The 456951-nt window shown below is 67.7% G+C and carries 410 protein-coding genes, 6 tRNA genes and 3 pseudogenes (1 of these 419 only partly in view); 257 read left to right on the forward strand and 162 right to left on the reverse strand.

Annotation, left to right across the window (positions count from 1 at the left end):
- Positions 1 to 214 precede the first annotated feature (214 nt).
- The 3 genes from AB7M35_RS13750 to AB7M35_RS13760 all read left to right on the forward strand — a co-directional run bounded on the left by AB7M35_RS13750 (position 215) and on the right by AB7M35_RS13760 (position 4895).
- Positions 215 to 2833, forward strand: coding sequence for a TRAP transporter permease (locus AB7M35_RS13750; protein ID WP_453960740.1), 2619 nt, complete (start codon positions 215 to 217; stop codon positions 2831 to 2833).
- 204 nt (positions 2834 to 3037) lie between these two features.
- Positions 3038 to 3466 carry a universal stress protein gene (locus tag AB7M35_RS13755; protein WP_453960741.1) on the forward strand — a complete coding sequence of 143 codons (429 nt, stop codon included), beginning with the start codon at positions 3038 to 3040 and terminating at the stop codon, positions 3464 to 3466.
- A gap of 85 nt (positions 3467 to 3551) precedes the next feature.
- The gene (locus AB7M35_RS13760; RefSeq protein WP_453960743.1) at positions 3552 to 4895 is read left to right on the forward strand and encodes an aspartate aminotransferase family protein; all 1344 of its coding nucleotides are present in this window, start codon (positions 3552 to 3554) and stop codon (positions 4893 to 4895) included.
- A gap of 131 nt (positions 4896 to 5026) precedes the next feature.
- Here AB7M35_RS13760 and AB7M35_RS13765 read toward each other — a convergent pair whose 3' ends face one another.
- The 5 genes from AB7M35_RS13765 to AB7M35_RS13785 all read right to left on the reverse strand — a co-directional run bounded on the left by AB7M35_RS13765 (position 5027) and on the right by AB7M35_RS13785 (position 11353).
- Entirely contained in the window at positions 5027 to 5524 is a 498-nt protein-coding gene (locus AB7M35_RS13765) for a hypothetical protein (protein WP_453960745.1), read from the reverse strand.
- 270 nt (positions 5525 to 5794) lie between these two features.
- Entirely contained in the window at positions 5795 to 8083 is a 2289-nt protein-coding gene (locus AB7M35_RS13770) for a glycosyltransferase (protein ID WP_453960747.1), read from the reverse strand.
- A 176-nt stretch (positions 8084 to 8259) separates the two neighbouring features.
- On the reverse strand, positions 8260 to 9696 hold the full coding sequence (gene pyk / locus AB7M35_RS13775) for a pyruvate kinase (RefSeq protein WP_453960748.1): 1437 nt from the start codon (positions 9694 to 9696) through the stop codon (positions 8260 to 8262).
- Positions 9693 to 10148, reverse strand: a complete 456-nt coding sequence (locus tag AB7M35_RS13780; protein WP_453960749.1) for a DUF1036 domain-containing protein — start codon at positions 10146 to 10148, stop codon at positions 9693 to 9695. The genes pyk and AB7M35_RS13780 overlap by 4 nt, the downstream gene beginning before the upstream one ends.
- 269 nt (positions 10149 to 10417) lie before the next feature.
- Positions 10418 to 11353 carry a DMT family transporter gene (locus AB7M35_RS13785; RefSeq protein WP_453960750.1) on the reverse strand — a complete coding sequence of 312 codons (936 nt, stop codon included), beginning with the start codon at positions 11351 to 11353 and terminating at the stop codon, positions 10418 to 10420.
- Positions 11354 to 11537: 184 nt separating this feature from the next.
- Here AB7M35_RS13785 and AB7M35_RS13790 point away from each other — a divergent pair, with 184 nt between their 5' ends.
- Together AB7M35_RS13790 and AB7M35_RS13795 are read left to right on the forward strand one after the other, a co-directional pair.
- The gene (locus AB7M35_RS13790) at positions 11538 to 11843 is read left to right on the forward strand and encodes a DUF1244 domain-containing protein (protein WP_453960752.1); all 306 of its coding nucleotides are present in this window, start codon (positions 11538 to 11540) and stop codon (positions 11841 to 11843) included.
- A gap of 283 nt (positions 11844 to 12126) precedes the next feature.
- Complete coding sequence (locus tag AB7M35_RS13795) at positions 12127 to 12396, forward strand: DUF2312 domain-containing protein (RefSeq protein ID WP_453960754.1); 270 nt, start codon at positions 12127 to 12129, stop codon at positions 12394 to 12396.
- A 294-nt stretch (positions 12397 to 12690) separates the two neighbouring features.
- On the opposite strand, the gene AB7M35_RS13800 is transcribed toward AB7M35_RS13795, so the two are convergent.
- Together AB7M35_RS13800 and AB7M35_RS13805 are read right to left on the reverse strand one after the other, a co-directional pair.
- Entirely contained in the window at positions 12691 to 14415 is a 1725-nt protein-coding gene (locus tag AB7M35_RS13800; protein ID WP_453960755.1) for a DUF882 domain-containing protein, read from the reverse strand.
- A 281-nt stretch (positions 14416 to 14696) separates the two neighbouring features.
- The gene (locus AB7M35_RS13805; protein ID WP_453960757.1) at positions 14697 to 16346 is read right to left on the reverse strand and encodes a L,D-transpeptidase family protein; all 1650 of its coding nucleotides are present in this window, start codon (positions 16344 to 16346) and stop codon (positions 14697 to 14699) included.
- Between the two features lie 212 nt (positions 16347 to 16558).
- Here AB7M35_RS13805 and AB7M35_RS13810 point away from each other — a divergent pair, with 212 nt between their 5' ends.
- The 5 genes from AB7M35_RS13810 to pdeM all read left to right on the forward strand — a co-directional run bounded on the left by AB7M35_RS13810 (position 16559) and on the right by pdeM (position 23519).
- Positions 16559 to 18403 (forward strand): M3 family oligoendopeptidase, encoded by a 1845-nt coding sequence (locus AB7M35_RS13810; RefSeq protein ID WP_453960759.1) that lies wholly within the window; start codon positions 16559 to 16561, stop codon positions 18401 to 18403.
- Positions 18404 to 18454: 51 nt separating this feature from the next.
- Positions 18455 to 18616, forward strand: a complete 162-nt coding sequence (locus AB7M35_RS13815) for a hypothetical protein (protein WP_453960761.1) — start codon at positions 18455 to 18457, stop codon at positions 18614 to 18616.
- 161 nt (positions 18617 to 18777) lie between these two features.
- Complete coding sequence (locus tag AB7M35_RS13820) at positions 18778 to 20169, forward strand: ABC1 kinase family protein (RefSeq protein ID WP_453960762.1); 1392 nt, start codon at positions 18778 to 18780, stop codon at positions 20167 to 20169.
- A 111-nt stretch (positions 20170 to 20280) separates the two neighbouring features.
- The gene (locus AB7M35_RS13825) at positions 20281 to 22806 is read left to right on the forward strand and encodes a ligase-associated DNA damage response DEXH box helicase (protein ID WP_453960763.1); all 2526 of its coding nucleotides are present in this window, start codon (positions 20281 to 20283) and stop codon (positions 22804 to 22806) included.
- Positions 22803 to 23519 (forward strand): ligase-associated DNA damage response endonuclease PdeM, encoded by a 717-nt coding sequence (gene pdeM, locus AB7M35_RS13830; protein WP_453960765.1) that lies wholly within the window; start codon positions 22803 to 22805, stop codon positions 23517 to 23519. The genes AB7M35_RS13825 and pdeM overlap by 4 nt, the downstream gene beginning before the upstream one ends.
- A 27-nt stretch (positions 23520 to 23546) precedes the next feature.
- Here the strand turns inward: pdeM and otsA are convergent, their stop codons facing one another.
- The 4 genes from otsA to nth all read right to left on the reverse strand — a co-directional run bounded on the left by otsA (position 23547) and on the right by nth (position 28330).
- Positions 23547 to 24929 (reverse strand): alpha,alpha-trehalose-phosphate synthase (UDP-forming), encoded by a 1383-nt coding sequence (gene otsA / locus AB7M35_RS13835; protein WP_453960767.1) that lies wholly within the window; start codon positions 24927 to 24929, stop codon positions 23547 to 23549.
- An 8-nt stretch (positions 24930 to 24937) separates the two neighbouring features.
- Positions 24938 to 26716: a glycoside hydrolase family 15 protein gene (locus tag AB7M35_RS13840; RefSeq protein ID WP_453960769.1), complete on the reverse strand. Its 1779-nt coding sequence runs from the start codon at positions 26714 to 26716 to the stop codon at positions 24938 to 24940.
- Complete coding sequence (gene otsB, locus AB7M35_RS13845) at positions 26713 to 27456, reverse strand: trehalose-phosphatase (RefSeq protein ID WP_453960770.1); 744 nt, start codon at positions 27454 to 27456, stop codon at positions 26713 to 26715. The genes AB7M35_RS13840 and otsB overlap by 4 nt, the downstream gene beginning before the upstream one ends.
- Positions 27457 to 27571: 115 nt before the next feature.
- Positions 27572 to 28330: an endonuclease III gene (gene nth, locus AB7M35_RS13850; RefSeq protein WP_453960772.1), complete on the reverse strand. Its 759-nt coding sequence runs from the start codon at positions 28328 to 28330 to the stop codon at positions 27572 to 27574.
- Positions 28331 to 28352: 22 nt separating this feature from the next.
- Here nth and AB7M35_RS13855 point away from each other — a divergent pair, with 22 nt between their 5' ends.
- From AB7M35_RS13855 to AB7M35_RS13870, 4 genes are all read left to right on the forward strand, one after another.
- Positions 28353 to 28868 carry a DUF2244 domain-containing protein gene (locus AB7M35_RS13855; RefSeq protein WP_453960774.1) on the forward strand — a complete coding sequence of 172 codons (516 nt, stop codon included), beginning with the start codon at positions 28353 to 28355 and terminating at the stop codon, positions 28866 to 28868.
- 124 nt (positions 28869 to 28992) lie between these two features.
- Positions 28993 to 29850, forward strand: a complete 858-nt coding sequence (locus AB7M35_RS13860; RefSeq protein ID WP_453962538.1) for a methylated-DNA--[protein]-cysteine S-methyltransferase — start codon at positions 28993 to 28995, stop codon at positions 29848 to 29850.
- 150 nt (positions 29851 to 30000) lie between these two features.
- Positions 30001 to 31287 (forward strand): nucleotide sugar dehydrogenase, encoded by a 1287-nt coding sequence (locus AB7M35_RS13865; RefSeq protein ID WP_453960776.1) that lies wholly within the window; start codon positions 30001 to 30003, stop codon positions 31285 to 31287.
- A gap of 126 nt (positions 31288 to 31413) precedes the next feature.
- Positions 31414 to 32436, forward strand: coding sequence for an NAD-dependent epimerase (locus tag AB7M35_RS13870; protein WP_453960777.1), 1023 nt, complete (start codon positions 31414 to 31416; stop codon positions 32434 to 32436).
- Here the strand turns inward: AB7M35_RS13870 and AB7M35_RS13875 are convergent.
- Complete coding sequence (locus AB7M35_RS13875; RefSeq protein ID WP_453960778.1) at positions 32424 to 33230, reverse strand: YdcF family protein; 807 nt, start codon at positions 33228 to 33230, stop codon at positions 32424 to 32426. The two genes, AB7M35_RS13870 and AB7M35_RS13875, sit on opposite strands and share 13 nt — an antisense overlap.
- 519 nt (positions 33231 to 33749) lie before the next feature.
- On the opposite strand from AB7M35_RS13875, the gene rfbB reads away from it, so the two are divergent.
- The 23 genes from rfbB to asnB all read left to right on the forward strand — a co-directional run bounded on the left by rfbB (position 33750) and on the right by asnB (position 58216).
- Positions 33750 to 34838 (forward strand): dTDP-glucose 4,6-dehydratase, encoded by a 1089-nt coding sequence (gene rfbB / locus AB7M35_RS13880; protein WP_453960779.1) that lies wholly within the window; start codon positions 33750 to 33752, stop codon positions 34836 to 34838.
- Between the two features lies 1 nt (position 34839).
- A complete protein-coding gene (rfbC, locus tag AB7M35_RS13885) occupies positions 34840 to 35394 on the forward strand; it encodes a dTDP-4-dehydrorhamnose 3,5-epimerase (protein WP_453960780.1) in 555 nt (184 codons plus the stop codon).
- 14 nt (positions 35395 to 35408) lie between these two features.
- Positions 35409 to 36305 carry a dTDP-4-dehydrorhamnose reductase gene (gene rfbD / locus AB7M35_RS13890; RefSeq protein WP_453960782.1) on the forward strand — a complete coding sequence of 299 codons (897 nt, stop codon included), beginning with the start codon at positions 35409 to 35411 and terminating at the stop codon, positions 36303 to 36305.
- Entirely contained in the window at positions 36302 to 37171 is an 870-nt protein-coding gene (gene rfbA, locus AB7M35_RS13895; protein WP_453960783.1) for a glucose-1-phosphate thymidylyltransferase RfbA, read from the forward strand. Before rfbD ends, rfbA begins: the two co-directional genes overlap by 4 nt.
- A gap of 68 nt (positions 37172 to 37239) precedes the next feature.
- Positions 37240 to 38277, forward strand: coding sequence for a UDP-glucuronic acid decarboxylase family protein (locus AB7M35_RS13900; protein ID WP_453960785.1), 1038 nt, complete (start codon positions 37240 to 37242; stop codon positions 38275 to 38277).
- A 106-nt stretch (positions 38278 to 38383) separates the two neighbouring features.
- Positions 38384 to 39055 (forward strand): class I SAM-dependent methyltransferase, encoded by a 672-nt coding sequence (locus AB7M35_RS13905; RefSeq protein ID WP_453960787.1) that lies wholly within the window; start codon positions 38384 to 38386, stop codon positions 39053 to 39055.
- A gap of 74 nt (positions 39056 to 39129) precedes the next feature.
- Entirely contained in the window at positions 39130 to 40152 is a 1023-nt protein-coding gene (locus tag AB7M35_RS13910; protein WP_453960789.1) for a glycosyltransferase family 4 protein, read from the forward strand.
- A complete protein-coding gene (locus AB7M35_RS13915) occupies positions 40149 to 41261 on the forward strand; it encodes a DegT/DnrJ/EryC1/StrS family aminotransferase (protein WP_453960790.1) in 1113 nt (370 codons plus the stop codon). Before AB7M35_RS13910 ends, AB7M35_RS13915 begins: the two co-directional genes overlap by 4 nt.
- A 29-nt stretch (positions 41262 to 41290) precedes the next feature.
- Positions 41291 to 41842 (forward strand): acyltransferase, encoded by a 552-nt coding sequence (locus tag AB7M35_RS13920; protein ID WP_453960792.1) that lies wholly within the window; start codon positions 41291 to 41293, stop codon positions 41840 to 41842.
- Positions 41826 to 42944, forward strand: coding sequence for a glycosyltransferase family 4 protein (locus AB7M35_RS13925; protein ID WP_453960794.1), 1119 nt, complete (start codon positions 41826 to 41828; stop codon positions 42942 to 42944). Before AB7M35_RS13920 ends, AB7M35_RS13925 begins: the two co-directional genes overlap by 17 nt.
- Before the next feature lie 91 nt (positions 42945 to 43035).
- On the forward strand, positions 43036 to 44253 hold the full coding sequence (locus AB7M35_RS13930; RefSeq protein ID WP_453960796.1) for an acyltransferase family protein: 1218 nt from the start codon (positions 43036 to 43038) through the stop codon (positions 44251 to 44253).
- Positions 44250 to 45206, forward strand: coding sequence for a glycosyltransferase family 2 protein (locus tag AB7M35_RS13935; protein ID WP_453960798.1), 957 nt, complete (start codon positions 44250 to 44252; stop codon positions 45204 to 45206). Before AB7M35_RS13930 ends, AB7M35_RS13935 begins: the two co-directional genes overlap by 4 nt.
- A gap of 62 nt (positions 45207 to 45268) precedes the next feature.
- Positions 45269 to 46270 carry a CgeB family protein gene (locus AB7M35_RS13940; RefSeq protein WP_453960799.1) on the forward strand — a complete coding sequence of 334 codons (1002 nt, stop codon included), beginning with the start codon at positions 45269 to 45271 and terminating at the stop codon, positions 46268 to 46270.
- Between the two features lie 9 nt (positions 46271 to 46279).
- Entirely contained in the window at positions 46280 to 46978 is a 699-nt protein-coding gene (locus tag AB7M35_RS13945) for an SDR family NAD(P)-dependent oxidoreductase (protein WP_453960800.1), read from the forward strand.
- On the forward strand, positions 46959 to 48095 hold the full coding sequence (locus AB7M35_RS13950; protein ID WP_453960802.1) for an FAD-dependent oxidoreductase: 1137 nt from the start codon (positions 46959 to 46961) through the stop codon (positions 48093 to 48095). Before AB7M35_RS13945 ends, AB7M35_RS13950 begins: the two co-directional genes overlap by 20 nt.
- Positions 48096 to 48113: 18 nt before the next feature.
- Positions 48114 to 49619: an oligosaccharide flippase family protein gene (locus AB7M35_RS13955; protein ID WP_453960804.1), complete on the forward strand. Its 1506-nt coding sequence runs from the start codon at positions 48114 to 48116 to the stop codon at positions 49617 to 49619.
- Positions 49616 to 50548 (forward strand): methyltransferase domain-containing protein, encoded by a 933-nt coding sequence (locus tag AB7M35_RS13960; RefSeq protein WP_453960806.1) that lies wholly within the window; start codon positions 49616 to 49618, stop codon positions 50546 to 50548. The genes AB7M35_RS13955 and AB7M35_RS13960 overlap by 4 nt, the downstream gene beginning before the upstream one ends.
- Positions 50549 to 50619: 71 nt before the next feature.
- Positions 50620 to 51699 carry a CgeB family protein gene (locus AB7M35_RS13965; protein WP_453960808.1) on the forward strand — a complete coding sequence of 360 codons (1080 nt, stop codon included), beginning with the start codon at positions 50620 to 50622 and terminating at the stop codon, positions 51697 to 51699.
- Entirely contained in the window at positions 51696 to 53219 is a 1524-nt protein-coding gene (locus AB7M35_RS13970; protein ID WP_453960809.1) for a hypothetical protein, read from the forward strand. Before AB7M35_RS13965 ends, AB7M35_RS13970 begins: the two co-directional genes overlap by 4 nt.
- A gap of 148 nt (positions 53220 to 53367) precedes the next feature.
- Positions 53368 to 54504, forward strand: a complete 1137-nt coding sequence (locus AB7M35_RS13975; RefSeq protein ID WP_453960811.1) for a glycosyltransferase — start codon at positions 53368 to 53370, stop codon at positions 54502 to 54504.
- 38 nt (positions 54505 to 54542) lie between these two features.
- Positions 54543 to 55322 carry an FkbM family methyltransferase gene (locus AB7M35_RS13980; protein ID WP_453960812.1) on the forward strand — a complete coding sequence of 260 codons (780 nt, stop codon included), beginning with the start codon at positions 54543 to 54545 and terminating at the stop codon, positions 55320 to 55322.
- Positions 55319 to 56242: a glycosyltransferase family 2 protein gene (locus AB7M35_RS13985; protein WP_453960814.1), complete on the forward strand. Its 924-nt coding sequence runs from the start codon at positions 55319 to 55321 to the stop codon at positions 56240 to 56242. Before AB7M35_RS13980 ends, AB7M35_RS13985 begins: the two co-directional genes overlap by 4 nt.
- Before the next feature lie 15 nt (positions 56243 to 56257).
- Positions 56258 to 58216 (forward strand): asparagine synthase (glutamine-hydrolyzing), encoded by a 1959-nt coding sequence (gene asnB, locus AB7M35_RS13990; protein WP_453960815.1) that lies wholly within the window; start codon positions 56258 to 56260, stop codon positions 58214 to 58216.
- 125 nt (positions 58217 to 58341) lie between these two features.
- Here asnB and AB7M35_RS13995 read toward each other — a convergent pair whose 3' ends face one another.
- The 3 genes from AB7M35_RS13995 to AB7M35_RS14005 form a co-directional block, all read right to left on the reverse strand.
- Positions 58342 to 59268 carry a hypothetical protein gene (locus tag AB7M35_RS13995; protein WP_453960817.1) on the reverse strand — a complete coding sequence of 309 codons (927 nt, stop codon included), beginning with the start codon at positions 59266 to 59268 and terminating at the stop codon, positions 58342 to 58344.
- Positions 59265 to 59612, reverse strand: coding sequence for a hypothetical protein (locus AB7M35_RS14000; protein ID WP_453960819.1), 348 nt, complete (start codon positions 59610 to 59612; stop codon positions 59265 to 59267). The genes AB7M35_RS13995 and AB7M35_RS14000 overlap by 4 nt, the downstream gene beginning before the upstream one ends.
- A 98-nt stretch (positions 59613 to 59710) precedes the next feature.
- Positions 59711 to 60442, reverse strand: coding sequence for a DUF2793 domain-containing protein (locus tag AB7M35_RS14005; protein WP_453960821.1), 732 nt, complete (start codon positions 60440 to 60442; stop codon positions 59711 to 59713).
- Between the two features lie 256 nt (positions 60443 to 60698).
- Between AB7M35_RS14005 and AB7M35_RS14010 the strand changes: the two genes are divergently transcribed.
- From AB7M35_RS14010 to wecB, 5 genes are all read left to right on the forward strand, one after another.
- A complete protein-coding gene (locus AB7M35_RS14010) occupies positions 60699 to 61367 on the forward strand; it encodes a class I SAM-dependent methyltransferase (RefSeq protein WP_453960822.1) in 669 nt (222 codons plus the stop codon).
- Between the two features lie 24 nt (positions 61368 to 61391).
- Entirely contained in the window at positions 61392 to 63515 is a 2124-nt protein-coding gene (locus tag AB7M35_RS14015; protein ID WP_453960824.1) for a bi-domain-containing oxidoreductase, read from the forward strand.
- Positions 63516 to 63586: 71 nt separating this feature from the next.
- Positions 63587 to 65215 (forward strand): heparinase II/III family protein, encoded by a 1629-nt coding sequence (locus AB7M35_RS14020; RefSeq protein WP_453960826.1) that lies wholly within the window; start codon positions 63587 to 63589, stop codon positions 65213 to 65215.
- A 5-nt stretch (positions 65216 to 65220) separates the two neighbouring features.
- Positions 65221 to 66489, forward strand: coding sequence for a glycosyltransferase family 4 protein (locus AB7M35_RS14025; RefSeq protein ID WP_453960828.1), 1269 nt, complete (start codon positions 65221 to 65223; stop codon positions 66487 to 66489).
- Positions 66482 to 67597 carry a non-hydrolyzing UDP-N-acetylglucosamine 2-epimerase gene (gene wecB / locus AB7M35_RS14030; RefSeq protein ID WP_453960829.1) on the forward strand — a complete coding sequence of 372 codons (1116 nt, stop codon included), beginning with the start codon at positions 66482 to 66484 and terminating at the stop codon, positions 67595 to 67597. Before AB7M35_RS14025 ends, wecB begins: the two co-directional genes overlap by 8 nt.
- A gap of 142 nt (positions 67598 to 67739) precedes the next feature.
- Here the strand turns inward: wecB and AB7M35_RS14035 are convergent, their stop codons facing one another.
- The 6 genes from AB7M35_RS14035 to AB7M35_RS14060 form a co-directional block, all read right to left on the reverse strand.
- Positions 67740 to 69077 (reverse strand): hypothetical protein, encoded by a 1338-nt coding sequence (locus AB7M35_RS14035; RefSeq protein WP_453960831.1) that lies wholly within the window; start codon positions 69075 to 69077, stop codon positions 67740 to 67742.
- A gap of 3 nt (positions 69078 to 69080) precedes the next feature.
- Entirely contained in the window at positions 69081 to 69770 is a 690-nt protein-coding gene (locus tag AB7M35_RS14040; protein ID WP_453960833.1) for a J domain-containing protein, read from the reverse strand.
- 39 nt (positions 69771 to 69809) lie between these two features.
- On the reverse strand, positions 69810 to 72035 hold the full coding sequence (locus AB7M35_RS14045) for a GumC family protein (RefSeq protein WP_453960834.1): 2226 nt from the start codon (positions 72033 to 72035) through the stop codon (positions 69810 to 69812).
- A gap of 300 nt (positions 72036 to 72335) precedes the next feature.
- Positions 72336 to 73169, reverse strand: coding sequence for a polysaccharide biosynthesis/export family protein (locus tag AB7M35_RS14050; RefSeq protein WP_453960836.1), 834 nt, complete (start codon positions 73167 to 73169; stop codon positions 72336 to 72338).
- 9 nt (positions 73170 to 73178) lie between these two features.
- Entirely contained in the window at positions 73179 to 73949 is a 771-nt protein-coding gene (locus tag AB7M35_RS14055) for a tyrosine-protein phosphatase (protein WP_453960838.1), read from the reverse strand.
- Positions 73950 to 74206: 257 nt separating this feature from the next.
- Positions 74207 to 75511, reverse strand: coding sequence for a sugar transferase (locus tag AB7M35_RS14060; RefSeq protein WP_453960840.1), 1305 nt, complete (start codon positions 75509 to 75511; stop codon positions 74207 to 74209).
- A 711-nt stretch (positions 75512 to 76222) separates the two neighbouring features.
- On the opposite strand from AB7M35_RS14060, the gene AB7M35_RS14065 reads away from it, so the two are divergent.
- Both AB7M35_RS14065 and AB7M35_RS14070 read left to right on the forward strand, forming a co-directional pair.
- Entirely contained in the window at positions 76223 to 76882 is a 660-nt protein-coding gene (locus AB7M35_RS14065) for a hypothetical protein (RefSeq protein WP_453960842.1), read from the forward strand.
- Positions 76883 to 77120: 238 nt separating this feature from the next.
- Entirely contained in the window at positions 77121 to 78656 is a 1536-nt protein-coding gene (locus AB7M35_RS14070; protein WP_453960844.1) for an O-antigen ligase family protein, read from the forward strand.
- 27 nt (positions 78657 to 78683) lie between these two features.
- On the opposite strand, the gene AB7M35_RS14075 is transcribed toward AB7M35_RS14070, so the two are convergent.
- The 10 genes from AB7M35_RS14075 to AB7M35_RS14120 all read right to left on the reverse strand — a co-directional run bounded on the left by AB7M35_RS14075 (position 78684) and on the right by AB7M35_RS14120 (position 86191).
- Positions 78684 to 79541, reverse strand: a complete 858-nt coding sequence (locus tag AB7M35_RS14075) for a F0F1 ATP synthase subunit gamma (RefSeq protein WP_453960845.1) — start codon at positions 79539 to 79541, stop codon at positions 78684 to 78686.
- On the reverse strand, positions 79538 to 81082 hold the full coding sequence (locus tag AB7M35_RS14080; RefSeq protein WP_453960847.1) for a F0F1 ATP synthase subunit alpha: 1545 nt from the start codon (positions 81080 to 81082) through the stop codon (positions 79538 to 79540). Before AB7M35_RS14080 ends, AB7M35_RS14075 begins: the two co-directional genes overlap by 4 nt.
- Positions 81069 to 81812 (reverse strand): F0F1 ATP synthase subunit delta, encoded by a 744-nt coding sequence (locus AB7M35_RS14085; protein ID WP_453960848.1) that lies wholly within the window; start codon positions 81810 to 81812, stop codon positions 81069 to 81071. The genes AB7M35_RS14080 and AB7M35_RS14085 overlap by 14 nt, the downstream gene beginning before the upstream one ends.
- Before the next feature lie 38 nt (positions 81813 to 81850).
- A complete protein-coding gene (locus AB7M35_RS14090; protein ID WP_453960849.1) occupies positions 81851 to 82096 on the reverse strand; it encodes a F0F1 ATP synthase subunit C in 246 nt (81 codons plus the stop codon).
- A 27-nt stretch (positions 82097 to 82123) separates the two neighbouring features.
- A complete protein-coding gene (locus tag AB7M35_RS14095) occupies positions 82124 to 82807 on the reverse strand; it encodes a F0F1 ATP synthase subunit A (RefSeq protein WP_453960850.1) in 684 nt (227 codons plus the stop codon).
- Positions 82804 to 83106 (reverse strand): N-ATPase subunit AtpR, encoded by a 303-nt coding sequence (locus AB7M35_RS14100; RefSeq protein ID WP_453960852.1) that lies wholly within the window; start codon positions 83104 to 83106, stop codon positions 82804 to 82806. The genes AB7M35_RS14095 and AB7M35_RS14100 overlap by 4 nt, the downstream gene beginning before the upstream one ends.
- Before the next feature lie 7 nt (positions 83107 to 83113).
- Complete coding sequence (locus tag AB7M35_RS14105; RefSeq protein ID WP_453960854.1) at positions 83114 to 83404, reverse strand: AtpZ/AtpI family protein; 291 nt, start codon at positions 83402 to 83404, stop codon at positions 83114 to 83116.
- Complete coding sequence (locus tag AB7M35_RS14110) at positions 83401 to 83856, reverse strand: F0F1 ATP synthase subunit epsilon (protein WP_453960856.1); 456 nt, start codon at positions 83854 to 83856, stop codon at positions 83401 to 83403. Before AB7M35_RS14110 ends, AB7M35_RS14105 begins: the two co-directional genes overlap by 4 nt.
- On the reverse strand, positions 83853 to 85304 hold the full coding sequence (atpD, locus tag AB7M35_RS14115) for a F0F1 ATP synthase subunit beta (protein ID WP_453960858.1): 1452 nt from the start codon (positions 85302 to 85304) through the stop codon (positions 83853 to 83855). Before atpD ends, AB7M35_RS14110 begins: the two co-directional genes overlap by 4 nt.
- A 113-nt stretch (positions 85305 to 85417) precedes the next feature.
- Entirely contained in the window at positions 85418 to 86191 is a 774-nt protein-coding gene (locus tag AB7M35_RS14120; protein ID WP_453960860.1) for an autoinducer binding domain-containing protein, read from the reverse strand.
- A 92-nt stretch (positions 86192 to 86283) separates the two neighbouring features.
- Between AB7M35_RS14120 and AB7M35_RS14125 the strand changes: the two genes are divergently transcribed.
- The 3 genes from AB7M35_RS14125 (at position 86284) to AB7M35_RS14135 (ending at position 88453) form a co-directional block, all read left to right on the forward strand.
- Positions 86284 to 86937: an acyl-homoserine-lactone synthase gene (locus AB7M35_RS14125; RefSeq protein ID WP_453960861.1), complete on the forward strand. Its 654-nt coding sequence runs from the start codon at positions 86284 to 86286 to the stop codon at positions 86935 to 86937.
- Positions 86897 to 88192, forward strand: coding sequence for a cytochrome P450 (locus AB7M35_RS14130; RefSeq protein ID WP_453960862.1), 1296 nt, complete (start codon positions 86897 to 86899; stop codon positions 88190 to 88192). The genes AB7M35_RS14125 and AB7M35_RS14130 overlap by 41 nt, the downstream gene beginning before the upstream one ends.
- A gap of 90 nt (positions 88193 to 88282) precedes the next feature.
- Positions 88283 to 88453 (forward strand): hypothetical protein, encoded by a 171-nt coding sequence (locus AB7M35_RS14135; protein WP_453960863.1) that lies wholly within the window; start codon positions 88283 to 88285, stop codon positions 88451 to 88453.
- Between the two features lie 75 nt (positions 88454 to 88528).
- On the opposite strand, the gene AB7M35_RS14140 is transcribed toward AB7M35_RS14135, so the two are convergent.
- Positions 88529 to 89521, reverse strand: coding sequence for an AraC family transcriptional regulator (locus AB7M35_RS14140; protein WP_453960864.1), 993 nt, complete (start codon positions 89519 to 89521; stop codon positions 88529 to 88531).
- A gap of 201 nt (positions 89522 to 89722) precedes the next feature.
- Here AB7M35_RS14140 and AB7M35_RS14145 point away from each other — a divergent pair, with 201 nt between their 5' ends.
- Both AB7M35_RS14145 and AB7M35_RS14150 read left to right on the forward strand, forming a co-directional pair.
- Positions 89723 to 90172, forward strand: coding sequence for a cupin domain-containing protein (locus AB7M35_RS14145; protein ID WP_453960866.1), 450 nt, complete (start codon positions 89723 to 89725; stop codon positions 90170 to 90172).
- Positions 90173 to 90185: 13 nt separating this feature from the next.
- A complete protein-coding gene (locus AB7M35_RS14150; protein WP_453960867.1) occupies positions 90186 to 91673 on the forward strand; it encodes a flavin-containing monooxygenase in 1488 nt (495 codons plus the stop codon).
- A 19-nt stretch (positions 91674 to 91692) separates the two neighbouring features.
- Here the strand turns inward: AB7M35_RS14150 and AB7M35_RS14155 are convergent, their stop codons facing one another.
- Positions 91693 to 94380: a cation-transporting P-type ATPase gene (locus tag AB7M35_RS14155; protein ID WP_453960868.1), complete on the reverse strand. Its 2688-nt coding sequence runs from the start codon at positions 94378 to 94380 to the stop codon at positions 91693 to 91695.
- Between the two features lie 321 nt (positions 94381 to 94701).
- Here AB7M35_RS14155 and AB7M35_RS14160 point away from each other — a divergent pair, with 321 nt between their 5' ends.
- From AB7M35_RS14160 to AB7M35_RS14185, 6 genes are all read left to right on the forward strand, one after another.
- Positions 94702 to 97686, forward strand: coding sequence for a xanthine dehydrogenase family protein molybdopterin-binding subunit (locus AB7M35_RS14160; RefSeq protein WP_453960869.1), 2985 nt, complete (start codon positions 94702 to 94704; stop codon positions 97684 to 97686).
- A complete protein-coding gene (locus tag AB7M35_RS14165; RefSeq protein WP_453960870.1) occupies positions 97683 to 98510 on the forward strand; it encodes an FAD binding domain-containing protein in 828 nt (275 codons plus the stop codon). The genes AB7M35_RS14160 and AB7M35_RS14165 overlap by 4 nt, the downstream gene beginning before the upstream one ends.
- Entirely contained in the window at positions 98498 to 99028 is a 531-nt protein-coding gene (locus tag AB7M35_RS14170; RefSeq protein WP_453960871.1) for a (2Fe-2S)-binding protein, read from the forward strand. Before AB7M35_RS14165 ends, AB7M35_RS14170 begins: the two co-directional genes overlap by 13 nt.
- Positions 99021 to 100556 carry an AMP-binding protein gene (locus AB7M35_RS14175; RefSeq protein WP_453960872.1) on the forward strand — a complete coding sequence of 512 codons (1536 nt, stop codon included), beginning with the start codon at positions 99021 to 99023 and terminating at the stop codon, positions 100554 to 100556. The genes AB7M35_RS14170 and AB7M35_RS14175 overlap by 8 nt, the downstream gene beginning before the upstream one ends.
- Positions 100553 to 101350, forward strand: a complete 798-nt coding sequence (locus AB7M35_RS14180) for an enoyl-CoA hydratase/isomerase family protein (RefSeq protein WP_453960873.1) — start codon at positions 100553 to 100555, stop codon at positions 101348 to 101350. The genes AB7M35_RS14175 and AB7M35_RS14180 overlap by 4 nt, the downstream gene beginning before the upstream one ends.
- Before the next feature lie 182 nt (positions 101351 to 101532).
- On the forward strand, positions 101533 to 102894 hold the full coding sequence (locus AB7M35_RS14185; RefSeq protein ID WP_453962539.1) for a UbiD family decarboxylase: 1362 nt from the start codon (positions 101533 to 101535) through the stop codon (positions 102892 to 102894).
- 9 nt (positions 102895 to 102903) lie between these two features.
- Here the strand turns inward: AB7M35_RS14185 and AB7M35_RS14190 are convergent, their stop codons facing one another.
- The 3 genes from AB7M35_RS14190 to AB7M35_RS14200 all read right to left on the reverse strand — a co-directional run bounded on the left by AB7M35_RS14190 (position 102904) and on the right by AB7M35_RS14200 (position 105098).
- Positions 102904 to 103236 carry a chaperone modulator CbpM gene (locus AB7M35_RS14190; protein ID WP_453960874.1) on the reverse strand — a complete coding sequence of 111 codons (333 nt, stop codon included), beginning with the start codon at positions 103234 to 103236 and terminating at the stop codon, positions 102904 to 102906.
- Positions 103233 to 104168: a DnaJ C-terminal domain-containing protein gene (locus tag AB7M35_RS14195; RefSeq protein WP_453960876.1), complete on the reverse strand. Its 936-nt coding sequence runs from the start codon at positions 104166 to 104168 to the stop codon at positions 103233 to 103235. Before AB7M35_RS14195 ends, AB7M35_RS14190 begins: the two co-directional genes overlap by 4 nt.
- Positions 104169 to 104408: 240 nt before the next feature.
- Positions 104409 to 105098 carry a class I SAM-dependent methyltransferase gene (locus AB7M35_RS14200; RefSeq protein WP_453960877.1) on the reverse strand — a complete coding sequence of 230 codons (690 nt, stop codon included), beginning with the start codon at positions 105096 to 105098 and terminating at the stop codon, positions 104409 to 104411.
- Positions 105099 to 105451: 353 nt separating this feature from the next.
- Between AB7M35_RS14200 and AB7M35_RS14205 the strand changes: the two genes are divergently transcribed.
- Positions 105452 to 107506 (forward strand): putative bifunctional diguanylate cyclase/phosphodiesterase, encoded by a 2055-nt coding sequence (locus tag AB7M35_RS14205; protein ID WP_453960879.1) that lies wholly within the window; start codon positions 105452 to 105454, stop codon positions 107504 to 107506.
- 42 nt (positions 107507 to 107548) lie between these two features.
- On the opposite strand, the gene AB7M35_RS14210 is transcribed toward AB7M35_RS14205, so the two are convergent.
- Positions 107549 to 108031 carry a cyclic nucleotide-binding domain-containing protein gene (locus AB7M35_RS14210; protein ID WP_453960880.1) on the reverse strand — a complete coding sequence of 161 codons (483 nt, stop codon included), beginning with the start codon at positions 108029 to 108031 and terminating at the stop codon, positions 107549 to 107551.
- The gene (locus AB7M35_RS14215) at positions 108028 to 108741 is read right to left on the reverse strand and encodes a response regulator transcription factor (RefSeq protein ID WP_453960881.1); all 714 of its coding nucleotides are present in this window, start codon (positions 108739 to 108741) and stop codon (positions 108028 to 108030) included. The genes AB7M35_RS14210 and AB7M35_RS14215 overlap by 4 nt, the downstream gene beginning before the upstream one ends.
- A 227-nt stretch (positions 108742 to 108968) precedes the next feature.
- On the opposite strand from AB7M35_RS14215, the gene AB7M35_RS14220 reads away from it, so the two are divergent.
- The 5 genes from AB7M35_RS14220 (at position 108969) to AB7M35_RS14240 (ending at position 113663) form a co-directional block, all read left to right on the forward strand.
- Positions 108969 to 109604: a L,D-transpeptidase family protein gene (locus tag AB7M35_RS14220; RefSeq protein WP_453960882.1), complete on the forward strand. Its 636-nt coding sequence runs from the start codon at positions 108969 to 108971 to the stop codon at positions 109602 to 109604.
- Between the two features lie 27 nt (positions 109605 to 109631).
- A complete protein-coding gene (dapF, locus tag AB7M35_RS14225; protein ID WP_453960883.1) occupies positions 109632 to 110519 on the forward strand; it encodes a diaminopimelate epimerase in 888 nt (295 codons plus the stop codon).
- Between the two features lie 103 nt (positions 110520 to 110622).
- Positions 110623 to 111930 (forward strand): tRNA (N(6)-L-threonylcarbamoyladenosine(37)-C(2))-methylthiotransferase MtaB, encoded by a 1308-nt coding sequence (gene mtaB, locus AB7M35_RS14230; RefSeq protein WP_453962540.1) that lies wholly within the window; start codon positions 110623 to 110625, stop codon positions 111928 to 111930.
- Positions 111927 to 113300: a signal recognition particle-docking protein FtsY gene (gene ftsY / locus AB7M35_RS14235; protein ID WP_453960884.1), complete on the forward strand. Its 1374-nt coding sequence runs from the start codon at positions 111927 to 111929 to the stop codon at positions 113298 to 113300. The genes mtaB and ftsY overlap by 4 nt, the downstream gene beginning before the upstream one ends.
- Positions 113301 to 113586: 286 nt before the next feature.
- A tRNA-Arg gene (locus AB7M35_RS14240) sits at positions 113587 to 113663 on the forward strand.
- 155 nt (positions 113664 to 113818) lie between these two features.
- On the opposite strand, the gene AB7M35_RS14245 is transcribed toward AB7M35_RS14240, so the two are convergent.
- From AB7M35_RS14245 to AB7M35_RS14255, 3 genes are all read right to left on the reverse strand, one after another.
- Positions 113819 to 114352: a GNAT family N-acetyltransferase gene (locus tag AB7M35_RS14245; protein ID WP_453960885.1), complete on the reverse strand. Its 534-nt coding sequence runs from the start codon at positions 114350 to 114352 to the stop codon at positions 113819 to 113821.
- Positions 114353 to 114437: 85 nt separating this feature from the next.
- Positions 114438 to 117560, reverse strand: a complete 3123-nt coding sequence (locus AB7M35_RS14250) for a multidrug efflux RND transporter permease subunit (protein ID WP_453960887.1) — start codon at positions 117558 to 117560, stop codon at positions 114438 to 114440.
- A gap of 12 nt (positions 117561 to 117572) precedes the next feature.
- Positions 117573 to 118751 carry an efflux RND transporter periplasmic adaptor subunit gene (locus AB7M35_RS14255; RefSeq protein WP_453960888.1) on the reverse strand — a complete coding sequence of 393 codons (1179 nt, stop codon included), beginning with the start codon at positions 118749 to 118751 and terminating at the stop codon, positions 117573 to 117575.
- 164 nt (positions 118752 to 118915) lie between these two features.
- Here AB7M35_RS14255 and AB7M35_RS14260 point away from each other — a divergent pair, with 164 nt between their 5' ends.
- Both AB7M35_RS14260 and AB7M35_RS14265 read left to right on the forward strand, forming a co-directional pair.
- The gene (locus AB7M35_RS14260) at positions 118916 to 119599 is read left to right on the forward strand and encodes a response regulator (protein ID WP_453960890.1); all 684 of its coding nucleotides are present in this window, start codon (positions 118916 to 118918) and stop codon (positions 119597 to 119599) included.
- Positions 119600 to 119621: 22 nt separating this feature from the next.
- Complete coding sequence (locus AB7M35_RS14265) at positions 119622 to 120689, forward strand: ATP-binding protein (RefSeq protein WP_453960891.1); 1068 nt, start codon at positions 119622 to 119624, stop codon at positions 120687 to 120689.
- A 282-nt stretch (positions 120690 to 120971) separates the two neighbouring features.
- On the opposite strand, the gene AB7M35_RS14270 is transcribed toward AB7M35_RS14265, so the two are convergent.
- The 4 genes from AB7M35_RS14270 to AB7M35_RS14285 form a co-directional block, all read right to left on the reverse strand.
- Positions 120972 to 121679, reverse strand: a complete 708-nt coding sequence (locus tag AB7M35_RS14270) for an ABC transporter ATP-binding protein (RefSeq protein ID WP_453960893.1) — start codon at positions 121677 to 121679, stop codon at positions 120972 to 120974.
- A 189-nt stretch (positions 121680 to 121868) separates the two neighbouring features.
- The gene (locus AB7M35_RS14275) at positions 121869 to 123107 is read right to left on the reverse strand and encodes an amidohydrolase family protein (RefSeq protein ID WP_453960895.1); all 1239 of its coding nucleotides are present in this window, start codon (positions 123105 to 123107) and stop codon (positions 121869 to 121871) included.
- Positions 123108 to 123110: 3 nt separating this feature from the next.
- On the reverse strand, positions 123111 to 123455 hold the full coding sequence (locus AB7M35_RS14280; RefSeq protein ID WP_453960897.1) for a hypothetical protein: 345 nt from the start codon (positions 123453 to 123455) through the stop codon (positions 123111 to 123113).
- Positions 123442 to 123807: a Rieske (2Fe-2S) protein gene (locus AB7M35_RS14285; protein WP_453960899.1), complete on the reverse strand. Its 366-nt coding sequence runs from the start codon at positions 123805 to 123807 to the stop codon at positions 123442 to 123444. Before AB7M35_RS14285 ends, AB7M35_RS14280 begins: the two co-directional genes overlap by 14 nt.
- Before the next feature lie 125 nt (positions 123808 to 123932).
- On the opposite strand from AB7M35_RS14285, the gene AB7M35_RS14290 reads away from it, so the two are divergent.
- Positions 123933 to 124421, forward strand: a complete 489-nt coding sequence (locus tag AB7M35_RS14290) for a MarR family winged helix-turn-helix transcriptional regulator (RefSeq protein ID WP_453960901.1) — start codon at positions 123933 to 123935, stop codon at positions 124419 to 124421.
- Positions 124422 to 124428: 7 nt separating this feature from the next.
- Here the strand turns inward: AB7M35_RS14290 and AB7M35_RS14295 are convergent, their stop codons facing one another.
- The 3 genes from AB7M35_RS14295 to AB7M35_RS14305 form a co-directional block, all read right to left on the reverse strand.
- Complete coding sequence (locus AB7M35_RS14295; RefSeq protein WP_453960902.1) at positions 124429 to 125625, reverse strand: alpha-hydroxy acid oxidase; 1197 nt, start codon at positions 125623 to 125625, stop codon at positions 124429 to 124431.
- A 69-nt stretch (positions 125626 to 125694) separates the two neighbouring features.
- Positions 125695 to 127194 carry an aldehyde dehydrogenase family protein gene (locus AB7M35_RS14300; RefSeq protein WP_453960904.1) on the reverse strand — a complete coding sequence of 500 codons (1500 nt, stop codon included), beginning with the start codon at positions 127192 to 127194 and terminating at the stop codon, positions 125695 to 125697.
- Positions 127195 to 127313: 119 nt separating this feature from the next.
- Positions 127314 to 129095, reverse strand: coding sequence for a thiamine pyrophosphate-binding protein (locus AB7M35_RS14305; protein WP_453960905.1), 1782 nt, complete (start codon positions 129093 to 129095; stop codon positions 127314 to 127316).
- 296 nt (positions 129096 to 129391) lie between these two features.
- On the opposite strand from AB7M35_RS14305, the gene AB7M35_RS14310 reads away from it, so the two are divergent.
- The gene (locus tag AB7M35_RS14310) at positions 129392 to 130354 is read left to right on the forward strand and encodes an ABC transporter substrate-binding protein (protein WP_453960907.1); all 963 of its coding nucleotides are present in this window, start codon (positions 129392 to 129394) and stop codon (positions 130352 to 130354) included.
- A gap of 294 nt (positions 130355 to 130648) precedes the next feature.
- Positions 130649 to 131251, forward strand: a complete 603-nt coding sequence (locus AB7M35_RS14315) for a MarR family winged helix-turn-helix transcriptional regulator (protein ID WP_453960909.1) — start codon at positions 130649 to 130651, stop codon at positions 131249 to 131251.
- A 29-nt stretch (positions 131252 to 131280) separates the two neighbouring features.
- Here the strand turns inward: AB7M35_RS14315 and AB7M35_RS14320 are convergent, their stop codons facing one another.
- The 4 genes from AB7M35_RS14320 to AB7M35_RS14335 form a co-directional block, all read right to left on the reverse strand.
- On the reverse strand, positions 131281 to 132204 hold the full coding sequence (locus tag AB7M35_RS14320; RefSeq protein WP_453960911.1) for an ABC transporter substrate-binding protein: 924 nt from the start codon (positions 132202 to 132204) through the stop codon (positions 131281 to 131283).
- A gap of 69 nt (positions 132205 to 132273) precedes the next feature.
- A complete protein-coding gene (locus AB7M35_RS14325; RefSeq protein ID WP_453960913.1) occupies positions 132274 to 132642 on the reverse strand; it encodes a cupin in 369 nt (122 codons plus the stop codon).
- A gap of 5 nt (positions 132643 to 132647) precedes the next feature.
- Positions 132648 to 133334: a DUF2848 domain-containing protein gene (locus AB7M35_RS14330; protein WP_453960915.1), complete on the reverse strand. Its 687-nt coding sequence runs from the start codon at positions 133332 to 133334 to the stop codon at positions 132648 to 132650.
- Positions 133331 to 134668 carry an amidase gene (locus tag AB7M35_RS14335; protein ID WP_453960916.1) on the reverse strand — a complete coding sequence of 446 codons (1338 nt, stop codon included), beginning with the start codon at positions 134666 to 134668 and terminating at the stop codon, positions 133331 to 133333. The genes AB7M35_RS14330 and AB7M35_RS14335 overlap by 4 nt, the downstream gene beginning before the upstream one ends.
- Positions 134669 to 135029: 361 nt before the next feature.
- Here AB7M35_RS14335 and AB7M35_RS14340 point away from each other — a divergent pair, with 361 nt between their 5' ends.
- The 10 genes from AB7M35_RS14340 to AB7M35_RS14385 all read left to right on the forward strand — a co-directional run bounded on the left by AB7M35_RS14340 (position 135030) and on the right by AB7M35_RS14385 (position 147623).
- On the forward strand, positions 135030 to 136025 hold the full coding sequence (locus AB7M35_RS14340) for a zinc-dependent alcohol dehydrogenase (RefSeq protein ID WP_453960917.1): 996 nt from the start codon (positions 135030 to 135032) through the stop codon (positions 136023 to 136025).
- Between the two features lie 9 nt (positions 136026 to 136034).
- Positions 136035 to 137489 carry an aspartate aminotransferase family protein gene (locus AB7M35_RS14345; protein ID WP_453960919.1) on the forward strand — a complete coding sequence of 485 codons (1455 nt, stop codon included), beginning with the start codon at positions 136035 to 136037 and terminating at the stop codon, positions 137487 to 137489.
- Positions 137479 to 138591, forward strand: a complete 1113-nt coding sequence (locus tag AB7M35_RS14350) for an alpha-hydroxy acid oxidase (protein WP_453960921.1) — start codon at positions 137479 to 137481, stop codon at positions 138589 to 138591. Before AB7M35_RS14345 ends, AB7M35_RS14350 begins: the two co-directional genes overlap by 11 nt.
- The gene (locus AB7M35_RS14355) at positions 138591 to 140033 is read left to right on the forward strand and encodes an NAD-dependent succinate-semialdehyde dehydrogenase (RefSeq protein WP_453960922.1); all 1443 of its coding nucleotides are present in this window, start codon (positions 138591 to 138593) and stop codon (positions 140031 to 140033) included. Before AB7M35_RS14350 ends, AB7M35_RS14355 begins: the two co-directional genes overlap by 1 nt.
- Positions 140034 to 140057: 24 nt before the next feature.
- The gene (locus tag AB7M35_RS14360) at positions 140058 to 141824 is read left to right on the forward strand and encodes a thiamine pyrophosphate-binding protein (protein WP_453960923.1); all 1767 of its coding nucleotides are present in this window, start codon (positions 140058 to 140060) and stop codon (positions 141822 to 141824) included.
- Positions 141825 to 142041: 217 nt separating this feature from the next.
- A complete protein-coding gene (locus tag AB7M35_RS14365) occupies positions 142042 to 142890 on the forward strand; it encodes an ABC transporter permease (RefSeq protein ID WP_453960925.1) in 849 nt (282 codons plus the stop codon).
- 82 nt (positions 142891 to 142972) lie between these two features.
- Complete coding sequence (locus AB7M35_RS14370) at positions 142973 to 143704, forward strand: ABC transporter permease (protein ID WP_453960927.1); 732 nt, start codon at positions 142973 to 142975, stop codon at positions 143702 to 143704.
- A gap of 88 nt (positions 143705 to 143792) precedes the next feature.
- Complete coding sequence (locus AB7M35_RS14375; protein WP_453960929.1) at positions 143793 to 146159, forward strand: xanthine dehydrogenase family protein molybdopterin-binding subunit; 2367 nt, start codon at positions 143793 to 143795, stop codon at positions 146157 to 146159.
- A 7-nt stretch (positions 146160 to 146166) separates the two neighbouring features.
- Entirely contained in the window at positions 146167 to 147186 is a 1020-nt protein-coding gene (locus AB7M35_RS14380; RefSeq protein WP_453960931.1) for a C-terminal binding protein, read from the forward strand.
- Positions 147187 to 147254: 68 nt separating this feature from the next.
- Complete coding sequence (locus tag AB7M35_RS14385) at positions 147255 to 147623, forward strand: RidA family protein (RefSeq protein WP_453960932.1); 369 nt, start codon at positions 147255 to 147257, stop codon at positions 147621 to 147623.
- Positions 147624 to 147629: 6 nt separating this feature from the next.
- On the opposite strand, the gene AB7M35_RS14390 is transcribed toward AB7M35_RS14385, so the two are convergent.
- From AB7M35_RS14390 to AB7M35_RS14400, 3 genes are all read right to left on the reverse strand, one after another.
- Positions 147630 to 148883 (reverse strand): MFS transporter, encoded by a 1254-nt coding sequence (locus AB7M35_RS14390; protein ID WP_453960934.1) that lies wholly within the window; start codon positions 148881 to 148883, stop codon positions 147630 to 147632.
- Positions 148884 to 149035: 152 nt separating this feature from the next.
- Entirely contained in the window at positions 149036 to 149626 is a 591-nt protein-coding gene (locus tag AB7M35_RS14395; RefSeq protein WP_453960936.1) for a flavin reductase family protein, read from the reverse strand.
- A gap of 19 nt (positions 149627 to 149645) precedes the next feature.
- Positions 149646 to 151154, reverse strand: a complete 1509-nt coding sequence (locus AB7M35_RS14400; RefSeq protein ID WP_453960938.1) for a 4-hydroxyphenylacetate 3-hydroxylase family protein — start codon at positions 151152 to 151154, stop codon at positions 149646 to 149648.
- Positions 151155 to 151556: 402 nt separating this feature from the next.
- On the opposite strand from AB7M35_RS14400, the gene AB7M35_RS14405 reads away from it, so the two are divergent.
- From AB7M35_RS14405 to AB7M35_RS14420, 4 genes are all read left to right on the forward strand, one after another.
- On the forward strand, positions 151557 to 152054 hold the full coding sequence (locus tag AB7M35_RS14405; RefSeq protein ID WP_453960940.1) for a TRAP transporter small permease: 498 nt from the start codon (positions 151557 to 151559) through the stop codon (positions 152052 to 152054).
- Positions 152055 to 152103: 49 nt separating this feature from the next.
- Positions 152104 to 153411 carry a TRAP transporter large permease gene (locus AB7M35_RS14410; protein WP_453960942.1) on the forward strand — a complete coding sequence of 436 codons (1308 nt, stop codon included), beginning with the start codon at positions 152104 to 152106 and terminating at the stop codon, positions 153409 to 153411.
- A 55-nt stretch (positions 153412 to 153466) separates the two neighbouring features.
- Positions 153467 to 154609 carry a C4-dicarboxylate TRAP transporter substrate-binding protein gene (locus AB7M35_RS14415; protein ID WP_453960944.1) on the forward strand — a complete coding sequence of 381 codons (1143 nt, stop codon included), beginning with the start codon at positions 153467 to 153469 and terminating at the stop codon, positions 154607 to 154609.
- 120 nt (positions 154610 to 154729) lie between these two features.
- On the forward strand, positions 154730 to 156145 hold the full coding sequence (locus tag AB7M35_RS14420; RefSeq protein WP_453960946.1) for a UbiD family decarboxylase: 1416 nt from the start codon (positions 154730 to 154732) through the stop codon (positions 156143 to 156145).
- Between the two features lie 373 nt (positions 156146 to 156518).
- Here the strand turns inward: AB7M35_RS14420 and AB7M35_RS14425 are convergent, their stop codons facing one another.
- The 17 genes from AB7M35_RS14425 to AB7M35_RS14505 all read right to left on the reverse strand — a co-directional run bounded on the left by AB7M35_RS14425 (position 156519) and on the right by AB7M35_RS14505 (position 174526).
- Positions 156519 to 156716 carry a LysR family transcriptional regulator gene (locus AB7M35_RS14425; protein WP_453962541.1) on the reverse strand — a complete coding sequence of 66 codons (198 nt, stop codon included), beginning with the start codon at positions 156714 to 156716 and terminating at the stop codon, positions 156519 to 156521.
- Between the two features lie 64 nt (positions 156717 to 156780).
- Positions 156781 to 157377, reverse strand: coding sequence for an ANTAR domain-containing response regulator (locus tag AB7M35_RS14430; RefSeq protein ID WP_453960948.1), 597 nt, complete (start codon positions 157375 to 157377; stop codon positions 156781 to 156783).
- A 15-nt stretch (positions 157378 to 157392) separates the two neighbouring features.
- Entirely contained in the window at positions 157393 to 158595 is a 1203-nt protein-coding gene (locus AB7M35_RS14435; RefSeq protein WP_453960950.1) for a transporter substrate-binding domain-containing protein, read from the reverse strand.
- On the reverse strand, positions 158592 to 159302 hold the full coding sequence (locus AB7M35_RS14440) for an ABC transporter ATP-binding protein (RefSeq protein WP_453960951.1): 711 nt from the start codon (positions 159300 to 159302) through the stop codon (positions 158592 to 158594). Before AB7M35_RS14440 ends, AB7M35_RS14435 begins: the two co-directional genes overlap by 4 nt.
- The gene (locus AB7M35_RS14445) at positions 159292 to 160014 is read right to left on the reverse strand and encodes an ABC transporter ATP-binding protein (protein WP_453960953.1); all 723 of its coding nucleotides are present in this window, start codon (positions 160012 to 160014) and stop codon (positions 159292 to 159294) included. The genes AB7M35_RS14440 and AB7M35_RS14445 overlap by 11 nt, the downstream gene beginning before the upstream one ends.
- Positions 160011 to 161084 (reverse strand): ABC transporter permease subunit, encoded by a 1074-nt coding sequence (locus tag AB7M35_RS14450; RefSeq protein WP_453960955.1) that lies wholly within the window; start codon positions 161082 to 161084, stop codon positions 160011 to 160013. Before AB7M35_RS14450 ends, AB7M35_RS14445 begins: the two co-directional genes overlap by 4 nt.
- 9 nt (positions 161085 to 161093) lie before the next feature.
- Positions 161094 to 161966, reverse strand: a complete 873-nt coding sequence (locus AB7M35_RS14455) for an ABC transporter permease subunit (RefSeq protein ID WP_453960957.1) — start codon at positions 161964 to 161966, stop codon at positions 161094 to 161096.
- Between the two features lie 107 nt (positions 161967 to 162073).
- Positions 162074 to 163303 (reverse strand): urea ABC transporter substrate-binding protein, encoded by a 1230-nt coding sequence (locus AB7M35_RS14460; protein ID WP_453960958.1) that lies wholly within the window; start codon positions 163301 to 163303, stop codon positions 162074 to 162076.
- 47 nt (positions 163304 to 163350) lie between these two features.
- Positions 163351 to 164313: an acetamidase/formamidase family protein gene (locus AB7M35_RS14465; RefSeq protein WP_453962542.1), complete on the reverse strand. Its 963-nt coding sequence runs from the start codon at positions 164311 to 164313 to the stop codon at positions 163351 to 163353.
- Between the two features lie 46 nt (positions 164314 to 164359).
- Positions 164360 to 165751 (reverse strand): amidase, encoded by a 1392-nt coding sequence (locus AB7M35_RS14470; protein WP_453960960.1) that lies wholly within the window; start codon positions 165749 to 165751, stop codon positions 164360 to 164362.
- An 18-nt stretch (positions 165752 to 165769) separates the two neighbouring features.
- Entirely contained in the window at positions 165770 to 167314 is a 1545-nt protein-coding gene (locus AB7M35_RS14475; RefSeq protein WP_453960962.1) for an amidase, read from the reverse strand.
- Positions 167315 to 167654: 340 nt separating this feature from the next.
- Complete coding sequence (cofH, locus tag AB7M35_RS14480; RefSeq protein ID WP_453960963.1) at positions 167655 to 170108, reverse strand: 5-amino-6-(D-ribitylamino)uracil--L-tyrosine 4-hydroxyphenyl transferase CofH; 2454 nt, start codon at positions 170106 to 170108, stop codon at positions 167655 to 167657.
- The gene (gene cofC / locus AB7M35_RS14485) at positions 170108 to 170722 is read right to left on the reverse strand and encodes a 2-phospho-L-lactate guanylyltransferase (protein ID WP_453960964.1); all 615 of its coding nucleotides are present in this window, start codon (positions 170720 to 170722) and stop codon (positions 170108 to 170110) included. The genes cofH and cofC overlap by 1 nt, the downstream gene beginning before the upstream one ends.
- Positions 170719 to 171666, reverse strand: a complete 948-nt coding sequence (gene cofD, locus AB7M35_RS14490) for a 2-phospho-L-lactate transferase (protein ID WP_453960966.1) — start codon at positions 171664 to 171666, stop codon at positions 170719 to 170721. The genes cofC and cofD overlap by 4 nt, the downstream gene beginning before the upstream one ends.
- The gene (gene cofE, locus AB7M35_RS14495; protein WP_453960968.1) at positions 171663 to 172424 is read right to left on the reverse strand and encodes a coenzyme F420-0:L-glutamate ligase; all 762 of its coding nucleotides are present in this window, start codon (positions 172422 to 172424) and stop codon (positions 171663 to 171665) included. The genes cofD and cofE overlap by 4 nt, the downstream gene beginning before the upstream one ends.
- Positions 172425 to 172431: 7 nt before the next feature.
- Positions 172432 to 173112 carry an NADPH-dependent F420 reductase gene (gene npdG / locus AB7M35_RS14500; RefSeq protein ID WP_453960969.1) on the reverse strand — a complete coding sequence of 227 codons (681 nt, stop codon included), beginning with the start codon at positions 173110 to 173112 and terminating at the stop codon, positions 172432 to 172434.
- A gap of 277 nt (positions 173113 to 173389) precedes the next feature.
- Positions 173390 to 174526, reverse strand: a complete 1137-nt coding sequence (locus AB7M35_RS14505; RefSeq protein WP_453960972.1) for an ABC transporter substrate-binding protein — start codon at positions 174524 to 174526, stop codon at positions 173390 to 173392.
- 296 nt (positions 174527 to 174822) lie between these two features.
- On the opposite strand from AB7M35_RS14505, the gene AB7M35_RS14510 reads away from it, so the two are divergent.
- The 27 genes from AB7M35_RS14510 (at position 174823) to AB7M35_RS14640 (ending at position 204878) form a co-directional block, all read left to right on the forward strand.
- The gene (locus AB7M35_RS14510; protein ID WP_453960974.1) at positions 174823 to 175704 is read left to right on the forward strand and encodes a branched-chain amino acid ABC transporter permease; all 882 of its coding nucleotides are present in this window, start codon (positions 174823 to 174825) and stop codon (positions 175702 to 175704) included.
- The gene (locus AB7M35_RS14515; protein WP_453960976.1) at positions 175701 to 176645 is read left to right on the forward strand and encodes a branched-chain amino acid ABC transporter permease; all 945 of its coding nucleotides are present in this window, start codon (positions 175701 to 175703) and stop codon (positions 176643 to 176645) included. Before AB7M35_RS14510 ends, AB7M35_RS14515 begins: the two co-directional genes overlap by 4 nt.
- Positions 176642 to 177424 (forward strand): ABC transporter ATP-binding protein, encoded by a 783-nt coding sequence (locus AB7M35_RS14520; protein ID WP_453960978.1) that lies wholly within the window; start codon positions 176642 to 176644, stop codon positions 177422 to 177424. The genes AB7M35_RS14515 and AB7M35_RS14520 overlap by 4 nt, the downstream gene beginning before the upstream one ends.
- Positions 177417 to 178139, forward strand: coding sequence for an ABC transporter ATP-binding protein (locus tag AB7M35_RS14525; RefSeq protein ID WP_453962543.1), 723 nt, complete (start codon positions 177417 to 177419; stop codon positions 178137 to 178139). Before AB7M35_RS14520 ends, AB7M35_RS14525 begins: the two co-directional genes overlap by 8 nt.
- A complete protein-coding gene (locus tag AB7M35_RS14530; RefSeq protein WP_453960980.1) occupies positions 178136 to 180220 on the forward strand; it encodes a hydantoinase/oxoprolinase family protein in 2085 nt (694 codons plus the stop codon). The genes AB7M35_RS14525 and AB7M35_RS14530 overlap by 4 nt, the downstream gene beginning before the upstream one ends.
- Complete coding sequence (locus AB7M35_RS14535; protein ID WP_453960982.1) at positions 180217 to 182007, forward strand: hydantoinase B/oxoprolinase family protein; 1791 nt, start codon at positions 180217 to 180219, stop codon at positions 182005 to 182007. Before AB7M35_RS14530 ends, AB7M35_RS14535 begins: the two co-directional genes overlap by 4 nt.
- Complete coding sequence (locus tag AB7M35_RS14540) at positions 182004 to 183011, forward strand: LLM class flavin-dependent oxidoreductase (RefSeq protein ID WP_453960984.1); 1008 nt, start codon at positions 182004 to 182006, stop codon at positions 183009 to 183011. The genes AB7M35_RS14535 and AB7M35_RS14540 overlap by 4 nt, the downstream gene beginning before the upstream one ends.
- A 35-nt stretch (positions 183012 to 183046) precedes the next feature.
- A complete protein-coding gene (locus tag AB7M35_RS14545; protein WP_453960986.1) occupies positions 183047 to 184303 on the forward strand; it encodes a threonine synthase in 1257 nt (418 codons plus the stop codon).
- A 22-nt stretch (positions 184304 to 184325) separates the two neighbouring features.
- Positions 184326 to 185291, forward strand: coding sequence for an LLM class flavin-dependent oxidoreductase (locus tag AB7M35_RS14550; RefSeq protein WP_453960988.1), 966 nt, complete (start codon positions 184326 to 184328; stop codon positions 185289 to 185291).
- Between the two features lie 73 nt (positions 185292 to 185364).
- Positions 185365 to 186177: an IclR family transcriptional regulator gene (locus AB7M35_RS14555; RefSeq protein WP_453960989.1), complete on the forward strand. Its 813-nt coding sequence runs from the start codon at positions 185365 to 185367 to the stop codon at positions 186175 to 186177.
- Between the two features lie 367 nt (positions 186178 to 186544).
- Positions 186545 to 187363 (forward strand): GntR family transcriptional regulator, encoded by an 819-nt coding sequence (locus tag AB7M35_RS14560; protein WP_453960991.1) that lies wholly within the window; start codon positions 186545 to 186547, stop codon positions 187361 to 187363.
- A gap of 152 nt (positions 187364 to 187515) precedes the next feature.
- Positions 187516 to 188946 carry an ABC transporter substrate-binding protein gene (locus tag AB7M35_RS14565; RefSeq protein WP_453960992.1) on the forward strand — a complete coding sequence of 477 codons (1431 nt, stop codon included), beginning with the start codon at positions 187516 to 187518 and terminating at the stop codon, positions 188944 to 188946.
- 151 nt (positions 188947 to 189097) lie between these two features.
- Positions 189098 to 190546 (forward strand): ABC transporter substrate-binding protein, encoded by a 1449-nt coding sequence (locus tag AB7M35_RS14570; RefSeq protein WP_453960994.1) that lies wholly within the window; start codon positions 189098 to 189100, stop codon positions 190544 to 190546.
- Positions 190547 to 190571: 25 nt separating this feature from the next.
- The gene (locus AB7M35_RS14575; protein ID WP_453960996.1) at positions 190572 to 191501 is read left to right on the forward strand and encodes an ABC transporter permease; all 930 of its coding nucleotides are present in this window, start codon (positions 190572 to 190574) and stop codon (positions 191499 to 191501) included.
- Positions 191498 to 192367, forward strand: a complete 870-nt coding sequence (locus AB7M35_RS14580) for an ABC transporter permease (protein WP_453960998.1) — start codon at positions 191498 to 191500, stop codon at positions 192365 to 192367. Before AB7M35_RS14575 ends, AB7M35_RS14580 begins: the two co-directional genes overlap by 4 nt.
- Positions 192368 to 192377: 10 nt before the next feature.
- Positions 192378 to 193169, forward strand: a complete 792-nt coding sequence (locus AB7M35_RS14585; RefSeq protein WP_453960999.1) for an SDR family NAD(P)-dependent oxidoreductase — start codon at positions 192378 to 192380, stop codon at positions 193167 to 193169.
- 13 nt (positions 193170 to 193182) lie between these two features.
- Entirely contained in the window at positions 193183 to 194058 is an 876-nt protein-coding gene (locus AB7M35_RS14590) for a polysaccharide deacetylase family protein (RefSeq protein ID WP_453961001.1), read from the forward strand.
- Entirely contained in the window at positions 194058 to 195614 is a 1557-nt protein-coding gene (locus AB7M35_RS14595; protein WP_453961003.1) for a gamma-glutamyltransferase, read from the forward strand. The genes AB7M35_RS14590 and AB7M35_RS14595 overlap by 1 nt, the downstream gene beginning before the upstream one ends.
- Complete coding sequence (locus AB7M35_RS14600) at positions 195607 to 196590, forward strand: ABC transporter ATP-binding protein (RefSeq protein ID WP_453961005.1); 984 nt, start codon at positions 195607 to 195609, stop codon at positions 196588 to 196590. The genes AB7M35_RS14595 and AB7M35_RS14600 overlap by 8 nt, the downstream gene beginning before the upstream one ends.
- Entirely contained in the window at positions 196587 to 197591 is a 1005-nt protein-coding gene (locus AB7M35_RS14605; protein ID WP_453961007.1) for an ABC transporter ATP-binding protein, read from the forward strand. Before AB7M35_RS14600 ends, AB7M35_RS14605 begins: the two co-directional genes overlap by 4 nt.
- A complete protein-coding gene (locus AB7M35_RS14610; protein WP_453961009.1) occupies positions 197588 to 197983 on the forward strand; it encodes a RidA family protein in 396 nt (131 codons plus the stop codon). The genes AB7M35_RS14605 and AB7M35_RS14610 overlap by 4 nt, the downstream gene beginning before the upstream one ends.
- A 113-nt stretch (positions 197984 to 198096) precedes the next feature.
- Positions 198097 to 199542 (forward strand): aldehyde dehydrogenase family protein, encoded by a 1446-nt coding sequence (locus AB7M35_RS14615; protein WP_453961011.1) that lies wholly within the window; start codon positions 198097 to 198099, stop codon positions 199540 to 199542.
- A 78-nt stretch (positions 199543 to 199620) separates the two neighbouring features.
- The gene (locus tag AB7M35_RS14620; protein ID WP_453961012.1) at positions 199621 to 200382 is read left to right on the forward strand and encodes a glucose 1-dehydrogenase; all 762 of its coding nucleotides are present in this window, start codon (positions 199621 to 199623) and stop codon (positions 200380 to 200382) included.
- A gap of 102 nt (positions 200383 to 200484) precedes the next feature.
- Positions 200485 to 201465, forward strand: coding sequence for a TRAP transporter substrate-binding protein (locus AB7M35_RS14625; RefSeq protein ID WP_453961014.1), 981 nt, complete (start codon positions 200485 to 200487; stop codon positions 201463 to 201465).
- Between the two features lie 81 nt (positions 201466 to 201546).
- On the forward strand, positions 201547 to 202059 hold the full coding sequence (locus AB7M35_RS14630) for a TRAP transporter small permease (protein ID WP_453961015.1): 513 nt from the start codon (positions 201547 to 201549) through the stop codon (positions 202057 to 202059).
- Positions 202059 to 203333, forward strand: coding sequence for a TRAP transporter large permease (locus AB7M35_RS14635; RefSeq protein ID WP_453961017.1), 1275 nt, complete (start codon positions 202059 to 202061; stop codon positions 203331 to 203333). Before AB7M35_RS14630 ends, AB7M35_RS14635 begins: the two co-directional genes overlap by 1 nt.
- A 156-nt stretch (positions 203334 to 203489) precedes the next feature.
- Positions 203490 to 204878 (forward strand): MFS transporter, encoded by a 1389-nt coding sequence (locus tag AB7M35_RS14640; RefSeq protein WP_453961019.1) that lies wholly within the window; start codon positions 203490 to 203492, stop codon positions 204876 to 204878.
- A 63-nt stretch (positions 204879 to 204941) separates the two neighbouring features.
- Here AB7M35_RS14640 and cueO read toward each other — a convergent pair whose 3' ends face one another.
- From cueO to AB7M35_RS14655, 3 genes are all read right to left on the reverse strand, one after another.
- A complete protein-coding gene (gene cueO, locus AB7M35_RS14645) occupies positions 204942 to 206501 on the reverse strand; it encodes a multicopper oxidase CueO (RefSeq protein ID WP_453961021.1) in 1560 nt (519 codons plus the stop codon).
- 119 nt (positions 206502 to 206620) lie between these two features.
- Positions 206621 to 207826, reverse strand: a complete 1206-nt coding sequence (locus AB7M35_RS14650) for a pyridoxal-phosphate-dependent aminotransferase family protein (RefSeq protein ID WP_453961023.1) — start codon at positions 207824 to 207826, stop codon at positions 206621 to 206623.
- A gap of 171 nt (positions 207827 to 207997) precedes the next feature.
- Positions 207998 to 209089, reverse strand: a complete 1092-nt coding sequence (locus AB7M35_RS14655) for an Ldh family oxidoreductase (protein WP_453961024.1) — start codon at positions 209087 to 209089, stop codon at positions 207998 to 208000.
- Between the two features lie 232 nt (positions 209090 to 209321).
- Here AB7M35_RS14655 and AB7M35_RS14660 point away from each other — a divergent pair, with 232 nt between their 5' ends.
- The 4 genes from AB7M35_RS14660 (at position 209322) to AB7M35_RS14675 (ending at position 212544) form a co-directional block, all read left to right on the forward strand.
- Positions 209322 to 210191: a fumarate hydratase gene (locus AB7M35_RS14660; RefSeq protein ID WP_453961026.1), complete on the forward strand. Its 870-nt coding sequence runs from the start codon at positions 209322 to 209324 to the stop codon at positions 210189 to 210191.
- Positions 210184 to 210831: a fumarate hydratase C-terminal domain-containing protein gene (locus AB7M35_RS14665; RefSeq protein ID WP_453961027.1), complete on the forward strand. Its 648-nt coding sequence runs from the start codon at positions 210184 to 210186 to the stop codon at positions 210829 to 210831. The genes AB7M35_RS14660 and AB7M35_RS14665 overlap by 8 nt, the downstream gene beginning before the upstream one ends.
- Before the next feature lie 46 nt (positions 210832 to 210877).
- Entirely contained in the window at positions 210878 to 211996 is a 1119-nt protein-coding gene (locus tag AB7M35_RS14670; protein ID WP_453961029.1) for a TAXI family TRAP transporter solute-binding subunit, read from the forward strand.
- 98 nt (positions 211997 to 212094) lie between these two features.
- Positions 212095 to 212544, forward strand: coding sequence for a MaoC family dehydratase (locus AB7M35_RS14675; protein WP_453961031.1), 450 nt, complete (start codon positions 212095 to 212097; stop codon positions 212542 to 212544).
- Positions 212545 to 212566: 22 nt separating this feature from the next.
- On the opposite strand, the gene AB7M35_RS14680 is transcribed toward AB7M35_RS14675, so the two are convergent.
- The 7 genes from AB7M35_RS14680 to AB7M35_RS14710 form a co-directional block, all read right to left on the reverse strand.
- Complete coding sequence (locus tag AB7M35_RS14680; protein WP_453961033.1) at positions 212567 to 213319, reverse strand: SDR family NAD(P)-dependent oxidoreductase; 753 nt, start codon at positions 213317 to 213319, stop codon at positions 212567 to 212569.
- 107 nt (positions 213320 to 213426) lie between these two features.
- Positions 213427 to 214944 carry a class I adenylate-forming enzyme family protein gene (locus AB7M35_RS14685; RefSeq protein ID WP_453961035.1) on the reverse strand — a complete coding sequence of 506 codons (1518 nt, stop codon included), beginning with the start codon at positions 214942 to 214944 and terminating at the stop codon, positions 213427 to 213429.
- Positions 214945 to 214947: 3 nt separating this feature from the next.
- Positions 214948 to 215409: a MaoC family dehydratase gene (locus AB7M35_RS14690; RefSeq protein ID WP_453961037.1), complete on the reverse strand. Its 462-nt coding sequence runs from the start codon at positions 215407 to 215409 to the stop codon at positions 214948 to 214950.
- Positions 215410 to 215459: 50 nt separating this feature from the next.
- A complete protein-coding gene (locus AB7M35_RS14695; RefSeq protein ID WP_453961038.1) occupies positions 215460 to 216491 on the reverse strand; it encodes an NAD(P)H-quinone oxidoreductase in 1032 nt (343 codons plus the stop codon).
- A gap of 71 nt (positions 216492 to 216562) precedes the next feature.
- The gene (locus AB7M35_RS14700) at positions 216563 to 217549 is read right to left on the reverse strand and encodes a fumarylacetoacetate hydrolase family protein (protein WP_453961041.1); all 987 of its coding nucleotides are present in this window, start codon (positions 217547 to 217549) and stop codon (positions 216563 to 216565) included.
- Positions 217550 to 217586: 37 nt separating this feature from the next.
- On the reverse strand, positions 217587 to 219584 hold the full coding sequence (locus AB7M35_RS14705) for a TRAP transporter permease (RefSeq protein WP_453961043.1): 1998 nt from the start codon (positions 219582 to 219584) through the stop codon (positions 217587 to 217589).
- A 179-nt stretch (positions 219585 to 219763) separates the two neighbouring features.
- On the reverse strand, positions 219764 to 220702 hold the full coding sequence (locus AB7M35_RS14710) for a DUF6282 family protein (RefSeq protein WP_453961045.1): 939 nt from the start codon (positions 220700 to 220702) through the stop codon (positions 219764 to 219766).
- 164 nt (positions 220703 to 220866) lie between these two features.
- Here AB7M35_RS14710 and AB7M35_RS14715 point away from each other — a divergent pair, with 164 nt between their 5' ends.
- Positions 220867 to 221682: a helix-turn-helix domain-containing protein gene (locus tag AB7M35_RS14715; RefSeq protein WP_453961047.1), complete on the forward strand. Its 816-nt coding sequence runs from the start codon at positions 220867 to 220869 to the stop codon at positions 221680 to 221682.
- Between the two features lie 10 nt (positions 221683 to 221692).
- Here AB7M35_RS14715 and AB7M35_RS14720 read toward each other — a convergent pair whose 3' ends face one another.
- On the reverse strand, positions 221693 to 223045 hold the full coding sequence (locus tag AB7M35_RS14720; RefSeq protein WP_453961048.1) for a hypothetical protein: 1353 nt from the start codon (positions 223043 to 223045) through the stop codon (positions 221693 to 221695).
- 225 nt (positions 223046 to 223270) lie between these two features.
- Between AB7M35_RS14720 and AB7M35_RS14725 the strand changes: the two genes are divergently transcribed.
- On the forward strand, positions 223271 to 224278 hold the full coding sequence (locus AB7M35_RS14725; RefSeq protein ID WP_453961050.1) for a CaiB/BaiF CoA transferase family protein: 1008 nt from the start codon (positions 223271 to 223273) through the stop codon (positions 224276 to 224278).
- A gap of 45 nt (positions 224279 to 224323) precedes the next feature.
- On the opposite strand, the gene AB7M35_RS14730 is transcribed toward AB7M35_RS14725, so the two are convergent.
- The 7 genes from AB7M35_RS14730 to AB7M35_RS14760 all read right to left on the reverse strand — a co-directional run bounded on the left by AB7M35_RS14730 (position 224324) and on the right by AB7M35_RS14760 (position 234528).
- Positions 224324 to 225253, reverse strand: a complete 930-nt coding sequence (locus AB7M35_RS14730) for a lipid kinase (protein WP_453961052.1) — start codon at positions 225251 to 225253, stop codon at positions 224324 to 224326.
- A gap of 99 nt (positions 225254 to 225352) precedes the next feature.
- Positions 225353 to 228844: an AAA family ATPase gene (locus AB7M35_RS14735; RefSeq protein ID WP_453961054.1), complete on the reverse strand. Its 3492-nt coding sequence runs from the start codon at positions 228842 to 228844 to the stop codon at positions 225353 to 225355.
- A 4-nt stretch (positions 228845 to 228848) separates the two neighbouring features.
- Entirely contained in the window at positions 228849 to 230093 is a 1245-nt protein-coding gene (locus AB7M35_RS14740) for a metallophosphoesterase family protein (protein WP_453961056.1), read from the reverse strand.
- A gap of 128 nt (positions 230094 to 230221) precedes the next feature.
- Positions 230222 to 230986, reverse strand: a complete 765-nt coding sequence (locus tag AB7M35_RS14745; RefSeq protein ID WP_453961058.1) for a MauE/DoxX family redox-associated membrane protein — start codon at positions 230984 to 230986, stop codon at positions 230222 to 230224.
- Positions 230987 to 231024: 38 nt separating this feature from the next.
- Positions 231025 to 231501: a DUF305 domain-containing protein gene (locus AB7M35_RS14750; RefSeq protein WP_453961060.1), complete on the reverse strand. Its 477-nt coding sequence runs from the start codon at positions 231499 to 231501 to the stop codon at positions 231025 to 231027.
- A 121-nt stretch (positions 231502 to 231622) separates the two neighbouring features.
- Entirely contained in the window at positions 231623 to 232084 is a 462-nt protein-coding gene (locus AB7M35_RS14755) for a c-type cytochrome (RefSeq protein WP_453961062.1), read from the reverse strand.
- Entirely contained in the window at positions 232081 to 234528 is a 2448-nt protein-coding gene (locus AB7M35_RS14760) for a heavy metal translocating P-type ATPase (RefSeq protein WP_453961064.1), read from the reverse strand. The genes AB7M35_RS14755 and AB7M35_RS14760 overlap by 4 nt, the downstream gene beginning before the upstream one ends.
- 135 nt (positions 234529 to 234663) lie before the next feature.
- Here AB7M35_RS14760 and cueR point away from each other — a divergent pair, with 135 nt between their 5' ends.
- Entirely contained in the window at positions 234664 to 235062 is a 399-nt protein-coding gene (cueR, locus tag AB7M35_RS14765; RefSeq protein ID WP_453961066.1) for a Cu(I)-responsive transcriptional regulator, read from the forward strand.
- Between the two features lie 46 nt (positions 235063 to 235108).
- On the opposite strand, the gene AB7M35_RS14770 is transcribed toward cueR, so the two are convergent.
- From AB7M35_RS14770 to AB7M35_RS14780, 3 genes are all read right to left on the reverse strand, one after another.
- On the reverse strand, positions 235109 to 235798 hold the full coding sequence (locus tag AB7M35_RS14770) for a hypothetical protein (RefSeq protein WP_453961068.1): 690 nt from the start codon (positions 235796 to 235798) through the stop codon (positions 235109 to 235111).
- Between the two features lie 280 nt (positions 235799 to 236078).
- On the reverse strand, positions 236079 to 240674 hold the full coding sequence (locus tag AB7M35_RS14775) for a translocation/assembly module TamB domain-containing protein (RefSeq protein ID WP_453961069.1): 4596 nt from the start codon (positions 240672 to 240674) through the stop codon (positions 236079 to 236081).
- A complete protein-coding gene (locus tag AB7M35_RS14780; protein WP_453961070.1) occupies positions 240671 to 242629 on the reverse strand; it encodes an autotransporter assembly complex protein TamA in 1959 nt (652 codons plus the stop codon). Before AB7M35_RS14780 ends, AB7M35_RS14775 begins: the two co-directional genes overlap by 4 nt.
- Before the next feature lie 447 nt (positions 242630 to 243076).
- Here AB7M35_RS14780 and AB7M35_RS14785 point away from each other — a divergent pair, with 447 nt between their 5' ends.
- Positions 243077 to 244207 carry a diguanylate cyclase domain-containing protein gene (locus tag AB7M35_RS14785; protein WP_453961072.1) on the forward strand — a complete coding sequence of 377 codons (1131 nt, stop codon included), beginning with the start codon at positions 243077 to 243079 and terminating at the stop codon, positions 244205 to 244207.
- Between the two features lie 111 nt (positions 244208 to 244318).
- Entirely contained in the window at positions 244319 to 245023 is a 705-nt protein-coding gene (locus AB7M35_RS14790; protein WP_453961074.1) for a ZIP family metal transporter, read from the forward strand.
- Between the two features lie 114 nt (positions 245024 to 245137).
- Here the strand turns inward: AB7M35_RS14790 and AB7M35_RS14795 are convergent, their stop codons facing one another.
- Together AB7M35_RS14795 and AB7M35_RS14800 are read right to left on the reverse strand one after the other, a co-directional pair.
- On the reverse strand, positions 245138 to 246061 hold the full coding sequence (locus tag AB7M35_RS14795) for a response regulator (protein ID WP_453961075.1): 924 nt from the start codon (positions 246059 to 246061) through the stop codon (positions 245138 to 245140).
- Positions 246051 to 249404: an ATP-binding protein gene (locus tag AB7M35_RS14800; RefSeq protein WP_453961077.1), complete on the reverse strand. Its 3354-nt coding sequence runs from the start codon at positions 249402 to 249404 to the stop codon at positions 246051 to 246053. The genes AB7M35_RS14795 and AB7M35_RS14800 overlap by 11 nt, the downstream gene beginning before the upstream one ends.
- A gap of 290 nt (positions 249405 to 249694) precedes the next feature.
- Here AB7M35_RS14800 and urtA point away from each other — a divergent pair, with 290 nt between their 5' ends.
- The 8 genes from urtA to AB7M35_RS14840 all read left to right on the forward strand — a co-directional run bounded on the left by urtA (position 249695) and on the right by AB7M35_RS14840 (position 257954).
- On the forward strand, positions 249695 to 250966 hold the full coding sequence (gene urtA / locus AB7M35_RS14805) for an urea ABC transporter substrate-binding protein (protein ID WP_453961080.1): 1272 nt from the start codon (positions 249695 to 249697) through the stop codon (positions 250964 to 250966).
- Positions 250967 to 251093: 127 nt separating this feature from the next.
- Positions 251094 to 252020 (forward strand): urea ABC transporter permease subunit UrtB, encoded by a 927-nt coding sequence (gene urtB, locus AB7M35_RS14810; protein WP_453961082.1) that lies wholly within the window; start codon positions 251094 to 251096, stop codon positions 252018 to 252020.
- 10 nt (positions 252021 to 252030) lie between these two features.
- Positions 252031 to 253173, forward strand: coding sequence for an urea ABC transporter permease subunit UrtC (gene urtC, locus AB7M35_RS14815; RefSeq protein ID WP_453961084.1), 1143 nt, complete (start codon positions 252031 to 252033; stop codon positions 253171 to 253173).
- Between the two features lie 15 nt (positions 253174 to 253188).
- Positions 253189 to 253950 carry an urea ABC transporter ATP-binding protein UrtD gene (urtD, locus tag AB7M35_RS14820; protein ID WP_453961085.1) on the forward strand — a complete coding sequence of 254 codons (762 nt, stop codon included), beginning with the start codon at positions 253189 to 253191 and terminating at the stop codon, positions 253948 to 253950.
- A gap of 116 nt (positions 253951 to 254066) precedes the next feature.
- The gene (gene urtE, locus AB7M35_RS14825) at positions 254067 to 254756 is read left to right on the forward strand and encodes an urea ABC transporter ATP-binding subunit UrtE (RefSeq protein WP_453961087.1); all 690 of its coding nucleotides are present in this window, start codon (positions 254067 to 254069) and stop codon (positions 254754 to 254756) included.
- A gap of 89 nt (positions 254757 to 254845) precedes the next feature.
- Positions 254846 to 256075, forward strand: coding sequence for a formamidase (fmdA, locus tag AB7M35_RS14830; protein ID WP_453961089.1), 1230 nt, complete (start codon positions 254846 to 254848; stop codon positions 256073 to 256075).
- A 159-nt stretch (positions 256076 to 256234) separates the two neighbouring features.
- Positions 256235 to 256570, forward strand: coding sequence for an FmdB family zinc ribbon protein (locus AB7M35_RS14835; RefSeq protein ID WP_453961091.1), 336 nt, complete (start codon positions 256235 to 256237; stop codon positions 256568 to 256570).
- 376 nt (positions 256571 to 256946) lie between these two features.
- On the forward strand, positions 256947 to 257954 hold the full coding sequence (locus AB7M35_RS14840) for a diguanylate cyclase (protein WP_453961093.1): 1008 nt from the start codon (positions 256947 to 256949) through the stop codon (positions 257952 to 257954).
- An 18-nt stretch (positions 257955 to 257972) separates the two neighbouring features.
- Here AB7M35_RS14840 and AB7M35_RS14845 read toward each other — a convergent pair.
- Positions 257973 to 258048 (reverse strand) — tRNA-Thr (locus AB7M35_RS14845).
- Positions 258049 to 258100: 52 nt separating this feature from the next.
- The gene (locus AB7M35_RS14850; protein WP_453961094.1) at positions 258101 to 258868 is read right to left on the reverse strand and encodes a TrmH family RNA methyltransferase; all 768 of its coding nucleotides are present in this window, start codon (positions 258866 to 258868) and stop codon (positions 258101 to 258103) included.
- 251 nt (positions 258869 to 259119) lie between these two features.
- On the opposite strand from AB7M35_RS14850, the gene AB7M35_RS14855 reads away from it, so the two are divergent.
- Positions 259120 to 260373 carry an MFS transporter gene (locus tag AB7M35_RS14855; protein WP_453961096.1) on the forward strand — a complete coding sequence of 418 codons (1254 nt, stop codon included), beginning with the start codon at positions 259120 to 259122 and terminating at the stop codon, positions 260371 to 260373.
- A gap of 96 nt (positions 260374 to 260469) precedes the next feature.
- Positions 260470 to 260554 (forward strand) — tRNA-Tyr (locus AB7M35_RS14860).
- Positions 260555 to 260642: 88 nt separating this feature from the next.
- Here the strand turns inward: AB7M35_RS14860 and AB7M35_RS14865 are convergent.
- Positions 260643 to 260987: a VOC family protein gene (locus AB7M35_RS14865; RefSeq protein WP_453961098.1), complete on the reverse strand. Its 345-nt coding sequence runs from the start codon at positions 260985 to 260987 to the stop codon at positions 260643 to 260645.
- A 168-nt stretch (positions 260988 to 261155) separates the two neighbouring features.
- On the opposite strand from AB7M35_RS14865, the gene AB7M35_RS14870 reads away from it, so the two are divergent.
- The 52 genes and pseudogenes from AB7M35_RS14870 to AB7M35_RS15125 all read left to right on the forward strand — a co-directional run bounded on the left by AB7M35_RS14870 (position 261156) and on the right by AB7M35_RS15125 (position 307588).
- Positions 261156 to 261229: transfer RNA gene (locus AB7M35_RS14870), tRNA-Gly, on the forward strand.
- A gap of 125 nt (positions 261230 to 261354) precedes the next feature.
- Positions 261355 to 262545, forward strand: a complete 1191-nt coding sequence (gene tuf / locus AB7M35_RS14875) for an elongation factor Tu (RefSeq protein WP_453961099.1) — start codon at positions 261355 to 261357, stop codon at positions 262543 to 262545.
- Between the two features lie 121 nt (positions 262546 to 262666).
- Positions 262667 to 263209: a DUF6622 family protein gene (locus AB7M35_RS14880; RefSeq protein WP_453961101.1), complete on the forward strand. Its 543-nt coding sequence runs from the start codon at positions 262667 to 262669 to the stop codon at positions 263207 to 263209.
- Between the two features lie 153 nt (positions 263210 to 263362).
- Positions 263363 to 263438: transfer RNA gene (locus AB7M35_RS14885), tRNA-Trp, on the forward strand.
- Between the two features lie 198 nt (positions 263439 to 263636).
- Complete coding sequence (secE, locus tag AB7M35_RS14890; protein WP_453961102.1) at positions 263637 to 263834, forward strand: preprotein translocase subunit SecE; 198 nt, start codon at positions 263637 to 263639, stop codon at positions 263832 to 263834.
- A gap of 62 nt (positions 263835 to 263896) precedes the next feature.
- Positions 263897 to 264427, forward strand: a complete 531-nt coding sequence (gene nusG / locus AB7M35_RS14895) for a transcription termination/antitermination protein NusG (protein ID WP_453961104.1) — start codon at positions 263897 to 263899, stop codon at positions 264425 to 264427.
- Between the two features lie 149 nt (positions 264428 to 264576).
- Positions 264577 to 265005 (forward strand): 50S ribosomal protein L11, encoded by a 429-nt coding sequence (gene rplK, locus AB7M35_RS14900; RefSeq protein ID WP_453961106.1) that lies wholly within the window; start codon positions 264577 to 264579, stop codon positions 265003 to 265005.
- A 4-nt stretch (positions 265006 to 265009) separates the two neighbouring features.
- Positions 265010 to 265708: a 50S ribosomal protein L1 gene (gene rplA / locus AB7M35_RS14905; protein WP_453961108.1), complete on the forward strand. Its 699-nt coding sequence runs from the start codon at positions 265010 to 265012 to the stop codon at positions 265706 to 265708.
- A 355-nt stretch (positions 265709 to 266063) separates the two neighbouring features.
- The gene (gene rplJ, locus AB7M35_RS14910) at positions 266064 to 266582 is read left to right on the forward strand and encodes a 50S ribosomal protein L10 (protein WP_453961109.1); all 519 of its coding nucleotides are present in this window, start codon (positions 266064 to 266066) and stop codon (positions 266580 to 266582) included.
- 59 nt (positions 266583 to 266641) lie between these two features.
- Positions 266642 to 267016 carry a 50S ribosomal protein L7/L12 gene (gene rplL, locus AB7M35_RS14915; RefSeq protein ID WP_453961111.1) on the forward strand — a complete coding sequence of 125 codons (375 nt, stop codon included), beginning with the start codon at positions 266642 to 266644 and terminating at the stop codon, positions 267014 to 267016.
- Between the two features lie 440 nt (positions 267017 to 267456).
- Positions 267457 to 271593, forward strand: coding sequence for a DNA-directed RNA polymerase subunit beta (gene rpoB / locus AB7M35_RS14920; RefSeq protein ID WP_453961113.1), 4137 nt, complete (start codon positions 267457 to 267459; stop codon positions 271591 to 271593).
- A 276-nt stretch (positions 271594 to 271869) separates the two neighbouring features.
- Complete coding sequence (gene rpoC / locus AB7M35_RS14925; RefSeq protein WP_453961115.1) at positions 271870 to 276069, forward strand: DNA-directed RNA polymerase subunit beta'; 4200 nt, start codon at positions 271870 to 271872, stop codon at positions 276067 to 276069.
- Positions 276070 to 276315: 246 nt separating this feature from the next.
- The gene (locus tag AB7M35_RS14930) at positions 276316 to 276699 is read left to right on the forward strand and encodes a DUF4189 domain-containing protein (RefSeq protein WP_453961117.1); all 384 of its coding nucleotides are present in this window, start codon (positions 276316 to 276318) and stop codon (positions 276697 to 276699) included.
- 529 nt (positions 276700 to 277228) lie between these two features.
- Positions 277229 to 277600, forward strand: coding sequence for a 30S ribosomal protein S12 (gene rpsL, locus AB7M35_RS14935; RefSeq protein WP_453961119.1), 372 nt, complete (start codon positions 277229 to 277231; stop codon positions 277598 to 277600).
- A 66-nt stretch (positions 277601 to 277666) separates the two neighbouring features.
- Positions 277667 to 278137 (forward strand): 30S ribosomal protein S7, encoded by a 471-nt coding sequence (gene rpsG, locus AB7M35_RS14940; protein WP_453961121.1) that lies wholly within the window; start codon positions 277667 to 277669, stop codon positions 278135 to 278137.
- 27 nt (positions 278138 to 278164) lie between these two features.
- Positions 278165 to 280240, forward strand: a complete 2076-nt coding sequence (fusA, locus tag AB7M35_RS14945) for an elongation factor G (RefSeq protein ID WP_453961123.1) — start codon at positions 278165 to 278167, stop codon at positions 280238 to 280240.
- A 59-nt stretch (positions 280241 to 280299) separates the two neighbouring features.
- Positions 280300 to 281490 (forward strand): elongation factor Tu, encoded by a 1191-nt coding sequence (gene tuf, locus AB7M35_RS14950; protein WP_453961099.1) that lies wholly within the window; start codon positions 280300 to 280302, stop codon positions 281488 to 281490.
- A gap of 86 nt (positions 281491 to 281576) precedes the next feature.
- Positions 281577 to 281885, forward strand: a complete 309-nt coding sequence (gene rpsJ, locus AB7M35_RS14955; RefSeq protein WP_367198076.1) for a 30S ribosomal protein S10 — start codon at positions 281577 to 281579, stop codon at positions 281883 to 281885.
- Between the two features lie 34 nt (positions 281886 to 281919).
- Entirely contained in the window at positions 281920 to 282705 is a 786-nt protein-coding gene (gene rplC, locus AB7M35_RS14960; protein WP_453961124.1) for a 50S ribosomal protein L3, read from the forward strand.
- Positions 282705 to 283325 carry a 50S ribosomal protein L4 gene (gene rplD, locus AB7M35_RS14965; RefSeq protein ID WP_453961127.1) on the forward strand — a complete coding sequence of 207 codons (621 nt, stop codon included), beginning with the start codon at positions 282705 to 282707 and terminating at the stop codon, positions 283323 to 283325. The genes rplC and rplD overlap by 1 nt, the downstream gene beginning before the upstream one ends.
- Positions 283322 to 283615, forward strand: a complete 294-nt coding sequence (locus AB7M35_RS14970) for a 50S ribosomal protein L23 (protein ID WP_453961129.1) — start codon at positions 283322 to 283324, stop codon at positions 283613 to 283615. Before rplD ends, AB7M35_RS14970 begins: the two co-directional genes overlap by 4 nt.
- 19 nt (positions 283616 to 283634) lie before the next feature.
- Positions 283635 to 284468 (forward strand): 50S ribosomal protein L2, encoded by an 834-nt coding sequence (gene rplB, locus AB7M35_RS14975; RefSeq protein ID WP_453961131.1) that lies wholly within the window; start codon positions 283635 to 283637, stop codon positions 284466 to 284468.
- 12 nt (positions 284469 to 284480) lie between these two features.
- Positions 284481 to 284759 carry a 30S ribosomal protein S19 gene (gene rpsS, locus AB7M35_RS14980; RefSeq protein WP_453961133.1) on the forward strand — a complete coding sequence of 93 codons (279 nt, stop codon included), beginning with the start codon at positions 284481 to 284483 and terminating at the stop codon, positions 284757 to 284759.
- A gap of 2 nt (positions 284760 to 284761) precedes the next feature.
- Positions 284762 to 285142 (forward strand): 50S ribosomal protein L22, encoded by a 381-nt coding sequence (rplV, locus tag AB7M35_RS14985; RefSeq protein WP_453961134.1) that lies wholly within the window; start codon positions 284762 to 284764, stop codon positions 285140 to 285142.
- Entirely contained in the window at positions 285142 to 285852 is a 711-nt protein-coding gene (gene rpsC, locus AB7M35_RS14990) for a 30S ribosomal protein S3 (protein WP_453961136.1), read from the forward strand. The genes rplV and rpsC overlap by 1 nt, the downstream gene beginning before the upstream one ends.
- Before the next feature lie 36 nt (positions 285853 to 285888).
- Complete coding sequence (rplP, locus tag AB7M35_RS14995) at positions 285889 to 286302, forward strand: 50S ribosomal protein L16 (protein WP_453961138.1); 414 nt, start codon at positions 285889 to 285891, stop codon at positions 286300 to 286302.
- 26 nt (positions 286303 to 286328) lie between these two features.
- Positions 286329 to 286529 (forward strand): 50S ribosomal protein L29, encoded by a 201-nt coding sequence (gene rpmC, locus AB7M35_RS15000; RefSeq protein WP_453961139.1) that lies wholly within the window; start codon positions 286329 to 286331, stop codon positions 286527 to 286529.
- A 16-nt stretch (positions 286530 to 286545) separates the two neighbouring features.
- Positions 286546 to 286806 (forward strand): 30S ribosomal protein S17, encoded by a 261-nt coding sequence (rpsQ, locus tag AB7M35_RS15005; RefSeq protein ID WP_453961141.1) that lies wholly within the window; start codon positions 286546 to 286548, stop codon positions 286804 to 286806.
- A 70-nt stretch (positions 286807 to 286876) separates the two neighbouring features.
- Entirely contained in the window at positions 286877 to 287245 is a 369-nt protein-coding gene (gene rplN, locus AB7M35_RS15010) for a 50S ribosomal protein L14 (protein WP_453961143.1), read from the forward strand.
- Positions 287245 to 287562, forward strand: coding sequence for a 50S ribosomal protein L24 (gene rplX / locus AB7M35_RS15015; protein ID WP_453961145.1), 318 nt, complete (start codon positions 287245 to 287247; stop codon positions 287560 to 287562). The genes rplN and rplX overlap by 1 nt, the downstream gene beginning before the upstream one ends.
- Complete coding sequence (gene rplE / locus AB7M35_RS15020; RefSeq protein WP_453961147.1) at positions 287555 to 288118, forward strand: 50S ribosomal protein L5; 564 nt, start codon at positions 287555 to 287557, stop codon at positions 288116 to 288118. The genes rplX and rplE overlap by 8 nt, the downstream gene beginning before the upstream one ends.
- A gap of 24 nt (positions 288119 to 288142) precedes the next feature.
- Entirely contained in the window at positions 288143 to 288448 is a 306-nt protein-coding gene (gene rpsN / locus AB7M35_RS15025; protein ID WP_453961149.1) for a 30S ribosomal protein S14, read from the forward strand.
- A gap of 12 nt (positions 288449 to 288460) precedes the next feature.
- Positions 288461 to 288859, forward strand: a complete 399-nt coding sequence (gene rpsH / locus AB7M35_RS15030; RefSeq protein ID WP_453961151.1) for a 30S ribosomal protein S8 — start codon at positions 288461 to 288463, stop codon at positions 288857 to 288859.
- Between the two features lie 50 nt (positions 288860 to 288909).
- Entirely contained in the window at positions 288910 to 289443 is a 534-nt protein-coding gene (gene rplF / locus AB7M35_RS15035; protein WP_453961152.1) for a 50S ribosomal protein L6, read from the forward strand.
- 11 nt (positions 289444 to 289454) lie between these two features.
- Positions 289455 to 289817 (forward strand): 50S ribosomal protein L18, encoded by a 363-nt coding sequence (gene rplR / locus AB7M35_RS15040; protein WP_453961153.1) that lies wholly within the window; start codon positions 289455 to 289457, stop codon positions 289815 to 289817.
- A gap of 33 nt (positions 289818 to 289850) precedes the next feature.
- On the forward strand, positions 289851 to 290405 hold the full coding sequence (gene rpsE / locus AB7M35_RS15045) for a 30S ribosomal protein S5 (protein ID WP_453961155.1): 555 nt from the start codon (positions 289851 to 289853) through the stop codon (positions 290403 to 290405).
- A 258-nt stretch (positions 290406 to 290663) separates the two neighbouring features.
- Positions 290664 to 290840 (forward strand): annotated as a pseudogene (gene rpmD / locus AB7M35_RS15050) (50S ribosomal protein L30); the annotation flags it as partial.
- A 75-nt stretch (positions 290841 to 290915) separates the two neighbouring features.
- Positions 290916 to 291392, forward strand: a complete 477-nt coding sequence (gene rplO / locus AB7M35_RS15055; RefSeq protein ID WP_453961156.1) for a 50S ribosomal protein L15 — start codon at positions 290916 to 290918, stop codon at positions 291390 to 291392.
- Positions 291393 to 291442: 50 nt separating this feature from the next.
- Positions 291443 to 292774: a preprotein translocase subunit SecY gene (gene secY, locus AB7M35_RS15060; RefSeq protein WP_453961158.1), complete on the forward strand. Its 1332-nt coding sequence runs from the start codon at positions 291443 to 291445 to the stop codon at positions 292772 to 292774.
- The gene (locus tag AB7M35_RS15065; RefSeq protein ID WP_453961159.1) at positions 292771 to 293346 is read left to right on the forward strand and encodes an adenylate kinase; all 576 of its coding nucleotides are present in this window, start codon (positions 292771 to 292773) and stop codon (positions 293344 to 293346) included. Before secY ends, AB7M35_RS15065 begins: the two co-directional genes overlap by 4 nt.
- A gap of 241 nt (positions 293347 to 293587) precedes the next feature.
- Entirely contained in the window at positions 293588 to 293956 is a 369-nt protein-coding gene (rpsM, locus tag AB7M35_RS15070; RefSeq protein ID WP_453961161.1) for a 30S ribosomal protein S13, read from the forward strand.
- A 111-nt stretch (positions 293957 to 294067) separates the two neighbouring features.
- Complete coding sequence (gene rpsK, locus AB7M35_RS15075; RefSeq protein ID WP_453961162.1) at positions 294068 to 294457, forward strand: 30S ribosomal protein S11; 390 nt, start codon at positions 294068 to 294070, stop codon at positions 294455 to 294457.
- 115 nt (positions 294458 to 294572) lie between these two features.
- Positions 294573 to 295595: a DNA-directed RNA polymerase subunit alpha gene (locus AB7M35_RS15080; protein ID WP_453961164.1), complete on the forward strand. Its 1023-nt coding sequence runs from the start codon at positions 294573 to 294575 to the stop codon at positions 295593 to 295595.
- A 64-nt stretch (positions 295596 to 295659) separates the two neighbouring features.
- Positions 295660 to 296073 carry a 50S ribosomal protein L17 gene (rplQ, locus tag AB7M35_RS15085; RefSeq protein WP_453961166.1) on the forward strand — a complete coding sequence of 138 codons (414 nt, stop codon included), beginning with the start codon at positions 295660 to 295662 and terminating at the stop codon, positions 296071 to 296073.
- A 316-nt stretch (positions 296074 to 296389) separates the two neighbouring features.
- The gene (locus tag AB7M35_RS15090; protein ID WP_453961167.1) at positions 296390 to 297862 is read left to right on the forward strand and encodes a DegQ family serine endoprotease; all 1473 of its coding nucleotides are present in this window, start codon (positions 296390 to 296392) and stop codon (positions 297860 to 297862) included.
- A 23-nt stretch (positions 297863 to 297885) separates the two neighbouring features.
- Positions 297886 to 299199 (forward strand): replication-associated recombination protein A, encoded by a 1314-nt coding sequence (locus AB7M35_RS15095; RefSeq protein WP_453961168.1) that lies wholly within the window; start codon positions 297886 to 297888, stop codon positions 299197 to 299199.
- Positions 299200 to 299322: 123 nt separating this feature from the next.
- Complete coding sequence (gene crcB, locus AB7M35_RS15100) at positions 299323 to 299709, forward strand: fluoride efflux transporter CrcB (protein ID WP_453961169.1); 387 nt, start codon at positions 299323 to 299325, stop codon at positions 299707 to 299709.
- A gap of 28 nt (positions 299710 to 299737) precedes the next feature.
- On the forward strand, positions 299738 to 300754 hold the full coding sequence (locus AB7M35_RS15105) for an RluA family pseudouridine synthase (protein ID WP_453961172.1): 1017 nt from the start codon (positions 299738 to 299740) through the stop codon (positions 300752 to 300754).
- A 7-nt stretch (positions 300755 to 300761) separates the two neighbouring features.
- Entirely contained in the window at positions 300762 to 301670 is a 909-nt protein-coding gene (locus AB7M35_RS15110; protein ID WP_453961174.1) for a hypothetical protein, read from the forward strand.
- 138 nt (positions 301671 to 301808) lie between these two features.
- Entirely contained in the window at positions 301809 to 303353 is a 1545-nt protein-coding gene (locus AB7M35_RS15115) for an MFS transporter (protein ID WP_453961175.1), read from the forward strand.
- Positions 303354 to 303446: 93 nt separating this feature from the next.
- Positions 303447 to 305090 carry a glucose-6-phosphate isomerase gene (gene pgi, locus AB7M35_RS15120; RefSeq protein WP_453961176.1) on the forward strand — a complete coding sequence of 548 codons (1644 nt, stop codon included), beginning with the start codon at positions 303447 to 303449 and terminating at the stop codon, positions 305088 to 305090.
- A gap of 176 nt (positions 305091 to 305266) precedes the next feature.
- On the forward strand, positions 305267 to 307588 hold the full coding sequence (locus AB7M35_RS15125; protein ID WP_453961178.1) for a xanthine dehydrogenase family protein molybdopterin-binding subunit: 2322 nt from the start codon (positions 305267 to 305269) through the stop codon (positions 307586 to 307588).
- A 6-nt stretch (positions 307589 to 307594) separates the two neighbouring features.
- Here the strand turns inward: AB7M35_RS15125 and AB7M35_RS15130 are convergent, their stop codons facing one another.
- Positions 307595 to 308218: an AAA family ATPase gene (locus AB7M35_RS15130; RefSeq protein ID WP_453961179.1), complete on the reverse strand. Its 624-nt coding sequence runs from the start codon at positions 308216 to 308218 to the stop codon at positions 307595 to 307597.
- Positions 308219 to 308467: 249 nt separating this feature from the next.
- Between AB7M35_RS15130 and AB7M35_RS15135 the strand changes: the two genes are divergently transcribed.
- The gene (locus AB7M35_RS15135) at positions 308468 to 309520 is read left to right on the forward strand and encodes a DMT family transporter (RefSeq protein ID WP_453961180.1); all 1053 of its coding nucleotides are present in this window, start codon (positions 308468 to 308470) and stop codon (positions 309518 to 309520) included.
- A gap of 27 nt (positions 309521 to 309547) precedes the next feature.
- Here the strand turns inward: AB7M35_RS15135 and AB7M35_RS15140 are convergent, their stop codons facing one another.
- Positions 309548 to 310090: a MarR family winged helix-turn-helix transcriptional regulator gene (locus AB7M35_RS15140; protein ID WP_453961181.1), complete on the reverse strand. Its 543-nt coding sequence runs from the start codon at positions 310088 to 310090 to the stop codon at positions 309548 to 309550.
- 102 nt (positions 310091 to 310192) lie between these two features.
- Between AB7M35_RS15140 and AB7M35_RS15145 the strand changes: the two genes are divergently transcribed.
- Complete coding sequence (locus tag AB7M35_RS15145; RefSeq protein ID WP_453961182.1) at positions 310193 to 311230, forward strand: peptidase M29; 1038 nt, start codon at positions 310193 to 310195, stop codon at positions 311228 to 311230.
- A gap of 60 nt (positions 311231 to 311290) precedes the next feature.
- Here the strand turns inward: AB7M35_RS15145 and AB7M35_RS15150 are convergent, their stop codons facing one another.
- From AB7M35_RS15150 to AB7M35_RS15165, 4 genes are all read right to left on the reverse strand, one after another.
- A complete protein-coding gene (locus tag AB7M35_RS15150) occupies positions 311291 to 311821 on the reverse strand; it encodes a CreA family protein (RefSeq protein ID WP_453961184.1) in 531 nt (176 codons plus the stop codon).
- 84 nt (positions 311822 to 311905) lie between these two features.
- Positions 311906 to 312799, reverse strand: a complete 894-nt coding sequence (locus AB7M35_RS15155) for a cation diffusion facilitator family transporter (RefSeq protein WP_453961186.1) — start codon at positions 312797 to 312799, stop codon at positions 311906 to 311908.
- A 258-nt stretch (positions 312800 to 313057) separates the two neighbouring features.
- Entirely contained in the window at positions 313058 to 314086 is a 1029-nt protein-coding gene (locus AB7M35_RS15160) for a glycosyltransferase family 4 protein (protein ID WP_453961188.1), read from the reverse strand.
- Positions 314083 to 314889 (reverse strand): UDP-2,3-diacylglucosamine diphosphatase, encoded by an 807-nt coding sequence (locus AB7M35_RS15165; protein WP_453961189.1) that lies wholly within the window; start codon positions 314887 to 314889, stop codon positions 314083 to 314085. Before AB7M35_RS15165 ends, AB7M35_RS15160 begins: the two co-directional genes overlap by 4 nt.
- 326 nt (positions 314890 to 315215) lie before the next feature.
- On the opposite strand from AB7M35_RS15165, the gene AB7M35_RS15170 reads away from it, so the two are divergent.
- From AB7M35_RS15170 to AB7M35_RS15185, 4 genes are all read left to right on the forward strand, one after another.
- Positions 315216 to 316088 carry a hypothetical protein gene (locus AB7M35_RS15170; protein WP_453961191.1) on the forward strand — a complete coding sequence of 291 codons (873 nt, stop codon included), beginning with the start codon at positions 315216 to 315218 and terminating at the stop codon, positions 316086 to 316088.
- Between the two features lie 160 nt (positions 316089 to 316248).
- Positions 316249 to 316683: a DUF1489 family protein gene (locus tag AB7M35_RS15175; protein WP_453961193.1), complete on the forward strand. Its 435-nt coding sequence runs from the start codon at positions 316249 to 316251 to the stop codon at positions 316681 to 316683.
- Between the two features lie 61 nt (positions 316684 to 316744).
- Positions 316745 to 317521, forward strand: a complete 777-nt coding sequence (locus AB7M35_RS15180) for a VWA domain-containing protein (protein ID WP_453961195.1) — start codon at positions 316745 to 316747, stop codon at positions 317519 to 317521.
- 1 nt (position 317522) lies between these two features.
- The gene (locus AB7M35_RS15185) at positions 317523 to 318236 is read left to right on the forward strand and encodes a DnaJ domain-containing protein (protein ID WP_453961196.1); all 714 of its coding nucleotides are present in this window, start codon (positions 317523 to 317525) and stop codon (positions 318234 to 318236) included.
- A gap of 115 nt (positions 318237 to 318351) precedes the next feature.
- On the opposite strand, the gene AB7M35_RS15190 is transcribed toward AB7M35_RS15185, so the two are convergent.
- Complete coding sequence (locus tag AB7M35_RS15190; protein WP_453961197.1) at positions 318352 to 319740, reverse strand: D-alanyl-D-alanine carboxypeptidase; 1389 nt, start codon at positions 319738 to 319740, stop codon at positions 318352 to 318354.
- A 237-nt stretch (positions 319741 to 319977) separates the two neighbouring features.
- Between AB7M35_RS15190 and AB7M35_RS15195 the strand changes: the two genes are divergently transcribed.
- The 6 genes from AB7M35_RS15195 to AB7M35_RS15220 all read left to right on the forward strand — a co-directional run bounded on the left by AB7M35_RS15195 (position 319978) and on the right by AB7M35_RS15220 (position 325833).
- On the forward strand, positions 319978 to 320313 hold the full coding sequence (locus AB7M35_RS15195; RefSeq protein WP_453961199.1) for a phasin family protein: 336 nt from the start codon (positions 319978 to 319980) through the stop codon (positions 320311 to 320313).
- A gap of 421 nt (positions 320314 to 320734) precedes the next feature.
- Positions 320735 to 321079, forward strand: coding sequence for an ATP-dependent Clp protease adapter ClpS (clpS, locus tag AB7M35_RS15200; protein ID WP_453961200.1), 345 nt, complete (start codon positions 320735 to 320737; stop codon positions 321077 to 321079).
- A gap of 9 nt (positions 321080 to 321088) precedes the next feature.
- Positions 321089 to 323554, forward strand: coding sequence for an ATP-dependent Clp protease ATP-binding subunit ClpA (gene clpA, locus AB7M35_RS15205; protein WP_453961202.1), 2466 nt, complete (start codon positions 321089 to 321091; stop codon positions 323552 to 323554).
- A 238-nt stretch (positions 323555 to 323792) separates the two neighbouring features.
- Positions 323793 to 324527 carry an AzlC family ABC transporter permease gene (locus AB7M35_RS15210; protein ID WP_453961203.1) on the forward strand — a complete coding sequence of 245 codons (735 nt, stop codon included), beginning with the start codon at positions 323793 to 323795 and terminating at the stop codon, positions 324525 to 324527.
- On the forward strand, positions 324524 to 324877 hold the full coding sequence (locus tag AB7M35_RS15215) for an AzlD domain-containing protein (protein WP_453961204.1): 354 nt from the start codon (positions 324524 to 324526) through the stop codon (positions 324875 to 324877). The genes AB7M35_RS15210 and AB7M35_RS15215 overlap by 4 nt, the downstream gene beginning before the upstream one ends.
- Before the next feature lie 206 nt (positions 324878 to 325083).
- Positions 325084 to 325833 (forward strand): hypothetical protein, encoded by a 750-nt coding sequence (locus AB7M35_RS15220; RefSeq protein ID WP_453961206.1) that lies wholly within the window; start codon positions 325084 to 325086, stop codon positions 325831 to 325833.
- A gap of 77 nt (positions 325834 to 325910) precedes the next feature.
- On the opposite strand, the gene AB7M35_RS15225 is transcribed toward AB7M35_RS15220, so the two are convergent.
- The 4 genes from AB7M35_RS15225 to AB7M35_RS15240 all read right to left on the reverse strand — a co-directional run bounded on the left by AB7M35_RS15225 (position 325911) and on the right by AB7M35_RS15240 (position 329124).
- The gene (locus tag AB7M35_RS15225) at positions 325911 to 326345 is read right to left on the reverse strand and encodes an HIT family protein (RefSeq protein WP_453961208.1); all 435 of its coding nucleotides are present in this window, start codon (positions 326343 to 326345) and stop codon (positions 325911 to 325913) included.
- A 124-nt stretch (positions 326346 to 326469) separates the two neighbouring features.
- Positions 326470 to 327708, reverse strand: coding sequence for a GNAT family N-acetyltransferase (locus tag AB7M35_RS15230; RefSeq protein WP_453961209.1), 1239 nt, complete (start codon positions 327706 to 327708; stop codon positions 326470 to 326472).
- Between the two features lie 160 nt (positions 327709 to 327868).
- On the reverse strand, positions 327869 to 328621 hold the full coding sequence (locus tag AB7M35_RS15235; protein ID WP_453961210.1) for a glycerophosphodiester phosphodiesterase family protein: 753 nt from the start codon (positions 328619 to 328621) through the stop codon (positions 327869 to 327871).
- A 38-nt stretch (positions 328622 to 328659) separates the two neighbouring features.
- Positions 328660 to 329124: a RidA family protein gene (locus tag AB7M35_RS15240; RefSeq protein ID WP_453961211.1), complete on the reverse strand. Its 465-nt coding sequence runs from the start codon at positions 329122 to 329124 to the stop codon at positions 328660 to 328662.
- 268 nt (positions 329125 to 329392) lie between these two features.
- Between AB7M35_RS15240 and AB7M35_RS15245 the strand changes: the two genes are divergently transcribed.
- Positions 329393 to 330250, forward strand: coding sequence for a cell envelope integrity EipB family protein (locus tag AB7M35_RS15245; protein ID WP_453961212.1), 858 nt, complete (start codon positions 329393 to 329395; stop codon positions 330248 to 330250).
- 26 nt (positions 330251 to 330276) lie between these two features.
- Here the strand turns inward: AB7M35_RS15245 and AB7M35_RS15250 are convergent, their stop codons facing one another.
- Positions 330277 to 331563 carry a DNA polymerase IV gene (locus tag AB7M35_RS15250; protein ID WP_453961213.1) on the reverse strand — a complete coding sequence of 429 codons (1287 nt, stop codon included), beginning with the start codon at positions 331561 to 331563 and terminating at the stop codon, positions 330277 to 330279.
- Between the two features lie 175 nt (positions 331564 to 331738).
- On the opposite strand from AB7M35_RS15250, the gene AB7M35_RS15255 reads away from it, so the two are divergent.
- Positions 331739 to 332110, forward strand: a complete 372-nt coding sequence (locus AB7M35_RS15255) for a response regulator (RefSeq protein WP_453961214.1) — start codon at positions 331739 to 331741, stop codon at positions 332108 to 332110.
- A gap of 398 nt (positions 332111 to 332508) precedes the next feature.
- Here AB7M35_RS15255 and AB7M35_RS15260 read toward each other — a convergent pair whose 3' ends face one another.
- The 7 genes from AB7M35_RS15260 to topA all read right to left on the reverse strand — a co-directional run bounded on the left by AB7M35_RS15260 (position 332509) and on the right by topA (position 341073).
- On the reverse strand, positions 332509 to 332934 hold the full coding sequence (locus tag AB7M35_RS15260) for a VOC family protein (RefSeq protein WP_453961215.1): 426 nt from the start codon (positions 332932 to 332934) through the stop codon (positions 332509 to 332511).
- Positions 332935 to 333127: 193 nt separating this feature from the next.
- Positions 333128 to 333295: a 50S ribosomal protein L33 gene (rpmG, locus tag AB7M35_RS15265; protein ID WP_453961216.1), complete on the reverse strand. Its 168-nt coding sequence runs from the start codon at positions 333293 to 333295 to the stop codon at positions 333128 to 333130.
- A 267-nt stretch (positions 333296 to 333562) separates the two neighbouring features.
- Positions 333563 to 334729, reverse strand: coding sequence for an MFS transporter (locus tag AB7M35_RS15270; RefSeq protein ID WP_453961217.1), 1167 nt, complete (start codon positions 334727 to 334729; stop codon positions 333563 to 333565).
- A 50-nt stretch (positions 334730 to 334779) separates the two neighbouring features.
- On the reverse strand, positions 334780 to 335514 hold the full coding sequence (locus AB7M35_RS15275) for an NUDIX hydrolase (RefSeq protein ID WP_453961218.1): 735 nt from the start codon (positions 335512 to 335514) through the stop codon (positions 334780 to 334782).
- Positions 335511 to 335972 (reverse strand): DUF983 domain-containing protein, encoded by a 462-nt coding sequence (locus AB7M35_RS15280; RefSeq protein ID WP_453961219.1) that lies wholly within the window; start codon positions 335970 to 335972, stop codon positions 335511 to 335513. The genes AB7M35_RS15275 and AB7M35_RS15280 overlap by 4 nt, the downstream gene beginning before the upstream one ends.
- Complete coding sequence (gene rnr, locus AB7M35_RS15285) at positions 335969 to 338257, reverse strand: ribonuclease R (protein WP_453961220.1); 2289 nt, start codon at positions 338255 to 338257, stop codon at positions 335969 to 335971. The genes AB7M35_RS15280 and rnr overlap by 4 nt, the downstream gene beginning before the upstream one ends.
- Before the next feature lie 140 nt (positions 338258 to 338397).
- Positions 338398 to 341073 (reverse strand): type I DNA topoisomerase, encoded by a 2676-nt coding sequence (topA, locus tag AB7M35_RS15290; RefSeq protein ID WP_453961221.1) that lies wholly within the window; start codon positions 341071 to 341073, stop codon positions 338398 to 338400.
- A gap of 289 nt (positions 341074 to 341362) precedes the next feature.
- Between topA and AB7M35_RS15295 the strand changes: the two genes are divergently transcribed.
- The 3 genes from AB7M35_RS15295 (at position 341363) to AB7M35_RS15305 (ending at position 342600) form a co-directional block, all read left to right on the forward strand.
- Positions 341363 to 341581 (forward strand): hypothetical protein, encoded by a 219-nt coding sequence (locus AB7M35_RS15295; RefSeq protein ID WP_453961222.1) that lies wholly within the window; start codon positions 341363 to 341365, stop codon positions 341579 to 341581.
- A gap of 219 nt (positions 341582 to 341800) precedes the next feature.
- Positions 341801 to 342157, forward strand: coding sequence for a DUF883 family protein (locus AB7M35_RS15300; RefSeq protein WP_453961223.1), 357 nt, complete (start codon positions 341801 to 341803; stop codon positions 342155 to 342157).
- Entirely contained in the window at positions 342154 to 342600 is a 447-nt protein-coding gene (locus AB7M35_RS15305) for a hypothetical protein (protein WP_453961224.1), read from the forward strand. The genes AB7M35_RS15300 and AB7M35_RS15305 overlap by 4 nt, the downstream gene beginning before the upstream one ends.
- Before the next feature lie 145 nt (positions 342601 to 342745).
- Here the strand turns inward: AB7M35_RS15305 and pbpC are convergent, their stop codons facing one another.
- Together pbpC and AB7M35_RS15315 are read right to left on the reverse strand one after the other, a co-directional pair.
- Positions 342746 to 344860, reverse strand: coding sequence for a penicillin-binding protein 1C (pbpC, locus tag AB7M35_RS15310; protein WP_453961225.1), 2115 nt, complete (start codon positions 344858 to 344860; stop codon positions 342746 to 342748).
- Positions 344857 to 350280: an alpha-2-macroglobulin family protein gene (locus tag AB7M35_RS15315; protein WP_453961226.1), complete on the reverse strand. Its 5424-nt coding sequence runs from the start codon at positions 350278 to 350280 to the stop codon at positions 344857 to 344859. The genes pbpC and AB7M35_RS15315 overlap by 4 nt, the downstream gene beginning before the upstream one ends.
- A 291-nt stretch (positions 350281 to 350571) precedes the next feature.
- Between AB7M35_RS15315 and AB7M35_RS15320 the strand changes: the two genes are divergently transcribed.
- Complete coding sequence (locus AB7M35_RS15320; RefSeq protein WP_453962544.1) at positions 350572 to 351333, forward strand: ion channel; 762 nt, start codon at positions 350572 to 350574, stop codon at positions 351331 to 351333.
- A 21-nt stretch (positions 351334 to 351354) separates the two neighbouring features.
- On the opposite strand, the gene tlpA is transcribed toward AB7M35_RS15320, so the two are convergent.
- Positions 351355 to 352020, reverse strand: a complete 666-nt coding sequence (gene tlpA, locus AB7M35_RS15325; RefSeq protein ID WP_453961227.1) for a thiol:disulfide interchange protein TlpA — start codon at positions 352018 to 352020, stop codon at positions 351355 to 351357.
- 61 nt (positions 352021 to 352081) lie between these two features.
- Between tlpA and argH the strand changes: the two genes are divergently transcribed.
- From argH to AB7M35_RS15365, 8 genes and pseudogenes are all read left to right on the forward strand, one after another.
- Positions 352082 to 353491 (forward strand): argininosuccinate lyase, encoded by a 1410-nt coding sequence (gene argH, locus AB7M35_RS15330; protein ID WP_453961228.1) that lies wholly within the window; start codon positions 352082 to 352084, stop codon positions 353489 to 353491.
- Between the two features lie 72 nt (positions 353492 to 353563).
- Complete coding sequence (locus tag AB7M35_RS15335; RefSeq protein WP_453961229.1) at positions 353564 to 353755, forward strand: hypothetical protein; 192 nt, start codon at positions 353564 to 353566, stop codon at positions 353753 to 353755.
- Between the two features lie 175 nt (positions 353756 to 353930).
- A complete protein-coding gene (gene lysA / locus AB7M35_RS15340; RefSeq protein WP_453961230.1) occupies positions 353931 to 355199 on the forward strand; it encodes a diaminopimelate decarboxylase in 1269 nt (422 codons plus the stop codon).
- 230 nt (positions 355200 to 355429) lie between these two features.
- Entirely contained in the window at positions 355430 to 357976 is a 2547-nt protein-coding gene (locus tag AB7M35_RS15345; RefSeq protein ID WP_453961231.1) for a TIGR02302 family protein, read from the forward strand.
- 178 nt (positions 357977 to 358154) lie between these two features.
- Positions 358155 to 358814, forward strand: a complete 660-nt coding sequence (ftsE, locus tag AB7M35_RS15350; protein WP_453961232.1) for a cell division ATP-binding protein FtsE — start codon at positions 358155 to 358157, stop codon at positions 358812 to 358814.
- 4 nt (positions 358815 to 358818) lie between these two features.
- Complete coding sequence (locus tag AB7M35_RS15355; RefSeq protein WP_453961233.1) at positions 358819 to 359820, forward strand: cell division protein FtsX; 1002 nt, start codon at positions 358819 to 358821, stop codon at positions 359818 to 359820.
- A 93-nt stretch (positions 359821 to 359913) separates the two neighbouring features.
- Entirely contained in the window at positions 359914 to 360615 is a 702-nt protein-coding gene (locus AB7M35_RS15360) for a YdcF family protein (RefSeq protein ID WP_453961234.1), read from the forward strand.
- A gap of 293 nt (positions 360616 to 360908) precedes the next feature.
- A pseudogene (locus AB7M35_RS15365) lies at positions 360909 to 361328 on the forward strand (lysophospholipid acyltransferase family protein); the annotation flags it as partial.
- Between the two features lie 169 nt (positions 361329 to 361497).
- Here the strand turns inward: AB7M35_RS15365 and fosX are convergent.
- Together fosX and AB7M35_RS15375 are read right to left on the reverse strand one after the other, a co-directional pair.
- Positions 361498 to 361945 (reverse strand): annotated as a pseudogene (gene fosX, locus AB7M35_RS15370) (FosX/FosE/FosI family fosfomycin resistance hydrolase); the annotation flags it as partial.
- A gap of 101 nt (positions 361946 to 362046) precedes the next feature.
- Positions 362047 to 362580, reverse strand: a complete 534-nt coding sequence (locus AB7M35_RS15375; protein ID WP_453961235.1) for a gamma-glutamylcyclotransferase — start codon at positions 362578 to 362580, stop codon at positions 362047 to 362049.
- Between the two features lie 275 nt (positions 362581 to 362855).
- Here AB7M35_RS15375 and AB7M35_RS15380 point away from each other — a divergent pair, with 275 nt between their 5' ends.
- A complete protein-coding gene (locus AB7M35_RS15380) occupies positions 362856 to 363908 on the forward strand; it encodes a DUF2125 domain-containing protein (protein WP_453961236.1) in 1053 nt (350 codons plus the stop codon).
- Here AB7M35_RS15380 and AB7M35_RS15385 read toward each other — a convergent pair.
- From AB7M35_RS15385 to AB7M35_RS15395, 3 genes are read right to left on the reverse strand one after another with little or no spacing between them, the layout of a single operon-like run.
- Complete coding sequence (locus tag AB7M35_RS15385; RefSeq protein ID WP_453961237.1) at positions 363843 to 364835, reverse strand: prephenate/arogenate dehydrogenase family protein; 993 nt, start codon at positions 364833 to 364835, stop codon at positions 363843 to 363845. The genes AB7M35_RS15380 and AB7M35_RS15385 overlap by 66 nt on opposite strands.
- Positions 364828 to 365949, reverse strand: a complete 1122-nt coding sequence (hisC, locus tag AB7M35_RS15390; RefSeq protein WP_453961238.1) for a histidinol-phosphate transaminase — start codon at positions 365947 to 365949, stop codon at positions 364828 to 364830. Before hisC ends, AB7M35_RS15385 begins: the two co-directional genes overlap by 8 nt.
- 11 nt (positions 365950 to 365960) lie before the next feature.
- Positions 365961 to 366776: a chorismate mutase gene (locus AB7M35_RS15395; RefSeq protein WP_453961239.1), complete on the reverse strand. Its 816-nt coding sequence runs from the start codon at positions 366774 to 366776 to the stop codon at positions 365961 to 365963.
- Positions 366777 to 366976: 200 nt separating this feature from the next.
- On the opposite strand from AB7M35_RS15395, the gene metX reads away from it, so the two are divergent.
- Both metX and metW read left to right on the forward strand, forming a co-directional pair.
- Positions 366977 to 368179 carry a homoserine O-acetyltransferase MetX gene (gene metX, locus AB7M35_RS15400; RefSeq protein ID WP_453961240.1) on the forward strand — a complete coding sequence of 401 codons (1203 nt, stop codon included), beginning with the start codon at positions 366977 to 366979 and terminating at the stop codon, positions 368177 to 368179.
- On the forward strand, positions 368176 to 368796 hold the full coding sequence (gene metW / locus AB7M35_RS15405) for a methionine biosynthesis protein MetW (protein WP_453961241.1): 621 nt from the start codon (positions 368176 to 368178) through the stop codon (positions 368794 to 368796). The genes metX and metW overlap by 4 nt, the downstream gene beginning before the upstream one ends.
- On the opposite strand, the gene AB7M35_RS15410 is transcribed toward metW, so the two are convergent.
- Positions 368705 to 369535: a class I SAM-dependent methyltransferase gene (locus AB7M35_RS15410; RefSeq protein ID WP_453961242.1), complete on the reverse strand. Its 831-nt coding sequence runs from the start codon at positions 369533 to 369535 to the stop codon at positions 368705 to 368707. The two genes, metW and AB7M35_RS15410, sit on opposite strands and share 92 nt — an antisense overlap.
- 93 nt (positions 369536 to 369628) lie before the next feature.
- On the opposite strand from AB7M35_RS15410, the gene gloB reads away from it, so the two are divergent.
- The 3 genes from gloB to AB7M35_RS15425 all read left to right on the forward strand — a co-directional run bounded on the left by gloB (position 369629) and on the right by AB7M35_RS15425 (position 371990).
- On the forward strand, positions 369629 to 370402 hold the full coding sequence (gene gloB, locus AB7M35_RS15415) for a hydroxyacylglutathione hydrolase (protein WP_453961243.1): 774 nt from the start codon (positions 369629 to 369631) through the stop codon (positions 370400 to 370402).
- Positions 370403 to 370447: 45 nt separating this feature from the next.
- The gene (locus AB7M35_RS15420) at positions 370448 to 370885 is read left to right on the forward strand and encodes a cupin domain-containing protein (protein WP_453961244.1); all 438 of its coding nucleotides are present in this window, start codon (positions 370448 to 370450) and stop codon (positions 370883 to 370885) included.
- Positions 370886 to 371012: 127 nt separating this feature from the next.
- Positions 371013 to 371990, forward strand: coding sequence for a calcium/sodium antiporter (locus tag AB7M35_RS15425; protein WP_453961245.1), 978 nt, complete (start codon positions 371013 to 371015; stop codon positions 371988 to 371990).
- Between the two features lie 16 nt (positions 371991 to 372006).
- Here AB7M35_RS15425 and AB7M35_RS15430 read toward each other — a convergent pair whose 3' ends face one another.
- The gene (locus AB7M35_RS15430; RefSeq protein ID WP_453961246.1) at positions 372007 to 373776 is read right to left on the reverse strand and encodes an SLC13 family permease; all 1770 of its coding nucleotides are present in this window, start codon (positions 373774 to 373776) and stop codon (positions 372007 to 372009) included.
- 205 nt (positions 373777 to 373981) lie between these two features.
- Here AB7M35_RS15430 and AB7M35_RS15435 point away from each other — a divergent pair, with 205 nt between their 5' ends.
- Complete coding sequence (locus AB7M35_RS15435) at positions 373982 to 374566, forward strand: putative glycolipid-binding domain-containing protein (protein ID WP_453961247.1); 585 nt, start codon at positions 373982 to 373984, stop codon at positions 374564 to 374566.
- A gap of 97 nt (positions 374567 to 374663) precedes the next feature.
- On the opposite strand, the gene secA is transcribed toward AB7M35_RS15435, so the two are convergent.
- Positions 374664 to 377498 carry a preprotein translocase subunit SecA gene (gene secA / locus AB7M35_RS15440; RefSeq protein WP_453961248.1) on the reverse strand — a complete coding sequence of 945 codons (2835 nt, stop codon included), beginning with the start codon at positions 377496 to 377498 and terminating at the stop codon, positions 374664 to 374666.
- 252 nt (positions 377499 to 377750) lie between these two features.
- Between secA and AB7M35_RS15445 the strand changes: the two genes are divergently transcribed.
- The 10 genes from AB7M35_RS15445 (at position 377751) to egtD (ending at position 386110) form a co-directional block, all read left to right on the forward strand.
- The gene (locus AB7M35_RS15445; RefSeq protein ID WP_453961249.1) at positions 377751 to 378641 is read left to right on the forward strand and encodes a peptidylprolyl isomerase; all 891 of its coding nucleotides are present in this window, start codon (positions 377751 to 377753) and stop codon (positions 378639 to 378641) included.
- A gap of 16 nt (positions 378642 to 378657) precedes the next feature.
- The gene (gene argJ, locus AB7M35_RS15450) at positions 378658 to 379893 is read left to right on the forward strand and encodes a bifunctional glutamate N-acetyltransferase/amino-acid acetyltransferase ArgJ (protein ID WP_453961250.1); all 1236 of its coding nucleotides are present in this window, start codon (positions 378658 to 378660) and stop codon (positions 379891 to 379893) included.
- A 4-nt stretch (positions 379894 to 379897) separates the two neighbouring features.
- A complete protein-coding gene (locus AB7M35_RS15455) occupies positions 379898 to 380323 on the forward strand; it encodes a (deoxy)nucleoside triphosphate pyrophosphohydrolase (RefSeq protein WP_453961251.1) in 426 nt (141 codons plus the stop codon).
- 197 nt (positions 380324 to 380520) lie between these two features.
- Complete coding sequence (locus AB7M35_RS15460; protein WP_453961252.1) at positions 380521 to 380859, forward strand: hypothetical protein; 339 nt, start codon at positions 380521 to 380523, stop codon at positions 380857 to 380859.
- Positions 380860 to 380996: 137 nt separating this feature from the next.
- A complete protein-coding gene (locus AB7M35_RS15465; protein WP_453961253.1) occupies positions 380997 to 381515 on the forward strand; it encodes a prolyl-tRNA synthetase associated domain-containing protein in 519 nt (172 codons plus the stop codon).
- A gap of 192 nt (positions 381516 to 381707) precedes the next feature.
- Complete coding sequence (gene trxA, locus AB7M35_RS15470) at positions 381708 to 382664, forward strand: thioredoxin (protein ID WP_453961254.1); 957 nt, start codon at positions 381708 to 381710, stop codon at positions 382662 to 382664.
- 59 nt (positions 382665 to 382723) lie between these two features.
- Entirely contained in the window at positions 382724 to 383404 is a 681-nt protein-coding gene (locus AB7M35_RS15475) for an LON peptidase substrate-binding domain-containing protein (RefSeq protein WP_453961255.1), read from the forward strand.
- Between the two features lie 45 nt (positions 383405 to 383449).
- The gene (locus AB7M35_RS15480; RefSeq protein ID WP_453961256.1) at positions 383450 to 383638 is read left to right on the forward strand and encodes a Trm112 family protein; all 189 of its coding nucleotides are present in this window, start codon (positions 383450 to 383452) and stop codon (positions 383636 to 383638) included.
- Between the two features lie 123 nt (positions 383639 to 383761).
- Positions 383762 to 385045 (forward strand): ergothioneine biosynthesis protein EgtB, encoded by a 1284-nt coding sequence (egtB, locus tag AB7M35_RS15485; RefSeq protein WP_453961257.1) that lies wholly within the window; start codon positions 383762 to 383764, stop codon positions 385043 to 385045.
- An 87-nt stretch (positions 385046 to 385132) separates the two neighbouring features.
- Positions 385133 to 386110, forward strand: a complete 978-nt coding sequence (gene egtD / locus AB7M35_RS15490; RefSeq protein ID WP_453961258.1) for an L-histidine N(alpha)-methyltransferase — start codon at positions 385133 to 385135, stop codon at positions 386108 to 386110.
- Positions 386111 to 386175: 65 nt separating this feature from the next.
- Here egtD and folD read toward each other — a convergent pair whose 3' ends face one another.
- The 4 genes from folD to pheT all read right to left on the reverse strand — a co-directional run bounded on the left by folD (position 386176) and on the right by pheT (position 390459).
- Positions 386176 to 387075 (reverse strand): bifunctional methylenetetrahydrofolate dehydrogenase/methenyltetrahydrofolate cyclohydrolase FolD, encoded by a 900-nt coding sequence (folD, locus tag AB7M35_RS15495; RefSeq protein ID WP_453961259.1) that lies wholly within the window; start codon positions 387073 to 387075, stop codon positions 386176 to 386178.
- Positions 387076 to 387201: 126 nt separating this feature from the next.
- On the reverse strand, positions 387202 to 387522 hold the full coding sequence (locus AB7M35_RS15500) for a DUF167 family protein (protein WP_453962545.1): 321 nt from the start codon (positions 387520 to 387522) through the stop codon (positions 387202 to 387204).
- Between the two features lie 98 nt (positions 387523 to 387620).
- Positions 387621 to 387911: a YggT family protein gene (locus AB7M35_RS15505; RefSeq protein ID WP_453961260.1), complete on the reverse strand. Its 291-nt coding sequence runs from the start codon at positions 387909 to 387911 to the stop codon at positions 387621 to 387623.
- A 133-nt stretch (positions 387912 to 388044) separates the two neighbouring features.
- Complete coding sequence (gene pheT / locus AB7M35_RS15510; RefSeq protein ID WP_453961261.1) at positions 388045 to 390459, reverse strand: phenylalanine--tRNA ligase subunit beta; 2415 nt, start codon at positions 390457 to 390459, stop codon at positions 388045 to 388047.
- Positions 390460 to 390783: 324 nt separating this feature from the next.
- On the opposite strand from pheT, the gene AB7M35_RS15515 reads away from it, so the two are divergent.
- Positions 390784 to 391554 (forward strand): TSUP family transporter, encoded by a 771-nt coding sequence (locus AB7M35_RS15515; protein ID WP_453961262.1) that lies wholly within the window; start codon positions 390784 to 390786, stop codon positions 391552 to 391554.
- Positions 391555 to 391582: 28 nt separating this feature from the next.
- Here AB7M35_RS15515 and AB7M35_RS15520 read toward each other — a convergent pair whose 3' ends face one another.
- On the reverse strand, positions 391583 to 392440 hold the full coding sequence (locus AB7M35_RS15520; protein WP_453961263.1) for a DUF3108 domain-containing protein: 858 nt from the start codon (positions 392438 to 392440) through the stop codon (positions 391583 to 391585).
- Between the two features lie 176 nt (positions 392441 to 392616).
- Between AB7M35_RS15520 and AB7M35_RS15525 the strand changes: the two genes are divergently transcribed.
- Entirely contained in the window at positions 392617 to 393237 is a 621-nt protein-coding gene (locus AB7M35_RS15525; protein WP_453961264.1) for a glutathione S-transferase family protein, read from the forward strand.
- A gap of 37 nt (positions 393238 to 393274) precedes the next feature.
- Here the strand turns inward: AB7M35_RS15525 and AB7M35_RS15530 are convergent, their stop codons facing one another.
- Entirely contained in the window at positions 393275 to 394087 is an 813-nt protein-coding gene (locus tag AB7M35_RS15530) for a DUF1206 domain-containing protein (RefSeq protein WP_453961265.1), read from the reverse strand.
- A gap of 292 nt (positions 394088 to 394379) precedes the next feature.
- Here AB7M35_RS15530 and AB7M35_RS15535 point away from each other — a divergent pair, with 292 nt between their 5' ends.
- Positions 394380 to 395108 (forward strand): carbonic anhydrase, encoded by a 729-nt coding sequence (locus tag AB7M35_RS15535; protein WP_453961266.1) that lies wholly within the window; start codon positions 394380 to 394382, stop codon positions 395106 to 395108.
- Positions 395109 to 395254: 146 nt separating this feature from the next.
- Here AB7M35_RS15535 and AB7M35_RS15540 read toward each other — a convergent pair whose 3' ends face one another.
- From AB7M35_RS15540 to AB7M35_RS15550, 3 genes are all read right to left on the reverse strand, one after another.
- Positions 395255 to 395959 (reverse strand): glutathione binding-like protein, encoded by a 705-nt coding sequence (locus tag AB7M35_RS15540; RefSeq protein WP_453961267.1) that lies wholly within the window; start codon positions 395957 to 395959, stop codon positions 395255 to 395257.
- A 119-nt stretch (positions 395960 to 396078) separates the two neighbouring features.
- On the reverse strand, positions 396079 to 396654 hold the full coding sequence (locus AB7M35_RS15545; RefSeq protein ID WP_453961268.1) for a GNAT family N-acetyltransferase: 576 nt from the start codon (positions 396652 to 396654) through the stop codon (positions 396079 to 396081).
- 9 nt (positions 396655 to 396663) lie between these two features.
- Entirely contained in the window at positions 396664 to 397194 is a 531-nt protein-coding gene (locus AB7M35_RS15550; protein WP_453961269.1) for a helix-turn-helix domain-containing protein, read from the reverse strand.
- Between the two features lie 172 nt (positions 397195 to 397366).
- On the opposite strand from AB7M35_RS15550, the gene AB7M35_RS15555 reads away from it, so the two are divergent.
- Entirely contained in the window at positions 397367 to 398488 is a 1122-nt protein-coding gene (locus AB7M35_RS15555; protein WP_453961270.1) for a linear amide C-N hydrolase, read from the forward strand.
- Between the two features lie 209 nt (positions 398489 to 398697).
- A complete protein-coding gene (locus AB7M35_RS15560) occupies positions 398698 to 399630 on the forward strand; it encodes a GGDEF domain-containing protein (protein ID WP_453961271.1) in 933 nt (310 codons plus the stop codon).
- Between the two features lie 31 nt (positions 399631 to 399661).
- Here the strand turns inward: AB7M35_RS15560 and AB7M35_RS15565 are convergent, their stop codons facing one another.
- Both AB7M35_RS15565 and AB7M35_RS15570 read right to left on the reverse strand, forming a co-directional pair.
- The gene (locus AB7M35_RS15565) at positions 399662 to 400888 is read right to left on the reverse strand and encodes a PQQ-dependent sugar dehydrogenase (RefSeq protein ID WP_453961272.1); all 1227 of its coding nucleotides are present in this window, start codon (positions 400886 to 400888) and stop codon (positions 399662 to 399664) included.
- A 262-nt stretch (positions 400889 to 401150) separates the two neighbouring features.
- Positions 401151 to 401996, reverse strand: coding sequence for an EamA family transporter (locus AB7M35_RS15570; protein WP_453961273.1), 846 nt, complete (start codon positions 401994 to 401996; stop codon positions 401151 to 401153).
- 154 nt (positions 401997 to 402150) lie between these two features.
- Here AB7M35_RS15570 and AB7M35_RS15575 point away from each other — a divergent pair, with 154 nt between their 5' ends.
- The 5 genes from AB7M35_RS15575 (at position 402151) to AB7M35_RS15595 (ending at position 404458) form a co-directional block, all read left to right on the forward strand.
- Positions 402151 to 403032: a LysR substrate-binding domain-containing protein gene (locus AB7M35_RS15575; RefSeq protein WP_453961274.1), complete on the forward strand. Its 882-nt coding sequence runs from the start codon at positions 402151 to 402153 to the stop codon at positions 403030 to 403032.
- A 408-nt stretch (positions 403033 to 403440) separates the two neighbouring features.
- Entirely contained in the window at positions 403441 to 403650 is a 210-nt protein-coding gene (locus AB7M35_RS15580) for a cold-shock protein (protein ID WP_453961275.1), read from the forward strand.
- 73 nt (positions 403651 to 403723) lie between these two features.
- The gene (locus AB7M35_RS15585; protein WP_453961276.1) at positions 403724 to 403942 is read left to right on the forward strand and encodes a hypothetical protein; all 219 of its coding nucleotides are present in this window, start codon (positions 403724 to 403726) and stop codon (positions 403940 to 403942) included.
- 97 nt (positions 403943 to 404039) lie between these two features.
- The gene (locus tag AB7M35_RS15590) at positions 404040 to 404201 is read left to right on the forward strand and encodes a hypothetical protein (protein ID WP_453961277.1); all 162 of its coding nucleotides are present in this window, start codon (positions 404040 to 404042) and stop codon (positions 404199 to 404201) included.
- A 23-nt stretch (positions 404202 to 404224) separates the two neighbouring features.
- Positions 404225 to 404458, forward strand: a complete 234-nt coding sequence (locus AB7M35_RS15595) for a hypothetical protein (RefSeq protein ID WP_453961278.1) — start codon at positions 404225 to 404227, stop codon at positions 404456 to 404458.
- A gap of 60 nt (positions 404459 to 404518) precedes the next feature.
- On the opposite strand, the gene fhuB is transcribed toward AB7M35_RS15595, so the two are convergent.
- From fhuB to AB7M35_RS15615, 4 genes are read right to left on the reverse strand one after another with little or no spacing between them, the layout of a single operon-like run.
- Positions 404519 to 406492, reverse strand: a complete 1974-nt coding sequence (gene fhuB, locus AB7M35_RS15600; protein ID WP_453961279.1) for a Fe(3+)-hydroxamate ABC transporter permease FhuB — start codon at positions 406490 to 406492, stop codon at positions 404519 to 404521.
- Positions 406489 to 407388 carry an ABC transporter substrate-binding protein gene (locus AB7M35_RS15605; RefSeq protein ID WP_453961280.1) on the reverse strand — a complete coding sequence of 300 codons (900 nt, stop codon included), beginning with the start codon at positions 407386 to 407388 and terminating at the stop codon, positions 406489 to 406491. The genes fhuB and AB7M35_RS15605 overlap by 4 nt, the downstream gene beginning before the upstream one ends.
- A 4-nt stretch (positions 407389 to 407392) precedes the next feature.
- On the reverse strand, positions 407393 to 408187 hold the full coding sequence (locus AB7M35_RS15610) for an ABC transporter ATP-binding protein (protein ID WP_453961281.1): 795 nt from the start codon (positions 408185 to 408187) through the stop codon (positions 407393 to 407395).
- Between the two features lie 2 nt (positions 408188 to 408189).
- Positions 408190 to 410280, reverse strand: coding sequence for a TonB-dependent siderophore receptor (locus AB7M35_RS15615; RefSeq protein ID WP_453961282.1), 2091 nt, complete (start codon positions 410278 to 410280; stop codon positions 408190 to 408192).
- Positions 410281 to 410959: 679 nt separating this feature from the next.
- Between AB7M35_RS15615 and AB7M35_RS15620 the strand changes: the two genes are divergently transcribed.
- Positions 410960 to 413884: a transporter substrate-binding domain-containing diguanylate cyclase gene (locus tag AB7M35_RS15620; protein ID WP_453961283.1), complete on the forward strand. Its 2925-nt coding sequence runs from the start codon at positions 410960 to 410962 to the stop codon at positions 413882 to 413884.
- 39 nt (positions 413885 to 413923) lie between these two features.
- On the opposite strand, the gene AB7M35_RS15625 is transcribed toward AB7M35_RS15620, so the two are convergent.
- The 3 genes from AB7M35_RS15625 to cpdR form a co-directional block, all read right to left on the reverse strand.
- Positions 413924 to 414697, reverse strand: coding sequence for an enoyl-CoA hydratase-related protein (locus AB7M35_RS15625; RefSeq protein ID WP_453961284.1), 774 nt, complete (start codon positions 414695 to 414697; stop codon positions 413924 to 413926).
- 189 nt (positions 414698 to 414886) lie between these two features.
- Positions 414887 to 414961: transfer RNA gene (locus AB7M35_RS15630), tRNA-Val, on the reverse strand.
- 241 nt (positions 414962 to 415202) lie between these two features.
- Entirely contained in the window at positions 415203 to 415562 is a 360-nt protein-coding gene (cpdR, locus tag AB7M35_RS15635; RefSeq protein ID WP_453961285.1) for a cell cycle two-component system response regulator CpdR, read from the reverse strand.
- Between the two features lie 212 nt (positions 415563 to 415774).
- Here cpdR and AB7M35_RS15640 point away from each other — a divergent pair, with 212 nt between their 5' ends.
- Positions 415775 to 416662 (forward strand): N-formylglutamate amidohydrolase, encoded by an 888-nt coding sequence (locus tag AB7M35_RS15640; protein WP_453961286.1) that lies wholly within the window; start codon positions 415775 to 415777, stop codon positions 416660 to 416662.
- 448 nt (positions 416663 to 417110) lie between these two features.
- On the forward strand, positions 417111 to 417905 hold the full coding sequence (gene hisN / locus AB7M35_RS15645; protein ID WP_453961287.1) for a histidinol-phosphatase: 795 nt from the start codon (positions 417111 to 417113) through the stop codon (positions 417903 to 417905).
- Between the two features lie 98 nt (positions 417906 to 418003).
- On the opposite strand, the gene AB7M35_RS15650 is transcribed toward hisN, so the two are convergent.
- Genes AB7M35_RS15650 through AB7M35_RS15665 form a run of 4 tightly spaced genes read right to left on the reverse strand, consistent with a single transcriptional unit; the run spans position 418004 to position 420451 of the window.
- On the reverse strand, positions 418004 to 418477 hold the full coding sequence (locus AB7M35_RS15650) for a DUF1178 family protein (RefSeq protein ID WP_453961288.1): 474 nt from the start codon (positions 418475 to 418477) through the stop codon (positions 418004 to 418006).
- Positions 418474 to 419340, reverse strand: a complete 867-nt coding sequence (locus AB7M35_RS15655) for a carbon-nitrogen hydrolase family protein (protein WP_453961289.1) — start codon at positions 419338 to 419340, stop codon at positions 418474 to 418476. The genes AB7M35_RS15650 and AB7M35_RS15655 overlap by 4 nt, the downstream gene beginning before the upstream one ends.
- A complete protein-coding gene (gene grxC / locus AB7M35_RS15660) occupies positions 419340 to 419603 on the reverse strand; it encodes a glutaredoxin 3 (protein ID WP_453961290.1) in 264 nt (87 codons plus the stop codon). Before grxC ends, AB7M35_RS15655 begins: the two co-directional genes overlap by 1 nt.
- Before the next feature lie 29 nt (positions 419604 to 419632).
- Complete coding sequence (locus AB7M35_RS15665) at positions 419633 to 420451, reverse strand: ComF family protein (RefSeq protein WP_453961291.1); 819 nt, start codon at positions 420449 to 420451, stop codon at positions 419633 to 419635.
- Between the two features lie 86 nt (positions 420452 to 420537).
- Here AB7M35_RS15665 and AB7M35_RS15670 point away from each other — a divergent pair, with 86 nt between their 5' ends.
- Positions 420538 to 421470 (forward strand): class I SAM-dependent methyltransferase, encoded by a 933-nt coding sequence (locus AB7M35_RS15670; RefSeq protein WP_453961292.1) that lies wholly within the window; start codon positions 420538 to 420540, stop codon positions 421468 to 421470.
- 74 nt (positions 421471 to 421544) lie between these two features.
- Here the strand turns inward: AB7M35_RS15670 and rpe are convergent, their stop codons facing one another.
- The 11 genes from rpe to AB7M35_RS15725 all read right to left on the reverse strand — a co-directional run bounded on the left by rpe (position 421545) and on the right by AB7M35_RS15725 (position 431768).
- Positions 421545 to 422231, reverse strand: a complete 687-nt coding sequence (gene rpe / locus AB7M35_RS15675) for a ribulose-phosphate 3-epimerase (protein ID WP_453961293.1) — start codon at positions 422229 to 422231, stop codon at positions 421545 to 421547.
- Between the two features lie 159 nt (positions 422232 to 422390).
- Positions 422391 to 423023 (reverse strand): TetR/AcrR family transcriptional regulator, encoded by a 633-nt coding sequence (locus tag AB7M35_RS15680; RefSeq protein WP_453961294.1) that lies wholly within the window; start codon positions 423021 to 423023, stop codon positions 422391 to 422393.
- Positions 423024 to 423151: 128 nt separating this feature from the next.
- A complete protein-coding gene (locus AB7M35_RS15685) occupies positions 423152 to 423397 on the reverse strand; it encodes a DUF6356 family protein (protein WP_453961295.1) in 246 nt (81 codons plus the stop codon).
- 173 nt (positions 423398 to 423570) lie between these two features.
- Entirely contained in the window at positions 423571 to 424791 is a 1221-nt protein-coding gene (locus tag AB7M35_RS15690) for a benzoate/H(+) symporter BenE family transporter (RefSeq protein WP_453961296.1), read from the reverse strand.
- Between the two features lie 84 nt (positions 424792 to 424875).
- Positions 424876 to 426786: a TRAP transporter permease gene (locus AB7M35_RS15695; RefSeq protein WP_453961297.1), complete on the reverse strand. Its 1911-nt coding sequence runs from the start codon at positions 426784 to 426786 to the stop codon at positions 424876 to 424878.
- On the reverse strand, positions 426776 to 427012 hold the full coding sequence (locus AB7M35_RS15700; protein ID WP_453961298.1) for a hypothetical protein: 237 nt from the start codon (positions 427010 to 427012) through the stop codon (positions 426776 to 426778). The genes AB7M35_RS15695 and AB7M35_RS15700 overlap by 11 nt, the downstream gene beginning before the upstream one ends.
- A 49-nt stretch (positions 427013 to 427061) precedes the next feature.
- Positions 427062 to 428057, reverse strand: a complete 996-nt coding sequence (locus AB7M35_RS15705) for a TAXI family TRAP transporter solute-binding subunit (RefSeq protein WP_453961299.1) — start codon at positions 428055 to 428057, stop codon at positions 427062 to 427064.
- A 259-nt stretch (positions 428058 to 428316) separates the two neighbouring features.
- The gene (locus AB7M35_RS15710; RefSeq protein ID WP_453961300.1) at positions 428317 to 428739 is read right to left on the reverse strand and encodes a PaaI family thioesterase; all 423 of its coding nucleotides are present in this window, start codon (positions 428737 to 428739) and stop codon (positions 428317 to 428319) included.
- Positions 428740 to 428776: 37 nt separating this feature from the next.
- Entirely contained in the window at positions 428777 to 430267 is a 1491-nt protein-coding gene (locus AB7M35_RS15715) for a class I adenylate-forming enzyme family protein (protein WP_453961301.1), read from the reverse strand.
- Positions 430264 to 431271 carry a zinc-binding dehydrogenase gene (locus AB7M35_RS15720; protein ID WP_453961302.1) on the reverse strand — a complete coding sequence of 336 codons (1008 nt, stop codon included), beginning with the start codon at positions 431269 to 431271 and terminating at the stop codon, positions 430264 to 430266. The genes AB7M35_RS15715 and AB7M35_RS15720 overlap by 4 nt, the downstream gene beginning before the upstream one ends.
- Positions 431268 to 431768 (reverse strand): MarR family winged helix-turn-helix transcriptional regulator, encoded by a 501-nt coding sequence (locus AB7M35_RS15725; RefSeq protein ID WP_453961303.1) that lies wholly within the window; start codon positions 431766 to 431768, stop codon positions 431268 to 431270. The genes AB7M35_RS15720 and AB7M35_RS15725 overlap by 4 nt, the downstream gene beginning before the upstream one ends.
- A gap of 210 nt (positions 431769 to 431978) precedes the next feature.
- On the opposite strand from AB7M35_RS15725, the gene AB7M35_RS15730 reads away from it, so the two are divergent.
- From AB7M35_RS15730 to AB7M35_RS15745, 4 genes are all read left to right on the forward strand, one after another.
- Positions 431979 to 433691, forward strand: a complete 1713-nt coding sequence (locus tag AB7M35_RS15730) for a thiamine pyrophosphate-binding protein (protein WP_453961304.1) — start codon at positions 431979 to 431981, stop codon at positions 433689 to 433691.
- Positions 433691 to 434632 (forward strand): VOC family protein, encoded by a 942-nt coding sequence (locus AB7M35_RS15735; RefSeq protein ID WP_453961305.1) that lies wholly within the window; start codon positions 433691 to 433693, stop codon positions 434630 to 434632. The genes AB7M35_RS15730 and AB7M35_RS15735 overlap by 1 nt, the downstream gene beginning before the upstream one ends.
- 34 nt (positions 434633 to 434666) lie before the next feature.
- Positions 434667 to 435242 carry a TIGR02444 family protein gene (locus AB7M35_RS15740; RefSeq protein ID WP_453961306.1) on the forward strand — a complete coding sequence of 192 codons (576 nt, stop codon included), beginning with the start codon at positions 434667 to 434669 and terminating at the stop codon, positions 435240 to 435242.
- A 159-nt stretch (positions 435243 to 435401) separates the two neighbouring features.
- The gene (locus AB7M35_RS15745) at positions 435402 to 436568 is read left to right on the forward strand and encodes a M20 aminoacylase family protein (RefSeq protein ID WP_453961307.1); all 1167 of its coding nucleotides are present in this window, start codon (positions 435402 to 435404) and stop codon (positions 436566 to 436568) included.
- A gap of 55 nt (positions 436569 to 436623) precedes the next feature.
- On the opposite strand, the gene AB7M35_RS15750 is transcribed toward AB7M35_RS15745, so the two are convergent.
- Positions 436624 to 437007, reverse strand: coding sequence for a DUF2794 domain-containing protein (locus AB7M35_RS15750; protein WP_453961308.1), 384 nt, complete (start codon positions 437005 to 437007; stop codon positions 436624 to 436626).
- Positions 437008 to 437509: 502 nt separating this feature from the next.
- Between AB7M35_RS15750 and htpG the strand changes: the two genes are divergently transcribed.
- The 18 genes from htpG to lnt form a co-directional block, all read left to right on the forward strand.
- Positions 437510 to 439471: a molecular chaperone HtpG gene (gene htpG / locus AB7M35_RS15755; protein WP_453961309.1), complete on the forward strand. Its 1962-nt coding sequence runs from the start codon at positions 437510 to 437512 to the stop codon at positions 439469 to 439471.
- Between the two features lie 56 nt (positions 439472 to 439527).
- Positions 439528 to 440745, forward strand: coding sequence for an aminotransferase class I/II-fold pyridoxal phosphate-dependent enzyme (locus AB7M35_RS15760; RefSeq protein WP_453961310.1), 1218 nt, complete (start codon positions 439528 to 439530; stop codon positions 440743 to 440745).
- On the forward strand, positions 440745 to 443507 hold the full coding sequence (locus AB7M35_RS15765) for a DNA translocase FtsK 4TM domain-containing protein (protein WP_453961311.1): 2763 nt from the start codon (positions 440745 to 440747) through the stop codon (positions 443505 to 443507). The genes AB7M35_RS15760 and AB7M35_RS15765 overlap by 1 nt, the downstream gene beginning before the upstream one ends.
- 107 nt (positions 443508 to 443614) lie before the next feature.
- Positions 443615 to 444286 (forward strand): LolA family protein, encoded by a 672-nt coding sequence (locus tag AB7M35_RS15770; RefSeq protein WP_453961312.1) that lies wholly within the window; start codon positions 443615 to 443617, stop codon positions 444284 to 444286.
- An 89-nt stretch (positions 444287 to 444375) separates the two neighbouring features.
- Positions 444376 to 444867, forward strand: coding sequence for a universal stress protein (locus tag AB7M35_RS15775; protein WP_453961313.1), 492 nt, complete (start codon positions 444376 to 444378; stop codon positions 444865 to 444867).
- A 193-nt stretch (positions 444868 to 445060) separates the two neighbouring features.
- Positions 445061 to 445486, forward strand: a complete 426-nt coding sequence (locus AB7M35_RS15780; protein ID WP_453961314.1) for a bactofilin family protein — start codon at positions 445061 to 445063, stop codon at positions 445484 to 445486.
- Between the two features lie 105 nt (positions 445487 to 445591).
- Positions 445592 to 446476, forward strand: coding sequence for a hypothetical protein (locus AB7M35_RS15785; RefSeq protein WP_453961315.1), 885 nt, complete (start codon positions 445592 to 445594; stop codon positions 446474 to 446476).
- Positions 446477 to 446599: 123 nt separating this feature from the next.
- Positions 446600 to 447160 (forward strand): NifU family protein, encoded by a 561-nt coding sequence (locus AB7M35_RS15790; RefSeq protein WP_453961316.1) that lies wholly within the window; start codon positions 446600 to 446602, stop codon positions 447158 to 447160.
- Between the two features lie 234 nt (positions 447161 to 447394).
- The gene (gene tsaB, locus AB7M35_RS15795) at positions 447395 to 448066 is read left to right on the forward strand and encodes a tRNA (adenosine(37)-N6)-threonylcarbamoyltransferase complex dimerization subunit type 1 TsaB (protein ID WP_453961317.1); all 672 of its coding nucleotides are present in this window, start codon (positions 447395 to 447397) and stop codon (positions 448064 to 448066) included.
- Positions 448063 to 448554 carry a GNAT family N-acetyltransferase gene (locus AB7M35_RS15800; RefSeq protein ID WP_453961318.1) on the forward strand — a complete coding sequence of 164 codons (492 nt, stop codon included), beginning with the start codon at positions 448063 to 448065 and terminating at the stop codon, positions 448552 to 448554. The genes tsaB and AB7M35_RS15800 overlap by 4 nt, the downstream gene beginning before the upstream one ends.
- A 210-nt stretch (positions 448555 to 448764) precedes the next feature.
- Positions 448765 to 449148, forward strand: a complete 384-nt coding sequence (locus AB7M35_RS15805) for a Fur family transcriptional regulator (protein ID WP_453962546.1) — start codon at positions 448765 to 448767, stop codon at positions 449146 to 449148.
- A gap of 5 nt (positions 449149 to 449153) precedes the next feature.
- The gene (locus AB7M35_RS15810) at positions 449154 to 449972 is read left to right on the forward strand and encodes a lysophospholipid acyltransferase family protein (protein WP_453962547.1); all 819 of its coding nucleotides are present in this window, start codon (positions 449154 to 449156) and stop codon (positions 449970 to 449972) included.
- A gap of 86 nt (positions 449973 to 450058) precedes the next feature.
- A complete protein-coding gene (locus tag AB7M35_RS15815) occupies positions 450059 to 451657 on the forward strand; it encodes a putative bifunctional diguanylate cyclase/phosphodiesterase (RefSeq protein ID WP_453961319.1) in 1599 nt (532 codons plus the stop codon).
- A gap of 130 nt (positions 451658 to 451787) precedes the next feature.
- On the forward strand, positions 451788 to 453182 hold the full coding sequence (miaB, locus tag AB7M35_RS15820) for a tRNA (N6-isopentenyl adenosine(37)-C2)-methylthiotransferase MiaB (RefSeq protein ID WP_453961320.1): 1395 nt from the start codon (positions 451788 to 451790) through the stop codon (positions 453180 to 453182).
- A 50-nt stretch (positions 453183 to 453232) separates the two neighbouring features.
- On the forward strand, positions 453233 to 454282 hold the full coding sequence (locus AB7M35_RS15825; RefSeq protein ID WP_453962548.1) for a PhoH family protein: 1050 nt from the start codon (positions 453233 to 453235) through the stop codon (positions 454280 to 454282).
- Entirely contained in the window at positions 454279 to 454797 is a 519-nt protein-coding gene (gene ybeY, locus AB7M35_RS15830; RefSeq protein ID WP_453961321.1) for an rRNA maturation RNase YbeY, read from the forward strand. The genes AB7M35_RS15825 and ybeY overlap by 4 nt, the downstream gene beginning before the upstream one ends.
- A 198-nt stretch (positions 454798 to 454995) precedes the next feature.
- Entirely contained in the window at positions 454996 to 456063 is a 1068-nt protein-coding gene (locus AB7M35_RS15835; RefSeq protein ID WP_453961322.1) for a hemolysin family protein, read from the forward strand.
- 2 nt (positions 456064 to 456065) lie between these two features.
- Positions 456066 to 456951, forward strand: partial view of an apolipoprotein N-acyltransferase gene (lnt, locus tag AB7M35_RS15840; RefSeq protein WP_453962549.1) — the 5' portion only. 767 nt of this gene lie beyond the right edge of the window; only the first 886 of its 1653 coding nucleotides appear in the window; its start codon is at positions 456066 to 456068; its stop codon lies beyond the right edge, outside the window.

The following is a 456951-nucleotide window of genomic DNA, read 5'->3' on the forward strand; positions in this document are numbered from 1 at the left end:
TATGGTGGTTTTTTTTATAATGGCGTGTCTCGCCGCCCCGCTCAAGCGGGGCGCTTTTAATTAATAAACGCCGCGGGGTTTTTTTTTGGGGGGGGGGGGGGGGGGGGCGGGGGGGGGGGGCCGCCCCCCCCGCTTCTCGTTTGAAGGACCGCCGGCGCCACGCGCGCCGGGCGTCCGGCATTCCGATTTTCACGAATTCCGAGGGGGCGCGGCGATGACGGTCGAGCACACCACCCACCGCGTCGATGCGGAGTCGCTGGTCGCCGCGACCGATACCGGCGCGCGCTCGCCGGAAGGCTGGCAGCGCTGGGTGATCCCCGGCATCGCCTTCGTCTGGGGGCTGTTCCAGCTCTACGTGGCCTCGCCCATCCCCTACATCGTCTCCCAGGCGACGGGCCTCGCCCTCGTCTACAACAACACCGAAATCCGCATCATCCATCTCACCTTCGCGCTGGTGCTGGCGGCCTTCGCCTTCCCGCTCCTGAAGGCGAGCTCGCGGCGGCGGATCCCCTGGTACGACTGGCTGCTCGCGGCGCTCGGCGCCAGCGCCTGCCTCTACCTCCTGGTCTTCAAGAACCAGATCTCCGACCGCGCCGGCCTGCCCACCGACTGGGACCTGATCATGTCGACCGTCGGCATGGTGGTGCTCGGCATCTCGGTGTTCCGCTCGCTCGGCCTGCCGCTGCTCATCGTCGCCTCGGTGTTCGTGCTCTACGTCTTCTTCGGCTCGGCCGACTGGATCCCCGGCACACTGCAGTGGAAGGGCGCCTCCTACGGCAAGGCGATGTGGCACTTCTGGATGCAGACCGAGGGCGTCTTCGGCGTCGCGCTCGGCGTGTCGGCCACCATGATCTTCCTGTTCGTGCTGTTCGGCTCGATCCTGGAGAAGGCGGGCGCCGGCAACTTCTTCATCAAGATCGCCTTCGCGATGCTGGGTCACCTGCGCGGCGGCCCGGCCAAGGCCGCCGTCGTCGCCTCGGCCATGAGCGGGCTCTATTCCGGCTCCTCCATCGCCAATACGGTCACCACCGGCACCTTCACCATCCCGCTGATGAAGCGCACCGGCTTCTCCGCCGAAAAGGCCGGCGCGGTCGAGGTGGCGTCGTCCACCAACGGCCAGCTCATGCCGCCGGTGATGGGCGCCGCCGCGTTCCTGATCGCCGAGTTCACCGGCACGCCCTACACCGACCTCATCAAGGCGGCGATCCTGCCGGCGCTGATCTCCTACATCGCGCTCGTCTACATCGTGCACCTGGAGGCGCTGAAGCTCGGGCTGGAGGGGCTCAAGCGCCCGCCCAGCCATCTCCGCCTGATGACCCGGGTGATCGGCTTCCTCTCCGGCTTCATCGGCCTCGCCGTGCTCGCCGGCGTCGTCTACTACGGCCTCGGCTGGATCCGGGTGGCCTTCCCCGGCATGACCATGTGGGCGGCCGCGCTGCTGGTCGGCGTCGCCTACGTGGTGCTCCTGTGGATCGCCTCGAAGCGGCCGGACCTGCCGGTCGACGATCCGAACGCCCCCATCGACGAGCTGCCGCGGGCCGGTGAGACGGCGCTGACCGGCCTCTACTACCTGCTGCCGATCGTGGTGCTGATCTGGTGCATCATGATCGACCGGCTGTCGCCGGCGACGTCCGCCTTCTACGCGACGGTGGCGATGATCTTCATCGCGCTCACCCAGCGGCCGCTCAAGGCGCTGTTCCGCGGCACCGGCCATTTCGGCCGCGAAACGCTTGCCGGCGTCCACGACTGGATGGCCGGCATGATCGCCGGCGCCCGCAACATGATCGCCATCGCGGTGGCCACGGGCGCGGCCGGCGTCATCGTCGGCACGGTGTCGCTCACCGGCGCCCACCAGGTGATCGGCGAGTTCGTGGAGTTCGTCTCCGGCGGCAACCTGATGTTCATGCTGGTGCTGGTCGCCGTCATGAGCCTGATCCTCGGCATGGGCCTGCCGACGACCGCCAACTACATCGTGGTGTCGTCGCTGATGGCGCCGGTCATCGTCTCGCTCGGCGCCCAGCAGGGCCTGATCGTGCCGCTGCTCGCTGTCCACCTGTTCGTCTTCTATTTCGGCATCCTCGCCGACGACACGCCACCGGTGGGCCTCGCGGCCTTTGCGGCCGCCGCCATATCCGGCGGCGATCCCATCAAGACCGGTATCCAGGGGTTCACCTACGACATCCGCACGGCGCTGCTGCCGTTCCTGTTCCTGTTCAACACCGAGCTGCTCTTGATGGACGTCGGGCCGCTGAAGGCGATCCTGGTGTTCGTGGTCGCGGTCACGGCGATGCTGTTGTTCGCCGCCGCCACCCAGCGCTACTTCCTGGCGCCCACCCGCTGGTGGGAGGTGATCGCGCTGCTCGTGGTGTCGTTCACCCTGTTCCGGCCGGGCTTCTGGCTGGACCAGGTCGCGCCGCCCTACCAGGTCGAGCCGGGCACCCAGATTGAGGAGGTGGCGGCGTCGCTGCCCGAGGGGGCGCTCCTCAGGGTGACCATCGAGGGCACCGACTTCAACAACCCGGACGACCGCCAGAAGAAGACGTTTATGGTGCCCATGGGGGCGCCGGGCGAGGGGGCGGACCGCATCGAGGCGGCGGGGCTGACGATCCTGCCCGACGGCGACCAGGTCACCCTCGACGAGCCGTTCCCCGGCACGCCGTTCGCGCGGCTCGGCCGCGAGTTCGATTTCTACGCCGACAGGCCGGTGGTGGTGGAAAGCGTCGCCACCCCGTCCGTCCGCATGCCCAAGGAGATCTTCTACATCCCGGCGCTGCTGCTTCTCGCCGTCGTCGTCTGGTCGCAGCGCCGCCGCCAGACGAAGCCGGCGTTCTGACAAGCAATTCCAGGAAAAGTGCCTTCGCGGTTTTCCGTCCGGAATTGCGACCAGGAAACAAGCAATTCCAGGAAAAGTGCCCTTGCGGTTTTCCGTCCGGAGTTGCGGCTTGAAGACAACCGACTCCGGGATAGGCGGACGCCGCTATCCGCGCCGGGCCGCCATTGAGGACTGCGACCGACACGGGCTCGAAAGGAGGCCGGCATGTACAGCAAGATCCTGCTGCCCATCGACCTGAACGATCTCGCCACCGGCAAGAAGGGGCTGGCGACCGCCGCCGCGCTGGCGCGCACGTTCCAGGCCGAGCTGCACGTGCTCAGCGTGGTGCCGAGCTTCGGCATGTCGATCGTCGGTGGGTTCTTCCCCGAGGGGTTCGAGGAAAAGGCGCTGGCCAAGGTGAAGCTGGCGCTGGGTGCCTTCATGGACGCCGAGCTCCCGGCCGACATCGAGGCCGTCGGCCACGTCGCCCATGGCTCCATCTACGAGGAGATCCTGCACGCGGCGAAGGCGCTCGGCTGCGACCTCATCGTCGTCGGCGCCCACCGGCCGGAGCTCAGCGACTACCTCCTCGGCCCCAACGCCGCCCGCGTCGTCCGCCACGCCCCCCAGTCGGTGATGGTGGTCCGGGAGTGACTTCCGACCGTCCGGTCGCCCGCGTCTGGACCGTCGCGGTTTCGCTCCCCATAGTCTGCGGCAATCCAGAAGAGGTCCGCACCCGATGCCGTCCCCCCACGTCTTTCCCCGCCACACCAAGGCCGAACTTCCCGTCGCGGTGGCCGGCGACGGCTGCTTCCTGATCGACCGGGACGGCAAGCGCTATCTCGACGGCTGCGGCGGCGCGGCGGTCTCCTGCCTCGGCCATTCCGACAAGGCCGTCGTGGCGGCGATCAAGGCCCAGCTCGACGCGCTGCCCTATGCCCACACCGGCTTCTTCACCACCGAGGCGGCCGAGGATCTGGCGGCGCGGCTCGCGGCGCGGGCGCCGGCGGGCATCGACCGGGTCTATTTCGTCTCAGGCGGCTCGGAGGCGGCGGAGGCTGCCATCAAGCTGTCGCGCCAGTATTTCCTCGAGAAGGGCGAGCCCGCCCGCGCCAACGTCATCGCCCGCTGGCAGAGCTATCACGGCAACACGCTGGGGGCGCTCGCGGCCGGCGGCAACCAGTGGCGCCGCCGGCAGTTCGAGCCGCTGCTCACCGGCGCGATGCACCACATCGACGCCTGCCATTACTGGCGCTGGGGCGCCGAGGGCGAGAGCGAGGAGGCCTACGGCCGGCGCGTCGCCGACGCGCTGGAGGCGAAGATCCTCGAGCTCGGGCCGGAGACGGTTGCCGCCTTCATGGCCGAGCCGGTGGTCGGCGCCACCATGGGCGCGGTGCCGCCGGTCCCCGGCTACTTCAGGCGCATCCGCGAGATCTGCGACCGCTACGGCGTGCTCCTGATCCTCGACGAGGTGATGTGCGGCATGGGCCGCACCGGCACGCTGTTCGCCTGCGAGCAGGACGGGGTGGTGCCCGACATGATCCTGATCGCCAAGGGCCTTGGCGCCGGCTACCAGCCGATCGGCGCGACGCTGGTCGCCCGCCCCATCTACGAGGCGATCGAGGCGGGCTCCGGCTTCTTCCAGCACGGCCACACCTACGGCGGGCATCCCACCGCCTGCGCCGCCGGCGGCGCGGTCCTCGCCGAGATCGAGCGGCGCGACCTGCTGGCCAACGTGAATGCCGTCGGCGCCCATCTCCGCGCCGGGCTGGAGGAGCGCTTCGGCCAGCACCCGAACGTTGGCGACATCCGCGGACGCGGCCTGTTCCTCGGCATGGAATTCGTCGCCGACCGCGACACGAAGACGCCGTTCGATCCCAACCTGAAGCTCAACGCGGTGCTCAAGAAGGCGGCGATGGCGAACGGCCTGATGGTCTACCCGATGGGCGGCACCATCGACGGCCACATCGGCGACCACGTGCTGATCGCGCCACCGTTCATCCTCACCGAAGCCGAGGCCGACGAACTGGTCGACCGACTCGCCCTCGCGGTGGACGCGGCGCTGACGACGGTCGCCGGCTGACGCTTCGGGCTACAGTCTAAGGTTGTGATTTGGGCGACATGCTGCGCGCCGGACGGATTTTCGTCCAGCGCGCAGAATCGCGCAATAAAGCGCAGCAACGCGCAAGAACGCGCAGGCTGGCGCGTGCGCGCTCAGACCCTGCGCGCGCGCACCACCATGGCCAGCGTCAGGGCGAACAGGAGATGCCCGGCGAGCGACGCCCAGGTCAGCGGGATGAAGCCGAGGAACGGCGGCTGCCCGGCGAAAAGATGCGCCATGATGTAGAGCGCGAAGATCCACAGCCCGACGCCGTAGGCGAGCGCGGTCAGCCACCACGGCAGCGCCGGAATGATCGCCCGCTGCAGCGGCCGCGCGATGAACAGGTAGCCGAGCGGGTAGAAGACGACCCCCACGACGGCATGGATCAGCTCGGCGATCGCCCGGCTCTGCAGGCCGAACACGCCCTGGACGAGGGCGGCCGGCTCCAGCGGGCCGCCCACCAGGAACGGCGTGATTCCGCGCGCCCAGACCTCCCAGACGAGGTCGGCGGCGATGCCGGCGAGGAGCGCGGTGACGAGGGTGGCACCGGTCAGTGCGGGGAACAGACTCGGCGCGGAATGCAGGGAAGACGTTGCGCTGTGGGACGCCATCTGGCGGTTTCCTCTGGTCGACAGGACGGGGTGGCAGCGACCCGGGGCGGCCATCGGCGCCCGGCCGGGTCAGACGCAAGAACAACGCGAAGCGGCGCAGACACTACCACACGTCGCTGCGGCGGAAGCGTCCGCGCCCGGCACGGGCGCCGCGCTCGGTCGGCTGTGGCGTGACGAGGGCGTATCTGGTCAACGTGTTGAAGTGTTTATATATTTTTGGCCTTTTCGGGAGCGCTCCTGAGCAGGCCGCACAGCGGATTGACGACAAAGTTACGCCCCGTGAGTGGCTGCCTGCGGGCCGGCCCAGCCGGCATCAGACCAGACGTCTCGGCCGGGGCGGAGCGGACGCCGGGCGATCCCGTGACGGGTCTTCGACCAGTGATGCGGCCGGCGGACGAGCTCGACCAGCGCCAGGGCGAGGGCGGCGGCCATCACCAGCCAGTAGGCCGGAAGCTCGATCAGCCGCCAGCGTGCGATCGACAGCCCGCGCAGCCGGATCGCCTTCAGGGACAGGGCAACGGTCGCCGAGTAGCCGAGCACGAAGACGGCGGCGTTGAAGGCGCAGAGGCCGGTAGCCCACGTGCCTCCGGCGCCGATCAGCGGCAGGACGCCGGCCAGGTGCGCCGCGATGAAGCAGAGGCAGAGCGGGAAGGCGAGGATGGCAAGCAGGCTGCCGAGGATGAGCGCCTGGAACACCGCCATCTTGGCAAGCGCCCGCCGTCGGCCGAAGTGGCCCGGGCGGCGCATGTGCACCAGCCACGTCAATGTCCAGCCCTTCAGCCATCGCGTCCGTTGGCGCAGCCAGGCGCGCATGTGCAGCGGCGCCTCCTCGTAGGTCGTCGAGGCGAGCATGCCCATCTCGTAGTCGAAGCGGGTGAGGCGGACGCCCAGGTCGGCGTCTTCGGTGACGTTGTACGGGTCCCACGCGCCCAGCCGCAGAAGGATGTCCCGGCGGAAATGGTTCGAAGTCCCGCCGAGAGGAAAGAACAGCCCGCGGGCGGCCAGCCACGGAAGCAGCACGTCGAATAGGCAGGCGTACTCGATGGCGAACATGCGCGTGATCCAGGTGTCGCGGGCATGGTCGATGGCGAGGCGGGCCTGCAGGCAGGCGAGCCGGTCGCCGCCTGCGGCGAAGGTTTCCGCGGCGAGCCGCAGCTGGCCGCGCTCGGGCCGGTCCTCGGCGTCGAAGATCGTCACCAGCTCGCCGCTCGCCAGCGCCAGGCCGACGTTCAGAGCCTTGGGCTTGGTGCGCGGCCCCTCCGACGGCACCACCACCACGCGGTGGCCGGGCGGCAGGGTGACGGCGTCGAACGCGGCCCTGGTCTCGGCGTCGTCGGGCTCCAGCAGATAGAGGACGTCGAGCCGATCGCGCGGATAATCGAGGCGGCGCAGGCTGGCGATCAAAGCGGCAACCGACGAGGCCTCGCGGTAGAGCGGCACCAGGATCGAATAGGTCGGAAGCGCGTGGTCGGCGAGCGGGCGGAGCGGCCGGGGCCGGTCGGGGACCACCGCCATGCTGGCGACGCCGCGCACCGCCGCCAGGCCGAGGAGAACGAAGCCAGTGAAGAGGTTCGCCGCGAGCGGGACCGTCTCCGGGGCTTCCACCAGCGCGACGGCGGCCGCGACGACGATCGGTGGCGCCAGCGTCCGCTGGACGGGAGACAGGATCGCCCGCGCCGACAGCGCCGCCGGCAGGCCGTGATCCCAGGGCACCTGCGCCGGTACGCGCGCCGGCGTGCGGCTGCGGCGCGCCGCGCGGATGGTGGCGGGATCGGTCAGCACCAGCGCGCCTGCCGCGGCCGTCCGGCGGCAGGCCGCGGCACCGAGGTTCGGCAACTGCGCGATATCGGGGGCGATCGCCAGCAGCGGGCCTGCGTCGCCACGCACCGCGCAGAGGCGATCCGGCCGTTCGGCGACGAGCCGGGCAAACGCGCAGTCGGGCTCGGGCGCGAGGCTGCGGGCGAAGGGCAGTCCGAGCCAGGCCGCCATCGCCTCGCTCTCGGCCGCAGTCAGGACGCGCGCTCCGTCGGTGTCGAGGGGCGGCGGCGGGCGTTCGGGCGGCATCCTTGAAAAGCGCAGGGCCGCGGCGAGGAGTGCCTGCGGGGAGGCGGCGCCGATGCGGCCCGCAACGGCATGGCGCAGCGTGGCTTCGCGCGTCAGCATCAGGCGCCCGGGCGCGCCGCGTGCGAGTGCGCGCAGCTGCTCGGGGGCGATCTCGCGCGCGCATTCGAGCGCGAGCGCGACCAGCGGTCCCGCCGGGGTCGAGCCGATCCGCAGCGGCGCGATCCGGGCGCGCGCCACCTGGGGGACCAGATCGAGCGCGTCGGCTTCGGTCAGCGCGAGCGTCTTCGCATCGGCGACGGGAAGGCCGAAGCGCGCGGCAAAGGCGGAAAGCGCGCGATCGCCCGACAGCCCCTCGCCGGCCCCCGTGGAAGGGCGCGGGCGAGGGGGGCGGCGGGAAAGATGTAGGGCGCCGGTGCGGGCGCTTGGGGCCGCAGGGGCCAGCGATTCCGGGAGCTGCGACGTCAGCCGGAGACCGGTTTCCGCATCTGTCGCCATATCCATCCCCCAGTTGGCAATCGAAGATTGCAATCAGAGGTGGGTAAAATCAAGTGGCGTACTCAAGCGCGCCGAATGGCTTTGCTGCAACCAGCTTCAGAGGAAGATCGGGGTGGAGCCTTGGCCTGCGCAGCGGGCGACCGATAACGCGCGTCGGGCCGGCCGGCGTGTGCGGCTCAGGTGCCGCCGCGGCCGTCGTCGTTGACGTAGGCAACGCGCAGCAGGTTGGTCGCGCCGGGCGTACCGAACGGGATGCCGGCAAGCGTGATCAGCCGCTGGCCGGGGCGCGAGAACTTCTCCTGGTAGGCCACGGAGCAGGCGCGGTCGACCATGTCGTCGACGTCGTGGGCGTCGGGGCTGACCACGCAGTGGAGGCCCCAGGCCAGCGCCAGGCGGCGCGCGGTGGCGCGCACCGGGCTGACCACAACCAGCGGCGCCGACGGGCGCTCGCGCGCGACGCGCAGCGCGGTGGCGCCGGAGGAGGTGTAGCAGACGATGGCGGAGAGGTTCAGCGTCTCGGCGATCTGGCGCGCGGCGGCGGCGATGGCGTCGGCGCCCGTCGGTTCCGGCTCGGTGCGCTGGGCGGCGATGATGGTGGCGTAGTTCTCGTCGCGCTGCACTTCGCAGGCGATCTGATCCATCGTTCTCACCGCCTCGACGGGATACTGGCCGGCCGCCGATTCCGCCGACAGCATGACCGCGTCGGCGCCCTCGAACACGGCGGTGGCGACGTCGGACACCTCGGCGCGGGTGGGCGTCGGCGAGGAGATCATGCTTTCCAGCATCTGGGTGGCGACGACCACAGGCTTGCCGGCGCGGCGCGCCGCGCGGGTGATCCGCTTCTGCAGGCCGGGGACCTTCTGCAGCGGCATCTCCACGCCGAGATCGCCGCGGGCGACCATCAGCGCGTCGGACAGCTCGATGATGTCGTCGAGCCGCTCGATCGCTTGGGGCTTCTCGATCTTTGCCATCACGCCGACGCGGCCACGGGTGATCTTGCGGACCTCGGCGAGGTCGTCGGGACGCTGGATGAACGACAGCGCGACCCAGTCGACCTGCGCCTCGACGACGGCATCGAGGTCGCGCCGGTCCTTCTCGGTCATGGCGCTGAGGGCGAGCGTCGTATCGGGAACGCTCACGCCCTTGCGGTTGGAGACGGTGCCGGCGACCTCGACGCGGGCGTCGACGCCCTGAACGCTGACGCTTTCGACGATCAGCTTGACCTTGCCGTCGTCGATCAGCAGCCGATGGCCGGGCTCGAGTGCCTCCAGGATCTCCGGATGGGGCAGCTGGACGCGCGTGCTGTCGCCGGGCGTATCGTCGGAATCGAGGCGGAAAGTCGCGCCCTCTTCAAGCGTCACCTTGTCGTCGGCGAAGACGCCCAGGCGCAGCTTCGGACCCTGCAGGTCGGCGAGAATGCCGATCGGCCGGTCGACGGTTTCCTCGACCGAGCGGATCGCCGCGACGAGCCCGCGCATCGCGGCGTGATCGGTGTGGCTCATGTTGATGCGGAAGACGTCCGCACCGGCCTTGAACAGGGCGAGGATGGTCGCTTCGTCGGACGATGCCGGCCCGAGCGTGGCAAGGATCTTGGTGCAGCGCGACCGCTTCATCGACCCCCCATTCCGGAGCGTGACCGCTCGGTGAGATGCACCGTCCAGGAAGACTGCTCCCCGGTGTCGATCTCGACAAAGCCCGTGCGCTCGTAGCCGCGTGCCAGGCAGTCCTCGATCCCGGTGATGGTGAATTCCTTTTCACGCGTGCACATGAAGGCCGAACCGGCCCATTCACCACCCTGCACATAATCGAGGGCATAGAGATAGTAGAAACGCGCGCTGAGGGGGCCTTCGAGCAGGACCTCGCAACTCTGCGCGGGCAGGTTCCACCACCCCTCGCTGACCCAGTTCTCGGCGTTCTTATAGCCGACCGCGACGCCCACCTGATCGTCTGTCTTGTTGCACAGACGCAGGTCGGCCGCGGCGGGGGCCGCCATGCCGATGGTCGCCGCAATCAGGACGCAGATCGCGCCCAGAGCGGGAAGAAGATGTCGTGGAAGGCGTTGCATGCTGCGTTCGCCGGACCCCAAAGCCTCTTGTCGCAACGCTGGGCCGCTCGCGGGCCGCCGCCTGTTCTTGGGGGCTGGGCCCGCAATTGTCAACGCGACGAATCCTTGTCAGCGGCCTGCGACGGGTGGTTCGGCGCCGGGCCGAAAATCCGTCGTATCCTGCGGTGCATCGTTGGTTAGTAATCGCCCCTGGATGGTTAATGATCCCTTTATTCCGAGTGCGGCCATATTTTGGCGGGGGCTGCCCAGAGCTTGCATTTGTGTGGGGATCAGCGACCGGAAGATGCCGCGATCCGGCGCGGGCGACGCGGACGCGCCACCCAGATCCCGGCCAGGATGGCGGCACCGCCAATGGCCTGGGCCGGCGAGACGACCTCGCCCAGAACGATCCATCCGGCGACGGCGGCGGTCAGCGCCTCCAGGAAGATGACCAGCGAGGAGAACGCCGCGGTGAGATGCCCAAGGGCATAGGAGAGCAGGCCCTGCCCGCCGGCATGGGAGACGAGGGCAAGGGCGAGTAGCGTCGCGATCCCGCTCCATCCCCCCGGCAGTAGCCGGTCTTCGCTGGCGACGGCGACGACCAGGAGGACCGCCGCGGTGACCAGCCCGCCGCGGAACATCAGGAGGCCAGGCGGAACGGTGCGCCGGGCGACCCGCATGGCCAGGAAATAGCCACCGAAGAACATCGACGTGATGACGCCGTAAATATCTCCGTCCAGGCGGCCCGGCGCGAAGGAATAGCTGAGGCCGATAAGCAGCGCCGCGCCGACGATGCAGAGCCCCAGCCCGAGGACGGCGTCCCGGCCGACGGGTTCGCGGATGACGAGGCCCGAGGCCAGGATCACCCACACCGGGGCCATCGTCGCCAGGAAGGTGGCGTTGGCGACGGTCGTGTGCACGATCGACAGATGCCAGAAGACGAGGTCGCCGGAAAAGAAAAGGCCGGAGAGGACCACCGCGCGGCTCCAGCGCGGACGGGCCCCGGCGGAGCTGGCGGGCGCTTCCAGCCGGGCCCACAGCCACAGGGCTGGCAGGGCCAGCGCGACGCGCCAGAAGGCGCTGGTCATTGGACCGACATCGGCGAAGCGGACGAACAGCGGGGACACGCCCATCGCCATGGCGCCGGCCACCAGGCAGACGATCGCGACGGCCACGCGCGATGGCTCGGCCGGAACCTCTGGCGCGGGCTGGACGGGAAGGCTCACGCGGAACTCCTCGATGGGCAGGCGCCAATTGGTAGCTGCTTCGCAGGCGCGCGCACAAGCGGGGCGCGGCTTTGCAGGGCTTTGGCGCGGACGTCTCCCGTTCCGGTGCCGCGTTCCCTATGTTGGGTGCAGTGAACCCATGCCGCTGGCCCCGACGCGGGGCCGCGCCGAACCGGAGGCAAACATGGCCGAGATCGACGACGCCACCCGGACCGAACTCGAGGCTGCCGTGTTCCGGCGCCTCGTCGACCATCTGCAGGCGCGCACCGACGTGCAGAACATCGACCTGATGAACCTCGCCGGCTTCTGCCGCAACTGCCTGTCCAACTGGTACCAGGACGCGGCGGCCGAGAAGGGCCTGGAGATCGAACGGGACGCGGCGCGCGAGCGCGTCTACGGGATGCCCTACGAGGACTGGAAGGCGCGTCACCAGACGCCGGCGACGGATGCCCAGGCGGCTGGCTTCCAGGCGGCGGCGAAGCACGACTGAGGCGGCCGGCCCCGGCGCGCCCGCGTGCCGGGCCGGGCTCCCCTTGACCGCGACCCGCCACTCAGGCACGACACCGGGCCTCGATCGAACCCCGAAGCCGGGAATGTGCGGACGGGATCGTCCGCGGCGCGGCTTCGAAGCGATTTCTTATCTTTCGGGCGGGTAAACCTGTCCGGCAATCGCGGCGGCCCTGCCGAACCGACGATGGTCTTCGCCGGGTCCCACGTCTCTATCGACCGGGGGAGCGATGCTCCTCCCACGCGCCTTGGAAAGGAAAGTCATCATGAGCCAGCCGGGTGGTGTTGCCGCGGATCAGCTCCGTGCCATCGTCGAGCGGATCGAGAAGCTCGAGGAAGAGAAGCAGACGATCGCCGACGACATAAAGGATGTCTACGCGGAGGCCAAGGCGAACGGCTACGATACCAAGATCATCCGCACGGTGGTGCGGCTGAGGAAGCAAGATTCCGCCGAGCGCCAGGAGCAGGAAGCGCTGCTCGATCTCTACATGCACGCGCTCGGCATGGTGCTGCCGGATACCAGCGAAGCCTCCTGACATCCCTTCCGACCCGGCCTGTTGCCCGGGTTGTCGCCTGCCGATACGGCGCGCGGTTCCTGCGGAACCCGCGTCGTTTTTCGTTGGGGCCGATGATCTGAAGCGGATGAAAGGGGAAGCGGCGGCCGATCCGTGAGCGGGGCCAGGCAGGGCGTGTCCGCGCCGGACCGAGGCCTCTCCGCTCAGGCGCAACCATCCGATCGGATCAGATGCTGGCGGCCAGGATCGGTGGTCACCCGGCGCGAAGCCGCGCGGCGCAACGGCCGGTCGCTCGCGATACGGCCGGAGAGCGGGTCAGCGGGAGGCGGACCGGGTGATGTACACCTGCGGGATGCCCTCGAACCGATCGGTCCGCAGCCCGTCGGTGCCGTCGGACAGTTCGCCCGAGCCGCCCATCGAGGCATGCAGCGCGGTCACCATGGCGATCTGCCCCTGATTGGGATGCGACAGCCAGGCGAACTGCATCGTCCGCATGGAATTGTCGCCGATCAGGAAGCGCGAGTCGTCACGGTCGGGCGCGCCGAAGAAAGTGGCCGTTGGGTCGGTGCCGGCGGCCATGGCGCTGGAAATGTCGGCGGTCACGGTCGGCGTCATCGTCGGAGGCGTGGTCTCGGGCCCGACGACCATGGCGGCGGTCGCGCTCAGGACGTTGTCGCCGCCCGAGCTGGCGGCGTCCGCCGCGCTCGCGTAGCCGAAAACCGGGACCTCGGTGGTGTCGTCCAGGCGCTCGCGCAGGCTGGCGACGGCGGCTTCCTGGCTGGCGCTGCGCGACAACGGAACGTCATGCTCCGGCCGTGGCTTGGGCAGGGCGGCCACGAGGACTGCCTCCGGGCTCGGGCCTTCCGCGGGGGTGATTTCGGGCGCCGGCGTCGGGATGGCCGGGGCGACGGCCGGGGTGCCGTTGTCGGGGCGGGCGGCGACGGGGCGGACCACCGGGACCGGCGGCGGCGCGCTGGGCGTCTCGGCGACGGCCGGGGCGCTCTCTTCGGCCGCCGGGGCGGCCGGCGCGGGAGCCGGCGTCGTATTGATGCGGGTGGCGATCTCGTCGTCGGGAGCGGTCAGGTTGACGCCCGGAAGCGCCGAGGAGGAGGCCGGCGTGGACGAGGTCACGGACTGCGGCTCGGGGGCCGACCTCGCCCGGGTGGCGGACGCCGTCAGGATCGGACGGGAACGCTCCTCGGCGGTGACTTCGCGCTCGATGGTGTCCTCGACGTCGTCGTTGTCGCGTCCGAGAAGCGAGGCGATGATGTTCTTGCCGTTGCCGCTTTCCGGCCGGACGAGGCTGTCGCGACGGCTGTCGCCGCCGCCGAAGAAGCTGCCCAGCCCGCCGCCGCCGGACGAGGTGGCGACCTGGGTGCGGGCGTTGCGGTCGCGCGCCGCCAGCTCGGCCTTGGCGAGTTCGTAGCCCTGCAGCGGCTTGCCGTCATCCGGCAGATGCACGGTCTTGCCGTCCGGAAAAACCGCCAGCAGCTGCGAGCGGGTCATCCGCGGCCACGAGCGCACGCTGCCGGTGTCCAGGTGGACGAACGGGGTGCGCGAGGTGGGATAGAAGCCGACGCCGCCGACCTGGAGCTTGAAGGCGGCCTTGCGGATCTCCGCGGTGGAAACGCCGGGAATGTAGAAGTCGCACGCCTTGCCGGCCATGTGCTGGCTGAACTTGGCGACGCCGCGCGAGCGCGAGCGGAGCATGTTGTTGGTCGCCGGCGACCGGTAGGCGGAGACGACATGGATCGTCCGGCCCTGACCCACGCCCTGCTGGATCTGCCAGAGCAGGTCGAAGAGTTCCGGGTCGATCTTGGTGGATTCGTTGCGGCGCCAGTCGCGCAGGAACCGGTTGAGCTCGGTCAGCGCGGACGGAATGAAGCGGCCGTTTCGCTTGTAGGTGATCTTCAGCTTCTCGCCGGTGTGGGTGAAGAAGAGATCGAGCGTCCGATCGCGGGCCGCCTGTGCGGGCACGCCGGCGAGGAGAACACTGAGAGCAACGACCAACGCCGTCGCCGCATTGCGGACTTTGCGCATGATGGAGAAACGACCATTCCCGTTCGATAGCTGGTCCAAGACGCAGTCCTTGGCTCGAAAGCGACAGCTTTATCCCGACCCCAAGGCAATAGGGCGGAACGGGTTAATGAGGATTTACCGTATTGCGCGCGCGATGAAAAGCCGCATGCCTCTCGGATGTGCAGCGTACTGCACAGCCCGGCGATCCGTTGCCGCGGCCATCCACGGATGGTCTTGTTCCGTGCGATGCGGGCTCTTTTATGACCCGGCCTCCGCAGGCCCGAAAACGTGATGATTCGGGCTCAATCGGCCTTCAGCAGCTTCGCCAGCCGACGGTCCTGACCGTAGATGTCGGAATAGTGCACCAGCGTTCCGTCGGCATCGACCCATTCGGTGAAGTAGGCGAGATGCACCGGAATGTGATGTTCCAGCGGGAGGTAGCGCTCGCTGCCGCCGATCAGCTTCTTGATCTGGGCGGCGTTCCAGTGGGCTTCCTCGGCAAGCAGGGCGTCGGCGAACTCGAGCGGATCGTCCACTCGGACGCAGCCGTGGCTGAACGCCCGCACCGGCTTTGCGAACAGGCTGCGGCTGGGGGTGTCGTGCAGATAGACGGCGTGCTCGTTGGGGAACATGAACTTGATGTGGCCGAGCGCATTGCTGTTGCCGGGCTTCTGGCGGATGCGGACGTCGCGCAGCGCCGCCGGGCTCCAGTTGATGGAGGACGGGTTGACCACCTTGCCCTTGTAGACCGCCTCGTAGCCCCGGGTGGAGAAGTAGCCGCTCGGGTTCTTCTGGATCGAGGACAGCATCTCCTTGGAGGCGATGGAGTACGGCACGTTCCAGTACGGATTGACGACCAAGTGCTCGATCTCGTCGGAGAACATCGGCGTCGGGTTGGTCGGCTTGCCGACGATGACGCGGCCCTCGTAGGCGGTGGTGCCGTCGCGGCGGATGGTGACGGTGAACGCCGGGATGTTGACGAAGACGTAGGTCTTGCCGAGGTCGCGCGGCATCCAGCGCCAGCGCTCCATGTTGACGAGGATGTCGGTCACCGGATCGCCGCCGAGGCCGCGATTCATCACCGCCAGCGTGTTGGGGCCGATGATGCCGTCCGGCCTCAGGCCGTGGTCGCTCTGGAACGCCTTCACCGCCTCCACGACCGCGTCGTCGTAGATCGTCACGTCGCTGCCCCTCTGCAGGACGACGCCGAGGCGCTGGCGCAGCAGGCCGACGCGGGCGTCGGTGTCGCCGGGGCGCAGGTTGCGGCCGGCCGGCACCGGCAGCGGCTTCACGACGGAGGAGTTGCGGGTCTCGTAAAGCGCCTTCTTCAGCGCCTGGAACTGGGGATGGGGCGGGTTGAAGGCGTCGAGGGCCTCGGCCGGATCCGACGCCGAGGCGACCCGCTTCAGCGACACCAGCGGATCGGGGATGGGCGGCTTCTGGGTGTTCACGCTGGAAAGCGTGCGCGGGTTGATCCGGCCGGCCTGGGCATCGCGGGCGAACGCCATGGTGGCGCGCGACAGGCTGAGCTCGGCGGCGACGAGATCTGGCCCGTCCGGATGCGGGCCGGTGTCGAGCATCCGTTCGGTCACGACGTAGTCGGCGGGATCGAGCCCGTCGGCGGACGCCTCGCCGAGCCGGGCGATGGTCGCGCGCGCCGCCGGCGTGAGGGCGCCGTCGGCGATCCAGACGGGCTGGAAATCGCGATCCTCGTAGAAGGCGATCAGCGCGTCGCGGAAGCGGTCCTTCTCGGAGATGACCGGATCGGTGCCCATCAGCCCGCTGCGCAGCGCGCCATGAAGCGGATCCATGGGACGGGCGGTCGGCTTCGGGGTCCGGGCGAGATCTTCGGTGAGGACGGAGGGCGTGGCGGGACCGGCGGGAAGCGCGGCCGCGGCGGAGGGCAGCAGGATGGCCGCGGCAGCAAAGCCGGCAAAAACCTTCAAACGCATAGACCGCTCCTCACGCCCTCGATTCGGACATTGATTTAGGCCCAAGGAGTGAACAAGTAGCAACCGCGACCAACGAGACCGGCCCGCGGATCGGTCGATCCGATCACGGCTGTGTCTGCCACGCCACGACCGTTCGGCGTTTCCGTCCGAGCCAATCCCGTCCCGCCGTGCTATCGGCTTGATGACACGCCCGTCTGGAGCAGGACCTTCCGATGACGACCTTCCGTCCCCGCCGCGCCGCTTCCCCGGACGCCGCCACCGCACCCGCGAACGGCGCGGTGACCGCGCTGCCCGAATGGGACCTGACCGACCTCTATCCCGCGATGGACGCGGCGGAGGTGAAGGACGACCTCGCGACGGCCCTGTCGGAGTGCGCGGCGTTCGAGGAGGCCCACAAGGGCCGGCTGGCGGAGCTTGCCGCCGGAGCCAACGGCGGCGCCGCGCTGGCCGCGGTGATCGCGTCCTACGAGGCCATCGACGAGAAGCTCGGGCGGCTGGTGTCGTATGCGGGCCTGATCTATGCCGGCGACACCACCGATGCGAAGCGCTCCAAGTTCTACGGCGACGTCCAGGACAAGCTGACCGCCGCGACGGTGCATCTGCTGTTCTTCACCCTCGAACTCAACCACATCGACGACGCGGTGATGGAGAAGGCGCTGGAGGACCCGGCGCTGGCCCACTACCGCCCGTGGATCGAGGACGTCCGCAAGGAGCGGCCGTATCAGCTCGACGACAAGCTGGAGCGCCTGTTCCACGAGAAGTCCGTGACCTCGCGCGGTGCCTTCAACCGGCTGTTCGACGAGACCATGGCCGCGCTGACCGTCACCGTCGGCGATGAGGACCTGACGCTCGAGGAAGCGCTGAACAAGCTTCAGGATTCCTCTGGCGAGGTGCGCCGCAAGGCGGCGGAGGCGCTGGCCAAGGTGTTCGGGGAGAACATCCGCACCTTCACGCTCATCACCAACACGCTGGCCAAGGACAAGGAGATCGGCGACCGCTGGCGCGGCTTCGAGGACGTTGCCGATTCCCGCCATCTCGCCAACCGGGTCGAGCGCGAGGTCGTCGATGCGCTCGTCGATGCCGTGCACGAGGCCTATCCGCGCCTCTCGCATCGCTACTACGCGATGAAGGCACGCTGGCTGGGCAAGGACGCGCTCGACTACTGGGACCGCAACGCGCCGCTGCCCGACACCGACGACCGCCTGATTCCCTGGGACGAGGCGCGCGAGAAGGTGCTTTCGGCCTATGGCCGGTTCTCGCCCGACATGGCGGCGCTGGCCGAGCGGTTCTTCGAGAACGGCTGGATCGACGCCCCGCCGCGCCCCGGCAAGGCGCCGGGCGCGTTTGCCCATCCGACGATCCCGAGCGTGCACCCTTATGTCCTCCTGAACTACCAGGGCCGGACGCGGGACGTGATGACGCTTGCCCACGAACTCGGCCACGGCGTGCACCAGCTGCTGGCCGCGCCAAACGGATCGCTGATGGCGCCGACCCCGCTGACCCTTGCCGAGACGGCGAGCGTGTTCGGCGAGATGCTGACCTTCCAGAGCCTGCTGGGCTCGGCCGAGACGCCGGAGCAGCGGCGCACCATGCTGGCCTCGAAGGTCGAGGACATGCTCAACACGGTGGTTCGGCAGATCGCCTTCTACACCTTCGAGCGGCGCATCCATCTGGAGCGGCGCGAGGGCGAACTGACCTCCGAACGCATCGGCGAAATCTGGCTGGACGTGCAGCGCGAGAGCCTTGGCCCGGCCGTGCGCCTGTCGGAGGGTTACGAGACCTACTGGTGCTACGTGCCCCACTTCATCCACTCGCCGTTCTACGTGTACGCCTACGCGTTCGGCGACTGTCTCGTGAATTCGCTCTATGCAGTCTATGAAAAGGCCGAGACGGGATTCCAGGAGCGCTACTTCGACATGCTGCGTGCCGGCGGCACCAAGCATCATTCGGAGCTTCTGGAGCCGTTCGGCCTCGATGCGCGCGACCCGGCCTTCTGGCAGAAGGGGCTGGGCGTCATCGAGCGCATGATCGACGAACTGGAAGCCGAGGGGGCCTGACGGCGGGTGGCACGAGAGGCGCCGTCGAGGGGCTGAAGAGGAGAGCTTGGAATGCCGCTGATTTTCTTTCTGATCCTGATCATCCTGATCGCGACCGTCGGCTTCTGGAAGACGCTCGGCGCCATCATCGGCGCGGCGGCGATGGTCGTCGTGCTGATCTTCCTCGCCGTCCTCGCCATCATCATCGGCGGGCTCTGGATGATGCGGCGCTAGGTCTCTTCGAAATGGCGCAACGGCCCGGCCGGCCTGGACCGCTGTCGCCTGTACCTTGGGTTGGCCGATAACATCGGCGGCCGGCATCGACGCGTGCCGGCTGGCCGGCGGCGCTCCGGCGCCTAGTTAGGGGTGCGGGGCACCCGGACAGGACACAGCCTATGGCTTCCGATCAAAGCGGCGACAGCGAGCGCAACCGGTTCAGCGGCCGGGCCGCGCGCTATGCCCGGGTCGGGACCGGCATGTCGGGCGTTGCCGCCAAGATGATCGGCGCGCGCTTCTTCGGCATGGAGCTGCAGCGTGACGCCCATGCCGGCGAACTCGCGGCCGCGCTGGGCAATCTCAAGGGTCCCCTGATGAAGGTGGCCCAGCTGCTCTCCACCATTCCCGATGCGCTGCCGCCGGAATACGCCGCCGAACTGGCCACACTTCAGTCCGACGCACCGCCGATGGGCTGGGCGTTCGTCAAGCGGCGCATGGCGGCCGAACTGGGCGCGGACTGGCAGGGCAAGTTCAAGTCGTTCGAACACGAGCCGGCCGCCGCCGCCTCGCTGGGCCAGGTCCACCGCGCGGTGGATCACGACGGCCTGCGGCTCGCCTGCAAGCTCCAGTACCCGAACATGGATTCCGCCGTCGAGGCGGACCTCAAGCAGCTGTCCTGGATCTTCTCCATCCATCGCCGCATGAGCCCGGCGCTGGATACCAGCCAGATTGCCCGGGAGATCGGCGAGCGGCTGCGCGAGGAGCTCGATTACAAGCGCGAGGCGCGCGCCGCCCGGCTCTACAAGTCCGTGCTGTCGGAAGAGCAGGGCATCGTGGTGCCGGACGTGCACGACGCGCTGTCGACCCGGCGGCTGCTGACGATGACCTGGCTGGACGGCCGCAGGCTGCTGGATTTCCGCGACCGTTCGCTGGAGGACCGCAACCGCCTCGCCGAGACCATGTTCCGGGCCTGGTGGCGGCCGTTTGCCCGCGTCGGCGTGATCCACGGCGACCCGCACCTGGGCAACTACACCGTCTACGAGGAGGAGGGCCGGCCGGCCGGCATCAACCTCCTCGACTACGGCTGCATCCGCATCTTCCCGCCCGGCTTCATCAACGGTGTGCTTGAGCTCTACCAGGGGCTTGCCAACGACGACCGCGACCGGATCGTCGCGGCCTACGAGACCTGGGGCTTCAAGGGGTTGTCGAACGACCTCATCGACGTGCTCAACATCTGGGCGCGCTTCATCTACGGGCCGCTTCTCGACGATCGGGTCCGCACCATCGCCGACGGCACCAAGCCGGGCGAGTACGGCCGCCGCGAGGCCTTCTCGGTGCACCAGGCGCTGAAGGAGAAGGGGCCGGTGACGGTACCGCGCGAGTTCGTGTTCATGGACAGGGCGGCGATCGGCCTCGGCGCGGTGTTCCTGCACCTCGATGCCAAGCTGAACTTCTACGAGCTGTTCCAGTCGGCCATCGAAGGCGTCGACGAGGCGGGCATCGCCCGGCGCCAGAAGGCAGCGCTGGCCGAGGCGGGGCTTCCCGCGCCGGACTGGGACGTGGCCGCCTGAGGCGCGCGCTCCGGCGCCGCATGACGCGCGCACCCTTGCGCTGGCGCGAAATCCCGGGTTGGAATGGGGCGATGTTCCAGTTTCGTTCCGCCATGGCCCGTTGATCGCCCCGTGACCGCGCCGACCCCCGAGCCCCAGATTGCCGACGCCGCGCTGCTGCCCGAGCCGTTCTCGGGCTGGTTCCTGTCGCGCGGCTGGACGCCGCGGCCGCATCAGCTCGATCTGCTGGCGCATGCGCGGGCCGGCCGGTCGGCGCTGTTGATCGCACCCACCGGCGCCGGCAAGACGCTGGCCGGCTTCCTGCCGAGCCTGATCGATCTCGCCGCGTCCCGCCCGCGCCGCAATTCCAGCACCCGCGAAGGCCCGCACACCCTCTACATCTCGCCACTGAAGGCGCTCGCGGTCGACATCGCGCGCAACCTGGAGACGCCCGTCGCCGAGATGGGGCTGCCCATCACGGTGGAGACCCGCACCGGCGACACGCCGGTAAATAGGCGCCAGCGCCAGAAGCGCATTCCGCCGGATATCCTGCTGACGACGCCGGAGCAGGTGGCGCTGCTGCTCGCCGACCGGCAGGCGGATCGTTTCTTCTCCGAGCTGGAGGTGGTCGTCCTCGACGAGCTCCACGCCCTCGTCACCTCCAAGCGCGGCGACCTGCTGTCGCTCGGGATCGCCGGGCTGAGGCGGCACGCGCCGAACCTCCGGACCGTTGGCCTGTCGGCGACGGTGGCCGATCCGGAGGGCTTGCGGGCCTGGCTGGTGCCGCAGGCCGATCCGGACGATCGCACGATGGCCGAGGTGGTCGAGGTGGCGGGCGGGGCACGGCCCGACATCCGCATCATCGATGCCGCCGACCGCATTCCCTGGGCCGGGCATTCGGCGCGCTGGGCGCTTCCGGCGGTCTACGAGGCGATCAAGGCCCACAAGACGACGCTGGTGTTCGTCAACACCCGCAGCCAGGCCGAGATGCTGTTCCACGAGCTGTGGCGGATCAACGAGGACACGCTGCCGATCGCGCTGCATCACGGCTCGCTGGACCGCACCCAGCGCCGCAAGGTCGAGGCCGCGATGGCGGAGAACCGGCTGCGGGCGGTGGTCTGCACCTCGACGCTGGACCTCGGCATCGACTGGGGCGACGTCGACCTGGTCATCCATGTCGGCGCGCCGAAGGGGGCGAGCCGGCTCGCCCAGCGGATCGGGCGCGCCAACCACCGCTTCGACGAGCCGTCGCGGGCGCTGCTGGTGCCGGCGAACCGGTTCGAGGTGCTGGAGTGCCGCGCCGCGCTGGACGCGAACTACATCGGCGCCCAGGACACGCCGCCGATCCGCGAGGGCGCCCTGGACGTGCTGGCCCAGCACGTGCTGGGGGTGGCCTGTGCGGCGCCCTTCGATCCGGCCGAGCTGCACCGGGAGGTGACGACCGCCTACCCGTACCGGGCCCTCGACCGGGCGACCTTCGACACCGTCGTCGATTTCGTGGCCACCGGCGGCTACGCGCTGAAGGCCTACGAGCGCTTCGCCAAGATCCGGCGGATGCCGGACGGGCGCTTTCGCCTCACCCATCCGAGCGTCGGCCAGCGCTACCGGCTCAACGTCGGGACCATCGTCGAGGCACCGCTGGTGAAGATCCGCATGGTCGGGCGGGGCAAGGCGGGGCTTCTGACCGGGCGCGGACGGATGCTGGGGGAGATCGAGGAGTATTTCATCGAGACCCTGTCGCCGGGCGACAGCTTCATGTTCGCCGGCCAGGTGCTGCGCTTCGAGGCGATGCGCGAGCAGGAGGTGCTGGTCACCAAGGCGCGCGATGACACGCCGAAGATCCCGGTCTATGCGGGCGGCAAGTTTCCGCTGTCTACCTATCTGGCCGACGGCGTGCGCGGGCTGCTGGCCGACGAGACGAGCTGGGACCGGCTGCCGGAGCAGGTGCGGGAGTGGCTGAGCGTGCAGCGGCTGCGCTCGGTGCTGCCGACGCGGCGCGAGCTGCTGGTCGAGACCTTCCCGCGCGCCAACCGCCACTACATGGTCGTCTACCCGTTCGAGGGGCGGCTGGCCCACCAGACGCTGGGCATGCTGCTGACCCGCCGGCTGGAGCGGTTCGGCGCCAAGCCGATGGGCTTCGTGGCGTCGGACTATGCCCTCGGCATCTGGGCGCTGGAGGACATGGGCGGCCTGTTCGCCCGGGGCTGTCCGTCGGTCGGGGAGCTGTTCGAGGAAGACCTCCTCGGCGACGACCTCGAGGCGTGGCTGGCGGAAAGCTATCTCCTGAAGCGGACCTTCCGGGCCTGCGCCGTTATCTCCGGGCTGATCGAGCGCCGCCATCCGGGCAAGGAAAAGACCGGCCGGCAGGTCACGGTCTCCACCGACCTCATCTACGACGTGCTGCGCCAGCACGAGCCGGACCACCTGCTGATGCGCGCCACCTGGGCCGATGCCGCCTCCGGCCTGCTCGACATCGCGCGGCTCGGCGAGATGCTCTCGCGCATCAAGGGCCGAATCGTCCATAAACGGCTGGATCGGGTGTCGCCGCTGGCGGTGCCGATCCTGCTCGACATCGGCAGGGAAGCGGTCGGCGGCGAGGCCGACGAAGCGATCCTGGCGGGTGCGGGCGAGGCGCTGATCGAGGAAGCGATGGCATGACGGTGCGGCCTCAGCACACCGCGGAACGGACCTACCGGAGAGTGGCGATCGGCGGCATGTCGGCCGAGCTCGATCCCTCCGGCGCGCTCTATTGGGCCGACGAGTCGACGTTGATCGTCGCCGATCTGCATCTGGAGAAGGGCAGCTCCTACGCCCGCTCGCGCACCTTCCTGCCGCCCTACGACAGCGACGTCACGCTGGCCCGCCTTGCCGAGGTGGTGGCGCGGTTCGCGCCGCACCGGATCATCGCGCTCGGCGATTCCTTTCACGACCCGGCGGCCGGCGACCGGCTGTCGGAGGCCTCGCGCGAGGTGGTGCGCCGGCTGACCGACATGGCGGACTTCGTCTGGATCTCCGGCAACCACGATCCGAATCCGCCCGTCGCGTGGGGCGGGACGGTCGCGGAGGCGATCACGCTCGGCGGCGTCACCTTCCGCCACGAACCGTCGACCGGTGCGGTGGAGGCGCCCGAGGTGGCGGGTCACCTGCATCCGGTGGCACGGGTGTCCGGGCCGGGCAAGTCGCTGCGGCGGCGGTGCTTCCTCGGCTGCGGGGCGCGCATGGTGCTGCCGGCGTTCGGCGCCTACACCGGCGGCCTCGACATCCGCGATGCCGCCTTCAAGGCCCTCTGGCCGCGCCGCGCCGACGTGCGGGCCTTTCTAATCGGCCGCGACCAGGTCTACGCGGTGGGCACGGTTGCGGCGTTCGCCTGACCCGAAACGCCGGCGAGGGAGGCGAGGTCAGGTGCGCCTGGCCGCCTTGGTCAGCCGCTCCACGAAGTTGTGGGACCACTGGGACGCCGTGGTCGTGGTGATGCGGTCGTAGAGTCGCTCCCAGCGCTCCTTGCGCTCGTCCAGCGGCATGCGGATGGCGGTCTGCAGGGCCTCCGCGATCGCGTCGATCGAGTAGGGATTGATGATCAGCGCCTCGCGCAGCTCCTCGGCGGCGCCGGCAAAGCGCGACAGCACGAGCACGCCTGGATCCTCGGGGTCCTGCGCCGCGACGTACTCCTTGGCGACGAGATTCATGCCGTCGCGCAGCGGCGTAACGAGGCCGACGAGGCTCGCCCGGTAGATGCCGGCGAGCGACCGGCGGGGCAGCGACTGCGTCAGGAACGAGATCGGCGTCCAGTCGATGTCGGAGAAGCGCCCGTTGATCCGCCCGGTGAGCCCCTCCAGCGTCCGCTGGATGTCCGAATAGGCGCGGACCTCGGAGCGCGATGGGGGCGCCACCTGCATGTAGGAGACGCGGCCGCGGTTCTCCGGATAGTCCTCGAACAGCCGCTCGACGGCGCGGAAGCGCTCCGGCAGGCCCTTGGAATAGTCGATACGGTCGACGCCGACGATCTGGACCTGGCCGTTGAGCAGGGTCTTGAGCCGGCGAAAGTTGCGCTGGCCTTCGCCCGCAACGGCGTATTCCGCGAAGGTGTCCGCATCGATGCCGATCGGGAATGCGCCGAGGTGCACGGTCCGGCCGAGCACCGACATCGCGCCGTCAGGGCCTTCCGACGCGCCGGCCTCCTCCACGAGGTAGCGCTTCAGCGCGAGGGAGTCCCGCTCGGTCTGGAAGCCGATGAGGTCGTAGGCGAGCATCGAGCGCACCAGCCCGGCGTGGTTCGGCAGCGCGGTCAGGACTTCCGGCACGGGGAACGGGATGTGCAGGAAGAAGCCGATGGGGTTCTCCACCCCGGCGGCGCGCAGCTGGGCGCCCAGCAGCATGAAGTGGTAGTCGTGGACCCAGATCACGTCGTCGGGCTCGAGCAGCGCCTTCAGCCGGACGGCGAAGCGCTCGTTCACCCGCCGGTAGCCTTCGTCGAAGCGGCGATCGAAGTCGGTCAGGTCGAGCCGGTAGTGCATGGTCGGCCACAGGCAGCGATTTGCATAGCCGGCGTAGTATTCGTCGTAGTCCGTCTGCGTCAGGTCGATCGTGGCGATCTTGACCGAGCCCGAGCTCTGCTCGCGCAGCTCGGAAAAGGTGCCTTCTTCGGTGATCTTGCCGGACCACCCGAACCAGACCCCGCCCTTCTCGCGCAATACGTCCACGAGTGCCACGGCGAGGCCACCGGCCCGGCCCGTATCCTTCAGCGGACCAACGCGATTCGAAACGACTACGAGGCGTCCCATGTCCCTCCTTAGACCATCTTGTCCCAGCGCCGGCTGAGCCGTATCGCGCCGTTTATGATGCCAACCATCGAGTAGGTCTGCGGGAAGTTGCCCCACAACTCGCCGGTCGCCGGATCGACGTCTTCCGACAGCAGACCGAGGTGATTTCGGCACGAGAGCATGGACTCGTAGATCTCCCGGGCTTCCTCCACACGCTCGATCCGAGCCAGTGCGTCTATGTACCAGAACGTACAAATGTTGAATGCGGTTTCAGGCCGGCCGAAATCATCTGCCGCAGCGTAACGGTAGAGATGGTTCCCGTGGCGCAGTTTCTCGCCGATCTTCTCCACCGTCGAGACGAAGCGGGGATCGTGCGGGGAAACCAGCCCGACCTCGGCGGCGAGCAGCAGGCCGGCGTCCAGATCGGTTCCCTCGAAGCTTTCGGCGAAGGCGCCGAGTTCCTCGTTCCAGGAGCGCCGAAGGATGACCTCCTTCACCTCGTCGGCGCGGCTGCGCCATTTCTTCGGATCGAGACCGAGACGGTAGGCGATCTTGGCGAGCCGATCGAGGGCCGCCCAGCACATCAGGCTCGACGAGGTGTGGACGCGGGCGCGCGTGCGCAGTTCCCACATGCCCGCGTCGGGCTTGTCGTAGAGCTCGTACGCCTTCTCGCCGATCGCCTCCAGCTGCCGGAAGTCCTCGATGCCGGAAGGCCGGAACAGGCGCTGGTCGAAGAACGCCTGGGCGGCGCCAAGCACGATGTTGCCGTAGACGTCGTGCTGGAAGTGCTCGTAGGCCTGGTTGCCGACGCGCACCGGCCCCATGCCCTGATAGCCGGGCAGGTCGACGGTCTCCTCGATCAGCGCCCGCTCCAAGCCGATCCCATAGACCGGCTGGACGTGATCGCCCTTCGTCATGGCGATGATGTTGTTGATGTAGCGGAGATAGTTTTCCATCGTCTCCAGGTCCGACAGCCCGTTGAGGGCGCGGACGACGAAGAAGGCGTCTCTCAGCCAGCAGTAGCGATAATCCCAGTTGCGGCCGGAGTCCGCCGCCTCCGGTATAGACGTGGTGATGGCGGCGACGATGGCGCCGGTCTCCTCGAAGGTGCACATCTTGAGGGTGATCGCCGCGCGGATCACCGCGTCCTGCCATTCCAGCGGCAGCCCGAGCCGGCGCGACCAGCCGCGCCAATAGGTCTCGGTGTTCTCCATGAAGGTGTGGGCGATCTTGACCGGATGGTCGGTAAGCGTCTCGTCCGGGCCAAGAAACAGGGCCAGCTCGCGGTCGAGCTGGAACCACGTCTCGTCGCGGATGTAGGTCACCGGCGCGTTGGTGGTCATGCGGAGCGCGATACCGTCGCCGACATAGCGTATGTGGTTGGAGCCCGACGTGATCTCCGGCGCCGACCGGGCCCAGCCGAACACGGGCCGGATCTTGATGCGGATCCGCGGCCGTCCGACGAGCGGGCGCACCTGGCGCACGAACTGGGTCGGGCGGAAAGTGCGGCCGCGCGCCTCGAAGCGGGGTGCGTGGTCGATGATCTCGATCGCCGTGCCGTCCTCCGCGTAGAGGCGCGTCGACAGGATCGCCGTGTTGGTGACGTAGCTCTGCTCGGTGCGGACCTGGCCCTCGATCTCGATCGTGAAGGCGCCGTCGGCCGGGTCGCCCGAGCGGCTGCCCAGGAGGGCGTGAAACACCGGATCGCCGTCGTAGCGCGGCAGGCACCACCACACGACGCGGGCCTGCTTGTCGATCAGGACGGAAATCGAGCAGTTGCCGATGAGGCCGAGGTCGAGCGTGCTCATGACGCCAGCGACCTCTCCGGGTGGGCCAGGCGATCGAGCCATTCCATCACGTGGGTGCTGTCGTCGAGCCGGTAGGCGGCGCTGGTCGTCCCGTCGCCGACCTTGATGGCGACGCCCCCCATGGCGGTGACGATGCGGAACCCGTCCTCGTCGGTCACGTCGTCGCCGAGAAAGACCGGCGTGCGGCCTTCGAACGGCGGGATCTGCATGAACTCGGCGATCGCGATGCCCTTGTTCACGTCGCCGCGCTTGGCCTCGACGACCATCTTGCCCTCGATCAGGTGCAGTTCCTCCAGATCTCCGGCCGCTTCGCGCAACGCCGCCTTCACGTCCTCGGCGGCCCCCGGGGCCTGCCGGTAGTGAACGGCGATGCCGCTGCCCTTGTCCTCGAGGCTGACGCCGTTCTGCAGCAGGTGCGAGCGTTCCAGCCGCTCGCGCAGGATGCGGACCTGCGCGGATTTCGGGAGCTCGACGATGGCGGCGTCCTCGGTGCTGCGGCGCTCGATGCCGTGCAGGCCCGCCGTCGGCAGGATCAGCGGAGAGAGATGCCGGTCGATTTCCGCGATACGGCGACCCGTGACGACGGCCAGCGCCCCGCCGGCGCGGCTGCGCACGCGACCGAGAAGCGCGACCAGGTCGTCGGAGACGATGATCGCCTCGGGGGTTTCCGCGATGTCCACCAGCGTGCCGTCGAAGTCGAGAAACACGGCGGGGCGGAGGGGTATCGGAGGGTGCGTCATGCCGTTCCTTGTAAACCAGGCGCGGGAGGGGGTCGATGTGCGACGCGCCAGCCGGCACCCGTCGCGATCGGATTGCCGCAAGCAGGCGCTCGGGAATGCCAGCAGCGTCAGTTGCTTAGGCAGCCAGCGTCTTCTCCGGGCTCTTGCACAGATCGGCGATCAGGCAGGCGGTGCACTCGGGCTTGCGGGCCTTGCACACGTAGCGCCCGTGCAGGATCAGCCAGTGGTGCGCATGCTGCTTGAAGCGGACGGGGATGACTTTTTCCACGTGCGTCTCGACGGCATCGGGCGTCTTGCCGGGCGCCAGCCCGATGCGGTTGGCGATTCGGAAGATGTGGGTGTCGACCGCAATCGTCGGTTCGCCGAAGGCGATGTTCAGCACCACGTTGGCGGTCTTTCGCCCGACGCCGGGCAGCGCCTGCAAGGCCCGGCGGTCGCGCGGCACCTCGCCGTCATGCTCGGAGATGAGCGCGCGCGAGAGCGCGACGACGTTCTTCGCCTTGTTGCGGTAGAGCCCGATGGTGCGGATGTGCTCGCGCACCCGGTCTTCGCCCAGCGCCACCATCGCCTGCGGGGTGGTGGCCTCCGCAAACAGCCCCCGCGTGGCCTTGTTGACCCCCACGTCGGTGGCCTGGGCCGACAGCACCACCGCGACAAGCAGGGTGAACGGATTGACGTAGAGAAGCTCTCCGCGCGGCTCCGGATCGCGGGCCTCGAAGCGCGCGAAGATCGCCTCGACCTCGGCCTTCGTATAGGCGCTGCGGGTTTTCGACAGCGATTTTCGCCGGGCCGGTGGCGCCGCCGACGCCGCGCCGACAACGGCCTTTTTGCCGTTCGGCGATGTCGAGCGCGTCGGGGACTTCGATTCGGCCATTTCGGTTCTATAATTGTCTTCCATGACACAGGGCAACACGACATCGGACCGGGAGCTGGGGGCACCGTTCTTTTCGGCGGTGCTCACCCCGCATCGCTCGCTGGGGCGGCGCGGCTTCCGCGTCATGATGGGCATCGCGACGCTGATCGCGGTGTGGTCGGGGCTGCGCTTCTACGTCATCGGCGCGTGGCCGGTGGCGCTGTTCATGATCGCCGACGTCGGCCTCCTGTTCTTCGCCTTCCGCCAGAACTACCGCGCCGCCCGTGCCTTCGAGGAGGTGCAGGTGTCCACCACCGAGATCCTGGTGCGGCAGGTCGGGGCCAACGGGCGGTCGCGGGAGTACCGCTTCAACCCGGCCTGGGCGCGCCTCGCCATCACCCGCCTCGCTGACGAGGGCGTGACGAACCTGACCCTGACGTCCCACGGCCGCAGCCTCGTGGTGGGGGGCTTCCTCAACCCGGACGACCGGGAGAGCTTCGCGGCGGCGTTCGATGGCGCGCTTGCCGATGCCAAACGCGGCGGACCGCGCGCCGCCTGATGCGTGTTCGGAAACGGGTCGCGGAAACGCGCGGATCGGGGTTCATTCCGGCATGACAGGCAACAAGGAGCCCGGGATCATGTTTGGGTCCGCAATCGACGCACTGCCGGCACGCACCGACGAGATGGATCCGGTCCCGGCCCGGACGGCGGAGGACTACGATGTGGTCCGCCGCGCGCTCGCCCACATCTCCAGCCGCTTCCAGGATCAGCCGAGCGTGCCTGACGTGGCGCGGGCCGTCGGCGTCACGCCGGTGCAGCTGACGCGCGTCTTCGACCGCTGGGCGGGGCTGACGCCGAAACAGTTCCTGCAGGCGGTGACCCTGGACCACACGCTCCAGCTTCTGGAGAACCGGGCGAGCGTGCTGGATGCGACCTTCGAGGCGGGGCTGTCCGGTCCGGGCCGCCTGCACGATCTCTTCGTCACCCACGTCGCCATGCCGCCCGGGGTTTACCGCGAGCGCGGCCGCGGCATCGAGATCCGCTGGGGCTGGCACGAAAGCCCGTTCGGACGGGCCTTGCTGATGGTGACCGACTACGGCCTCGCGGGCCTCGCCTTCGCCGATCCGGGCGAGGAGGCCGCGGCCTTCGCCGACATGGCGGGTCGCTGGCCGAACGCCGACTACCGGGAGGATCCCGCCGCGACCGCGGCCACCGCCGCCCGGGTGTTCGAGCCGGGGGCATGGAGCCGGGACCAGCCGGTTCGGGTCGTGCTGATCGGCACCGATTTCGAGGTGAAGGTCTGGCAGACGCTCCTGAAGGTGAAGCCGGGCCAGGCGACGACCTATTCCGATGTCGCCAGCCACATCGGCAAGCCGACGGCGGCGCGCGCCGTGGGCACGGCCGTCGGCCGCAACCCGATCTCGTTCGTCGTGCCGTGCCACCGGGTGCTGGGCAAGGGCGGCAGCCTGTGCGGATACCACTGGGGCCTCACCCGCAAGCGGGCGATCCTCGGCTGGGAGGCTGGCCGCTTCGCGGCGTGAGGGTGCCCCGGCAGAGGGGCCTCCGACGCCGTCTGGCCGGGTGAGCGGCACGCCCGGCGCGTGCGCATTCCGGTCTTGTCTTCCTTCCGTGTGCGGAATGATCTAGGGATCACGCCGCTCAAGCCCGTGCCGGGCCGGGAGGGGGAAGAGATGACGCAGCACGGCCGGAAGATCGCGGTGATCGGCCTCGGCTACGTGGGGCTGCCGGTGGCGGTGGCGCTGGCGAAATCCGGCGCGCCGGTTGTCGGCTTCGACATCAGCGCCCGCCGCGTCGAGGAGCTTCGGTCCGGCCACGACCACACCCGCGAGGTCGACGAGCGCGACCTCGTCGAGGCGGGCATCTCCTTCTCCAGCGATCCGGACGCGCTGAAGGGCTCCGACTTCTTCATCGTGACGGTGCCGACGCCCATCGATGCCGCGCGGCGGCCGGACATGGGGGCGGTGATGGCGGCAAGCGCGACGGTGGGCGCGGCGCTTTCTCCCGGCGCGATCGTCGTCTACGAATCCACCGTCTACCCCGGCGCCACCGAGGAAGACTGCGTGCCCGTGCTGGAACGCACGTCGGGGCTCGTGTGCGGCCGGGATTTCACGGTCGGCTACTCGCCGGAGCGCATCAATCCGGGCGACCGGGAGCATCGGCTGGAAACCATCGTGAAGGTGGTCGCCGGGCAGGATGCGCGCACCCTCGACGTGGTCGCGGAGGTCTATGGCTCCGTGGTGCAGGCCGGCATCCACCGCGCGCCGTCGATCCGGGTCGCGGAGGCGGCGAAGGTCATCGAGAACGCCCAGCGCGACCTGAACATCGCCTTCATGAACGAGCTGTCCGACATTTTCGGCCGGATGGACATCGACACCTACGACGTTCTCGCCGCGGCCGGCACGAAGTGGAACTTCCTGCGCTTCACGCCCGGTCTGGTCGGCGGCCACTGCATCAGCGTCGATCCCTACTACCTGACCCACAAGGCGCAGATGGCCGGGCTGCATCCCGAGGTGATCCTTGCCGGGCGGCGGACCAACGACGACGTCGGGGCCCGCATCGCGCGCACCGGCGTGCGGCTGATCAACAGCGGCGGCCGGCCGGGCCGGCGCGTCACCGTCCTGGGCATCACGTTCAAGGAGAACGTGCCGGATATCCGCAACTCCAAGGTCGTCGACGTAATCCGCGAACTGCAGGCCTTCGGGATGGACGTAGCGGTCTCCGACTGCATGGCGGACCCGGCCGAAGTGCGCCGGGAGTACGGCTTCGAGCTGGTCGACGAGGCCGATCTCGACCCCGCCGATGCGGTCATCCTGGCGGTCCCGCACCAAGCCTATCTCGAACGCGGCTGGCCATTCGTGGAGCGGCTGCTCGTCGAGGGCGGCGGCGTGGTGATGGACCTCAAGGCGCGCCTCGACCGGGACGCGAAACCCGACCAGGTTCGCCTCTGGCGGCCGTGAGTCGCTTCGTGCGACGCTGTGTGACAGAACGTTGACACGACGGCCGGGGTCGTTGATCCCGGTGGGTGTGCCGCGCCCATCGGTGCGCGCCGCCCCTTCTCCCCGCACACGCGCAGACAGGATCCGATGAAGGTACTCGTCACGGGCAGCGCCGGCTTCGTCGGCTTCCACACCGCCAAGCGTCTTCTCGAGCGCGGCGACAGCGTCGTCGGCTTCGACGTGGTCAACGACTACTACGATCCGGCGATCAAGGAAGCGCGGCTGGCCGTGCTGGAGGAGACGGCGGCCCGGACCAACGCCGAGTACGCCTTCGTGCGCGCGAACCTCGCCGATCGGGCGGCCGTGGAGTCCTGCTTCGAGACGCACGCGTTCGACCGCGTGATCCACCTCGCCGCCCAGGCCGGCGTGCGCTACAGCCTGGTCAATCCGCATGCCTACGTGGAATCCAACCTGATCGCCTTCACCAACATCCTGGAGGCCTGCCGCCACGCAGAGGTGGCGCATCTCACCTACGCGTCGACCTCCAGCGTCTATGGCGCCAACACCAAGATGCCGTTCTCCGAGCACGACGGCGTCGACCATCCGCTGCAGTTCTACGCCGCGACCAAGCGCGCCAACGAGCTGATGGCGCACGCCTACAGCCATCTCTATCGCATGCCGACCACGGGCCTGCGCTTCTTCACCGTCTATGGGCCGTGGGGCCGGCCCGACATGGCGCTGTTCATGTTCACCAAGAACATCCTCGCCGGCGAGCCGATCCCCGTGTTCAATCACGGCAACCACACCCGCGACTTCACCTACGTCGACGACATCGTCGAGGGGGTGATCCGGGTGAGCGATCAGGTGGCGGAGCCTGACCCGGACTGGGACGCCTCCGACCCGGATCCGCGTTCCTCCAACGCCCCGTTCCGGATCTTCAACATCGGCAACAACGCGCCGGTGAAGCTGTCGGCCTATATCGAGGCGATCGAGGATGCCGTCGGCAGGACCGCGATCAAGGACATGCTGCCCCTGCAGCCGGGGGACGTGCCGGACACCTATGCCGACGTGTCGGAACTGGAGAAGGCGGTCGACTACCGGCCGGCGACGCCGGTGAAGGATGGCGTTGCGGCCTTCGTGGCCTGGTACCGGGACTATTACGGCTGCTGATCGGGGGCCGGAAACAGCGTGGGCGAGCGTCCGCGCAGCCAGTAGGCCAACAGGCCCACCCACTCGTGGGCCGCGTCGTCGACGTTTCCGAGGCCGGCCGAGAGCATCGGAGTGATCCCCGGCCACTCGGTGCCGCGGGTGCGATAGTCCACCGGCCACGGAACGAGCCCCGTCCAACCGCTTGCCCGGAAGGCTCCGATCGTGCGCGGCATGTGCACGGCCGAGGTGACGATCAGCCACGTCTGGCCGGGCTGCGGGCGAAGCGCGTCATGGGCAAAGCGGGCGTTGTCCCAGGTGTCGACCGACCGGTGGTCGCCGATGATGCGGTCCTCGGCGATGCCGAAGCTCGTCAGCAGCTCCTTGCCAAGGGTCAGCTCCGTCATCCCCGGACGTCCGCGCGGTGCCCCGCCGCTGGCGATGAAGATCTTCGCGTCGGGGAATCGCGCGGCGAGATCCGGGATGGCGGTGAAGCGGTCTCCCGCTTCGCTGAGGGGGATCGGGCGCCCGTCGCTGACCAGTGTCGCATCGATCGATCCGCCAAGGATGATGATCCCGGTCGGCGGCGCGGTCACCTGCGGGCTTGGCGGAAAGCGCCGTTCGAGCGGGTATTGAAGCCCGATGCCGAGGGTCGTGTAGCCGCAGACGAGCAGGAGCACCGTCGCGAGCGTGACCGTGGCCGCGCCCAGCCGCCGGCCGCCGGCCAGAAGTCCGATCACTCCCAGCACCAGCAGCGTCGCCAGCGCGTTCGAGGGAAGGGTGAAGAAGCGCAGGATCGATTCAAGAATGGCGGGCACCGAGGCTCCCTCCGGCCGAGAGGACGTGGTCGAGGAGCGTCAGGATCGATCGCATGTCATGACCTCGGGTCGATTCGCGAGGACGTCATCGCGCGCCAGGCAAAGCATTTGCAGATCCCTCCCGCCGCTTCAATCCGGTCCGCCGACGTCGCGTGCGTGGCCCGTGAGGGCATCGCGCCGGCGTGGGCCCGGACCCGACGCCCGATCTGTTGTGCGGCGCGGATTGCTCTGCTAGAGCAGCCGTGCCCGGATCGACGCGAGTCGACCGGGACCGGACACGCTCTTCTTCTGGAGTTTGGAGGCATTTCCCGTCGCGCGGGCGAGCCTGCCGATCGGAAATGGCACCAGGGGCAGAGCCCGCTCGCCGCGGAAGTCGCGAGCCCTGCGCTTTCTCCAAGTATCTGTGTATGAAGCGGATCCGGGTCGGGCAGATGGCATCCGCCGGAAAATCGGCGTAGCTGCACGCCGTCCGATTGGAAGTCCGCCCGGGGGCCGGTGCGGGCGAGCGAAGGGGGGACCATGGCGAGACGGTTCCTGGTGACGGGCGGGGCGGGCTTCATCGGCTCCGCCGTCGTGCGCCATCTCCTGTCCGGCGACGGCCACGACGTGCTCGTCCTGGACAAGCTCACCTACGCCGGAACGCTGTCCTCGCTGGCTCCGGTGAGTGACCGGCCGGGCTACCGGTTCGTGAAGGCCGATATCGGGGACGGACCCCGGGTGCGCGACATCCTCGCGGACTTCCGGCCCGACATCGTCCTCAATCTCGCGGCCGAGACCCACGTCGACCGGTCGATCGATGGCCCTGCCGCCTTCGTGGACACCAACGTGGTGGGGACGTTCGTGCTGCTGCAGGAGGTGCTGCGCCACTGGCGGTGCCTCGATGCCGCCGCGCAGGCCCGCTTCCGCTTCCATCATGTGTCGACGGACGAGGTCTTCGGATCGCTCGGGACGCAGGGCCACTTCACGGAAGACAGCCCCTACAGCCCCAACTCGCCCTATTCGGCCTCGAAGGCCTCGGCCGATCACTTCGTGCGTGCCTGGCGGGAAACCTACGGGCTGCCGGCCATCATCACCAACTGCTCCAACAACTACGGCCCCTACCAGTTTCCGGAAAAACTGATCCCGCTGATGATCCTCAATGCGATCGAGGGAAAGGCGCTGCCCGTCTATGGCGCGGGCGAGAACGTCCGCGACTGGCTGTTCGTCGACGACCACGCGAGGGCCCTGGCGCTCGTCGCCACGGAAGGTGCCCCCGGGGATGTCTATGCCATCGGCGGCGGCAACGAGGTCCGCAACATCGATGTGGTCCGCACCGTCTGCGACCTCGTGGACCGGATGGTGCCGCGCCCGGACGGCGGCCGCCGGGCCGACCTGATAAGCTTCGTGCCGGACCGTCCGGGCCACGATCTGCGCTATGCGATCGATGCCGCCCGGATCGGCGCGTCGCTCGGCTGGAGCCCCTCGGAGAGCTTCGAGAGCGGGCTTGAAAAGACGGTCCGCTGGTATCTCGACAATCGCGCCTGGTGGGAGCCCCTCCGGGGTGCCTACCGGGGCGAGCGGCTCGGCGCTGCCCCTGTCGCCGCGTCCGCCGCGGTGGGGGGCGACTAGGATGGAGATCCTGCCGACCCCGATCGCGGACGTGAAGATCGTGCGGCCGCAACGCCATGGAGACAGCCGGGGGTTCTTCTCCGAGGTCTACCGCGCCGACGTGTTCCGGGAGGCTGGCCTGCCGGTCGACTGGGTGCAGGACAACCATTCCCTGTCGGCGGCAGAGGGGACCGTCCGCGGCCTGCATTTCCAGACGCCGCCGTTCGCGCAGGACAAGCTGGTGCGCGTGGTGCGCGGAGCGGTGCTCGACATCGCCGTCGACCTGCGGCGCTCGTCGCCGACCTTCGGACGGTTCGTCAGCCAGGAGCTGTCGGCCGAGAACTGGCTGCAGCTCTTCGTGCCGAAGGGCTTTGCCCATGGCTTCTGCACGCTGACGGCTGACGTGGAGGTCCTCTACAAGGTGACGGAACGCTACGCGCCCGACCACGATGCGGGGGTCGTCTGGAACGATCCGGACCTGGCCATCGCCTGGCCGGTGTCGGCGGAGCACGCGATCCTCTCCGACAAGGACCGCCGGTTGCCGCGCCTGGCGGATGTCGGGGCACCTTTCGAATGAGCGGGAGCCCGAGAATGCGGATCGCGGTCACGGGGCGAACCGGGCAGCTGGCTCAGGCGCTGCGCGAGCGGGGCGAGAGAGCGGGGGTGGACGTCGTCAGCGTCAGCCGGCCGGAGCTCGATCTTGCGGAGGCGGGGGCGCTCGCCGAGCTCTTCCGCGCGATCCGTCCCGACGCCATCGTGAACGCTGCCGCCCACACGGCGGTCGACAAGGCCGAGAGCGAGCCGGAGGTTGCCCGCGCGGTCAACGCCGAGGGCGCCCGGACCGTGGCGGAAGCCGCGCGCGAGCTCGGCGTGCCGGTCGTGCAGATGTCGACGGACTATGTGTTCGCGGGGACGCGTGACCGGCCCTACCGGGAGGACGATCGAACGGGGCCGCGCAGCGTCTACGGGGCGACGAAGCTGGAGGGGGAGGAGGCCGTGGCCGCCACCACCCCGGACCACATGATCGTCCGCACCTCCTGGGTCTACAGCCCGTTCGGCCATAACTTCGTGCGCACCATGCTGCGCCTGGGGGCCGAGCGCGACGAGGTCGCCGTCGTTGCCGATCAGATCGGCGCACCGACCTCGGCGCTGGACCTCGCCGACGGAATCCTTGCGGCTTGCGCCAACCTCGTGGCGTGGCCGGACGAGACCGCCCTGCGCGGGATCTTTCACCTGACGGCCGCCGGCGAAGCTTCCTGGGCGGAGGTTGCGGAGGCGACGTTTTCAGCCGCGGCGGCGCTCGGCGGGCCGACGGCGCGGGTTCGCAGGATCGCCACCGCCGACAATCCGAGGCCGGCCGAGCGGCCGGCGAACTCGCGTCTCGATACGTCGAAGATCGCGACGGCTCACGGGATCCGGCTCCCCGACTGGCACGCCTCGCTCGAGGCGTGCGTTGCGCGGATCCTGAAGGAAGGGGAAACCCGATGAAGGGGATCATTCTCGCCGGTGGCAGCGGCACGCGGCTCTATCCGATGACGTCGGTCGTCTCCAAGCAGCTGCTGCCGGTCTACAACAAGCCGATGATCTACTACCCCCTCACCACGCTGATGCTGGCGGGGCTGCGCGAGATCCTGATCATTTCGACGCCACAGGACCTGCCGCGCTTCGAGCAGCTTCTGGGCACCGGTGAACAGTGGGGCATCCGGCTCGCGTACGCCGTGCAGGCCCGGCCCGAGGGGCTCGCCCAGGCGCTGACGATCGGTGCGGACTTCCTGGCCGGCGGGCCGTGCGCGCTGGTGCTCGGCGACAACATCTTCTACGGCCACGGCCTTCCGGAGCTCCTGGCCGATGCCATTTCCGGTCTCGCCGGCGGCACCATCTTCGCCTACCAGGTCAGCGATCCGTCCCGGTACGGCGTGGTCGAGCTCGGGCCGGACGGGCGGGCGACCTCGATCGAGGAGAAGCCGGCGAGGCCGCGCACCAGCTGGGCCGTCACGGGGCTCTATCTCTACGACCGGGATGCCCCGGAGATCGCGCGCGGGCTTACGCCATCGGCGCGGGGCGAGCTCGAGATCACCGACGTCAACCGCGCCTACCTCGAGCGCGGCGACCTCTCCGTCCAGATGATGGGGCGGGGGTTTGCCTGGCTGGACACCGGGACACCGGAATCGCTGATGGAAGCGGCCGAATTCGTGCGCGCGCTGGAGCATCGCCAGGGCATGCGCATTGCCTGTCCCGAGGAGATTGCCTTCAATTCCGGATGGATCTCGGCCGACGACCTGGCCGAACTGGCGTCCGGCATCGGCAACAGCGACTATGGCAAGTATCTTCTGGGCATTCTGAACGCCAGGTAGGGGCGACGATACGGAGACTTCGTTGTTCCGACGACGAACTCGAAACCGTCAAATCCAAGAAACGAGCAATGGCAACAGACACTCCGCCGGTTCGCACGACCGCCTCCACCTCCCGCAGCTCGCTGGGCGTGCGCAAGCGCGTCCTGGTCACCGGAGGCGCCGGTTTCCTGGGATCGCATCTGTGCGACCGGCTGATCGCGGAGGGGGACGAGGTTCTCTGCGTCGACAACTTCTTCACCAGCGGCCGGCAGAACATCGAGCATCTGATCGGACACAAGCGCTTCGAGCTGATGCGGCACGACGTGACTTTCCCGCTCTATGTCGAGGTCGACCAGATCTACAACCTTGCCTGTCCCGCCTCGCCGATCCACTACCAGCATGATCCGGTGCAGACGACCAAGACCTCCGTCCACGGCGCCATCAACATGCTGGGGCTGGCGAAGCGGCTGCGCTGTCCGATCATGCAGGCCTCGACGAGCGAGGTGTACGGCGATCCGCGGGTGCATCCGCAGACCGAGGACTACTGGGGCAACGTCAACCCGATCGGACCGCGCTCGTGCTACGACGAGGGCAAGCGCTGCGCCGAGACGCTGTTCTTCGACTACCGGCGCCAGCATGGGATGGCGGTGAAGGTGGCCCGCATCTTCAACACCTACGGTCCCCGCATGCACCCCAACGACGGGCGCGTGGTCTCCAACTTCATCGTCCAGGCCCTGCGTGGCGAGGACATCACCATTTACGGCGACGGCGGTCAGACCCGCTCGTTCTGCTATGTCGACGACCTGATCGAGGGCTTCCTGCAACTGATGGAGACCGGCGACGATTTCACCGGGCCCGTCAATATCGGCAATCCGCGGGAGTTCACGATCAAGCAACTGGCGGAACTGGTGGTGGAGATGGTCGGCTCGGGCTCGAAGCTGATCGGCAAGCCGCTGCCGGCCGACGATCCGATGCAGCGCAAGCCCGACATCCGGCTCGCGAAAGAGGTGCTCGGATGGGAGCCGGTCACGCCGCTGGAAGACGGATTGAAGAAAACCATCGCCTATTTCGACGCGCTGCTGAGCGGAACGTTGGGGCGGGACGAGGTTGCGGAGACCGTGCAGTGACACATGACACTGGCCCTGCCGCAGGTTGGTTGCGGCGACCTCCGCTTGGGGCGCCCAGCCGCGAACCGGTCCGGGAACCGGCGACGGACGACAGGGCGAGGCTCACATGACGGACCAGGCGCAAGACCTTTACGTCCAGTACGGATGCGGGCTTTCCGTCGGGACGGGCTGGCTGAACTACGACAACTCCCCGACGTTGCGCCTGTCGCGCCTGCCGGGGCTCGCGCCAATGGTGCGGCGCGCGGGCGGGGTCGGATTCCCGGACGAGGTGCTCTACGGCGATATCTGCAACGGCCCGTTGACGGCCCCGGGGGCGTGTGCCGGCATCTACGCTTCGCATGTGCTGGAGCATCTCACCCTGGAAGATTTCAGGGCAGTGCTCCGCCACACCTACACCATGCTCAAACCGGGCGGGATCTTCCGGCTCATCGTGCCGGATCTGGAGGTGCTGGCGCGGCGCTACACCGACCTGCTCGCTCAGGGCGCGGACGAGGCCAACAGCGACTTCATGCGTTCCGCCTGCCTCGGTGACGAGGCGCGCCCGAAGGGGGTGGTCGGACGGCTGCGCAGCGTGTTCGGAAGTTCCAAGCATCGCTGGATGTGGGACGAGCCGTCGATGATCAGGGCGCTCGCCTCCGCAGGCTTCGTCGACATCCGGCGCTGCGCATTCAATGATTGCGAAGACCCGATGTTCAAGGCCGTGGAGGACCGGGGGCGCTTCGTCGACGAAGGAAGCGGGATGACGTCTCTCGCGATCGAATGCAGGCGCCCGACTTGACCGGTGGGGATCAGGCCTTGAGCCTTCGGAGCGACAGTGCGGCGGACAGCAGGCGGGCCCGTGGTGCCGGCGCAATGGATGCGTCCGCGTCGGCACGGCCGAAGGCGGGACGGCCGCTCAAGGTCGTCCTGATCTACCGGCAGCGCAGTCCTCAGGCCTTCAGCATCGAGGAACTGTTTCACGCCGTTGCCCAGGAACTCGGCTCCAAGGCGGAAATCGTCGAGTACGAGGCGGGGCCCCGAAGCCAGATCCTGGCCGACGCCATGCGATTGCGGCGGCTCGACGCCGATGTCTACCATGTGACCGGCGACATCACCTATCTCGCGCTGCTGCTGCCCCGGCGGAAGACGGTCGTCACCATCCACGATATCGGCAACTTCCTGTTCGGCCTCAGCGGCTTCAAGCGCTGGATCTACAAGTGGGTGTGGATGGTGCTGCCCATCCGCCATGCAGCGGTAGCAACTGTGGTCTCGGGCGAGACACGCGCCAACATCGAGCGGCATCTGGGTGTCCCGCGTGGGCGCCTCCGGGTCGTCGACAATTGCCACAGGGCGATGTTCCGGCCGGTTCCGCGCCCCTTCGCCGAGGCCTGCCCCGTGGTCCTGCAGGTGGGTACCCAGTCCTACAAGAATGTGCCGCGCCTCCTGGAGGCGCTGAGCGGGCTCCATGTGAGGCTGGTTCTGGTCGGAAAACTGGACGCGGCCCTGCAAGAGGCCGTTCAGCAGAGCGGACTCAGTGTCGAGAACCATGTGGGGATCACCAACGAGGCGCTCTACGACCTCTATGTGGGCTGCGACATCGTCTCCTTCGTCTCGATCGGCGAAGGGTTCGGTCTGCCGGTTATCGAGGGGCAGGCCGTCGGCCGACCGGTGATCACCGCCAACATTCCGCCGATGTCGGACGTTGCCGGAGAGGGCGCCTGCCTCGTTGATCCGCTCGACGTCCGGTCGATCCGCGCCGGCTTCGAGCGCATCCTGGCCGATCCCGACTATCGCCGCGATCTCGTGGAAGCCGGACACCGGAACGTTGCCCGCTTCTCGCCCGAGCGGATCGCTAGCGAGTACCTGGCGCTTTATCGGGAGGTCGCCCGCCCGTGACCGACAAGCCGATCTACGTTACCGAGCCGTTCCTGCCGCCGCTGGAGGACTTCATTCCCTACCTGGAGGACATCTGGGAGCGGAAATGGCTGACCAACAACGGCGCCTTTCACCAGCAGCTGGAAGCCGCGCTGTGCGGGTATCTGGGCGTCGAGCACGTGTCGCTCTTCACCAACGGCACCATCGCGCTGGTGACGGCCCTGCAGGCGCAGGGGGTGAGCGGGGAAGTCATCACCACCCCGTATTCGTTCGTCGCCACCGCCCATTCGCTGGTCTGGAACAACCTGACGCCGGTGTTCGTGGACATCGATCCGGAGACGATGAATCTCGATCCGGCGAAGATCGAGGCGGCCATCACGCCCCGGACGACCGCGATCCTGGCCGTGCATTGTTATGGAGTTCCCTGCGACGTGGTCGGCATCCGTCAGATCGCGGACGCCCACGGCCTGAAGGTCATCTATGATGCGGCTCACGCGTTCGGGGTCCGCTTTCGCGGCGAGGGGCTGATGCGCCACGGCGACCTTTCGGTGCTCAGCTTTCATGCCACGAAGGTGTTCAACACGTTCGAAGGCGGGGCCATCGTCTCGCCGGACGCGGCGACGAAGCAGCACATCGATTACCTGAAGAATTTCGGCTTCGCCGACGAGGTGACGGTGGTCGAGGTCGGCATCAACGGCAAGATGAACGAGGTTCAGGCCGCCATGGGCCTGTTGCAGCTCCGGTACGTGGACGCCGCCATCGCCCGCCGTCGGGAGATCCACGGCCGCTACTGCGAGGGACTGCGCGACATCGCGGGGATCTCGACCCGACCTGCACCGCCTGAGACCAACTACAACTATGCCTATTTCCCAATTCTGGTGGCGCCCGAGTACGGGCATACCCGGGACGCGCTCTACCAGCGCCTCAAGGAGGCCGGCATCTTCGGCCGTCGCTATTTCTACCCCCTCATCAGCACGATGCCGATGTATCGCGATCTGCCCTCGGCTGCGCCGGACAATCTGCCGGTGGCCACGCGCGTCGCCGACGAAGTGATCTGCCTGCCGATCTACCCGACGCTGGCGAACGCGGATCAGGACCGGGTGATCGCGGCGATCAGGGGGGCAGCCTGATGGGCTTCTATTCCCGGGAAGACCTCGAGATGCTCGGGCTCGCGCGCGTCGGGACGAACGTGCTGATTTCGCGCAAGGCCTCGCTCTACAATCCCGGAAAGATCTCCATCGGAAACAACGTCCGGATCGACGACTTCTGCGTGCTTTCGGCAGGGGAAGGCGGCATCGAGATCGGCAGCTACGTGCACGTTGCGGTCTATACGAGCCTGATCGGCGCCGGGAAGATCGACATCGGCGATTTCTGCAACTTGTCGTCGAGGGTGTCGATCTACTCCAGCAACGACGACTATTCGGGTCGGTCGATGACCAATCCGATGGTTTCCGATCGCTTCAAGAACGTTCAAAACGCCGCGGTGGTCCTGGAAAAGCACGTCATCGTGGGCTCGGGTTCCGTCGTGCTGCCTGGAGTGACGCTGCATGAAGGCGTTGCGATCGGGGCGCTCAGCCTGGTGAAACGGAGCTGCGATCCATTTGGGATCTACGCTGGCGAGAAGCGAATCGGAGAGCGCAGGCGCGATCTTCTCGATCTGGAAAAGGACCTGATCACGTCCGATGCGAGCAGCGATGACGGCGGCGACTAGAAGGCTCGTCTTCCTCAGCTCGATCGCCGTGCCGCACCAGATCAGGCTGTGCGAGGCGCTGCAGCCCTATTTCGATGCCGAGTTCTGGTTCTACGAAGCGCCCGATCGCACCAGAGGCACCTGGTGGCGCGTCGATCTCGGCGATCACTGCCGGGTTCTGGACGACGTGCGCTTCTTCAGCTCCGGACCGCTGGCGGAGAAGTATCTTGTGGGTGGACTGGCAAGGAAGCTCGAGGCCTTCGATCCGGATGTGGTGATGGTCGGCGGATTCTCCATTCCGGCCAACTATCTCGCCTATCGCTGGGCGCGGAAAAACGGCCGGAAGACCGTCGTCCTCACGGAGCGGTCCCGGGACAGGAGCGGGAAGCTGCGCACGCGGAGCGCCGGCTGGCGCGTGCTCCAGCATCTCTACCGCGACGTCGACATGGTGATGACCACGGCGGACGACATCGTCGACCAGTTCCGATCCGAGTTCCGCTTCGGTGACAAGGTCGTGGCCGGACGCTACGCGGTGGACATCGACGACTACGCCGACCATGCGCCGCGCACGGCGAGATCCGCCTACACCTACCTGTTCGCTAATCGCATGACGGAAATCTACAACCCCGTCGGTGCGATCGAGATCTTTTCCGCCATCCTGACGCGGCATCCGGGCTCCCGGCTGCTGATGAACGCGGCGGGAGAACTCGGCGAGCGGTGCCGTCAGAAGATCGCCGAACTGGACATCGGCTCCGCCGTGGAGTTCCTGACCGATATCGCAACGTGGGAAGACCTTCCGAAGATCTACGAACGCGCCGACATCCTCCTGCTGCCAGCCAGTTTCAGCAATGGCAATTTCACCATTCTGGAAGCCATGGCCTCGGGCATGGGGATCGTCATCAGCAACCGGGTGCTGGGTGTTGGCAAACTTGTCGAGGACGGCGTGAACGGCTTCAACTGCGAACCGACGACCCACGACTTTGTCGAGCGTGTCGAGCGCTATGTCGCGGATCCTGGACTGTTTGAGGAGCATGCACGCCTCAACCGGGAAATCGTCGCGCCTCTCGGCGCAGCCGGGACGGCCCGTCTGTATTTCGAAATACTTTCGGAAAGGGTTGGCTAGTGGGTTCTTTGCCGGGCCTTCGTCTCAGTACGGTGACTGACGTGAATCCTAATTCGCGCACAAGGCGTAGAATTCCAGCGGGTGTTGCGACTTGAGTGCAACAAGCCCGCTTTGGGCCCTTCTCGTCGTCTTGGCGGCCGTTGGGACGGCTGCTGCGTTTGGCGTGTTCAACGCCCAAGGATACGATCGTTCAAGAAACGTTCCGATTGATGGATTGAGAGGCCTTCTCGCGGTATTCGTATTCGTACATCATTCGAGCGTCTGGTTTTTCTTTCTAGAATCTTCGAGTTGGAATCTCCCGCCTTCTTCGCTTTATTCGCATCTTGGTCCGAGCAGCGTCGCGATCTTTTTTATGATAACAGCTTTTCTGTTCATACAAAAAATCATAGACTCACGCGAAGGGGGTGTCGACTGGGTTCGAGTGTACATCTCACGTATTGCCAGAATAATTCCTTTATTCGCCCTCACGGGAGTGTTAAGTGCGATTATCGTTGCTTACATTTCGGATGGAAGAAGTCTTTCCGGCGGAGTGGCGGCGAACATAAAAAGTATAATAGAGTGGTTTACCTTCGGTATTATTGGAATTCATGGCCCAAAGACAGATGTTGAAGGCTTACTAACTTCTAATATAATGGCATTTGTGACATGGTCATTGATTTATGAATGGTTTTTCTACTTCTCTTTGCCTGTTATCGCTATGGTTTTTGGGGTTAGGTCATCAATATTTCCGTTATTATTGGGGGCGCTTGGGCTTTATGGATTGTATCGTTTGAATGTTGATCTTCTGTTCCAGAAGTATTTTTTTGCCGGCGCTGTCGCGGTCTTTTTGGCCAAGTGGAGTGCCTATCGGCGCTTTTCATCTACCTTTCTGGCGTCATGCCTCATAATATTTTTTGCTGCGATATTGGTATACTTCGACATTGACACGTGGAGTGGTGCGTGGGGGCCGCTTCTGTTGTGTTTGGTGTTATCCACTGTCGCTAGTGGAAATAGTATCTTTGGGATATTGACAATTCGCCCCGCGATATTTTTGGGAGATATATCATTCAGCATATATATGTTGCACGGCATTGTCCTCTATATAGTCATAAATATATTTTTCGGAGCCGGGCGTTTTAGAAGTATGGGCCCCAACGAATATTGGTTGGTTGTTGTCATGATTACGCCCTTTCTTGTCGGCGTATGCTTTGTTTCGTATGTGCTAGTTGAACGTCCTTCCATGCGCTACGGAAAGAAATTCGGTTTGGTCGCAAGTGATTGGCTTCAATCCATTCGTCGACGCCAGCCGCGCCAGACGGAGGGCGAATGAACGGCGAGAAGATCTCCGTCTGCGTCCTGACCTACAATCACGAAGCGCTGATCCAGTCGACGCTTGCGACCGTCCTCGACCAGACTCTCGACGGCTTCGAGGTGATCGTCAGCGACGACTGCTCGACGGACGGGACCTATGCCCGGATTCTGGAAATGGCCGAGAAGGACCCGCGGATCCGGCCGGTGCAGACGCCTCACAACATGGGGATGCCGGGCAACGCCAATTTTGCGGTCTCGCTGTCCGAGCGGCCCTACATCGCGCTTCTGCACCACGACGATCTCTACCGGCGCGATCTTCTGGAGAAGTGGCTGGCGGTCGTCGAGACACACCCCGACGCGACGTTCGTCTTCAACGCCTACGGCGTCGAAGGCAGCGACTTTGTCTATTCCGTCGAGGTTCCGCCTGGCCGGGTCGATGGTCGATGGCTGCTCGACACGTTTCTGCTGCCGGGTTGGGGCTGTCCGGTCCGCGGTACTGCGATGATCCGGCGCTCGGAATGGGAGGCTGTTGGCGGGATGCGCGAACAGTTTGGCCTCCTCTCAGACATCGACATGTGGATGCGCCTCGCGATGCGCGGCTCGGTCGGCTATGTAGACGAGCCCGTCATCACGGTGCGTGAGCAGCGCCCGGACGACTATCCCGATACCTACAAGGGCAATGCCTTGGGGGCCTTCTGGAAGCGTCAGCGTTTTCTCTACGAGATCCATGCGGCGAACCGGCTGGCCCACTACGACCTCGGCACAGTCGGGGGACGGCTGGCCTGGTGGCGCTTCCGGCTTCGGTTGAGCAGGGAAACGGCGAAATGGCTCGCTTATGCCGTGGTGCGGCGCAAGCCAGTGCTGATTTCCACCAGCGCTGACGGCGCGACGGCCTATGACCTTCCGCCCCTTCGGCTGATCCGGGCGCTCCTCCAGGCGGCTGTGGGCGGCCGTGAAACGCGGAGAGCCTGATGGGAGTGACGCACCTTTTCCGACATCCCGAGGCGCACACCACCGCGCGCTATTTCGAAAGCGTGGCGCGCGCGGATCCCTCCGTCGAGCTTCGCGTCTGGACCGAGCGCCCGAACCTCGACGAGATTGCTGCCGATGATCTCTTCGTGTTCGTCGATCCCGCGCCCGACTGGCCGCTTGGCCTGGAAACGCTTCCGTGCCCGGCTATCGCCTACATCATCGACGTGCACCAGAACCTTTCCATTCGGCTCGACATGTCGCGGTTCTTCGACGCGGTCTTCATCGCCCAGAAGGACTATGTGTCCGCGTTCGAGGCGGTCGGCCACACCCAGGCTCATTGGTTGCCGCTCGCCTGCGATCCGAACGCGCATCACGTCCCGGCGCCCGAGCGCGATATCGACGTTGGCTTCGTCGGAAAGCTCGGCCTGGCGGGAACGGACCGGAACGCGACGCTCACGCGCGTCCTGCCTCGCTACACCACCAACGACTACAAGCGCTTCTATCCGCCGGAACAGATGGCGGCGCTCTACGGACGGTCCAAGATCGTGTTCAACGCCTCGATCAACGGCGACGTCAACATGCGGGTCTTCGAGGCGTGGGCCGCCGGCGCGCTGCTGGTGACGGACCGCATCGAAAACGGCTTTGCGGAGATCTTCGAGGATGGCGTCAACTGCGTTTGCTATTCCGGCGTCGAGGAAGCGATCGAGAAGATCGACTACTATCTGGCCCACGACGCCGAACGGGAGGCGATCGCCGCTGAGGGCCAGCGGGCAGCGGCGTCCCGGCACAGCTACCGGCATCGATGGGAGACGATGATGGCACTCGCTCGGCCAGCGATGGGCTGTGCGCCCGCGCGCGGCTACAGCCGCGGGGAACTTGGGAAGACCTACGCGCGAATCTTCTCGGCGATGCGCATGCCGTGGCGCATCCCGCAGGTTCTCGCGCGATACGGCGCCAGTCGGGCCTCCCTGGTCGAGCTTGGAATTGCCGGGGGGCGATGGGCGAACTGGAAGGTGCCGCTGACGCCGAATGCCCTTGCATACAAATTTCGCTCCCGGCGATAGATCGAAGCCATGCTCCCTCGTCGAAACGTCCTGATCCTTGGAGCCTCCGCCAGCATCGGAGGCGCGGTCGTCGATCGGTTCCTGGAACGGGGCGATCAGGTCGTTGGGACCTACAACCGCAAGCCCTTGGCCGCGCGCAACGGGATGGTGCCGGTCCAGGCGGATCTGACCTCGGCCACCGGTCGGGACCATCTTGTGGCCGCCCCGGCCCTTGGAGCTCCAATCGACGTGCTTGTGTCACTGGTCGGTATCCTGCCTGGAAAGGCACTCGGCGGTTATGACGACGAGCTCGTCGATCTTGTCATGGACGTGAACTTTTCTGCGGTGGCGAAGACGGTGCGCGGGTTCCTTCCAAAGATGGCGGACCGGTCCGTGATCCTTCTTCTCGGTTCGGTGTCAGGCGAGCGCGGCAGCTTCGATCCGATCTACGCGGCCAGCAAAGGAGCGCTGGCGGCATTCGCGAAGTCGTTGGCTGCATGGAGCGAAGGGCGCGTCCGGATCAATGTCGTCAGTCCGTCGCTGATCGAGAACAGCACCATGTACGAGGACATGGCTGCCGAGCGCCGGGCTCACCACGCCCGCATGAACCCGGACGGCGAACTCGTGCAGCCGGCAGATCTCGCGGGGATCATCTTCGATCTCACCCTGCCGCACTGGAAGCACGTGAACGGGGCCGTCATCCGCGTCAATGGAGGCAGCTATCTCTAGCTCCAGTCCGCGAGATATTGCCGTCATCGGATGCGGCATCTTCGGCGCCACCGCGGCCCTCCGACTGTCGGAAGCCGGCTACCGTGTGGATGTCTACGAGCGCAACGCCGCACCGCTCCAGGGCGCGTCTTTCAATAACCAGAACCGGCTTCATCTCGGTTTTCACTATCCGAGGGACCTCGAAACCGCGCGGCAGTGCGTCCGTGGCTTCACTCGCTTCGTGGAGACCTTTCCGGATTGCATTCTTGACGGCTTCCCGAATGGCTATTTCATCGCGCGCGACGGGTCGCAGACCACACCAGAGGACTATCTCGCCTTCTGTCGCGCTCTCGGCGTCCCCTTTACCGAAATCGATGTGGCTGCGTTTCCGGTCGAAGTGGCCAACGTAGCGCTGGGCGTCACGTGCGGCGAGTTCGTCTACGACTGTTCGATCCTTCGGGACCTGGTGATTGCGAGGCTGGCTGCCAGCTCCGTCCGGCTGCACGTGCAGACGCCTGTCATCGCGCTCGAACGGCTTTCCGACGGATCCATCGCGTGCACGACGTCACGAGGCGAGACGAGGACATATGCCGCAGTGGTCAACTGCGGCTATGCCGACATCAATCGGTTGACGGAAACGCTCGGGTTCGAGACCACCGAAAGCCAATACGAATACACGGCCGTGCCGATCATCGAAGCCGATTTCGAGACGGCGGGGGTCACCATCATGGACGGTCCCTTCATGACGGTCCTGCCGTTCGGAAAGTCCGGCCGGTATCTGCTTTATCACGTCAGACACACGGTCCTCGAAACGGCCGTGGGCCACCAGGTGCCCGAAGCGTGGCTCGTCCCTGAGACCTCTCCGTTCGCCCAGGCCGACCAGCAGGCACTCTACGAGCGCATGAGACAGGACTGCCTGCGCTTCGTGCCCGGGCTGCAGTCTGCGCGCCTCGTCGGGTTCCTCAAGGGGCCGCGAATGGTGCTCGCGAAGCGCGACGATACCGACGCGCGACCGTCGATCGTCAATGCCCTCGCGTCGAACTACCTGACCGTGTTCTCTGGCAAGATCGACCATTGCATGTGGGTCGCGGACGACGTGGTCGGCTACATCCAGGCCCATTTCGATCATGGCGTCTGAGCCCGCCCCGGGGGATTCATGAGCCTTGGGCAGTATGCCAGGAATGTCGGGTTGCTCGTCGGGCAGTCGTTCGTCCAGCGGGTGCTTGGAATGGTGACGACGATCATTCTCGCGCGGACTCTGGGGGCGGCGAATTTCGGCATCTACAGTGTCGTGACCGCGACGTCGAACAGCGTTTATGGCCTCGTTCGGCTCGGTGTCGATGCGTCCATCCACGTCCACACCGCCGAGGGTTTCAACGACACCGCGACCCGGCAGAGAATGCGGGAGTTGCTCGCTGCCGGATTCCTGATGCTGCTGTTCGCGGGCGCGCTCGGAGGAGGCGGCTGCCTGCTCTTCGGCGAGCGACTGGCGGTGGCGATCTACGAAAAGCCGGAACTCGCCGTCTGGATTCGCGTCGCCGGGATCGCCGTCCTGCTTCAGTGCCTATCTCAGTTCTTCTATGCCACGCTGGTCGGCTTGCACCGCTTCGCAGACTATGTGCGCGTCATGGTCGCCTCCGCCGTTCTCAGCGTCGCAGCGATCTCGCTCGGCGCCCTGGCGGCCGGACTGACTGGCGCGGTCGCGGCGCTCCTGGCGGTTCAGGCGGTGACCGTCGGGTGGCTTGGCATCGCAATGCAGTCCGCGCTGCGCAAGGAGAACCTCAGCCTCGCCTTTCACAACACGGCGGCCCGCACGAAGAGTCTTCTCGTTTTCGGGTTTCCCTTCTACGTGTCAGGCCTCATCTCGATCCCGGTCGTCTACGTGCTGCAGGGCATGGTCGTTCGGCACGCCGGACTGGAAGAGCTCGGCTATCTGCGCGCCATCATGGCGTTTGTCTCGATCGTTGCATTTGCGCCGACAAGCGCCGCGGCTGCGATGATTTCGATGTTCGCCCGGACGAGAGCCCAGGAAGGTGGCGCCCTCGCCGCCCGGATCCTGCAGAACGTCCGTATGATCCTGGTGTTCTCGCTTCTGGTGGCCGCGGCCGTCATGGTGCTGCTGCCCTGGCTCATTCCGCTCCTGTTTGGCGCGCAGTACATGCCGGCGCTCGGTGCCGCGAGCGTCGCCCTTGTCACGGCGGTACTGACCGCGGTGAACGGTGTGGTGAGCAACGCGCTGCTTTCGGCGCGCAAGGTCATGCTCCTGTTCGGTATCACCGCGTTGCAGGCCATCGTCTTCTTAGGATTCGGCTCTTATTTCATCCCGTCCTACGGGTTGACCGGCTATCTGACCGCTGAACTTTTCGGCTACATGACCGCCATGGTGGTCATGCTCCTGATTGCGACCCCGTGGTTGAGGAGGAACGGAGTGCGGCTCGGCCAGCTGATCGGCGCTGTCCCCCTGTTCTTGCTGCTCGCCGCTGGTTCGGTGCGTCTCGTTGCCCTGCCCGGATCCCCTTCGCCGGTGGAGTCGTTTGTCGGATCCTGCATTGTATTGTTGTCTCTTCTTTGGGCGTATCGCGTCATTCTCGATCCCGCCGAGCGTGACGTCGTGCGTCAAATGGTGGAGGCCGGCTCCGCACGCCTTTGGAAGCGACCATGACCATTTCCCTCATCTGCCCAGCCGATCACGCGATGCTGTCTGAGGACGGCCCGGACGCGATGCGGTGCACCGCGTGCGGGCGGGTCTACCCGATCGACGATGGTGTCGTACGGCTTCTCGGGGAGACCGACGCGTTCTACGAGGGGGCATATCTCAACCAGGTCTCCTACGTGCCCAGAAGCGAGCGGCCCTGGCATGCGTTGCCGCTCTGGCTCCTTGTCAATGGCTACCCGTGGATGGTGCGCCAACACGTTCCCGCAGGGGCGAGCGTGGTCGAGCTCGGCTGCGCATCCGGCGTGGCCTATTTCGCGCACCGCTACCGGATGGCCGGCTGCGATCTGTCCCACGCGTCCCTGAAGGCGCTTCCCTATCAGCAGAAGGTGCAGTGCGATGCCGGGCAGTGCCTGCCGCTTCCGGATGCGTCCGTCGATGCCGTGGTGAGCTCGTACTTCTGGGAGCACATCCCGCCGGACATCAAGCCGGCGATCCTGCGGGAATGCCGGCGTATCCTGAAACCCGGCGGCAAGATCATCTTCCTGTACGACGTCGAGACCGAAAACCCGCTGATCCGGCGATACAAGAAGGCCGATCCGGCGCTCTACAAGACGCTCTTCATCGATGGCGACGGGCACCTTGGCTACGAGCGACCGCGTGACAACTTTGCGACGTTCCGCGACGAGGGGTTCCGGCCGGTGGCCCGCCGGGGAATGGAGAAGACGTGGTTGCAGTCGCCGGCCGCCTACATGAAGCTGCGACAGTTCGGAAGCGGTCGTAACCCGTTCCTGCGGCTCGGAGCCCTGTTCGCGCGGTCGCCCTGGTTCTATGCCTATACGGGCATCATGCGCGTCGTCGATTCCACGGTCTGCCGACTCCTGCCCGAGGACTGGGCGCGAATCGAGTTGGTCGTTTGCGAGCGCACAGAGGACTGAACCGATGACGGCGTCGGACCTGTCCGCGAGGGGGCCATTGGTTAGCCGCAAGACAAGGTGGTTTTGACTCGTTGGATCCGAACCTGACCATCCTCGTGATCGGCAAATTCTATGCGGAGGGCTTTGCCCTTCACATTGCCGAGACGCTGGTCGACATGGGCCATGACGTCCGCCGTTTCGAGCCTGGCCTCCGCACGAGCCGTTTGCCGGGGCGGGCAGGCCAGCGGGTCGATCAGGTGCGCGGCCTCATCCACACGGCCAGCGACAATCTGCCGGCTATCCGTGCCAAGCGGATGAAGCCGCTTTGGCGAGAAGCCACCGCGGCTCCGCTCGATCTTGTGATCGTCTGCTATGATTTTCTCTGGCCTGAGGAAGTGCATCATCTCAAGAAACTGACCGGCGCACCGGTCGCCATGTGGTATCCGGATGCGATGGTCAATTTCGGACGGGGCTACTTCCTCAACGCTCCCTACGACGGGATTTTCTTCAAGGATCCCTATATCGTCCATGCATTGGCGGACGTCCCACCGTCTCCGATTTATTATCTCCCCGAATGCTTCAATCCCAAGCGGCACCGCCTGCCGGAAGGCGAGACGATCGGGGCGGATTACATCTGCGACCTTGCGACGGCGGGCAGTGCCCACTCCTGGCGGATCGCGTCGCTTCGCCACCTGAGCGACTACGACGTCAAGCTGTGGGGCCCGGCACCGCCTTTGTGGATGCCGTTGGGTCCCGTGGCCTCGATGTATCAGGGTAGGACGGTTCTCAATGACGAGAAGGCGCGCGCCTTTCTCGGAGCCAAGATCGTCCTCAACAATCTGTACTACGGCGAAATTTGGGGCGCCAACGTTCGGATGTTCGAAGCGGCGGGCATCGGTGGATTCCAGATGGTGGACTGGCGTCCGGGCATTGCGCAGCTTTTCAAGGATGGGGAAGAACTGGTCACGTTCCGCAACGTCAGCGACCTCAAAAGGCTGATAGACCATTATCTGCCGAAGCAGGACGAGAGGCAGGCGATCGCGGAGGCAGGAAAGCGGCGGGCCCACGCCGAGCACACCTACCGACATCGCCTCGAGTTGCTCCTCGCAACGGTGTCAGGTGCCGAGCACGGATTTCCGATGCCGGCGCTGCCATGGGATCAATCGCTGTGAAACGGATCGAAGCAGATCGATCACAATTGGCGGGCACGGCGATCTTTTTCATCGCCGTCGCCGCGGCGACGATCCCATTATTCCTTCTGGACGTGCACGGCGGCAGCTTGGACAAGGCCATTTTCCTGCTGCTGAATATCGTCCTGATCACCTACCTCGTCTGGGAGGTGACGCGACTCTATCGGCACAGTCGCCGCATGGCGTTCGTTCAGCCGCCGGTAATCGCGTCGATCATGCTGTTCGGCAAGGACTACATCATGCCGAACGTCCCAGCCTTGTTCGGCGTGGACAACCCCGTAGCGGCCCAGTTCATGGCCTGGCGGGGCGACTATATGTACTGGCTGAACATGGCCTTGTCCGCCGTCCTGCTAGCGGTGGTGGCGATGTGGCGCGGCTACCACAGCCGGGTGAGCGCGTGGCTGGCGGTGCGTGTCCAGAGGTTCATGGTTCGGCGGCAGCTGGTCGCCACGAGCTTCGATCCCAACATGCAAGCGGTGGTCATCCTCTTTCTGCTCTCCGTCTTCGCGGTATTCCTCCAGGTACGGCTAGGCGTCTTCGGATACAGTTCCGATGCGGACAGGATGCAGGAGACTCAGGATATCCAGGCCTGGATCGGCCTCATGACGCAGGCCGGATCGCTCGCCTTTCTGGTTCTCTGCCTGGCCGTTTTCGCGCAAGGGAGAAAGAAGAGCGCTGCCGTTCTGGTCCTTTTCGTCGTGGTTCTCGTCTGGCAGTTCGCGGCAGGGTTCCTTGGCGGCTTCAAGAGCCAGGTGGTCATGCCCGTCATTATCCTCGGCGTTGCGTATTACATGGCGCGAGGGCGGCTTTCGATCGGCCTGATCATCCTGTCGTTCGTCATGCTGGTTGCGGCCTTTCAGACCATCGAGCCATTCCGCCGGGCGCGCTATGCCGATCCAACCTTCGACAGTTCGAGCCTCACCTCGATCGTCAGCACGTTCTGGAAGGCCGCGACCAGTCCTGAAGACTATGTTCGACCGACAGATGATACGACATTTGCCGATATTGCGGCCCGGACAGACCTGATCACCTTCACGGCCATCAGCTTGGACTACAGTCATTCGGCCGAACTGAACGAATATGCACCGCGGTTCGCGGCGGACCTTCTACTCATTCCCCTCAATGCGTTCATTCCGCGCTTTCTGTGGGCCGGAAAGACCGTCGTCAATGATGGCTGGTGGTTTGACGCATTCGTGCTTGGCCGGGGTCCTGAAACACGTAGTTCGGTTGCGATGGGCCCGGTGTCCTATCTCTACTTTGCCGGCGGGTTCGGTATGGTGCTTGTCGGATTCTACGTGATCGGCGTATTGCAGCGTATTGCTTTCAGTGCCTTCGTGCCGCTCGGGCTTGGTGGGTGGCTTATCTTTCTGGCGACCTTGCCAACGCTGGCCCTGATACCTTCGAACGTTGCGGCCGCAATGACCGGCCTATTGCGGCTGTTGCCCTTCCTCGTTCTGGCGCAATTGTGGGTCATCCGGAGACGAAGGCATCCTTCGCGTTGAGAGCGGTTCGATCTGCTCGGAATCCGAGACCGAGCCACTTGGAATTCTGCAATTTCTGTGGTCGACGGAGTGCGCGGATCTGAACGGTTCTGGCTCTCGAATGGGCCCTTCTTCCGGCGCGGCTCTCCCCACCTTCGATCGGATGCCCATGCAGTCCATCCACGTCGTGCCGACGATCGACAACGAGGCCAGCGGTCCGTCCTACTGCGTCACCCGCCTCTGCCAATCGTTGCTGGCGGCCGGGCATCCGACGCGGCTCGGGGTGCTCGATCCGCTGCCCCCTGGCCCGGGTTACGGCTTCGCGACCGCATTTCCCTACGGGATCGGGCCGCGCCGGCTCGGCATCTCTCCTAGCCTTCGAGACTGGGTTCGCGCCGAGGCTCGCAGCGAGGGCGCACGGATCCTGCACAACCACAGCCTCTGGATGGAGACGAACGTCTATGCGGCGGCGGCGGCGAGAGGCACGGCTTGCCGGCTCGTCGTGTCGCCTCATGGCACGTTCGCGTCCCGGGCGCTCGAGCGTTCGTCCCTGACCAAGAAGGCTCTCTGGCCGCTGTTCGTCACCCGGGCGACGCGGGGTGTGGCGGCGTTTCATGCGACTGCAGAGCATGAATATGCCGACATCCGCGCCAGCGGCTTCCGGCAGCCGGTGGCTGTTCTGCCCAACGGCATCGACTTGCCCGAAGCGTTGCCGAAGGCGGTTGCCGGCCGGCGGCAGCTGCTGTTTCTGGGCCGGATCCATGAGATAAAGGGGATCGACCGGTTGCTGCGGGCGTGGGCGGTCCTGCAGGATCGTCATCCGGACTGGGACCTTGTGCTCGCGGGGCCGGACGAGGGCGGACATCGAGCGGATATGGAGCGGTTGGCGGCGGAGCTTGGTCTCGAGCGGCATACCTTCGTCGGGCCGCTCTACGGGCCCGACAAGCTTGCGGCCTATCGCGCGGCGGAACTTTACGTGCTGCCAACGCTGTCGGAGAATTTCGGCATGACGGTTGCCGAAGCGCTGGCGGCGGGCACACCAGTCGTGACCACGAAGGGTGCACCCTGGTCTGGCCTGGAGACAGAGGGGGCCGGCTGGTGGATCGACCACGGCGTAGAGCCGCTTGTCGCGGTCCTTGACGCGGCCATGAGTGAACCGGCGGAGCTGCTGGCGCGGCGCGGCATGAACGGGCGGGACTGGATGGCGAGGGACTTTTCCTGGGACCGTATCGCCACCGACATGGCCGCTTTCTATGCATGGCTCGCAGACGGCGGAGCTATTCCGCCGTTCGTGAAACTCGATTGAAGCCGGAGATCGCCCGCGATGCAGACTGAGACATCCTGGTGATTTCGATCCGTCGTGCCGCGGAAAGGCTGTCGCGAGGCCGGTCGCTGTGGCGGCGGCTGCCGCGCAACTTTGGCCGCGCGCCGCTGCTGATTTCACCGGACGCGGCGCTGCAGCTCATGAAGCTTGGCGACGCGGCATTCGACCCGATGCTGCTCCGGCTCTGCAGGGAGTACGTTGCGCGCGGATCGGTCGCCTGGGACGTGGGCGCCAACGTGGGGATCTTCTCACTGGGCGCTGCCGCCCTCGGGGCCGAGGTCCTTGCGATCGAGCCTGATCCCTTTCTGGGAGGCCTGCTCCGAAGGACGGCTGCGCATTCCGACAACCGGGCCCTCGTGCTGGACGTGATCGGCGCCGCGGTGGCGTCGGAACCGGGGACGGCTAGGCTCGCAATCGCGGAACGGGGAAGGGCGTCGAACTTCCTCGAAGAGTTCGCCGGGCGTTCCATGGCTGGCGGCACGAGGTCCAGCTGCCTCGTGCCGGTCCTGACGCTGGACCTGTTGCTTCGGGACCGACGGCCGCCAGATCTCGTCAAGATCGATGTCGAGGGCGCCGAAGTTGCGGTTCTCGACGGGGCACGGCAGCTGCTCGAAACGGTACGGCCGACGATTCTGATCGAGGTGAACGGTGAGACCGGCCGGGAGGTGCTGGCGCGCTTTCGAGCGTTGGGAGGCTACCGAGTCTTCGATTTCGAGACCGGCGTCGAGTGCGTCGATGGCAACCCGCTCGGCATGAACCTGATGGCCTGTCCGATCGGTGCGGGGGAACCCCAGCCATGACGCCGGATGCGGCTCAGCCGCGCTGGAAGGCAGGCACGGCCCCGGTTGCGGTGGTCATGATCTCGTTCAACGAAGCCCACAACATGACCGAGGTTCTGGACAATCTCGCCGGCTGGGCAGAAGAGGTCTTCCTCGTCGACAGCTTCAGCAACGACGAGACGGTCGATATCGCGCTGTCGCGGGGCGTCACGGTGGTACAGCGGGCGTTCACCGGGTTCGGAGATCAGTGGAATTTTGCCGCCCGGAAGCTTCCCTTCAAGGCGCCATGGACGATGAAGCTCGATCCCGACGAGCGGCTCACCCCCGAACTCAAGGCGGCAATCGAGCAGGCGATCACCGCCGACGCACACGACGCACTGATCCTGCGGCGCCGTCTGTGGTTCATGGGCCGGCCGCTGTCCATCCGACAGGATATCCTGCGCCTCTGGCGCACCGGGACCTGCCGGTTCGCGGACGTTGCGGTCAACGAGCATCCGCTTGTCGAGGGTGCCGCGCTGGGCGTCGCCGGCGATCTGGAGCATCATGACTCGCCGTCGCTGCACAGATGGGTCGAGAAACAGAACCGCTATACGACGGCGGAGGCGATCGCCGGCTTCCGCAACGACGCACTCTCCGTCACTCCTCGACTTCTCGGCAGCTCGCTGGAGCGGCGTATGTGGCTGAAGCGGGTCTATTGGCGGGCTCCCTTTCGGCATCAGGCGATGTATCTTTTCTGTCTGTTCGGCCAGGGAGCGTGGCGGTCCGGGCGGTCCGGATTCATCTGGGCCCGCCTTCGGGTGATGGTATTTCGCATGATCGAGGACAAGCGTCGCGAGATGGAGTGGCGCGGCGAGGTTCTGAGCCTCCCGCCTGTCATGCGCGGCGCGCCGCATCCGGGCGCCATCCAGGCGGGCAGTGTCGATCGGGGCGCGCATGACTGACGCGGGGCACCTTCCATGTGTGGAATAGCCGGGTACAGCGGCGCTTTCGTGCCCGGGCTGCTTGCTGGCATGAGCGAGGCGATCGCCCACCGCGGACCGGACGCCGACGGTGCCTTTCAAGACGAGGAAGCGGGTATCGGCCTGGCCCATCGCCGCCTCGCCATCGTCGACCTGTCGTCGGCCGGCAGTCAGCCGATGCAAGACGATGCGGGTCGTGTGGTAATCGTCTTCAACGGCGAGATCTACAATTTCCGCGAGCTTCGGGACGAGCTGATTGCCGACGGCTATCGGTTCCGTGGTCACTCCGACACGGAAGTTCTCCTGAACCTCTATCTGCGCGACGGGCCGGACCTGCTGGCCCGGCTGAACGGCATCTTCGCCTTCGCCATATGGGATCGTGAGACGCGCCGATTGTTTCTGGCGCGGGATCATTTTGGGGTAAAGCCGCTCTATCACACCACCACGCCCTGCGGGTTCCTGTTTGCTAGCGAGTTGAAGGCGCTCCTCCGGGAGTCCTCGGTGTCTCGCGAGCTGGACCCGGAAACCGTGGCGGGGCATCTGACCTTCCTCTGGGCGCCCGGACCGCGAACCATGCTCGCCGGTGTCGAGAAGCTTGAGCCGGGAACGGCGATGCTTGTTGCCGACGGCCGGATCGCGCGGCGTTGGCGCTTCTATGATCTCCCCTTCGGGGTCGGGAAGCGTAGGACAACGGTCGAAGCGGCGTGCGCCGGCGTGAGGACCCACATAGACCAGGCAGTCGAGCGGCAGATGGTTGCCGACGTACCGGTCGGAGCCTTCCTGTCGGGCGGTCTGGATTCCAGTGCCGTGGTCGCCAGCGCCCGCGCGTTCTCCGAAAATCGTCTTCAGTGCTTCACCATTGCCTTCGGGGACGCGGGCGCGATGGCGGAAGAGGGCATGGCAGAGGATCTTCCCTACGCGGAACAAGTTGCCACCCATCTCGACGTGGATCTTCATCGGGTCACGGCCGGCCCGGAGATGATCGACAGCCTCGAGGAGATGATCTTCTTTCTCGACGAGCCCCAGGCGGACCCGGCGCCGCTGAACGCCTATTTCATTTCCATGCTGGCCCGGCAGAACGGCATCAAGGTGCTGCTATCAGGCGCCGGCGGGGATGACATCTTTACCGGCTACCGCCGTCACTATGCGTTGCAGCAGGAGCGGCTGTGGGACTGGCTGCCGCGCCCGGCGCGGTCAGCCATTGCCGGGGCTTCGTCCCTGTTGCCGATCGGATCGGTGCCGCTGAGGCGGCTGCGCAAGGGGCTGGCCAACGCGGGCTCGGATGGCGACGGGCGGATCGCCAGTTACTTTGCCTGGATCGATCCGGCGCTCGCCTTCGACCTGCTCGACGCCGATTTCCGGGCAGGCTTGGAAGGGCAATCCGCAATGGCGCCGCTTCGCTCCGCCGTCAATGACTTGCCGAAAGGGGCCTCGCGTCTCGACCGGATGCTTGCGCTCGAGTGTCGCCATTTCCTCGCAGACCACAATCTCAACTACACGGACCGCATGTCGATGGCGCACGGAGTCGAGGTTCGCGTGCCGCTGCTGGACCCGGATCTGGTCGCCTTTGCGGCGTCTCTGCCGGACGATTTCAAACAGCATGGCCGGACGGGCAAGTGGATTTTCAAGAAGGCCATGGAAGGCATACTGCCGGACGCCGTCATTTACAGGCCCAAGACCGGCTTCGGAGCACCGTTGCGGCGCTGGCTGCGCCAGGAACTGCGACCGGTGGTTGGCGACCTTCTCAGCCGGGACGTGATACGCCGCCGGGGGATCTTCGACGCTGACGCGGTAGCGCGGCTGGTCGCCCGGGATCACGCCGGTCGGATCGACGCGGCCTATACGATCTTCGCCCTGGTCTGCATCGAACTCTGGTGCCGAATCTTTCTCGACCAGAGTCCACCCCAGCTCCAAGCGGCAAGGTCGGAAGTCAGTCGAGTGATCGCATCTGCCTGAAACACTCCTGCCGTTTCTGATTGTCCGCGATCATTCGCGTCCCGCGCTGCCTGTCAACATTGAGGGCTCCAGGTTGAGCGGGTGGCGCCGGTGCGCAATCAACGGATAAGACGCGCAGATGCGAGTCAACTCAATATGACGCCTCCCGCATCCCGCCAGTCGCTGCCGTCGGACCAGAACGGTCGCGGGCCGCCGGCGGCATCGTTGACATAGACCATCGTTCCGGCACCTGACCCCGAGGCGTCCGGTACGCTGGCTAGGCTATGGGGGGCAGTGCGTATCGCGCCGTCGACGTGGAGCGTCGCCGTCGGGACGACGTCGCCGATCGCCACGCGCTGATTGCCCGATGCGGAATTGGACAGCGTCATCACCGTGGCTGTGTGGAAGCTGCCGTCGTGATAGGTCCCCTGAATCGCCAGTTCGGAAACGCCGCTTTCGGCGGCGCCGCAGAAGGCGAGCCGCCCATTGGTCCCGTTGAATGGCTGGTAGAAGGCAAGTCCGTTGCTCGACTGGCTCCCGAAGTTCGTGCCGTCCACGATGACCGCGCCGAGGGGAAGTGTGACCGGTTGCCTCGTCTGCAGTCGCAGCACGTGGGTGGCCGGGTCGAGGACGGAGTCATCGAAGGCAACGATCAGGGACTCGTCATAGTTGCCCGGGTGACCGGGACTGATGGCCCATCGCTTGCCCGGTGCGAGATCGCTTTCCACCACCAAGGCCCGCCCCAGGCCACGCGCGTGAAGCGGCGCCTTGGGGACGCCGGTCCCAGCACCGACCATGCCAGTCAACGGATCGATCACCAAGCTTGCCGACCAGCCGATGTCGAGATCGTCGCCGCTTTGCTTGAAGGCAACACTGCCGGCAGGTCCTCCGGACGGGAGCCCCGTTCCCGGCGCCCCGGGCTCTCCCTTTTCACCAGCCCGGCCGGGCGGACCAGGCAGCCCGACGATCGCGCTGGCGACTCCGCCCGGATCTACGGTGACTTGCAGCCCACCGGTGGAGATTGACGCAGTGACGCTGGTGACGGCGATCGTCACGTCGGTGGTGGCGGTCATTGCACGACCTCCTCGATCGGGACCACCAGGCCGCTGATGACCCGATAGATCTCGTCAGTACCGGTCGTCATCTCAAGCTCGTAGACGCCTGGCGCCGTCACCGCAGATGTCACGGCGGGGGTGCCCGAAACGAAAAGCCGGCCATTTGGGCCGTCGACGGCGATGCCCCCGTTGTCGGTCGTCAGGTCGAGCATCAAGGCGCCGTGTCGGTCTCGCGCCTGGAGAACCGCCGTGAAGCCGGTGATATCGATCGGCTGAGCGCCGCCCCAGATGATCTCGAATGCAAGCGTCTTGCCGCGAAAGACGTGCATGGTGATGTCGTCGCCAGAGGGAAAGAAGGCCACTCCGGATGTGGTTCCTGACATGAATGGGACCTGCTCGTTCTGTTGAAGCCGCAGCCATTTCCTGTCGGCCAGGTCGAAACACCTGATCGCAGGAGGCTCTAGGAGGCGGAGGGGCGGCACAGCAGCGCGTGGATGGCGATGCGTACCTTGCCGTCGCTGAACGCTCCGCCGTTCGCGGTGATGCGCACGAAGGTGTCCGCATAGAAGGCGGTCGGGCCTGTCACGCCCGCGTTGGTGCTCCCCGCTGCTGTGCCGAGCGTGCTGCCATACTTTCCAGGCTCGCCGGCTATGCCGCAGTCATAGGACGCGGCGCCGGCGATCGCCTCGGTCGTGCGGGTGGTGACGGCAAACACGATGGACCGGTCGGGAATGACGGCGGTGCTCTCCACCATGGCTCCGGAGAGCGTGAGTTCGTCCTCTATGAGTTCGAACCGGGTCTCGGCGCCATGTGCCTGTTCGTTGAGGAGGACCGACGGGCCGCCCGTGCTTCCGCCCGACTGAACCTGCCAGGCGGTGCCGTCGAAAACGCGAAACACCCCCTCGTCTGCGACAAAGGCCAGCCACCCGGTCCCGGGCGGATAGAAGGCCCAGGTGCCGCCCTGGAACGCGGCGACCTGTCCGGTCTTGCCGGTCCAGGCGCCGCCCGCGTCGGCGGGCACGATGTAGCGGTCGCCCTCGGATGGCTCGCTCGGCGCGTCGGACAGATCCCGGTCGAGCACCGAAAGCTGCACCAGCGCGTCGAGGGCCGTGAGCGCCTCGTTGTGGGTCACATGCTTCTGGGCCTGTGCGCCGAGAATATAGGGCAGGCCAAGCGTCGCGGTCGTATCCATCCGTCGTCCTTGCCATTCTCATCATGACAGGCAGCCGCTCGCGGCGGCTTTATCGACTGAGAGGATAAGGGCGACCAAGCGGACGGGGATAAGATTGGATGCACAAATGCAGTGTTTCTTCACCGCGTGAGGCAAAATCGATCCACTTTCGCCAGCCTCGCATTGATTGCTTTTGGCGGCCTGTTAAGCATGGCACGCGGTTCAGATCGCACCCGCGACAGCGATGATTTGCGGCCGGGTAGGGAGAGATAGCGGCATGAGCCTGCAGAATCTGAAGAACGATGAGGGTCAGCTCTGGCTCAACGTAGCGTCGTCCCACTACCCGATCGACGGTTTCGTGAACCTCGACAACCATGTGATGATGATCGCGCTCGACCGCCCCTACCTGCTGCCGTTCATTCCTCGGCGGAACAAGAACCTCCTTGAGGCCTACCGCGAAGCCCGTGCCAAGGGCGTGTTCGTCCGTCACGATTGCCGCCAAAAATTGCCGGTTCCCGACTCAACTGTAGATCACATCCTCTGCTCGCATTTTCTCGAGCATGTCTTCCCTGACGAAGGCCGCGCGATCCTCGCGGACTTCAAACGGGCTTTGAAGCCGGGCGCGACGATGCACATCATTGTTCCTGATTTAGAGGTCCTTGCGCGACGATACGTGGAACAGTGCGATGCCGGTTCGCCGACAGCCGCGGATGAAATGATCGAGCGAAGCCTCCTGTCGAAACCGGATCGCGGCTCTTGGCAGTACCGGGCGATGGAGTTTTCAGGTGGCTTCGGGCTGGGGCACCGGTGGATGTACGATCAAAACTCCATGCGCGCCCGAATCGTCGCATTGGGGTTTGAGATGCTTGAGGGCAATGACACTCCCAGTCGAGCCTTCCGGCAAGGCGACGATTCCGTGCATGTGGTTGCGCGCAAGCCGCGCTGACGCGTCACCTTGGGAAGGTCGGGAATGAAGCAGGTTCTGCAGAGCCTCCGGGATGGGCGTACCGAGGTTGCCGACGTTCCGGTACCGCTTGCTTCTCCGGGCCACGTGCTGATCCGCACCGAACGCTCGCTGGTGTCGGCCGGCACCGAGCGGATGCTGGTCGAGTTCGGCAAGGGCAATCTGATCGAGAAGGCGCGCCAGCAGCCCGACAAGGTGCGGCAGGTCCTGGCCAAGGTCCGGACCGACGGCATCGGTCCGACGATGGAAACGGTGCGCGCGAAGCTCGACCAGCCGCTGGCGCTCGGATACTGCAACGCCGGAACGGTCATAGAAGTCGGCACCGGGGTCGTCGGCTTCGTCCCCGGCGACCGCGTCGCGTCGAACGGCAAGCATGCCGAGATCGTCTCCGTCCCGGCCAATCTCTGCGCGAAGATCCCGGACGGGGTGTCGTCCGAGGCGGCGGCCTTTACCGTCGCCGGCGCCATCGCGCTGCAGGGGATCCGGCTCGTCGGGCCGACGCTTGGCGAGACGGTTGTCGTCACTGGCCTCGGGCTGATCGGCCTGATGGCGGTGCAACTTCTGCGCAGCCATGGCGCCCGGGTGCTTGGCATCGACTACGCTGCCGACAAGCTGGCACTCGCCCGCAGTTTCGGCGCAGAGACGGTGGATCTCTCCGCCGGCAGCGATCCGGTGGCCGCCGCCGTCGCGTTTTCACGCGGGCGGGGGGTGGACGCGGTGCTCGTCACCGCGTCCACCAAGTCCAACGAGCCCATGCACCAGGCTGCGCTGATGTGCCGTCAGCGAGGGCGCATCGTGCTTGTCGGCGTCACCGGCCTTGAGCTTTCGCGGGCCGATTTCTACGAGAAGGAACTGACGTTCCAGGTCTCGTGCTCCTACGGGCCTGGCCGCTACGACGCCGACTACGAGGAGCGGGGCCACGACTATCCGGTCGGCTTCGTGCGCTGGACCGAACAGCGCAACTTCGAGGCCGTGCTCGACATGCTCGCCGACGGCCGACTCGACGTTGGGCCGCTGATTTCGCACCGGTTCGCCGTCGACGAGGCCGAGGCCGCCTATGCCGTCATGGGCGGCTCGGAGCCGTCACTCGGCATCGTCTTCGCCTATCCGGCTCAGGCCAAGGACGCACCGGCGGAGCCTCGCCGCACGGTGCGCATCGCCGATCCGCCGATCTCGCCGGGCAAGGCCTCCGTCGGCTTCGTCGGATCGGGCAGCTATGCCACCAAGGTGCTGATCCCGGCCTTCAAGGCTGCTGGTGCCGGGCTGGGATCAGTCGCGTCCGCATCGGGCGTCAGCGGGCTTCATGCCGCGCGCAAGTTCGGCTTCGCGGACACCACCACCGACACCGCCCGCATCTTCGACGACGCGGCGCTCGATACCGTGGTGATCACCACCCGGCACGACAGCCACGCGCAGCTGGTGCTACGTGCCATCGAGGCGGGCAAGCACGTCTTCGTCGAAAAGCCGCTGTGCCTGACCGAGGCCGAGCTCGATGCGATCGAGGCCGCCCGCACCGCCAGGGCTGCGGCCGGTGAGGCACGGCTTCTGATGGTCGGCTTCAACCGCCGCTTCGCGCCCCTTGTGGTCAGGATGAAGGCGCTCCTCACCGGTGCCAGCGCGCCGAAGGCCATCGTCATGACGGTGAACGCCGGCGCGATCCCGGCGGACCACTGGACCCAGGATCCCGCGGTGGGCGGCGGCCGGATCATCGGCGAAGCGTGCCACTTCGTCGATCTGGTGCGCCATCTGGCCGGCGCGCCGATCGTCGAGGCGCGACGCACCGCGATGGCGTCGGCCACTGGCGACACCGTCACGCTACAACTGGCGTTCGAGGACGGCTCCATCGGCACCGTCCACTATTTCGCCAACGGCCATCGCAGCCTGCCCAAGGAGCGGGTCGAGGTGTTCTCGTCCGGCTGCGCCCTGCGCCTCGACAACTTCCGCAGCCTCACCGGCCACGGCTGGAAGGGGTTCCGCAAGGCGCGGTTGTGGAACCAGGACAAGGGACAGCGCGCCTGCGCGGCGGCGTTCGTGGAGGCAGTAAGGAGCGGCGGTCCCGCGCCGATCCCGTTCGAGGAGATCGCCGAGGTGACCCGGACGACCATCGCGCTTGCCGAGGGGCGGGCGTGAGCGGCGCGGCGCTCCGAACCGGTCTTGCATCGGAGCACCCGGCGCCGCCGACCCTGCGATCCGTCTCCGCGATGCATGGCCTGCTGCGTTACTGGAACACCGTGCGCCATCTCCGCCCGTTCCAGATCTACGGCCGCGCCTGGCACCGCCTGCACGTGCCGAAGCCCGACATTCGCCCCGCTCCGCCCCTGCGTGTGCCCTCGGCCAAATGGCGGGCACCGGCCGCGCGGCCGGCATCGATGCGCGGACCCGACGAGGTGGTGTTCCTCAACGTCGCCGGCCAGATCGCCGGGGCGGCCGACTGGGACCAGCCTGAGCGCGACCGGCTGTGGCGCTACAACCTCCACTATTTCGATGACCTGAACGCCGACGGGGCCGACGCCCGTGCGGCGTGGCATCGCCGCCTGATCGATCGCTGGGCCGCCGAGAACCCGCCTGCTCTCGGCAGCGGCTGGGAGCCCTATCCCCTGTCGCTTCGGATCGTGAACTGGTGCAAGTGGGCGCTCGCCGGCCATGAGCTGGATGCTGGCGCGCGCGAAAGCCTCGCCGTCCAGGCCCGCTTCCTGCGCGGCCGCCTCGAATGGCACCTGCTCGGCAACCACCTGTTCGCCAACGCCAAGGCGCTGGTCTTCGCGGGAATGCTGTTCGAGGGCGGGGAAGCCGACGGCTGGCTCGCCAAGGGCCTGGAGATCCTGGCACGAGAAGTGCCGGAGCAGGTGCTGCCGGACGGGGGCCACTTCGAGCTGAGCCCCATGTATCACGCGCTGATCCTGGAGGATCTTCTTGACCTCCTCAATATTGCGGCCGCGTTTCCCGGCGTCGTGCCTGAGGCGGCCGTCGCGACGTGGCGCGAGGCCTCCGGGCGCATGCGCACCTGGCTTGCGGCGATGTCCCATCCGGATGGCCAGATCGCCTTCTTCAACGACGCCGCCCTCGGCATCGCGCCGCCGCCGGCCGCCCTCGAAGCCTACGCGGAACGCTTGGGCCTGCCGCCTTCGCCCGCGCCCTCGGACGGGATGACCCGCCTTGCCGACAGCGGCTACCTGCGGGTCGCCGGTCCGGACTATGCTGCGGTTCTCGACGTTGCGCCCGTCGGGCCCGACTACCTCCCGGGTCACGCCCACGCCGACACCCTCTCGTTCGAACTGTCGCTTCACCGCCGGCGAGTGATCGTCAATTCCGGCACCTCGCTCTACGGCACCGGACCCGAACGCCTGCGCCAGCGATCCACGGCCGCCCACTCCACCGTCGAGGTCGACGGTGAAAACTCCAGCGAGGTGTGGAGCGGCTTCCGGGTGGCGCGCCGCGCGCGGCCTATCGGCCTGAACGTGTCGGGCGCCGCCGGGGCCTGGTCCGTCACCTGCGCCCACACCGGCTACCGGCGGCTGCCCGGCGGGGTGACGCACCTCAGAGACTGGCGCTTCGGGCCGCGTTCGCTGTCGGTCACCGATCGGCTGGAGGGACGTTACGGCGATGCGATCTCCCGCTTCTTCCTGCATCCGGGCGTCACGGCCGAGGCGGACGGTCGCGGCGGACGCTTTGTCCTTCAGGACGGGCAAGTGGTCGGATGGGGCGTCGAGGGCGGTTCGGTAGCGCTGGTGGAGGCCACCTGGCATCCGGAATTCGGGCTCTCGCAGCCGACCCTTTGCCTGGAGGTGCGACTGGTCGGGCCTTCCTGCACGCTGACGCTGGATTGGTGAGCCCGGTGCACATTCTCTTCCTGACCGACAATTTCCCGCCGGAGGTCAACGCGCCCGCCTCGCGCACCTTCGAGCATTGTCGGGAGTGGGTGAAGGCGGGGCATCAGGTGACGGTGATCACCTGCGCGCCGAACTTTCCGAGGGGAAAGGTCTATGACGGCTACCGCAACCGGCTCTGGCAGAGCGACGTTCAGGACGGCATCCGCGTCATCCGCGTGTGGAGCTACATTTCGGCCAACGAGGGGTTCGCGCTCCGCACGCTGGACTACGTGAGCTACATGGTCGCCGCCGTGGTGGCCGCGCCGTTCGTATCCAAGGTCGACCTCGTGGTCGGCACCTCGCCACAGTTCTTCACCGCCTGCGCGGCCTATGCCGCGAGCCGGATGAAGCGGGTGCCATACGTGTTCGAGCTGCGCGACCTGTGGCCGGAATCAATCCGGGCGGTCGGCGCGATGAAGGATGGCAAGGCGCTGAGGGCGCTGGAGCGGCTGGAACTGTTTCTCTATCGCAAGGCTGCCCGGGTCGTGTCGGTCACGCATTCCTTCAAGCGCAACCTGGTGGCGCGCGGGATCGATCCGGCGAAGATCGCGGTGGTGACCAACGGCGTTGACGTTGCCCGCTTCCGCCCGCTTCCGAAGGACACTGAGCTCGTTGCCCGTTACGGCCTGGAAGGCAAGTTCGTCGCCGGCTATGTCGGCACCCACGGCATGGCGCACGCGCTGGAGACCGTGCTCGACGCCGCGAAGCTGATGCAGAACGCGGGGGACGACCGCTTCCGCTTCCTTCTCCTGGGGGACGGCGCACGCAAGCAGGCGCTGGTCGAACGCGCCGGGGAGATGGGCCTCGGCAACGTCATCTTCATCGACAGCGTGTCGAAGGACGAAGTCGCGCGCTACTGGTCGCTCATCGACGTGTCCGTCATTCACCTGCGCAAGACGGAACTGTTCACGACAGTCATCCCTTCCAAGCTGTTCGAATGCCTCGGTATGGGGATTCCGGTGCTCCACGGCGTGGCGGGGGAATCGGCGGAGATCGTCGAGCGCGAGGGGGTAGGACTGGTGTTCGAGCCCGAGAACGCCGGGGCGCTCGTTGCCGGTCTTCGGCGCATGGCCGACGACCCCGGCTACATTGCAGCCCTCAAGGCGCGCTGTCTTGCGGCTGCGCCGACCTACGATCGAAGCGTACTGGCGATGCGCATGCTGGACGTGCTGACGGAGGCGGTCGATGACCGCCGGCGTGTACGGAACGGGGAATCGGGACCTTCGGATGGCTAGCTTGAAAATCCTCAATGTCGTCGGGGCGCGGCCCAACTTCATGAAAATGGCCCCGCTGATCGAGGCGCTCGAGGGGCGGCGCGATCGCTTCGCCCAGAAGCTGGTGCATACCGGCCAGCACTACGACGAGCGGATGAGCAAGGCGTTCTTCGAGGATCTCGGCATGCCGCGCCCCGACGTCGACCTGGAAATCGGGTCCGGCTCGCACGCCGAGCAGACCGGCCGCATCATGATGGCGTTCGAAAAGGTCTGCCTCGACGAGCGGCCGGACCTGATCATCGTCGTGGGCGACGTCAATTCGACCATGGCCTGCACCATCACGGCGAAGAAGCTCGGCATCCGGGTGGCGCACGTCGAAGCGGGCCTGCGCTCGCGCGACATGGGCATGCCGGAAGAGATCAACCGCCTCTGCACCGACGTGCTGTGCGATCTTCTGTTCACCACGGACCGGCTTGCCGACGAAAACCTCCTGGCGGAGGGCGTCGCGCCGGACAAGATCCATTTCGTCGGCAACGTCATGATCGACACCCTGGTGAAGCATCGGGGCATGGCGGAAACGCTCGGCCTGACCGAACGGCTGGGCCTGACGCGGAACGGCTACGCCACGGTGACGCTCCACCGCCCGTCCAATGTCGACGACCCGAAGATCCTCCGGGGCATCTTCGAGGCACTGGCCGAAATTGCCGAGACGATGCCGATCGTCTTCCCCATCCATCCGCGCACGCGGAAGATGGTCGATCAGGCCGGCCTAGGCCAGTTTCTGACCACCGGACCCCGGGCAAAGGGCATCTGGGCTTGCGAGCCGCTGGGCTATCTGGAATTCCTGCACCTCAACATGAACGCCCGGCTGGTGCTGACCGATTCCGGCGGCCTTCAGGAGGAGACGACGGTGCTGGGCGTTCCGTGCCTGACGCTGCGCCACAACACCGAGCGTCCGATCACCCTGACCGAGGGCACGAACGTTCTGGTCGGCAACGATCGCGACCGGATTCTGGCGGCGGCCCACGACATTCTCCAGGGCGACCGGCGAAGCCTTCCGGTCCCGGAAAAGTGGGACGGCCGCGCGGCTGAGCGCATCGTCGGGGTCCTCGATCGGGTTCTCGACTGAGCAAATCCGCGGGCGAGGGGCCGGCGGTGGTTTGATGCATCCGCTCGAACGGGAGGCCGGAAGAGGCAAAACCTCGAGCGTCCTTGCTCGGTTAAGCTCACGAGACACCGGGAAGCGTCACGGGCCCAACGAGGCGCCTGTTTCAGTTCGTTGCGGCGGGCTCGGCGCGTGTGATCGACAGATCGTCGAACCAGATCGAGCCGCCGTTCACGTCCTTCTCCAGGGCAACGCGCGCATCGATTTCCAGGCGCAGCCACTGGGCGGGACAATTGTCGGCGGGCACGTCGATGTCCGCCTCAAATGTCTTCCAGTCGGTCGTGCCCCTGAGGGGGTCGGACGCGCCAAGGATGCGCGGGGTCGGGCCTGCGCAGTAGACCCGCCAGACCGTACCGCGCTCCGTGTCGAAGGCATCCGCCTTCTCCCGGCCCTGCAGCTTGTATTTGCCGGGCGGCAGGGTCAGCAGCTTGCTGACATTCTGGAAGTCGACGCGGCCCCGGTAGAACTGGACGCGCAATGCCTCTTCCGCGCCCGCGGTCGCCTCGATGGTGATGTCGGCGCCCTCGACGGGCTTGATGCTCCAGTCGAATGGCAGCCCGCTCAGCGGAAAGCGGAAGTCGCCGTTGGACAGATAGTCCAGCGTGGCGAACTGGTCCGAGGGAAGCACGCTCAGCCAGAGGAAAAGCGCGTCCTGAAACTTCCCCCCGTCGACCAGCTTGGTGAGCAATTGGCCCAGTTCGCGATTGGTCGGGGGCGAAGGGGTACGTTGAAGTTCGGCGAACAGCGCGGTCGTTCCGCCCAGCGACGGCGGATTGTCCGATGCTCTGAGCAGGAACTCCGTTCGCCACGGCGGATTGCGCGCAAGAGCCGTCGACAGCGCCTGCACCGCGTCGGGCAGGACGACGAGCTGGCGCATGGAATCGTAGAGCGTGTAGCGCAGTTCCGGTCGGGCGCGGATGACGACGTCGGCGTGCGCGATCGCGCCGGCGTAGTCGCCCCGTTGCAGGGCATTGTCATAGAGCCAGACGTGGGGCACCGGGTCGCGCAGGCTCCGCGCCGCGCCCATCTCCATCGCCGTTCTTGCCGTGACCGGCTGATCGTGGGCATCGAGGCTGAGGCCATAGAGGCCGAGCGCGCGCTCGGTGAGCGGATCGGCCGCCAGCGCGGCGCGCGAGGCCGCCTGGACGCGCGCCCAGTCGATGTCCTCCGGCTTGCGGGTAAGTTCCGCATCGGCCGCGGCCATCAGGCTCGGCACACGGGTTGTCGCCGGGTTGCCGGAGCCATCGAGCGCCTTCTCCGGCTGGGGAGGAGTGGTCACCGTCCCGACGATCAGCCACGCCAGGACCACGCCTCCGATCGCCATCGCCGCGGTCGTGATGCGCCGCCGGCGGGAGCCGACCATCAGGGACGCAAGCGTCCTCGGAGGCTGGGAATCCTGCTGCTGCGATGGCGGCTTCGTGCGCCGGCCGGGGGCATCCGTCATGATCTATTCACCCGCGACACGGGTGGCTGACGGGCTTGCCGGGATCGCTTCGCAGGCAACCGCGGCGGTGCCGGTCCGGTCGATGCAGGAGGCGACCGGCGGATCAGAGGGAAGCGGCTCGCTCAGGTCGAAGGGGATCAGCCATCCCGCAAGGAACACGACTCCCGCCGCCGGCGTCCGCCAGGTCACCCGCCGCCGCCGGTCGGCGGCCGGCTTCTGGCGCAGTCCGGCGATCAGTGGTGGCGCAAGGTGGACGTGCCTGCGGCGCTGGAAGGCCCGTGCACGATCGGCACGCACGGTGCGGTCGTAGGCAGCCCTGCGCGCCGGGGTCTTCAGGTCGTTCCAGGCGGTCGTGATCCGCCCGGCGAAGGCGGCATCCCACTCGGAGTGGTCGTTGTCGGGGTGCAGCCAACGCAGCAGCCAGCGACCGTGCTCGCGCACCGCGGCCGGGGAAGCGTCCGGGGTGAGGCCGAGGATCCGGTAGCTGTCGTTCTCCGCGTGGAAGAGGACCTGCTCGAGATAGAATCGCGCCGCCTTGACCAGGAGCCCGCCCGGCTGGTCCATCAGCGTCGAGAGCCGCTCCCGGGTCTCGACGCAGCCGCCGGCCAGCCTGATGAGAACGTCGATATCGTCCGGGAGTGCGGACTGCTGTCGCAGCACGTCCGCCATCGCGGGCGCGCGCAGGAGCTCCATCGCCGTGATCAAGCCCCTGGGGACAGGCTCGCGCATCGACTAGGCGTCCTTCCTCTCGTCGGCGATCGCCTCCGGTTCGCGGTCGTCCTCGTCGGCCCCGTAGCTGTAATATTCGTCGGTCCCGTAACCGTAGCCGTAGCCGAAGCCCGAGGTCTTCAGGTTGAACTTGTTCAACACGGCCCCAAGCACGTCGGCGCGGGCGAAATGAAGCCGCTTGAGCGCGTTGGCGACGCCGTTGCGGGGCGCCTTGTGGGCCTCGATGACCAGCAGGCAGCCTTCGGCGAAGTTCGACAGGATCGGTGCGTCTGCCATGCCACCCACCGGTGCGGTATCGATGACGACCAGATCGTACTTCTCCGAGGCGATCGCCAGCAGCGACGCCATGCGCGCGCTCGCCAGCAGTTCGGTCGGATCGGGCGGCAGCGGGCCTGCCGGCATGAACTCGAGGTTCGGATAATCGGTCCGCTGGAGGACTTCAGGCGGCCGGGCGTTGCCGACGAGGCAGTTGGAGAGGCCGCGATGGCCGCTGCAGCCGATGCGCCGGTGCAACGAAGGCTTGCGCAGGTCGGCGTCAATGAGCAGCACCTGCATGCCGAGAAGGGCGAAATGCCGTGCCACGTTGAACGAGGTGGAGGACTTGCCCTCCGACGGCCGGCTGCTGGTGACCAGCAGCGTCTTCGGCACGCCGCCCGGCGTGGAGAACTGCAGCGCGGTGCGCAGCGACCGATAGGCCTCGTTCAGGGGCGAGCGCGGGTCCGCCATCTGCTCGCTGTATTTCGTTTCCTCGACCTCGGGGATGATCCCCATCAGCGGCAGGCCGAGCTCCTGCTCGACATCCTCCGGCAGCTTGAAGCTGTCGTCGATGAATTCCCGCCCGAATGCCGCGAGACCGCCTGTGAGAGCGCCGAACATCAGTGCGAGCGCCAGATTGACCTTCAGGTTCGGCTTGAACGGGGCTCCCGGTCGCTGCGCCTCGTCGACGATGGAGATGTTCGACGGATTGCCGGCGCCACCAGTGACGCTGAGTTCCTTGTAACGCTGAAGAAGGCCTTCGTAGAGCGTCCGGTTGGTGTCGACCTCGCGCTTCAGGATCGTGTAGTCGATGTTGCGTTCCTGGTAGTTGTTCACGTCCTGCTTCAGGTCGGCCACCCGCTGCGCCAGGGTGGTCTGCTCGTCGACGGCGGCCTGATACTGAAGCCGGATCGATTCCTTGATCCGCGCGACTTCCTTGTCGATCTGGCTGTCGATTTCGCTGATCTGCGCCCGCAGCTGGACCATGTCGGGATAGCCCGGCTTGAAGACCTTCAGCTTCTCCTGATAGGTGAGCTGCAACTCCGCACGCTTGGAGCGGAGCATCGCCACGGCGTCGGTCTCCAGCGACTGCGGCAGTTCGTTGGAGCTCTGGATCTGCCGCCAGACGAGCTCCTGGCGCAGCCGCTCCTTGGATGCGGTGGTCAGCGCGCCGTTGATCTCCTCCAGATTGGCCATGGCGAGCGTGCGGTCGTCGCCCGTCGTCAGGATGTCCTTCGCCTCGGCATAGCTGACCAGCTTGCGCTCGGAGTCGCTGAGCTTGAGCTTCAGATCCTGCAGGCGCTCTTCCAGGAATTTGCGGGCGTGGGCGGAGGCCTCGTAGTTCCGCTCAAGACTCATCTCGATGAACGCCGTCACCACACCGTTGGCGACTTCCTGGGCGAACTTCGGGCTGGGGCTGTCGTAGCTGACCCGCACGACGCGCGAGTTGCGCACCGGCTGAACGCTGAGGCCGCCCATGACGCGGCCCACCGCACCGGCCTGCGCGGCCTGGATGTTGGTCGGGGCGGCCGGCGCCGATCCCGAGAAGCCGCTCTTCAGCCGCGACAGCAGCGACTTGCGGGTCTTCATGAACTCGGGCTGCTCGGCGAGCCGCAGCTTGGCGACGATGCGCTCCGCCAGGGCCCGGCTCTTCAGGAGCTCGTACTGAGTCTGGTAGAACTCGATGGCGGACGCGCCGTTCTCGCGGTTGTCGACACCGGCGAGGCCACTCAGGTTGGCCACCTCTCGCTTGATCTCGATGGTCGCGCTGCCGCGGTAGATCGGCGTCTGCAGCAGCGTGTTCACGAGCCCCACGCACACGACGAACGCCATCACGCCGAGCACGAGCCAGCGGTGCTTGAAAAGCACTCCGATATATTTCTTCAGGTCGAACGGCGGATCGTCGGACTGGAACTCGCCACCGGCACGGCCGCTGCTCAGCAGCGCCGGCGGCAGCATGGCGGCCGGCGTCACGTCCCTGCGCTGCGGCGGATCCGGGCGCGGCAGGAGATCGCGGTGCCCGCCGCCTCGTCCGCCACCGCCACGTCCCTGATAGGCTGCGGGGCTCGTCTCGGCCGCGGATGCGGGAAGATTGCGATCTGCCCCCGCCTCGCGGCCGTCGCGGCCTTCCGATTCCGTCCCAGGCTGCCGGGAGACGGACGCACCTTCCCCGTCCGCTTCCGCATCCCCGTTCAGGGGACGGCGCGGGGCTTGCCGGTCGTCGTCGATATCCCAAGCGTCCATCGTCACCTCTTGCGACGGTGTATCAGCCTATCAGAATGTCGGCCGGAAGAGAGCCGCAACTCCTGCGCTTTCGCGAATATTGCGCCACATGGCGCGCCCTTGCGATTCGTCGACCACCACAGTGTCGCCGGCGAGGATCACCGGATCGTCCTGCTGGCCCTTGCGGATCGCGTCGACGTTGAAGACCGCCGCCATCCGCTGCCCATCCTGGTTGCGGAACACGATGACCCCGTTCGGATCGCCGACCCGGTCGAGCCCCTTTGCCATCGCCAGCACCTGCAACAGGGACGATTGCCCCGGGATCTCATAGACGCCCGGGCCGTTCACCGCACCCTCCACCGTCACCTTCTGGCTCCGGTATTCCTTGACGAACACGCTCACCTGGGCCGACTGCAGGTAGTTCTGCTCTAGCTTGGCGGCGATCTCCCTTTCCAGCTCGCTGGTCGTCTTGCCGCCGGCCTGCACCGTCCCGATCAGCGGCAGCGCGATCTCGCCGCGTGCGTTCACCTCGACCGTCTTGGTGAGGTCCGGAACCTGGAAGACGGAGATCTCGACCACGTCGAGGGGAGACAGGCGATAGTCGGTGCCAACCTGGGAAGCCGCTGACGGCAGGCTGGTCCTCGGAGCCGGCCGGGAGGAACTGGCGGCCGGCGCGGACGCCCGTGCCGCGGAGGCCGCCGGAGCAGGGGACGTCTTCACGGCGGTTGCCGTCGATCCCGACAGCGGTGTTGGGGCGCCAGGCGCCGTCGCCTGCGGTTGAAACGTGGCGTTCGGCTCGCTGTTGGAGGCCTGCTGGCTGTTGCTGACGCAACCCGCAAGCAGCAGCGCCGCGACAGACAAGGCCGGAAAGAGAGGAAGCCGCACGGTGGTTCTCTACGTTGCCCGAACGCCGCCCGCGACGCCCAGTCCCGGCGGCGCGACGATGTCGTTCGGATCCAGATTCTTCACAATCCCCAGCGGACGGGTGACGCTGACATGTTCGCCCTCCGCCTCGCCGAGGCGCGCCGCAACTGCATCGCGTGCGCTGCCCATGCTCGGCCGGCGGCGACCGGTGTTGTGGGCGTCGGAGGCGACGAGGTGCACGATGCCCTCGTCGAGCATTCTCTCGGCCCAATAGCGCGGTTGGCTGCCGAACTTGCCGGTGATCGAACCGGCCGTCAGTTGGATCCACGCCCCCGCAGCAACCATCCGCTTTATATCGGAATAGCGTGTCTCGATCCACGACAGACGTTCTGGGTGGGTGATGACTGGAACGTAGCCCGCCGCGCAGAGGTCGGCGACGACCTCATCCATCCGCTGCGGGACAATGTGATGGGGCGGTTCCAGAAGAAAGTAGCGGCTGTCGGCGATCGTCGGAATGTGGCCGGATCGCATGCCCTCGATCAGCCGCGGCGCCAGGTGCACGTCTGCGCCGGTCACCAGGTAGAGGTCGATGTCGTTGTCGTAGAGGGCGGACGCGAGCTCCTCCACGGCTCGGCGGATCTGCGGGCCGTCATTGTCGTAGATGCCGGGCGTGATGTGCGGCGTGCAGGCCAGGATCCGGATGCCGTCGGCGACCGCGAGGCGAGCCATTTCCAGCGATGTGGCGAGATCGCGGGCGCCGTCGTCGATGCCGGGCAGCAGATGGCAGTGCAGGTCGATCATCGATACAGCCGTTTGTGTCCGTCTCGGGCGTGTCCGTTTGGCGAAATGTGACGTGTGTCCTACAGCCGCCGGCGGCACAACCGCAAGCCGCAGGTACACTTGGCGGTCCCGATCGGCCCCCGCCCCGCCTTATCCGATCGCTCCGGCCGCATCGCAACAAGCGGATCTCGATCCAATGCGTCGTGCCGCGCACATTCTTTCCCGCCGAGGCGTTGGGAATGGCGTGCCCCCTTGCGATCGGATGGGGTTCACGGTCGTCAACGGGCGCCGAAACCGCTGATGATCGTGCCGATCGTCCTGAAGACGATGAGCACGTCGAGCCAGAGCGAAAAATTCTTGATGTAGAAGAAGTCGTAGTGAAGCTTCTCCAGTACCTGGTTTTCGTCGGACACGTGCCCCTGGTTGACCTGGGCCCATCCGGTGATGCCGGGGCGCACGATGTAGCGGTACTGGTAGAACGGGAGGGCCGTCTCGAACCACTCCGACAGGACCTGCGCCTCGGGACGGGGGCCGATCCAGCTCATCGTTCCCTGCAGGATGTTGATGATCTGCGGCAATTCGTCGATCCGTGTCCGCCGGAGGACACGCCCAATTCGCGTCACCCGCGGATCGTTGTCCCGGGTGATGGCCGCCTCACGACTTGCCGAGGCTTCCGGCTCCGCGGCCACCATCGTGCGCAGCTTGTAGACGGTGAACGGCTTGCCCCGGTATCCGGCGCGGGTCTGGCGATACAGCGCCGGCCCTTTCGAATCGATGCGGATCGCGATGGCGAGCAGGACCAGAATCGGACCCACCACAACGAGCGCCAGAAGCGCCGTGATCCAGTCCGTCAGCTCCTTGGCGCGGAGATAGAGCGGGTTGGGAAGCAGCGATCCCAGCGTATTCTCGGAAAGATGCTCGATGGCCACGCGGCCGGTCAGGGATTCCATCGCCTGCTTCACGTGGAAGACAGGCACGCCCTTTAGCGCGCAATCCGCAATGAAGCGCTCCCATTCTTCGGGCAGGTCCATCCGCAGATCGGCGATGACGCCGTGGATGCTGACCGGGGGCAGCTCGGGCCGGGTCAGATCGATCCATTCCACTCGTCCAACGCGGCTCTTGCCGCGCAACTCGACGCCGGGCAGCACCGCAAATCGATAGCTTTCGTAGCGTCGGGCAATCAGGTGGATCGAAAAGAACCAGACACAGACGACGCAGAAGCTCAAAATGAACTGGAAGCGGCTGTAGTCGAGTCGGAAGAGAAAGAACACCAGAACGGTCGCGATATAGGCCAGGCCGAAGCTGGGCAGGACAAAGTAGGTGTCATTGGCCCCCGGGAACCGCGTGATCTGCCGGAAGACGGCGACACCGACAGCGATCGCGAGGGCCGTCCCCAGAAGCGTGTTCCTGCCGCTGGTGCTTGCCCAGTACTCGATGAAATACCCGTTGCTTCGCAGCAACGCCGGCAGGAGGGCGCCGATGATCACGCCGAGGACGAGCTGATACCTCAGCCTCAGGGCGGCGGGGAACAGGCCCTGCATTCGGATGCTGTTGAAGCTGTGCGGCCGGCTCGGGTGGTTCATCTAGACAAGGCCGTCATGACCGCGGCGAATCTCGCATTCGTTTCCAATGAGGTCCCCTTCAGAGGCAGAGAATCGCTTTTTGCCGAGTATCAATTGACTAAAAATTAACTCTGTTTTGCTGTTCTGTGCCCGTCCGCAATGGCAAGTACAACTGCGTCACGCGGAAAGCGGTCCATGTGCCATCGGTGCCGCCGTCCGTCTGTCCGGGCGAGTCGCACTGACGCCGGGCATTCGGATCGAGACTGGTATCCATTCGTTCTTGGCCGGCCGCCTTCTTGGTAAGCGACGGCTTCAACGATCCCGATTGGTTTGGGCTTGTACTTGGAAACGGCTGGTCAGCAAGAGCCGAAATGACAGCCAGCAGCCGCAATATGCGCCATTTCCGGGTGCCAGACCTCCATCTGGAACCACTTATGGACTGCAGGCCGAGCCCGTCAGGAGAATGACCGATTCGTCGCTGCTCACAAAGCTATCTGTTGCGTCCATGGTTGGGCGCCTTGGTTTTGGATGGCGATATCAAGACCGCCGCGACGGACATGACACGGTCGGTCATGAGGGTCTGGTCTACCCTCTTGTGTTGCAGAACGGCATCTCTGCTGCCTTTTCCTCGACTTCCGGCAGGATGTGATGCTTGAAACACTCGGCGCGGTTTGGTAACAGCTGTTTGTAACAGTATATTTTAGCCCAAGTCGTCCTTAGGAGCTGCCGCACATGAAATCTCTGATCACCGGGACCATCGTGGTGCTGGCCTCTGCCGCAGCTGCCTATGCTGCCGAAGCGCCCGCCGGTAGCTGCCAGGCTCTCGTCGAGCAGGGCTCCTGCGTCTATGCGTCTGCTCTTCAGGGCGGCGATGGCGACCGGCTGGGAACGCTGTCCCAGATCGAGGGCCGTGTGATGGCGTCCGGCGAGACCGGGTTCACTCCGGCAAAAGCCGATACGTCGCTCATGATCGGTGATCGCATCCTGGTGCTCGAGGGCGGCAAGGCCGTTCTGCAGGCTGGTCCCTCCTACACCCAGGCGCTGGCCTCCCCGGCGGTTATTGATGTTTCGGCGCAGGGCAATTGCGGCTGCCTGACGGTTCAGTCCGATGTGCGCACCTTTGCGCAGGCGGCCGGTGCCGCCGGCGCTGCCGGCGCGCTTTCCGGCGGAGGTACAGGTGCAGGTGCTGCTGGCGCGGGTGCTGCTGCTGCTGGTGCCGGCGCTTCGGGTGCTGCTGCTGGCGCAGGCGCCCTCAGCGGCATCGCGGCCGCGACCGGCCTTTCCACCACGGCGATCGCTGTCGGCGGTGCAGTCGCGGTCGGTGCGGTCGCAATCGGCACGACGGTGGCGGTCAACGAATCGACCAGCGACGACACGCCGACCAGCCCGTAAGGCCTGTCGCGCAATCGCGTTCGTATAGTTCTTGGTAATTCGGAAAGCGCCGGCAGATTGCTCTGCCGGCGCTTTTTTCGTCTCGTACAGCCGCGCATTTCCCGATGCCCTTGCCCGGCACAGCGCAGGGTCGACAGGTAGTCTTCCCGGCGTCATTTTGTTGGGCAGTACAGCTTCCCAAGGATCGGCTGGACCTGGTTGGGCTATCCCTTAGCCGTCCGCGCGTTGCGTTCCCATCATGGTGTTGAAGCGTTTGATGTCGACTCGAACTGGAGAGCCTTCCCGTGCTGCCCTGGATCGCTCTCCGGACCGGATGCGAATCTTCTTCGCGCTGACGCTTGCGATCTTCGGTTTGGCGCTCTGCTTCGGGGGAGCGACGTATCGGGGATTTGCTTCCGACGCTCTTGTGGAGCTTGCGTGCCTGCCACTGCTGGCTGTCGCCCTGATGCGGCTTGCCGGCCAGTCCCGGACCCGCCGCGCCGCGTTCCCACTGGTGCTGTTGGCGCTTATGCTGGCGCTTCCCCTCTTGCAGCTTATCCCTCTGCCGCCGGGCATCTGGCCGTACTTGCCCGGCCGTGCCGGCGTCGTGGAGGTGTTCACGTTCATCGGACAGCCGGTACCCTGGTGGCCGCTCTCCCTCGACCCGTCCGCAACGCTCGCCTCGTTCCTGTCCGTCCTTCCCGCGGCGGCCATCTTCCTTGCGGTGCTGTCCACGGATGTCCGTGACCGCCGGATGATGACGTTGGGTCTCGTTGGCTTTGCCGCCGTCACAGTCGTGCTGGGACTTGCGCAGCTTGCACAGGGACCCGGCAGCCCGCTTCGCTTCTACGCCATCACCAATTTCGACAGCTCGGTCGGCTTCTTCGCCAACCGGAATCATTATGCGGCGCTGCTGTGTGCCGTGCTGCCGCTGGCGCTCGCCTGGACCATTCACTCCGCCGGGCTCAGCGGCGTCGAGGGTCGCATGCGCGCCTTGCTGTTCGGCTCGGTCTCCGTCCTCATCCTCTTCGGTGCGGCACTGTCGTTGTCGCGCGCGGGCATCCTGCTGGCGACGTTTGCCCTGGGCTCGAGCATCCTGCTGCTCGACTTTGGCGCCGCCCGGGAATCCCGCCGCTCGGTCGTCCGGCTGATGATGGTGATCGGGGCGATCGCGGTGGTGATGATCGCCAACTACGCCTTGTCCGGCCTGCTCTCGCGGTTCGCCTCGTCCGGCATCGACGACTTCCGCCTGCTGATCTGGTCGATCACGCGGGAAGCGATATCCTCGGTGTTCCCGTTCGGCGGTGGCTTCGGAACATTCCAGCCGCTCTATCTCGCCTTCGATCGACCGGACGCGCTGTCAGGATCCTTCGTCAACCGCGCCCACAACGACTGGCTGGAGCTGGTGCTGGAAGCCGGATTGCCGGCCGTATTCCTGATGATCGCCTTCCTTGCGTGGTTCGGGTTGGCGGCGTTGCGGGCGTGGCGTGGACACGCCGCCGAGGAGAGCCAGCTCGACGTCAAGCTGACGAGGGCCGCGACCCTGTCGATCGTCATCCTGCTCCTGCATTCCTTCGTCGACTACCCGTTGCGGACGATCGCCGTGCAGGTGCTTTTCGCATTCCTGTGCGCGCTTCTGGTCGCGCCGGTGTGCCGAATGGTGAAGCCGCCCAGCCGGCGCCGACGTCGTCCCGCGCGCGGGCACAGGCCCGCTCCGTCGGATCCCCGGCCTTCGCCGCCGCCCGTCGCGCCGCCCCCCCCGCGTGACCGCAGATCCCTCAACTGGACGGACTGACATCGGCGTTGCGCCAGTGCGGCGGCGCTAGCTGCCGCTGGATGCCGCGAGCTCGATGATTTCCGCGGTGATCTCGTCCTGGCGCACCTGCCGGGCTCGGGAGACGAGGTTCGACGTGGTCTTGTCGACGTTCTCCTTGGCGCTGATCATCGCCCGCATCCGGGCGCCGTTCTCCGCGGCGAACGACAGCATCACCGCCTCGCAGATCTCCGCGAAGATGTACTCCTCCGACAGGCGCGCCAGCAGCACCGCCGGCGCCAGCGTCATCAGCGGAGGCTGGGTGGTCGCGGTTACCGGAAAGCGGTCGAAGTCGAACGGCACCAGCCGCTTTTCAACGACGGCGCCGGGATCGGTGGCATCGGGGTCGGCGTGGACGATGCTGACACGGACGACGTCGTCCGCCTCGATGCGGCGGTAGAGCTCGGCGATGATGCGGTCGGCGAGGCTCGCGGCCTGCGCCGCGTGGACGATCATCGGGGCCGACCAGTCGATCGCCATTCCCCGTTCTCCGGCCAGCATCAGGCCGCGATCGCCGACGAGAAGCAGGTCCGTCGCTCCGGCATCGGCGCCGGTCGAAAGACGCGCCGCCGCGTCGAGAACGTGCTCGGAGAACGCTCCGGCGAAGCCCTGCTCCGCGCACAGCGCCACGATCGCATGGGTGCCTCGGCCGGATGTTCGCGCCTCTGCGCGCGCGGCGTCCGGCTGCACGGCGAGCGCGGTGCCGATTGCCTCGCCGACCGTCCCGGCATAGGTGCGGATGCCGTCGAGCCGGGCGCGTGCCTCGCGCGTGCGGGCCGCCGCGATCGACCGCATGGCGCTGATAACCGCCGAGAGCTGGTGGATCGTGCCAATGCGGGCTTCGACATCCCGGAGACGCTCGGTCATGACGCCGGGCCATCGCGCGCGGATGCCGCGGCAAGTTCCTGCGCGAGCGCGCGCACCGCCTCCACCAACCGCGTGCGCACGGTCCCGTCCAGGGTCCCGTCCGGCGTCACGCCGGCCACCGCATCGGCCGCGTGCGTGTCGAGATAGGCGGCGATGCGCGGGCGGATCGACGCGATCGTCGCGACCGGCAGCGGATCGAAGACGCCGGCGCCCAGCGCGGCAAGCAGCGCCACCTGATCGACGAGGCGCAGGCTCGCGAAGCGCGGCTGGATCAGCAGCGCCCGGATGCGCTCGCCCCGGGTGATCTGCGAGGCCACCCGCGTGTCCGACATGCCGCCGAAGCGGGTGAACATCTCCAGCTCGATGAACTGGGAATAGTCGAGGCGCAGGCGGCCGGCCACCTGGCGCAGCGCCGGGGCCTGGGCCTTGCCGCCGACGCGGCTGACCGACAGTCCCACGTCCACCGCCGGCCGCTGGTTGGCGGCGAACAGGGCGGTGTCGAGCACGATCTGCCCGTCGGTGATCGAGATCAGGTTGGTCGGAATGTAGGCCGAGAGATTGCCGGCATCGGTCTCGGCGATGGGCAGCGCGGTCAGCGAGCCGCCGCCGAGTTCGGGGGAGAGCTTGCCGGCCCGCTCCAGCATCCGGGCGTGCACGTAGAACACGTCGCCCGGGTAGGCCTCGCGCCCCGGCGGCTCGCGGGTCAGCAGCGCCAGTTCGCGGTGGGTGGCGGCGTGCTTGGAGAGGTCGTCGATGACGATCAGCGCATGCTGGCCGCGATCGCGGAAGTATTCGGCGATGGAGAAGCCAGCGAACGGCGCGATCCACTGCAGGCCGGGGGCAGCGGCGGCGGAGGCCACCACGAAGATGCAGCGCTCCGGCGCGCCGTGGGCGCGGATCGCCTCGACCGCGCGTTCGACCGCCGTCGCGCGCTGGCCGACGGCGACGTAGACGCAGACGATGTCGGAGTTCTTCTGGTTGACGATGGCGTCGACGGCGAGCGCGGTCTTGCCGGTGGCCCGGTCGCCGATGATCAGCTCGCGCTGGCCGCGGCCGAGCGAGAATAGCGCGTCGACGACGAGGGTGCCGGTCGCCACCTGCTGAGACACCAGATCGCGCTCGATGATGGCGGGGGCGGGCCGCTCGATGGGGCTGAACTCCTCCGCCGCGATCGGTCCGCCCTCGTCGATCGGCCGGCCGAGCGGGTCGACGATGCGGCCGAGGAGGGCGGGTCCCACCGGCACGCGGATGACCTTGCCGGTGCCGGTCACCGGGGTCCCGGCGGTGATTGCGTCACCCTCGTCGAGCAGCACGACGCTGATCGCGTCTTCGTCGAGCGTCAGGGCGAAGCCGGTGCGTCCCCAGGGGAACGTCAGCAGCTCGTTCAGGCGCACGTCGGGCAGGCCGGAGACACGGGCGATGCCGTCGGCGATTTCCACCACCCGGCCGACGCTCTCCGACTGGGGCGACAGCTCGGTCTGGGCGACGGTCTCCCGGCTGCGGGCGAGCCATTCGTCGGTGGCGTCCTCAGGTGCGGTCATCGTCGGACAGCTCCCCGGCAATGCGGTCGAGATCGGCCCGCAGGCTGTTGCGAACCACGGCGTGGTCGGTGTGCAGTTCCAGTCCGGCGATCAGCGCCGGATCGGTGTCGATGGCGAGCTGCACGTCGCGGTCGAGCGCGGCGGCCAAGGCCGTGCGCGCCGCCTCCTGCTCCGCTTCGGTGAGGGTGCGGGGCGCGATGAGGTGCACGCTGCCGCCATCGGCGCCGATTTCGCCGCGGGTCGCCTCGGGCAGGCCTACGATCCCCGCCGCAAGCCCTTCCAGGAACGGCGTGATGCGGACCGCGTCCGGCAGCCGTGCGACCAGCTTCGCCGCGATGTCGACGGCGAGGCGGGCGGCCTGGTCCTCGGCCGCCTTGGTCTCGCGCGTCCGCGCCCGGGCGATCTCCGCCTCGGCGGCGGCGCGCAGCGTGTCGGCCTCCACGTGGGCGGCGGCCAGGATCTGGGCCTTCTGGGTCTCGGCTTCGGCCGCTGCAGCGTTCAGCGCCGCGCCGCGCTGGGCCGCCAGCGCAGCCTCCTCGTCATGGGCCTTTTGCCTTTCCGCGTCGGCCTCGGCCTTGCTGGACGCAGCGACGTCGAGGACGCGGCGCGCTTCCGCCTGCCGTTCCGCCACCATGGCGGCCACCGGCCGGAACAGGAACCGCGACAGGATCCAGATCAGCACGATCGCGTTGATCGCCTGCAGCGCGAGGGTCCACCAATCGATACGCATCGCTCAATCCGGCCGCTGGGAGGAGGGGGCCGTCACGCTCACCCGACGAACGGGTTGGCGAACAGCACGAGCAGCGCGATGACCAGACAGTAGATCGCCATCGTCTCGATCATCGCGAGGCCGACGAACAGGGTGCGCGAGACGGTGCCGGCGGCCTCCGGCTGGCGGGCGATGGCGTCCATGGCGGCGGCAACGGCGCGGCCTTCGCCCAGCGCCGGCCCGATGGCGCCGAACGACACGGCGAGGGCGGCGGAAAAGATGGAAACGATGGCGATCCAGTTCATCTGCGGGTCCAATCTGGCGCGGGAGGTCTAGGAAGCGGTCTTGGGAGGGGCGGGCGTCTCCGCCAGTGCCGCGCCGATGAAAACGGTGGCCAGCACGGCGAAGATGTAGGCCTGGACGGCGCCGGTCAGGAGATCGAGCGCCATCAGCGGGATCGGCACCAGCAGGCCTGCGAGCGACAGCACGATGCCGACGACGAACACGCCACTCATGATGTTGCCGAACAGACGGACGATCAGCGAGAAGGTCCTGGTGATCTGCTCGATGATGTTGAGCGGGATCATCACCCAGGTCGGCTCGGCGAAGGTGGCGAGGTAGCCGGCGAGCCCGCGCGAGCGGATGCCAAAGCCGATGGTGGCGGCGAACACGATCAGCGCCAGCGCCGCGTCGGTCTCCAGATGCGCCGTCGGCGGTTCGATGCCGGGTACCAGCGACGACCAGTTGGCCACCAGCACGTACAGGAAGATCGTGCCGATAAGGGCCCGATAGGGCGCCGGATCGCGCTGCATGGTGCTGGAAATCTGATCGTCGACGAAGCCGACGATGATCTCCAGGACCGTCTGGATTTTGGACGGCACCAACGTCAGCCGTCGTGTGAGCAGGGCGGCGCCGACCCCGAAGATCAGCATGATCGCCCAGGTGACCAGCACCGGCTGGGTGATCGGCACCGGCCCGACATGGAAGACGGGCTCGAGGACGAGCGGGGAATTCACGTGATCCTCCCCAGCCGGCGCACCACCAGATGGCGGACGGCGATCAGTCCAGCCGCCCCCGCAAGCAGCGGCACCGCGCCCAGGCGTGCGAGGCCCGCCAGCACCATGACCAGGACGGCAAACCGGGCAAGCTGGATCATCAGGGCCGCGCCCGCCCCGCCGCGCGCGTAGAGCGTGGTGTTCCACCACAGCGATCCGAAGTGGATCAGCCCCAGCAGCGCGCCCACGGCCAGTCCAAAGGCTGCACCCGCGACCGGTTCGGACAGGGTGGCGCGGATCGTCTCGATCAGCGGGTGCATGGCTGCCTCATGTGCGGTTCATCCATTTCCACGCCGACCAGAGGCCGAAGGCAGCCCCCAGCATGATCAGCGGGGCGGTGAAGAAGATGCCCCCGTCGGACATCCGGTCCAGCCAGCGCCCGATCACCACGCCGATGAGCGTCGGCACGATGATCGTCCATCCGAGGATGCCGATCTGGCCAAGCCGGGTGCCCAGCGACGGCTCGGGGGTGGCGACGCTCTGCCTTTCGGTCTCCACCGCGCGCCGGGCCGCCGCGGCAAGGCGGTCCTCCTCGTCGGCGGGGCTTCCGGGCGTCATGACGCCGCGTTTCCGTCGAACGGCGAGCGCGCCTGTCCGTCGCTGCCGGGGCGCAGATAGCGCATGAGCTGCCGCACCGCGTGGGCATGCAGCCGCATCTGCTCGACCCGGGCGCGCTTGTCGGCGTCCGATTCCGCCGCCCGCGCATCCGCGATCTCGGCCTCCAGCGCGTCGATGTCGTCGCCGACCATGCCCTGACGGCAGGCGATCTGAACCCGGGAGCCGTCGGAGACGACGAGCACGCCCGCCCGCACGACGCAGTAGCGGCGGGTGTCGGAGAGGTCGCGCCAGCGGACCACCGAGGCCGGCAGCACGGTCAGGAAGTCGGCGTGACCCGGCAGCAGGCCGAAGCCGCCGCTTTCGTCCTCGGCCCGCACGGCGCGCACGGTCGGTGCGTCCACCAATACCTCGTCGGGCGTGGTGATGGTCAGGTGGAGGGCCCGCGCGCTCATGCCGCCTCCGTCTGGCGCGGTGGCGGCGCGGCCTGCTGCTTGCGGCCATCCATTTCCTTTTCGCGCGCCTCGTCCAGCGTGCCGACCATGTAGAGCGAGCTTTCGTTCCAGTCGTCGCACTCGCCGGCGAGAATGGCACGGCATCCGGCGATCGTGTCCTCGATGGTCACGGAGCGTCCGGGCACCCCGGTGAAGGCCTCGGTCACCGCGAACGGCTGGGTCAGGAACCGCTGCAGGCGCCGCGCCCGCTCGACGATGCGCCGGTCGTCGGCGCCAAGTTCCTCCATACCCAGCAGGGCGATCACGTCCTGCAGCTCGCGATAGTGCTCGATGGCTCGGCGGACGTCCGACGAGACCGTCGCGTGAGCTTCGCCCACCACCAGCGGGTCGAGCAGGATCGACGACGAACCGATGGGGTCGATGGCGGGATACATGCCTTCCGCCGCCATGGCCCGCGACAGCACGACCATGCTGTCCACGTGGGCGGCAATGGTGGTGACCGCCGGATCGGTGAAGTCGTCGGCCGGCACGTAGACCGCCTCGATCGCCGTCACGGCGGCATCGCCGACGGAGGCGATGCGTTCCTGCAGCGCGGCGACTTCGCTCGCCAGCGTCGGCTGGTAACCGACCCTGGACGGCAGCCGCCCGAGCAGGCCGGAGACCTCCGCGCCCGCCTGCACGAAGCGGAAGATGTTGTCCATCAGCAGCAGCACGTCCTGGTGCCGCTCGTCGCGGAAATACTCGGCGATGGCGAGCGCGGTCATCGGCACGCGCCAGCGGGCGCCGGGCGGCTCGTTCATCTGGCCATAGACGAGCACGGTGCGGGAGAGCACGCCCGAGTTGGTCATGTCGAGCAGCATCTCGTGGCCCTCGCGGGACCGCTCGCCGACGCCGGCGAACACCGAGGTGCCTTTGTACGCGTCCGCCATCGCGTGGATCAGCTCCATCACGAGGACGGTCTTGCCGACGCCGGCGCCACCGAACATGGCGGCCTTGCCGCCGCGCGCCAGCGGTGCCAGCAGGTCGATCACCTTGATGCCTGTGGCGAAGATGTCCGAGGCTCCGGCCTGGGAGGCGAACGGGGGTGGCGCGCGGTGGATCGGGCGGCGCGGCACGTCGTCCGGCAAGGCCGCACCCTTGTCGCCAAGGGTGCCGGTGACATCCAGCAGGCGGCCCAGCACGGCCTCGCCGACGGGGACCTCGATGGGGCCTCCGACGCGGTGCACGCGGTCTCCGCGCCTCAGGCCCGAGGTGGCTTGCAGCGCGATGGTCCGCACGGTGGTCGCATTCAGATGGGCCTGAACCTCGACCACCACGGTGCCTCGATCGGCATCCTCGATGTGGAGGGCATCGTTGATGGGCGGCAGGTCCGCCGACGGAAAGGCGACATCGACCACCGCGCCGCGCAGCGCGGTGACATGTCCGTCGCTCTCTGGCCTCTCAGTCATGTCCCGCTTTCAGGTCGCCGGTGTCGTCAGTTCCGAGAGGCCGACGATAGAAGCCCGCAACTGCGGCGTATTTGAGCTGGAACAAACCCGGGACCGGAGCGGGCTCGGACCCTCTAGGGGACGATGAGGCCGAGGAAGATGGCGCGGACGACCGCATGGGTCCGGTTGGTGGCGCCCAGCTTCTCGATGCTGGACTTGATGTGGGATTCCACGGTTTCTCGGGAAATCATCAGGATTTCGGCGGTGTCTGCGCTGGTCTTGCCGAGAGCCGACCAAAGCAGGACTTCCTTCTCGCGCTCCGTCAGGTAAATTCCCTCTGCCTCGGGCGCAGCCGTCGATCGGATGCGGCTCCCGTTCTGCATCCGGGTGGAAATGTCGATCACCTGCTGGGCCCAGTACAGAAGCACCATGTGCATTTCGTGCCGGTCGAAGCGCAGGCGGCGCAGAAAGTCTCGCGGCGAGGTTGTCCAGAACAGCGTGCATACGCTAGAGTAGTAGGCACCAAGTCGATCGCGATAGTGGAACGGGATGACGAACCCGTTCCGGAATTCGTGGTCGCTCGCCGCGTCCATCAGTTGCATGGCGCGGGGTTTGCGCTTGCCTCTCCGTTCCACCGGCGGCAGATCGCTCCATGTGAACGGGGTGTTTCGGCTGCGTGCGGCCGGAAGGCATGGATCGACGTCGAGGAACTGATTGTCCCGGTAGTCGCGATCCCATGCCTTCGAAACGGAATGAAGCACCAGGGGGTCCGCCTCGCCGTGTCGATCATTGTCGATGAAGGCGTAGGCCGAGAACCCCTTGGCTTCGATATAAGCCTGCAGCGCCTCGTGCAGCTCGTCGAGGGTCGTGCAGGCCTCGACGCGCGCAATGATTTCCTCGGTCTTCATCCCGTTTCCGACAAAGCTCCCCAAATCTGGGGATGCCCGCATGCGCCCCCTTTGGGCACCTTCCTCTCATACCCCAGAGGAAGGTTCCCTTCATGTGCGATGCGCCCAGAGAACTGAAGGCAATCCTGTATCGGCGCTCCGATCGGCCTCAGCTCCACCTCGAAGTATCCCAATTCCGCAAGAAGCTGTTCGCCGATCAGCTCGGCTGGGTTCTGAAGACGGACAACGGGGTCGAGCTCGACGAGTTCGATACGGATATCACCGAGTATTGCGCGCTGCTCGAAGACGGCCAGCTGAAGGGCTGTTTTCGCGCGATCCGGTGCGATCGTCCATACCTCGTCCGGGACGCCTTTCCCGGCATCGCGCCGGAAGAGGCCTTCCCGCGCGACGTGAAGGCCTGGGAGATCAGCCGCTTCGGCGTCCATCCCGATAGCTCCAGTCTCGCGATCTCGCTCTACGCCGCCATGTTCGACTTCGCCGAGCGCCGCGGTGCGCGCGCGCTCCCGGCGCTCGTCGACCTGCGTCACGAACGCTGGCTCCATCGCCTCGGCATCCAGACGCGCCGCTACGGCGAGCCGCGAGAGGTCGGTCATGACGTCCGCGGCCGGGTGCTGTTTGGCGTCGCCGGCGAAATTCCCATCCACGAACAGCGCCGCCGTCTCGGCATGCTCTTCGCGGTTCCCCGCTCGCTCATGGAGGTCACCGATGAAACTTCCTTTAACGGACTTGATCGCGTTTCAGCGTGACCAGCTCGGCTTCTTCACCGATCGCGGCAACGGGGCGTCCGAGCCTCTCGTGCCGCTGTCCATGGGCGCCGGCCCGGTCTATCTCGTCACCGACGCCGATCTGGTCAAGCCGATCCTGAGGGCGCCGGAAGACCTCATCGACAAGGGCCAGCTCATCTACAAGCTGCGGGAGATCATCGGCGAGAGCTCGATGGTGCTGTCCGGAGAGGAGCACCGCATCCGCCGGGCGGCGATCCACAGCCAGCTCGCCAAGGGTGTCTCCTCGAGCTTCGTGCCGGAGATCACGGCGGTGATCCGCCAGCACGCCGCGATGCTCGCCCGCGAAGGCACCTTCGACGCCCACCACGCGACGGCGCCGCTCGCCGTTCGGATCGTCGCCACCATCCTGTTCGGCCACGGCGTGCTGTCGGCGGCCGACGAGACGGCGCTGATCACCGCGTTGCACCTCGCCGAGGACGACCTCGCCGCCGAGATCTTCAAGATCCTGCCGGACCTTCCGTGGGTGAAGAACCGCAAGAAGGCCAAGCTCGCCGCCGCCAAGAGGACGATGGGCTTTGTGGTGGAAAAGGCCCGCTCCGACGCCAAGCGGCACAGCCTGATCTCAGCGCTCGAACAGCTGAACCTCTCTGAGAAGGCGATGCACGAGGAGATCCTGCTGCTGCTGCTGTCCGGCCATCACACGTCCGGATCGGCCGCCGCCTGGATCCTCTACTTCCTAGGCCGCCATCCCGAGATCGCTGCCGAGATCGCCCGGGAGGCGCGTGCCGTCAGCACCAACGATGGCGAGGTCGACGCAAAGCGCCTGCCCCAGGCGACCACCACGCTCGCCTTCGTCAAGGAAGTGCTGCGGCTCTATCCGTCCGCCTACTGGCTGTCGCGCGAGACGCGCCAGCCGATGGAGCTCGGCGGGCGCAAGCTGGCCGCCGGAACGTCGCTGCTGATCAGCCCGTGGCAGATGCAGCGCAACCCGCAGTACTGGCCGGACCCGGAGACCTTTGACATCACCCGCACCCACAGCGGGCCGGCCTACATGCCGTTCGGCGTCGGTCCCCGGGTGTGCGTGGGCATGTCGCTGGCCCTTCTGGAGCTGCAGCTGATCGCCCTGGAGATCGCCGCCGCCTTCGAGGTCGAGCTCGTCTCGTCCGAGCCGGCGCCGAGGCCGAAGCCGGTGATCACCATCATTCCGCCGGCGCTGGAGATGCGGCTGCGGCCGCGCGGCGCGGTGGCGCGGCCGAGCCTCAATCAGGCGGCCTGAAACCCGGGCGGCGGGCCGAAGAGCTGCCGCCCCCACCAAACGCCGCGCGACGGATCCGTCGCGCGGCCCATCGCGGAACAGGCAAACCCAATGTCGAAAGAACGCAAGTCCGATCGCCAGACGTTGATCGCGATGCTGGAATACATCCGCCAGTCGATCGAGCCGCACGACGCGACCGCGGCCCATCACATCTCCGCCGCCATCGCCCACATGGTCCAGCCGTCGAAGCCCGAGAACCGGCTCGAAGGCCGGCTCCACTGACGCGTTTGCCGGCAACGCGAAGAAGACGCCTCGCGTCAGCGCCGGCCGATGTCCGATGTCGCGCAGACAACAGGCTCAGTGCAGCGGGCGGGTCTCGCTGGGCAGGCAGCCGAAGCGTTTCCGGTAGAGCGCCGAAAAGCGGCCGAGGTGGCCGAAGCCCCAGCTCGAGGCGAGATCGGCGATCGACATGTCGTCGGCGCGGCTGAGCAGCGCGAAGTGCACCTGTTTGAGCCGCTCGGCGCGGGCCACCTCCAGCGGCGACATCCCGAACGCCGCCTGGAAACCCAGTTGCAGGCTGCGGCCGCTCACCCCGGCTGCGGCGGCAAGATCGGCGAGCGAGATCGGCCCGTCGAGATGGTCCCGGATGAACTGAAGGGCGCGCTTCACGTGGCGCGGGTGGGGCGCTCCGGAATTTCCGTCGAGGAAATGGGTGGCGTTGCCCGGTTGCAGCGCCACGAACCGCGTGAGCAGCTCCTCCTCCAGCAGCCGGCGAAACGGATCCGCGCCGCCCGCCACGCCCCGCCCCGCCTCGGTGGCGGCCACCAGCGCACGCACCCGGCCGGCCCAGGCGGCAAGCCCCGGCCTTGCGAAGTCGATCTCCGGATCGAAGCGGACGGGGCCGCCGAGCGTGTGGCCGGAAAGCGTCTCCACCAGTCGCGTCAGCGCGCCACGGTCGATCTGCAGCAGGATCTTCTCGCAGCCCGCATGCCAGCGCATGGCGGTGTGCCGGTCGGGGTTCAGGATCGTCGCGCGCTCAGGGGTCGCCAGCACCTCGCGACCGCCGTGCCGGATGGTGGCGGTGCCGCGGATCGGGATCTGGATCAGGTAGAACGACCCGAGTTCGCCGGGCTCGATCTCCACGTCGGCGCCGTAGCGGATGTAGTTCAGCGAGAAGCAGCTTCCGGCCACGTGGTTGTGGCGCGCGTCGAAGCGCTCGCCGGAGCGCACCTGGCTCAGGCGATGGTCGCAGAAGGTCCGCGCGACCATGTCGCGCGCCTCATCCAGGTCGGTGCTTGCAAACAGCCGGTACGCGTCGAGCGGCGCCGGCCTCGGGTCGATCGTCGGCATGACGTGAAGAATGCGGCCCGCCGTTTTCAGGTGTCAAGCGGTGCCCATCTTTTGCGCAGAGATGGCGCGGCCTGGCGGTCAAGACGTTCTCGCGGCCAATGCTGTCCGGCCGGCGCGCGGATTGTTTCGCTTTTCGGATACCGCGCGCGCGTCAGGCGGACCTAGGCTTTCCCTCATAAGCAAAGAGGGGAGCCTTCCACCATGAAACTCGAAGCCGGCGTCACCGACGCCTCCGCCGGGCTCAACGACGACTCCTGGAACGTCGTCGGCCACACCTACACGCCCAAGCTCCTGAGCGACAACGCCTTCGTCTGGCACGCGGTCATCCCGGACGGCACCTTCGTGCCGCCGCACATCCACACCACCCAGGACGAATGGATCACCGTCATCGACGGCGAGCTGGAGATCGAGTTCGGCCCGGTCAAGCACGCCGCCGGTCCAGGCGACACTGTGCGCATGCCCCAGAACGAGGCGCACGGCATCTTCAACCGTTCCGGCAAGACCGCCACCTGCGTGTTCGGCGTGGCGCCGGCAGGCCGCCTCTACGAGCTGTTCACGAAGCTCGACCGGGTGACCGATCCGGGCGAGCTGGTGCGCATCTCCGCCGAGCACGACGTCGACTTCCTGCCGCCGCCTTCCGACGCGGCCTGAGGAGGACGAGACGATGGTCGAACGGAAGAAGGTCGCCGTCATCGGCGGCGGCGTCTCGGGTCTTGCGGCCGCCAAGGCGTTCCAGGAGCGCGGCCACGAGGTCCACGCCTTCGAGCGCAGCCACGACCTCGGCGGCGTGTGGGAGCTGTCCCGGTCCTATCCAGGGGTGCAGACCCAGTCGCCGAAGGATCTCTACCACTTCACCGACCTGCCCATGCCGGATGACTACCCGGAATGGCCCAAGGGCCCGCAGGTCCACGCCTATCTCAACGCCTACGCCGACAAGCACGGGCTGCGAAAGGTGTTCGCCTTCGACACCGCGGTCACCTCGATGACGCGTCGTGCCGACGGCCGGCCGGGCTGGACGCTGGCGCTCGCCGGACCCGGCGGTGAACGGTCCGAGGACTTCGACTTCGTCGCCGTCTGCACCGGCCAGTTCTCCGAGAAGCACATCATCACCCACCCCGGCCAGGAGGCCTTCGTGGCCCAGGGCGGTCGGGTGATGCATTCGTCGGAATACACCGACCCGGCGCTGATGAAGGGCAAGCGCGTGGTCGTCCTCGGCGGCTCCAAGTCGGCCACCGACATCGCCGTCAACGCCGCCGCCAGCGGCGCGGCAGCGGTCACCCTTGTCTACCGGGAGAACGTCTGGCGGGTCCCGTACTTCGTCGGCGGCATCAACTTCAAGCGGCTGCTCTACATGCGCGCCCAGGAAAGCCAGTTCAACGGCTGGGGCCGCGGACCACTCGCCCGGGCCTTGGCGGCCGCAACCAAGCCGCTGGTGTGGGCCAACTTCCGGGGCCTGGAGACGCTTCTGAAGCTTCAGCTCGGGCTCAAGAAGTGGGACATGGTCCCCGACAACCCCATCGAGAAGGATGTGTCCTGCTCGCTGCCCATCGTCACGCCCGGGCTGTTCGAGGCGTTCAAGGCGGGCACTGTCGTGCCGGTCCGGGGCACCATCGACCGCTACGAGGGCGGTGAGGTCGTGCTGTCCAACGGCGACCATGTGAAGGCCGACGTCGTCGTGCTGGCGGTCGGCTGGAAGCTCGGCGTGCCCTACCTGGACCCCGCGTACCAGGAGAAGCTGATCGAGCCCGACGGCCAGTACCGCGTCTACCGGCTGTCGGTGAACCCGGACCTGCCCGACATGGGCTTCGTCGGGTTCAACTCCTCGTTTTGCAGCGTGCTGTCGGCGGAGATGATCGCCAACTGGCTGGTACGCTATGCCGATGGCCAGCTCGCCCGCCAGCCCAGCCGGGCCGAGATGGAGGCGGACATCGAGGCCAACCTCGCGTGGCGCCGGAAGGAGCGGCCGGCGGCCCAGGTCTATGGCGGCCTGTGCTCGGCGCCGTTCCACTTCCGGCACTTCGACGAGATCGTCGCCGACATCGGGGCGACGAAGCGCAAGCGGTCGAACCCGCTGGCCGAGCAGTTCTCCTACCCGAACGCCACGGCCTACGGGACGTATCTGGCCTCTGCGCCTCAGTACCGGGCGCAGTAGCCGGAGTCGGAGAAGCCGGCTAACCGGCCGGAGGGGCGCTTCCCGTCTCTCCGGCCGCCAGCCTTCCGGCAATCCGCTTTTCGATCTCCACCACCAGAAGCAGTGCCACGCCGACGGCGATCACGACCGTGCCGTCGGTGAGCGACAGCGGTCGGCTGCCAAAGACGGGGTGGAAGAGCGGCAGGTAGGTGAAGGCGAGTTGGGCGATCACCACCGTGCCGACGCCGATGAGCACGGCCCTGGTGCCCAGCACGCCGGTCCAGGTCAGCGACGTGCCGTGCACGAAGCGCACCGAGAACAGGTAGAAGATCTCCATCACGACGATGGTGTTCACTACCATGGTCCGGGCCGTCTCCAGGCTGGAACCCCGCGCCGTCGCCCAGCTGTAGATGCCGAACGTACCGGCAACCATGAGGACCGAGACGAACGCGGTTCGCCACAACAGGCGGCCGGTCATCAGCGGCTGTCCGGCCGGGCGGGCCGGCCGGGCCATGGTTCCGGGCTCGCTCGGCTCGAATGCCATGGTCAGCCCCAGCGCCATGGCGGTTACCATGTTGATCCAGAGGATCTGGACGGCGGTAACCGGCAGCGTCAGCCCGAACAGGATCGCCAGAATGATGGTCAGGCATTCGCCGCCGTTGGTGGGCAGCGTCCAGGCGATCACCTTGGTCAGGTTGTCGTAGACCGTCCGACCCTCGCGCACCGCCGCGACGATCGAGGCGAAGTTGTCGTCGGCAAGCACCATGGAGCTCGCCTCCTTGGCCGCCTCCGTGCCCTTGCCGCCCATGGCGACGCCCACATCGGCGCGCTTCAGGGCGGGCGCATCGTTCACGCCGTCGCCCGTCATGGCGATGATCGAGCCATCCGCCTGCAGCGCTTCCACCAGCCGCAGCTTCTGCTCGGGGCTGGTGCGCGCGAACACGTCGGCGTCCACCGCCTGCCGCCGGAAGGCCTCGTCGTCCAGGTGATCGAGGTCGGTTCCGTTGACGGTGCGCGGCGGATCGCCGAGGCCGAGCTGGGTCGCGATGGCGCGGGCGGTGGCGATGTGGTCGCCGGTGATCATCTTCACGCGGATGCCGGCCGCCCGGCACTCGGCGATCGCGGCCACGGCTTCGGATCGGGGCGGATCGATCAGGCCCACCAGGCCAAGCAGGCAGAGATCGCCGTCGATCGTCTCCGGCGAAATGTCGTTGGTGCCGGGCGCCATCTGAAGCCGTGCCAGGGCGAGCACGCGTTCGCCGTTCGCCGCCATCTCCTCGACCCGGCGGTGCCAGTGGTCGATGTCGATGGCCTTCGGGCCGGTCGCCGTCGCGGCGGTCGTGCACATGGTGAGCAGCCGTTCCGGCGCGCCCTTCACATAGACGATCGGCTCGCGATCGACGGCCCCGTTGAGCGTGGCCATGTAGCGGTAGCGGGAGTCGAACGGGATCTCGTCGAGCCGCTGAAGGCTTGATTTGGCCGTGTCCATCGCGTGGCCTGCCTTCAGCGCCAGCGACACCAGCGCGCCCTCCATCGGGTCGCCGACGACGGTCCAGCCGGTGCTGGCCTCGCGGAGCTGGGCATCGTTGCAGAGCAGCGCTGCGAGCGTCAGCTCCTCGAGAACCGGGGCTTCAGGCGGGTGGAGCGGCACCCCGTCGACGGTGAAGGTGCCGGCCGGATCGTAGCCGTTGCCATCCACCGCGATCGTGGCATCGGCGGTTGCGACGGTGCGGACCGTCATCTCGTTGCGCGTGAGCGTGCCGGTCTTGTCGGAACAGATCACCGACACCGCGCCGAGCGTCTCCACGGCGGGCAGCCGTCGGATGATGGCATTGCGCCGTGCCATCCGGTTGACGCCGACAGCGAGGGTGATGGTCATGACGGCCGGCAGGCCCTCGGGGATGGCCGCCACCGCAAGGCCGACGACGATCATGAAGGCCTCGTCGAGGGGATAGGCCTGCACCAGCACCGCATACGCAAACACCAGCGCCGAGCCGGCCAGGACCACAAGGGTGATCTGCCGGGCGAATACCGCCATCTGCCGCACCAAGGGGGTGACCAGACGCTCGACGCCGCCGAGCATCGCGCTGATCCGGCCGAGCTCGGTGGTGGCGCCGGTCTCCACCGCAACGCCGATCCCCAGTCCGGCGGTCACGAACGTGCCGGAAAACGCCATCGACAGCCGGTCGCCGAGCGGGGCGCCGGCGGCGACCGGGGCGGTGGACTTGTCGACGGGCACCGATTCACCCGTCAGGATCGCCTCGTCGACCCTGAAATTGCGGGCCCGCAGCAGGCGCAGGTCGGCGGGGATCCTGTCGCCGGCCTCCAGCAGCACCACGTCGCCCGGTACGATCGCTTCGGCCGGAACGTGGGCCCGCCGCCCGTCGCGCAGGACCGAGGCCTGCGGGTCGATCATGCCCCGGATCGCCTCCAGCGCGTGCTCTGCCCGGCCTTCCTGCACGAAGCCGATGATCGCGTTCACGATCACCACGGCGAAGATCACGGCGGCGTCGGTCAGATGGCCGATCGCGGCCGCGAGCGCGCCGGCGGCGATCAGGACGTAGATCAGCAGGTTGTGGAACTGCAACAGGAAGCGCACCAGCGCGCTCTGGCGCCGCCCGCTCGGGAGGACGTTCGGACCGTAGAGGGCGATCCGGCGGGCAACTTCGTCGGTGTCGAGGCCGTTGTTGTCGGTGGCAAGCGCGGCCAGCACCTCGTCGGCGTCCATCCCGTGCCAGGCATGGTCCGCGGTTGGCTGGTCGCCGCTTTTCGGTCGCGATGGCATCGGAGATTGCCAGGGCATGCGCATGGAACGTCCTGAAGGTGTCTGGAGGTCTCTGGCGGGAACGGGCGACAAGGATGTCGTCCGACGCCCCATCATGCCACGTTCGAGCGGTCCGTCCTTGCGGCAGATGAAATCACGATCGATGATCCATTTGATCAGGAAACCATATTTGCCGTGATAGCTGCGCTCGATTAGCACTGTTGGAAACGGTGGCCGAATGATGACTCGTTCGGCAAAACACGCCGGCTCGGAGGTGACCCCCACGTGCAGGATGCTCTCGACACGGACGGCTTTGTCGGGCGTTCCCTTCAGCGCTTCGAGGATGCTGCCCTGCTTGCCGGTCGCGGCCGCTATCTCGACGACCTCGGTGCGCCTCCCGGAACGCTGCATGCGGCCGTTCTTCGCTCTCCGCACGCCCACGCCGACATCGTCAGCATCGACGCGGAGGCTGCGCGGGCCGCGCCGGGCGTTGCCGCAGTCCTGACCGGCGACGACATTGCAGCCCTCACCAGCTCGATCCTGGTCGGCGTCAAGGCGCCGGTGGAATGCTGGCCGGTGGCGCGCGACCGGGTCCGCTACATGGGCGAGCCCGTGGCCCTCGTCGTCGCGTCCGACCGCTATCTGGCCGAAGACGCGCTCGATCTGATCGACGTGCGCTACACGCCGCTCGCCGCCGTGGTCGATCCGCGGCTGGCGGTCGAACCCGACGCACCGGTGCTGCACGAGGGGCTCGGCGGCAACGTCATTTCCGAGCGCTCGTTCTCCTACGGTGATCCGGACGCGGCCTTCGGGGCGGCGGCACACACGATCGGGATCGACGTCACCTATCCGCGCAATTCCTGCACGCCCATCGAGACCTACGGCGTCGTCGCCGAATACGATCCGGGCGAGGGCAGCTTCGACGTGCTGGCCAACTTCCAGGGACCGTTTTCCATCCATGCGGTGGTGGCGCGCGCACTGGGGGTTCCCGGCAACCGTCTGCGATTGCGCACGCCGCGCGATTCCGGCGGATCGTTCGGGGTCAAGCAGGGCGTGTTTCCCTACATGATCCTGATGGCGGCCGCGGCGCGTGCCACGGGCCGTCCGGTGAAGTGGATCGAGGACCGGCTGGAGCACCTGACCGCCTCGGTCTCCGCCACCAACCGCGCAACCCGCATCGACGCGGCGGTGGCGGCGGACGGCACCATCACCGCGCTCCGCTGGGACCAGATCGAGGATTGTGGCGCGCACTTGCGGGCGCCGGAGCCGGCGACCCTCTACCGGATGCACGGCAACATGACCGGCGCCTACGCGATCCGGAACGTCGCCATCCACAACCGTGTCGTGCTCACCAACAAGACCCCCACCGGCCTCAACCGCGGTTTCGGCGGGCCGCAAATCTACTTCGCGCTGGAACGGCTGGTCTTCGAGATCGCCCGCACGTTGAAGCTCGATCCGCTCGACGTGATCCGCCGCAATCTCGTGCCGTCCGGCGCCTTTCCGTACAAGACGGCCACCGGCGCGCTGCTTGATTCCGGCGACTATCCGGCAGCGCTGGAGATGGCCGTGGCCGACGGCGGTCTGGCGGAGCTGATCGAGAGGCGCGACGCGGCGCGGGCGGAAGGACGGATCTACGGCATCGGCCTTGCCGCCGTGGTCGAGCCGTCGGTCTCCAACATGGGCTACATCACCACGGTGCTGACGCCGGCGGAGCGCGCCAAGGCCGGACCCAAGAATGGCGCCCAGTCCGTGGCCACGATCGGCCTCGATCCCCTCGGCGGCGTCTCGGTCAAGGTCGCCTCGGTGCCCCAGGGCCAGGGCCACCGCACCGTGCTTGCCCAGATCGTCGCCGACGGGCTCGGCCTCGACCCGGCGGCGATCCGCGTCACCGCCGACGTCGATACCTCCCGCGATGCGTGGTCAATCGCGTCGGGCAACTACGCGAGCCGCTTTGCCCCGGCAGTCGCCGGCGCCGCCAAGCTCGCCGTCGACCGGCTGCGCGACAAGCTCGCGCGTCTCGCCGCGAGCCAGCTCAACATTCCGCCGGAAGAGGTCGTCTTCGAGAAGGGCCGGCTGGTGGCGCGCGGCAATCCGGAAAACGGCGTCTCGTTCTCGCGGGTCGCGGCGGCCAGCCACTGGGCGCCGGCGACGCTGACCGAGGGCGTCGACCACACCATCCAGGAGACCGTCTTCTGGACGCCGGAGCAGTTGCAGGCGCCCTCTGCGGACGACGAGATCAACTCCTCGCTCTGTCACGGCTTCATCTTCGATTATTGCGGCGTCGAGATCGACAAGGTTACCGGCGAGGTCCGGATCGACCGCTACGTGACCATGCACGACTGCGGCCGCATCCTGCATCCGGCGATGGTCGACGGGCAGGTGACGGGCGGGTTCGCCCAGGCGCTGGGCGCGGCCCTCTACGAGGAATACGCCTACGGGCCCGATGGCAGCTTCCTCTCGGGCACGCTTGCCGATTACCTCATCCCGACGACCATGGAGGTACCGGATCCGGTGATCCTCCATTTCGAGAGCCCGTCGCCGTTCACCCCGCTCGGCGCCAAGGGGGTCGGCGAGGGCAACTGCATGTCGACGCCGGTGTGCATCGCCAACGCGGTCGCCGATGCGCTCGGCATCTCCGACGTCACGCTGCCGCTCACCCCCTCGAAGATCTCCGAGCACCTGCACGGCGTGGAACGCCAGCCGAAGGTCCGGCCCGCGCCGGTGGCGGACGAGGCCGGCGGCCGGAAGCTGCGGGGCGAGGGCAAGGCGACGGTGAAGGCGCCGCGCCAGCAGATCTGGGACATGCTCCTCGATCCGGAAACGCTCAAGGCCGTGGTGCCCGGCGCCCACACCGTGGAGAAGGTAACCGACACCAAGTTCCGCGCCGACGTGACCCTCGGCGTCGGCCCGGTGAAGGGCCGCTACCGCGCCGAGATCGAACTGTCGGACCTGAATCCGCCGGAAGCCGTGACGCTCAGCGGCTTCGCGGAGGGCGGCCTCGGCTTCGGGCGTGGCACCGGCCGCGTTACCCTGACTGAGACCGGACCGTCCGAGACGGTGGTCGCCTACACTTACGAAGCCGAAATCGGCGGCAAGGTCGCTTCCGTCGGTGGCCGTCTCCTCGACGGGGCGGCCCGTGTGGTGATCGGCCAGTTCTTCCAGGCGCTCGCCCGCCATGCCGGCGCCGGATCGGCGCCGGCAGCAAAGGGAACGCGCGGGAGGGGCGGGTTGGTTAGCTGGCTCAGGACCCTGTTCGGAGGCGCCCGATGAAGCCGGCGGCGTTCGACTATCTGAAGGCGGAGAGCGTCGCCGAGGCGGCCGAGGCGCTGGCCGAGGCCGGGGAGGACGGGCGCGTTCTGGCCGGTGGCCAATCGCTCATGCCGATGCTCAACATGCGCCTCGCCCGGCCGTCGCTGCTGGTCGACATCATGGGGCTCGACGAGCTCGCCCGGATCGAGGTCGCCCGGGACCGGGTTCGGATCGGCGCCGGCGTGCGCCAGGCCGCGCTCCTCAGCTGGGACGGGTTGGGTGAGCACCTGCCGCTCGCCAAGGCGGCGCTGCCGTGGGTCGGCCACGCCCAGACCCGCAGCCGCGGCACGGTCTGCGGATCGATCGCGCACGCGGACCCGAGCGCAGAGATTCCGCTGGTTCTGTGCGCACTTCAGGGCGACATCACCCTGCGCGCGCGCAGCCGCACCCGCACGGTGCAGGCCGTTGATTTCTTTGTGGGAATGATGGCGACCGACCTGCGCGCAGGCGAAATGATCGAGAGCGTTTCGCTGCCGACGCGCGCACCGGGGAGCGGCTGCGCGTTTCGCGAAATCGGCAGGCGCCACGGCGACTTCGCCATCGTCGCGTGCGCAGCGGTGGTCGATGCGCACGGTGCGCGTCTGGCCGTCGGAGGGGTCGCGGACGTGCCCGTCGTGCGCGATCTGCCGCTGCCCGACGGTGGCGATCTCGACGACGCGCTGAATGAGTTCGCCTGGTCGCTGCAGGCTCGCGACGACCTGCATGCCAGCGCCCGCTACCGCCGCGAGCTGGTCCGCCGACTCGGCCGCGAGACCATCGAGGAGGCCGTCCGATGCCGCGCCTGACCGCCGGTCGCCGTCACAGCGTCCACTTTACCCTCAACGGCCGTCCCGTCACCGGCGAGGCCGAGCCGCGGATGCTGTTGACCGACTTCCTGCGCCACGAAATCGGCGCCACCGGTACCCACGTCGGCTGCGAGCACGGCGTCTGCGGCGCCTGCACGGTGCGCATCGACGGGACGCTCGCCCGAGCCTGCCTGACGCTGGCCGTGCAGGCCGAGGGTGCGGATGTCCGGACCGTCGAGGGACTGGCACCGACGGCGGAGAGCCTGTCGCCGCTGCAGGAAGCCTTCCGGGCGCACTTCGGCCTGCAGTGTGGCTTCTGCACGCCGGGGATCCTGATGTCGCTCGATGCGCTGCTGCAGGACGCGCCGGACGCCACCGAAGACGAGATCCGCGAGCACCTGTCCGGCCATCTGTGCCGATGCACCGGCTACGGTCCGATCATGCGGGCGGCCGTCGCGGCGGCGGATGCAATGCGGGCCTCCCGGCACACCGAAGGAGAGGCGGCCCGCCATGCTTGATCTCGGCCGGAGTTTCCTGGCAAGCGTCGCCCGTGATCCGAGGGCGCTGGCGATCGTCGATGGCGACGTGCGCCTGACCTATGCCGACTGGTACGCGCGGATTTCAGGGGTCGTCGCCCACTTCGATGCGCTCGGCCTCCAGCCAGGCGACCACGTGCTGACGGTGCTGGCCAACCGCTACGAGGCGGCGACGCTGCACTGGGCCTGCCAGCTGGCCGGCCTGATCATCACGCCGCTCAACTTCCGCGCCAAGCCCGACGAGATCGACTACGCCATCGAGGATGCCGAGATCCGCGCGATCTACTTCGAGGACGCGTGGCGCGAGGCAATCGACGGGTCGGAGAAGGCGACGTCCGTGCCGGCACTGTCGGTCGATGACGACGCCTTCAAGGCCGTGCATGTCGCCGATGTGCCGAAGGCAGAGGCCCGTGCCGGTGCCGACGCCTGGTCGGTGATGCTTTACACCTCGGGCACCACGTCGCGCCCGAAGGGCGTACCGCGCCGCCACCGGGCCGAGCGCGCCGCCGCGATCGCCCATGTCGCCCAGAACGTCTATGGCCACGGCGAGCGGACGCTGGGCGTGATGCCGCTCTACCACACCATGGGCGTGCGCTCGCTGCTGGCGATGTCGGTGATCGGTGGCGCGTTCGTCTGCCTGCCGCGCTTCGCGCCGGAGGCCGCGCTGCGGCTGATCGCCGAGGAGAAGATCACCAATCTCTACCTGGTGCCGACGCTCTATCACGACCTCGTCCACCATCCGGCCTTCGCGGATGCCGACGTTACGAGCGTCCGCAAGCTGGGGTTCGCGGGCGCCTCGATGACCGACGGGCTGCTGAAGCGGCTCGATGCGGCCTTCAAACCGGACCTCTTCGTCAATCACTTCGGGTCGTCGGAAATCTACACCTTCACCGTCGACCAGAACGCGGTGGCGAAGCCCGGCTCGGCGGGGCGCGCCGGCATCAATCAGATCATCCGGGTCGTGAAGCTCGGCGCGACGAGTCCCGACGACCTGGCGGGGCCGGGCGAGGAGGGCGAGATCATCGCGCTGCTGGCCGGCGACGAGGCCTTCGAGGGCTACTGGAAGCGGCCGGATGCCGATGCCAAGGCGCTGCGCGACGGCTGGTACTTCACCGGCGACAGCGGCTACTTCGACGCCGACGGAGACCTGTTCGTGGTCGGCCGGGTCGACGACATGATCATCACCGGCGGCGAAAACGTCTCGCCCATCGAGGTGGAGAGCTGCCTGTCGCTGAACGATGCGGTCGCGGACGTCGCCGTCGTCGGCCTGCCGGACGAGCGCTGGGGCAAGATCGTCGCCGCCTTCATCAAGCGCGCAAAGCCGATCGACACGGATCAGCTCGATGCATTCTGCCGCGAGTCCGGCCTCGCCAACTTCAAGCGTCCCCGCAAGTACGTCTTCGTCGACGAACTCCCGAAATCGCCGGTCGGCAAGCTCCTGCGCCGCAAGCTGACCGCCGGCGACTACGCACCTGAATCCAATCCGCCGACACAGGAGTCTGCCGCATGACCAGTCCGATCGACCTCGGACTTGGAGACCTCGATGGTTTCCGCATCGAAATCGACGCCGCCCGCGAGCGCGCCGACATCGTGCTTGCCCGCCCGCCGTTCAATGTCGTGACGATGCCCCAGCGTGACCAGCTGCGCAAAGCGTTCGAGGCGCTGGACGAGCGGGACGAGGTGCGGGTGATCGTGGTGCGCGCCGAGGGCGAGAATTTCTCGTCCGGGGGCTACATCAAGGGCTTCGTCGAGGCGAGCCCGGAGACCGTGTCGAAGCTCGCCTGGAACATCGCCGCACCGGCGCGCTGCGCCAAACCGGTTATCGTCGCCAACCGCGGCTACTGCTTCGGGGTCGGCTTCGAGCTGTCGCTCGCCTGCGACTTCCGCATCGTGTCGGAAACCTGCCAGTACGCCTTGCCCGAGCAGAAGCTCGGCCAGATTCCGGGCTCCGGCGGATCTGCGCGCCTGCAGAAAATCGTCGGCATCACCCGCACCAAGAACATCGTCATGCGGTCGAAGCGGATTTCCGCGAAGGAAGCCTACGACTGGGGCATCGCCTCGGAGATCGTGCCGGACGGCGAGCTGGAGGCCGCGACCGACGCGCTGGTCGACGAGCTCAGGACCTTTTCGCCGCTCGCCCAGCGCACCGCGAAGAAGCTGCTGAACGACACCGAGGATGCCAGCCTGTCGACCTCCATCGAGCTCGAGGGACACTGCTACAGCCGGCTCAGGACGTCCGACGACTTCCGCGAAGGCGTCGAAGCGTTCCACGAGAAGCGCAAGCCCGTCTTCAAGGGAAGCTGACGACCGACCGGCAGCGGTGCCTGCCTCGGCAGGGCGTCCGCTGCCCTCCCGTCCGGGTCCGCCCGATCCGGACGGGGACTGCTCCAGACACCATCACGGAGGGGATCGTGGCCACCACGACCGACACGGCTGCCGCACGCGGTGCTGGCCAAGAGCGCAGGAACGACCGGGCCTTCTACGACCTGCGGGCGTGGCTCACTCATCTTGCCGCCACGGACCGGCTGGCGATCGCGCGGCCGGGAACGAAGCTCGACTTCGAGATCGCCGGCATTGCCAACCGCCTGGACGGTGTGAAGGCGACGCTGTTTCCCGCACCCGACGGCCATGACGTTCCGGTCGTTTCCGGCGTGACCTCCCAGCGGGCCTGGATGGCGGAGTCGCTCGGCATCGACGAAAGCGAGCTGTTGCCGCGCTTCCAGCAGGCGGTCCGCGAGCCGATCCCGTGGACGGAGACCACCGGTGCGGCCTGCCAGGAGGTGGTCCACCGGGATCCGGACCTGACGAAGATCCTGCCGATCCCGACCCACAACGAGCACGACTCCGGCGCCTACATCACCGCTGGACTGACGATCGCCCGCAACCCGAAGACCGGCGCCCAGAACGTCGCGATCCACCGGCTGCAGGTGTCGGGCAAGAACCGCCTCGGCGTGCTGCTGCTCCCCCGCCACACCCTCAACTATTTCGAGACCGCGGCGGCCGAGGGCCACGACCTGGACGTGGCGATCGTCATTGGTGCCAGCCCGGCGCTGCTGCTTGCCTCGCAGGCGATCCTGCCCCTCGACCAGGACGAGATGGAGACGGCCGGGGCACTTCTGGGAAGTCCCATCGACGTGGTGAAGTGCCTGTCGAGCGAAATAAGGGTGCCGGCCGACGCCGAGATTGTCATCGAGGGCAGGGTGCTGGCCGAGGCGCGCGAACCCGAGGGGCCGTTCGGCGAGTTCCCGCAGTACTACGGCCCACGCGCCAAGCGCCATGTCATCGAGGTCGACGTGGTCACCCATCGCACAGCGCCGATCTTCCATACCATCGTCGGCGGTGGGCTGGAGCACCTGATCCTCGGTGGCATCCCGCGCGAGGCGACGATCCTCACCTCGATCCAGCGCTCGTTCCCGAGCGTGCGCGACGTGCATCTGCCGAAGGGCGGGGTGTGCCGCTACCATCTGTACGTGAAGATGAAGAAGCGCTTCGAAGGCGAGGCGAAGAACGTCATCCTCGCCGCGTTCGCCGCCCACTACGACATCAAGCACGTGGTGGTCGTCGACGAGGACGTGGACATCCACAACGCGGACGAAGTGGAGTGGGCGGTCGCGACGCGCTTTCAGGCGGACCGGGACATGGTGGTCATCGGCAACGCGCTCGGCTCGAAGCTCGATCCGTCGACGGACGACGGCGTCGGCGCCAAGATGGGCTTCGACGCAACGATCCCGCTGGATGCCGACGAGATGACGTTCAAGCGCATCCGCGTGCCCGGCGAGGAGGAAATCGACCTGGACGCGGTCATCGATCCCGACGGTGACGTCGCGGATCACGTGATCGTCCGGTAACGAGCCAGCTCAGTCGGCCGGAAGGGCGGCAATCTCGCGCCGGATGGCGTCGCGGACCGGCTCGGGTTGCTTCTCGACAGCCAGCGCGAGGCGCTTCAGCTCGCTCCGGAGGCCGTGCACTTGGTCGATCAGCGACAGGATGACCGGCACGGCTTCCTCGCCGACGGCCATGTCGTCGGTCAGCTCGCAGACGAGCCGCACCCGGGCGACGTCGATCTCGGTAAAGGTGATGGCGGTCTCGCCCGTGGCCGGCACGATCCAGCCCTCCGCCACCCAGCCGCGCAGGCGCTCGACGGTGAGGCTGCGGATCTCGGCGACGACCTGATCTTCCGTGTACCTCATCGGCCCTCTCCCATCGTCTTGCGCGGATCGTAGGCGTGGCTGGCGCGCCATTTCTCTATGAAGTCGGAGAGCTCCGCATCCACCGTCTCGGGAAGACGGATCTGCAGACGCACCAGCTGGTCGCCGTAGCCGGTCCCGCCGCGCTTTTTCACACCCTTGCCGCGCAACCGCATCGTCCGGCCGCCGCTGGCTCCCTTGGGCACCGACATGGCCACCCGGCCGGTGGTCGTCGGCACCTCGACCTTGGCGCCGAGCACCGCCTCGTCGATGGAGATCGGCAGCACGAGCACGATGTCGTCGCCCTCGCGGGTGAACCTCGGATGCGGCCGCACGCTGATCTCGACGAAAGCGTCGCCGGCGGGGCTGCCGCCGTAGCCCGGTCCGCCCTGGCCCTTGAGACGAATGGTCTGGCCGTCGTTCAGGCCTTCGGGAATGGCGATGTCCAGCGACTTGCCGTCCGGCATGGTCACGCGCTTGGTGGCGCCGGTGACGGCTTCCAGGAAGTCGACCTCCAGATGGTAGCGCACGTCCTGCCCGCGCATGCGGACCGAGCCGCCCCCCGCGCCCCCCGCGCGCGCACGGGCTCCGAAGATGTCGGAGAAGAAGTCCGACATGTCGCCGAGGTCCTCATAGCCGGCCGACGAGGCGTAGGGGTGGCCTTCCGGCGCTTCCGCGTAGTCGCGATAGTAGCCGGGCGCCGGGCGCTCGTTGCCGCTGGCGTCGATCTCGCCGCGGTCGAAGCGGCCGCGCTTCTCGGTGTCGCCCAGAATGTCGTAGGCGCTGGCGATCTCGGCGAACCTGTCGGCCGCCGCGGCATCGCCGGGGTTGAGGTCCGGATGGTTCTTCTTGGCGAGCTTGCGATAGGCCTTGCGGATGTCGTCGTGGGTCGCATCGGCGGCGACGCCGAGGATCTCGTAGGGGTTCTTTGCCACGGATCAGACTTCCCGATTGCTTGAGGCGCTTGCGGCGGGGCGGAGCCGCGTCATTCTTAGCCTAGAGCGGGATCGGCAGAGGCCGGTCCCGCAGGTCCGTATGCCTTTCTAGCCCAGGTCCCGTCGCGACAGACCGGATCTGAATCAAACCGACGGGATGCCATCTTGAATCCGCCGCCTGTCGCTGTCGATGGGAGAGGCGGGAAGAGCGCAAAAGGTTCCCGCCTTCCGGCCCGCTCGTCAGCCGGTGGGCGACTGGATTGCGGTGGCAATGCCGGCAGCGTCGAGCCGGCGGGAGGCGTCGGCCGCAACGTCCGCGGATCTCGTGATCAGGTAGGCGGTGTCCGGCGCCCCGGTTACCGGGTCGGACGGCTGCAGGGTGACGACAAAGCAGTGCGGCAGCGCCTCCGCGAAGCGATCGATGATATCCGGGCCGTAGACCCGCCAGTGGCCATGCTTGTCCTCGCGGGCACGGCCGTAGTGACGCGTGGCCGGCACGCGGGCGGGATCGGGGACAGACAGGAACACGAAGCCGTCGGCCCGCACGACCCGGTCGAGTTCACCCAGCGCGGCGCCGTCGTCCTCGACGTGCTCCAGCACGTGGTTGACGATCACCACGTCGAAGGCGTCGTCCGCCCGGTCGATCGCCTGCAGGTCGAGCTCGCTCGCCGTGCCGTATTCGGAGATCTCGTGATGGCCGAACCAGCCGCGTTCCACCACCGGGTCCGGGCTGAACTGCAGCGCCTGCAAGTCGAAAAAGCGGGACGGATCGAGGGCGGCGAAGGCCGTGCGATAGGCGCGGTGCCGCTCCAGCGACCGGCAATCGACGCAGCGCGGCAGGGACCCGTCGGGAGACAGCCGGCCGTTCGGCCCGTGGGTGAACGCGCTACTTCCGCAAATCGGGCAAACGGGTGTGATGGGCTGACTCATGCTGTCAAGCCGTGACCAGATTGGCGCAGCCGTCGGGGTCTCGCAGTCGTTGCTCTGTACTTAACGGCGGCATATCTTTTCCAAATCTATCGGTTCCAATTGCCAAGAGTTGCGTTCATAAATTGCAGTCTTTCGACGACGTCACCGCCCAGAGATCACAGGCGGTGAGGTCACCGGTTCACGGCGAGCAACTGGAGGGTTGTGACGGCGTGGACAGGTCGTTCGATAGCACAATTTGGTGGCCCTGCGAGCACCCGCACACATTCGCGAAGGACGCTGACTAGTCGCTGATGAAAAGTCTGTTTGGGGAGCAGGGACGACCGGCCGGTCGGGAGCGGGCCGAGACGGCGAATGTGGCGACGCTTGTCCGCCACATGTTCGGCGCCGTGGGCGCTGGCGTAGCCGTGTCCATTGACGAGCGGGTGTGGAAGGGCGCTGTCGCATCGGACGATGCGACCTCGCACCGGGTCGAGGCTGCCCTCGCCGATTCCGTTCAGACGGCCGGAACCTCCGATCTGCGCAGCTATGCGACGCAGGATGCCCCAGCAGGGGGAGAGGTCACGACGGTGGCGGTGCGTCCCGGGGCGATCGGCGACGACATAGCCCGGGTGACCATCGTCGTGCTTGGCGAGGAGAGCGTTGCCCCGAAGCTCGACAGCGCGTTCGGCGACATCGCGAGCATGGCCTTGCAGATCGTCGACAGCGCGCTGGATGCCGCGGCGGTGAGGCGGCTGCACGCGGTGCTGTCGCGCGTCGAGAAGATGTCGAAGACGGGACAGTGGCACCTCGACCTGAAGACGAGGATGCATTCCTGGTCGGACGAGGTGTTCCGGATCCACGACCTGCCGCCCGGCGAGGCCCCGACCTTCGACGAGGCATGCGGGTATTATCCGGAGGACACCCGCCAATCCATCCGCAAGCATTTCGAGGATGCGATCGCCACGGGCGCCGCGTTCACCTTCACCTCGCCCATCGATACGGCGTCGGGAGCGCGGAAGTTCGTCCGGGTGATCGGCGAGGTCGAGCGCGACGGCGACGCCATGATCGGCCTGTTCGGCGTGCTGCAGGACGTGACGGAGGAAAAGGAGGCCGAACGGCGCCTGTGGTGGACGGCGAACCACGATCCGCTCACCGGCCTGCCCAACCGGATGCTGTTCCAGGACCGGCTTGCGCGCGCCATTCAGCATGCCAACCGGTTCGACGAGGAGATCGGCCTCGTCATTCTCGACGTCGACAACTTCAAGATGGTCAACGACGTCTACGGCCACGAGGCCGGCGACCGCCTGCTGACGCAGATTTCGGAAATCCTCATCGAGACGACCCGGGCGACGGATTCCATCGCGCGGCTCGGGGGGGACGAGTTCGCGGTGATCCTTGGCGACCTGAAGACCACCGACGATCTGCAGCCGCCGCTGGACCGGCTGACCAAGTCGACCGAGTTTACGTTCGACTACCGGGGAACGCTGATCCCGGTGCGCATGAGCATGGGCATCGCGCTCTATCCCGAGCACGGCGAGACCAGCGAGGATCTCTACCGCAACGCCGACATCGCGCTGTTCCGCACCAAGCACAGCCGCCAGCGACGCCTCACCGTCTACGAGAAGCGGTTCGGCCATGAGCTGCAGGCGCGCGACGAACTCCTGCGCCAGGTTCGCGCGGCGCTGGCGACCGGCATGATCATTCCCTACTACCAGCCCCAGTTCGACCTGGAGACCGGCGCGATGGTGGGCGCCGAGGTGCTGGCGCGGTGGGTGCGCAACGAGACGATCGTCGAGGCGATGGTGTTCCTCGCCGCCATCGACGACTACGAGACGGCGCCGATGATCGGCGCCCAGATCACCCGGCAGGTGGTCGACAACATGGCGACCTACAAGATGGCGTTCGCGGACGCCGTGCCGTTCTCGATGAACATCTCGCGAAGCCAGATCCGCAACCATGAGTTCCTCACCCTGCTGACCCAGCTCCTGAACACCGACCTGGTGAGCTACCGCGACTTCATCATCGAGATGTCGGAGGACGCCGTCACCGATCGCGATCAGGGGCACGTGGGAGAACGGCTGCGCGAACTCGCCGATCGCGGCCTCAGCTTCGCCTTCGACGATTTCGGCGCCGGCTTCTCGTCGCTGATCCAGATCGATTCCTACTCGGTGCGGCAGGTGAAGATCGACCGGCTGCTGGTCCAGGACATCCACTTCGATCCGCACAAGCTGGCGATCGTCGATGGCATCCTGCGGATCTGCTCGTCGCTCAACATCGACGTGATCGCGGAATGCGTCGAGCTGGAGGAGCAGGCGGCGGCCTTGCGCAAGCTCGGCATCCGCCACGCCCAGGGCAACTTCTTCGGCCGCCCGATGGCGTTCGACGCGTTCCTCGCCCTCAACGAAAGCGTCAGCCGGGGAGCCGTCTAGGCGGCGCGCCTTCCGGTCCGTCCGATCCGATCTAAGCGGGGCTCAGCTCGGCCGCTTCGGCGGGAGCCGGTCGCCGACGGCGAGCAGCCTTTCGCGAACCCCATCGAGATCCGCGGTCATCGATATCAGGTTCTCCGCGAGCCGGGCCTGCAGCTCGCGCGCCGTCTCGGGATATTCCACCAGGATCTTGCGGAACTGGGTCCGGGCGAGAACGATCACCTCGGAGGTCTCTTCGGCCACGGCGCGGGCGCTCGGACGTCCCTCGAGAAGGAGGGCCAGCCCGTTCACGATGCTGCCCGGGCCGAGCGTGCGGGGGGAGCCCCCGCGCGCGGTCTCGGTCACGGACAGCTTGCCCGAGGCGATGACGCCCGCCCCCATCGCTGGCGCGTTCATGTCGAACAGCATCTCGCCCGGCTCGAGCCGGCGCGTTTCGCTGGAGAAGGCAAGCAGGCGCAACTGTTCGTCGGACATTCCCGCGAGCAGCGGAGTCTTGCGCATCACCGCGATATCGCGGGTCAGACTCATATAGTCCCGGCCTCGCCTTCGGACGGTTGCGGAACGAGCTTGTAGCCGCCGCCTTCGGTCACCAGAAGTTCCGCGCTGGACGGGTCGCGCTCGATCTTCTGGCGGAGGCGATAGATGTGGGTTTCGAGCGTGTGGGTGGTGACGCCGGAGTTGTAGCCCCAGACCTCGTGCAGCAGCACGTCGCGCGTCACTGGCCGCTCGCCGGCCCGGTAGAGATACTTCAGGATCGCCGTTTCCTTCTCCGTCAGCCGCACCTTGGACCCGCGCTCGTCGACAAGAAGCTTGGCGCTCGGGCGGAAGGAATAACGGCCGATGGCGAACGTGGCATCCTCGCTCTGCTCGTACTGGCGCAGGTGCGCGCGGATGCGGGCAAGCAGGACGGCGAACTTGAACGGCTTGGTGACGTAGTCGTTGGCGCCGGCCTCGAGACCGAGGATCGTGTCGGAATCGCCCTCCTGGCCGGTGAGCATGATGACGGGCGCCTTGAAACCGGCCTTGCGAAGCAGCTTCACCGCCTCGCGACCGTCGATGTCGGGCAGGCCGACATCCATGAGCACAAGGTCGGCCCGTTCTTCCTTGGCCGTTTCCATGCCTTTGCCGGCCGTCGGTGCCTGGAGAACCTTGAACTCGTCGTAAAGCCCAAGCTGTTCGGCGAGGCCGTCGCGGAGGTCTTCGTCGTCATCGACGATCAGGATCTTGCGGGCGGTCATCAAACGTCCTCTGGTGCCCTTCAGTTGCGCGGAGCATACGCCGTTCACGTTGAAGCTATCTGAACGGAGGGGATATGCTCAATCCAATGCAGCCGGAGCCAATTCTTGTTGCCGAGGTAGTTCCATCTGATCAGTCAGGTGTCGGCGAATCATCAAGAGACACATAAGCCTATGCAACCCTTATTATCCGAAAGGCCGGCCGCCGTCCCCCAAGTCAAGGTGGCAGGATGAGGCCCGTCGTTCCCGGCCTGCGTCCGCGTGCCAGGATTCGCGGCGCGGCAACCCCCGTCGGGGTGCGGCCGAGGCCCGGAAAACCTACCCAGGGTCTCCTGAACGTCGATGGACGAGTGATCGCCTGCGCACTCGGAAGAGGCGGGATCTCGGCCCTCAAGGCGGAGGGGGATGGGGCCACGCCGATCGGCCGATTCCGGCCGCTGGCGGTGCTTTTCCGGGCCGACAGGGTGGCTGTGCCGGGGGGCGACCTGCCAGTCCGGCCGGTCCGGCGGAACGACGGCTGGGCGGACGAGCCGCGCTCGGAGCAGTACAATCGCTACGTACGGCTTCCCTTTGCCGCCTCGCATGAGACACTCACGCGGGACGACCATCTCTATGACGTGGTCGTGATCACCGACCACAATCGGGTGCCGCGCGTGCGCGGCCGTGGAAGCGCGGTCTTTCTGCACTGCAGCCGCGAAGGACTTCTGCCGACTGCCGGCTGCGTGGCGGTGCCGTACGCCGTTTGGCGCCGGCTTGCCGACGCTCTCGTGCGCGACAGACCGGTTCTGGTGGGGGTCGAGGGGCGGCCCGTGAGGCGCCATCGGGAGGCCCGCCCCTTTTTCCGGGGCCGGAGATCGGCCATATAGCGGAGACAACGGCAACACAGCGGTACCATGACAACTTCGATCCCCTTCGTGAAGATGAATGGCCTTGGCAACGACATCGTCGTGCTGGACGGTCGCGACGCGTCGATCGCGCTGCGCCCGGAGGCGATCCGGCGCCTGTCGCCGCGCGACGGAGGGATCGGGTTCGACCAGATCGTCACGCTCGAGCCGGACCCGGACGGGTCCGATGTCTTCATGCGGATCGCCAACGCCGACGGCGGCGAGGTCGAGGCCTGCGGGAATGCCGCCCGCTGCATCGCCGACCGGCTGATCTCCGACGTCGACACCAGCGCCCTCTCCATCAACACCCTCGGCGGGCGTCTCCGGGCATGGCGGCGCGATGACGGCGTGATCGCCGTCGACATGGGCCATGCCAGGTTCGGATGGGCGGACATCCCGCTCGCAGCGGCGGTCGATGACACCGATGCCGTCACGGGCGTTGCCGCCGCTGACGGTGCGGGGCTGGGCGCTGGCAGCGTCGTCAATGTCGGCAATCCGCACATCGTCTATTGGGTCGCCGATCCCCACGCGATCGACCTTGGGCGTATCGGACCCGCGATCGAGCACGATGCGCTGTTTCCGCGTCGCATCAACGTGACGCTGGCGCGGGTCGTCGACCGGGGCCGCATCGACATCCGGGTCTGGGAGCGTGGCGCCGGGCTGACCCGGGCCTGCGGCACCGCCGCCTGCGCGACGGCGGCGCTTGCCTACCGAACCGGACGCACCGGTTCCTCAGTGACGATCGGGCTGCCGGGTGGCGACCTGGAGATCGCCATCGCCGAGGACGGGACCATCGTGATGGCCGGCGGCGTGGAGACGGATTTCGCCGGCACGCTCGATCCCGAGTTCGGCACCTTCCAGCTTGAGGCCGACGCGCCGGCAGCCGCCGCGGGTTGACTCTTCCCCCTCCCGCGACGAGACCTGACCCGCCCCCCGGCCCGCCGGCCATGGGCGCGACATCATCGAAAGAGCCTGCACCTTGACCACGACGACGACCGAGATCGACACGGGCGACAGTCCTCCGGCTGCCAATGGCGCCGGCGGTCGCGTTGATGTGCTGACGCTCGGCTGCCGCCTGAACACGCTGGAATCGGAAATGATCCGACGCGAGGCGGAGGCGGCAGGCCACACTGACCTGGTCGTGGTGAATACCTGTGCGGTAACCAACGAGGCCGTGCGCCAGGCCCGCCAGACCGTCCGGCGGCTGCGGCGCGAGCGGCCGACGGCGAAGATCGTCGTCACCGGCTGCGCGGCCCAGACGGAACCCGAGACCTTCGCCGGTATCGACGCCGTCGACCTCGTCCTCGGCAACGACGCCAAGACGGATGCGGAGACCTGGAGCGACCTCGCCCGCTTCGGTATCGGCGCCGGCGAGCGCGTCCGCGTCAACGACATCATGAGCGTGCGCGAGACGGCGGGGCATCTCGTCGACGGCCTGGACGGTCGGGCGCGCGCTTTCGTGCAGGTCCAGAACGGCTGCGACCACCGATGCACCTTCTGCATCATCCCCTACGGCCGCGGCAACGCGCGTTCGGTGCCCATCGGCATGGTGGTCGATCAGGTGCGCCGGCTGGTCGACAACGGCTACCGCGAGGTTGTGCTGACGGGCGTGGACCTGACCAGCTACGGCCCCGACCTGCCCGGCACGCCGAAGCTTGGCGATCTCGTCCAGAAGATCCTCACCTACGTGCCCGATCTCGCCCGCCTGCGACTGTCGTCGATCGATTCCATCGAGGTCGACCCGGCGCTGATGGCGGCGATCGCCGACGAGCCGCGCCTTCTGGCCCATTTCCACCTGTCGCTGCAGGCCGGCGATGACATGATCCTGAAGCGCATGAAGCGCCGGCATCTGCGCGACGACGCGATCCGCTTCTGCGATGCGGTGCGTTCGCTGCGCCCGGATGTGGTGTTCGGCGCCGACCTGATCGCCGGCTTCCCGACCGAGACCGATGCGATGTTCGAGAACACGCGGGCGCTGGTGACCGATTGCGGCCTGACCCATCTCCACGTGTTCCCGTTTTCGCCGCGCCCCGGAACGCCGGCGGCGCGCATGCCGCAACTGGCCCGGCCGGTGGTGAAGGAGCGGGCGGCGCGCCTGCGGGCCGAGGGCGACCGAGCCTTTGCCGATCACCTGGCGTCCGAGGTGGGCCGGGTGCGTCAGGTTCTGATCGAGCGCGAGGGTCTTGGCCGCACCGAGGGGTTCACGCCTGTGGCCGTGTCCGGCCCGGCCGGGGCGCTGGTGACGACGCGTATCCTGGGTGCCGAGCGCGACCGGCTACTGGGTGAACCGGTTTCGGAGGCGGCATGAGCGAGGGCCCGAAGAGCGGTCAGAAGGCCGGCATGTGGCGACGCCTGTTCGGCGGGCGCAGTGCCGACGAAGCGGCCGGCCCCGAGGCGCCGGAGACCGAGCGCGAGGCGATCGTCGCGCCCGAGGACACGCCGGCGGACGACGTGGACCGCGCATCGGGCGAGGGCGCCGCGCCGGACGCCGAAGCCCCCAACGAGATTGAAGGCGCCACGGCTGCGCAGGACGACGATCGATCGCCAGCGGCCATGGACGCCCCGGCCGAAGATGTGGCGGCCATTGCCGACGAGGCGCCCTGGCAAGTCGATCCAGCTGGCGTACCTGATCCGGACGACGCCGCCGAACCGCGGGAAGACCTGCCGTCCCTGGCTTCCGGGCCGGAACCCGTCGAGCAGGAGCCCGCGCCTGTGGGGCCCGAACCCGTGCCGGCCGTCCCGGAGACCCGCGAGGGGTTCTTCCGGCGCCTGTTCAGCGGTCTCGACCGCACATCGTCGTCGCTGACCGAAGGCGTCACCGGCCTCTTCACCAAGCGCAAGCTCGACGCGGAAACGCTGCAGGACCTGGAAGACGTGCTGATCCAGGCCGATCTCGGCGTGGAAACGGCGATGGCGGTGACCGACCGGCTGTCCGATGCGCGCTACCAGAAGGGCATCGAGGCCGACGCGCTGCGCCAGGTGTTGGCCGAGGAAGTGGCGAAGGTGCTTGCGCCGGTCGAGGTGCCGTTCGCGATCGACACCGCCAAGCAGCCGTTCGTCGTCCTCGTCGTGGGCGTCAACGGCACCGGCAAGACGACCACCATCGGCAAGATCGCCGCCAAGCTGAAGCGCGAAGGCCGCACCGTGGTGCTCGCCGCCGGCGACACCTTCCGCGCGGCCGCCGTGGAGCAGCTGAAGATCTGGGGCGAGCGCACGGGCAGCCGCGTCGTGTCGCGCCCGACGGGCAGCGATGCGTCCGGCCTCGTCTACGACGCGCTGGAGGAGGCCGAGACGTCGGGCGCGGATACGATCCTGATCGACACCGCCGGCCGCCTGCAGAATCGGGCTGAGCTGATGGCGGAGCTGGAGAAGGTCGTCCGCGTCATCCGCAAGAAGATCCCGGAGGCGCCGCACGCGGTCCTGCTGGTGCTCGACGCGACCACCGGCCAGAACGCGCTGAACCAGGTGGAAATCTTCACGAAGTCGGTCGGCGTGACCGGTCTGGTGATGACCAAGCTTGACGGCACGGCGCGCGGCGGCATCCTCGTCGCCATTGCCGCGCGCCACAAGATGCCGGTGCACTTCGTCGGCGTCGGCGAGGGGATCGACGACCTCGCGCCGTTCAGGGCGGACGACTTCGCCTCGGCGATCGCCGGCCTGCGGGACGGCAGGAACTAGGGCCGGCCCGCCATCGGCGTCATGGGAAGGACCGAAGCCGTCGACGCGGCGGCCTCTTGGTCTTTCAACCTGAACATGCCGATCGGGGAACCCGCCGGATCGCCTTTGTCCGGCTACACCGGACCCGCCCCGACCCTCCATCGGAGGCGATGGATTTCCTGTCCCTGCAGAAACTCGTGCCGAACCGCGTCCGCGCCGTTGAAGCGGGCGCCGTCATCTTATATGGAAGGGGCTCGCGCGACCTCGTTCGCGCCGATCAGGCAATGCGCGGCCCCGGCCGCGCCTGGCACCCGTAGCTCAGCTGGATAGAGCGCTGCCCTCCGAAGGCAGAGGTCACAGGTTCGAATCCTGTCGGGTGCACCAACACCGCCAAGCTCCCTCGATGCAACTGACCATAAGGCAAACCCCTGCGCATGGCGCAGAGGCTCGGCCTGTGCGTGTGCAAGCGTGAGGCGGCGGCGTTCGTGGGCGAAGAAGACCGGCTCGCTTGCGCGATGGCTCGCCCCCATCTCTGCGGATCACATGCGTTTCTCGAAGCGGAACATTCCGTCGTCCCCGGGCAGGTCCGAGCTCGGAGGATGGCAAAGATCCGGGTGGTGCTTGTTGAAGTACTCGACGATGTGGAAGCCGCAGACGTTGACGTAGAAGTGGATGTTGCGCTTTTCGAAGTATGGCGTGTGGGTCGTCCAGACCTCGGTATCGGGATAGCGCTGTTCGATCGCGGCCCACGCCTTGCGACCAATGCCCCGGCCGATCTCCTCCGCTCGGACATAGAACAAGTCGAGCGAGTTGTGCCGCGTTCGGGCGTCGATCGACACGACGGCCCCGCCGACCCAGCGTCCGTCCTCGAGAATGCGATGAACCACCGCGTTCGGCGCTGCGAAGGAGGCGGCCACATCCTCGTCGGACGGTATCGCCTCGTCGCCATCCGATCCGTACGTTTCCACGACGGCTATCGCGAAAGCCTCCTGGAGTTCCTTGCGGAAGCGGGGCAGGTCGGCCTCGGCCGCAATGTCGAGGGTAATGCGGCTCCTGTTCGGCGAGATTGTCATCGGGTGTTTCCAGATCGAGGGAAAGGGGGGCGATCAAGCCGGTCGGATTGGCTCCGGTGTCCGGGCATTGACGCGGGAAAGGCCGTCAGGCTTGGCCGGGAGCCGGATTGACCGCGCCTTTGGCCCGAGCCTTCCTGTCCGCAAGGCGCATGACGAGGACGAAGAAGACGGGCACGAAGAGCACGGCGAGGACGGTGGCAGAAATCATGCCGCCGAATAGACCGGTGCCCAGCGCGGTCTGGGTTTCGGAGCTCGGCCCCGTGGCGATGACCAGCGGCACGATACCGAGCGTGAAGGCGAGCGAGGTCATGACAATGGGCCGCAGCCGCAGACGGGCCGCCGCGATGGCCGCGTCGTGAAGCGAGCGTCCCTCGTCGCGCAGCTTGCGGCCGAATTCCACGATCAGCACGGCGTTCTTGGCCGAAAGGCCGATCAGCGTGATCAAGCCGACGTTGAAGAACACGTCATTCTCGAAGCCCCGCAGATGGACCGCGATGACTGCGCCCAGAACCCCGAGCGGGACGACAAGCATGACCGAAATCGGAATTGCCCAACTCTCGTAGAGGGCGGCCAGCACCAGGAAAACGACGACGAAGGAGAACGCCACCAGAAGCGGTGCCTCCGCGCCCGACTGGCGCTCCTGGAAGGACTGACCTGTCCATTCGACGGCGAAGCCGGCAGGAAGCCGCGAGGCAAGCCGCTCGATCTCGTTCATCGCAGCACCGCTCGACACGCCGGGTGCGGCATCTCCCGAGATGCTCAGCGAGGGGTATCCGTTGAAGCGATTGAGCTGAAGCGGGCTGACCGACCATTCCGGGGTCACCACCTCGGACAACGGCACCATGCCACCCTTGTCGTTGCGCACGTGGAGCTTCAGGACGTCCTCCACTTGCATGCGGTCTTTCGCCTCCGCCTGCACGACGACCTGCTGAAGACTTTCCGCGCGCGGGAAGTCGTTGACGTAGGTCGAGCTCATGGTCGAGGCGAGCAGGTCGCTGATGGCGGAAAACGAGACCCCCAGGGCCCCGGCCTTCTGCCGGTCGACACGAAGGTTCACACTGGGCCCGGTGGGCAGCCCATCGACGCGAACGTTCCGCAGGAGACTACTCTGCCCGGCAAGCTCGATGAGCCTTTCTGCGGCATTCCGGAGCGCCGCCACGTCGCGCCCCGCTCGGTCGACGAGGCGCAGTGCCATGCCTGACGTCGTGCCCAGCTCCTCGATGGCCGGCGGTTTCATGATGAGGATTTCGCCTTCCGTTGCCTTCCGCATCGCCTGCTCGGCCGCTGCGATTTCGGCGTCGGTGCTGCCGCTCCTTGCATCCCACTCGCGGAGCGTGGTGAACGCCATCGCCGCGTTCGGGCCTGAGCCGGAAAAGCCGAAGCCCAGGATGGACAGGTTGTTGGCGATGTCAGGTCGGCCTGCGACGTGGCGATCGAAGCGATCGACAAGCTCCTGCGTCCGCTCGACGGTGGCGTCGGCTGGCAGGGTGAAGGAGGCCATGAACGTCCCCTGGTCCTCGTCGGGTACGAAAGCGGTCGGCAGCGCGCGGTAGCCCAGCGCCAGCGCGCCGACCAGGACGCAATAGACCAGCATGACGCGACCGACCCGCTTCACCAGCCAGCCGACCCAGGCGCCGTACCGCGCCGTCAGCCGGTCGAAGCCCCTGTTGAACCAGGCAAAGGAGCTCTTTCGCTCGGCATGGGGCGCGACCGGCTTCAGGATCGTGGCGCAGAGCGCGGGCGTCAGGCTGAGTGCCAGGAAGGCCGAGAACAGGATCGAGACCGCGAGCGAGACCGTGAACTGGCGGTAGATCGCTCCGACGGAACCACTGGCAAGACCCATGGGCAGGAACACCGCTGTCAGAACCAGGGTGATGCCGATGACCGCGCCGGTGATCTCCCGCATGGCTCGTCGCGTGGCCTCGCGTGGCGACAGGCCCTCGGTCGCCATGAGACGTTCGACGTTTTCCACGACGACGATCGCATCGTCGACGATGATGCCGATGGCCAGCACCATGCCGAACATCGTCAGCACGTTGATCGAATAGCCGATGGCCCACATCACGGCGAAGGTGCCGAGGAGTGCGATCGGCGCGACGATCGCCGGGATCAGCGTGTAGCGGACGTTCTGGAGGAACAGGAGCATGATCAGGAACACCAGAACCATCGCTTCCGCGAGGGTCTGCGCGACCTTCAGAATCGAGAGCTTCACGAAGGGCGCCGTGTCATAGGAGACGGCGTACGTGACGCCTTCTGGCATCGACGGGGCAAGTTCGGCGAGGCGCGCGCGCACGGCTTCAGAGGTGCTGACGGCGTTGGCACCGGGCGCGAGCTGGATGGCCGCGGCCGTGGCCGGCTTTCCGCCGTCGCGGATAGAAAAGCCCATGGCTTGAGCGCCGATCTCGACCTTGGCCACGTCGCCAAGCGTCAGCTTGGATCCGTCGGGGTTGGAGCGCAGGACGATGGCGGCGAACTCCTCGGGCGTTTTCAACTGTCCGTCGAGGCTGAGAGGAACGCTGATGGTCTGGCCCGGAACGGCGGGCGCTCCGCCGAGCCGGCCGGGTGCCACCTGGACGTTCTGGGACTGAATGGCCTGCGTGATCTCGGCTATCGAAACCGAATAGGAGACGAGCAGAGCTGGATCGATCCACACGCGCATCGCTGCTTCCGAGCCAAAGGACTGGATGCGGCCGACGCCAGGAACCTGCTTGAGCTCAAGAGCCAAGCGGCGCGCGAGATAGTCGTCGAGTGCCAGCGGATCCACCTCGCCGCCCTCGGATCGCAAGGACACGATCATCAGGAAACCCGACGTCGCAGCTTCTACGGATAGGCCCCCGCGGCGGACGGGCTCTGGCAGCCGCGGCTCGATGGCTTTCAGGCGGTTCTGGACATCAACCTGGGCGAGTTCCGCGTCGGTGCCCGGTCTGAATGTGACGGTGATGTTGGCATTGCCGGACGAGTCGGAAGAGGACTCGAAATAGAGGATGTTCTTCACCGCGGTCAGCTCGCGCTCGATTGGCGCCGTGACGCTGTCGTTGATCGTTTCCGGGCTGGCGCCCGAATAGGTGGCCATGATGCTAATGCTGGGCGGCGCGATGACGGGAAAGCGCGAGACCGGGAGCTGCGGTATTGAGGCGATGCCAGCAAGCGCGATGAATATTGCGATGACCCAGGCAAAGACCGGGCGCTCGATGAAGAATTGTGGCATGGGGCGGTCTTCTCAGATGTCGGTCTTCGACGAGGAAGGGCGATAGGGCACGATCTCCAGCGCCCCGCCTCGGTCAGCGCGATCCTGGCCCCGCACGACCACAGTCTCGCCGGCTTTCAGACCGGAAAGGATCACGTACTGTCCGTCGACCAGCGCTCCCAGTTCGACGACGCGGGTGCTGGCGGTGTTGTCGTTTCCGACGACCTTGAGCGTTACCTCTCCCGATGGACCCCGGCGCACGGCTTCCTGGGCCACCGTCAACGCATCTGCGTAGATGGCGCTGGGCACCTTGGCGCGCAGATACATGCCCGGAAGCAACTGGCGGTAGGGGTTCGGCACCTCCACGCGCATGGCGATGCTGCCCGTGCCGGGGTCCACCCTGCTGTCGGAGAAGAGGATCGTGCCCGGGAAGTCGTAGGGCTTTCCTGTGATCGTCAGAATCTCGACCGGAAGACCGCCGGCCGTTTCGCTCCGGCCGGTTGCAAGCATTTCCTCCAGCAGTTCCAGGCGCATCGAGGGCTGGCGGACGTCGAGATAGACGCGATCTATCTGCTGGACGACGGCAAGAACGGTCGATGCGCCGGTGGACGCAAGGCCGCCCTCGGTGGTGAGGGCCTGGCCAATGCGTCCCGCGATCGGGCTGCGAACGGTCGCGTACGCCAGTTCGAGCTTTCGGCGCGCAAGGTTTGCCTTGGCCTCGGCGACATTCGCACGTGCTCGCGCGAGCTCCGCCGTCGCATCGCCCAGTGCCGCAGCGCTCGCAATTCGGCCGGCTGCGAGTGACTTTATCCGCTCGTGCTTGGCAGACGCATTGAGGAGATCGGCCTCAGCCCGCGCCAGCACTGCGGAGGCCGCGTCGACATCGGCGGAGAACGGCGCGGGATCGATCTGGAAAAGGGGCTGGTCGGCCAGCACGTCCGAGCCCTCGGTGAACAGCACCTTCTTCACGATGCCGTTCACCTGAGCCCGGATCTCCGCCGTCCGCAGGGCCGACACCCGACCGGGCAGCTCGTCATAGACGACCACCCGGCGCGGCTGCACCTTCTGGGCAGCAACGCGGGCAGGAGCGGTCTTCGCTTCCGTCTGCCCCTCGCCTCCGTCAGACTTCGCGCTTCCTGGGTCGGAGCAAGCGCCAAGAGCCATTGTCAGGGTGGCTGCCAGGGCGAGGTGCAGGGGGCGGCGAAAGCGCATGTGCTGTCATCCATCGAGACGGTCCCGCCGCTCTGGGCGACGTCGCCGTTATCGATCCGCCGTGTTGAGGCTGTGTGGAGACGATGTTGCGACTTGATCGAGAAGGGGCGAGAGCGCTCGACGCAAGGATCGTCAGGTGGCATCCGTCATTCAAGGAGAACGCCATGACAGCCCTCGTTCTGATAGCCGAAGACGACGACGAGATTTCCGCGATCCTGGACGCCTATCTCGTGCGGGAGGGATTGCGAACCGTTCGGGCGCGAGATGGCTGCACAGCGCTCGACCTTCACCTTGCGCTGAAGCCGGACCTCGTCCTTCTCGATGTTACGATGCCCCGCCTCGGCGGGTGGGAGGTGCTCGTGGAACTTCGGCGCAGGGGAAACACGCCCGTTATCATGGTCACTGCCCTCGACGAGGACATCGACCGTCTGCAGGGCCTGCGCATCGGGGCGGATGACTATGTGGTGAAGCCTTTCAACCCGATCGAGGTCGTGGCCCGTGTGAAGGCGGTCCTTCGCCGCTCAGGACTGGCGACGGCGGCCGGCGTCCTGCGGTTCGGCAACCTGGCGATCGACCTCGACGCTTATCAGGCGAGCGTTGAGGCCGGCGCCAATGCGACCCCGCTGGCGCTCACCCTCACCGAATTCCGTATCCTTGCCCACATGGCGCGAAACCCCGCCAAGGTCTTCACCAGAAGCGAATTGGTGGACGCGTGCCTGCCGGGCTCCGACGCGCTCGACCGCACCGTGGACAGTCATATCAGCAAGTTGCGCAAGAAGCTTGAACAGGCTGGAGCGCCCGGCCTGCTGCCAGGGGTGCGGGGTATAGGCTACCGGCTGTCGGCCTGACGTGATGGGACCGCACACCGGATTGAGCCGGCAGATCCTCATCGCCATGTCGGCCATCACCGTGATGGCCGGGCTAATGGTCTTCTTCGGAACCTATTTCGCCTACAGCGTGATCATTGCCTTGTATCCCGCGCCGGAGTCGTCGGACAGTTGGCTCACGGCCACCGACCTTGCCATCCTGGGCGTCGTGATCCTCGTGACGCTCCCAGTCGCAGCCTTGGTCTCCCTGCGTCTGGCGCGCCGGATCCTGGAGCCCCTGGAGTCGCTGGCTCAAAGCGCGCGCCTGATCGCCGCCGGCGACCTCGCCTCGCGCGCGACGCCAGGCGACAGGGCGCTCGGGGAGACCGTTGCGCTGATCGATGACTTCAACAGAATGGCGCAGCGCCTGCAGGACATGGCTGCCGATATGGCCTTGTGGAATGCGACGATCGCGCACGAGCTACGCACCCCGCTGACCATCCTCAAGGGACGGCTGCAAGGCATGATCGACGGCGTTTTCGAGCCCGACGAACGCTCGCTGCAGGGACTGATCCTGCAGGTGGACGGGCTGGCGCGCCTCGTCGAAGACCTTCGGACGGTCACACTGGCCGACAGCGGCCATCTGGACCTGCGTATCGAGCCGATCCCTCTCGCACGGGAGATAGCCGAGATGGTCGAGCTTGTTGCGCACGACCTGCGTTCCAGCGGCTTCCGCCTCGAACTCAAGCTTGCCGACCTCGTGGTTGATGGGGACGCGACGCGGATCCGGCAAGCCTTGCTGGCGCTCCTCACCAACGCGCGGCGCTATGCGGCTCGAGGCACGATCACGATCTATCTCGGCGAGGCGGACGGCGAAATCCTACTGAGCGTCGCGGACGAGGGGCCGGGACTGTCGCCGGAGGCGGCGGCCAACATCTTCGTCCCGTTTGTCCGGGGCGATCCGGCTCGCTCGCGGGAGTTCGGCGGCAACGGGCTCGGTCTGTCGGTCGTGCGCGCGATCATGGAGGCGCATGGCGGACGGCTTCGCTACCGCGGCGCGCCTGGAGGCGGCGCGCTGTTCGAGATGATCTTTGTGAAGCCGAAGCGCCCTCTCCCTGCGCACGGTCAATAGCGGGCGCTGCGGGGCCTCGCACTTCGGATGTCAGATCGTGCGCGGGAGAACGTCATTCGCGCGCGCCCTTGCCTGACAGCTGGGGCTTCGTGGCGCCCGCCATGTTTCCGAGGCCGGCCAGCGAGAGATCGTTGAAGCACTTTGGCAGCGGTAGAACGCCACCAGTGCTGCATGGGTCTTGGCAACGAGCGAAGGACGCGTTGCCGATGCGTGCTTCGGTATGCGGGCCGGCGCTTGCGGCCCCCCGTATCAATTCACTCCGCTTGTCTCAGTCGCCGCCCGCTACTCCATTCCGCGGCTGGCTTCTTCCCGCAGGTCGTTCCAGATGCGACCGACGATACGGCCAAACTGCTCGCTGCCGATGATCTCGGAGTTGCGGGGGCGCGGCAGATCGATGTCGACGATCCGCTTAATCGTGCCGGGCCGATAGGTCATGATCACCACCCGGTCGCTCAGTTGGACGGCCTCGGTAATGTTGTGGGTGATGAGCATCGTCGTCTGTTTGAGGGACTGCTGGATCTGCAGCACCTTGTCGCCAAGCAGGATGCGTGTCTGCTCGTCGAGGGATGCGAACGGCTCGTCCATCAGCAGGATCTTCGGCTTTGCCGCGAGCGTCCTGGCGATGGAGATCCGCTGCCGCATGCCCCCCGACATTTCGGACGGGTAGTGGTTCTCGAAGCCCGCAAGGCCAACCAGTGCGATCAGTTCCTTGGCGCGCTCGCGCCGTTCGGCCTTCTTGACGCCGGCGGCTTCCAGCGGGAATTCCACATTCTCCAGCGCGGTGCGCCAGTGGAAGGTCGCTTCTTCCTGGAACACGCTGCCGATGGACTTCCGCACCTGGTTGGGCCGCTGACCATCGACGACGACCTCTCCGGTGAAGCGGGTAAAGAAGCCGCCGATGATGCTGAAGAGTGTCGACTTGCCGCATCCGCTGGGCCCAATGATGGATACGAACTCGCCCTGCTTCACGTCGAGGGAGAAGTCGCGCATTGCCCAGAACTCGCTCTCGCCCGTGCCATACGCCTTGCCGAGACCGCGAAGGCTGAGGGCCGGGTGAGGCGCGTCCGCATCGGACGATGAACTGATTGCTTCTTGAGCCATCTGCTTTACGGCCTCCGTGATTGTTCAGGCATCGAACGCGACTTCCCTAGCGCCCCTGCAGGGGCGGACACAGATAACCTACGCCGTCTCGTTGACCTTCGCCCTCTGGCGCTCTTGCTTCCAGGGAGCGTACTGCGGCTGCAGATTGAACAGCCGCTTGGCGTTTCCGCCGAGAATTCCGCGCTTGGCCTGCTCGCTGAGGAACGGGAGGTCGTAGATCGTGCTGGGCAGGTCCATGTCCCAATGAGGATAATCGGATGAATACAGGAGCTGGGTTTCCGCCTTGATCATCTTGAAGGTGAGCTCGAGCGCCTCCTGATTGTTCACCATCTCCATGGGCTGGGTGGTGTAGAACATGTCCTGCATGTATTCGCTCGGCAGGCGCTTCAGAAGCGGGGCGTCGGAACTCCGCATCATGAACTCGTTGTCCAGCCGTTGCATCAGGAACGGGATCCAGGCGAGCCCGCTTTCGATCCAAATGGTCTTCAACTTGGGAAAGCGCTCCGGCAGACCGTTCATGAGCCAGTTCGTCATTTGCACGAGATTGTGCCAGACGAACCCGAGGGCATGAACCGAGATGAACCGGTTCATGGTCGTCACCGAGCTCTCGGCCCACGAGAAGCCGGCGTGGAAGCCGAGCGGCAGTCCGCGCTCCTCGAGCGCCGCATAGGTCTTGATGTAGCGGTTGTCGTACACCGGCTGCTTGTGTGGCGATGTCACCATGAAGCCGATGACACCCTTCCGCTCCCCGAACTCCTCGATCATCTTGAAGCTGGCCTCCGCGTCGTTGAACGGCAGGTACAGCATCGAGGTGAGGCGGGGGTCCTCGTCGAGGATGTTGTCGCAGAGCCACCGGTTGTATGCGCGTGCGAGAGCCACTTCGACGGCGACCCGCGGGCAGGTCGAGATGTTCAGCATGGGCGTCGGGAACATGCAGGCCATGTCGACGCCCATCGGGTCCATCCAGCGGTGCATCATGGTGATGTCGCGGTGGATGTCGGTCGGAACCTTCTCGCCGGCGCGCAGCGGGTATCGGATGACGCGCCCGCCCATCTCCTGATAGGAGCCGTCCACCGAGGCGATTCCGCCGCGGCTCATTCCCTGATAGCGCGCCTCCTCGCGGAGGACCGGATCCTCGATATACTCGACGAACTCCATGAACGCTTCGGTTTCATAGTGATGGGAGTCGACGTCGACGATCAGGAACTCGTCGTAGTTGCGCGCCTCTGCCTGGTCGCGGGCGGCTTTCAGGTGCACTTCGGTGTTGAAGTTGTCGAAGCGGCTCGTGTCGAACGCGGCTCTGGTATTCGCGGTCATCACCTACTCCATTGAGGCCGACGGGGTCTCGTTCTGACGCGACCCGAGTTTTGAGACGGATTGCCACGCGGCAAGTTCGAAGACGGCAAGGTTCACGCTCTCCAGGATCGCCGTGCAGGCGATCACTGCGTCAGTGGGGGAAATCGATTGATTGCCGCCGGCCGGTGGGGGCAATGCCCCGGCCTGGGCCTTGGCCGCCATGAAGCGGATGGCGCTGCCGAAAAGCTGAGAGAACTGCCGCGCGTCGATCCCGTCGAAGTTTCCGCTGTCGGAGGCGTCCGCCAACCGGCCAACAAGTTCGCTGGCGAGTTCCTCGAACGACAGCGCGGCGGCGTCAGAGCTGGACATAGATGCCACCGTCTCGCTCGGTCACCTCGAACTTCCGGAGCCTGGTCCGGCCGACCCCGGCGTGAATGCCGGTGTCGAGATGATATTCGTAGCCGTGCCAGGGGCAGACGAGATGGATGTCGTTGCCATCGAAGGACTGCCTGACGAACATGCCCTGCTCGTCGATCTCATCCTTTACCTGCGGCAACCGAAGCCCTTCGCAAACCGGGCCGCCCTGATGCGGGCATCGGTTGAGGTAGGCGAAGTAACGCCCGCCGTGCATGATCACGCCGATATCGCCATCCGGTTTCGCGACGATGCGGACATCGCCCTCAGAAATCTCGTCGACGTTGCAGACAAACAGCTCAGCCATGAATGCCCCGTGGATTGATATAATAAGATACCTTAATATCAGAGATATTATCATTCTAGTCAACAGCCATGGACGACGGAAACGACCGTGCTGCTTGGAAACAGAGAGGGAGGACGCGTAGTCAAATGGCGGAAACGGGTCAGGACGGAGCCACGATCGGGATCGGCAAGCGCATTCGGCTGGCGCACATGGCGTTCAGCCGCGCGCTTCGACTGGAGCTGGCGAAGCATGACGTCTCGTTCGGTCAGTTCGTGCATCTGGAGCAGCTGTGGCTCGAAGACGGCCTGACACAGACGGATCTTTCCCATCGTATCGGGATCGAAACCGCGTCCTCGACGTCGATCCTCGATCAGCTCGAGAAGCGCGGTTTCATCGAGCGGCACCGCAACGACCAGGACCGCCGCAAGATCAATGTGTTCCTGACCGACAGCGGCTCCGATCTGCAGCCTGTCCTTTTCGGAGCGGTGACCCGGGTCAACGGGATCGCTCAGAGCAACCTCTCGCGGGAGCAGGTGCAGGAACTGTTCGACACTCTCGACTGCATCACCAAGTCCGTATCCGACGCATACCCGGGGCCGAAGACGACCGACGCGCGAGCGCGTCTCGGAAGCTGAACGGGCATCAGTTCCCCTCAATGCCCAGCGCCCACGGACCGATCTCGCCGACTTCGCGCGCCCCGAGCATGGCCATGTCGCGGTCGATCTCGCGGGCGAGAAGCTGGATCGCATGGCGCACGCCGTCGATGCCGGCGATCGCCGAAAACAGGAACGGGCGGCCGACAAACACGAAGTCGGCCCCGAGAGCGAGGCACTTCAGCACGTCCGTTCCGCGGCGCACGCCACCGTCGATCATCAGAACGAGGTCATCCACCTTGGCCGCGATCTCCGGGAGGACGGTGATGGGGGATGTCGCACCGTCGAGCTGGCGGCCGCCATGGTTGGAAATCACGATGCCATCGACGCCGGTCGCCTGCGCCCGCATCGCGTCGCCGACGTTCATGATTCCCTTCAGGACGAAGCTTCCCTTCCAGCGCGCCCGGATCAGCTCCACGTGCTTCCAGTTCAGCTGATCGCGCGCTCCGATCGAGCGGACGAGGTCCCGGGAGAGGATCGGAGGACCGCGAAACGCATCCATGTTCTCGAAATGAGCGATGCCCCGCGCGTTGGTGCGCAGGAACGTGTTCATTGTCCAATGCGGATGCATCAGGCCATCGAGCGCCAGGCGGAGGCTGGGCCGCAGCGGGATGCTGAAGCCGGCGCGCTCGTTGTTCTCCCGGTTGGCCGGAACGGGGAGGTCAACGGTAAGGACGAAGGTTTCGTAGCCGGCGCGTTCCACCCGGTCGAGCATTGCCAGGATGCGGTCTGGCTCGCCCGGCAGATACGCCTGAAACCACTTCGCGCCACCTTCGTCGGCAACGCGTTCGAGAGGCATCAGCGAGGTCGCGCTGAGGACCATCGGAATGTCTTCCGCGGCTGCGGCCTTCGCGAGAACCAGATCGCCCTCGTAGGTGGCGAGGCCACTGAGTCCCATCGGTGAAATCCCGACGGGGATGCGGTAGTCGCGTCCGAACAGCGAGGTCCTTGCCGTCCGTTTCGAGACGTCGACCAGAACGCGCGGCCGTAGCTCTATGCCTTTGAAACCGTCAAAGTTCGCCTGGTAGCTGGTGCCGTTTTCCGCCGCGCCCGAATAATACTCGTAGAGCGGCGCCGGCAGCTTGCGCTTCGCGTAGCGCTGGAAGTCCGTGAGGTTGAGAAAGCGGCGGAGCCGTTTCGCGACGGTTTGGTCGACCCGTTTCGTCGCTACGAAACCTTGGCTCATCGGGGAACGGCTCTCACTGGTACATCGACGAGGGCTGCGGGTTGCGAAGACCGCCGGTCGATGCGGCTGCTACAGGAACACGTTCACCGTCTTGATCTGGGTGCATTCGAGCAGCTCGTCGATGGATTCCTCCCGCCCGAGACCGGAGTGCTTGTATCCGCCGAAGGGAGCCCCGGGAAAATGGGTGCTCGATCCGTTCACCCAGATGTAGCCGGCCTCGACGCGTGCTGCGTAGCGGTGCGCTCGGGCAAGATCAGTGGTCCAGATCGATGCCGTCAGACCCAGATCGGAGTCGTTGACGGCCTCGATCATCTCGTCTTCATCGCTCCAGCGGATCACGGACATCACCGGACCGAAGATCTCCTCGCGGGCGATCCGCATGTGAGGCCGCACGTCGGTAAACACGGTGGGCGGAAAGAAGAAGCCGTTCTTCGTCAGGTCATCGTCGGGGCGCTTCCCGCCGCACCGCAAGGTCGCGCCGTCAGCCATGCCGGCCTCGACATAATGCATCGTCTTTTCGAGCTGCTCGCGGCTGACGAGGCAGCCCATCCCGGTTTCCGCGTCGGTTGGCAGGCCGTACTCGGGCTTGCGAACGAGAGCCAGAATCCGCTCCACGACATCGTCGTGAATGGAGTCGTGCAGGAAGATGCGGGACGTCGACCCGCACGACTGGCCGCACCAGGTGAAGTTCATGCCCTGAACCGCCCCCGCGGCGACCTTCTCGGGGTTGGCGTCGGCAAAGGCGATCAGCGCGTTCTTGCCGCCCAGCTCCAGCGAGACCTTCTTGAGCGTGTCGCCCGCCGATCGCGCGATGGCTTTGCCTGTCGGAACCGATCCGATCAGGCCAACCTTGGCCACGCGCGGATGGGCAACCAGCGCTTCGCCGCACTCGCGCCCGCCCGGAAGCACGCTGATGACCCCGGCGGGGAAGAGCGGGCCAATGAGCTCCGCGAGGCGGAGCGACGACAGCGGTGCCTGCACGGGCGGTTTGATGATCAGCGCGTTCCCGGCCGCGAGCGGCGCTGCCGCTCGGGATGCCGCGAACAGGAAGGGATGGTTGAAGGCGTTGATACGGACGATGACGCCGAGCGGCTCGCGGAGTGTGTAGTTGAACGAGTCCGGCCCGATCGGCAGCGTCTCGCCCTTCAGCTCCGTGATCAGCCCCGCGTAGTACTCGAAGGCCTCCGCGCCGCTCTCCGAATCCCGGATCATCCGCTTGTACGGGCCGCCGGAGTCCGCGGAATCGATCAGCGCGATTTCATCGCCGTGGGCGCGGATGAGGCGGGCCGCCTCTCTGAGGACACTTGCCCGCTCCTTGGCGGTGGTCTGCCGCCATTCGGCAAAGCCGCGTGCGGCTGCCTGAACGGCGGCGTCGACGTCATCCTCCCCGGCGGTCGACACCTGACCCAGGCTCTCGCCGGTCGCGGGGTTGATGACGGTCTCCGTCGCGCCGGACTTCGCGGGGAACCAGCCGCCAGAGTGGTACAGTTCGCGGTGCTTGGGGAGCGCGTCGAGATAATGTGTCATGCTCGCTGCCACATGTTGCCCGGTACGGCGGGTTATTTCCAAGGGGGCTGGAGCCAGATCCGATCAGGTGAATGCACCCGGTCGCGTGAGAATGGCTTCAGATTCAATGACGTGCGTGTTCTCTTTCGTTCAGACCCAGCGGCGGGGCGCCCGGAGAGGCGCTACGATGCGCCGGTGCCGTCGTAGCCCAGGCCGATATGCACATCGATCAGGGCCACTTTGCCGGCGCGGACGGAGGCGATGGCCTTCCGCATCGTGCCGTTGAGTTCGTCGAAATCAGCGACCGGCCCCCAGGCCTCGGCGCCCTGGGCCGTCGCCAGGGCAGCGATGTCCACGTCGGGGTCGGAAATGCGCTGTCCGATCCACTTGTTCTCGACGGGGCGGCCACGCCGTCGCGCGACGCGTTCCTGGTGCACCTCGTCATTGAAGAACGACCGGTTGTTGGCGACGATGATCAGCATTGGCACGGAGCAGTGTGTCGCGGTCCAGATCGCGCTGACGCCCATGACCGTGTCGCCATCACCAAGGATGCCGACGGGGATGCGGCCGCTGTCGCCAAGGGCCAGTGCGCTGCCCACGGTCATGCCTGGCCCGGAGCCGACGCCGCCGCCGCCGGAGTGACCAAGCTGGTCGAGCGGGTGGTCGAAGGTCCACAGGGCACCGTCCCATCCGAGCGGTAGGCGTGTGAGGGACACGGGCGTGTCGCCGACGGCATCCCGCAAGGCGGACGCAATATGCGCGAGCGTGAGCTCGCCGGTCTGCGGCGGCGCGACAGGCGCCGGCGCGGGCGCCGACAATGTGGACGGCGCCCTGGCTTCCGGAAGCTGGGCCTCAAGCGCTGCGACGAACCTCTGGGGAGTGGTCGCGAAGTGCAGGTCGACGGGGGGCAGCGCCAGATGGTCGAAGCTGAAGCCGTTGTGGACGTGATGGTCCACCGACACCTGGATGACCTTCGCCGGTGCGGGCTCGTCCGGCCAGATGGTCGAAAGGGCACCGGCCAGATCGACCCAGTCCAGGGACAGGATCACGTCGGCCTCGCGAAGAACGTCCTTCGCGGAGGTGGTGAGCGACATGCCGGGGATGCCGGCGTGCAGGGGATGCGCCGTGGGAAATGCCGATCCGGCCTTCAGGTCGGTCGCCACCCGCGCGCCAAGCTTTTCGGCCAGGGAAACACGCCGTTTCCAGTCCTCGGGATCGCGCGACACCCTGCCCATCAGGATGGCGGGCCGCTCAGCCTTGACCAGGATCTCCATGGCCGCGGCCAGCATGTCCGGATCGGGCGCGGGGGCCGCAATCGGCTTGAACCGGTCGTGATCGATGGCAGGGGCAGAGGACGGCTCGTAAGGTGCTTCCTGGATGATGGAATCCAGGTTCAGGTAGACGGGTGCGGCCGGCGCGGTCGAACCAATCTGCATTGCGCGCAGGAAGGCCTCTTCCATCGCTTCGATCGAGGCGGGCTGGTCGTCCCATTTGATAAAGGGCCGGATCAGCGCACCCTGATCGCGCATGGTGTGGATCCAGTCGATGTAGGGGCGGCGCTTCGCCGCGTCGACGGGGCCCGTGGCACCCAGCACCAGCATCGGAACCCGATCGCACCACGCGTTGAAGATGGCCATGGTCGCGTGCATCAGCCCGACATTGGCATGCAGGGCGATCGCCATGGGCCGGCCGGTGACCTTCGCGTATCCGTGCGCGATCGCTGCGGCGTGCTCTTCATGCAAGCACAGCATGATCGAGGGTGACCGGTTTCCGAGGAAATTGACGAGGCTGTCGTGAAGTCCGCGGAAGCTCGATCCAGGGTTAAGGCAGATGTATTCGATGCCTGTGTGCCGGAGGAGCTGTGCGATGCGGTCGCTGCCCCATTGCACGGATGGCTCTTGCCAGTCGTCCAGTTGCTCCGAGCGCGCCAGCCCGGTTCTCGAAGGCACAGAATCCGCTGCCATCCGCCGCCAGCTCCTTGAAATCTCAGGCAACTTCAGCTGCCAAACAAGCTTCACATAATATGTTAATATCGAAGCATAATGATCCCGTCAAGCTGTGAGGGCGCGTGCGCGGTAAGGAGGGCATATGCCGCAGGATAGGGCAGGAACACCGCAAGAAAGATTAAAATTTTAGCTTGTTATAATAGGTTTATCCGTAGTTAAATCCGAGATTGTGGTCGTCCGGAGGGTTTAGGGAGCGGCCATGACGTCCTCGCTTCGGTCTCGGAGCGACGACAGATTTCAGAGGGGAAATAAGAATGGATATTCGATCAAGCTTGAAACTGGCCGCCCTTGTGGCGGTGGCGGGCACGGCAACGTTCACCCAGGCGCAGGCGACGGAAAAGGTCAAAGTCGCCGCGTCATTCGTCGGGCTCTGGGATACGTCCCAGCCGACATTCTGCAAGGATCGGGGCGAGTTCGAGAAGGCGGGGCTCGACGTTGAGATCACATCCAGCCGAGGTGGCTCGGAAACGGTCCAGGCCGTTGTCGCCGGGGGCTACGATATTGGGTACTCCCCGGGCATCTCGTCGGTGTTTGCCGCCTTTGTCCAAGGCGCGCCGATCAGGATCGTGAGCTCGGAGTTCGTCGGGCAGAACGACTCGTTCTTCTACGTGAAGAAGGACAGCCCGATTCAGTCGGTCGACGATCTGAACGGCAAGACCGTCGCCTTTCCGCGGCCCGGTGGTGACACCGAAAGCGTTCTGGCCGGGCTGAAGGCGGAGCGAAAGCTCGACTTCACGGCGGTTGCGACGGGCGGGCTCGACGCGACCCGAACCATGACGATGACCGGTCAGGTCGACGTCGGATATTCCTTCCCGCCGTATCAGCTGGATGCGGTCGAGAAGGGCGAAACCCGGATCCTGTTCTCCGGGGAGATCGTCGAAAGCACGAAGGACGTGACCGGGCGGGTGAACATCGCCAGCGCGGACTTCGCCGAGAAGCGTACGGAGACGGCCAAGAAGTTCTTCGCCGTTCTTGAGGACTGTATCGCTTGGACCTATGCGCATCCGGAAGAGAGCGCGAAAATGTATGCGGATCTCAACAAGATCAGCATTGAGGAAGCCAAGCTGGGCATGAGCTTCTACAAGGAAGATCAGCTCGCGCTTGCCCCGATCAAGGGCCTGGATGCGGCGATGGCGCGGTCGGTGGAAGCCGGCTTCATCGAAAAGCCCCTTACCCAGGAGCAACTGGACGAACTCATCGACATGCTCGTGCAGTAGTCTGTCGTGACGAGCTTCGCCGCCGCGGTGTTTCCATCGCGGCGGCCATCGGACGGGGCAGGCATCGTCATGGCGGGCCTCGCCGATCATTCCCCGGCAGTTCGCGTCGTTTGCTTCGGGTCGCGATGCTTCTCGCTCCGCGTGCTCCCTGTCTCCGTTTCAATTTCTACCTTTCCTGATAATAGAAGTTGAAACATTGTCTCTTCAGCAATATGGCGCAGGGTAGAACGGAAAGGGGCAAGGCGAGAGTGAGCCGGACGCGATGTGCCGATGAACCAGACTAAGAAGCCAGCCATGAATAAGCCGAAGCGTTCCGCGAGCGCGCCTTCCAGCAAGGCGGGCAAGTCCGTTCGGAGCGCTCGGAACTTTCCGCCGCTGACTGTCAGCCATCCTGATCTGCTGCGGAACGGAACGGACGACGATTTCCGCCAGATGATCTATCTGTTCGCGCAAGTCCTTGGGCAGCTCTCGATCTGCCGGGCCGCGTTCGGGCGTCTCATCGGCTTGAACGGGTCGCAGTTTCTCGTGCTGATGGGCGTCGCCTACCGTCAGGGCGAGACCGGCGTGAAAATCAATGCCTTGGCCAAGTATGTCCAGCTTGCCTCGACGCACGTGACCACCGAGGTCGGCAAGCTGGAACGGATGGGCCTGCTCGTCAAACGTAGTGGCATCGATGATCGCCGAAGCGTCCTGGTCAACCTGACGGCGGCCGGCGAGGAAGCCGTACTGACGATGTCTCCGTTCATGCGCCAAGTAAACGATCTGCTGTTTTCCGGCATCTCAGCACGCCAGATGGCGACCACGATCGAAGTCTTCGGCAAGCTGTCGCTGAACAGCGAGTTCGCGATCGCCGAGGTCAAGCGTTTCGAGCGCCAGCGCGCAGAGGGCGATCTGTAGGGTCGCCGACCGTTAACGCCTCCGCGCGGTCAGGAATGCCAGGCCGCTCGCGCCACGGAGGGAACGACCCGCTCGTAGTCGAGATCCTTCGAAAGAATGCCGATGTCGTTGCCGAAACGGCTCATCCCGGCGATGAAGTCCGGAGTGAGCTCGGGCGAATAGAACGGCAGATCCCGGCTGACGATATCGGCGATGAGATCGGTCTCGCGCGGAGGAAAGAGGGCGGCGCCGACCTGGGTTGCGAGGGCGGGATTCGCCTTGATCGTATTCTGGCCGGTTACGATGGCCCGGACGACTGAGGCCGCCGTCTCGGGCTCGCGTTCGATCGTTTCCGTGCGCATCGCGACGCTCGCACAGGTGTAGTTGTAGCCGGCCCGGGCTGCCGGATCACGGCGCGCGTCGATCAGCAACGTTCCGACGCCCGACTTGACCGCGATCTCTGCCGCCATGCCGTTGGCCCAGAATCCGTCGATCTGTCGGGCCTCGAGTGCGCGCGCGGCGTTAAGGCCGAAGTTCGGACCCACACCCGGCTGGATTGGAACAGGGACGACGTCGATCCTGTCCCGCTTGAGGTCGAGGCCGCTGTCTTTCAGCAGCGCGATCAAACCCATGTCGACCCATGGCGCGGCACCGATCTTACGACCCTTTAGGATGTTGAGGTCGCCCGGCTTGGCCGCGAAGTCGGCATGCATGACCAGGAACCAGTACATGCGCTGGGATTGCGCGCAAACGAGCTGCACGCCATCGAAGTCGGGGAAGGCCGCGGCTGCGGAATGGGCCGATCCGGCGACGATGTCGATCGTCCCGTCTCTCAGGTTTTCGTAAGCCTTGTCGACCGGAAAGACGAGCTCAAGCGAGACATCGAGCCCCTGGTCGCGGAAGCAGCCGAGTTCTATGGCCGCTTCGGCCGGAAAATAGGAGTTCGACACCATATCCGGGACGGCGAGCTTCATTGGGAGGATCCTCGGCATTGAGCTGGGTGGCGTGCCGCGCCGCGCTCGGTGCGCGGCGCGCCCCGTGCGCTAATCGAAATAGTGGGATTCCAGAAGGATGCAGCCGGTGTTCGACCGGAACGGGCCATGAAACACGCCTGCCGGTCGAATCGCGTAGGTGTAGCCGGTGAAGGTCTCGCCGCCGTCCCCATTCTTGTCGCAGCCGACGATCAGGTCACCGGCCACCAGGAACACCTCTTCCCAGTAGCGATGAACGAAGGGCTCCGTTGTGTAGACCCCCGGCGCGAAGCGTAACAGGCGGGTGCGCCGGCCGGTCTCGGCCGTTTCGTCGAGCGCACCGGCAAGGATCTTCTGCTCAATGCCGGCAGGATAGCCATCGGGCGTATGCCATCCCTCGTCCATCGCGAGGGTATGGAATTCCTTGTGATCGGATGACATGGCGTTCATCCCCTGTTCGGAAGCGCGTGAACGGAATAGCTGGAGCGAAGGCTCTTCCCCGTCGCCGGGTCGTGGATCTCCATCTCGAAGATCGAGCCGAAGCCGATCTCGCCTTCCACCGGAATGGTCCCGCAAAACATTGCGAATCCGTCCGGGGGTGCCGATCCGGTACCGCTGAGCTCAAGGAGCTCGGCGATCGGACGGATGCTGCGGAGGTGCCCGTCCTGATAGAGCTGGCGCTTGCCATCGCGGGTCGCATAGGACCTCAGCTCCAGATCGTCCAAGCGGTCGGCGAGGTCGCGCAGGCGCCAAAGTGCCGTGCCGACGGGCTTCGGACACATCTGCTTGGAGAGCGAGACGCCAAACGTTTCGGCATGCCGGTCCGTGTGATCGGAACCGATGCCGAGCCAGAGTTCACCGTCGAGGGAAATGACGACGGGTTCGACTTCGCCGCTGGAGGTGGTGTCGAGCACCTCGATGTTGTCGGAGCTGGTGGCGAGAGAGGCCGACACGCGATAGAAGATGGGCGTGGTGGCCGGTCGCGGAACCCCCAGCTCTTCCAGTTCGCGGATGTGCTTTTCGACGGCTTCGGCGTTGCGGCCGGTCCATCCTGCGATCGTCAGGCTCTTGATCTCGCCGGGGGCGAGGGTCCGTTCGACCGGTGCCTGGATGTGACTCTCTGTGATGCTCATGTCTGCTCCACGTTAGAACCGGTGTCCCGGTCAGTCAGGATGCGTTCGACTGTGCGGGCCAGCGCCAGAAGGCGCTCGTCCTCGTCGTGTCCCATCGTCAACATGATGCCGACTGGCATGCCCCGAGCGGGCACCGGCAGCGATATCGACGGCAGGCCGAAAAAGTTGGCGATCGTCGTGTTGCGCAGCAGAAGGGCATTCAGCCGGTCGAAGTCTTCGGGGGCGGCAACGTCTTCGAACGTCGGCGCGATGATCGGCACGGTCGGCATCACAAGGCCATCGAGGGGCAGCATCAGGCGCCCCAGAGAGGCGATCAGGTCCTGGCGGCGGTCGATCGTGTTGAGATAGTCGCTGGCGCTTATGGTCCGGCCGCGCTCCAGCCGGCGTCGGATGAGCGGATCGATCGGATCGCCGCCGTCGACGATGGCGCGGTGGGCGGCATAGGCCTCGACGGGCACAAGGCCGGCCGCAGCGTTGAGGGCCGCCATCGCTTCCAGTTGGGGAAGGTGAATGTCTTCGATGACGGCGCCCGCGGCCGACAGCATCGAAAGGGCCGCTTCATAGGCCGGGCCCACCTCCCCATCGACGCCATCCAGAGGCATTCCGGTTACGGCCCCCAGCCGCACGCCACGCAGGGACGGAAAGGCGGTCTCGCCAAGTGGCCTGTCTGCAAGGACCGCAAACGCGCGCGCGCAGGCGTCGACAGTGCGTGCGAGAGGCCCGACACAGTCCAACGAGCGGGAGAGGGGGACGACGCCGTCTCGGGGGATGTGGCGCTGGGTCGGCTTGAAGCCCACGAGGCCGCACAGGGCGGCCGGAATTCGCGCCGATCCACCGGTGTCCGTGCCGATTGCCACGTCGCAGTAGCCGGCGGCGACGCTCACGGCCGCCCCGGACGACGAGCCGCCCGGAATCCGCGTCGGATCCACAGGATTGCCCGGCGTGTCGAAGTGGGGATTGAGACCGACGCCGGAAAACGCGAACTCGGACATATTGGTCTTGGCGAGGATCGCCGCGCCGCCAGCCCGAAGTCGCTGAACGACAGTGCAGTCGCGGCGTTCGGGCTCAGACCGCTGTGCAAGAGCCTTTGATCCGGCGCGTGTCGGCTCGCCCGCCACGCCGAACAGGTCCTTGATCGTCACGATTGCGCCGTCGAGCGGGCCGGCGCAGAGGTCTTGGGACCGTCGAAGATCGGCAACATCGGCCGCGGCCTCGGCGTCGTAGACGGTGAGGCAGGCGCGCGGGCCTTCGCCGTTGGGGTCGGAAATGCGGCTCCGGGCCTTTTCCAGCCGGGATCGCGCAGACTCCTGCTCCGGCCACCCAACCACGCTCATGCCCGCCGTCCTGTCCGTTGTTTCTGAACGGATGATTTCATGCCGCAATATATATGTCAATTCTAGCTTATTTTTTAAGCTATTGAGACGAGCTGTCTTTGCTCAGTTTTGAGGCAGGCTGGGCATTATCGCGTCGGATATGGGATTCGGGACGGCTCCATATGTCCGGCTGCCGAATACTAAAAACCTTATTACCGAAGCTTTTTTATTGACCTAAATCGTAGGGAAGGTAGTCTGCTGACGTGGCAGAGGGAGTTGGCTTCATATGAAGGCTTGGATGACGTACGGCTTCAACGATATGCGCGCTGAAGAAGTGCCGTATCCTGAGGTTCGCGAAGGGTGGGTGGTCTGCAAGACGCGTGTGTTGGAGCTCTCCGTCACCGAGGTGGCCGAGTTTCAGGGCGCGCCGGTCTCCAGCCACGAGAGCCTGAAGGCGATGCTGGCGAAGCAGAGCCCGCTCCCGCTCTTCGGCCACGAGTTCTGTGCCGAAGTCGTTGAGGTCGGTCCTGGGGTCACCAACGTCCGCGTCGGAGACCGCGTCTTCTACCATCGCGGCGTCCCGTGCGGCAGCTGCATCTATTGCAGGTCGATGCAGCCGTCGCTCTGCCGGAGCGTGATCAACGTCGGCGAAGACACGCCGGGCTGCCTCGCGGAGTATTTTCCTGTACCGGCCAGCATGATCCGGGCGGTTCCCGACGAGATCTCCGATTCCGAAACCGCAGCCATGCAGCCGCTCGTTTCGATCGTCGGCGCGGTCGCCGGCGCCCGGATCGAGCCGGGCGATGTCGTCGGCGTCATCGGGCTTGGTCCGATGGGTTTTGCCGCGCTGCAGGTGGCCCGGGCATGCGGAGCAGCAAAGGTCGTCGCGATCGCTCGCCGCGACCCGGTTCTGGATCTGGCGCGTGATCTCGGCGCCGAGGTGACGGTGAACATCAAGCGTCAGGACCCGGTCGAGGTCGTCATGGACGTGACCCGCGGCCTCGGCTGCGACGTCGTCTTCGATTGTGCCGGCGGGAGCCCGGACCAGGGGCACGCCGGGGTCGACGCCTTCCAGCAGGGCCTCGAGATGCTTCGGCCCCAGGGGCGCATCGTCGAGATCGGGCATCTGCCGGTCGGTGTCGGGGTGCCCTTCCGGCTGATCGAGAAGAAGGGTCTTCACGTCATCGGTCGCAGCCTTCCCACGCCCAAGATCATCGACTTCGCCATCGATCTCGCGGCCTCCAAGCGTGTTCGCCTCGAGCCGACGATTCTCCACAAGCTCGAAGGGCTGGAGAGCGTTCCGCAAGCTTTCGACATGCTCGCGAACAAGTCGAAGCACGGCATCATCAATCCGCCGCAGGTCGTCGTCTGTCAGTGAAGTCCTCTTATGTCGATCCAGCTGCTGCCGGATTGCTGCGAGATGGGAAGCCAAATGATTTCGGAAGAAGAACTCGCCGACCTGTCCTATCCGGTGATGCCGAACATCTTGACCAACGACCTTCCGGGGCCAAAGGCGCGGGCGATCGTCGAGCGAGCCCTCCAGTTCCAGACGCCGACGCGTCCGTCGGTGGGCAGCAAGCTCGTCGTCGAAAGCGGCTTCGGGGCCGGCATCACCGATCCGGATGGCAACGTCTATCTGGACATGTCGGCAGGCGTGGCGGTGTCCAGCGTCGGCCGCAATCATCCGAAGGTCGTCGCTGCCGTCCGGGATCAGTCCGAGCGACTGATGCACTCGGCTGGCCTGATCAACGAGACGACGGTGGCGCTTGCCGAGAAACTGTCGGCGGTCATGCCGGCGGGCCTGGCCGGGGAGTGCTTCACGTGGTTCGGGATGAGCGGTTCGTCGGCGGTGGAGACGGCGATCAAGTTCGCCAAGGCCATCACCGGCCGTTCGCAGATCGTCGCCTTCGAGGGCGCCTACCATGGCGTCTTCCACGGCAGTCTCGCTCTGACCACGCGGGAAAATTACCGGACCCCCTACCTGCCGCTCATGCCGGGTGCCATTCACCTGCCGTATGCCTACTGCTACCGCTGCTTCATTGGCAGGGACAGCCAGAATTGCGGCAGCGCGTGCTCGAAGTATGCCGAGTACAAGCTGACGACGCCGAATACCGGCGCGGACGACGTTGCGGCGGTAATCGTCGAGCCCCTCCAGGCGGATGGCGGTTACATCGACCCGCCCGTGGAGTTCATGCAGACGCTTCGCGACATCTGCACCCGGCGCGGGATTATTCTGATTGCCGACGAGGTGCAGGCCGGCGGCGGACGCACGGGTAAGATGTGGTCGGTCGAACATTCGGGCGTGGTGCCCGACATGATCACGTGGGCCAAGGCGGTCGGTGGAGACATGCCGCTCGCCGGCGTGACGGTTCACAAGCGCTACTACGATCTGTTGCCGAAGAGTTCCCAGGTCATCACCGCGGCGGAGAACGCCATTCCCAACGTCGTGGGGCTGGCCAACCTGGAGCTGCTCAGCGACCCGGAACACGATCTCGTCGGTCGCGCGGCCGTGGTGGGCGAGGAAATGAAGCAGGAGCTGCACCGGCTTCTGGACGACAGTGAAATCGTGGACGACATCCGCGGCCGCGGCTTCTTCATTGGCCTCGAGCTGGTCGAAAGCAAATCCACCCGGGCGCCCCTGCCGACGGCGGCAGTCGGTCGAATTGCGCGCGAGTGCGAGCGAAACGGTGTGCGGATCATGTCGTGTGGGCGCTACGGGTCGGCCATTCGATTGATGCCGCCTCTCACGATCACCCGAGCACACTTCCGCGAAGGGCTCCGGATCTTCGCCGAGGCCGTCAAACTCGTCGAAGGCGAGATGAAATCCGCACGTGTCGCGTGAGCGGATCAAGCAAGTAGGAAGGCGGGAGGAAGCGTTGTCGGAATTCACCTGCAATCAGGAAATCGTAGCCCAGGCGCGACGCAATCTTCGTCAGGATGTCTGGGACTATCTGATGGGCGGCGCGGAGTCGGAAACGACGATGCGGCGCAACAGATACGCGCTGGACGCCTATGCCTTCATTCCGCGCGTGCTGCGCGACATGTCCGAAGTGGATACGACCACCACCGTTCTGGGACATGAGGTGCGCATTCCGGTTCTCCTTGCGCCGATCGGCTCGATGCAGGCGATCGTTCCTCAGGGAAGCCTGGTGCCGTGCCGTGCCGCAGCGGAGTTCGGCACCATCCCGATGGTCAGCTCCATCACGGACCCCGAGCTGGAAGAGAGCGCGGCCTGCAGCGACGGGCCGAAGGTGTTCCAGCTCTACGTGCGTGGCGAGTTCGACTGGATCAAGTCGATCCTGGATCGGGTCAAGGCCGCCGGGTTCGTCTCGCTCGCCCTGACGGTCGACTCCGCCTACTACGGGATCCGCGAGCGTCAGCTGATGAATCGGTATCTTCCGCCAAGCGTTCAGGTGCAGAAGAACCGGAATCTCCAGTCGGCGATCACCTGGGATCTCATGAGCCGCATTCGTGACGAGTGGGGTGGCAACTTCATCCTGAAGGGGATCTCCTCCGCCGAGGACGCAAAGATGGCCGTCGCGAAGGGCGTCGATGCGATCTACGTCTCGAACCACGGCGGCCGACAGCTCGATCACAGCCTTGGATCGCTCGACTGCCTCGTCGACGTCGTCGAAGCCATCAAGGGGAAGGCCGAGATCATCGTCGATGGCGCCATCCTGCGCGGCACGGACGTGGTCAAGGCGCTGGCACTCGGCGCCGACGCGGTCGCGATCGGGCGATTGCAGGGCTGGGCGATGGCGGCAGGCGGTGAAGCCGGCGTCGTCCGCTGCCTCGAGCTTCTCGAGCGCGAGATCGTCAACGTCCTCGGCCTTCTCGGTTGTCGGACGTTCAAGGAGCTGGATACGAGCTATCTCCGGAAGGCGGACGTCATCGGCCCGACCCATGAGCTCAGCACCTTCTACCACCTGCCGAGGCTGACCTGATGTCCGGTGTGCACGATCGGCTTGGTCATTTCATCGACGGCAAATGGATTGTCGGCGCGTTCCGCGAAACGCTTCCGGTTCTGAACCCCGCCACGGGGGAGGAAATTGCCCGGGTTCCTGTCGCCGAGACCGAGCATCTCGATGCCGCCCTTGCCGCCGCTGAGCGCGGTTTCGAAGTGTGGCGCCGGACGCTGCCGCTCCAGCGCGGTGCGGTCGTGCGCCGCATCGCGTCGCTCATCCGCGAGCGGGCGGACGAGATCGCCGCGACCATGACGCGCGAGCAGGGCAAGCCGCTTGCCGAGGCACGCGGAGAGGCGATGGCCGCCGCCGAACTGGTCGATTGGCTGGCCGAGGAGGCGCGTCGGGTCTATGGGCGCATCGTCCCGTCGCGCCTTGAAAACAGTCGCGTTCTGGTGACGCGCGAGCCTGTCGGCCCGGTGGCGGCGTTCACGCCCTGGAACTTCCCCTGCATGATGCCCGCCCGGAAGATCGCCCATGCGCTTGCGGCGGGCTGTTCCGTGATCGTGAAGCCGGCTGAGGAAACGCCGGGCACGGCGGTGCTGCTGGGCGAGATCTGCAAGGATGCGGGTGTCCCGGACGGCGTCGTAGGCATCGTCTTCGGTCATCCGGCCAAGGTCTCGGAGTATCTGATCGCCAGCCCGGTCGTGAAGAAGATCTCCCTGACCGGTTCGGTGCCGGTCGGCAAGACGATCGCGGCGCTGGCGGCGCGCGATCTGAAGCGCGTCACCCTGGAGCTTGGCGGGCATTCACCGGTAATCGTCTTCGATGACGCCGACGTCGAGCGCGCTGCGAAGCTGTGTGTGGCCGGCCGGTTTCGCAACGCGGGTCAGGTCTGCACCGCCCCGACGCGCTTCTTCGTCCAGGAGAAGGTCGCGGATCGCTTTACCGAGCTGTTCACTGCCGCCACCCGGGCGATCGTCGTCGGCGACGGCAGCGACCCTTCCAGCCAGATGGGCCCGCTCGCCAACAGCCGCCGGCTGGAGGCGATGGACAGGCTGGTTGCGGATGCCGAGGCGCGCGGCGGCCGGGTGACCGTCGGTGGGACGCGGATCGGCAACCGAGGCTTCTTCTTCGCTCCGACCGTCATCGAAGATATCCCCGGCGACGCCGAGCTGATGCGGACCGAACCATTCGGGCCGCTGGCTCCGATCCGTCGGTTCGAGAGTGCGGATGCGGTCCTGCGGGAGGCGAACTCCGTGCCTTACGGGCTCGCCGGCTATGCCTTTACCGGATCCCAGAAGACTGCGGCCCAGGTCTCCGACGGGCTGCATGTCGGGGTCCTCGCCATAAATGGCGTCACCGTGACTGCGCCCGAGGCGCCGTTCGGCGGTGTTGGCGAGAGCGGCATCGGCCGAGAGTCGGGTCTCGAGGGCCTGTTGGAATACACCGAAATAAAGACCGTCACCGAAACCTTCGTCTAGGGGCGGTCAAAGAAAGTGCCGATCATGACAGTCGACATCCCGGTGAAGCGCAGCAAACCTGAGATCGCGTTCGGCAGCGACGTTGCCGCAGAGATGCTGCGACGGCTTGGTGTCGACTATGTGTGCATCAATCCCGGCTCGAGCTTTCGCGGCCTGCACGACAGCCTTGTGAACTATCTGGGCAATGAACGGCCGGAGATGCTGCTGGCCCTTCATGAGGAAAGCGCCGTGTCGATTGCGCATGGCTACGCCAAGGCATCCGGCAAACCGATGGCGGTCGTGCTCCACAGCAACGTAGGCCTCATGCATGGCATGATGGCGGTCTTCAATGCCTGGTGCGATCGCGTGCCGATCCTCATTCTCGGCGCGACCGGCGCCGTGGATACGGCGGTCCGGCGCAACTGGATCGACTGGATGCACACCTTCCGCGATCAGGGCGCGATGGTCCGCTCGTTTGTGAAATGGGATGACCAGCCGTCGTCTCCGGCCGCAATGGTCGATGCGATCGGCCGTGCCTATACCATGGCGTGCACCGCGCCCTGCGGCCCTTCCTACGTGATCCTTGACCGCCGCCTCCAGGAGGACGCGATCGATGTCGTGCCGGCCATGGGGGATGCGACGCACTATCGGGCGCCGCCAACGGTGGTGCCTTCGCGCGAGACCATCGACGCGGCCATGCGGCTTCTGAGGGATGCGAAGTCTCCGGTTATCCTGATCGGCCGCGTTTCCCGCTCGCGCGAGGACTGGGACCGCCGCGTTGCCCTTGCCGAAGCGCTTGGTGCCCGGGTCATCACGGACCTGCGGACCGGAGCATCGTTTCCGACGGGGCATCCGTTGCATGGCGATCCGCCGGATCTGTTTCTCACCGGCGGAAATCGTGACCTCCTGGCGGCTGCCGACGTGGTGCTGAGTCTCGACTGGACGGACATCGCCGACGTCATGCTGCAGCGCAACGAGCAGGCGGGCGAGCAGGCCAGGCTCATTCAGGTTTCGCTGGATCCGTACGTCCACAATGGCTCGAGCGGTGACCATCAACGTCGGGTATCGGCCGAGATCAGCCTGCTTGTCGATCCGGACGCTTGTGTCATGGCAATGACCGAAGCGCTTCCCGAGCAGCCTTCGCGCGGCATCGAATCCGCGCCGGAAGCGACCACCAGGTCCGACAACAACGTCGCCGTGCCCAGCAGCGTGCCGACGCTTTCCGATATCGGCGACGCACTGCTTCATGTTCGTGGCGAGCGGGAGATCTGCCTGGCGCGGGTGCCTTTGAACTGGCCGGCGGGTGCGTACCCATTTGCCGACCCCCTCGACTATCTCGGTTACGATGGTGGCGGCGGCGTCGGCTCGGGGCCGGGCATGACGATCGGCGCGGCGTTGGCGCTCAAGGACAGCGGGCGCCTGGTTGTGGGCATGATGGGGGACGGTGAGTTTCTGGGGGCGCCAACCGCGCTCTGGACGGCTGCGCATTACCGGGTTCCCGTACTCTTCGTGGTGACAAACAACCGCTCTTATTACACCGACGAGATCCAGCAGGAGGCCGTCGCAGTGCATCGCGATCGCCCGCCGGAGAACAAATGGATCGGTCAGCGCATCGATGAGCCGGCGATCGATATCGCCGGTGTCGCCGCCGACATGGGCGTCAAGACAGAGCCGGCGATCACCGAAGTCGGGCAACTGCAAGCCGCGTTTGAACGCGGGCTCGCCGCGGTCGAAGCGGGCGAGGCTTATCTGCTCGAGATCAGCCTGGATTCGAGCCGCGGCTCAAGCCTCGACTGGCTCAACCATCATTGACGTCGAAGAATGGCGCGTTGGGTTTGAGAGGCAGACTAGAGTTTCGCTCCGCTCGACTGGGGAGCGCCGGCGGTCGGCGCGTGTGAGTGGGGGGCGGCCTTGGTGTCCGGCGAGATCGGCTTGAGCTGGGCTCCGCCGATCGAAGGCTGGCAGGTCTGGTCGAGAGGCCCCGGTCTCTGGTCGTGAAACGAACTGGACGGATAGGGCACTGGTTCTCATGGATGACAAGCTGCAGGCCTCGGTCGTAAAGGCGTCTTCGGGCAACGCTGTGTCCGGCTTCGAGCACAGGCCTTTCTGGCGCAGGCCCGCTGCCCGGCGGCTCTATCGTCTTTTCGACCCGGCCATCTGGTTCGGGATCGGGACCATCGTCGTCCTGCTCGTCCTGCTCGAATACCTGATCAACGCGGGCGTCATATCCAGGCTGATCGTTGCGCCGCCCAGCAAGGTGCTTCTCGGTCTGGCCGATCGGGAAAATCTTCTCGAGCTGCTCCATGCCATGCGGCTGACGGCGAGCCTGATCCTCACCGCCCTGGCTCTGGAAGTTCTGGTCGCTCTGCCGCTTGGGTACTTCCTCTATCGCTTCGCAAACTACGGCCGGGCCTACGAGGCTTGGCTCGCGTCGTTGTTCGCGGCCCCGATCTTTCTCCTCTATCCGCTGTTCATGGTGATCTTCGGACGAAACAGCATGACGCTGGTGGCGATGGGGTTTGCCGCCGGTGTCGTTCCGGTCATCGTCTATGCACGGCTCGCGTTCCTCAGCGTGTCTCCGACGCTCATTCGTGTTGGACGCAGCTACGGCCTGACGGAGCGCCAGATCTTCCGGATGATCATGATTCCAGCCGGCGCTCCCGTGATGTTCACCGGCATCCGCCTCGGGTTGATCTACACGATGATAAATATCATCGCGATCGAGTACCTCGTGGATTATGGCGGCCTCGGCAAATTGGTCTCCGACAGGTATTTCAGATTCAATATTGATGGAACGTATACGGCCATTACCGCCGTGACTGTTGTGACGATATTGCTGAATTACTTCGTCAGGAAGCTTGAGAAGATGGTGCGGTAGAATGTCGGAGACCTCCTCACCCGATGCCCGAAAAGGGATCTTCCACGATCCGATCGCCCGGATCCGGGTCGTCACCCTCCTCGTGCTGCTGACGCTCTGGCAGATCATCGCCGTCTCCGGCTTGCTCTATGAGGGGGTGGTTCCGCAGCCCCTCGCGGTGGCGGTCGCACTTTTCCAGCAGGTTCAGGATCCGTCGCTCTACTACGACCTCAGCTACACGATGATCGAGTCGATCTCCGGCTTCTTCATCGGTTCCGCGCTTGCCGTGGTTATCGGGGTCTGGTTCGGCGCGAACAGCTTTTTTCGCCGGGCGTTCGAGCCATACGTGTTTGCCCTCGCGGGCACACCGAAGATCATCTTTCTCCCGATCCTGTTTCTGATCTTCGGGCTTGGAATCGAATCGAAGATCGCAAAGGCGGCGATGTCGGCGTTCTTCCCGGTGGTCTTTGCTTCCTTGAGCGGCTACCTGATGATCAGCGCTGTGCATCTGAAGGTCGCCAAGAGTTTCGACCTGAACGTCTGGCAGCGAAGCTGGATGATCTACCTTCCGGCGATGCTGCCGTCGCTTGTGGTGGGGCTGCGGCTTGGCATGGCGATGTCGATCATCGGCGTACTGTCGGCGGAGATCGCCTACTCCAACGTCGGCCTTGGCCACCGGCTCATCCGCTACGCCGACCAGTTCCAGATCAGCAACATGTACGCGACGATCATCGTGATCTTCGCGTTGTCTGTGGCGATCAACTCGACGCTTTCGATCATCGAAAAGCGCCAGTTGAAGTACCGCCAGAACTCCCCACCCGAGGGCGTCTTTTGATGGGAACTCGGTGCTTCGGCGGGGCGTCGGCCACGTTTCCATTCGGATGAAGTGACGCGCCTGAAGGTCAGCGGGAAGGATTGCGAACGTGGATGGAATTGGAAAACCGGTCCGCCGGCGGGAGGACGTCGCCCTGATCACGGGGGCCGGGCGTTATACGGCCGATGCGGCACGGGAAATGGCCGACACGGCGGCGCTGGCACTGGTCCGATCTCCATATGCCGCGGCGCGGATCGTTTCGGTCGATATCTCGGCGGCGGAGGCTGCCGATGGAGTGCTTGCGGTGATGACCGGGGTGGATCTGCGCGCCGATGGCATCGGGCCCATTCCGACGCGGGTCAAGCGCAAGCGGGCTGACGGCTCACCGAACCTGGAGCCGCCCTACTATGCGTTGGCGACCGGAGCGGTTCGCCATCTCGGCGAGGCCGTCGTCGCCGTCGTCGCGAGGACCGCCGCCGAGGCAAAGGACGCGGCCGAGCTCGTGGAGGTCGACTACGACGTCGTCGAGTGCGTCGTGGATACCGCAGCCGCTGCGGAGCCAAGCGCGACGAAGGTGTGGGACGAGTTCGACGACAACATCTGCTTCGAGTACAGGCTTGGCGACAAGGCGGCGGCCGAGAGCCGGTTCGCGGAGGCCGCCCACGTGGTGAGCGAGCAGCTCAGCATCAGTCGGGTTGCCGCCAACCCGCTGGAACCGCGCACCGCCCTCGGCGTGTTCGACCGGCGCAGCGGCCGCTACAACCTGACCGCCGGCCTCCAGTCTCCCCATGCCATTCGCGCCGAGATCGCGGAAGTCTTCGGCGTGCCGGTGGGCAAGGTCCGTGTCGTCGCGCCCGATGTCGGTGGCGCCTTCGGAATGAAGGCGAGCCTGCATCCCGAGCTGGTGCTGACGCTGTGGTGCAGCCGCATCCTCGATCGGCCGGTGCTCTTCGTCGCCGAGCGGGGGGAGGGATTCCTCTCCGATCACCAGTCTCGAGACAACGTGTCGAAGGTGTCGCTGGCGCTCGACGCGAACGGGCGGTTTCTGGCGTTGAGGGTCGATACGATTGCGAACATCGGTGCCTATGTGGCCTCGAACGGTCTGCATTCGCCCACCAACAACCTCGGCGGCCTGGCGGGTGTCTACACCATCCCCGAGTTCGACGTGACGGTTCGCGGGGTGTTCAGCAACACGGTCCCCACGTGTCCCTATCGCGGAGCCGGGCGGCCTGAAGCGTCCTACTGCATCGAGGCGTTGATCGATCGCGCGGCCAGGACGCTGGGCATCGATCGCGCCGAGCTTCGGCGGATGAACATGATCTCACCCGACCAGATGCCCTACCGGACGAACCTCGTCTACACGTACGATTGCGGCGAATTCGAAGTCATCATGGACCGGTGTCTTGAGGCCGCGGGATGGCGCGATTTCGAGACGCGGCGCGCGGAAGCGGCGGCGCGAGGCAAGCTGCGCGGTATCGGGATCGCTTGCGTCATCGAGATCGCCGGAAGTCCCAACGACAGGCCGTTCGAGGAGTACGCCGAGCTGCGCTTCGACGCCGCGGGTGACTTGACCATCCTCGCGGGAAGCCATTCCCAAGGTCAGGGCCACAGCACCGCCTACCGGCAGTTCGCAGCCGAATTGCTCGGTCTCCCGGCAGACAACGTGCACGTCTCGTACGGAGACACCGACATGGTGCCCCACGGGCGTGGAACCTTCGGTTCACGCACCATGATGGCGGTTGGCGCGGCCTTCTCCAGGACCTCCGAGAAGATCGTGGAACAGGGCAAGCAGATTGCCGCGCACATGCTTGAGGCGTCGGCTGACGATGTCGGCTTCAGGGCGGGCAACTTCGTCATCGAGGGGACCGATCGGGCGATCTCGCTTCGCGACGTGGCGGCGGCGTCCTACTCGCTTGCGGCGATGCCTGCCGGGATGGAGCTTGGGCTTCGGGCCTCTTCTGTCGTTGCGCTGGATGCGGCGACGTTTCCGAATGGATGCCACGTCTGCGAGATCGAGATCGATCCGGAAACCGGCGAGCGGGAGATCGTCGCCTACCACGTCGTCGACGACGTGGGCACGGTTGTGAATCCTCTGCTGCTGGACGGACAGATTCTGGGCGGGGTCGTCCAGGGGATCGGGCAGGCCCTCAGCGAATACCTTGTCTACGATCCGGACGGTCAGGTGCTGACCGGGACATTCCAGGACTACGCCATGCCGCGCGCCGAGGATGTCCCCTTCGTGCACATCGAGAGCCATGCCGTTCCAACGGCGACGAACCCGCTCGGGGTGAAGGGAGCGGGCGAGGCGGGCACCGTCGGCGCGCTTCCGGCCGTGATGAGCGCGGTCCTCGACGCATTGTCCCCGATCGGCGTGACCGCGTTCGATATGCCGGCGACGCCGGGGCGGCTGTGGCAGGTCATCCACAACGCGAGATCCACGCACTCCGTGGCAGCCGGTGTGTCGACCGATGGCTGATTGCGTGATGTATCTCGAGCGCCTGTACCCCGACACGTCGGTCGAGCGGGCGATCCTGGATCCCGACATCGAGCTTCTCGTCAGGGACGTCGACACGCTCGACGAACTCGATCCGTCCGAGTGCGGGCGGGTGGACGGGCTCATGGTGTTCCGCCACCACATCACGGCCGACGACCTGGACCGCTTCCCGAAGCTGCGCGTTCTGGTGCGCATGGGAGTGGGCTTCGACCGTGTCGATCTTGTCGCTGCCGCGGAGCGCGGGATCGTCGTCAGCAACGTGCCCGATTACGGAACGACCGAAATCGCGGACCACACGATGGCCATGGTCCTGGCCTTGCGGCGGGGCATCCTGCTGCACCACGAGGCCCAGCGCCGCGATCCGCCGGCGCCGTGGACATACATCGAGACCCCTCTCGTGGAGAGGTCCAGCAGCCAGACCTTCGGCATTGTCGGGCTTGGGCGGATCGGTACGGCGGTCGCCCTGCGTGCCAAGGCGTTCGGCTTTCGCGTTGTGTTCTACGATCCCTACCTGGCGAATGGCGTCGACTTGGCGCTCGGCGTGGAGCGGGCGCGGACCTTGCCCGAGCTGCTGAGCGTCTCCGACGTCCTGTCCTTGAACTGTCTGCTTTACGATGAAACGCGCGGCATGATCGGCGCTGCAGAGCTGGCCCAGCTTCCGCGGAACGCCGTGGTCGTCAATACGGCGCGGGGCGGGCTGCTCGATATCGATGCGTTGCACGCAAAACTCCGCGACGGGCACCTGGCGGGGGCCGGACTGGATGTTCTTGCGGTCGATCCCCCCGGTGACACGGTGCCGGAGTTGCTCCGCGCCTACCGGCAGCGGGAGCCCTGGCTGGAAGGCCGTGTCGTCTTCTCGCCGCACGTCGCCTACTACTCCGAGAAGGCGCAGCATGACACGCGCGTCAAGTCGGTGGAGACGATGCAGGCAGCTCTCTCCGGGCGGCCCCAGAACGTGGTCGTGGGCCCCGGAGCCGTGACCATGGGGCTGGATAGCCGGCTGCGGTAAGCCCGGGCGACTGGGCCGCAGGGCAGCGCGCCCTGTATTGGCCGGCGGCGGTACGAGGCGAGAAAGACATGTTGGACATTCTCAGGAAAGGCGCCGGCCCGTACCGCAGCGCGGCTGTCGCCGCGGGTGGCCTGGTCTATGTGTCCGGCCAGGTGGCCGACTGCGAGTCACCCGATGTTGCGACCCAGACCCAGGAGGTTCTCGACAAGCTTGACCGGATCCTCGTCGAGATGGGCTCGGACCGGTCCCGGATCGTGTTCGCGCAGGTCTGGCTTGCCGATATTGCCGACTATGACGCGATGAACCGGATCTGGGACGCCTGGGTGGTTCCGGATCAGGCACCGGCCCGCGCCGCCGTCGAAGCCCGGCTGCCGGATCCGCGATATCGCATCGAGATTATGGTGATCGCTACCCGGAATGAAGGCCCTCAGGGCTGATCGGTCCTACTGTCTTTTCAAGGGACCGACTGCCGCCGGCTTCGTCTCCGATAGGGCGTTCGCGCCGCTGGCGGAGGTACGATCCACCGCGAGGGACAAGGTGAGGGCGGCGACCATCGCCACCGCGACGATCACGAACACCATGGATGGCAACTGCATGTCCATGACGGTTCCGTAGATGATCGGGCCGAAAATCCCGCCGATGCTGAATCCCGTCGTGACCAGGCCAAAGACCCGGCCCATGGCGCCCGCAGATGCGGATTTGCGCACGATCATGTCGCGTGACGGGGCGATCATGCCGCTGAACAGTCCGGCAATTCCCATCAGCAGGGTCACGCCATTGGCCGGAAGCGCCGTGAATGCGATCGCGGCGACGATCGCGGCATTGATGCCGAAGCAGACGGCGGTCACCTGACCATGAGCCTTCACGCGATCGGCGAGCAGGCCGCCGACGAGAACGCCGACAGCGCTTGCTCCGAGATAGGCGGTCAGCGCGACGGTTGCGGAGGCAAGTGTAAATCCGAAGGCGCCCTGGAGGGCGACGATGCCGAAGTTGCTGATGCCCATCAACGAGAGGCCGATCAGCAGGAAGAATCCGGTGAGCAGCCAGATTCGCGGTTTGGTGAGCAGGGCCCGGACGGTGTCGCCGCCGGCCGACGGGTGCGGGTAGGCACTCTTGGAATCCGATGGCGTGGCCAGCAGGAGAGCGGCGGCGACGGCGAGACCAATCGACCCGACGGCGACCAGTGCGCCTCGGACGCCCAGCCCTTCGACAAGACTGATGATCAACAGCGGTGCCACCGCGGTCCCGAGATTCCCGGAAAACGTATGGTAGGAGAAGGCGCGTCCGATCCACCGATCTACGACCGAGTGGGAGAGGATGGCATAGTCCGCCGGATGGTAGACGCTGTTTGCCAGGCCGATGAGCCCGCCGGCAATCAGCAGCCATGTGTAGGTGAACGTCTGGGACAGCAGGATGAACGTGAGACCGCCGAGGATCAGGCCGGACACCAGAGTGCGCCTGGGACCGGTCCGATCGACCAGAAACCCGATCGGTGTCTGCGTAACGGTGGTGACGCATCCGAAAACCGTCACCGCCAGGCCGAGCTCGAGATAGGTGACGTCGAAAGCGTCACGGAAGTACGGAAACATCAACGGCAGAACCAGCATGTAGACATGGCTGAGGCCGTGCGCGGCGCAGATGCCGGACACCTGCGTGACGTTGCGGGTCGCGAGCGACACCCCAAGCTGCTGTGACATTGCGAGGTCCTAGCAAAGGGTCATGACGGCGGGCGCAAAAGGCATTGTCAGCCCGGTGTCGGCAAGTCGCCGGGGGGAGGGTCGGCAGGCGGGCCCCTGCTTCAGGCCCTTATGGTCCATTGGTGAACGCGCAACACGTCCTTGTTTTCGGGTCACCAGCCGTGAAACCAGAGGGCCTCTTCGTTGGGCACCGTATCGTTCTCCGCCGCCATCAGCGATCGGTAGCGGCCGCCGCAGAACACCAGCGGAGAAGGACTCTTCTGGCCGTTGCGGGAAAGGGCGACGACCTTGCCCAGAACAATGAGGTGATCGCCTCCGTCGATACGCTGGTATGTCTCGCATTCCAGCCACGCGACCGCTCCGGGAAGAAGCAGCGTGTTGGTCTGGCTGCCGGGCAGGGGGGCGACGTCTTTCCACTTGTCGGTCAGAGCGCGCGCAAAAGTGTTGGAGATCTCGGTCTGCGAGCTGTCCAGGATGTTCACGGCAAACTCGCCGACCGCCGACCAAATCGCGTAGGCCTTCGAGCTCCTTGCGATGCTGAAGAGGACCAGTGGCGGGTCCAGAGACACCGAGCCAAAGGATCCGATGGTCGCGGCCACCGGCTCCCCGTGGTGCACCGAGGTGACGACCGACACACCGGTCGGAAACAGGCCGAGCGTGTCCCGGAACTCTCGCTGGGAGAAATCCGGGCTCGGCAAGGTCATCTCCATGGCCTTGAAAGAGTGAGCGGGGCTGACCGTCATCGTCGGTATCTCCTGCCCGCTATGCGGCCTGACCGGCGGTTGCGAGCGCCTTTTCGACAAGGTCCTTGGCGCGTGCGCCATCGTAGTTGCGGAACATGTTCTGCTTCACGATGAACGAGGCGCCGCCGTAGAACTTCTCGTACTGCTGGTGTCGATTGGCGAACTCGGATCCGATGAAGTCCCAGGCGAGCCGCATCAGGGCAATACGTTCGCGGGCGCCGGAGATTCCAGAGCGCATGTAGCGCTCCATGTCCGGTCCGGTGACCGGGCTTTCCAGGTCCTTGACCGAGGACGGCATGGTGATCATCGCCGAGCCGGTAAGCTCGCGGACGATGTCGATCATGCGGGGGTTGATCTCGGACTGGAGCGCCATGACCGCATAGAGCGTGGCCCGGCACGGCCACACGACGCCGTTCTCGTCGATGGTTGCCCGGGACTCCTGCGCCTCCAGCATGGTTTCGACGATCGTGGCCAAGGCGGCGAGCTCGCCCATCTGGGTCATGACCGGCGGAATGCCGGCGGTGCCGGTGGTCTCGTTCATGCGCATTGCCAGCCCGACGAGGAAGCGGAGCTTCGTCGCATAGCGCGCCTGGGCCTGGAGGTTCCCGTAGGCATGGGAAGGCGTCTTCCACCACTGGTCGCGGCAGACCTCCAGGTTGCGGTAGATGAAGACGTGTTCCCAGGGAATGAACACGTTGTCGAGAACGACGAAGCAGTCGGACTCGTCGAAGCGGCTGGTCAGCGGATAGTCGAAGCTGTTGTTGGCGTGGGCCGCGAACGGCCGCCTCGGGTAGAGCTTGAGGCCCTCCGCGTTGATCGGGATCGACACGCCGATCGCGTAGTTCTCATCGCCCGGCTGCAGCGGATGAATGCAGCTGAGATACAGGATGTCGGAGTAGATGCCGGCCGTGGCGAGCTGCTGCGCGCCCGAGACGACGATGCCGTCGTCGCGCTCCTTCACGACACCGGCATAGAGAGTCGGATCGCTCTGCTTGTGGGCAGGCTGAGACCGATCGATCTGCGGGGGCACGATCGCGTAGGTGGCCCAGAGATGGTTCTCGCGAAGATGCTCGTAGTGCGCGACGACGTTGTCGGCGAACTGCTGGCCGCCAGCCCCCATCACCTCCGGCACGGCAGCGTATCCACAGAAGAAGCCGGCCACATGGTCGGGCGTCCGGCCCATGAGGCCAAAGGTCGATTCCGCCCAGATCTCGGAGGCTTTGCGCTTGGAGCGGATGTCCTCGAGGGTTTTCGGAATCTGGTAGGCCCGCAGGACGCGTTCCCCGGAAGAAGGAGAAACGTACGTCAGGTCATCGCGGTAGCGGTCGTCGTTGGCGAGATCGAACAGTCGCGCGGCCGATCGGGCGGCGGCGGAGAAGAGCGGATGCTCCGCAACGTTCTTGATGCGCTCGCCGTCAACGAAGACCGCGCGCCCGTCATCGAGGGACGCCAGGTAGTCATCGCCTGTCCGAACCGAACCGGCGGCCGGGCGGGCATCGAGTGTGATGTCGTGGGCAGCATCTGTCATTCCGGTTTCCAGTTCTAACCTCTGCGTGGAAATAGATACAATCAGTAGCTAAATACTGTAGGTTAAATTTTAATTTGTCAAGCGCGCCGACCACGACTGGTCCGGCGCTCCAAATCTCGCTTCCGGGCGCTGCTTCCCAGCGCAAGACGGCCTGTCTGGCTCCTGCCGCATAGTGCCATCGCCGTCGGTCATTGATTATATAAATTAGCTGTTATAAAACCTATAAATCGGAGATAAAAATATAGACATAAATTCTGATTGATCAAATATTGTGCGATGGCAGCTCGGGTGAGGGGAGCATGCGCGTGACAGTCAATATGAGTGCCGGGAGGCAGCCGGCAGTCCCGGCTTTGGGGCGATGCGGCCGCTGTCCGTTTCACCTGGGTGGCCGTCGAGGTCGCGATGCGGCGTAGGAGCCCCTCGCTCTCCAGCCTCATGGTCTGGATCGCCGGCGCCGTCATGCTGATCATGATGTTGCACGTCGTTGCCGACGTGGTGGGCCGGTATGTCTTCGCTTCGCCCATCGACGGGACGCTGGAGATCGTCTCCGGCTACTACATGGTGGCGCTCGTCTTTCTTCCCCTGGCCTACGTCACCCGGAAGAACGGCCATATCTTCGTGGAACTGTTCACCATGCGGCTGCGGCCGAGCAGGGTCAGTCTCATGGACGCTGCCGCGGAGACGCTCGCCTTTGTCTATGTCGGCTTTCTGGCTTGGCAATGCGGCGTAGAAGCCTGGCGGCGCACGATGGATGGCGAGGCGTGGGAAACCGCCGAAGGTCTGGTCGCCATCTGGCCCAGCCGTTGGCTGCTGCCGCTGGGCCTCGGCCTCATGGCGATCTGCCTGCTGAGGCGCATCGCCTTCTACATCCGCAGGTACCGCCGCGAGGTCAGTCAATGACGATCTCGTCGGGCCTTCCTTGTCGATGCGCACAATGGCGGGCTTGCCGATGAGCTCCCTTGAAATCGGTTTCGCCGGCATCGCCGGGATCATCGTGCTCATCGCGCTGAGGGTCCGCATCGGCGTGGCGCTCGGCGTAGTCTCCTTCGTTGGAATCTGGGCAATTCGCGGCCCGGATGTCGCGATCACGATGCTCGGAACGACCCCGTTCGAATTCGCCGCGCACTGGTCCCTGTCGGCGATCCCGATGTTCCTGCTGATGGGCGCGGTCGCCTATCATTCGCGCATCACGACGGAGATCTTCAGGGTTGCGGAACTGTGGCTCGGTGGCTTGCCCGGTGGGCTGGCCGTTGCCGCGAACTGGGCCTGCGCAGGCTTCTCCGCCGCGTCGGGGGCTTCGATCGCCACGGCTGCCGCCATGGGGCGCATCACCATCCCCGAGATGATCCGCGCGGGCTACGACAAGGGGCTTGCGACCGGTGTGGTCGCGAGCAGCGGCACGCTGGGGATCATGATCCCGCCCAGCATCGCGATGGTTCTCTACGGCATCTTCGCCGAGGTCTCGATCACCAAGCTGTTCATCGCCGGTGTCCTCCCTGGCGTGCTGACGGCCACGGTGTACGCCTTGATGATCATGATCCGCTGCAAGGTGAATCCGGAACTCGCCCCGAAAAAGCCGATGACCGTCAGCTGGGGCGATCGGTTCCGCTCATTGGCCGGGATCTGGCCGTTGGCCGTCCTCCTCGTGGGACTGATCGGCGGCCTCTACGGTGGCATCGTCACGGCAACCGAGGCGGGTGCGCTCGGCGCCATCCTGTCGATCGCAATCGCGGCGTTCCGAGGCCGCATGAGCGTTCGGATCCTAACGTTGAGCGTCGTCGAGGCGCTGACCAACACCGCCCGGATCTTCTTCATTGCCGTCGCGGCCGTGCTGCTGTCGCGGTTCCTCACATTGAGCGGCATGCCCGGCTTTCTGATCGACCTGATCGGCTCCTGGGCGGCCGACCCGCTGCTCCTGATCCTGGCTACCGCGGTCATCTATCTGCTGCTCGGCATGTTCCTCGACCCGATCGGGCTCATGCTGATCACGCTGCCGCTCTTCATTCCCCTGTTCGAAGCCCTCGACTTCGACATGATCTGGTTCGGCATTCTGGTGATCAAGTTCATCGAGATCGGCCTGATCACGCCGCCTGTCGGGATGAATGTCTACGTCATCAAGAGCGTCGTTGGAAAAGACGTGCCGCTTGAGACGATCTTCCGAGGGGTTGGATGGTTTTTGCTCTGTGAGCTCTTCATCATGGCGGCGCTTGTCAAATTTCCCGCCATCTCTCTCATGCTCCCTAGTTTCATGAACTAAGAACGTACGTGGTGAGGTGTAATCCGAAAGACGAAAACTGGAAAGGGTGGGGTTTATGACTTACAAGACACTCGCAGCATTGGTCGGTGGCGTGGCATGCGCCGTCGCATTCACATCCGTTGCAGGCGCCAAGGAGTATCTCTACGGGAGCTTTCTGCCACCGCAGAGCAACGTCCACAAATACGGGGTCGAGCCTTTCATTGAGGAGGTTCGGACACAGACCGACGGCAGCGTCGATTTCTCGCTTCGGACCGGTGGCCAGCTTTTCAACGCGCGCGAGACGTTGCGCAGCGTCGGGGGGCGTGTCGCCGACGCCGGCGTCGTCATCATGAGCTTCAACCAGACCGAACTCAAAAACGTGTTCACCATCGTCGATATGGCGATGATGGTCGAAGACCCGCTGGCGGCGCAGGGGGCCGTGCTCGAGACGATCTATCTGAACTGTCCGGAGTGTCTGAAGGACTTCAAGAAGAATGACGTCGTCCTGCTGGCGACCTACGGGCTCACGCCGTATGCGATGATGTGCAACACCGACGTTGCGCAACTGGCCGATGTGGCCGGCAAGCGCGTGCGGACCTCGGGCCCCAACGCCCGCTGGGCGAAGGCGATGAATGCCTCGCCGGTGGGCATGAGCTCTTCGGACATGATCGAGGCGATCCAGCGCGGGCAGATCGACTGCATCATCGGGCCGACGGGGTGGATCACCAACTACAAGATCGAGGCCGACATCAAGTCGATCATCGATTTCCCGATGGGGGTCTATATGGGCGCCGCCCATGTCATCCTCAACCGGGACGTCTGGTCCCGTTTCTCCGACAGTGAGAAAGAAGCCATGCTGGCGGCGGCGCCCGAGGCCATCTCGGGTGCGACGATCCTGGGCTACTTCGCCGAGGGACAGGCCGCGCGCGCTGCGGCCGCCGAGAACGGGATCGCCATCCATCCGGGCGGCGCGGAATTCGCGGACCTCCTGACCGAATTCAAGAAGGAGGAGATGGACGCGATCCGGACCGCCGCAGAGGAGCGTGGCGTGAAGGACCCGGACGCGATCATCGACGCATTCCTCAAGAACGTCGAGAAGTGGAACGGCATCATGGCCGCGGCGAATATCGATCGCGATGACCTGGAGGCCGCCGACGCTGCCTATTCCAAGATCTTGTGGGACGAGCTCTATTCCAAGCTGGATCCCGACAAGATCTGATCCAAACCGCGTACGATTGGGCGACGACACCGAACCTGGCGGCTGCCTAATTGGCAGTCGCCAGGTGCTCCCCATGGACGGCGCGCGACATCATGAGCCGACAGGACAGGTGAACAGAGCATGTATCGGGACCTCAGGGACTTCATCGACCTCGTGGATGGAATCGGTGATCTCAAGCGAGTCAGCGGCGCCGATCAGGATTTCGAGATCGGGGGAATTACCGAGGTTGCCGCGGGGGCGCCCGAGTGTCCGGCACTGCTGTTCGACGAGATTCCGGGACAACCGGTCGGCAATCGCATCTTCTCGAACGCGACCGTCAATGCCCGGCGCGCGGCACTTGCGCTCGGCATCGACCACGAGCTTCCGCCTATCGAGATCCTGAAGGCCTGGAAACGCAAACGGGCCGAGTTCAAGCCCATCGAGCCGGACCTGAAGACCGATGGCCCGTTTCTCGAGAACGTCATGGAAACCGGCCAGGTCGACGTGACCAGGTTTCCGTGCCCGATCTGGCATCGCAAGGATGGCGGAGCCTATATCGGATCCGGAAGTCTCGTGATCACCAAGGATCCGGACTCCGGCTGGGTCAACGCCGCGATTTACCGGGTTCAGGTGCACGGACCGGACACCCTCACTGTGCAGTTCGACCACACGGGTCGGCACGGCGCGATGATTTCCCGAAAGTACTGGAACGAAGGGCGGCCATGCCCGATCGCCATCGTGAACGGGCAGGATCCCGCCCTGTTCATGTCGGGGTTCGAGTACCTGCCGGAAGGACAGTCTGAGTACGCCTTCGCCGGCGGCATCAAGGGGATGCCCGTGGAGGTCTGCCCGGCGCCGCTCACGGGCCTGCCGGTTCCCACCCACTCGGAAATCGTGCTGGAGGGCGAGCTTCTTCCCTTCGATGAGCACTCCCTGCCGGAGGGGCCGTTCGGCGAATTCACCGGCTATTACGCCGCCGACAAGCGGCCGGCCCCTGTGATGAAGGTGACGGGCGCCTACTACCGATCGAACCCCATCCTCCTGGGCTCGCCGCCGATGAAGCCGCCGCGCTTCCACTTCGGCATCCCGCTGCGCGCCGCGGGCATTTGGAGCAATCTGGAAAGCTGCGGCGTCTCCGATATCGTCGGCGCCTGGCAGCACGTGTCCCAGCTGATGACAGTGGTCGCCCTGAAGCAGCGATACGCCGGTCACTCCAAGCGGGCGGCCCTGATCGCCGCCGCCAACAGCTACATGGGCCGGGTCGTGGTGGTCGTGGACGAGGACGTCGATCCGTCCAACCTCGCCGATGTCATGTGGGCGGTGACGACGCGTGCGGAGCCCTCGGAAGATGTCGACATCATCCGCAGGGGATGGAGTTCGGCGCTCGATCCCCGGCTTTCCGACGCAGACCGGGAAGTGGGGCTGACCGGGAACTCCAAACTGATCATCGACGCCTGCATTCCCTTCGAACGCCTCGGCAGCTATCCGCCGACTTCGGCCCTGACGCTTGCCGAGGCCGCCGAGATCAAGGCGCGCTGGAAGCACGTGCTGGCCTAGCGAGTGCGTCTGATCGGGAAGCGGTTGGCGCAACTTGCGCCCGCTCTCCCTGGAGCCGTACCCTTTGACCGATTGGGGAACGGTCACACGCCGTCAGGTGGGAGATGCCGTCGGGCGCTGTCTGGGTGCAGTTAGCGCGCGCCGGCGCCCTTCTGGTCCGCGATCATGAGACTGACAGGACAGCTGTCCGCGGTAGCGGCGCTCAACTCGTGTGGGAAAGCAAGCCTCTGCCTTGCTGGCGCGCTCGGCCTTGAGGGGCTGCTACCGGCGCCTGCTTGATGATGATCCCCTGTGCCTTCAACCGCGTGATCGCGGTGGAGAACTGATCAGTCGTCATGTGGCGGACGTCCGGTGTCGGCGGATCCGAAGCGGCTCATGTCGAGGTTACGGTCGCTCCCAACGTGCGCGCGGCTTCGTCGTTGAGCGCAACGATCCGGCGGGCATAGGAGGCCAACGCCTCGCCGGCTTCCGTCGGAACCAACCCTCTGCCCTTGCGGACGAAGAGCTTGGTGCCGGCCTGCTGCTCGAGCTTCTCTGCCTTCTGACTATATCGAGTATCGAAAAGTACTATGTGACCGTCTGCGGAAGGTCAATTCCGGTCGGGGGCAACAGCACGGGAACCCTCTTTCGCGGCGTCAGCCGAATGCGGAGACTCGCTCGTTGCCGGCCACCAGCTCGGCGCTGATCTCCTCGATGGTCATCCGCCGCTCCATCGCCGCTCCGCGCAGGCGGGCGAACGCTGCCGTCTCGCTGATGCCGTACTCGGTCATGATCGCCAGTTGCGCCGCGAAGACATGACGGCGGCGTTTCAACCGGTCTTCAAGGCGTTCGATCTGATCCTCCAGCTTGGAGCATCGATCAAACATTTGGCATCCCATCCTCAGCGCGGTGAGGACACCGGCGGTCCGCACCGGCTTCATCAGGTAGGCGGAAATCGACAGCCGAAGGATTCGATTGAGATGCGAGGGCGCCTCGGAGCCCACCAGGGCAATGGTAGGGAGCCTTCGGCCCGTACCCGCCGGCAGCATGTGCTCGGAAATCTCCGCCTCGCCGTCGACGAACAACGCCGTGAGCTTCGTTGCCCCCTCGACGTGCTCTTCCTCGACCGCATGGCAGGGCACGGACACGGCGCCGAGCCTTGAGAGCTGCCGGGTGAGGGTGGCCCTGTCCTGATCGCTGCATCCGAGGAGCCCGATCCTGGCCGCGCGGAGCGAGTGGCGGCTTTGCTTCATGCCTCCGGCCTTTTCCTAGAGCAACAGCCTGGATGGATCTTTCGGTCGCGCGGCCTCCGACTTCCTCGCAAGCGCATCGAGGTCGAGCCACGCCAGGTAAGGATCGGGTTTGACCGGCTCTGAGGCCTCCCAGAAGATGTCGAACGAGCCCCCGGCTGTTGATCGCCCGAGCCGAGGGGTCAGGAACGCATGATTGTTCTCCGGGTCGACGGAAACGGGCCCCTGAGGCGCCTCGTACCGGTCCCGATAAAGCGCTTCCCGTACGCTGGAGACGTCGGCGGTGCCGGCCTCGGCGATGGCGCGGCCGAGCAGAGTGGCGCAGAGAAACGCGGCCTCGGTATCCACCGAGGGAAAGCCGTAGCCTTTGTAGCGGTCACGATACTGGGCCAGGAATGTCGTGTTCTCGGGCCGGTCGATGCTCTGAAAATAGACCGACGAGACCAGGTGGCCGCCGGGGTGCTGCCCGGTCAGCTTCAGTTCGGCCTCGCAGAGGCTCAGGCTGAGCATTGGAATCTGCGCCAGCTCCGGCCGGGTGGCGATGGCGGCATGCCAGGCGGTGTAGAAGCTGTAGGCGGATTCCCCTACGAGCGTGTTGAGCACGGCGCCCGGGGCCTGGGCAGCGATGTCTTCGACCATGTAGTCGTGTGCCAATTCTCCAAGCGGAACCAGTCGTTCAGCGACGATCCTTCCTCCACCGGGCGAGATGATCTCGCGCATGACGCGATTGATCTCCCAGGTCCAAACGTAGTTGGAGCCAAGGCAGTAGATGCGCGGGTCGAGGTTCTCCAGCACGTGGGCGGCGAGCGGCACCACGTGCTGGTTGGGCGACGCGCCGAGATAGATGACGTTCTCGCTGCTTTCAAAGCCTTCGTAGCGGGCCGAATGCCAAAGGAGTGCGCCGCTCCCTTCCACCAGTGGCAGTACCTGCTTGCGCGACGCGGAAGTGTAGCAGCCGATGATGTGGCGCACGTGGTGTCGGTTGATCAGGGCGTCGCACTGCTCGCGATACTGCGAGATCGATCCACCCGGATCCATGACAATCGGGCGCAGCTCGAAGTCCAGGTCCGGGTTGGCGTTGATCTGCTCGATCGCCAGCGTGACCCCGTTGAACATCTCCAGGCCCATGATCCCGTAGGTGCCGGTCAGGGAGTAGAGGATCCCGACGGGCACGGACGTTTTCTTGCGGGAGCGCTGACGGTGGGGCTTCGGGCGGATCATATCAGGAGATGCTCGCGAATATTTCCCGCCTCGACCTGGCCCGAGGCGATCTCCGAAACGATACGCCCCTTCTCCATCACGTAGCAACGTTCGGCAATCGACAGGATCGTGTCGAGATTCTGCTCCACGAAGAGAATGGTCGTGCCGATCTCATCGCGGATCGTCTTGAGCGCTTCGCAGATCATCTGGACGATCGACGGCTGGACGCCCTCCGACGGCTCGTCGAGCAACATGAAGCTGGGGCTTCCGATCAGCGCGCGGCCGATGGCAAGCTGTTGCTGCTCACCGCCGGACATCGTGCCCGCGACCTGATTCCGCCGCTCCGACAGGCGCGGAAAGAGCTCGAAGACGAACTCCCTGAGCTTGCGCCCGCCCCGTCCTCCGATGAGCTCGCCGACGGTCAGATTCTCGCTGACCGTCATCCGCGGAAAGACGTCCCGGCCTTGCGGGATGTACCCCATACCGAGCCGGGCTCTTGCGTCCGCTGGCGTTGCGGTCACGTCCTGTCCGTGCAGGAGGATGGTGCCGTCGGTCGCGCGGATCAGGCCGATCAAGGCGCGAACGGTGGTGGTCTTGCCGACGCCGTTGCGGCCGATCAGGGCCACGATCTCGCCGCTGGCGATCTGCATGTCGACGCCCTGGAGGATCGGCGTGGCTCCATAGCCGGCGCGCAGGCCCGTCACCTGCATGGCAAGTTCACTGGACATGGGGCTTCCCCAGATAGATTTCCCCGACACGTGCGTCGGCGACGATGTCGTTGATGTGCCCGCGCGCGAAGACCTGTCCGAGATGCATGACGGTGACCGTATCGGCGATCTGGCGCACGAAGGACATGTCGTGCTCGACGGCAAGGATCGTCATCCCGTCAGCCTTCAGCTGCTTGATGAGTTCCCCCGTCCGGAACGTCTCCTCGTCGGACATTCCTGCCGTTGGCTCGTCGAGAAGAACGAGCTTGGGTCCGAGCGCGAGCGCCATGCCGATCTCGAGCCATTGCTGCTGGCCGTGGGAGAGAAGTCCTGCCGGCTTGTCGGCCTGGCCATCGAGATCGAGGAGGGTGAGCAGCCGCTCCTCCTCCGCGGCGATTTCGTGCCGGCCGGCACGACGCTGCAGCGCCACATGCAGATTCAACCGGGTTGAGAGTTCCTTGAACACGCTCGGCTTCTGCATCTTGATGCTCATGCCGCGCTGGACGCGCCGGAACGCTTCGGCATGGGTGATTTCCATGCCGTCGAAGAAGATGCGGCCCTCGTCGGGTCTGTGGTAGCCGACGATGAGCTTGAACATCGTGCTCTTGCCGGCGCCGTTCGGTCCGATGAGGCAGTGGATCTCGCCGCGCTCGATTTCCAGATCGACACGGTCCACCGCGCGCATCCCGCCGAACTGCTTGGAGACGCCTTCGCTGTGCAGAATGGCCGTCATGCGTCCTCGCTCCTGAGCTCGGCGTTGCCGGCGGGCATCCGCGTTCTGCGGGAGGCCGTCCATTTCCCGATCCGCGCCAGGCCGACCACGAAGCCTTCCGGCACGAAGAGGACGGTGGCCAGCAGGAGCCCGCCCATCAGGATCAGCGCCCATTGCTGGCTGTAGATCGTGATGGTCTGGAAGGCGAGGAGCAGGACGAAGGTGCCCAGCGTGGTGGCGGTGATGTCTCCGCGCCCGGCGAAGGCGACCCAGACGATGGGCATCGCGGCGGCCGGCAGGCCGACGCTCGACGGTGTGATGAACTGCCCCCATGCGGTGTAGAGAACCCCGCTCAGACCGGCCAGCGCGCTGCCGATCACGAAGGCGAGCATCTGGTATTTGCGGATGTCGTAGCCGAGCAGCTCCGCGCGTTCCGGATCCTCCCGGATCGCCACCAGGACGTACCCGAACGGCGAATTGAGCAGGATGCGGACCGCGAGATAGACGACGAGGAGGAGGCCGATCAGCACGTAGTAGAGCGTCGACTCGAGGATCCAGACATCGCCACCGAACCAGGGAACGGTCAGGGGCGGCATGCCCAGCATGCCGTTGAAGCCGTTCAGTCGTGCCTCGCCGATGGCCCATTCCGGTCCGGCCGTCTGGCCGAGGAAATAGGCAAGTGCCAGCGTCATCGACAGCGTCATGATGCCGAAGAACACGCCTGTGACCCGGCCGTAGATCATGAAGTAGCCGAACACATACGCCGCGACCGCGGCCAGACCGACGGCGAGCAGGAGCGCGAGGATGGTCAGCCCGTACTGCTCGCCCATCAGGATGGACAGAACCCCGTAGCCGTAGCCGCCGATGCCAAAGAAGAAGGTCTGCCCGAACGACAGCATGCCGGTGTAGCCCCACATGATGCTGAGGCCCATCGCCATGAAGATCCACAGAAGGAAGTAGGCGAAGTTACCGACGTCGTAGGGGTCGGCAAAAAGCGGATATGCCACCGCGACGAGGCAGAAGACGGCGAAGGACATCCAGAAGCCGCGACTGGTGCCCAGGGTCTGTGGCCCGTTGATATATCTCAGCATGTCTGCCCCTCAGAGGTTTCGCGCCCACTTGCCAAGCCAGCCCGAAAAGCCGTTCGGCAGCAGTCGGATCATGACCATGACGGCGAGAAGCATGCCGATCTGGCCGGCGATTTGGCCGTGCCACCCGATCAGCGCGGTGCGCACGATGGCGAGCGCCAGTCCGGCCGGTGCGGTGCCGAGCAGGACGTTGGTGCCGCCGACGACCACGGTGACGAACGATTCCACGATGAAGGTGGCCCCCATGGTCGGGATGAGCGTCATGGTGGGCGCATAGAGGGCACCACACAGGCCGGCGAGTGCGGCGCCGAGGCCGAACGTCAGTGCGTAGACCACGTTTGTGCGCATCCCGAGCGCCCGCGCCATGCTCGGGTTCTGCATCGTCGCCCGGGCATGGACGCCGAACCGCGTCTTCATGAACAGGAGATAGATGAAGGCGAGCACGCCGATCGCGGCCAGGAACAGGACCACCCGGTAGGTGGAGAAGGTGTAGATGCCCACCTGGAAGCTGCCCTGCGGCGTCCCGATGCCGGCAAAGCTCGACCCGACGACGATGAGCATCCCTTGGGTCACGATCAGGCTGACCGCCCACGTGGCGAGAAGGGAATCGAGTGGCCTCGCATAGAGCGAGCGCACCACGGTGACCTCGAGGATCACACCGGCGATACCCGCCGCCAACGCGCCGGCGACCTGGGCCGGCACCAGCGGCATGCCTTGCTGGACGAGCGCGGTGGTGACGTACGCACCGCACATGATGAACTCGCCGTGGGCCATGTTGATCACGCCCATCATGCCGAAGATGATGGCGAGGCCCGCGGCGGAGAGGATCAGGAAGGCAAAGACGTCGGCGAACTGATAGAGGACGGAGAAGATCTCTGCGGCCATTGCTGGCGCACTCCCGGTTCGGTGCGGTCTGTCACGGATCGAGCAGGCCCGGCGGGTCCGTCCGGCGGCCGGCAAAGCCGGAGCCGCACGAACCCGCCGACGTCGTCTCAGTTGGGCAGATTGTCCGGCGAGTACTGGGTGTGCGGGTTGCTCTGGGTCAGATCGCAGCCGATCTCTCCCAGCCAGTAGGGCTCGATGACGCCGAAGTCATGCAGCGTCTCGATGCCGTGGTCGTCCGTCACCGAGATCAGTCGCATCCGATGCGAGGTGTGCTGACTCTTCGGGTCGATGCAGATCTTGCCTTCCGGGCTGTCGACACAGGCATCGCCGTCGGCGATAACCTTGCGGATGTCCTCAAGCTTCGTCGACTGCGCCTTCTCCACCAGCATCTTGTACTGGTAGAGCGCGACATAGGCGTTGTAGCCCATGTCGTTGATGTAGGTTTCGTCCGGATACTTGGCGTGCCAGCGCTTCTTGAAGTCTTCGGCCTCCGGCGTGTCCAGCTCCTCGTACCAGTTCGCCACGGCCTTCAGCCCGCTGAGGGCCGGCGGCGCGAAGCGCTTGTGCTCGAAGCCCAGCATGACCTTGATCGGGCTGGCCATCGGATAGTGCACGTCCGACGCCGCCGCCTGCTCGAAGAAGGAATCCTGTGCGGCGCCAACGTTCAGCATCATCAGCCAGTCGGGTTTGGCCTTCTGGATGTTCTGGATCGTCTGCGCGAACTGCGAGACGCCGAGCGGGATGAATTCCTTTCCGATTACCTCGCCGCCAGCGTCGGCGAGAAGCTTTTCGGTCCATTCCGTCGTCAGATGGCCGAAGTTGTAGTCGGCGGCCACGACATAGACCTTCTTGCCATAGTGCTCGACCATGTAGGGAACCAGAGTGGACAGCTGCTGCTCCGGTACAGCGCCGTTGGAGATCATGCTGGCATCGCAGACCCCGCCTTCGTACTGGTTCGTATAGATGTAGAGCGTGTCGGTGCGATCCACGATCGGCCGAACGGCTTCGCGCGAGGCGGAGGTGATGCCGCCGATGAGCACGTCGACCTTGTCGCGCGAGAGCAGTCGGCGGGCGAAGGACTGGTAGCGGGCGTTGTCGCCCTGCGGGTCCAGATGGATGAGCTCGATCTGGCGCCCCATGATGCCGCCGGCGGCGTTGATCTCCTCGACGGCAAGCTCCGAGCCGTGCAGCTTGGGCAGCCCGATGAGTGCGAGGTCGCCGGAGACGTCTTCCAGCAGGCCGACCTTGATCGGATCGTCGGCCAGGGCCGGCTGGGCCATGGCCATTCCCAGTGCGAGCGCCGAGACCACGCTCGGCAGGACGATGTTCATGCGCATTGCGAAAACCCCCTTCTGATTGGATCTGTCTGGAAGCGCCGGGCGGTTCAGCCGCCCAGGTATTTTTTCAGGATGGACGCCCCCATCGTGTACTTGGGGTCCACCATGTTCCCGAGCCGGACGCGGCCGACCTGGCCGAGGAGCATGTACGCGTCGAGCTCCTCGAACCCGTAGTCGCTGGCCATCCAGCGCGTGAGCTCGCGGTAGGCAATGCGCGCGGCGTCCTCCATCGGGCGCGCGCTGCCGATCGTCATGATGAACTCTTCGGTCTCGAGCCGCGGCCACGCGAAGCTCCAGTCCTTGATGAGGTCGACGGTCAGCGTGACGGTGGCGGCCTGTTCCATGGCGACGCCGGTGAGTTCGCCGTCGCCCTGGGTGGCATGGCAGTCGCCGACGTAAAGGAGCGCTCCCTCCGTCTGCACCGGCAGGTAGATGATCGCGCCCGGGCGAACGTCGGGAAGATCCATGTTGCCGCCGTGATAGTCGGGCTGGAGCGACGAGATTGCCTCGATTTCCGGCGAAATGCCGATCGTCCCGATGAACGGCTCGTAGGGCAGCACCAGATCGTCCCAGTGCACCCCGTCCGCGTCGATCACGACCTTCTTGACCCGCTCCGGCAACGGCGCGTTCAGGGTCGCCGTCGCGGCGGTCCCGACGAGGCCACCGAACTCCGGAATGAGGCACGTGGTGCCCGCCGGCTGGGGGCCACGCGTCTCCACCGCCTTGATGTGAACGGCGAGGCAATCGCCCTTTCTGGCGCCGGTGACGAAGATCGGCCCGCTCTGCGGATTGAGGTAGGGATGGTTGGTCTTCTCGCTCGGTTTGTCGGCTTCCGATTTGATCGCGCCGCCGAAGGCATCCTGGGTCTCGACCACGACGGTGTCGCCCGGCGCGACGGTGAGCCTGGGCTCCGCGTAGGGGCCATAGGTGAAGTAGAACGTGCCTTGGTCGGCTTCGGTCAGGGCATGGGTCTTGCCGCTTTCCTTGCCTGCGAGGCCGCGTGTCGCCATGAGCGATCGGGGAAACCAGTCATTCGTGCTCACGCTGTTCTCCGTCTTAAAGGGCGGGATGCTTGCGGTGCCAGTCGGTGGCCTCCTGGAAGGCGTGACCGGCGCGGAAGAGTTTCGCCTCGTCCCAGTGGTTCGAAACGAACTGGAAGGCGACCGGCGTCCCCGCCTCGGTGAAGGCGCACGGCAGCGTGATGGTCGGGTTTCCGGACATGTCGAAGATGCAGGTGAAGCGCAGGAGATTCTGGAGCATCTCCACGTCCTCGCCGAGCGTCTCCATCATCGCGGTCGTCGGCGAGGCGTAGGCCTGGGCGGGAATGATGAGGAGGTCGATCTCCTCGAACAGGGCCGCGACGCGGCCGCGGAAGTCGTTCCGGCGCAGTATGATGTGCTGGTAGTCCATCGCCGACATGTCGCGCCCCATGTCGATGAGCCCGGCGAGACCTGGTCCGTACTCGTCCTTGCGGGCCGGATAGGTCGCCTCGTGGGCCACCGCCGTCTCGATGCCGCACGCCGGCACCCAGTCGACGACGATCTGGTCGCACTCCGGGAAGACGACCTCGCGGAGGTCACCGCCGATGCTCCGCACCGTCTCCACGGCGGAGGCAAGTGCGGCCTTGGTGACGGCGTCCGCGCGCGCGTTGAAGGCGGGATCGATACCGATGCGCAGACCTTTCAGTCCGTCGCCGATGCCGGCGAGATAGTTCGGGACGGGGACCTGGGCAGCGGTCGGATCCTTTGGATCCGGGCCGGCGATGGCGAAGAGCATCGCCGCCGCGTCGCCGGCGCTGCGGGTCATCGGCCCGATGTGGTCGAGGGTCGCCGCAAGCTCGAACACGCCGTAGCGGCTTACCCGGCCCCAGGTCGGCTTGAGACCGGTGAGCCCATTTGCGGCGGAGGGAAAGCGGATCGAGCCGCCGGTGTCCGAGCCGAGCGAGCCGAAACAGAGCCCTGCCGCCGTTGCGACCCCCGAGCCGCTGGACGAGACCCCCGGCCAGTGAGCGCCGTTCCAGGGATTGACCGGTGGTGTGATCTTCGGGTGATGGTCGGCGAACGCGCCCTCGGTATTCTGCAGCTTGCCAAGGCAGACTGTGCCGGCCTCCCGCAGCTTGCGGGTCACCGTTGCATCCTCGTCCGGCCGGAAGTCGGCATAGATCGTCATGCCTCCGGCTGTCGGAATGCCCTTGGTCCAGCACAGGTCCTTCAGCCCGATCGGCGCTCCGTGCAGCGGCCCGCGGATCTCACCGCGGCCGATCTCGGCCTCGGCCGTCTTCGCCTGCTCGAGCGCGAGATCCGGCGTTACCGTCGCGAAGCTCTTGAGCTCCGGATCGAGGGTCTCGATCCGCCTGAGCTGTGCCTCCGTCACTTCCACCGGCGAGAGTTCGCCGGCGTGCATCTTCGAGGTCAGCTCCAGAAGGTCGAGGTAGAAGATCTCATCCATCGCGTATCTTTCCTTGCCTCAGCGGAGCGTCCAGTCGGTGGCCTGCTCGAAAGCGGCGGCGGCCCGGATCAGCGTCGGCTCGTCGAACCGCCGGCCGACCAGCATCATGCCGACCGGCAGTCCGGCGAGACGGGCGCACGGGACGGTGAACGCGGGATGCCCGCTCACGTCGAACGGGCACGTGTTCGCCTGCATGTTGAGCGCGAGATCGACATAGTCCTCGCGGCCGACATCGGCGGGCGGGATCTTCGTCGCGGTGAAGGGGATCGTCGGCATCGCCAGCAGATCGACCGTCTCAAGCACCCGGTCATACGCGTCCCGGATCAGTCGCCGCTTGTTCTGGGCAAGCGAGTGGTAGCGGCCTGCATAGGCGCGGTTCATGTACTCGCCGGCCAGGAGGACGAGCTTGACGGTTTCCGACGCCTCGTTGAGGCGCGTGGCGAAGCCGCGGGCGAACGCCTCCTGCATCGCGACGGGATAGAAGCCCGGAACGTTGTTGCCGACGCCGTGGCCCTTGAGCATCATTTCGGCTGCGCCCTCGACAATGAGGCCGGTCCAGACGGCGGGCGCATCGTAGTGCTCGGGAACGGACACCTCGACGATCTCCGCGCCGAGGGCGGCGAATGCCTCGATCGCCTCGCGCACCGCCCGGTCGACGTCCGGAATACTCTCGGGATGGCCGAAGCCTTCCTTCAGCACGCCGATCCGCAAGCCCCTGGCGGTCTCGCCGAGCGCGGCCATGTAGTCCCCGATGACCGCGCCGACCGTGCGCGTATCCCAGCCATCGTGGCCGGCTATTGCCGTCAGGAGACGCGCGACGTTCTCGACGCTGTTCGCGATCGGGCCGCAATGATCGACGGCGTAGGCGATCGGCATCGAGCCGGACACCGGGACAAGCCCCCAGGTGGGCTTCAGCCCGTAGGCGCCGCACCAGCTCGAAGGGGTACGGATCGAACCGCCCTGGTCCCCGCCGAGTGCCATGTCGACTGCGCCCGACGCCACAAGGGCCGCGCTGCCGCCTGACGATCCGCCGGCGCTGTGCTCAGGGTTGTGCGGATTTCGGATCGGGCCGGAGGCGGCGGTGTGGCTCGCGCCGGAAAAGCAGAGATCTTCGCAGGCCGCCTTGCCGGCCACCGTGCCGCCGGCTTCGAGGATGCGCGCGACGACGGTTGCGTCATGGTCCGGCACGTAGCCTTCCAGCAGCGCCGAGCCGTTCATCATCGGCACGCCGGCGACGCAGATGTTGTCCTTTACGGCGACCGACATGCCGGCGAGCACGCCCTCCGCCGCACCCTCGATCTCACAGCGCCAGTACCAGGCGTTGAGCGGGTTTTCGGCGGATGACGGACGCCACCCGACGCTGCGCGGGTAGGTGACCGGAAGCGTCTCGCCAGGCAGGAACTCGAGCCGCTCGTAGAGCGGCATCATTCCGGCGATCAACCCCTGGAACGACTGCGCGTCGGCATCGGTCAGGTCCAGTCCGAAATCGCGGGCGATCTGCGCCACGCGTTGGACCGTCGGCGGCTTGGGAAGCAACTCGCATCTCTCTGCGCTTTTCCGCACCGTTGCCGGAATCGCGCACTGATCAGCAAGGCATCGACAACAAAAAAGCCCCGCGCGCTCCTGGGGGAGCGATCGGGGCTGCGCTGCCATATGCCATGCGGCACATCTATGGTCGGTCTACGGGCGCCTGAGCTTGCGGGCGCCTACCATCATCCGAAACCGGATTTCAACGATCCGACAACGGCGAGCATCATTGCTGTCTGAAAGTGTGCGCTGCAGCGATACTCCCTGTCAAGCGAGCAATACTCGTGCTCTGCACGGGCCAGAGCAGAGCTTGGTCGCTCAGTTGTTTTCCTGACGATATTGTACTGCCCTATTCCGGGTTTCTGCCGCAGAGCCGTCAGGCGCCGGCGGCTTGGCGTGCGCTTCCGATGCGGGCGTGTTTGCCGGCGGGTGTGTTGACGACCTGGAGAAGCGGCGGGGCCTGGAGGGCGCGGCGGGACTGCGCGAGGGGCGCGTCGCCGTAGAGGGTGGTGCGCTGACGCGGCGTCCGGCCCGCGGCGCGGGCGATCTCGACCATGCGGTGCGGCGGCAGTTCCTGGCCGTGCTCGGCGCCGGCGGCGCGGCTGATGGACTCGTCCATCAGCGTCCCGCCGAGGTCATTGACCCCGCTGGCAAGCGCGGCTGCCATGCCGGCCTCGCCAAGCTTCACCCATGATGCCTGAATGTTGGCGATGACAGGGTTGAGGGCGAGGCGGGCGACGGCGTGCATGGCGATCGCCTCGCGCAGGCTCGGACCCTGGCGGGCGCCGTCGCCGGAGAGGTAGATCGGCGCCTCCATGTGCACGAACGGCAGCGGCACGAACTCGGTGAACCCGCCAGTCTCCTCCTGCAGCGCGCGGATGCGCATGAGATGTCGCGCCCAGTGTTCGTATCGCTCGATGTGGCCGAACATGATGGTGGCCGTGGAGCGCAGGCCGACCCGGTGGGCCGTCCCGACGGTGTCGAGCCACGGCTGGGTACGGATCTTGTCGGCGCACAGCCGTTCGCGCACGTCGTCGTCGAGGATCTCCGCTGCGGTGCCGGGCAGCGAGCCGAGGCCGGCCTCCTTGAGCGCGATCAGGAATTCCTCCACCGACAGGCCGAGGGTGCGCGCGCCCTGGGTCACCTCCAGCGGCGAGAACGCGTGCACGTGCATCTCCGGCACCGCCTGCTTCACCGCCCGGCAGATCTCCAGGTAGGTCTCGCCGGTGTAGTCGGGGTGGATGCCGCCCTGCATGCACACCTCGGTGCCGCCGCGCTGCCATGCCTCGACGGCCCGGCGCTGGATCTCGTCGAGCGAAAGGTCGTACGGCGTGCCGCGCAGATTGTTGGCAAGCTTGCCTTTGGAGAAGGCGCAGAAGCGGCAGCGGTAGCCGCAGACGTTGGTGTAGTTGATGTTGCGGGTGACGACGTAGCCGACGGTGTCGCCGACGAGGCTGCGGCGGACGGCGTCGGCGGCTGCGCGCACGGCGGCGGCCTGGGGCCCGCGGGCCCGGAACAGCGTGACGATCTGGTCTTCGTTCAGCGCGCGGCCGGCAACGGCGGTGTCGATGGCGGCAGCGAGCGCGGTGTTCCGCGCGATCGTCGGCGACGGGATCGCGGTCTCGAGATGCACCAGCTCCCTGGAATGGCCGACGCGCCAGCCGGTCTCGTGGGCGAAGCCCTCGGTGTCTGCGCGCGCGGCAACGGGCGCGCGCAACGCCGGGGCGAGCCAGGTGCCCGCGTCGCGCACGTAGGCGGGATAGGCGGTGAGGCGCGGCACCAGCGTCTTGCCGGCCGCCGCGGTGTCGGCGGCGAGGCGGGCCAGCGCCGGCCACGGAGCCTCTGGGTTGACATGGTCCGGGGTGACCGGCGAGACGCCGCCCCAGTCGTTGATACCGGCGCCGATCAGTTCGGCGAGGCCGTCGTTGCGCAGGTTCGGCGGCGCCTGGATCGACATGGCCGGCCCGAACACGAAGCGCGCGAGCGCGATGGTCCAAAGCTGGTCGTCCAGATCCGGCTCGGGCGCGCCCGCCATGCGGGTGCCGGGCTTGGCCCGGAAGTTCTGGACGATGATCTCCTGGATGTGGCCGTGGCGCTCGTGCAGGTCGCGCAGCGCCAGCAGCGAGGCGAGGCGATCGGCGCGGGTTTCGCCGATGCCGATCAGAATGCCGGAGGTGAACGGCACCTTGGCCCGCCCGGCCGCCTCGATGGTGGCGAGCCGGGCGGAGGGGAGCTTGTCGGGAGAGCCGAAGTGGGGACCGCCGCGCTCCGACAGGCGCTCCGACACGGTCTCTAGCATGATGCCCTGTGAGGCCGAGACGCCCTTCAGGCGGGCAATGTCCGCCTCGTCCATGACGCCGGCGTTGAGATGCGGCAGCAGCCCGGTCTCCGCGAGCACCGCCGCCGCCATCTCCGCCAGATAGTCGAGGGTGGTGTCGTGCCCGAGGGCGTCGAGTGCCGTGCGGGCGGCGCGGTAGCGCAACTCCGGCTTATCGCCCAGCGTGAACAGCACTTCGTCGCAGCCGGCACGCTGCCCGGCGCGGGCGATCTCGAGCACCTCGTCGCGGGACAGATAGATGGGTTCGCCCGGCTTCGGTGGGTGGGCGAAGGTGCAGTAGGCGCAGACGTCGCGGCACAGGTTCGTCAGCGGCACGAACACCTTGCGGGACACGGACACGACGGCTCCGTGGCCGGCGTCGCGGATAGCGGCGGCGCCGCGCAGCATGTCCGGCAACGGAGCCGTGCGGGCAAGCGTCTCGAGTTCGGCCGGATCGAGGCGTCCGCCGTCCACCAGCCGCCGGGTCCAGGTGTCGAGGGGCGGGGTGGGCATCAGGCGGTCTCCAGGGTCGGGACGACGGGTCGCGCCGCGGCGAGATCTTCGGGACGGTCGAGATCGCGCGCCAGCGAGGCGAGCGGGAAGGGCCGGGCACCGAGCTCGGCGAGGTGGCGGCGGCAGCTGTCGGGTCCGAAGGCGAAGTGCGGCTGCCGGGCGATCGGGAAGACGAGGCCGTTGGTGCCGGTGCCGGCGAGGTCGGGTACCACAAGGGTGGCGCCGGAGGCCCGGGCTTCGCTGAGTGCCGCCGCGACGTCGGCTGCGGTTAGTTCCGGCAAGTCGGCGGGGACGATGGCGATCAGGCCGGCGCCGAGCCCCGCGAGGGCTTCGGTTCCCTGGGAGAGTGCCTGGTTGAGCCCCCACGCCGTCTCCGCGATGTAGCGGACGCCGGCGCGGGCACAGATCGTCGCAACGTCGGGATCGGCGGAGACCACCGCGACCCCGTCCAGCCCGGGCGTCGTGGCGAGCGTGGCGAGCACGTGTCCCAACAACGCCGTTTGTAGGTGCCGCCTCTGCACCGGCGACAGGCATGGCGACAGCCGGCTCTTCGCCGCGTTCAGACGCTTCACGGGAACCAGCGCAAAGGCGCTCAGTGTCGGCTCCTCACTCATGCGTGGCATCCCGCAGCGGCATCGAGAACGCGGCGCGCGAGCACGATGCGATCCTCCAGGCTCGTCATCATCGTGGGTGCGGCCAGCAGCCGCGGGTCGGCGGCCGCCATATCGTCCATGCGGTCCACCAGCAGCACGTCGACCAGCCCATCGTAGTGATCGAGGATCGATGTGTGGGTCAGCGCCAGGTCGAGCTCCCCCATGATCTTGGCGAGTGGGCCCTTGACCGCCTGGCCGCCCACCAGCGGCGACACGGCCACAACGGGTGCCGTGGCGGTTTCGATGAGGCCGCGCATGCCCGGGATCGCAAGGATGGGATCGATCGAGAGATACGGGTTCGACGGGCAGATCACGATTGCCGAGAGATCGGGAGCGGCAAGCGCGGCCCGCACGCTGGTCCCGGGCTTGGCGACATCCGCGCCATCGAAGTGGATCTTCCGGACCGCCGGGGCGCACCTCTGCTCCACGAAGTAGCGCTGGAAGGCCAGCGTGCCCACGTCGGTCTCCACGAGTGTGGCGAGGCGTTCGTCGGTCGCCGGGAGGATCGTCGCGCCAATCCCGAGCGCCTTGGCGAGGTCGCCGGTAATGGCGCTCAGGCTATCGCCGCGATCGAGCCTCGCGGTGCGAGCCGCGTGAAGCGCGAGGTCGGTGTCGCCGAGCGCGAACCACGTCTCTCCGCCAATCTCGGCGACGGCTTCCATGAAGCGCCAGCTCTCGCCCGCGCGCCCCCACCCCGTCTCGGTATTGGCTCGGCCCGACAGGGTGTAGAGCACCGTGTCGATGTCCGGGCTGATGTGCAGGCCGAAGTGGCGGAAGTCGTCTCCGGTGTTGACGACGATCGTCAAGCGGTCGGGTTGCACCACATGGGTAAGCCCGAGCGCCAGCTTGGCACCGCCGATGCCGCCGCAAAACGCCACCACCGAGCCGGGGGCGTGTCCACTCATCGGAACAGATCCTGGTCCGGGCTGCGCAAGCCCATGAAAGCGCCGCCGGGGCTATCCTCCCAGACGATGCCGGAAACGATGACGGCGGGTCGGCTTTCCGCCCCTTCGCCCATGACCAGGACCGCCGCGGCCGCGATCGCGTCGGCGAAGCCGATCTCGGTGACTTGCAGGGCGCGTCCGTCGCGGTCCGGTGTCCCGCGCCGGTCGATCATCATCGCCGGCCCGGCGGTGCCGATCGCGATGCCGGTCGTCCCCAGCCGCCATGGCCTCCCGAAGCTGTCGGAGACGATGACGCCGACGCGCGCGCCCGTCGCCTCGCTGATGCGCTTGCGCAGGTCCCGTGCACTCGCGTCCGGGTTCTCCGGCAACAGCAGGATGTGATCGTCCGAGCCGCCGATGTTTGACCGGTCGATGCCGGCGTTCGCCATGATGTGCCCAAGGCGGTGCTGGACGATGAGGAGACCCGGCCGCGTCCGGATCACGTCCCGGGCCTCCGAGAGGATTGCCTCGACCATGCGGGCGTCCTTGCCGGTCTCCGCGGCCAGGGCAAGGGCGCGATCCGACGGGACGAACTTGGACAGCGGAAGAAGTCGGCCCTCCGCTTTGGAGACGATCTTCTGGGCGATCACCAGGATGTCGCCGTCTTGGAAACGCTCGCCTTCGCGTTCGGTGGCCGCGAGAATCAGGCCTGCAAGATCGTCTCCGGCGGCAACCGCCGGAAGCGTGTCGAGCGTCGTGAGCGTGTGGCGGGAAGACATCGTCGGCTCAGCCCGCCTGTGCCTCATCGATGCCGGTGATGCGGATTCCGGCGCCCTCGGCGATCTTGTAGCGCTTGTTGATGGCGATGAGCACGGACGTCATCGCCTCTGCGGCGGCGGCATTGTCGAGAACGCCGCCGTGGATACCGCGCAGGCCCATTCGTCCGGCAAGGTCGATGACCGCCTGGCGCGCCTCCGGTTCGTCGCCGAACACCAGCACGTCGCAGCCGACCGATCCATCCCCGCGCAGCTTCTGGGCGGACACGTTGTGGAAGCCGGTGACAAGACGCACGGCGTCTCCAAGTGCGCTGGCCGCGCAGGCGGCGGCGGAGCCTTGGGCGGGAAGCTGGACGCGCGCCACCTTCGGCGGCACCAGCGGGACCGTTGTGTCGACGACGATCTTGCCGGCCACATGAGGGGCGATGGCGGCGAGCGTTGCCGCCTGGCTGGCGAACGGGACGGCGACGATCACCATGTCGCCGGCCTTGGCAGCGTCGGCATTTTCCAGGCCCCGCACAACGGCGGAGGGGACATCGGCGACGATCGCGGCAGCCGCCTCTGCGGCCTTCTCCGCGGTACGGGAACCGATGATCACGGGGACCCCGGCACGCGCCGCGCGCAGGGCCAGCCCGCCACCCAGCGCGCCGCTGCCGCCAACAATCGCGAGGGTCGGTGTGTCAGAGGTCATCCACGTGTGCCTTTCCCGCGTGTCGCGGCGGAGGTGGCGGTGGGCCTGCCCACCGATCGGTCGCGCGAAGCTATCATCGCGACCGGGTCAAAAATTGTGGCAATGCCCCGCAGGAGAACGCGCTCGGCTTCGAAGCCGGAGCGATTCCGTCTCGAGCGGGCTCGCTGCCATCATTGCAGTCGGTTGCGTTTGGTACCCGACGCGCATGGGAGCCAGGCCGTCTCCGGCCGGGCTCCCTGAACTGGCGCGCCACGGGCTGGTTGCACACGGCCGTGGGCTATTTGGCGTCGACGACGTCCAGGATCTGGACCTTCTTGTCCTTCACTCCCTGGATGATGACGATGCGGCCGGCCTGGTTGTGGTCGTCGAAGCTGACTTCCGGACCCATCACCGTCTTGAACTTGACCTTGGAAAGCGCGTCGCGGATGGCGGCGGGTTCCGCGCTGCCTGCCTCGTCGATCGCCTGGGCGATGATGCGCACGCTGTCATAGCCTGCCCAGGTCTGCAGGACCGGCAGCATGTCGTGCGCCGCGGTGATTTTCTCGGCGAGTGCCTTGTTCTGCGGGTTGTCGATCTCCGGCGAATAGCTCCAGGCGCTGACGGAGCCCTCCATGCCCCCGGCCTTGATGATCTGCATGTTCTCGCCGCCGAGTTCGGCGCGCCCGGTGTAGGGAATCGTCAGCCCGAGCTGCATGGCGTTGCGGAGCATGTTGATCTGGTCGCCGCCAAGCTGAAACAGCGCGATCGCGTCGGGTTTGGACCGGGAAACGCGGGTCAGCACCGGCGTGTAGTCGGGCGTGTTCTGGGGGACGAAGTCCTTCGACAGCACCTCGATGCCCGCTTCCGTTGCGAGTGGTTCAAAGGCGTTGGCGCCGCCGCGGCCGAAATCGGTGTCCTCTGCAATGATGGCCACCGATCCGAACAGCTTCTTCTCGCCGAGATAGCTCACCAGAGTGCGCATCATCGCCGCATCGGACGGGTTGATGCGGAACGCCCATTCGTTGCCGCCGACGCCGGAGAGTTCGGTGATCTTCGGGCTGGAGGCAACGCCGGACACCAGCGGGATGCCGGCTTCCTTGATGATGGGCATGGTGGCCAGGCCGGCCGACGAGCAGTGCGCGCCGATGATGGCGGCGACCTTTTCGGAAACCAGCCGGTTGGCGACGTTCACCGCCTCGGAGGGATTGCAGCGGTTGTCTTCCGCGACGAGCTGAAGCGGCCGACCCAGCACGCCGCCGGCCGCGTTGATCTCCTCAACCGCGAGATCGATGCCCCAGCGCTCGCGCTCGGCCGCCATCGCGGCCGGTCCGGAGTAGGGGGCACTCACGCCGATCAGAATCGGATCGGCTGCCTGCGCCGCCATCGGGATGCATACTGCGCAAGCAACTGACATCAGGGTTGCTAGTAATTTCATCTGTTCCTCCTATCGGGACACTGCATCGATCCGGAGATTCCGAGAAAATCTCCAAAAAATATTCGCAAAGTCGGCTAATTTCAGTTGGCATACGGCTTGCTATCGTCAATCATTGCAGAAGGAAGTGTCCGATGGCGTGATGGTCATCATATTCATGATTGAATATCGATAGTAAACGGGTGTCAACTATGTAAATAATGAGCGGTATGAAATAATGAGTTTTGATAAATATCGTTTCTTGCAGTGAATTTTCGCGCTATGCGGAAATAAAGGGGCGGCTGGGTGCAAGTGATCTGATGGATTGGGTCTATCTCCTGCAACTTACGGTAAACGGACTGGTGCTTGGCTTGATCTACGCGCTCATCGCGGCGGGTCTGGCGCTGATGTTTGGTGTCCTGGAGATCGTAAATTTCGCCCACGGCGAGTTCCTGCTGGTGGGCGCCTATGCCATGGCATTCGCGCTTCCCGCCTTCGGTCTTGCGTACATCCCCGGCGTGATCGTCGCGACGATCGCCTGCACCGCGGTCGGGCTCGTCGCCTATGAGATCTTCCTGTCCCGTCTGGAGCGTGGCGAGTTCGAGCGCAGCATCCTCATCACGATGGGCCTCTCCATCGTCATCCTCTACGGGATCCAGTACGTCTTTTCGGCCACGCCGATGATGGTCGAGACGCAATTCGGCTACGCCGGCGCCGATGTCGGCGACATCCGTATCGCCTGGACGCGCCTCGCCGCGGCGGGTCTCGCGGTTCTGGCGTTCATCTTTCTCTATGCCGTTCTCAACCACACCCAGCTCGGTCGCGCGATGCGGGCGGTGGCGCAGAACCGCGAGGCGGCGCTGATGGTCGGGCTGAAGCCGGCCCGTGTGGCGCGCAACGCCGTTGCGCTCGCGACCGCCCTGTGTGGGCTCGCCGGAGCCGCCATCGCCCCGGTCCAGCTCGTTCAGCCGCACATGGGACAGTTCCTCGTCTTCAAGGCACTCGCGATCATCATCATCGGCGGCATGGGCAGCATCGGCGGCGCCATCGTTGCCGCCATCGGCCTCGGCATCCTGGAAAACTGGATCGGCGGATTCTTCCCGTCGATCTGGCAGGAGGCGGCGGGCTTCATCGTGATGATCGTCGTGCTGATCGTGAAGCCGAATGGGCTGTTTGCCCGGGGCGGAGTGCGCGTCGGATGAAGAAGGTGCTCGTCCCGCCGGTGCTTGCCGTGCTCGCCGTCCTGCCGCTGGTCGGCGTGTCCGACTACGTGATCGGCGTCGGCGTGAGCGTGTTCATCTACGTGGTGGCGGCTCTTTCGCTGAACGTCGTCTACGGCCTGCTCGGCCTGCTGTCCTTGGCGCATGTCGCCTTCTGGGGCATCGGCGGATACTTCGCGGCGATCGCGGTCATGGACCACGGCATCAGCTTCTGGCTCGCGGTGCCGCTTGCGGGGCTGTTCACCGGGCTCGTCTCGCTCGCCATCGGCTATCCCGCCCTGCGTCTCAACCGCCACTCCTTCGTCGTGGTCACGCTGACATTTTCGCTGCTTGTCGGGCTGGTCTCGCGGGACTGGATGTCGCTGACGCGCGGTCCGATGGGCATCCCGGGGCTGCCGGCGCCGGTCTTCTTCGGCGTACCCATCGACGACGCCACCGGTTTCTACTACCTGGCGCTCGGCTTCGTCGTGCTCACCCTGGTCTGCCTCTACACGTTCTTCACGTCGCGGATCGCGGCGACCATGCGCGCGATCAACCAGAACGAGGCGCTTGCCCGCGCCCAGGGCATCAGTCCCGCGCCGTACAAGCTCCTCGGCTTCTTTATCTCGGCCATGTTCACGGGGATGGCCGGCGGGATCTTCGTCTTCCACCTGCGCATCATCGATCCCCTGATCTTCGACTTCTACTACATGCAAGCCTTCCTGATGATGGTGATCGTCGGCGGCCGCGGCAGCTTCTGGGGCGTCCTCGTCGCGGGCGCGCTGATGTCGCTGCTGCCCGAGCTGCTTCGGTTCTCGGCCGATCTCAGGATGGTGATCTACGGCATCCTTCTGCTGGCGGTGGTCTCGCTCGCGCCGGCCGGCGCGGCAGGCTGGATCAGGCAGCGGCGCTACGAGCGCCTGCGGGCGGAGTTGCGCCAGTGACCGCGCCGTCCAACGCTCCGCCTCTCGTGTCGGTCGAGGGACTGTCGAAGAACTTCGACGGCCTCAGGGCGGTCGACGACGTGTCCTTCACGATCGCCGCCAACACGATCACCGGCATCATCGGTCCGAACGGCTCGGGCAAGAGCACCACCGTCGACTGCATGTCCGGCTTCCAGCGGCCGAGCGCCGGGCGGGTGCACCTCGACGGGCACGACATCACCGGCCGCACGCCCGAGGCGATCGCACGGGCGGGGCTCATCCGGACCTTCCAGGCGGTCCGGCTTTATGAGGACATGTCGATCCGCGAGAATCTGCTGCAGGCGGCGCGGCCGTTCCAGCGCGTCGGATGGATCGGGGATTTCTTCCGGTCAGGCTCGATGCGCGAGGCCGTCGAGGCCGCCGAGGCGCGGTCGGACGAACTGGTCGCGATGATCGGCCTTGAGCGGTACCGCGACGCGCCGGCCTCCATCCTGTCCTATGGCCAGAAGAAGCTCGTTGCGCTGGCCGCGGCGTTGATGCCGCGCCCGCGCGTCGTGGTGCTCGATGAGCCGGTGGCCGGCGTCAATCCCACCCGTATCCGCGAGGTCGAGGAGGTGATCCTGCGCCTGCATGCGGCCGGAGAGAGCTTCATCATCATCGAACACAACGTCGAATTCGTCATGCGGCTCTGCGGGAGGGTGATCGTCCTCGTCCAGGGAGCGAAGATGATGGAAGGCGACCCGGCCACCGTTCAGACCGACGAGCGCGTATTGGAGGCCTATCTTGGCATCCGTGCTTGAGGCCACCGGGCTGTCGGCGGGCTATCGCGGCAACGCGATCGTCCACGATTTCTCCTTCGCGCTTGCCGAAGGCTCCATCACCACGCTGATCGGCGGCAACGGCGCGGGCAAGTCGACGCTGATGCGCGCCGTCTACGGCTCGTGCCAGCATTTCGGCGGCACGCTGGTCTTCAAGGGCGAGAACATCGAGAAGCTGGATCCCTGGCTGCGTTTCCAGCGCGGCATCGGCTTCGTGCCCCAGGGGCGCTGCAATTTTCCGCACATGAGCGTCGCCGAGAACCTGAAGCTCGGCTGTTACACGCTGCCCGGAGCCCTGCATGCGGAGCGGATCCGGAAGGTGCTGGATACCTTCCCGGTCCTCAAGGCGAAGCTGGGCGAACACGCCGGCAATCTCTCCGGCGGCGAGCAGCAGGTGCTCGAGACGGCGATGGTGCTGCTGTCGGAGCCCTCGCTGCTGCTGTTGGACGAGCCGTCGTTGGGTCTGTCCCCGAAGACCCAGAACGAAGTCTTCGAGGAAGTGCGGCGGATCGCCGACACCGGGGTGACCGTGCTGGTGGTCGAGCAGAACGTCCACGGCGCCCTGCTCATCTCCGACACCGCGATCGTCCTGGAGATGGGCCGCAAGTTCATGGAAGGGCCGGCCGACGCAGTCGCCCGCGACCCGCGCATCCGCCACGCGTACCTGGGCGGCAATCTAACTGAGGACATGGGATGAGTGGGACGGCACGCCTGGCGGTCGATATCGGGGGAACGTTCACCGATCTCGCCCTGCAAGACCGGGAACGCAGCGTAACGGCCAAGGTCCTCACCACGCCGGAGGCTCCGGAACTCGGCGTGCTTCAGGGCATCGACCTGATTCTCCAGCGCGCGGGCCTGGGTCCCGAAGACCTTGCGATCGTCATTCACGGAACCACGCTCGCCACCAATGCGATCATCGAACGCAAGGGCGCGCGCACGGCGATGCTGGTGACCGATGGCTTCCGGGATTCCATCGCGATGGCCTACGAGAACCGGTTCGAGCAGTACGACATCATGATGGAGCGGCCGGCTCCGCTGGTGCCCCGCGAACTCCGCCTGCCGGTGCCGGAGCGTGTCGATGCGCGCGGCAACGTCCTCACGCCACTCGATGTGGCGGCGCTGTCTTCGTGCGTGGAGACGCTGCGGGCGAACGAGGTGGGCGCGGTCGCGGTGTGCTTCCTGCACTCGTACGCGAACGCCGCCCACGAAGAGCAGGCGCGGGAGGTGCTTCAACGCCTGCTGCCGGATGTCTCGGTCACCCTGTCGAGCGAGGTGTGTCCGGAGATCCGCGAGTACGAGCGGTGGTCGACGGCGAGCGCCAACGCTTACATCCAGCCGGTGATGGCAAGCTACCTGAAGCGGCTGGTGGACGAGATCCGGGTGCGCGGCATCGCCTGTCCGTTCTTCATGATCACCTCGGCCGGCGGCCTGACCGAGGTCGAGACCGCCCGCAAGTTCCCGATCAGGCTGGTTGAATCGGGGCCGGCGGGTGGCGCCATCCTCGCCGCCAACGTGGCGCGCCAGTGCGGCTACGATCGGATCGTCTCGTTCGACATGGGAGGCACGACCGCGAAGATCTGCCTGATCGACGACGGTGCTCCGCACTACTCGCGCAACTTCGAGGTGGCGCGCGAATATCGCTTCCTGAAGGGGAGCGGTCTGCCCATCCGCATCCCGGTGATCGACATGGTGGAGATCGGCGCCGGCGGCGGCTCCGTCGCGGCGGTGGACGAACTGTCACGCATCCAGATCGGACCGGAGAGCATGGGTTCTCAGCCCGGGCCCGCCTGCTACGGGCGGGGCGGCACCAAGGGGACGGTGACCGACGCCGACGTGGTGCTCGGCCGCATTGACCCCGAGCGTTTCGCCGGCGGGTCGTTCCAGCTCCACAAGGATCGGGCCGAGGACGCGGTCGAGGGTTCGGTGGGCACGCCGCTCGGCCTGCCGGTGGTCGACGCGGCGCTCGGCATCTCCGAGGTCGTGGAGGAGAACATGGCGAACGCCGCGCGCGTCCATGCGATCGAACTCGGCAGCGCGCTGTCGGAGCGCACGATGGTTGCCTTCGGCGGCGCGGCCCCACTGCATGCCGTGCGGCTTGCCGAGAAGCTGTCGATCGACCGGATCGTGGTGCCGAAAGGGGCGGGCGTCGGATCCGCGGTCGGCTTCCTCATCGCGCCGGTCGCCTACGAGATCGCCCAGAGCCGCTTCATGCCCATCGACGACCGGTTCGATGCCGCGGCGATGAATGCGCTGCGTGCCGACATGTATGCGCGCGCCGAGGCCGTCGTGCGCGCCGGGGCGCCCGATGCGCCTCTCGTCTCCACCTGGACCGCCGACATGCGTTACGCCGGCCAGGGACACGAAATCGCGGTGCCGGTTCCCGCGGAGGCTTTCTCCGACGGTGACGAGACCTGGCTCGCAGCGGCCTTCGTCGCTCGCTACGAGGAGCAGTTCGGCCGATCGATCCCCAACCTTCCGGTGGAATCGATCGCCTGGTCGCTGCGGTTGGCGACGGACACGGCCGCGCCGGAGGCCTGTCCAGACGTCGCGCCTCTCCCGGGGGCGCCGCCGGAACGGACGGCGATGGTGGTCGATCCCGCAACGGCCCGGTCGGTCGAGATGCCGGTCTACCTGCGCGACAGCCTCCCGCCGGGCAGCGCGGTCGAAGGGCCCTGCATCATTGCCGAGAACGAGACCACCACGGTGGTGGGTGCACGCTTCAACGCTTCGATCAATGCCATCGGGCACATCGTCATCGAACGGAGAACGGCGGCATGAGCAACAACGCACTGTCCAAAATCCACCGCCAGATCATGTGGGACCGGCTGATCTCGGTGGTCGAGGAGCAGGCGCAGACGCTGATCCGCACCGGCTTCAGCACATCCACGCGCGAAGCCGGCGACGTGTCTGCCGGCGTCTTCAACGTGCGTGGCGAAATGCTGGCCCAGGCCGTCACCGGAACGCCGGGCCACGTCAATTCCATGGCCCGGGCGGTGGTCCATTTCCTCGATCGCTTCCCCATCGAGACGATGCGCGACGGCGACGCCTTCATCACCAACGACCCGTGGAAGGGGACGGGTCACCTGCACGACTTCACCGTTGTCACGCCGACGTTCCGGGCCGGCAAGGTCGTGGCGCTGTTCGCCTGCACCTGCCACGTCGTCGACGTGGGCGGGCGCGGCATGGGACCCGATGGCCGCCAAGTCTACGAGGAGGGAATATATATCCCGCTCATGCGATTCGCGGACGCCGGCGTCGTCAACGAGACGATGGTCGAGATCATCCGCGAGAACGTTCGCGAACCGGTCCAGGTGATCGGCGACATCTACTCGCTCGCCGCCTGCAACGACATCGGCGGTCGGCGGCTGATCGGCATGATGGATGAGTTCGAGATCCCCGATCTCGAAGGCCTTGGAGCCCACATCCTCGAGCGCACCCGGGTCGCGATGATCGAGGCGATCGGCAATCTCGCGCCCGGCACCTTCACCAACACCATGCGGGTCGATGGCTACGACCGGCCGCTCGACCTCGTCGCGCGCCTGACGATCGAGGATGAGGTGGTGCGCGTCGACTTCACCGGAACGTCCGGCCCCTCGTCCTTCGGCATCAACGTGCCGTTCTGCTACACCGACGCCTACACCAGCTTCGGCGTGAAGTGCATCGTCGCGCCCAACGTGCCGAACAACGCGGCGTCGCTGGCCGCCATCAAGGTGACGGCGCCGCCGGACACCATCCTCAGCGCCCGCCACCCGCTCCCAGTCGCGACGCGGCACATCACCGGTCAGCTCCTGCCGGACGTCGTGTTCGGGTGCCTCTCCCAGGCACGGACCCGGACCGGCGACCCGCTTGCCGTACCGGCCGAGGGCACCTCCTGTCTGTGGAACCTGTTCGCCATGGGCGGGCAGGGGCGGGTGGATGCCCTGCCGAGCGAGCTGGCCTCGGCCCGGACTTTCACGGTGATGTCGTTTCATTCCGGTGGAACGGGTGCGCGGCCCGGCAAGGACGGGCTGTCGGCCACGGCCTTCCCGTCCGGCGTGCGCAACGTACCGATCGAAATCACCGAGGCGGCTTCGCCGATCCTGGTCCTCAGGAAGGAGTACCGCACCGATTCCGGTGGTGCCGGCTTCTACCGCGGCGGCCTCGGCCAGGTGATGGAAGTCGATACGCTGGATGATGCGCCGTTCGCGATCAGCGCCAACTACGACCGCGTCCTGTTCCCGGCACGGGGCCGCGATGGCGGGCGCGAAGGCGCCACCGGCATCGTGCGGCTGAAATCCGGCGCGCACCTCAAGGGCAAGGGCCAGCAGACCATCCCGAAGGGCGAGCGGCTGCTGATCGAAATGCCCGGCGGCGGCGGCATCGGCGATCCGTTCCTGCGCGATCCCGCGAAGGTGCTCGAGGACGTGCGCACCCAGATGGTGTCCCGCGAGGCCGCGCGCGCCGACTACGGCGTCGTCGTCCTCGACGACTTCAGCCTCGATCTCGACGCGACCGTCGCCCTCAGGGCGAGCGAGCCGGATCGAACAAGGAAGACCATTTCTTCAGAACAGGGGAATGCCCGATGATCGTCAGCGCCGGCCTGCCTACCGGAATGGAAGGTCTCACCTATCCGATCCCGTTTTCGTCGCCCGAGAGCCTGGTGCAGATCGCCCAGAGCGCCGAAGCGCTGGGTTACCACTCGGTCTGGGGCAACGACCACATGACCACCCAGCATTACGTGCGCGAAGAGTTTCCGGTTCCGCCGCGTTTCTGGGAGCCGCTGATCACCTACGCCTACCTGGCCTCGGTCACCAAGACGCTGCGGTTCGGCACCGGGATCCTGGTGCTGCCCATGCGCCGCGACATCGTGGTGACGGCCAAGCAGATCGCCACCCTCGATCACTTCAGCGGCGGCCGGGTGGAAATCGGCGTTGGCGTCGGCGCCTACCGGGAGGAGTTCGACGCGCTCTGGCCGGATTCCGGCGCGCACCGCGGCGACATGGTGGAAGAGGGCGTCCAGGCGCTCAACAACCTCTTCGGCGAACGCGTTTCGACCTTCTCCGGCAAGTACTACCAGTACCGCGATGTCGAGCTCTATCCGAAGCCGCTGCAGGAGAAGCTGCCCATCTATTTCGGCGGCAACAACAAGAACCACCTTCGCCGGGTGGCCGAACACGCCGACGGCTGGATCCCGGCTGGCATGGAAGTCGGCAAGCTCGCCGCGGCCGTGAAGCAGCTTCGCGAATTCGTGGCCGAGGAAGGCCGCGACCCGTCGAAGATCGCCGTTGCCCCCCAGTTCGTCTGCCATATCGGCAAGACCCACGAGGAGGCGGTCGAGCGCTTCCGCCAGAGCCAGATGCACAAGCATCTGGTGTCGCTGTCGAAGTCGACGCTGATGGATCAGGGTGCCGTCAGCCACGAGGAGATCAATCTGGTGGGGACGGCGGACGAGGTGGTGGAAAAGGCGAAGGCGCTCGAAGCCGCCGGCGTGACGCATCTCCTGGGTCTCTATTTCGCCGTGAACACCGTCGAGGAGCTTCTGGAGCAGATGCAGGCCTTCTCCGAGGGCGTCATGCCGCACATCTGCTGATCATGATGTCCAACGCATCTGGCGCCTCGCCCGTCATGGGGACATCCCAACCGAGCCTGGCCATCGGCCAGCGCTCGCTCGGCGATCCCAGCCGCTTGTTCCCGCTCACGCCGGTGCTGACGTCGGGGTGTCCCGCAAGCTCCAGCGAGGAGATGCAGTACCCGCTCCAGGTCGACTACGACTACGGGCGGGTCGACCCGGCGCTGTTCGACCAGGCGCCGCTGCCGGGGTTGTCACGCTGGGCGCCGCTGCTGCCGCCGCTCGCGCCGGGCCTGTCGATGGGAGAGGGCGGCACGGCGCTGATCGAGGCGCAGGATCTCGGTCGCTCGCTGGGGTTCTCCGGCGCTCTCCTTTTGAAGGACGAGAGCCGCAATCCCACCTGGAGCCACAAGGACCGGCTCAATCTCTGCGTCGTTTCGGCGGCTGTCTCTGCGGGCGCGCCGGGGATCGCCGTGGCGTCCTCGGGCAACCACGGTGCCGCCGCGGCCGCCTATGCCGCCCGGGCCGGGATGCCCTGCGTCGTCGTCATTTCGGACGGACCGCAGCCCTCCTTTCGCCGGTTTCTCAAGGCTCTGGGCGCCCACGTCGTGGTCACCGACCAGGACCGGCGCTGGTCGGTGCTGCGCCGGCTCGTCGACGAGACGGGGTTCATGCCGGCCAGCAACCTCACCCGCTTCCACACGGGCAATCCCTACGGCCCGGAGGGTTACAAGACGATCGCCTACGAGCTGTTCCTGCAACTGGGCCGGCGGCTGCCGGACTCCGTGCTGGTGCCGACGGGTTACGCCGAGCTGCTGTTCGGCGTGTGGAAGGGGTTCCACGAACTGCGCCTGCTCGGTCTTACCGATCGCGTGCCGCGCCTGTTTTCCGCCGAGCCCGAGGTGCGCGGCCCGCTGGCGCGCGCGATAGGCTCCAACGCGGCTGCGGTGGAGGTCGCGGCGGTGCCCTCGGCGGCGTCCGGCATCGCCTGCACCGTGAGCGGCTATCGTGGGGTGGTGGCGCTGAAGGAGAGCCGCGGTGGTGCCCTGGTGGCATCGGAAGCGGACATGCGCACCATGCAGGTTAGGCTTGCCGAAAAGGGGTTCTATCAGGAAATCTCCGGCTCCTCCGGTCTGGCGGCGGGTGCCGCCGCGGTGGCGCGCGGTGCTGATCTTGGCGAGACGGTGGTGGCGATCCTGACCTCCACCGGCGTCAAGGACGGCCCGATGGACGTCTCCGATGTGGCCGTTCACGACGAGACGACCCTCGACGCGCTGATCGCCACCTTGCGCGGTGTGGGTGGACAGCGGTGAGGCTGAAGGGATGCAGGGACGCATGATCGACATCAGCCTGGAGGGCAGCGAATCCTGGGCGGACACGACGGCCATGGTCCCGGTCATGGAGGCAAACGGCGTCGAGACCGTCTGGCTCGCCAGCCATCTCTTTCAGCGCGAGCCCATCGCCCGGGCCGCCGCCCTGCTCGCGGCCAGCAGCAGCCTCCGTATCTCGCTGATGGCCATGAGCCCCTACACCGTGCATCCGGTCTATGCCGCCATGGCCGCCGCGACGCTCGGCGAGATGTTTCCCGGCCGGGTCATGCTCTGCCTCGGCGTCGGGGCGCCGCGTGATCTGGAGGCGGCGGGCGTGGAGGCCCCGAAGCCGCTGTCGACGCTGCGCGAGGCGATCGCGGTCACCCGCGCGCTGTTTTCCGGCGAGGTGGTCCACCACGATGGTTCAACGTTCTCGGTGCATGGGCGAAGGCTCGCGTCGGGACCGTGCCCTGTGCCGCTCGCCCTCGCGGCGTCCGGTCCCAAGATGCTCGAGCTCGCCGGCGAGGCGGCGGATGCGGTGCTGATCAGCGCGGGCGCGTCGATCCCCTTCATCCAATCCTGCCTTGCGACCGTCGCGGAAGGGGAAGCCAGGTCAGGCCGGCGGATCCGGAAGGTCGGCCTGCTCTACGCGGCGGTGTCGGCGGACGAAGCGACAGCACACGCGAGCCTGAAGCGGACCCTCGCCTTCATCCTGCGCGGAGCCCACCACGCCCGCAACATCCAGCTTGGTGGTTCGACCCTCGACCAGGTGGCGCTGGGGGAGGCCTTCGCCGCCGAGGACTGGAGTGCCGTCGAACGCATCATGGGCGATGAGACGGTCGCCCGCCACGCCGCCAGCGGCCGGCCCGATCAGGTGCGCGCCCGCATGCAGGCCTATCGCGACGCCGGTCTCGATCAACTGGTGCTGTCGGGGCTGAAGACCGCCGACGATCTCGACCGCCTTCTTCCGCACCTTGCTGCCGCCGATTGAGACTTGGTGCACTGCGGTATGCGGCGTAACATGCCCTGTGAAAGATCCCGATCGCCGCATTGAGGGTTCTCCGATGACAGGTCCCATTAAGGATCGCGACTTCGCGCTCGACGCGAACCAGTCACTGGCAAAGGCGCTCAGCATCATCGAGGCCCTCAGCGCCTCGCAGACCGACATCGGCGTGCGCGAACTCGGCCGCCAGCTGTCGGTCCCGCCGAGTGTCGTTCACCGGCTGCTGGCCACGCTGCGCAACCATGGCTTCGTCGAACAGGATCCGCGCACGATGCGCTACCGCATCGGCTTCGGCCTCTTCGAGGCCGGGCAGTCCTACATGTCCCAGCGCACGCTCGCCGATTCCGCGTTCGAGGAACTCCAGCAGGTTAGCCGCGATTACGAAATGGCCGCCTATCTCGGCGTCATTCACGACGATCAGATCGTCTACATCCTGTCCCTTCCCGACCGATCCGTGCCGGTGAATCCGCAGCCGGGCAAGCGTGCCCATCTGCACTCGACCGCGCTCGGAAAAGTCGCACTCACGTATTTCTCGGACACCGATCTGAAGCCGATGCTCAGCGAGCTGCCGCTGCCGCGTCTCACCTACGCCACCATCACCGATCCCGAACGGCTGGCCGACGAGGTCCACCAGGCGCGCGAGACGGGCTGGGCGACCTGTCTGGAAGAGAACATCGAGGGCATTTTCGCCTTCGGCGTTCCGGTCCGCAATCAGCGCGGCGACGTGATCGCCGGCATCAGCCTCGCCTCGCAGGGCCGGGCCCTGTTCAACAACGCCCGCGACCGTGCGCGCGAGGAGCTGGCGGAGATTTCCGCGCGCATTTCCGCGCGTCTCGGAGCGCCAGTGCCGCGGCCGCATTCGCCGGCGCTGTAAGGCTTCCCCGCACCGTTCGAAGTTGGGGATCGGCTCAACGGGGCCAACCCTGCGGTTCGGAGCGGTAAACGCTTCTCCATGTCGCTCCGACCTCCAAGGATCGATCTGGCCTGCAACTGCCTGATCCCGCCCTCCCGCCTCAAGTGCGGCGGCGCTGTCGCGGGCAGCCGCCCGATGGCGATCGCCGATGCCCCGGCGTCAGTCGAGCCGTCAACGCTCATCTCCCCGTCCATATCGCCCGTCCGCGCGTCGCATAACGCTGGGCGGAATTTGCTCTCGCCGCTAAGAAGCGCACCGACCGTGCTCGCCATTTCAACAATGTAAGATGACAAAAGAGGCTTGTGAGATGTCACCAGCCCAAATTAGGATGCCAATCATGCTGGATCACAACTCTCCCTTCTCCGCCGGATCGACCCCGCCCAAACCCGGCGCCAAGCGTGCGTTCGCCGAGGAGCGAATCCGCGACGCGGTGGTCCACTGCGAGCTGGTGCCGGGTTCGACCGTCTCGGAAGTGCGCCTGATGGAGGTCTACGGGCTCAACCGGGCAGGTGTCCGGGCGGCGCTGCTGCGCCTCGAAGGAGAGGGCATGGTGGAGGCGCTGCCGCGACACGGCTGGCGCATCCGGCCGGTCTCCGGCGCCTATATCGGCGAGGTGGTCGCCGCTCGCCGCGCGCTCGAGCGGTCGTTCGCGGTGCGCACGCTCACCGACCCGCAGGTGGCGCGCATCGACGAACTCGGACAGATCGTCTCGGTGCTTGTGGGCCGGTCCGAGACGGGCTCCCGCAAGAGCCATCGGAGTTACGACCGGGAACTCATGGAAACCCTGATGGGCGGAATGGGCAGTCTTCGCCGGCGTTGGCTGGGCGAGGTCTGGGATCATTGCGCGCGCATTGTCCATTTCTTCGAGCGTGGGGGCGCGGAGCCGTTCGAGCCGGCCGACCGGGCGCGGCTGATCGCGGCGTGTCAGGCGCGCAATGAAGGGGCGATCCAGGACGAACTCGCTTCGGCGGTGGATGCCTACGAGCGCTACGTGCTGTCCGCCTTCTGTGCCCAGGACGCCGAGATCGTCGCGCCGGCGAGGCCAGGCCGGACGCAGAAGGCCAACCGGCGCTCCGCCGAAGCCTCGCCGCAGAAGTTGTCAACGAAGAGGGGAACAGACGAATGGATTGGAAGACAGGACTCGTAACCCGTCTGGGTCTTTGTTTGCGGGGTGGACACGCCGCCGCCAAGAGCCCGCAGCGAACCGAAAGCCGGCGTGTTGCCGCCGGCCTTCCGCGTGCCGTGTTCGGCGCGCTCGCCGTAGCCGCCGCCGCCATCGCAGTGCCGAGCGCGCCGGCAATGGCCAAGGACAGCCTGACCATCGATCTCGTCAACGAACCGTCGTCGCTCGATCCGCACGGCCAGTGGAACCCCGACAGCTACTACGTCTACCGCAACGTCTTCGACAACATGGTCACCCGCGAGAACGACGGGAAGATCGTGCCTCAGGTGGCGAAGTCGTGGGAGCAGCTGTCGGACACGCAGGTGCAGTTCAACCTGCGCGACGACATCACCTTCCACGATGGCGAGCCGCTCACCGCGGAGGATGTCGTCTACTCGATCGAGCGCATCACCGATCCGGATTTCGGCAGCCCGCAGCTCGGCCAGTTCAACAAGATCATCAAGGCGGAAGCCAAGGACGACCACACGGTCGTGCTGACCACCGACGGTCCTTACCCCGTGCTGCTGCCGCAGCTGGTGAAGCTTTCCATCGTGCCGAAGCACGTGGTGGAGAAGGTCGGCAACGACGAATTCAACCTGCATCCGGTCGGCAGCGGACCGTACAAGCTGGATGACTGGCAGCGCGGCGTCCAGGTGACCGTCGTCCGCAACGACGACTACTGGGGCGACAAGGGACCCTTCGAAAAGGTGACCTTCCGGGCGGTTCCTGACGCAGCCACCCGGCTTGCCGATCTCCAGTCCGGTGCCGCGGATCTCGTGGTGACCCTGGATTCCGACCAGGCAAAACAGCTGGACGCCTTCCCGAACGCCCAGCCGCTCATCGTCCAGACCGAGCGGGTCGGATACTTCGCGCTGAACTCGACCAAGCCGCCGCTCGACGACGTCCGCATGCGCCTGGCGATCGCGCTCGCGATCGACAAGGAGGGCATCATCGAGGGCATTCTGGCCGGTGGGGAGAAGGTGGTTGGCGAACTCGTGGCGCCGGCGAGCTTCGGCTGGGTCGCGGGGATCGATCCGTTTCCCTACGACCCAGAGAAGGCCAAGGAGCTGATTGCCGAGGTGGGTGATCCGGCGAAGACGAAGATGTCGCTCGCCACTTCCCCGGTGTTCGACCAGAAGGTGGTCCAGGCCATCCAGCAGATGCTGACGGACGTCGGCCTCAACGTCGACATCGAGATGACCGACATGGGAACCTGGTTGAAGAACCAGCAGCAGTCGAACGACCAGGCGCCGATGCTGACTTTCTCGCGCTGGTCGTGCGCGTGTCAGGATGCCGACGGCATCATGTTCCCGCTGCTGCATTCGTCGTCGAACTGGGCGCGCTACAACTCCCCCGAGCTGGACGCCATGCTGGAGGAGGGGCGCTCCGTTCTCGACGAGCAGGCCCGTCTGGACGCCTACGCGAACGTCCACAAGTTCGTGAAGGACGAAGTCCCGATCATCCCGCTCTACCAGGCGGCGATCATCTACGGCGGCGCGAAGGGCCTCAAGTGGCAGCCGACGGCCAACGAGAGCATGTTCCTGAACCGCATGAGCTGGGCGGAATAGCTCCCGGACCAAGACGGGGGCGCCGGCCGGACCGGTCGGCGCCCCGATACAATCCATCTGGGCAACGATCCGGACAGGGAGAAGTCACATGGGTCCGCACCGCTTACGCCTCACGGGATTCCTGGTCGTCATCGCAGTCTCGGCGGCATTGATGTCGCCCCCTCCCGTCCAGGCGAAGGACAGCATCACCGTCGACCTCGTCGACGAGCCCTCCTCCCTCGATCCGCAGGGCAACTGGAATCCGGACAGCTACTACGTCTACCGCAACATCTTCGACAACATGGTCACCCGCGACAACGCCGGGCAGATCGTGCCGCAGGTCGCGACATCCTGGGAACGGATCTCGGATACCGAGATGAAGTTCGAGCTTCGCGACGACATCACCTTCCACGACGGCACGCCGCTGACCGCGGAGGATGTGGTCTTCACCATCGAGCGCATGACCGACCCTGATTTCGGCAGTCCGCAGCTCGGTCAGTTCAACAAGATCGTCGGTGCGAAGGCGACCGGCGACCACGAGGTTGTTCTCACCACCGATGGTGCCTACCCGGTCCTGCTGGCGCAGCTGGTCAAGCTCTCCATCCTGCCGAAGCATGTGGTGGAGGAGGTCGGAAACGACGCCTTCAACCAGCATCCGGTCGGCAGCGGGCCCTATGCGTTCCAGTCTCAGCAGCGCGGGGTCTCAGTCACGCTGAAGCGCAATGATGCCTACTGGGGCGACAAGGGACAGTTCGAGACGGCCGTGTTCCGGGCCGTTCCCGATGCGTCCACGCGGATTGCCGATCTCCAGGCGGGCGCCGCCGATCTCGTCGTCAGCCTCAATTCCGATCAGGCGCGGCAGCTCGAGAACACCTCGGGAGTGAAGCCTCTCATCGTCCAGACCGAGCGCGTCGCCTATCTCGGCCTCAACACGTTGAAGCCGCCATTCGATGATCCGCGGATGCGCCAGGCGGTCGCCTACGCCATCGACAAGCAGGGGATCGTGGAGGGCATTCTCGCCGGCGGCCAGAAGGTCCTCGGCGAAGTGCTGGCTCCCGTCAGCTTCGGCTACGTGGACGGCATCGAGCCCTACCCCTACGACCCGGAGAAGGCGAAGGCGCTGATCTCGGAAGCCGGGGGGCCGCCGGCGAAGATCGTCTTCGACACCTCACCGGTCTTCGACCAGCGCGTCGTGCAGGCGATCCAGCAGATGCTCAACGACGCCGGGTTCGACGTCGAACTGAACCTGATGGACCTGGCGACCTATCTGCAGAAGGTCCGCAACCCGAATGCCGAGGATCGTTCGACCATCAGCTTCGGCCGCTGGTCCTGTGCCTGCCAGGACGCCGACGGCACGCTCTATCCGCTGCTGCAGTCGGGCTCCAACTGGTCGCGCTATCAGAATCCGGACATGGACAAGCTTCTGGAAGAGGGCCGATCCTCGCTCGATCCCGACACCCGTCTCGCCGCCTACGCGGCCGTCCACAAGAAGGTGAAGGAAGACGCCATCGTCATCCCTCTCTATCAGTCGGCGATCATCTACGGCGCGCAGGATGCTCTGCAGTGGACGCCGACGGCCAACGAGAGCTTCTTCCTCAACCGCATGTCCTGGCAGGACTGAGCGAGGCAAGGGCCCGACCGATACGATGGCGCTTTTCATCCTCCGCCGGCTCGGCCAGGCCTTCATCGCGATTTTCGGGGTGATGACGCTGGTGTTCTTCATCCAGCGTCTCACTGGCGACCCGACCTATCTGCTTGTCCCCGAGACCGCGACCCAGGCCGACATCGAGGCGATGCGGCACACGCTCGGCCTCGATAAGCCGCTTATCGTCCAGTATCTCGGTTTCCTGCGAGACGTCTCGCAGTTCGACTTCGGCCGCTCCTACATCCAGCGGGTTCCGGTGCTCGACATTATCTCCGCCCGTCTGCCCTACACCCTGCAGCTTGCCGGCGGGGCCCTGCTGGTGTCGTTCGGCCTTGGTGTGCCGCTCGGGGTCATCATGGCGCTTGGCCGGGAGCGCGCCAGCACCCGGATCCTCACCGCCTTCGTCTTCGCCTCCCAGAGCATGCCGACCTTCTGGAGCGGCATCCTGTTCATGATGTTCTTTGCCGTGTGGCTCGGCTGGCTGCCGCCCTCCGGAGCGGGCGGGATCGAACACCTGATCCTGCCGTCCTTTGCGCTCGGTCTCCTGTCGATGGCGACGTTCGCCCGCGTGACCCGCACGGCGATGCTCGACGAGCTCTCCAAGGACTACGTCCGCTCCGCCCGAGCGCGCGGGGTGGCGACGCCGCGGCTGTTCTGGCGGCATCTCCTGCGCAACGCGGCGATCCCGGTCATCTCGATCTCGGCGCTGGAAATCTCGCAGCTCCTCGGGGGTGCGGTGATCGTCGAGACCGTGTTCGCCTGGCCGGGCCTCGGTCTCCTGACCGTGCAGTCGATCGTCTCGCGCGACTTCCTGGTGGTCCAGGGCATCGTCCTGCTGGGCGCGTTCGTCACGATCGCGCTCAACTTCATCGCCGACGTCCTCTACAGCCTCGTCGACCCGCGCATCCGTCTCGACGGGGTGGGCCCATGAGCGCCGCGGAGCCCGTCGCCACGCCGGTCGTGGTCCCGCGCCGCCGCCGGTTCCGTATCGGGATCTGGCCGTTCGTCGCGATATTCGCCGCCTTCGTGGTGATCGCGGTGTTTGCCCCGTACATCGCGCCCTACAATCCAAACGCCCAGAACCTGCTCGGCCGGCTGAAGCCGCCGGGCACCGAGGCGCGCCAATTCTACTATCTGCTCGGGTCCGACGAACTGGGACGGGACCTCCTGAGCCGGATCATCTTCGGCGCCCGGATCTCGCTGTCGGTGGCGATCCTGTCGGTCTGCCTGTCGAGCGTGGTCGGCACCGTCCTCGGCATGGCCGCCGGTCATTTCCGCGGCTGGACCGAGACGATCATCATGCGGATCGTCGACATCTTCCTTTCGGTGCCGGCCATCCTGCTGGCGATCATCACCGTTGCGGTCCTGGGGCCCGGCTTCATCAACGTGGTCATCGTGCTGGCGCTGACCCGGTGGCCTCGCTACGCGCGCGTCGCCTACGGCCAGACGCTGTCGGTGGCGAACATGCCCTACGTCCGGATCGCCCGCTTCATGGGCGCTGGCCCCGGGCGGATCCTGTTCCTGCACATCCTTCCGAACATCATCGGCCCGCTGACCGTGGTGGCGACGCTGGAGTTCGGGCTGATGGTCCTGTTCGAGGCGGGGCTCTCGTTCCTGGGCCTTGGCGTGCAACCGCCGACGGCGAGCTGGGGTGCCATGCTCAGCGTCGGCCGCAACTACGTCGCGACGGCCTTCTGGATCGCGACCTTCCCCGGAATCTGTCTGTTTCTCCTGATCCTCTCGGTCAACCTCATCGGCGATGCGGTGCGTGACCGGCTGGATCCCAAGTCGAGGTGAGTAGGGCTTCATGAATTTCGAAGGCGAGTTCGAGGGCAAGGCCGTCGTCGTCACCGGTGCCACGGGACTATATGGCCGCCGCATCGCCGAGGCGTTCGCGGAAGAAGGGGCCCGGGTGTGTCTGACCGATCTGGACCAGGCGGACCTCGACCGCGTGGCGGCCGGCATGAACCTGCCGGACGGAAGCTTCGCGCTCGCGGCCGACCTCACCGACACCGCCTCCATGCAGGCGCTCATCGCCGAAGTGGGGACGCGCTTCGGCGCCGCCGACGCGGTCATCAACAACGCCGGGATCTATCCCTCCGGCTTCCTTCTCGACATCGACGTGTCCGACTGGGACCGGATCTTCGACGTCAACCTGCGTGCACCTTTCGTGCTCTCGATCGGCTTCGCGAAGCAGATGATCGAGAAGCGGGTGAAGGGGGCGATCGTCAACGTCTCGTCCGGCGCCTCGCGCAAGATGCGCCGGACCGTGGTGCCCTACTGCACCTCGAAGACCGCGCTCGACCGGCTGACCAAGGGACTGGCGCTGGAGCTGGCGGAGTTCGGGATTCGCGTCAACGCGCTCGAGCCGGGGTTCGCTTCCGGGTCGACCGTCAGCCTGCTTGCCGACGAGCACGTCAGCCGGGCGACGGCGTCGGTCCCGCTCGGTCGGGAATCGACCGAGGAGGATCTCAGGCCGGCGGTTCTCTATCTCTGCTCGAAGGCGGCCGAATACGTGACCGGCGCGACGCTCACCGTCGACGGCGGCAACTCGATCGGCTCGCTCGACGTCTACCAGGACAAGAAGCATCCGCTCTGAAGAGGCTCGCACCATGGCAAACGACAGCTACGCCTGGCCCGAGGGATATCGAAGCGCGGCCTGCTTCACCCTCGATTTCGATGCGCACGGGCCGCATTTCTGGATCCATCGCAAGGGCATGCCGCAGCTGCTCTCGCACCTCGAACAGCGCCGGTTCGGACCGCGCGTCGGGATCTACCGGATCCTGGAACTGCTCGATCGCTTCGGCATCAAGGGCACGTTCTTCGTCCCGGCAAAGGTGGCGGAGGATTTCCCGGAGATCCTTCCGCTCCTGGTCGAGGGCGGTCACGAGATCGGCCTGCACGGCTATTTCCACGAACTGGCGACGGAGCTCTCCGACGCGGGCTTCACCCACGCCATCGAGGCATCGATCGAGCTGTTCCTGGCGCAGACCGGGGTACGACCGACGAGCTTCCGCTCGCCCGCCTGGGAGATGACGCCCCACATGCTGCGCGAGGTGAAGCGGCTCGGCCTCTTCGATTCATCGCTGATGGGCTACGAGCATCCCTACACCATCGGCGGCGTCACCGAGGTTCCGGTGCAGTGGACGCTGGACGATGCCATCTACTTCAAGTTCCTCGGCGGAGGGGGGGACATGGCGCCCCCCGCGGCGCCGGGGCCATTGCTCGACGGCTGGATCGACGAATGGGATGTCCTGCATCGCTACGGCAGCCTGTTCATGCTGACGGTGCACGACTGGATCTCCGGGCGCGCCCAGCGGATTGCCATGCTCGAACGGCTTCTGACCCATACGTCCCGGACGTCCGACGTCTGGTGGGCGACCGTGTCGGAGGTGGCGCGGCATCACGAGGCCACCCAGAAAGACGCGTTCATCGTCGACCCGTCCATCCCGCATGGGGTCGAGGGACACAAGGCGTGGATCGGCTGATGCAGACGTGGACGATTCAGCGCGGCGAGATCGTTTCGCCGCACGGCCTCGTGGCGGCCCAGAACATGGAGGCGGCCGGCGCCGGCGCGGCCGTGCTGGCGGCCGGCGGAAATGCCATGGATGCGGCCGTCGTCACCGTGCTCGTGCTGGCGACCGTGGAGCCGTGGCTCTCCGGCCTGGGGGGCGGCGGCTTCCTGCTGCATGCCGATGGCACGACGGGCGACGTCTCGGCACTCGACTTCAACGTCCGGGCGCCCGGCGCGCTCGATCCGGACGACTATCCGCTTACCGGCGGCCGCGACGGCGACTGGTTCGACTGGCCGGCGGTGGAGGGCGATCGCAACATCGTCGGCTACGGATCGATCTGCGTCCCGGGCACCATCGCAGGCCTTGCCGAGGCGCTTGCGCGCCATGGCACGCTTTCCTGGGCCGACGCCGTCGCGCCGGCGATCGCGTTCGCGGAGCGCGGCATGGTGGTCGACTGGTTCTCCTCGCTCTGCCTGGCGATCGACGCCACCGGCCTGAAGCGCTTTCCGGCCGCCGCGGCGCTCTTCTTCGGCCCGGACGGCGAGCTGCCGGTGGCGAAGGGACCCGACGAGACGTATCTGCCGATGCCCGGTCAGGCCGCGCTGCTCCGCCGCCTCCAGGCAAACGGCGCGCGCGATTTCTACGAGGGCGAGAGCGCGGCCATCCTGGTGCGCGACCTTGCCGAAGGCGGTTCCGTCATCAGTCTGGAGGATCTCGCCGCCTACCGGCCGGCATGGCACGCGGCGCAGCGCGGTCGCTATCGCGGCCATGAGCTCGCCGTGGTGCCCGGCCTCAACGGCGGACCCAGCCTGCTCAGGGCGCTGGACCTGCTCGAGGAGGCCTGGACGCCCGGTGCCGCGCCCGATGCCGACGCCGCGCTCGCCTACGCATCGGCGTTTCGCGCGTCCTACCGTGAGCGGCTGAACCGCAAGGGGCACGCGGGCGAGGGGGGCGACTGCACCACCCACGTCAGCATCGTCGACCGTGCCGGCAACATGGTCTCGCTGACCAACACGATCCTGTCGCGCTTCGGGTCGAAGGTGGTGCTGCCGGAAACCGGCATCCTGATGAACAACGGGATGATGTGGTTCGATCCGCGTCGGAACATGCCGAATTCCATGTCCCCGGGCGCCAAGCCGCTGGCCAACATGTGCCCTGTGATCATGATGCACGAAGGGCGGCCGACGCTCGCCATCGGCGCGGCGGGGGGCCGGATGATCTTTCCCGCCGTCGGCCAGATCCTGTCGCACATTCTCGACTTCGGCATGAGCCTCGACGAAGCGTTTCAGACGCCGCGCCTCGACGCCAGCGGGCCGACCATCAAGGTGAACCGCGCCGCGCCGCCGGACGTGGGGGCCAAGGTGGCGACCCGGTTCCCGGTCGAACTGGTGTCCGACACGCTCTACCCGGTCAATTTCGCCATCCCGTCGGCGGTCAGCCGCGACTGGGCGGCCGGCCTGAACGCCGGGATGGCGCATCAGACCAACCCGTGGGCGGGCGTTGCCGTCGGGGAGCCGGACGATGGCTGAACCGGGCGAGCGACCGATCCTCTCCATCCGCGATCTCGTGACCGAGATCGGTGGCCTGCCCGTCGTCGACGGCGTGTCGCTCGATGTCATGCCGGGCGAGGTGGTGGCCCTCGTCGGGGAATCCGGATCCGGCAAGAGCCTGTCGGCGTTGTCGGTGATGCGGCTGCTGCCCGCCGCCGCTAGCGTCGTCGCCGGCGAGGTTCTGCTCGATGGCGACAACCTGCTTGCGAAGTCGGAGCGCGACATGCGGGGCATTCGGGGCAAGCGCCTGTCGATGATCTTCCAGGAGCCGATCGCCTCGCTCAATCCCCTGCTTCCCGTCGGGGTCCAGGTCGCCGAAAGCCTGGTGGTGCACGGCGAGGCGGCCGGCGCAGACGCCTCCCGCCGCGCGGTCGAGATGCTCGAGCATGTCGGCATTCCGCAGCCGGAACGCCGGGCGTGGCAACTGCCGGCCGAACTGTCTGGCGGCATGTGTCAGCGGGTGATGATCGCATCGGCGCTCATCTCCGACCCGCGGCTGCTGATTGCCGACGAGCCGACGACCGCCCTCGACGTCACCATCCAGGCCCAGATCCTGCGGCTGATGAAGCAGCTTCGCGAGGAGCGCGGCACCGCCATCCTGATCATCACGCACGACATGGGCGTCGTCGCCGACATCGCCGACCGGGTCTGCGTCATGTACGGCGGTCGCGTGGTGGAGACCGCCTCGGTGTTCGATCTGTTCGAACGGCCGAGCCACCCCTATACGCGGCTTCTCCTGTCGACCATTCCGCGGATGACCGCCGAGCCCAAGCACGAGCTGAAGGTCATCGAGGGAGCCGTCCCCGATCTCGCCAGTTGGCCGACCGGCTGCCGGTTCCGCACCCGCTGCCCGCTGGCCGATGAGGACTGCGCCGAGCGGCCACCGCTGATGCCGGTCTCCGACGGGCACATGTCCGCCTGCTGGCACATGGACCGGCTGGAGCGCATTTCATGAGCGCCCCCCTTCTCAAGATCGAGGACCTGCGCGTCCATTTCCCCGTCCGCGGCGGTTGGCTCGGAAGCGAGACGGGACGGGTAAAGGCTGTCGACGGGTTCGAGATCGAGGTCGGCAGGGGCGAGACGGTGGCCCTGGTCGGCGAGAGCGGTTGCGGCAAGTCGACGGCCGGAAACGCCATCCTCGGTCTGGTGAAGGCGACGGGCGGTCGCATCCTGTTCGAGGGGCAGGATCTGCTGTCGCTGGCCCCGGCCGAGCAGGCGCGTATGCGGCGCGACATGCAGGTGATCTTCCAGGATCCGGTTTCCGCCCTCAATCCCAAGCGCACGATCGAGCAGTCGGTCGGCGAGCCGCTGGTCATTGCCGGGACTCCGCGCAATGTTCGGCGTGCGAAGGTGGCCGAACTCCTGGAAATCGTCGGGCTGAACCCGTCCCAGGCCAAGCGCTATCCCAACGAGCTGTCGGGTGGCCAGCGTCAGCGCGTGGTGATCGCCCGGGCGCTCGCCACCTCACCGAAGCTGATCATCTGCGACGAGCCCGTGTCCGCCCTCGACGTGTCGATCCGCTCGCAGATCCTCAATCTTCTCATGCGTCTTCAGGAGGAGTTCGGCTTCTCCTACCTGTTCATCTCCCACGACCTGTCGGTCGTGCGTCACATCGCCGACCGCGTGGCCGTCATGTATCTGGGCACGATCGCCGAGGATGGAAATGCGGAGACGGTCTTCAGGGCTCCGGTGCACCCGTACACCGAGGCGCTCTTGAGCGCGATCCCGCTGCCGGATCCGAAGGCCCAGAGGGCGCGACAGTCGATCATCTTGCAGGGCGACCTGCCGAGTCCTCTGAATCCGCCGAAGGGCTGTCCGTTCGTGACCCGCTGTCCGATTTCGGAGGATCGCTGCGCGGAGATACGGCCGGTGCTCGCGCCCACCGAACATGGCTCGCGTGCCGCCTGCTACGTGCGCAATCCGTCCGCCATGCCGAAAGAGGTGCCTCCATCGTGACCATCGAAAAGAAGAACCCGGACACGCTCGCGCCGCCGATCGGCCGCTACAAGCACCTCGCTGTTATTCCCGCCAACCACGACATCCTCGCTATAGCGGGACAGGTTGGCGTCGATCTCGACGGTAATCTGCCGGTATCGGTGGAGGAGCAGTTCGAGAACGCGATCCGCAACATCGAGCGCATCCTGCAAAGCGAGGGCCTCGACGTGCGGGCCGTGTTCAAGATCAACATCTGGCTTGCCGAGCAGATCGACATGGACCGCTACGTCGAGATCTGGCGCGGCTTTCACCACGACGATCCGCCGGCGACCATGTTCGCGTATGTCGCCCGGCTCATCCGCCCGGAATATCTTTGCGAAGTCGAGGCATGGGCCGCGCGGCCGGCAACATGACCTGACGGCATCGGACGTCTTGCGCGAGCAATCGCTCGCTTGACCACCCGCCGGTATGGCTGTTCGATGCTGCGGAACGCGAGGCCGCGACAAGCGATCCGTTGGGGAGGAACATGTTGGACAAGCCGCGTGGCCACGTCATAGGCCGCGATTTCGTGCCGGCACGCCCGGGCGAGACCCTTCCCGTCATCGATCCCAGCACCGGCGAGACCTTCGGCGAGATTGCCCGCGGGTCTGCCGCCGACATCGATGCGGCCGTCGCCACGGCGCGCGATGCCCTCGACGGCGCCTGGGGTGCGCTGACCGCGACCGAGCGCGGCCGCCTGATGATCCGGCTCGCCGGGCTGATCCGCGATCATGCCGAGGAGCTCACCGTGCTGGAGGTGCGCGACGTCGGCAAGCCGGTGCGCCAGGCCCGAGCCGACGCGCTCGCCTGCGCGCGCTATTTCGAATTCTACGGCGAAGCGGCCGACAAGATCCACGGCGAGACGATCCCCTATCAGACCGGCTACACGGTCATGACGGTGCGCGAGCCGCACGGGGTCACCGGCCACATCGTGCCGTGGAACTACCCCATGCAGATCATCGGCCGCTCGGTCGCCGGCGCGCTCGCCATGGGCAACGCCTGTGTCGTCAAGCCGGCCGAGGACGCTTCGCTGACGGCCCTGAAGGTGGCTGAACTGGCGGTCGAGGCCGGCTTCCCGTCGGGGGCGATCAACGTCGTCACCGGGACAGGCGCGGAGGCGGGCGCGGCGCTATCGGCCCATCCGGGCATCGACCACATCTCCTTCACCGGCTCCAACACGGTCGGCAAGCTGGTCCAGGCGGCCGGCGCGCAGAACACCATCCCGGTGACGCTGGAGCTTGGCGGCAAGTCGCCCCAGCTCGTCTTCGCCGATGCCGATCTCGACGCGGCGCTGCCGTTCCTGGTCAATGCCGGCATCCAGAACGCCGGCCAGACCTGTTCGGCCGGCAGCCGCATCGTCGTGGAAGACGCGATCTACGACGAGGTCGTGCGACGGCTTGGCGACGCGTTCGCAAAGCTGAAGGTCGGTCCGGCAGCGGACGATCCCGACGTGGGGCCATTGGTCAACGCGAAGCAGCACGCCATGGTGAAGGGTTTCCTGGAGCGGGCCCGAGCCGACGGCCTCAAGGTCATCGCCGAGGCCGCGCTGCCCGACGACCTGCCGGCGGGCGGCTACTACGTCGCGCCGACGGTGGTGGCCGACGTGCCGGCCGACCACGAGCTCGCCCAGAAGGAGATCTTCGGTCCCGTCCTGTCGGTGATCCGCGCGCGCGACGAGGCGCACGCGCTGGAGATCGCCAACGGCACCGCCTACGGCCTTGTCGCCGGCGTGTGGACCCGCGACGGCGGCCGCGCCATGCGGCTCGCGCGGAAAATCCGCGCCGGCCAGGTGTTCATCAACAACTACGGAGCCGGCGGCGGCATCGAGCTGCCGTTCGGCGGCGTGAAGGCCAGCGGCCACGGCCGCGAGAAGGGCTTCGAGGCGCTCTACGGCTTCTCCGTCACCAAGACGATCGCCTACCGGCACGGCTAGCCATCGCGGAGAATGCGCGAACCGGTTCTCCGGTCGAGATCGCGACAAGACAAAGACCGCAACAGGGAACGACCAGGGATGCGACTTCAGGACAAGGTGGCGATCGTCACGGGCGCGGGGTCGGGCTTCGGAGAGGGCATCGTGACGCGCTTCGCCGAGGAAGGCTGCAAGCTCGTCGTCAACGACGTGAACGCGGACAACGGCGAGAAGGTCGCCGCGGCCCTCAACGCGCGCCACGGCGACGGGACGGCGATTTTCGTGCGCGCCGACGTGACCGATGACGCCGAGGTGGGGGCGATGGTCGAGGCGGCCGTCTCCCGCTTCGGCCGGCTCGACGTGCTGGTCAACAACGCCGGCATTTCCCACCGCAACATGCCGATGCTCGACATCGACGCGGCCATGGTCGACCGGATGTTCGACGTGAACGTGAAGGCGATCTGGATCGCCGCCTGTCACGCCATCCCGCATTTCCGCAAGGCGGGCGGCGGGTCGATCATCAACAACGCCTCCACGGCCGGCCTGCGCCCCCGCCCCGGGCTGTCCATGTACAACGCGTCCAAGGGCGCCGCGATCACGCTGACCAAGTCGATGGCGGTGGAGTTCGCGCCGGAGAATATCCGCGTCAACGCGCTCTGCCCGGTCGCCGGCGAAACCCCACTGCTGGCCACCTTCATGGGCGAGGACACGCCGGAAATGCGCGCGAAGTTCAGGGCGTCGATCCCCATCGGCCGGCTCTCGACGCCGCGCGACATCGCCAATGCCGCGCTTTACCTTGCCTCCGACGACGCGGCGTTCATCACCGGCGTGGCGCTCGAGGTGGACGGAGGACGCTGCATCTGAGGCCGCCGGCCTCGCACCGGACGATCACCGACTGAACGACGAGAAAAGATGCCGCGGACGCAAGAACCGACGGCACACGCCATACGGCAAAGGGAGAGAACCATGACTGCCAGATTGACCACGACCGCCGCCACGCTGGGGCTCGGGCTCATCGCGGCCATTGCCAGCGCGGACGCCCGCGAACTGAAGCTCGGCTATTCGCTCGGGCCGGATTCCCACTACGGCGCCAGCGCCCACGCGATGGCCGCCAAGCTCGCCGAGCTGTCGGGCGGCGAATGGACGATCAAGGAGTTTCCGGCCAACGCGCTCGGCGGCGAGCGGGAGATGGTCGAGGGCGCCCAGATCGGCACCGTCGACCTCGTGGTCACCTCCACGGGGCCGGTCGGCAACTTCGTGCCGGAGACGCTGATCACCGACATCCCGTTCCTTTTCCGCGACTACGATCACGCCCACGCCGTGCTTGATGGGCCAATTGGCCAGGAAATTCTCGACAAGTTCCCGGAGAATGGCCTGATCGCGCTCGCCTGGGGCGAGAACGGCTTCCGCAACCTGACCAACTCCGTGCGCGCCGTGAAGGAGCCGGAGGACGCCAAGGGCCTGAAGATCCGCACCATGGAGAACCAGGTGCACATGACGGCCTTCAAGACGCTCGGCGTGCTGCCGACTCCGATGGCGTTTCCGGAGCTGTTCACCGCCCTTCAGCAGGGCACGGTGGATGGCCAGGAAAACCCCATCGGGGTGATCCTGAACGCCAAGTTCTCCGAGGTTCAGAAGTATCTGAGCCTGACCCAGCACGTCTATTCGCCGGCCCTCATCCTGATGTCCGCGTCGATCTGGGACGGGCTCTCAGACGAGGAGAAGGGCTGGTTCAAGGAGTCTGCCAAGGTCGGCGCGCAGGCGATGCGCGATAAGGCCGAGGCCGACGCGGCAAAGGGCGTCGCGGAACTGAAGGCGCAGGGCATGACCGTGGTCGAGGATGTCGACACCGCCGCCTTCCAGAAGGACCTGGAGCCGGCCTACGTGATCTACGCCGAGCAGTTCGGCAAGGAGAACATCGACCGCATCCGCAACTACAAGGAATAGGATCGGGGTTCCGCTCGGGTGGGGCCGGGCGCATGCGTCCGGCCCTTGCCTTCATGCGCAATCGCTGACCCGCGGGTGCCGATGCTATCTCTGCTTCACCTCGTCGACCGGCTGCTGATGCGCACGGTCATGATCGTCGCGACGGCGCTCCTCGTCCTCGCGTCGAGCGTGTCGCTGTGGCAGGTGATCACCCGCTTCGCGCTGGAGGATCCGTCGACCTGGTCTGAGGTCGCCTCGCGCACGCTGATCATCTGGATGGTCTATCTCGGCATGGCCGTGGCGCTGCGAACCGGATCGCTGATGACCGTCGAGTTCCTGTTCGAGATCAGCCACGGCACCCGGCGCAAGATCCTCATCGCCATCGTCTCCGGGCTTTCGCTCGGCGTGCTGCTGGTGATGGCCTGGACCGGCTGGAACATGGCCCATCGGGTGCGCTTCCAGTCGATCGCCGGCGTCGTCGATCCGTTCACCGGCGGCCGCATTTCCATTTCCTGGCTCTACGCCGCGCTGCCGGTCGGGGCGGTGCTGGCGATCGTCGGGCTCGCCGCCCGTACGGCCGAGCTCTACCGGCAGGCCTCGCGGGGCGTGCGCTGATGGCCGGCGGCATGCTCCTCCTGCTGGTGGCGCTGTTCGCGCTGTCGGTGCCGGTCGCCATCGCGATCACGGCCGCCTCCATCGGCGGGATCGTCCTCTTCGACGACGTGCCGCTGATCGTCGTGGCCCAGAAGCTGATCACCTCGATCGACTCGTTCCCGCTGATGGCCGTGCCGTTCTTCATCTTGGCCGGCAACCTGATGGAGGCCGGCGGCATCTCCGGCCGCCTCGTCGATTTCGCCAAGTCGGTGATCGGCAACATCCAGGGCGGGCTCGCCTGCTCCTGCGTGCTCACCTGCATGATCTTCGCCGCCGTCTCCGGCTCCAGCGTGGCGACCACCTTCGCCATCGGCGCGATCATCATTCCCGCCATGGCCGCCCACGGCTATCCGAAGCCGTTCGCGGCCGCGCTGCAGGCGACCTCGGCGGAACTCGGCGTGGTCATCCCGCCCTCGATCCCGCTGATCCTCTACGGCGTCTCGGCCGACACCTCGATCGGCGATCTGTTCATTGCCGGCATCGGACCCGGGCTTCTCATCGCCGGCGCGCTCACCGTCGGCGTCTACGTCATGTGCAAGCTCAACGGCTGGGGCAGGTCCGACGGCGAAGGGCGGCTCTCCTTCATCCGGGCGTTCGAGCGCGCCTTCCTGGCGCTGCTCATGCCGGTCGTCGTCATCGGCGGCATCTACTCGGGCGTCTTCACGCCCACCGAGGCAAGCGTGGTGGCGGTGTTCTACGCCTTCCTCATCGGCACCGTGTTCTACCGGACGCTCAGTCTCGCCAGCATCCCGTCGGTGCTGCGGCGCTCGGTGATCTCGTCCTCGGTGATCATGTTCACCATCGCCGCCGCCGGCCTGTTCTCGTTCCTGCTGACCCGCGCCGGCGTGCCCGGCATGATCGGCGAATGGGTCGCCACCGCGATCGAGAGCCCCTGGGCCTTCCTGCTGTGCGTCAACGTCGCGCTGTTCGTCGTCGGCATGTTCATCGAAACATCGGCGGCGATCGTGGTGCTTGCGCCCATCCTCGCGCCGGTCGCCATGCGCTTCGGCGTCGACCCGGTGCATTTCGGGCTCATCATGGTGGTGAACCTGGCCATGGGGATGATCACGCCGCCGTTCGGCGTGAACCTGTTCGCGGCCTGCCAGGTCGCCGGCATCGGGCTGGAACGGATCATCCCGCGGCTGCTGCCGTTCATCCTCATCGTGGTGGCCTGCCTGATGGTGGTCACCTACGTCCCGGCCGTCACCATCGGGTTGGTCGCGCTGCTCAAGTAGCCGTCACAGCGCGGCACCGGCCTGCCGGGCTGCCGCTCGCCGGGGATTTCCGCTGGGATCGCATCGGCGCGCGCATTAACCTTCCTTGGGCGCGGCCGATCGATCACCGCCGCGCCAGGCTTCGTGTCCCGTTGCCCATCGCGAGGACGGTTCCGCATGCCGGAAGATCGGAGTTCAAAGCGGCGCTGGTGGATCCTCGTCGCCACCAGCGGCGTCCTCGGCCTGGTGGTTCTCGACGAGACGGTGGTCGGCGTCGCCCTGCCGACCATCCAGCGCGACCTCGCCATGTCCCAGGTGGGATCGCACTGGGTCGTCAACGCCTACCTCTTGAGCTTCACCTGCGCGGTCGCCCTCGGCGGCCGGCTCGGCGACACCTTCGGCCGCGGCCGCTTCTTCCTGTTCGGCATCCTCGCCGTCGGCATCGGCTCGCTGGCAGCCGGCTTCGCGCCGACCGGCTGGGCGCTGCTGGCGGCCCGGGCGATCGAGGGCATCGGCGCGGCGCTCGTCTTCCCCGCGGGCTTCGCGCTGGCGACGAGCCTCTTCGCGCCGGAAGAGCGCGGTCTCGCCTTCGGCCTGCAGACGACCATTGCGGCGGTCTTCATGGCAAGCGGGCCGGTGGTCGGCGGGTTCTTCACGGAAACGATCTCGTGGCGCTGGATCTTCTGGATCAACCTGCCGGCGGTGGCCGTCATCTCCGCCATCGTGTGGCGGGCGTGGTTGCCCCAGCTCGATCACCGGGCACCGCGGTCGGCACAGGGAGCGCGGTTCGATGTCGCCGGTCTGGCGACGCTCGTCTGCGGGCTCACGGCGTTCACGGTGGCGCTCATGCAGGGCAGCGAATGGGGATGGCGCACCCCGGCAACGCTGGTTCCGCTGCTTGGAGGCCTCCTCGTCCTGGCCGCCTTCGTCGCGATCGAACTGCGCAGCGCCGAACCGCTCATCGAGCTCGACCTGCTGCGCATCCCGACGTTCACCGGCGGCGTCCTGATCTTCTTCATGTTCCAGTTCGACAAGATCGTCGTGTTCATCTTCCTGCCGCTCTATCTGCAGCAGGTCCTGGGGTTCTCGCCGATCCATGCGGGTTTGCCCCTGCTGCTCGCGATCCTGCCGACGCTCGTCACCTCCCTCGTGGCCGGCAAGGCGGCCGACAGGGTGGGGCCGCGGCGCCTGATCCTGTTCGGTCTGGCGGTGAACGGCGGGGCCCTCGTGGCGATGAGTGCCGCCGTGGCCGCCGCGAACTTCGTCGCGATCGTCTGCGTCCTGCTCCTGTGGGGATCCGTGCTGCCGTTCCTGGCCGTGGTCTCCCGGCGTGCCCTCATGAGCGCGGTGCCGCCGCACCTGCAGGGCCAGGCGAGCGGCGTGAACCTGACGCTGCAGATGACGGGCGGCACCATGGGCCTTGCCCTCGCGACGACCGTCCTGCTCGCGGCAGGTGCATTCGAGCCTGTGTTCCTGGTCACCGGCGTGCTGGTGCTGGCGATGGTCCCGGTCGCCATCGCGACGATCGGGCGCAACGGGCAGGCCGCCGCGCCGGCACGGGTATGAGCGGGCCGTCCGCTCTGCTCGCGGATCTTGGATCCGGCACCGCGTCCTGTCTAAGAAAGCGGCCTAGCCGACGGTGAACTCGGTCATCATGCCGGAATCCTCGTGCTCGAGATTGTGGCAGTGGGCCATGTACGGACTGTCCTCGGAGGCCTCGCAGGGAAAGCGGACGAAGATCTCCGCGTTGCCCCCCGCCTCGATGGGAAGCGTGTCCTTCCACCCGGCCATGTGAGGCGGCGGCGCCTTTCCGTCCCGGTGCACCACCCGATACTGGCAGCCGTGAATGTGGACGGGATGCAGCATCTTGTCGGTCTCCTCGGAGATCGACCACACGAGATCGGTGTTGATGGGCGCCCGGAAGCCGGGTTCGACCAGCGAGAACGGGCGGCCGTTGATGCCGTTGCTCGTCAGCTGCGCCTTGAGCGGCAGCGCCGGTTCCCCGGTGATCGCGGCCACCACCCGCGCCACGACCGCCGGGTCCGTCTTGCCGGACATGGCCATCTGCATCAGGCCGGTCTCCTGCATGATCTTCTGGCCGACCGTGTCGCGGTACATCTGCATGACGAGCCCCTGGCTCACCGGGGGAAGCACGGCCGGCAGGGACGGGAGGGTCGCCAGACGGTCGGGTAGCCGACCGCCGGTCTCGGCGCCGTCCGGCTGGACCGTCATCAGCGGGAGCGGCTGGTCGAAGGGCGGCAGCCGCATGATCGCCTGATGGGCGACCGGATGGGAGACGAGATCGAACGGCTTCCCATCGCGGGCATCGACCAGGATCTCGTAGCGTTCACCGGGGGCGATGGGGAGGCGGGTCAGGCTGACCGGGGCGTCCAGCAGCCCGCCGTCGCTGGCGACCACGTGGAAGGCCCGGTCGTCAGAGAGGCCCAGCTCGAAGTTGCGCGCGTTGGAGCCGTCGAGGATCCGGAAGCGCAGCCATCCCCGGCCGGTCCGGACGATGGGATCATGGGCGCCGTTCACCAGCATGGTGTCGCCCACATACCCCATCGCCACGGCGATGGCGTTGAAGCGGTGGAAGAAGCGGCCGTCGGCGTCGAAGCGGCGATCTTGCAGAATGACCGGGATGTCGTCGACGCCCCACGTCGACGGCAGGGGCAGGGCGTCGTTCTCGTCGTCGTCGATGATGAAGAGCCCGGCGAGCCCCTTGATGACCTGTTCCGCGGTCACCGGATAGATGTGCGGATGAAACCAGAGGGTCGCCGCCGGCTGGTCGATGGGCAGCTTCACCGTCCATGTCCCACCGGGATCGATGATCCGGTAGGGACCGCCGTCGGCGGTTCCGGGAATGATCAGCCCGTGCCAGTGGACGGTGGTCGCCTCCTCCAGCCGGTTGGTCACGGAGACGGTCGGGGCATCGCCGCGCCGCACGCGAATGGCCGGGCCCAGGAACGGCCCGTTGAAGCCGTAGGTGGGTGTCGGGGTACCGGGGCGAAACCGCATCTGCCCCGCCTGGGGGGCAAGCGCGATCCCGCCGCCGGCATCCGGGCGAAGCAGTTTGGGGATGGGCAGTTCGGGCCGCTCGGCGGCGCTCGGGCGCGGCGCGCCAAGCCCCCAGACCAGCCCGATAGCCCCCGCCCCCGCAAGCACGTCGCGTCGCGTGATCTCCGTCATCGCCGTCCCCTCCCAAGGCCCTTGCCGCGATCGGCTCAGCTTCGGCAAGGGGCGGGCGGATGGCAAGCCTCGCGCGGACCCGCGCGATCACGCTGGCGGGCGTCAGCCCGCCTTTGGGCTCAGGCGCGCACCGCCTCGGCGATCACCGCGGCGGCCGCGTCGAGCGCACCCGATCCGTGGGGGACGTCGAGCGCCTGCAGGCCGGCCTCCATCGACGCGAGCGCGCCGAGGGTCATGTGCGGGTTGACGTGGCCCATGTGGGCGACCCGCAGGAAGTCGCCGTAGGTCGGCTCGTTCGGCAGGGCCATTCCGAGCCCGATCCCGAGGGTCACGCCGGCGTGCTCCTCCAGCCAGGAGCGCAGGCGCTGGGCCGCGCCGCCCCCGAACCGGGCGGCCGTCACCGAGTGCGACCGCGCGTTGACGTCGGCCACGTTGAGGGCGATGTCACCGGCGCTCGCCCAGACGTCGAAGGCGGCCCAGACGGTGCGGGCGAGCACCTTGTGGCGCGCCCAGATCTGCTCAAGCCCCTCCTCCTCGATCATGTCGAGAGCCTCGCGCAGGGCGAAGAGGTGGTGGGTCGGCGCCGTGCCGCCGAAATTGTGGGAGAAGACCTCGGCCTTGATCCTCGGCTTCCAGTCCCAGTAGGGCGTGGCGAGGTCGGAGGTCTGCGAGGCGGCGAGGGCCTTGTCGGAGACCCAGATGAACCCGAGCCCCGGCGGCACCATCAGCCCCTTCTGGCTTGCCGCCACCAGCACGTCGACGCCCCAGGCATCGAACTGGAACGGCTCGCAGACCAGCGAGGCGATGGCATCGACGGCCAGCAGCGCCGGGTGGCCGGCCTCGTCGATGGCGGCACGCACGGCGGCCACGTCGTTGCGCACGCTCGTCGCGGTGTCGACCTGGGTCAGCAGAACGGCGCGGATCGTGTGCTCGCGGTCCGCCTTCAGCGCCTCGGCGATCCGCGCGGCGTCGATCGGGCTGCGCCGTCCGAAGTCGATGGTGTCGACGACGACGCCCATCCGGCGCGCGGCATCTGCCCAGCCCAGTGCGAAGTGGCCAGTCGCCGCGACGAGCGCCCGGTCGCCGCGCGAGAACATGTTGGCGATCGCCGCCTCCCAGGCGCCGTGGCCGTTGGCGATGTAGATCGCCGCGTGCGCGGTCGAGCCCGCCACCCGCTTCAGGTCGGCGAGGATGCCCTGGGTGAGGTCGACGATGGCGCCGGTGTAGATGTTCGGCGCCGGCCGCTGCATGGCAGCAAGAACCCGGTCGGGCATGACGGACGGACCGGGGATGGCCAGGTATTGCCTTCCGTTGGCGAGGCTCATTTTGGAGAGGGTCCTAGGGCTGTCGGGACGCAGACGGTCGATGAGGATGCGTGCGCGCGCCATCCCGTCGCGGAATGGCGCAGGCGCTCCGCGGAGCACATCGCAAAGTGGGAGAGCCGCGCCGGCTTGTCGATGGAAATCTGAACCGGCGGCGGCCGACGCGGCGGTGGGTCAGCGGGCGGCCACGTCCGGATCGGGGGCGAGTTCGGCGACGCCCAGCGCCTTCGCCCATCCGTTCATCTCGGAAATCAGCCGCTCGGGCAGCGTGATGAAGCCGTCGTTGCCGGCGATCGCCTCCGCCGCCCGGTCCCCCGGCACGCGGATGCGGTCGACGCCGTCGCGGCGACGGGACGCACGGATGGTGTCCAGCGCCTCCTTCGCGCGCGCCTCGAAGCCGTCGGCGCCGAACAGGCGCGGGTCGATGGCGATCATCAGCCATGAACAGTCGGCAGGCTCGGCCGGATCGCCGTACATGCTGGCGACGCCGGCTCCGAGCGAGCCGCCCGACAGCAGGCCGCAGAGCAGATCGATCGCCAGCGCGAGGCCGAAGCCCTTCGCATCGGCCGCCGGCCGCAGCAGTCCCGCAAGCGCCGCTGACGCGTCGGTGGTGGGCTCTCCGTTCCGGTCCAGGGCCCAGCCGTCGGGAATCGGGCGGCCAGCCGTGGCGGCGCTGCGGATGGTGCCCATGGCCGCCGCGCTCATCGCCATGTCGAGGATGAACGGAGGTCCGTCGCGCACCGGGATGGCGATCGCCAGCGGATTGTTGCCGACGACCGCCTCGGCGCCCCCGGGCGCCGCCATCATCGGCCGCGTGTTGCACATGACGAGGCCGATCAGGCCGGCATCGGTCGCAAGGCGTGCGACGGCTCCGGCCACGCCGAAATGCGTGGCGGAGCGGACGGCGACGGCGGAAATCCCCAGCTCCGACGCCTTGGCGACGGCGGTCGCCATGGCCTGTCCGGCCGCCGCGTGACCGAGTACGAGCCCTCCGTCGTAGACGGCGACGGCGCCCCGGTCGTGAACCAGGCGGATCTCGCCGGACGTCGACAGCGTGCCGGCGTGCAGCCGCTTGAGATACATCGGCGCCTGCAGGAAGCCGTGCGAGGCGCGGCCTTCGCGCTCCGCGCCGACCAGACCGTCGGCGACGGTGCGGGCCGCATCCGGCGCGACGCCGACACCACGGAACAGATCGGCGAGAAAATCCTCGCAGCGCGCGACGGCGAGCCTCTGCGTGCCGGTTGCTGTGGCCTGTGCATGAGCCATGGGCGTCGTCCTCCCGTTTCGTGGTGCGCGCGGCATCGGCGCGTGGCCGTTTGTCCGGCCTTCTCACCGTTGTCGGGGGTGCGGGCTCGGCGATCAACGCGCGTCCGCATCGGCCGCGCCGTCGTTTCGCTTGGCGAAATGGGGGAGATGCGGGTTTGCCCGCCCGATGCGGCGACACGTATGGGATGGACTGGCAACGGGAGGAGCGAGGCGTTTCGCTCGGGAGAGTGCCTTGGCAATAACATACGACCTGGTGAAACAGGTGGCGTGCGATCTCTACGGATGGTCGCTCAAGAAGGTTCCGGACGATACGCAGGCGGCGCTCGCGGCGGCGGCGGAGCGCGAGACCAGTCCGGCGTCCCGCCAGACCCTCCGCTTCCTGCAGGCGGCGGCGGTGGCGGCGGAGCGCGAGAACCGCCACGCCTGCTCCGATGCCGGCTTTCCCACCTATTTCGTCAAGATCGGCACGCGGGTTCAGCTCGACGGCGACATCCGCCGGGCCTTCGTCGACGGCTTCGCGCAACTCGTCGAGACCATCGACCCGCCGATCCTGCAGTTCATCACCCATCCGCTGACGCTGGAGCGCTCCTACGCCGGCAAGGACATGCCGATCCTCTCCTTCGACGTCCTTGACGGCGCCGACTACATGGAGGTCGTCTGCTCTCCGAAGGCGCTGGGATCGGGCCGATGGGCGGCGCTGAAGATGTTCTCCTACCCGACGCTGGAGGAGATCGAGACCTTCGTCCTGGAGTGCGTGCTCGAGGCCGGCTCCCAGCATTGTCCGCCGGTGGTGATCGGCGTCGGCATCGGCGGCTCCTTCGACAACGCCGCCAAGCTCGCCAAGACCTCTACCCTGCGCCACATCGGCACCGCCCATGCCGATCCGATGGTGGCGGCGATGGAGGAGCGGCTGCTGGAGGCGGTCAACAAGACGGGCTTTGGCCCCATGGGGACGGGCGGCGACACCACCGCGCTCGCCGTCCACGTGGATTATTCCGCCGGGCACGGCTTCGTGCCGGTGGCGGTGTGCTTCAACTGCTGGATCAACCGGCGCACCTCGGCGCGGATCCACGACAGCGGGGAGATCGTGCGCCTTGAGTGACGACGCTCTCGCCGACCTGCCGCGCCTGACCCTGCCGCTCTCGCCGGAGACGGCGCGCTCGCTCGCCGTGGGCGAGCAGTATCTGCTCGACGGCGAGATCACCGCGACGGCGGGGTTCTCCACCCATCAGCGCATGGTGGCGCATCTCGAGCGCGGCGAGCCGTTGCCCGTCGACCTCGCCGGCGGCGCCTTCTTCCACATGGGCAGCAAGTGCCGGGAAACCGCCGACGGCTGGATCCCCGACTACGTCAATCCGACGACGTCGACACGCTTCGACGCGTTCATGCCGACGATCATCCGCCGGCTGGGGCTGACGTCGCTGGGCGGCAAGGGCGGGCTCGGCGACGATGTGGCCCCGGTGCTGGCAGAGATGGGATGCGTCTATTTCGCGATGCCCGGCGGAGCGTCGCCGCTGCTGAGCCGCGGGGCCGAGCGGCGACTTGAGACCGGATGGGACGATCTCATCGAGCAGTTCCGGCTGTCGCGGTTCCGCCTGCGGGACTTCGGCCCGGTGACCGTCGCCATCGACGCCCATGGCAACAGCATGTTCGGCGATCTCCGGCAGCGCGCCGAAGCGCGCCTGCCCTCGATACTGGCCGACCTCAACGCCGCGCGGACCGCCTCGCGACCCGCCGGCTGATCTCACGACAACGAAAACAAGCGGAGGAAGCACCATGATCAGAACGATGACGAAGACTGTTGGGCTTGCGGCGATGCTCGCCGCGATGCCGGTGGCGGCCCATGCCGACGATGCGCAGCTGCCGAAGACCATCGCGTGGACGTCCTACGACGTGGGCTCCGCCAGCTATGCCCAGGCGGTGGCCATCGGCAAGGCGATCAGCGATGCCTACGGCGTCAGCCTGCGCGTCCTGCCGGCGACCAGCGACGTCGCGCGGCTGTTGCCGCTGAAGCAGGGCCGCGTCGGCTTCTCGCTGATGGGCTCGGAATCCTACAACGCCGCCGAGGGCACCGAGGCGTTCGCCGAGCCGGAGCTCGGTCCGCAGCGCCTGAGGCTGCTGGCCGGATCGAATTCGGACAACTGCTTCACGCTGGCGCTGCACGGCGACACCGACATCCAGAAGGCCTCCGACCTGAAGGGCAAGCGCATCGGCTATGTCGTCGGATCGCCGGCCCTCCAGAACAACGTGGCCGCGTTCCTGGCCTTCGGCGGCCTCACCTGGGACGACGTCAAGGCGGTCGAGGTGCCGAGCTTCGGTGCGTCCTGGGAAGCGTTCCTGAACGGCCAGGTCGACGCCATCACCACCCTCACGACCACCTCCTTCGCCGTCCAGGCGGAGGCCTCGCCGAGCGGGCTCAAGTGGCTGGCGCTTCCCGCCGCCGAAAAGGATGCGTGGAAGCGGCTGCAGGTCCACAAGCCGCAGTTCTCGCCGCGTCTCGCCAGCGATGGCCCGGCGCTCTCCAAGGAGAACCCGGTCGAGTGCGCCGGTTTCCCCTTCCCGGTGCTTGCCACCTACGCGGAGACCGACGCGGACCTCGCCTACAACATGACCAAGGCGGTCGAGGACACCTTCGACAGCTACGTGAAGGTCGAGCCGGGCCTGGTCGGGCTGTCGCCGGATCGGCAGAACTTCCAGTGGGTGATCCCGTACCACGAGGGCGCGGTGCGCTACTGGAAGGAAGTCGGGCTCTGGACCGACGAGGACGAGGCGCACAACGAGGAGCTCGTGAAGCGCCAGGACGCGCTGGCAGGAGCCTGGGAGAGCCTTGCCGGCCTGTCGGCGGACGAGCGCAAGGCCCAGTGGCCGGACGTTCGCAAGAAGGCGCTGGCCGACGCCGGCTTCTGATCTCACTCTGACGGATCGATCGGGGCGCGTCGGCGAGGCCGGCGCGCCCTTGGTTTGTGACCACGACGGGGCGCGGGGCCGCTCCGGGGAGTATGTGTATGACGGCGCGCTATCTTGAGGATTTCGAGGTCGGTGAGGCGTGGACCAGCGACCCGTTCGTCCTGTCGGAGGACGACATCGTCCGCTTCGGCAGGGAATACGACCCCCAGCCGATGCACACCGACATCGAGGCGGGGCGAAACGGCAGGTTCGGGTCGGTGATTGCCAGTGGCTGGCAGGTCGCCGCCATGACCATGCGCATGTTCGTGCAGGCCGGCGGCTACGGCGAGACGCCCATGGTCGGTCTCGGCATCGACGAACTGCGCTGGCGCAAGGTGGTGCGCGCCGGCGACGAGCTGCGCGTGGTGCGCGAGGTGATCGAGGTGCGTCGCTCCCAGAGCAAGCCCGGCTTCGGTGTGGTTCGCACCCGGGTGGAGGTCCGCAACACCGACGGCGAGGTGATGATGTCGTTCATCTCGGCCGGACAGGTGCCTGTCCGGCCCTCCTGATCGACCGCGACGGTCGACGCCGCTACAGGTGCCGGCCTTCGTCGACGGGAATGGAGATGCCGGTCGCGCTGGTGAGTTCGGTCACGCAGGCCATCACCGCCCTGGCGACGTCGTCGGGCGTCGTCAGGTGGCGCAGCGGCAGGCCTTCGGCCACCGCCTGCAGCCGCTCGTGGGTGCGACCCGCGACGAACCCGGTGTCCACGCCCGCCGGCGCCACGGCCAGCACGCGGATCTTCGGGGCGAGCACCTTGGCGAGCCCGATGGTGAGGGCATCGACACCGGCCTTCGCCGCGCAGTAGGCGAGGTTGCTGCCGACGCCGGTGCGGGCCGCGATCGACGACACGTTGACGATCACCGACTTGGCCGGAACCTCCAGCAGCGGGCGGAGCGCCCGCACCATCGCGAACGGTCCCCGCAGGTTGACCCGCACGACGTCGTCGAAGAGCTCGTCGGTCAGGCCGTCCAGGTCGTCGAGAGGCAGCGGCCGGGTGAATCCGCCGTTGTTGACGAGGGCGTCGACGCGGCCGAACCGGTCGCCGATTTCCCGTGCCGCGGCGCTCACCGACTCCGCCTCGCCGATCGAGATGCGCAGCGCCACGTGCCCGGATCCGGCAAGGCTTTCCACGACCTCCTGCGCCGCGTCCGCATTGGCGTTGTAGCCGACGACGACCCGGGCGCCCGATGCGGCGAGCCGGACCGCACAGGCGCGGCCAATGCCGCTGCTGGCTCCGGTCACCACGGCGACGGCATCCGGGTCGAACTGGGTCGCGGTCATGGCGTGTCCTTCGGGAGAGGTGTTTCGGGCGGGACCGGCTGGCGGTTCCTCGATGCGGACGGCGGCCAATCAGCCGATCGCGGCGGCCGCCGGTCGCGCAGCATGTCTCAGGCGGGCGCGTCCGGCCAGTAGGCGCGGCGAAGCTCCTGCTTCAGGATCTTGCCGACGGCCGAGCGTGGCAGCGACGGTCTCACCTCGACCGCCGAGAGGTGCTGCATTCTCCCGAGACGGGCGTTGGCGGCGGCCAGGATGTCGTCGGGATCGGCGGCCTGTCCGGCCTCCAGGACCACCAGGCCCAGGGGCGTCTCGCCCCATTTCTCGCTCGGAACCGCAATCACGCACGCCTCGGCCACCGCCGGGTGCGCGGACAGTTGGGCCTCGAGGTCGGAGGCATAGATGTTGAAGCCGCCGGAAATGATGACGTCCTTCTTGCGGTCGACGAGGCGCAGGAAGCCGTCCTCGTCGAACACCCCGATGTCGCCGGTGCGATGGAACAGCTCGCCCTTGGCGTTGCGGAAATGGAAGGCCTCGGTCGCCTCGCGGTTGCGGAAGTAGCCGCTCATCATGGTGGGCGAGCGGCCGATCACCTCGCCGCGCTCGCCTTTTGGGAGCTCCGTGCCGCTTTCGTCGATGATGCGCACGTCGTTGTCCGGGGCGGGACGGCCAACGGTGGCCGCCTTGTCCGGGTATGCGCCCACGTCGAGGATCACGGTGCAGCCGCCTTCCGTCAGGCCGTAGACCTCCAGGAACCGGCCCGGCCAGCGGTCCACCGCGGCGCGCTTCGTTGCCGCGGACATCGGCGCGCCGGTGCACTGCTTGACCTTGAAGGTGCCGAGGTCTCGCCGGGGGAACGAGGCGGCGGCGAGAATCCGTTCGTACTGCACCGGCACCAGCATCGTGTGGGTCGCGCCCATCGTCTCGGCGAGATCGAGATAGGTCTCGGCGTCGAACTTCGGCATCAGGACGACCCGGCCGCCATGGAACAGCGCCGCCAGCATCGGCATCAGCGTCGTGTTGGAATAGAGCGGCGTGGCGAGCAGCATGGTGCTGTCGGGGCCGAGGCCGAAGAGGGCGCGCGCACACTGGCGGTGGCGCATCGCGAAGGCGTGGACGATGCCCTTCGGCAGGCCGGTCGTGCCCGACGAGTAGATGATGTTGAACGGAGCAGCGGGCGAGGGGATCAGCGGCTCGGCGAGCGGCGGTGCGTCGGCGAGATCATCGGGCGTGTCCGTGTCGACGAGGCCGGCCGCGGTGATCCCGGCCAGTTGCCGGCACCGGTCGGCGTCCGCGAAGATGAGGTCGGGCTCGGCGTTCCTGAGCATCCCCGCCAGCGCCTCCGGGCTCGCGGAGATCGGCAGCGGCACTGCGCAGCGCCCCGACGCGATGGTCGCCAGATAGGCAACCACCAGCCCGATGCTGTTGTGGCCCGCCAGCCCGATGCGCCCCTGTCCGTCCGGTGCGGCCGCGACGATCCGGCCAGCGAGGCCGAGGACGCGGCTCCTGAGATCCGTCCATGTCAGCGTCTCCTCGCCGCAGACGAGGGCCGGCGCATCGGGTGTGCGCTCGGCATGGGACAGGATGACGGCAACCAGCGTCGCTTCGGCGTCTTCGGCGGGGGTGGGCATGGGTCAGCTCGGATCCGCGACTAGGATGATGTGATCGGCCACCAGGGCCGGCCGTTCGGAGTGCTCCAGCTCGATGGTGGAGGCGGTGACGATGCGGGTTCCGCGCGGGTGGTCGGACACGTCGACGAGGGTCAGCGCCAGCCGGATCCGGCTGTCCACGGGCACCGGGCTCAGGAAGCGGACCTTCTCGTAACCGTAGTTGAGACCGCTGCCGCGATGGCGGATCGCATAGAGCTCCCGTTGCAGGCGGGGCACCAGCGCCAGCAGGAAGAGCCCGTGGGCGATCGTCTTGCCGTCCGGCATCTCGGCGGCGGCCCGCGCCGTGTCTACGTGGATCCAGTGGTCGTCGCCGGTCAGCTCGGCGAAGGCGGAAATGTCCGCCTGGGTGACCGGCCGCCAGCCGGACTGGCCGAGGAAGCTGCCGGCATGGGCCTTGAGATCGGCGGGGCGGTCGACAGTCAGCATGGTCTCTCCCGGGCGCGCGTGCGCCGCATCCGTCGTTGCTGCCCGCCGTCTTACGCGATGGCGGTGCGGGCCGGGCCTTTGGGAACCGACGCCGCCAGATCCGGATCGAGCGAAAGGACCACTTTCCCGATCTGCAGGTTCTCGTCGAGGATCGCATGGGCAGCGGCCACGTCCTCGAACGGCACCACGGCGTGGATGCGCGTCTCGATCCGACCACTCGACAGGAGCGGCCACACCTGGTCGACCAGTTCGGCGCCGATGCGTCCCTTGTAGGCGGCATCGCGGGGGCGAAGCGTTGACCCGGTCAGGGTGAGGCGCCGGCGGACGATCTGGCGGATGTTGACCTCGGCCGTCGGGCCGAGATGGCTGGCGATGAAGACGAGCCGCCCGTCGAAGTCGAGCAGGTCGAGCTGGCGCTGGGTGTAGGGGCCGGCCTGGGCGTCGAGGATCACGTCGACGCCGCGTCCGCCCGAGAGGGCGCGGATCTCGTCGTCCCAGGCGCCCCGGTAGTCGACGGCGGCCGCGGCGCCCACCTCAACGCAAACCGCGCGTTTTTCGTCGGTTCCGGCCGTGGCGTAGACGGTGGCATTGCGCAGTACCCGGGCGATCTGGATGCCGGCGAGGCCGACGCCGCTTGTCCCGCCCTGGATCAGCAGGGTCTCGCCCTCGGCGAGGCGGGCCAGCCAGATCAGGTTGTTCCAGGCGGTGAAATAGACCTCCGGCAGCGAGGCGGCCTCGATGAATGACAGCCCCTCGGGAACCGGCAGGCATTGCGGTGCCGGCACGCAGCAGTAGTCGGCGTAGCCGCCGCCATTGGCGAGCGCGCAGACCGGATCGCCGGGTGCCAGCGACGTCACGCCGGAGCCGACGGCTTCGACGAGGCCCGCGATGTCGAGGCCCGGAATGTCCGATGCGCCGGGCGGGGGCGGGTACATCCCGCGGCGCTGCTGCACATCCGGTCGGTTGACGCCCGCCGCCACGACGCGGACGAGGACGTCGCCCGGACCGGGTGTCGGGCGCTCCCGCTCGACAAGCCGCAGCACCTCCGGTCCGCCGGGTTCGCTGATCTCGATCACGCGCATGGGGCAACCGCCTCGATTGGGAGCGGCCGGCCGGCCGCCGCTTCCCGTTCCGTCTGGGTCCGGTCCAGGGCTCAGTCCTCCCAGGAGTGCACGACCGGGCTGGTCAGCCGGCCCAGGCCTTCGATCTCGATGTCGAGGACGCCGGTCAGCTTGTGCAGATTGACCGAGCGATGGCCGTTCGGAAACTTGCCGACGCCCTTGGCCGAGGTCCCGAAGCAGATCACGTCACCGGGCTCCAGGGTAAAGTAGCGGCTCGCCTCGGCGACCACCTCCTCGATCTTGAACCGGTAGCTCGACGTGTTGTCGATGGCGAACGGTTCGCCGTCGAACCAGCCCTTCACTTCCAGCGCGTTGGGGTCGGCGACCTCGTCGGCGGTGGTGATCCACGGCCCCATCGGGCCGAACGTGTCGCTGGCCTTGGAGCGCGCGTGGTAGACGAAGTAGACGTCGCGGTCGTCGTCGCCGTGCAGGTTCCGCCAGCCGAGATGGTGCGGGCGGATCAGGTCGGGCTCGCGGGTGGTGGCGATGGAATCGAGCCCGAACTTGAGGCCGTGCGACGTCACGTCGTTGACGATCGTGTAGCCGAAGATCGCCTCGCGGGCCTCCTCGACGGTGAGGTTGCGGCAGCGCTTGCCGATCACGCCGGCGAGCTCCAGTTCCGGGATCGTCTCGCCGTAGTGCTCTTCCATGACGATCGGCTTGGTGTGTCCCGTCAGGCACGACGGCGCCTTGAAGAAGAAGTTCGGGACGCCCGGATCGCGGTGGGCCGACTTGCGGATGCCCATGTTGTTGAAGGCGACCCCGATGACCTTGCTCGGGCGCGGCTGCGGCGGCAGCCAGTCGATCGCGGTGTCGAGCGGGGCGACGGAGGCCGCCGCCGTGAGCGCCTTGCGGGCGCGGTCGAGTTCGGCGGCTCCGCCCTCGATCAGATCGTTCATGGTGCGGGGGGCGTCGGCGAAACCGGCGGCCGCGTAGAGATCGGCGAGCAGCAGGATCCTGTCGCCGTCGGCGGCGACGAGGGCCGGCTTGTCGTGGTGAACGATCGTTCCGAACTTCATGCAGATCTCCAGAAAACGGGGTGCGGAGGGGGCGCGCTCAGGCGACCCGCTCGGGGGTCCCGTTCAGCTTCACGTGGTGATTGAGGTAGGCGGCGTAGCCCAGGATCGGCAGCACGAAGACGGCCGCCAGGAGGACGAGGTCGAGGTCCGACCAGCCCGGCACGATGGTGGCGGGCAGCGCGATCAGGATCGCCCCGGCGAACAGCACCGCGCGCAGCGGCCGTCCGAACCAGCGGTCGGCGAACAGCACGCCGATCCCGGGCACGAAGCCCTGGATGGTGCAGGCGAACAGCGAGATGCCGACGAGCGCGAGACCGAACGCGATGATCGTGTCGGTGAGCGGCCCCTGCAGCACCAGCGCCGGCTGGAAGGCGAAGAAGAACGGGATGAAGTAGATCACGCTGCCGAGCCGCATCGCCTCGAAGCCGGTCGCCATCGGCGGCGTCTTGGCGATGGAGGCGGCGGCGAAGGCGCCGAGCGCCACCGGCGGCGTGATGAACGACAGCATGCCCCAGTAGAAGATGAACATGTGGACGGCCATCGGGTTGAGGCCGACCTGGACCAGCGCCGGGGCGAGCAGGATGGCGAGGAAGATGTAGGCCGCCGTCGACGTCATGCCGACGCCGAGGATCAGCCCGGTGATCGCCCCCATCACCAGGAGCATGATCTGCGATCCGCCCGCCACCCGGAGCAGGTCGTTGACGAGCGTCGCCGCGACCCCGGTCATCGACAGCGCGCCGACGATCATGCCGACCGCGGCAAGGATGGCCACCAGGTTGGCGAACAGCCCGCCCAGGCTGTCGAAGAAGCGGCCGACCTCGGCCCAGCCCCAGCGGTGCCGCTTGGAGAACACCTGGTTGAGAAGGATCAGCAGCGGCGTGGCGTAGTACGGCGCCAGCGCCTCCCGGCGCATGATCAGCAGCATGTAGATCAGGAGCGCGAAGACGAAGACGTAGTACCAGCCCTCCTTGAAGGTCTGGCGGACGGATGGGAGTTCGTCCGCCGGCAGCCCCTTCAGGCCCTCCTTCGCGGCCATCGAGTCGATCTGCACGAACAGTCCGAAGAAGTAGAGGATCGACGGGATCGCCGCGGCCAGCGCCACCTCGGCGTACGGCACGTTCATCATGCTGGCCATGACGAAGGCGGTCGCCCCCATCACCGGCGGCATCAGCACGCCGCCCGTCGAGGCGCAGGTCTCCACGCCGGCGGCGAACGTGCCGCGGATGCCGGTCCGCCGCATCGCCGGTATGGTCATCACGCCGGTGGTGAGCACGTTGGTGATGACGCTGCCGCTCATCGAGCCCATCAGGCCGCTCGAGAAGATCGCCACCTTGGCCGGTCCGCCGCGCACCCGCCCGAGCAGCGCGAACGAGATGTCCATGAAGAACGCCCCGGCGCCGGTCTGCTGCAGGGCGGCGCCGAACACGATGAAGCCGACGATCAGCTGGGCGAACGTCCTGAGCGGGATGCCGAGAATGCTCTCCGAGCCCATCGCGTGGTATGCGGCGGTGTAGCCGGCCGACGACGGGAAGCCGGCGATCACGTTCGGCAGGTACTCGGTGTACATCGGGTAGCAGGAGAGGATCGCGACGATGATCGCCAGCGGCAGCCCGCCCGCACGCCGTCCGGCCTCCAGCACCAGGAACCACAGCGCGAACGAGAAATAGATCGCGATCTCCGGCGGGGCCATTTCCCAGCCGCGCAGCTTGATGTTGTAGGCGTTGGCGAAGAAGTAGCCGCAGACCACGACGATCGCGACGGCGAACACCCAGTCGTACCAGCGCGGCGGCAGCCCGATGAGCGCGGCCCTGAACGGGTAGAGCAGGAACACCGATGCCAGCGCCAGCGCGATGATCGCGTAGTAGAAGCGCAGGTCGATCAGCGTCACGCCGACGAAGAAGCCGAGGTTGAAGCTCTGGTTGATCGCCAGCACCAGGATGAGCCCGGCGGCGATGCGCACCAGCCAGCGCGACAGTCCCGTCGGCGTTCGCGCCCCGATTTCGGGAGCGGCCTCGATCTCCTGCGCCTTGTCCATGTCGTGGCCCTCCCGGTGGTCCTGACCGGCTTGGCGCCGGTGGCCACGTCTTTGCTTTGCTTGGTGCGGGGCTCCGGTTGAGCCCGGTCTGTCGGCGTCCGCGGCGCACCCGTCAGGCGGCGCGCCGGTCGCTCTTGAGCCTGGGACGGCGAGCCGCTGCCCGCCTTCCCGGCGCGGCTCTATCCGATATCGAGGCCGACGAGCCGCGCCGGATTGTCGCGAACCATGAGCCGGACCTCGTCCTCGCTGAAGCCCAGCGCCAGGCACATCTTGATCGCCTGGCGCATGCCCTCGACGGGGGTCGGATTGTCGACCTGTCCGAGGTCCGAGCCGATCGACGAGTGTTCCACGCCGGCGGCCAGGATGTGCTCCTTCAGCTCCTGCGGGGTGAACACGTTGAAGCGCGAATCCACGTAGAGGCAGGCCGACTGCTCGATCAGGGCGCCGAACTCGGCCAGCTCGCGGATGTCGTCGTAGGTGAAGTGCAGACCGTACATCGGGTGGTTGACGATCAGCCGCTTCACGCCGCGTGCCTTCGCCTCGGTGAACAGCTTCCAGATCTCGTAGACGTGGAGGTGCCCGGAGGAGAGGATCGCGTCGAACTCTGCGATGGAATCGAGGATCTGCTTCACGACGTCCAGCAGCTCGCCGTGGTCGTCGAGGACGGTCAGGCCCTTCGGCGGCTTCAGCTGGACGTTGGCGGCGAGCCGCGACTTGCGGAAATTGGTGCGGATGTGGTTGGCGGAATGGGCCGTCGGCATCCAGATCAGCTTTGCGCCGTGCTTCAGGATGGAATCGACCACGTAGGGGTCGAGGGCGCCGGCCGAGTTGTTCAGCACCAGGCCGCCGTACATCGCGACCCCGTGGTGGCCCAGCACCCGCTCCATCATCGGCAGGAACGGCGCGACGGAATAGTGGTGGTCCTTGAACAGGATGCCGCGCATGCCGGCGGCGGCGGCCTGCTCCACCGCCTGGAAGTGATCAACCTGGCGGGCCATGATCGACGGACCGGAGTGGACGTGCAGATCGACGGCACCCTGCATCAGGCCGTCGACCACGCCGTCGTCGATGTCGGCGATCAGTCGACGCACTTCCTCGCGATTGCTGTCGGAACCCACGGCGCTTCCTTTCCCGTTTTCTTGGTGGGCTGTTCTGTGATGCCCACTGTGGCTTAGGTCCTTGCCCGGCCGCGAGACAACGAAACGATGGCGCCGTTTCGACAGGCGAAATAACATGGTGCGAGAAGCGGGTGCCAAGCCCGCGTGTCCCGGGAGGACGTTCCATGTCCATTCGCTCCATCGAGCGGGCGATGCTGGTGCTCCAGGAGCTCAACCGGCAGCCCTACACATCGATCGCCCAGCTGCATGCGGCCACGCGCCTGCCGAAGCCGACGCTCGTTCGCATCCTCAAGACGCTGGAGGGGCTCGGCTACGTGGAGAACGACACCCGGCTGGGCGGCTACCAGATCACCGGGCACGTCGTGTCGCTGAGCTCCGGCTTCCACAAGGATCCGCTGGTGGTCGAGGCCGGCCGGGCCTGGGCGATCTCGCTCACGCGGAAATACCAGTGGCCGGTGTCGATCACGCTGCTCGACCAGGATGCGGTCGTGGTGCGGTTCTCCACCGTTCCCGACAGCCCGATCTCGCCCTTCCACAAGACCGTCAACATGCGCCTGCCGCTGCTCACCAGGGCGCTCGGGCTGGCCTACGTCGCCTTCGCCCCGACGAGCGAGCAGGACCTCATCATCGACATCCTGCGCCACTCCGACGACCCTGAAAATGCCCTCGCCCACGACCCGGCCGGCGTGGCGCGGCTCTTCGCCCGGGTGCGCAGGGACGGGTTCGCCACCCGCGCGGCCTACGTGGAGCCGCGCAACTCCGACACCATCGCGGTTCCGATCTATTCCGAGAACGAGCGGGTCGCGGCGACCCTTGGGCTGACCTATTTCAAGTCGGCCTTCTCCTCCCCCGACGAGGCCTGCGCCCGTTACGTCGGCGTCCTCCAGGCGACCTCGGTGGAAATTTCCGAGGATCTCCGCCGGCTCTCGCGGGCGGTGCCCGGAACCCGCACGGTCCCCGCCGCCATCGGCGCCGCCTGATCCGGGCCGCTCAGCCGAGCGTGAGGAAGACGACCGAGACGAGCGCGAAAAAGGTGAGCGCGAAGGCGCCGTTCCAGCGGAAGCCGATGACCGACGGCGGCTTGCCGACCACCGAGGACGCGATCGCGACGGTCGACGTCATCGGCGAGGTGACCAGGGCGACGGCCCACGAGGTGAGAACGGCCAGCAGCAGCAGCGTGCTGGAGATCGGCAGCCCGGCCGCGACCACCGAGGCGACCAGCACCGTGCCGGGGATCATCGGGTTCAGGCCGATGAACGAGGTGACCACGATCGTCGCCCCGATGGCGACCGCGAGCGTCCCTCCTTCCAGCCCCGACCAGAGGATCGCGGCCCGCAGGTCGTCGGAGGGAACCAGCGTGGCGATTACCATGCCGAGGTAGCCCGAGGCGGTCATGACGCAGATCTCGTTGACGGCGTTCGGCAGCTGGACGCCGGCCTCCGCCGCCAGCCAGCCCACCGCGCTTGCGCTCGTCTCGCCGGGCGCGCGGGTCAGCAGCACCCAGCCGAGCGCGAACGACGGCACGATCAGTAGGATCGCCGCGCGCAGCGGCATGCCGAGGATCGTTTCCGCGAGCGCCGCCGACCCGGTGATGGTGACCATCAGGGCCACGAGCCCCATCAGCGCGGAGGCCGACCCGAGCCCCGAGTTGGCCTGGATCCGCCCGCGGGGACGGGGCTCCATCCGGTCGAACCCCCAGCCGAGCAGGCAGAAGACGAAGGTGGTGGCGAGCCCGTAGGGCAGGTAGTCGACCCAGGAGAGACCGGGCAGGATCGGCAGCAGGATGTTGAGGGCGATGCCCACCGGCGACCACATCATCGTCGCCGCGAACCCCCGCACGACCGCGGTCGTGATGCGGCGCTCCTGGATGGCGTCGACCTCGGGAGGGGCGTTGGAGGCCTTTCGCGTCTGCTGCGCGATGTTCATCAGGAGCAGGAAGCCGCCGATGTTCAGGAGGATCCCGAACAGGTGCCCCGCGCCGGCCAGCAGCAGGAAGCGGCGGGAGGGTGGCTGGTCGACCACGTAGTAGCCGGCCCGGCTGATCATCGACGAGCGCTGGGCGGCGATGCGCAGCAGCGTCATCACCGCGATCAGCGCGGGCAGATACATGGCGCGGCTTGCCGACAGGAGGAACTGGTCGAACGATCCGTGCGCGACGACGTAGACGACCGTCACCGCAAGCGCCATCACCAGCAGCACGCGGGTGTTGGTGCGCAGCCGCCGCCAGCCCATCAGGATGAAGACGAGCACCAGCGCCAGGGCCGCGAGCGAAAGCCCGTGCAGCCCGGTCATCATGTCGACGAAGACGAGGACGGCTACCGCCAGGATCAGGATAGCGGCCACCGAGGTGGCCGGTCCGCCGGCGGGCGCAATGGGTTGTGATGACGGGGGGCTGGTCACATCGGACTGTCCGCGGAATGATACGGGCGTAGCAACCTGCCGGGATGCTGGCAAGCCGGCTTGCGCCGGTCCGCCCCCGCGTGGGCCCGACCACCGCTGCGATACGCGTTTCCATGCCGGACCCGGGCCGATGCCCGCTTGCCGCGCCGATCTTCAAGGGAGATCCGATTGATCAGGCCACTGGACGGGGTGACGGTCGTGGAGTTCGCGGGTCTCGGTCCGGCGCCGTTCGCGGCGATGCTGCTGGCCGACATGGGCGCCAGCGTCACGCGCATCGGACGCGCCGGAGATCCGGGCGGCGACGGACGGTTCATGGAACGCGGTCGGGAGGTGCGGGGCCTCGACCTGAAGTCCGGTGAGGGACGACAGGCGGCCCTCGACCTGCTCACCGCGGCGGACGTGCTGATCGAAGGTTTCCGGCCCGGCAAGATGGAGGCGCTCGGGCTCGGTCCCGACGACGTGGCGGCGGTCAATCCGCGCATCGTCTACGGGCGCATGACCGGGTGGGGCCAGGAAGGCCCAATGGCGCACATGGCCGGCCACGATCTCAACTATCTCGGCATGACCGGACTGCTGAGCCTGATGGGTCACCCGGACCGGGAGCCCACGCCGCCGCTGAACCTCGTCAGCGATTTCGGGGGCGGCGGCATGTACCTGGCGTTCGGGATCGTCTCTGCGCTGATGCGGGTGCGCCAGACCGGCGAGGGGATCGTGGTCGATGCCGCGATGGTCCATGGCACCACCCATCTGGCGACGTTCGTCCACGGCAGCATGGCGCGGGGCAGGTGGAGCGGCGGGCGCGGGGCCAACATGCTCGATGGCGGGGCCCCGTTCTACCGCGTCTACCGGACGGCGGACGACCGCTTCATGGCGGTCGGCCCGCTCGAGCCGGCCTTCTACAAGGCGTTCATCGAGACCGTTGGGGCCGAGCCGGACTTCCTGCAAAAGCAGTGGGACCGGGATGCGTGGCCGCAGATGGCGCGACGGCTGGAGGAGATCTTCGCCACCCGCACCCAGGCGGACTGGGTGGCGGCCTTCGAAGGGGTGGACGCCTGCGTCACGCCGGTCCTCTCGATGGACGAGGCGCGGGCGCATCCTCAGCTCAGCGACTGCTTCATGACCGCCGACTGGGCGGTGCAGCCGTCGCCGGCACCCCGGTTTCGGCCGCTCAGGTAATCTCTGTCGGCGTGCCCGCGCGCCGATCCACGGGTTTCCGACCTATCAGGTGCGTCCGCCCAGCGAGAACAGTCCCTCGCCGTCGGTCTCCTTCGGCACGAACGCCGTGACCGCCTGGCGCCGGAGGGAGAAGTGGGCGGGAGTGGTCGTCAGGATCTCGCCGTCCGCATTGATATCGAGGGGCCGCTTGGTCCGCACGGTGAGCTCGGTCGTGCCGAAGGTGCGGACGTTCTTCCACCGCTTCTGGGTGCCGGTCTTGAGCGCCGGCAGCAGCGCCAGCAGTTCCGACCAGTGCTCGATCTCCAGGCTGTAGACGTCGAGCCGTCCGTCGTCGGGTTCCGCCTCCTCGTCCACCGCCAGGCCGCCGCCGTAGTAGCGCCCGCTGCCCACCGAGATCTGCAGCGTGCGGACGGTGTCGACGTGGCCGTCGTGCTCGATCTCCGCCGTGAAGGGCCGGCTCTGCGTCACCAGCTTCATGGCTGAGAGGGCATAGCCCAGCTTTCCGAAGCGGCGCTTGTCGTCGGAGGTGAGGACGCGGGCGAGCTTGGCGCTGAAGCCGATGCTGGCGACGTTGAAGAAGTAGTAGTCGTTGACGATGCCGAGATCGAGCGCGCGGGTCTCCCCGTCGATGATGATCTGCGCTGCGTCCACGACGGTGAAGGGGATCTCCAGCGTCCGCGCCAGATCGTTGGCGGTGCCGAGCGGCAGGATGCCGAGCGGCAGGCCGGCTTCCACCAGCCCTGCCGTGGCCGCGTTGAGGCTGCCGTCGCCGCCTCCCACGATCACCATGTCGACCTCGTCCGCGTGCGCGCGGATCGCTGCGGAAATGTCCTTGCGGTCCTCGGTCTCGGGCTCGATCAGCCGGATCCCGCTGTCCCGCAGGAGCGCGATCGCGTCGTCGATCGGCTCGGCACCGCGCCGCGCGTTCGGGTTGAGCAGCAGCAGCGCTGTCCGGCTCTGATCGGCGTCTTCCATTGCTGCGTCCTTGTCGCGGGGTCTGCGGGACAACGCACGAAACGCGCATTCGTCTCTGCGCTGTCGCGCCTTATTCGCCGCGCCGCGCGGCCAGGCCGGTCACGGGGTCGTCTGGCCGTCGATCATGATGATATCCGCGTCGTCGCCAAGGGCGCTGCGGGCGATCTCCACGACGCTGCGGGCATGGGTGAACAGGATCGGCTGGACGGTTTCGCTTGCCTCGGCAAGCGCCGTCAGGCCGGCAGCCGTGCGCGCGTCGTCGAAGGTCTGGAAGATGTCGTCGCCGATGAAGGGGGCCGGCTCGTTGCGGGCGGCGTAGTCCTCCAGGAAGGCGAGGCGCAGCGCCAGGTAAAGCTGGTCGCGGGTGCCGTCGGACAGGCCGGGGATTGCCACCCGCTCGCCGGAGGCCCGGATGCCGACCAGCTCGGGTCTGTCCTCCTTGCCGAACTGCTGGGCGATGCCGGCAAAGTATCCGGCGGTGAGGGTGGAAAACAGCCGGCCGGCCCGGGCCATCAGCGGGTCGTCCTGGGACTGGCGGTGCTGGTCCATGGCGGCCGAGAGCAGGGCGGAGGCGAGCTTCAGGACGGCCCATTCGCGGCCCGCCTCCAGGATTTCTGCCTCGGCCATGTTCCGCTCGAAGGCGGCGCGCTCGGCGCCGGCCGCGGCGTCCAGCCGGTCGCGTTCCCGCTTCCGCTCCGACAGCGCCGCGAAGACCTCGTTCATGTCCTGGTCGATGCGGGCTTCCTCGCGCTCCAGCGTCGCGACCTCGATGGCCGCCTGCTCGGGGTCGAAGTCGCGGAGTTCGTGGCGCACCGCGTCCTCCTCCGAGCCCACCGCCACCTCGGAGAGCCGGTGCCGGCATTTTTCCAGGCTGAGCGCCACCTCGTCGCGGATACGTAGCCGGCGTAGCAACTCGGCGGGTGCCATGCCGTCGGGCGCCGCGGCGACCAGCCGGTCCCGGTCGGCGAGGGCGGCGGCGTGCGCGTCGCGCGCGCGCGCAAGCTCCGCCTGCGCGTCGGCGAGCGCTGCCTGCGCGCTGCGCCGCTGGGCGTCCGCGGTGCGCGCGCCCTGGGTGCGCTCGGAGAGGGCCTCGATCGCGTGCGCGGCCGGCAGGCCGGCGAGGTCCGGGGCGGCTTCGCCGACGAGGGCCGATACCCGCTCCTCGAAGCGGGCGATGTCGCGCCGCATGCCGTCGACGCGCCGGGCGCGGTTGGCGCGTTCGCGGCGGATGTCCGGCACCTTTTCCCAGAGCGCGATGGTGGCGGCGGTCCGCTCCAGCCCGGCGGTCTCGGGGAGGCCGACGGTTGCGAGCGCGGCGCGGAAGCGCGATGCCCAGTCCGCCTCGGTTTCCGCGACCGCGGCGCGCTTGTCGGTGAGCGAACCCAGGCGCCGTTCGCGGTCCTCCGTCTGCACCGCGTGGGCGCGCCGCTCGCTCCAGTCTTCGGCGCGTTCGGCGAGCCGGGCCTCGATGGCGCGGGCGAGCGCAGGAACGGGAAGGTCGCCGGCGTCGTCGAGACCGGCGCCGGTGGCAATCGCCTGGAGGGCGGGGCGGAGGCGCGCGGCCGCCGCGTCGAGCCCCGTGAGCCCGTCTTCCAGGTCCTGGGCCTGGCGGCGCAATGCGAGGATGTCCTCGACCGATCGCAGCCAGTCGAGCATCCGCTGCGGGGCCTCCGGCTCGATCCCGAGGGCCGAAAAGTGGGCGCGATAGTCGGCCTCGATGCGCGCGCGCGCGGATTCCGTTTCGCTGCGCTTTTTTGCGCTTTTCTGCGCGTTATTGCGCACGTCGGCCCGGGTGCGCAGGCGCGTCTCCTGCTCGTGCAGGCGGGTGGCGTCGGCGAGCGCGCCATCGGCCGCCGCGTCGGCCGCCCGGGTCAGGGCGGTCGCGTCGGCGACCCTCCCGGCGGCCTCGGCGGGGGCGGGAAGCGGGGTCCGGCCCTCGACGATGTCGGCCAGCCCCGCGAAGGCGGTGTCGCGGGCCGTGCGTGCCTCGGCGATGCCGATGCGGGAGGGGACCGGGCCCGCCTGCTCAGCGGCGGCGATCTCCCGGTCCAGCCGGTCGAGTTCGTCGGCGAGTTCGGCGGCGCGGCGGTCGAGGGCGGCGAGCTCGGCGTCGACGCCCGCGAACGCCTCCTGGGCCCGGCGCAGGGTGTCCGGCTGGGGTGGCGGGGTGGCGGCGAGGCGGTCAAGGTCGGGGACCGGCGGCGACAGGCGGGCGAGGCGGGCCTCGAGGTCGCGGTGGAGGGCGCGGCGGTCGGCCTCGAGCTGGTCGCGGCGGGCAAGCGGGGCGATGTCGGGGGCAAGCGCCGCGAACCGGTCGCGCCAGGGCTTGGGGTCGTTGAGCGCGCCGGCCGGCCGGCGGGCGCGGACCTCGTCCAGCTCGGCGCGGGCTTCAGTGATCTGGTCGTCGAGGCCGGAGGCGGCGGCGGCGAGGCGGCGGCCTTCCTCGACCAGGGACTTCAGGTCGGCGAGCACGGCATCGGTGGGCAGCCGGCCCTCCAGGTCCGCGTCGGCGATGCCCAGCCGGTCGGCGTACTGGCGCAACTCCGCGTCGTAGTTGTCGCGTTCGGCCTCGATGCGCGGCAGGTCGCGCAGCTTGGACTCGTGGTCGCCGGACTCGCGGATGAGGGCGAAGATCTCCTCGGCCTGGGCGACCAGGCGCTCGTCCACCTCGACCCGCCCCAGCGCATCGGCCTGGCGGCGGGCCTGATCCTCGGCGCGCTCCAGCGCCGCCGCGGCGCGCTCCAGCGTGGCGAGGCACTCCTCCAGCGCCGCCGCGTGGCCGGCGGGCAGGCAGGCCAGGTCGGCATGGGACGCGAGCGCCGCCTCGTCGGCGTCGATCTCGGCGACGATCGGGCGCAGCTGGCGCAGGCGTTCCAGCCGGGCGGCGGCGCGGCGGGCGGTGGTGCGTTCGGCGGCGAGCGCGTCGTAGCGGGCCTGCAGGTCGTCTATGGCGGTGTTGAGGGCCTTCCAGTCGGTGGCGCGCAGCTCGCTCTCGCGCTCGGCCTTCCGGGCCGCCTCGTGGCGGTCGAGGATCTGGTAGAAGCGCCGGTCCTTCGACTTGCGTGGCGCGAAGATGGCGCCGGCCTCGTCCTCCAGCGACGTCTTGAGGGTGGTCAGGCCGGCCAGCCCCGAGGCGGCGGAGAACAGCAGGCTGCCGAGCTCGCCGTCGCTCTTCAGCATGTCGTCGGCGCCCTGGCGCAGACGCTCGGAATCCAGGCCGAAGGCGCGCTCGAACACGTCGCGGGTGAGCGAGCCGAGGAAGGGCGCCAGCGCGTCGTCGCGCAGTTCGCTCTCGTCGTCGCTGTCGGAGATGAGGGTGGCCTTGCGGCCCTTCCGCCGGCGGAAGGACAGGCGCTCGCCGCTGCCGGAGACCAGCGTCGCGCCGACTCGGAGCGCCGTGCTGTCGTGGCGGAAGTCGTAGGCGGTGAGGTGGGGAAAGCCGAACAGCAGGTCGGAAATGGCGGCGAGCGCGGAACTCTTGCCCGCCTCGTTGGGACCGTAGACCACGTGCAGCTTCGCGCCAGGCCGGAAGACGATCTCCCGGTCGGCGAGGGCGCCGTAGCGCAGCAGCGACAGGCGTTCGAACCGCATCGGCTCAGCGCCCCCCCATGGCCCGGGCCATCAGGAGCTCGCGCGCCTCGGCCAGGAGGTCCGCGGTGGTGACGTCGAGGGGCGCATCGGCGGTGCCGAGCCCGCCGGGCAGCCTCGCGGCGATCTCGGTGATGACGCGCTCAGCCTCCTCGAGGGCGGCGGGGTCGGCAAGGGCCGCGTCCAGCAGAGCGTCGAGATCGAGGCCGGCCTCGGCGGTGGCAAGGCGCGGCGCGGCGGCGGGCGGGCTCAGCCGCAGGTCCAGCTTCTCCAGCCAGATGTCCTCGTGCAGGCGGTGGCAGGCGGCCTGCACCTCGTCGGCGAGCCGGGCGCGGCCGGCGATCATGTCGCGGCGGAGATCGGTGGTGCCGGTGAGCGTGAGGCGCAGGGCGAGGAGACGGCCGTCGGCCTCTCCGACGAGATCGCCGAGGGCGGCCTGCACCCGGACGGGCACGTCGGCAAGCGACGCCACGTCGGTGACGTCGACGGTCGCGCCCTCCCAGCGCGCCTCGTCGACCAGCAGCCGGTCGATGGCGGCGACCTGCCCGTCTTCCACCGTGACGACGACGCCGCCCTTCGGGCCCCGCTCGCGGATGCTGCGGCCCTGGATGTTGCCGGGAAACACGACGGCCGGATCGCGGGAGACGATCTCGAAGTCGTGCACGTGGCCGAGCGCCCAGTAGTCGTAGCCGCGGCTGGCGAGATCGTCGGTGGAGCAGGGGGCGTAGACGGCGTGCGGCGGGCGGCCGGTGAGGGACGTGTGCAAGACGCCGATGTTGAACCAGCCGGGAACGGGGGCGGGGTAGGTGAGCGCGAGATTGTCGCTGGCGGCGCGCTCGGCGAACCCCTGCCCGTGCAGGGCGACCTGCAGGTGGTCGAGCCGGAAGGTGACCGGCTTGCGGGTCCCGAATTCATGAACGGAGACCGGCAGGGTGATCGACCGGGTGACGACGCTTTCCGCGTCGTGGTTGCCCCTCAGCAGGAAGACCGGGATGCCGGCGCGGTCGAGATGGGCGATCTCGCGGTTGAAGAACAGGCCGATCGTGTTGTCCTTCCACTCGCCGTCGTAGATGTCGCCGGCGATGACGACGAAGTCGACCTTCTCCTCCAGTGCCCGGGCGATGAGGCTGGAGAAGGCCGTGCGCGTCGCCTCGGCGAAGCGGTCGGCGATGGCGGCGTCCTTCACGGCGAGCCCGCGGAACGGCGTTCCGAGATGCAGGTCCGCGGTGTGCAGGAACTTGAAGGACGACACGGGCGGCTCTCGGTCGGGGCGAACGGGCGGATGCAGAATCGCCCCCGAAGATCGGCCGTCGGGCCCGCGATGCCAAGGGGAAAGGGACGAACCGCTTCAGGCCGGCGTCCCGTCTCTCCGGACCGGCTTTAGAAGAACGCCATCCGCAGCGGCATCCAGATCGCCATCAGGACCATCATCACGTTTTCGGTCAGCGAGATGAAGCCGAGCGGCACGTTGCTGCCGCCGCCGACGCAGGCGCACTTGAGCTCGCGCTTGTCGATGTAGACCGCCTTGAACACGGAGACGGCGCCGATGGTGCCGATCACGAAGGCGATGGGGGCGGCGATCCAGACCAGCGCGCCGGCGATCATCAGGATGCCGGCGGCGGTTTCGGCGTAGGGGTAGATGTAGCCGTAGCGCACCCAGCGGCGGGCGAGCAGGTCGTAGTTCAGGAACATGGTCGAGAAGCTCTCGACGTCCTGGAGCTTCTGGATGCCGAGCAGGCACATGGAAATGGCGATGAACCATTCCAGCGCGCGGACCGTGAAGATGGTGCCGAAGGCGGCCCAGCTGACGGCCAGCCCCATCAGGAAGGCGACCGCAAAGATGGCGATCACCGGCCGGTAGCTGGTCTCGTCCTCGTCCGGCACGTACTCGCCGAAATACTCGCGCAGATCGTCGTAGCCACCGATCCGCTCCCCGTCGATGAAGGTCTGCGGCGTGGTGTCGACGTCGTGCTCGCGCTGGAAGGCGTCGGTCTCCGGGCGTGTCGTCAGCCACTGGTCGTCCACGTCGAAGCCGTTCCGTTCCAGCAGCGCCTTCGACTTCAGCCCGAACGGACAGACATGGTCCTCCATGACCATCCGGTAGAGGGTCGCGGTTTTCTCGTCGCGGGTCGTGGCTGACGTCATCGGTCTCTTCCTCGGCTGTCTCGTCTCGGCGCTCGCGGCTACTTGCCGTCGATCTCCGCGGTCGCTGCGGGACCACCCTCCAGGTCGGAGATGAGCGCCTTCATTTCCGCGATCTCCCTGCGCTGGGCCTCGATGATCTCGTCCGCCAGCTTGCGGACCCTCGGATCTTCGAGGTTGGCGCGCTCGCTGGTGAGGATCGCGATGGAGTGATGGGGGATCATGGCGCGCATGTAGGACACGTCGCCGACGGTGGCCTGGCTGCGGACCAGGAAGAGGGCGCCGGCGAACACGATCACCGCACCCACCACGATGGCGATGTTGGCCGTCCGGTTCGAGTACATGCCCAGCATGAAGGCGAGCATGATGACGGCCATCGTCGCGCCCATGTAGAGGGCGGCGTAGGCGCGTGTCTCGCTGAAGAAGACGTGGTCGATCGCGTAGGTGTTCAGATACATCAATCCGAACATGACGACGGTCGACGTGACGATCATCGCGAGGAAGCGTGCGTAGGACATGTTTCCCCTCCGGCGGCTGCAGTCTCCATTCGGCTCCGAAGGCTAATGTCCGGGGCCGGTCATGGTTCCGTGCTTTTCCCGGCCGCGCGCCGCGGCCGGGAAGAGGGGAGGCGCCGGCGATCTACTGCGAGGCCTGGTCCCGGGCGGTGATTTCCGCCTGGACGGCGCGCTGTTCCTCCGGCCACTGGCTCTTGATGTAGGCCAGCACGTCGCGGATCTCGTCGTCAGAATAGGTGTCGCCAAAGCCGGGCATGTCGCTCTGGTAACCGTCGCCGACGACCGCCGCCGTGCCCTCCTTCACCAGACGGAACAGCAACGCGTCGCTGTGGTGCCAGGTGTGCCCGGTCTCGTCGTGCGGCGGCGCCGGATAGCGGCCGTTCGGGCCGGGCTGCCGCCAGTTGGCCTGGCCGGCCAGGTCGGCGCCGTGGCAGGAGGCGCACGCCTCCGCGTAGATCCGCTCGCCGCGGGCGAGGTCGACGGCGCCCGCCGGCGGCGGCGAGGGCCGCATCGCGATCCAGGCGCCGGCGGCGGCCACGGCGACGACGACGGCGGCGCCCGCCAGCGCGAGATGCGCGCGCCTCACAGCCGGACCCCGCGCAGCCGCAGCGCGTTGCCGATGACGGAGACCGACGACAGGCTCATGGCCAGCGCCGCCACCATCGGCGACAGAAGCACGCCGAACAGCGGGAACAGGATGCCGGCGGCGATCGGCACGCCGGCGGCGTTGTAGGCGAACGCGAAGAACAGGTTCTGGCGGATGTTGGCCATCGTCGCCTGGGCGAGCCGGCGCGCCCGGACGATGCCGCCGAGGTCGCCCTTCACCAGCGTGATGCCGGCGCTCTCCACCGCCACGTCGGCGCCGGTGCCCATGGCGATCCCGACGTCGGCGGCGGCCAGCGCCGGCGCGTCGTTGACGCCGTCGCCGGCCATGGCGACCGACAGGCCCTGGCCGCGCAGTTCCTCGATGAGGGCGCCCTTGCCCTCCGGGCTGACCTCGGCGCGCACGTCGTCGATGCCGAGCGTGCGGGCAACGGCCTCGGCCGTGCGGGCGCTGTCGCCGGTGGCCATGACGATGCGCATCCCCGCCTCGTGCAGCGCCCTGATGGCGGCGGGCGTCGTCTCCTTGATGCGGTCGGCGACGCCGATGAGGCCGGCGGGCTTGCCGTCGATGGAGACGTACATGGCGGTCTTGCCGTCGCCCTGCAGGGCGGCCGCCTTCTCTTCGAGATCGCCGAGCGCGACGCCTTCCTCCTCCATCATGGCGCGGTTGCCCAGCGCCACGCGATGGCCGTCGACGCTGCCGCGCACGCCCTTGCCGGTGACGGCCTCGAAGCCGGTGGCGTCGCGGCGCGCCACGTCGGCGGCGCCGTCGACGATGGCTTCGGCGAGCGGATGCTCCGAGCCGCGTTCCAGGGCGGCGGCGGCCGACAGCAGGAAGTCGCGGTCGGTGCCGGCGACGGGGACGGCGTCGGTGAGCGTCGGCTTGCCCTCGGTCAGCGTGCCGGTCTTGTCGACCACCAGCACGTCGACCCTGGCGAAGCGCTCCAGCGCCTCGGCGTCGCGGATGAGGACGCCCGCCTGGGCGCCGCGACCGGTGGCGACCATGATCGACATCGGCGTGGCGAGCCCGAGCGCGCAGGGGCAGGCGATGATCAGCACGCTGACCGCGGCGACGACGGCGTAGCCGATGGCCGGCGCCGGGCCGAAGACGATCCACGCCACGAAGGCGATCGCCGCGATCGCCACCACGGTGGGGACGAAGTAGCCGGCGACCCTGTCGGCCAGGCCCTGGATGGGCGCGCGGCTGCGCTGGGCCTTGGCCACCATGTCGACGATGCGCGACAGGGTGGTCTCGGCGCCGACGGCCTCGGCGCGCATGATGAAGCTGCCGGTCTTGTTGAGGGTGCCGCCGGTGACCGGCTCGCCCTCGGTCTTTTCCACCGGAACCGGCTCGCCGGTGATCATGCTCTCGTCGACCGACGAGTGCCCCTCCAGCACGACGCCGTCGACGGGGACGGCCTCGCCCGGCCGCACGCGCAGGCGGTCGCCGCGCTTCACCTCGTCGACCGGAACGTCGGTCTCGCCGTCTTCGGTGACGCGGCGGGCCGTCTTCGGGGCGAGGTCCATCAGGGCGCGGATCGCGTCGCCGGTGCGCTCGCGGGCGGTGAGCTCCATGATCTGGCCGACGAGGACGAGGACCAGGATCACCGCGGCCGCCTCGAAGTAGACCGGCGGCAGGCCGTGGGGCCCGAGCAGCGCGGCGGGGAACAGGCCGGGCGCCAGCAGGCCGGCCAGGCTGAAGAGATAGGCCGCCCCCGTCCCCAGCATGATCAGCGTCCACATGTTGGGCGCGCGGTTGACGATGGAGTTCCAGCCCCGCCGGAAGAACGGCCAGGAGAGGATCACCACCGGGGTGGCGAGCAGGAACTGCACCCACACGTAGACGTGCGGGCCGATCCAGGCGGCGAAGGGGATGCCGACATGGCCGCCCATCTCCAGCAGGAAGACGGCGGCGGCGAGCGGCGCGCCGATCCAGAAGCGGCGCCGGAAGTCGACGAGCTCGGGGTTCGGGCCGGCGTCGGCCGACGGCGTCATCGGCTCCAGCGCCATGCCGCAGAGCGGGCAGTCGCCGGGCGCGTCGCGGACGATCTCCGGGTGCATCGGGCAGGTGTACTGGGTGCCGGCCGGCATCGGTTCCGGCTCCGGGCGGTCGCCGAGCCAGGCCTCCGGCTCTGCGGTGAACTTTCCGTGGCACCGCTCCGAGCAGAAATAGAACCGCTCGCCGGCGTGCTTCGCCATGTGCTTGGCCGAGGAGCGGTCGACGCTCATGCCGCAGACCGGATCGGTGGCGGTGAGGAAGGCGCCGGGATCGGCCTGGAACTTCGTCCGGCAGCCCTCCGAGCAGAAATGGAACGTGTGGCCCTCGTGGTTGGCCGTCGGCTTGCCGGCCGCGGGATCGACCGTCATGCCGCAGACGGGGTCGCGCACGACGGGAGCATCGGTGTCGAGGGTGGCGTGAGCGGTCATCGGTCGAGCCCTCCGGCGGGTGGTTTTCGAAGCGAGACCCTCCAGATGGGCCTTCCAGCAACTGGAAGGTCAAGCCCGGTGAGACTATATTTGCGGACACCGTCCATTCGGGCGGCCGGGATGCGGAGACGTGCCATGAACATCGGCGAAGCGGCGGCGGCGAGCGGGCTGCCGGCCAAGACCATCCGCTACTACGAGGACATCGCGCTGGTGCGGCCGGCGCGCTCGGAGAACGGCTACCGGGATTTCGCCGAGAGCGACGTCCACAAGCTGGTGTTCCTGGCGCGGGCGCGCTCGCTGGGCTTCACGGTGGAGGAGTGCCGCCACCTGCTGTCGCTCTACGAGGACCGCAGCCGGGCGAGCGCCGACGTGAAGGCGATGGCGCGCGATCACCTGACGCGCATCGACCGCAAGATCGCCGACCTGGAAGGGCTGCGGGCGACGCTGGGCGCGCTGGTCGAGCGGTGCCACGGCGACGGACGGCCGGACTGCCCGATCCTCGACACGCTGGCCGAGCGCGAGGAAACCGCCTGAGCGGCGACGCCGGCGCGAGAGCCGGCCGGGAGGGCCGCCGGGCCGCCTACCAGCGCCGCGAGAAGCTGGCGATGACCGACTTGCTGGCCGACGACGAGGCGACGTCGTCGAGGGAGGCGGCGATGCTGAAGCCGTCGGCGATCTGCTGTTCGGCGCGCAGGCTGGTGTGCCAGTCGCCGTCGTCGGGATCGCGGTTGTTCTGGGCGACGAACGCGGTGCCGGTGGGGGCGAAGTCGACCCGCACGGCGTTGAGCGCCGTCCAGTCCGGGACGACATCGTCGTCGGCGCTGGTCAGGGTGTAGCTGTCCTCGAGGCTGGCGGAGACGAGCTTGCCGAGCTTCCAGACCTTGCGGCCGGAGAAGCTGACCGAGCGCTCCCTGGACTCGGGGTTCACCTGGACGCGGATCTCGGTGGTGTCCCACTTGAGGACGCCGGAGCCCCTGGGCATGACGACGGTGCCCCAGATGGTGCCCGACGGGGCGCCGGACGCGCGCGCCCGACCGGCGGCGGGCGACTGGATCGCCGCCACCTCGAAGTCGACCGTCGTGCCGATCGACGGCACCCACCACAGTGGCGAGCTGGTGCCGACGCTGACGTCGTAGGTGCGCGCGGCGGCACTGGTGACCGTGACGCTGAGCGGCTTGTTGCCCTGGGCGATCGCTGGGCCGGCGGAGAGAAGTGCGGTGGCAAAGGTGCCGGCAAGGGCTGCGCGATGCAGCAGGGCGCGGGCAATCATGAGACGGAATCCGATTCACTCGGGAGCGGCGCCTCCTACCGCTCCGGGACGATGAACTTCGTTATCGGATTGTTATTGCGGTGCAATATAGCACGCGCGGCCCCGCCGCCGAAGACCAACTTTTCGGCAGTCGCGGCGGGGGCGCCGGGCCCCGGTCGGGCCTGACAATCCATGCGCTTGAGGGTCTTTGGAGAACCGTTCCAGGTCCGGCCGCCCATTTCTGCGGCAGGTTTCGAGCGGAGGAGACGGCCGGCGGGCGGATTGCCCGCCGAGCGCCGCGCTAGTAGTCGCGCTCGAAGAACAGGCCGAGGCTGGAGTTGCCGTCCGATCCGACTGCCCCGCGGGCCGTCAGGTCCGGGGTGATGTCCAGGTTGACGGTGCCGCGGGTGGTGCCCTGGGCGCCGGCTTCCACGCCGAGGTAGATGTTGTCCTCGATGTAGCGCCCGGCCTGCACGGCGGCGTTGCCCTCGCTGTCGGTGATCACGTCGAGCTGGTCGAGGCCGGTCGCCTGGCGGAGGTTGTTGAGGAGCGAGCTGTTGCCGCCGCCGGCAAGCTCCGCCGCCGCCGCCGCGAGCTGGGCGATCTGGAAGGCGGAGAGCTCGCTGAGGCTGCGCTTGAAGATCAGCTGCGCCAGCACCTCGTCCTCGGGAAGTTCCGGCTGCGAGGAGAAGTTGATCTGCAGGTTCGACACCCGGCCGGTGACGTGCACCGTCACCGTGATGTCGGAGCCCTGGGAGGTGGCGGTGAAGTCGACGAACGGGTCGAGATCGCCGATGAGCGTCACCGTGCCCTCGTCGAAGGTGATGCGCTGACCAACGATCTGCAGGTTGCCGCGGATCAGCCGGAAGCCGCCGATCGGCTGGATGTTGGTGACCGGGCCGGTGAGCTGCACCGATCCGCCGAGCTCGGTGTCGAGGCCGCGCCCGCGCACGAAGATCTGGTTGGGCGCGCTCACCTTGATGTTGACCTGCACGACGCTCGGCCGCGCCGTCGGCACCGGCTTGCCGCCGATCATCCGGGCGCGCTTCAGGGTGGTGAGCACGGCGGCCGGCGGGTCGACATGGATCACGTCGATGACTGGCGCCCCGCCGCCGAAGTTCTCCGGCACGGTGATCTCCGCCCGCTCGATGCGGATGTCGCCGGCGATCAGCGGATCGCGGGTGAGCTGGCCGGTGACGGTCAGTTCGCCGTTGACGGTGGCGACGACGAGGTCGCCGTCGGAGTAGCGCGCCTGGTCGAGGACGATGCGGATGTCGGCCGGGAAGCCGGCTCGCGGGTCGATGCCGACGGTGCCGGACACGTCGATCGAGCCGCCGCCCACCATCCGGGCGCGGCCGGTGCGCAGGGTGACGCGGTCGCGGTCGATGCTGCCGGCGATGACGATGTCGGTCAGGCGCAGGTTGGTGTCGGGATCCACGACCTGGGTGTTGGCCGTCTCGAACGAGCCGGTCACCACCGGGTTGGCGAGCGGCCCGCTGACCGCCGCGTCGAACGACAGGGTGCCGGAGACCTGGGTGCCGCGCTCGGCGAGCTGTCTGTTGGCGAGCGCCAGCGGCACGGTGCCCCGGATCGCCACGTCGAGGCCGTTGCCGGAGAGCGGCACGCGGCCGGAGGCGGAGATCGCGAGGCCCTGCGGACCGGCGACCTGGGAGCTGGAGAGGGTGAGGATCTGGTTGCCGTACTGGCCCTGGGCGCTAAGGGTCAGCGGAGCGGCGCCGAACTGGACCAGCGGGGCGGCGCTGAGGCCGTTGCCGTCGACGCTGAAGGTCGCCGCCGGGTTGGCGAGCGGCCCGGTGACCTTGGCGCGGCCGGAAACGATGCCGGAGAGGTCCTGTCCGGGGGCCACCGCGTTCAGGCTCGCCAGCGGGAAGCGGTCGAGGGTGACGTCGAGGTCGAGCGACCCGTCGCCGAGGGGAACGGCGCCGTTGGCCGTCGCCCGGAAGCCGTCGGGGCTGGTGACGGTGGCGTCGATCTGCAGACGGTTGGTGGTCGAGGTTCCGCGCGCGACGACGTCGAGCGAGGAGATGCCGGCCTGGCGCAGCGCCGCCGCCCGGAGGCCGCTCCCGGTCGCGTCGAAACGGACGTTCGGGTTGTCGCGGGTGCCGCTGACCACGGCGGTGCCGTCCACCGTGCCGCCGAGCGCCAGATCGGGCTTGATCGCATTGGCGATGGCAAGCGGCAGCGAGGCGATGCGGACGTTGAGGTCGAGCGTGTCGGCGATGGTGCCGTTCGCCGAGACCTCGCCGCCGCCGACCGCGAGGTCGAGACCGTCGATGGTGATGTTCTGGCCGGCGATCAGCACGGAGGCCGGGGACCTCAGGCGCGCCGCGAGGTCGCCCTGGACGAGGTTCGCCCTGCTCAGCGACAGCCGGAAGCCGCCGGCTTCGGGGGCAAGCGTCCCGGCGGTGTCGATGGTGGTCCCGATCGCCAGCGCGGCGTTGGCGGTGAAGTCGGTGGCCTCGCCCCGCTTGGTGGCCTTGGCCTGAAGGGTGGTCACGTCGTAGCCGGCGGCGACGATCTGCTGGCCGTTGACGGTGCCGTCGATGGCCGGCACGCCGAACAGGTCCTCGATGCTGGCCTGCACGTCGGCGGCGCCGACGCGGACGCTGTCGAGCACGAGATTGCGCACCTGGGCGTTCACGGTGGCGTTCTGGTCGCCGTCGGGATGCGAGAGCTTGATGTCGGCCTTGGCCGAGCCGGTCGCGTCCACCAGGGCGAGCGCCGCGGCGAGCGAGATGTCGGGCGCATCGAGGACGATGGCACCGTCGAGGAGACCGTCCTTGGACTGGGTCAGGTCGCCGGTGAGGTTGGTGCCGCCGGCGGTGAACGAGAGCCCGGTGAGACGCTTCTCGCCATCGGCCACCGCGATGTCGGTCACGAGCGAGACGCGGTGCCCGTCGAGGAAGGCGCCGCCGTCCACCTTGCCGGTGAGCGTGTCGTCGCGCAGCGTGCCGTCGAAGGCGAGGGCGCCGTCGGTCAGGCTGCGGTTCTGCAACTGGCCCTTCGGCACGCTGGCCTTGAAGGCGAGCGCGATGACGCCGTCGCTGCCCTTGGCGGTGCCCGACGCGGTCACCCGCCCCGAGGCGTTGTCGGTGACGAGGCCGAGGTCGGCGAGCGCCAGGTCGAAGGCGAAGTCGGCCGCGCCGGTGGACAGTCCGCCGTTGGCGTTCAGCTCGACGTCGGTGTTGCCCAGACGCAGCTTCGTGGCGCGGAAGCCCGATTCATCGCGGGCGATGCCGCCGGTGATGGTCGTCTCCTGGGAGAACAGATTGTCGACCGCGTCGATGTCGACGTGAAGACCCTTCGAGGTGCCGTCGAGCGTCAGGTCGAAGCCGCCGGAGACGGGGCGGATCTCGCCCTTGGCGGTCATGTCGAGCTGGCCTTCCAGCCTGCGGTCGGCGAGCTGGGAGAACGGGGCGAGGCTCGAGGCGAGCAGGCGGATGGTGCCGTTGAACGCGGCGTCGGCGATGTCGCCAGCGGCGTTCACCGACAGGCCGTTGCCGGTGATCTGGGCGCGCGTCAGCGTCACCGGGGCGCCGGCCGCCCAGGACCCGTTGACGTCGAGGCTGATGGTGTCGCCCAGCGCGGTCGCGACCTCGGGCCGCTCGGAGGTGATGCCCGTGACCTCGCCGTCGACGCCGAAGGTGATGCGCCGCGCCTCGGCGTTGTTCAGGTTCTGGGAGAGCCCGCCGAGGATGACGGAGACCTTCTCGGCGGAAAACGTGCCGGTGGTCAGCCCGTTGACCTCGATGCGGCCGTTCCAGTCTTCCCGACCGGCCTCGCCGAAGGCGAGCTGGATGAGGCCGTCGCCGACGGACGCCCCGGCGGCGCCGGGCAGGACGACCCGGTTGTCGGTGGTGTCGGCGATCCGGCCGTCGACAGTGAGGCGGCGCAGGAAGCCGTCGGGGGCCGTCTCGCCGGATCCGGTGAGGGTGAGCTTGTTGCTGTCCACGTCGAACTTCTCGACGGCGAACGACCCGTCGTTGCGCGAGACGCCCGCCACCGTGATGAGGGTCCCGTCGCCGAAGAGTTCGCGCTGGGCCGGGGCGATGAGTTCGGCGATCGAGCCTTCGAGACGGGCCTCGAAGCCGAGGCCCTCGGTGCGCTCGCGCAGCCGCACGGCGCCCGTCACCAGCCGCCGGCCGCTGGCGTCGAGGCTGATGTCGACGTCGAGGTTGTCGAGCGGACCCTCGCCCTTGATGGCGAGGTCGATCGGCGGGCGGCCTTCCATGTTCAGAAGGTTGGCGACGACGCCGTCGGCGGGCTCGGAGAGCGCGAGGTCGAGCGCCAGCGCGCGCGTCGCATTGGAGAAGCTCGCCTTCAGCTTCAGCTCGCCGCCGGGGCCGTCGAGACGGGTGATCGCGAGATCCGTGTCCAGCTCGCCGGACTGAAGCCGCAGGCTGCCGTTGATCGACAGCTTCGCGGCGAGGCCGAACACGGGCTGGCCGAAGGAGATGTCCGGAACGTTCAGCTCGCGCAGGATGACGGCGACGGGCAGTTCGGGAAGCTGAAACGGCCGGGCCTCGGGCGAGGGCAGGCTCTTGTCCGGGTTCGGACCGCGCGGCATGTCGATCTGCTCGGCGGTCAGCGTGTCGATGGACAGGCGCCCGCGGATGAGCGCCGTCCGGTTCCAGACGATGGAGGCGTTGGTGATGGTCAGCCAGATGCCCTCGTCGTCGGCGACGGTGATCCGGCCGATCGTGGCGTTCGACGACAGCGCACCCTGGATGCCCGACAGCCGGATCTGGCGGTTCGGCGCCGACAGCTGGTTCTCCACGAAGCGGGTGAGGAACGAGCGATCGGCCTCCTCGTCGCTCTGGGCGAACGCCGGCAGCGCAAACAGGACCACACAGAGGGCGAGAAGGAGGCGGATCAAAACGCTTGTCCTATGCCGACGTAGAAGGCGACGCTCGGATCGTCGGCGTCCTTTTCGAGCGGAACGGCGACGTCGAGGCGAATGGGTCCGAGGCTGGTGAAATAGCGCAGGCCGACGCCGGCGCCCATCTTGACGTCCTGGTCGAAGTCCGGCGTGGAGTCCGCGCCGACGAGCCCGGCGTCGAGAAACGCCACGGCGCCGATGGTGTCGGTGAAGCGGCCGCGCAGTTCGACGGAGCCTTCGACCAGCGACTTGCCGCCCACCACGTTGCTGCCGACGTCGACGCCGATCGAGCGATAGGGATAGCCGCGCACCGAACCGCCGCCGCCGGCGAAGAACAGGATGTCGGGCGGCAGCTCGTCGATGGACGGGCCGACCACGGTGCCGATCTTCGCGCGCCCGGCGATCACCAGCCGGTCGTCGGCGCCGATGGGCAGGTAGCCGCGCGCCTCGCCGGTGAAGCGGGAGGCCATGTTGGCGTAGTCGAACTCGTAGAACGGCAGCGCCGTCACATCGACGTAGACGCCGTGGGTGGCGTTCACCGGATTGTTGCGGTTGTCGAAGGTGAGGGCGCCGAGGAACCCCGCCGTGGTGAAGTCGCGGGTGCCGTAGACGTTGTCCTCGAACTGGGCGCGGCTGCCGGTCACGTAGGCCTTGGCGGTCAGCTCGTTGCCGAACAGGCGGGTGAAGCCGGCCTGACCGTTGACCCCGGTCTTCGTGTAGGGATCCAGCACCTCGCGCTCGAAATAGGCCGACGTGGTGAAATTGGTGTCCGGCGTGCCTACGCCCGGCTTGGTGAAGGTGGCGCCGGCGCGATAGGTGAAGTCCTGCGGGTCGGCGTTGTTCTCGAAGTTGGCGACCCGGCCCTCGATGCGCAGCTGCTCGGCGCGGCCGAACAGGTTGCGGTGGAGCCAGTAGGTCTCGAGGCCGATGCCGTCGATGGTCGAATAGGTGCCGCCGAGGCCGATGCGGTGAAGCTTGCGCTCCTGCACCACGACGGTCATCGGCAGGCTGCCGTCCGGACCGATCTCCGGCGCTTCCTGGATCTGCATGGCGCGGAACACGCCGAGGCGGGCGAGCCGGTCGTTGGCACGCTTCACATCGTCCGGATCGAACTCGGCGCCGGGCTTGAGGTCGGCCATGTAGCTGACGAAGGCCGGATCCATCTTCTCGGTGCCGGTCACGGTCGTCTGGCCGAAATAGGCCTTGCGGCCCGGCTGCATGTCGATCTCGGCGTCGATGGTCTTCGTCGGGTGCTCGGCGACGACGCGGCGCGGCCCGGCCTTCGCCTTGGCGTAGCCCTGCTGGCGCCAGGCGGATATCTCGAGCTGTTCGGCGCGCAGGATGGTTCGCGACCGCGCCGGCTGGCCCGACGCGAAGCCGGCCGATTCCGGGGTGGCGACCGCGTCGCGGCGGTTGGTGGCGGGCGGCGCGCGGTTGGCGATCCGGGTCTCGTCGAAGAGGAACAGCGGGCCCGGATCGACGGTGATGCGGACGTCGGCGTTCTCCGCGAGGCGGGTGTCCGGCGGCAGATCTGCGGCCTGGCGGCCGTCGACGGTGATCGACACGGTGCCGCCGTAGCGGGCCTCGCCGTAGAGGGAATAGACGATGCCGCTGTAGTCGCCGCGGGCCTTCGCCAGGAGGCCGGCGGCGCCGGAGGCGGGCTTCTCGCGATCCTGCCAGAGGCGGGAGGCGTTCTTCAGCGTCTTCTCGATGCCGGAATCGTCGCCGGTGACCTCGAAGGTGACGGTGTAGGGCTGGGGCTCGCCGATGATCTCTTCGGGGTCGGTCTTCTTGCTGCCGAAGAAGGTGTGGCCGAAAAGCTCGAACGCCGCCGCCGGCGCGGTGAACGCCGGAATCCACAGGCCGGCCACCAGAACGGCAGCCAGCGAACGGCGTCCGGGACGGCCGCTCAAGAGTGTCGCTCGCACAATCGGTCGACCATCTCGCGCCATACTCTTTTTACGTGCCCCCCTCCACGGTGCTTTCTTCCACGAGTGGAGGCGGGCATTCAACCCGCGACCACCTGCAAGGTTAGTCCTTCGTAACGATTCCGGCGCCATGCTGACCGAAAGGCGACACCCCCGTGGCGCGCGATGCCAGGGGGGTGTCCGTGGCAATCTGCGGGCGCATCCGCACGGATCCGGACGGCCGGGACCTTAACCGGCAGGAATGAAGAAAACGTGCCTGCGGGTGCAACGCGGGCCGGGCGGGCACGATCATCGTGAAGTTGTGATTGGACGGGAGGCAAAGGCAGGAGTCGATTGCCCCATCGCGGATGCTGAAACGGCGAATAGCCGGATCGGCGGCCCGGGATAATCTGTTTGTGGTGTCTCAATAAGTTCGGCATAAGCTTTGACGGTCGTCCATGGCCGGCATCGTTGCTGGAAAAGTCGAGGACTGTGCGCATCAGAAGGATCGTCCCCACCCCGACCGGTTCCGAGGACCGGCTTGTCCGGCCCGGCGGACGCGCGCCGGCGAGTTCGACGAGGGCGCGCGCTGAGGTCGACAGCGACGGGCGGTGGGGGGCGTTCGCCGGCCAGCTGAGGCACCTGTTCCTGCGCCGCGCCGCTAGGCATGCCGTCGTCCGCTCGGTCGCCGGTGTGCGGACCGACGCGGCCGCCACCGACGGCACCTCCGCAGAAGCGCCGGCGCCGGAGCTGTTCGAGCGCGCGGTGGAAGCGGCCGGGATCGGCACCTGGGAATGCACGCTCCCGGATGAGAAGCTGGTCTGGTCGGGGGTCACCTACGACATCTTCGGGCTGCCGCGCAGCCACAGGCTCGAGCGCCGCGACGCGCTCGCCTTCTATCCCCGCGCCTGTCTCGCCACGCTGCTGGAAACCCGGCAGCGGGCGCTGGAGACCGGGGCCGGGTTCACCCTCGACACCGAGATCGTCAGCGTGTCCGGGTCGCGCCGCTGGATGCGCATCACCGCCACCGTGGATCACGACGGGCACGGCCCGCGCCGCCTGTTCGGGCTGAAGCAGGACATCACCGAGGAGAAGCTGCTGCTCCGCAAGGCGCAGTATCTCGCCGAATTCGACGCGATGACCGGGATCGCCAACCGGACGCGCTTCGAGGCGGGGCTCGCGGCGCTCTGCCAGGAGGCGGGGCCGCCCGGGCGGCCGGGCGCGCTGATGCTCATCGACCTCGACGGCTTCAAGCTGATCAACGACACGTTCGGCCATTCCGCCGGCGACGCCAGCCTGCGGGAGGCGGCCGCGCGGCTGTCGAAGGCCTGCGAGGGCGCCGGCATGGTGTCGCGCGTGGGCGGCGACGAGTTCGCCGTGCTGGTGCCGCCGGGCAGCGACATGGCCTGCACGGAGGCCCTGGCCGCCCGCATCGTCGCGGCGCTGGCCGAGCCGATGGAGCGCGACGGGATCAGCCTGGGCTTCTCCGCCTCCGTCGGCATCGCCGCGGCGCTGGGGGGCACGCCGCGTGAGCTGTTCACCCAGGCGGACGCGGCGCTCTACGAGGCGAAGGACGCCGGCCGCAACACCTACCGGATCTTCGCGCCGCCCACCCTCGGCTGACCGGCGCCGGGAGCCGGATCCCGATCCGGTGTTCCCACCCGCCCGCAAAAGTCTCTAGAATCGCGGACCGGCCCGATGCGGGGCCGGCTGGCGGCAGCTCTGGGGGCAGCCATGACCACGACGCTGTCCGCGGCACTCGGCTACACGCTGGTCCCGCTCGCCGCCGGGATCATCGGCGCGCTGCTGGCCGTCCTCCGGCCGCCCGGCCCGAAGGTCACCAGCGCGGTCCAGCATTTCGCCGCGGGCGTGGTGTTCGCGGCCGCCGCCGGCGAGATCCTCCCCGACATCCTGGAACAGGGCGGCATGGTGCCGACGGTGGTCGGCGGGCTCGCCGGCATCGCGGCGATGCTGGCGCTCGGCCGGCTGGAAAAGGTCGCCGCCGGACCCATCGGACTGCTCGCCACCGTGGGCATCGACCTCCTGATCGACGGGCTGGTGCTGGGGATCGCCTTCTCGGCCGGCGCGGCGGTCGGCGTGCTGCTGACCATCGCGCTGACGCTGGAGGTGCTGTTTCTCGGCGTCAGCACCGCTATCGGGCTCGGCGAGCGCATCGCCTCGCGCGTCCGGGTGGTCGGGCTCACCGCGGGGGTCGCGCTCATGCTGCCGCTGGGCGTGCTGCTCTCCGCGCCCGTCGCCTACGCCTCGGCGCCGGTGAAGACCGGCCTGTTCGCGTTCGGGCTGATCGCGCTGCTCTATCTGGTCACCGAGGAACTGCTGGTCGAGGCGCACGAGCAGGCGGAGGACACGCCATGGATCACGGCGCTGTTCTTCCTGGGCTTCCTGGTGCTGCTGGTGCTGCAGGAGGCGATCGGCTGACGAACGCCTCTTCCGATCAGGGGGTTCTACCTGATCGATAGGAAATGGCTCCAGATTCAATGGCTTGAGCAATTCCTCTTCGTTCAGATCGCTTCGATCTGAACGGCAAATGCTCTAGCGCCCGTCGGTGCCGGCGGCCTTCATGGCGAGGACGGCGGCGGCGGTGCGGTTTTCCACGCCGAGCTTGTTGAGGATCTTCTCCAGGTGCTTGTTCACTGTGCCGGGGTTGAGGGTCAGGATCTCGGCGATGTCGCGGTTCGACTTGCCCTGCATGATCCAGTGCAGCACCTCGGCCTCGCGCATGGTCAGGCCGAACTTCTCCTTCAGCCGCTCTTCCAGCGACACGGTGTCGGGCGACAGGCGGACCAGCACGTCGCCGGAGGTGGCGCGCCCGACATAGGTGACCGTCAGGGCGTCGCGGCCGCTGCCGGAGCTCCAGGGCGTCACCGACGTCACCGGCCGGTCGATGGTGTCGGCGAGCCAGGCGAGCAGCGACGCGTCGGCGATGCGCTGCCGCTCGGCGATCAGCCCGGGCAGCTTGTCGGCGAACTGGATCGCCTGGTCGGAGGCCCAGGCGATGCGCCCGCCCGGCGCCACCGCCATGATCGGATGCCCGACCGCGTCGAGGGCGTGGCGCGCGTCGTCGACGAGGCGCGCGTTGGCGACGTGCACGGTGACGCGGGCGATCAGCTCGTCGGTGTTGACGGGCTTGGTGATGTAGTCGACGCCGCCGGCGCGCAGCCCCGAGACGATGTGGGACGGGTCGCTGAGGCCGGTCATGAAGATGATCGGCGCGGGGTTGGGGTTCGGCCCCGACTTGAGCCGCCGGCATGTCTCGAAGCCGTCGAGCTCCGGCATCACGGCGTCCATCAGGATCACGTTGGGCCGCACGCGCTTGGCGAGCGCGATTGCGGTGATCCCGTCGCGCGCCACCAGCACGGTCAGGCCGGCCTCCTCGAGCGTGTCGATCAGCATCGACAGCGTCTCGGGCGCGTCGTCGACGACGAGCACGATGTTCTGTCCGCCGCTAAGCGTCACGGTTCGCCTCCATCTCCGAGAGCACCTTGTCGAGGTGGGGCAGGTCGAAGGTGGCGACGATGCCGCGCAGGCGGGCGACGGTGCCGGTGAGCCCCGGGTCCTCGCTCTCGATGGCGGCGAGCGTCTGTCGCAGGCCGCGCGGGTAGCCGATCTGGGCGAAGCGCCTGAGCTCCTCCAGCCGGTCGAGGGGGATGCGCGGGGCTTCGAGCGCATCGGTCCGGTTGACGCCGTCGGCAAGGGTGTAGGTGATCTTGAGGTGCCTCTCGAGCTTGATGAGGAGTTCGTCGATGTTGATGGGCTTGGCGATGAAGTCGTCGTGGAGCGCGCCCTGGTTGCCGCGCGAGCGCTGGTCGGCGGCATGGGCGGAGACCATCAGGATGGGCGTCGTCTCCTCGCCGTTGGCGCGCAGATACTCGGCGAACTGCCAGCCGCTCATGCCGGGCAGCGAGACGTCGAGCAGGAACAGGTCCGGCGACAGCCGCGCGAGCAGCTCGATCGCCGCCTCGGCGCTCTCGGCGAAATGCAGGGAGAAGCCGACCGGCCGCAGCGCGTCCTGAAGCAGCGCACGGTGGTCCGGCTCGTCCTCGACGGCGAGGATGGTGCGCGGCGGGCCCATGTAGCCGTTGACGACGCGGCGGTGGTTGGTGGGCAGGGTGGTGGTCCGGTAGACGCGCGGCAGCATCAGCCGGATCTCGAAGCGGCTGCCGACGCCGGGCGTCGAGTCCACCGTCAGCTCGCCGCCCTGGATCTCGGTCAGCAGCTTGGTGATCGTCAGCCCCAGGCCGGTGCCGGGGATGACCGGCCCGTGCGGGCGGGTCAGCCGCTCGAACGGCAGGAAGATGCGGGGGATCTGGTCGGCGGGGATGCCTGGGCCGGTGTCGATCACCGTGAAGCGCGCCACCTCGCTGCGGTACTGGACTTCGAAGCGCACCTCGCCCGACGGCGTATAACGGATGGCGTTGGTGAGCAGGTTCATCAGGATCTGGCGCAGCCGGCGCTCGTCGCTGCGCACCCAGTCGGGCAGGCGGTCGATGGCGCTGTAGGAGAAGGCCAGTCCCTTCTCGTCGGCCTGCATCCGGAACACAGCGACCAGCTGGCTCAGGAACTCCGGCAGGTGGATGGTCTCGGAATAGATCTCCAGCCGGCCCGCCTCGATCTTGGAGATGTCGAGCAGCCCCTCGATCAGGCCGGACAGGTGCTCGCCGCTGCGCCGGATGATGGACACGGCCTCGTGCCGGCGCGGCGGCAGGTCGGGGTCGGTCTCCAGGAGCTGGGCGTAGCCGAGGATGGCGTTCAGCGGCGTGCGCAGCTCGTGGCTGATGCCGACGACGTAGCGGCTCTTGGCGACGTTGGCGGCGTCGGCTTCCCGGCGCGCCCGCTGCAGCTCGGCGTCGGTGCGCTTGTGGGCGCGGATCTCGCGCATGAGAAGCTGCGCCTGCTGCTCGCTTTCGCGCATGGCGGTGCGCTGGCTTTCCTGGGCGAGCACGAACAGCCAGATGGCGATGCCGGAGACGAAGGTGAGGGCGGCGAACGACAGCCACAGCGATTCCACCAGCGAGCCGTCGGGATCGACGCTCACGTCGTAGATGAGGCGCATCGGCAGCCCGATCAGCAGCATGGCGAAGGCCATCAGCACGACGAACGCGGCGTAGCGGGTCTTCAGGGCACGGCCGATGCTGCCGGGAAACAGCCAGTCCACCAGATCCTTGACCTGCTCCGGCAGGCTTCCCGTCGGCTTGCACATGTCGGCGCAGCGCGCGTCGAGGGAGCAGCACAGCGAGCAGATCCAGTTGGCGTAGAACGGGCAGTGGATGACGTCCTCGCGCTCCAGCGTGTTGCCACAGACGCCGCAGGTCTTCTCGTTCTCGGCGAGCGGCTCCGGCTGGCGGGCGATGTAGTAGCGGCCCCGGGTGGCGGCGGCGATCAGCGGCGCCAGCAGGAAGGCGGCGGCGAGCGTCAGCGGCGTCGCGAAGGCGGCGAGCGTCGCGCCCAGGATGCCGCTGGAGGCGGTGAAGCCCAGCGCGGCGGAGCCGATCATGGCGCCGACGCCGACCGGATTGACGTCGTAGAGATAGCCGCGGCGGAACTCGATGCCGGGCGGGCTGAGCCCCAGCGGCTTGTTGACGACGAGGTCGGCGACGATGGCGCCGATCCAGGCGACCGCGACTGTGGAGTAGATGGCGAGGGTGGATTCGAGCGCTGCGAAGACCCCGAGCTCCATCAGCATCAGAGCGATCAGGACGTTGAACAGCAGCCAGACGACGCGGCCCGGATGGGCGTGGGTGAGGCGGGAGAAGAAGTTCGACCAGGCGATGGAGCCCGCATAGGCGTTGGTGACGTTGATCTTGAGCTGGGAAATGACGACGAAGGCGCCGGTCAGCGCCAGCGCGATGGTCGCGTCCGGGATCATCGTGCGGAACGCCACCAGATACATCTGCGTCGGCTCGACGGCGTTGTGCAGCGAAACGCCGGCGTGGACGGCGAGCACGGCGAGATAGGAGCCGGCGAGCATCTTGGCGACGCCGAGGACCGACCAGCCGGGCCCCGCGGTGATCAGCGCGAACCACCACTTGCGCCTTTCCGCCCGGGTGGTCGGCTCGGGCAGGAAGCGCAGGAAGTCGACCTGCTCGCCGATCTGCGCGATCAGCGAGAACACCACCCCCGACGCCGCCCCCACCATCAGGAGGCTCGCGCCGTCGGAGACCTGCCCGTTGCGCGGCTCGAACGACACCCAGTCGGCGATCCCGAGGTCGCCCGACATGGCCACCAGCACGAACGGCAGGGTGTGGAGGATGATCCACGGCGCCTGGGTCCACTTCTGGAAGATCGAGATCTTGGTGAAGCCGTGGGTGACCAGCGGGATCACCACCAGCGCGTTCAGGAGATAGCCGATGCCGAGCGGCACCCCGAAGCAGAGCTCCAGCGCCAGCGACAGGATCGCCGCCTCCAGCGCGAAGAAGATGAAGGTGAACGAGGCGTAGATCAGCGACGTCACCGTCGAGCCGATGTAGCCGAAGCCGGCGCCGCGGGTGAGGAGGTCGATGTCCACCCCGGTCCTGGCGGCGTAGTAGGCGATCGGCAGCCCGGTCAGGAACAGGACCGCGCCCACCAGCATGATCGCGAAGACGGCGTTGTCGAAGCCGTAGGAGAGGGTGATCGCGCCGCCGATCGCCTCCAGCGCCAGGAACGAGATCGAGCCGATCGCCGTGTTGGCCACGCGCCCAACCGACCAGCGACGGGCGCGCCGCGCCGTGAAGCGGAGCGCGAAGTCCTCAAGCGTCTCGTTCGCGACCCACTGGTTGTAGGTGCGGCGTTGCCGCGTGATGGGGCGCGGTCGGCTCATCGTGCGGTCAGGCGCATTCAATGAATGTCTCCCGGCATGCTGCGCTGCGGTGAAGATGCGCTCCTTTCCCGCCGGTGCGGCGGACGGTGGGCGCTCGACACCCGGTCAGCCGTCCGCCTCGGCGGCCGTCCCGTCAGTCCAAGAGCCAGCATGGCGTCCACTTTTGCGTAGCACCATGGGTAGATCCACCCATTGCTGCGCTGCAACCACAACGGTGATGCTCCGATCAATGGCCGGGCCACAATCGGTCTCAAGCAAGATCTGCACCAGCACCTGCGAAGAGGAGCATCATGACCGACGGGAAGAAGACGTCAGGACTGAATCCGGCCGTGAGCCGGCGAAACGTTCTCCTGGGCGGGGCGGCCCTGTCGGCGGCCCTGTTCATGCCGAAGGGGCTGCGCGCTCAGGACTATCCGACGGCCAAGGTGAACACGACCGGCCTGGCCGTCACCGACGACACGGTGACGGTGGGCATCCTCCACTCCATCACCGGCACCATGGCCATCTCCGAGACCGGCTCGGTGCAGGCCGAGAAGCTGGCGATCGACCAGATCAACGCCCAGGGCGGCGTGCTGGGACGGAAGATCGAGTTCATCCAGGAGGACGGCGGCTCCGACTGGCCGACCTTCGCGGAGAAGGCGAAGAAGCTTCTCGTCAATGACAAGGTCGCCTCGGTGATGGGCTGCTGGACGTCGGCGTCGCGCAAGGCGGTGCTGCCGGTCTTCGAGCAGTACAACGGGATGCTCTACTACCCGACCTTCTACGAAGGCCTCGAGGAGTCCCCGAACGTCATCTACACCGGCCAGGAGGCCACGCAGCAGATCATCGCCGGCCTCAACTGGGTGGTGAAGGAGCGCGGCGCCGAGACGTTCTACCTGCTCGGCTCCGACTACATCTGGCCGCGCACGTCGAACAAGATCGCGCGCAAGCACATCGAGGACAAGCTGGGCCTGAAGGTGGTGGGCGAGGAGTACTATCCGCTCGGCCACACCCAGTTCAACTCGGTCATCAACAAGATCCGCCTGAAGAAGCCGGACGTGATCTACGCGATCGTCGTCGGCGGCTCGAACGTCGCCTTCTACAAGCAGCTGAAGGCGGCCGGCATCGACATGACCAAGGAGGATCCGCTCCTCCTGACCATCTCGGTGACCGAGGACGAGATCCGCGGCATCGGTGGCGAGAACATCGTCGGCGCCTATGCCTGCATGAAGTACTTCCAGAGCCTCGACAACGAGAACAACAAGGAATTCGTGAAGGCCTTCAAGGACATGTGGGGCCAGGACATGGTCATCGGCGATGTCACCCAGGCCGCCTATCTCGGTCCGTGGCTGTGGAAGATGGCGGTCGAGCAGGCCGGCTCCTTCGACATCGACAAGGTGCGCGAGGCCTCGCCGGGCATCGAGTTCACCAAGGCGCCGGAAGGCTACGTCCGGATCCACGAGAACCACCACCTCTGGTCGAAGACCCGGGTCGGGCATGCCCGCGCCGACGGCCAGTACGACGTGGTGTTCGAGACCTCGGAACTGGTCGAGCCGGATCCGTTCCCGGAGGGCTACCAGTAAGCCGCTCCCCTCGCGGCAGAGGGCGCGCTCCAGCCCACCGGAGCCGCCCGCCGCGGGGCAGGATCCTTCGCAGGCCCGCGCGGGACTCCCGCGCGGGCCGGTCGCCCCGCCATCAGGATCATCGGTCATGTTCGACGGCTACAGCACCAACGAGCTCGTCGCGATCTTTGCCATGCAAGGGTTCGCCGGGCTCATCCTCTTCTCCGTTCTCGTTCTGATGGCCCTGGGCCTCGCGATCATCTTCGGCCAGATGGGCGTGATCAACATGGCGCACGGGGAGTTCATGATCCTCGGGGCCTACGTCACCTATCTCTGTTCGAATTTCTTCTCCGCCTACCTGCCGGGTCTGTTCGGGATCTACTTCTTCATCGCGATGATCCTGGCCTTCTTCGCGGCCGGGGCGCTGGGGATGCTGGTGGAATGGGCGATGATACGGCACCTCTACCGGCGGCCCCTCGACACGCTGCTTGCGACCTGGGGCCTGAGCCTGATCCTCCAGCAGACGTACCGCACGGTGTTCGGCGCGCGCGAGGTGGGCGTGCAGATCCCCGACTGGATGATGGGCGCGCTGCCGCTCACCGACATGATCGAGCTGCCCATCAACGGCATCTTCGTGATGGTGCTGACCTTCTTGATCGCGGTCGCGGTGGCGCTGCTGATGCTGAAGAGCGCCTGGGGCAAGCAGGTGCGCGCCGTGATGTTCAACCGCACCATGGCGGGCGCCGTCGGCATCAACACCGAGCGCGTCGACCGCATGACCTTCGGCATCGGCTGCGGCATCGCCGGCGTGGCGGGCGCGGCCTTCACGATGATCGGGTCGACCGGCCCGTCGTCCGGCCAGCTCTACATCGTCGACACGTTCCTGGTGGTCGTGTTCGGCGGGGCGGCGAGCCTGTTCGGCACCATCGCGTCGGCCTTCTCCATCAGCCAGGCCCAGTCGATCATGGAGTTCTTCCTCTCCGGCTCGATGGCCAAGGTTCTCACCCTCCTGACCGTTGTCGGCATCCTGATGCTGCGCCCCCAGGGCCTGTTCAGCCTCAAGATCCGCAGCTGAGGACCGCACCATGACCAACTTCGGCAACCGCACCTTCTCCCGCGCCGAGATCGCCGGCTTCGTCGCCCTCGCCGTCTTGATCTTCGTGGTCTTCCCGCTCGGGTTCGACATCTTCCGGCTGAACCTGTTCGGCAAGTACCTGACCTACGCCTTCGTGGCGCTCGGGCTGGTGCTGTGCTGGGGGGCGGGCGGCATCCTGTCGCTCGGCCAGGGCGTGTTCTTCGGCCTCGGCGGCTACTGCATGGCGATGTTCCTGAAGCTGGAGGCCTCGTCGCCGGAGAACACGGCGATCCAGTCCACCCCGGGCATCCCGGACTTCATGGACTGGAACCAGGTGACCCAGCTTCCGTGGTGGTGGGAGCCGTTCCACTCGTTTCCGTTCACCCTGGTCGCGGTGGTGGTGGTGCCGACCATCCTCGCCTTCATCATCGGCCTCGCCATGTTCCGGCGGCGGGTGGGCGGCGTCTACTTCGCCATCATCACCCAGGCGATCGCCGCGATCCTGACGATCCTGATCATCGGCCAGCAGGGCTACACCGGCGGCGTCAACGGCATCACCGACCTGCGCACGCTGCACGGCTGGGACATCCGCACCGACGACGCCAAGCTGGTGCTCTACTTCGTCAACGCGGTGCTGCTGTTCGGCTGCCTGCTGATCGCCCAGTTCGTACGCCGTTCCAAGCTCGGCCGGCTGATGATCGCCATCCGCGACCGCGAGGACCGGGTCCGGTTCTCCGGCTACGACGTGGCGAACTTCAAGATCTTCGTGTTCTGCCTGGGCTCCGCCTTCGCCGCCATCGGTGGGGCGATGTTCACCCTGCAGGTGGGCTTCATGTCGCCGACGCTGGTGGGCATCGTGCCGTCCATCGAGATGGTGATCTTCTGCGCGGTCGGCGGCCGCACCTCGATCTTCGGCGCCGTCTACGGGGCGCTGCTGGTCAACTGGGCGAAGACGACCTTCTCGGAAAGCTTCCCGGAACTCTGGCTGTTCGCCATGGGGGCGCTGTTCATCGGCGTCGTGCTCGCTTTCCCGCAGGGCCTCGCCGGCCTCTACGCCGACCACGTCGAGCCGCACGTGATGCGGCTGCTGCGCCGGCCCCGCGGGACGCCCGTCGGCGCACCCGCGGCGGCCTCCGAAACACCGGCCGAGTGAGGGGAGGCACCCATGATGACCACTCCGACGACCGCCCACGGCACCGACTTCCTCCTCGCCGTCGAGGGACTGACCGTGTCCTTCGACGGGTTCAAGGCGGTGAACGACGTCAGCTTCTACGTCGACCCGAACGAGATCCGCGTGATCATCGGGCCGAACGGCGCCGGCAAGACCACGGTGCTCGACCTGATCTGCGGCAAGACCCGCGCCACCAGCGGCTCGGTCAAGTTCAAGGGCCACGAGCTGACCCAGATGCGGGAGGACCAGATCGTCCACGCCGGCGTCGGGCGGAAGTTCCAGAACCCGTCGATCTACGAGGACCTGAGCGTCTTCGAGAACCTGGAGCTCTCCTACCCGAAGGGCCACAACGTGTTCGGCGCGCTGTTCTTCAAGCGCGACGCGGAGGTCATCGAGCGGATCCACGAGGTGGCCGAGATGATCTTCCTGGACGGGCACCTGCGCGAGAAGTCGGCGCACCTGTCCCACGGCCAGAAGCAGTGGCTGGAGATCGGCATGCTGCTGATCCAGAAGCCGGAGCTCCTGATGCTCGACGAGCCGGTGGCCGGGATGTCGGTGGCGGAGCGGAAGAAGACCGCCGACCTGCTCCACCGCATCATCCAGGACCACGCCGTGATCGTCATCGAGCACGACATGGGGTTCGTCGCCGACATCGCCCACAAGGTCACCGTCCTGCACCAGGGCCAGATCCTCGCGGAGGGGTCGATGGACAAGGTCCAGTCCGATCCGCGGGTGATCGAGGTCTATCTCGGACACTGACGCCGGCCGCGCGGGCCGCGGCGCGGCCGCCGCGGCTCCAGGTTCAACAGGTCGAGCAGTTCCCTGTCGGTCGGATCAGGGATCCGGCCGGGAAATGCTCCAGGAGGAGAGCGCGCATGCTCAACATCCAGTCCCTGCACGTCGCCTACGGCGAGAGCGAGGTCCTGCATGGCGTCGACCTGGACGTGGCGCCGGGCGAGATCGTCGCCATCATGGGCCGCAACGGGATGGGCAAGACGACCCTGATGAAGGCGATGATGGGGGTGATCCCCACCAAGTCGGGCACCATCAACGTCGGCGACGTCGACGTCACCGGCATGAAGAGCTACCGGCGCGTCGCCAACGGCATCGCCTACGTGCCCCAGGGCCGGATGATCTTCTCCACCATGACGGTGCAGGAGAACATCCAGACCGGCCTCACCGTCACCGGCGAGAGCGCCGTGCCGGAGAACATCTACGAGCTGTTTCCGGTGCTGCTGGAGATGAAGGGGCGGCGCGGCGGCAACCTGTCGGGCGGCCAGCAGCAGCAGCTCGCCGTCGCCCGCGCGCTCGCCGCCAAGCCGAAGGTGCTCCTGCTCGACGAGCCGACCGAGGGCATCCAGCCGTCGATCATCCGCGACATGGGCCGCACGCTGAAGCGCATCCGCGACGAGCGCGGGCTGTCGATCGTGGTCTCGGAACAGGTCCTCTCGTTCGCCCTCGACGTCGCCGACCGCGTGCTGGTGATCGAGAACGGCAAGATCGTCCACGAGAGCCCGCGCGCCACCATCGACGAGGCGAAGGTGTCGAAGTTCCTGTCTGTCTGAGCCTGCCCACCACGCACGGTGCGCGCCGACGCGGCCTGGCCGGCCGGCGCGTTGAAGAGCCTCACCACCCGGAAGAGAGGGGACCCCACATGGCCAACACGCTGATCAAAGTCGACCTGAAGGAAAGCCCGCACACCAACGAGAAGGTCCACAACCGCTGGCACCCCGACATCCCGATGGCGGACTGGGTGGAGCCGGGCGACGACTTCCTGGTCGAGACCTACGACTGGACCGGCGGGCAGATCAAGAACGACGACGACGCCGCCGACGTGCGCGACGTGGAGCTGCAGCAGGTCCACTACCTCTCCGGCCCGATCGGCGTGAAGGGGGCCGAGCCCGGCGACCTCTTGGTGGTCGACATCCTCGACATTGGCGCCAAGGAAGAGATGCTGTGGGGCTTCAACGGCTTCTTCTCCAAGAAGAACGGCGGCGGCTTCCTGACCGACCACTTCCCCGAGGCCCAGAAGTCGATCTGGGATTTCGAGGGCATGTTCACCAAGTCGCGCCACGTGCCAGGGGTGCGCTACGCCGGCCTGATCCATCCGGGCCTGATCGGCTGCCTGCCGGACCGCAAGATGCTGGACATGTGGAACACCCGCGAAAAGGCGCTGGTGGACACCGATCCGCACCGGGTGCCGGAGCTGGCGACCCTGCCGAACACCCAGTCGGCGCACATGGGCCAGATGAAGGGCGAGGCGCGCGACGCGGCGGCGGCCGAGGCGGCGCGGACCGTGCCGCCGCGCGAGCACGGCGGCAACTGCGACATCAAGGACCTGTCGCGGGGATCGAAGATCTACTTCCCGGTCTACGTGGACGGCGCCGGTCTCTCCATGGGCGACCTGCACTTCAGCCAGGGCGACGGCGAGATCACCTTCTGCGGCGCCATCGAGATGGCGGGCTGGCTGCACATCAAGGTCGACCTCATCAAGGGCGGCATGGCGAAGTACGGGATCAAGAACCCGATCTTCCGTCCCTCGCCGATCGTGCCGAAGTACGACGACTTCCTGATCTTCGAGGGCATCTCCGTCGACGAGGCCGGAAAGCAGCATTATCTCGACGTGCACATCGCCTACCGCCAGGCGTGCCTCAACGCGATCGAGTACCTGAAGAAGTTCGGCTACACCGGCGCCCAGGCCTACGCGATCCTCGGCACGGCACCGGTGCAGGGGCACATTTCGGGCGTCGTCGACATCCCGAACGCCTGCGCCACGCTGTGGCTGCCCACCGACATCTTCGAGTTCGACATGATGCCGGGCAAGGATGGCCCGACCGTCCATCTGGACGGCTCGATCGACATCCCGCTCGCCCCGGATCTGTAAGGGGGAGGTCCTTTCCCCTCACGCCGCGTTCGCTTCGCTCACCGGCTCCGGGTGGGCGGCCTGACCGGCCGGCGCGCGGGCGCGCGCTGGCGGGAGGGAGAAAGTGAAGCCGCAAACCTGGAAGCCGGTTCTCTGCCTTGAGGCAATTGGGAGCACGTCATGCCGATCTACGACTATCTCTGCGACGAGCACGGGGCGTTCACGGCGATGCAGCCGATGAGCGCCTATGCCGACCCGTGCGACTGCCCAGACTGCGCCCGGCCGGCGCCGCGGGTGATGCTGGCCGCGCCGCGCCTGGCCGTCATGGACGGGGCGAAACGCAATGCCCACGCGGTCAACGAACGCTCGGCCCACGAGCCGAAGCGCTCGGGCGCCCACGGACCCGGATGCGGATGCTGCTCCGGGGCGTCGAAGACCAAAAAGCCGGGTGCGATCGTGCGGCCCGACGGCTCCAAGAGCCTGGTCGGGCGACGGCCCTGGATGATCTCGCACTGACAAGCCGGGTCGCGCCGGGCTGACCGGCGCCGGACCCGCGGTCCCTCGGGAGGGGACGCCGCCATCGCGGACACCCGCCGGTCACCGGGCCGGCGGGTGTTTTCGTGCGTCCACCGCGACCGGGCAGACGCCCGGCGCGGCCCGCAGGCCCGCGATGTCGGGCTACGGGACGCCGGGCGGGCACGGCCGCCTCCTCGGGAGGTCTCTGAAAAGCCGTGAAGCTCTGCTATGTCAAAAGTTATGACACGGGCTTCCACGACACGCGTTTCCAATCGAACGAGCTCCCCGCCCTCGGGGAGTTCCGAAAATCAACCTTTCGGGAACGCGGTTGCCCGGAGTCCGCTGCCTGAGGCGCATGGCTTTCAGGGTGCGTCACATGAGGCTGCTTGCGTGGGGACATCCCATCACTGAAGCGCAACCGTCGTCGGTCAGCACGTCGGTTTTCGATCGGGAGGGGTTCGCCCAGGCGGTTCTCGATGCCCTGACGGCGCAGATCTGCGTCGTCGACGCCGGCGGGGTGATCATCGCCGTCAATCGCGCATGGACAAGGTTCCTGGTCGAGAACTCGCCCCCGTGTGAGACCGGTGAAGACTGGCCGGGGATGGGTGTTGGAGCCCCCTACGTCCGGATCTGCCAGGACGCGTACGGCCCCGATTCCGAAGAGGCCGACGACTTCGGTCGGGGGCTGCTTTCGGTGCTGAACGGCGAGGTCGACGGCTTCGAGCTGGAATATCCCTGCCACTCGCCGACCGAGGAGCGCTGGTTCCTCGGCCGGGTCAAGCCGCTGCCCGGCCACCACCGCGGTGCCGTCATCTCCCACAACGATGTCACCGCGAAGAAGCGGTCCGAACTGGAGCTCGAGCGGCTCGCCTCCACCGACGCGCTGACCGGCCTGCCGAACCTCAGGATGTTCATGGACGTGGCCGGCCGGGAGCTGAAGCGCATCAGGCGGTATGGCGGGCAGGCGGCGATCGCGATGATCGACCTCGACCACTTCAAGCAGGTGAACGACCGGTACGGACATCCCGCCGGCGACGATGCGCTGCGGGCCTTCACCGCCGCCTGCGGGGATATCCTCCGCGAGACCGACCTGCTGGCGCGGGTCGGCGGCGAGGAGTTCGCGGCGATCCTGCCAAGGGTCGACCAGCTGGAGGCGCTGGCGATCCTGGAGCGCATGCGCCTCGCGGTGCAGGAGACGGTCGTCGTGAGCGGGGGGCGGTCGATCGACATCACCGCGAGCTTCGGTCTGTCGGAGATGCTGTCGCAGGATCTTGTGGTCGAGGAGAGCATGGCCCGGGCGGACGCGGCGCTGATGATGGCCAAGCGGTCCGGGCGCAATCAGGTCCGGAGGCTGGCGTTGCCCAGGCCCCTGGCGGCGGACTGATCGGCCGGCGGGCAGCTTTGGTGCCGGTTGAGGGACTCGAACCCCCGACCTTCGGTTTACAAAACCGCTGCTCTACCAGCTGAGCTAAACCGGCCGCCGCACGGCACCTATCACAGGCCGTGCGCGATTGCACCTGGAAGGTGGGGTCATTTCGCGTCGAGGAGCCGGCTGCCGGCATAGAGCGCCAGCACGCAGGCGTTCGACACGTTCAGGGACTTGATGGGCCCCGGAACGTCGAGGCGGACGACCTGGTCGCAGGCCGCCTTGACGCCCGGCCGCACGCCCTTGCCCTCCGCGCCGAGCACGAGGGCCAGCCGGTCCGCCCGGTGGGCCGCCTCGATCGGCACCTCTCCATCGGAATCGAGCGCCAGGCGCAGATAGCCGTCCTTGCCCAGGCTCTCCAACGTGCGGGCGAGGTTCACCACGGTCAGCACCTTGATGAGATCGAGCGCGCCGGAGGCGGCCTTGGCCATGACGCCGCTTTCGGTGGGGCTGTGGCGGGTGGTGGTGATCACCGCGTCGGCGCCGAGCGCCGTGGCGGAACGCAGGATGGCGCCGACGTTGTGGGGATCGGTGATCTGATCGAGCAGCACCACCAGCCGCGCGTCGCCGAGGTCCTCGATGTCGCCCGCCGGCAGGGGGTCGGTGTACAGCGCGACGCCCTGGTGGACGGCGTCGCCGCCGACGATCTTGCCGATGCCGCGGGGATCGAGGATCTCGGCATCGCCGACCGGTCCGCCGCTCTCCTCTTCCAGCCGCGCCAGCGCGTTGCGGGTGACGAGCAGGCGGCGCCGGGTGCGCGCCGGGTTGGCGAGCGCCGCCGCGACGGTGTGAAAGCCGTAGATCCAGACCGGCCCGGTGCTGGGCGCGCCGGAGCGGGGCGGATAGGCGGATCGGCTGGACTTCTGGCTCATGTCGCTCGGGCTGGTCGGGGGAAGGGCGGTCGCGCCATCCTACCGGCTTGTCGTGAGGCGGTGGAGTCGTCGACCGTCGGTGCCGCCTGTCGGGCGCGCCGCAGGGCGCAGGCGTCTCCGGTACCGGCTGACAATCCGCCGTGCAAGCCACTATCCTTGCGGCCGTCTTTCCTGGCATCCCGGCAAGCGGTGCGCCGGTTGCCGGACATGTCCCTCCTCCTGCCACCCGTGTGTCTTCCGGGAGTTCGCCGATGGTGCGTGCAAAGCTTGCGCTGGTGTTCGTCGTGTTCGTCGATCTGCTGGGGCAGGGGCTGGTCTTTCCGATCATCAACGCGCTGGTGATGGACCCGGGGCAGTCGCTGCTCCCGGCGGGCACGTCCGAGGGGGCCCGGCAGTTCAGCTACGGCCTGGTGATCGGCGTCTTCTTCCTCGCCTGGTTCCTGGGGGCGGCGTACGTCGCGCAGCTCTCCGATGCCATCGGCCGCAAGAAGGCGATGACGATCTGCCTGTTCGGCGCGCTGCTGGGATACGCGCTGACGCTGCTGGCGCTCGCCACCGGCAGCCTGACGCTGCTCGTCGTCGGGCGTGCGATCAGTGGCTTCACCAGCGGCAGCCAGCCGATCGCCCAGGCGGCGATGGCGGACATCAGCACCGACGACACCGAACGCGCCCGCAACATGGGCTACGTGATCGCCGGCGTGAGCGCCGGACTGGTCGCCGGTCCGCTGATCGGAGGGGTGCTGTCGGACCCGGCCATCATCGGCCCGCTGGCGAGCCTGTCGCTGCCCTTCTACGCGGCGTTCGCCTGCGTGGCGGTGGCGATCGCCTTCGTGCAGGTGGGCTACCGGGACGCACGCACCGAGCGGAAGAGGTGGCGATTCGACCCGCTGGAGATCGTCCGGATGCTGACGAAGCTGTCGCGTCGGCCGCTGGTGCTGCGGATTTCGCTGGTCTATTTCGTCTTCCTGGCGATGGGCAACACGGTCTACGTGTTCGTCGACACCTACCTCGCCAGCCGATTCGCCTACGGCACGTTCGCGACCAGCCTGGCGATGCTCGTCCTGGGCGCCGCGCTCGCCGTTTCCAGTACGTTCTGCGTGGCGCCGCTGCAGGTGCGATTCGGCAAGCGGGTCATCCTGGCCGCCACGACGACCGTGATGATCGCCGGCGCGCTCCTCTTCGCGCTGACGCCGTGGCCGGCCGTCGCGTTCGCCTGCGTCTTCGTGATCTTCTTCTGCTTCGGGATCGCCTATCCCACGCTCATCGGCCTGTATTCGGCCAGCGTTCCCGCCGACGAGCAAGGCTGGGTCATGGGCGTCAGCACGGCCCTTTTCACCCTGGGGGCGGGCCTCGTGTCGCTTGCCGGCGGCGAGCTGATGGAGCTCAGCATCCGCGCCCCGTTCTACGCCGCCGCGGCAATGGGGCTGGCCGTTCTCCTGCTGATCGCGACCGCCTGGAGAGGGCCGGAAGTGGCTCATGTGCTTGCAAGACCCGGGGGCCGTTGACACGGCGGGGCGGCGTCGCCATAACACCGCCCTCGACGAGGACGCGACGCGTTCCCGTCGCCGGCCGCCAGGCCGGATAGGGCGACTGATTCTCCTGGAGGGGTGCCCGAGTGGTTAAAGGGGGCGGACTGTAAATCCGCTGGCTTAGCCTACGTTGGTTCGAATCCAACCCCCTCCACCATTCTCTCCCGTATTCCAAATCCTCCGAGCCTTTCCGACCGCCGACCGGGTTCTCCGGCCCGTGGCCGTCGCGTGCGCTTCGCCCGACGTCAGGTCTCGCTCCAGACCGCGAGCTCGTTGCCGGCGGGGTCGGCGAAATGGAAGCGCCGGCCGCCCGGAAACGCGAAGATCGGCCGGACGATGGTGCCGCCCGCCCGGGTCACGGCGGACTGGGCGGCGCCCAGGTCGTCGGCGTAGAGCACCGGCAGCGGCTTCGCCGTCGCCTCCGGGCTGCCGTCGAAGCCGCCGTCCAGGCCTTCGCTGAACGCCGCGTAGCCGGGGCCGTAGTCGGTGAACGACCACGCGAAGGCCTCCCTGTAGAACGCCTTGATCCCTTCGACGCCGGCGCTGCCGGCCGGCAGTTCCAGATAATCGAGCTTGCCCGTCGTGCGCATGATCCACTCCGCTGCGATCTGTGTTCGTGTTATGTTCTATCTTTCGGGAGCGGCCTGGGCAAGGCGGGGGCGGCATCGCGCCGTGGTGGCCGGGGTGCCGGCGGGGACTCTTTTCATCGGCGGATTGTCAAGCGGTCGGAATTTCGCTATCTGCGCCTCACGCGACCAGCGGGTGTAGCTCAATGGTAGAGCAGCAGCCTTCCAAGCTGACGACGAGGGTTCGATTCCCTTCACCCGCTCCAATCAACCCGCGGCGGTCCGCCCGTGATCGGCGACGCGCCGGATCTTGATGAGATCGCCGTACCGGCTCACGCGTTTCGCGACCGTTTCTCGCACAAGATCAGACCGATAAGCAGGGGCATCGCCGATGGCGAAGGAAAAGTTTGCTCGCACGAAGCCGCACGTGAACATTGGAACGATCGGTCACGTTGACCACGGCAAGACGTCGCTGACGGCGGCGATCACCAAGGTTCTGGCCGAGACGGGTGGTGCGACGTACAAGGCGTACGACCAGATCGACGCGGCTCCGGAAGAGAAGGCGCGCGGCATCACGATCTCGACGGCGCACGTGGAGTACGAGACGGAGAACCGTCACTACGCCCACGTGGACTGCCCGGGCCACGCCGACTACGTGAAGAACATGATCACGGGCGCGGCGCAGATGGACGGCGCGATCCTGGTGTGCTCGGCCGCCGACGGCCCGATGCCGCAGACCCGCGAGCACATCCTGCTCGCCCGTCAGGTCGGCGTTCCGGCGATCGTGGTGTTTCTGAACAAGTGCGACATGGTCGACGACGAGGAGCTCCTGGAGCTCGTCGAGCTCGAGGTTCGCGAGCTGCTGTCGTCCTACGACTTCCCGGGCGACGACATTCCGATCGTCAAGGGCTCGGCGCTGGTGGCGCTTGAGAACGGCGATCCGAAGCTCGGCCACGACGCGATCCTCGAGCTGATGAAGGAAGTCGACGCCTACATCCCGACGCCCGAGCGTCCGATCGACGGTGCCTTCCTGATGCCGATCGAGGACGTGTTCTCGATCTCCGGCCGCGGCACGGTGGTGACCGGCCGCGTCGAGCGCGGCATCGTGAAGGTGGGCGAGGAAGTCGAGATCGTCGGCATCACGGACACCAAGAAGACCACGGTGACCGGCGTCGAGATGTTCCGCAAGCTGCTGGACCAGGGCCAGGCCGGCGACAACATCGGCGCGCTGCTGCGCGGCATCGACCGCGAGAACGTCGAGCGCGGCCAGGTGCTGTGCAAGCCGGGCTCGGTGACGCCGCACAAGAAGTTCAAGGCCGAGGCGTACATCCTGACGAAGGAAGAAGGCGGCCGTCACACGCCGTTCTTCACGAACTACCGGCCTCAGTTCTACTTCCGCACGACGGACGTGACCGGCGTTGTGACGCTTCCGGAGGGCACCGAGATGGTGATGCCGGGCGACAACGTTGAGATCAACGTCGAGCTGATCGTGCCGATCGCGATGGAAGAGAAGCTGCGCTTCGCCATCCGCGAAGGCGGCCGTACCGTGGGCGCCGGCGTCGTCGCCGCCATCCTCGAGTAGACCGCACAGGCCCTTCGCCGTGCCATCGAGGCGCCGGACCGCAGCCGCGGTCCGGCGCCTTTCGCGTTCGTGAGGCTTTGAGCCACAATGCCGCCGCGGGGCGTCCGGAGAGGGATGGATCATGGAAGCGCTGGTCGACACCCTGCAGGGCACCCCGTGGTGGGTGTGGCTGCTGCTTGCCTACCTGGTGTTCGTCGGGTGGCTGCGCTCGCGGACGGCCGTCGCGCCGCTGTGGAAGATCTTCATCCTGCCCGCCGTCATCCTGGTGCTCGAGCTGGGCTCCGTCCGGCAGCTGATGGGCGGGGAGGCCGAGCGCGTCGCGGCCTGGGTCGCCGGGTTCGCCGGCGGGATCCTGATCGGGCTGCTGTTCGTCCGCACCACGCGGATCCGGGCGGACCGGTCGCGCGGGCTGGTGGAGATCCCCGGCACCTGGAGCTATCTGGTCGCCCTCCTTCTCATCTTCGCCATCAAGTACTATTTCGGCTACCGCATGGCCGTGGATCCGGCGACCATGGCCGAGCCCGGATGGGTGACCGTCCAGCTCGCCATCACCGGCGCGCTGGCGGGATGGCTGGTCGGCCGTGCGGGCGGAATCCTGTGGAAATATCTGCGCGCCCCGCACAGCGACCTCGGCGCCCCGGTCGCGGCATCGCGCGCCTCCTGAGGGTTGGCGGGCCGGGGCGGGCGAGCGCGATGGCCGGCGGCCCGCCGGGGCGGGTTAGGTCTTGCGCTCGACAATGAATTGTGGGAATTGCCGAGCGCTGGCGCGTGTTCGTCCCCGATCGCGGGGGCGGAACGTTTCCGCGGACTAAGAGTTAGGGGTGTAGCTCAGTTGGTAGAGCGGCGGTCTCCAAAACCGCAGGCCGTGGGTTCGAGTCCCTCCGCCCCTGCCATTCTTCCGAAGGCGATGCTATGGTGTCGCGTCCGGAGAGGCCCGTACCAAGGTGCGGGCAGGCCCCCTGTTCCGCAGATTGCGCGAACTCGGGGTGATAGGGCTCTTGTGTTCCGGGGAACCACACGTTAGATAGTCAGAGACGGGAAGGCGCGCGGCTGAGCCAGCGCGCCTCTATGTTCTTGTCAAGGCCCGATTCATGGCGAAAACCAATCCGATGCAATTCCTCCAGCAAGTGCGCTCGGAGGTCGGGAAAGTAACATGGCCGACTCGCCGCGAGACGGTGATCACCACGATCATGGTGTTCATCATGGTGGCGTTCGCGTCCGTGTTCTTTCTCCTGGTGGACCAGCTGCTGAGCTGGGGCATCGGATTCATCTTGGGCATCGGGCGCTGAGCCCCTGGGGCGGCGCCGGTCCGAATTCGCTGGCACCGCAAGACTGGATTGAATGGTGAACGATGGCGAAGCGCTGGTACATCGTCCACGCCTATTCGAATTTCGAAAAGAAGGTTGCCGAAGCGATCCGTGAAAAGGCGCAGGCGACCGGGCTGGATGAAAACTTCGACGAAATCCTCGTGCCCACCGAGAAGGTGGTGGAAGTCCGCCGCGGTCGCCGGGTCGATGCCGAGCGGAAATTCTTCCCCGGTTACGTCCTCGTGAAGTGCGAGTTGACGGACCAAGTCTACCATTTGATCAAGAATACCCCTAAGGTCACGGGTTTCCTGGGGGCAGACCTGCGTCCGATGCCGATCTCGGACGCCGAGGCCGAGCGGATCCTGCAGCAGGTGTCCGAAGGTGTGGAGCGGCCCAAGCCGACCATCACGTTCGAGGTTGGCGAGCAGGTGCGGGTTTCGGACGGGCCGTTCGCCTCGTTCAGCGGACAGATCGAGGAAGTCGACGAAGAGCGCGCGCGCCTCAAGGTGGCGGTGTCGATCTTCGGTCGGCCGACCCCGGTCGAGCTCGAGTACGCGCAGGTCGAGAAGCTTTGAGACGGGCGGCCTTCGGGCCGCGCGTCTCGTTTGAGAGGGTGGGAGGCGAGGGCCCCGGTTTCGCCGCCGGAGCTGCAAGCCGCACCACCAACCGGAGTGACCGGAGGGCGCGCGTCGCCGCCCGGTCGGAGTGTTCGGAGAAGGATTGAATGGCGAAGAAGATCGACGGTTACATCAAGCTTCAGGTGCCCGCGGGGTCGGCCACGCCGTCGCCCCCGATCGGCCCGGCGCTGGGTCAGCGCGGCTTGAACATCATGATGTTCTGCAAGGAGTTCAACGCGCGCACGCAGGACCTTGAAAAGTCCGCTCCGTGCCCGACGGTGATCACCTATTTCTCGGACAAGTCGTTCACCTTCGAGGTGAAGCAGCCGCCGGTGTCGCACTTCCTCAAGAAGGCCGCGAAGATCGGTTCCGGGTCGAAGACCCCCGGCCGCTCCACCGCCGGCTCGGTGACGACTGCCCAGGTCCGCGAGATCGCGGAAGCGAAGATGAAAGACCTGAACGCGCTCGACGTCGACGCGGCCATGAAGATGGTCGAGGGTTCGGCGCGGTCGATGGGTCTGCAGGTGAAGGGCTGATACGATGGCGAAGATCGGAAAGCGTACCCGTTCCGGCCGCGAAGGCATCGACCCGGAAAACCTGTACTCCCTCGAGGAAGCCCTGAAGCTGGTGAAGGATCGGGCCAAGGCCAAGTTCGACGAGACCGTCGAATTCGCGATCAATCTCGGCGTCGACCCGCGTCACGCCGACCAGATGGTCCGTGGCGTCTGCGTGCTGCCAAACGGCACGGGCAAGTCCGTCCGCGTCGCCGTGTTCGCCCGTGGCGACAAGGCTGACGAGGCGAAGGCCGCCGGCGCCGACGTGGTCGGTGCGGAGGAGCTCGTCGAGCAGGTCCAGTCCGGCACGATCGACTTCGATCGCTGCATCGCGACCCCGGACATGATGCCGCTCGTCGGCCGTCTCGGTAAGATCCTCGGCCCGCGCGGCATGATGCCGAACCCGAAGGTCGGCACGGTGACCCAGGACGTCGCGTCCGCGGTCAACGACGCCAAGGGCGGCGCCGTCGAGTTCCGCGTCGAGAAGGCCGGCATCGTGCACGGCGGCATCGGCAAGGCCTCGTTCGACGAAGCCTCGCTCGCCGCGAACATTCGCGCGTTCGCCGACGCCGTCATCAAGGCGAAGCCGGCTGGCGCGAAGGGCTCCTACATCAAGCGGATGGCGCTGTCCTCGACCATGGGTCCGGGCGTGCGCGTCGATCCGTCCTCGGTCCTTCAGGCCTGAGATCATTGAGCTTCCCGGCCGGGGCAACCGGCCGGGCGGATCGGCGATCGTCCGACTTCGTCGGGGATCGCCGGAAACCCTGTCCGAGACTGCAGGTGCCGGTTCGCCGGTTTAAGCCATTTGGGCCTGCACAGACGGGAACGATCCGAGCAATTCCGGCCCTCGCGGGTCGGCTTGGGTCGAACCGTTGCGCCTTTGCCCGCGGGACACGCGGACGAGGGGACAGGAACCCTGAGTGTCGTCCGCGGCGCTCGAAGGGACCCGGACAAAGGTCCGGACCTGTCACCTTCGAGCGTTCCGAACGGCGAAAGGCAACCGGCGACCGGCACGTCTGGTCGCCAACCGGAGATGGCAAGTGGAAAGAGCGGAGAAGCACGAGTTCGTCTCGACGCTCAACACGGTGTTCTCGAACACCGGCGTTGTCGTAGTGGCGCACTATTCGGGCCTCTCGGTGTCGCAGATGACGGCCCTGCGCGCGCAGGTCCGTCAGGCGGGCGGGGCCGTTAAGGTCGCGAAGAACCGTCTTGCGAAGCTTGCTCTTCGTGGCACGGAGCTTGAGCACATCACCGACCTGTTCGAGGGGCCGACCGTGATCGTCTATTCCGACGATCCCGTCGCGGCGCCGAAGGCAGCGGTGGAATTCGCCAAGAAGAACGAGAAGCTCGTTCTCCTCGGCGGCGCCCTGGGCTCCACGAACCTCGATGCGGACGGTGTGAAGGCTCTCGCCACCATGCCGTCGCTCGACGAGCTGCGGGCCAAGCTGGTGGGTATGATCCAGACCCCCGGCACCCGCATCGCGCAGGTTCTCAACGCACCGGCCGGGCAGCTCGCCCGGGTGTTCGGTGCGTACGCCAAGAAGGACGAGGCCGCGTAAGGCGACCGAGATCTCGATAGATAACCATCAGCGGTTCGAACCGGAAGGACTATTGAACTATGGCCGATATGACCAAGCTTGTTGAAGAACTGTCCGCCCTCACCGTTCTCGAGGCGTCCGAGCTTTCGAAGCTCCTCGAGGAAAAGTGGGGCGTCTCCGCGGCTGCTCCGGTGGCTGTCGCCGCCGCTGCCGGTGGTGGTGAAGCCGCCGTCGTCGAAGAGCAGACCGAGTTTGACGTGATCCTCGCCGCCGCCGGCGACAAGAAGATCAACGTCATCAAGGAAGTCCGTACGATCACCGGTCTTGGCCTGAAAGAGGCCAAGGATCTCGTCGAGGGTGCGCCGAAGCCTGTGAAGGAAGGCGTCTCCAAGGACGAAGCCGAGGAGATCAAGAAGAAGCTCGAAGAAGCGGGCGCCAAGGTCGAACTTAAGTAAGACCTGGCTGCAAGCCCGGCGGGTCGCTTCGGCGCTCCGCCGGTCGGGTAAAAATTGCGATCCCGGACCGGTCGACGCAGGGCGCCGTCCGGTCCGGGATCGAACGTGCTTAGGGCCCATGCCGGCCGGGCGGCAACGCCGCGACCGACAGGAGTTGGCTCCAGAGACGCTCTGTTGAGCAAGTCCTGTTCGTTCAGGTCGGTTCGATCCGAACGGGAGGCGCTCTCAAGCACGGTTTTCCGGCCATCGCCGCATCGGTGGCGTCCGGAAGGCAGAAGACGGGTGAAGTTCTGTGGGATCCGACCCGGGTGGGCCGGGTTTGAAACGAAACGAGGTGCCTGCCCCGGTCAGTGCCGGGCTGGCGATCCGGCCATAGCCGGCCTCATGACGTGATGCCGCCGAGGCCGGTGACAGCGTCGGCAGCGATACGAGGAGCGACAATGACGCAGGCGTTCAACGGTCGCAAGCGGGTCCGGAAATTCTTCGGTTCGATCCGCGAAGTAGTGAACATGCCGAATCTCATCGAGGTTCAGAAGGCATCCTACGACCAGTTCCTGATGATGGAAAGCGCCGACGGCGAGCGCCCGAACGAGGGTTTGCAGGCTGTCTTCAAGTCGGTTTTTCCAATTTCCGATTTCTCCGGTGGTTCGCTCCTCGAGTTCGTCGACTACGAGTTCGAGCAGCCGAAATATGATGTGGACGAGTGCCGTCAGCGCGGGATGACCTTCGCCGCGCCGCTGAAGGTGAAGCTCCGGCTGATCGTGTTCGACATCGACGAGGACACCGGCGCCAAGTCCGTCAAGGACATCAAGGAGCAGGAAGTCTACATGGGCGACATGCCGCTCATGACGGACAACGGCACCTTCATCGTCAACGGCACCGAGCGGGTGATCGTCTCGCAGATGCACCGCTCGCCGGGCGTCTTCTTCGATCACGACAAGGGCAAGACCCATTCGTCGGGCAAGCTGCTGTTCGCGGCGCGCATCATTCCCTATCGCGGCTCGTGGCTCGACATCGAGTTCGACGCGAAGGACATCGTGCACGCCCGCATCGACCGTCGCCGCAAGATCCCGGTGACGTCGCTGCTGCTCGCGCTCGGCCTGACCGGCGAAGAGATCCTCAACACCTTCTACAAGCAGGTCGTCTACACCCGCGACGGCGAGAACTGGCGCGTTCCGTTCGACGCCACCCGCCTGCGCGGCATGAAGTCCAACTCCGACATGGTCGACGCCGACACCGGCGAGGTCCTGCTGGAGGAAGGCCGCAAGCTGACGGCGCGCACCGCGCGGCAGCTGGCCGACAAGGGCGTCAAGGCGCTGAAGGTGACCGACGACCAGCTCTACGGTCACTACCTGGCGGAAGACCTGGTCAACCCGTCCAGCGGCGAGATCTACGCGGAAGCCGGCGACGAGATCACCGACAAGATCCTCGAGGGTCTGATCGAGGCCGGCTTCGACACCATTCCGCTGCTCGACATCGACCACGTGACCACCGGCGCGTACATCCGCAACACGCTGGCCGCGGACAAGAACATGTCCCGCGAGGAAGCGCTGTTCGACATCTACCGGGTGATGCGCCCGGGCGAGCCGCCGACCATCGAGTCGGGCGAGGCGATGTTCAATTCGCTGTTCTTCGATTCCGAGCGCTACGACCTCTCGGCGGTCGGCCGCGTGAAGATGAACATGCGTCTGGACCTCCAGTGCGAGGACACGGTCCGCGTGCTGCGCCGCGAGGACATCCTCGAGGTCATCCGCACGCTGCTCAACCTGCGTGACGGCCGCGGCGAGATCGACGACATCGACAACCTCGGCAACCGCCGGGTGCGTTCGGTGGGCGAGCTCATGGAGAACCAGTACCGCGTCGGCCTGCTCCGCATGGAGCGGGCGATCAAGGAGCGCATGTCGTCGGTCGAGATCGACACCGTCATGCCGCAGGACCTGATCAACGCCAAGCCGGCGGCGGCCGCCGTGCGCGAGTTCTTCGGCTCGTCGCAGCTGTCGCAGTTCATGGACCAGACCAACCCGCTGTCGGAAGTCACCCACAAGCGCCGCCTCTCGGCGCTTGGCCCGGGCGGTCTGACCCGCGAGCGGGCGGGCTTCGAGGTGCGCGACGTGCATCCGACCCACTACGGTCGCATCTGCCCGATCGAGACCCCGGAAGGCCCGAACATCGGCCTGATCAACTCGCTGGCGACCTTCGCGCGCGTCAACAAGTACGGCTTCATCGAGGCGCCGTACCGCAAGGTGGTCGACGGCAAGGTGACCGACGACGTCTTCTATCTCTCCGCGATGGAGGAATCGAAGTACCACGTCGCCCAGGCCAACGCTCCGCTGACGGCGGACAGCACGTTCGAGGAAGAGCTGACCATCTGTCGCCACGCCGGCGAAGTGATGATGGTGCCGCGCGACCGCGTCGACTACATGGACGTGTCGCCGAAGCAGCTCGTGTCGGTCGCGGCCGCGCTCATCCCGTTCCTGGAGAACGATGACGCGAACCGCGCGCTGATGGGCTCGAACATGCAGCGTCAGGCCGTGCCGCTGGTGCGCGCCGAGGCGCCGTTCGTCGGAACCGGCATGGAAGCGGTCGTCGCCCGGGATTCCGGTGCCGCGATCTCGGCCCGCCGGGCCGGCGTGATCGACCAGGTGGACGCCACCCGTATCGTCGTGCGCGCCATCTCCGATCTCGATCCGACCAAGTCGGGCGTCGACATCTACCGCCTGATGAAGTTCCAGCGCTCCAACCAGAACACCTGCATCAACCAGCGTCCGCTGGTGCGTGTCGGTGACGTTGTGGCGAAGGGCGACATCATCGCCGACGGTCCGTCGACCGATCTCGGCGACCTGGCCCTCGGCCGGAACGTGCTCGTCGCGTTCATGCCGTGGAACGGCTACAACTTCGAGGACTCCATCCTGCTCTCCGAGCGGATCGTGTCGGACGACGTCTTCACCTCGATCCACATCGAGGAATTCGAGGTGATGGCCCGCGACACCAAGCTCGGGCCGGAGGAAATCACGCGCGACATTCCGAACGTGTCGGAAGAGGCGCTGAAGAACCTCGACGAAGCCGGCATCACCTACATCGGCGCGGAAGTGAACGCCGGCGACATCCTCGTCGGCAAGATCACGCCGAAGGGCGAGAGCCCGATGACGCCGGAAGAGAAGCTCCTGCGGGCGATCTTCGGCGAGAAGGCCTCCGACGTGCGCGACACCTCGCTGCGGGTGCCGCCGGGCGTCCAGGGCACGGTCGTCGAAGTCCGCGTGTTCAACCGTCACGGCGTCGAGAAAGACGAACGCGCCATGGCGATCGAGCGCGAGGAGATCGAGCGTCTCGCCAAGGACCGCGACGACGAGCAGGCGATCCTCGACCGCAACGTCTACGGCCGCCTGATCGAGGTGCTGTCCGGCAAGCAGGCGACCGCGGGTCCGAAGGGCTTCCGCAAGGGTGACGTCATCACCCGCGAGGGCCTGGAGGCGCACCCGCGCAGCCAGTGGTGGCAGTTCGCGGTCGGCGACGACGCCGTGATGACCGAGATCGAGGCGACCCAGAAGCAGTACGACGAGAGCCGCAAGCGCCTCGAAGGCCGCTTCATCGACAAGGTCGAGAAGCTGCAGCGCGGCGACGAGCTGCCGCCGGGCGTCATGAAGATGGTCAAGGTCTTCGTGGCGGTGAAGCGCAAGATCCAGCCGGGCGACAAGATGGCCGGCCGTCACGGCAACAAGGGTGTCGTGTCGCGGATCGTGCCGGTCGAGGACATGCCGTTCCACGAGGACGGCACCCACGTCGACATCGTGCTGAACCCGCTGGGCGTGCCGAGCCGCATGAACGTCGGCCAGATCCTCGAGACGCATCTGGGCTGGGCCTGCGCGGGCCTGGGCCGGAAGATCGGCGAACTGGTCCGTCAGGCGCAGCAGGCGCACAACACGAGCGAGCTGAAGAGCACGCTGCTGGAGATCTTCGACGGCGGCACCAGCGAACCGATCGCCGACTACGACGACGATTCGCTGCTGAAGCTCGGTCGCCAGCTCTCCACCGGCGTGCCGATCGCGACGCCGGTCTTCGACGGTGCCCGCGAGCCGGACATCGTGGAGATGCTGGAGCAGGCGGGTCTCGACTCGTCCGGCCAGGTCACGCTCTACGACGGGCGCTCCGGCGAGCCGTTCGACCGCAAGGTGACGGTGGGCTATATCTACATGCTCAAGCTGCACCACCTTGTGGATGACAAGATCCATGCCCGCTCGATCGGCCCCTACTCGCTGGTCACCCAGCAGCCGCTCGGCGGCAAGGCCCAGTTCGGCGGACAGCGCTTCGGCGAAATGGAGGTGTGGGCACTCGAGGCTTACGGTGCGGCGTACACGCTGCAGGAAATGCTGACGGTGAAGTCGGACGACGTGGCCGGCCGCACCAAGGTCTACGAGGCGATCGTCCGCGGCGACGACACCTTCGAGGCCGGCATCCCGGAGAGCTTCAACGTGCTCGTCAAGGAAATGCGGTCGCTCGGCCTCAACGTCGAACTGGTCGACGGCGAGAAGCGCCTCAAGGCGCAGGCCGAGGCCGACAAGGCGGACGCCGCCGAATAACCAACGCGCGCGCCGGCGGGCTTCCCTCGGGAAACGCTCGCCGGCGCGCCTGACAGACAGGACTGCCGGAGGCGCGGTGCCGGCGGTTCATCGACTGGACGCGACTTGACGGACGTCCCTGCGGTAGGTCGCAGACGTCCGGATGCGGGACGGACGGCGTGCGAAGCGTCGGTGTCCGGCACACATATCGAGAGATTGCGGGCGTTACCGTCCGGAGAAGTGGGCCCATTTCTCCCCGGCCATGCCCTGAGCCCTTCGCGGCGAAGGAGAGAGCTTATGAATCAAGAAGTCATGAACCTGTTCAACACACAGGCGCAGACTCAAGATTTCGATCGGATTCGCATCTCGATCGCCAGCCCGGAGAAAATCCTCTCCTGGTCGTTCGGCGAGATCAAAAAGCCCGAGACCATCAACTACCGGACCTTCAAGCCGGAGCGCGACGGCCTGTTCTGCGCCCGCATCTTCGGTCCGGTGAAGGACTACGAGTGCTTGTGCGGCAAGTACAAGCGCATGAAGTACAAGGGCGTCATCTGCGAGAAGTGCGGCGTCGAGGTGACCCTCCAGCGGGTGCGCCGCGAGCGGATGGGCCATATCGAGCTCGCCGCGCCGGTCGCGCACATCTGGTTCCTGAAGTCGCTGCCCTCGCGCATCGGCCTCCTGCTCGACATGACCCTGAAGGACCTGGAGCGGATCCAGTACTTCGAGAACTACGTCGTGCTGGAGCCGGGCCTGACGCCGCTGAAGCCGCTGCAGCTCCTCTCCGAAGAGGACTACCTGCGCGCCCAGGACGAGTACGGCGAGGACGCCTTCACGGCGATGATCGGCGCGGAAGCCATCCGCGAGATGCTGATGAAGCTCGACCTCGTGCGCGAGAGCGAGCTGCTGCGCCAGGGCATCGCCGAAGCCACCACCGAGCTGAAGCCGAAGAAGCTCGCCAAGCGGCTGAAGATCGTCGAGGCGTTCATCGAGTCCGGCAACAAGCCGGAGTGGATGATCCTGACGCACGTCCCGGTCATCCCGCCGGATCTGCGCCCGCTGGTGCCGCTGGATGGCGGCCGCTTCGCGACGTCGGACCTGAACGACCTCTATCGCCGCGTCATCAACCGCAACAACCGCCTGAAGCGGCTGATCGAGCTGCGCGCGCCGGACATCATCATCCGCAACGAGAAGCGGATGCTGCAGGAGTCCGTCGACGCCCTGTTCGACAACGGCCGCCGCGGCCGCGTCATCACGGGTGCCAACAAGCGCCCGCTGAAGTCGCTCAGCGACATGCTGAAGGGCAAGCAGGGCCGGTTCCGCCAGAACCTGCTCGGCAAGCGCGTCGACTATTCCGGCCGTTCGGTGATCGTGGTGGGCCCGGAGCTGAAGCTCCACCAGTGCGGCCTGCCGAAGAAGATGGCGCTCGAGCTGTTCAAGCCGTTCATCTACTCGCGCCTCGACGCCAAGGGCTACTCGTCCACCGTCAAGCAGGCGAAGAAGCTGGTCGAGAAGGAGAAGCCGGAAGTCTGGGATATCCTGGACGAGGTGATCCGCGAGCATCCGATCCTACTCAACCGCGCGCCGACGCTGCATCGCCTGGGCATCCAGGCGTTCGAGCCGGTCCTCATCGAGGGCAAGGCGATCCAGCTGCACCCGCTCGTCTGCGCGGCGTTCAACGCCGACTTCGACGGTGACCAGATGGCGGTGCACGTGCCGCTGTCGCTGGAAGCGCAGCTCGAAGCCCGCGTGCTGATGATGTCGACCAACAACATCCTGCACCCGGCGAACGGCCAGCCGATCATCGTGCCGTCCCAGGACATCGTGCTCGGGCTGTATTATCTGTCGATGATGGCCGATGGCGAGCCGGGCGAGGGCATGCTGTTCGGCAACATGGCCGAGCTGCACCATGCGCTCGAGGCGAAGGCGATCACCGTCCACACGAAGATCCGTGGGCGCGTGAGCGGCGTCGACGCCGAGGGCAACCAGAGCACCTCGATCGTCGAGACCACCCCTGGCCGCATGATGATCGGCGAACTGCTGCCGATGCATGCCGGCGTTCCGTTCGACACCTGCAATCGTCTCATGACGAAGAAGGAAGTCTCGCGGATGATCGACACCGTCTACCGCTCGTGCGGTCAGAAGGAGACGGTCATCTTCTGCGACCGCATCATGTCGCTGGGCTTCACCAACGCGTTCAAGGCCGGCATCTCGTTCGGCAAGGACGACATGGTGATCCCCGAGACCAAGCAGAAGCTGGTCGAGGAAACCCAGGACCTGGTGAAGGAATACGAGCAGCAGTACAACGACGGCCTGATCACCCAGGGTGAGAAGTACAACAAGGTCGTCGATGCCTGGGCGAAGTGCACCGACAAGGTCGCCGACGAGATGATGAAGCGCATTCAGGCGGTTCATCGCGACGAGGAGACCGGCCGCCAGAAGCCGATCAACTCGATCTACATGATGAGCCACTCCGGTGCGCGTGGTTCGCCGGCGCAGATGAAGCAGCTGGCCGGCATGCGCGGCCTGATGGCGAAGCCGTCGGGCGAGATCATCGAGACGCCGATCATCTCGAACTTCAAGGAAGGCCTGTCGGTTCTCGAGTACTTCAACTCGACCCATGGCGCCCGCAAGGGCCTCGCCGACACCGCGCTGAAGACCGCGAACTCGGGCTATCTGACCCGCCGTCTCGTCGACGTCGCGCAGGACTCGATCGTGACCGAGCCGGACTGCGGATCCAAGCGTGGCATCACGATGGAAGCCATCGTCGATGCCGGCCAGGTCGTGGCGACGCTGGGCATGCGCATCCTCGGCCGCACGGCCGGTGAGGACATCACCGATCCGTCGACCGGCGAGATGCTGGTGCCGGCCGGCGAGCTGATCTCGGAGAAGGACGTCGAGGCGATCGAGGCGGCTGGCATCCAGTCGGTGAAGATCCGCTCGGTGCTGACCTGCGAGACCAAGGCCGGCGTCTGCGGCAGCTGCTACGGACGCGACCTTGCCCGCGGAACGCCGGTCAACCTCGGCGAGGCCGTCGGCGTGATCGCGGCCCAGTCGATCGGCGAGCCGGGCACCCAGCTCACCATGCGTACCTTCCACATCGGCGGTACGGCGCAGGTGGTCGACTCCTCGTTCCTGGAATCGACCTTCGACGGCAAGATCTCCATCCGCAACCGCAACGTCGTGCGGGACTCGGAAGGCAAGCTCGTCGTCATGGGCCGCAACATGCAGGTGGCGATCGTCGACAAGGACGGTTCGGACCGGGTGGTCCACAAGATCATCTACGGTTCGCGCCTTCACATCGACGACGGCGACGAGATCAAGCGCGGCCAGCGCATCGCCGAGTGGGATCCGTACACCCGTCCGATCCTCACCGAGGTGGACGGCAAGGTCGACCTGGAGGACCTGGTGGAAGGCGTCTCGGTGTCGGAATCGACCGACGAGGCGACCGGCATCACCAAGCGTTCGGTCATCGACTGGCGGTCGCACACCCGCGGCCAGGACCTGAAGCCCGCCATCGTCATCAAGAACGACAAGGGCGAGCTCATCAAGGTCGCGCGCGGCGGCGACGCCCGGTACCTGCTGTCGGTCGACACCATCCTGTCGGTCGACCGGGGTGCCTCCGTCTCGGCCGGCGACGTGCTGGCGCGTATCCCGCTGGAGAGCGCGAAGACGCGCGACATCACCGGCGGTCTGCCGCGGGTGGCGGAACTCTTCGAGGCGCGGCGTCCGAAGGACCACGCGGTCATCGCGGAAGTCACCGGCACCGTGCGGTTCGGCAAGGACTACAAGAACAAGCGCCGGATCATCATCGAGCCCGAGGACGAGAGCCTCGAGCCGACCGAGTACCTGATCCCGAAGGGCAAGCACATCCACCTGCAGGATGGCGACCTCATCGAGAAGGGCGACTACGTGCTCGACGGCAACCCGGCACCGCACGACATCCTGGCCATCAACGGCGTCGAGGCCCTTGCCGCCTACCTCGTCAACGAGATCCAGGAGGTCTACCGGCTCCAGGGCGTGACCATCAACGACAAGCACATCGAGGTGATCGTTCGCCAGATGCTGCAGAAGGTCGAGGTGGACGACGCCGGCGAGACCGAGCTGCTCCACGCCGAGCAGATCGACCGGGTCGAGCTCGACGCGATCAACGAGGCGGCGATCGCCGACGGCCGCAAGCCGGCGACGGCCACCCCGGTGCTGCTGGGCATCACCAAGGCGAGCCTGCAGACGCGGTCGTTCATCTCGGCGGCTTCGTTCCAGGAGACCACCCGGGTGCTCACCGAGGCTGCCGTCAACGGCAAGGCCGACATGCTGGAAGGCCTGAAGGAGAACGTCATCGTCGGACGTCTCATCCCGGCCGGTACCGGCGGAACGATGACCCGCATCCGGGAAATCGCGGCCCGTCGCGACGAGCTCATCCTGGAGGAGCGCCGCAAGGAGCAGGCGAAGTTCGACCGGGGGCTGCTCGAGGAGCGCGCCGCCGCGGCGAACGAGTAGCTCGCCCGCCGGCTGATCCAGCCGAACGACATCGGGGCCGCGGCGGAAACGCCGCGGCCCTTTTCTTTTGGCGCGCCCCCTCCGACTTTCCGGGGCTTTGCAGCCACGCTGGATGTGGTCTACCGATAGGCCCAGGGGACCGGGCCAGCCCGGCTCCGGTGGCCGCCACGCCAGCCGGGAGCGCATCGGGCGCCCATCCCGCGCCGGCCGCGACCGCGCCTTGGGGTCGAGACGTGGGGGGATGCCATGCTCCGTCTTCTGACTGTCGCCGCGATCGCGGCGTTTGCCTTTCCCGCGGCGCTCAGCGCCCAGGACAACACCTTCGTCGGCGTCGCCTACAGCCCGTCGACCGCCAACGTCGCCTTCGCCGAGGGCGACAGCGACATGGCCGTCCGCGACAAGGCGATGTCGGAGTGCCAGGGGAGCGGCGCGAGCGACTGCCAGCTCGCTTTCGCCGGGACCGACATGTGCGTCGCGCTGGCCCGCTCGGCCGACGAGAAGTCGTTCGGCATCGGCGCGGGGTCGTCCCGGGACCGGGCGCAGGGCAAGGCGCTTTCCGAGTGCTCGGGCCACGGCGCCGTCGGCTGCAATCTGCACGACACCTACTGCGGTCCGGCGTCGCTTCAGTAGTCTCCGGCGCCGGGCGGAGCGGCCGCTGCCGGTCGGCTTCCGATCACCGGCCTGATCGAATCGGGTCCGCGGCAGACCGCTGGTCCGGCGGGCCCGATTCCCCGTCGCCGCGCCGCATGCTTCGTGGGCACGCGCAGCCGCTGGGCAGAATCCGGCATCCGGACCCCGGCAGATGCGTTCCGGCGTGTCCGCGCACCGTCGCGGCACGGAAAAGCGCGACATTCCGTGCGGAGTCCGGCGCGGAGGGGTTGACTGCCCCCGCCGAAGTGACTAGGTATCGCGCACTCCACGACAGGCGGTAAGCCTTTTCCTTTCTTGCGGTCGACGCGAGAACATCGGCTTAAACGCTGTCGGGTCCATGAGCGACACAAAGCTCGGTGCCAAGACTAGCCAGTCACAAGCTGGATAGTCCTCTGGATGCGCGCGCCGTCCGCAACTCGTGTGAGCGAGTGGCGGGGCCGGCGTTTTTGTTGTCATGGCCGGACGTGGACGAGAGTTCTCGGGTTCGGGCACAACGGAACGGATAAGTATGCCGACCATCAACCAGTTGATCCGCAAGCCTCGTAAGGCGCCGACCAAGCGCAACAAGGTTCCGGCGATGGAAGCGTGCCCGCAGAAGCGTGGCGTCTGCACGCGCGTCTACACGACGACGCCGAAGAAGCCGAACTCCGCACTGCGTAAGGTCGCGAAGGTTCGCCTGACCAACCAGTACGAAGTCATCGGGTACATCCCGGGCGAGGGCCATAACCTGCAGGAGCATTCCGTCGTGATGATCCGCGGCGGCCGCGTCAAGGATCTTCCCGGCGTGCGCTACCACATCATCCGCGGCGTCCTCGACACGCAGGGTGTGAAGGATCGCAAGCAGCGCCGTTCGAAGTACGGCGCCAAGCGGCCTAAGTAAGGTTTTCTGCCCCGGCGCGACGAGCGCGGCCGGGGAGAGCACAGGGTTTCGGAGAGAGACTGGGACATGTCACGTCGTCATAGCGCGGAAAAGCGCGAGATCATGCCGGACCCGAAGTACGGCGACATCGTGATCACCAAGTTCATGAACTCGGTGATGTACGACGGCAAGAAGTCGGCCGCCGAGGGCATCGTGTACGGCGCCCTCGATGTGATCGAGGGCAAGACCCGCCAGGATCCGGTGGGTGTGTTCCACGAGGCCCTGAACAACGTCATGCCGACGGTCGAAGTCCGGTCGCGGCGTGTCGGTGGCGCCACCTACCAGGTGCCGGTCGAGGTTCGCCCCGAGCGCCGTCAGGCGCTGGCGATCCGCTGGCTGATCACCGCTGCGCGCAAGCGTAACGACAAGACCATGGTCGACCGTCTGTCGGGCGAGCTGCTCGATGCGTCCAACAACCGTGGCACTGCAGTCAAAAAGCGCGAAGACACGCACAAGATGGCCGAGGCCAATCGCGCGTTCTCGCACTACCGCTGGTAATCGGTCGAAGTCAGGAAGGCGCGCGTCATGTCTCGCACCCACAAGATGGAAGACTACCGTAATTTCGGCATCATGGCCCACATTGATGCCGGGAAGACGACGACGACCGAGCGGATTCTGTTCTACACGGGTCGCAGCCACAAGATCGGCGAAGTCCATGACGGCGCCGCGACGATGGACTGGATGGAGCAGGAGCAGGAGCGCGGCATCACGATCACGTCCGCCGCGACGACCGCTTACTGGCAGGACAAGCGCCTGAACATCATCGACACGCCCGGCCACGTCGACTTCACCATCGAGGTCGAGCGTTCGCTGCGCGTCCTCGACGGTGCGATCGCGCTCCTTGACGCCAATGCGGGTGTCGAGCCGCAGACCGAGACCGTGTGGCGCCAGGCCGACAAGTACGCCGTGCCGCGGATGATGTTCGTCAACAAGATGGACAAGATCGGCGCCGACTTCTTCCGCTGCATCAAGATGATCGAGGAGCGTCTCGGCGCCATCCCGCTCGTCATGCAGCTGCCGATCGGTGCCGAGAACGATTTCGCCGGCGTCATCGACCTGCTCGACATGAAGGCGATCGTCTGGGAAGACGAGAGCCTGGGCGCGAAGTTCAACCGCGAGGACATTCCGGCCGATCTCCTGGATCAGGCGAAGGAATACCGCGAGAAGCTCATCGAGGTTGCCGTCGAGGCCGACGACGACGCGATGGAAGCCTACCTGAACGGTGAAGAGCCGGACGTGGAGACCCTCAAGAAGGTCATCCGCAAGGGCACGATCGCCAACGCGTACGTTCCGATCTTCTGCGGCTCGGCCTTCAAGAACAAGGGCGTGCAGCCGCTCCTCGACGCCGTCGTGGATTATCTGCCGAGCCCGATCGACGTGGAGTCGATCAAGGGCATCGACGTGAAGACGGGCGAAGACGTGAAGCGCCGGTCCTCCGACGAGGCGCCGCTGGCGATGCTCGCCTTCAAGGTGATGAACGACCCGTTCGTGGGCACGCTCACCTTCTGCCGTATCTACTCGGGCAAGCTCGAGCAGGGCGCCAACGTCCTGAACACGGTGAAGGAAAAGCGCGAGCGCGTGGGCCGGATGCTGCAGATGCATTCGAACCACCGCGACGAGATCAAGGAAGCCTTCGCGGGCGACATCGTGGCGCTGGCCGGTCTCAAGGAGACCACCACCGGCGACACCCTGTCGGATCCGAGCGCCCCGGTGATCCTGGAGCGCATGGAGTTCCCCGAGCCGGTCATCGAGATCGCGATCGAGCCGAAGACCAAGTCGGACCAGGAGAAGATGGGCCTCGCCCTCAACCGCCTGGCCGCCGAGGACCCGTCCTTCCGCGTCAAGACCGACGAGGAATCCGGCCAGACCATCATCGCCGGCATGGGCGAGCTTCATCTCGACATTCTCGTCGACCGCATGAAGCGCGAGTTCAAGGTCGAGGCGAACATCGGTGCGCCGCAGGTGGCCTACCGCGAGACGATCACGAAGCTGACCGAGATCGACTACACGCATAAGAAGCAGACCGGCGGTACCGGCCAGTTCGCCCGCGTGAAGATCGTGATCGAGCCGAGCGAGCCGGGTTCCGGTTTCTCCTTCGAATCGAAGGTCGTCGGCGGGTCGGTTCCGAAGGAATACGTCCCCGGTGTCCAGAAGGGCATTGCCAGCGTGATGACCTCCGGTCCGATCGCCGGCTTCCCGATGGTGGACATCAAGGCCGAGCTGATCGACGGCGCCTACCACGACGTCGACTCCAGCGTGCTGGCCTTCGAGATCGCGTCCCGTGCGGCGTTCCGCGAGGCCATTCAGAAGGCCGGACCGAAGCTGCTCGAGCCGATCATGAAGGTCGAGGTCGTCACCCCGGAAGAGTTCGCCGGCACGGTGATGGGCGATCTCAATTCCCGGCGCGGTCAGATCCAGGGCACCGAGTCGCGCGGCATCGCCGCCGTCGTCAATGCCTTCGTGCCGCTTGCGAATATGTTCGGGTACGTCTCGAACCTGCGGTCGATGACCCAGGGGCGGGCCCAGTACACGATGCAGTTCGACCACTACGAACAGGTTCCTCAGAACGTCGCCGACGAGGTCCAGGCGAAGTTCGCCTGATCGAAGCGCCTTTCTTGAAGACCCGGTTGCAACAGATTTAGACCGAACGGAGTACGCCGATGGCGAAGGAAAAGTTTGCTCGCACGAAGCCGCACGTGAACATTGGAACGATCGGTCACGTTGACCACGGCAAGACGTCGCTGACGGCGGCGATCACCAAGGTTCTGGCCGAGACGGGTGGTGCGACGTACAAGGCGTACGACCAGATCGACGCGGCTCCGGAAGAGAAGGCGCGCGGCATCACGATCTCGACGGCGCACGTGGAGTACGAGACGGAGAACCGTCACTACGCCCACGTGGACTGCCCGGGCCACGCCGACTACGTGAAGAACATGATCACGGGCGCGGCGCAGATGGACGGCGCGATCCTGGTGTGCTCGGCCGCCGACGGCCCGATGCCGCAGACCCGCGAGCACATCCTGCTCGCCCGTCAGGTCGGCGTTCCGGCGATCGTGGTGTTTCTGAACAAGTGCGACATGGTCGACGACGAGGAGCTCCTGGAGCTCGTCGAGCTCGAGGTTCGCGAGCTGCTGTCGTCCTACGACTTCCCGGGCGACGACATTCCGATCGTCAAGGGCTCGGCGCTGGTGGCGCTTGAGAACGGCGATCCGAAGCTCGGCCACGACGCGATCCTCGAGCTGATGAAGGAAGTCGACGCCTACATCCCGACGCCCGAGCGTCCGATCGACGGTGCCTTCCTGATGCCGATCGAGGACGTGTTCTCGATCTCCGGCCGCGGCACGGTGGTGACCGGCCGCGTCGAGCGCGGCATCGTGAAGGTGGGCGAGGAAGTCGAGATCGTCGGCATCACGGACACCAAGAAGACCACGGTGACCGGCGTCGAGATGTTCCGCAAGCTGCTGGACCAGGGCCAGGCCGGCGACAACATCGGCGCGCTGCTGCGCGGCATCGACCGCGAGAACGTCGAGCGCGGCCAGGTGCTGTGCAAGCCGGGCTCGGTGACGCCGCACAAGAAGTTCAAGGCCGAGGCGTACATCCTGACGAAGGAAGAAGGCGGCCGTCACACGCCGTTCTTCACGAACTACCGGCCTCAGTTCTACTTCCGCACGACGGACGTGACCGGCGTTGTGACGCTTCCGGAGGGCACCGAGATGGTGATGCCGGGCGACAACGTTGAGATCAACGTCGAGCTGATCGTGCCGATCGCGATGGAAGAGAAGCTGCGCTTCGCCATCCGCGAAGGCGGCCGTACCGTGGGCGCCGGCGTCGTCGCCGCCATCCTCGAGTAGACCAAGCAATTTCCTTGCGGGCGCGCCGCATGCAGTTGGCGCGCCCTCTTCATTTCCCGATGCCGGGCTAACAGGCGCGAAAGATTATGAACGGCCAGAACATTCGCATCCGTTTGAAAGCGTTCGATCACCGGGTGCTCGATTCTTCGACCAAGGAGATCGTGCACACCGCGAAGCGGACCGGCGCCCAGGTGCGCGGCCCGGTGCCGCTTCCCACCCGGATCGAGAAATATACGGTCAACCGCTCGCCGCACATCGACAAGAAAAGCCGAGAGCAGTTCGAGATCCGCACCCATAAGCGGCTTTTGGACATCATCGATCCCACCCCGCAGACGGTCGACGCTTTGATGAAGCTCGACCTGGCCGCCGGTGTGGATGTCGAGATCAAGCTCTAAGCAACGACGAGCCAGAGGGACGAGAGGCGCGGCTATGCGCTCTGCAGTAATTGCTCAGAAGGTCGGGATGACCCGGATCTACACGGAGGCAGGTGAACACTTGCCCGTCACCGTGTTGCGGGTGGAGTCGTGCCAGGTTGTGGCACACCGGACCGAAGAAAAAGACGGCTACACCGCTCTCCAGCTCGGTGCGGGCTTCGCCAAGGCGAAGAACACCACCCGGGCGATGCGTGGGCACTTTGCGGTGGCCAAAGTGGAACCGAAGCGGACCGTGGTGGAGTGCCGGGTGACCCCGGACAACGTCATCGCCGTGGGTGCCGAGTTGACTGCCGACCACTTCGTGGCCGGACAGTTCGTCGACGTCAGCGGGACGTCGATCGGTAAGGGCTTCGCCGGCGCGATGAAGCGGCACAACTTCGGTGGTCTCCGGGCCACCCATGGTGTCTCGCTGTCGCACCGCTCGCACGGCTCCACCGGTCAGAACCAGGATCCGGGCCGCGTCTTCAAGAACAAGAAGATGGCGGGTCACATGGGCGATGTCCGTGTGACGACCCAGAATCTGAAGGTCGTCCGCACGGATGTCGAGCGCGGCCTCATCATGGTGCAGGGCGCGGTGCCCGGCTCCAAGGGTGGCTGGATCCTGATCCGGGACGCCGTGAAGAAGAAACTGCCGGACGAGGTTCCGACTCCGGGCGCGTTCCGCCTGCCGTCTGATCTCGATGGGGCTGATACCGAAGCGGCGGTTCCGCCGGCTGAGGTCATCGACGCCGCCCCGGCCGAGACCGGTGCCGAAGACACCGCGGGCAAGGAGAACGGGTGATGGATTTCGACGTCAAGACGCTCGAGGGCGGGACGGACGGAACGATCTCCGTTTCCGACGCGATCTTCGGTCTGGAGCCGCGCCAGGACCTGGTGCAGCGGGTCGTCCGTTGGCAGCTCGCCAAGCGGCAGTCCGGCACGCACAAGGCGAAGAACCGGTCCGAGGTCACGACCTCGGGCAAGAAGATGTACAAGCAGAAGGGCACCGGTCGTGCCCGCCACTCCGACAAGGGTGCGCCTCAGTTCCGCGGCGGCGGCAAGGCCTTCGGGCCGGTTCCGCGCAGCCACGCCCACGACCTTCCCAAGAAGGTCCGGGTGCTGGGTCTGAAGCACGCGCTGTCGGCCAAGGCTCGTGACGGCAAGATCATCGTGATCTCGTCGGCGACGGCGGACGAAGCGAAGACCAAGCTCCTGCGCGAGAAGCTGGCCGGCATCGGCCTGGTGAACGCGCTGGTGGTCGACGGTCCGGAGCGGAACGACGCGTTCGTGAAGGCGGCGCGGAACATTCCGCACCTCGACCTGATCGCGGTCGCCGGCATCAACGTCTACGACATCCTGCGCCGGGACACGCTGGTCCTGACGAAGGCGGCCGTCGAGAGCCTCGAGGAGCGTTTCAAATGACGGACCTTAAGCATTTCGACGTGATCCGCAGCCCGATCATCACCGAGAAGTCGACCATGCTCTCCGAGCACAACCAGGTCGTCTTCCGGGTGGCACGCACGGCGACGAAGCCGCAGATCAAGGCGGCGGTCGAAGCCCTGTTCAAGGTCAAGGTGACCGGGGTCAACACCCAGATTCGCAAGGGCAAGACCAAGCGCTTCAAGGGCATCATCGGACATCAGTCCGACGTGAAGCGCGCGATCGTGACGCTGGCCGAAGGCCAGTCGATCGACGTGTCGACCGGCCTCTGAGACGGGAAGGGCAAACGTTATGGCATTGAAGACCTACCGTCCCACCTCCCCGGGCCAGCGCCAGCTCGTCATCGTCGAGCGGTCGGCCCTGTGGAAGGGAAAGCCGGTCAAGACCTTGACCGAAGGCCTGAGCAAGTCGGGCGGCCGCAACAACGCGGGCCGCAAGACGTCGCGTCACCGCGGTGGCGGCCACAAGCGGACCTACCGCGTGGTCGACTTCAAGCGGCAGAAGTTCGATATCCCGGCGACGGTCCAGCGCCTCGAGTACGACCCGAATCGGTCGGCCTTCCTGGCGCTGATCAAGTACGAGGACGGCGAGCTGGCCTACATCCTGGCGCCGCAGCGCCTGGCTGAGGGCGACATGGTGATCGCCGGCCAGCAGGTCGACGTGAAGCCGGGCAACGCGATGCCGATCCAGTCGATTCCGGTCGGCACGATCGTGCACAACGTCGAGCTGAAGCCCAAGAAGGGTGGACAGCTGGCGCGTTCGGCTGGCAACTACGCTCAGATCGTCGGTCGCGATCAGGGTTACACGGTCATCCGCCTCAGCTCCGGCGAACAGCGCCGGGTCCTGGGCACGGTGATGGCGACCGTCGGTGCGGTGTCGAACCCGGACCATTCGAATATCAACCTGTCTAAGGCGGGCCGCTCACGCTGGCTTGGCCGACGCCCGCAGACGCGCGGCGTTGCCATGAACCCTGTCGACCATCCGCACGGCGGTGGTGAAGGCCGCACTTCGGGCGGCCGTCATCCGGTTACCCCGTGGGGCAAGCCGACCAAGGGCAAGCGTACGCGGCACAACAAGGCGACGGACAAGTATATCGTCCGGAGCCGTCACGCCCGTAAGAAGTAAGAGGACGAGATCGTGGCGCGCTCTGTATGGAAAGGCCCCTTCGTTGACGGCTACCTTCTGAAGAAGGCGGACAAGTCGCGTTCTTCGGGCCGCAACGAAGTGATCAAGATCTGGTCGCGTCGGTCGACCATTCTGCCTCAGTTCGTGGGCCTGACATTCGGGGTCTACAACGGGCAGAAGCACATTCCGGTCCTCGTGAGCGAGGACATGGTCGGTCACAAGTTCGGCGAGTTCTCGCCGACCCGGACCTACTATGGCCACGGGGCCGACAAGAAGGCGAAGAGGAAATAACGATGGGCAAGCCCTCCCGGGAACGGGTGCTCGGCGAAACCGAGGCGCGTGCTGTCGTGCGACGGCTCAAGGTCAGCCCGCAGAAGCTGAACCTCGTCGCGCAGCTGATCCGTGGCAAGAAGGCCGCCACGGCGCTCGCCGATCTGGAGTTTTCGCGCAAGCGGATCGCGAAGGACGTGCGCAAGGCGCTCGAGTCCGCGATCGCCAATGCCGAGAACAACCATGACCTCGACGTCGATGCGCTGATTGTGTCCGAGGCCTATGTCGGCAAGGCGCTGGTGATGAAGCGGTTTCATGCCCGTGGACGCGGTCGCGCGGGTCGGGTCGAAAAGACCTTTTCGCATCTGACCATCGTCGTGCGCGAAGTCGAGGAGGCTGCCTGATGGGTAATAAAGTCAATCCGATCGGTCTGCGTCTCGGCATCAACCGGACCTGGGATTCGCGCTGGTTCGCGGATCGCGCCGACTACGGCATGCTGCTGCACGAGGATCTGAAGATCCGCAACTTCCTGCTGAAGGAACTGAAGCAGGCCGCGGTGTCGAAGATCGTCATCGAGCGCCCGCACAAGAAGTGCCGCGTCACGCTCCACTCGGCCCGTCCGGGTGTGGTGATCGGCAAGAAGGGCGCCGACATCGATCGTCTGCGCAAGAAGATCGGCGAGATGACCGCCTCGGAAGTGCACATCAACATCGTTGAGGTGCGCAAGCCGGAGATCGACGCGACCCTCGTCGCCATGTCGATCGCCCAGCAGCTCGAGCGGCGCGTCGCGTTCCGCCGGGCGATGAAGCGGGCGGTCCAGTCGGCGATGCGGCTTGGCGCGGAAGGCATCCGGATCAACTGCGGCGGCCGGCTCGGTGGGGCGGAGATCGCCCGGACGGAATGGTATCGCGAGGGTCGGGTTCCGCTGCACACGCTGCGCGCGGACATCGACTATGGAACGGCCACGGCCAAGACGGCTTACGGCACCTGCGGCGTGAAGGTCTGGATCTTCAAGGGCGAAATCCTTGAGCACGATCCGATGGCGTCCGAGCGCAGGCTGACCGAAGCCGCCGAGAGCGGTGGTGGCGGCGGTCGTCGTCGTAACGACGGCTGATTTGCCGGCGGTTTTTGAGAGCACGAGAGCAGACAGATGCTGCAACCGAAACGAACGAAATTCCGCAAGCAGCACAAGGGCCGCATTCACGGCACGGCTAAGGGCGGAACGTCTCTGAACTTCGGTGCCTTCGGGCTGAAGGCTCAGGAACCCGAGCGCGTGACGGCGCGGCAGATCGAGGCGGCTCGCCGCGCGATCACCCGCCACATGAAGCGCCAGGGCCGTGTGTGGATCCGGATCTTCCCGGACGTGCCGGTGTCGCAGAAGCCGACCGAAGTGCGTATGGGTAAGGGCAAGGGTTCGCCGGAATACTGGGCGGCGCGGGTTCATCCGGGCCGGATCATGTTCGAGATCGACGGCGTTGCCGAGGACATCGCGCGCGAAGCGCTGCGGCTCGGAGCGGCGAAGCTGCCGATCAAGACGCGTTTCGTGCAGCGCATCGCCGAATAGCGGCGCAGAGCGCGAGGAGAACTGCCATGAAGGCCTCGGACGTTAAGGCGAAGACCGCCGACGAGTTGCTGGACCAACTGGCCAAGCTGAAGAAGGAGCAGTTCAACCTGCGCTTCCAGCGGGCGACGGGCCAGCTTGAGAACACCGCGCGGGTTCGGCAGGTGCGCCGTGACATCGCCCGGATCAAGACGGTCCTCGGCGATCGCCGCAAGGCGCCGGCGAGCTGACGGGAAAGACAAGAAGATGCCGAAACGAGTTATGCGGGGCGTCGTCGTTAGCGACAAGAACGACAAGACCGTCGTGGTGCGGGTTGAGCGTCGATTCACTCATCCGCTCCTGAAGAAGACGGTCCGTCGGACGAAGCGCTACCACGCGCACGACGAGACGAACGCCTTCAAGACGGGCGATCTCGTGATGATCGAAGAGACGCGGCCGCTGTCGAAGAACAAGCGATGGGCTGTGATTGGCGCTTTGACGCCTGCGGGCGAGGTCGTTTCGGACTGACCTTCGGGGTCAGCCGGACGGTACTTGGCCAAATGGGCGCGGCGAATAGAGAGATAATAGGCGGCGAAGCATGATTCAGATGCAGACCAACCTGGACGTGGCCGACAATTCCGGTGCGCGCCGTGTCATGTGCATCAAGGTGCTCGGCGGCTCGAAGCGGAAGTACGCTTCGGTCGGCGACATCATCGTCGTCTCCGTGAAGGAGGCGAGCCCGCGCGGTCGCGTGAAAAAGGGCGACGTCATGAAGGCGGTCGTCGTGCGCACGGCGAAGGACATCCGCCGCGCTGACGGAAGCGTGATCCGGTTCGACCGCAATGCGGCCGTCCTGGTCAACAACAACAAGGAGCCGGTGGGCACGCGTATCTTCGGGCCAGTCCCGCGCGAGCTCCGGGCACGCAATCACATGAAGATCATTTCGCTCGCGCCGGAGGTGCTGTAATGGCCGCGCGCATCAAGAAGGGCGACTCCGTCGTGGTGCTCGCCGGACGGGACAAGGGCAAGACCGGTGAGGTCCTGCGCGTCCTGCCCAAGGATAATCGCGCTGTCGTGCGCGGCGTCAATGTGGTGCAGAAGCACCAGAAGCAGACGCCTGCGCAGGAAGGCGGCATCATCGCCAAGGAAGCGTCGATCCACATCTCCAACATCGCGCACGCCGATCCGACCGACGGCAAGGCGACGCGGGTTGGTTTCCGGGTCGAGAAGGATGGCACGAAGGTTCGCTTCGCCAAGCGCTCTGGAGACAAGATCGATGGCTGAAGCTCTCGCGGAACTCGAGCCGCGCACCAAGACGATCTACCGGGAACAGGTTCGCGCCGTTCTGCAGGAAAAGTTCAACTACACGAACTCCATGCAGGTGCCGCGCCTGGACAAGGTGGTGATCAACATGGGAATCGGCGAAGCTGTCGCCGATTCCAAGAAGGTTCAGTCGGCGGTCAACGATCTGACGAAGATCGCGGGCCAGAAGCCGGTGATCACCAAGGCGAAGAACTCGATCGCGGGCTTCAAGCTGCGCGAAGAGATGCCGATCGGCTGCAAGGTCACCCTGCGCCGCGGGCACATGTACGAGTTCATCGACCGTCTGGTGACGATCGCGATGCCGCGCATCAGGGACTTTCGGGGCCTGAACCCGAAGAGCTTCGATGGGCGCGGCAACTTCGCGATGGGCCTGAAGGAGCACATCGTGTTCCCGGAGATCGAGTACGACAAGGTCGACCAGATCTGGGGCATGGACATTATCGTCTGCACGACGGCGCAAACGGATGACGAGGCGCGCGAGCTGCTGCGCGCTCTGAATTTCCCGTTCCGTACGTGACGGGCGGAGCAAGGGACGAACGAGATGGCCAAAAAAGGTAAGATCGAGAACAACCAGAAGCGCATCCGGCTGGCCAAGCAGCTTGCCGGCAAGCGCGAGCGGTTGAAGACGATCGCGCGCGATCAGTCGCTCTCGATGGAGGAGCGGTTCGAAGCGCAGCTGAAGCTCGCCGAGATGCCGCGGAACTCCGCGCCGAGTCGCGTGGTCAACCGCTGCGAGATCACCGGCCGTCCGCGTGCCTACTATCGTAAGCTCAAGATGTCGCGCGTGGCGCTGCGCGAGCTTGGCGGCCAGGGTCAGATCCCGGGCCTCGTGAAGTCGAGCTGGTAAGGAGACGCCCCGATGGCGATGACCGATCCCCTGGGGGACATGATCACGCGCATTCGCAACGCGGCGATGCGCAAGAAGAACAGCCTTCAGACGCCGGGTTCGAGCCTGCGGATGAACGTGCTCGAAGTCCTTCAGAGCGAGGGCTATATCCGTGGCTACACCGTCACGGAACGCGAGAACGGTCGCTCGGAGATCGATATCGAGCTGAAGTATTTCGACGGTGAGCCGGCGATCAAGAAGATCGAGCGGATCTCGAAGCCGGGACGCCGGGTCTATTCCTCCGTGGCAACGCTGCCGCGGGTCGCGAATGGTCTGGGCGTGTCCATTCTGTCCACGTCGCAGGGCGTCATGAGCGATCATGTGGCGCGTGAGCGCAATCTGGGCGGGGAGATCCTCTGCCAGGTGTTCTGACCGGTCGTTGACCGCGTCAGGCGAATGGCGAGATCTCAAGGAGTTGTGGGATGTCACGTGTAGGTAAGAAGCCGGTCCCGATGCCGAAGGGCGTCACGGCGAAGATTGACGGTCAGACCGTCACCGTGAAGGGTCCGAAGGGCGAGCTGTCGTTCACGGTTCCGGACGTGGTCACGGTGTCGGAAGGCGAGGACGGCGTGACGGTGATGCCGGTCGACGGCAGCAAGCGTGCGCGGTCGATGTGGGGTCTCTCCCGCTCGATGGTGGCGAACCTGGTGCAGGGCGTCACCGACGGGTTCGAGCGTCGCCTCGAGATCGCCGGCGTCGGTTATCGCGCGTCGATTCAGGGCAAGAACCTTCAGCTGGCACTCGGCTTTTCGCACGAAGTGCTCTATCCGATCCCGGACGGCATTCAGATCCAGTGTCCGAAGCCGACCGAGATCGTCATTGCGGGTATCGAGAAGCAGCGCGTCGGGCAGGTTGCCGCGGAGATCCGCGACTACCGGCCGCCGGAGCCCTACAAGGGCAAGGGCGTGAAATACGCGGGCGAGCAGATCATCCGCAAAGAAGGCAAGAAGAAGTAAGGACGACGACGATGGCCAAGGGTCTGAGCCGGACGAACCGCCGTACGATGCGGGTTCGTCGTACTATCCGCGCGGTTGCCAACGGGCGGCCCCGGCTGAGCGTGTTTCGGTCGTCCAAGCACATCTACGTGCAGGTGATCGACGACGCCGCCGGCGGCACGGTTGCCGCTGCCTCGACACTCGACAAGGACCTCCGCGGGTCCATCAAGACGGGCGCCGACGTGGCGGCCGCTGCCGAGGTCGGGCGTCTGATCGCCGAGCGCGCCAAGAAGGTTGGCGTGACCAAGGTCGTGTTCGACCGCGGAGGCTACATCTATCACGGCCGGGTCAAGGCCCTGGCCGACGCCGCCCGCGAAGGCGGGCTGGATTTCTAGTTATCCGCGCAAGTCGGACCAACTGACGGAAGGATGAAGAACATGGCGCGGGATCGGGATGATCGCGACAGCGAGTTCGTCGACAAGCTCGTCCACATCAATCGCGTGGCGAAGGTGGTGAAGGGCGGTCGGCGGTTCGGCTTTGCTGCCCTCGTCGTCGTCGGCGATCAGAAGGGCCGGGTCGGATTCGGTCACGGCAAGGCGCGCGAAGTGCCGGAAGCGATCCGCAAGGCGACGGAAGCCGCCAAGCGGAGCATGATCCGGGTGCCGCTGCGCGAAGGCCGCACGCTGCACCACGATGTGAACGGGCGCTGGGGCGCCGGCCGCGTCGTCATGCGCGCCGCACCGGCCGGTACCGGCATCATCGCCGGCGGCCCGATGCGCGCCGTGTTCGAGACGCTGGGCGTTCAGGACGTCGTCGCCAAGTCGCTGGGGTCTTCCAACCCCTACAACATGGTGCGCGCCGCGTTCGAAGGCCTGAAGACCGAGGACAGCCCTCGCTCCGTTGCCGCGCGTCGCGGCATGAAGGTCGCCGCGCTGCAGGCCCGTCGTCGGGATGTTGATGCGGACGCGACCGCGGACGCCTGAGGAAACTTAGGAACAGGGACCGCCGCAGTGCTGAGAAGCGCGGCCTCGGGTCCGTTGGAGAGTTGAATGGCAAAGGCACCGAAGACCACCGACGAGGCGGAAGCCGCCGAGGCGAAGCCGAAGGCTGCGCCCGCTGCCGCCAAGAAGCCCGCCGCCAAGAAGGCGGCGCCGAAGACCGCGGCCGCCAAGGCCGCGCCGAAGAAGGCTGCCGCCCCCAAGAAGGCTGCTGCCCCGAAGGCGAAGAAGACGGCTCCCTCCGGCGCGACCGTTACGGTCGAGCAGACGGGCAGCCCGATCCGTCGTCCGGCCGACCAGCGCGCGACGCTCGTCGGTCTCGGCCTCAACAAGATGCACCGTCGCCGCACGCTGGAAGATACCCCGGCCGTGCGCGGCATGATTGCCAAGGTGAGCCACCTCGTTCGCGTCGTCGAATAGGGGCTGATAGGAACTGGTTAGCGCGCGTTCGGCCGGCCATGTGGGCTGTGCCCAGGCGTGCTCAAGGAGACTGCCATGAAGCTGAATGAGATCAGCGACAAGCCGGGTGCCACGACGTCGCGCAAGCGCGTTGGCCGCGGTATCGGTTCGGGCGTCGGCAAGACCGCAGGTCGCGGCGTCAAGGGTCAGAAGTCGCGTACGGGCGTTGCGATCAAGGGCTTCGAAGGCGGTCAGATGCCGTTGCATCGGCGTCTGCCGAAGCGCGGCTTCGTGAACATCTTCGCGAAGAAGTGGAACGAGGTCTGTATCGGCCGCGTGCAGATCGCCATCGACGCCGGCAAGCTCGATGCGAAGGCGCCGATCGACATCGCCGCCCTCGTCGCGGCCGGCGTCTGCCGTCGCAAGCTCGACGGCGTGCGGCTGCTTTCCGACGGTGAACTGAAGGCTGGCGTCACCCTCGTGGTGGACGGAGCGTCGCAGGCTGCCATCAAGGCGGTTGAAAAAGCCGGCGGGAAGGTCGAGATCAAGTCGCGGGATAAAGCGTCGGCCTGAGGGCCGCCGCCTCCTTTCCGTCCGCGCCCTCTCTTGAACCGGAACGCTCCATGGTCTCGGCTGCCGAACAACTCGCGTCCAATCTGAATTTCTCCGCCTTCGCGAAGGCGGAGGAGCTTAAGAAGCGGATCTGGTTCACCCTCGGCGCATTGATTGTCTACCGGGCCGGCACCTATGTCCCGCTTCCGGGCATCGACCCTGCCGCGCTCGCGCAGGCGTTCAACCAGGCGCAGTCCGGCCTGCTGGGCATGTTCAACATGTTCGCGGGCGGCGCCGTCGGCCGCATGGCGATCTTCGCCCTCGGCATCATGCCGTACATCTCCGCCTCCATCATCATTCAGCTGCTCACCACGGTCGTTCCGCGGCTCGAGGCGCTGAAGAAGGAAGGCGAGCAGGGCCGCAAGGTCATCAACCAGTACACCCGCTACGCCACGGTCGTCCTGGCCATGTTCCAGGCCTACGGCATCGCCGTGGGGCTGGAGGGGGCGGGATCCATCGTCACCGATCCGGGCTGGTTCTTCCGGGCGACCACCGTCATGACGCTGGTCGGCGGCACCATGTTCCTGATGTGGCTGGGCGAGCAGATCACCGCGCGCGGCGTCGGCAACGGCATCTCGCTGATCATCTTCTCGGGCATCGTCGCGGGCATTCCGACGGCGCTGGCCGGGATGCTGGAACTCGGCCGCGAAGGCGCGCTGCCCACCGCGGTCATCCTGGGCGTGTTCGTCCTGGCGGCCGTCGTGATCGCCTTCATCGTGTACGTGGAGCGCGCCCAGCGGCGGCTGCTGATCCAGTATCCGAAGCGACAGGTCGGCAACCGGGTGTTCCAGGGCGAGTCCTCGCACCTGCCGCTGAAGCTCAACACGTCGGGCGTCATCCCGCCGATCTTCGCGTCGTCGCTGCTGCTGGTTCCGGCCACGCTGACGAGCTTCTCGGGCGGCGAAGGCTCCGGCTGGATCACCACGGTCACGACGCTGCTCGGCCACGGCCAGCCGCTGTTCATGGCGATCTACGCGGCGCTGATCATCTTCTTCGCCTTCTTCTACACGGCGATCGTGTTCAATCCGGCCGACACGGCCGACAACCTGAAGAAGCACGGCGGCTACATCCCGGGCATCCGTCCCGGTGAACGCACCGCCGAGTACATCGACTACGTGCTGACGCGGATCACGGCCGTCGGAGCGATCTATCTGGTGATCGTCTGCCTGCTGCCCGAATTCCTGATCTCGGCGTCGGCTCTGCCCTTCTACTTCGGAGGCACGTCGCTTCTGATCGTGGTCAGCGTGACGATGGATACCGTCGCGCAGGTCCAGGGTCATCTGCTGGCGCACCAGTACGAAGGGCTCGTGAAGAAATCGAAGCTAAGGGGCAGGCGGCGATGAGACTGATCCTTCTGGGGCCTCCGGGGGCCGGCAAGGGAACCCAGGCACAGAAGCTGGTCGAGCGACACCACATCGTTCAGCTTTCGACCGGTGACATGCTGCGGGCGGCCGTGAAGGCGGAGACGCCGATCGGTCTCAAGGCCAAGGATCTCATGGACCGCGGCGAGCTGGTTCCGGACGATGTGGTGATCCAGATCGTCTCCGAGCGCCTCGACGAGCCGGACTGCGGCAACGGGTTCATCCTCGACGGTTTCCCGCGGACGGTCCCCCAGGCCGAAGCCCTCGAGGAGCTCCTCGAGCGCAAGCAGCTTCAGCTCGACGTCGTCGTCGAGCTGGTGGTCGACGAGGAAGCGCTTCTCGACCGGGTCAAGAAGCGGGCGGCGGAAAGCGGCGAGAACGTCCGTTCCGACGACAACGCCGACGCACTGAAGAAACGACTTGATGTTTACCGGGCCCAGACGGCCCCGCTGGCTGCGTTCTACAGCCGGAAGGGATTGTTGAAGCAGGTCAATGGGATGGCGCCTATCGAAGAGGTTTCGGCCGAGGTCGACCGGATCTTCGCGGGCGTGTAACGGGCAACGGCAACGTGGAGTGGCGGATGTCGCCGCTTGACGGGACCGTTACCCATCCGCTACTAAGCCGGTCCAATCGGATATCCGCGATGGATCGGCGCCGGGAACCGGAAGGTGACCTGAGCGGCGGTCTTTTGCATTTGGCCCACCGATGCGGGGCCCAAGTCCGGCTTTGACAGATAAGGTCGGGTTTTAGCGAGACATCTCGAGCCGGGACCTCGAGTACGAAGGAGAGACCAGAGTGGCCCGCATTGCAGGCGTCAATATTCCGACCAACAAGCGCGTCGTCATCGCGCTTCAGTACATTCACGGCATCGGTGCCGCCAAGGCCCGCGAGATCGCGGAAAAGGTCAATGTCGCGCCCGAGCGTCGGGTGAACGAGCTGTCCGACGCCGAAGTGCTGCACATGCGCGAAGTGATCGACCGCGACTATCTCGTCGAGGGTGATCTGCGGCGCGATACCGCGATGAACATCAAGCGGCTGATGGATCTGGGCTGCTACCGCGGTCTGCGCCATCGTCGCGGCCTGCCGGTTCGTGGCCAGCGGACCCACACCAATGCGCGCACGCGCAAGGGTCCGGCCAAGGCCATCGCAGGCAAGAAGAAATAAACTGCTTATGTCGGCGCGGGCGCCGGGTCCGGTTTCGGGCCTGGCGCCGCCGCCGATACGGTGGAGCCGCCGGCGTTACGGCGGTGTCGAGATCGAACAAGGAAGAATGAGATGGCTAAGGACACCACCCGGGTTCGCCGGCGTGAACGCAAGAACATCACGTCCGGCGTGGCGCACGTGAATGCATCGTTCAACAACACGATGATCACGATCACCGATGCCCAGGGCAACACGATTTCCTGGTCGTCGGCCGGCACGATGGGCTTCAAGGGATCGCGCAAGTCGACCCCGTACGCCGCCCAGGTCGCTGCCGAAGATGCCGCCCGCAAGGCGAGCGAGCATGGCATGCGGACCCTCGAGGTCGAAGTGACCGGTCCTGGCTCGGGACGCGAGTCCGCGCTTCGGGCGCTGCAGTCCGTCGGGTTCACCATCACGTCGATCCGCGACGTGACGCCGATCCCGCACAACGGCTGCCGTCCGCGCAAGCGTCGGCGCGTTTGAGCCTCGCCATGGGTACCGGGCCTTTCGTGGCCCGGCCCGACCAATTTCCCGCTTCGGTGGGCATGACGGTCCTGTCGCGACGGGATCGTCATCGGATAAGCGAAAAGGTGCGACGGTGATCATTCAAAAGAATTGGCAGGAGCTCATCAAGCCGAACAAGCTTGAGGTGAAGGCGGGCTACGAGCCCGGCCGCACGGCCACGCTCGTGGCAGAGCCGCTCGAGCGCGGTTTCGGCCTGACGCTGGGCAATGCGCTCCGCCGGGTCCTGTTGTCGTCCCTGCAGGGTGCCGCGGTCACCGCGGTGCAGATCGACGGTGTGCTGCACGAGTTCTCCTCGATCTCGGGCGTCCGCGAGGACGTGACCGACATCGTGCTGAACATCAAGGAAATCGCCGTCAAGATGCAGGGCGAGGGTCCGAAGCGCATGGTCGTGCGCAAGCAGGGCCCGGGCGTCGTGACGGCCGGTGACATCCAGACCGTCGGCGACATCGAGGTACTGAACCCCGAGCACGTGCTGTGCACCCTCGACGAGGGCACGGACATCCGCATGGAGTTCACGGTCAACACCGGCAAGGGCTACGTGCCGGCGGACCGCAACCGTCCCGAGGACGCGCCGATCGGTCTGATCCCGGTCGACAGCCTGTACTCGCCGGTGAAGAAGGTCTCCTACAAGGTCGAGAACACCCGCGAGGGCCAGGTTCTCGACTATGACAAGCTGACGCTGTCGGTCGAGACCGACGGTTCGCTGTCGCCGGAAGATTCGGTTGCCTACGCGGCCCGCATCCTGCAGGACCAGCTGGCCATCTTCGTGAACTTCGAGGAGCCCCAGAAGGCCGAGGTCCGCGAGGACGTTCCGGAACTGGCGTTCAACCCGGCGCTGCTGAAGAAGGTCGACGAGCTCGAGCTTTCGGTGCGCTCCGCGAACTGCCTGAAGAACGACAACATCGTCTACATCGGCGATCTGATCCAGAAGACCGAGGCGGAGATGCTCCGGACCCCGAACTTCGGACGCAAGTCGCTGAACGAGATCAAGGAAGTCCTTGCGCAGATGGGTCTCCACCTGGGCATGGAAGTCACGAACTGGCCGCCGGAGAACATCGAAGAACTGGCGAAGCGCTACGAAGATCATCACTATTGAGAGCGGGTTGATGGCCCCGACGGGGTCGCCGATCGCCTTGAATAACCGCGCGAGGAGTTAGCCGATGCGCCATGGCAAAAGTGGCCGCAAGCTCAATCGGACGTCCAGTCACCGGAAGGCGATGTTCGCCAACATGGCTGCGTCGTTGATTGAGCATGAGCAGATCATCACGACCCTTCCGAAGGCGAAGGAACTGCGTCCGGTGGTGGAGCGTCTCGTGACGCTCGCCAAGCGGGGCGACCTTCATGCCCGTCGGCAGGCCATCAGCCAGATCCGCGACACCGCGGCCGTGGCCAAGCTGTTCGAGACGCTTGGCCCGCGTATGGCCGGTCGCCCGGGCGGATACGTGCGCATCATGCGCGCCGGGTTCCGCTATGGCGACAACGCCGCCGTCGCGGTGATCGAGTTCGTGGACCGGGATCCGGAAGCGCGTGGCGCGGCCGACCGTGCCCGTCTCGCCGCCGAAGAAGCCGCGTAGGTCGATCGCCGATATCCGCCCGCTCAGGGCCGGATGGAGGATGTGAGTTCGAGCGCCCCGCATGTTCGTCATGCGGGGCGCTCGCGTTTGAGCCTCCGGGTGCCGCTTTCGCCACGTCAGCGCCCGCTTTCTGCCCTAGAGCGATTCCCGACACGGGGGACATCCCTGATCGATCGGACATCGCTCCGGGGTGCCCCCGGGCCTCTCGCGATCGATGAGGTGTTTCGACCCGATCCGATTGTTCTCCAGGTAGGATGGTGCTGCGTGCGGCCGCTGACGGAACCCGGCTCGGCGGCCGACGCGGAAAGGTGACCCGTTGCAGACACTCGTATCCATGATCTCGTTGCGCGCGCTCCCCCGGGGCGGTTCCTGGCGGTCGCGGTGCCGCGGTCTCGCCGCCGCCTCGCTGGCCTTCGCGGCGGTGGCGCTCGCCCAGCCGGCGCTCGCCCAGGAGAAGGCCGTCCCGTCCAGCGAGGGAGACATCCAGCTCTCGTTCGCCCCGGTGGTGAAGCGGGTCGCCCCGGCGGTCGTCAACATCTACGCCTCGCGCCGGGTCCGCGCGGCCGCGCCGTCGGCGCTGTTCGACGATCCGCTGTTCCGCCATTTCTTCGGTGATCCGCGCGGCAACCAGGCGCCGGACCGGATGCAGAAGTCGCTCGGCTCCGGCGTCATCGTCTCCAGCGACGGCGTGGTCATCACCAACAACCACGTCATCCGCGACGCCGACGAGATCCGGGTCGCGCTGTCCGACCGGCGCGAGTTCGACGCCGAGCTCATCCTCAAGGATGAGCGGACCGATCTCGCGGTCCTGCGCCTGAAGTCCGACGGCCAGACGTTCCCGACCGTGCCGTTCGCCGATTCCGACGAGCTGGAGGTGGGCGACCTGGTCCTCGCCATCGGCGATCCGTTCGGCGTCGGGCAGACGGTCACCCAGGGCATCGTGTCGGCGCTGGCGCGCACCCAGGTGGGCATCTCCGACTACCGGTTCTTCATCCAGACCGACGCGGCCATCAATCCGGGCAACTCCGGCGGCGCGCTCATCGACATGAGCGGCCGCCTCGTCGGCATCAACTCGGCGATCTATTCGCGCTCGGGCGGCTCGCTCGGCATCGGCTTTGCCATCCCCGCGAACATGGCGCAGCTGGTGTTCGAATCCGCCGTCTCGAACGGCACGCTGCAGCGTCCGTGGTTCGGCGCCTCCATGCAGGGGGTGACCAGCGACATCGCCGACGGGCTCGGCCTCGACCGGCCGCGCGGCGCGCTGGTGACGCGGGTGATGGACGGCAGCCCGGCCGACAAGGCCGGCTTCCGGGCGGGCGATCTGGTGCTGGCGATCGCCGGCCAGCCGGTCGACGACCCCGAGGCGTTCGGCTACCGGTTCGTGACCAAGGGCGTCGGCGGGACCGTCGAGGTGTCGGCGCTGCGCAACGGCCGCGAGCTGACCATCAGCGTCCCGCTCGAGGCGCCGCCCGAGACGGTGCCGCGTGACACCAAGGTGATCATGGGATCGTCGCCGTTCACCGGCGTCACCGTGATGAACCTGTCGCCGGCCGTGTCGGAGGAAGTGGCGCTCGATTTCGGCGACGAGGGCGTTGTCGTCTCCGCGGTCGAGCCGGGCTCCACGGCGCAGCGCATTGGCCTGCGTCGCGGCGACATCATCGCCGACATCAACGGGCAGACGATCGAGACGACCGAGTTGCTTCAGGAGGTCGTCGACGACCGTCCGCGGATCTGGCGGATCAGCATCAAGCGTGACGGTCAGGTGCTTCAGATGGCCTTCCGGGGCTGATCGACAGGTCTGGAAAGTCACCCATGTCCGATCTCTTCAGCTCCGCCGGTCTCGACCAGTCCGCACCCAGGCCGCTCGCCGACCGGCTGCGGCCGAAGACGCTTGCCGACGTGGTCGGGCAGCCGCACCTGGTCGGTCCGGATGGCACGCTGACCCGGATGCTCCGCTCGGGCCGGGTGGGCTCGATGGTCTTCTGGGGGCCGCCGGGCACGGGCAAGACAACCGTCGCGCGCCTGCTCGCCGGTGCCACGGACCTGCACTTCGAGCAGATCTCGGCCATCTTCTCCGGCGTCGCCGACCTCAAGAAGGTGTTCGAGGCGGCGCGCGGGCGCCGGTCGATGGGCAAGGGCACGCTGCTGTTCGTCGACGAGATCCACCGCTTCAACCGCGCCCAGCAGGACGCCTTCCTGCCGGTCATGGAAGACGGGACGGTCACCCTCGTCGGCGCCACCACGGAGAACCCCTCGTTCGAGCTCAACGCCGCGCTCCTGTCGCGTGGCCAGGTGCTCACATTCCGCGCGCTGGACGCCGATGCCATCGCGGCCCTTCTGGAGGCCGCGGAGCGGACCGAGGAGCGGTCGCTGCCGCTCGATCCGGCGGCGCGCGAGAGCCTGGTGCGCATGGCCGACGGCGACGGGCGCGCCGCGCTGTCGCTCGCCGAGGAGGTCTGGCGGTCGGCCAACGAGGGCGAGCTGCTGACGGCGGAAAGCCTGCAGGCGGTGCTGCAGCGTCGGGCGCCGATCTACGACAAGTCCCGCGACGGCCATTACAACCTGATCTCCGCGCTGCACAAGGCGGTGCGCGGTTCCGATCCCGACGCGGCCCTCTACTACCTCTGCCGGATGCTGGACGCCGGCGAGGATCCGCTGTTCCTCGGCCGCCGGCTGGTGCGGATGGCGGTGGAGGACATCGGGCTCGCCGATCCGCACGCCCTCACCGTCGCCAACGCCGCCAAGGACGCCTACGACTTCCTCGGCTCGCCGGAGGGGGAACTGGCGCTCGCCCAGGCGACCGTCTACCTCGCCGCCGCGCCGAAATCGAACGCGGTCTACCGCGCCTACAAGGCGGCCATGAAGACGGCGCGCGAGGGCGGCTCGCTGCTGCCGCCCAAGCACATCCTCAACGCGCCGACCAAGCTCATGAAGAGCGAGGGCTATTCCACCGGCTACCAGTACGATCACGACGCGCCGGACGCGTTTTCCGGCCAGGACTACTTCCCCGAGGAGCTCGGGCGCCAGTCCTTCTACCGGCCGACCGGCTACGGCGCGGAGGCGGGCATCGGCAAGCGGCTGGAACACCTCGACGCGCTGCGCCGCCGCCGGCGCGGGGAGGGGTGAGCCGCCGTTTGAATTTGCGCGCGGCTTGAGTATCGTGCGCGGAAACGCCGATCATGCCCCGCGCCGGTCCGCCGGTCCGGCATCCATCACCCATCGCTGGACATCCGAGGAGCCTGGCAGACCATGCGCGAAGTCCTGCTGGTGATGCTCGGGGGCGGCCTGGGTGCGGGCCTGCGGCACACGGTGGGCGTGGCGGCCGTCCGCGTCATGGGTTTCGGGTTCCCCTGGGGCACCATCACCGTCAACGTGGTCGGCTCGTTCGCCATGGGGCTGCTGGTGGCGATCCTCGCGCGCTACGGGCCGGACATCGGTGGCCGCGAGATCCGCATGTTCGTGGGCGTCGGCGTTCTCGGCGGGTTCACCACCTTCTCGTCGTTCTCGCTGGACGCCGTGAACCTCTACGAAGGCGGGCACGGATCGACCGCGGCGATCTACGTGGTCGCCTCGGTCGTTCTGGGTCTGGCGGCGCTGTTCGTCGGCCTTGGTCTCGTTCGCTGGCTGGTTCCCTGAGCGCCGGCACGGAAAGTATGCACACGTCATGGCAGTGATCGAATCCAGACTGGTCGACGGCGACGAAGACGGCATGCGCGTCGACCGCTGGTTCAAGACGCATTATCCGGGCGTCGGCTTCGGGCAGCTGCAGAAGCTGCTGCGCACCGGACAGGTGCGCGTCGACGGCGGGCGGGTGAAGCCGTCCACCCGGCTGGAGACCGGCCAGACGGTGCGCATTCCGCCCTCGGCCGCGGCGGCGCCGACCACGCCGGAGGTGAAGGGCGGTCCGTCGCGCGAAGGCCGCGCCGGCCTCGAGCAGTATCTGCTGTACGAGGATGACGACGTGCTTGTCTTCAACAAGCCGGCGGGCCTCGCGGTGCAGGGCGGCCCCGGCCTCACGCGCCACGTCGACGGCCTCCTTGAGGGCTGGCGCGACCGCAAGGGCCAGAAGCCGCGCCTCGTCCATCGCCTCGACCGCGACACCTCGGGCGTCCTGCTGGTGGCGAAGACGCGCAAGGCCGCCGCCGACCTCGCCGGCTCCTTCCGCTCCCGCACCACCCGCAAGCTCTACTGGGCGCTGGTGAAGGGCATTCCGAAGCCGCGGGAGGGCCGGATCTCGACCTACCTCGCCAAGGAAGGCCCGCGCGAGGCCGAGCGCATGGTCATCTCCCGGCACGGCGAGCCGGACGCCGTCCACGCCGTCACCCATTATGCCGTCGTCGAGCAGGCCGGGCAGAACGTCTGCTGGCTGGTGATGCGGCCGGTGACCGGGCGCACCCATCAGCTGCGCGCCCACGCGGCCCACATCGGCCACCCGATCGTCGGCGATCCGAAATATTTCGACATCGAGAACTGGGACCTGCCGGGCGGCATCCAGAACAAGCTGCATCTGCACGCCCACCGGCTGGTGATCCCGCATCCGTCGTCGGGCGGGCTGCTCGACGTCTCGGCGCCGCTGTCGGCCCACATGCAGCAGTCGTGGAACCTCTACGGCTTCGACCCGGCCCGCGCCTTCGAGGTCGAGGACGAAGCCGCCGTCCTCCTCAACGCCAAGCAGGGCTGAGACGGGGATGGGGGAGGAGAGACGGGGACGCTGGTCGGTGGCCGGCGCGCCGCGCGTGTACGACTGCTTCCTGTTCTTTCGCGAGCTGGATCTCCTGGAGATCCGGCTGGCGGAGCTCTACGACGTGGTCGACGTCTTCGTCCTGGTGGAATCCCGCTATGACTTCGCCGGCAACGAGAAGGCGCTTCACTACAAGGCGAACCGGCGGCGCTTCGCCGCCTACGCCGACAAGATCCGCCACATCGAGGTGCTCGACGATCCGGCCGACGCGGGCGTGCGCTGGGCCCGCCAGGCCTACCAGCGCGCCGCGATCCTGAAGGGGATCGAGGATGCCGCGCCGGACGACCTGGTCATCGTCTCCGATGTCGACGAGATCCCGGCGGCAAGGCGCGTTGCTCAGGTGAACGCCGACCGGCGGGAGAACGCCGTCCACTTCTTCAACCAGCCGCTCCACCGCTTCTATCTCGACGTGCGCGACAGCGGTGGCGTGAACTGGACCGGCAGCCGTGCCCTCCGGGCGCGCCACATGATCGACCCGACGCGGCTGCGCAAGCTGAAGCCGGTCAACTACCCGAAGGCCCCGCGCGCCTACGAGGCGCTCTACTGGGCCTACCGCAGCCTGGCGGAATTCCGGGCGCTCACCACCCGCGTGCTGCACGGGAACGCCGGCTGGCATTTCTCCTCGCTCGGCGACGTCGACTACCTGATGGCCAAGGATGCGGCGATCTCGTTCGACGAGCAGAACCAGGTCAGCAACGCGCCGCGCGCCTACTGGGAAAGCGCGCGCGCCGAGCTCCTGATGCCGCTCGGGCGGGCCGAGCGGCTCGATGTCGCACACGACCTGCCGCGCCCGGTGCGCGAGCATCCCGAGCGCTACGCGCATCTCCTGTTCCCGCAGGGACCTGAAGGCGGCTGATCCCGCGCCCTCCCGGTGGTCGGGCAGCCCCGGCCAAGCCTGTCATGGCAACTTCATTTGATTCCCCGCTGCCCCCGCGCCTCTATGCCAGCGGCCGCGCCCTGGGTGCAGCGCGGTCTGTGGGAACCGGGGGATGGCATGAACGACATGGGGATCGCCGGAGAGCATCCGGCAATGGCCGCCGACATCGGTCCGGGCGGCAAGACGGTTCAGCAGTACATCGACGAGACCCCGCGCTGGGAAGATGGCACGATCGTCTCCATGACGCCGATGACCCGCATGCAGTGGCTGATCTGGGGTCTGGCGGCGGCCGGCAAGTTCTTCGAGGGCATGGTGGTCTTCATGACCGGCGTGGCGCTGCCGCTGGTGAGCAAGGACTGGAATCTCGGCCAGCTCGAACACGGCATGGTCGCCGCGGCGAGCCTCTTCGGCATCCTCCTCGGCGCGACGCTGCTCGGCGGCCTGTCGGACCACTTCGGCCGCAAGCGCATGTTCATCGTGGAGATGGTGCTGTTCACCGTCTTCCTGGTGCTGACCTGCCTCAGCCCCTCCTTCATCTGGTTCGTGGTCTGCCTGCTGGGCATCGGCGTGGCGCTCGGCTGCGACTATCCCACCGCCCACATGGTGATCTCCGAATCGATCCCGTCGCGCTCGCGCGGACGCCTCGTGCTGTCGGCGTTCGGCTTCCAGGCCGTCGGCGCCCTGTGCGGCACCTTCGTTGGCTACCTCATCCTGGTGAACCATCCGGCGCTGGACGCCTGGCGCTACATGTACGCGGCGGCGATCATCCCCGCCGTCCTGGTCCTCATCGGCCGCTTCTACATCACCGAGAGCGTCCACTGGCTGTTCGCCAAGGGCAGGGTGGAGGAGGCCGAGCGCGAGGCCATGCGGCTTCTGAAGCGCTCGCCGGCCTACCCGACCAAAATCAAGCTGAAGCGCAAGAAGGTCCCCAAGCAGGGCGTGCCGGTGCACAAGCCCGAGACCCACTACGGCGTCCTCTTCAGCGCGAAGAACCGGCGGGCCACCATCCTCGCGTCGGTTCCCTGGTTCCTGCAGGACCTCGGCACCTACGGCATCGGCATCTTCACGCCGGTGATCCTCGCCGCCTCGGTCGGCCACTCCAAGGCCCACCCCACCTCCGTCGCCGACATCGTCCAGAACGAGATCCTGGCCGCGCGCGGCGCCGCCACCATCGACGTGCTGCTCATCGTCGGCATCATCGTGGCGGTGCTGCTGGCCGATCGCACCGGCCGCATCCGCCTGCAGGTCCTGGGCTTCCTCGGCTGCGCCGTCGGCCTGCTGGTCGCGGCGCTGTCCGCCTACGTCGATCCGGGGCTCGAGGTGCTGATGGTCTTCGTCGGCTTCATGCTCTTCAACTTCATGACCAACATGGGCCCGAACGCGCAGACCTACCTGATCGCCGGCGAGGTGTTTCCCACCGAGGTGCGCGGCAAGGGGGCCGGCTTTGCCGCCTCGTTCGCCAAGATCGGCGCGGTGCTGACGGCCTTCCTGTTTCCGGTCCTCCTGGCCGACTTCGGCACCACGGCCATCCTCCTCGCGCTGGTGGCGACCTCGCTGGTCGGTGCGTGGATCACCTGGCGGTTCCGCATCGAGACGGCCGGGCGCAACCTGGAGGAACTGGATGCCGACATCGACGCCGAATATGCCCACGCGCCGGCCTGAGCCCGGTGGAACGATCCGGCCGGTGCGCGCTTGACACGACGCGGGAGGGGGGCTCCCCTCCGGACGGCACAGGCGGAAGAGGTCAGGACCGAGATGAGTGACGGCGTCGAAGCGATTTTTGCGCGGCTGGACGAGTGCCGGGCGGGGTGGGCCGGGCGAACGCTGCGCGCCGAGTTCGAGGCCGACCCGGGCCGCTTCGACCGCTTTCACGCCGGCTTCGACGATCTCCTCCTCGACTACTCCAAGACCCACGTCGACCCCGGCACGATGGCGCTGCTGGTCGACCTGGCGAATGCCGCCGACCTCGCCGGCTGGCGCGACCGCATGTTCGCGGGCGAGGCGATCAACGCCACGGAGGGCCGCGCCGTCCTGCACACGGCGCTGCGCGACGGGCGGGGGCGGGCGATCCGCGTCGGCGGACAGGACGTGCCGGCCGACGTGGCCGAGGTGCTGGCCCGCATGGAGGCGTTCACCGATGCCGTGCGCTCTGGCGCGCTCCGCGGCGCGACCGGGGAGGCGTTCACCGACGTGGTGAACATCGGGATCGGCGGCTCCGACCTCGGCCCGCGCATGGCGACCCGCGCCCTCTCGCCCTATCGGGACGGCGGCCCCCGGGTGCACTACGTCGCCAACGTCGACGGCGCGGACCTGGCCGACACGCTGGCGACCCTCGATCCGGCGCGCACGCTGTTCCTGATCGCCTCCAAGACGTTCACCACCATGGAGACCATGACCAACGCCGCGTCGGCGCGGGCGTGGCTCGCCTCCGCGCTCGGCGAGGCCGCGGTGCCCGACCATTTCGCGGCGCTGTCGACGGCCCTCGACAAGGTCGCCGCGTTCGGCATCCGCGAGGACCGGATCTTCGGCTTCTGGGACTGGGTCGGCGGGCGCTATTCCATCTGGTCGGCGATCGGCCTGTCGCTGGCCCTGTCGATCGGCTTCCGCAACTTCACCGCCTTCCTGGAGGGCGCGGCGGAGATGGACGCGCATTTCGCCGAGGCGCCCTTCGAGCGTAACCTGCCGGTTCTGATGGGGCTGATCGGCGTTTGGTACCGCGATCTCTGGGACTGCCGCAGCCTCGCGGTGCTGCCCTACGACCAGCGGCTGGAGCACTTCCCGGCGTTCCTGCAGCAGCTCGACATGGAATCGAACGGCAAGCGCGTCACCCGCGACGGCACCCCGGTGCCGCGGCCGACCGGGCCGGTGGTGTTCGGCGAACCCGGCACCAACGGGCAGCACGCCTTCTACCAGCTGCTGCACCAGGGCACCGACGTCATCCCGTGCGAGTTCCTGGTGGCGTGCCGGCCGCACGAGGCGGACGACGACCATCACACCAAGCTGGTGGCCAACTGCTTCGCCCAGTCCCAGGCGCTGATGCGCGGCCGCACCGAAGACGAGGTGCGCGAGATGATGCTGGCCCAGGGCGCGAGCCCGGAGGAAGCGGCCCGCCTGGCGCCGCACCGCACGTTCCCCGGCGACCGGCCGTCGACCACGCTGATCTATCGCACCCTCGATCCGCGCACGCTCGGACGGCTCATCGCGCTCTACGAGCACAAGGTGTTCGTCCAGGGGGTGATCTGGAACATCAACTCCTTCGACCAGTACGGCGTGGAGCTCGGCAAGGAACTCGCCAGCGCGCTGCTCGGGCCGATCCGGACCGGCGAGGCGCTGCCCGAAACCGATGCCTCGACCGCCGGGCTGGTGGCGCACTTCCGGGCGGTGAAGGCCGGCCGCTGACGCAGCCCCGACGCCCCACCCATGCAGCGCGGGTCATGGTGCTCGCGCGCCTGACAGGCTAGACTCGTTTCAACGTCCGGCTCCGGACCACACCTGACACCGCACCGCGGCTGGCACCTTCGCCGGCGGATCCTCCGCCCGGCGCCTGCGCGGTCACTTCTTCCCATGGAGGCCCCATGAACGACATGACCGCTCCGAAGTTCGGCATCGGCGCTCCCGCCCGGCGCATGGAAGACCAGGCGTTCGTCACCGGCAAGGGCAGCTACGTCGACGACTACCGACCGGAAGGCACGCTGGTCGCGTTCGTCCTGCGCTCGCCGATCGCGGCGGGCAGCTTCACCATCACCGGCGGACTGGACGACGCGCGGGCCCTCGACGGCGTCCGGCTCGTGCTCACCTACGACGACATCGCCCATCTCGGCCCGCTGCCGTCGAAGGGCATCGGCCCGCAGGTCGACGGCTCGCCGACCGAGGTGCCGCCGCGCACCGTGCTGTGCAAGGACGTCGTGCGCTTCGTCGGCGACCCGGTGGTGTTCATCGTCGCGGAAACCCGCGCCGCCGCCGAAGACGCCGCCGAGCTGATCGAGATCGACTGGAATGCCGCTCCGGCGATCGCCGACCCGGCGCGCGCCCTCGACGCCGACGCGCCGGTGGTTTGGCCCGAGTACGGCTCCAACCTCGCCTTCACCTATGGCAGCGGCGATGCCGTGGCGACCGATGCCGCCTTCGCCAAGGCGGAGAAGGTGGCGAAGCTCACGCTGCTCAACAACCGCCTCGTCACCAACTACATGGAGACGCGCGGCTGCGTCGCCGAGTACGACGCTGGCTCGGGCCGCTACACGCTCACCGTCGTCAGCCAGGGCGGCCACTCGATGAAGGGCATCCTCGCCAAGGACGTCTTCGGCATCGAGCCCGACCGCATCCGCGTCGTCACCCCGGACGTCGGCGGCGGCTTCGGCACCAAGATCTTCATCTATCCGGAATACCCGCTGGCCATGGTCGCCGCGGAAAAGCTCGGCGCGCCGGTGAAGTGGATCAGCACCCGCGGCGAGGCGTTCCTCTCCGACAGCCAGGGCCGCGACAACATCACCACCGCGGAAGTCGCCATGGACGGCGCCGGCCGCTTCCTCGGCCTGCGCATCGACCTGATCGCCAACATGGGCGCCTACCTGCACCAGTTCGGCCCGTTCGTTCCCCGCGTCGGCACCAGCATGTCGACCGGCGTCTACGACATCCCGGCGGCCGACGTGCGCATCCGCGGCGTCTACACCAACACGGTGCCGCTGGACGCCTATCGCGGCGCCGGCCGGCCCGAGGCGGCCTACGTCATCGAACGGCTGGTCGACGAGGCGGCCCGGGTCATGCACGTGTCGCCGGTGGAGATCCGCCGGACCAACTTCATCCGTCCGGAACAGATGCCCTACGAGACCCCGGTCGGCCGCGTCTACGATTCCGGCGAGTTCGCCGGCCATCTCGACCGCGCGCTGGAGGTCTCCGACCATGCCGGCTTCGAGGCGCGCATCGCCGAGAGCACCGCGCGCGGCCGCCTGCGCGGCATCGGCCTCACCACCTACATCGAGGCGTGCGCCTTCCCGGGCGGCGAGACGGCCACGGTCGGGCTTGCCGACGACGGCATCGTCACGCTGCTGATCGGCACCCAGACCAACGGCCAGGGCCACGCCACCTCGTACGCCCAGGTGATGGCCGAGACGCTCGGCCTCGACTTCGACCGCATCAAGGTCGTCCAGGGCGACACCGACCGGGTCGAGACCGGCGGCGGCACCGGCGGCTCGCGCTCGATCCCGCTCGGCCTGCCCTCGGTCAAGGTCGCCTCCACCGATCTCGCCGAGAAGCTGAAGGCGATCGCCGCCGACCATCTCGAGGTGGCCCCGGCCGACCTGGAGCTCGTCGACGGCAGCGTCCGCATCGTCGGCACCGACCGGTCGATGTCGCTCGCCGACATCGCCCGCGCCACCGCCGACAAGAGCCTTCTCTCGGCGGCCGGCCGGGTCGAGCAGGACAAGCCGACCTTCCCGAACGGCACCCATGTCTGCGAGCTCGAGGTCGATCCGGAGACCGGCCACGTCCACATCCTGCGCTACACCATCGTCGACGATTTCGGGGTCACGGTGAACCCGATCCTGCTGGCCGGGCAGGTGTTCGGTGGCGTGGTGCAGGGCATCGGGCAGGCGCTCCACGAGCGCACGGTGTTCGACGACGACGGCCAGCTCCTCACCGCGACGCTGCTCGACTACGCGGTGCCGCGCGCCGACGACGTGCCGTTCTTCCACTTCGAGACGCGCAACATCCCGACCACCGCCAACGCGCTCGGCATCAAGGGCGCCGGCGAGGCCGGAACCATCGGGTCGGCGAGCGCGGTGATGAACGCGGTGGTCGACGCGCTGGAGCGGGCGATGGGCATCACGCACGTCGACATGCCGGCCACGCCGGCCAAGCTCTGGGCGATCATCAACGAGGCCCGCGCCGGCGGCGCCTGACGGCGCTCAGCGGCGCCCGATCGCCTCCAGAACGAACGCCACGCGCGCCGCCACGGGTGCGCGTGGCAGCTCCACCAGGTCGTAGCCGGCGGCCCGGTAGGTCGCGACCATCGCCGCATGGGTGCGCTCGGCCTCGTCCAGGTCCTGCCGCCGCTCCGCGTCCTGCCCGAAGATCTCCGGCCAGGGCGGCGCGACGAACACGGTGGGCGCGTATCGGAAGACGGCCACCGCCCGGGACACGTGCGGCGGCACCTCCAGCCCGCAGACGCGCAGGTAGCCGGCGACGTCGGGCACGCCCCGGTCGAAGAACACCGGGCCGCTTGCCGCCGCCGCGTGCCGGTGGGACCGCATCTCCCAGGACAGCATCAGCTCGGCGAACGTGGATCGGTCCGCCCAGGGAAGCGCGGTGCCGCCGATCGCCACCTGGTCGCGAATGATCGCCCGGCCGGCCTCCTCGGTGGTGGCATGGCCGCGCGCGGCGAGCGCCTCCATCAGCGTCGTCTTGCCCGCGCCCGGGCCGCCCGTGACAACGAAGAAGCGGCCGGTCTCCTGCTCGGCCGCCGGTTCGGTCGCCGCTGCCGGAGCGCCGTCGCCGCCGTGCGAGCCCTCGCGCCGATGCATTGCTGCCACCCGGTTTTCCCGTTTGCCCGTTTCGCGATTATTCGCCATATTTTTACTTCACATGCCCTTTAGTCGATTGCGCCGTCCCCGCCCGATGTCTTTCCGGGCGCCGGTAGAGCTGTTTTCGGTCAGGTGGTCACACCGTATCGGCAAGAAATGGCTCCGGATCTAATCGGTTGAGCCGGTGTCGTGGCGATCCTTCCGGTCCCCGCGGCAGCGGTTCCAGCGCGTTTCTTTCGTATTCGAGGCCAGACGTCCGTGCGGACACTAGATGATCACGGCGCGCTTTCGGGAGCCGCCGGCGACGCCAACGACCGGGATCCCGCCCCGCTTGCCGCCCTTGCCGTGGCCTCGCTGCCGCGCGCCCTTCCCGAGATCGCCGTGCCGCCGCTGAACGCGATGAAGGGCATCGGTCTCAAGGTGCTTTCCGCCTTCCTGTTCTGCGCCATGCTGGCGCTGGTGAAGATCGTCGGCGAACGCGTCCCGGTCGGCCAGATCCTGTTCGCCCGCAACTTCTTCGGTCTCATTCCCGTCGTCGTGATGGTGGTCTATCTCGGCTCGCTGCGCGGCATCCTGCGGACGCGGCGTCCGTTCGGCCACATGAAGCGCGCCATCGTCGGCACCGCCTCGATGGCGCTCTGGTTCGCTGCGCTGCAGCGCCTGGCGTTGCCCGACGCCACCGCCATCACCTACGCCTCGCCGCTGATCATGGTCGCCTTCGCCGCCTTCTTCCTCGGCGAGAAGGTGCGCATCTACCGCTGGTCGGCGGTGGGCGTCGGCTTCGTCGGCGTCATCGTGATGCTGACGCCGCAGTTCGCGTCCGGCTTCGACATCGGCGGCAGCGTCGAGGCGACCGGCGCGGCGATGGCGCTCACCTCGGCGGTGTTCATGGCGCTCGCCTCGGTGTTCGTGCGCGAGCTGACCGCGACCGAGCAGACCGGCACCATCGTCATCTACTTCTTCGCCACCGCCTCGGTCCTGTCGCTGATAACCGCGCCGTTCGGCTGGGTGATGCCGACGCCGCTGGAGGCCGCGCTCCTGGTGGGGATCGGCCTGCTCGGCGGCATCGCCCAGATCTTCATGACCCAAGCCTATCGCCATGCCGAGGCCTCGACGATCGCGCCGTTCGAGTACACCACCATGCTGTGGACGGTGCTGCTCGGCGTGTTCGTGTTCGACGAGGTGCCGCAGACGGAGGTGATCGCCGGCTCGGTGGTGGTGGTCGGCGCCGGCCTCTACGTCATCTACCGCGAGCGCCGGCTCGGGCTGGTGCGCACCGACCACGCGGCCACCACGCCCGCGCGCGGCTGATCCGGCCAGGCCGAGGCCCGCGCCGGCTCAGTCGGCAGGGCTGTCGATCCGCCCGGGAAGGTTGATCGCCAGCGAACGGTCGATGAGCCGCCTCAGGATCGTCTTGATGGCCGCGATCTCCGCCTCGGTGTAGCCGGCGAGCATTTCTTCTTCGTGCTGCTTGGCGATCTCGATCAGCGGCCGCGCCAGCGCCAGCCCGGCAGGCGTGATGTGGACCCGCACCCGGCGGCGGTCCGAGGTGTCTCCGCGCCGCTCGATCAGCCCCTGCGCCCCCAGCCTGTCGAGCACCTTGGACAGGCGCGGCTGGTTGAACAGCGCGATTTCCGCAAGCCGCGAGACCGACATCCCGTCGACGTCGATCAGGCAGGTGAGCACCCGCCACTCGGCAATGGCGCCGCCGTGATTCTTGATGCGGGTGTGCACTCCGGCCGAATAGACGTGGCTGGCCTGGGCCAGCAGGTAGGACATGTAACCGGCGACGAACGATCCTTCGGGCGGGCCGTAGCCGCGCCCCGCATGGATCGCGCTATCGTCGTCGGGGGCCGACAGGTGGTCATCTTCGCGCTTCATGGGATTGCGTGCGCCCTTCGACTGATTCATAACTTTTCATGCAATCCGGGAAAAGGGTCGGCCATCACCGTCGATGGCGACGAATCGGGAGTCGATTTCATCATGCTAGCCGATCGTATCGAAGCAAAATGGATCGACAGCTTCGCCGAGGCGTTCGAGGCCTCGGCGATCCGCGCCGAGGAAACCGTCGCGATCCTGTCGGAGACCCAGTCCCGTCCGCTCAACGTCCATCTGGCCGAACTGGCCCTCCAGCGCCTCGGCGTGCGGCCGTTCCACCTGGTGGTGCCGACGCCGCGCAACCCGTGGGGCGTGATCGCGCGCTCCACCGGCGGCACCCAGTCGCTCGGCAACATCCGCCCCGTCGTGCAGGCGCTGGCCTCGTGCGACGTGGTGGTCGACGTGACGCTTGAAGGCCTGATGCACGCGCCGGAAACGGCCGAGATCCTCAAGGGCGGCGCCCGCATCCTGGTGATTTCCAACGAGCATCCGGAGTGCCTGGAGCGGATGCGTCCGGACCCGGATCTGGAGGTGCGCGTCAAGGCGGCGGTGAAGCGCGTGCGCGCCGCCACCGAGATGACGGTCCGCTCGGCCGCCGGCAGCGACCTCACCGTGGCCATCAAGGGCGCGCCCACCGTCGGCATCTGGGGCGCCACCACCCGGCCGGGCACGCTCGCCCACTGGCCGGGCGGCATCATCGTCTCGTTCCCGAGCAAGGGAACCGTCAACGGCCGGCTCGTGCTGGCGCCCGGCGACGTGAACCTGACGTTCAAGCGCTATTTCGAGGGGGAGGTCGCCCTCACCATCAAGGACGACTACGTGGTCGACGTGGAGGGGGCCGGCGTCGACGCCGACCTGATGCGCGACTACTGGGCCGCCTGGAAGGACCGCGACGCCTACGCGGTCTCCCACGTCGGCTGGGGCCTCAACCGCAACGCCCGCTACGACGCGCTGCAGATGTACGACCGGCGCGACACCAACGGCACCGAGCTGCGGGCGGTGGCGGGCAACTTCCTGTTCTCCACTGGCGCCAACGAGTTCGCCGGGCGCTACACCGCCGGCCATTTCGACCTGCCGATGATGCACACCACCATCGCGCTCGACGGGGATCTCGTCGTCGACGAAGGACGACTGGTGGACTGAGCGTGAGCGGCGCGCCGGGCGCGCGCCGCGTTCAGGCCGGCGTCGCCCGACCCCGTCCGGTCACTGCTCCAGCGCGTCGGCGCAGCGCGGCGCCGGCTGGTCGCCCCACGGCATGATCGGCACCGTCGAGGTGGAGTTCTTCGGGCTGCCCTCGATCAGCTTGTCGGAATAGACGAGATAGATCAGCACGTTGCGGTCGACGTCGCAGCCGCGGACGATGCGCATCTTCTTGAAGAAGAACGACCGCCGCTGGCGGAACACCTCGTCGCCCTGCTCGAAGGTGCCCTTGAACGACACCGGGCCGATCTGCCGGCAGGCCAGCGAGACGTCCGAGACCTCTTCCGCCACCCCGAACATGCCGGACACGCCGCCCTTTTCGGGCAGGGTGTAGTGGCAGGCGACGCCCGCCACCAGCGGGTCGTCGATGCCGTAGACCACCAGCTTGTGGTCCGGCGTCAGCATGTTCCACTTGGTCGACTTGTCGAAGATCCGGTCCGGATCCTCGGCGGAGGCCGGGGCGGACACGGCGAGGCTCGCCAGCGCGAGGACGAGCGCGGCGGCGAGCGACTTGGCGAGCGGGGACGTGGCCATCTTCGACGGGATCTCCTTCAGGGGTACGTCGATGAGATGGGAGTGGCCGGGGCGGTAGACAAGCCGGTTCCGCTGCCCCTCCGCTCAGTCGGCCGCGACCTGCACCGCCGACAGCTTCGCCTTGTACTCCGGCTCGACGTGGATGGTGACGATCGAATTGGGCACGCCGCCGCGCAGCCCCGCCTCGATGCGGTCGCAGATCGCGTGGGATTCCGAGACCGTCATCTCGCCGGGCACGACCAGGTGGAAATCGATGAAGATCGTCGGCCCGGAATGGCGGGTGCGCACGTCATGGGCCTGCATCGCGCCCGACGCGTGCCCGGCGATCAGCGCGGTGATCAGGTCCATCGTCTCCTGCGGCACGGCCTCGTCCATCAGGCCGCCCACCGAATCCCGGATCATCCGCCATCCCGACCACAGGATGTTCAGCGCCACCAGCATCGCCAGGATCGGATCGAGCACCAGCCACCCGGTGAGCCAGACGAGGGCGACACCGACGATCACGCCGCCGGAGGTCACGACGTCGGCCATGAGGTGGCGGCCGTCGGCCAACAGCGCCGGCGAGCGGGAGCGCCGGCCATGGCGCAGCAGCAGCCGCGCCCACACCAGGTTGACCACCGTTGCGATGCCGTTCACCGCCAGTCCCTCGACGGGGGCGTCGAGGGGGCTCGGGGCCAGCAGCGCCATGCCCGCCGTCGCGAAGATCGCGAGCGCGGCGATGACGATCAGCACGCCCTCCAGCACGGCGGAGAAATACTCCGCCTTGCTGTGTCCGTAGGGATGGTTGTCGTCGGCCGGGATCGCCGAGATGCGCACCGCAACGAGGGCCGCGGCGGCGGCTGCGATGTTGATGATGCTCTCGATCGCGTCGGACAGCAGCGCCACGCTGCCGGTCAGCCAGTAGGCCAGGAACTTGAGCGCAAACACGCCGCAGCCGATGGCAATGCTGCCGAGCGCGAGCTTGATCGCCTTGGTCATTCGGTCACCGAAGTCTGGGGCGTCTCCCCGCTCGGATCGGTTCGATCGAGCGAAACGGGACAGCCCAAGCTGTTGAAGCCGGAGCCGTGCCCGATCGGTTCGTCGACCTGACGGGGCATGGTTCCGGGACGCGGCCGCAGCCGTGACGATCGGGCCGGGAAGGGTCCGAATCGAACGTGTCCGACGCGCCCTGCAAGCACGCCGCGTCGCGCCCCTTGCGGGGCGGGATCCGCCGGATCCCGTCGTCGAATGTCTGTTCTACGCCGCGTAGGCTGGCCGGGAGGCCTGGTTGGCGGCGAGCACGTTCTGGAAGAACTGCTCGGCGCTTGCCTCCCACGAAAACGTTTCCGCGTAGGCCCGGCACCGGTCGCGTGGAATGTCGAGGGCCGCAAGGGCCGCCTTCCGGAGGTCGTTGTCAAGAACGCCGCACTCGGAATCCCCGACCACGTCGATGGGGCCCATGATCGGGAAGGCGGCGACGGGCACGCCGGCCGCCATCGCCTCCAGCAGCACCAGCCCCCAGGTGTCGGTCAGGCTCGGGAACACGAAGACGTCGGCCGAGGTGTAGTGGGCGACGAGTTCCTCGCCGAGCTTCGGGCCGGTGAACACCACGTCCCGGTAGCGGGACTTCATGTCTTCCAGCGCCGGTCCCCCGCCGACCACCACCTTGGTTCCCGGCAGGTCGAGCTTCAGGAAGGCCTCGATGTTCTTTTCCACCGAGACGCGGCCGACATACATGAAGATCGGGCCGGGCAGGTTCAGCGCCGGCGGCACGTCGGGACGGAACTTGTCGTGGTCGACGGCGCGCACCCAGCGGTAGAGGTTGGTGAACCCGCGTTCCGACAGCGAGCGCTCCAGGGTACTGTTGGAGACCATGCATCCGGCGCCCGCGTTGTGGAAGCGGCGCACGAACGAGTAGGACCAGCTCAGCGGCACCGGCACGCGCGCCGCGATGTATTCGGGAAAGCGCGTGTGGTAGCTCGTCGTGTAGGGCTGCTTGTTGATGAGGCACCACTTGCGCGCCATCATGCCCAGCGGGCCTTCCGTCGCGATGTGCATGTAGTCCGGCGCCATCTCGTCGATCCGGCGGCGGATCCCGGCCGGCGACGTGATGCTCAGGCGGATCTCCGGATAGGTCGGCAGCGGCACCGTGCGCAGACCTTCGGGCGACAGCACGTCGACTTCGATGCCCATGCGCCGAAGCTGCTCGATGGTGATCTGCAGCGTGGTGACGACGCCGTTGACCTGCGGATGCCAGGCATCCGTCACCATGACGATCTTGCTCATGCGGCGGCCTGCCGCGTGGTGGCGATCTTGGCCACCGGCTGCGAACCGATCTCGGTCCAGCGGATGAGCTCGAAGCGACCGTCCTGCGTCTCGCCGACGGCGGTGCAGCTTTCGACCCAGTCGCCGGTGTTGATGTAGTGCACCCCGTACTCCTCGTGCATCGCGGCATGGTGGATGTGGCCGCAGATGACGCCCTGCACGTCCCGGCGCTGTGCCTCGCCGGCCAGGGTCTGCTCGAACTTGCCGATGAAGTTGACGGCGTTCTTCACCTTCAGCTTGGCCCAGGCCGACAGCGACCAGTAGGTGAGCCCCAGCTTGCGCCGCACGATGTTGACCCAGGTGTTGATGCCGAGCGCGGTGACGTAGGCCCAGTCGCCGAGGAAGGCGAGCCACTTGGCGTGGCGCACGACGACGTCGAACTGGTCGCCGTGGATGACGAGGTAGCGCTGGCCGTCGAGGCCCTCGTGGATGATGCTGTCCACCACCTCCACGCCGCCGAAATGGGTGCCCACGTAGTCGCGCAGGAATTCGTCGTGGTTGCCGGGAATGTAGACGACCCTGGCGCCCTTGCGCGCCTTGCGCAGGATCTTCTGCACCACGTCGTTGTGCGCCTGGGGCCAGTACCATGACCGCTTCAGGCGCCATCCGTCGATGATGTCGCCGACGAGGTAGATGGTCTCGGCCTCGTGGTAGCGGAGGAAATCCAGAAGCAGGTCGGCCTGGCACCCGCGGGTGCCCAGATGGACATCGGAGATGAAGAGAGCGCGGTAGGTCTGCGTCTCGATCCGGTCTGGCACTGGCATCCTATCGACCACGATTCCGGTCCCGATGGCGTCGATGGGGTTGGCTGCAAGCTGTTTGCCAGCCTCAGCCTATTTCATCAACTCGATTCGAATATCAACTATATGACACCCCTGTGGTCGATTCACGACTCCGGGCCGCGACAAGGTGCCCGCGGCCGCCCCGTCCGGGTTCCGGAGGGCGCCCGACCCGCCGGAAATCCCCCTGCCGGATCAGCGCCGCCGGACCTGCATTGTGCATCGCGTCCGCTCCGGCCTACGGTTGACTCTTGCGCCTTCGTCCGTAGTGATAGCGGCACGTTTTTCCACCAGTCGCGGCGGATTTCGCCGTGTCGCACCGACAGCCGAAGATCCTGTTCGACACCGCGGCGGCCGGGGCGCTCGCCTGGGTGAATGCCAAAGGGGACGCAGGAATGCGATCGATTTTGTGTGCGGCGCACGCCGGTGGCCAGGGCAAGACGACCCTGGCCCAGCTCGTCTACCTCGGCCTGCAGCGGTCGGGGGCGAGCTACAAGCTGGCGTCCGCCGATTTCGTCGACGACACCGGCCGCTCGAAGATCGGCAAGATGTACCCCCAGCGGGTCACCGAGTTCGGCGTCGGCGCCGAGCTGTCGATCGCCAAGAAGGCGAACGACATGAACGCGTCCCTGAAATACTGGGACCGGCTCGGCCGCAGCCTTCTGGAAGGCGGCGTGGTGGTCGATCTCGGCGCCAACGTCGTGTCCCAGGTGACCGAGTGGGCCCGCGCCCGCCGGGTCAGCCAGATCTTCCAGTCGCGCAAGGCGCCGCCGGTCGACGTCATGCTGGTCTGCCGCGCCGAGAAGCACGCGATCGACGACATCGCCGACCTGGTCCGCCAGTTCAACGACCAGGACGTCATGCCGATCTCGCGCATGTACATCGTCCTCAACGAGGCCGGCGGCAGCTTCTCGAGCCTGAAGATCTCCCAGGAGCTCAACAAGATCGCCGAGAACCGCGCGCTCCACTACATCAAGCTGCCGCGCTGCACCTCCGAGCTGTGGCACCTGATGGAGCTGAACTTCGTGTCCATCGAGGACGCCCTGAACCTCACCGAGGACGAGGCGGCGGAGAAGTTCGACATCGACATCTGGGAAGCTACCTCGGGCGTCGCCGACCTGCGGATCTGGTTCGACCGCGTCTACGCGAACATGAAGGAAGAGGGCGTCTTCGAGGGCGCCTGATCCTTGCGCCGCCAGGTCGCCGCGATCCGGGCCGCCGTCTCCGAAAGGGGGCGGCGGCCCGTTCGTTTCGGGGGACCGCGGCGCGGCGGGCGGACCTATCCCCAGGAGAAGGCGCGGCCGCCCTTGAAGCGGCCCGCGCCGCGCGCCAGGTTTACCGGCGATGACATTGCACATCCTGAAACTCTGCGTCGGCGCGGACACGATCGACGACCTGCGCGGCTGGGTCGAGCAGCGGGTCGGCGCGCGCCGGGCCGCCGGCGAGGAGGCGGTGTCGCGCCACGTCACCCGCATGACGCCGAAGCGCGGCGACGAGATCGCCGGCTCCGGGTCGCTCTACTGGGTGATCCGCGGCTTCATCCAGGTGCGCCAGCCGATCCTTCGCATCGATCCCATCGTCGACGCCGACGGGGTCAAGCGGTGCGCGTTCGTGCTCGCCCCCGAGCTGATCGAGACGCGCAAGACGCCGCGGCGGCCGTTCCAGGGCTGGCGGTATCTCACCCCCGCCGAGGCGCCGCCCGACGACGCCGGGCTCGACGGCGACGACGACATGCCGGCCGACATGCGCCGCGAGCTGGCCGATCTGGGCCTGCTCTGACGCGCCCGCTCCCCATCTCCGGAAGGCCTTGCGACACGACGGCCTTTGCCTGCCGCGCCGGATGCGCCATCTAGAGGGGGTGAGCAAGGACAACCGACCCACCACCCGCACGCCCGTGCGCCCGACCGTGACGTCGACGACCGGCCAGCCGCCGGCCGAGCGGTCGCCGCGTGCCGACATCGACGCCTTCGTGGCGCGGTCGCGCGCCGCCGCCGCCTCGCCCGGCACCGGCCGGCGCGGCCGGCTGATGTTCGCGCTCGACGCCACCATGAGCCGCCAGGCGACCTGGGACCGGGCCTGCGCGATCCAGGCGGAGATGTTCCAGGAGGCCGGCAAGGTCGGCGGCCTCGACATCCAGCTCGTCTATTTCCGCGGCTTCGGCGAATGCCGCGCCTCCAAATGGGTCTCCGACACCTCCCGCCTGCGCGACCTGATGACGCGGATCGATTGCCGCGGCGGGCTCACCCAGATCCGCAAGGTGCTGGGCCGCGCCCTCGACGAGACGCGCACCGAAAAGGTGCACGCGGTGGTCTACGTGGGCGACTGCATGGAGGAGGCGGTCGACGAGCTCTGCGCGCGGGCCGGCGAGCTGGGGCTCCTGAAGGTGCCGGTGTTCGTCTTCCAGGAGGGCAGCGATCCGGTCGCCTCGCGCGCCTTCGCCGAGATCGCCCGGCTGTCGGGCGGCGCCCATCTGACCTTCCGCGCCGACGCCGCCGACGAGCTCGGCCGCCTGCTGCGGGCGGTGGCGGCCTACGCCGCCGGCGGCCGGGCGGCGCTCGCCGACATGAGCGCGCGCGGCGAAGAGGGCGCGCGGCTGCTGATCGGGAAAATGGGCTGAGATGATCTGGCTTCTGCTCGGGACCCTGGCGCTGGGCGCCATCGTGGTGGCGAGCCGCGGCTTCTCGCAGGCCGATCCGGCGGTGCTGGCACGGCGGCTGCGGATCGCGGGAGGCGTCGTCTGCGTGCTGGCGGCGGTGGGGTTCGCGGTGCGCGGGATCTGGCCGCTGTCGGGACCGCTCGGCCTGTTCGGGCTGTCGCTGCTCGGCTTCGGTCCGCTGGCCGGGATGCGCCGGTCGCGCGGGGCGCCGCGCTCAGCCGGTCAGTCGTCGTCGGTCACCACCGACTTCCTGCACCTGAGCCTCGATCACGACACCGGCGAGATCGCCGGCGAGGTGCGGGCCGGCCGGTTCGCCGGGCGCGGGCTCGACAGCCTGTCGAACGCCGATCTGCTGGAACTGCTGCACGAGGTCGCGGGCGACCCGGACAGCGTGACGCTAGTCGAAGCTTATCTCGACCGCCGGACGCCCGGCTGGCGTGAAGACCTCCACGAGGACGCGGGTGCGGGGGAGGGCCGCGCGTCGGCTGCGGGAGGTTCCCTGAGCGAAGAAGAGGCCTACGAGATCCTTGGTCTTCAGCCAGGCGCCGGAGAAGGGGAGATCCGCGCCGCGCACCGACGGCTCATGAAGGGTCTGCATCCCGACCGGGGCGGCAGCACGTTCCTTGCGTCGAAGATCAACGAAGCCAAACAGCGGCTTCTGCGCGGGCATAACTGACACGATACTCATCCCCTCGGCATCCCCAGTTTCAGCGGCGCGTTTCGCATCGGCGCCGGTCGTTCAGGTCGTTCGAAATCCAGGCAGGCGATGCCGGCGGTCCGGCCGCGCCGGCCTAGGACGATGGATTGAGCGCCCAGCAGGACACCTTGCGCTTCTTCAGTGCGCTGCAGGCTTCCCAGGCCTCCGACTTGGTCGCGAAGCCGGTGAAGCGGGCGCGGTAGAGGGTGCTGCCGTTGACGTCGACCCGCTCGGTGTAGATCTGGCGGTCGCCGAGGATCGAGCTGTTCTGGCGCTGGGCGTCGAGCAGCAGCGTCCGGGCGTTGCTTTCGCTTTCCGCCGCCGCGATCTGCACGTGCCAGCCGCTCGGCGCGGCCGCCGAAGGCGTGGGGGCGGCCGCGGTGGCGACGACGGACGAGGTGGCGTCCTCCGACAGGTCGACGCTGTCGGCCGAGCCGATGGCCGCGACCTGCTCGATCGGGTCGTTGGCCAGTTCCGCGGCGTTGACCGAGGCGGCATAGGCGGCGATCAGCTCCGGCGTCAGGCGCTGCGGCGTGTCCGGCGTCTCGGCGACGTAGACCGGCATCTCCGGACGCGAGGAGGGCACGGGCACGTCCTCGGGAGCGACGGCGGCCATCGCCGTACCGGCGTAGCCGCGCTTCGCCTTCGGGATGTAGGTGTTGATCAGGTCGGTCATGTGCTGGTCGCGGCTGCGGCCGGTGCGCCCGCCCATCACCACGGCGACGATGAACCGGCCGTCGCGCTTCACCGAGGCCACCAGGTTGAAGCCGGAGTCGTTGATGAAGCCGGTCTTGATGCCGTCGACGCCGTCGACCTTGCCGAGCAGCCGGTTGTGGTTGCGGTAGGACTGGCCGCGGTAGGTGAAGGAACGGGTGTTGAAATAGCTGTAGTAGACCGGGAAGTCGCGCTGCACGGCGAGGCCGAGGCGCGCCAGGTCGCGGGCCGTCGTGTACTGGGCGCGGTTCGGCAGGCCGGAGGCGTTGCGGAACACGGTGGAGCGCATCCCGAGCCGGCGGGCCGTGCTGGTCATCCGCTCGGCGAACTTTTCCTGGGAGCCACCGATCTTTTCGGAGATGGCCACAGCCACGTCGTTGGCCGACTTCGTCACCAGCGCGCGGATCGCATCACGGGTGCGGATCGTCTGGCCCGGCTTGAAACCGATCTTGGAGGGCACCTGCTTGGCCGCGAACGCCGACACCGGGATCGGCGTGTCCAGCGTCATCCGGCCGGCGCGCAGTTCCTCGAAGAGGATATAGAGCGTCATGATCTTGGTGACGGATGCGGGGTAGCGCTTTTCGTCCGCGTGGCTGGCAAACAGCGTCTCCCCGGTCGATCCGTCGACCACGATCGCCGCATATTTCGAATTGGCTTCGCCGCTGTGGGTGGAAACCGCGAGGGCCGTCGCGCTGATCAGCACGACCGCCGCCAGGCGGGCAAACCACTCTGCCCATCCCGCGTTCGCTGAAGCTCGCCCGGTGCTCATTGGAAAACCTTTACTCGCTACGCATGGTGCCGCCTCGTCCGGACCCTGCTCTGTGGCCGGCTTCCGGGCTGGTGACATTGCACCGTAGGGGGAAGCGGTTATCGGGGCGTAAACACGGTCTGAACTTTTTGCCCGATGAGGCGTTCGCGGGGCTGTCTTGACGGGCATTGTGCGACGCAGCACACTCGAGATTGTGATCCCGAACCTCCCTTCCTCCGCGCAGCAGCAGGTGTTCCCATGACCAATGGCCTCGAGCAGTTCCAGACGATCGGCAAGGAGGGTCTGGAGGCGGCGATGAAATCGCTCGGGGTGGCCCAGGAGGGGTGCCAGGCGATCACCGCGGAGCTGGCCGGCTATTCGCGCAAGAGCCTGGAGGACGGCTCGGCGGCGCTCGAAAAGATGATGGCGGCGCCCAGCGTCGAGAAGGCCGTCGAGACCCAGATCACCTACGCCAAGTCCGCCTATGAAGGCATGGTCGGCGAAATGACGCGGCTCGGCGAGCTTTACGCCGCCGTGGCGCAAGGTCTTTTCCAGACGGCCGGCGGCGTGACTGCCAAAATGTATGGAAAATAGAATTGTTCGGCTCGGTTGAGCTCTTTTGTTCTGTTCAACTTCCAAAGAGTCCGGCGCCGTGGCGCCGGGCTTTTTTATTTTCCGGGAGACGGGCCAAATAGTATGGCCGGTGCATTGCGCCGTCGAGTGAGCGGCTTACAATAGCCGCAACGGCCTCTTACATCTGTCAGTGAAAGGCACTGCAAAGGAGGCGCATCGGGACGGTCCCGCGGCCATCGCCGAAAGCCGAGACGGTCCCCGCGCCGGACTGAATCATCCGGGATGATCCGTCCTCGAACCTGTCGCGAGAGACGGCTCCCCATAGTGTGACTTCGACACGTTCCCCGCTGGACGCCATCATGTCCGGGCGGGTGGACCCCGAAACGGACGAGCCGACCGCTTGCTGGACCGAGTTATTGCTTGTCACCACGGACCGACCGCCATGCGGACCAGCCCGATTGTGATGACGAAATCCGACAAAGACGACGACCAGTCCGGTACGGTCGTCGTCACGCGCACGCGGCCGAAGACGAAGCGGCCGAGCATGTACCGTGTACTGCTGCTCAACGACGACTACACGCCGATGGAGTTTGTGGTGCACGTGCTGGAGAGCTTCTTTCAGAAGAGTCGCGACGAAGCGACCCAGGTCATGCTCCACGTCCATCATCATGGCGTGGGTGAATGTGGGGTCTACACGTACGAAGTCGCGGAAACCAAAGTGACCCAGGTCATGGATTTCGCGCGTAAGCACCAGCATCCTCTGCAGTGCGTCATGGAGAAGAAGTGAGGAACCCTCGTGCCATCATTCTCCCGTAGCCTTGAAAAGGCGCTGCACCAGGCGCTCGCCTTTGCCAATGAGCGTCACCAGGAATACGCCACCCTCGAGCACCTTCTGTTGGCGCTCGTCGACGATCAGGATTCCGCGGCCGTCATGCGGGCCTGCAACGTCGACCTCGAGAAACTGAGGCGCGATCTCGTCGAGTACGTCGATACGGAACTCGACAACCTCGTCACGGATTCCGGCGACGATTCCAAGCCGACCGCCGGCTTCCAGCGTGTCATTCAGCGCGCGGTCATCCACGTCCAGTCCTCCGGGCGCGACGAGGTGACCGGGGCGAACGTGCTCGTCGCGATCTTCGCCGAGCGCGAAAGCCATGCGGCGTTCTTCCTGCAGGAGCAGGACATGACCCGCTACGACGCGGTGAACTACATCTCGCACGGTATCGCCAAGCGGGCAGGCATGTCGGAATCGCGCTCGTCGCGCGGCGCCGACGACGACCAGGCGACCGTCGAGGGCGGCGAACGCGTCAAGCGCAAGACCGACGCGCTCGAGGCCTACTGCGTCAATCTCAACGAGAAGGCCTCGAAGGGTAAGATCGATCCGCTGATCGGTCGCGCCAACGAGATCCGCCGCACCATCCAGGTCCTTTGCCGGCGCCAGAAGAACAATCCGCTTCTGGTCGGCGACCCGGGCGTCGGCAAGACGGCGATCGCCGAAGGCCTCGCCAAGCGCATCGTCGACGACGACGTGCCGTCGGTGCTCGCCGACGCGACCATCTTCGCCCTCGACATGGGCTCGCTCCTCGCCGGCACCCGCTATCGCGGCGACTTCGAGGAACGGTTGAAGCAGGTCGTGAAGGAGATCGAGGAATATCCCGGCGCGATCATGTTCATCGACGAGATCCACACGGTGATCGGCGCCGGCGCCACCTCCGGCGGGGCGATGGACGCGTCGAACCTCCTGAAGCCGGCTCTGGCCTCGGGCTCGATCCGCTGCATCGGCTCCACCACCTACAAGGAGTACCGGCAGTTCTTCGAGAAGGACCGGGCCCTCGTCCGGCGCTTCCAGAAGATCGACGTCAGCGAGCCGTCGGTGCCCGACGCGATCGAGATCCTCAAGGGCCTCAAGCCCTACTTCGAGGAGTACCACTCGATCCGCTTCACCAACGACGCCATCAAGGCGGCGGTGGAGCTGTCGTCGCGCTACATCAACGACCGCAAGCTGCCGGACAAGGCGATCGACGTGATCGACGAGACCGGGGCGTCGCAGATGCTTTTGCCGGAAGCCCGCCGCCGCAAGACGATCGGCGTGAAGGAAATCGAGGCGACCATCGCCACGATGGCCCGCATCCCGCCGAAGTCGGTGTCGAAGGACGATGCGGAGACGCTGCGCAATCTCGACGAGAACCTGAAGCGCGTCGTCTACGGTCAGGACGCGGCGATCGACAAGCTGTCCTCGGCGATCAAGCTCGCCCGGGCCGGCCTGCGCGAGCCGAACAAGCCGATCGGCAACTACCTGTTCTCCGGCCCCACGGGCGTCGGCAAGACCGAGGTTGCCCGTCAGCTCGCCTCGACGCTGGGCGTCGAGCTCCTGCGCTTCGACATGTCGGAGTACATGGAGCGGCACACCGTCTCTCGGCTGATCGGCGCGCCTCCGGGCTATGTCGGCTTCGACCAGGGCGGTCTCCTGACCGACGGGATCGACCAGCATCCGCACTGCGTCCTGCTCCTCGACGAGATCGAGAAGGCGCATCCGGATCTGTTCAACATCCTTCTGCAGGTGATGGACCACGGCAAGCTGACCGATCACAACGGCAAGCAGATCGACTTCCGCAACGTCATCCTGATCATGACGACCAACGCGGGTGCCGCCGACATGGCCAAGGCGCCGATCGGCTTCAACCGCGCCAAGCGGGAAGGCGACGACACCGAGGCGATCAACAAGCTGTTCACGCCGGAGTTCCGCAACCGTCTGGACGCCATCATCCCGTTCGGCAGCCTGCCGGCGGAAGTGATCTACCAGGTCGTCACCAAGTTCGTTCTCGAGCTCGAGGCGCAGCTGGCCGATCGCAACGTCACCTTCGAGCTGTCCGACGCGGCCATCAAATGGCTCGCCGAGGAAGGCTACGACGAACGCATGGGCGCCCGCCCGCTCGGCCGGGTGATCCAGGAGCACATCAAGCGGCCGCTCGCCGACGAGGTGCTGTTCGGCAAGCTCATGAAGGGCGGCACGGTGAAGGTCGACGTCGAGGAGAAGGACGGCAAGAAGCAGCTGTCGCTCGAGACGATCGCCGACACCGTGGTGAAGCCGAAGCCGCCGGCCCGGCCGAAGAAGAAGCCGGCCGCGAAGAAGCCCTCGCGCTCGAGCGGCTCAGGCTCCGGCGGTTCGGGCGGCTCCGGTTCGTCCGGCCCGTCCGGCGGCGTGCCGGCGAAGCGTCCCTCCAAGGGCAGCCTCGTTCCCAAGGTGCCGCTGACCCAGTAGGCTCCGGCCCGCGCCTCCGCACCGGAGCGCCCCCGACACGATACACAGGCGCCGGCCCGCAGGGGTCGGCGCCTTTTTTCTGCGCGCTCTCCCGCCGTGCCGGGCCGATCGACGCCCGTCCGGTGGCGCCGCGGGCCGGCCGGCGCGCGCTGTGTCGCGTCCCGGCCTCTCGGCGCTTCGGTCGCCGCCGCAACTGTGCTACCCGCATGAGGTGCCGACCCTGCGTGTGAGTCTCTCGGTGATCGACCCTCCGTCCCCTTCCGCGTCTCCCTCCGCCATGCGCTGGTTCCTGAAGGGGGTCACCAAGCTGGTCTCGGTGCCGGCCGCCGTCCTGATGACGGCGCAGGTGGGCTTCGCGGCGCTTGCCCGCGACGCCGGCTTCAGCCTCGGCGAGACGGTGATGATCGCGATCTCGGTGTGGGCGCTGCCGGCCCAGGTCGTCTACGTCGGCTCGCTCAAGGCCGGCGCCGGCTGGTTCGCCACCATCCTCGCCGTGTCGCTCTCCTCCATGCGCTTCCTGCCCATGCTGATGGCGTGGACCCCGGTGGTGCGCGCCGAGCGCACGCGCCGGCGCTGGCTCTTCCTCATGTCCCACTTCGTGGCGGTGACGTCGTGGGTGTTCACCATGGCGGAGATGCCGTCGACGCCGCGCGCCAACCGGCTCGCCTACTTCACCGGCTTCGCGGTGGCGCTGGTGAGCGTCAACGTCGCCGCCGTGGCCATCGCCTATGTGGCGGTGGGCCACATGCCGGGCTGGCTGTCGGCGGCGCTGCTGCTGCTGACGCCGCTCTATTTCCTGCTGGCGCTGGCCGGCGCCGGGCGGGTCCGCGAGGATCACCTGGCGATGGGCTTCGGCCTCGTCCTCGGCCCGCTCCTGCACCACCTCGGCGTCGGCCTCGACCTTCTGTGGACCGGCCTCGTCGGCGGCACGCTCGCCTACGTCCTCGGCCGGTGGAAGAGGCGGCACCCATGACCGCGGCCGACAGCCTGACCCTGCCGGGCCTCGGGCCCTACCTCACCATCCTCGTGGCGGCTGCGCTGCCCACCCATGTGTGGCGGTGGCTCGGGGTGCTGTTTGCCGGCAAACTGTCGGAGGACTCCGAGGTCTTCCGATGGATCAAGGCGGTGGCGACCGCGCTGGTGTCCGGCCTGATCGCCCAGCTGATCCTGTTCCCCAGCGGCACGCTCGCCGAGGTCGCGGTGCCGGTGCGCATCGCCTGCGTCGTGCTCGGCATGGCGGTCTACTTCGCCACCCGCAAGAACCTGGCCCTCGGCATCCTCGCCTCCGAAGCCGCCCTCATCGCCGCCTGGTTCCTGCTCTGAGGCGGACGCGGTCCGCCGGCCGGCCGCACGGCAGCGCGGGTCGCGTGGTTGCACGTCCGCGTTGACTGCTCGCAATGAGTGTGTGACCTTCTGCTGGCACAACCAGTGGGGGTGGCCCGATGCTTCGCTTTCTATCTTCTTCACCAAGCTCTCTGGGGCCGACAGGCAGGCGACACCGCTGGCGCGAGGCAGCACGCGTCGGAGCCGTGATCGCCATCGTGACGACAGTCGCCGCGTGCGCGACGGCCAAGCCGAACTTCGACTTTGCGCGTACGACGCTGGGCTATCGGAACTCCGGCCTTTTCAACGAGGGTCGGGTCTTCTTCTGGGACACGACAACGAATGACCTGATCGATCTGAATGACAGCGTCGCGCTGCGGCATGAGGGCTCGGTCGGTCCGCAGAACCTCATGGCGAGCAACGTTCGCGGGTTTGATGTCGAGGTGCAGGGGATCCAGAGTGAATTGCTGACACAACGGGTCGAGGCGGACGTCAGAGCCTTTCTCGCCAACGAACTCTCGTTCGAGGTGAAGGACGCTGTCCGTAAGACCAACTCCAACGCACGCGCGGCGCTGGAGGGGAAGTATCGGGAAATCCAGCCGGATAACGGCTACCGCCGCTGGCGCGTTCGCGAACTGGCCAAGAATCCAGCGCGCTACAAGCTGGTCGTCATTACCGAGCCGGTCTATGCGTCCAGCGAGGTCATATCGGTGGCTGGCGAAGCCGGTGGGAGCGTCAATGCATCGATCCCGTCATTGGGGGGCGGCAAGATCGCCATCAACCTCAAGAATGCAACGGCAGCCAACTGCTCCGGCGTGAACGCGCTGTGCTTCTTCAACGTATTTGTTGCAGAAGGATCGTTGGTCGCGTCGAAGGGGGAAAAGGTGCTCGCCTTCCAGTCTGCCGGTCCGGTCTCCCAGGACAAGCTCACCCAGGCCTTCCGCAAGCTCATTTGACCCGGTTGCGGCGGTCCTGCCGCTCCGGCCCGCCACGGTCGGGGCAGGGGCGGCGCCGGCCGCCGCCCGCTTGCCGCTCAGCCCGCCGCGAGCGCGGCCTTCAGCTTTTCCGCCTGCGCGGTCAGCATGTCCTTGTCGGCCATCTCGCCGGTGTGGGGGCGCAGCGCCACGCCCTCGTAGCGCGGCAGGATGTGGACGTGGGTGTGGAACACCACCTGTCCGCCGGCCGGCTCGCAGAAGTGCTGCACGGTCACGCCGTCCGCCTGAAACGCCTGCTTGGCGGCGCGGGCGAGCCGCTGCGCGGTGGCCATCGTCGCGGTCAGGTCCTCCGGCGCGATGTCGAGGATGTTGCGCGAGGCGGCCTTCGGGATCACCAGGCAGTGGCCGTCCGAGCGCGGCATGATGTCCATGAAGGCGAATGTCCTGTCGTCCTCATAGACCTTCATCGCCGGCATCTCGCCGCGCAGGATCTTGGCGAAGACGTTCTGGTCGTCGTAGGGAACGGTGGTCATGTCGGCTCCGGTTCGCATGGGGTCCGCCCGACCCCGGATCAGGATGGCGCCGGCAAGAATCGGCGCCTGGCCATCAAACCCGATCGATCCCGGCATTCAAGGGCCGATGCTCGGTCCGCCCGCGTCAGCGCTGCTCGGAGGGATCGCCGCGCTTGTAGGGCGCGTGCTCGGCGAGGATGCCGCGCTCCACGTCCATGGCGTGGCGTTCGCGCTCCAGATACTCCGCGATCGCCCGGCGCAGGCCCGGGTGCAGGATGTAGTGGGCCGACCGCGTCACGTGCGGCTCGTAGCCGCGCGCCAGCTTGTGCTCGCCCTGGGCGCCCGCCTCGACGCGGGCGAGCCCGCGCGCCAGCGCGAAGTCGATCGCCTGGTAGTAGCAGATCTCGAAATGCAGGAACGGGTGGTCCTCGGTGCAGCCCCAGTAGCGGCCGTAGAGCGTGTCGGAGCCGATCAGGTTCAGGGCGCCTGCGATCGCCCGTCCGTCGCGCCGCGCCAGCACCAGCGCCACCCGGTCGGCCATCGTCGCGCCCAGCGCCGAGAAGAACGCGCGGTTCAGGTACGGCCGGCCCCATTTGCGCGCGCCGGTGTCCATGTAGAAGCCGTAGAAGGCGTCCCAGTGCGCCTCGGTGAGGTCCGCCCCGCTCGCCCATTCGATCTCCAGGCCGGCGGCCAGCGCGTCGCGGCGCTCGCGGCGGATCTGCTTGCGCTTGCGCGACGAAAGTGCTGCGAGAAACCCCTCGAAGTCGCCGTAGCCCCGGTCCTCCCAGTGAAACTGCACGTCGGTGCGCGGCAGGTAGCCGCGCGCCACCAGCGTCTCCCATTCCGGCTCCATGAGGAAGGTCACGTGCACCGACGAGGCGTCGGCCTGGTGGGCGAAGGCCGCCAGCCCGTCGGCCAGGTGCGTGCGCAGCGCCGCCTCGTCCGGGCCCGGCCGCACCAGCAGCCGCGGCCCGGTCGCCGGCGTGAACGGCACCGAGACCTGCAGCTTCGGATAGTAGGCGCCGCCGGCGCGCTCGAAGGCGTCGGCCCAGCCGTGGTCGAACACGTATTCGCCCTGGGAATGGACCTTGAGATAGCTCGGCGCCGCCGCCACCAGCTCGTCATCGGCGTCGCGGATCAGGAGCGGGCGCGGATACCAGCCGGCCTCCGGGCCGACGCAGCCGGTTTCCTCCAGCGCGCTCAGGAAGTCGTGGTCGACGAACGGATCGTAGGGGCGGGGCGGGGTCCCCTCCGCCACCAGCTCGCCCGCCGTCCGGCGCCAGCCCGGGTTGGCGAGGCGGTTCCATTCGTCGCGATCGACGGCCGATACGCCTTCGACGGCTTGCAGGACGAGGGCGGCGGGATCGGTCGGCTCGACGGACATGATGTCTCGATACTCGCGAGGCGGGCGGGCCGCCCGTCGCCGCCCGGGGGCAATTCCCCGGGTGGGCAAGGCAGGCTGCGGATACAGACCCCATAGGGTAGGCGATGCGGCGCCGGCCACAAGGGGCGGATCGGCGGCGCGGGGCCGGCCGTCCGCCGGCTCAGGCGCGGAAGCCCTCGAAAATGATCTGGTCGGCCACGCGTGCGGCCTTCTGCCGCTCCGTCTGGGAGCGCACGGTCCAGGTGAGCAGCGCCACGCCGAACAGGCGCCGGAGCAGGCTGGTCGACAGCGTCGGCAGGTCGTGGATGCGGTAGGCGACGAAGTCGGGCCGGGTGCGCGGGGCGTGCAGCAGGTGGGTCAGCGCGAACCGCTCCATCACCGACAGGCGCGGGAAATCGCGCACGTTGGAGCTGTCGCGCGCGACGATCCCGTGCGGCCGGTCGGGCATCAGGCCGCGGCTCGCCGCCACCATGTCCGGGTCGAACGACATGAGCGCCACCGGCCCGGCGTATCCCGCAAGCGCCTCCGCCGTGCGGCGGGGCAGTTCCGGGTCGCGGGCGCGCTGCCATTCGGTCTTCAGCTCCAGCACCAGCGGCGTGCGGCCGGCCACCGTCGCCAGCAGCGCGGCGAGCGTCGGGATCGCCTCGCTGGTACCGCGCAGGGTGACGGCGGCGAGCTCTTCGGCGGTGCGCGCGCGCAGCGGGCCGTCCGCGTTGGTCATCCGGTCCAGGGTGCCGTCGTGGAACACCATCGGCACGCCGTCGGCGGAAAGCTGCAGGTCCACCTCGATGGCGTAGCCGCCCTCGACCGCCGCGGTGGCGGCCGACAGGCTGTTCTCCACGGCGCCGGTGTCGGCGCCGTGCAGGCCGCGATGGGCGATCGGGCGGGCTGTCAGCCAGGGTGCGCCGGCCATGGTGCTCTGTCCCGGGGCCGCGGTGTTCCTTCCGCGCCTCAGGCGACCTCGAAGATCGCCTCGACCTCGACGGCGACGCCGAACGGCAGCGAGGCGACGCCCACGGCCGAGCGCGCGTGCTTGCCGCGATCGCCCATCGCCTCGACGAAGAAGTCGGAGGCGCCGTTGATCACCTTCGGCTGGTCGGTGAAATCGGCGGTGGAGTTCACGAAGCCGCCGACCTTCACCAGCCGCACGATCTTCTCCAGGTCGCCCAGCGCCGCCTTCGCCTGGGCGAGCACGTTGATGGCGCACAGCTTGGCCGCCGCCTGGCCCTCTTCCACGCCGTAGTCGGCGCCGAGCTTGGCCACGTGCTGCAGCCCGTCGGGGCCCATCGGGATCTGGCCGGAAATGAACAGCTGCGATCCGGAGCGCACCGCCGGCACGTAGTTGGCGGCGGGGGCGGCGGGCGTCGGCAGCGTGATGCCCAGGCCGGCGAGGCGGCTTTCGATGGTGTCGGCCATGACGATGTCCTTCTGTGGAATGCGGGCGTGCTGCCCCTTCATGTCGGATGTGTGCGGAGGCGGCAAGTGGGCGGCGCCGCGGATGGCCCTGCCTCGCGAAGGTCGTTATCCTCGTCCACGGTGCCGCCGTCGCCCCCGGCCGTCAGCCTCGGCCGTCCCTGTAGCTTTGCCGCGGACGAAGGGTCTTGCATCCGTCATGCGAGACCGTCCACTCTGCCGCCGCGTTGCCGCGCCGGCGACGGCCCAAGATCGGAATGCGAGGATCCCCATGCGTCTCATGGTTGCCGCCGTGGCATCCGCCCTGCTTCTGCCGCCGCTCTTCTGCCCGGCTCAGGCGGCGGCGGACGACGTGGATCCCGCCGGCATCGCGAAGGGGCTGCTGCCGCACCGCGCGGTCTACGACATCAGCCTCGACGATGCCTCCTCGTCGTCCAACATCTCCGGCGTCTCCGGCCGGCTGGTGTTCGAGGTGACGGGCTCGTCCTGCGAGGGCTTCACCGTCAACAGCCGCTTCGTCACCGAGGTCAACGACCAGGACGGCGCCCAGCGCGTCACCGACCTGCGGTCCAGCACCTACGAGAACGCCGACGCCGACAGCTTCCAGTTCCTCAGCCGCACCTTCACCGACCAGCGGCTCCAGGAAGAGGCCAAGGGCTCGGCCCGCCGCGCCGACGACGCGGTGGTGGTCGACCTGACCCAGCCGCAGGAAACCAAGCTGCGGTTCGATGCCGACGTGATGTTCCCGACCCAGCACCTGATCCACCTGATCGCATCGGCCGAGGCGGACCAGCGGGTGGTCCAGGCGGACCTCTACGACGGCTCGGATGCCGGTGCGACGATCTACACCACCACCGCGATCCTCGGGGCGGTGTCCGACGAGCCGGTCGGCGACGATGCGGACTCCACGCTCGCCGATGCGGTCGGCACCACCCGCCACTGGCCGGTGAGCCTCTCCTATTTCGATCTGTCGAAGGGCCAGGTGGGCGAGCTCACGCCGATCTACACCCTGCGCTTCCAGCTCTTCGAAAACGGCGTCAGCCGGGACCTGCGCCTCGACTACGGCAGCTTCACCCTGTCCGGAAAGCTCGTCGAACTCGACCGCCTCCCCCGCTCCACCTGCAAGTAGGGGCGGGGTCGGCAACGCCGTCCGCCCTACCGTCGCGGCTTGCCGCCGTCGGGGCGGAATGTGAGGCCGAGCTCCACCGTCCGGTCGCCGAACTTGCCGCGCAGCCGGTCGATGGCGAGCTCCGCCTGGGCGCGCTTGGCGCGCTGGGGCTCCAGGAGGTCGGTCGGATCGGCGTTGATCACCGGCTCCAGCTCCGACACGCCGATGCCGATCAGCCGGAAGCTGCGGCCGTCGATCTCCCGGGCGAGCAGGTCGGCGCCGGTGGAGAAGATGCGGTCGGCGAGCCGCGTCGCGTCGGGAAGCTGGCGCGCCCGCGTCGTCAGCTTGAACTCCCGCGTCTTCAGCTTCAGCGTGACGGTCCGCCCGGCGATCTCCTGCGCCTTCAGCCGCGCCGACACCTTCTCCGACAGCCGCCGCAGGATCGGCAGCAGCGTCGCCGCGTCGGCAATGTCGGTGTCGAAGGTGGTTTCGGCGCTGACGCTCTTGCGGCCGTCCGAGGGGTCGACGCGGCGCGGGTCTATGCCGTTGGCGAGCCGGCCCAGCCGCTGCCCCTGGGCGCCGAGGCGGCGCATCAGCGTCTCCTCCGAGGCCGCCTGCAGGTCGCGCACCAGCCGGAAGCCGGCGGCGCGCAGCGTCCGCTCCAGCGCCGGGCCGACGCCCGGCAGCTTCGACACCGGCTCCTCGGCCAGCCGCTCCACCGCTTCGGCCTGGTCGATCACCACGAAGCCGCGCGGCTTGTCGAAGTCGGAGGCGTACTTCGCCAGGAACCGGTTCGCCGACAGGCCGACGGAGATGGTGATGCCCACCTGCCGCTCGACGCGGCTCGCGAACTTCGCCAGCGTCACGGCCGGGCTCGCCCCGTGCAGCAGCTCGGTGCCGGCGAGGTCCAGGAACGCCTCGTCGATGGAGATCGGCTGCACCAGCGGCGTCAGCTCGTCCATCAGCGCGCGGATCTCGCGGGCGACGGCGGCGTATTTCGCCATGTTCGGCTTGATGACGACGGCGTCGGGGCAGGCCTCCAGCGCCTTGAACATGGGCATCGCCGAGCGCACGCCGGAGATCCGGGCGATGTAGCAGGCGGTGGAGACGACGCCGCGCTTGCCGCCGCCGATGATCAGCGGCTTGTCGGCGAGCGACGGGTCGTCGCGCTTCTCCACCGAGGCGTAGAAGGCGTCGCAGTCGACGTGGGCGATGGCGAGCTCCGTCAGCGAGCGGTGCTGCACCAGCCGCGGGCTGCCGCAGGCGGGACAGCGCGTGCGGCGGGCGGCGCCGTCCTCGAAGCTGGTGTGGCAATCGCGGCAGAGACCGGGCATGCCCGTGCGATCCGTGGTCAGGGTGGGTGCGGGACGGGCCCGGCGCGGCATCGCCTGCGCATCAGGTTCACATCCGGCGTGCGAAGACTATCATGCGCCGGTTCGCGGTCGATTCGAAGACCCATGCGGCGGGCTGCACAGGGCAGCCGTCCGGGCCGCGCATTCCGGGGGATGCATGCCGAAACGGGTTCTGATCGTGGAGGACAACGAGCTCAACATGAAGCTCTTCCACGACCTGTTGGAGGCGTCCGGCTACGACGTCGTGGAGAGCCGCAACGGCACCACGGCGATCACGCTCGCCCGGTCCGAGCGCCCCGACCTGATCATCATGGACATCCAGCTCCCCGAGGTCTCCGGCCTCGACGTCACCCGCCAGATCAAGGCCGACGACGATCTGAAGGCGATCCCCATCGTCGCCGTCACCGCCTTCGCCATGAAGGGCGACGAGGAACGCATCCGCCAGGGCGGCTGCGAGGCCTATCTGTCGAAGCCCATCTCCGTCGACAAGTTCCTGGAAACGGTCCGCACGTTCATCGGCGAGGCCTGATTTCTTTTCCCCTCGCGCCGAGTGCGCGATGCGAACCGGCTCCGGGGGGCGGCCTGAGTCCGGTCCGCTCACGCGAGCTCGCTTCGCTCGCCGCTCACGCGGGCGCGGCCTGACCGGCCGGCGCGCGGTCGCGCGCTGGTGGGTGCGGGCGGCGAGAACGGAGGCGGGTTTTCTCCGCGGCTGCCCCAAACTCCGCTCATCCCCGCGAAAGCGGGGATCCATTAGGGCGCGTCGGCAAGCTCAGGCCGGATGATGGGGAATCGAGCCCCACCCCAACCTCCGCTCATCCCCGCGAAGGCGGGGATCCAGGGCGGCGGGCCGCAGGCTCTCCGCGCGCCATGTGATCCGGCAAAGTCTGATACAGCGGCTGAAATCCCCGGGCGTCCTATCCGGAGCCGCTAGACCCCGAAGGTGACGCTGCCGTCGGCGCCGATGGTCCAGGCGGGGTTGAAGGCGATCTCCCAGGCGTGGCCGTCGGGGTCGGCGACATAGCCCCGGAGCCCGCCGTGGGGCGGCGCCTCGGCGTTGCGCAGGATCGTGCCGCCCGCCGCCGCCAGCCGGTCGAGCGCCGGCTGGACGTCGGCGGCGGCCGCCACGTTGTGGGCGAGCGCGAAGGCGCCCGGCCCCTCGGCGGGCGGCCGGTTGCTGTCCTCGGCCAGCGCCTCGCGCCGCCACAGGCCGAGCACGAAGCCGTTCATCTGGAAGAACACGATCTCGCCGGCGATCTCGAACACCGGCGTCCAGCCAAACCCCTCCGCATAGAACCGCCGCGACCGCTCGGGGTCGGCAACGCCGAGGGTGAGGACGGCCATCTGCTGCTGCATGGGGATCCCTCCGGACAACGCAAAAAGCGCCGGACGGCATAGCCGTTCGGCGCTCTGGAGCCTGGACCCCGTCCGGTGAAACCACCTTGGTCGACGGAAGACGGCTACGGATCAGATCGGTCGGGCAGGGCCCTGTCCAGCGGACCAGGCGGTCCGGACGGGGCTTGCCCTCAGCGCGGCGAGAGGTGCCGGGCTATTTGATCTTCGCTTCGCGGAACTCGACGTGCTTGCGCACCTTCGGGTCGTACTTCGTCTTCACCATCTTCTCGGTCATGGTCCGGGAATTCTTCTTGGCGACGTAGAAGTAGCCGGTGTCGGCGGTCGACACGAGGCGGATCTTGATGGTGGTAGCCTTGGCCATGTCGGCAGTCCCTGGCGCTGGAGCATTCCCGGTGAAGCGGAAGCCGCTTCGCGTGCGCGAAAATGCGAGTGATGAAACGGTCGGTCGGCGCGCCGTTTCGGCCTGATCGCGCGCGGTCTGTGCGCAATCGGTCCGATCGGACGACGTCGGTCACGTGGATCGCGCGTGGCCCCGGCCGCCGATGGGCTCCGTGGGTGCGGAAATCGTGAAGCGCGAAACCTAGTCACCGCGGCGGCAAAGTCAAGCGGCGTTCGCGCGCGGCCCGCTTCAGGCGGCGCGCGCCTGCGCGATGCGCACCGCCGCCAGCACCGCGTAGGCGGCGAAGAAGCCGGCGACGGCGACCGGCAGCCCGTTCGGCGGCCACAGGTCCAGGCTGATGCCGATGAGCGCCGGGCCGACCAGCATGCCGGCCGCGTACATCATCACGAAGGCGGAGTTGGCGGCGGCGAGGTCGGTGCCGGAGAAGCGGGCGCCGAGATGCGTGAGCCCGACGGTGTAGAGCCCGCCGGTCATCCCGCCCCAGACGAACAGCAGCGCCAGCAGCGCCGTCAGGTCGCCGGCGGCGAGCGGCATGGCGAGCGCCCCGGCGACGCCCACCAGCGCGCAGACGAGCAGCAGCACCCGCCGGTCGACCCGGTCGGCCATGAGGCCGAGCGGGATCTGCGTGACGACGTTGCCGAGCGCCATCGCCGAGACCAGCAGCGCCGCCTCGCGCGGCGTGAAGCCGAGTTCCAGCCCGTACACCGGCAGGAGCGCCAGCCCGCCCGCCTCCACCGCGCCGAACGCCATCACCGCGAAGACGGCAGCCGGCGCCACCATCAGGAAGGTGACGACGTTGGTCTTCGGCCGGGCGAGCCCGCTCGGCGCCTTGTTGCGGGCGACCGCCATCGGCACCAGCGCCAGCAGGAAGATCCCCGTGCCGATCAGGAACGGCGTGGCGCCCGCGGTGCCGACCAGCCCGAGGATGGCGGGGCCTGCGGCGAAGCCCAGCGACAGCATCGTCGCGTAGATGCCGATGGCGAGCCCGCGCTTGCCGTCGGGTGCCAGCGCGTTGATCCAGAATTCGCCGACGGCGAACGTCGTCGTCGCCGCCGCGTAGAACAGGAAGCGCAGCGGAAACCACGCCCACAGCGCATCGATCAGGTGGAAGAACGGGAAGGTGGCCGCCATCACCGCCAGCGCCGTCATGGCGACGCGGGCGGTGCCGAGCCGGCTCACCGCCGCCGGAACGGCCAGCGGCACCAGCATCGAGGCGATGCCGCCCACCGCCGAGTTGAGGCCGATCATCGCGGTGGAGACGCCGCGCGCCTCCAGCACCAGCGACAGCAGCGGCATGCCGAGGCTGATCGACAGCCCGACCGCCGTCATCGAGGCGATGGCCGCGCCGATGGCGCGCCAGTCGCCCGCGCCGGGCTGTGGGGAGGCGGTGTGCATGGTCTAGCCCGCGGCGGCGGGTGAGCGGACGCAGCGAGCGGTCATCCCGCTCAGACCGTTTCGCGCACGAAGCCGCGGCCGCGCCAGTGGTAGAACGACACCGGCGCCGCCTCGCGCAGGTCCGGATCGCCCTCCAGCCGCAGCAGCAGCTCGTCGATCACCGTCTTGGTGACGGTCGGCATGTCCAGGTGCGCGACGTCGCGCAGCGGCACCCACTGGATGTCCTCCAGCTCGCCGGACGGGCCGGTGTTGCCGGGCAGGCGGTCGGCGATGTGGCTGGCGGAGACGGCGAAGAAGCGGGTGTCGAAGCGCCGCGGCCGGCGCGGCGGCGTGATGGCGCGCGCCAGCAGGCGGAACGGCGCCAGGTCCGGCAGCAGCGAGCGTTCGGCGAACGCCGCCCAGTCCGCGCCCACCGGCCTGACGGCGCTCTTCGCGCCGATCAGGATGCCGACTTCCTCGTAGGTCTCGCGGATGGCGGTGACGGCGAGCGCCCGGGCGCGGGCGGCCGACTTCGGCGCCCGCATCTTCGCCATGACGCGCATCCGCGTCGCCTCTTCGTAGTCGGAGGCGACGGGCACCCGGGAATCGCCCGGATCGACGCGCCCGCCGGGAAACACGAACTTGCCGGGCATGAACACGTGCGCCTTGTGGCGCTTGCCCATCAGCACGTGCACGTCCTTGCCCCGGCGGTCGAGGATCAGCAGCGTCGCCGCGTCCTTCGGCCGTCGGTTCGGATAGGTGGTGTCCCGTTCCGCCTGGGTCAGGCGGACGGCGAAGTCGTTCACTGGCGCGCCTCGAGGGCGGGATCGGGGATCGGCCCCTCCGGCGGCGCGTTCGGATCGAAGCCGTGCATGTAGAGCGCCCACTGGTAGCCCACCAGCGCCCCCTTGATGGGGCGCAGCAGCGCCAGGCTGGAGATCAGCGTCAGCGGTCCCCACAGGATCGCGTGCACCCAGAACGGCGGGTGATAGGCGATCTCCACAGCCAGCACGAGGCTGACGATGATGTGGCCGACGATCACGATGGTGAAGTAGGGCGGCGCGTCGTCGGCGCGGTGGTGGTGCAGTTCCTCGCCGCAGTGCGGGCACGCGTGCCGGACCGTCAGGTAGCCCTCGAACATCGAGCCGACGCCGCAGGCCGGGCACTTCGCCTTGGCGCCGCGCAGGATGGCGGGCCAGATCTCGCGGGCCGGCAGTCCGTCGGAGCGGCCGCCGTAGGTCGCCGGTGTCGAAGGATTCGTCATGGGGTACGCGCCTTTCGTCGGCCCTTGCTGGCGGCGGGCCGCTTGCGCCCGCCCGAGGTAGCGGGCTTCTTCTGCGGCCGGGGCTTCGACCCTTGATACCGGCCTTCGCGCAGAAGCTCAAACCGAAGCGCACCCGCAAAGGGTGCTGCTTCAACGAGCCGCACGTCGACGCGGTCGCCCAGCCGGTAGCGCACCTTGGTGCGGCTGCCGACGAGGGCGCGGGCCGCCTCCTCGAAGCGGAAGTAGTCCTCGCCGATGGTGGAGATGGGGATGAACCCGTCGGCGCCCGAATCGTCGAGGGCGACGAACAGGCCGGACCGCGTCACGCCGACGATCCGTCCGGAGAAGTTGGCGCCCACGTGGTCGACCAGCCACAGGGCGATCAGCCGGTCGATGGTTTCCCGCTCGGCCGCCATCGCGCGCCGCTCGGCCACCGAGATCTCGCCGGCCAGCACGTCCAGCCCGGCCGCCTGCTCGTCGGTGAGCCCGTCGGAGCCCAGCTTCGCCGCCCGGATCAGCGCCCGGTGCACGACCAGGTCCGCGTAGCGCCGGATCGGCGAGGTGAAGTGGGCGTAGCGCTTCAGGTTCAGCCCGAAGTGGCCGATGTTGTGGGGGGAGTATTCCGCCTGCGCCTGGCTGCGCAGCACCACCTCGTTGACCAGGTGGACGTTCTCGCTGCCGCGCACCTTGTGCAGCACGCCGTTGAACTGCGACGGCCTCAGGTTGCCGGTCTTCGGGAAGCTCATCTGGATCGTCGAGAGGAACTCGCGCAGGCCGGTCAGCTTCTCCTGGCTCGGGCTGTCGTGGATCCGGTAGAGGATCGTCAGGCCGGCCTTCTCGCAGGTCTCCGCCGCGCAGACGTTCGCCTGGATCATGAACTCCTCGATCAGCTTGTGGGCGTCGAGGCGGTCCGGCGTGATGACGCGGTCCACCGTGCCGTCGGGCTTCAGGAGGATCTTCCGTTCCGGCAGGTCGAGGTCCAGCGGCTCGCGCGCATCGCGCCCGGCCGACAGGATCTCGTAGGCCGACCACAGCGGCTTCAGGATCGGCTCCACCAGCGGCGCGGTCTTGTCGTTCGGCATGCCGTCGATGGCGGCCTGGGCTTCCTGGTAGGAGAGCTTCGCCGCCGAGCGCATCATCACCCGGTGGAAGCTGTGGCCGCGCTTGCGGCCCGCCTTGTCGAAGACCATCCGCACCGCCATCGCCGGGCGGTCTTCGCCCTCGCGCAGCGAGCACAGGTCCGTCGACAGCCGCTCGGGCAGCATCGGCACCACGTGGTCGGGGAAGTAGACCGAGTTGCCGCGCTTCTCCGCCTCCATGTCGAGGGGAGAGCCGGCGCGCACGTACAGCGCCACGTCGGCGATCGCCACGGTGGCGATCACGCCGCCCTTGTTGTTCGGGTCGGGGTCCGGCTCGGCGTGGACGGCGTCGTCGTGGTCCTTGGCGTCGGCCGGATCGATGGTGATCAGCGGCAGCTCGCGCCAGTCCTCGCGACCGGCGAGCGAGGTCACCGCCTTGGTCTTTTCCGCCGCGTTCAGCACCGCCTTGGGGAAGACGTGCGGGATGCCGTGGGAATGGATGGCGATCATCGAGATCGCGCGCTCGGAGCTCATTGAGCCGATGCGGGCGACCACCCGAGCGGTCGCCGGTCCGTAGCGGCCGGCGCGCTTCACCTCGACCTCGACCAGCTCGCCGTCCTGGGCGTCGCCCATGTCGTCGGGGTCGAGCAGCAGCTGCTCGCGCTGCTTCTTGTCGATGGGCGAGAGGCGGCCGCCGCGGCCGGTCTCGTGCAGCACGCCGAGAATGCGCGCCGGCTTGCGGTCGATCACCTTGATGATCTTCGCCGTCTGCACGGGCGCGTCGTCGGTGGCTTCGCTGATGCGGGCGAGTACCCGGTCGCCGACGCCGGGCGCCGGTCCGGGCCGTCCGCGGCCCTTGCGCTCGGTAAGCACGACGACCTTGGGCGCCGGGCCGTATTCCTCTTCTTCCCATTCGGTCGGCTCGCCGATGAGCTCGCCGTCCTTGGATTTTCCGGAAAGGTAGAGGACCGTGACGCTGGGCAGCGTGCCGGGCCGTTCGAGGCGCCGTCCGCGGCGCTCCACGAGGCCGTCTTCGGACAGCTCGCGCAAAAGCTTCTTCAGCCCGATGCGCCGGTCGCCGGTGATGTTGAAGGCCCGCGCGATCTCGCGCTTGCCGGTTGCGCCGGGATTCTCGGCGATGAATTTGAGAATGGCCTCGCGAGAGGGCAGTTCGTTCGTTTCGATTGTTTTCTTTACTCGGGCCAACTGGGCCTCGTCTCTAGATCACGGCGCGCCGGGTCCGAATGGACGGGAAGGCGCGGCGACGTGATCGTTCCTGTGGCGCCGGAGCGGGATGCGGGCGGAACGATCGTCCCACATTTTGGCATCCCGCTCTAGCTTGATGACTATGAAGACCCCTTGGCGGTCTTCGCCGCGGCGGTCTTGCCCGGGGCCTTGGTGGCCCGGGTCTTGGTTGAAGTGGTGGCTTTCTTGGCCGTTGTCGAGGTCTTCGCCTTCGACTTGGCCGCGGATGCCTTCGGTTTCGCCGACCGGGTCGACGCCTTCTTGGGCGCGCCGGCCTTGGCTTCGATCAGCGCCACCGCCTCTTCCATGGTGAGGGCCTGCGGGTCGGTGCCCTTCGGCAGTGTCGCGTTCACCTTGCCATGGTTGACGTACGGTCCGTACTTGCCGTCGCGCACGCTCACCGGTCCGCCGGCGGTCGGATGTTCTCCGAGCGCCTTCAGTTCGGCGGCGCCGGCGCGGCCCTTGCCGCGTTTCTCGCGCTTCTCCGCGATCAGCGTGACCGCGCGGTTGAGACCCACGGTGAACACTTCTTCGGGCGAATCGAGATTGGCGTAGGTGCCGTCCAGAAGGACGAACGGGCCGTATCGGCCGATGCCGGCGGTGATGGGCTTGCCGGTCTCAGGGTCCGTGCCGACTTCGCGGGGAAGCGACAGGAGCTTGAGGGCGGCCTCGAGGTCGATGGTCGCGGCACTCCAGCCTTTCGGCAGGGTGGCGCGCTTCGGCTTCTCGCCTTCGGCCGGCTCGCCGAGCTGGATATAGGGACCGAACCTGCCCGAGCGCAAGGTCACGTCGAGTCCGCTGTCCGGATCGGTGCCCAGCACGCGCGGTCCCTCGGCCTCCGCTTCCGCCTCGCCGTTGGTCTGGGCGAGCTGGCGGGTGAAGCGGCACTCGGGGTAGTTGGAGCAGCCGATGAAGGCGCCGAACTTGCCGAGTTTCAGCGACAGCCGGCCCTCCGCGCAGGACGGGCAGGCGCGCGGGTCGCTGCCGTCGGCCTTCTTCGGGAAGATGTGGGCGCCGAGGATCTCGTTCAGGGAATCGAGCACGTCGGTGACGCGCAGTTCCTTGGTCTCGTCGACGTTGGACGAGAAGTCCTTCCAGAACTCGCGCAGCACGTCCTGCCAGGCGAGATCGCCGTTGGAGATCTTGTCGAGCTTCTCCTCCAGGCTCGCCGTGAAGTCGAACTCCACGTAGCGCTCGAAGAAGGCCGTCAGGAACGCGGTGACCAGCCGTCCCTTGTCCTCCGGCACCAGCCGGCGCTTGTCGAGGGCGACGTAGCCGCGGTCGCGCAGCACCGCCATGGTGCTCGCATAGGTCGACGGCCGGCCGATGCCGAGCTCCTCCATCTTCTTGATGAGGGTCGCTTCGGTGTAGCGCGGCAGCGGCTCGGTGAAGTGCTGGCGCGTCTCGATCTCGGTCTTGGTCGGCTTCTCGCCGGTCGTGATCGGGGGCAGGCGGCCGCCGCCGTCGTCCTCCTCGTCGTCCTTGCCCTCCTGGTAGAGGGTCAGGAAGCCGTCGAACTTGATGACCTGACCGGTGGCGCGCAGTTCCGCCGCGCGGCCGCCGCCGGTGGCGGCGATCTCCACGGTGGTCCGTTCAATCTCGGCCGATTCCATCTGGCTCGCCACGGCGCGCTTCCAGATCAGCTCGTAGAGCTTCGCCTGGTCGGCATCGAGGATGCGGGCGACGTCCTTCGGGCGGCGCGAGGCCTCGGTCGGGCGGATCGCCTCATGGGCCTCCTGGGCGTTCTTCGCCTTGGTGGCGTAGTGGCGCTGCTTCTCCGGCAGGTAGCGGTCGCCATAGGAGGCGGCGATCTCGCGGCGCATGGCCTGGATGCCCTCCTGGCTCATCTGCACCGCGTCGGTCCGCATGTAGGTGATCAGGCCGACCGTCTCGCCGCCGATGTCGACGCCTTCGTAGAGCCGCTGGGCGATCTGCATGGTGCGCGCCGACGAGAAGCCGAGCTTGCGGGAGGCTTCCTGCTGCAGCGTCGAGGTGGTGAAAGGCGGCTGCGGGTTGCGGCGCTGGGGCTTCGCCTCCACCGAGGAGACGACGTAGGCGGCGTCGTCGAGGAAGGCGCGGATCGCGGTGGCCTCGTCGCCGGTCTTGATGGCGAGCTTGTCGAGCCGCTTGCCGTCGAGCCCCGTCAGGCGGGCGTCGAAGGGTTCGCCGCCGGCGCTGATCATCTTGGCCAGCACCGACCAGTATTCCTGGCTGACGAACGCCTCGATCTCCGCCTCGCGGTCGCACACCAGCCGCAGCGCCACCGACTGCACGCGGCCGGCGGAGCGGGCGCCTGGCAGCTTGCGCCACAGGACGGGGGAGAGCGTGAAGCCGACCAGATAGTCCAGCGCCCGGCGGGCGAGGTAGGCGTCGACCAGCGGCGTGTCGATGGCGCGCGGGTTGCGCATGGCCTCGGTCACGGCCTGCTTGGTGATGGCGTTGAAGACGACGCGCTCGATGCGCTGGTCCTTCAGCGCCTTCTTGTCGCGCAGCGCCTGCAGCACGTGCCAGGAAATCGCCTCGCCCTCGCGATCCGGGTCGGTGGCGAGGATCAGGACGTCGGCGTCCTTCACGGCGCGGGCGATGTCGTTGATGCGCTTCTGCGACTTCGCATCAACGGCCCAGGACATGGCGAAGTCCTCGTCCGGACGCACCGATCCGTCCTTCGCCGGCAGGTCACGGACGTGACCGTACGAAGCGAGGACGTGGTAGTCCGGGCCGAGATACTTGTTGATCGTCTTCGCCTTGGCAGGCGATTCCACGACAACGACGTGCATCGATACCTTCGCGTTCGTTGGATCTTCGAAAAGCGTGAAAAACCAGGGCCATCCGCCGTGCGGACAACCCTGGCGCGAGCCGCTGCGAGCGCGGCAGGGGCGTCAACCGAGGGGCGGACAATCCGGAATCCGAGGCGCCCTGTCAAATGGGGACATCTGCGGCGTACGCTACCCCGTCGTTTGCCGATAGCAACCCATGAGGGTATCTTCACCAAATCATGCACGTCATGATATATGTCGGGGCCGGGGCTCCCGCGGGCAGGCGGGAGCGGTCAGGAGGTCGCTGACGATGACGCGCACGGATCGACAGGACGAGGGCGGCGAGGCGTCGGGCGCGGTCCGGCCCGAGGATGCCGCCCAGTATATAGAGGGCATCAGCGCGGAGCTCTCGACGATGGCGCGCCGCTCCGGCTTCGATTTCCTCGGCTACCTGCTCGACATCGTCCGGGAGGAGGCGGCGGCCCGCGCAATGGAGTCCTCCGGGGCGGCCGGGCGCAAGCTCACCTGAGGCCCACGGGCCGCCAAAGCAGCCGCCGATGCCGCCGGCCCGGGCGCCGCGGCCTTAACCCTTTCCGGTCGACACCCCTTGCGGGAAAAGCCCGCCTGGGTCCCAATCCGCGCGATGTCCCACTTCGGCCATTCAGGGAACTTCCGGCCCTCAGCGCCGTTCCTTGGGTCGAGCGGGCTGGGGTCCTCAGCCGCATCAGGACGAGCGACGGAGACGACGATGGCTGAATTTGAAGCGAAGATGGCCGACGAGCGCGCCAAGACCGCGGCCAACCAGGCTGGTCGCAAGACCGAAGACATTTCGCGCGACATTGACGCGCTGCGCGCCGACCTGGCGAGCCTCACCGACACGGTGAAGACGCTGCTCGGCGAGGAAGCCGACGCCCTCAAGGAGCGCCTGCAGTCGCGCGCCAGCGAGATGAAGCGCCAGGGCCGCGAATACCGCGACGCCGCCTACGACGAGATCAAGTCCTACGAAGAGGAAGCCGAAGCGGCGATCCACCGCAATCCGTTCACCGCGGTGCTGGTGGCCCTCGGCTTCGGTCTGTTCCTCGGCTTCCTTAGCCGCGGACGATGATCTCGACCCTCCTGACCGAGCTGACGGCCAACGCGCGCCTGTCGGCCATGCTGACCGTGCGGAGCATCGTCCGCATGGTCGTCCTGTCGCTCGCCGCGCTCCTGGCGGCGCTGGGCATGGTCATCTACCTCGCCAACGCCGTGCACCGGCTGCTCGCCGAGCGCTACGACGCGGTGACCGCCGACCTGGTGCTCGCCGGCGGCTTCCTGGCGCTGCTGGTCATCATCCTGCTGCTTCTCGGCAGGCGGCGACGGAGGGTGGTCGTCCGCCGCCCTTTATCTGAACCGTCAGCGGCCGCCGCGCCGCTGGCGGGACCTGCACCGGGCGCCGGCCTGTTTCCCGGCAGCGTCTCCGATGTCTGGCCGCCGAAGAAGCCCGTCGTCTTCGGGCTGATGTTCACGGCGCTCGCCGTCGGCTTCGGGATCGGCCGCCGCAAGGGCTGAGCGGGACGGCACGGACCAGGTCCGGTTCCGTCGCGCGCCGCCGCACCCGTCAGAATGGCTTCAGGTCGTCCCGGCCTGGAGCCATTTTCGTTTGAGGCGCGCTGGCCTGGTGCCTCCGTGGCTGTCGTATCCGAGACGGGGCCCGTCACTCCACCGTGACGGTGACCGAGTCCGACCGGCCCTCGGGGTCGAGCACGGTAATGCGCACCGGACCCGCGTGGTCGATGGCGATCTGGGTGCCGCGCCGGTGCGCCGGCACGGCGATCGGCCGGCCGTCGACCAGCCACACCAGCCGGTCCGCCGCGCCCTCCACCTTCACCGACAGCGGCTGCCGCCCGCCGCCCGGCTCCGACAGCGCCACCGTCGCGCCGTCGGGCGGGAACGCGATGACCAGCCCCGGCCGCGCCGGATCGTGCTCCGGCCGGTTCGGATCGCGGAACCGCCGCAGCGGGATCGGCAGGCTGCCGGTGTCGGCGATCAGCGTGCCCGCCGGCGCGGCCGTGAGCGGCGTGCGCGCCGGCGACACCCGCGCGAACGCGTCGAACAGCAGCGGCGCCGCGGCGATGCGCCCGGTCAGCCCCGGCACCGGCGCCGAATCGGGCCGCCCCACCCACACCGCCACCACCGTCCTGCCGTCGAAGCCCACCGACCACGCGTCCCGGTATCCGTACGAGGTGCCGGTCTTGTAGGCGATCTCGCCGCCCCGGGCGTTCTGCGGCGGCGGCGTGCCGCGCAGCGCATCGGCCACCAGCCACGCCGCCCGCCGGTCGAACAGCCGGTCGCCCGCCCCGCGCGCCGGATCGACGCCGTCGGCGAGCGGCTGGGCGTGCAGGCGCACCGGCGCGCCGCCCCGGGCAAGCGCCACGTAGAGGTGGGCGAGGTCCTCCAGCGTCAGCCCCACGCCGCCGAGCCCGATCGCCAGCGACGGCGCCTCGATGCGCGGCAGCTTCAGCGTCGCGCCGGTGCCGCGCAGCCGCACCGCCAGCCGGTTCGGGCCGATGGCGTCGAGCACCGCCACCGCCGGCACGTTCAGCGAGCGCTCCAGCGCCTCGCGGATGGTCACGGTGCCGTGGAACACGTCGTCGAAGTTCTCCGGCCGGTAGTCGCCGAAGCGGATCGGCCGGTCCTCGATCAGCGTTTCCGGGTGCGCCAGCCCGGCCTCGAAGGCGAGCCCGTAGATGAACGGCTTCAGGGTCGAGCCAGGCGAGCGGATCGCCCGCGTCATGTCGACGTGGCCCTGGCGCGCCGTCGACAGGAAGTCGGCCGACCCGACGCTCGCCAGGATCTCGCCGCTCTCAGCGTCGGCGACCAGGATCGCGGTGGAGATGCCCGGACCCAGCGTGTCCGCCCGCTCGCGCGCCAGCGTCTCCAGCTCGCGCTGCACGCGGGCGTCGAGGGTGGTGCGGTGGATCGCCGTCTCGGGATCGCCGGCCACCAGCCGCCGCGCCAGGTGCGGCGCCAGCATCGGCACCGGCCGGCGCGCGGTCGGCACGCGCTCGCGCTTCGCCTCGTCGGCGTCGGCCTGGGAGATCGCGCCCGCCGCGGCCACCCGGTCCAGCACCCGGTCGCGGGCGGCCCGTGCGGCCTCCGGGTGCCGGTCCGGCCGCCGGCCTTCCGGGGCCTGGGGCAGGGCAACCAGCAGCGCCGCCTGGCCCAGCGTCAGCCGCGTCGGCTCGCGCCCGAAATAGGCGAGGCTCGCCGCCCGCACCCCTTCCAGGTTGCCGCCGAACGGCGCCAGCGCAAGGTAGCGCTCCAGGATTTCGTCCTTGGTCAGCCGCCGTTCCAGCTGCAGCGCGTGCACCATCTCCACCAGCTTGCGGTCGAGGGTGCGCTCGTGGCGGTCCTCCAGCAGCCGCGCCGTCTGCATGGTCAGCGTCGAGCCGCCGGAGACGATCCCGCCGCTGGTCGCCGCCTGCCAGACCGCCCGCAGCATCGCCCGCGGGTCGACGCCGGCATGCGCGCGAAAGCGCTTGTCCTCGTAGGCGAACAGCAGCTCCAGATAGCGCGGATCGACGTCGTCGACGGCCACCGGCAGCCGCCAGCGGCCGGCTTGCGTTGTGAACGGCCGCAGCAGCGTACCGTCTCGGGCGAGCACCATCACCGAGGGGCGGCCGACCGGGTCGAGGGTCGGCGGATGGCGCGCGTCGACCGCCATGGCGCCGATGGCCGCGACGGCGACCAGCGCCCCGGCGGCCACCGCCGCGAACGCGAGGCGGCGGCCCCGCCGGCGCGGCCGGGCAGCCCCGGGCGTTCCGGTCATCTGACGGGACGCACGGTCGCCGATCCCGGCGCGGTGCGCGCGAAGCGGCCAGGCCGGTACATGTCCTCCACCTGCGCCGCCGGGTGGGCGAACGTGCCCGGCGACACCGCCCGCACCATGTAGGCGACGATCATCGGGTCGGTGTCGTCGCCGGTGCGCGAGAAGGCCGCGATGAAGCGGTCGTCCCGGAAGCCCAGGTGGGCCGGCGTCACGTCGGTCTGCAGCCACGGGAAGGCGGCGAGGTCGGCGCTTGTCACCAGCGACGGGTTCTCGATCTCGAAGCCGGCCGGCAGCAGGTCGGAGATCAGCAGTTCGGCTGGCCGTGCCTCCACCTCCGTCGCCGTCAGCACCACCACCATGCGGTCGTTCTGGGCCACCTGGCGCGGATCCAGCGGCTCGCCGTCGAGGCTGTAGTACTGGCGATCGATGGAAAGCCCGTTGGCCGCCGCCGGCAGCGGCAGGCGCGGCGTGCCGGTCACCGTCACCGCCACCTGCGCGGTCTCGTGGCCGCGGTTGGCGATGCGGACCGGATCGCGCTGCAGCGCCGGCACCGACATGGAGCGGAACACCGAGCCGCCGTGGGGCAGTCCGTCGACCGTCAGGTCCAGCCCGCCGTCGGCCGACCCCAGCGCGTGCGCCGCCATCAGCTGCCAGGCCATTTCCTGGGTGCTGAGCCCGTCGGTGGTCGCGGCGCTGGTGATCGCCACCGCCTGGGTGAACGCCGGCATGCCGCTCACGTCGATGGCGGATTCGGCGGCGAGCGTCAGCCCGGCCGCGGCGTCGCGCAGCGGCGAGCCGTAGTCGCTGCGGTTGGGCAGGTCGTCCTGTCCGCCCGGCGGCAGCCCGTTCGCCGCGGCCGAGAAGGCCCGGTCGGCGCGTTGCCGGTCGCCGGAGAACGCCACCGCCGCCGCCACCTGCGCCTTGGCGAGCGGCGTACCGAAGTCGTCCAGCCGCTCGTCGATGAAGTAGCGCAGGTCGCCGATGGAGGCGCGGCCGTTGCGGGCGAGCACATAGAGCCCGTAGGCGACGTCGGCGCCCTCTCCGGCCTGGAAGTCGGAGCTGTAGGAGAGGGTGTTCTGGATGTTGTCCAGCGCCAGCGTCATCGACAGCGCTGGCACGCTGTAGCCGGCCTGCCGGGCGCGCGTCAGGAAGTCGGTCACGTAGGCGTTCAGCCACAGGTCGCCGCCGACCGGGGCCCAGAGGCCGAAGCCGCCGGAGGAATCCTGCAGCGCCAGCACCCGGCGGATCGCCTTGTCGACGCGTTCCTTGATCGCCGGATCGGAGCCGATGCCCACGTCGGCCGCCACCTGCGCGAGGTAGAGCAGCGGCATCGCCCGGCTGGTGACCTGTTCGGCGCAGCCGTAGGGGTAGGTGTCCAGCGCGATCAGGATGCCCGGCACGTCGATGGGCGCGCCGCTGGTCACCGCCAGCGTCACCCGCGCGTCGTCCGGCAGCACCGAGGCCGCCAGTCCGGCGTCGATGGTCATTTCGCCGCCTGAGGCGAGCGCCTGCAGCCGCCTTTCGCTGACGGCGGGGGCGGCCGGGCGCACCGGCAGGGTGAACGACTGCTCGAACGAGCTGCCGTCGGGCCCCGACAGCGTCGCGGTGATCGTGCCGGTGCCCGGCTCGTCCGCCGACAGGCCCACTTCCACCGTGGCGGTCTGCTTGGCGTCCAGCGTCAGCGAGGCGGTCGACTGGTCGAGCACCACCGGTCCCGTCGGAACCAGCGTCAGCTCGTAGGCGCCGGCCGGCCCGTCGACGTTGTCGAGGTCGAAGCGGATGCGCGTCGCGTCGCCGGGGGCGAGGAAGCGCGGCAGGCTGCCGGTCACCACCACCGGATCGCGGACCACCAGGTCGGCGTCGGCGTTGCCGACCTTCCCCGTGGTCCAGGCGATGGCCATCACCTTCAGCGTGCCGTTGAAGGCCGGAATGTCGAACGGCACCTCCGCCCGGCCGTCGGCACCGACGGTGACGATGCCGGAGAACAGCGCCACCGGCGCCTGCGTCGGCGGCGCGGCCTGGAAGGGGCCGGCGTCGGCGCCGCCGCCGGAGCGGATCTGGCCCCGCACGGCGCCCAGCGAATCGATCAGGTCGCCGTAGAGGTCCCGCATCGAGATGCCGAGCTGGCGCTGGCCGAGATACCACTCGGCCGGATCCGGCGGCTCGTAGCCGGTGAGATTGAGGATGCCGACATCCACGGCGGCGACCGTCAGGTAGGCGGTCTCGCCGGGCTCGATGCCCGCCACCGTCACCGGCACCACCGTGGTGGTGCGCGGCTCGGCCACGTCCGGCAGCTCGAAGGAGACGTCGAGGGTGCGCGCCTCGCGGTCCAGCGACAGCCAGTCGAGGCCGATCGCCCGCGAGGGCATCCGCCCGGCCGCCACGTCCATCGGGCGGAACAGCATCGCCGTCACGTAGGCGCCGGGTCCCCAGCTCTCGTCGACGGTGAGGTCGATGGACGTGCCCTCGGCGGGCACCTCCACGGTCTCGGAATAGAGCAGCCGGTCCGTCACCACGGAGATCACCGCGGTGCCGGCGAAGCGGGGATCCAGGCGCACCTTGGCCGTCTCGCCGGGCGTGTAGTCGGCCTTGTCGAGACCGACCTCCAGCACGTCCGGCGTGTCGGCCTGGGCCGACAGGCTGACCCAGCCGGCGGAGAAGGTGACGCTGGTGGCGGTGGTGGCGCTGCCCGGGTCGATCACCTCGAGCCGGTAGGTGCCCCAGTCCACGGCGGCGGAAATGCGCGCCGCCGCGCCGGTGGTCAGGTCCAGGGTGCCGCTCGCCACCCGCTGGGTGGAGACGATCGGCTCGTAGTTCCAGCTCGAGCCGTTGCGATACCACTGGAAGCGGCGGTTCACCTTGAGGAGTTCCCAGTTCGCGCCGGCAAGGTCGATGCGCGCGCCGGACGGGCCGATGGCGATCACCTCGAAGCCGGCGGTGGCGCCCTCGCTCACCTGGTCGCCGGAGAACAGCGGCTTCACGCCGATCATCGGTCCGGACGGCGCGACGGGACGGGTGATGCGCTCTTCCACGGCGCGGCCGGAGGCCTCGCGCACCCGCACGGTCACCTCGGCCTCCAGCGGCCGGGTGGTGGCGGCAAGCGTCGGAATCGTGGCCATCACCGTCGCCCGGCCGTCGGGGCCGGTGAGCGGCAGCTCGACGAGCGGCGCGCGTTCGGGGGTGAGCTGGTCGTCGCCGAGCCCGAACGAATAGCCGGCGAAGCCCGGCATGCCGTCGGCCGGCCGCACCACCGTCTCGCCTTCCAGCGCGAGGCCGACTGCCGGCGCGCCGTAGAGATACTGGGCGTCCAGGGCGATCGCCAGCTTGCCGCCGGCGTCGACCTGGCCCTCCGGCGCGTCGAGGCTCACCTCGATCCGCTCGGGCACGTAGTCCTCCACCAGGAAGGTGGTGCCGCCGATCGGCTGCGCCTTCGGGTCGGCGTAGGCGGACACCCGCCACGTGCCCGTCATCGCGCCGGCCAGCAGGTCGATGTCGGCGGTGAAGCCGCCGGCCCGGTCGCCGGTCAGCACCATGCGGCGGTCCTCCATGCCGTCCGGGCGGCGGACGATCAGGGTCACCGGCACGCCGGTGGTGGCGACCGCGTCGTCGGCGCGCAGCAGCGTCGTCAGGTGCACGGTCTCGCCGCCCCGGTAGATGCCGCGCTCGCTCACCACGAAGGCATCGAGCGGGCCGGGGGCCGGGCGGCCCTCGTCGCCGCGGTCGGTCAGCTCGAAGCCGGCCGCCGTCAGGTCCAGGAAGGCGTAGTCGCCCGCTTCGGTCTCGGCCACCAGCAGCGCCGGCGTCATGCCGTCGCCGGCCTGCGGCGCGGCCTGGGTTTCCAGCAGCGCGTGGCCGGTCGCGTCGGTCTTGCCGGTGGCGAGGATCTGATCGTTGCGGGCGATCAGCCGCACCTCGACGCCCTCGAGCGCGTCGGCGCTGGCGATCGACCGTACGAAGGCGTCGACGCCCGCGGTGCCCGACATGGCGGCGAGCCCGAGGTCGGAGACGATGAACCACTGGGTCGCAAGCTGGCCGTAGGTGCTGTCGTCCTCGATGGGCTTGGCGGTCATCACGTAGACGCCGGGCTCCAGCGTGCCGATCGCCTCGGAGACCGGGAAGGCCGTGGTGATCTCCTCGTTGAGGGACATCGTCACGTCCATCGCGCCGGACCAGACGCGGGCGCCGGTGCCGTCGGCGATGTTGTCGACTTCCCAGGAGGAAAGCTGCCGCTTGAAGTCGCCGCCGCGGATGGTGCCGGCCAGCCCCCGGTCGCCGATCCGCAGGATCTGCACGGTGAGCTCGCGGGTGTTGACGGTGGTCACCGGAATGCCGACGGCGCCGGTGCGCGGCAGCACGTAGGCGCCGCCGGAGAAGCGGGCGGTCGGCGCCTGGTCGCGGACGTAGATGGAGAACGGGGCGGAGTTCGCCAGGGTCTCGCCGACGGTGGAGGGCAGGCCGGCGCGGATCGTCACGTGGTAGCGCTCGCCGTGCTTCAGGCCGTCGATGCAGAGCTGCTGGTCGTCGACGGAGACGACGGGGTCGCGGATCTCCTCGACGCTCACATACTTGGCGAGCTCGGCCGGCGCGCCCCGCAGGTTCTCGGAGAACTGCACGCACATGCGCGGGCTGGCGGCATCGGAATCCACCGAATAGTCCAGGATCCGGAAGCCGTATTCGTCGCGCAGCGCCTCGAATTGCTGGCGGGTCGACGGGATGTCGTTGATGGCGAGGCTCGCCTTCAGCGCCTCGATCGCCGGCCGCCACAGCGACTGGCGCTGCAGCGCCTCCGAAAGGGTCACCAGCGCGCTCGCCTGCTGGCTCGCGTCGGTGGCGCGGGTGAGGCCGAGATAGGCCGAGGCGGCGGCCTGCTGCGGCAATTCCTGCTGCTGGCGCCAGTCGTCGGTCTTGATCCGCAGCAGGTCGCGGGCCTCGTCGGCCCACGCCCAGCCGGGGCTTTCGGTGAGCTGGCGGGCGTAGCCGGGGTTGAAGCGGCCGATGGTCTGGCCGGTCCGCACCGCCGCCAGCGCCTGGGCCCTCAGCCGCGTCGCGTCGCGAACCGTGTCCTCGGGCAGGAACGACACGTCGGGCAGCGGCAGCGGAGCGACCTGGGCGGCCTGGCCGCGGTCGATCGAATGGATCTCGCCCGACACCGCGCCGACGAAGCGCTGGCGGTCGCCGACGCCGGACTTCAGGAAGCACCACTGGGCGCGCTCGTTGTAGGTGAAGGCCCGGCACTGAGCGTCGGCGATGCAGGCGGATTCGCAGACCGACTGCGGCACCTCCTTGAGGGTCTGGTAGTCGAAGCCGGGCAGGTCGGTGTCGCGGTAGGTGACGATCTCGCGGTCCTGGGCCACCGACGGTCCGGCCGTCCCCATGACCGCCCCCAGACCGATGGCCGTCGCCACGGCCAGGGGCTTCATCTCCCGGCGAAATCCGAGCCAACCCATGCGTCCCACTCCCCTAATCCCCGCCGCCGTGCGCCTTCTTTGCCGGCGCCTCCCATGCGGCGTCCGATGCTACACCGTCGGCGCCGAGATTTCATGACCGGATCGAGGGTGTCGAGGCGTCCGGGCACCCGGAGCGCGTGCGGCGGGTACAAATCTGCGCTATTGGCGGGTGGGCAACCGGAGGTGTCAGCGCGCGTGACGGACGAGACGACGGAAACCGGCGGGGCTGCGCGATCGCGCGGATTCGCGCAAAAAAGCGCACGTCTGCGCAGTTTTCTGACTGCGCTTTATTACGGCGACACGCGCGCGGCGCAGCGCTTCCGGATCGCCCTTTTGGTCCTCGACGTGGCGCTGATCGTCTACTTCCTGGTGACGGCAACGCTGGAAATCGGCCGTTTCTGGCACCTGGCCGACTACACCATCGGCGTGCTGGTGGTCGCCGACTTCGCCGCGCGCGCATTCATCGCCGACCGGCCGCTGCGCTTCCTGCGCTCGTTCACGGCGATCTGCGATGTGATCGTCATCGTCAGTCTCTTCGCCAGTGCCTTCATAGACAATCTCGGCTTCCTGCGGGTCATCAGGATGCTGCGGCTGCTGCGCTCCTATCACGTCGTCAAGGACCTCAGGAAATACTCCAGCTGGTTCCTGCGCAACGAGGAGGTCATCGCGTCGGCGCTGAACCTGATCGTCTTCATCTTCGTGGTGACGGCAATCGTGTTCGTGCTGGAGGACGAGCGAAATCCGCAGATCCACACCTATTTCGATGCGCTCTACTTCACCGTGACGACGCTGACCACGACGGGCTACGGCGACATCGTCCTCACCGACACCGTCGGCCGGATCCTCGCCGTGCTGATCATGATGTTCGGCGTGGGCCTGTTCCTGCGCCTCGCCCAGACCATCTTCCGGCCAGCGAAAGTGCAGTATTCCTGCCCCGAATGCGGCCTGAGCCGCCACGATCCCGATGCGGTCCACTGCAAGCACTGCGGCGAGACGCTGAACATTCCCACCGAAGGGGAATGGTAGGCACCGGGCCGGATTCGAGGCTCAGGGCTGCGCGTCGAGGGCGGCCCGCACCAGCCCCACGGCCTCGGGAGAATCCCATTCGGCCGGGCCGCTGAGCACGCCGGCGGCGCAGCCCTGGCGGTCGAGGATCAGCGTCGTCGGCATGCCGAGCGCCAGCCCCTCCTTCTTCAGGGCGGCGAACATCTTCATGGTCGGTTCGATGAAGAAATCGAGGCTGGAAATGCCGGTTTCCCGGTAGAAATCCTGCGCCCGGCCGTCGTCCTTGGTGTCGACGGAGACGGCCACCACCTGGAAGTCCCCGCCCCCCATCCGCTTCTCCAGCGCGTCGAGCGACGGCATCTCGGCCCGGCACGGCGGACACCAGGTCGCCCAAAGGTTCAAGAGCACGGTCCGCCCCGCGAAATCGGCGATGGTCACGTCCTTTCCGTCGCCGTTCTTGAACGACAGCGTGGAGAGATCGACGGGGGTGGCGAGCGGCTTGAAGCCGGCCACGGTGCCCTGGGCGGCCGCGTCCAGCGGGCCGGCCATGGCGGCGGCCGCGGCGCATTGGCCACCGCCGCCGTTGCCAGCAAACCCGCCGGTCACGTATACCGCGCCCACCCCGGCCACGATGCCGACGGAAACCAACGCGGCAGCCAGGGCCGAGCGGCGACGCGGGCGGGGGGACGTGCGGGCTGGCTCGGACATGGGTTCGGGGCGTTCCTGGCGGGTCGAAGATCAATGCGACGGCGATGAAAGCAGTGCGGACATGAGCAATCGGATGTGGGGCGGGCGGTTCGAGAGCGGCCCCGATGCCATCATGGAGGAGATCAACGCGTCGATCGCCTTCGACAAGGCGCTCTTCGCGCAGGACCTCGCAGGCTCGCGCGCCCACTGCCGGATGCTCATGGCGCAATCCATCATCGAGGGCGAAGATGGAGAGGCAATCCTCAAAGGTCTAGATGCAATCGAGGCCGAGATCCGCGACGAATCGTTCACCTTCTCGCGCGCCCTCGAAGACATCCACATGAACATCGAGGCGCGCCTTGCCGAACTGATCGGCCCGACCGCCGGGCGCCTGCACACGGCACGCTCGCGCAACGACCAGGTCGCGACCGACTTCCGGCTCTGGGTGCGCGACGCGATGGACACCATCGACGCGGCGCTTGGCGAGCTGCAGACGGCCTTCCTCGACCAGGCCGAGGCGCACGCGGCGACCATCATGCCCGGCTTCACGCATCTCCAGACGGCGCAGCCGGTGACGTTCGGCCATCACCTGATGGCTTACGTGGAAATGATCGGGCGCGACCGCGGCCGCTTCGCCGATGCGCGCGAGCGCCTCAACGAATGCCCGCTCGGCGCGGCCGCGCTGGCCGGTACGGCGTTCCCGATCGACCGGGCGGCGACGGCGGAAGCGCTCGGCTTCGCCCGTCCCACGGCCAACTCGATGGATTCCGTCTCCGACCGCGACTTCGCGCTGGAGGCGCTGTCGGCGGCGAACATCTGCGCGCTGCACCTCTCCCGGCTGGCCGAGGAGATCGTGATCTGGTGCTCGGCGCCGTTCTCGTTCGTCAAGCTGTCCGACAAGTTCACCACCGGCTCGTCGATCATGCCGCAGAAGCGCAACCCCGACGCGGCCGAGCTGGTGCGGGCGAAGACCGGCCGCATTCTCGGCGCGCTAACGACGCTGTCGACGGTGATGAAGGGCCTGCCGCTCGCTTATTCCAAGGATATGCAGGAGGACAAGGAGCCGGTGTTTGACGCGCTGCCGACGCTCTCCCTCTGCGTGGCCGCGATGACGGGCATGGTGCGCGACCTCGTGCCCAACGAGAAGGCCATGCGCCGCGCCGCCGGCCAGGGCTACTCCACCGCGACGGACCTGGCCGACTGGCTGGTGCGCGAGGCCGGGCTGCCGTTCCGCGAGGCCCATCACGTGACCGGCCGCATCGTGGCGATCGCCTCGGAGAGCGGACGCACGCTCGACGCGCTGACGCTGGAGGAGATGCAGACGGTCGACGCGCGCATCGACGAGCGCTTGAAGGGCGTCCTGTCGGTGGCCAAGTCGGTCGCCAGCCGGACCAGCTACGGCGGCACGGCGCCGAAGAACGTGCGCGCGCAGGTGAAGCGGTGGCGGCGACGCCTTGACCAGAAGGGCCGCTCCGGACGATCAAGGGGCTGAGGTTTCGGCAATCGGAACGAGCGGGACGGCCGGCGACCCGATGCGGGCGCCCGGCGAGCGGGGAGAGCGAGCGTGGTTCGAGCTGATCGGCGCGTCATTGTGGTTGGCGCCCTTGCCATGAGCCTGGTGCTCGTCCTTTCGGCCTGCGGCCGCAGGGCGGGCCCCTATGCGCCGCCGCCGCCGGACCCGGCCACCCATCCGCAGCCGGAGCTCGGCCCCGACGGCAGCCGGAAATTCGTGCTCGATCCGATCCTGAACACCTAGACCGGTCCGAACGCCGGACCGGCGGACCGAGCACCGTTTCGGTTGCCGCAGAACCGGAACCGGGGCAGGTCCGTGATTGAGCGTGACCCGGCGTGCGCGCCCGCGCATGGTCCGGGTCGTTTCTTAGCAACAGCCTGGGTCCGGCCGCCGCCGACCCCGATCCCGGAGCGCTCGGGTGCATCATTTCGACTACCGCGAGGGTGTCCTCCACGCCGAGGACGTGTCCATTCCGACGATCGCCGAGGCCGTCGGAACGCCCTTCTACGTCTATTCCACCGCGACCTTCACGCGGCACCTCAACGTCTTCACCGAGGCGATGGAGGGTCTGCCGACGCTCGTCTGCTACGCCATGAAGGCGAACTCGAACCAGGCGGTGCTGACCACGCTGGCCCGGCTCGGCGCCGGCATGGACGTGGTCTCCGAGGGCGAGCTGCGCCGCGCGCTGGCGGCCGGCGTGCCGGGGGAGAAGATCGTCTACTCCGGCGTCGGCAAGACCGATGCGGAGATCGCCGCTGCGCTTGCCGCCGGCATCCTGTGCTTCAACGCGGAATCGCAGCCGGAACTGGCGCGGATCTCGGCGGTGGCGACCGGGATGGGCCTGGTGGCGCCGGTGTCGCTGCGCATCAACCCGGACGTCGATCCGAAGACCCACAAGAAGATCTCCACCGGCCAGCGCGAGACCAAGTTCGGCATTCCCTACGACAAGGCGCGGGCCGCCTTCGCCGAGGCGGCCAGGCTGCCCGGCCTGAAGGTCGTCGGCGTGGACATGCACATCGGCTCGCAGATCACCGCGCTGGAGCCGTTCGATCAGGCGTTCGACGTGCTCGGCACCCTCGTGGACCAGCTCCGCGCCGACGGCCACACGATCAGCCACGTGGACCTCGGCGGCGGTCTCGGCGTGCCCTATGACGGCACGCTGGAGCTGCCGCCGCGGCCGGAGGCCTATGCCGAGGTCATCCGCAAGCACGGCAACCGGTTCGGCTGCCGGATCATCCTGGAACCCGGCCGCATGATCGCCGGCAACGCCGGAATCCTCGTGACCGAGGTGATCTTCCGCAAGCGCGGCGAGGAGAAGGACTTCCTGATCGTCGACGCCGCGATGAACGACCTGGTGCGCCCGACTCTCTACGACGCCCACCACGATATCCTGCCGGTGGACGAGGCGGTCGCCGCGCGCAAGCCGGTGCGCACCGACGTTGTCGGCCCGGTCTGCGAGACGGGCGACTACCTGGCGCTCGACCGGATGCTGCCGGAGGCCGAACGCGGCGATCTGCTGGCGGTGATGACCGCCGGTGCCTATGGTGCGGTCCAGGCCGGGACCTACAACACCAGGCGGCTCGTGCCGGAAGTGCTGGTCAACGCAGACGCCTTCCATGTCGTCCGCCGACGGCCGACATACGAAGAATTGATCGGCCTCGACAGCCTGCCGCCCTGGCTCGACTGAGCGTCAAAGCTCCCGGAAACGCACAAATTCGCGGGAAACGGTCGGTCTTTGCGGCGCCCGCGACGGTTTGGCTGCCTTCAAATCGCCAGCCGGGTCGGGTCTTTTTCGATGCGTGCCTTAAATGACCTGATGGCACGGGGCATGCTAGCCTCGTGGCATGACGGCTGGATTGCGTGCGGCGACGGCATGGAGCGGGAATGACCAGACGGTCGGCAGCGGATGAGACGAGCATGACGGGACCGGCGGCCGATGCGGTCGCGATGCGTGTCGATCGCCTCGTGCGCCGGGCGCGGCTGTCGCTGCTGTGGGAGCGGCTGTGGCCGGCCCTGGCGCTGCCGCTGGCCGTCGTCTGCCTGTTCCTTGCGCTCTCCTGGCTTGGCCTCTGGCTGGCCGCTCCGTACTGGCTGCGCGTCGGCGGGCTCGCCGTGTTCGGCCTCGGCCTGCTGGCCGCGCTCGTGCCGCTGGCGCGGCTGCGCATCCCCGGCCGGCGCGAAGCCATCCATCGCCTCGAACTCCAATCGGGCGTGCCGCACCGGCCGCTGACGGCCTACGAGGACGATCCGGCCCTCGACACCGCAGACCGCGGCACCCGGGCGCTGTGGACCGCTCACCGGGCGCGCATGGTGGCGGCGCTGGAGCAGGTGTCGGCCCGGCTGCCGGCGCCGAAGCTCTACCGGCGCGATCCCTATGCCCTGCGCGCGGTGGTCGGCACCCTGCTGTTCGTCGGCCTCGCCGCCGGGTCCGGCGAGTACTGGTCGCGGATCAAGGCGGCGTTCGTCGTGCCGCCCGAGGCGACCGCCGAGCCGTCGCTGCGGCTGGACGCGTGGGTGTCGCCGCCGGCCTACACCGGCATGGCGCCGCTGTTCCTGACCGGCACGGCGCGCCCGCAGACCAACGAGATTTCCGTTCCTGTCGGCAGCGAGCTGGTGTTGCGCATCCAGGGCGCGTCGGACGTGACGGTCGACGTCGCCGCCGGCGGCGAGGTGCGCCCCGTCGAGACCGCGCCGGTCGGCGCGGCGGATGCCGACCCCAAGGCCGTGGTTGCGGCCGACGGCCCGCGCGAGGCGACGCTGGCGCTCACCGAGAGCGCCCGGGTCGAGGTGAAGAGTGGCGGCAGCGTGATCGAGAGCTGGCCGTTCTCGGTGGTGGCCGACGCCCCGCCGACGATCCGCTTTACCGACGATCCCACCGCAACCGTGCGCGGCGCGCTTGAGCTCCACTACGAGACGCAGGACGACTACGGGGTCAGCGAGGCACGCGCCGAGTTCAGGCTGGTGGAGAACCCGTCGTCGGTCGAGACCAGGGCCGAGCCGCGGCCGCTGATCGATGCGCCGGGCTTCGCGCTGGCGCTGCCGAGCCGCCGCGACGGGGCCGGCGCCGCGCGCACCCAGAAGGACCTGTCGGACCATCCGTGGGCCGGTGCGCTGGTCGAGGCGACGCTGGTCGCCACCGACGCCACTGGGCAGGAAGGGCGCAGCGAACCGCGCCGGTTCGTGCTGCCGTCGCGCAGCTTCTACCAGCCGGTTGCCCAGGCGCTGATCGAGCAGCGGCGGATCCTCGCCTACGACGCCAACGCGCAGGCGAACGTCATCGACGCCATTTCCTCCTTCATGCTCTACCCGCAGGCGATCTTCTCCAGCGACGGCCACTATCTGGCGGTCGATTCGGTCTACCGCGACCTGGTGGGGGCCGACGACGACGCGGCGCTGACCGAAGTCGTGGAGTCGCTCTGGAACGTCGCCGTGATGATCGAGGACGGCGAGCTGTCCGATGCCGAGCGGGCGCTGAAGGCGGCGCAGGAAGCGCTGAAGCAGGCGCTGCAGAACGGCGCCTCGGATCAGGAGATCGCCCGGCTCACCCAGGAACTGCGCGAGGCGATGAACCGCTACATGCGCGAGCTTGCCCAGCAGGCGATGCGTAATCCGCAGTCGGCCCAGCAGATGGACCCGAATGCCCAGATGCTGTCGCAGACCGATCTGGACCGCATGCTCGACCGGATCGAGGAACTGGCGAAGTCCGGCGCGCGCGACCAGGCCGAGCAGCTGCTGTCGGAAATGCAGCGGATGATGGAGAACCTGCAGGCCGGAACGCCGCAGATGTCGCCCCAGGGCGGCATGGGCGAGATGGAGCAGATGCTCGACCAGCTCGGCAAGATGATCCAGCGCCAGCAGGAACTGATGAACGAGACCCATCGCCTCGACCGCGACGGCCAGAACGGGCAGCAGGGACGTCGGCAGCCCGGCCGCCAGGGCGGCGAGCAGGACGGCATGGGCCAGAGCCCGCAGGAACTCGCCGAGCAGCTGCGCCGGCTGCAGGAAGGCCAGGGCCAGCTCGGCCAGCGCCTGCAGCAGCTCCTGGATCAGCTCGGCGACCAGGGCCTGCAGCCGAACGACCAGCTCGGCGAGGCGGGCGACGCGATGGGCCGGGCGGAGAACCAGCTCGGCCAGGGCCGTCCGGGCGAGGCGCTCGGCGACCAGGGCGAGGCGCTCGACCGGCTGCGCCAGGGTGCCCAGTCGCTGGCAAACGAGATGGCCGGCAACGGCAACCAGCCCGGCGGCAACCAGCCGGGCCAGACGGCCCAGGGCCAGGAGCGCGATCCGCTCGGCCGGTTCCGCCGCAACGAGGGCTCGGACATGACCAGCCGGGTGCAGATCCCCGACGAGATCGACGTACAGCGGGCGCGGCGCATCCTGGAAGAGCTGCGCAACCGCCTGAGCGATCCTCGCCGCCCGTCGATCGAGCTTGACTACCTGGAGCGGCTGCTGCCGGGCAACTGAGCCGAGGCCGGTCGCGCCACGCCCCGTGCCGTCCGGCAACCGGGTCGCTGCGGCTTGATTTGACGGCGCCCTGTCCACAGGGTTGACGCAGCGTCGCGGCGTCTGATTCGATCCGCGCCAGCACACCGTTTTCGTTCAGGGCGGTCCGGTCCGAACGGCAAATGCTCCAGGAGCCGATGTGATCCGCTTCGAGAATGTCGGACTGCGCTACGGGGTGGGGCCGGAGGTCCTGAAGGACGTCAGCTTCCATATCCCGCCGCGCTCCTTCCAGTTCCTGACGGGACCGTCGGGCGCCGGCAAAACGTCGTTGATCCGATTGATGTTTCTGTCGCTGAAGCCGACCCGGGGCTTCATGAGCGCCTTCGGCAAGGACGTCACCCGGATCTCCTCCACCGAGCTGCCGGGCCTGCGCCGGCGCATCGGCGTGGTGTTCCAGGACTTCCGCCTGCTCGACCACCTGACCACCTTCGAGAACGTGGCGCTGCCGCTCAGGGTGGCCGGCAAGGAGGAGAGCGACTACCGCACCGACGTGGTCGAACTGTTGCGCTGGGTCGGCCTCGGCCACCGCATGCACGCCTTTCCACCGGTTCTTTCCGGCGGCGAGAAGCAGCGCGCGGCGATCGCCCGGGCGCTGATCACCCAACCGGAGATGCTGCTCGCCGACGAGCCCACCGGCAACGTCGATCCGCCGCTGGCGCGCCGGCTGCTGCGGCTGTTCCTCGAGCTCAACCGGCTCGGCACCTCGGTGGTCATCGCCACCCATGACATCGGGCTGATGGACCAGGTGGACGCCCGCCGGCTGATCCTGTTCGACGGACGGCTGGAGGTTTCCGAGTAGTCCGATGGTCCGCTTCTTCCGCCGCAAGTCCCGGGACGAGGACGACGACGCATTCGCCGACGCGGACGAGCGCGACCCCAACGGCGGCCCCATCGGCTTCGACAGCACCTCGGCGACGAGCCCGATCGTGCCGGCGCGCTCGGTGGCGGGCCGGGCGCTGCTGTTCGTCATCGCCATCATGACCTTCCTGTCGTGCCTGACGGTGGGGGCGGTGACGCTGGTCAACGCCGCGGCGGGCGACTGGCAGTCGGACATCTCGCGCGAGATCACCATCCAGATCCGCCCGGTGGACGGGCAGGACATGCTGGCCAAGCTCGACGACGCGGTGCGCATCGCCGAGGCGCAGCCGGGCGTCGCCAGCGCCAGCGCGCTGTCGGTGGCCGACACCAACGCGCTGCTGGAGCCGTGGCTGGGCTCCGATCTCGACCTCGGCGAGCTGCCGGTGCCGCGCCTCGTGGTGGTCACGCTCGGCGATCCGGCGCTCCTCGACATCGCCGCCTTCCGTGCCGCCCTGTCGGCAAGTGTGCCGACCGCGACCGTCGACGACCATTCCACCTGGTCCGGCCAGCTCGCCTCGGTGGCGCGCACGGTGGTGATCGGCGGCTTTTCCATCGTCGCGCTGATGCTGATTGCGCTGGCGCTGTCGATCGTCTTCGCCACCCGCGCGGCGATCGCCTCCAACGTCCAGGTGATCGAGGTGCTGCATTTCGTCGGCGCGGAGAACGCCTTCGTCGCCCGCGAATTCCAGAAGCACTTCCTGCTGAAGGGGCTGATCGGCGGGCTCTTGGGCGGCGGCTCGGCGGTGGCCGTGTTCGTCGCCATCGAGATCGCGGCCGGCAGCGCGCGCGGCACCGCGGCGGTCGCCCAGGCCCAGGCGCTGCTCGGTCCCCTGACCATCGGACTTCCGGGCTATATTGCCGCACTCGCGATCGTATTCGCGGTGGCGATCCTCACCGCGCTCACGTCACGCATCGCCGTCCACAGGCATCTCACGCATCTGGATTGAGACGATTCGACCGGCTCCGGAGGCGGTGCGGAAAGAAATGCCTTTCCCGTGCCGCATTCGGAGCTAATCTCTACTGCCATGACGGACAGGATGATGGACGACGCCACGCGGATCAGTGCGCAGGTCGGGCGAAGGAGCGGGAATGACCGCTCCGCCGGGTCGATCGCGCTGTCGCGCGCCGGGCTGTTCACGTTCAGTGTCCTCGGCGCCTTCATCGTCGCCGGCTTCCTTTGGTTCGCCGACCAGGTGTCCGCCGCCCGCCAGCCGCCCGACCCGCACGCCGACGGGATCGTGGTGCTGACCGGCGGCTCCCAGCGTATCAACGGCGCCATCGCGCTTCTGGAAGAGGGGCGCGCCAACCGGCTGCTGATCACCGGCGTCAATCCGTCCACGACCGAAAGCCAGATCGCCACGGCCATCTCCGCCCGGCGCGACATCTTCGACTGCTGCGTCGACATCGACCGCGAGGCCCTCGACACCATCGAGAACGCCCAGCAGACCCGCAACTGGGCCCTGCCGCGCGGCTTCGAGCGGCTGATCGTGGTGACCAGCGCGTATCACATGCCGCGCACGCTGGCCGAGCTCAGGCGCGAGCTGCCCGACCGCCAGCTGATCCCGTTCCCGGTGGTCCACGAGGACCTGGAGCTGAACCACTGGTATCGCGACAGCGCGGCGATGAAGGTGATGGTGCGGGAGTACGCCAAGTTCGCGCTGGCCCGGCTCCGCCTCAGCCTGGAAGAGAGCGAGCCGACCCGCGAACTCGTCCGCATGGCCGCCGTCCGCCGCGACCTCTGAGCGCGGCGGCCGCCGCCAGCGCGGACTTTTCTTTTCCCTCCTCCTCCTGCATGTCTGATGGCGAGGATGCGCGCTCGGGAGAGCCGTGCATCCGGCCCGATGCCATGGGTCCGCACGCGTGGCACGGGGCGATCTGACCCGCGCCGCCGGCGCCGGGGCCCGCCATGGATCAGGTGTCGATGCTGCTTGCCCGCTCAATCGCCTTTCAAATCGCCTTCATCCTGAACGCCGCCGTCGTCACGCTCGCGTCCGTTCCGCTGTTCGTGCTGCCGCGGCGCGCCGGCATCTGGCCGATGAAGGTCTGGGCGCGTACCTCGCTGTTCTGGCTCCGGGTCATCTGCGGAACCAGGATCGAGGTGCGCGGGCGCGAGCACATCCCGACGCAGGGCGCGCTGATCGCCGCCAAGCACCAGGCGGCATGGGAAACCTTCGCGCTGATGCCGCTGATGCCCGATCCGGTGTTCATCCTGAAGCGGGAGCTGTTCCACGTGCCGCTGTGGGGCTGGTACGCGCGCAAGTTCGGCATGATCGGCATCGACCGCAGCGCCGGCACCAAGGCTCTGTCCGAGATCGCCGAGAAAGGGCAGGCGGCCATCGACGCCGGGCGCCAGGTGATCATCTTTCCGGAAGGCACGCGGACGAAGCCGGGCGCGGCGCCCGCCTACAAGAACGGCACGGCGCATCTCTATCACCGGCTGGACCGCCCGGTGGTGCCGGTGGCGCTCAATTCGGGCCTCTACTGGCCGCGCCACACGATGAAGCGCTATCCGGGGACGATCATCGTGGAGTTCCTGCCGGCGATCCCGCCCGGCATGGGGTTGAAGGCGTTCCGCAACAAGCTCGTCGAGGAGATCGAGACGGCGTCGGACCGGCTCTACCTCGAGGGCTGCCGGGAGCGCGGGCTGCCGGTGCCCGAGATCGAGCCCGCTCAGGCCCGGTAGCGGCGCAGGCGCCCTTCGAGGGTGCCGCTGTGCAGCTCGAACAGGTGGTTGTCGTAGTCGTAGAAATAGATCGAATGCCCCTCTCCCTCGACGCGCGAGCGCCCTTCGCGGACTTCCAGGCCAAGGGATCGGATGCGGTGGAGCCGGTCCTCGTAATCGTCGGCCCCCATCTTGAAGGCCACATGATTGTAGGTCTGGCGGGGCAACGGCTCGCCCTCCATGGTGGCCACCCATAGCCCGCCGACGTCGAAGAACCGCTCCTTGGAGAGCGAGAAGGTGGCGTCGCCGCTGTCGTAGATCTTCCGAGCGTCCAGAACGGTGGTCAGCATCTCTTCCATCCGGTCGAGGTTGCTGACGATGAACGTCATGTGGCTCAGGCCCTCGATCATTGCTCGACTCCTGGTCTCCCGCTTACCCGCCGCGAACACCGCCTAGCTGGGGCGTCTGGCACGGTGAGAGAGCCCATGCACCGCGGACCGGGTCCCGATCCTCAGGCGGATGCCTTCAGTGCCTCCGACAGCCAGTGCAGCATGTCGTCGCGCATCCCGATTTCCTCCAGGTGGGCGGCGGTGGCGTGGATGTATTCGGGGTTCGGGCCGGACTGACCCTTCGCGTCGCGGACCACCTCCAGCAGCCGCTCGCGCGGCAGCAGGCCCGCGTACTGGCGGTGGCTGCGATCGACCACGTAGGTGAGGGCGTCGATCTCGCGGCCGCTGCCGTCCTCCAGGCGTCCGCGCAGGATCTTCTCGCTGTAGACGGCGGTGACCTGCTCGCGTTCGCGGAGATAGGCGATGGTCGCCTCGCGATCCTCCTCGGCGACCCGGAAGGCCCGGCCGAGGCAGGAGCCGCCGCGGTCGAGGCCGAGGACGAGGCCCGGATGCTCAGGCGTGCCCCGGTGTACCCAGGAGTAGACGCAGAGCCGCCGGTGACGGCCCTTCAGCCGGGCGGGAGCGGCCTCGACGAACGGAAAACCCGGCCGCCACATCAGCGAGCCGTACCCGAATACCCACAAATCATCACTCATCGTCGTTCGACCGAATGCCGTTCCGTCCCGTGGCGCCCGGGTCTCACCTAGCATCATTCGCGCCCGAAGAAAGCCGTTCGTCGCATGCGTCGTTCTGGCCGCTCCACGCGTTCTCGACATGGAGTATGGCGTAACTTATGGGATCGGGTTCGTCTTTCCGCCCGGATCGCAGATCGATGTGCGGCCAGCCGGGCGTGCACAGGTCCGGGACCGAGGGGTATCGCCCGGGACCGGGCGGGGCGTGACGGATTTCCGTGGGAAGCAGGAGGGTACCCGTGGCAAGTACCGATGAGACCGTACCGACCAAGGGGCCGTCCCGCATGAGGCGTCGGGTGCTGATCCTCGGATCGGTGCTGGTTGCCGTGGCCGTCCTGTGGTCGGTCTTCTGGTTCATCGCCGCCGCCTACGCCGAGCGCACCTTCCTGAAAGTGGTCGACGACGGTGTGGAGCAGGGCGTCGATCTCGACTGCGCCAACCGGCGCATCGAGGGCTATCCGTTCCGCATCGAGCTGCGCTGCGGCGAGGGGACGAGCCTGACCACGGCGGACGGGGTGGTGACGGTGTCGAGCCTGACCGCGGTCGCGCTCATCTACAATCCGCGCCACGTCATTGCCGAATTCGGGTCGCCGGCCGTGATCAGCCAGACGGCGTTTGCGGAAACGCGGGTGGAGTGGTCGCTGGCGCATGCCAGTCTCGTGACGGACGGATCGGAGACCGGCCGGTTCGCGCTCTCCATCGTGGAGCCGCGCGTCACCTCGTTCGGGCTGCCGCCGGTCGACGCGAAACTCGCCGAGCTGCATCTGCGCAACGATCCGGCCACCCCCGATGCGGTCGACGTCGCGGCGCGCCTTGACGGCCTGAACGCCATGGCCGGCCAGCCTCCCGTCGATTTCCAGGCGATCGGCGTGCTCAAGAACGCCCGGACGCTGATGGCCGCGATCCAGGGCGGTCCGATGATGATCGCCGCCGCGGGCGACGGGTTTCCGGTGGAGCTGACGCGGCTGTCGCTGTCGGCAGGGGATGCCGCGGTGTCGGCGGCGGGCGACGTCACGGTGCGGACCGACGGCGCGCTGGACGGCGCCGTCACCGTCGCGGTGACCACCGGCGAGGGACGTCTGCCCTATCTGGACGGGGTCCTGTCGCCCCAGGAGGCCGATACGCTGCGCAGCGTCATGCAGACCGTCCTGAACTTCGGCAAGCAGACCGAGATCGACGGCAAGCCGGCGCGGTCGTTTCCGCTGTCGATCGCGGCCGGCCGCGTGTCAGCCGGCCTGTTTCCGATCGGCCGCATTCCTCCGGTTCCCTTCGCCCTTCTCTTCGGCGGCTGATCCGTCCCGCGTGGCGGGGCGGCGGCCGAAGTCCGGCGCGTCGACCTCCTGGCCGGCATCGATGATGCCGCGGCGGATGGCGCGCGTCCGGGTGAAGGTGTCGAACAGCATGTCGCCCTCGCCCCAGCGGATCGCCCGCTGGAGCGCGGAGAGATCCTCGGAGAAGCGGCCCAGGGCCTCGATGACGGCCTCCCGGTTGTGCAGGAACACGTCGCGCCACATGGTCGGGTCGGAGGCGGCGAGACGCGTGAAGTCGCGAAAGCCGCCGGCGGAGAACTTGATCACTTCCGACTGGGTGACGTCTTCCAGGTCGTCCGCCGTGCCGACGATGTTGTAGGCGATCAGGTGCGGCAGGTGGCTGGTGACGGCCAGCACCAGGTCATGGTGCTCGGGCGTCATCGTTTCCACGTTGGCGCCGAGCCCGGTCCAGAACGCCGAGACCAGCTCGATGGCCTGACGGTCGGTTTCCTCGGTCGGCGTGATGATGCACCAGCGGTTCTCGAACAGTTCGGCGAAGCCCGCCGAAGGCCCGGAGTTCTCGGTGCCCGCGACCGGATGCGCCGCGACGAAACGGGCCGGATACGGAAGCTTCGGCAGCATCTGGCGGATGACGCTCGCCTTCACCGAACCGGTGTCGGTGATCAGCGTCTCCGGGGTGACCAAGGAGGCGAACTCCTCGGCGACGCTGCCGGCAGCGCCCACCGGAACGCAGGAGACGATCAGGTCTGCCCCGCGCGCGGCATCCGCCGCGCTCGCCGCGTAGCTGTCGCCCAGGCCGAGACGCTCCGCCTCGGCCAGCGCGTCCGGATTGGCGTCCGCGATGGCGATGTGACCGGCCAGGCCCTGCGCGCGCACCTTGCGGGCGATGGACGAGCCGATGAGGCCGATGCCGACGATGGCGACCCGGCCGAAGAGGGGATCAGCCATCGGCCGGCTGCCCCCCGGCCTGCGCCATGTACCGGGTGAGGGCCGCAACCGTCGCCTTGTTGGCGGTTTCCGTGCCGACCGACATGCGCAGCGCGTTCGGCAGGCCGTAGGGATCCAGACGGCGCAGCACGATGCCTTCGTCCAGCAGATACTGGTCGGCGGCCGCAGCGCTGATGCCGGGCCGGTCGGGGAAGTTGAGCAGCAGGAAGTTGCCCTGGCTCGGCGTCACGTCGATGCCGATCGCGGTGAAGGCTTCCGTGAGCCACGGCAGCCAGGTCGCGTTGTGGTCGACGGCCGCCTCCATGAAGGCGCGGTCGCGGATGGCGGCGCAGGCGGCGGCGATCCCCGGCGCGTTGACGTTGAACGGCCCGCGGATGCGATTGATCGCGTCGACGATGTGCTCGGGAGCGTAGAGCCAGCCGACGCGCAGCGCGGCGAGGCCGTGGATCTTCGAGAAGGTCCGTGTCATCACGACGTTCTCGCTGGCGCCCGACAGCTCGATGCCCGCCTCGTAGTCGTTGCGGCGGACATATTCCGCGTAGGCGGCGTCCAGGACCAGCAGGACGTGCGGCGGCAGGCCAGCGTGCAGCCGGCGGACTTCCGACTGGGGCAGGTAGGTGCCGGTCGGGTTGTTCGGATTGGCCAGGAAGACGACGCGCGTCCGCTCGGTGACGGCGGCGAGGATGCGGTCGACGTCGGCGGTCTTGTCGGTCTCCGGCACGACGACGGGCACGCCGCCGGAGGCGAGCGTCACGATGCGGTAGACCAGGAAGCCGTGCTCGGTGAAGATCGCTTCGTCGCCGGGACCGATATAGGCATGGGCGATCATGCCGAGGAGGTCGTCGGAGCCGTTGCCGCAGACGATGCGGGCCGGGTTCAGGCCCATCGCCTCGCCGATCGCCCCGCGCAGCGCCGTGGACGCGCCGTCAGGGTAAAGCTCCAGTGCCTTGCCGACGGACAGGTAGGCCTCGATGGCCTTCGGGCTCGCGCCGAGCGGCGTCTCGTTGGAGGAGAGCTTGTGGTACTCGCGAACCTGCGCGCCCTTCGACTTGCCGGGCACGTAGGCGTTGATCGCCATGACGCCGGGACGCGGGACGGGACGGGTTGCGGTCATGCCCTGACTCATCACTTGGGCTCCTTGTGGGACGTCATTTCGCCGAAACTGGCCGCCGTGACCAGCTCCGGGTCGTACTGGCCGACCAGCGCGAGCGACGGCGGGGCGATGTCGCCGGCCTGACGCCACTGGTCGAGAAGGATGTCGGCCGAGGCCTGGGTGGCGACGAGCGCGAAGGCCTCGGTGCCGTCGCCGGCGGTGGCAAGGTATTCGGCGCCGTCGATGGCGGGCGGCGTGGCCGCGCCCTGCCAGACGAGAGCGAACACGTTGACGCTGCCGGCGGCGGGGCCGACCTTGGCACCGGCGATCAGCAGGCAATCGCTGGCCTCGCCCACGGGCCGGGCGAACCGGGCGACCACGTGGACGCCGTCGGCCGCGAGCCCGCGCCACCAGGGGCCGGATGCCGACAGCGGCACGATGCCGAGGTCGCCTTCGTTGCGCTCCAGCACGCGCACCGCGACGGCGGCGTCGCTCGGCTCGGCCAGCGCCGGCGAGAAGCCGAACCAGAACCGGGCGAGATCGCGCATGCCGCCGTCGGCGCCGGACAGGCCGACGACGTGGACGCGAAAGGTCCGCTGCAGGTCACAGAAGGCGGAGATGACGGAGCGCCAGACGTGGGTGACGATCGCCGGAGGCAGCGGCCCGCCGTGCGCCTCCAGGCGGCGCTTCACGACGTCACCTTCGCGGGCGGGCTGGATCACCACCGCGGACGGCGAGGGACCCTTCGCCGCCACGATGTCGGAGACGGTCTGCGCCCGCTCCATCAGAAGGGCATGGATCTCCGCATCGATCGAATCGATGCGGTGCCTGAGCGAATCGAGCGTCACCGGGGCCGGAGCCGATGACCCCCGGGAGGCCGAGTTTGACATGAGGAACACCACGAAGAGCGCGCGTTCTCGTTAGCCGCGCAAGCCGACACACTTAGAAGAGCGCCGGGCCAAAATCAAAGAAAACATTGACACCCGCCAAGGCCGTTTCCTAGCTACCCCTCCATTGCGCGGGGCAATGTTGCGTATCCGGGACCCTGATGACCCAACTGCCAGATCATGACGATGCCGTCGGTCTTGCCCGGCTCCGGGAGGTCGATGCGCCATCGAGCATGGTGGAGGTGTTCGGGGACGACCAGCCGCTGGCCCTCGACGCTGGCCGTTCGCTCGCGCCGTGGCAGATCGCCTACACGACCCACGGCAAGCTGAACGCCGAGCGCTCCAACGCCATCCTCGTCTGCCACGCGCTGACGGGCGACCAGTATGTCGCCTCTCCCCATCCGATCACCGGCAAGCCCGGCTGGTGGAGCCTGATGGTCGGACCCGGCCGGCCGATCGACACCGACCGCTTCTTCGTCCTCTGCGCCAACGTGCTCGGCGGCTGCGCGGGGACGACGGGGCCGGCCTCGCGCGCCCCCGGCGGCGGCAAGCGCTACGGCCTCGACATGCCGCTGGTGACGATCGCCGACATGGTGCGCGCCCAGGCGATGCTGCTCGACCGGCTGGGCATCGACAAGCTGTTCGCCGTGGTCGGCGGCTCGATGGGCGGCATGCAGGTGCTGGAGTGGGCGGCGAGCTATCCCGAGCGGGTGTTCGCGGCGCTGCCGATCGCCGCCGGCGCCCGGCATTCCTCCCAGAACATCGCCTTCCACGAGGTCGGCCGGCAGGCCATCATGGCCGACCCGAACTGGCGAGGCGGGCGCTACCTGGAAGAGGGCGTCAGCCCGAAGAAGGGGCTGTCGGTCGCGCGCATGGCGGCCCACATCACCTACGTGTCGGAGCCGGCGCTGCACTCCAAGTTCGGGCGCGCGCTGCAGGACCGTGAGCAGATCACCTTCGGCTTCGACGCCGACTTCCAGATCGAGAGCTACCTGCGGCACCAGGGCTCCACCTTCGTCGACCGATTCGACGCCAACTCCTACCTCTACGTCACCCGGGCGATGGATTATTTCGACATGGCGGCCGACCACGGCGGCATCCTGGCGAACGCGTTCCGGCGCTCGCCGACGCGCTTCTGCGTCATCTCGTTCACCAGCGACTGGCTGTTCCCGACCAAGGAAAGCCGCGCCGTCGTGCACGCCCTCAACGCCGCCGGCGCGAACGTGTCCTTCGTCGAGATCGAGACCGACCGCGGCCACGATTCCTTCCTGCTGGACGAGCCGGAGCTGTTCCGCGTCACCCGCGGCTTCCTCACGGGCGCGGCCCATGTGCGGGGCATCGAGCCCCCGGGACCGGCGGCATGACGGAGATCGCGCTGAAGCGGGGGCGGTTCGATCTGGAGGCCGTCGCCGATCTGGTGGAGCCCGGATCGCGGGTGCTGGACGTCGGCTGCGGCGACGGCGGGCTGATGGAGCTGCTCGCCACCCGAAAGGGCGTCGACGCGCGCGGCATCGAGCTGTCGCAGACGGGAGTGAACGAGTGCGTGGCCCGGGGGCTGTCGGTGATCCAGGGCGACGCCGACGCGGACCTGTTCGGCTATCTCGACAATTCGTTCGACTACGTCATCCTGAGCCAGACGCTGCAGGCGACACGCGACCCGAAGAGCGTGCTGCAGAACCTTTTGCGGATCGGCGGCAAGGTGATCATCTCGTTCCCGAACTTCGGCCACTGGCGGATGCGCCTGCAGCTGCTGTTCCAGGGCCGGATGCCGATCACCCCGCACCTGCCGGAGCCGTGGTACGCCACGCCCAACATCCACTTCTGCACCATCCGCGACTTCGTCAGCCTGTGCGAGGAGCTCGACGTGACGGTGGAGCAGGCTATCGCGCTCAACGGCGTCGGAGGACGGATGCCGATCCGGGCGCCGTGGTGGTTCTGGAATCTGTTCGGCGAGCAGGCGGTGTTTCTGCTGCATCGCTGAGGCAGGCACTGGCCCCCGCCGTCGGGCTCGGCGCCAGCGCCGGCGCGAAGACGGGCACGCGCCGCTTGCGGCCCGAGACGATCGGCTGGGTCATTCGCTTTTCCGCCTCGACCATGACGACGCCGGCGAGCTTCGGCCAGAAGCGCGACCCCATCCGGTCCCAGCCGCGCGCCGATCCCAGCACCGATCGCGCGGTGGAGGGCGGCACGAACAGCGCGTGCTCCACCCGCGAGGGGGTGAACGACAGGTCCTCGACCAGCCGGGTAATCTGGCCGCGAGTGAACGGGCGGCCGACGCCGAACGGTGTCGTCTCGAGCCGTGCCCAGAGGCCGGTGCGGTTGGCCACCACCACCAGGACCCGCCCGCCCGGAGCCAGCACCCGCCAGACCTCCCGCAGCAGCGTGTTCGGCGCGGTGGTCGCCTCCAGGGCATGGACGACGAGGACGCGCGACACGCTGGCGTCGGGCAGCGGAAGGCAGTCGTCCAGCACCAGTGCCGTCGCGGACGGCCCTTCCGGGGGCCAGGCGAACACGCCGTGCTGGGCCGGCATGAAGCCCATCACCCGTTCGGCCTCCTCCTTGAAGGGACGCAGGTACGGTGTGGCGTGGCCGAGCCCCAGAACCCGCTCGCGGCGCAGGTCCGGCCAGATGTCCCGGATCTGCGTGCTCAGAAGCTGACGGACGATCCGGCCCTGAGGCGAGAGATAGAAGTTCCGGATCTCGATCGCTTCGAGGTGCATGGAGCGGCCCATCCGTCCGAGGGTCGAAATTCCGTGTTCATGCCTTAAGTCGGGATGATAGGACAATTTGGCAATGGAAACCGGGAGACAGCCATGGCCGACGCCGACATCCGCCTCATCCCCTGCCGCTCGGACAACTACGCCGTGCTGGTCCACGACCCGGAAAGCGGCACGACGCTGCTCGTCGATGCGCCCGAGGCCGCGCCGATCGCCAGGGTGCTCGACGAAACCGGCTGGGCGCTCACCCACATCCTGATCACCCATCATCACCCCGACCACGTCGAGGGCATTGCGGCGCTGAAGGCGCGGGGCGGGGTCACGGTGATCGGCCCCCATGACGAGGCGAGCCGGATCGACGGCCTCGACGAACTTCTCAACGACGGCGAGAGCGCCACCATCGGTCCTTGGGCGGTACGCGCGATCTCCACGCCCGGCCATACCTCCGGACCGCTCTCCTACTGGCTCCCGGGCCTCCACATCGCGTTCACCGGCGACACCCTGTTCGCCATGGGATGCGGCCGGCTGTTCGAGGGGGACGCGGCGACCATGTGGGCATCGCTGCTGACCCTGCGGCAGGTGCTCCCCGACGAGACCCGCATCTATTGCGGCCACGAATACACCCAGAAGAACGCCGAGTTCGCCACCAGCGTCGACACCGACAACGCCGCCCTCGCGGCGCGCGGCAAGGAGGTCGAGGCGGCGCGCGCCAGGGGCGAGCCGACGGTGCCGACGACCATGCGGGCGGAAAAGGAGACGAACCCGTTCCTGCGGGCCGACGATCCGGCGCTTGCCGAGAAGCTCGGCCTCGTGCGCGCCGAACCGGCCGACGTGTTTGCCGAGCTGAGGAGCCGCCGCGACGTCTTCTGACGACCGCGCTCCGTCCACCCGATCAACGCGACCAGGGACCTGACAATGCAGTCACTCACCGCTGAGGCGATCATCGAGCACCTCGACCTCCTTCCCCATCCCGAAGGGGGCCATTTCCGCGAGACCTTCCGCGACGGGGCCGGTCATCAGGATCGCGCCCATTCGACGGCGATCTACTACCTGCTGGCGGCGGGCCAGGTGTCGCACTGGCACCGGGTGGACGCGGTCGAGGTCTGGCACTGGTATGCGGGCGGGCCGCTCGAGCTGATCATTTCTGCGGATGGGTCCGACAGCACCGCGCACCAGCTCGGGCCCAACCTGCTCGCCGGCGAACGGCCGCAGCTGGTGGTGCCCGCCCATGCGTGGCAGACCGCCCGGCCGCTGGGGGAGTGGACCCTCATCGGCTGCACCGTGGCGCCGGGCTTCCTGTTCGAGGGGTTCGAGCTGGCGGCGCCCGATTGGCGGCCGGTCACGCGAAGCTGACCGCTGCCACGCGCGGAAATCGGAATTTCGTGTCTTTCAATTCGTCATGACCGTCCCGATCTAAGGGGGCGCGCGCGTTTGCACTCACATCAATCGCCCCGACGGTTCCTTCTCCAAGCGGTCATGAATGATTTTCATTGAAATTGCGGTCGGGGTGCTCGGCCTTCTCGGCGGCGGCGAACTTCTCGTGCGCGGCGCCTCACGGCTCGCCGTCCGCCTGGGCATGTCGCCGCTGGTGGTCGGGGTCACCATCGTCGGGTTCGGCACCTCGGTGCCGGAACTGGTAACCTGTCTGGAGGCCGCCTGGAGAGGCGCGCCCGGCATTGCGGTCGGCAACATCGTCGGCTCCAACATCGCCAACATCCTGCTGATCCTCGGTGCCGCCGCCGCGATCCGGCCGTTCATGTGCTCGCGCGCCGCCGTGGTGCGCGATGGCGGGCTGGTCATCGCCACCGCGCTCGCCTTCACCGTCGTGGCCATGACCGGCGAACTGGAGCGCTGGATGGGGGCGCTGTTCGTGGCGGGCCTGGTCGCCTACCTGGGCTGGCTGTATATGAGCGAGCGCAACACGGGCGGCGAACTGGCCGCCGCTGGGGACGTGCCGTCGGTCGCCGAGATTTCCGGCGGCGATGACAGGTTCTTCTTTCGCTTCCCGTGGATCGTCGACGCCGCGCTGGTGATTGCCGGCATCGTCATCGTCGTTGTCGGTGCCAATTTCCTCGTCGACGGCGCGGTGAGCATCGCCCGCATGTTCGACATTTCCGAGGATGTGATCGGCCTGACGCTGGTCGCACTGGGCACCTCGCTGCCCGAACTCGCCACCTCGGTCGTGGCGGCCGTGCGCAAGCAGTCGGAGATTGCGCTCGGCAACGTGCTGGGCTCCAACATCTACAACATCCTCGGCATCGGCGGCATCACGGCCCTCGTTCATCCGATCCCGGTTTCTCAGGCGATGCTGATGTTCGATTTCCCGATCATGGTGGGCGTGTCGATCGCCATGGTGGTGATGGCGCGCAGTCGGGGCCGGATGTCGCGTGGCGAGGGCCTACTGCTCCTCGGCGCCTACGTGGCCTATATCGGCGTGCTGTACAGCGGCATGGCCTGAGGCGGTATCGCGCAGGTCAGAGCGGCCAGACCAGCAAGATCATCGGCACCGCAACCGCGATGATGATGAGCTCCAGCGGCAGCCCCATGCGCCAGTAGTCGCCGAAGCTGTAGCCGCCCGGCCCGAGCACGAGCGTGTTGTTCTTGTGGCCGATCGGCGTGAGGAACGCGCACGACGACGCGACGGCGACCGCCATCAGGAACGGATCCGGCGACACGCCGAGCTGGGTGGCGATCTGGTAGCCGGTGGGCGCGGCCACCACGGCCGTCGCCGTGTTGTTGAGGACGTCGGAGAGCGTCATCGTCACCACCATGACCACGGTCAGGATCACCGCCGCCGGCAGCCCGGCGGTGAGCGTCACGATGCCGTCGGCGATCAGCGCCGTGCCCCCCGCCGCGTCCAGCGCGGCGCCGAGCGGGATCATCGAACCCAGCAGCACCACCACCGGCCATTCGATGTGGTCGTAGACCTCGCGGATCGGCACGATGTCGAGCGCCACGTAGAGCGCCGTCACGGCGGCGAGCGCGATGGCGAGATCGATCAGCCCGAAGCTGGCGACGCCGACGGCGACCGCGAACAGGCCCGCCGCCAGCCACGCGCGGTGGCCCTGGGTGACGCTCAGGCCGCGCGCCGCGAGCGGCAGCGCGCCCAGCCACGAGATGACATCGTCCATGCGTTCGGCCGGGCCGTAGAGGAGCAGGATATCGCCGGCCCGCAGCGTCAGGCCGGGGACGCGGCCGTTGATGCGCTTGCCCTGACGCGACACGCCCAGCAGGCTGACACCGTGGAAGCGCAGCAGCCCGATCTGCTTCACCGAGCGGCCGTCGACGCGGCTTTCGCGGGTGACGACGGCCTCCGACAGCGTCATGTCGCTGCCGCCGAGGTCCTCGATGACGTTGCTGCCGACCACCGAAAGCTCGTGTTCGCTGCGGACCCGGTCGAGCGTGTCGGGGGCGCCTTCGACGAGCAGGAGGTCGCCTGCCTGGATGATGGCCGCGCGGGCGCGGCCCGGCAGGGTCTTGCCGTCGCGGATCAGGCCGAGGATCGCCACGTCCGTGTCGGCGGTCTTTTCGGCCAGTTCGCTCACCTGGCGCCCGATCGACTTGGACTCCTCCGGCACCTCCAGCTCGGCCACGTAGTCGTTGATGGCTGCCAGCGCGTCGGGTGCTGCGCCCTCGCGTTTCGGGATGAGGCGCCAGCCCACGAAGGCGACGAAGGCGAGGCCGACGGCCGCGCAGACGATGCCGACGGGCGCGAAGTCGAACATGGAGAAGGGCGTTCCCTCCACCTGGCCGCGATACTGGGCGACGATGATGTTCGGCGGGGTGCCGATCATGGTGACGAGGCCGCCGAGAATGGTGGCGAAGGAGAGCGCCATCAGGGTCGCCCCGGCGGGTCGTCCGGCGCGCTTGGCCGCCTCGATGTCGACGGGCATCAGCAGCGCGAGCGCCGCGACGTTGTTGATGAAGGCCGAGAGGGCGGCGCCGATGCCGCCGATGGTCACCACGTGCCGGGGCACGCTGCCGCCGGTCTGCCGGACCGCGCGGGCGATCACCGTGATCGCGCCGGCGTTGACCAGGCCGCGCGAGACGACCAGCACCAGCGCCACGATGAGGGTGGCCGGATGGCCGAAGCCGGTGAACGCCAGGTCGGTCGGGACGGCGCCGATGATCACGCCGATGATGAGGGCGGTGAACGCGACGAGGTCGTAACGGAAGCGTCCCCAGATCAGAAACGCGAAGACGACGACGAACAGGCCAAAGAGCGCACCCTGCTGATAGGTCATCGTCGGAGAGGGTCCCTGGAAGGAAGGAGGAAAGCGGCGTGGCGACCGTTGTCGCCAAGGGGCGATGGTCCGTCAACACCCGAGCGCGCGCGATGGATCCATGCGGCGGATCGGGCCCGCTTCTTCGCGGCAGGACCGGGCTGGCCCTGATGGCTGGCTGGATGCGACGATTGCGGGGCGTGGGCAAATCAGCCGGGATATGGCGATGGGCAGGGAGGACCGCTTGGAGCGCGACACCGAAATTCTGTTCTGGCGACGCACGGACGTGGCGGGGCTGGAGCGCATGGTGCTCCGCGTCGGCGCCGAGGCCGTGACCGCCGAGGCGACGATCCTCTGCCTGGAAGACGGCGGCTTCGAGCTCGCCCATCGCTGGCGGCTCACCCCCGACTGGCGCGCGCTCTCGGTGCAGGTCGAGAAGGTGGGGCCGGCGGGCCGCACCGCGCTCACGCTGGAGCGGGTGGACGGCGGCTGGGCCGTCGATGGGACACGCCGGGCGGAGCTCGACGGCACGGACGAGCCCGATCTCTCCGTCACCCCCTTCTGCAACACCCTGCCGATCCGGCGGATGGTCGGGGAGAAACGGCGGAGCCTGACCCTCGAGACCTGTTACGTGGATGCCGCCTCGATGACGGTGGCACGCTCTCGCCAGAGATACGACCGGCTGGGGCCGGCGCGCCTGCGATACGTCGACCTCGGCCTGTCGGCAGGCTTCGAGGCGGATCTGGAGGTCGACGAACGGGGGCTGGTGATCCGCTACGAGCATCTGTTCGAGCGGGTGGCGCCGCTCTGAGGGCGGCGCCGGCTTTCAAGCGCTGCGGACGCTATCTCCGGTCCGGATGCATCGGGCGCTCATGCGAGCGCCCGGACAGGCCGCGTGGAAAGCCGGCTCAGCCGAATTTTCCGTGGCAGTGCTTGAACTTCTTGCCCGAGCCGCACGGGCACTGCTCGTTGCGGCCAACCTTGCCCCACGTCCGCGGATCGTTGGGGTTGCGGTTGGCGGCCGGGACCGTGTCGACCGGAGCGGGCGTGGGCCTGCTGCGCTGAGGCGCCGCGCCGTTGCCGCCGGTCCGCGCGCCCTCGTAGGCGAGCTCCGCGTCGGCAAGCTCCATCTCGTCCTCTCCGGTGGTCGGATCGGCGTGATGGGCGTGCATCTCCGGCATGTCGGCATCGGTCGGCGGGGGCGGGGCCTGCTGCAGCTCGATGCGGGCGAGCTGCGTCGTGGTCATTTCCCGCAGGCTCGCGAGCATCGCCTCGAACAGCGAGAACGCCTCGGTCTTGTACTCCTGCAGCGGATCGCGCTGGGCGTAGCCGCGGAAGCCGACCACCGACCGCAGGTGATCGAGGGTTGCCAGGTGCTCGCGCCAGAGGTGGTCGAGCATCTGGAGGATCACCGACTTCTCGACCTGGCGCCACAGATCCGGGCCGTACTTGGCGACCTTGCGGGCGGCGGCCTGGTCGACGGCCTTCACGAGGCGGTCCTTGACCTCCTCGTCGGCGATGCCCTCTTCCTTGGCCCAAGCGTCGACTGGGAGGTCGAGGTTCAGCACCTGCTGGACGGCGAGCTTCAGGCCGTCGGTGTCCCACTGTTCCGGATATGCCTTCTCCGGAATGTACTTGGCGACGAGGCTTTCCACCACGTCGTAGCGCATGTCGGCCACCGTCTCCTGGACGGTTTCGCCGGTCATCAGCTCGAGCCGCTGCTCGAACACGACCTTGCGCTGGTCGTTCATCACGTCGTCGTACTTGAGGACGTTCTTGCGCTGGTCGAAGTTGCGGGCCTCGACCTTCGACTGGGCCTTCTCGAGCGCGCGGTTGATCCACGGGTGGACGATCGCCTCGCCCTCCTGCAGGCCGAGGCGCTGGAGCATGCCGTCCATCCGGTCGGACCCGAAGATCCGCATCAGGTCGTCCTGCAGCGACAGGAAGAACTTGGAGTGGCCGGGGTCGCCCTGGCGGCCGGAGCGGCCGCGCAGCTGGTTGTCGATGCGCCGGCTCTCGTGGCGCTCGGTGCCGACCACGTAGAGGCCGCCGGCGGCGAGCGCGCGTTCCTTGAGCTTGGCGACCGCCGCGCGGATCTCCTGTTCGCGCTGTTCGCGCTCGGGGCCCTCCGGCATCTCGGCCAGTTCCTGGGCGATGCGCAGGTCGGCGCTGCCGCCGAGCTGGATGTCGGTGCCGCGGCCGGCCATGTTGGTCGCGATCGTCACCGCGCCGGGGATGCCGGCCTGGGCGATGATGTGGGCCTCCTGCTCGTGGTAGCGGGCGTTCAGGACCTGGAAGACCTTGGCGGCGTCCTTGGCGTCGGGGTCGTAGAGAGCGGAGAAGTCGCGCTGGCGATAGCCGGCCTTCTTCAGCGTCTCCGCGAGGATCTCCGACTTCTCGATCGAGGTGGTGCCGACGAGCAGCGGCTGGCCGCGCTCGTGGCAGTCCTTGATGAGCTCGATGATCGCCGCGTATTTCTCGTCCGCCGTGCGGTAGACCTCATCGTCGTCGTCGATGCGCGAGACCGGCACGTTGGTCGGGATCTCGACGACCTCGAGGTTGTAGATGTCGAGGAATTCGTCCGCTTCCGTCAGCGCCGTGCCGGTCATGCCGGCCAGCTTGTCGTACATGCGGAAGTAGTTCTGGAACGTGATCGACGCGATCGTCTGGTTCTCGGGCTGGATCGCGACCTTTTCCTTGGCCTCCAGTGCTTGGTGCAGGCCGTCGCCATAGCGCCGGCCGGGCATCATGCGGCCGGTGAACTCGTCGATGATGACGACCTCGCCGCTCTTCACGATGTAGTCGCGGTCGCGCTGGAACAGCTTGTGGGCGCGCAGCGCCTGCTGCAGGTGGTGGACGACGGAGACGTTCTCGATGTCGTAGAGCGACTCGCCCTTCAGCTGTCCGGCGGCGCCGAGCAACTGCTCGAGCTTCTCGTTGCCGGCCTCGGTGAACGAGGCGGAGCGCTGCTTCTCGTCGAGCTCGAAGTCCTCGTCGGTGAGCTGCGGGATGAAGGTGTCGATGGCGGTGTAGAACTCGGAGCGGTCCTCCAGCGGACCGGAAATGATGAGCGGCGTGCGCGCCTCGTCGATGAGGATCGAATCCACCTCGTCGACGATCGCGAAGGCATGGCCGCGCTGGGCCATCGTGCCGATCTCGTATTTCAGGTTGTCGCGCAGGTAGTCGAAGCCGAATTCGTTGTTGGTGCCGTACGTGATGTCGCAGGCATAGGCGGCGCGGCGCTGGTCGTCGGACATGCCGTGCACGATCTTGCCGACGGTCAGGCCCAGGAACCGGTAGACCTGGCCCATCCAGTCGGCGTCGCGCGTGGCCAGGTAGTCGTTGACCGTGACGACGTGCACGCCCTTGCCGGAGAGCGCGTTGAGATAGGTCGGCAGCGTGGCGACGAGGGTCTTGCCTTCGCCGGTCTTCATTTCGGCGATGCCGCCACCGTGCAGCACCATGCCGCCGATCAGCTGGACGTCGAAATGCCGCTGGCCGAGCGCCCGCCGGGCGGCCTCGCGGACGGTTGCGAACGCGGGCACCAGCAGATCGTCGACCGACTTGCCGGCCGCGATCTCGGCGCGGAACGCCTGGGTGCGCGCCCTGAGGGCATCGTCGTCGAGAGCCCGGACCTCGGGCTCCAGTGCATTGATGGCTTCCACGCGGCCGGCAAAGCTCTTGAGCTTGCGGTCGTTCGCGGTACCGAACATCTTTCGGGTCAGTCCGCCGAGCCCGATCATGGCCGCTCTAACCTCCGAGGGGGACAGTGAAATTTTAAGCCGGCTGGGTGCCTCGCCGGAAGCCCCGGGGTCGACCTCTTCGACCGATATGGGAATACGCTTGCCGGACGGGGAGGACCAATCGCGGGTCACACGAGGTCCGAGGCGGCAGCCGAGACATAAGAGGGGGTCTGGTGGTTGTCAACGTGACCGCTTTCGGACAGTGTGCCGGCGCTTCGGGTGGCGACGCTCGATTTCGGAAAGGCAGAATTAATGCGCATCACCCCCTTCGCCCGCTCGTGCCTGCTTGCTGCAGCGCTGGCTATCCCCGCCGCCACTGCGACAATGGCGCAGGATGTCGCCCGCGTCGGCGACGTCACGATTACCGACGCCGACGTGTCGCGGGCCAGCGAGATGCTGGCCTCCCGTCTGGCCCAGGTGCCCGAGGAGCAGCGGCGCGAGGTCGTCATCCAGGCGCTCATCGACCTGCAGGTGATGGCCAATGCGGCCCGCGCGGCCGGCATCGACCAGACCGACGACTACAAGATCGAGCTGGCGTTCCTCCAGGCCCAGGCCCTGCGCGACATCTATTTCGAGCAGAAGATCGAGCAGGCGGTCACCGAGGACGACGTCCGGGCCCGCTACCAGGAAGAGATCGCCAAGCTGGACCCGCAGGAAGAGGTCAAGGCGAGCCACATCCTGGTGGAATCCGAGGACGAGGCGAAGAAGCTGATCGCCGAACTCGATGGCGGCGCCGATTTCGCCGAGCTGGCCAAGGCCAACTCCACCGGTCCCTCCGGCCCCAACGGCGGCGAGCTCGGCTACTTCGCCAAGGGCCAGATGGTCCCGGAATTCGAGGCGGCCGCCTTCGCGCTGGAGCCGGGCACCTACACCGAAACGCCGGTGAAGACCCAGTTCGGCTACCACATCATCAAGGTCGAGGATAAGCGCACCCAGGAGCCGCCGGCGTTCGAGGATGTCCAGGAGCAGCTGCACGATGCGATGGTCCGCGAAGCCCTGACCGCCCGGCTTGCCGAGCTCAAGGCCGCAGCCGAGATCGAGCGCCTCGACGCCGCCCCGGCCGATGCCGCGACCGATGGGGCCAGCGACGCCGAGACCCCGGCTTCGTCCGACGCTCCGGCTGCCACCGGCAAAAGCCAGTAGAAGACGAGGCGGATCGATGTCGAGCGCCGTTTCCCCGTTCGCCCCGGCCCGGTTTCCGGACCTTCCGGCCATTCCGGGTGTGCGGATGGCCACGGCCCAGGCCGGGATCAAGTATCCCGGCCGGACCGATGTCCTGTTGATGGCGTTCGACCCCACAACGACGGTGGCGGGCGTGTTCACGCGCTCCAAGTGCCCGTCGGCGGCGGTGGACTGGTGCCGCGCCAATGTCGGCAACGGCACGGCGCGGGCGCTGCTCGTCAATTCGGGCAACGCCAACGCCTTCACCGGCAAGAAGGGGCTGCAGGCGGTCACCATCTCCGGCGACCTGGTGGGCGAGGCGCTGTCGGTGCCGGCCAGCGACGTGTTCCTCGCCTCCACCGGCGTCATCGGCGAGCCGCTCGACCCGTCGAAGTTCGAGGCGGTGCTCGGCGGCTGCGTGCAGCAGCTGGCGGGTGACGGCTGGGAACTGGCCGGCCGGGCGATCATGACGACCGACACCTATCCGAAGGGGGCCACCCGCACGGCGGACCTCGGCGGCGGCGTCACCGTCACAATCAACGGCATCGCCAAGGGCGCCGGCATGATCGCGCCGGACATGGCGACGATGCTTTCCTTCATCGCCACCGACGCGGCGATCGCGCCCGGCGCGCTTCAGCGGATGCTGCAGGCCGGCGTGAAGGACACCTTCAACGCCATCACCATCGATTCCGATACGTCTACCTCGGACACGGTCCTGCTGTTTGCCACCGGCGCGGCCGGCAATGCGCCGATCGAAAGCGCGACCTCGGCGGCGGCGCGCCGCTTCCGCACCGCCCTGAACGAGGTCCTGGAGGATCTCGCCCACCAGGTCGTCAAGGACGGCGAGGGCGCCCGCAAGTTCGTGACGGTTACCGTCGAAGGGGCCCAGTCGGCCGGTTCGGCGCGCACCATCGCGCGCTCCATCGCCAACTCGCCGCTGGTCAAGACGGCGATCGCCGGCGAGGACGCCAACTGGGGCCGTGTGGTCATGGCCGTCGGCAAGGCCGGCGAGCCGGCCGAGCGCGACAAGCTGGCCATCTGGTTCGGCGACGTGCGCGTGGCCGTCGAGGGCGAGCGCGATCCGGACTATTCCGAGGACGCCGCTTCACGGATCATGCAGCAGCCGGAGATCACCATCCGCGTCGATCTCGGCATCGGACGCGGGTCGGGCACGGTATGGACCTGCGACCTCACCAAGGAATACGTCGCCATCAACGGTGACTACCGGAGCTAGCCGCATGGCCGCCGAAGCGACTGTCCCGGCCCGCATGGTGCTCGTTGTCGCCTGCGCGCTCGTGGACGTCGACGGCCGCGTGCTGATGGCGCAGCGGCCCGAAGGCAAGGCGCTTGCCGGGCTCTGGGAGTTCCCGGGCGGCAAGGTGGAGCCCGGCGAACGGCCGGAAGAAACGCTGGTCCGCGAGCTCGACGAGGAGCTCGGCATCGCCGTCACGCCGCCATGCCTGGCGCCGCTGACCTTCGCCAGCCACGCCTATCCGGACTTCCATCTCCTGATGCCGCTCTATGTCTGCCGGCGCTGGGAGGGCGTGCCCCAGGGTCGCGAAGGCCAGCCGCTGCGCTGGGTCCGGCCGAAGCGGATGCGCGAGCTGCCGCTGCCGCCCGCCGACGAGCCGCTGGTGGCCCACCTCATCGATCTGCTGGGCTGAGCCGCCGCCGGGCGGCCCGTCATTCTCCGGAACGAATGGCCGAAATCGGCCATTTCGCGTGACCTCCGTCACCATTTCGCGCGTTGTCGGGGTCGGTTTCCCGCTCGCGTGACCGGCGTCACTTCGTCGCAGCGGCGCTCTCCCCATTCTCTCGTCATCGGCAGGGATGGTCCCGCCGGACAGGAGGAGAGAGAGCCATGTTTGCGAGAAAGACGATCATTCTGATTGCCACTACGTTCGCCGTTGCCGGCGGGTCGATCGGTGCCAATGCGGCACCGGTGTCGGGCGCGGGTGCCGCCACCACGGTCGAAGACCGGACGGTGCTGGTGAAGAAGAAGGGCGGCGGCCATGGCGGGCACCACGGTCACGGTGGCCATCATGGCAGGTACTACGGTCCGGGCTATCCGGCCTGGGGTCCCGGCTATGTCGGCTTCTATCCGCCGCGCCGCTGCCGGATCGAGCGGGTGAAGGTCTTCGACCCCTATCTCGGCCGGCGGGTCTGGGTGAAGGAGCGCGTCTGCTTCCGGGCCTACTGAGCGCCCATGACGGAGCACGTGCCGCGGCGCCCACCGGACGACACGTCCGGGGGCGTCGTGCGTCTGGCGGGCGCATGTGGCGACCGGCGCTCGTTCGCGGCTAGAATGACGGGATTCGCCGCAAGTCAGGAATGCCCATGCCCGTTACCCGCGCCGACCTGCTCGCCCGGCTGTCCAGCCTCGGCATCGATGCGCCGACCACCGAACACGAGGCGGTGTTCACGGTCGGGGAGTCGGAAGACCTCCACCATCGGATTCCCGGCGGCCACTCCAAGAACCTATTCCTGAAAGACAAGAAGGACCGCGTGTTCCTGGTCTCCGTGCCGGCCGACGCGACGGTCGACCTGAAGCGGATCCACACGCTCATCGGTGCCCAGGGGCGCGTCAGCTTCGGCAAGCCGGAGCTCATGATGGAGCTGCTGGGCGTCGCGCCCGGGTCGGTGACGCCGTTCGGCATCGTGAACGACGGCGAGGGGCGGGTTACGGTCATTCTCGACGCCGCGCTGATGGCGCACGAGACCGTCAATTTCCATCCGCTGGAAAACACCGCCACCACGTCCATTGCCCGGGACGATCTGGTCGCCTTCCTGACGGGCGAGGGGCATCCGCCGCAGATCCTGGCGGTCAGCGAGGAAGCCATCGCCGCCGGTTTGTAATCGGCGCAGCCGCGACCCATCTCACGATCGGGGCGACGATGCAGGGGCCAGGACACATCCCGAGGGGTGGAGGTCAGGTGCGCGCCGTCGTGCATGGAGACCCGGGGGCGGGTGACAGCCGACGCCCGATCGTGGTGTAAGTCCCGTCAGGACGAAGACACGTCGAATGCTCGGCAGGAACAGGAACATTCCATGAGTGACACTCCGATCCTTCTCGGAAGCGACGGTCGCCAGATCGCGAGCGCGACGCCGGCCGGCGCCGACGCCGCGGCGAATGACGGCGTCATCATCGAGTCCACCACGCGCAACTTCGCCGTGGACGTGCTGGAAGCGTCGCGGACCGTGCCGGTCCTGGTCGATTTCTGGGCGCCGTGGTGCGGTCCGTGCAAGCAGCTGACGCCGATCCTGGAGAAGGTCGTGCGCGCGGCGGGCGGCGCGGTGCGGCTCGTAAAGCTGAACATCGACAACGATCCGCAGATCGCCCAGCAGCTCGGCATCCAGTCGATCCCGGCGGTCATCGCGTTCAAGGACGGCCAGCCCGTCGACGGCTTCATGGGCGCGCTTCCCGAAAGCCAGGTGAAGCAGTTCGTGACGCAGATCGCGGGTCCCGGCGGTCCGGGCGCCGCCGTTGCCGAGGCGCTCGCGCAGGCCGACGCATTGCGCCAGTCCGGCGATCTGCCGGCAGCCGTCGAGCTCTATCTCGACATCCTCCAGCAGGATCCGGGTTCGGTCGAGGCGATCGCCGGCCTGGCGTTGTGCCAGGTCGAGGCCGGTGACATCGAGGACGCGCGGCAGACGCTGGCGATGATCCCCGAGGAGCTGAGCAAGGATCCGCACGTGGCCGCGGTCCACGCGGCGATCGCGATGGCGGACGAGGCGGCGGAAGCCGGCGACGCGTCCGCGCTCGAGGCGCAGGTCCAGGCCAATCCGGGCGACCACCAGGCCCGGTTCGATCTCGCCGTGGCGCTGGCCGGCAGCGGCGCGCGCGAGAAGGCGGTCGAGCACCTGCTGGCGATCATGGCCGCCGATCGCGACTGGAACGACGCCGCGGCGCGCACCAAGCTCGTGTCCTTCTTCGATGTCTGGGGGCCAAAGGATCCGGCGACGATCATGGGTCGCCGGAAAATGTCGTCGCTGCTCTTCTCCTGACCTATATGCCGGATAGAACTCGGGATCGGGGGCGGCCCGACAATCCAGAGGGTCAGGCGATGCGTGCAGGTAACAAGAGTTATGAACGACCGGCAGACGTGCCGGTGGTGGTACCGGTCTTCCCGCTGACGGGGGCCTTGCTGCTGCCGGGCGTGCAGATGCCGCTGACCATCTTCGAACCGCGCTACGTGGCGATGATCGACGCGGCGCTGCGGGCGGACCGCGTCATCGGCATGGTGCAGCCTAGATTCGACGATGGAATTGACGAGAGCGACGACAATCCGCCGATCTGCGAGGTGGGCTGCCTCGGTCGCATTTCCGCGTTCCAGGAAATCGGCGACGGGCGCTATCTGATCACGCTGTCGGGGATCACGCGCTTCCACATCGAGGAAGAGCTGACGACCACGACGCCGTTCCGGATGTGCCGGATCTCCACCGATACCTATGCCCGCGACCTCGGCATGGCGCGGGGCGAGGACGGTGTGGACCGCGACGCGGTGATCAAGGCGTTCCGGGACTATCTGTCCGCCAACGACCTCCAGGCGGACTGGAAGAGCGTGCGCGAGGCCTCGAACGAGATCCTCGTCAACACGCTGGCAATGATGAGCCCGTACGGTCCGGCCGAGAAGCAGGCGCTGCTCGAGGCCCCCGACCTGAAGGCCCGCGCCGAGACGCTGGTGGCGATCACCGAAATGGAGCTCGCCCGGTCCGGCGGCGACGACAACCCGACCATCAACTGAGTGCGGCGGCCTGGGCCGCCGCACTCATGTTTCCTGGAGCGAACGATGAGCGAGACGAAACAGAAGATCGATCCGAAGCTTCTGGAAATGCTGGTGTGTCCGCTGACCAAGACAACCCTCGAATACGACGCGGCCAACCAGGAGCTGATCTCCCGCGCCGCCAAGCTCGCCTATCCCATCCGCGACGGCATCCCGATCATGCTGCCCGACGAGGCGCGCGCGCTGGACGTTTGACGACCGGCGGATTTGTTCCGCCCAAGCGTCACTTTCTTTTTGCAAGGCGCCCCTCGACAATCGGGCCGGAGCGCCCATGTTGACCTGAACGGCTGACCGGGTATCAGGCAACGGAGGGTGACCTTGAACGGATCGACAGCCAATCTGCGGGCCGTGAAGGCCGCGCTTTCCGAGTCCACGGCACTGTTTCAGCGCACGCGCGCGCGGACGCTGTCCCTGGTCGACGGACTGACGCCGGAGGATCTGGTCGTCCAGTCGATGGAGGATGCCAGCCCGGCCAAATGGCATCTGGCCCATACAAGCTGGTTCTTCGAGCAGTTCGTCCTGAAGCCCCACGTGCCGGGTTACAGCTTCTTCGACGAGCGCTACCTCCATCTCTTCAATTCCTATTACGTGCAGGCCGGCACCCGCTTCGCGCGGCCGAAGCGGGGTCTGGTGACGCGCCCGACCGCCAGCGAGGTGATTGAGTACCGCGCGGCGATCGATCACGCGGTCGGCGAGCTTCTGGAGCACCCGCCCGAGACGTCCGCCGGCGAGGTCGCGGCGCTGATAGAACTCGGCTGCCATCACGAGATGCAGCACCAGGAGCTGCTGCTTACCGACCTCCTGCACGCGTTCTCCTTCAATCCGGAACAGCCGGCCTATCGCGCGCCGGAGCCGCTGGCGGTCACCAACCGGTCCCGGGACCTCGAGTGGCAGGCCTTCGAGGGTGGCCTCGTCGAGATCGGCCACGACGGCGACGGCTTCGCCTTCGACAACGAGGGGCCGCGCCACAAGGTCTACCTTGAGCCGTTCGAGCTGGCCGGCCGGCTTGCCACCAACCGCGAATGGCAGGCGTTCATGGCCGACGGCGGCTACGAGCGCCAGACGCTGTGGCTCTCCGACGGCTGGGCCGTGCGGGAGGCCGAGGGCTGGACGGCGCCGCTCTACTGGTTCGACACCGACGGGGAGTGGTGGAGCTTCGGCCTGCGCGGCGCCCAGCCGGTCGATCCCGACGCGCCGGTGACCCACATCAGCTACTACGAGGCCGACGCGTTCGCGCGCTGGGCCGGGTGCCGGCTGCCGCGCGAGGCGGAGTGGGAGCACGCGGCGGCGAGCGTTCCGGTCGACGGCCACTTCGTGGAGGCGGCCCACTTCCGGCCGCGGCCGGCGCCGGGGCCGGGCCTCACCCAGATGTACGGCGACGTCTGGCAGTGGACGCAGTCGGCCTACACCGCCTACCCCGGCTTCGTGCCGCCGGAGGGGGCGATCGGCGAATACAACGGCAAGTTCATGGTCAATCAGTGGGTGCTGCGCGGCGCCTCGTGCGCCACGTCGCGCGCCCACGCGCGGGCCAGCTACCGCAACTTCTTCCACCCGCACCAGCGCTGGCAGTTTTCCGGGCTCAGGCTCGCGCGCGACGGCTGACCGGGCGGAACCCCTTCACATCACGCAAGTTCAGACGGTGGTGCCGGTAAACCGGCGCCGCCGCGTTCATCGACCGGAGGATCGCCGATGGCTCTCGCCCAGACCGCAACCGCAGACGACCTGATCGAGCCTGCCCCTTTCGACGAGGATTTCGCCGTTTCCGTCATCGCCGGCCTCTCCGCCTCGCCGAAGACGCAGGAGCCCAAGTGGCTCTACGACCCGCTGGGCGCCAAGCTGTTCGAGGCGATCTGCGAGGTCGAGAGCTACTACCCGACCCGCATGGAGATGTCGGTGCTGGCCGAGCGCGCCGACGCGATCGCCGCCAGCCTCGGCGACGACCTGATCGTGATCGAGCCGGGCAGCGGCGAGGGCGTCAAGGTGCGCGTGCTGCTGGAGGCGCTGGGCGAGCGGGCATCGGTCTACGTGCCGGTGGACATCGCCGCCGACCAGCTGGTGGCGCTGGCGCAGACCATCAGCGCCGCCTATCCGCAGATGCTGGTGGCCCCGGTGGTCGCCGACTTCACAGGCGCGTTCACGCTGCCGGGCGACCTGCCGGAGGGCCGTCGGGTGCTGTTCTTCCCCGGCTCGACCATCGGCAACTTCGAGCCCGACGCCGCCGCGGGGCTCCTGGAACGGCTGCGGGTGGAAAGCCGGGCCGACGCCATGCTGATCGGCATCGACACCTGCAAGGATCCCGAGCGCCTGGTCGCCGCCTACGACGACCCGGCCGGCGTGACGGCGTCGTTCAACAAGAACCTGTTGAGTCGCATCAACCGCGAGCTCGGCGGCACGTTCGATCTGGACGCGTTCCGCCACGAGGCGCGCTTCGTGCCCGAGAAGGGCTGCGTCCAGATGCACCTGGTGTCGTTGCGCGATCAGACGGTGGAGGTGCTCGGCGAGCGCTTCAGCTTCGCCGAGGGCGAGAGCATCCACACCGAGAGCTCCTACAAGTACGCGCCCGAGGAGTTCGCCGCGCTCGCGGAGCGGGCCGGCTGGACGCCCGAGACCTACTGGACCGACGACGAGGGGCTGTTCAGCCTGCACCTGGTCCGCGCGGCCGCCTGAGGCCGCGCCTGGCTTTCCTGACCGGCGGGAGAGCCGCCCCCGCCTTTCAGAGAGGCGCGTTGAGCCTACGCGATCGTCGGTGCGGGCAGCCCGCGCCGGCGGCACGCCGCCATCACCGTGTTCACCAGCAGGAAACCGATGGTCATCGGGCCGACGCCGCCCGGCACCGGCGTGATCGCGCCGGCGACGGCCTTCGCCGCCTCGGTGTCCACGTCGCCGACGATCCGGGTCTTGCCCTCGCCGCGCTCCGGCGCGGCGATGCGGTTGATGCCGACGTCGATGATGGTGGCGCCCGGCTTGATCCAGTCGCCCTTCACGTAGTTCGGACGGCCCACCGCGGCGACGAGGATGTCGGCGCGCCGGCAGAGGTCGGCCAGGTCGCGGGTGCGCGAATGGGCCATCGTGACCGTGCAGTTCTCGTTCTGCAGCAGCAGCGAGACCGGCTTTCCGACCAGGATCGAGCGGCCGATGACGACGGCGTCGAGGCCGGAGAGATCGCCGCCGCGCGCCTGCTTGGCGAGATCGACGCAGCCCTGGGGCGTGCAGGCGACCAGCGCGGAGCGTCCGAGAACCAGCAGCCCGGCGTTCATCGGGTGCAGGCCGTCGACGTCCTTGGCCGGGTCGATGGCGATCACCACCCGGTCGGTGTCGATGTGCTTAGGCAGCGGCATCTGGACGAGGATGCCGTCGATCTCGGGATCGTCGTTGAGCCTGCCCACCAGCGCCAGCAGGTCGTCCTCGGAGGTGTCGGCGGGCAGCCGATGCTCGATCGAGCGCATGCCGGCCGCTTCGGTCCGCCGCACCTTGTTCGACACGTAAATGTCGCTGGCCGGATCGTCGCCCACCAGCACGACGGCGAGACCCGGGGTCACGCCGTGCGCGGCCTTGAGGCCAGCGACGGCTTCGGTGACCTTGGCGTCGAGGGCGGCGGCGCGGCTCTTGCCGTCGATGATGGTGGCGCTCATGCGGGGGCTCCGGTCGGTCGGAAGGATGCTGTCTTCCTAGAACATGCGGCGCCGGCGAGAAATCACCGCCGCGGCAGAATCAGGAATTTTGATCGGCGTCAGTCTGGTGGCTGATCGCTTTCCGGTTCACGCCGCAGGAAGGGATCTGCAGGCGGCCTCAAGCGTATCGGGGTCGCCTTCCATCCGCACGGTCTTGATCCGTGCCGTGTGGCCGGAACGCAGCGAGACGGCGGATTTCGGCAGGCCCATGGTCTTGGCGAGCAGGGCCTCGAGCGCCTTGTTGGCGGCACCCTTGTCCGGGACCGCGCGCACCCGCACCGCCAGCACCTCGCTGCCGTCCGACAGGGCGCGGACGCCGTCGACGGCGTCGCGGTCGGCCCGGGGCGTCAATCGGACGCGGACGGTCACCGCGTCATCGGTGCGGTCGAAGAGGCGGTCGGAAGCGATGGTCGGCCTCCTCGTCAGCGGGGGCGGCTGCCCGTTGGTTCTCGCCGTGCCCGTTCAGATCGCGCCGCCCGGGTGGGGAGACCTGAGCCCAAAAGGCCCTAGAGAATCAGCGGCACCAGGTTGTTGACGATCAGCTGCTGGAGGAAGAACAGCAGCAGCAGCAGGACGATGGGGGAAATGTCGATGCCCCCGAGATCCGGCAGGATGCTGCGGATCGGCCGCAGGACCGGCTCGGTCAGCCTGTACAGCGTATTCCCGATCATCGCGATGAACTGGTTGCGCGGATTCACGACGTTGAACGCGTAAAGCCAGGAGAAGATCGCGGCTCCGATGATGATCCAAGTGTAGAGCTTGATTGCGAGCAGGAGAACCTGAATGAGCGACAGCATGCTGGCTCCAGCCGGTGTGGTCTCGATGGTCCGCGCGCCGTCGTGCGACCGGCGGGGCGTGTGGCAACAGACCGTCACATAACGGTCGCCCCCGCCCGCCGCAAGGTACGGCGGGCAAGGCTGTCGTTCGGGCTCAGCCCCGCAGGACGCCGCCGGTCGCCTTGGCAACGGCGGCGACGACCTTGGCGCCGACGGCGTCGATCTGTTCGTCGGTCAACGTCTGGTCGCGCGGCTGCAGCGTGATCTCGATGGCGATCGACTTGCGGCCCGCCTCGATGCCGGCGCCGCGATAGATGTCGAACACGTCCACGCCGGCGATCAGCGTCTTGTCGGAGCCGCGGGCCGCCTTCACCAGATCGGCCGCCTCGACCGCCTCGTCGACGACGAACGCGAAGTCGCGCGCCACCGGCATGAGGTCGCTGATGGCGATCGCCGGCTTCACCTTGGTGGGCTTCTGCTTGGTCGGCGGCACCGCGTCGAGATGAAGCTCGAAGACGACGACCGGACCGTCGGCGTCGAGAAGCTCCAGCACCTTCGGATGCAGCTCGCCGAAATGGCCCAGCACGATAGGACCGAGACGCAGGGTGCCCGAGCGACCCGGATGCATCCAGGACGGGGCGTCGCGGCTGATCTGCACGCGCTCCGACGGGGTGCCGATGGCGGCGAGCACGGCAAGCGCGTCGGCCTTCGCGTCGAACACGTCGACCGGACCCGAGTTGCCGGACCAGTGCCGTCCGGCGCCGTCGGGCTTCGCGGTTCCGCGCCGCACGCCCGTGGCGGCCGTCTTCTGGTCATTGGGCTGGTCGCCGAGGAAGACCTGGCCCACCTCGAAGATCGGCTGGTCGGGCATGCCGCGGTCGGTGTTCTTCTGCAGCGCGCGGACCAGGCCGGGGACCTGGCTGGGGCGCATGTCGGAAAGGTCGCTGGCGATCGGGTTGGCGAGCGCGAGTTCCGGCTTGCCGCCGCCGAACGCTTCGGCGTGGGGCCGGGAGACGAAGGACCAGGTCAGCGCCTCGACGAAGCCGCGCGCCGCCAGCGTGCGCCTGGCCTGCCGGGTGCGCACCTGAATGGGCGTGAGCACCTTGCGGGACACCGGCGAGAGCCGGGGCATCGGCTGGGACGGAATCTCGTCGACGCCGACGATGCGGATGACTTCTTCCACCAGGTCGGCCTTGCCCTCGACGTCGGCGCGCCAGCTCGGGGCGGTGACGTCGAGCACGTCGCCCGATCCGGCGACTTCGAAGCCCAGCGACGACAGGATCTCGACGATCCGCTCGTGGGGCACGGTCAGGCCGGAGAGGCGCTTCACCTCGGCGACCGGGAACGCGATCGTCCGCCGCTCGGCCGGGACCTCGCCGGCCAGCACCACGTCGGAGGCGGTGCCGCCGCACAGGTCGAGCACCATCTGCGTGGCGAGCTCGAGCCCCGCGAGGGTGAAGGCCGGATCGATGCCGCGCTCGAAACGGAAGCGCGCGTCGGAGACGATGTTGAGGGCGCGGCCCGTGCGGGCGATCGACAGCGGGTCCCACAGTGCCGATTCGATCAGCACCTCGGTGGTGTCCTCGGAGCAGCCCGTCTCCTCGCCGCCCATGACGCCGCCGATCGACTCGACGCCCTTCTCGTCGGCGATCACGCACATGGTGTCGTCGAAGGTGTAGGTGCGGCCGTCGAGGGCAAGCAGCGTTTCGCCGGCGCGGGCGCGGCGGACCGTGAGATTGCCGTGCACCTTCGCCGCGTCGAAGACGTGCAGCGGCCGGTTGCGGTCGTAGGTCAGGAAGTTGGTGATATCGACCAGCGCGTTGATCGGGCGCATGCCGATGGCGATCAGCCGGCGGCGAAGCCAGTCGGGCGACGGGCCGTTCTTCAGGCCGGTCACCTTGCGCATGGCGAAGGCCGGGCAGATCGGGTTGCCCTCGGGGAAGGACAGGGTCACCGACACCGGGCAGGGGCCATTGCCCGCGACCGCGGCGATCGGGGCGTCCTTCAGGGTGCCGAGGCCGGCGGCCGCGAGGTCGCGCGCCACCCCCGACACGCCCAGGCAGTCGGCGCGGTTCGGGGTGATGGCGATCTCGATCAACGGATCGTCGAGGCCGGCCCAGGTCGCGTACGGCATGCCCACCGGCGTGTCGGCGGCCAGGTCGATGATCCCGGAGTGTTCGTCGGAGAGCCCCAGCTCGCGCTCAGACAGCAGCATGCCGTGGCTCTCGACGCCGCGGATCTCGCCGACCTTCAGGTCGACGCCGGTGCCGGGAACGTGGGTGCCGGGCGGGGCGAACACGCCGACGAGGCCGGTGCGGGCGTTCGGGGCGCCGCAGACGACCTGGATGGGATCGCCGGTGCCGGTATCGACCATGCAGACGCGCAGCCGGTCGGCGTTGGGGTGCTGCTCGGCCGAGATCACCCGGGCGATCACGAACGGCGCCAGCGCCTCGCTTGCATCGGTGACGCCTTCGACCTCGAGGCCGATCATCGTCAGCGTGGTGACGATCGTGTCGAGGGAGGCCTCGGTCTCGAGATGATCCTTCAGCCAGGACAGTGTGAACTTCATCGTGGGAGCACTTCGACGGTGGAAAAACGGGTCGATCCGGTTCGGGCTTGATCTAGAGCATTTTTGCTTCGCGTGTCACCCGGCGATCGGCAATCGCGCCGAACCGGGGCGGGGCCGTGGGGTCCCAACCGGGATCGTCCCGGCGGATAGCCTACGGTCCGTCGATCGAGGGCGCCGTCTTTTGATGCGCGAATCCCGCATTGCTGGATTGTCGGCCCGGTCCTTGATCGCCGGCGGGCAACGCGCGACAAAGAGCGCCCTGCCGGCCTGCTTCCGCGCTTTCCGCTCCGCAGCCTCCAACGACAACAAGAAGATCAGACGCCGATGTTCGCGGATCCCATCTACACGCTGCCCGTCATCGCCGCGATCCTGGGGCTCTACGTGGTCGGCGGCTTCGTCAAGGGCGCGGCCTCGTTCGGGCAGCCGATGGTGACGATCTCGGTCGCCGTGCTGTTCATTCCGGTGCCCTCCGCCATCGCCATCGCGGTGGTGCCGTCGTTCCTGGCGAACCTGGTGCAGGGCTACGCCAGCCGCGAGGTGGCGCCCCAGCTGAAGCCCTACTGGCCGTTCTACGTCGCGCTGGTGACCGGCATCCTGATCGGACTCCGGATCTTCGCCTCGCTCGACCAGGGGGCGCTCCAGGCGATCATCGGGACGCTCCTGTTGCTCTTCTCGGCGACGCAGCTGGCCGGCGTCTCGCCGCCGCTGAGCCCGCCGCCGAAGCCCGCCACGCTGGCCTTGACCGGCCTGATCTCGGGGCTGTCCGCCGGCACCACGTCGTTCGTGGCGTTCCCCTCGCTCCCGGTCTTCATTGCCTACCGGCTCGACCGCAGGCTGTTCGCCCTGGTCACCTCGGTGATGTTCTTCATCACCATGCTCATCGTCGGTGGCGGACTGACGGCGCTCGGCCTGTTCGGCCGCGGCGAGCTGATCATGGGGCTCGCCTGCTGCATCCCCTCGTTCTTCGGTCAGAAGCTGGGGCTGCGCATGCGCGACCGGATGTCGGTCACGGCGCTGCGCCTGTTCGTCAACATCGTGCTCGCCTGCGTCGGGCTCGGGCTGGTGCTGAAGTATTTCGGCATCGGGTTCGGCTGACCGCGCCCCCGGCTTTTCGCGCCTTCGGTCAGTCGGTGACGCTCAGCCGGTCCATGGCGATCTCCAGCACGCCGAAGCGGGTCGGGATCTTGATGCGGACGGGCACCAGGAACACCGTGTCGGTGCCCGGCTCGGGCAGCGGCGCCAGCCAGACCTCCATCCCGGTATTCTCCTGCAGTTCGCGGATCTCGCGCTTGTTGCGGCGGTGGCCGGCGACGGGCGTGTAGTCGATCCGGCAGACGAAGACCGGCCCCTGATAGGCCTCGTCGCCGCCGTCGTAGCGGTCGCGGCGCTTCGGCGACAGCTTCACGTCGTAGCGCTGTTCGCCGTCGAAGATCGGCACGGTGCGGTCGCACGACCGGGAGTCGGCCGGCGCCTTCACCTGCCAGATGAGGGCGGAGACCGGGTCGATGATGCCGCGCTTGTCGGCGTCGGTCAGCACCACCCGGTCGGGCTCGGGATCCTTCTTCGGCTTCTCCGGCGTCACCGTCAGGCTCGACACCGCGTTTCCGCGGATGGTCATCGCCAGCCGCTCGTCGTCGTCGCCTTCCATCCAGCGGTAGCCGTAGGACGCCGGAACCGGCCGCTCGCCGGCCATCCGGCCGGTGGCGGTGGCGGTGCCGCGGGCGTCGGTGATGATGCGGCTGAGCCCGCTCGCCTTGCCCTCGCCGGACAGTGCGTAGGAGCTGTCCGTCACCTCCGCCGTGACGCTGGATTCACCGATCTTGTAGCCGGCGATCGAGATGTCGAAGCGGCTCTTGAAGGTGGCGGCGGACGCCGGCTGGACGGCAAGCGCCGCGGCCAGGGCGGCGGCCAGCGCGGCGCGGCGGCCAGTTTGGCGGTGCGCTCGAAGTGTCGGTCGGTTGCTCATCGCGGTGGTGCCCATGACCCTGTTCGTCTCGATCCTGGCATCATCTAAGTTGGCACCGGGACATATCCAGGGCGACAGGCGCGTGCGCGTGTCGCGGAGGCTTCCGGAGTCCATCGGGACATGCTTTAGGGTGTGGTTCGCGTCCGCCGGTCGGAACTGGCCGCGCGCCGCTTGAGAAGGGGAGGGTTTGGATGCTCACGCTCTATTACGCGCCGGGAACCTGCGCGCTGGCCGTCCACATCGCGCTGGAGGAAGCCGGTGCGACCTACGATCTCCGCCGGGTGGATTTCGCCAGCGGCGAGCAGCGCACCCCCGAATACCAGAGCGTCAATCCGAAGGGGCGCGTGCCGGTGCTGGCGACCGATCGCGGCCTCCTCACCGAGACGCCGGCGCTGCTGGCCTGGATCGCCCAGACCTATCCCGAGGCCGGCCTGGCCCCCGTCGACGATCCCTTCGCCTTCGCCCGGATCCAGTCGTTCAACAGCTATCTCTGCTCGACGGTCCACGTGGCGCACGCGCACCGGGTCCGCGGAAGCCGCTGGGCCGATGATCCGGCCGCCATCGAGGCGATGCAGAAGAAGGTTCCGGAGTCCGTGGGCGCCTGCTGCGAGATGATCGAGGCGCACATGCTGGAGGGCCCGTGGGTGTTCGGCGAGACCTACACGATCTCCGATCCGTACCTGTTCACCATCTCGCGCTGGCTGGAGGCCGACGGGGTCGATATCAACCGCTTCCCCAAGCTCTCCGCACACTTCCGGCTGACCTCCGAGCGGGCGGCGGTGAAGGCGGCGCTGAAGCAGGAAGCGATCTGACGCCGGCGGCGAACGGCCGGGCGGTTTGCCCGGCCGATCAGAGGCTCGCGTCCTCGATCCCGATGCGGCGGTAGGCCGCCTCCACGAACGCGTAGCAGGCAAACGCGACCAGCCCCAGGGCGACGGCGAGGAGGGCGAGCCAGCCGAACGGCCGGCCCTGGATCCAGCCGAGCGCGTCCTCCAGGCCCGGCGCGTCGCCGGCGTCGTAGATCCCGCCGCCATAGAAGGCGAGGATGCCGATGACGATGAAGATGACGCCACGGGCGATCAGGCCAAACGAGCAGATCGGCTTGACCAGGCCGCCCTTGTTGAACTCCGGGCGCAGGTACTTCTCAAAGCCCGCCGTGTAGCCCTTGCGGATGTGGGCAAGCCCGATGCCGACCGGCACCAGCGCCAAAGCGAGCGCCACATAGCGGCCCCAGGCCTGGCCGAACAGCCACGAGAGCCACCCGCTGGTCGGGTCGCCGCCGCCGCCACCGTCGCCGCTGGACAGTCCGAGGCTGAACACGAGCCCGGCCGCGAAGACCGCGAGACCGATATGGATGAGGCCGCTGGCGAACATGGCGAAGCGGATCACCAGGCCCTTGCCGTCGGTGCCGTGGTCGTCGGGATCGCCGATCGCCTGAATGAAGCGCCACCCGGCGAACGCCACCAGGCCGAGACCGACGACGGCGAGCAGCACGCCGCCGAAGGGCTGTTCGAGCATCTTCTGCAGGGCGCCCTTGGTGTCCTGGGTGTCTCCCGAGCCGACCGCCGCCAGAATCGCGAAGAATCCCACGACGAGGTAGACGACGCCGCGCGCTGCATACCCGCCGCGCGCCGCCCAGTTCAGCCCGTTCGATACGTCCATGAAATAATCAAGCCTCTCCGCACCCTGTCAGCACCAACGTCCCGCCACGCGGGGGGTTCCTTGCGAAGGGTGAGCGAACTGCCCCCGGATGCTTCTTGAAGGGCCGGCGCGGAGGCTTGATCCGGCACCAAAGCGGGCGGTGGGGCAATCCAACCGGTGGGCGGGAAAGAGAACATCTTCCGACTTTTTCCGTAGCCGCCGGAACCGCTTGCGGTCAAAGTGCCACACGGGAGAGGGATGGCACGCCGATGGTGGGCCAGGCCCGGCGACGTTGGATAAGAGGGTTCATCAAATGTGCAACGACCACGACACTGGCCTGACGCGGCGCGGGCTTCTGGGTGCGGGTGCATTCGCGGCGACGGCCGCAGCCGCCGGCAGCTTCGTGCTGCCGGCCTCGGCGCAGACGGCGACCGCCCCCGCAGCCGCTCCGAATGACATCGATCCCGACGAGGCGCTGAAGCGCCTGATGGATGGCAACGCTCGTTACGCTGCCAACACGTCGCAGAACAAGGACTTCTCCGCCGGCCGGGCAGCCCGTTCCGGCGCCCAGTATCCGTTCTGCGGTCTGGTGTCCTGCGCCGACTCGCGCGTTTCGCCAGAGCTGGCCTTCGACCAAGGTCCCGGCGAGCTGTTCGTCGTCCGCGTCGCCGGCAATTTCGTCGATGTGAGCGGGCTTGCCAGCATCGAGTACGGCGTGGCGGTTCTGGGCATTCCGCTGCTGGTCGTGCTGGGCCACTCCAACTGCGGTGCGATCGACGCGACCATCAAGGTCATCCAGACCGGCACCGAGCTGCCGGGTCACATCCCGTCCCTCATCGACGCGCTGAAGCCGGGCGTCCAGAAGGCTCTCGACAGCACGCCGGCCGATCCGATGGTGGCGGCGACCGCCGAGAACGTCCGCTACAACGTGGAGAAGCTGAAGACCGCGACCCCGATCATTTCCGAGGCCGTCTCCTCGGGCAAGGTGAAGGTCGTGGGCGGCGTCTACAACATCGCGACCGGCAAGGTCGATCTGGTCTGACGCGACTTCCCGCGAAGCGGACACCGGGCCGCCGTCCGGAGAAGCGGTCGGGCTATCGCTGACCGCGATGGCCAAACTGCGGGCATCGCGGCAGCATCACAAGGCTACGGGGGTCCGGTCGCGTGCGGCCGGACCCCTTTCGTTTCTCAGGGCCGGGCAGGGATCTCCAGTCCGCGCTGCACGGCCGGCCGCGCCATGCAGCGGTCGAACCAGGCCGGAACGCGCGACAGGCTGTCGTAGCCGACGAGGTCGCCCGCTCCGTAGAAGCCGACGAGGCCGCGCACCCAGCCGACCATCGCGATGTCGGCGATTGTGTACTCGTCCCCCATGATCCAGTCCCGGCCCTCGAGCCGGGTCTCGATGACGCCGAGCAGGCGCTTCACCTCGTTGACGAACCGCTCGAGCGGGCGCTTGTCCTCGATGTCCTTGCCGGCGAACTTGTAGAAGTAGCCGAGCTGGCCGAACATTGGGCCGATGTGGCCCATCTGGAAGAAGACCCACTGGATCGTCTCGTAGCGCAGCGCCGGATCGGCGGGCACGAGCTTGCCGGTCTTGTCGGCGAGATAGACCAGGATCGCGCCGGACTCGAAGAGCCCCATCGGCTTTCCGCCCGGCCCGTCGGGGTCGATGATCGCCGGGATCTTGCCGTTCGGATTGAGGGCCAGGAATTCCGGGCCCCAGGTCTCGTTCTCCATGATCGAAACCGTGTGGGCCTCGTAAGGCAGCCCCATCTCTTCCAGCGCGATGGAGATCTTCACGCCGTTGGGCGTGGGGAACGAATAGAGCTGCAGACGGTCGGGATGCTTGGCCGGCCAGCGCTGGGCGACCGGAAAGGCGGAGAGATCAGTCATCGATGGCTCCGGTGGGTGTCGGGAAGACGCGGAACGCGATCGGTCCCGCGCGGTCGCCGCAGCCTACCAGAACTGCTGAGATCGGATAGGGATAGGCGGGCGCTGGCAGCGCGGCCGCGTCAGCCTCCGGCCGTCGCATGGGTGGCCGGCAGGGAGCCCTCCAGCGCCTTGTACATGATGGTGGTGGCATCGAGCCGCGCGCCCGTCGGGTCCAGGCAGTAGCCGGGGATCGTGCCGGCGGCCACGTAGCCCATCGAGGCATAGAGCGGCTCGGCGAAATCGCCCGTCCGCGTGTCGAGGGTGATGAGCGTTCGTCCAAGCGTTCGGGCGCGCTCCTCCACGGCCTTCATCAGGGTGCGCGCGATGCCGCGCCGGCGGGCGTCGGGATGCACCAGAAGCTTCGCGACCTCGGCGCGGTGCGCCTGGTTCGGCGGGGTGTCGGCATCCAGCTGCACGGTTCCGAGTATCCGCCCGGCGCTCTCGGCGATCAACACGGTGCGGGTCCCGGCGCGAACGGCGGGCAGCACCTTCCGCTCCCAGAATGCCTCCGCCTCCGCGGGGGCGAACGGCCAGATGAAGTTGACGCTCGCGCCCGCCGCCACGCAGGCGTGCAGCAGTGCGCCGAGTTCGCCGAGGCGCATTTCCAGTGCATCGGCGGAAAGGGTTGAGACGGCGACGTCGGCGGTCGGATGCATGGGCGGATCTCACACCATGAAGAGAAGATAGCGGGCGCCCGCATCGGCCGGCGTCGTGAACGCGCTCGGGCCGTGGAGCTGGTAGCGCAGGCAGTCACCCGGGCCGAGCGCGTGGTCGACGTCGCCGACCCTCACCGTCAGCCGTCCGTCGAGCATGACCAGATGGTGTTCCAGCCCCGGGCGCGGCGGCGCGGCGTAGGCGATGTGGCTGCCGGGCCGGAGCGAGCCTTCGATGACCTCGCCCGCCAGCATCTGGGACGGCGGCGACACCGACCGGCGCTCGAAACCCGTCTCGGGATCGGTCCAGAGGGATTGGGCTGCCTGCGGGAGACGGGCTTCGAAGTCGCCTTCGACGAGGTGCATGAGTCGCGACAGGGTCACGCCGAAAGCCGCGCACAGCCGGCCGAGCACGTTGGCGGTCGGGCTCACCTCGCCGTTCTCAAGGCGCGACAGCGTCGCCCGGCTCACCCCGGTCCGGGCGGCGAGCTGGTCCAGCGACCAGCCGCGCTCGTGCCGCAGCGCCTTCAGCCTGCTGGCCATGCGGACGTCTAGGTCCGAAGATGAGAGAGAAATTTCCATATATGAGAAATTGGCGCGCCGTTTGCGGGTTGTCAATGTCCTTCGGGCAGGACGTGCCAATTGCGGGGGACGCCAATGGGGCCGCTCCCCGCGAGCCCACTTTCCCCGGCAGGGGTGCTTTTTGGAGACGGCAATGACGAAGAAGACGATGGTTTCCGGTTCGATGAAGGTGATGGCCTCCGCGGTCGCGCTTGCGATGGCCTGGGGCTCCGCCGCTCAGGCGTGCACGGGCATCACGCTGACGGCCGCCGACGGGACGATCGTGCGGGCCCGCACGATGGAGTTCAACGTCAACCTGGAATCGAGCGTGATCGTCGTGCCGCGCGGCTACGAGCGCACCGGGTCGACGCCGGACGGGTCACCCGGCCTCAAGTGGAGCACGAAATACGCCAACGTCGGGACCAACCCGATGGGGCTGCCGCTGATCATCGACGGACTGAACGAGAAGGGCCTTTCCGTCGGCCTGTTCTACTTCGCTCAGTCGGCCGGCTATCAGCCCTACACGGCGGACGACGCCGCGAAGACGATGGCGCCCTGGGAGCTGGGCTCCTTCATGCTCGACAGCTTCGCGACGGTCGCCGAGGTCAAGGAAGCGCTGCCGAAGGTCCTGGTTGCCCCGGTCGTCTTCAAGCAGTTCAACATCGTGCTGCCGGTCCACTACGTCGTGACGGACCCGTCGGGCGCGTCGATCGTGGTCGAGTACGTCGACGGCAAGCTCAACGTCCACGACGACGGCATCGGCGTCATCACCAACAATCCGCCGTTCGACTGGCACATGACCAATCTGCAGAACTACGTGAACCTGGGTCTTGAGAACGTGCCGCCGAAGAAGCTCGGCGACGTCACCATCCAGGGCCTCGGGCAGGGCACGGGCCTCCTGGGCATGCCGGGCGACTTCACCTCGCCGTCGCGCTTCGTGCGGGCCGCGATCTTCGCCAAGGGCGTGGACCCGACCACCACCAGCCAGGACGGCATTTTCCAGGCGTTCCACATCCTCAACAACTTCGACATTCCCAAGGGCGTGGCGCGCGAGGACGAGAAGGACAAGGAAGGCAACATCGTCTCCGACTACACCCAGTGGACGAGCGCCAACGATCTCGCCAACAAGCGCTTCTACTTCCGCACCTACGAAAATAGCGACATCCGCGTCATCGACCTGACGAAGCAGGATCTCGACGCGAAGGACATCCAGACCTGGTCGATGGACGGGTTTGAGGTCGCCCACGAACTCGGCGCGCCCGACGCCGCGAAATAGGCGGCCCATGTAACGCCGACGAACGCCCGGGCAGATGGGTCATGCCGATCTGCCCGATCCGCGCGCTTGTGCGCGTGGTTGTTGTTGGAGCCTGCGCCGCCGGCTGCTAACCTTGTCGCTTGTTCGCTTACATGCGGCAAAGGCCGACATGGTGCCGCTCAGGCCTTCAGCTTCGCGCCTGGCCCGGCGATGACGCAACGGGACGGGTCATGGACGACGTTCACGACAAGTTCTTCGAGCTTTACGAGCAGACGGCCGTCCTGGTCGCTGCGTATGACGGCTTCGATCGCCTGCGCTACGCCAATGCCGCGTTCCGTGCGGCGTTTTTCGTGGAAGAAGGCGAGACGCCGTTCTGGGCGGACATCATGCGCCGCAACCACCGGGCGGGTCGCGGCACGATCATCCGCAATCCCGATTTCGAGAGCTGGCTCAAGAACACCCAGTCGCGGCGCGGCAAGACGGGCTACCGGGCCTTCGAGACCGATCTCGCCGATGGCCGCTGGCTCCTGATGACCGAGACGGTGAGCGCCGACGGCTGGATGCTGTGCGTCGCCTCGGACATCACCAGCCTCCGCTCCGACGATCGCGAGGTCCGTCAGGACCGCGATTTCGCGATCAAGGCGTCCCACACCGACGAACTGACCGGGATCGCCAACCGGCGCTACACCATGGCGCGGGCGGAGGAGATGCTGGCCTCGGCGCGTCCCGACGACGTGGCCGGGTGCTTCGTGCTGATCGATCTCGATTTCTTCAAGTCCATCAACGACCGCTTCGGCCATCAGTCCGGCGACAGGGTGCTGCAGGACTTCGCCGAGCGGCTCCAGGGCCTCGTCCGGCGCCTCGACTGCTTCGGTCGGGTCGGCGGCGAGGAATTCGCGCTCGTGTTGCCGGGGACGACGGCGGCGGAGGCCGAGCTCATCGTCGGCAAGATGCTATCGCTGACCCGCATGGCGTCGCCGCTGCCCGATCGACCCGGGTTCACCTATTCCTTCTCGGCCGGCATCTCGGTCGGCGACCGCTTCGATTCCGTTTCCGAACTCTACGCGCGCGCCGACCGGGCCCTCTACGTGGCCAAGGTCGGCGGCCGCGACCGCATCGAGGTGGACCACCGGGTCTCGGGCCGCTCAAGCGCGGCCTGTTGAGGTCCCGGGCGGCCCCGCCTCACGCCGCCGGTCAGCTGCCGGCGGGAGAGATCCGCACGATGCTGCTGCCGGCACCCCGCGCTTCCGTCAACGCGTAGACCGCACCGTCCGGCCCGACCCTGACGTCGCGCACCCGCGCGTCGAGCGGCACCCATTCCTCGGTCGCGACCCGGTCGCCGTTCATCCGCAGCACCACGAGACCGCGGCTCTGCAGCCCGCCGACCAGCAGCGCCCCCTTCCACTCCGGGATCGCGTTGGCGTCGTAGGCTGCCATTCCGGAGGGGGCGATCACCGGATCCCAGTAGTAGACCGGCTGTTCCATGCCGGCCTTGCTGGTGATCCCCGTACCGATCGGCGCGCCGCTGTAGTCGAGACCGTAGGTGATGATCGGCCAGCCGTAGTTGCGACCGGCCTGCGGGCGGTTCAATTCGTCGCCGCCCCGCGGCCCGTGCTCGACCGTCCAGAGCCGGCCGCGCGCATCGATGGTCGCGGACTGCAGGTTCCGGTGGCCGTACGACCAGATTTCCGGCTGGGCGCCGGCACGCCCCACGAACGGATTGCCGGAGGGCACCGACCCGTCGGGATTGATGCGGAACACCTTGCCGAGCCCCGAGGAGATGTCCTGCGCCTGGTCGCGGATGGGCGTGTCGGAGCGCTCGCCGACGGTGACGAACAGCGTGCCGTCGGGTGCGAAGGCAAGGCGGGAGCCGAAGTGCTTGTTGCCCGCGTAGGCCGGCGTCTGGCGAAAGATGACCTCGGTCCCGCTGAGCGCGCCGGCGCCGCTGGCGTCGGTCTGCAGCCGGGCCCGCGCGACGCTGGTCCCGTTCGCGCCGCCGTCGCGGGGCTCCGAGAACGAGAAGTAGATCATGCCGCTGCGGGCGAAGTCGGGTGCCAGCGCCACGTCGAGCAGGCCGCCCTGGCCGCGCGAGACGACCTCGGGCACGCCCTTGATCGCCGGCCCGGCGGCGCCGTCGCCGCCGACAACGTGCATGGTGCCGCGTTTCGCCGTCACCAGCAGACGGCCATCCGGCAGGAACTCCATCGCCCAAAGCTGCGGCAGGCCGGTGGCCACCGTCTCCGTGCGGACGTTCGCCGCCTCGGCGGGCTGCGGGGCGCGGGTCTGTCCGGGAAATGCCGGCTTCTGGTCCGGGGCGTTCGGCCGCGCCGTCTGGACGGGCTCGCGCGTCTGGGCGGACTGGGCGAGCGCCGGGCCGGACGAGAGAAGGGCTGCGGCGATGGGAAGGGCAATCAGACGCATCGGGACCTCACGGTTGCCTGCGGGTGCCGGCGGCAGCGATCTGCGCGCCGGTGTGACGAAGGTTCGTGAGGGAACGTGGCGCGCTTTCGGGGGTGCACAACCCGGAGAGGGCCGTCATGAACGGCTTGTGATCGTCCCGTGCGCCGCTTGCGCCGAGCCCTTCCCGATCACGCGGGGCCGTCCGGTCGATCCGAACGGCCGCCGGCTCCGGTCCCCGGAACGGCCCTTCGCCTGCGCACCGATCGGGCCGCGCAAACCGCCTTCAGCCGATGCGCGACAGCACGATGCCGGCGACGATGACGACGGCGGCGGCCAGCCGCCAGCGCGTCGGCGGCTCGCGCAGGATGACGATGGAGATCCCGGCGGCGAACAGCACGCTCGTCTCCCTGAGTGCCGCCACCAGCGCGATCGGCGCTTCGGTCATCGCCCAGATGACGATCCAGTAGGCGGTGAGCGACATGGCGCCGCCGGCGAGCCCGCTCTTCCAGTAGGGCCGCATGGCGCGCAGCCCGGCCCCTCCGCGCGCAATCAGCAACACCGCCAGCATCGCCAGGCCGTCGAGGAAGAACAGCCAGACGGCGTAGCTGTTCGCCGACCCGTTGGCCCGCGCGCCCAGCCCGTCGGCGATGGTGTAGCCGGCGATGAACACCGAGGTGCCGAGGGCGAAGGCGACGGCGCTCCGCTCGATGCGCGCGAGGTCGCGGCCGCCCCGGATCGACATCAGCGCCACCCCGGCGACCAGGATGACCACGCCGGCCATCTGCAGCGGCGTGAGCGCCTCGCCGATGATGGTAATCGCGACGATGGAGACGATGAGCGGCGCCGCCCCCCGGGCGATCGGATAGACCTGGCCGAGGTCGCCGACCCGGTAGGCCTGGATCAGGAACAGGTTGTAGCCGACGTGGAGCGCCACCGAGGCGGCCAGGTATGGCCACGCCGACGGCGAGGGGACGGCGACCAGCGGCAGCGGGATGAGGGAGACGCAGCCCGCCGCCAGCGCGATGAGCGTCACCGACAGGAAGCGGTCCAGCCCCACCTTCACGATGGCGTTCCAGCCGGCGTGGCAGAGGGCCGCAAGCATGACGGCGAAGAGGACGGTGACGCTCATGGAATGCCGGCCGGTGGTGGGGAGCCCGCGCCAACACGGCGGGTGGATCTGTTCGTTTGCCGCCGCTAACCTTGCGGGGCATCCCCTAGTGAGATCACGCAAGATGCCGGGTTGAAAGCGAATTTCTGTCGCCTCCTATGTTCGGAAAATGCACATGAAACGCCGCATTCTCCCGCTCACCGCGCTGCGCGCCTTCGAGGCGGCCGGCCGCCGCGGCCGGATGACCGAGGCGGCCGACGAGCTGAACGTCACCCACAGCGCCGTCAGCCGCCAGGTGCGCCAGCTCGAGGCGCTGCTCGGCATCGATCTGTTCGAGGGGCCGAAGACCGCGCCGCGTCTCACCGCCGCCGGCCGCGCGCTGCTGCCGGGTCTCACCTCGGCGTTCGACCAGATCGAGGCGGCGGTCCGGTCGGTCTCCGACGCCGAGGCCGGGCCGCTGGACGTCTCGTGCCTCGGCACCCTGACCATGCGCTGGCTGATCCCCAGCCTGCACCGCTTCCAGGCCGCCCATCCGCGCATCGACGTCCGGCTCGCGGCCTCAGAGCGCGGAACCGACGTCGCCAGGGACGGCTGCGACGTGGCGATCCGGGTCGGGCCGGACGACTGGCCGGCCGGGGTCGAGGTGCACCATCTGTTCGACGAGACGATCGGCCCCGTGCTGGCGCCGAAGCTCGCGGCGACGCTCGGCCCGGCGTTCGAGGGCGCGCCGCTGCTGCGCACGCTGACCCGACCCCAGGCGTGGCGCGACTGGGCGGCGCGATCCGGGGTGGCTGTCAGCGAGGCGAAGGGGCCGGCCTACGAGCATTCCTACTTCATGCTGGAAGCGGCACTTGCCGGGCTGGGCGTGGGCCTGGCGCCGTGGCCCTTGGTCGCCGACGACGTGCGGGCCGGGCGGCTGGTCGCCCCCTGCGGCTTTCTCGCCAACGGCGACAGCTACGTGGCGCTCCGGCGCACGCGCGGGCCGAAGAAGGCGGCGGTCTTCTGTGCGTGGCTGCAGGAGGAAGGCCGCCGCTTCCACGAGGCGCCGCGCGGCTGATCCGGTCTTGGCCGAACGCGCGTCGGCGCTTTCCGAGGTCTTCGCGCCTGCCGGCGGGGCACCGCAAGGGTTGCTCACTCGTTTGTCTTGGCCGTTGCTGGCCGCTGACCGGCGCCTGAGGGCTGTCGGAAAAGACACGATGAAAACGTGCTTTCGGGTGTCGCTTCACAAGAAAAATTCGGTTCTATTGACCCCGAATTCCTAGGTAAATCGGCCATTTATTAATGATTGCCGCATTTTAAACACAGTTTTTATTTATGGTGTTTTAGATCGATATTTGGCCGGATCGCTTGGCCGTAGCGCGCCTCTTGAGGCGCTCGTTCAGCACCATCTTTCAAATCTCGACCTGGCGACCGGGGCGGTTCGGCTCCGGCGTCCGGGCATGCCTTTTCAACGAAAGTGACGAATATGACCATTGGTAGTGTGAAATTCTATAATGCAACCCGCGGCTATGGCTTCATTGCCCCGGAAGATGGCGGCCAGGACGTGTTCGTGCACGCCACGGCGCTGCAGGAAGCCGGCATGTCGGACCTCGTGGAGGGCCAGAAGGTCTCCTTCAATGTCCGCGAGAACACCAGCACCGGCAAGCTCGCCGCGGCCGATCTGCAGTCGGCCTGATCAGGCGTCCGGCGGCGCGGGAAACCGCGCCTCACCGGCCTCCCGGTTCGATTGCCCCATCAGGAGTAGGGCCATGAGCGAACATGCTTACCAGATCGGCCAGAGCGTTCGGGTCAAGGGGTCCTATCGGCTTCGCGATCTCGGCGGAAGCTACAAGATTCTTGCTCTTCTTCCGGAAGAGCATGGGGACTACCAGTATCGCGTCCGCAGTTCGACCAGTGCCCAGCAGCGGGTCATTCGCGAAAGCGAAATCGACGCGGCCAACTCGCCTGAAATGACGTTCTCAGCCTGACGCCGCTCCCGGCTCGACCGGGACGTGCGGACGGGATTGACCGTCAGGGTGCGCGTCGGCCGCTTCGCCGATCGAGCGAAAGCTTCGGGAGCCTGACATGAGTAAAGACGAACGGCGCGGCAACAAAGAGCAGAAGAAGCCGAAGGCAGATCCGAAGGGCGCCAAGGGCCCGAAGGCTGGCCCGAAATACATGGGTACAGCCGCTGATACGGGACCCTTTCTGAAGATTCCGAATCCCAAGCAGGGCAAATCCAAGTAAGTTCAGCGTTTCGGGGAGATCCCATGACAGAGAAAAAGCCCGAACGACGCCACGGTACGGTCGCTCGCCAGCACAAGGCGGCGGAGACCGACCGAGTCGCGAAGGAATTCATCGAGGCGGAGCGCAATGCCCGCCGCAAGCAGATGGAAAAGCTTCAGGAGCTCAGGCTGGCCCAGGAGGCCACCGACGCGGCCGAGGCCGCTGCGGCTAAGGCCGATGCGCCCGCGCCGCGCAAGCGCCGGGCCCGCGCCAGCTGATTCCGCCTCTGCAGCCGTTCCCGTTCCGGTCGCCTCGATCGGAACGGGAACCGCCTGCCTTCAACGTCTCTTCCACAGCAGCAGCATCAGGAACGGCGCGCCGACCAGCGCCGACAGCAGCCCCGCCGGCAACTGGTAGGGGAACGCGGCCGTGCGCCCGATGAAGTCCGCGATCACCATCAACGCCCCGCCGCAGAGCGCCGCGCCCAGCAACTGAGGCAGCGCGCGCTTCAGGCCCAGCTCGCGGGCGATGTGCGGGGCCATCAGCCCGACGAACGACAGCGGCCCGACGACCAGCGTCGCGGCGGCGGTCAATCCCACAGCACCCGAAAACAGCACGACCCGGCTCCGCCAGACCGACAGGCCCAGCGCCTGCGCGGTCGTCGTTCCCATCGGCAGGATGTCGAGCCAGCGAACCGCCAGGCAGACGATCGCGATCAGCGCGATCGCCAGCGCCAGCGCGATGAACGCCGGCTCGAGCTCGATGCCGTAGGTGGAGCCCGCCATCCACCCGAGCAGTCTCAGGGCGCGCGGGTCGCCAGCGGCCGCGAACAGGCCGATGAAGGCATCCAGCATGGCATTGAGCGCGATGCCGGCCAGCACGATCCGCTCCGGGGCGAAGCCCGAGCGCCCGGCCACCAGGAAGATCAGGACCAGGACCAGCGCGGCGCCGGTGAGCGACAGCCCGAGCTGCAGGGCGATGCTCGGCGCGGCCACCAGCAGCAGCGACGCGGCGAGCCCCATGGTGGCGCCGGCGCTGACGCCGATCACCTCGGGGCTCGCCATCTCGTTGGCGGTGAGCCGCTGCAGGATCACACCCGCCGCCGCCAGCATGGCGCCGGCCGCCAGCGCCGCGACGACGCGTGGCAGCCGCCAGTCGATCACGTAGGGCAGGACCGACGCCGTCACCGTGCTCCAGCCGCCTTCCGTCGCCCGTCCGATCAGCACCGCCGCGACCACCAGCCCCAGGAGACCGGCGGCAAGCGCGATGAGCAGGGCCGGCGTGCTGCCCGCACGGCTGGCTCGCGCGGGCCGTTCGGCGGGGGGGCGGCGGTCGATGACGCGCACGCGCGGCAGCAGCAGGAAGAGCAGCGGCGATCCGAACACCGCGGTGATGGCGCCTGTCGGCACGAAACTCGCCAGCGGGCCGGACAGAAGCGTCACCGCCGCGTCGGTGAACCACAGAAGCAGGGCACCGAGCAGCGGCGACCAAACGAGACGTGCCGCGAAGGTGCGCGCGCCGGCGATGCGCGCGACCGTCGGGGCGATCAGTCCGATGAACCCGATGACGCCGACCGCGGAGGTGACGGCGGCGGCGAGCGCCAGCGCGATCGCCGCCCCGCCCCAGCGGACCGTCGCGGTGCGCAGGCCGAGCCCGCGGGTGTTCTCGTCAGGTAGTGATAACAGGCCAAGCGGCCGGGCTAATACCACGGCGATGGCCGCGAGGACGGCGACGCGCGGCAGCAGGCTGGTCGGGACGGTCCAGTCCTGCTGCTGCAGCGATCCGGCGCCCCAGATGAACAGGCTGGCGAGATACTGCTCGTTGAGCAGGACCAGCAGCGACGAGAGCGCCCCGCAATAAAGCCCGACCACCAGGCCGCCCAGCACCATCGTGATCGGCGAGAAGCCGCGGCGCGCCGACAGTCCGAGCACCAGGAGCCCGGCCGCGAGGCTGCCCGCCAGCGCGATCGGATCGCGTCCGAATGCGTAGAGCCCCGGTGCGTAGAGGGTGGCGAGCGCCAGCGACAGGTTCGCCCCCGCCGACAGGCCGAGCGTCGTCGGCGAGGCGAGGGGGTTGCGCAGCACCTGCTGCAGCAACGTGCCGGAGAGGCCGAGCGCCGCGCCGGCGATCAGCGCCGTGGCGAGCCGCGGCAGGTCGGAATAAAGGAGCAGGATCCGGTCCGGGTCGAACCCGGCGACGTTGGCGTTGAGCGCCGCCAGCCCTGGCTCCAGCACGAAGGCCGTCATCACCGCGGCGGCGCCGGCAAGCACCAGCGCGATGAGCGGCAGCGACAGGCTGCGGAGCGCGCTCATCCTCGGCCGGCCGGGTCGAAATGGTCGGTGAACAGCCGCGCGAAGCGCAGGGCGGCCGGCACCATGCCGAAGGTCAGCACCGACGGGAGCACCGCGGTACGCCCGTTCGCGATGGGGGGCAGCTGCCGCCAGAGCGGGCTGCGCGCAAGGGTCGGCTCGACGTCTTCCGGGATCGGTTCGAGCGCGATGATCGTGGTATCGGGCCCGGCGTAGTCCGCCAGCTGTTCGAGGCCGATGGTCTGGAAGCCCCAGAAATTGGTGGGGCCGGTCCAGGCGTTGGTGCCCCCGATCCGGTCGAGAACGTTCTGATAGAGCCCGTGCGCGCCGTAGACCCGGGCGTGGCGGGCGTCCATGAAGTTGATGAGAAGGACGGGGCCGGGCTTCGCGCGGGCCAGTCGCCGCGCGCAATCGGCGAAGGCGGCGTCCGCATCGGCGAGGAAGGCGCGCGCAGCTTCAGTGCGCCCGAGCCGGTCGCCGAGCACGCGGGTCGCCTCCCAAGCGCGCGTCAGCGGCTCTCCATCGGGTGCGTAGATCGTCAGCGACAGCACGGGCGCGATGTCATCCAGCCGGCTGCGCAGCGCCTGGACGTACGGTGTCGCCAGGATCAGGTCGGGCTTCAGCGACGCCAGCAGCTCCAGATTGACCTCGCGGTCGCGGCCGAGGTCGACGACGCTTTCCGGGAGCGGCGGCTCGACCACCCATGTCTTCCAGTAAGGCGCCTGGGCAATGCCCACGGGCGTGACGCCGAGCGCCATCGCGGTGTTGGCAAGGCCGTAGTCCAGCGACGCGACGCGCGGCGCGGCCGGCTGCGCCGTTGCGCCCCGCGGGGCGGCGACCAGTGCCGCGCACCCGACAAGGAAGCCGCGCCGGGTCAGTGCCGGAATCCGGGTCGCCATCGCCTCAGCCCGCGCACGCAACGGGGGTGCCGAGGGTCGGGTGCGTCAGCACCTGCATGCCGATGCCGTAGATCTCGCCGAGCCGGTCCGCCGTCATGAGGGTCTCCGGGCTGCCCGAGGCCACCACTCGACCGCCCTTCAGGGCGTGGATCCGGTCGCAGAATCGCGCCGCCATGTTGACGTCGTGCAGCACGATGACGCCGGTCATCGCGGTCTCGCGGCACAGGCGGTGGACCAGCCCGAGCACGTCGATCTGATGGGCGATGTCGAGGGCGGAGGTCGGCTCGTCGAGCAGCAGGCAGCGGGTGTCCTGGGCGAGCGTCATGGCGATCCAGGCGCGCTGGCGTTCGCCGCCAGACAGCGTGTCGACCACGCGCCCGGCGAGCGCCTGCAGGCCGCAGCGCGCGATCGCCTCGGCGACCTTCGCCCGGTCGGTGGCGCCGAAGCGGCCGAGCGCGCCGTGCCACGGATAGCGCCCCAGCCCGACCAGCTCGCGCACCGTGAGGCCGATGGCCGTGCCGCTTTCCTGGGGCAGGTAGGCGACGGATCGGGCGAAGTCGCGCTCGCCCCAGTCCGGCAGCGCGCGACCGGCGAACGCCACCGACCCCGACGACGGCTTCAGCTGGCGCGCCAGGAGGCGCACCAGCGTCGACTTGCCGGAGCCGTTGTGGCCGATCAGGCCGGTCACGCTGCCGGGCTCGATCGTGAGATCGAGCCCGGAAAGGATGGTGGTGCCGTCGATGTCGTAGCCGAGGCCGCGGACCTCGAAGCCCGCGGCCGGCGTGTCGGGGCCGGCCATCGCTAGAAGCGGTAGCGCAGGCTGCCGATGATGGTGCGGCCCTGGTCCTTGTAGCAGTAGCCGTCGGCGCAGACCTGGTCCCGCTCGTCGAACAGGTTCGTGGCGTTCAGCTGGAAGCGGACCCCTTCGAGCTTCGGAGTGCGGTAGCCGAAGTCGTAGTGCAGGGCGGCGTCGACGAAGGTCCGGGCGTCGTTCTCGAGGATGTTGTAGTCGTCGCCGTAGCTCTCGCCGATGTAGCGCACGCCGGCGCCGAAGCCGAGACCGGCGGCAAGCCCCTGCTGGAAGGTGTAGTCGGCGAAGATCGAGGCCTGGTGGTACGGGATCCCGTTCAGCGTGTTGCCTTCGGTGTCGCGGGCGCCTTCCTTGATCTCGACGTCGGTGTACGCATAGGACGCGATCACGCTGAGGCCCTGGGTCAGGCTGGCGACCGCCTCGATCTCGAAACCGCGCGAGGTCATGTCCTGCTGCACCTGCTCGTTCACGCCGGAGGAGGCGTCGAAGACGACCCCGTCCTTCATGTCGATGTTGAACAGCGAGGCGGTGATCAGGGCGTTGTAGGCAGGCAGCGCGTACTTCACGCCGACCTCGGCCTGCTCGGCGGTGGTGGGCGCCGCCGGCTCGCCGGTGATGAGCGTGCCGACGTTGGGCGTGAACGTGGTGCCGTAGCTCACGTAGGGCACCAGGCCCCAGGGCGTGCGGTAGGACAGGGCGGCCCGGTAGGTCCACTCCTGGTCGTCCTGGGTCACCGTGCCGGCGCTGGCGGTCCGGGTCTCCGCCGTCAGCCAGTCGTAGCGGGTGCCCAGGTTGACGATGAAGTTCTGGAACTCGATCTGGTCGTTGGCGTAGACGCCGAACTGCTGCTGGGTCTGGCTCTCGTTCCAGGCCGCGACCGGCGGGAAACCGTCGCGCGGCAGCGTGCCGGTGCCCTGGGCGTCGTCATAGTCGACCCAGTTGTAGGCGGCGCCCATGATCATGGTGTGGCGCACGGCGCCGGTGCTGAACTCCGCCTTCAGGAAGTTGTCGGTGACGAAGGTCTGCATCTCGTCCTTGACCAGCCCCGCGTAGTAGGAGCGCGTCGCCGGATCCAGGAGGCCCGAATACTCCTCATCGGTGTCGACGCTCGCGAAGCGGCTGTTGGAGAACACCGAGAAGGTCTCGTTGAAGCGGTGCTCCAGCTCGTAGCCGATGCGCCACTGGTCCTGGCTGAACGAGTTGTAGGACGGATCCGGCAACGGGATGTCCGTCACGCCGTTCGCGTCGTTGTAGTAGAAGGTGCTGCCGCCGGTGGTGGCGTGCATGTACTCGCCCAGCACCGTCAGCGTGGTGTCGTCGGTCGGCTTGAAGGTGATGGCCGGCGCGATATAGGCGCGGTCGTCGGGCACCCCGTCCATCTCGGTGTCGGAGCTGCGCAGCACGCCGGTCATCCGGTAGAGCACCGTGCCGGCCTCGTTCAGCGGCCCGGACAGGTCCATGTTGCCCTGGATGCGGTCGTTGCTGCCGGCCTCGACCATGATCTCGCGGAACGGCCGCTCGGTCGGCTTCTTGGTGACGAGGTTGACGATGCCGCCGGGGCTGGAGGCGCCGTAGAGCGTGCCGGAAGGCCCCTTCAGCACCTCGATGGCCTCCAGCCCGTAGGGCTCGGTGCGGAACTGGCCGGAGGGGGCCGCGAACTGCCGCAGGCCGTCGCGGTAGAGGCCGTTGTAGGTCGCGCTGAAGCCGCGCACGAAGAAGGCGTCGAAGCGCGGCTCGAAGCCGTAGACGTTGGTGGTCACGCCCGGCAGGTAGGAAATCGCCTCTTCCGTCGACTGCGGATTGAGGTCCTCCAGCTGCTTCTGGGTGACGATGGAGATCGACTGGGGAATGTCGACGATCGGCGTTTCCGACTTGGCGCCGATGCGGCCGGAGATCGGCACGTAGCCGTCCTGGACGAGACCCTGGTTGCTCTGCGCCTGAACGTTGATGGCTTCCAGCACGACGCCTTCCTGCGACGTCACGATGGCGGCGTCCTGGGCGTGGGCGGAGACGGCCGGAAGCGGCAGCGTCAGGGCCAGCAGCGCGAGCCGGCGGGTGGTGGTGCTCGAACGGACGGGCATGGCAGCAAATTACCTTGTCTTCTGCGCCCGCCTGGCGGGCGGGCGGCCCTGCTGCCGGCGGTGCTGGCAGCGGGACGCCGGGACGCCTCTTTCTGTGCGCTGATGAGGCTGGCGTTCGTCCGCGATCGGTGGCAGACAGCGAGCGTACGATGGCCCCGCGCATTAATCTTGACTTCGTTAGTCAAGATTCAGGGCATGGGTCAAGGCCGCCCCGCGCCCGCCGGCGTCCGCGCTCGGGCAAACGGCCGGCCCGCCGCCCGACCCTGCGGCCGTCCGCTCCCGGAACGTCCCGGTTTTGCGCCGCGAATCCCCGTTTGTGACCAAACCGCAACACTCGCGCGCCGTTGTTGCAGCGCAGCGGACGGGCTGGGGATGAGCGGTTGTCTTCGATATCCGGCGCCGCGGATCGCCCATTCGATGCGTTCCCCTTGGTAATCACGCCTTTCGATGGCTAGCATCCGGTTCGAGTCGGATGGCGCTCGGGGCGAGAACTGTCCGGCGGACTCTGGTCGCCGATCGCACACCGGAAGGCATGGGCCATGATGGCGCGACACCACCAGGCTGTCAGGCAGTAACGAGGCGAGAAGCGGCAATCACGGCGTTGAACGGTTTGCGAGACAGCGTGGCGAGGTTCGTTTCGAGCGCATGCCGGGCCGGATGCGGCCTGGCGGTTGCGCTCGTGCTTCTGCTCGCGGCCTCCGTCCCGGGACGCGCGGTCACGTTCACCGCCGCAGAGCAGCAGTGGATCGCGGATCATCCGACCGTCACCGTCGGCGTCGTCGCCGACAACGAGCCGTACTCCTTCTTTCGAAACGGCAGCATGATGGGCTGGACGCTCGACGTGCTCGATCGCATGGAGCTGGAAACCGGGCTGACATTCGTGCCGCGGATGGGCACCTGGCCGGAGATCTACGCCACGTTCCGCGGCGGCGGGCTCGATGTGATCGCGGACATCTCGTCGACGGAAGCACGGCAGCCGTTCATCGCCTTCACCGATGCGTATCACCAGCGCAGCACGGTGGTCTTTCAGAACGTCGACCATCCGCTGGCGCTTCCCGTCACCGTCCAGGACCTCGCCGAGAAGCGCATCGGCGTCATCAAGGACATCTACTACGCCGGGACCCTGCGCGAGATCGGCATCCATCCGGTCGAGTACGACACCTACCGCGACCTGATGGCCGCGCTCGCCTTCGGCTGGGTCGATGCGACGATCGCGGCGGAGCTGACGGGCAATTTCTTCGCCCGCGAAAATGGGTTCTCGAACATCGTCTCGGTCGGCCCCGTCCCCGTTACCGAGGTGTCGCTGGAAGACTTCCGGTTCGGCGTGCTCAAGGTCGAGGGGGACCGTGACCGGGAGATGCTCCATGCGATCCTGGCAAAGGCGGTGTCGGCGCTGCCCACCAGCGAGTTGGCCGCGATCACCGAGCGCTGGCTGAGCTACCGCAGCAGCAGGGCCGGCTCGGCGGACGGGCCGCTTCGCCTCCTGCCGGAAGAGCAGGCGTTTGTCGCCGCGACGCAGCCTCTGAAGGTCGGCTTCATCAGCGACTACCAGCCATTCAGCTTTCTGGAGGACGGAAAGGGGAAGGGGCTCGCGGTCGATCTCGCCCACATGATTTCCGTTTCCACCGGCCTCGAGATGATCCCGGTCTACGACAACTGGTCGAACCTGCTTGCGGCCTTCCGCGCCGGCGAGATCGACATCATCAGCAACATGTCGAAGACCAGCGAGCGCGAGGCGTACACGCTGTTTTCCCGCGAGTACCACCGGATCCCGAATGCGGTCTTCGTGCGCTCCGGCTTCGGGTCCTACCGGGGGCTCGAGTCGCTGGAGGGCCGGCGCGTGGCGATCGGCGAGGGCATCTACTATGCCGAAGCCCTGAAGGCCCGCCTGGCCGATGTTCGGAGCTATCCCACCCAGGAGGCAATCCTGGAGGCGCTCGCCGACGGCGAAGTGGACGCCGCCATCATGGCGCTGTCGAACGGCAACGCGATCATCCGCCGGCTGGGGCTGATCAACATCGAGATCGGTGGCGAATTCCTGATGGACGGGGTCGAGCGGGAGGACCTGCGGTTCGGCGTGTCGCCCCGCTATCCCTATGCCCGAAGCATCATCGATCGCGCCATGAGCGCGATGTCGGAGACCGACTGGACCGAACTCGAAACGCGGTGGCTGGGTCCGCCCCTCGCCGGAACAGCGCGAAAGCGGCCGGTGCTGACCACCGAGGAACGCGCCTTTCTCGAGGCGAAGGGGGTGCTCAAGGTCTGCGTGGATCCTACCGCCCATCCCTATACGGCGGTGGACGAGGACGGCAACTTCACCGGCGTCGCGGCGGAACTGATGGCGCGTCTGGCCGAGCAGGGGGCCTTCTCCTGGCAGGTCGTCCCCATGCCGATCCGGGAGCCCGGCCTCGAGAAGCCCCTCCTCGACGGATGCGATGTGCTCCCGTTCGTCCCCGACAGCACCGGCCAGGACGGTCGCTGGACCATCACGCTTCCCTATCTTGTGCTGCCGATGGCGGTGGCCACGTCTCTCGACCAGCCGATCGTCAACCGGATGAGCGAGCTCGCGGGCAAGCGCGTCGGCGTGTCGGCCGGGGAGAGCCCCGTCGGTGTGCTCGAACAGCGCTACCCCGAGGTCGAACTCGTGGAGGTCGCCAACGAGGCCGATGCGCTGGACGGCGTGCGTGACGGCACGCTCGACGCCGCGCTCGGGACGCTGCCCAGCCTGGGATACCTGCTCGCGTCCCGACACCTGTACGACGTCAAGATCGCCGGACGGATCGCCGAGGACTGGCGGGCGTCGATCGCGACGCGCGCCGACGAGCCGCTGCTCGCGGCCATCTTCTCCAAGCTCCTCGGCGGGCTCGACGAGCAGGAGGTGCAGGCGGTGCTCAGCCACCAGATGCTGCTCACGATCAACGATCGGCTCGACCGCAGGCGTCTGCTCGTTTTCGGCGCCGGAGGGCTCCTGCTCCTCGCGCTGGTCGTCTACTGGAACCGGAAATTGAAACGCCTCAACGCCGCGCTGCAACGGGCCAACCAGAAGCTCCAGGACGTGAGCATCACCGATGCGCTGACCGGTCTCTACAATCGCCGCCAGTTCGATGCCCGGATCGCCGAGGAGTTCGCATCGTGCCAGCGGCACGGCCAGATGTTCTCGGTGGCGATGATCGACGTCGATCACTTCAAGCGCGTCAACGACGAGCGGGGGCATGTCTTCGGCGATTATTGCCTGCGCCATATCGCCGATCTGGCAAAGAGCGTGTTCGGGCGTGAAGGCGATGTCCTGGGACGCTACGGTGGCGAGGAATACATCGTCTTCGCCTCCGGCGGTGGCAGCGAAGAGTTCTTCGGCCGCCTGGAAGCCCTTCGCCTGCTCATCGAGCAGATCCCGTTCGAGCACGGTGGCGAGACATGGCGTCTGACGATCAGCGCGGGCGCACACGCAGCGGTGCCCGTGCTCGGCGACGTGCCGAGCGATTTTATCCGCCGGGCCGATGCCCGCCTCTATCAGGCCAAGGAGCTTGGGCGGAATCGCGTCGTGACCGGTGCGCGTTCCGAACCCGATGTCGGGACTCCGGTAGTTGCGGAAGACACTGACTGAACGGCAGGCCGCGGTCGTTGGGGGATGATCCCGCTTGCCTCAGCTGCCGGTGAAGCGCGGTGCGCGCTTGGCCGCGAAGGCGGCGCGGCCTTCGGCGTAGTCGGCGCTCTGGTCCGCCGCGTCGGCGAGGCCGCGGACCGCGTCCGATGGCGCGTAGAGGCCACCGATCTCGGCGATCGCCGCCTTCGCCGCCGCGATGGTCAGCGGCGCCCGCGAGATGGCGATCGCGGCGATCTCCTCGGCGGCGGCGAGCGCCGCTCCGTCGGCCGCCAGCCGGTGGACCGCGCCGAGCTGATGGGCGCGGGCGGCGGGCATGCGCTCGGCGAGCTGCAGGAGTTCGCGCGCGGCCGGCTCGCCGAAGACGCGGACGATGCGCTTCACCCCGCGCGGATCGTAGCCGAGCCCCAGGCGGGCGGCGGGGATCGCGAAGAAGGCCCGCTCCTCGGCGGTGCGGAAGTCGCACGCCGCGGCAAGTGCCGCTCCCGCGCCCATGCACGGCCCGCAGACCGCGGCGATGGTCGTCTGGGGCATCGCCTCCAGCGCGCGCAGCGTCTCCTCCACGAGGTCGTCGTAGGCGAGCGCGCCGGCGCCGCTGCGGCCGGCCTCGAAGCCGGCGATGTCGGCGCCGGCGGAGAAGGTGGCGCCGTCGCCGGCCACGATCACCGCGCGGCAGCCGCGCTCGGGGGCGGTGTCGCGCGCGAACGCCCGGAGCGCCTCCCACATGGGCGCCGAGATGGCGTTGCGCTTGTCGGGGTTCGACAGGGTCACGCGGGCGATCTGGCCGTCGTGCCGGATGGTGATGCTGCCGCTCATCGGGGATCTCCGGGGCTGAGGGTGCCGGCCAGGCTGCGCGCGATTCGGCAGCGGGCTGCCGATCGTCGCATCATCCGGACCGCCCCGAAAGGATGCGGGGGGTGCGCCGCGCAACGCGTCTTCGGGCCGCCCACGCGCGCCCGCGAGGCTATCCCTAAGCGACTGATTTCTCTGGATTTCTGGCGGGAATGGTGGGCGGTACAGGGATTGAACCTGTGACCTCTACCGTGTCAAGGTAGCGCTCTCCCGCTGAGCTAACCGCCCGGTCGCGCTTCGTCGGGTCACCATCTGAGGGATGATCCAACCCGAACCGGGAAGGAGGGATCCGCAAGGCCGATGGTTTCGAAGCGGGGCTCCGCGACGCCAGGGGCGCGGGAGCCGTCGAGATCAGTGCGTATAGCGGGGTTCGCTGGCGGTCGCAAGAATGATGGCGGGATTTTTCCGGCCCGCTCCGAAAGCTTTCCACCGCGAGCGCGCCCGGGCGCGGGGTTCCGGCCGGATCCGGTCAGGCCGCCTCGAGCATCCGCCCCACTTCGCGCACCAGTTCGCGCAGGTGGAACGGCTTCGACAGCACCTTCGCGGCGCGCGGCGCGTTGACTTCCTGGTTGAGGGCGACGGCCGCGAACCCCGTGATGAACATCACCTTCAGGTCGGGATCGAGACGCGTTGCCCGACGGGCAAGCTCGATGCCGTCCATCTCCGGCATGACGATGTCGGTCAAGAGCAGGGAGAACGGCTCCTCGCGCAGCCGCTCGTAGGCCGACAGGCCGTTGTCGAAGGCGGACACGTGGTAGCCCGCCCGTTCCAGCGCCTTGGCGAGGAACGCCCGCATGTCGTGATCGTCTTCGGCGAGTAGGATGCGCAAGGCTGCCCCCGTGTCCTGTTCGATGCGTCACAGCGTCTTGGCGCGCCGTGTCCGTACCCTTCTTGACCCCAAGCGCGTAAAAGGCGCGTCAAAGAACAAGGTTTCCGGAAAGTTGAGGGCGGCGGCCAGAGGGCCATGGACACGCGCCGCGATCCGGCGTCTCATTGGGTGGGGCGGACTGCTTTTTGGACTTCCCGACCAGGGTGCACCGCATGCGGACAGTCGACGGCTTCGAGACGTTTCCGGCCTTCGAAATTCTCGAGCCCTCCCTTCAGCGCCGGCCGTTCGTGTTCAATTCTCCGCACAGCGGCAGCACCTATCCGAAATCGTTCCTGAAGAGCTCGCGCCTCGACCGGGTCAGCATCCGGCGGTCCGAGGACACGTTCGTCGACGAGCTGTTCTCAGGTGTGGTGGGGCTGGGCGCGCCGCTGATGCGCGCGCTGTTCCCGCGTGCCTTCCTCGACGTGAACCGCGAGCCCTACGAACTCGATCCGTCGATGTTCGCCGGTCGGCTCCCGGCCTACGTGAACGCCCGCTCGATCCGCGTCGCCGGCGGGCTGGGCACCATCGCGCGCGTCGTGGCCGATGCCGAGGAGATCTACCGCGAGCCGCTGACGGTGGAGGAGGGGCTCGCCCGCATCGAGAATCTCTACAAGCCCTACCACGCGGTGCTCCGGGCGCGCCTGGCCACGACGCTGGAGCGCTTTCCCTTCGTCGTGCTGGTGGATTGCCATTCGATGCCGTCGACGGCGCGCGGGCTGGAGCACCGGCCGCGGCCGGACATCATCGTCGGCGACCGGTTCGGCACCAGCTGTTCGGGGGCCCTCACGGAAGCCTCGGTGGCGATCCTGCGGGACCTCGGCTACCGCGTGGTGCGCAACCGGCCCTATGCGGGCGGCTACATCACCGAGCACTACGGCCGACCCCACAGCGGCATCCACACCCTGCAGATCGAGGTCAACCGCGGCCTCTACATGGACGAGCAGCAGTTCCGCCGCACGGTCGGCTTCGGCGCTCTGATGCAGGATCTCGGCGCTTTCGCCGAGCGGCTGATGCGGATAGATCTGGCCGACGCCGCGCTCGCCGACGCGGCCGAATAGGATTTGCGATTGTGGGGTTGCGCTAGCGCCTGGCAGCGGTCCGGCGGGAGCGTTCTTCCGTCCCGGTCTGCGCTCTATGTGGGCGTCTTGCCGCCCGTCCGCCCGGCACGTCGGCGGGGCTGCGGGCGGCCCGAAAGACCGCGGATACCCCCAAAAGAAAAAAGGGCCGCTTCAGCTGAAGCGGCCCAAGTCTAGGGAGGAAACGCCCAAGGAGGGCTGCGATACAACAAAGTCATATCGCATTGCGGTAAAATGCCAGTGCACCGCAAAAAGGTCAAGTGGGGTGACCCAACGGAACGGCCCCGGCGCTGTGGATGACGGCTCGGAAGCCCGATCGAGGCGGTATCCGGCGCTCGCCGAAGTTCCTCCAACTGGTTGATTAAAAAGGAATTTATCTTGACTTTTCAACGCTTAAAAATCGTCGCTTCCGGCCGTAGCGAGCTTTCGCATGGCTGATATGCAGGATGTGAAACAGGCGGTTGCGCTCATGCATCGGCTTGCCGATGCCGCCTCGGCGGCGGTCCTCCCGTCGTTCCGGAACCTCGATGAGGTGGAGTCGAAGGGCGAGGAGGGGTTCGACCCGGTCACCGTCGCCGACCGGAGGGCAGAGGCCGTCATGCGCGGACTCATCGAGGAGGTGTTTCCCGACGATGGCATCATCGGCGAGGAGTACGGCATGGAGCGCGCCGAGGCCGACGCGGTGTGGGTGCTCGACCCCATCGACGGGACCCGGGCGTTCATCGCCGGGCTGCCGTCCTGGGGCACGCTGATCGCCCGCATGTCGCGCGGCATTCCCCGGGTGGGGATGATGGCACAGCCCTTCATCGGCGAGCGGTTCTGGTCCGACGGCGAGGCCTCGTACTGGTCGCGCGGCGACGAGGAAGCCCGCCTGTCGACCCGGGAATGCCCGGTTTTGGCCGATGCGACGCTGTTTGCCACCTCTCCCACGATGTTCAGGGACGACCAGCGCGCCGCCTTCGACGCGCTCGCCTCCCGGGTGAAGACGGTCCGCTTCGGGACCGACTGCTACGGCTACGCGATGGTCGCGGCCGGCCATGGCGATATCGTCTTCGAGAGCGGGATCCACCTCTACGACGTCGCCCCGTTCGTTCCCATCCTGGAGACGGCCGGTGGGCAATTGACGTCCTGGAACGGCGGGCCGGCCGCCTCCGACAACACCGCGCTGGCGGTGGGCGATCCGGCGCTCATCGAGGAGATCCGCAGCGTCATTCTGGGTGGCTGATGAATGCTGCAATGCAGCATGAAAGCCGCGCGGTAGGTGAGCGTCCGGCCGGCCGGTAACGGCGGGGGAAGCGTCGCCGCTGACCGGGCGACGCGGCGCTAGTTGCGGTCGTCGGGCAGCATCGGCAGCGGCATGACCTCGACGCCCTCCTCGACGAGGGCGGCGGCCTCCTCCGGGGAGGCCTGGCCGTAGATCCCGCGGGCTTCGCTCTCGCCGTAGTGGATGCGGCGGGCCTCTTCGGGAAAGCGCTCGCCGACGTCGTCGGCGTTGGCGGTGATGCGTTCCCGCAGTTCCTTCAGCGCGGCCGCCATCTGGGCGAGCTTCGGATTGTGGGGCATGAGCGCCTGCGCCTGGTCCGGCGCTTCCGGAGGCGGCGCCGACGGGTCGGCCGTGCGCGGGGCCCTGACGGACTTGGAGATCGACGGCGCCATCAGGGCGCGGTCGATGGCGCTGGACCCGCAGGCGGGGCAGGCGAGGGTGCCGTCGGCGATCTGCCGGTCGCAGTCGTCGGCGGAGCGGAACCAGGCCTCGAAACCGTGCCGGGCATCGCAGGTCAGGCTGTAGCGGATCACGCCTGGACCTCGAGGGTCCGCAACGGCTCCGGCGCGGTGAAGGTGCGGGCGTTGACGAGGGCGGGAATGCGCCGGCGGGCGGCGGCGACGCGCCCGAGGTCGATGTCGGCGACCACGACGCACGGGTCCGCGCCGCCTTCGGCCAGCACCTTGCCCCACGGGTCGATGACGATGGCGTGGCCGTAGCTGTCGCGGCCGTCCTCGTGATGGCCGCCCTGGGTCGAGGCGATCAGGAAGCTGCCCGTCTCGATGGCGCGGGCGCGCGTCAGCACGTCCCAGTGCGCCTCGCCGGTCTGCTTCGTGAAGCACGCCGGAACGGTGAGGACCTGCGCGCCGGCGACGGCCAGCGCGCGATAAAGCGCAGGAAAGCGCACGTCGTAGCAGATCGACATGCCGAGCGTCGCAAACGGCAGGCCCACCACCACGGCGCGCTCGCCGGGTCGGTAGGTGCGCGATTCGCGCCACGACTCGCCGTCGGGCAGGTCGACGTCGAACATGTGGATCTTGTCGTAACGGGCCAGGATCGTGCCGTCCGGGCCCACCATGAAGCCGCGGTTGACGGCGGCGTCGCCGTCCTTCAGCGCCAGCGAGCCGATGTGTAGGTGGATCCCGAGCTCGGACGCCAGCGCGCGCAGGTGCGCAAGCATCGCGTCGTTCGCCTCGTCGCGCATCACCTCGCGCATGCGCGCGCCATCGCGCTCGACGAGGTTGGTGATTTCCGGGGTCTGCACATACACCGCGCCCTGGCGCGCGGCCTCGCGGACCAGCCGGTCGGCTTGCTCGATGTTGCGGTCCACCTCGCGCGTGCCGCGCATCTGGATCGCGGCGACCCGCACTTCGGTCGGTTCGGCCGTGGCGTCCATCAAGCGGCTCCGCTCAGCAGGGTGTCGAGCTCGCCCGAGCGGTCGAGCGCATAGAGGTCGTCGCAGCCGCCCACATGGGTCTCGCCGACGAAGATCTGCGGGAACGTGCGTCCGCCGTTGGAGCGCTCGATCATCTCTTGGCGCCGGCCGGGATCGCCGGACGCGTCGATCTCGTCGTAGCTCACGCCCTTCTGGTCGAGCAGCCGTTTGGCGGCCACGCAGAAGCCGCAGAACTGACGGGTGTAGATCGTTACGCTGGCCATGGTCTCACTGTCTCGGGAGCTGATGCACACTATATGGGCTCGCCCGAATTGCCGACAACCCGGGCAAAAACAAGCACATCCACGGAGCCGGCGCCAGCGCGCTTGAGGGCGCGGACGGCGGCCTCGGCCGTCGCGCCCGACGTCAGCACGTCGTCTACGAGAATGACGGAGCGCCCCGCAATCTCCAGCTTCGCCTCGGGCCGGACGCGGAAGGCACCGCGCACGTTGGTTTCCCGCTCCCTGGCGGTCAGGCCCACCTGGTGGCGGGTGGCGCGGGTCCGCACCAGCGCGTCGAACGACAGCGGCAGGCCGGTCGCGCGGGAAACCACGCTGGCAAGCGCGGCGGACTGGTTGAAGCCGCGCATGAGCAGGCGCGTACGATGGAGCGGCACCGGGACCAGGAGATCGGCCCCGTCCGTGAGGTCGGCGCCGGCGCGCGTCATCATGCGTCCCATGACGATGGCGGTCTCCTGGCGATCGCGGTACTTGAGGGCGTGGACGAGGCGCTGGGCGATCCTGTCGTAGCGGGCGACCGCGCGGGCACGCTCGAAAGGCGGGGGATGGGCGATCGCCTCGGCGGAGAGCGCGCCGGGACCGAGATCGTAGGCGAAGGGGATGCCGAGACGTTCGCAGTACGGGCGCTCGATCAGCGCGAGTTCGCCCCAGCATCGGGCGCACAGTCCGCTCTGGTCGGCGACGGGTGTTCGGCAGGCGGCGCAGAGCGGGGGCACGACGAGATCGAGCACCGCACGCCCGCCGCGGCGCAGCAGCCCGGCGAGGGTCGCGGCTTTCTCGGTCGCCCAGCCCGCAGTTTCGGGGGCGGCGAGATCTCCGTCGTGATCCCACATGAGGCAAGTGTAGCTTCACGGCACGGTGGGGCGAAGGCAATTCAGCGGACCGCCGGCATCGCGCGGCGGGAAGGAGCGAGGACACGATGAGCCGAGCGAACGCCCTGTTCGACCGGAGCCTGCTGGCCCGAAGACGCGCCCGCGCGCTGGCCACGCCGCGCGAGGGGTCCGACTTTCTCCTGCAGGTGGCGGTGGAGGATACGCTCGACCGCCTGGCGGCGATCAAGCGGACGTTCGCCACGGCCATCGACCTCGGCGGTCATCGGGGAAGGCTGGCGGAGGCGCTGCGCGCGGCGCCGCAGGTGGAGCGCGTCGTGCGCGCCGACAGTCTCGTCTCCGATCCGGCCGGTGGCGGACCGGACGTGGTGATCGACGAAGAGGCGCTGCCGTTCGCCGACGCCTCCGCCGATCTGGTGGTGTCGCTGCTGCAGGCCCAGACGGTCAACGACCTGCCCGGGCTGTTCGTGCAGGTTCACCGCGTCCTGCGCCCGGACGGGCTGTTCCTGGCGATGGCGGCGGGCAACGACACGCTGTTCGAACTGAAGAGCGCCCTGGCGGCGGCCGAGGACGAGATCACCGGTGGCGTCAGTCCACGGGCGCACCCGACGCTCGATCTGCGCGACACGGCAGGCCTGCTGCAGCGCGCGGGCTTCGCCATTCCGGTCGCCGATGTCGACCGCTACACGGTCCGCTATGGCGCGATCGACGGCCTTGTCGCCGACCTGCGCGCGATGGGGGCGACCAACATCCTGACCGGCCGGGACCGCCGGCCGCTGCCGCGCCAGGTGTTGGCTCGGGCCGGCCAGATCTACCGGGAACGGTTCGCGGATCCGGATGGGCGGCTGCGCGCCACCTTCGATCTGATCGCGCTCTCCGGCTGGCGGCCGCACGAGAGCCAGCAGAAGCCGTTGAAGCCGGGGTCGGCCTCCGCGCGGCTTGCCGATGCGCTGGGTGCGGTGGAGCAGTCCGCAGGCGAAAAAGCGTCCGGGCCGGTCGGTTCGGGCGGCTCGCAGACCTAGGGCGTCTCCCCTCCGCGGCGCCGGAGGTGCACCACCGACAGGTCGAGTCAGTCTGTCCGGTCTAGACGCGTCCGCTAGCGGTTGCGGCGCGCCGCGCCCGCCTCGGCTGCTGCGCGGATGTCGGCGATGGCCGAGGCGTAGCCCGTCGGGCCGTTCTTGAAGACCGCCGATCCCGCCACCAGCACGGTCGCGCCGGCCTCGGCCACCGGACCCGCCGTCTCGGGCGTGACGCCGCCGTCCACCTCGATCTCGATGTCGCGATCGCCGACCATTTCGGCGACGCGCCGGATCTTCTCGGTCACCGACGGGATGAAGGCCTGCCCGCCGAAGCCGGGGTTGACGGTCATCAGCAGGATCAGGTCCAGACGGTCGAGCACATAGGCGATCACGTTCTCCGGCGTCGACGGATTGAGCGAGACGCCGGCCCGCTTGCCGAGCGCCCGGATGGCCTGCAGCGAGCGGTCGAGATGCGGCCCGGCCTCGGCGTGGACCGTGATGACGTCGCAGCCTGCGTCGGCGAAGGCCGGCAGGTAGGCGTCGCAGGGCGCGATCATCAGGTGGCAGTCGAACGGCTTGGGCGACGCGGCGCGGATGGCCGAGACGATCGGCGGGCCGAAGGTGATGTTCGGCACGAAGTGCCCGTCCATGACATCCAGGTGGATGTAGTCGGCCCCGGCCGCGTCGATCGCGGCGACTTCCTCGCCGAGGCGGGAGAAGTCGGAGGACAGGATGGACGGGGCGATGCGGATCGGGCCGGGCATTGGGGGTCTCGGGCTTGCGTCGGGGGACGGGGAATTCGGCGGCAAGATGTCACCCCGAAGCCGTCACCGCAACGCATCGCGGCCAGTTCTTGCACCGCTTGGCGTCGGGACGAGGCGCGGAAGGGAATGACGCGGGCCGAAACCGTGGCGACCGGCGCGTCAGCTCGACCCGACCGCAAGGGCGTAGCCGCCGGCCCGCCGCTGCTCCGCCGTCTCCCCCAGCAGCAGCGACGTCATGAACTGGGAGGCGCTGCCTCCGCTCAGGGGCGACTCGCTGCCGCGCAGACTGTGGTTCATGGCGTAGCCATCGAACGCCATGAAGATGATCTGCGCCAGATGGGGGTCGTCGGCGAGGTAGAGCCGGTCTTCCGGAAGGCTGGAGCGGATCATCTGGATGAGGCGTCCGAGCGCGCTGTCCAGGAGTGCCGGATTGTAGCGCTCTTCCGGCAGCGCGGTGGTCAGCGCCTGCATGACGTTGTTCGCTAGGCCGTTCTCCGCGGCCGGCAGATCGCACCAGAACGTTTCCAGGATGCGCAGGAGCCGGTCGCGCGGGGAGGAAATCGCGTCCAGCTCGTGCTCGAGCTCATCCAGTCGCTCCTCGAGCCAGGGCTCGTAGATGGCGAACAGGATGTCGAGCTTGGAGAAGTAGTAGACGTAGATGTTGGACGTGGAGATGTGCGAGGCGCGGGCGATTTCCGCCATGGACGTGCGGCTGTAGCCGCGCTCGCGAAACAGCACGCGGGCGGCCCGCAGGATTGCCTCGGCAACCGCCTGCTTTTTGATTTGCGCCATTTGCCGACCCAAGTTTGTTCACAAACGAACAAACAGGATCATTCACCCGTTTGCAACCGGGGACCGCAAAGGGCGCTCCGCGCGCTCGGGGTGGCCTTCAGGCCGGAAGGTGCGCAGGCGCGCTTGTGTCAGCGCGCCTGGGTCGTCTGGCCGGCGGTCGGGAGCGGCGTGCGCCGGCGGTTCGCGACCATCCGGTCGTGCAGTTCGCTGACGGTGCGGCTGCCGGTGGTGGTGAACATGAACGGGAACAGGCCGTGCAGGACGCACGCGCACCCGGCGCCGAGCATCTTGGAGCCGAAGGAGAAGGCGACTCCCATATGCTCGAAGTAGCTCTCCCCGACTGATTCAGGGTGCTCGGTGAACATGCGGCGCATGGAATCCTCCGTCCGGTGTCTCGTTTTCCAGTTGCAGCAGTGTAGCCCGTCGTCCGTAGGCGCGGATTGCAAACTCTCCACTCGCGTGGCCCGGACGTGAAGCGCTGTTCCAAGAATCTGCGATTATGTAGGTCAATCTCCCATGCGGATGTCGCAAGCGAGAATCGGCCGGCCTACTCGGCCTGCGGCCTGTCCATGGTCCACACGATCGCAAGGCCGGCCAGCAGGGCCCAGAAGGCCGACGAGAGGCCGAAGGGCGCGATGCCGGAGGCGGAGACCAGGAAGGTGACCAGGGCGGCGAAGCGGTGGCTCCCGGCAAAGGCGCGGCTGAACGAATCTTCCAGCACGCCCAGGAGGGCCAGGCCGGCGAGCGTCGCCGTCAGCGACCCCGGAAGGATCAGCGCGAGATCCGCGACCATCGGCGCGAAGATCCCGAGCAGGATGGCGTAGCAGCCGAAGAGAATGGCGGCGACGAAGCGCCCGGTCTTGGGGCCGGCGGCCGAGAACAGGGCCGTGTGCACGGTGGCGACCGCTGCCGGGATGCCGCCGAACAGCGCGTTGAGGGCGCTGATCCCGCCGATCCAGACGGTGGTGGCATTGACCGGCGGCAGGAAGCCGCGCGCCCTGAGCACCGCGAAGGACTGGGCGTTGTGGATGGCGATCACGGTGAGGATCATCGCCGGGGCGAGCGACAGGATCGCGTCGAGGTGGAAGACCGGCACCATCGGCCTGGGGTGGGCCAGCCGCAGCGCCGGCAGGGTCGCCGTATCCACCGGCTGGAACAGCGCCACGGCGGCGATGCCAACGACAACGGCGGCCAGGATCGGGGGGCAGCGCCGCTTCAGCGTCGGAACGCCGGTGACCAGGAGGAAGGCTGCGACCGTCGGACCGGCGATCTCCGGCACGTTCGCCACGCTGGTGACCATGCGGGTGCCGAACGGCAGGAAGACGCCGAGAAGCATGCCCAGCGCGACGGGCAGCGGGATCAGGTCGGTGAGCCGCTGGATCGAGCCCGACAGGCCGAGCAGCACCAGCGCAGCGGACGTGACGATGCAGGCGCCCATCGCCTCGGGGTAGCTCATGTGCGTGAGGGCCGCCGGGAGCAGCGTCGCCCCGGCGATGGTCCAAAGGACGGTGATCGGCTGGCGGTAGATGATCGACAGGGCGATCGTGGTGAGGCCGCCGAGGCCGTAGACGACCGCGGCCAGCGAGCCGATGAACGCCGCTGAGAGCCCCGCCTCCCGTCCAATGGTGAGCAGGATCGCGAACGTGCCGGTCGCCGACAGGATCATGGCGATCGCGGCGGCGGCGACGGTGTCGGCGGTGACGCCGGCGCGGATCTCGCCGGGCCGGGGGAGCGGCCGGGCGATCGGCTCTAGCGAGGAGAGACGCATGGGGCGGACAAACCCGACCTGAAACAAAAAGACGGCGGCGGAGCAGTGCTGCCCCGCCGCCTGATTACCACGTCATCGCAGGCGCTACGTCGATGCCTCTGGAGATGGTGCGGGCCCGTTGCGGCGGGCACTGTAGCGGAACCACCCGATCAGCAGGGCGATCATCACCAGCGCCGCGAGCGACACCAGCGGATTCGGCGCAAGCGAGAGGACGCCGAGGGCGAAGGCGAGGACACGTTCCACCGGGTTCAGGTCGCGGAACATCCAGCCGATGATCGCGGGCGCGAAGGCGATGAAGCCGAACAGCAGCGACACGATCCCGATCACCGTGTCCATCGGCGTGTCGATCAGCAGCAGGCCCGGGTGGAGCACGAAGCTGTAGGGGATCAGGAAGCCCGGGATCGCCAGCTTCACCGCCGTCCAGCCCGTATCGGACGCCGACGCCCCGGAGATCGTCGCCGCCGCGTAGGACGACAGCGCCACCGGTGGGGTGAGCATGGACAGGATGGCGAAGTAGAAGGCGAAGAAGTGGGCGGTGATCGGCTCCAGTCCCAGCCGGATGAGCGCCGGCGCAATGAGGATGGCGCCCATGATGTAGGCCGAGCTGGTGGGCATCCCGGCGCCGAGGATGATGGTCGCCACCATGGCGAACAGCAGGATCAGCGGCAGGTATCCGGCCGAAAGCTCCACCACCAGCGAGGTGAACTTGGTGCCGAGGCCGGTGAACGCGATGACCGAGATGATCACGCCGGCCAGCGCGCAGGGCAGCGCCACCGAAAGGGCGCGTTCGGAGCAGCGCGCCAGCGACTGGACGATCTCCAGCGGCCGCTGGCGGCTCGCGGGATTGAGCGAGCCGATGAGGATCGTCAGGGCGATGGCCTCGATCGAGGCGTAGGTGACGTTCTGGCCGGTGACGATGCGGTAGGCGAGCCAGCCGAGCGGGATGATCATGATTCCGCGCTTGCGCACGGTCTCGCGGATGGTCGGAACCTCGCCTTCCTTGATGAGCGGCAGCTTCTTGCGACGGGCCTCGAGGTCGACGCACAGCAGCACGGCGAAGAAGTAGAAGAAGGCCGGCAGGATGGATGCCAGCACGATGTCCGAATAGGGCACGCGCAGGAAGTCGGCCATGATGAAGGCCGCGGCCCCCATGACCGGCGGCATGATCTGCCCGCCGGTGGAGGCGACCGCCTCGACCGCGCCGGCGAAGCGCGGGGCGTAGCGCACACGCATCATCAGCGGGATCGTGAAGATGCCCGTGCTCATCACGTTGGCGACGGCGCTGCCGGACACCGATCCCATCATGCCGGAGGCGATGACGGCGGTCTTGGCGGGGCCGCCCTGGGTGCGACCGGCGATGGCCAGCGCGAGGTCGATGATCAGGCGGCCGCCGCCGAAGATCTCGAAGACCGCGGCGAACAGGATGAAATAGTAGACGACGTCCACCGACACCCCGATCGGGATGCCGAGCAGGCCGTCGGCCGACAGCACCTGCACCTCGACGAAGCCGAACAGGTCGGTTGAGCGGTGCGCGAGCAATCCGGGCCAGTAGTCGCCGGTGAAGTAGTAGATGACGAAGAAGGCCGCCAGCAGCGTCATTCCGAGGCCCAGCAGCCGCCGCGACGCCTCGAACAGCAGCGCGAGGAAGACGAAGCAGCTGTAGTAGTCCTGCCACGCCAGCGGATCGATGCCCGAGAAGCGGTCGAGGGTGCGCTCCAGGTTCGCATACATGACGAAGGGCGGCGTGAGGGCGAGGACGGCGAGCGCCTGGTTGAAGCGGCGCCACCAGACCGGCCCTTCCCGCGATGTCAGGAGGAGCGCCAGCGCGAGGGCAAACGACAGGTGCGTGCCGCGCTTGACGAGGTTGTCCATGTAAGGCGCGAAGGCAACGACCGCCTGGAAGACGGCCCAGGCCACCGCGACCAGAGCGGCGGGCTCGAGGACGCTGCGCCAGCGGTCGAAGGTGAACCGCGCCGAGGTCTCGTCAGCGGGCATTGCTGTTTCGGTGCCAGTCGTCAAAGGGGTCGCCTCCGCGATCATCAGGCCGCCCCGACGGCATCTCACAGGAGGCCGCACCGGTCAGCGTCGAAGAAATCAAGCGGGCAGGAATGCCCGGTCCGAAGCGTGATGATGTTGGATCGAGTTCGACGTCCTGCTCGATCTCGTTGGTCGCCGTCCGCCGTCGACACCCGTCGATGCGGATATCGGTCGCGCGTTTCATCCCCGGGAAAGGGGCGGCTCCCGGCGCGGGCCGGGAGCCGCGAAGGGGCCTACATGAGGCCGGCTTCCTTGTAGTAGCGGACCGCGCCCGGATGCAGCGGGATCACGTTGTTCTCGGGCTTCCAGGCTTCCTTGCAGGTGAAGCCGGAGAGCGCCTTGTGGATCGTCTGCAGCGTCTCGGTCTGCTCGCAGATCGTCTTGGTGATCGTGTAGGCGAGATCCTCGGAGAAGTCCTCGCGCACGAACAGGATGGTGGTCGTGCCCGGAACCTTCACGTCGGCCTTCTGGCCCTCGAAGGTGCCCTTCGGCATCGTCACCGGGCTCCAGCCGTACTTCGACTGCAGCTCCGACAGAACCTTGTCGGAAGGCTGAAGGAACGTCAGGTCCGTCGTGGTGGAGATTTCCGTCATGGCCGGGTGACCGCGGGTCACCGTGTGGACCCAGAAATCGGCCTGGCCGCTGACGAGGGCGTCCTTGACGATGCCGAACGAGCGCACGCGCTCGATCGAGCCGCCGTCGGCCTCGATCTTCTCCGGCGGATAGCCCGCCGCGGTCAGCATCTGGATGCCGCCTTCGGCACCGGAGCTGCCCTTCTGGCGCAGCACGACCCGGAGCTTCGGGTTGGCCTTCAGGTACTCGTCGAGGCTGGTCGGCTGGTCGGCGCCGGTGGCCACGGCGGGCAGGTAGTACTGGTCGAGGCCGCCGACGAGGGAGCGCAGGTTGGTGATCGGCTCCTTGTAGACGACGTCACCGGCTTCCGCCCACTTGGCCACCGAGGCCATGCCGAAGCCGAGGTCGAACTTGCCCTGGCTGACCAGCAGCGCGTTGGCCGTGCCGCCGCCCTCGGGCGGGGTGTCGATGACCGACCCGCTCGGCAGCACCTTGCGGAGCATTTCGCCGAGACCGACCGAATAGGCGTACCAGCTCGACGACTGGCTGAACGATGCGATGCTCAGTTCCACCGGATCCTGGGCGTAGCTCGGCCCGGCGGACACCATTGCGGTCGCAATCGCTGCGGCCGCAATGCTCTTCTTGATCATGGACATAGTTGCATTTTCCCCTTTTGCGGTGCCGGACCGTTGGCCCAACAGCCTGAGCGGTGACGCGGAGCGCGCGACAGCGCCAATGACCTCGTTGAGTCACCACGCTCCCGGCGGTCGGCGGCCTCATCGCCGCCGGTCCCCATCCACGAATGTGCCGCTGGTCTTTACTCCTCTGGCGGCAACCCGTGGCAGAGCCTAGCCGGCGCCTCGCGTGGCACAAGGCACACGCGTCTTCCTAGGCGTCGACATGGCAGTTCGTGTTTCACTTCTTGGCGGCTGCGGAGAAGTATGTTCCCCGGCCCGAAGCGAGCAGCTTACCGTTCTCGTCCGCAACCGTCGCCTCGACGGTGGCGAATTGTCCACCCGCGCGGATGATGCGGCCGGTCACGGTCAGGTCGCCCGGCATGGCGGCGCGGTGATAGTCGACGCGCAGATCGATCGTCGGCACCGGCTTGCCGAGGGCCGCGGCGAGCGCGTAGTCGGCCACCACGTCGATGAGCGTCGCCAGGATACCGCCATGGGTGTAGCGGCCTTCCGGATTGACGACGAACTCCTCGCGCCAGCGCGACACGACGACGATGTGATCTTCGGCGACTTCCTGGACCTCGAGGCCGAGCCACTGATGGAACGGGGCGCGGGTGATCAGGGTCTGGAGCGCTTCTTTAGTCAGTCGTTCGTCTGCCACCTGGGTCTCCTTGCTGGTGTCTGTTCGGGAGTCCGGATCAGCCTGCGGCGAGCGCCTTCAGCTGTTCCTTGTCGACCTTGTTGGTTCCGGTGAGCGGAATCTCCGGAATGATGAAAACCCGCCTGGGATGGGCGTAGGCGGGGCCGTTCTCGATGGTGAAGGCCTTCAACTCGTCCTCGGACGGGGTGCATCCGGCGGCCGGGACCACGAATGCGTAGGGCACCATGCCCTTCATCTCGTGGGCGAAAGGCATGACGGTCGCCTGGGCCACCGACGGATGGCTTTCCAGCAGAGTCTCGACCTCCTGCGGGTAGACGTTCTCGCCGCCGACCACGAACATGTCGTCGGTGCGGCCGATGAAATAGAACCAGCCGTCGTCGCCGTGACGCAGCACGTCGCCGGTGCGGTACCAGCCGTCGATGAAGCGCTCGGCCGTCTTGTCGGGCATGCCGTAGTAGCCGAGGGCGACGCCGGGATTGCGGACCCAGAGCTCGCCGTCGCGCTCGCTCTGGCCGCCGACGAAGCGGTAGTCGCAGCCGCTGATCGGCCAGCCGACGCTGGTCGGAGGCTGCGGGGACCCGTCCGGGCTGTACCACCCGGTCATGATCGGCCCGCCTTCGGTGGTGCCGTAGTTCATGTGCACTTCGGCCGACGGGAAGGTCGCGGAAATGTCGGCGAGCAGCGTATCGGAGGCCGGCGCGGAGCCCATCGAGATCACCCGGACGCCGCTGGTGTCGACGTCCTTCAGCAGGTCGCGGCGCTGCAGCAGCATCGCCATCATCGTGGGCACGCCGGTCAGCATCGTCGCGCCGTGATCGCGGATCGCCGCGACGGTGGCCTCGATGTCGAACTTCGGCAGCACCAGAAGGGTCGAGCCGACGAGCAGCCCGGTCTTCATCGCGACGATCGCGTTCTTGTGGAAGAACGGCGCCGAAAGGAGCGCGCGGTCGCTGTCGACGAGGCGGCGATGCGCGGCCAGCGTCTCGGCCGCCCAGATCTGTCCGGCATGGGTCAGGAGCACGCCCTTCGGCGCGCCCGTGGTGCCGGAGGTGTAGAGCTGCATCGACACATGCTTCGGCTCCGGCACGATCGCCTCGAAGGCGCCTTCGTCCTTGAAGGTGGCCAGGTCGGTGTCGATGTCGACGATGACGCGCGAGGGGGCGTCCGCGACCTCGCGGAACGCCGCTTCGGTGAAGACGACGCGCACGCCGGCATCGTCCAGCACCGAGCGCAGCCGCTCGCGCGGCAGCTTGATGTTGACCGGGACCGGCACCGCGCCGATCCGCAGGGTTCCGAACAGGATCTCGAAGAACGCCGTCCGGTTGAGGCAGAGAATGCCCACGCGGTCGCCGGCGGCGACACCGTGGTGCGCAAGTCCGCGCGCCACGGCATCGCAGGCGGCGTCGAGCGCGCCGTAGGTCAGCGCGCGGCCCCCCGTGCCCGGCGCGATGTCGATCGCGGCCAGGCGGTCGGGCGGAATATGCGAGAAGAGCCGTCCGAGATTGGGGTGAGCCGCGCGATGCATCATGGGGTGACGATCACCTTGCCGATGACCTTGCGGTTCTCGATGAGGCCGAGGGCTTCCTGCGCCTTGTCGAGCGGCAGCTCGCGGTCAATCACCGGCTTCATCTTGCCTTCCTGGATGTAGCCCATCAGCGCTTCGAGGTCTTCGCGGGCCCAGGAGTTGGAGCCGCAGACCTTCAGCTCGAAGGTCCAGACGAAGCGCAGGTCGGTCTTCGGGTCGAAGCCGGCCGTGGCGCCGCAGGTCAGCAGGCGGCCGCCGCGCTTCAGCGAGCGCAGCGACGGAACCCAGGTGTCGCCGCCGGTGAAGTTCACCACCACGTCGACGCCACCGTCGAAGGAGCGGCGGTGCGGCTTGCCGAACAGCTCGTAGACCTTCTTGTGGAACTCTTCCTTGCTGTAGTCGACCACGTGGTCGGCGCCCATTTCGGTGAGGCGCGCCAGCTTGCTCTCGGAGGAGCCGGCCGCCAGCACTTCCATGCCGACCATCTTGGCGAGCAGCAGCGCGCCGGTGCCGACGCCGCCGGACGCGCCGAGGATCAGCGCCTTCTCGCCGGCCTTGATGTTGCCGTTGGTGAACATCATCCGGTGGGCGGTGCCGTAGGCGACCGGCAGCGAGGCCGCTTCGGCGTAGGTGACGCCTTCGGGGATGCGGACCAGCTGATGGGCGCGGGTCTTGCAGTATTCCGCCAGGCCGCCGTTGTAGGTCTCGCCCTGAAGGCCGCCTTCGACGCGGTTCAGCGGGTCGACCAGCACGCGGTCGCCGACCTTCCAGTCGGTGACGTCGGGGCCGACCTCGGCGATCTCGCCGGCGACATCGAGCCCCGGGATCACCGGAAGCGCCAGCTTGATGCCGGGCATGCCGTTGCGGGTGAAGATGTCGTGGTAGTTGAGCGAGCACGCCTTGACGCGAAGGATGACGTCGCCCGGCCCCGGCGTCGGGTCCTCGTAGTCGGTGTGGTAGACCAGATTTTCTGTTCCGCCGTGCTCGTGAACTGCGACAGCTTTCATGGGGTGGTTAACTCCTCGGGTGTGTTCGATTGGGCTTTGCCGGCGTGTCCGGCGGCAGGGTCGAGGTTGGCGATCATCACGTCGAGCATGTCGACGACTTGAGCGACAGCAGCCTCGGAGAGGTTGTGAACGGCCCGTTCGTTGACCGACGCGATGCCGGTCAGCACGATCGACTGGACGGCGCGGCCGCGCGGCGTGAGCCAGTGGCGGACGAGGCGGCCGTCGGTCGGGCAGGGGAGGCGGTCGATCAGCCCGTCGCGCTCCATCCGCTTGAGCGTGTGGGCGATGGTGGACTGCTCGATGCGGACGCGTTCGACGAGCTGTTTCTGGGTGAGCCCGTCTTCGCCCCACAGGGCCGCCAGCAGCGGGTATTGGCCGGGAAGAACGCCCTCGGCCACGGTGTGAGTCTTCAGAGCCTGTGCCATCAGCCGCGCCAACAGGTTGATGCGGTAGCCGATCGTGTCCGGCGCAGCGACCTGGGTCGTGTCTGTCGTCACGGGGTGCCGTCTCGTTCCTGCCATCTGGCGGTGCCGGATGGGCACCAGCCAATTTATATCGCATGCCATATTGATTACGAAGTGTCGGATGCGTCAAGATATGGCATGCAATATTTTTTGGCAGGCTCCGGGTGCAAGCCATAAAGGGGTCGCGCTGGACCTGACCCTGTTCCACCCTGCAGCCAGGCAAATCACGAGGCGAGCGACGCGATGACAGATGGTGCGACGAACGGAAACCGGCTGACCGGGGCGGAAGCCATGGTGCGGCTTCTCGAAGCTCACGACGTCGACACCGTCTTCGGATTGTGCGGGGACACCAGCCTTCCGTTCTACGACGCGCTCCACAGGATCGGCGGGTCGATCCGCCACGTACTGACCCGCGACGAGCGCTCCGCCGGCTACATGGCCGATGCCTATGCCCGCGTCACCGGCCGCATCGGCGTCTGCGAGGGCCCGAGCGGCGGCGGCGCGACCTACATCCTGCCGGCGCTCGTGGAGGCTGGCGAATCGTCGATCCCCATTCTGGCCATCACCACCGACATCGGCGTCGCCGGTCGCGGCCGCTACACCCTGACCGAACTCGATCAGCGGCTGCTCTTCAACCCCGTCACGACTTACAATGAAGTGATCGACACCGCGGAGATGCTGCCGCGGGTGGTCCGCAGGGCGTTCCGCGAGGCAACCTCCGGCCGGTGCGGCTCCGCCCATCTGGGGCTGCCGTTCGACGTGCAGAAGGACCCGGTGAACGAAGCCGACGTCTGGGCCGATCCGCGCTACGGCCATTTCCCGGCGACGCGGTCCGGTCCCGATCCCGAAGAGGTGGAGACCGCCGTTCGCCTGATCAGCGAGGCCAAGCGGCCGGTGTTCATCTGCGGCGGCGGGGTCGTCATCTCCGGCGCCGAGGCCGCCCTCGCGGCGCTCGCCGAGGCGTTCGACGCGCCGGTGGCCACCACGATTTCCGGCCAGGGCTCCATCGCCGACGACCACCCGCTGGCAGTCGGCGTCGTCGGCTCCAACGGCGGCACTCCGGAGACCCGCGCGTGCGTCGAGGCGGCCGACCTGGTCGTGTTCGTCTCCTGCCGGGCAGGCTCGGTCACCACCGAGCGGTGGCGCTTCCCGCCGGTGGGCACGAAGATCGTCCATATTGATGCCGACGCGGCCGCCATCGGCGCCAACTACCCGACCGAAGCCGTGCTGGTCGGCGACGCGAAGCTTGCGCTCGAGGCGATGCTGAACGCGCTTCCGGAGCGCGCCGCCGACCCGGAACGCGCCCGTGCGGTGCGGGCCCGGCTTGCCGACGCCCGGGCGCGCAAGGCCGAGCGGTTCATGCAGCTCGCCCGCAGCGACGAGAGCCCGATCCGGCCGGAGCGGCTGATCGCCAGCCTCTATGCCAACACTGATCCGGACACGATCATCGTGGCCGATCCGGGTACGCCCTGCCCGTACTTCTCGGCCTATTATGACATCCGGCAGACCGGGCGCACCTTCATCTCCAACCGGGCCCACGGCGCGCTTGGCTATGCGCTCGCGGCATCGATGGGCGCCGCGATCGGGCGGCCCGGCGTCAAGACGATTGCGGTCAGCGGCGACGGATCGTTCGCCATGGGCTGCGGCGAACTGGAAACGGCGGTGCGCCTCAACCTGCCGATCACCTTCATCACCATCTCCAACTCCGTCTTCGGCTGGATCAAGGCCGGCCAGAAGACCGGCTTCAACGAGCGCTACTTCTCGGTCGATTTCTCCCGCACCGACCATGCGGCGGTGGCCGCCGGCTTCGGCCTGAAGACGTTCCGCGTCACCGATCCCGCCGACCTCGACGCGACGCTGAAGGCGGCGATCGCCCACGACGGGCCGACGCTGGTCGACGTCATCTGCCAGCCGCTGCAGGAAGCGGCCGCCCCGGTGAGCGAATGGGTGGCGTGATGGCACGTCCGGATATCGGCGCAGAGCAGCAGTTGCCCAACGATCCGGGCGCGGTCTTTCTCGATCACATCGGGCATTTCGTGGCGGACCATGACGCGGCGGCGGAAGCCCTGGTGTCGCTCGGCTTCGCGCCCACGCCCTGGACCGTGCAGACCAACCCCGACCCCGATGGCGGGCCTGCCCGGCTCACCGGGACCGGCAACCGCTGCGTGATGTTCCGCCAGGGCTACCTGGAGGTTCTCGCCAAGACCGCCGACACGCCGCTGGCGCGGGAGTTCGACCGGGCGGTGGCGCGCTATCGCGGCGTTCACCTGATCGCCTTCGGCACGGCCGACGCGGCGGCCGAACGGGCCCGGCTTGCCGAGGCGGGCTTCGCGGTGCAGCCGATGGTCGATCTGCGCCGCAAGGTGGAGGACGGCAGCGGCGCCGAGGTGGAGCTGGCCTTCTCCGTCGCGCGGGTGGTGGCCGGAGAGATGGAGGAGGGGCGGATCCAGTTCCTTACCCACCGCACCGAGCAGGCCATGTGGCAGCCGCAGATGCTGGACCATCCGAACGGCGCGGAAAGCCTCACCGACCAGATCCTGGTGGTGGCCGACCTGGAACAGGCCACCGAACGGTGGGAGCGCTTCCTGGCGCGCCCGTCGACGCCGGTGGCGTGCGGCCGCACCTTCCGGCTGGAGCGGGGACGGATCACGCTGTGCTCGGTCGCTCACGCGTCGATGGCCGCGCCCGGAGACTGCCCCGCGCCGCCGGCAATGGTCGCCTACGGCGTCGGCGTCGCCGATCTGGCGCCGTTGCAGGCCTGCCTCGACCGGGCCGGGATCGTGCCGCTGGACACGGCGCCCGGACGGGTGACGGTCGCCATGCCCGAGGCGCTCGGTGTCGGCGTCATCCATTTCCTGACGGCCGAGGCCGACCCGCCATGGCTGCGCGGCGCATGAGGACGCGCGCCACCTTTGCCGGGAGCGCGCGCTCGTGAGCTCTTCCGCGATCCCGTTTCCGGAGCATCCCTTCTGGACGTTCTCGCTCTCCGTCTACGGGGCCGAGGGCGTCGCGCCGGCCTGCCTGGAGCTGCAGGACCGGCGCGGGATCGACGTCAATCTGCTGCTCTTCTGCCTGTGGTCCGCGGTCGAGCGGGAGATCGCCTATGACGGGGAGGGGTTCGGCGCGATCGTGGCGGCGGCGGGCGACTGGCAGCGGACGGTGATCGAGCCGATGCGGGCGGCCCGCCGGCGGCTCAAGGCCGGTTCGCCGCACCTGCCCGACGACACCACGGCCGCGCTGCGGCGCGAGGTGCTGGCCGCTGAAATCGCCTGCGAGCACGGTGAGCAGATCATCATCGCGGCGGCGGCCGACGCCCTGCCGGCGGCACCCCGCACGGCAGGGCCGGCGGAAGCCGTGGTGGCCAACATTCTGGCCTATTGCGGGGCGGCCGGCCTGCGGCTGGAGCGGTCAGACGCGCCGGCGCTCGCGACCGTGCTGGGGGCGCGGCTCCCCGATCCGGTGGCCCGCACCGTCGTGACCGAGATCCTGGAGCGGTCCCCGGGTTGATCCCGCCGAGGGGTGCGCGGGGAGCCGGGTGATCCGGGGGAAAGCAGCCCGCCACGACCGAGCCCGATTGACCGCCGCCGGATGCTCCATGGTAGTGTTGCACCGCAACCGGGCGGCCCCTGACGGCGCCCGAACGACCTGCCTCAGCGGAGAGCGTCCATGCCGATCGTCAATCGCTTCGCCGACCTCCTGCCCGACATCACGGGCTGGCGCCGCGATTTCCATCAGCACCCCGAGATCCTTTACGACGTGCACCGTACCGCGGCGCGGGTGGCGGAGCTGCTGACGCAGTTCGGGGTCGACGAGGTCGCAACGGGGATCGGCCAGACCGGAGTGGTCGGCGTCATCCGGGGACGGACCGACACCGCCGGCCGCGTCATCGGCCTGCGCGCCGACATGGACGCGCTGCCCATCCACGAGACCACCAGCAAGCCCTACGCCTCGACGGTGCCCGGCAAGATGCATGCGTGCGGCCACGACGGCCACACGGCGATGCTCCTGGGCGCGGCCCACTATCTGGCCGAGACCCGCAATTTCGACGGCACGGTGGTGGTGATCTTCCAGCCGGCCGAAGAGGGCGGTGCCGGCGGCAAGGCGATGATCGACGACGGCATGATGGACCGCTTCGGCATCCAGCAGGTCTACGGCATGCACAACTATCCCGGCCTGCCGGTGGGCGAGTTCGCGATCCGGCCGGGCGCGTTCATGGCGTCGGCCGACCTCATCGACATCACCGTCGAAGGGCGCGGCGGACACGCGGCGTGGCCCCACACCACCGTGGATCCGGTGCTCGTCGGCGCGCACATCGTGACCGCCGTCCAGTCGATCGCCGCGCGCTCCGTCGATCCGCTCGAAGCGGTCGTCGTGTCCATCACCCAGTTTCACGCCGGCGACACGGACAACGTCATCCCCGCCACGGCGCATCTCGCCGGCACGGTGCGCACCCTCAACCCGCAGGTCCGGGATTTCGTCGAGGGGCGGCTGAGCGAGCTGGTCGAGGCAACCGCCGCCGCCTTCGGGGCGAAGGCGACGCTCACCTACGAGCGCAACTATCCGGTGGTGGTGAACGATGCCGCCGAGGCCGAGTTCGCGAGCCGCATCGCGGCCGACATCGCCGGGGCGGACCGGGTCGACACCAACGCCGTCCCGATGATGGGCGCGGAGGATTTCTCGTTCATGCTGGAGGAGCGGCCGGGCGCGTTCATCTTCATGGGCAACGGCGACAGCGCCAAGCTCCACAACCCGGACTACGACTTCAACGACGAGGCGATCCCCTACGGATGCTCCTACTGGGTCCGTCTCGTCGAAACCGCGATGGCGGCCTGATCGCCGCGACCGCGCGCGGCGGCTTTTGCCGCGCGGGCACCGGCGCGGTGCCGGTTCAGGACCCGACGAGGCGCAGGTCGCGTTTCTTCTCGAACACCCGGAGAACCTTCTCCAGGTCGTGGCCGCGCTTGAGAACGGCGCCGCCGGCATTGACCACGGCGTAGGCGCCCTGCTTGCGGGCAAGCGCCGGCGTCTTGGTCACCCTGTAAAGCGGAACCTCGGCGGTGCGCCGGAAGATCGAGAAGGTGGCCTGGTCGCGATGGTGGTCGATGGCGTAGTCGCGCCACTCCCCTTCGGCGACCTTGCGGCCATAGAACCGGAGAATGAGGCTCAGCTCGGTGCGGTGGAAGGTTGTGAGCCGCAGGGCGGGGTTGGACGGCCTGGAGCCGCCGAACTGGATCACGCTGGCCGGGGATCGACTTTCTTCCGTCTCGCTCATCATGCCTCCTGCCGTCATGCACCTGACATGATCGGTGCAAAGGCGCCGGGCATCAAGGGGCGGTTTCGCCGCGTCGCGGAGCGGTCGGCGCGCTGCCCAGGCCATTTTTTCCGGCGCTGGAAATTCGGCGCGGGCCGGGCACACGGCGGGCGTCGAATGACCGCCGTTCAGACAAATTTCAGCCCTTTCAACGCCATCGGGAACCTGCATCGTACTTTGGCGTTATCCGGTTGATCCGGCCGCGCTCGGCTTTGGTAATCGTCAGCCCCCCAGCCCCCCGAAGCTGACGACGCGGCCGGATCGCCTACCTCCGAGCTAACGCATTAGGGTCGACCGAAAGGTCGGCCCTTTTTCTTTGCGCCCCCCAAACCCAGCTAAGTGTCCGGGCCTGCCAGCCCTTGCGAACTGTCCGGCGGTTCGGCAAGAGAGCGCAGGCTGCCCGCCGGCACAGGCCGGTCGCGGCATCCGGAAATCGACGCAACAAGAGACGGTGAAAACGGCCATGACCGGCGAACAGGACACGTCGCCCGCATCCGAAACCCGCGCATTCGAAGCAGACGTTTCGCGGCTTCTGCACATGATGGTGCACTCGGTCTATTCCAAGAAGGACGTCTTCCTTCGGGAACTGATCTCGAACGCCGCCGATGCCTGCGAAAAGCTGCGCTACCGCTCGCTCACCGATGCCGACCTGCTCGGGGGCGACGCCACGCTGAAGGTGCTCGTCGAGACCGACAAGGAGGCGGGGCGCCTCGTCATCTCCGACAACGGCATCGGCATGACGCGCGACGAGCTGGTGGAGAATCTCGGCACCATCGCGCGCTCCGGCACCCGCGCATTTCTCGAGGCGGCCGCCGGCAGCGGCGACGGCTCGGGCCTGATCGGCCAGTTCGGCGTCGGCTTCTATTCGGCCTTCATGGTGGCGAGCGAGGTGGTCGTCACCAGCCGCGCCGTTGGCGCCGGGGAGGCCTGGACCTGGCGCTCCGACGGATCGGGCTCGTTCACCGTCGAGCTGGCCGGGGACGACGCGCCGGCGCGCGGCACGCGCATCACCATGATCCTCAACGACGACTCCAAGGAATTCGCCGAGGCGGCCACGGTCGAGCGGACCATCCGGCACTACTCCGCCCACGTGCCCGTCCCGGTGTTCGTGAAGGCGGATCCGGCGGCCGACGAGAAGGAGGTGGTCGACGGCACCGCGCTCTGGGTGAAGCCCAAGAGCGAGATCTCGGCCGAGGAGTACAAGGAATTCTACCACTTCGCGTCCGGCAACTGGGACGCGCCTGCCTTCACGATCCACTACCGGGCCGAAGGCCGCCAGGAGTACACCGTGCTCCTCTTCGTGCCGGAGACGCAGCCGTTCGATCTCTTCGATCCGGACCGGCGCGGGCGGGTGCGGCTCTACGTGCGCCGGGTGTTCATCACCGACGATGCCGACGTGCTGCCGTCGTGGCTGCGCTTCGTCCGCGGCGTGATCGACAGCCAGGATCTCCCGCTCAACCTGTCGCGCGAGATGCTGCAGACGAACCCGCTGCTGGCGGCGATCCGCAAGGCGGTGACCAACCGCGTACTCTCCGAGCTGGAGAAGGCGGCGGGCGGCGACGCTGAGGCCTATGCGAAATTCTGGTCGACCTTCGGGGCGGTGCTCAAGGAGGGAATCTACGAGGACCCCGAGCGGCGCGACGCGCTCTTCAAGCTCTCCCGGTTCCACACCACCACCGATCCCGAAGGATGGCGTTCGCTCAGCGACTACGTCGGCGCCATGAAGGAAAACCAGACGGCGATCTACTACGCGATCGGCGAAAATCCGTCCGCTCTCGCCGACGCCCCGCATCTGGAAGGCTTCCGGGCGCGCGGCATCGAGGTCCTGCTCCTGACCGATCCGGTGGATTCGTTCTGGGTCCAGGCGGCGGTCGGCTTCGACGGCAAGCCGTTCCAGTCGGTCACCCAGGGCAAGGCCGATCTCGACGCGATCCCGCTCGCCGGCGAGGACGAGACCAAGGATGACGAGGATGCGGCGGCGCGGGCCGGCGACCTCGCCACCCTGTCGACGCTCTTCAAGAAGGCGCTCGGGGACCGGGTGAGCGACGTGCGCACGTCCGATCGTCTGGCGACGAGCCCGGCGTGCCTGGTGGCGCCGGAAGTCGGCCCGGACCGGCAGTTCGAACGGCTGATGGCGCGCCAGCGCGGCGGGGCTGGCGGGCGCATGCCGCCGGTGCTCGAACTCAACCCGCGCCACGCGCTGGTCAAGGCGCTGTCGGAGCAGGCGAGCTCGGGCGCGAACGCCACCCGTCTGGAAGAGGCGGCGTTCATGCTTCTCGCCAGCGCGGAGATCCTCGACGGCGAGGCGCCCAGCGATCCGTCGGCCTTCAACAGGCGTCTGCTGGCCATGATGGAGCTGGCTTTCGGCGCCGGTCCGGCGGGCCAGGGAGGCGAACCCCAGGCCGACGGCGGCTCGGACGGTTAAAGGCGGATTAACCTTGTTCGTTTAGACGTCGGTCCTGGCACAAACCGAGACCGATAATGACCGGACAGCACCGTTCAGAGTTTCCGGCGCACATTGCCGACTCTCCCTTCCAGCGCCTCGCCGCGCTCATCGCCGGCGAGACGCCTGGCGAGACGCCGATCGATCTCGCGGTCGGCAACCCGCGCCATCCGATTCCGCCGTTCGTGGCCGACACGATCGCCGCGAACGTGAGCGGCTATGGCGATTATCCCGCGATCCGCGGCACGGAGGCGTTCCGCGCCGCGGTGGCCGGCTGGCTCGACGGGCGCTTCACGCTGTCGGGGCTGATCGATCCCGAGACCGGCGTCCTGCCTCTCAACGGCAGCCGTGAGGGCCTCTATTTCGCGACCATCGGCGCCGACGCCTATCTCAAGAAGCCCGGCGACCGGCCCGTCGTCCTCGTCCCCAATCCGGGTTATCCGGCCTATTCGGTCGGCGCGTTTGCCGTGGGCGCGGAGATCGTCGCGTACGACGCGGCGACGCCCCACGGCGTGATGCCCGACTGGGATGCGCTCGGCGCAGAACTTCTCGACCGGGCGATTGCCGTTTTCGTGGCCTCGCCGTCCAATCCGCAGGGCGCGCTCGCCTCCAGCTCCGACTGGGTCGAGTTGCTCGTCCTCGCCGACCGGCACGACTTCATGGTGTTCTCCGACGAATGCTATTCGGAGATCTACCGCGCGTCGGTGTCTCCGCCGGCCGGTGCGCTGGAGGCGGCCGCCACGCGCGGCAGCGCCGCGCGCATCGTCGTCTTCAACTCGCTGTCGAAGCGCTCGAACCTGCCGGGCCTGCGCTGCGGCTTCGCCGCCGGCGACCCGAAGTTCCTCGCCAACTGGGCGCGCCTGCGCAATCTCGCCGCGCCCCAGGTGCCGAGCCCGTCCCAGGCGGTTGCCGCGGCGGCCTACGGTGACGAGGCCCATGTCGTCGAGAACCGCCGCCTCTACGACGCCAAGTTCGCGCTCGCCGAGGCCGCGCTGGGCGACATCTTCACGCGTCTGACGCCGCCTGCCGGCTTCTTCCTCTGGCTCGATGTCTCGCCGTTCGGCGACGATCCGGAGATCTGCCGTCGCATGTGGACCGAAGCCGGCGTCCGGGCGGTGCCGGGGTCCTACCTCGGCGGGCCCATGCCGGACGGGACCAACCCGGGCAAGGGGTTCGTGCGGATCGCGCTGGTCCAGGACGAAGCCACGACCGAGGAGGCGCTCGCCCGCCTCGCCGAATTGTTCAGGAGCCGTTGATGACGATGCTGCGCGCCTTGCCGCTCAACGATCTCTTCGACCACCCCGCCGTCGAGGCGCTCGCCGGCCCCGTGTCGCGGGCGATCGGGGGCGTGCTGATCCTGTTGTCCATCGCGCTGATCGCGGCGCTCGCCAGCTGGTCGGTGACCGATCCCAGCCTGAGCTATGCTGCCGACGTGCCCGTTCACAACTGGATGGGCTGGACCGGGTCGGTGACGGCGGACCTGCTGATGCAGACGGTCGGCCTGTCCGCCCCGCTGATTCTCGTCCTCCCGCTGACGGTCGCCGCGCGGCTGCTGCGCCGGCGGCCGATCCACCTCCACTGGACGCGGGTTCTCTTCACGCTGCTTGCCGTGGCGACGGCTTCCGGCGCGCTGGCGCTGCTGCCGGCGCCGGCCAGCTGGCCGCTGCCCACCGGCCTCGGTGGCGCGCTCGGCGATGGCGTGATCGGCCTCGCGGTGGCGCCGTTTGGCGCCGCGTCGGGCCTTGCCGGCGCGCTGGCGCTGGTCGTGCTCGGCGTTGCGACGGCCTTCTGCCTGCGTCGGGCCGCGGCACCCCGGCCGCGCCACCGTCTCGCCGCCGCGGCGGTCGAATCGCGCGGTCTCGGCATCCGCAGGTCGATCCCCAAGGAAGAGATGCAGCGCTCCACCCGCCGCCCGGCGATCGTGGTGGAGGAACCGGAAGCCGAGGACGACGAGGCGGAGACCGGCGACGGGCGGTTCAGCGCCTTTGCCGGGCAGGCCACCCACTGGCTCCTGTCGACCAAGGCACGCCTGCGCCGCAACTTCGGCCGCGAGGAAGCGCCGCGCCAGCCGCAGCCGCGCCTGCGCACCGGCTCCAAGCTCCGCGACGCACTTCTCAACGTGACCGAAACCGAGGACGAGGACGCGTTCGAGCTCGTCGCCGAGGACGAGGCCCCGCAGCGCCCGCGCCGGCCGCGCGTCGAGCCGCGCTTCGATCTCGGCGCCTGGTCCGACGACATCGAGGATGCCGTCGCCGACGTCCGCAATGGCGCCGCCGAGGGCGTCGACTTCGACGGGCCGTACGACGCCGAGCGCGATCCGTTCGATGACGATCTGGACGCGCCGCCGTTCGCGATCGACCGGCAGCCGGCCCGCGGCGCGCGGCCGACCGCCGTCGAGCCGCCGTCCCAGACGACGCGCGTCGTTCCGCCGGCCGGACCGGCCAAGGTCGGGCGCCGCATCATCCGCGAGGCGCAGCCGTCGCTGCTGCGCAATCCGGGCGAATACGAGCATCCTCCGCTCGGCCTGCTGACGCCGCCGCCGGCCGGACGCCGCGACACCGGCATGACGCCGGAGGCCCTGGAGCAGAACGCGCGCATCCTCGAAGGCGTGCTCGACGACTTCGGCGTGCGCGGCGAGATCATCAACGTGCGCCCCGGCCCGGTCGTGACCCTTTACGAGCTGGAGCCCGCGCCCGGCATCAAGTCGTCGCGGGTGATCGGCCTTGCCGACGACATCGCCCGCTCGATGAGCGCGATCTCCGCCCGCGTCGCCGTCATCTCCGGCAAGAACGCCATCGGCATCGAGCTTCCGAACGAGCGCCGCGAGACGGTGTTCCTGCGCGAGCTGCTGGCCTCGGTCGACTTCGAGAAATCCAAGGCGCGGCTGCCGCTGGCGCTCGGCAAGACCATCGGCGGCGAGTCGGTCATCACCGACCTTGCCCGGATGCCGCATCTGCTCGTTGCCGGTACCACCGGCTCGGGCAAGTCGGTGTCCATCAACACCATGATCCTGTCGCTGCTCTACCGGCTGACGCCCCAGCAGTGCCGGCTGATCATGGTCGATCCGAAGATGCTCGAACTGTCGGTCTACGACGGTGTGCCGCATCTGCTGACCCCCGTCGTGACCGACCCGAAGAAGGCCGTGGTGGCACTGAAGTGGGCGGTCCGCGAGATGGAAGAGCGCTATCGCAAGATGGCCAAGCTCGGCGTCCGCAACATCGACGGCTACAACAACCGGCTGGCCGAAGCGGAGAAGAAGGGCGAGGTCCTGACCCGCGTCGTGCAGACCGGGTTCGACCGGGAAAGCGGCGAGGCGATCTTCGAGGAAGAGACGCTCGACTTCGAGGCGATGCCCTACATCGTCATCATCGTGGACGAGATGGCCGACCTGATGATGGTCGCCGGCAAGGACATCGAAGGCGCCATCCAGCGCCTCGCCCAGATGGCGCGTGCCGCTGGCCTGCACCTGATCATGGCGACCCAGCGTCCCTCGGTGGACGTCATCACCGGCACCATCAAGGCCAACTTCCCGACCCGCATCTCCTTCCAGGTGACCTCGAAGATCGACAGCCGCACCATCCTGGGCGAGCAGGGCGCCGAACAGCTGCTGGGCCAGGGCGACATGCTCTACATGGCCGGCGGCGGGCGCATCCAGCGTGTCCACGGCCCGTTCGTCTCGGACGAGGAGGTCGAGGAGATCGTCGCCCACCTGAAGGCGCAGGGCGTGCCGGACTATCTGGAGCAGGTGACCGAGGAAGATGGCGACACGGGCCAGACCTCGTTCGACACCGGCGTCGACAATCTGGCGGAGTCCGACGACGTCTACGACAAGGCCGTGGCCGTGGTGCTGCGCGACCGCAAGGCCTCCACCAGCTACATCCAGCGCCGGCTTTCGATCGGCTACAACCGTGCCGCCTCGATCATCGAGCGCATGGAGGACGAGGGTCTGGTGGGCGCGGCCAACCACGCGGGCAAGCGCGAGATCCTGGTGGGCGATCCCGAAGGAGCGGATCAGTGATGCTGCCGCAACTTCGTCAAATCTGGGGGGTATCACCCGCACCAACAGCGCGCCGAGTGGCCGTCACCGGCCGGGCGCAGCTGATTCCATTCAGGAGACATTCCGCAATGAACGGCACTTCGAAGCGCCATAATTTCCATGGCGGCCCGGGGTTCTGGATTCGCATCGCGGCCGTTGTCGCAGCGTTGACCGGACTGACGATCGCGGCCTCCGCCGCACGGGCGGACACGTCCGCCGACGAGGCCCTGCAGGGCATCAACCAGTACTTCAACGGCATCCAGACCATGCGGGGCGAGTTCGTCCAGATCGGTCCGGACGGCGGGCGCACCGACGGGCAGTTTGCCCTCAAGCGTCCCGGCCTGGTGCGCTTCTTCTACAATCCGCCCTCCCAGCTCGACATCATCGCCGACGGCACGTCGGTTGCGGTGCGCGACCGCAAGCGCGCCACCCAGGACATCTGGCCGCTGAAGCGCACCCCGCTGCGCTTCCTGCTGTCGAATCATATCGACCTCACCAAGGACGCCAAGGTGTCCCGCGTCGAGGTGCGCCCCGACGTGGTGCTGGTGACTCTTCAGGACGACACCGCGTTCGGCGACGGCACCCTGACGCTGATGTTCGACCGGGGCACCGACGAACTGAAGCAGTGGGACGTCGTGGACGCCCAGGGACAGCACACGCAGGTGTCGATCCACAACGTCGCGCTCGACCGGCCGGTCGACGACGATCTCTTCAAGATCGACTACACCGTCATCCGCGAAGGCGTGAACAATCGCCGCTGATTGAGACCTGGAGTCTCAGCCGCTAGGGGGCGCCCTGGCGCGCAAAGAGGCCGCTTGTCGGCCGGATTCGCCGATGGCAAAGTCGGCGCATGATCAGCCCGCGCAAAAGCTACGAACCCGGTCACCAGCGGAAGTTCCTGGTAGTCATCGACGAGACGCCGGAGTGCGATCGCGCCGTCGTCTATGCCGCCCGCCGTGCCGAGCACACGGGCGGCAAGCTTACGCTCCTCTACGTGATCGCTCCCGGCGAATTCCAGCACTGGCTGGGCGTCGAGACGATCATGCGGGAGGAGAAGGAGGAGGAGGCCGCCGCGACCCTCTCCCGCTTCGTCGACCGCGCCCGCGCGGTGGCGAAGGTGGATCCGGAAACGGTGATCCGCGAAGGCGCGCGCTCCGAGGAGATCCGCAATCTGATCGACGAGGACGTCGACATCGCGATCCTCGTGCTCGCGGCCGGCACCGGCTCGGACGGGCCGGGCCCGCTGGTCACCTCGGTCGTCAGCGCCTCCAGCGGCTTCCATATCCCGGTCACCATCGTGCCGGGCGACCTGTCGGACGAGGACATCGGCGGCCTCGCCTGACGCATGGTCATGCCCGCTCTCCCTCAGGCGCTTCCGCAGCTCCCGGTCGGCGTCCGGGGCGGTCGGTGCGCATTCGAGGCTGGCAACCACACGTGTTCCAACGTAGATCTTTACCCGTCGGTGCCGGTCCGCCTTGCGCGGCCGGCGAAGACGGACGTGCACGCGCGACGTGACCATCGGGAGGGGTGTGGCCATGGCTGACGCCAACGAGCATCAGTTCTACGTGGGGCCGGAAACGGTCGTCGAGGACGCGACCGTCAAGGTGGTGGGCACCGCCCAGGTCGACGGCGAGGTCCACGGCGCGCTGCAGGCGACGCATCTCATCGTCGGCGAGAAGGGGCGCGTCACCGGGACGGTCACGGCCGAAACCGCCGACATCATGGGCAGGGTCGAGGGCACCGTCGCCCTGTCCGGGCAGCTCTCGGTCCGCGCCACCGGCCTCGTCGAGGGCCGGGTGAGTTACGGCTCGCTGGCGGTGGAGGCCGGCGCGCGGCTCGTCGGCGATCTCGCCAACGGCCAGTCCGCGGCGGCCGGCGACTCTGCGCCTTCGGCCTGGCGCCCATCGCGGGTCTCGAGGCCGGCGACGCGACCGGCGTCGCGCACCACGGATGAAATCTGACCGCGTTAAGCCCGCGAACATCTTTTCGCCCTCAGGTGACGCCAAGGCGTCCGACGTCGGGCGCGGGCGGTGATCGCTTGTCCATCATGAAACGAGGCGGGAACCATGGCGAAGGCGCCGAAGTCCAGTGAACCGGCCAAACGGCGGTCGATCATCTGCGCCGCGCGCAGTGGCGGGCAGGGCAAGACCACGGTCGCCCAGCTGATCCACACCGTCTGCCAGCGCAACAACATCCCCCATTCGCTCTATTCGGCCGATTTCCTCGGCCGCGACGCCCGCTCCAAGCTCGGCAAGCTCTATCCGGGCCGGGTGACGGAACTGGGCATCGGCGCGACCTTCCAGGATGTGAAGGCCAGCGACGACATGAACCAGTCCATCCGCTACTGGGACCGGCTCGGCGACGTGCTGGTGGAGGGCGGCGCGGTCATCGATCTCGGTGCCAACGTCATCGACCGGGTTCTCGACTGGGCGGAGCAGCGCCATGCCGCCTCAGTGCTGCAGAAGCGCGGCGCCCCCGGCATCGACGCGTGTATCGTCTGCAAGTCCACCATGCACTCGGTGGACCAGGCGGTGAGCCTCGCCGACACCTTCCTCGAAGGCCGGCTGTTTCCGCTCGGCCGCGTGTTCGTGATCATCAACGAGGCCGACGGCAAGGTGCTGACGGAGTCGGCGCGCGAGAAGCTGCTGGCGCTGGCCGCGCATCCGGAAGTCGACATCATCCGCCTGCCGTTCTGCGATTCGGAGGTCTGGCGGCTCACCGAGCTCAACGAGGAGCCCCTGTTCGAGGCGCTGGAGTGGGACCCGGACGAGCTGGTCGACCGCTACGACATCGACATCTGGGAGGCGACCTCCGGCCTTGCCGAGATGCGGGCCTGGTTCGAGCTCTTCGAGAAGAAGGCGTTTGCGTCCGGGCTCCTCGGCGACGCCTCCGACGGCCACGCGGACGTCGAGGAAGAGGCCGAGGACGATCCGTTCTCGGCCAACGACTGATCCGGCCGCGACCGATTGCGCGGGCGGCCTGTCGCTTCTGCTCTTGAAGCGGAGGCCACGGCACCCGATAACAGCTCCATGTTCCGGTCCATCAGTGCGGCCTTGAACCGCAACGGAGGCACCATGTTTATCCAGACCGAATCCACGCCCAATCCGCAGACCCTCAAGTTCCTGCCCGGCGAAGCCGTGCTCGGCGAGGGGACGCGCGAATTCCGCTCCCTCGACGACGCCGAGACGTCGCCGCTCGCCCAGCGCCTGTTCGCCGTTCCCGGCGTCACCGGCGTGTTCCTGGGCGCCGACTTCGTGTCGGTCACCAAGGACGAGCAGGACTGGCAGCACCTCAAGCCGGCCATCCTCGGCGCGATCATGGAGCACTACCTTTCCGACGCGCCGGTGATCGTGGAAGGCAGCGTCGAGACCGTCGGCGACGAGTTCTACGAGCCGAAGGACGAGGCGACCGTCGCGACGATCAAGGAGATCCTCGACGAGCGCGTCCGTCCGGCGGTCGCCAACGACGGTGGCGACATCACCTTCAGGGGCTTCCGCGACGGCGTGGTCTTCCTGTCCATGCGCGGCGCCTGCGCCGGTTGCCCGTCCTCGACGGCAACGCTCCGCATGGGCATCGAGAACCTGATGCGCCACTTCCTGCCGGAAGTTCAGGAGGTCCGGGCCGTCGAGGCCTGACCCTCCCAACCTCGCACGACACCTGCACCCGGCACGCGCCCTGACCGATCGGCCAGGGCTTGATGGCCGTTGCGCGCATGCCCGTTCGGCTTGTGTCGCACGGTCGCATGTGGATTTGCGCCCGGATGGATGTGCTCCGGCGGCGCAAATGGTCTATAGCGGGCACCGCAGTCGTCGGTGCGCCGCCCATCCGCGCACCGGATTTGTCACGTCGTTCCGGGTCTGGTGAAGCCGATGCACGTCCTCGTCCTCGACACGGCGCTCGACGCCTGCCAGGCGGTCGTCGGCAGCGCCGACGGCGTCGCCGCGCACGAACGGCTGATGCCGTCCGTCGGCCAGTCGGAGGCGATCGTCGCGCTCGCCGACAAGGCCCTGGCGACGGCCGGCCTCACCTATTCCGACATCGGGCGCATCGGCGTGGTCGTGGGGCCGGGCAGCTTCACCGGCCTGCGCATCGGGGTCGCGGCCGCCCGGGCGCTGGCCCTCGTCGTCGGCTGTCCCGTCGTCGGGATCTCCAGCCTCGCGGCGATCGCGGCGAGCGTGCCCGACAGGGGCCGGCAAGCCTGCGCTGTCGCCATCGACGCGCGCCACGGCGCCGTCTACGCGCAGCTGTTCGAGACCGGCGCGATCCCCGTGGGCGAGGCGGCCCACGTTCCCATCGAGGCTTTCGCCGCCACGCTTCCCGCGGGCGCGATCCTGGCGGGGTCCGGAGCGGTGCTTCTTGCCGAGGCAATCGCCGCCGCCGGCGGAACGCCCGGCCGGGTCGAACCGGTCGCCGCGCCGGAGGCGGACGCCCTCGTTCGTCTGGTGCTGGCGGCGCAGCCGCCGTTTCCGCCGGCCCGCCCCGCCTACCTGAAGGCGCCGGATGCCAAGCCGGCGGTTTCGCTGGTCGGAGCGCGGCGATGATCGGCTTCCTGTTGACGCCGGCGCCGCGGCTGATCGACGAGGCGATGACCGACGACATCCCGGTCATCGCCGAGATCCACCGCGCGTCCTTCACCCAGGAGTGGACGGCCGACGAGATCGCGGCGCTGGCGTCGTCGCCGGGCGTCAGCGTGCTCGTCGCGCGGCGCGGAACGTGGTGGACCAGCACGCGCCCCATCGGGTTTCTGTTGCTACGGACCGTCGCCGACGAGGCGGAGATCCTGACCGTCGCCGTCCATCCGTCCAATCGGGGGGGCGGCACCGGCAGGAGCCTCGTGGCCGAGGCAATGCGCAGACTCTACCGGGAGCGCATCGACCACGTCTTCCTGGAGGTGGCCTCCGACAACGAACCGGCGCTTGCAATCTACCGCGGGCTCGGCTTCAGGATGGTGGGCGAACGGCCCGCCTATTATTCCGGCGCCGGAAAGAACGGCGGCCTCGCGCTTGTCATGCGCTGCGATCTTGGCTAATCGCGCCGGGAGGGGTCGCCAAGTGCCGCTCGCGCGACCGGGGGCCGGGTGACCGGACCCGGTGGGAACACAGCGATCGCCGGGACGGCGGATTTCGGCAGATGCCGGGCCATCCGTTCCCGCCGCGAACCGGGAGACTGGCCGGTGGCCGAAGAGGACAGCCGTAGCGAACCGACGCTCGAGGAGCAGTGCGTCGCCAAGGGCATGCGGATGACCGAGCAGCGCCGGGTCATCGCGCGCGTCATCGAAGCGTCGACCGATCATCCCGACGTGGAGGAGTTGCACCGGCGCGCGGCGGACGTCGATTCGCGCATCTCGATCTCGACGGTGTATCGGACGGTGAAGCTGTTCGAGGACGCCGGCATCATTGCCCGCCACGATTTCCGCGACGGGCGCGCGCGATACGAATCCGTGCCCGACGAGCATCACGACCACCTGATCGATCTGCGCACCGGCAAGGTCGTCGAGTTCCGGCACGAGGAAATCGAGCTCCTGCAGGAGAAGATCGCCCGGGAACTCGGATTCAAGCTGGTGGATCACCGGCTCGAACTCTACGGTGTCCCTCTCGAAGATCCGGCCAAGAAGACGCGTTGACCCTCATGGGTGTGATCCGGGCAATCCTCATAATCCTGTCGCTGACGGTGGTGACGCTGGTGATGATCCCGGCGCAGTACATCGCCCTGTGGACCGGCTCGCGACGCGCCGAACGCATCCCGATGACGTGGCATCGCATCGCCACGCGGCTCCTCGGCGTGCGGGTCGTCCAGCGCGGCGCGCCGTCGACCGACCGCCCGCTGATGATCGCCGCCAACCACGTCTCCTGGCTCGACATCGTCGTGCTTGGCTCGTTGATGCCGCTGTCGTTCATTGCCAAGGCCGAAGTGGCGAAATGGCCCGTGTTCGGCCTGTTCGCCAAGCTTCAGCGGACCATCTTCGTCGACCGCACCCGCCGCCACGCCACCGGTGCGGTGGCCGGCAAGATCGCCGAGCGCCTGCGCCTCGGCGACGTCATGGTGCTCTTCGCCGAGGGCACCTCGTCCAGCGGCACGTTCGTGCTTCCGTTCCGCACCGCGCTGATCGGCGCGGCGAAGGAGGCGGTCGCCGGCGAGAACGACCGCATCTGGGTGCAGCCGCTGGCCATCGCCTACACCCGCCTCCACGGGCTTCCGCTCGGGCGCTACCGCCGGCCGATCGTCGCCTGGTACGGCGACATGGACATGGCGCCGCATCTGTGGGGCATCCTGAAGAAGGGCCCGCTGGACGTTGAGATCACCTGGGGCGAGGCCGTGCCGTTCGGCCCGGGCAGCGATCGCAAGGAGATCGCCCGCAAGGCCGAGGAGATCGTGCGCAGCGCCACCGTGCGGGCGCTCACCGGGCGCGGCGAGAAGGTCGTCAGTCCGGCACTGGGAACGGCCTGACCGGCGCGATGGTCATCATCGCGTGAGCGTCCGCACCGCTGACGCGCCGAGCTTGCTTTCGGCGAGGATTGCGGGGACGGTCTCACATGGTTTCAAACCGCCCGTCGCAGAAGCCCGAATCGGTGCGGCGCTGGTATCAGACCCGGCGCTGGCTCTATCTCGCCATCGTCGTCAGCGCCGTCCTGGCGCTCGCCGGCCTGAGCGCGCTGGACCTTGTCGGGACCGTCTACCGCTACACGCACAATTCCTCCGGCGGCCTGTTCTCCCACCTGGTCAATCTGAGCATCGTGACCACGCTGGCGCTCGTTGCCATGCTGGCGGTCTATTCCCATGACCTGAAGCGGGAAGTGGCGAAGCGCCAGGAGGCGGAGGGCACCGCCGTCCAGCTGGCCCTCTACGATCCCCTCACGGGGCTGCCGAACCGCCGCTACTTCCTGCAGATCTTCGACTGGTGGCTCGAGACCGCGGAAAGCGATGGCACCCAGCTGACGCTGGTGGTGCTGGATCTCGATCGCTTCCGGTCCATCAACGACCTCTACGGCCACAGCGGCGGCGACCTGCTGCTCCAGGAGGTGGCGAAGCGCATCCGCAAGGTGGCGCGCGCTCCTCACTTCGTCGCGCGGCTCGGGGCCGACGAGTTCGCCATCCTGATCGTCGGCGGGGGCGAGGAGGGCGACATGGTGCGAACCGTGCGTCGCCTCCTCAAGGAGACCCGCAAGCCGATCCAGATCAACGGCGTCGACCTGCGGATCACCGCGAGCATCGGCCTCGCCATGTACCCGCGCGACGGCACCACAAGGGAGGTGCTTCTGCAGCGCGCCGACCTCTCGATGAGCCGCGCCAAGTCGGGCGGGCGCAACACCTATGCCTCGTTCGATTCCGACCTCGATTCCGAGATCCGCTACCGCCTGTCGCTGGAGGCCGACCTGCCGAAGGCGCTCGAGGATGGCTCCATCGTTCCCTACTTCCAGCCGTTCGTGGATTTCGGAACGGGGCAGATCGTCGGCTTCGAGGTTCTGGCGCGCTGGCATCATCCGGTACACGGCCCCCTCGGCGGCGAGGTATTCATTCCGCTGGTGGAGGACGCCGGGCTGATCGACCGCGTCTTCGCGCGCATCCTCGATGAAGCGTGTGGCGCTGCGGCGAAATGGACAAGCCCCGTGTCCATCGCCGTCAACGCCTCGCCGCTACAGCTGGCCGATCGCGGCATGGTGACCACGGTCCTCGACAGCCTGGATCGCACGGGACTGCCCGCCTCGCGGCTGGAGATCGAGATCACCGAGAACGCCCTCGTGCAGGACTTCCCGCTGGCGCTGGAGATCGTGACGGCGCTGAAGTCGGTCGGCATCGCCATCGCCCTCGACGATTTCGGCACCGGCTATTCCAACCTGCGCCACCTCCACGAGCTTCCCATCGACAAGATCAAGATCGACAAGTCCTTCATCCGGCACCACCGCACCGAAGACGTATCGGAGACCATCGTGGACCTGGTGGTGGCGCTCGGTCACAGCCTCGGCCTCAAGGTGACGGCGGAGGGGGTCGAGACCCTCGACGATGCGCTGTGGCTGAAGGAGAGGGGATGCGATCTCGGTCAGGGCTACCTGTTCTCCGAGGCCGTCCTCGCCCGCGACGTGCCGGCCCTTCTGGCCGCGACGAGGCTTCCGGGCCGGGGGGCGGGCGCGTGAGTGTGCTTTCCGCGCCAAGGTCCGCGCAAATTACGCCGAATGGCGCCTGTCCGATGGATTGTGACGGCCTGCACCCTTGCGTTCGCCATTATTCTGCGGCACCCCGGAGGAACGAGCAGAAGCGGTGGTGATGACGGGAACGAAGCGCGTATTCATCAAGAGCTACGGTTGCCAGATGAACGTCTATGACGCGGAGCGCATGGGCGAGGCACTGGCGGCAGAAGGCTATCTTCCGGCCGAGACCGTCGAGGATGCCGATCTGGTGCTCTTGAACACCTGCCACATCCGGGAGAAGGCGGCCGAAAAGGTCTACTCCGAGCTGGGCAGGATGCGGGTCCTCAAGGAAGAGCGGAAGGCGACCGGCGGCGACCTCACCGTCGGCGTGGCCGGCTGCGTGGCCCAGGCCGAAGGCGACGAGATCGTGCGGCGCGCGCCAACGGTCGACTTCGTGGTCGGCCCGCAGGCCTATCACCGGCTGCCGGACCTGCTGCGCCAGTCCCGGGCGCGTCCGGGCGTCGTCGACATCGAGTTTCCGGCCGAGGACAAGTTCGACGCGCTGCCGCGCCGCAAGAAGCCCGGCCTGATCGCGCGGGGCCCCACGGCCTTCCTCACGGTCCAGGAAGGCTGCGACAAGTTCTGCGCCTTCTGCGTGGTGCCCTACACGCGCGGCGCCGAGATCTCCCGCCCCGTGGCCAAGATCCTCTCCGAGGCGCGCGATCTGGCGGCGGCCGGCGTGCGCGAGCTCACCCTGCTCGGCCAGAACGTCAACGCCTACCACGGCGAAGGCCCCGACGGCCGGATCTGGGACCTCGCGCGGCTGGTCTACGAGCTTGCCGAGATCCACGGCCTGGCGCGGCTGCGTTACACGACGAGCCACCCGCGCGACATGACCGACAGCCTGATCGAGGCCCACCGCGACCTGCCGGCGCTGATGCCCTACCTGCATCTGCCGGTGCAGTCCGGCTCGGACCGGATCCTCGCCGCGATGAACCGCAGGCACGTCGCCGACGACTATCTGCGCCTCATCGATCGGATCCGGGCGATGCGCCCGGACATCGCGCTCTCGGGCGACTTCATCGTCGGCTTCCCCGGCGAGACCGACGCGGACTTCGAGGACACCCTGCGCCTCGTGCAAACCGTAGGCTACGCGTCTGCCTATTCGTTCAAGTATTCGCCGCGGCCGGGCACGCCTGCCGCCGGCCGCGACGAGCAGGTGCCGGAGGCGGTGATGAACGAGCGGCTTCAGCGCCTGCAGGCTCTGCTCAACGCCCAGTCCGACGCCTTCAACAGGTCGATGGTCGGGCGCACCTTCGACGTTCTGATCGAAAAGCCTGGACGGAAGGCGGGACAGATCACCGGCCGTTCGCCCTACCTGCAACCGGTTCACCTTTCCGCGCCGCACGGCGCCATCGGAGAGATCATGCCGATTACCGTCACGGAAGTCGCCGGACACAGCCTGTTCGCAGAACCGGCCGGGCCGGCTCGCGCCGCGTCGCCGCTGGCCGTCCTCGGGGGCGCCGCTTGACCGCGGGCAAGCGCCCGACGGCAGGGCGGCCCATCGTCCCGGCCTCCGACATCACCCACATCGTGCTCGCCTTCGACGACAACCGGCTTGCCGGATCGCTGTTCGGCCAGTTCGACCAGAATCTCGCGCTGATCGAACAGCGGCTCGGGATCGACGTGGTGGCGCGCGGCAACCAGGTGACGATCAAGGGGCCGCACGACGCCTGCGAGACCGCCCGCGCGGCGCTCGAGTCGCTCTATCACCGCCTCAAGAGGGGCCAGGACCTGGAGCCCGGCGACATCGAGGGATCCCTGCGCATGGCGCAGGCCTCCGAGGGCCAGCTCACCCTGCCGACACTCGAGCAGGACGGACATCTGGCGCTTGCCCAGGTCTCGACCCGCAAGCGCACCGTCGTCGCACGCACGCCCACCCAGGACGCCTACATCCGCTCCATGGACCGGGCCGATCTGGTCTTCGGGCTTGGCCCCGCCGGCACCGGCAAGACGTTCCTGGCCGTCGCCTATGCGGCCACGCTGCTCGAGCGCGGCGACGTGGCGCGCCTGATCCTCTCGCGGCCCGCCGTCGAGGCCGGCGAGCGGCTCGGCTTCCTGCCCGGCGACATGCGCGAGAAGATCGACCCCTATCTGCGGCCGCTCTACGACGCGCTCTACGAGATGATGCCGCCGGAGAAGGTCGAACGCGGCCTTACCTCCGGGATGATCGAGGTGGCGCCGCTCGCCTTCATGCGCGGGCGGACGCTCTCCAACGCCGTGGTGATCCTCGACGAGGCGCAGAACACCACGTCGATGCAGATGAAGATGTTCCTGACGCGCCTTGGCGAGAACTCCAAGATGATCGTCACCGGAGACCCGAGTCAGGTCGACCTGCCGCCGGGACAGGTCTCGGGCCTCAGGGAGGCGGTCTCGCTGCTCGACGGGGTCGAGGGCGTTGCGATGAACCGGTTCACCGACGCCGACGTGGTGCGCCACGAACTCGTTGCGCGGATCGTGCGGGCCTACGACCAGGCCAGCCGGGACGCGCTCGCCGAGCGCGAGGAACAGCTCCGCCCGAAGCCGGCCGCGCCGCGCGCCGGCCCGACGCCGGGCCGGAAAGGCCCGTGACCGGCACCGGGATGCCCGCCACCGCGCCGGTTTCGGCCGAGGTGGTGCGGGAAGCGGAGGGCTGGCCGGACGAGTCCGTGCTCCAGGAGATCTGCGACCGGGCCATCGCCGCGGCCTGCAAGGCCGGGGACATTTCGCTGCCCGATGATGCCGGCGTGGCCATCCTGTTTTCCGACGACGCGCACGTGCGCAGGCTGAACGCCGAGTTCCGAGATCAGGACAAGCCGACCAATGTCCTGTCTTTTCCGGCCTCGGGGGATGGCGGTTTCGGCGAGGCGACCCATCTGGGAGACATCGTTCTCGCCTTCGAGACGGTTGCAGCGGAGGCGGAGAGCGGCGCAACGCCCTTCGACCACCACGTCGCCCATCTCGTCATGCACGGATTCCTGCACGTTCTCGGCTATGATCACGTGGACGAGGACGAGGCCGTCGAGATGGAGCACCTGGAGACCCTGGCGCTCGCCGAACTCGGTATCGCCGATCCGTACGCCGACGACGGCGGGGCCGGTGCGTGAATCCTCGTCGGGCGCAGTTGCGCTTCGACGGTGAAATCGAGCATCCTTGCAACGCAGGGCCATGCTTGCCATCGCGGCTTGTCACACAAGTGTGGGCAGGGCGTGCCTAACTAGACGTTCGAACTCGGTCCGGCCCCGCATCGGGATCAGCCAGGGTTCATGCCGGGCGCCGGCAAAGGAGTGACGGACTCAACTGGAATGAACGACGAACCTCAGAGTACCGGCGCGGCCGAGCCGCGCCTTCAAGACCGCGATCCCGAGGGTCCCGATACCACCGAGGATGCGAGTTCGAGCCCCGAACGATCGCAAGACGGATGGCTTGAGCGACTGCGCTCGGCCGTCGGCTTCAAGACGAACGGGTCCCTGCGCGAGAATCTCGCGTCCGCCCTTGCCGAGGAAGATGACGGCCCGGCCGCCTTCACGCCCGAAGAGCGGCGGCTGCTGCGCAACATCCTGCATCTCCGGGAAGTGCGCGTCGACGACGTCATGGTGCCCCGCGCCGATATCGATTCCATCGACGAGCGCGTGGCGGTCGGCGAGCTGCTGAAGCTCTTCCGCGAGGCCGGTCATTCGCGGATGCCGGTCTACCGCGAGACGCTCGACGATCCGATCGGCATGGTCCACATCAAGGACGTCATGTCGTACATCTCCGAGCGCGCCACGACGCAGGCGGCCGAGGGCGCGTCGATCGACCTGCACCAGGTCGACCTCGGGACCCCTCTCTGCGACATGGGGATCATCCGCCCGGTGCTGTTCGTTCCGCCGTCGATGCCGGCGGCCGACCTGATGGCGAAGATGCAGGCCACCCGCATCCAGATGGCGCTGGTCATCGACGAGTACGGCGGAACCGATGGCCTCGCCTCGCTGGAGGATCTGGTCGAGACCGTCGTCGGCGACATCGAGGACGAGCACGATGATTCCGAGGAGCCGATGATCGCCCGCATCGGCGACGACGTCTGGCTGGCCGATGCACGCGTCGCCCTCGACGACGCCCAGGAGGAAATCGGCAACGATTTCATCGTGGGCGAGCACGGCGACGACGTCGATACGCTCGGCGGGCTGATGTTCACGCTGCTGGGCCGCATCCCCGTCCGCGGCGAGCTCATCTCCACGCCGCAGCTGCCGGGATTCGAATTCGAGGTGCTCGACGCCGATCCGAGGCGCATCCGCCGGCTGCGGCTCTACCGCCGCCGGCCGCAGCAGGGCCGCGGAAGCCGCAAGCGCGTCGAAACCGCGGCGCGGGCGCCGGAGCCTGCCGCCACGTGAGCATGGCTGAACCGTCCGGGGCAGGGCGGACGGTGTCTCCCGTCCGCCCGCTGCCGGCGCGGTTCGCCCGGGCCGGGTGGCCGCGCCGGCTGCTGGCGTTCGGGGCGGGTGCCGCCTCGGCCGCTTCGCTGCCGCCCGTCGATGTCCCCGCGATCCTGTTCCTGACGCTTCCGGTCCTGGTGCTGCTTCTCGATGGGGCGGCGCTCGAGGCTTCGCGGCGCCGCCGCGTCGTGTCTGCCGGCTGGATCGGCTGGTGGTTCGGCTTCGGCTATTTCCTGTTCGGCCTCTGGTGGATCGGCAGCGCCTTCCTGGTGGAGGCGGAGGCGTTCGGCTGGATGATCCCGTTCGCGATGACGGGACTTCCGGCGGGCCTCGCGCTGTTCACCGCGCTCGCCGCCATCCTCGCGTCCCTGCTCTGGACATCCGGGCCGGGCCGGATCGTGGCGCTCGCCGTCGGCCTGGCGGCCGCCGAATGGCTGCGCGGCCACGTCCTAACCGGCTTTCCCTGGAACGGCTTCGGCTATGCGCTGGCGGCGTACGAGGCGACCATGCAGGGCGCCGCGCTGGTGGGCGCCTACGGTCTCGCCTTCCTCGCCGTCCTGGTTTTCGCGGCCCCCGCCATGCTGGTCTCCGGCGGCCGGTTCGCCGGGCGGCGCGGGGTGGCCGGCTGCGTCGTCGCGCTGGCGCTTCTGGCCGGGCTCTACGGCTTTGGAACCGTGCGGCTGGCGGATGCCGGCACCGATCCGCCGGCCGCCCCCCAGACCCCGCTGCGCGTCGTCCAGCCCTCCATCGACCAGACCGAGAAATGGGACCCGGACCAGCGCGGCAAGGTGTTCGAGACCTATCTCGCGCTGTCGGATGAGCCTCCCGCCGGTGGCGGCGCGTTGC

Source organism: Amorphus suaedae (assembly GCF_053629675.1).

Coding starts and splice junctions, on each gene's coding strand:
- AB7M35_RS13750 (WP_453960740.1), top strand. CDS start 215: ATGACGGTCGAGCACACCACCCACCGCGTCGATGCGGAGTCGCTGGTC.
- AB7M35_RS13755 (WP_453960741.1), top strand. CDS start 3,038: ATGTACAGCAAGATCCTGCTGCCCATCGACCTGAACGATCTCGCCACC.
- AB7M35_RS13760 (WP_453960743.1), top strand. CDS start 3,552: ATGCCGTCCCCCCACGTCTTTCCCCGCCACACCAAGGCCGAACTTCCC.
- AB7M35_RS13765 (WP_453960745.1), bottom strand. CDS start 5,524: ATGGCGTCCCACAGCGCAACGTCTTCCCTGCATTCCGCGCCGAGTCTG.
- AB7M35_RS13770 (WP_453960747.1), bottom strand. CDS start 8,083: ATGGCGACAGATGCGGAAACCGGTCTCCGGCTGACGTCGCAGCTCCCG.
- pyk (WP_453960748.1), bottom strand. CDS start 9,696: ATGAAGCGGTCGCGCTGCACCAAGATCCTTGCCACGCTCGGGCCGGCA.
- AB7M35_RS13780 (WP_453960749.1), bottom strand. CDS start 10,148: ATGCAACGCCTTCCACGACATCTTCTTCCCGCTCTGGGCGCGATCTGC.
- AB7M35_RS13790 (WP_453960752.1), top strand. CDS start 11,538: ATGGCCGAGATCGACGACGCCACCCGGACCGAACTCGAGGCTGCCGTG.
- AB7M35_RS13795 (WP_453960754.1), top strand. CDS start 12,127: ATGAGCCAGCCGGGTGGTGTTGCCGCGGATCAGCTCCGTGCCATCGTC.
- AB7M35_RS13800 (WP_453960755.1), bottom strand. CDS start 14,415: ATGCGCAAAGTCCGCAATGCGGCGACGGCGTTGGTCGTTGCTCTCAGT.
- AB7M35_RS13805 (WP_453960757.1), bottom strand. CDS start 16,346: ATGCGTTTGAAGGTTTTTGCCGGCTTTGCTGCCGCGGCCATCCTGCTG.
- AB7M35_RS13810 (WP_453960759.1), top strand. CDS start 16,559: ATGACGACCTTCCGTCCCCGCCGCGCCGCTTCCCCGGACGCCGCCACC.
- AB7M35_RS13815 (WP_453960761.1), top strand. CDS start 18,455: ATGCCGCTGATTTTCTTTCTGATCCTGATCATCCTGATCGCGACCGTC.
- AB7M35_RS13820 (WP_453960762.1), top strand. CDS start 18,778: ATGGCTTCCGATCAAAGCGGCGACAGCGAGCGCAACCGGTTCAGCGGC.
- pdeM (WP_453960765.1), top strand. CDS start 22,803: ATGACGGTGCGGCCTCAGCACACCGCGGAACGGACCTACCGGAGAGTG.
- otsA (WP_453960767.1), bottom strand. CDS start 24,929: ATGGGACGCCTCGTAGTCGTTTCGAATCGCGTTGGTCCGCTGAAGGAT.
- AB7M35_RS13840 (WP_453960769.1), bottom strand. CDS start 26,716: ATGAGCACGCTCGACCTCGGCCTCATCGGCAACTGCTCGATTTCCGTC.
- otsB (WP_453960770.1), bottom strand. CDS start 27,456: ATGACGCACCCTCCGATACCCCTCCGCCCCGCCGTGTTTCTCGACTTC.
- nth (WP_453960772.1), bottom strand. CDS start 28,330: ATGGCCGAATCGAAGTCCCCGACGCGCTCGACATCGCCGAACGGCAAA.
- AB7M35_RS13855 (WP_453960774.1), top strand. CDS start 28,353: ATGACACAGGGCAACACGACATCGGACCGGGAGCTGGGGGCACCGTTC.
- AB7M35_RS13860 (WP_453962538.1), top strand. CDS start 28,993: ATGGATCCGGTCCCGGCCCGGACGGCGGAGGACTACGATGTGGTCCGC.
- AB7M35_RS13865 (WP_453960776.1), top strand. CDS start 30,001: ATGACGCAGCACGGCCGGAAGATCGCGGTGATCGGCCTCGGCTACGTG.
- AB7M35_RS13870 (WP_453960777.1), top strand. CDS start 31,414: ATGAAGGTACTCGTCACGGGCAGCGCCGGCTTCGTCGGCTTCCACACC.
- rfbB (WP_453960779.1), top strand. CDS start 33,750: ATGGCGAGACGGTTCCTGGTGACGGGCGGGGCGGGCTTCATCGGCTCC.
- rfbC (WP_453960780.1), top strand. CDS start 34,840: ATGGAGATCCTGCCGACCCCGATCGCGGACGTGAAGATCGTGCGGCCG.
- rfbD (WP_453960782.1), top strand. CDS start 35,409: ATGCGGATCGCGGTCACGGGGCGAACCGGGCAGCTGGCTCAGGCGCTG.
- rfbA (WP_453960783.1), top strand. CDS start 36,302: ATGAAGGGGATCATTCTCGCCGGTGGCAGCGGCACGCGGCTCTATCCG.
- AB7M35_RS13900 (WP_453960785.1), top strand. CDS start 37,240: ATGGCAACAGACACTCCGCCGGTTCGCACGACCGCCTCCACCTCCCGC.
- AB7M35_RS13905 (WP_453960787.1), top strand. CDS start 38,384: ATGACGGACCAGGCGCAAGACCTTTACGTCCAGTACGGATGCGGGCTT.
- AB7M35_RS13910 (WP_453960789.1), top strand. CDS start 39,130: ATGGATGCGTCCGCGTCGGCACGGCCGAAGGCGGGACGGCCGCTCAAG.
- AB7M35_RS13920 (WP_453960792.1), top strand. CDS start 41,291: ATGCTCGGGCTCGCGCGCGTCGGGACGAACGTGCTGATTTCGCGCAAG.
- AB7M35_RS13925 (WP_453960794.1), top strand. CDS start 41,826: ATGACGGCGGCGACTAGAAGGCTCGTCTTCCTCAGCTCGATCGCCGTG.
- AB7M35_RS13935 (WP_453960798.1), top strand. CDS start 44,250: ATGAACGGCGAGAAGATCTCCGTCTGCGTCCTGACCTACAATCACGAA.
- AB7M35_RS13945 (WP_453960800.1), top strand. CDS start 46,280: ATGCTCCCTCGTCGAAACGTCCTGATCCTTGGAGCCTCCGCCAGCATC.
- AB7M35_RS13950 (WP_453960802.1), top strand. CDS start 46,959: ATGGAGGCAGCTATCTCTAGCTCCAGTCCGCGAGATATTGCCGTCATC.
- AB7M35_RS13955 (WP_453960804.1), top strand. CDS start 48,114: ATGAGCCTTGGGCAGTATGCCAGGAATGTCGGGTTGCTCGTCGGGCAG.
- AB7M35_RS13960 (WP_453960806.1), top strand. CDS start 49,616: ATGACCATTTCCCTCATCTGCCCAGCCGATCACGCGATGCTGTCTGAG.
- AB7M35_RS13975 (WP_453960811.1), top strand. CDS start 53,368: ATGCAGTCCATCCACGTCGTGCCGACGATCGACAACGAGGCCAGCGGT.
- AB7M35_RS13985 (WP_453960814.1), top strand. CDS start 55,319: ATGACGCCGGATGCGGCTCAGCCGCGCTGGAAGGCAGGCACGGCCCCG.
- asnB (WP_453960815.1), top strand. CDS start 56,258: ATGTGTGGAATAGCCGGGTACAGCGGCGCTTTCGTGCCCGGGCTGCTT.
- AB7M35_RS13995 (WP_453960817.1), bottom strand. CDS start 59,268: ATGACCGCCACCACCGACGTGACGATCGCCGTCACCAGCGTCACTGCG.
- AB7M35_RS14005 (WP_453960821.1), bottom strand. CDS start 60,442: ATGGATACGACCGCGACGCTTGGCCTGCCCTATATTCTCGGCGCACAG.
- AB7M35_RS14010 (WP_453960822.1), top strand. CDS start 60,699: ATGAGCCTGCAGAATCTGAAGAACGATGAGGGTCAGCTCTGGCTCAAC.
- AB7M35_RS14015 (WP_453960824.1), top strand. CDS start 61,392: ATGAAGCAGGTTCTGCAGAGCCTCCGGGATGGGCGTACCGAGGTTGCC.
- AB7M35_RS14020 (WP_453960826.1), top strand. CDS start 63,587: ATGCATGGCCTGCTGCGTTACTGGAACACCGTGCGCCATCTCCGCCCG.
- wecB (WP_453960829.1), top strand. CDS start 66,482: ATGGCTAGCTTGAAAATCCTCAATGTCGTCGGGGCGCGGCCCAACTTC.
- AB7M35_RS14035 (WP_453960831.1), bottom strand. CDS start 69,077: ATGACGGATGCCCCCGGCCGGCGCACGAAGCCGCCATCGCAGCAGCAG.
- AB7M35_RS14040 (WP_453960833.1), bottom strand. CDS start 69,770: ATGGAGCTCCTGCGCGCGCCCGCGATGGCGGACGTGCTGCGACAGCAG.
- AB7M35_RS14055 (WP_453960838.1), bottom strand. CDS start 73,949: ATGATCGACCTGCACTGCCATCTGCTGCCCGGCATCGACGACGGCGCC.
- AB7M35_RS14060 (WP_453960840.1), bottom strand. CDS start 75,511: ATGAACCACCCGAGCCGGCCGCACAGCTTCAACAGCATCCGAATGCAG.
- AB7M35_RS14065 (WP_453960842.1), top strand. CDS start 76,223: ATGAAATCTCTGATCACCGGGACCATCGTGGTGCTGGCCTCTGCCGCA.
- AB7M35_RS14070 (WP_453960844.1), top strand. CDS start 77,121: ATGGTGTTGAAGCGTTTGATGTCGACTCGAACTGGAGAGCCTTCCCGT.
- AB7M35_RS14075 (WP_453960845.1), bottom strand. CDS start 79,541: ATGACCGAGCGTCTCCGGGATGTCGAAGCCCGCATTGGCACGATCCAC.
- AB7M35_RS14080 (WP_453960847.1), bottom strand. CDS start 81,082: ATGACCGCACCTGAGGACGCCACCGACGAATGGCTCGCCCGCAGCCGG.
- AB7M35_RS14085 (WP_453960848.1), bottom strand. CDS start 81,812: ATGCGTATCGATTGGTGGACCCTCGCGCTGCAGGCGATCAACGCGATC.
- AB7M35_RS14090 (WP_453960849.1), bottom strand. CDS start 82,096: ATGAACTGGATCGCCATCGTTTCCATCTTTTCCGCCGCCCTCGCCGTG.
- AB7M35_RS14100 (WP_453960852.1), bottom strand. CDS start 83,106: ATGCACCCGCTGATCGAGACGATCCGCGCCACCCTGTCCGAACCGGTC.
- AB7M35_RS14105 (WP_453960854.1), bottom strand. CDS start 83,404: ATGACGCCCGGAAGCCCCGCCGACGAGGAGGACCGCCTTGCCGCGGCG.
- AB7M35_RS14110 (WP_453960856.1), bottom strand. CDS start 83,856: ATGAGCGCGCGGGCCCTCCACCTGACCATCACCACGCCCGACGAGGTA.
- atpD (WP_453960858.1), bottom strand. CDS start 85,304: ATGACTGAGAGGCCAGAGAGCGACGGACATGTCACCGCGCTGCGCGGC.
- AB7M35_RS14120 (WP_453960860.1), bottom strand. CDS start 86,191: ATGAAGACCGAGGAAATCATTGCGCGCGTCGAGGCCTGCACGACCCTC.
- AB7M35_RS14125 (WP_453960861.1), top strand. CDS start 86,284: ATGTGCGATGCGCCCAGAGAACTGAAGGCAATCCTGTATCGGCGCTCC.
- AB7M35_RS14130 (WP_453960862.1), top strand. CDS start 86,897: ATGAAACTTCCTTTAACGGACTTGATCGCGTTTCAGCGTGACCAGCTC.
- AB7M35_RS14135 (WP_453960863.1), top strand. CDS start 88,283: ATGTCGAAAGAACGCAAGTCCGATCGCCAGACGTTGATCGCGATGCTG.
- AB7M35_RS14140 (WP_453960864.1), bottom strand. CDS start 89,521: ATGCCGACGATCGACCCGAGGCCGGCGCCGCTCGACGCGTACCGGCTG.
- AB7M35_RS14145 (WP_453960866.1), top strand. CDS start 89,723: ATGAAACTCGAAGCCGGCGTCACCGACGCCTCCGCCGGGCTCAACGAC.
- AB7M35_RS14150 (WP_453960867.1), top strand. CDS start 90,186: ATGGTCGAACGGAAGAAGGTCGCCGTCATCGGCGGCGGCGTCTCGGGT.
- AB7M35_RS14155 (WP_453960868.1), bottom strand. CDS start 94,380: ATGGACGCCGACGAGGTGCTGGCCGCGCTTGCCACCGACAACAACGGC.
- AB7M35_RS14165 (WP_453960870.1), top strand. CDS start 97,683: ATGAAGCCGGCGGCGTTCGACTATCTGAAGGCGGAGAGCGTCGCCGAG.
- AB7M35_RS14170 (WP_453960871.1), top strand. CDS start 98,498: ATGCCGCGCCTGACCGCCGGTCGCCGTCACAGCGTCCACTTTACCCTC.
- AB7M35_RS14175 (WP_453960872.1), top strand. CDS start 99,021: ATGCTTGATCTCGGCCGGAGTTTCCTGGCAAGCGTCGCCCGTGATCCG.
- AB7M35_RS14180 (WP_453960873.1), top strand. CDS start 100,553: ATGACCAGTCCGATCGACCTCGGACTTGGAGACCTCGATGGTTTCCGC.
- AB7M35_RS14190 (WP_453960874.1), bottom strand. CDS start 103,236: ATGAGGTACACGGAAGATCAGGTCGTCGCCGAGATCCGCAGCCTCACC.
- AB7M35_RS14200 (WP_453960877.1), bottom strand. CDS start 105,098: ATGAGTCAGCCCATCACACCCGTTTGCCCGATTTGCGGAAGTAGCGCG.
- AB7M35_RS14210 (WP_453960880.1), bottom strand. CDS start 108,031: ATGAGTCTGACCCGCGATATCGCGGTGATGCGCAAGACTCCGCTGCTC.
- AB7M35_RS14215 (WP_453960881.1), bottom strand. CDS start 108,741: ATGACCGCCCGCAAGATCCTGATCGTCGATGACGACGAAGACCTCCGC.
- AB7M35_RS14220 (WP_453960882.1), top strand. CDS start 108,969: ATGAGGCCCGTCGTTCCCGGCCTGCGTCCGCGTGCCAGGATTCGCGGC.
- dapF (WP_453960883.1), top strand. CDS start 109,632: ATGACAACTTCGATCCCCTTCGTGAAGATGAATGGCCTTGGCAACGAC.
- ftsY (WP_453960884.1), top strand. CDS start 111,927: ATGAGCGAGGGCCCGAAGAGCGGTCAGAAGGCCGGCATGTGGCGACGC.
- AB7M35_RS14245 (WP_453960885.1), bottom strand. CDS start 114,352: ATGACAATCTCGCCGAACAGGAGCCGCATTACCCTCGACATTGCGGCC.
- AB7M35_RS14250 (WP_453960887.1), bottom strand. CDS start 117,560: ATGCCACAATTCTTCATCGAGCGCCCGGTCTTTGCCTGGGTCATCGCA.
- AB7M35_RS14255 (WP_453960888.1), bottom strand. CDS start 118,751: ATGCGCTTTCGCCGCCCCCTGCACCTCGCCCTGGCAGCCACCCTGACA.
- AB7M35_RS14260 (WP_453960890.1), top strand. CDS start 118,916: ATGACAGCCCTCGTTCTGATAGCCGAAGACGACGACGAGATTTCCGCG.
- AB7M35_RS14270 (WP_453960893.1), bottom strand. CDS start 121,679: ATGCGCGACTTCTCCCTCGACGTGAAGCAGGGCGAGTTCGTATCCATC.
- AB7M35_RS14275 (WP_453960895.1), bottom strand. CDS start 123,107: ATGACCGCGAATACCAGAGCCGCGTTCGACACGAGCCGCTTCGACAAC.
- AB7M35_RS14280 (WP_453960897.1), bottom strand. CDS start 123,455: ATGTCCAGCTCTGACGCCGCCGCGCTGTCGTTCGAGGAACTCGCCAGC.
- AB7M35_RS14285 (WP_453960899.1), bottom strand. CDS start 123,807: ATGGCTGAGCTGTTTGTCTGCAACGTCGACGAGATTTCTGAGGGCGAT.
- AB7M35_RS14290 (WP_453960901.1), top strand. CDS start 123,933: ATGGCGGAAACGGGTCAGGACGGAGCCACGATCGGGATCGGCAAGCGC.
- AB7M35_RS14295 (WP_453960902.1), bottom strand. CDS start 125,625: ATGAGCCAAGGTTTCGTAGCGACGAAACGGGTCGACCAAACCGTCGCG.
- AB7M35_RS14305 (WP_453960905.1), bottom strand. CDS start 129,095: ATGGCAGCGGATTCTGTGCCTTCGAGAACCGGGCTGGCGCGCTCGGAG.
- AB7M35_RS14310 (WP_453960907.1), top strand. CDS start 129,392: ATGGATATTCGATCAAGCTTGAAACTGGCCGCCCTTGTGGCGGTGGCG.
- AB7M35_RS14315 (WP_453960909.1), top strand. CDS start 130,649: ATGAATAAGCCGAAGCGTTCCGCGAGCGCGCCTTCCAGCAAGGCGGGC.
- AB7M35_RS14320 (WP_453960911.1), bottom strand. CDS start 132,204: ATGAAGCTCGCCGTCCCGGATATGGTGTCGAACTCCTATTTTCCGGCC.
- AB7M35_RS14325 (WP_453960913.1), bottom strand. CDS start 132,642: ATGTCATCCGATCACAAGGAATTCCATACCCTCGCGATGGACGAGGGA.
- AB7M35_RS14330 (WP_453960915.1), bottom strand. CDS start 133,334: ATGAGCATCACAGAGAGTCACATCCAGGCACCGGTCGAACGGACCCTC.
- AB7M35_RS14335 (WP_453960916.1), bottom strand. CDS start 134,668: ATGAGCGTGGTTGGGTGGCCGGAGCAGGAGTCTGCGCGATCCCGGCTG.
- AB7M35_RS14345 (WP_453960919.1), top strand. CDS start 136,035: ATGTCGATCCAGCTGCTGCCGGATTGCTGCGAGATGGGAAGCCAAATG.
- AB7M35_RS14355 (WP_453960922.1), top strand. CDS start 138,591: ATGTCCGGTGTGCACGATCGGCTTGGTCATTTCATCGACGGCAAATGG.
- AB7M35_RS14360 (WP_453960923.1), top strand. CDS start 140,058: ATGACAGTCGACATCCCGGTGAAGCGCAGCAAACCTGAGATCGCGTTC.
- AB7M35_RS14365 (WP_453960925.1), top strand. CDS start 142,042: ATGGATGACAAGCTGCAGGCCTCGGTCGTAAAGGCGTCTTCGGGCAAC.
- AB7M35_RS14380 (WP_453960931.1), top strand. CDS start 146,167: ATGTATCTCGAGCGCCTGTACCCCGACACGTCGGTCGAGCGGGCGATC.
- AB7M35_RS14385 (WP_453960932.1), top strand. CDS start 147,255: ATGTTGGACATTCTCAGGAAAGGCGCCGGCCCGTACCGCAGCGCGGCT.
- AB7M35_RS14390 (WP_453960934.1), bottom strand. CDS start 148,883: ATGTCACAGCAGCTTGGGGTGTCGCTCGCGACCCGCAACGTCACGCAG.
- AB7M35_RS14395 (WP_453960936.1), bottom strand. CDS start 149,626: ATGACGGTCAGCCCCGCTCACTCTTTCAAGGCCATGGAGATGACCTTG.
- AB7M35_RS14400 (WP_453960938.1), bottom strand. CDS start 151,154: ATGACAGATGCTGCCCACGACATCACACTCGATGCCCGCCCGGCCGCC.
- AB7M35_RS14405 (WP_453960940.1), top strand. CDS start 151,557: ATGCGGCGTAGGAGCCCCTCGCTCTCCAGCCTCATGGTCTGGATCGCC.
- AB7M35_RS14410 (WP_453960942.1), top strand. CDS start 152,104: ATGAGCTCCCTTGAAATCGGTTTCGCCGGCATCGCCGGGATCATCGTG.
- AB7M35_RS14415 (WP_453960944.1), top strand. CDS start 153,467: ATGACTTACAAGACACTCGCAGCATTGGTCGGTGGCGTGGCATGCGCC.
- AB7M35_RS14420 (WP_453960946.1), top strand. CDS start 154,730: ATGTATCGGGACCTCAGGGACTTCATCGACCTCGTGGATGGAATCGGT.
- AB7M35_RS14430 (WP_453960948.1), bottom strand. CDS start 157,377: ATGAAGCAAAGCCGCCACTCGCTCCGCGCGGCCAGGATCGGGCTCCTC.
- AB7M35_RS14435 (WP_453960950.1), bottom strand. CDS start 158,595: ATGATCCGCCCGAAGCCCCACCGTCAGCGCTCCCGCAAGAAAACGTCC.
- AB7M35_RS14440 (WP_453960951.1), bottom strand. CDS start 159,302: ATGTCCAGTGAACTTGCCATGCAGGTGACGGGCCTGCGCGCCGGCTAT.
- AB7M35_RS14445 (WP_453960953.1), bottom strand. CDS start 160,014: ATGACGGCCATTCTGCACAGCGAAGGCGTCTCCAAGCAGTTCGGCGGG.
- AB7M35_RS14450 (WP_453960955.1), bottom strand. CDS start 161,084: ATGCTGAGATATATCAACGGGCCACAGACCCTGGGCACCAGTCGCGGC.
- AB7M35_RS14455 (WP_453960957.1), bottom strand. CDS start 161,966: ATGGCCGCAGAGATCTTCTCCGTCCTCTATCAGTTCGCCGACGTCTTT.
- AB7M35_RS14460 (WP_453960958.1), bottom strand. CDS start 163,303: ATGCGCATGAACATCGTCCTGCCGAGCGTGGTCTCGGCGCTCGCACTG.
- AB7M35_RS14465 (WP_453962542.1), bottom strand. CDS start 164,313: ATGGCGACACGCGGCCTCGCAGGCAAGGAAAGCGGCAAGACCCATGCC.
- AB7M35_RS14470 (WP_453960960.1), bottom strand. CDS start 165,751: ATGGATGAGATCTTCTACCTCGACCTTCTGGAGCTGACCTCGAAGATG.
- cofH (WP_453960963.1), bottom strand. CDS start 170,108: ATGCCCACCCCGCCCCTCGACACCTGGACCCGGCGGCTGGTGGACGGC.
- cofC (WP_453960964.1), bottom strand. CDS start 170,722: ATGAGTGAGGAGCCGACACTGAGCGCCTTTGCGCTGGTTCCCGTGAAG.
- cofD (WP_453960966.1), bottom strand. CDS start 171,666: ATGAGTGGACACGCCCCCGGCTCGGTGGTGGCGTTTTGCGGCGGCATC.
- cofE (WP_453960968.1), bottom strand. CDS start 172,424: ATGTCTTCCCGCCACACGCTCACGACGCTCGACACGCTTCCGGCGGTT.
- npdG (WP_453960969.1), bottom strand. CDS start 173,112: ATGACCTCTGACACACCGACCCTCGCGATTGTTGGCGGCAGCGGCGCG.
- AB7M35_RS14505 (WP_453960972.1), bottom strand. CDS start 174,526: ATGAAATTACTAGCAACCCTGATGTCAGTTGCTTGCGCAGTATGCATC.
- AB7M35_RS14510 (WP_453960974.1), top strand. CDS start 174,823: ATGGATTGGGTCTATCTCCTGCAACTTACGGTAAACGGACTGGTGCTT.
- AB7M35_RS14515 (WP_453960976.1), top strand. CDS start 175,701: ATGAAGAAGGTGCTCGTCCCGCCGGTGCTTGCCGTGCTCGCCGTCCTG.
- AB7M35_RS14530 (WP_453960980.1), top strand. CDS start 178,136: ATGAGTGGGACGGCACGCCTGGCGGTCGATATCGGGGGAACGTTCACC.
- AB7M35_RS14535 (WP_453960982.1), top strand. CDS start 180,217: ATGAGCAACAACGCACTGTCCAAAATCCACCGCCAGATCATGTGGGAC.
- AB7M35_RS14540 (WP_453960984.1), top strand. CDS start 182,004: ATGATCGTCAGCGCCGGCCTGCCTACCGGAATGGAAGGTCTCACCTAT.
- AB7M35_RS14545 (WP_453960986.1), top strand. CDS start 183,047: ATGGGGACATCCCAACCGAGCCTGGCCATCGGCCAGCGCTCGCTCGGC.
- AB7M35_RS14550 (WP_453960988.1), top strand. CDS start 184,326: ATGATCGACATCAGCCTGGAGGGCAGCGAATCCTGGGCGGACACGACG.
- AB7M35_RS14555 (WP_453960989.1), top strand. CDS start 185,365: ATGACAGGTCCCATTAAGGATCGCGACTTCGCGCTCGACGCGAACCAG.
- AB7M35_RS14560 (WP_453960991.1), top strand. CDS start 186,545: ATGCCAATCATGCTGGATCACAACTCTCCCTTCTCCGCCGGATCGACC.
- AB7M35_RS14565 (WP_453960992.1), top strand. CDS start 187,516: ATGGCCAAGGACAGCCTGACCATCGATCTCGTCAACGAACCGTCGTCG.
- AB7M35_RS14570 (WP_453960994.1), top strand. CDS start 189,098: ATGTCGCCCCCTCCCGTCCAGGCGAAGGACAGCATCACCGTCGACCTC.
- AB7M35_RS14575 (WP_453960996.1), top strand. CDS start 190,572: ATGGCGCTTTTCATCCTCCGCCGGCTCGGCCAGGCCTTCATCGCGATT.
- AB7M35_RS14580 (WP_453960998.1), top strand. CDS start 191,498: ATGAGCGCCGCGGAGCCCGTCGCCACGCCGGTCGTGGTCCCGCGCCGC.
- AB7M35_RS14585 (WP_453960999.1), top strand. CDS start 192,378: ATGAATTTCGAAGGCGAGTTCGAGGGCAAGGCCGTCGTCGTCACCGGT.
- AB7M35_RS14590 (WP_453961001.1), top strand. CDS start 193,183: ATGGCAAACGACAGCTACGCCTGGCCCGAGGGATATCGAAGCGCGGCC.
- AB7M35_RS14595 (WP_453961003.1), top strand. CDS start 194,058: ATGCAGACGTGGACGATTCAGCGCGGCGAGATCGTTTCGCCGCACGGC.
- AB7M35_RS14600 (WP_453961005.1), top strand. CDS start 195,607: ATGGCTGAACCGGGCGAGCGACCGATCCTCTCCATCCGCGATCTCGTG.
- AB7M35_RS14605 (WP_453961007.1), top strand. CDS start 196,587: ATGAGCGCCCCCCTTCTCAAGATCGAGGACCTGCGCGTCCATTTCCCC.
- AB7M35_RS14615 (WP_453961011.1), top strand. CDS start 198,097: ATGTTGGACAAGCCGCGTGGCCACGTCATAGGCCGCGATTTCGTGCCG.
- AB7M35_RS14620 (WP_453961012.1), top strand. CDS start 199,621: ATGCGACTTCAGGACAAGGTGGCGATCGTCACGGGCGCGGGGTCGGGC.
- AB7M35_RS14625 (WP_453961014.1), top strand. CDS start 200,485: ATGACTGCCAGATTGACCACGACCGCCGCCACGCTGGGGCTCGGGCTC.
- AB7M35_RS14630 (WP_453961015.1), top strand. CDS start 201,547: ATGCTATCTCTGCTTCACCTCGTCGACCGGCTGCTGATGCGCACGGTC.
- AB7M35_RS14635 (WP_453961017.1), top strand. CDS start 202,059: ATGGCCGGCGGCATGCTCCTCCTGCTGGTGGCGCTGTTCGCGCTGTCG.
- AB7M35_RS14640 (WP_453961019.1), top strand. CDS start 203,490: ATGCCGGAAGATCGGAGTTCAAAGCGGCGCTGGTGGATCCTCGTCGCC.
- cueO (WP_453961021.1), bottom strand. CDS start 206,501: ATGACGGAGATCACGCGACGCGACGTGCTTGCGGGGGCGGGGGCTATC.
- AB7M35_RS14650 (WP_453961023.1), bottom strand. CDS start 207,826: ATGAGCCTCGCCAACGGAAGGCAATACCTGGCCATCCCCGGTCCGTCC.
- AB7M35_RS14655 (WP_453961024.1), bottom strand. CDS start 209,089: ATGGCTCATGCACAGGCCACAGCAACCGGCACGCAGAGGCTCGCCGTC.
- AB7M35_RS14670 (WP_453961029.1), top strand. CDS start 210,878: ATGACGAAGACTGTTGGGCTTGCGGCGATGCTCGCCGCGATGCCGGTG.
- AB7M35_RS14675 (WP_453961031.1), top strand. CDS start 212,095: ATGACGGCGCGCTATCTTGAGGATTTCGAGGTCGGTGAGGCGTGGACC.
- AB7M35_RS14680 (WP_453961033.1), bottom strand. CDS start 213,319: ATGACCGCGACCCAGTTCGACCCGGATGCCGTCGCCGTGGTGACCGGA.
- AB7M35_RS14685 (WP_453961035.1), bottom strand. CDS start 214,944: ATGCCCACCCCCGCCGAAGACGCCGAAGCGACGCTGGTTGCCGTCATC.
- AB7M35_RS14690 (WP_453961037.1), bottom strand. CDS start 215,409: ATGCTGACTGTCGACCGCCCCGCCGATCTCAAGGCCCATGCCGGCAGC.
- AB7M35_RS14695 (WP_453961038.1), bottom strand. CDS start 216,491: ATGCGCGTGATCGAGATCAGCGAACCCGGCGGACCGGAGGTGCTGCGG.
- AB7M35_RS14700 (WP_453961041.1), bottom strand. CDS start 217,549: ATGAAGTTCGGAACGATCGTTCACCACGACAAGCCGGCCCTCGTCGCC.
- AB7M35_RS14705 (WP_453961043.1), bottom strand. CDS start 219,584: ATGGACAAGGCGCAGGAGATCGAGGCCGCTCCCGAAATCGGGGCGCGA.
- AB7M35_RS14715 (WP_453961047.1), top strand. CDS start 220,867: ATGTCCATTCGCTCCATCGAGCGGGCGATGCTGGTGCTCCAGGAGCTC.
- AB7M35_RS14730 (WP_453961052.1), bottom strand. CDS start 225,253: ATGGAAGACGCCGATCAGAGCCGGACAGCGCTGCTGCTGCTCAACCCG.
- AB7M35_RS14735 (WP_453961054.1), bottom strand. CDS start 228,844: ATGCGGTTCGAACGCCTGTCGCTGCTGCGCTACGGCGCCCTCGCCGAC.
- AB7M35_RS14745 (WP_453961058.1), bottom strand. CDS start 230,986: ATGACGTCAGCCACGACCCGCGACGAGAAAACCGCGACCCTCTACCGG.
- AB7M35_RS14750 (WP_453961060.1), bottom strand. CDS start 231,501: ATGTCCTACGCACGCTTCCTCGCGATGATCGTCACGTCGACCGTCGTC.
- AB7M35_RS14760 (WP_453961064.1), bottom strand. CDS start 234,528: ATGACCGCTCACGCCACCCTCGACACCGATGCTCCCGTCGTGCGCGAC.
- cueR (WP_453961066.1), top strand. CDS start 234,664: ATGAACATCGGCGAAGCGGCGGCGGCGAGCGGGCTGCCGGCCAAGACC.
- AB7M35_RS14770 (WP_453961068.1), bottom strand. CDS start 235,798: ATGATTGCCCGCGCCCTGCTGCATCGCGCAGCCCTTGCCGGCACCTTT.
- AB7M35_RS14780 (WP_453961070.1), bottom strand. CDS start 242,629: ATGGCGCGAGATGGTCGACCGATTGTGCGAGCGACACTCTTGAGCGGC.
- AB7M35_RS14790 (WP_453961074.1), top strand. CDS start 244,319: ATGACCACGACGCTGTCCGCGGCACTCGGCTACACGCTGGTCCCGCTC.
- AB7M35_RS14800 (WP_453961077.1), bottom strand. CDS start 249,404: ATGAGCCGACCGCGCCCCATCACGCGGCAACGCCGCACCTACAACCAG.
- urtA (WP_453961080.1), top strand. CDS start 249,695: ATGACCGACGGGAAGAAGACGTCAGGACTGAATCCGGCCGTGAGCCGG.
- urtB (WP_453961082.1), top strand. CDS start 251,094: ATGTTCGACGGCTACAGCACCAACGAGCTCGTCGCGATCTTTGCCATG.
- urtC (WP_453961084.1), top strand. CDS start 252,031: ATGACCAACTTCGGCAACCGCACCTTCTCCCGCGCCGAGATCGCCGGC.
- urtD (WP_453961085.1), top strand. CDS start 253,189: ATGACCACTCCGACGACCGCCCACGGCACCGACTTCCTCCTCGCCGTC.
- urtE (WP_453961087.1), top strand. CDS start 254,067: ATGCTCAACATCCAGTCCCTGCACGTCGCCTACGGCGAGAGCGAGGTC.
- fmdA (WP_453961089.1), top strand. CDS start 254,846: ATGGCCAACACGCTGATCAAAGTCGACCTGAAGGAAAGCCCGCACACC.
- AB7M35_RS14835 (WP_453961091.1), top strand. CDS start 256,235: ATGCCGATCTACGACTATCTCTGCGACGAGCACGGGGCGTTCACGGCG.
- AB7M35_RS14840 (WP_453961093.1), top strand. CDS start 256,947: ATGAGGCTGCTTGCGTGGGGACATCCCATCACTGAAGCGCAACCGTCG.
- AB7M35_RS14850 (WP_453961094.1), bottom strand. CDS start 258,868: ATGAGCCAGAAGTCCAGCCGATCCGCCTATCCGCCCCGCTCCGGCGCG.
- AB7M35_RS14855 (WP_453961096.1), top strand. CDS start 259,120: ATGGTGCGTGCAAAGCTTGCGCTGGTGTTCGTCGTGTTCGTCGATCTG.
- AB7M35_RS14865 (WP_453961098.1), bottom strand. CDS start 260,987: ATGCGCACGACGGGCAAGCTCGATTATCTGGAACTGCCGGCCGGCAGC.
- tuf (WP_453961099.1), top strand. CDS start 261,355: ATGGCGAAGGAAAAGTTTGCTCGCACGAAGCCGCACGTGAACATTGGA.
- AB7M35_RS14880 (WP_453961101.1), top strand. CDS start 262,667: ATGGAAGCGCTGGTCGACACCCTGCAGGGCACCCCGTGGTGGGTGTGG.
- secE (WP_453961102.1), top strand. CDS start 263,637: ATGGCGAAAACCAATCCGATGCAATTCCTCCAGCAAGTGCGCTCGGAG.
- nusG (WP_453961104.1), top strand. CDS start 263,897: ATGGCGAAGCGCTGGTACATCGTCCACGCCTATTCGAATTTCGAAAAG.
- rplK (WP_453961106.1), top strand. CDS start 264,577: ATGGCGAAGAAGATCGACGGTTACATCAAGCTTCAGGTGCCCGCGGGG.
- rplA (WP_453961108.1), top strand. CDS start 265,010: ATGGCGAAGATCGGAAAGCGTACCCGTTCCGGCCGCGAAGGCATCGAC.
- rplL (WP_453961111.1), top strand. CDS start 266,642: ATGGCCGATATGACCAAGCTTGTTGAAGAACTGTCCGCCCTCACCGTT.
- rpoB (WP_453961113.1), top strand. CDS start 267,457: ATGACGCAGGCGTTCAACGGTCGCAAGCGGGTCCGGAAATTCTTCGGT.
- rpoC (WP_453961115.1), top strand. CDS start 271,870: ATGAATCAAGAAGTCATGAACCTGTTCAACACACAGGCGCAGACTCAA.
- AB7M35_RS14930 (WP_453961117.1), top strand. CDS start 276,316: ATGCTCCGTCTTCTGACTGTCGCCGCGATCGCGGCGTTTGCCTTTCCC.
- rpsL (WP_453961119.1), top strand. CDS start 277,229: ATGCCGACCATCAACCAGTTGATCCGCAAGCCTCGTAAGGCGCCGACC.
- rpsG (WP_453961121.1), top strand. CDS start 277,667: ATGTCACGTCGTCATAGCGCGGAAAAGCGCGAGATCATGCCGGACCCG.
- fusA (WP_453961123.1), top strand. CDS start 278,165: ATGTCTCGCACCCACAAGATGGAAGACTACCGTAATTTCGGCATCATG.
- tuf (WP_453961099.1), top strand. CDS start 280,300: ATGGCGAAGGAAAAGTTTGCTCGCACGAAGCCGCACGTGAACATTGGA.
- rpsJ (WP_367198076.1), top strand. CDS start 281,577: ATGAACGGCCAGAACATTCGCATCCGTTTGAAAGCGTTCGATCACCGG.
- rplC (WP_453961124.1), top strand. CDS start 281,920: ATGCGCTCTGCAGTAATTGCTCAGAAGGTCGGGATGACCCGGATCTAC.
- rplD (WP_453961127.1), top strand. CDS start 282,705: ATGGATTTCGACGTCAAGACGCTCGAGGGCGGGACGGACGGAACGATC.
- AB7M35_RS14970 (WP_453961129.1), top strand. CDS start 283,322: ATGACGGACCTTAAGCATTTCGACGTGATCCGCAGCCCGATCATCACC.
- rplB (WP_453961131.1), top strand. CDS start 283,635: ATGGCATTGAAGACCTACCGTCCCACCTCCCCGGGCCAGCGCCAGCTC.
- rplV (WP_453961134.1), top strand. CDS start 284,762: ATGGGCAAGCCCTCCCGGGAACGGGTGCTCGGCGAAACCGAGGCGCGT.
- rpsC (WP_453961136.1), top strand. CDS start 285,142: ATGGGTAATAAAGTCAATCCGATCGGTCTGCGTCTCGGCATCAACCGG.
- rplP (WP_453961138.1), top strand. CDS start 285,889: ATGCTGCAACCGAAACGAACGAAATTCCGCAAGCAGCACAAGGGCCGC.
- rpmC (WP_453961139.1), top strand. CDS start 286,329: ATGAAGGCCTCGGACGTTAAGGCGAAGACCGCCGACGAGTTGCTGGAC.
- rpsQ (WP_453961141.1), top strand. CDS start 286,546: ATGCCGAAACGAGTTATGCGGGGCGTCGTCGTTAGCGACAAGAACGAC.
- rplN (WP_453961143.1), top strand. CDS start 286,877: ATGATTCAGATGCAGACCAACCTGGACGTGGCCGACAATTCCGGTGCG.
- rplX (WP_453961145.1), top strand. CDS start 287,245: ATGGCCGCGCGCATCAAGAAGGGCGACTCCGTCGTGGTGCTCGCCGGA.
- rplE (WP_453961147.1), top strand. CDS start 287,555: ATGGCTGAAGCTCTCGCGGAACTCGAGCCGCGCACCAAGACGATCTAC.
- rpsN (WP_453961149.1), top strand. CDS start 288,143: ATGGCCAAAAAAGGTAAGATCGAGAACAACCAGAAGCGCATCCGGCTG.
- rpsH (WP_453961151.1), top strand. CDS start 288,461: ATGGCGATGACCGATCCCCTGGGGGACATGATCACGCGCATTCGCAAC.
- rplF (WP_453961152.1), top strand. CDS start 288,910: ATGTCACGTGTAGGTAAGAAGCCGGTCCCGATGCCGAAGGGCGTCACG.
- rplR (WP_453961153.1), top strand. CDS start 289,455: ATGGCCAAGGGTCTGAGCCGGACGAACCGCCGTACGATGCGGGTTCGT.
- rpsE (WP_453961155.1), top strand. CDS start 289,851: ATGAAGAACATGGCGCGGGATCGGGATGATCGCGACAGCGAGTTCGTC.
- rplO (WP_453961156.1), top strand. CDS start 290,916: ATGAAGCTGAATGAGATCAGCGACAAGCCGGGTGCCACGACGTCGCGC.
- secY (WP_453961158.1), top strand. CDS start 291,443: ATGGTCTCGGCTGCCGAACAACTCGCGTCCAATCTGAATTTCTCCGCC.
- AB7M35_RS15065 (WP_453961159.1), top strand. CDS start 292,771: ATGAGACTGATCCTTCTGGGGCCTCCGGGGGCCGGCAAGGGAACCCAG.
- rpsK (WP_453961162.1), top strand. CDS start 294,068: ATGGCTAAGGACACCACCCGGGTTCGCCGGCGTGAACGCAAGAACATC.
- rplQ (WP_453961166.1), top strand. CDS start 295,660: ATGCGCCATGGCAAAAGTGGCCGCAAGCTCAATCGGACGTCCAGTCAC.
- AB7M35_RS15095 (WP_453961168.1), top strand. CDS start 297,886: ATGTCCGATCTCTTCAGCTCCGCCGGTCTCGACCAGTCCGCACCCAGG.
- crcB (WP_453961169.1), top strand. CDS start 299,323: ATGCGCGAAGTCCTGCTGGTGATGCTCGGGGGCGGCCTGGGTGCGGGC.
- AB7M35_RS15105 (WP_453961172.1), top strand. CDS start 299,738: ATGGCAGTGATCGAATCCAGACTGGTCGACGGCGACGAAGACGGCATG.
- AB7M35_RS15110 (WP_453961174.1), top strand. CDS start 300,762: ATGGGGGAGGAGAGACGGGGACGCTGGTCGGTGGCCGGCGCGCCGCGC.
- AB7M35_RS15115 (WP_453961175.1), top strand. CDS start 301,809: ATGAACGACATGGGGATCGCCGGAGAGCATCCGGCAATGGCCGCCGAC.
- pgi (WP_453961176.1), top strand. CDS start 303,447: ATGAGTGACGGCGTCGAAGCGATTTTTGCGCGGCTGGACGAGTGCCGG.
- AB7M35_RS15125 (WP_453961178.1), top strand. CDS start 305,267: ATGAACGACATGACCGCTCCGAAGTTCGGCATCGGCGCTCCCGCCCGG.
- AB7M35_RS15140 (WP_453961181.1), bottom strand. CDS start 310,090: ATGAAGCGCGAAGATGACCACCTGTCGGCCCCCGACGACGATAGCGCG.
- AB7M35_RS15145 (WP_453961182.1), top strand. CDS start 310,193: ATGCTAGCCGATCGTATCGAAGCAAAATGGATCGACAGCTTCGCCGAG.
- AB7M35_RS15150 (WP_453961184.1), bottom strand. CDS start 311,821: ATGGCCACGTCCCCGCTCGCCAAGTCGCTCGCCGCCGCGCTCGTCCTC.
- AB7M35_RS15155 (WP_453961186.1), bottom strand. CDS start 312,799: ATGACCAAGGCGATCAAGCTCGCGCTCGGCAGCATTGCCATCGGCTGC.
- AB7M35_RS15160 (WP_453961188.1), bottom strand. CDS start 314,086: ATGAGCAAGATCGTCATGGTGACGGATGCCTGGCATCCGCAGGTCAAC.
- AB7M35_RS15165 (WP_453961189.1), bottom strand. CDS start 314,889: ATGCCAGTGCCAGACCGGATCGAGACGCAGACCTACCGCGCTCTCTTC.
- AB7M35_RS15175 (WP_453961193.1), top strand. CDS start 316,249: ATGACATTGCACATCCTGAAACTCTGCGTCGGCGCGGACACGATCGAC.
- AB7M35_RS15180 (WP_453961195.1), top strand. CDS start 316,745: ATGCGCCATCTAGAGGGGGTGAGCAAGGACAACCGACCCACCACCCGC.
- AB7M35_RS15185 (WP_453961196.1), top strand. CDS start 317,523: ATGATCTGGCTTCTGCTCGGGACCCTGGCGCTGGGCGCCATCGTGGTG.
- AB7M35_RS15190 (WP_453961197.1), bottom strand. CDS start 319,740: ATGAGCACCGGGCGAGCTTCAGCGAACGCGGGATGGGCAGAGTGGTTT.
- AB7M35_RS15195 (WP_453961199.1), top strand. CDS start 319,978: ATGACCAATGGCCTCGAGCAGTTCCAGACGATCGGCAAGGAGGGTCTG.
- clpS (WP_453961200.1), top strand. CDS start 320,735: ATGCGGACCAGCCCGATTGTGATGACGAAATCCGACAAAGACGACGAC.
- AB7M35_RS15215 (WP_453961204.1), top strand. CDS start 324,524: ATGACCGCGGCCGACAGCCTGACCCTGCCGGGCCTCGGGCCCTACCTC.
- AB7M35_RS15225 (WP_453961208.1), bottom strand. CDS start 326,345: ATGACCACCGTTCCCTACGACGACCAGAACGTCTTCGCCAAGATCCTG.
- AB7M35_RS15230 (WP_453961209.1), bottom strand. CDS start 327,708: ATGTCCGTCGAGCCGACCGATCCCGCCGCCCTCGTCCTGCAAGCCGTC.
- AB7M35_RS15235 (WP_453961210.1), bottom strand. CDS start 328,621: ATGGCCGGCGCACCCTGGCTGACAGCCCGCCCGATCGCCCATCGCGGC.
- AB7M35_RS15240 (WP_453961211.1), bottom strand. CDS start 329,124: ATGGCCGACACCATCGAAAGCCGCCTCGCCGGCCTGGGCATCACGCTG.
- AB7M35_RS15245 (WP_453961212.1), top strand. CDS start 329,393: ATGCGTCTCATGGTTGCCGCCGTGGCATCCGCCCTGCTTCTGCCGCCG.
- AB7M35_RS15250 (WP_453961213.1), bottom strand. CDS start 331,563: ATGCCCGGTCTCTGCCGCGATTGCCACACCAGCTTCGAGGACGGCGCC.
- AB7M35_RS15255 (WP_453961214.1), top strand. CDS start 331,739: ATGCCGAAACGGGTTCTGATCGTGGAGGACAACGAGCTCAACATGAAG.
- AB7M35_RS15260 (WP_453961215.1), bottom strand. CDS start 332,934: ATGCAGCAGCAGATGGCCGTCCTCACCCTCGGCGTTGCCGACCCCGAG.
- rpmG (WP_453961216.1), bottom strand. CDS start 333,295: ATGGCCAAGGCTACCACCATCAAGATCCGCCTCGTGTCGACCGCCGAC.
- AB7M35_RS15270 (WP_453961217.1), bottom strand. CDS start 334,729: ATGCACACCGCCTCCCCACAGCCCGGCGCGGGCGACTGGCGCGCCATC.
- AB7M35_RS15280 (WP_453961219.1), bottom strand. CDS start 335,972: ATGACGAATCCTTCGACACCGGCGACCTACGGCGGCCGCTCCGACGGA.
- topA (WP_453961221.1), bottom strand. CDS start 341,073: ATGCACGTCGTTGTCGTGGAATCGCCTGCCAAGGCGAAGACGATCAAC.
- AB7M35_RS15295 (WP_453961222.1), top strand. CDS start 341,363: ATGACGCGCACGGATCGACAGGACGAGGGCGGCGAGGCGTCGGGCGCG.
- AB7M35_RS15300 (WP_453961223.1), top strand. CDS start 341,801: ATGGCTGAATTTGAAGCGAAGATGGCCGACGAGCGCGCCAAGACCGCG.
- AB7M35_RS15305 (WP_453961224.1), top strand. CDS start 342,154: ATGATCTCGACCCTCCTGACCGAGCTGACGGCCAACGCGCGCCTGTCG.
- pbpC (WP_453961225.1), bottom strand. CDS start 344,860: ATGACCGGAACGCCCGGGGCTGCCCGGCCGCGCCGGCGGGGCCGCCGC.
- AB7M35_RS15315 (WP_453961226.1), bottom strand. CDS start 350,280: ATGAAGCCCCTGGCCGTGGCGACGGCCATCGGTCTGGGGGCGGTCATG.
- tlpA (WP_453961227.1), bottom strand. CDS start 352,020: ATGTCCGAGCCAGCCCGCACGTCCCCCCGCCCGCGTCGCCGCTCGGCC.
- argH (WP_453961228.1), top strand. CDS start 352,082: ATGAGCAATCGGATGTGGGGCGGGCGGTTCGAGAGCGGCCCCGATGCC.
- AB7M35_RS15345 (WP_453961231.1), top strand. CDS start 355,430: ATGACGGGACCGGCGGCCGATGCGGTCGCGATGCGTGTCGATCGCCTC.
- AB7M35_RS15355 (WP_453961233.1), top strand. CDS start 358,819: ATGGTCCGCTTCTTCCGCCGCAAGTCCCGGGACGAGGACGACGACGCA.
- AB7M35_RS15360 (WP_453961234.1), top strand. CDS start 359,914: ATGGACGACGCCACGCGGATCAGTGCGCAGGTCGGGCGAAGGAGCGGG.
- AB7M35_RS15375 (WP_453961235.1), bottom strand. CDS start 362,580: ATGAGTGATGATTTGTGGGTATTCGGGTACGGCTCGCTGATGTGGCGG.
- AB7M35_RS15385 (WP_453961237.1), bottom strand. CDS start 364,835: ATGGCTGATCCCCTCTTCGGCCGGGTCGCCATCGTCGGCATCGGCCTC.
- hisC (WP_453961238.1), bottom strand. CDS start 365,949: ATGACCGCAACCCGTCCCGTCCCGCGTCCCGGCGTCATGGCGATCAAC.
- metX (WP_453961240.1), top strand. CDS start 366,977: ATGACCCAACTGCCAGATCATGACGATGCCGTCGGTCTTGCCCGGCTC.
- metW (WP_453961241.1), top strand. CDS start 368,176: ATGACGGAGATCGCGCTGAAGCGGGGGCGGTTCGATCTGGAGGCCGTC.
- AB7M35_RS15410 (WP_453961242.1), bottom strand. CDS start 369,535: ATGCACCTCGAAGCGATCGAGATCCGGAACTTCTATCTCTCGCCTCAG.
- gloB (WP_453961243.1), top strand. CDS start 369,629: ATGGCCGACGCCGACATCCGCCTCATCCCCTGCCGCTCGGACAACTAC.
- AB7M35_RS15420 (WP_453961244.1), top strand. CDS start 370,448: ATGCAGTCACTCACCGCTGAGGCGATCATCGAGCACCTCGACCTCCTT.
- AB7M35_RS15425 (WP_453961245.1), top strand. CDS start 371,013: ATGATTTTCATTGAAATTGCGGTCGGGGTGCTCGGCCTTCTCGGCGGC.
- AB7M35_RS15430 (WP_453961246.1), bottom strand. CDS start 373,776: ATGACCTATCAGCAGGGTGCGCTCTTTGGCCTGTTCGTCGTCGTCTTC.
- AB7M35_RS15435 (WP_453961247.1), top strand. CDS start 373,982: ATGGGCAGGGAGGACCGCTTGGAGCGCGACACCGAAATTCTGTTCTGG.
- secA (WP_453961248.1), bottom strand. CDS start 377,498: ATGATCGGGCTCGGCGGACTGACCCGAAAGATGTTCGGTACCGCGAAC.
- AB7M35_RS15445 (WP_453961249.1), top strand. CDS start 377,751: ATGCGCATCACCCCCTTCGCCCGCTCGTGCCTGCTTGCTGCAGCGCTG.
- argJ (WP_453961250.1), top strand. CDS start 378,658: ATGTCGAGCGCCGTTTCCCCGTTCGCCCCGGCCCGGTTTCCGGACCTT.
- AB7M35_RS15455 (WP_453961251.1), top strand. CDS start 379,898: ATGGCCGCCGAAGCGACTGTCCCGGCCCGCATGGTGCTCGTTGTCGCC.
- AB7M35_RS15460 (WP_453961252.1), top strand. CDS start 380,521: ATGTTTGCGAGAAAGACGATCATTCTGATTGCCACTACGTTCGCCGTT.
- AB7M35_RS15465 (WP_453961253.1), top strand. CDS start 380,997: ATGCCCGTTACCCGCGCCGACCTGCTCGCCCGGCTGTCCAGCCTCGGC.
- trxA (WP_453961254.1), top strand. CDS start 381,708: ATGAGTGACACTCCGATCCTTCTCGGAAGCGACGGTCGCCAGATCGCG.
- AB7M35_RS15475 (WP_453961255.1), top strand. CDS start 382,724: ATGCGTGCAGGTAACAAGAGTTATGAACGACCGGCAGACGTGCCGGTG.
- AB7M35_RS15480 (WP_453961256.1), top strand. CDS start 383,450: ATGAGCGAGACGAAACAGAAGATCGATCCGAAGCTTCTGGAAATGCTG.
- egtD (WP_453961258.1), top strand. CDS start 385,133: ATGGCTCTCGCCCAGACCGCAACCGCAGACGACCTGATCGAGCCTGCC.
- folD (WP_453961259.1), bottom strand. CDS start 387,075: ATGAGCGCCACCATCATCGACGGCAAGAGCCGCGCCGCCGCCCTCGAC.
- AB7M35_RS15505 (WP_453961260.1), bottom strand. CDS start 387,911: ATGCTGTCGCTCATTCAGGTTCTCCTGCTCGCAATCAAGCTCTACACT.
- pheT (WP_453961261.1), bottom strand. CDS start 390,459: ATGAAGTTCACACTGTCCTGGCTGAAGGATCATCTCGAGACCGAGGCC.
- AB7M35_RS15515 (WP_453961262.1), top strand. CDS start 390,784: ATGTTCGCGGATCCCATCTACACGCTGCCCGTCATCGCCGCGATCCTG.
- AB7M35_RS15520 (WP_453961263.1), bottom strand. CDS start 392,440: ATGGGCACCACCGCGATGAGCAACCGACCGACACTTCGAGCGCACCGC.
- AB7M35_RS15525 (WP_453961264.1), top strand. CDS start 392,617: ATGCTCACGCTCTATTACGCGCCGGGAACCTGCGCGCTGGCCGTCCAC.
- AB7M35_RS15530 (WP_453961265.1), bottom strand. CDS start 394,087: ATGGACGTATCGAACGGGCTGAACTGGGCGGCGCGCGGCGGGTATGCA.
- AB7M35_RS15535 (WP_453961266.1), top strand. CDS start 394,380: ATGTGCAACGACCACGACACTGGCCTGACGCGGCGCGGGCTTCTGGGT.
- AB7M35_RS15540 (WP_453961267.1), bottom strand. CDS start 395,959: ATGACTGATCTCTCCGCCTTTCCGGTCGCCCAGCGCTGGCCGGCCAAG.
- AB7M35_RS15545 (WP_453961268.1), bottom strand. CDS start 396,654: ATGCATCCGACCGCCGACGTCGCCGTCTCAACCCTTTCCGCCGATGCA.
- AB7M35_RS15550 (WP_453961269.1), bottom strand. CDS start 397,194: ATGGCCAGCAGGCTGAAGGCGCTGCGGCACGAGCGCGGCTGGTCGCTG.
- AB7M35_RS15555 (WP_453961270.1), top strand. CDS start 397,367: ATGACGAAGAAGACGATGGTTTCCGGTTCGATGAAGGTGATGGCCTCC.
- AB7M35_RS15560 (WP_453961271.1), top strand. CDS start 398,698: ATGGACGACGTTCACGACAAGTTCTTCGAGCTTTACGAGCAGACGGCC.
- AB7M35_RS15565 (WP_453961272.1), bottom strand. CDS start 400,888: ATGCGTCTGATTGCCCTTCCCATCGCCGCAGCCCTTCTCTCGTCCGGC.
- AB7M35_RS15570 (WP_453961273.1), bottom strand. CDS start 401,996: ATGAGCGTCACCGTCCTCTTCGCCGTCATGCTTGCGGCCCTCTGCCAC.
- AB7M35_RS15575 (WP_453961274.1), top strand. CDS start 402,151: ATGAAACGCCGCATTCTCCCGCTCACCGCGCTGCGCGCCTTCGAGGCG.
- AB7M35_RS15580 (WP_453961275.1), top strand. CDS start 403,441: ATGACCATTGGTAGTGTGAAATTCTATAATGCAACCCGCGGCTATGGC.
- AB7M35_RS15585 (WP_453961276.1), top strand. CDS start 403,724: ATGAGCGAACATGCTTACCAGATCGGCCAGAGCGTTCGGGTCAAGGGG.
- AB7M35_RS15590 (WP_453961277.1), top strand. CDS start 404,040: ATGAGTAAAGACGAACGGCGCGGCAACAAAGAGCAGAAGAAGCCGAAG.
- AB7M35_RS15595 (WP_453961278.1), top strand. CDS start 404,225: ATGACAGAGAAAAAGCCCGAACGACGCCACGGTACGGTCGCTCGCCAG.
- fhuB (WP_453961279.1), bottom strand. CDS start 406,492: ATGAGCGCGCTCCGCAGCCTGTCGCTGCCGCTCATCGCGCTGGTGCTT.
- AB7M35_RS15605 (WP_453961280.1), bottom strand. CDS start 407,388: ATGGCGACCCGGATTCCGGCACTGACCCGGCGCGGCTTCCTTGTCGGG.
- AB7M35_RS15610 (WP_453961281.1), bottom strand. CDS start 408,187: ATGGCCGGCCCCGACACGCCGGCCGCGGGCTTCGAGGTCCGCGGCCTC.
- AB7M35_RS15615 (WP_453961282.1), bottom strand. CDS start 410,280: ATGCCCGTCCGTTCGAGCACCACCACCCGCCGGCTCGCGCTGCTGGCC.
- AB7M35_RS15625 (WP_453961284.1), bottom strand. CDS start 414,697: ATGAGCGGCAGCATCACCATCCGGCACGACGGCCAGATCGCCCGCGTG.
- AB7M35_RS15640 (WP_453961286.1), top strand. CDS start 415,775: ATGCGGACAGTCGACGGCTTCGAGACGTTTCCGGCCTTCGAAATTCTC.
- hisN (WP_453961287.1), top strand. CDS start 417,111: ATGGCTGATATGCAGGATGTGAAACAGGCGGTTGCGCTCATGCATCGG.
- AB7M35_RS15655 (WP_453961289.1), bottom strand. CDS start 419,340: ATGGACGCCACGGCCGAACCGACCGAAGTGCGGGTCGCCGCGATCCAG.
- grxC (WP_453961290.1), bottom strand. CDS start 419,603: ATGGCCAGCGTAACGATCTACACCCGTCAGTTCTGCGGCTTCTGCGTG.
- AB7M35_RS15665 (WP_453961291.1), bottom strand. CDS start 420,451: ATGTGGGATCACGACGGAGATCTCGCCGCCCCCGAAACTGCGGGCTGG.
- AB7M35_RS15670 (WP_453961292.1), top strand. CDS start 420,538: ATGAGCCGAGCGAACGCCCTGTTCGACCGGAGCCTGCTGGCCCGAAGA.
- rpe (WP_453961293.1), bottom strand. CDS start 422,231: ATGCCCGGCCCGATCCGCATCGCCCCGTCCATCCTGTCCTCCGACTTC.
- AB7M35_RS15680 (WP_453961294.1), bottom strand. CDS start 423,023: ATGGCGCAAATCAAAAAGCAGGCGGTTGCCGAGGCAATCCTGCGGGCC.
- AB7M35_RS15685 (WP_453961295.1), bottom strand. CDS start 423,397: ATGCGCCGCATGTTCACCGAGCACCCTGAATCAGTCGGGGAGAGCTAC.
- AB7M35_RS15690 (WP_453961296.1), bottom strand. CDS start 424,791: ATGCGTCTCTCCTCGCTAGAGCCGATCGCCCGGCCGCTCCCCCGGCCC.
- AB7M35_RS15695 (WP_453961297.1), bottom strand. CDS start 426,786: ATGCCCGCTGACGAGACCTCGGCGCGGTTCACCTTCGACCGCTGGCGC.
- AB7M35_RS15700 (WP_453961298.1), bottom strand. CDS start 427,012: ATGAAACGCGCGACCGATATCCGCATCGACGGGTGTCGACGGCGGACG.
- AB7M35_RS15705 (WP_453961299.1), bottom strand. CDS start 428,057: ATGTCCATGATCAAGAAGAGCATTGCGGCCGCAGCGATTGCGACCGCA.
- AB7M35_RS15715 (WP_453961301.1), bottom strand. CDS start 430,267: ATGATGCATCGCGCGGCTCACCCCAATCTCGGACGGCTCTTCTCGCAT.
- AB7M35_RS15720 (WP_453961302.1), bottom strand. CDS start 431,271: ATGAAAGCTGTCGCAGTTCACGAGCACGGCGGAACAGAAAATCTGGTC.
- AB7M35_RS15730 (WP_453961304.1), top strand. CDS start 431,979: ATGACAGATGGTGCGACGAACGGAAACCGGCTGACCGGGGCGGAAGCC.
- AB7M35_RS15735 (WP_453961305.1), top strand. CDS start 433,691: ATGGCACGTCCGGATATCGGCGCAGAGCAGCAGTTGCCCAACGATCCG.
- AB7M35_RS15745 (WP_453961307.1), top strand. CDS start 435,402: ATGCCGATCGTCAATCGCTTCGCCGACCTCCTGCCCGACATCACGGGC.
- AB7M35_RS15750 (WP_453961308.1), bottom strand. CDS start 437,007: ATGAGCGAGACGGAAGAAAGTCGATCCCCGGCCAGCGTGATCCAGTTC.
- htpG (WP_453961309.1), top strand. CDS start 437,510: ATGACCGGCGAACAGGACACGTCGCCCGCATCCGAAACCCGCGCATTC.
- AB7M35_RS15760 (WP_453961310.1), top strand. CDS start 439,528: ATGACCGGACAGCACCGTTCAGAGTTTCCGGCGCACATTGCCGACTCT.
- AB7M35_RS15765 (WP_453961311.1), top strand. CDS start 440,745: ATGACGATGCTGCGCGCCTTGCCGCTCAACGATCTCTTCGACCACCCC.
- AB7M35_RS15770 (WP_453961312.1), top strand. CDS start 443,615: ATGAACGGCACTTCGAAGCGCCATAATTTCCATGGCGGCCCGGGGTTC.
- AB7M35_RS15775 (WP_453961313.1), top strand. CDS start 444,376: ATGATCAGCCCGCGCAAAAGCTACGAACCCGGTCACCAGCGGAAGTTC.
- AB7M35_RS15780 (WP_453961314.1), top strand. CDS start 445,061: ATGGCTGACGCCAACGAGCATCAGTTCTACGTGGGGCCGGAAACGGTC.
- AB7M35_RS15785 (WP_453961315.1), top strand. CDS start 445,592: ATGGCGAAGGCGCCGAAGTCCAGTGAACCGGCCAAACGGCGGTCGATC.
- AB7M35_RS15790 (WP_453961316.1), top strand. CDS start 446,600: ATGTTTATCCAGACCGAATCCACGCCCAATCCGCAGACCCTCAAGTTC.
- tsaB (WP_453961317.1), top strand. CDS start 447,395: ATGCACGTCCTCGTCCTCGACACGGCGCTCGACGCCTGCCAGGCGGTC.
- AB7M35_RS15800 (WP_453961318.1), top strand. CDS start 448,063: ATGATCGGCTTCCTGTTGACGCCGGCGCCGCGGCTGATCGACGAGGCG.
- AB7M35_RS15805 (WP_453962546.1), top strand. CDS start 448,765: ATGACCGAGCAGCGCCGGGTCATCGCGCGCGTCATCGAAGCGTCGACC.
- AB7M35_RS15810 (WP_453962547.1), top strand. CDS start 449,154: ATGGGTGTGATCCGGGCAATCCTCATAATCCTGTCGCTGACGGTGGTG.
- AB7M35_RS15815 (WP_453961319.1), top strand. CDS start 450,059: ATGGTTTCAAACCGCCCGTCGCAGAAGCCCGAATCGGTGCGGCGCTGG.
- miaB (WP_453961320.1), top strand. CDS start 451,788: ATGACGGGAACGAAGCGCGTATTCATCAAGAGCTACGGTTGCCAGATG.
- AB7M35_RS15835 (WP_453961322.1), top strand. CDS start 454,996: ATGAACGACGAACCTCAGAGTACCGGCGCGGCCGAGCCGCGCCTTCAA.